Origin of the sequence: Steroidobacter flavus (genome assembly GCF_042651805.1) — a bacterium.
Classification (GTDB): Bacteria; Pseudomonadota; Gammaproteobacteria; order Steroidobacterales; family Steroidobacteraceae; genus Steroidobacter; species Steroidobacter flavus.
The window spans coordinates 1,440,266-1,901,638 of record NZ_JBHSDU010000003.1; the positions used below are offsets into that span (position 1 = coordinate 1,440,266).

Below are 461,373 nucleotides of genomic sequence, written 5' to 3' on the forward strand. Positions count from 1 at the left end.
AAACAACGCAATAGCGGGACTGGTTTCGTCCACGATGAAGCGGCTCAAGCGGCCCGACAGATTGGCCGCCAGCGCATCCCCGAGGACGCCGCCGAGCGCGACGTCCGCCGGGCTCGCAAACTGCAGTAGAGCGTTCGGCACCGAGTCAGCCCGCATCCACGACGCAGCGGAAGCCCAGCATGCCAGCTCGATCTTTCGACGGCGCCATCAGCAGATATTTGCCATGCTGATCGAGTTGATACGCCTGCGGGAAGTACCAGTGCGACGTTTGGGGCTGATACGAACTGCCGCCGCGAAGCGCCGCGGCGCGCGTGTGCTCGTCGTAGAACTCACTGGTCCACTGCCACACGTTGCCGACCAGATCCATCACACCAAACGGGCTCGCTCCTTGCGGATGGGCATCGACGTCGGCTGGCACGGGCATCTCTCGCTCCTTGCTCTGCGTGGGCATGTTCGACGTGTTCCAATCGTTGCCCCACGGATAGAGACGGCCATCAGTGCCCTGCGCGGCGTACTGCCATTCCCATTCATGGGGCAATCGTTTGCCGGCCCAAGCCGCATAGGCTCGCGCATCTTCGATCGACACCCACGTGACCGGCTTCTTCTCCCAGCCTTTGCGGGGCGCGCCGTCGACCCAATCGCGCAGGAAGTTGTGCGCGTCTTTCGGGCGGTAACCGCTCGCGTCCAGGAATTTCTTGAACTGCGCATTGGTCACCGGATATTTGTCGATATGGAACGCCTTGATCTGCATGCGATGCCGATGACTGCGCCGCGCCGAGTTCTCCCAGGGATATTGGAAGTCCAGGCCTTTCCAGGTGTAGCCCTCGATCTCGATGCCGCCGACGATGAAATCGAACTCCGCCGCCGGAATCGTCACCATGCCTTCGAGCGCGGCGGCGGCCGGCTTGGTCGACCCGATCTCGACCATCTTCTGCGGAATCGCCTGCCACACATTCGACAACGACTGCAGCGACACCTCGTTGTACTTCTTCATCTGCGCGAGCAGCGCATCGAGACCTTCGACGGTCGCGCCACTTTCCAATGCAAGCACAGCGCCGTAGCCGCGCGTTTCTAACGTGAGCGAGAAGTGAGCCAGACCATCGACGATGCGCGGCGACAGACGAGTGCCGTTCCACAGGTCGTAGTAGGTCCGCCCTTCGACATGAGGCACGGCCAGCTGCTCGCCGAACATGTCGTACTCATTGCGATTGACGATGCTCCACAGCGTCTTGGTCGCTGACGGGAACTTGCTCGCGAACACGCCCTGCTGCAGCGTCAGCGCGTACGGCTCCCAATCCATGCTCACAAACAAGTCGGAGAACTTGCGCAACAATGTCGACAGGCGCCGCAACGCTTCGCCATCGCGCGCGGTGAATTGATTCCACACGCCCCACACGTTCTCCCACGCTACATAGCCGATGCCGTTGAAGAACATGTAATGAAAATCATCGGTGCGATCGCGCGCCCAGCGATTCTCGATGTTGATCATGTGACGCGGCTCGAGCCACTTGAGCTTGCTCACCGCCGGAATGATCTCGGTGGATGCCCTGCCCCAGCTCTGGTTGTTCCACATCAATTGCTCATCGGCGTACGGCACCGACTCGGGCTGGAATGCCAGCGGATGATCGATCGCTTCGGACGCCACGCGGAACGAACGCGGCACGCCGTTGTATGTATCGCCATTCACGCCGTCCGCGCCGACCAGCTTGGCGAGTTTCGCGACCGCTTCCCAGTCGGGCACGCCTTCGCCCTTGGTGCCGTTGTCCCACGCCATGGTCGGCAGGAACACTTTCACGCCGCGGCGATGAAAATCCGCGACCGCTTGTTTCAATCCTTCCAGTCCACCCGGCAGATCGCTAGCCAGCGCAGTCTGATTGCGATCGTCGATACCGATGTTCGTATACACGTACCAGATCAGCACGCTATCGATACCGCCGAAGCGCCGCTCGAGATCGTCGAGATATTTGTCGACGGTGTATTTGCCAGCGACCGGGTCGTAGAAATAACGGTCCTCCACCATCATCTGCGTGTGCACGATGTTCTTCTGCGTCCACGCAAACTCGGGCCGGCGATATTCGGAATCGTCGTAGCCCATGCGGATCAGATGCTCGGTCCGCCACACCTTCATCTCCGCCAACCACACCGGCACGGCGCCGGTCACATCGATGCGCCATTGCCCGATGTTGATCATCGGCCAGCCCGGCGCTTTGCCCGGCGTCGGCAAATGCGCGCCGACGGTGTGTGGAAGAGCGTACTCGCCGACCTGGGTGACAGGAGCGCGTTGTGGCTTCGATTTCATGATTCGATCAGGCATGTTCAGACAGAAAATTCAGCAGTTCGGTGTGCGTCGGGATGCTCGATTGCGCACCATGTTTGGTGCAAGCGAGCGCACCAGCGGCGTTTGCCCAACGCAACGCCTGCGCCATGCTCTCGCCGCGATCCAGCGCGGCAACCAGCACACCGCAGAAAGTATCGCCGGCGGCAGTGGTATCGACCGGCATGACAGCAAACGCATCTTGCATGATCAGCTCGCCATCGACACGCGCACAGCAACCGCGATCGCCGAGCGTGACGACGATGCAAGGGACATCGACTCGCTGCATGCACTGCTCGATGCTGCCTTGATGACCGGCGACAGTCGCAAGCTCGCCTTTGTTGACCACCAGCACATCGAGCAGCTCGATCAACTCGTCCGGCAACGTGCGGGCCGGCGCTGCGTTCAGCACGACACAGACGCCACGCTTGCGCGCCTCGCGAGCGTACGCAATCACTGTTTCGATCGGAGTTTCGAGTTGCAGCAGCAGATGTTTGCAACCATCGAGCGAGGGCAAGTGTTCGAGGCGAAGCGCGTTGTTCGCGCCGGGCGCTACGGTGATGGCGTTCTCTGCGTCATCTGAAACACAGATGAAAGCCGTGCCGGTGGGCCGATCCTCGACTCGCACCACATGCATCTGCACGCCGGCGGCGAGCAGCGACGCCTCGATCGGTTGTGAGAACGGATCGTTGCCCAACGCGAGCAGCATCTGCGTGGGCGCCTTTCCAGCACGCGCGCAGGCGATGGCTTGATTGGCGCCTTTCCCGCCGGGATAGGTTTTGAAATCGCGCCCGAGCACGGTCTCGCCCGGCGCCGGGATATGCGACGCCTGCACCACGAAGTCCAGATTGGCCGAGCCGGCGACGAGGATCATGACGCGCTCACTGCACCAACGATTGATAAACCAGGTTGAAAAACTGACCGCTGATCCGCGGTGGCGCCTTCGGCGAATCTTCCGGCAGATGTTGCATCATCAGCATTGCAATCAGCCCCTCGCGCCGATCCACCGTGAAATAGGTCGACGCGGCACCGGACCAGCCAAAGTCACCGACGCTGCCCAATCGACCGCGCCGCGCCGAATCAACACCGACGAAGCCGCCCAGGCCAAAGCCCTCGCCCGGTCGAAACTCGAGCTGCGGCGGCTCCAGAGTGCCGAGCTGATTGGTCATCATCAACGCCACCGTCTTGCTACTCAGCAGCGACACGCCCTCGAGCTCGCCGCCATTGAGCAGCATCTGAGCGAAGCGCAGATAGTCTGCCGCCGTCGAATACAAGCCACCAGCACCGCTGGGGTAGGGATTGAGCGTAACCCCGGCTTCGACGCCTTCATAAGACCTGGCGGGAATCAACTGTCCCGTCGCATCGCTCGAAGTCATCTGCACGATCCGATGACGCTGCTCCACCGGGACTGTGAAGCCGGTGTCCTTCATACGCAAGGGCGCGAGGACGCGCTCCTGAAGAAAGCGATCGAACCTCTGACCCGACCAGACTTCGACCAGGCGACACAGCACGTTGGTGTTAACGCCGTCGTAGCTAAAGCGAGCACCCGGGTCCGCAGCGAGCGGCACTTTGCTCAGCGCACGCGCGTAGCTCTGCAAATCCGGCGCACGATTCAATTCCGCGCGCTCGATCAGATCCAATACGGCAGGCGGCGTCGTTTCACCGCTCGTAAATCCAGCCGCATGGATCAGCAGATGACGAACCGTGAGCGGACGTTTCGATTCGCGCAGCTCGGGCGCATCGGCCGTACCGCCGGTGAAGACACGCACCTCGGCGAACTCGGGCAAATACTTGCTGACCGGATCGTCGAGCTGAAACTTGCCCTGCTCCATCAGCATCAACGCCGCGACCGAAGCGATGGGCTTGGTCATGGAATAAATACGGAAGATGGCATTGGGATCGAGCGCGTCCGGAGCATCGATCTGGCGCTTTCCATGCGCTTTCCAGGAAACAATCTTCCCATGTCGCGCGATCAGTGTGACCGCGCCCAAGTATTGACCCTTGTCGATGGCGGCATCGATGAACGCATCGACGCGCTGTAAACGTTCGGCGGAGATTCCCTCCGCCGACGGTCGCGCCTTCGACCGATCCTCCTGCGAGAGTGCCGGCGCCGCGAACATCATCATCGCAGCGAGAGCCAACCAGCTCCCGCAGGCCGCCGCGCGGGCGGGGGGAACGCCCGCACGGCTCTTCGACATGACCCCTCGTCCTTCCCGCAGGATGACCGCAGTCGCGCTTCTTGGGTCGCGCAACGTTTCCGGCCTTCCCGCGGGATGACCGCAGCCGCGCTCCTTGGGTCGCACGGCTTTTCCGGCCTCAGAACTTCATCGTGTAGGTCAGCGAGGTCACGCGACCGCGGCCCGACCAGTAGTTGCGATAACCCGGCACCTGCGACCAGCTGAGGACGTAGAACTTATCCGTCAAGTTCTCCACACCCAGCGTCACCAGGCTCTTGCCGAAGCGATAGTTCGCGCCCAGATCGAACAACGTGTAACCGGCAGTGTGCTCTTCGCCAGCGCGGCCTTCGTTGATGTCGCGGCCGACGTAAGTCGTCGAGCCGAGCGTCACATCGCCCGCATCGTTGAATTGCCACGACAGCGTGGTGCCGATCTTGTCCGGGCTGATGTCGTTGATGCCCATCTCCCGATCCAGCGGGCCGGTATCGATGGTGCGCGTCTTGCCTTCGGTGTGCGAATACAACGCCGTGGCACGCAGCGTGTCGGTGATCTTGAACTCGCTGGTGATCTCGTAGCCTTCGATCTCGACCGGCCGGCGCAGCATGATGAAGTCTTCGGACCTCGGATCGACCAGCAGCGACACGCCGAGATCGGAGTCGGACTTGTAGTACGACGCGCCGAACGCCATGCGCGAGCCGCGCCAGTTGAAGCCTACTTCGGTGTTGTCGACCACGATGGGCTCGAGCGCGAGAATGCCAGCCACAGACTGCCGCGGATCGTTCGGGCAACCGTCGGGCTGCGTGCCCTCGGGCGTATCGTTCGAGCACTGTACGTTACGCAACGGAATGCCGACGTTCGGCAGCGTGAAGCCCTTGCTGTAGGAAACAAACGCCGACAGGCCCGGCACGATGCGCCAGACGACGCCGAAGTTCGGCAGATCTTCCTTATAGCTCAACGTGCCACCATCGACGGGACGGCGATCGCGGAACCAGGTCGTCACATAATCGTCGACATGCAGCTCGCCGTCTTCGCGACGAATGCCGCCGCTAATGGTTACCGGTCCAATGTCATATGAAAGCTGCGTGTACGGCGCCCAGCTGGTGTATTCCATCGGCGGCACCCACACGCGGTCGGTGAGCGCGAGGCGCTGCTCGGCCGTGTCTTCCACCCAGTCGAGGCCGACGGTCAATTCCAGGCCATCGGTGAACAGGTTCTGGCGATTCCATGCCGTGCGCACGCCTTTCTTCTCGGTGCGAATCTCGGACTGGTCGATGAGCGTGCCGAGCGGCGCGATCAAGGGATCCTGACGGTCGTCGCCATTTTCAGCGATGTAGCGCATCGCCTGCTCGGCTCGATACGTGTTGATGGACAGCGCGCCGGAGAAGAAATCGTTGTGCGTATACGTCAACGTTTGCTGCCGGAAGTCGTTGAACTCGGCCTTGCCGCCGAGCGGCTGCCCGCGCACCGAAGTATTCGTCACACCGGTGGTGCGGTCGCCATCCACCAGAATGTAGTTGCCCTTGCCCTGAATGTTGAACCGACTGATGCTGGCCTGCAGGCGCTGCGACTCGCTGGCGCCGAAGTTGACGCCGCCCTTCAAGAAGAAGTTCTTGGACTCGGAGTCCGCGACCGAGCCGCTGGTGTTCAAGCCGATGGCGCGACCGTTGCCGTCGTAGGTCATGCCGCGATCGGTGAACGATGCGGCCGCCAACACGTCGTAGTTGTCCTGCTTGTGAGTCAGCGTCGCGCCGATCTTCCAATCATCGCTGTCGTTTTCGAACGCGCTGCTGTAACGCGCCGTCAGATCGACTTCGGTGCCTTCTTCCGTCGGCGAACGTGAGATGTAATTGATGATACCGCCCGCCGCGCCGACACCTTCGGCCGCCGACGGACCGTTGATCACTTCGATGCGCTCAACGATGCCCATGTCGGTGAACGTACCGTTGCGCGTGCCTTCACGCAGTGGCGAGCCTTGCGGCACGCCGTCGAACAGGCGAAGCGCGATACGGCCGCGCAGGTTTTCGCCGGTGTTGCTCATGGCCTGGGAGGATTCGGAGTAGCCCGGCACGCTGCGGGAAAGCACGGCCGTTGCATCCATGGTCACCGCGGTGGACTGAGCGAGCTCCGCTTCACCGACGACGGTGATCGCGCCCGGAATCTTGTCGACTGACTTCGGCACGCGCGTGCCGGTAACGATCACTTCGGCAATCTGATCTTCCGCAGCCGCTGTGTCCTGGTTCTGTGCGCCGGTCGCGAACGAGGCGAGCAGCAGGGAACTCAAGCTGGTCGCAAGCGGGATGCGACGCCCCATGGATGTTTTCATTGACTCCCCCGAATTCGAAGACCAGTGCCTGAGAGCTGTTGTGGAAATGCGCTCTGCAGTTGGGAGTCTGTGCCAACGGCCGGCGAAACCAATCCAAGCGACCTATATTCAGACGTTACTTTTTATTGCTTTTGTTGCTTCCTCGACGAAAGCATTGACCAGCCGGATCCGCACCGAGGCTCGCGACCAGACGATACCGATCCGGCGCGGCTCGGATGCATGCGGCAAAGGAATGCGGACCAGCTTCAAGCCTTCCGGCCAGGGTCGGGCCCAATCCGGCACCAGCGACACCCCCAGCCCGCGATCGACCATGACAGCGATTGCATTCAATGCATTCAGCTCGAAACGCTCGCGCGGCGTGATGCCCACCATTCGCAAATACTCGTCCGCCTTGCGACCGCCCCATTGATTGCGGTCATACCTGACCAGCGGTTGTGTCGCCAACAGCTCATGCGGATCGCGACCGGCCATGCTTTGTGGCGCGAGCACGACGAGCGGCTCTTCTCGCAATTGCAGCCATCCACAGCTCTTGTGCAACGTGAACGGCGCTTCGAGCACGACCGCCGCGTCCAGCTCGCCCTTCTCGACCGCGCGATACAGGTCGGCCGAATAGCCCGGCTTGATAAAGACGCTGATCTGCGGAAAGCGCGCAACGATGCGCACGAGGATGTCGGGCAACACGCCCGTCAGCGCAGTGGTACCAGCGCCCAGACGCAGTTCACCCGCGACACCTTCATCGTTCGCGACGGCCTTTAAATCCTCAGCATCGCGTAACAAGTCGCGAGCGCGCTCGAGAATTCGAGCGCCGGCTTCGGTGACGCTGACGGTGCGGCCGGCGCGAGCGATCAGCGACTGACCGATCTGCCGTTCCAGCGTGCGAATCTGTTGAGCGACCGCGGCCGGCGTGATGTTCAGCAAGCGCGCGGCCGCAGCCATCGAGCCGTTATCGACCACGGACACGAAGGTGCGAAGGAACTGCGTATCCAATCTGTTACTCGTTCTGCGTCAAGGCGACGCCCACGGGGCGCTCACGCTGACCGTAAATCGTCAGGCCTTCGAGCGACTGCACGCTCGGCGCCGGGAAAAACAAGCTCGCCACGTAACCCACGCAAATACACAGCAGGATGGAAATCGCGAGATAGAAATAGGGATGCACGAGGTTCATGGACCACGCGACGGTAGTTATCACGATGCTGGTGCCGATGCCAATGGCCACCCCCTGCCAGTTCGCGCGCTTGGTGAACATGCCCAAGGTATACGCGCCGGCGAAACCGCCGCCCAACAAGCCCGCCAGCTCGATCGAGACATCGAACAGCGAATGGATGTCATAGCGCGACAGGATCAACGCCAGCCCCATGCCGGCCACGCCCGTCACCACCGTCATCCATTCGGCAAAGCGCACGCTGACCTTGGGGTCCGGGTTCTTCACCAGCTTTTCGTAGAAATCCACCGACGCCAGGGTCGCGACGCTATTCATGATGCTCGACAGGGTGGCCATGGCGGCCGCCAGAATGCCCGCGATGATCAGGCCTCGCACACCCATCGGCAACTCCGCCGCGATAAACAGCGGGAAGATGGAATCGATGGGCAACAGGGGATTGAGGCGTTCCGGATGGGTCTTGTAGAAGGCGTACAGCGCGGTGCCGACCATGTAGAACATGAAGCCGCCGGGAATCATGATGGCGGCGAACGTCCAGACCGAGCGGCCCGCTTCCTTCGCCGATTCCGTCGACAGCACGCGTTGCATGAGCACCTGATCCTTCGGGAAGGTCAGCACCACATCGAACAACACCAGGAACAGAAAGCCCCACACTGTCGCCTTGGTGAGATCGAAGCTGAAGTCGAACAGCTTGGTCTTATCCTCGGCGGCGGCGATCGCCGCCATCTCCCCGAACCCGCCCTTCACCATGAAGGCGATGAACACGATCGCGAAAACGATGCCGCCCATCTTGACGATGAGCTGCACGAAGTCGGTCCAGATCACCGCCTTCATGCCGCCCATGGCGGTGTAGATCATGGTGAACACGCCCATGATCAGGATGCTCCACTTCACATCGATGCCGGTGGTGGTGGCAATCGCCAGCGACGGTAGAAACATGATCACGCTCATGCGGGCGCCCACTTGCATCAAGATACAAAGCGCGCTCGCCATCGTGCGGATGGTGGGATGAAAGCGGGTTTCCAGATAGGTGAACACCGACATCAGATTGAGCCGCCGGAGCAGCGGCACGATCCACACCGCGACGAACATGAGCCCGAGCACGGCGATCAGATTGTTGGTGAGATATTGCCAGTTGGTCTCGAACGCCTTCGCCGGGATGGCGATGTAGCTGATCGAGCTGGTGTTGGCTGCATACAAGCTGACGCCCGCGGCCCAGAACGGAATCTTGCGCCCGCCGACGAAGAAGTCCGACGTGGAGTTGCGCTTCTCTTTCAAATAGAAATACATGCCCATGCCGATCATGGACACCAGATAGGTGACGATCATCACCCAGTCCAACGGCTGCAGCAGCAGGTTGGTCGAGCGGACCTGGCCCGAGCTCAGTTGTTGTGTGCCGTCTTCGCTCGTGCGTAACCAGACGAAGCCGTTCTTCCAACCGGTGGTGGCACGCGCCTGCGCGGCGTTCGGCGCTTCAGCAAGCGTGGCCCATGAGCCGGTGATGGTGTGGAATGTAACGACGGCACTCGGCGTCGCGTTCGAAACATACAGCACATGCGCCTGACCCAATGCACTCGCTGAACCGGGCACCAGTGCAGCGGGCGCGACGCCTCGATCCTTCCAACCTTCGCCTGCTTTCCATTGCAGGATGCGGTCGGGCTGACCTTCGCGCTCTCGCACAGTGATGAAGAGCGCATTGATTTGCTCTACCGCGGAAGTGAGCTCATCGGCGGTGCCTGGCCAGGCTTCGTGAGTCGTCCAGCTCGGGTTCACTGCGGCGAGATCGATTTCTACGAAGCGACGCGCTCGGTTGGCGTCTACACCGAACAGCCAGACTTTCGTGCCGGCCACCGCGGCATACGCTGAGAACAGCGGTTCGGGAAGCGGCGGGATCGCAGCGGGTTGTTGATCTGTCAGCGAGACTCGTTCGATTCGTTCGACCGCTTGCGAACCGATGAGCACATACGCGACCTGTCCGTCGCCCGCGACACCGAGCAGGCCTGCGTTGCTCGATTCACGCAGTCGACGCCAGGACTGCTGATCCTGATCGAACCGCCAGGTGCCCGTGGTGCCCCAGGCGATCAAGGTGTCGTTGATCGCCGCCAGGTGCGCAACCGGCTCGGGCGCCGCGGGAAGCGACGCGATATCCAGGCTGACCAGATTGTCCGCTCGCGTCGGCGCGGTGCCCGCCAGTAGCAGGAGCACACTTATTAATAGGAGCCGGACGGCGCGAGTCATTGTCATTGATGGGGCCAGCGTGACGCGGGCCGAGTGTGTGGCAATCCAATCGAAACGAAAACCATCTGGCGGTGATTTCAGAGCGTAGTTTTTCTTTCTTGTGGTGATTTCGGAGGAGCTACTGATCTTCTCGCCCGGGAGACCCACCCCCCTGCCCCCTCCCGTGTACGGGAGGGGGAATCACTGGATGGACGGCTTTTGTGTTGCCGTCAGTCCTGACGGCCGCTGGCGACGACCAGCTCGGCGCGGCGGATGTCGGGCGTATCGATCATGCGGCCGTCCAGCAGGAAAGCGCCGGCGCCGTTGACGGCGGCGGTGCGGGCGGCGGCGAGCAATCGTTGGGCCTGTTGAATCTCGGCGGCGCCGGGGCGGAACACCTCGTTGGCCAGCGCGACCTGGCTGGGATGGATACAGCTCTTGCCAAGAAAGCCAAGCCGCCGCGCCATGCCCGCTTCGGCGCGAAATCCTTCGGTGTCTTTAATGTCGGGAAACGCGCCGTCGTAAACGAACACTCCCGCTTCCGCCGCCGCCATGCGAGCGGCGAACATCACCGAATACACGTGCTGCGGATCGCGCCGCTCGATACCGAAAGGCCCGAACAAATCCGCATACCCGAGCTGCAGACCCGCAACGCGCGGATGCGCGGCGATCTCGACCGCATTGCGCAGGCCTTTGGGCGATTCGATATTGGCCAGCACACGCAGGGTCGGACGCAACCCAACATCGACGAATGCACGATCGATCATCGCCAGCGCCGAATCGACCTCGAGCGCAGACTCGATCTTGGGCAAGTTCACCAACCCAAGACTCGGCGCCGCGATCACTCGCGCATCGGCGGAAAAGTGCGCCGTCGCAAGTGCGTTCACGCGCACGATGATGGACTTCGACGACGACTGCGCCTCGCTCGAACGCAAGAACTCCGCCACAGCCGCACGCGCCTCGCCTTTGCGCGCCTCGACGACCGCATCTTCCAAATCGATAGAAATAGCATCGGCCGCCGAGGCCAATGCCTTACCGAACAACTCGGGCCGCGCGCCGGGGACGAATAACTTGCTGCGCATGATGGCCGATCAGATAGCACGATCGGCGAGCACATCTGCTTGCTACAGACACAACAAAAAGTTGCTTGTCGCTGAGAGATCTCCGCCGCCAGCCACAGATAACCCTGCCCCCTGCCGCGGCAACGAAAAGATCTACAGCACCGGAGTCCTCCATGCTGACAGAGCAACAGCTCAGCACGCTGGCGCAGGTGATGACCGAGTCATCGCATGTCTCCCGCTTCATCGACGTCGGCTACACCTACCTGGGACAGTTCATCGCGCACGACATCGTGCCGCAGACCCATCCGATTCCAGGTCAGTCCCGCGACGTGCTGCCATATCTCAACATGGACAGCGTCTATGGCACCGACCCGCAAACCGCAACGCTGCTGGACGAGCGCGGTTTGTTTCCTATCAAGCGTCAGACGCCGACCGGGCCCGAAGACCTGCCGCGGACCAACGGCGTACCGAACATTCCCGAGCTGCGCAACGACGACAATGTGATCGTGTCGCAGCTGCATCTGTTCTGGCAGCGATTTCACAACGTGGTCCTGCAACGCGGCTACGCGAGCAACGTCAGCGACGCACGCGTGCTGACGACGCTGGTGTTTCAGCTGGTGGTCATCGAGGACTACTTGCGCCAGGTCCTCGCACCGGCCGTCTTCGATAGCGTGTTTCGTTTCGACCAACGCTGGTTGAACCTGCCGTCGCGCCCCATCGCCCGCGAGTTCGCGCATGCGGCATTTCGTTTCGGCCACTCGATGGTGCGGCCGTTCTACGAATCGTTTCCGCAAAAACCGGATGTGACCTTGCCCGAGCTGTTCCAGACGAATCGGAATCTGGATCCGCGGCTCGAGCTCGACTTCCGCCGGATGTTCGGCTGGCCGCTGCTGAACAATCGGGTCGAGGATGCGATGACCATCGATCCCTTCATCACGCGTGAAATGCGCCAGGTGCCGATTCCGACCGGCGTCACCATCAATATCGCCGAAATGAATCTGCGTGCCGGCGTCGCCGCGCAGCTTCCGCCGGGCAAGGCGTATGTGGAGCAACTGCTGGCGGGACCGACGGGCTCGAAACTCGCCGCCGCGTTTGGCGTGCGGCCGCTGCCCGATATGGGTCCGCTCGCTGAAAGATTGCCGGCCGGCAGCGGCATCACGATCGACAACCTGCCGCTGTGGCCCTACTTGCTGGTCGAAGCGGTGCATGCCAGCGAAGGCAAGCATCTCGGGGTGGTCGGCAGCCTGATCTGCGCCGAAGCGTTAGCCAACGCCGTCGCCGGCGCGCCGCACTCCATCTATCGCGGGCACTGGTGCTCGGTGGATGAAGTGCTGTCCTGGATGGGCAAGCTCGGCAACGAGCTGCAGGAACAGCGCCGTGTTTTTGCGAATGCCGCGTACACCGATCGCACGTTCTGCATGCGGCATGTGATCGAGCTGGTGCTGAGAAACAACTAAAGGAGCAGAGAATGCAAATTCCCGAAGAGCTGGTCGAATGGGTGGCGCAGGAAGGGCAGGAGCCCACGCTGGTCGTGAACCCGAGTTTCATCCCGCCCTCGGCCGTCGACGAGCTGGCGTTCTATCATCCGGGCTTCGGCGGCGGGCTGACGCACGCTCTGCGGCACGTGCTCGGCCGCGACGATAACAACAAATATTTTGCACGGGCCGATTCGTTGTCCGGCAACTGGCACGAGAAGATGGCCGATGTGATGCAGCGGCTGCGGCTCTATCCCACGATGGAGAATGGCCGCCCGGTGCTGATCGACGATCAGATCGGCAATCAGCCCACCGGCGAGATGCACGGCTGGAAAGTGGTGCATTGGAAAGTCGCCAAGGGGCGCGACTCAAACATGGACGTGGTGCATCAGGACTTCATCACCTGGGCCAAGGCGGGACAGGAAAATGTGGTGTCGCTGTTCTCGTGGCGCCCGTACCGTACGGCTGTGATACAACCTCAGCCCGAGGGAAAGGTGGTGAATGAACGAGCCGTCGTGTCGCAGGGTTCGCGCTGATTGGCGGGTCGCATGGGTTTATCTCATCGGCGCTGGCCTGCTCCTATGGGGGTGGCAGGCCGGCGCCGTCGATGCGGCCGCGCAGGAAGCAGCGCGTCATGAAGCCACTCAGCTGTTACGACGTGCGCAGAACGAGTCAGGACGAAGTTCCATTTATCTGCCTCAGGCCTATCAACGGATTCAGCTTGGGCTCGCCGAAACCCAGGAGGACCCGCTGCAGCAGGGCCAGTGGCTCGAAGTGCTTTGGGAATATCGTCTGGTCAAGGACGATCATGCCCGGGCCCGGCAGGCGCTGGAGCGATCGTTGCAACTCCTCATCGGCGCGCGTGCCGATGCTTCGCATATCGACCGGGTCACCTGCAATCTTTCTTATTCGCTGATCCTGCTCGGCGAAGTTGCCCGGGCCAAAGAGCTTTTGCGGCGCGCGATCGTGAGCGCCACCCAGTACAACAACCGCCCGCTGCTCGCGGAGCTTTACTACAGCCTGGGCGATGCTTATCGAAAGACGGGCGAGCGCCTGGTCGCGCAGCGCTATTTCGAAGCCGCCTATGAGCTGGATCGCGCCTCGGGCGATCCGCTGAAGATCAGCATTTCCAAGCTGAAGCTCGGCAGTCTGGCGCGCGATCGCGGCGAGTATCGGGACGCAATCGACCGGCACGAGCAAGCGCTGCAAGTGTTCATCGACGAGCACAACTATCGCGAGCTGGTGACTTATATCGAGCTGGCTCGCGACTACGCGGCGCAAGGCGAGCTGACGCTGGCGCAAAGCTATGCGCAACTTGCGCTCGACGATCCACGCGCGCTACCGGAACAGCGCATCGACGCCTCGGTTCTGCTATTGCGCTTGGCCAATGACCAACGAGATCACGCACGCGCCAGCAAGCTGGTCCGCAGCATCGAAGTACTGATCCACGGCTCTTCGACGCGGCAGAAGTCCAAGCTGGCGCGCCCCACTCATCAGCTGCAGTTTGCCGAGCAAGCGATCCGGCACTACGCGCTGAATCACGATCTCGCCAACGTTCGAGCACACGGTCAGACAGCAGTTCGTCTGACAAGGCAAGTCGCCAACGATCTGCGCGCCACTCACGACGACAGCCTGGCCTGGATGACGGCCGCCCAGCCGATGTTCAACGAATATGTGAAAGCGTTGTACGAGCTGGACCGCGCGCAAGTGTTGCCGCTCTTGGAAACGTACTACGCCCAGCAGATCGCGCCCGCGGAGTTGCGTCACTCAGGTGTCGTGGGCCGAGCCTATGAAGCCGAGGCCGTCGAGTTGTTCGAGCACTACCGCGCCGCTCAGCGCATGCTCGTCGACGCCACCGCTTCGCTCGATCGGCTGCATCCGAATACCACCGACGATAAGCGCCAGCGCGAGGCAAAGTCCCGCCTCGATCAAGCGTTGCGCGAATGGGATCGAGCGCGCGATGCCTATCTCACAATCTATCGGCCGCCGCCCGTCAGCACCGCGCCCAGAAGCGTAGCGACGTTTCAACCTCTGCCCGTGCCCGCGACCGACCTCTTCATTCGCTACTTCATTCAGGAGAACGTCAGCTTCGGCATCGCGCTCGCGGGCGACCAGATTCGTTACTTCGATCTGCCGCCCCGGTCGGCGGTGCAGACGCTCGTGCGTCGCTCATTGGAAATGCTGAACGCGCCCGGTCACGCCGAGCAGGCCGAAGCGACGCTTTCGTCGCTCGCGCAGTTGCTGCCGCGTGATTTCATTCGCGAGCACAGCGATACCACGCGATTGGTTATCGTGCCCGACGACGTCATGCAACCGTTACCGTTCGCCGCCATCGATCTCGACGATCGGCCGAAAGCTTACTCACCGCTGATTGTGAAGTTCGAACTGGTGCGCGCGAGATCGTTGTCCGGTTACTACGCTTCGCGGCCGCCACCCTCGAATGGCGCGACCAGGAGCACCGACATCGTCGTGTTCGCCGACCCGGTGCTCGGCGTTCAATCGCCGGAGCGGGTGCAGCCCCGTGTCGTGACCAGTTCGCTCGCCGCCCTGCCGAGCTCGCGAACCGAAGCCGAGAACATCGCCAGAATCTTTGCGACTCGCGTGATCACTTACGCCGGCGCCGATGCAACCAGCGATGTATTGCTGTCGCCCGAAGTGCGATCCGCGAAGGTTCTGCACATCGCGACGCACGGGTATTTCAGCAAGACCACCCCGGACGTCGTCGGCCTCGTGACCTCGAGCAAGCGCGGCGAAGGCAAATCGGACGACGGTTTCCTGGGCTTCACCGAGTTGTTCAGCGCGCCGTTCTCGTCAAGGCTGGTGATCGTCAGCGGCTGCGAAACCATGCGTGGCAAGGACTACACCGGCTGGGGCGTGCGCAGTCTGGCGGATGGATTTCTGAGTCAGGGCGCCGGTTCAGTCATCGGCACCTTGTGGAGTGTTTCCGATGCCGCGACTGCCGCGCTCATGGAGGAGTTCTATCGCAACCTGCATCGAGGCGCTGGCAGCTCAGCGGCACTGCGAGCTGCGCAGCGTGAGTTGATCGCGTCGCGCCGCTTTGCCGATCCTTACTATTGGGCCGGTGTGGCGCTCGCATCATCCAATCGTGGTGTCGAACAACTCTCCTTGTAAGAAAAACAATATTCGCGCTGCGATCAGGATGACTCCGCTACTGTTCGCCGCTATTCTGCGGCGACGTGAACATAATAAGGAATGGAACAAGATCCGTGGTCGAGGACACGATCTCAAATGAATTCATAAAGCAGCACTACGCGGGTCTGTACAACCTGTTACTCCGCCACATCCGCGACGCGAATATCACGCAGGAAATATTGCAGGAAGCAGTGGCGACGACCATCGCGCACAGTCGTGCCGGGCGTGTATCGGATCCGAAGCGGCTGGGCGGCTATGTGTATCGCGTCGCGCTGAATCTGTATCGAAACTATCGTCGTGAGTACGCGAATCGTCCCGGCGTGCACGCCACCGACGAAGAAGTCGATCAGTTGCCGGCGCAACGCGTCACCGAACAGGCGGCGATGGATGCCAGCATCATGCGCCACGTCGTTGCCGTCATCGAGTCGCTGTCCACCGCACGCGACCGTGAAATCGTGAAGCGCTTTTATCTCGACGAGGAAGATAAAGAAGAGATCTGCCGTTCGCTGCAATTGACGACGCTGCATTTCGATCGAGTGATCCATCGCGCCCGTCAACGCATGCGCGCCTTACTGGAAGCGAAAGGACTCGGCAAGTCGGACTTCTTCAGCGTGCTACTCAGTCTATTGCACTAGATGGGGGCAATTCTGAGAGAAGCGCGCTGCCGATAACAGGTTAGACTCATAGGGATTGGGGGACGGAGTGCGCCGGCGTACAAGTTGCATCGCGGGCTGAGCAATGGACCGACAGTACATCGACGACTATCACATCGTCCCGAGATATCTCGCGGATCAGCTGACCGACGCCGAGCGGGAAGCCTTCGAGGCTTACTATCTCGAGCATCCGGAGGTCCTGCGGGAAATCGAGGCGACGGCGCGCTTCAAAGCGGGCCTGGCGCAACTGCAAGCCAGCGGCGAGCTGGCCGCATTGATGAAGCCGACTCCCTGGTATGCGCAAGGGCGCTATCTGGCGATGGCGGCCATTGTCATCCTCGTGATCGCCGCCGCGTTCTACGTCCGCACGCCCGCACCCCCATTGATCGCGACGAGCCTTTCCGAACTCAGCGGACCGACGGCGGTCGCCAGTTCGAATATTGTGCTGCGCCGTCGCGGTAGCTCATTCGATGCGGAAGTCACATTGCCCGGCACCTCTGACGCCATCGAATTGCGAGTGCTGCCGGAATTCGCGGCGCCCGACTCGCGCTATCGAATCGATCTGGCACGGATTGACGCGGACAATAAGAAACAACACGTCGCGCAGATCGCACATCTGCTGGCGGCGGGCGATGGCATGGTCACGATCTATCTCGACAGCCCGCGCATCGCGCCCGGCGACTACGAAATAACGATTGCGAACGACACCGGTGCGAGCCAGGCCAGTCAGTTCCTCATCCGCATCTCGCGTTAGCGTGCCTGCACCCGCACCTTGCTCGAGCTCTTGACCTCTTCCATCACGAAGTAGGTGTGCGTCTGCTGGACGCCTTTGATGCACGCGATGTGAGAGCTCAGCACGCTGCGATATTCCTTCATGTCGCGCACGCGGATCTTCAATAGATAGTCGAAGCCGCCCGCCACCATGTTGGCTTCCTGCACGAAGTCCAGCACCTCCATCGCCGTTCGAAACCGGTCGAACACCTCGGGCGTGGTGCGATCGAGCGCCACTTGCACATACGCAAGCAGGTTCTGTCCCAGCTGCGTGGGCGACAGGTCGGCACGATAGCCGACGATGTAGCCGTGCTTTTCCAGCCGACGAACCCGTTCCACACAGGGCGTGACACTGATGTGCAGCTCCCGGGCGAGCTGCGCCATCGACACCCGCCCGTCCTCCTGCAGCCGGACCAGGATGCGCTGGTCGATCTTGTCCAGGACGGTTACCGCATTCGCGCCAGTTGATTTCACGGATTACACCCACGTTTCAGGTCGTTTCGACGGGCCGAGGCTCCATAAAATAGTGCTTTCGTCCCAGTTACGACAACCTACATGGTCGCCCAATCCTCCGCCATCCCCCTCGCCCCATCGCTCGAGCAGCTCCGTGAGCAGATCCGGAGCGCCACGTTGCAAGACGAGGCCACGTGCATCAAAGCCCTGCTGAAGAGCTCCAGCCTGTCGCTCGACGCCCGGTCCCGCGCCAAGAATCGGGCGGCGCAGCTGGTGGCCGGCGCCCGGGCCCGCTCCCGCGAACGGCCCCTGCTCGACTCGTTCCTGCAGCAGTTCGCGCTGTCCAATGAGGAAGGCGTCGCGCTGATGTGTCTGGCGGAGGGCTTGCTCCGCATTCCCGATGACGAGACCGCCGATCGCCTGATCGCCGACAAGATCGCGTCGGGTAATTGGGGCGCGCACGCGGGTCAGTCGCATTCGACCTGGGTGAATGCCTCGACCTGGGGCTTGATGCTCACCGGCAAGCTGATCGAGCCGCCGAAGCAGGCTCGCGAGGAAACGAGCAACTGGCTGCAAGGCCTGTCGCGTCGGATCAGCGCACCGGTGCTTCGAACCGCGTTCCGCCAGGCCATGCGCATCATCGGCGGCGAGTTCGTCGTCGGTCGCACGATTCAAGAGGCGCTGGATCGGTCGGCCAAGACGGACGAGCTGGGGCTGTGCTCGTTCGACATGTTGGGCGAAGGCGCCCGCAGCTGGGCGGATGCCGAGAAATATCGCAAGTCTTACGAGCAGGCGCTCGATGCCATCGGCACCCAACGTAAAGGCACGCCGATCGACGATCGCTCCAACCTGTCCGTGAAATTGTCGGCGCTCGAGCCCAAGTACGATCTGATGCACGAAGGCCTGGTCATGCAGCGCCTGACGCCGATCGTGCGGGATCTGGCCCGTCGAGCCGGCGCGGCCGATGTCGGCTTCACCATCGACGCCGAGGAAGCCGATCGTCTCGACCTGTCGTTGAATGTGTTCGAAGCACTGGCTCGCGACAAGCAGACGCAGTCGTGGCAAGGCCTCGGCATCGTTATCCAGGCTTACGGCAAGCGTGCGCCGTATGTGATCGAGTGGGTCGCCGCGCTCGCGCGCGAGACCGGCCGTCGCATCTGCGTTCGTCTCGTGAAGGGCGCATATTGGGACGCTGAGATCAAGCGCGCTCAGGAGCGTGGCCTCACCTCGTACCCCGTGTTCACTCGCAAGGTGTCCACCGATATTTCCTATCTCGCCTGCGCCGAGCGCTTGTTCAAACATCGCGACGTGATCTATCCGATGTTCGCGACTCACAACGCGCACACCATCGCCGCCGTGCTGGAGTTGCGACCGCCTGGCGCGAAGTTCGAATTCCAGCGTCTGCACGGCATGGGCGCGCTGTTGCACGCCGAAGCCAAGCGACAGATCGAAGGTTTCCCGCGCGTTCGCGCCTACGCGCCCGTCGGCCCGCACGAGGACCTGTTGTCCTACCTCGTGCGCCGATTGCTGGAGAACGGCGCGAACAGCTCGTTCGTCAACCGATTCATGAATGAAAGCGTCCCCGTCGACACCGTAGTGGAGGATCCGATTGCAGCCCTGCAAGCGGCAGACAGCATGACCAACCCGCATATTCCCTTGCCGAACAACTTGTACGGCGCGTCCCGTGAAAATTCCTCCGGCGTGGACTGGGGCAATCCTCAGCAGCTGGCCGAGCAGATCGCTTCGTTACAAAAGTCCGGCGACCTGCCGCGTGCCGTGCCGTCCACACTGGCCGGCGGGGCTCAAGCGCCGCAGGAAGTTCGCAATCCGGCCAACCTCGCCGAGGTAGTTGGTTATGTGAGCGTCGGCACCAAGGAAGACATCGCGCTCGCCTTCGACAAGGCCGGTCAGGCGCGCAAGGCGTGGGATGACGCTGGCGCCACGCATCGTGCGGTTTGTTTGGTTGCCGCGGCGGATAAGTTGCGCGCCCATCGCGCCGAGTTGGTGAGGTTGCTCGTGAAGGAAGCGGGCAAGACGCTGCCGGACGCGATTGCCGAAGTCCGCGAAGCCGAAGACTTCTGTCGTTACTACGCGGCGGAAGCTCGCGCGCATTTTGCTGAGCCGACGGCGCTGCCCGGCCCGACGGGCGAAGAGAACAAGCTGAGCTTGCGCGGCCGCGGCGTGTTCGCGTGCATCAGCCCTTGGAACTTCCCGCTCGCGATCTTCCTGGGTCAGGTGACCGCTGCGCTGGTTGCCGGCAACAGCGTCGTTGCGAAGCCCGCGGAGTCGACCCCGCTGGTCGCCGCGTTGGCCGTGCGACTGTTGCACGAAGCCGGCGTGCCGCATGACGTTCTGCATTTCGTTCCCTCGGCCGGCAAGCTGTTCGGCGAAGTCGCGCTCAAACATCCGGCGCTGGGGGGCGTGTGCTTCACCGGCTCGACCTCGACAGCTCAATTCATCAATCGTGCGCTCGCTGCGCGCGATGGCGCGATCGTGCCGTTGATCGCGGAGACCGGCGGCATCAACGCGATGATCGTCGACTCCTCGGCACTGCTCGAACAGGTCGCCGACGACGTGCTCACCTCAGCCTTCACGTCCGCTGGCCAGCGCTGCTCGGCGCTGCGTTTGCTGTTCGTGCAGGAAGAAATCGCGGACCGTCTGATTGAACTGATCGCGGGCGGCATGAACGAGCTGCACATCGGCGATCCGTCGCAGCCATCGACCGACGTCGGTCCGGTCATCAACAAGAGTGCCGCGTCGAAGCTCGAGGACTACAGCAAGAAGGTCGCTCAGCGAGGCGTGAAGGTGCTCAAGCAATGCGACCTGAATCAGGTGCGCACCGAAGGCAGCTACTTCGCACCGCGCATGCTCGAACTCAACAACGCACGCGAGCTGACCAGCGAAGAGTTCGGCCCGATCCTGCACGTGGTTCGCTACAAGCGCGAGAACTTGCATAGCGACGTGCTCGCATCGATTCGTGAGGCGGGTTACGGCCTGACGCTCGGCGTCCATACGCGCATCGAAAGCGTGTGGCAGGAAATCGTCGCCGAGGCCGCGGTCGGCAATATCTATATCAATCGCAACATCATCGGCGCCGTGGTCGGCGTGCAACCGTTCGGCGGCGAAGGTCTGTCCGGCACCGGCCCGAAAGCCGGCGGCCCGCACTACCTGTTCCGCTTCGCCACCGAGCGCACGCTGACGGTGAATACCGTCGCAACCGGCGGTAATGCGAAGTTGTTGTCGATCGGCTCTTAATTCCCCCTTGGCGGCGGCTCGCCTGAGCTGCCGCCCTTTTCACACCGACAGGCCGTGGAACGACCGCGTCACAACGTCAAAGGGCACCAGTTGCACGCGTAGCGCCGGCTTGTGCAGGCCCAACGCACGAGTGACGCTGAAGCTGCTCTGCTTCGGATAGATCAACGCCGCCTGCGTTGCTCCATAGCGCGCGGCATAAGCGGCCAGTTGATACATATCCGCTTCGGCAACACCCCATTTCGCCTCGGCCTCGTCGAGGAGCTTCCATTTCGCGTCCGCGACCAGCAGCACTGTTCCGTCCGCGTCGCTCAACGTCATATCCGGTTTCATCGCGAACAACTGCTTGTCCGTCGCTGCATCCCGGGCGAACCATTTCATCGGGCCCTGCGCATGCAATCGCAAGCCACGGCCTCGAGCAATGCGTTGCGCGGCGCGCGTCACACAGGACTCGAACAGCTTGTTCATGTCGAAGAGCAGCGCGGCCGCGACGTTCGCGCCCACGGTCACGTCAGGATAAATTCCCTCGAGAAACCATCGACATTGACGCAGCACCGATTCATAACGCGCCATGGTGCGATTGACGACGATTGCATCGAGCATCTTGGCACTCGGCACCACGTCCGCGACTCCATCGAATCGTAGTAACAGCTCGCGGACGTGCTTGAGCGCCCGTGCGCCGAGCGGCAATTTCGACAGTCGCTGCAACACCCCTTTGATGACTCTATTCAGGGGCATGTCCGGGCTCAATTCGTCGTACTCGCAATACAACCGCTCCCGGTGCACCGAGTTGTGCTTGAGCTGCAACTCCACACGCAACTTACCGCGAATCACCGGTAGGTTTTCTACATGTGACACATACTGGCGCAACAGTCCCTGCGCCAGCTGCACCTCGAGTTCGCGGCAGAACGCGAGAACAAACGCGTCGAGTAGCACCGCTCGCTGCATGCGAACCGGACCGTTGCCAGCAGTCGCGGGCTGCAACTCCCTTGACTCATTGAGCATCCCGATCAGCGCATCCCGGCACGCGCCGGGCTCCTGCTCCTTGCCGGCGATCTTCGGCAACACTTCGATCACGGTCGAGCCGAGACAGATCACTCCGCAATGTTGAGTAAAGCGGACGGCTCGATGCTCCCAACGGCATATGCCCGCAGGCAGTGCTGGCAGCAGGCGCTCCAGGAGCGTGGCCTCTTTATCACCCAGCACCAGTTCGTCGGCGGATCGCCGCTCGCCGATACGCAGGCGCTGATGCTCGAGAACCTGCAGCGTTGTCATCAGGTCGGCGACTCGTAGATCTTCCGGAACGCGTCGGGAATCAATGACTCAGGTGCTGCAATCCGATAGCTTCTGGCAGGCGCGCAGTCATTGCGCTCGATGCCGAAGACCCGCTCGGGCAACAACAGCTCATGCACGACGATCTGCGGCTCGTTCGGCTCGTCGTCCTCGCCGATGTCCGCCAGCACCAGTTGAATGCGCCGCCAGTCCTCGTAGAAATATTCCTGCAGCAGCGGCACGACCTGATTGAGCATGACGCGCCTGAGCGCGTCGAATGTGCGCACCGGCATGAAATAAGCGTGTCCGATCTGCATATCGCGATTCAACAGATAGGTAACGCGCAGATTGATCGCACTCAGCAAGCGTCGAAGATCGATCTCTCCGCCCTGGCCGTCGTCGATCCTGCCGTGACCGTCGGCCCCGCCGATGAAGGCGGAATCGGGCATCAACTCGATGAACCTGAAGCGACGGCGCAGTGCCGTATCCAGCAGTGCGATCGAGCGATCGGCGGTATTCATCGTGCCATACAGATCCAGGTTCGCCGGCACGCCGAACAGCTCTTTGGAATACGGCAACGTGAGCTCCAGACCGGACGTGAGCACACCGTCGGCATCGTATGTAGCGCGCTTGTCGGGCTCGATCAAAGTGATCAGCTCGCCAAGAATTTTGGCGACATTGCCGCGATTGATCTCATCGATAAAGAGCGCGTAGCGGTTCTGCGGATCCTTTTTCGCGAGCCGGCAAATGCGCTTGAACACTCCCGGTGCCGGGCTGTAACTCAACTCCTTGGTTGTTTCGTCCAGCTCCGGACGAATACCTTCGACGAAGTCCTCGTAACCGTACGATTGGTGGAATGTCACGAACTCGTAGCGCCGCTGCGCGCTGGCGCTCGCCGGCCCGGCTTTCCAGCGCTTTGCGTTGGCCAGCTGTTCTGGACACTGCTCGGCCCAGTCATCCATCAGAAACCATTGCGAGTCGCCATCTTTGTCAAAGACCAACGGCTCGCTGCGCTCCTTCAACCGCACCGTCGTAGAGCTCGCATTCGCGTGCAGCTGGAGCACGGCCCACGCGCGATTGGTGCGATATTTCTCCTGGCCGGTCAGCTGAAGCTTGGCCGCGAAGAAGGGGTGCGCGACGATCTTGCCGACCTTGGAAGGTCTGCCGAGGTCCCAAAGCACGGCGACCAGCACATCGAACCAGCTCGCATCGGCGAGCTCGCCCGCCAGCCAGGCTTCTTTCGACTGAGCCTGGGGTGAGGAGGTGTACTCAGCCCGCAGTTGCGCGATCCGACGCGTCTTACCCGTGCCAGGCGGACCGTAATAAATGATGTTCTGCGGCTCTGCCGGCGCGGTTTGCTGGTACGTCGCAACCGTCTCGCTCACTCGCGGTAGCGTGCGCTTCTCGACTGACTCCTTCCATGCCTTCGCCAGGGCCGCGGCAGCGCGGGCTTTGATCTCGATGCCGGAACCTGGCGGCGCCCATAGCTGATCGGCCGAGAGAAGCTTCAGCTGCTCCGCTGAAACGTAAGCATCGCCTTTGGTGGGATCCTGAATTCGGGTGAATTCCACGTCGATGTACTGACGGGTCGCACCCTGCGCCGCTTCCGAAGGATTCCAATGAGGCCCGTCATAAGGCTCGCGTACCACGTTGCCAACCGCAATCGCGCCGCGCGGCTCACTCCCCGTTCGTACCAGATACGCCAGGTCGCCCGGCTTCGCGCCCCCGTTGGCGCAACTCCAGCGCGCAGTCACACCCTGCCCCGCATGCGTGGCGGAGCGATCGGCCTCGAGCGACTCCCATGGGAAATTGTCCGGATTCCAGATCAGCAGCCAGACCTTGCTCTGAGCTTCCTTCCAAAGCCCCGCCAAGGGCGGAACGTAGTAGTCCAGCGGCACGCCGGGATACTGCCCCTCGTTTTTCTTGCGAATCTCCAGCAACTCACGATCGAGCTGCAGTGCCGACTGAGATTGCACGTCGCGCCGGCGCTTGCCTGCGAAGTGTTGCACGATGTCTTTTCTATCCGAGCCGCTGAACACGCGCTCGAATTCGTCGGGGAACAGCAGGTACAACAGCATGTGGCGGAACTGCCGCTGGTTGGACTCGGGTACTGTTTGCAACCAGTCCGCCAGTGCCCAACCGTCTCGCAGCAGACGCTCCCGCTCGCGACTCGAAAGCGCTTTGAATGCGTGTGCAAATCGGATGATGTAAGCGAGCTCTTTCCGGCGATGAAGAGTGATGCCTCGCCCGGCACTGCCGACGCCCCGCAACGCCTCGGGCTGCAGCAGCTCGCGGCCCTGGGGAAGTAGCAGCTGATCCGACCAGGACCATAGCTCCGCCACTTCGTTGACCTTTGTGTCTACATTGACGTTGTCCGGCGCGAGCCACAGCAACCACTGGATCTCCGCCGCGAGCTGTTTGGCTGCGGAAGAGACCGGGTCGAGCTGCCGGCGCAGTTTCTCGAGAAAGTCATCGCTGCCGTGATCCTCATTCTCGACGAAGTGCCGCACCAGCTCGGCCAGATTTCCGGTCGTCCACAGTGCGCTCTCGGAGAATACCGAGCCATCATTCAACAACGCACGGTCGCGCCACACTGAGGCGGCGGCAAACACCGGCGCCGGATCGATGTCACCACAGAATCGAGACATTCCTGATCTCTCCGGAAAAAAAAGCAGCCGATTTTAGAAGCGAGCCAGCGAATAAGGCGCAGGGTCGATACTCGGCTCGTCGCCGCTCATCAGCTGAGTCAGCAATTGCGCCGAGCCGGCCGCGCAAGTCCAGCCCAATGGGCCTTGACCGCTGTTCACCCATAGATTCGCGATCCGTGTCGGCCCGATGATGGCGACACCGTCGGGTGACAAGGGCCGCAGGCCGCACCAGGGTTTCGCAGCGCTTTCATCCCATCTTCCCTGCGGCAGAATGTCGCGCATCGTCGATAGCAGGCTGCGCACGCGGACTGGATTGAGCGAGCGATCGTAGCCCGCAAACTCCGCGGTGCCGGCGACGCGAATCGCACGAGTGAACGGCACGATCACCACGTGTAAGTGATGATCGATGATGGGCCGGCCCAGCAAGGATCGCTCGCCTTCGTTCTCGAACGTAATCGAATAACCTTTCGCCGGACGCACCGGCAAACGCACGCCCGCCTGTCGCATCAGTAGCGTGCTGTAGCTGCCGGCGGCGACGACGTAATGATCAGCGGTATATCGTTTGCCGCCGCCGATGACAGCGGCAACCTTCCCCGAATGCATCTCGAGGGACACTTCGGCACCGAAGATGAACTCGACGCCAGTATCCCGCGCACGCTCTGCGAGCGCTTCGCAGTAACGGTGAGCGTCGCCGGTCTCGTCCGATTCATAAAACATCGCGCCGCTCAGCTGGTCGGCCAACGGCGCGAGTGCAGGTTCGAGCTCGAGCGCTTCGGCGGTCGAGACGCGACGACAAGCCAGGCCGGCGCCATTCAGCTTGGCGACCTCCGCTTCAGCACGAGCGAGCGCATCCCGATCCCGGAATATTCCCAAACTGCCGAGCGCGCCCCGGCCGTATTCGATCTGCGCCTGATCGCGCAGCGTTTGCATCGACTTGAGCGAGAACATCGACAGCCGCAAGTTACTTCGATGGTGGCGCTCATACGCCGCTGCCGTGGAATTCTTCAGAAAGCTCATTCCCCAGCCCGCGAGGCCAGGCAAGGTGTGCATGCGCAGCTGCAGAGACGCATCGGAGCGACCGAGCGAGCCCAACAACACTTTCCACGCGCCGGGCGCATTCCAGGGCTCGCACATGCCGGGCGTGAGCAGCCCGCCGTTCGCGAAACTGGTCTGCCTGCCCGGACCGGGCTCTCTATCGATGACCGTTACGTCATGACCGCGCCGTCGCAGATACCAGGCACTGGTGACGCCGGCCAGGCCGCTACCGATGATGACAACCTTCATTTTTCGACGACGGACGCCGCGACATCCGTCGTAATCCTCCCAGCCACGAAAATCCTGCTTGGTTAGATCGCCGTGGGCGATCGGGTCAGCCCCGGCTGGGACGATAGCATGACGACTGTCTCACTCGGCCTGCCGCCCATACGTCTCGCGGAGCTGTCGCTTCACTTGCTCGTGCGTCTGACATTCACAGCGCGCCGGACTCGCACCGATGTTCGTGCAGATCCGCACATCGCACGGCGGCGCCGACCGCACCCGCTGAATGAAATTCGCCGGCGTGCACCCGGCAACGCCGATGCACACGAGCACGAATGTTACCGGGAAGCGCTGGATCGGAATCATGGAGCTCACCTCGTCGATTGGGTCAGCCCCGAATATTCAGACGCCAACGCGCCGCCCAGAGGAATGTGATGACGTGACGGCGCGCGGGACGAGCGACCGTCGGACGTGACGAGTCAATTCGTCACTCATCGCACGGGCGTGTCGCTTCGTCGCGCGTGCAGGTATTCGCCCCCTCGCCGAAACATCCATGCTCCTGTCGCGTTGCTGAAGTGGCCCCGCATGGATCGAACGACGGCGTGCACATCCGCGCCGTCAGCAACCGGCTACATGTAGCCAGGAGCCACTGATGGCCAACCGAGACTTGGTGGTGATTGGCGGATCCGCCGGCGCCGTTCCCGCATTGACGACTATCCTGCGCTCTCTGCCAACGAATTTGCCGGCGGCGGTCGTCGTGATTCTGCATGTCCCGGCCGAAAGCACCGGCATTTTCAGGACCGTCGCCGCGGCCGCCTCGGCGCTACCGGTCAAACAAGCCGAACAAGGCATGACTATCGAGCGTGGGAATATTTACGTTGCCCGCGCCAATAGACATTTGCTGGTCGTGGATGGCCACCTGCGCCTGGGCACGGGGCCGCGCGAGAATCTGGTACGTCCGGCAATCGATCCTTTGTTCCGTTCCGCTGCACTCACCGCCGGGCCGCGGGTCATCGGAGTGATTCTCAGCGGAAAACTCAACGACGGTGCTTCGGGCCTGGCGGCGATCAAGACGTGCGGCGGTATCGCGCTGGTGCAAGCTCCACAACACGCGCTGTCCAGCGAGATGCCGCTCGCCGCGCTCGAAGCCTCGCCGGTGAATTTGAGTGCCAGCCCCGAAGAGCTGGCCTCGGCGATACAACGATACGTCAGTGAAGCGCCCGGGCCGGGGCGACTCGGCCCGCCCGGGCTGCAACTGGATGTCGAAATCGCCCTCGGTGCCCGGACGCGTCCAGAGAATTTCGACACTCTCACCAAACCTTCATCGATCACGTGTCCCGACTGCGGCGGCGTGCTGGCCGAGATCGAGGGCGACCGCCCGTTGCGCTTTCGCTGCCAGGTGGGTCACGCGTTTTCTGCGCAGGCCCTGTTGAGAAAGCAGGAAGGACAAGTCGACGAGGCCATGCGCGTCGCGCTCCGGATCATCGAGGAGCGCGCGTCTCTGGTGGAGCGCATGGGACAGGACGCTCTGCAGACCGGTCGTCAGGGCATGGCGGAGATGTACGAGCGTCGAGCGGCGGAGTACCGTGGCTACGCGGAATCGCTCCGCGAAGCGGTCTTGCTTAGAATGGAGGCTGCGGACTCGTCCGAAGCCGACAGCGTCGTCACTCGCGAGGTGCAGATGCCCGAAGCGCCGGATTGAGCGATATCCCTTGAAACTGCGGGTGATCAGTGGCCAGCAACGACAAAACTCCAGGATCGTCGCCGGATGAGAGTGCCACGGGCAGCGCGCGTCAGACCGTTGTCATCGGTGTCGGCGCCCCCGCGCATAACGGCGGACTGGATGAGTTCCTGCGCTCCAGTCACGAGCTGCGCAGCGCCGCGCTCGTCATCGTGCTGCAATCCAAGGATCCGGTGACGCCGGCCCGGCTCGATGAAATCAAAGCGGCCGCCACCAGCAGGCTGGTCGCGATCGAGGACCAGATGTCCATCGAGGCCGGCCGGATCTATCTCGCCCCGGAGGGAATGAAGGTCACGGTCTCCGGCAATCAGTTTCGCGTGCGGCCGGCGAAGGAAGCGCCGGGCGAGCGCGGCACCATCGACAGCTTCCTCGTGCCGCTGGCCGAGCAGGAACGGGAATTCGCGGTCGGCGTGGTGCTCGCCGGTGTCGGCGGCGATGGCACGCTCGGTGTGACTTCGATCAAGGAACAAGGCGGGTTCACGCTCGCGCAGCGCCTGCCCGGCGAAGACCATTCAGAGATGAGTCTGCAGTCGGCGGTGGCGATCGCCGACGTGGTCGCGCCGATCAACGAAATCGTGCAGCGTCTGGTGGCGCATCTGGGCAGCGTCGCTCCAGTGCCGTCGCCGAAGAATTTCGACGAGATCGTGACCGCGGCCGGACCGGCACTGGCGCGTATCGCAACCGTGCTCCGCAATCGCACCGGTCACGATTTTCACGGTTACAAACACAACACCTTCCTGCGCCGCGTCCAGCGCCGCATGCAGGTGACGCAGATGCCGACCATCGAGTCCTATCTCGACCACCTGCGCGCCGAGCCCGACGAAGCGCAGAATCTGTTCAACGATCTGCTGATCGGCGTCACTCACTTCTTCCGCGATCGCAAGGAATTCGAGGCGCTCGAGCGCGAGGTCATTCCAAAAATCTTCGAGGGCAAAGGCAGTAACGACCACCTGCGCGTGTGGGTGCTCGGTTGCGCGACCGGCGAAGAGGCGTACTCCATCGCCATTCTATTGAGGGAATATTCCGCCCGGCTGGACGCGGTTCCGCACATCCAGATCTTCGCGACAGACATCGACAATCGCGCGTTGGCGCAGGCACGGGTCGGGCGGTTCGCAGCCTCGGCGGTACAGGATGTGACGCCCGAGCGCCTGGCCCGCTGGTTCGTGAAGGAAGGCGACACGTATTGCATCGTGAAAGAGCTGCGCGAGATGTGCATCTTCTCGCAACACAATTTGATCAAAGACGCGCCGTTCTCGCGACTCGATCTGGTCTCCTGTCGCAATCTGCTGATCTATCTGAACGCCGAGCTGCAGAACCGGGTCATCCCGTTGTTCCATTTCGCGCTACGCCCCGGCGGCTTCCTGTTCCTCGGCAATTCAGAAAATGTCACACGCCATAGCAAGTTGTTTGCCACGGTGGACCGGCGCTATCGAATCTTCCGGCATGTCGAAGGCCTCACGCGCATCCTGCCGGACTTTCCTCTGATGGCGAATGCCGATCGACGGGGCGTCGCGGAGACGCCGCGCACCGCTCGCGTCAATACCAGTAACGGCGCCGCGCTGAACAAACAGGCCGAGCGCATCATGGAGCGTTATGCGCCCGCCTACCTGATCGTCGACGAGAACCACGACGTAGTGCACTTCTCGGGTCGCACGGGCAAATATCTCGATCCGCCGACCGGGCTGGCGAGCCTCAATATCATGAATCTGGTTCATCGCGACCTGCGCATGGACCTGCGCTCGGCCCTGCATCGCGCCGAAAGCGAGAACACGACGATCCGCGTCAGCGGCCTGCGCGTCGGTCAGAACGGCAAGACCATGTTCGTCACGCTCTCCGTCGAACCTATCGAGAGCGCGCTGGGCCAGCCTTCCCGTTACGCCATCATCCTGCAGGATGGTCACATAGTCACCGACGAGGAGGATCAGGCCAACTTCGTCGCCAGCAGCGGCGGCGGGGTCACGGACGAGCACGTGCGCCGCCTCGAGGAGGAATTGCGCGTCACACGCGATCGCCTGCAAGCGACCATCGAGGAGCTGGAGAGCACCAATGAAGAGCTCAAGGCGTCGAACGAGGAATATCAGTCGGTCAACGAAGAGCTGCAATCTTCCAACGAAGAGCTGGAAACATCGAAGGAAGAGCTGCAGTCGCTGAACGAGGAGCTGCAGACCGTCAACGGCGAGCTGGCGCATCGGGTCGAGGAGCTGGCACGCGCCAACTCGGACCTGAAGAATCTGCTGGAAAGCACCCAGATCGCGACCATCTTCCTCGACAACGATCTGCGCATCACCAGCTTCACGCCGGAGATGTCCGACATCCTGCATTTGATCGAGACCGACATCGGCCGGCCGATTCATCACATCGCGAAAAAGATCGCTTATGAGGATCTCGAAGGCGATGTGCGCCGGGTGATCCGCACGCTCGGCACCATCGAGCGGGAAACCGTCAGCCAGCAAACGAATTCGCACTACCTCACGCGCATCCTTCCTTATCGCAGTATCAACAACGTGATCGAAGGCGCGGTCGTTACGTTCCTCGATGTGACGAGGCTGTCGCGCGCCGAGGAAAGATTGCGCGAGAGTGAGGCGAGACTTCGCGCAATCGTCGAGGGCATTCCGCAGCTGGTCTGGCGCGCCAGCGATGGCGGTCACCGCACGTGGTCGAGCCCGCAGTGGACCGAATTCACCGGCCAGTCCGCGGAAGCGGCACTCGAATTCGGGTGGCTGGAGGTGGTGGCGCAAGAAGACCGCGAGCGCGTGAAGGCTGCCTGGCAAGACGCCCAGCTGACCGGCCAGCTGAGCATGGAGCACAAGCTGTGGAATGTGAAAGAGAACGCATACAAAGCCGTTCACCTGCGCGCGACGCCGGTGTGGGGCGACAGTAACAAGCCGACCGAATGGTTCGGCACGGCGACCGACGTTCACGAGCTGTTGCGCCTGCAGGATCGGCAGCAAGTGTTGTTACACGAGTTGCAGCACCGGGTTCGTAACATTCTGGCGGTGGTGAGATCGGTCGCGCAACGCACCGGCAAGTCGAGCGACAGCGTCGAAGCGTATTCGAATACCCTCGCCGGCCGCATCAATGCCATGGCTCGCACCCACAATGTTTTGACGAGCTCGCCCGATGCCAGCATCGATTTGCACACGCTGATCCGCAGCGAGATCGAAGCGACCGGCAACGAGAGCGACCATCAGTTGAGCCTGTCCGGCCCGGAGATCACGCTGTCGGGCAAGGCGGCCGAGAACATCGGGCTGGCCATGCATGAGCTGGCGACCAACGCGCTCAAGTACGGCGCGCTCGCCAATCCCACTGGTCATATCAATGTTGCCTGGAACATCGATGGCACCGCGGACAAGCCGGCGCTGGTGCTGACCTGGCGCGAGACCAAAGTCGATGTGAGCTCTCCGAGTCGCCGCGGCTTCGGCTCGGAGCTGATCGAGCACGTCGTTCCCTATGACTTCGGCGGCACGGGCAAGATGGAATTCAAACCGGACGGCCTGCTCTGCGTGCTGAGCTTGCCGCTGAACGGCGAGATGCGCGTCAACGGCGACGAGCTCGAGACCGGCACGGGCCATCGCTGAAAAATTTCTACGACACGAAACGGTCATTCGCGTCTCCGATACTGCATCTTCGACCCGCACGCGGAGATGCAAGCATGGGACATGATAAACATCCGGCCCTGTTCGGCCGACGTGGCTTTCTGACTGGAATGGGCGCGGTGTTGTTGAGCACCGCGGTGTCGGCGCAGACGTTCTCGCCCTTTGATTCGAAGGAACGTCTGGGCGGTTATCCGTTCACGCTGGGCATCGCTTCCGGCGATCCGACATCCGACGGCTTCGTTCTCTGGACCCGACTCGCCACCAAACCGCTGGAGCCGAACGGCGGCATGCCCGATCGCCCCGTGCTCGTGCGCTGGCAAGTCGCGCTCGATGAAAAAATGCGCAGAGTCGTGCGACGTGGCGCGTCCCTCGCGATTCCGCAGCTCGCGCATTCCGTGCACGTCGAAGTGGATCATCTGCCGCCGGGCCGCTGGTATTGGTATCAGTTCGAAGTCGGCGGCGAAGTCAGCCTGGTCGGTCGCGTGCGCACCGCGCCGCTGTTCGGCGCGCCACAACGTGATCTGACGTTCGCGTTCGCCTCGTGCCAGAACTGGGTGAACGGTTTCTTCCCCGCGTATCGGCGCCTGGTGGAAGAAGACCTCGACTTCGTCGTGCACCTGGGCGATTACATTTACGAAGGCCCGGGCGGCGCCGGTGTGCGCGCACACTTGCCGGCCACGGAGATCATGTCGATCGACGATTACCGGATTCGTCACGCTCAATACAAATCCGATCCCGCCCTGCAAGCCACGCACGCGGCGTTCCCCTGGATCGTGACCTGGGACGATCACGAGCTCGAGAACAACTACGCCGGCTTCATTCCGCAAGATGAAGCGGATACTCCGATCTTTGCCGATCGACGTGCTCGTGCGTATCAAGCCTATTACGAGCACATGCCGTTGCGCCGGACCTCGTTCCCGAGAGGACCGAACCTGCAGCTCTATCGCCGCCTGAGCTTCGGCCGACTGTTGCAGCTTCACGTTCTCGACACGCGCCAATATCGCTCCGCCGGTGCGCCCGAAGGTTGCACGGTGGCTGAGCGCGTTGACGGCTACTGCCCGTCAGCGCTCGATCCCTCCCGGACGATCACCGGCGAGAAGCAGCGCGACTGGCTGATCGACGGCCTGAATCGTTCACGCGCTCGTTGGAACGTGCTTGCCAATCAAGTGCCGTTCGCGCCGACCGATGGCAATGCGAATCCAGCGATCAAGACGTATGGCGGCGAAAAGTGGGATGGTTATCCGTTCGACCGCGCCGCCATCCTCGACTTCATCACGGCGCAACGGCTGTATAACACCGTCGTGATCACCGGCGACGTGCATGCGAACTACGTGCGTGACGTTCCGCCGGATTCCAACAATCTCGATGCGGAGCCGGTGGCGACCGAGTTCGTCGGCACTTCGATCAGCAGTGGCGGCGATCGCGTGTTGACGACTGGATACGGCGGCGACGTGAACAACCCGCATCAGCTCTTCAATGACAATCATCACGGCTACGTCCGCTGCGCGATTTCGCGCGAGCAGTGGCAGACGGACTATCGCGTCGTGCCGAGCGTGCTCGTTGAAGATGCGCCAGTCAGTACGTTGGCGTCTTATGTCGTCGAACATGGACGCGCTGGAGCGCAGAAGATTTGATTGAGACCTGAAGTGGCGGCGGCGCTCTAAGCGCCCCCGCTCGCCCTGAAGGGCAATTGACCGATTTCTCTCCGAAACAATGAGCCGTCAAGCGACCGGGCTGCGCATGACTGGTGAGGTTTCAATAATGGAGAGAATGACGTGGACACGCTTCGCAGCCCGCAGCGGCTGATTGCCATCGGACTCATGAGTCTCACGATCGCCGCCTGCGGCGGTGGCGGAACAGACTCTGACTCGAGCACGAGCTCAACGGGCGAAGGCCCCAGCGGCGGATCGCCGCCCAATGGCTCGCCGAGCGAGCAAACCGCGCTCGATTGCGTCCAGGACAGCTACCCCTGCAGTTTCAACGAAGTCTCGTTAGCGACTATCGAGCGCAGCCTCGCGTTGAGCGATGAGGTTGCACAACAGCTCGAGAATGGCGTCGCCATCGATCAGGCGGCAGCCTTTCTGTCCTCGCAAAGTGACATTGCGGATGTGACGGTCGACGGCCCCGTGCTGGGGTTTCGTCTCGCGGGCGGGCGCCCGATGATCGTCGACGTCACGGGTGACCAGGAGTTTCTTGCCAGCCCAGCGGCTGCCGCCGGCGCGGCTTCCAGCAAGAGTGCCATGAGCCCGGCGACCGCGCAGAAACTCAGGACCGTTCGCACCGCGCTGAGCTCAAAGATCACGAGCGACAACGCCACGCAGCGTCGCGCCTTGGTGCTCTCGCCGTTTCGCTACGAGGAGAACTTCGGCAACGCCGGTGAGCTGATTGCCGCCGAGCTGAATACCGTGCGCGGCTACGCAGGCAATGTGACTTACCTGGCGACGACCATAGAGTCCGCCCCGCAAGTTACGGTGGACACGCTGACTCAATTAGAGAACTACGATGTCATTCACATCGATACCCACGGCGGCACGTTGTGCAAGAAGAAGGACTCCAATCCGGTGGGCTCGGACAAGAAGAAGTGCGCCGACGGTCTCACTGACTTGCTCGTGCAGCGATTCCATGGCACCGCTCAGGACCTGCAGAGCCTCCAGCACCCGGGCGTGATTCACTACCGGGGCCGGCTGCACCAATCGATCGCTGTGACGGCGGACTTCTTCCGCCACTACTATCCTCAAGGGCTGAACGATCAGCTGTTCATTCTGGGGGCGTGCAACACCTTCCGCACGGACATGGCCGATGCGATCGCCGGCGACAGCGGCGTGTATGTGAGCTGGGACGGTTACACCGATCTGAGCCTGGTCAGAAACACCGGCCTTTCCCTGGTGGACTCGTTGCGCTTGGGCTTAACCGTGGGCGAAGCGTTCGCTCGGCTGCCTGATTTCAGCTCCGACAATCCCGAGGCCACGGGCGTCCTGCAGCGTACGCCGCGACAAGCTGGCGGAGATCTGCGCATTCGCGATCTGCTCACCGTTCGAGACAACATCACCGGCGAGCTCGTGAACGATGCCAGCGGCATCGAAGTGATGGAGACGCCAGAAGACGGCAACAACGACAATCTCAATCTGGAATTCACCGTCGACGGCGTCACGCCGGAACAACTCGGCAACTTCAACATCAATCTGGTGATCGAGAACCAGGTCATCGGGCACATCAATCTGGGCCAGCATGGCGTGCCCGTCGGCGACTTCAGCTACCGGGTGGCAACGCCCATCCCGCTGGGATTCGATGTCGAGGAGTTGCAGGCTCTGCACATGGACTTCTGGATTCCGCTGCCCGATCAGGGCGAGGATCATTTCATCGCGGCACCGAGAGTGAACGATCGCGAACAGTCAGAAGTGGGCAGGGCCTGGGTGCTCGGCAGCCGACTGACCGAATCGCATCACGACAGCTCCACGCTCATCACGGCGGACGTCGAGTTCGAGATCGATCCGCAGGACGATCCTGCGAGCAGCTATCACTATTTCTATGTGAGCAGCGGCGGGGTGCGCGTGCAGCGGGACTACGAAGATGCGCAGAACTGCGCATATCACATCGATCACACCACCAACCTCGCCGCGAATGCCTCGAATAACTATCTGACGTTCGATACCAGCGGCACGAACATGAGGGTCGATGGTTTCGGCCGGACGCCGAACGAGTACATCCAGGTGACCAACAGCTGTGGCGCCACGGTGACCGTGAACGTCGGCGGCGTTTACTTCCTGGCGGAAGACACGATCGTCACTGGCGATTCGGCGCAAGGCGCGTACAACGACGGCGCGAACAATCCCACGATCATCGAGTGGACGTTGGACAAGACTTTGTGAGTTAGCGACGGGCTCCCGCCTCTGGCGCGGGAGCCCTATGATCGATCACGATTCGAGCGACTTCACCAGCGCGCCATTCACACGGACGTTTTCGAGCCTCACGCTGCGGGTGTACTTCACAGTGCTGGGCTGCGTGACCTGGTTGAACTCACAATCTCGCAGCGTGATGTCGTCGACCGGCGCCTTGGGCAACCCTTGGGAATCCAGCACTCGCCCGGCCTTCGCGACCCGCATCCGTTCCACCACGACGTTGCGCAGCTTCGGGGTGAACGCACCGTTCGCGCCTTCTTCGTAGTTGAAGTCGCACGTGATGGCCGCGCGACCGACCTGCCCCACGTCGATGTCACGATAATAGAAGTTCTCCAGCAGCCCGCCCCGAAGCGCGTTGTTCTTGAACCGGATCGCGTACCAAAGATCCGGGCTGTCCATGTGACACTGTTCGGCGAACACCCAACGCGCGCCGCCCGAGATCTGACTGCCCACGACCACGCCGCCATGCCCCGCCTTCATCTGGCAATTACGGATCAGAATGTTCTGCGATGGCACGTTGAGACGTCGCCCATCCGCGTTGCGCCCTGAATTCACAGCGATGCAGTCGTCGCCCGTATCGAACGAGCAGTCCTCGACCAGCATGTGATCCACCGACTCCGGATCCATCCCGTCGTTGTTCGGTCCGTGCCCGAACACGTCCACGCCTCGCACAGTGATATTCCGGCACAGTACGGGATGAATGTTCCAGAACGGCGAGTTGCGCAAACGGACACCTTCGATGAGCACGTTCTCGCACCGATAGGGCTGAATGAACGGCGGACGCAGATAACCGCCTGCGCCGAAGATGCGCTTCTCTGGCGGCACGCCCGCTTCCGCCATATTGAACAGATCCGCACGCGCCTTGAGCTGCGTGGGCATGCCTTCGACCCAACTATGATCCACGGTGCCGCCCCACTTCCCTTTCCACGGCCACCAATGCTGGGCGCTTCCCTGCCCATCCAGCGTGCCCTTGCCGGTGACGGCGATGTTTTTCTGCTCGAACGCGTAGATGAGCGGCGAATAGTTCATGAGCTCCATGCCTTCCCACCGCGTGAACACCAGCGGATAGCTCGCCGGGTTGGTGTCGAAACAAAGCGTCGCGCCTTCGGCGACGTGCAACTCGACATTGCTCTTGAGATGAATCGCACCCGTGAGGAATTTGCCCGCCGGCACCAGCACCCGCCCACCGCCGGCCCCGACACAGGCTACGATGGCCTTCGCGATCGCTGCGGTATTCAAGGTTGTGCCATCGGCAACCGCACCGAATTTGGTGATATCGAAAACGCGCTTGGGAAAGGTCGGCGGCCGAATGTTCCGCGCGATGTCGGCCGCTCGTTCCCAGGCTTCACTCGAAGTCGTGACCGCGGGCACTTTGCCGGAAGCAATCAGGGCTACCGCGCCCGTCCCCGCAACGAAGGTCCGTCGATTCATCGATGCGCCCATTCGTACCTTCCTGAAATGAATGTCGAGCGATCTTCACACATCGCACACCGGTCGATGCGATGGTATACGATATACATCCATGAAGATCATTGCCATCGCCTCGCTTGCAGCCCTGCTGGCCCCGCCTCTGGCCGCCGCCTCCGACCCCTCGGCGCTCCGTCGCTCGCTGTCCCTTCGCGACGATTGGATGTATCTCACCCGTGACATCGCCGACCCGGCCGAATGGACGCATGAAGGCAAGCGATTTCACTATCGCAAGACCGTCGAGGGCGGCTTCGCTTTCGTTGAAATCGATGCGCGCACTCAAAGGCGACGCGCGCCTTTCGACGCGGGAAAGCTGGCGGTCGCGCTGAGCGACGCGACCCAACAGAGCTATCAACCGCTGCGCTTGCCGTTCGATGCTTTCGAATATGCCGATGAGAACCGCGCAATCACGGTGACGATTGCCGACGAACGCTGGACGTGCGGCATCGTTAGTTATGCCTGTCGCAAGGCCGATCCCGCCGACATGAATCGTCCACGCGCGTTCGGTGTGGTCCGCGATCTGGACGCACCGGCAGATAATCATCCGCGTAAATCGCCGGACGGTCAGTGGGAAGCGCTGGTCGAAGATGACAACGTCGTGGTTCGCGCGGTGGGCTCGAAGGATGCAATCGCGCTCAGCACCGACGGAACGCCCGGCGAGTTCTACGATCCAGAGACGCTCGCCTGGTCGCCCGATTCGACGCGGCTCGTCGTATATCGTGTGCGGCCCGGTTTTCGTCGCATCGTCACGCGGGTCGAGGCGGCTCCGTCGAATCAGCTGCAACCTGCGCTCCGCACGCAGCTCTATCCCAAGCCCGGCGATCCGGTCGACATTGAGCAGCCTGTGTTGTTTCATGTGGCCGAGCGCCGCCGGATCGATATCGACAACGCCCTGTTTACCAATCCCTATGAGATGTCCCCGCCCGCGTGGCGCAAGGACGGCCGCACGTTCGCCTTTGACTACGAACGACGCGGACACAGTCAGGCCCGAGTGATCGAAGTCGATGGCCAGACGGGCGCGGCGAAAGCGGCGATCACCGAAGATTCGAAAACGTTTGTTTATGCCGATCGTCGCTATCGACACGATGTTGGCGACGACGCGCGAGAAATCGTTTGGATTTCCGAGCGCGATGGCTGGCGACACTTGTATCTCGCGGACGCTGCGACGGGTGCACTAAAGCAGATCACTCGCGGCCCCTGGGTCGTGCGCGACGTGCTCAAGGTGGACGACGCGCAGCGACGCCTCTGGTTTTCGGCGAGCGGCATGGATGCGGGGAAGGATCCATATTTCAAACACGTGTTTCGGATCGACTTCGACGGCGCGAATCTCACCCGACTGACCACGGCCGACGCCACCCACAAAGTGCGTTTTGCGCCCGACATGTCCGTCTATGTCGATACCTATTCTCGCGTGGACCTGCCTACGGTGTCTGAGCTTCACCGTGCGGACGGCACGCTGATTGCGACCCTCGAGCGTGGTGACATCTCGCGCTTGACCGCCGCCGGCTGGCGACCGCCAGAGCCCTTCGTTTCTAAAGGACGCGATGGCACGAGCGACATCTGGGGCCTGATCGTGCGCCCGCGCGACTACGATCCCGCGAAGAAATATCCGGTGCTCGAAAACATCTACGCCGGTCCGCACGACAGCTTTGTGCCGAAGAGCTTCTGGCCGTTCGGCTTCCATGCCGGCGGCGACAAGGTCATCGGCATGCAGGCACAGGCCGATCTCGGCTTCATCGTCGTGCAGATCGATGGCATGGGCACGGCGAATCGATCCAAGGCCTTTCATGACATCTCGTGGAAGAACCTCGCGGACTCCGGCTTCCCCGATCGCATTCTCTGGCACAAGGCACTCGCCGCCCGCGATCCCTCCTATGACATCAGTCGCGTCGGCATCTACGGCGCCTCCGCCGGCGGCCAGAGCGCGCTCAATGCGTTGCTGTTCTATCCTGATTTTTACAAGGCCGCGGTGGCGTACGCGGGGTGTTATGACAATCGGATGGACAAGATCAGCTGGAATGAACAATGGCTCGGCTGGCCCGTCGATGCGAGTTATGCCGCCGCGTCCGGCGTCGACAATGCCGCCAGGTTGCAGGGCCGTCTTTTGTTAATCGTGGGCGAGCAAGATTCCAATGTGGATCCGGCCTCGACGATGCAGGTCGTGGACGCGCTGATCAAAGCGGATAAGGATTTCGAACTGTTGGTCGTTCCTGGCGGCGAGCACAGCGTGGGCCGCTCGACCGGACCGATTCCGTATGTGCAACGACGGCAGTTTGAGTTTTTTATGCGGACCTTGTTGGCGCGACCGAACCAATCTCTCGGTACCGATCTAAGTCCCTAGGCTACGATCGGCATCGCCATCGTTCCATGGCACGGAGATGTCGATGCGAAACTTTGGGTTGGTTCTCTGCCTGCTCGCTGTGGGTGCCGGCGCTGCCTCGCCCGCCAATCGCGCACCAACGATCAGTGGCAAGCTTCCCGATACGCGGGTCGGTGCCGACTATTACTTCATGCCGAAGGCCAGCGATCCCGACGGCGACACGCTGACGTTCTCCATCAGCGGCGCACCGGGCTGGATGCGTTTCCGAGAGAGCGATGGCCGCATCGTCGGGCAGGCGGATGCCGAGGGCATCTATTCGAATATTGTCGTGAGCGTACGCGACTCACACGGCAATACTACGAGCCTACCGCCAGCGACGATTACGATCACGGGTTCAGGTACGAGCGCCCGTGCGGGCGCGCAACTCTCGCCGGCCAAGGGCACGGGTACCGCGACGCTGACCTGGACGCCGCCGACTCAGAATGACAACGGCACATCGCTGGCCAATCTCGCCGGCTATCGCATCTCGTACGGCACGAAACCCACCGAGCTCACGCTGACCATCGAGCTGCCCAATCCCAGCGCCAGCGGCTACATCGTGCCGAATCTCGCGCCGGGCACTTATTACTTTTCGGTGCGCTCATACAATTCGCAGGGAAAGGAGAGCACTCCGTCGAAGGTGGTCAAGAAGGTGGTCCGCTGATGGCGAGAATTGCCGAGCTGTTTGGGTGGAGAGTCGATGAAGGGCCCCTCGAGCAGCCCCATGACAACTGGTTGAGCTGCCACTGTCCGTTCACAGACAAACCCTGCGACGTGACCTCCAATCGAGGCGACCGCGCCTACTTCGACCCGAACGGCCCAGCGATCACCGATGCAGATCGCGGGATCTACGCGCGCCACTACACCGCACTAAGAACACCACTCGGCATCTGCAGTGTATCGACCAAGCGTCGCTATGAATCGGAAGCCAAGCCCTGGATCATCTGCCCGAAACGAATGATGGAGCTGCGCACGAGCCCGCCCGTCATCCTGCCCGAGGTGAGAGCATTGATCCCCATCCGCCCGGGCGCGGATGTGCGCTGCTGGTGGGAATTCAAGTTCGCCTCGAGCGACGATTCGGAAGAGAACGAGCTCGCCGGTCGCTTTTTCGAATTCACGTTCGATTACATCCTGATGGAAGTCGACAAGAGCGGCGGCGGCCCGCACCCGCGTCTCGTCGGCGCTCCATACATTTTGGAGATCATGACTTCCAGCACGCGAGGCGGCGGACTGACCGAGCACATGGCAGACGTCCTTGCCTTGAGAGAGCAACGTCCATTGCGCGGGGCCGTGAAGTCGCCTTACACACCAAACTATCGACAGGTGTTTGGTCGCATGGCCTCGCAGCTGTTTGCGAAGTCAGAAGTGGCACAGGCCTGGGGCGGCAAGACTATCTGGATTCTTCAGGACGTGCTCCTGGAGTACATCCAGCAAACCACTGCGTTCGATCCCAAGCCTTTTGTCGGCCAGACCGCCGGCAACGTGAACCTGGTGGTCTATCGAATGGACAAGAACGCAACGACCCAGCAGTACGACCTCACCTACGACAAGACCCTCGTCGGCCATTCCCGGGTTGCGGACGCGGCCACCCCGGACTTCACCTCCATGCTCGGCATCGGGCACATCCCGCCGCTGGAGCTGCTGAAATCGACCCTCGAGAGGACCCAGGCGCGCAAGCGCCGTCCAGGCGACCCGGTCAACTGGATCGACTTCAAGTGGTGATCGCCTGAATGGTGGCCGGGGTCGGAATCGAACCAACGACACGCGGATTTTCAGTCCGCTGCTCTACCAACTGAGCTACCCGGCCATAGGGTGGGCCCGGACGAGGTCGGGGCCTGGAGACGTGGCTTCGGCGGCATGCGCCGGAGCGGGCGCGTATTAGAGCGGGGGCTTGGCAAGGCGTCAAGAAAAACGAGTGGTTGAGGGCCAAATTCGGCCCTTACCCGATACCCGCATGGCTATTGCATACCGATTCCGGCCACAAATGCGCACGGAAATGCCGGCGCAGGCTGTCAGGTTTGGGGTTCTATACTCTCCGGTCCTCAGGTCCGCGGCTAACCCCGCGGTTTACTTGGGTTTGCAACTTTTCGGTGCGATCGGGCGTTGTTGGGGGCGACTCCTTGGACAAGGGTGACGCACCGGCAGACATCCAGGTCACATATATTAAGGAGTCCCTTCATGGCAGCGGTATACCCGGCAGCCACTCCCGTCCCCGATCGCTCCCACGAACCCCTGGCCTGCCGCTATACCCGCATCCGCGAGGCGTCGCTGGCCATCTGTAGTCCGCTGGAAGTCGAGGACTACGTGGTGCAGAGCATGCCGGACGCGAGCCCGGCCAAGTGGCACCTGGCGCACACCAGCTGGTTCTTCGAGCAATTCCTGTTACGCCCGCTGCTGAACGGCTACCAGCCCTTTCAAGCCGGGTTCGAGGTCCTGTTCAACTCGTATTACCAGGCCGTCGGCCCCATGCACCTGCGGCCGGAGCGAGGCTTGCTGACGCGGCCGACGGTGAAGGAAGTGTTCGCGTATCGCCAGTATGTCGACGAGCACATGCTGAAACTGCTGGACGCGCGCGGCGAGGACGACGAGCACTTCGAGCCGCTGCTCGAGCTGGGCATGAATCACGAGCAGCAGCACCAGGAGCTGATGTTTACGGACATCAAGCATCTGCTGTCAAAAAATCCGTTGCTGCCGGCCTATACCCGCAAACCCCAACCGGCCACCGAGGTACGTACGTCGGGCCCGCTGCAGTTTCTGACGTTCGAAGGCGGCGTTCGCGAGATCGGTGCAACGGGCAAGCACTTTTGTTTCGACAACGAGACCCCACGTCATCGAACTCTGGTGGAACCGTACGCGCTCGGCGACCGCTTGGTCACCAATGGCGAGTATCTGGAATTCATGCGCGACGGCGGTTATCGGCGCGCTGAATTCTGGTTGTCGGACGGTTGGAGTACGGTGAACCAGGAAGGTTGGGTGCGGCCGTTCTACTGGACGCCGGCGCTCGATGCTGAATTCACATTGCGAGGCTTGCAGCCCTTGGACATGGCGGCCCCCGTATGTCACTTGAGTTACTACGAAGCGGACGCGTTCGCTCGTTGGGCCAACGCACGCCTGCCCACTGAAGCCGAGTGGGAGCTCGCCGCCGAATCGTTGCCGGTGAAAGGAAACTTATTGAAGAGCGACATGCTCAAACCTCTTCCTGCCGGCGATCAGCCTGGCTTGAAACAAATGTTCGGCGACGTGTGGGAGTGGACCGCCTCTCCTTATGTTGCGTATCCCGGTTATCGCGCGGTGAAGGGCGCGCTCGGCGAGTACAACGGCAAGTTCATGTGCAGTCAGCTGGTCCTGCGCGGCGGCTCGTGTGTGACACCGGCCGATCACGTGCGCGCGTCGTACCGCAATTTCTTTTATCCGCAGTCTCGTTGGCAGTTCATGGGCGTGCGCCTGGCGCGCGACCTGTAATCGAAGGAAGAACGATGGCAAAGCACCCGAGCACCGCTCCCGCCAAATCCGCTCAAGACACACTGACCAACGACGTCCTCGACGGGCTGAAAAAAGAGCCCAAGGAACTGTCGCCTGTCTGGTTCTACGACGAACTGGGCTCGTTCCTGTTCGACAACATCTGCGAGCTGCCCGAGTACTACATCACTCGCACCGAGCTGCAGATCATGCACGGTCATGCGAACGAGATGGCGCAGTACATCGGCCCGGACGCGGCGCTGATCGAGTTCGGCAGTGGCACGAGCTTGAAGACTCGTCTGCTGTTGGATCGATTGGAGAGTCCGCTCGCTTACGTGCCGGTCGATATCTCGCGCGAACATTTGTTCGCGGCGGCGGGCGCGCTCGCGAAGGATTATCCGCATCTGCACATCGTGCCGGTCTGCGCCGACTTCACGCAGAACTTCGAGCTGCCGAATTTCATCCGCGCGGCGGAGCGTCGCATCGTTTATTTCCCGGGCTCGACGTTGGGCAATTTCGATCGCGCTCAGGCACGCGCGCTGCTGGCTCGCATGCGGGATCTGGTGGGTAAGAATGGCGCGGTCTTGATCGGCATCGATCTGCGCAAAGATCCTCGCGTACTCGAGCGAGCTTATGACGATGCCGCTGGCGTGACCGCGGAATTCAATATCAATGCCCTGCGTCACGTGAATCGTGAACTCGGCGCCGACTTCGATCTCGACGCTTTCGATCATCTCGCCGTATGGGTCGAGAACGAGAGCCGCATCGAGATGCATCTGGTCAGCAGGAAGGATCAGACGGTGCACCTCGGCGGCGAGAAGGTGCGCATCGGGCGCGGCGAACATTTGCGCACCGAGTATTGCCACAAATACACGCTCGAGAGCTTCAACGAACTGGCCGCGACCGCCGGGCTGGCGGTGAAGCGCGTGTGGATGGATCCGAACAAGCAGTTCAGCGTGCAGTTGCTGGAGCCGGTTCGCCTGCAATAGAACTACCGACGGGCCTGCGGAGTTGAGCCAGGAGGCAAAGCCACGTATGGTCCACGGTCATGTCGGAATCCGCTCCTAACACGCAGGGGTGGGCGCTGTTCCTCGATGTCGATGGCACGCTGCTGGAGCTTGCCGAGACGCCACAGGGAGTGCACGTGCCCATCCATCTGAAACATTTGCTCGAAGCCACTCGCTGGCGCCTCGACGGGGCGCTGGCGCTGGTCAGCGGCCGCAGTCTCGCGAACCTCGATAATCTGTTCTCGCCGCTGAAGTTCATCGGCTCCGGCGTGCATGGCTGCGAGCGACGCACCGCCGATGGGCATGTGCTCCGCCCTGAAGTGGACGCGGCGCTCATCGCGCGCGTGCGCAATCAGCTTGCCGATTTCGTGCGCGGGCATGAAGGACTCTTGTTGGAAGACAAACACTACGCGGTCGCCATGCATTTTCGCCGCGCGCCGGAACTGCAGGAAGAGGTGTATCGCGTCATGAACGAAGTTCTGGTGCCTCTCGGCCCGACCTTCGCCTTGCAGGCGGGCAAGAGCGTGCTGGAGCTGCGGCCCGGTGCGTGGACCAAGGGCAGCTCCATTACCTCTTTCATGCAGGAAGCGCCGTTCATCGGTCGCACGCCGGTGTTCATCGGCGATGACGTCACCGATGAGGATGCGTTCGACGTCGTGAATGAAATGAATGGCGTGTCGATTCGGGTCGGCCACGCCACCGCGACGCGCGCGAAGCATCGGCTGGGCAGTGTCAGTGAAGTCTTGCGCTGGTTGCAGACGGTCCCTCCGGTCGTCCCGCCTCCTCTACCCGCTCCGTAGCTCATGTCGTTCGATCACTCATTCGGCATCGAGGAAGAATTCTTTCTCGTCGATGCCTCCACGGGAATGCTCGGCACGCCTTCTCTCGACCGGCTCATGGATGACGCACGAGCCAAGCTCGGTGAGGTGGTCACGTCCGAGCTGTTGCAATCACAGATCGAGATCGCGTCGCCGATCCTGCGCAGTCACGCGGAAGCTCGCGAGGTGATGTCGAGTACGCGGCAACGGTTGAGCGAGGTTGTTGCGGGTCATGGGCTGCAGATCGTCGCGGCGAGCACGCATCCGTTGGGTGTGTGGCAGGAGCAGCTTGTCACGGAGAAGCGGCGGTACGATAAGTTGATGGCTGACTTCCGTATCGTGAGTCAACGCAACCTGGTGTGCGGGTTGCACATTCATGTGGCTATTCCCGAGAATGTCGATCGCATCGACGTGATGAATCGGGCGATGCGTTGGCTGCCGGTGTTTCTGGCGTTGAGCACGTCGTCGCCATTTTGGAATCATCGGGTCACGGGATTGCTGAGTTATCGCCAGGCGCTGTACGACGAATGGCCGCGCAGTGGCATTCCGGATTTCTTTCACGACGAAGTGGACTATCAGGCGTTCACGGATCGCCTGCGGGCGGCGGACGCGATCAGCGATTCCTCTCAGCTGTGGTGGGCGATTCGACCGGCACTACGATTTCCGACCCTGGAGATGCGCATCGCCGATGTTTGCACACGGCTGGAGGATACGTTGGCGATTGCAGCGCTGTATCGCGCACTGGTCGCGACGTTGGTGGCCAATCCCGAGATGGGCAAGGAGCGGAGCACGCATACGCGTCGGCTCATCGATGAGAATCGCTGGCGGGCCAAGAGGGACGGGGTCAAGGCGGAGTTCATTCTCGAGACCTGCAATGAGGCCGTGCCTCTAGCCAAGGTCGTCAGCGATTTGATCGATGCGTGTGGGGAGCAGATCGCTCGGCTCGACTGCGGTGAAGCGCTTGAGCCCATTGAGCGGATTCTCAGCGAGGGGACCAGTGCGCATCAGCAGCTGAAGATTTATAACGACAGCCGCGCGGCCGGAGATGAGAGCGTGGATGCGCTGCTCAAGGTTGTTGAGTGGCTTAGGGTCACGACTTTGCGCTGAGCTGGTTGCGCTTCGCGCAGTCGCTAGCGCGTTGCGCGCAGCCTGTTGTCGGCAGAGCTGGGGCGTAGGCGCACACGGTCAGTGGCGACCGAGCGCGGCGGCGGTGGCGCGAGCCATCGCAAGTTCCTCGTCGGCGCGCACAGCGAGTAGATGCACGCGTGAGTCGGCCGCGTTGAACGCGGCAACGGGTTGGTCGCTCGTTAGTTTGAGTGAGTCGTTACTCGCGACGTCGAGCAGCGCCCCCATAAACTCCAGCCGCTCCGAACAGCGGCGACGAATCAGCGAGCTGTGTTCTCCGATGCCGGCGGTGAAGGCGATCGCATCCACGCCGCCCAGCTCCGCCGCATAAGCCCCGATGTACTTCCGAATCCGGTGGACATACATCGCAATGGCTAACTCACAATCCTGATCGCCCGCGGCGGCGCGGCGTTCGATCTCTCGCATGTCATTGGTGCCAGCCAGCCCTTTCAAACCGGACCGTTTGTTGAGCAAATCATCCAGCTCATCCGCATCGAGATGACCTTCACGGCGCAGCTGTAACAGCACACCCGGATCGACATCGCCCGCTCGCGTGCCCATCACGAGCCCTTCGAGGGGAGTCATGCCCATGCTCGTGTCGACACTGCGCCCACCATCAATCGCAGTGACACTCGCGCCGTTCCCCAAGTGGCAAGAGACAATGCGCAACTTGGAAACATCGCGCTTCAAATAGGCAGCGACGCTCTGAGCCACATGCGCATGATTGATCCCATGGAAGCCAAAGCGCCGAATACCGAACCGCTGCCGAATATCGCCCGGCAGCGCGTACTCGCGCGCATGAGCAGGCAATGTCGAATGAAACGCCGTATCGAACACAGCGAAGTGAGGAACGTCAGGTAACGCGGCAAGGGCGCGATGAATCGCAGCGAGGGCCGGTGGGTTGTGAAGAGGAGCGAGATGACTCAGCTGCTCGATGTCCTGGAGCACTGAATCAGTCAAAAGCGTCGGATCGCGAAACCCCTCCCCGCCATGAACGACACGATGGACCACCGCCTCGGGCGACGCCGACCGATAGGCCGCCAGCAATTCATCGACTGCCGCCGGCAAATCAATACCAGACCCCAGCTCGCGCACCTGATCGCCGGCGTGCAGCCGCGCATGATCCGAGCCGATGTTCTCGACCTGCATTTCTTGCAGGCGCTGGCCGTGCGCCGTATCGATCAGGGCGCTTTTGACGGAAGAGCTGCCGCAGTTCAGGGCGAGGACGCGCATGACGGAAAAATACCACCCTCCGGTGCGGGCTTGTACACTCCACCGAAGATCAACTGGAGATCCGCATGCATCGTTCCGCTCGCACCCGCAAGCTTGCTTCCACCCTCACCGGCGGCGCCCTGGCCCTGGCGATACCGGTGCTGGCGAGCGCCGACGTGTCGCCAATCGACGTGGCGGCGAAAGCGGTCGAGCCGCAAGTGATCGAGTGGCGGCGTCATCTGCATGCCAATCCCGAGCTGAGCAATCGGGAATTCAAGACCGCGGAGTTCATCGCCAAACGTTTGAAGGCCATGGGTCTGGAAGTGAAGACCGGCATCGGTCACACCGGCGTGGCCGCGCTGTTGAAGGGCGGCAAGCCCGGTCGCACCATCGCGCTGCGCGCCGACATGGACGCGCTGCCCGTCACCGAGCAGAACGATCTGCCGTTCAAGTCCAAAGTCACGACCGATTTCCGAGGCGAGAAGGTCGGCGTCATGCATGCCTGCGGTCACGACGGTCACGTCGCGATTCTGCTCGGCGTCGCGGAGGCGCTGGTCAAGATGAAGGCGTCGCTGCCCGGCCAGGTGCTGTTCGTCTTTCAGCCGGCCGAAGAAGGTCCGCCCGAAGGTGAGCGCGGTGGCGCGAAGCTCATGATGGAAGAAGGATTGTTCAACATCGCCAAGCCAGACGCGATGATCGGCCTGCATCTGATGGCCTCGCTCAACACCGGCGTGATCGGCTACAAGCCGGGCCCGCTCATGGCAGGCTCGGACTATTTCACGATCACAGTAACGGGCGCGCAAACGCACGGCTCGCGGCCTTGGAATGGCGTCGATCCGATCACGGTGTCAGGTCAGATCATCACCGGGCTGCAGACCATCGTGTCCCGTCAGATCGACATCACCCAGGTGCCGGCGGTGATCACGATCGGCGCCATCAAAGGCGGCATTCGTTTCAACATCATTCCCGACTCGGTGGAAATGGTCGGCACGGTTCGTAACTTCGACCGCGCGATGCGCGACGACATCATCAAGCGCATGCAGACCACCGCCAGCAACATCGCTGAAGCCAGCGGTGCGAAGGCCGAGGTGAAGTTTCGACCCGAAGTGTCGCTGCCGCCGGTGGTCAACGATCTGGAGCTGACGAACCGGGCCGTGCCCTTGTTCGAACAACTGGTCGGCAAGGAAAATGTGACCCAGATCAGCCTGCAGACCACTGCCGACGATTTCTCCTTCTTCGGCACCGAGATTCCGTCGATCTATTTCTGGGTGGGCGTCACGCCGCGCGATAAGGACGCGTCCAAGGTGCCGTTCAATCACTCGCCGCTGTTCTATCTCGACGAGGCCGGGCTGATCACGGGCGTGCGGGCGATGTTGACCCTGACGACCGACTTCCTGGCCAAGTAAGCCCCCGCGGAATGCGAGTCGCGTCACAAATCCAAACGATCCCTGTGACGATGGGTCATAACGCGACGTTGGTACTTGCCGCAATGCTCGCCACTGAATGTACTGCGCCCTTCGGGAGGAAACGCATCGCTGGGAGTGGCGATGAAACAATCAAGAAACCTACTCGCAGTCATCGCCGGACAAAGCTCCGTGGTCGCGATCCTGGTGCTGGTATTGATACTGGCGGTCGCGGGCGCCCCGTTGCTGCAACAAAAGAAGGTGGTGGCGGAGAACATCAGTACCGAAGTCGCCATCACCAAGGCCTATGCGCTCAGCGAGGCGCTGTTGTCCCATGCCGTCGTGGGACAATCGTTGGACACGTTTACTCAAGCGTTCACGGCCCGTCACTTCGCGGGCGTGCTGGGCGGCGGCCAGGCTGAGCCCACCGACGAGATCGGCTCGCAGGCCGTCGCGACCCTCCGCGCGAACGCCAAACAGCCGTACGTTCATTTCGCGCAACTGGCCGGCACACCGCACTTGTTCTACGCGGTGCCGGACCGGGCCGGCGGCGTCCTGCTGATCGACCTGCCGATGGCGCGCGAGCAGGCGACCATCTATCGTTTCTTCGGCCAGTCGTATCTCTCTTCCAGCACGCTCGGTTACATCCTGGTCGGGCTGTTGTTGTTGGGCGTGTTCGGCCTGCGTTACTACCTGCGCTCCCTGGCCGCGCTGCCCGAGGGCGAACGTCGTCAACTCATCACCCAGGGCCTCGACGGCACGACCGGTAATCGTCGCAATCTGTTGCCCTGGCTGTTCGGCATTTGCGCCCTGGTGTTCGCGGCCGATCTGGTCAATGTGCAGGATTCAATCATCGGCATCGGTTACGTGCTGGCCGTGATCCTGGCGCTCTCCTCGAATCGTCACTGGCACGTCAGCGTCATCGGCTTTGTGAGCGCGATGTGCCTGCTCGTCTCGCCGATCCTCTCGTCCTATCACGGCGGCTGGTGGGCGTATCTCGAAAGTCATGCGGTCGCCGTGTTCGCCATCTTCGTCACCGCGTTCTTCGGTGCCGCCAATATGCGCAAGACGCAGGCGGAAACCGAGGCGCTGGCCGAAGCGCTGCGTTCTCGCAATGAGACTGCCGATCTGCGTGCGGCCCTGGAGCGCGCCGAAGCCGCTGAAAGTAACAATCGTCGCATGGTCGAGCGCATGCGCATGGCCAACGAGTCGGCCGGCCTGTCAGTGTGGGAATGGAACATTGCCCACGACGTGCTGACGATCGACGAAGGCGGACCGATGATCGAGCGCTGCGGCGGCGTGCGCCAGCTCACCGGCAGCGAATATTCCTCGAAGTTCGTGCATCCGGACGAACAGACGACCTGGCAGGAAATGTTCCGCCAGACCATTCGCAGCCATCGCAGCTTCCTGGCGCAGCGCTATCGGATGATCGACGCGCATGGCACGGTTCGTCACATCCAGACGCACGCCAGTATTCTTCGCGACAGCCGCGGTTACGCCATCAGCGTGCTCGGCATCGACTGGGACGTCACCAAGGAAGAGCAGGCGAAAGAAGAGATCTCTCGCCAGGCGACCGAGATCAAGGAGGCGCAGGAACGCTTCCAACGCGCGGTCTCCGGTACGCAGGACGCGCTGTTCGAATTCAATCTGCAGACCGGTGAGATCTGGCACTCCCCGCAGTTCCGCAAGATGCTGGGCTACGACGGCACGGAGCGCAACGACGAAGGCCGCCCCGAAGCGTTCGTGCATCCCGACGACGGCGCCATCGTCGGTAAGGCGATGAGCGATCATCTCCAGCATCGCACTCCGTACGACATCGAATATCGGCTGCGCAAGAAAGACGGCGATTGGTTGTGGGTACGCTCGCGCGCCTCGGCCGAGCGCGATGAAGACGATCGTCCGCTGTGGCTCGCCGGCTCGATTCATGACATTTCGCACGAGCGCGCCGCGCGCGTTGCGATGGAACGCGCGGCCGAGGAAGCCGAAGAGGCCAGCCGCGCGAAGAGCTCCTTCCTGGCCACGATGAGCCACGAGATCCGCACGCCGATGAACGGCATCATCGGCATGACGGGCTTGCTGCTCGACACCGGCCTGGATCGCGTGCAGCGTGACTATGCCGAAACGATTCGCGCCAGCGCCGACTCGCTGCTGACCATTCTCAACGACATCCTGGACTTCTCGAAGATCGAAGCCGGCAAGCTCGACATCGAGAACATCGAGCTCGACCTGCGCTCCAACGTCGACGACGTCGGCTCCATCATGGCGTTCCAGGCCGCGGCCAAGAGCCTCGAGCTGGTCGTCAACGTGCGGCCTGAAGTGCCGCCGCGCGTGCTCGGCGATCCACAGCGCATCCGTCAATGTTTGCTCAACCTGGTGGGCAACGCGATCAAGTTCACCCAGACTGGCGAGGTCGTGCTGGAAGTCTGTTTGCTCGGCCGGCAGAACGGTCGCGCCCTGCTGCACTTCGAAGTGCGCGACACCGGCATCGGCATTCCGCGCGAATCGTTGGATAAATTGTTCCAGCCGTTTATTCAGGCGGACTCCTCGACCACGCGTCGCTTCGGCGGCACCGGCCTGGGCCTGTCGATCGTTCGCAAGCTGGTCGAAATGATGGGCGGTCAGACCGGTGCGCAGAGCGAAGTCGGCCAGGGCTCGACGTTCTGGTTCACGCTGCCGGTGGAAGAGCCGGCGGGCATGAGCGATGACGAGCCTGAGCAGACGCCGATTCATCAGGGCCGTCGCATTCTGCTGGTGGACGACAACGAGACCAATCGTCGTGTGTTGTCGAGCCAGATGGTTCATGCCGGCTACGAGGTCATCACAGCCTCGCATGCTCACGAAGCGCTCAATATTCTCCGCTCGGGCCGTGGCGCGTTCGACGCGGTCGTGCTCGATTATCAGATGCCCGACATGGACGGCTCCATGCTCGGCGAGCAGATCATGAAGGCGCGCGACATCCCGCCGACGCGCCTGATGTTGCTCACGTCGCTGGATCGTTCCGGCGACATGCAACGCTTTGCCGATATCGGCTTCTCGGCGTATCTCACCAAGCCGGTGCGGACCCGCGAGCTGCTGGATTGTTTGAAACGCGCCCTGTCTCGCGAGGCCGAGGACTGGCACATGCACAGCCAGCCCATCATCACTCGCGGCACGTTGGTGGCGAACGAAGTCAAGCGCATCTACTCGGGCCGCGTGCTGCTGGTCGAGGACAACGCCATCAACCAGCGCGTCGCGCGTCGCTTCCTCGAGCGCCTGGGCTGCGAAGTGCACGTGGTCGGCGACGGCAAGCAGGCCGTCGATGCCTTCGAGCACAACAAGTACGGCTTCATTCTCATGGACATGCAGATGCCCGTGATGGACGGCCTCGAAGCCACGCAACGAATCCGTCAGATGGAAGGCGAAGAGCACCGCACGCCGATCGTGGCGCTCACCGCGAACGCGATGATGGGCACGCTGGAGCGCTGTCTCGAGGCGGGCATGGATGACTACCTCACGAAGCCGCTCGACATCTCGCGCCTCCAGGACGTGCTGGATCGATTCATGAGCGCCGTGTCGTCGGATATGGAACCGACGGTGGTCGCGTCGATGAATCGCAATCTCGACGATTCGCTCAAGGCGCGGCTGCTCGAAGTCGCGGGCGATGACGAGGACTTCGCGGCCGAGCTGGTCAGCGCCTTCATCATGAGCGGCGAAGAAGCGATTCTGGAGCTACGCGCCGCCGCGCATCGCCAGGATCTGGATCAGCTGGCTCGCGCAGCCCACAAGCTCAAGGGCGCTGCCAACAACATGCATGTGGATCGACTCGGACTGCTCACGGCCGACGTGGAAACGCGCGCCCGGGGCGGCGGTCGCAACGACTGGAGCGAAGAGTTGAAGATGATCTCGGCGGAATTCGAGCGCGTCTCGGAACAGCTGAGAACGCTGCTCGACAAACAATGGCAGCGGAAGGCGGGCTGATCACTCGCCTTCGGGCTTGAACTCTTTGGGCTTGTCCGAGCCGCCGCCGAAAAAGAACTTTTCCATTTCCTCGACCAGGAATTTGCGGGCCTTGGGCTCGATGGGCGTGAGGCGGTATTCGTTCAACAGCATGGTCTGGTGCTTGAGCCAGCGCTGCCAGGCCTCTTTGGAAACATTGTTGTAGATGCGCTGCCCCAGCTCGCCAGGATACGGCGCATAGTCGAGCCCTTCGGCTTCGACCCCCAACACTACACAATTCACCATTCTAGCCATATCGCTCTCACCTACTGCCGGCGCAACCACATCTCGGCCACCAGCCAATTCAATACCCAGCTGCTCCACGCAACGATGGGGAACGCGACATCGAGTATAGCCCGCCCAGCGCGCCACTCAGCACCGCGAGCAAATACGCCCGCCCCGTCCAAACATGCACACGCGGCCAGCGCGTTCACACGCGGCTCAAGAACTGCCACGGCCCGAGCATGACTGCGATCGCTCCGCCGAGCGTATGCATCCAGCCCGCAACTTCGGTGGCCAGGAAACGCGACTTGATGCCCGGATGGCCATAGCCATCAACGTTCATGAACAGCAGCGCATTGGCGGCTGCCAGCATCGCCCCGAGCAACATGAAGGCCCAGCCAACCTGCAGCCATCGTGAGCGGCTCACACCTTGTGAGGCAATCACGCTCATTCGTCCCTCCTTCCTGGCGGACCCGTTACTCGCCTCGTTCGGCGAGGCCGCGAATCAGATCGACAGCCGGCTTGGCCAGCCCGATCTTCGCCGGCTGTTTCGCGTCGTACCAGCAATATCGCTCGGCATCGGCAATCGCCAGCTGCTCGCGCGCTTTGCTCACTAACAGCGGCTGTAACGTGAGATCGAAATGGGTGAACGAATGTGAGTACGGCGGTAGCTCACGAGTCGCCAACGACGATTCACCGGTGTGTCGTTCCATCCACGTAACCGCAGCGTCGCGCTCGTCGAATTGAGGAAACGTCCACAGCCCGCCCCAGATGCCCACGGGCGGACGGCGTTCCAACAACACCGCACCGTCGGCTCGTTGAAGAATCGCAGCGTAAGCCGTGCGCTCGGGGCGTTCCTTGCGGGGTTTCGGCGTCGGCAGGATGGCCTGCATTCCTTCGCGGCGCGCGACACACAACTCATGCATGGGACAAACAGCGCACAGCGGCCGCGAGCGAACACAAACGGTAGCGCCCAGATCCATGATGGCCTGAGTGTAGTGAGCCACTCGTTGCGCCGGCGTGCAGGCATCCGCGATGGACCACAACTCACGCTCAATCGCGGTCTCGCCGGGGAATCCTTCGATACCGAAACAGCGGGTCAGCACCCGTTTGACGTTGCCGTCGAGGATGGGATGTCGCTGCGACTCCGAGATCGCAAGGATGGCGCCGGCGGTCGAGCGGCCGATCCCTGGCAAGGCTTGAACTGCGTCGATGGTTTCCGGGAACTCACCGCCATGCTCGGCAACAATGGTCCGAGCGGCCTTGAGCAAGTTGCGCGCTCGCGCGTAGTAGCCCAAGCCCGTCCACAGATGCAGCACTTCATCGTCGGGCGCGGCCGCCAGTGCCCGCACGTCCGGGAAGCGCTGCATGAAACGCTCGTAATAGGGAATGACAGTGGCGACCTGCGTCTGTTGCAACATGATCTCGGAGATCCAGACGCGATACGGCGTGATCTGTTGCTGCCAGGGCAGATGCTTGCGACCGTGGACATCGAACCAGCCCAGCAGGGCACTGGCGAATTTTTCGCCACTCGGGCGCGCAGCCCCGGCACGCGCATGCTCGGGTGATGCCGAGAGAGTCAACTGCTTGGCGAGAGTGGCGGGCTTGGCGGCGGCTGGCATGCCGACATGATGCCATGCCGACGCGCCGCTGCGTCGGTCAGGGGCCAGTAGGCGAAGTGGGCTCCGGCTGCTTGGCTTTCAGCTCGACATTCATGAAAAGATCCCGGGTCTCGGTCTCCAGCTTCCGCAGCAGCATGCGGCGCCCGCCGACCGGCGGCACCCAGAAGTGTGGGACCACGTTGGTCTCGTATCTCACGCGAGTGGCGCCGTGCAGCCCAGGGGTCAACTCGCTGCGGGTCTCGCTGAATTTCACATCGCTGCGCTCGGGATCGGCGACCGCCAGCAAGCCGTTCTTCGACTCCTGGACGCGCTCGACGCGAGTGACGTTGCGACAGAACCAGCCGAAGCAAACCTCGACCGTCGTTTCCAGTGTGACCACGCCCGGTTCGGGGCGGTCCAGCACTTTAGAGCTGAGGATGCGCTGATTGAGCGAGGGATAGCCGGCATAGTCCCGCAGGACCTCGTCGACGCGCTCGATGGGCGCATCCAGCGTGACGACCAGCTCGTAGCGGAAGTGCTTGTCGACGTAGCGAGCTTCGCTGTGCTCGATATTGAATGCGCCGGCAACCGGCGCGGCTAATAGCGCCGTCGCCGCCAGCAGCGTTCGTGACCAATCTGACTTCAGTGCTGCCATCCAGCGACCCGGAAAATGTGCGCGACCCTCACAGCATAAGTCGCCCGTCATGGCACTTTAGTTTCAACGCTTGAATAAATCCTTGAGCTTGTCCTTCAACTTCTCCTCGACCTTGCCCTTTTCCTTGTCGACGCGCTGCTTGAGCTCGTTCTTCAGGTAACCCTCGAGGCCTGGGCGCACCTTCGGATCGGTGAGCGAGCCGGTGATCTTCACCGGAATTTCAGCGTCGACCATGTCCTGCATCTGCGCGGTGTCGGCGCCTTCGCGCGGAATCTTCAACACGGCAGCGATCAACTTATAGTCGAGGGTGCTCGCTGGAATATCGACCGTGCCCTGCCCCGTGACTTTCAAGTACTGCATGGCTACGTTCAAGTCGTTGTTGGAGAGCACGCCGTTCTTCATCGCGCCGCTGCCGGTCAACGCGGTAAACGCTGTGCGCGCCGGACCCGTGCGCTCCGGAACCGCCTGCTGTTTCAACACGGCGCGAGCACGACGAATCTCATACCAAAGATCGGTGCCTTCGAGCGCGCCGTCGGCGACTTTGAAATCGACGTTGCCATCGAGCGTCTTCATCACGTCGTCGGTGGTCTTGCCCGAGCCGGTCAGCTTGATATTGGCCGTACCCTTGCCCGAGACCTTATCGGTCTCGAAAAAATCCTTGAACAATGGCGCGAAGTCGACGCCACTGATGTGCTCATCCAACGAGATGCGCGCGACATCGGTGGTCGCATCGATGCCGATATCGCCGCTGTAGTTGCCGCCGTACATCGACGCTTGCGATGGATTGAATCGCACCTTGCCGTCGCGTGCATTCACGCCGAGCTTGAGCTTGGTGAATTTGATGCCGGCAAAGATCGCCTCGCCCACCTGCAGCTGACCGCGCGCATTCAAGTTCCGCAATGTTTCGACCGGAATCGGCGTCGGCGGTTCCTTGGTGGCGGTCTTGGCAGGCTGTTCCACTGGCGGCGGCAGATAACGATCGGCATTGATACGATCGACATTCAGATCGAAGCGCAACGCCTTGGCATCGAAGTCGGCGATACCCAGCATGCCTTTCGCAATCGTGTCATCGAGCTGCAGGACGATGTCGCCCACTTCCGCCGTCGACTTGGTCATCGACACGGTGCCGGAGAAGCTCAGCTTCTCGAACACTTTCGGATCGGTGGTCGCAGGCAACGTCACACCGAGCTTCGGCGCCCACTGACGCAAAGAAACTTGATCGAGCTTGAGCGGACCCGTCAGCGCCGGCGCATCGAGAATTTCCTTGCCGGTGAGCGAGCCCGAAAGCTTACCGCCGGCAAGATCGAGTGCGAGGCCCGTGAGTTCCATGGTCTGTGCGGCCAGGTTCGCGTTGAAGTCTTTCGCTTGCAGAACAACCGGCACACCCGCGGCCGGAAAGCCTTCGCCTTTCCACGTCGTCGTCACCGTCAAGGCTTCGAGACGATACAGTTCCTTGGCGATATCGGCGCTGAGCGCGTTGGCGACGATCTTTACCGGGATGCCTTCCTTCGGATAGCCCTGGCCCGTGATCGTGACATCGATCTCCGGCTTCGCCAGTCGATGCGCGTTGGCTTCGAGATCCGCAGTGACTTTGGTCGCGAGCTTCACCTTCGCGGACAGCGATGGTTCCTGATCGAGCACGAAATCGGTGCTCAGATCGAACGGCTCGCCCGACGCCAGCCGACCGGTCTTCAGATTGAAGTCACGCACCACGCGGCGCGTTTTCTCCTGACGGTTCTCGATAGTGACCGCGGCGTCCTCGATCTCGAGACCCGCGATGGTCGGCACTTCCATCGGCTTCTGGTCGGCCGGAGCCGGCGTCGTTGCTTCCTTCTGCTCGCCGAGGTCGGCCCAGTTGTTACGACCCTGTGCGTCGGTGATGAGGCGAATCCGCGCACCCGCCAGACGAACATCGCCGACTTCGACCTTGCCGCTGAGGAGCGGCAGCAGGCGTACGCCGACCCGCGCTTCCTGAATGGAAACGAATGGCTCGTCGCCGAAGCCCGGCGCATCGCCCAGGCTGGCGGGGCCGGCCTTGAGCGCCAGCCACGGAAAAATCGACAAATGCAGGTCGCCGCTCAGCGTCAGCTGCCGGCCGGTCTTGCTCTCGACGATGCGCTCGATGTCGCTGCGATAGTCGTTCGGGTCGACGAACAGCACCACCGCCACCAGCAGCACGACGACCAGCGCCACGATGCCGCCGACAACGATTCCCGCAATCTTCAATGCCCGCATGTCTGTCCCTCGCTTACACGCAGTGTGAGCAAAGTCACACGCTACGGGATTCTAACAGCCGGGATGTGGGACTAGTTCACAGTGAGTTGCCCGACTTTCGGCGGGGCAACTAAGGCCATCCCTGAATATCCGGCGGGGTGGGCAGGCTTCCTTGTTCCCTGCCGTTACAGATGGTGTTGTGCCGCCCCGGCAGTCTGACTCTCGGATCGATGGTTCAGCTCGACGTTACGCACCTGGCCAGCATCGTGCTCGGCGCCTCCATCGGCGCGGGAGCACTGTGGGCCTATTGGCGCGTGCGGGGCGCGTCGCGTCCGACGGGCGCTCTGGAAGAAGATACCTTGCGTGCCGAGCTGAAGCTCGCCACCGACATCGCGGGCATCGGCGTCTGGCGCCTGGATCTGGCCACGCGCCGGGTGGTCTGCGATCCCACCCTGCAACGTATGCTCGGCATTCAGGCGACGATCGAGGACGGGCTGCTGCCCGTGCATCCCGACGATCGTGAGCGCACCGGCCAGGAGATCAACGCGCAGGTCGACGGCGCCAACCAGGGTGGCTCGATCCGGACCCGGGTCATACATCCGGACGGCAAGATCCGTCACGTCCAGACCTACTTCCGCAAGTTGCCCCGAAGCAGCCCGGCCCACCCGCGCGGTGAATTGATCGGCGTCACGCGCGATATCACCGACGAAGTGGAACACGCCGCGAATCAGCAGAAGCTCGCGGTCCGCCTCAACATGGCCACCGAAGCCGCCGGTATCAGCTGCTGGGAGATGGACACCAAGGATCGACGCTTCGGCTGGATCGAGAATCCGCTGCGCGCGATCTTCAGCGATCAGCCCGATCCCGATCTCGACAAATATCTGGAGCGCATGCATCCGGACGATCGCGACATGATCGTGGCGCTGGTGCGAGACGCGCGTGCCACCGGCAAGGACCGCCTCTCGTATCGCTATCGGATTCGCGGTGCCAGCGGCCGGGAAGTGACCGTGCAAGCGCATGCGCGCGTACTGCAAGCCGACGACAGCAATGTGAAACTGCTCGGTGTGTCCTGGGATATCACCAAAGAGATCGAAGCCGCCAACCGCCTGCAACAGCAGACGCAGACGTTGCGCGAGGTCGAGAAGCGACTGGAGCGTGCGTCGCTGTCCAGCTCCGAGGGTCACTGGGAGAAAGACCTGGTGCATGGACGCATGTGGTTCTCCTCGAGCTATCACGCGCTGCTGGGTTACAAGGATGGCGAGCTCGCCGCGACCTCCGAACAGGTCGAAGCGCTGGTTCATCCGGAAGACATCGGTCGCGGGCGCGCGTCGTTGCTGGAACATGTCGAGCAAGGCGTGGCGTTCGACATTTCTCTGCGCCTGCGCATGAAGAGTGGCGAATATCGCTGGTTCCGTCATCGCGGCATGGCCGAACGCGACGAGCAGGGACGCGCGATCTCGATTGCCGGCTCCATTCAGGACGCGCACGAACAGAAGATCGCCGAAGACGCGCTTCGACACACTCAGCAACGTCTGGAGCGCGCCATCAACGGCACGCAGGACGGTCTCTGGGAAATGGATGCGGACGGCTCGTCCTGGCATTCGCCGCGAGTCGCCGAGCTGCTGGGCTTCGAATATTCGGAGCTGCCCGCCAACGCGAACTTCCTCAAACAATGTCTGCATCCCGATGACGCCGACGCGGTGGCCAACGCGACGCGCCTGCATTTCCAGCAGCGCCTGCCGTACGACGTCGAGATTCGTTTGCGCACTCGATGGAACGAATATCGCTGGTATCGCGCACGCGCGACCGCCGAGCGCGATGCGCAGGGTCGGCCGCTACGTTTGTCGGGCTCGTTGCAAGATGTGACTGAAGCGCGCTCGGCGCGCGAAGCATTGTTGAAGGCCACCGAAGCGGCCGAAAGCGCCAACCGTGCGAAGAGCGAATTCCTCGCGAACGTCAGCCATGAGATCCGCACGCCGATGAACGGCATCATTGGCATGACCGGTCTGCTGCTGGAAAGCCCGCTCAACCGCACGCAGCGCGACTACTCGGAAACCATCCGCTCCAGCGCCGACTCGCTGCTGATCGTGATCAACGACATTCTGGATTTCTCCAAGATCGAAGCCGGCAAGCTCGACATCGAAGCGCTGGAGCTGGATCTGCGCAACGTGGTGGAAGAAGCCGCCGTGATGCTGGCGTTCCAGGCGGCAGCGAAGAATCTCGAGCTGGTCGTGCACATTCATCCGGACGTGCCGGATCGGGTGGTCGGCGACCCGCAGCGTATCCGGCAATGTTTGATCAACCTCATCAGCAACGCCATCAAGTTCACTCGCGAAGGCGAAATTGTCATCGAAGTCAGCAGCGTCGACCTGGGCCGCGATGAACTCGGCACGCGCTTCGAAGTGCGCGACACGGGCATCGGCATCGCAGCCGGCACGCTGCAGAACCTGTTCCAGCCGTTCGTGCAAGCAGACTCGTCGACCACGCGTCACTTCGGCGGTACCGGGCTCGGCTTGTCCATCGTGCGTCGCCTGGTGCAGATGATGGACGGCGATGTCGGCGCGCAAAGCGAGCTCAACCGGGGCTCATGTTTCTGGTTCACGTTGCCGCTGGCCGCCGCGGAGTTTTCTTTGGCGACGGCCCCCGCGCCCTTGCTGGTTCCGACACGCATCGGCCGACGCGTGCTGGTCGTGGACGACAACGAAACGAATCGTCGCGTGGTCGCCGGTCAGCTCATGCACGCAGGCTTCGAAGTGAGCCTGGCCGCGGGCGGCATCGAGGCGATGAGTTTGTTACATACGGCGGCGGTCGATAACCAGCCGTTCGAAGTCGTGCTCGCCGATCACCGCATGCACGACATGGACGGTGCGACGCTGGGCGAACGTATCAACGCCGACGCGCAATTGTCACAGGCCCGTCTGGTGATGCTCACCTCGATGGACGGCCACGGCGATATTCATCGCTTCGCGTCGCTGGGCTTCGCGGCGTATCTCACCAAACCGATCCGGGCGCGAGAGCTGCTCGAATGCCTGGATCGCGTGCTCGCGCACGATTCCAAGACCTGGCACATGAAGAGCCAGCCCATCGTTACACGTAACACGCTGGCCGCGCATATCACGGAAGCCTATCGCGGCACCGTGCTGCTGGTGGAAGACAACGCGGTCAACCAGAAGGTCGCGGTGCGTTTCCTCGAGCGCATGGGCTGCACGGTGCGCGTGGCGGACAACGGCGTCGAAGCCGTGCGCGCCTGCGAAGAGACCGCGTTCGATTTGATTCTGATGGATCTGCAGATGCCGGTGATGGATGGCATCACCGCGACTCTGCGCATCCGTGAGCGCGAGACCGGCGATGGCCGGCCGAACGCGCCGATCGTCGCGCTGACGGCCAACGCCATGGCCAGTCAGCTGGAGCGCTGTATGGAAGCGGGCATGGATGCGTTTCTTACCAAACCTTTGGAAATTCCTCGCTTGCACGAAATTCTCACCAAGTTCGGCCTGCGTATCACGGCCGAGGAAACGTCGGCGACGGAAGTCGACGCCGATGCCAATGTTCCGGTCCATCTGGCCCGGCTCAACGAGCTGACCGATGGCGATCCGGAATTCACCCGCGAGCTGGTGGCGACCTTCATCGCCAGCGGCGAGCAGGCGCTCGATGAAATTCGCGCCGCGCTGGCCGCGCTCGATCGCACCGGCCTGAGCCGTCTCGCGCACAAGCTGAAAGGCGCCAGTGCAAACATTTACGCCGAGCCGTTGCGCAAGCTGTCGCACACCCTGGAGGCGCAGGCCTCGAGCGTCGATCAGCAACGATTGGGCGAGCTGGTGGCGCAGCTGGCGGTGGAACTGGGCCGCGCGAAGGAATTTTTGATGGAGTACGCGCCCGAGCCGGTGGCCAAGGCGGGCTGAGCGTCGCTCAGTCCTGGCTTTCGGTGGTGATGCGATTCCGGCCAGCGGCCTTGCTGGCATAGACGCCGGCGTCACAGCGCGCCATCAGCACGTCGAGTGTCGCACCCTGCGGCACTTTATCCCGCCAGCCGGATACGCCGAAGCTCGCGGACACGGTGAACTCCTGGTCGGCCAGCTTGAACGGCTGCTCGGCGATATGTTTACGAAGATGCTCGGCCGCGGTGGAAGCATTTCCGACATTCGTTTCCGGCAACACGATCACGAATTCCTCGCCGCCGTAGCGGGCGATCCAGTCGCTGGTGCGCACGCCGCTCTTGAGCGCATTGGCGAACCACTTCAGCACTTCGTCGCCTGTCAGGTGACCGTGCGTATCGTTGATCCGCTTGAAGAAGTCGACGTCGCACATGATGGCTGCGAGCTGGCGGCCATAGCGGGCCGCGCGATCGATCTCCCGCGGCAGTTGTTCCATCAGGAAACGACGATTGTGTACGCCTGTCAGCGGGTCGGTAATCGACAATCGGCGATTTTCTTCGTTGGCGGCGCGCAGCGAGCGCTCCAGCGTGACGATGCGCCGGCCGGTATTCAGCCGGGCGATGAGCTCGGGCTCGACCACCGGCTTGATCAGGTAGTCATCCGCGCCGGACTGCAATCCCGCGACCAGATGCTCGATGGCATCGCGCGAGGTGAGCAGAATGATGTAGGTGTAGCCGCGCTCCTTGGAGCGGACCGCCCGGCACAGGGCCACGCCGTCCATTTCGGGCATTTCCCAGTCCGTGATCATCATCGGGAAGTCGCCCTGCTCCAGCTTGGCGAGCGCCTCGCGGCCGTTGGCCGCCATCTCGACTTCGTATCCGCCCCGCTTCAGCAGGCGCGCCACGATCAAACGCTGCGTCGGCTCGTCGTCGACGAGCAGAATCCGCCAGGCCGGTTGCGCGGGGGAATTGTCGGATGGGGTTGCGGACATCGCCGCGGATCGTACCCGGTGCAGGCTTCTGCCGCAAAGCGCCACCGCGGCACTTAATCACAATTGCGGGCACCCCTCAGCGGGTGGGACGCGGCGCTTGACCAAAGTTATAAGCAAACTGACACGTCTTCGCTGTTGCCGAATCATCGCGCGCAGTGGTGGGAAAGCCGTCACATTCCCCTGCCAGCTAACGCTTACAGATCATCACACCACCGTTCAACGTCTTGACCCGAATGCGCCCGCCGCCCTTGCCTTCGGTGAAGCGCAGCTCGTTGCCCGGGCCGTATTCGCGGCTGCGGCTCGGCTTGGGGCCGAAGCAGTTGTCGATGTCGCCATTGAACGTTTCAATATCGAACTCGGCGTTGACCGGGCCGCGGAAGCCGAAATGCAGATCGCCGTTGATGGCCTCGGCGTCGATGCGGGCGTCGTCCCCCAACGCGGCGGTCAGATTCAGATCGCCGTTGGTGGTCTTGATCCGGCCGCGATCGAGGCGATCGAGCGACACAGTCATGTCGCCGGAGACCGTGTTCACATCCAGCTCGGGGCCGCCCTTGGTGATTTGCAGGTCGCCGCTCACCGTCGTGGCCCGCACCAGGCCTTTGCCGTCGCCCTGCGCGCGAATATCGCCACTGACGGTTTTCAATTCCAGATCGCCGGGACCGAACTCGGTATCGATGCCGCCGCTGACCGCCTGCAGGCGCTGCATGCCCCGCACCCCCTTGACGATCTGGTCGGCGCTCACTGTGTTGACGATCAGGCCGCTGCCCTGGGGCACTTTGATTCGCAGGTCGCTGGACCCCGATGAGCCGCTCATTCGCGGCAGCACGACCTTGATCAACGTGCGAGAGCCCTCCGTGCGGAAATCCAGCCGCTCAACGTTGCTACCGAGATCGGCGTCGACCTTCACTTCGGGCCGATCCCAGCCGCTGACTTCGACGATGCCGGCGACATTGACGATCTCCACCTCGCCGCGCGCCTCGGCCGGCAGCGTCTTGGAGAATTCCTCGGCGCCGGCGTGCGAGGCCGTCACCGTCAGCATGGCCAGGGCCAAGGCAGCTCGCAGCGCTGCTGACATGGGGGCGGTCATAGATCAGTCCTCACAGGATGGGAAGCCGGCATTTCGCTAACGTCGGCGAGCAGCTGCAGCTCGCGCTGATAGGTGGACATCAACAGATCCTGCAGCAGCGGATCGGAGGGGTTCTCGGCCAGCGTCGCGGAAATCTCGTTGGCCGCGTGCCGCAGGTCGGCGAGATTGCGTTCCAGCTTGGCGCGCGTCGATGGCGGCAGCGTCTTCATGCGCTCGGCGAAGCGCTGGTCCAGCTCCGAGCGAGCCTTCAGATAATCGGCGCCCAGCGCTTCGGTGCCGAAGCTCGCCGGCATCGCATTCAACGGCGCGGTGGCCGTCGGCACAGGCGCCTGTTGCTGAGCTCGAGCGATTTGCACGGCGGCGTCTTTCTCCACCGAATTACGCGTGATGACAAACGTGGTGAAGGATGTGGCGAGCACAAGAAGTACCCCCGCAGCGATCTGAAACCAGCGCGTCGAGGAGAAGTGCACGACCGGAGCGCTGTCGGTGACGATGGGCGTCTTGCCGATCTCGGCTTGAATGCCTTGCCACAGATCGCGCTCGGGCTGCACGTCCTTGGGCAGCGACGCCAGCATCTGGCTCAACGGATCGTCGGGCTTGTTGTTGGATGGATTACTCATCGTCCGCCTCCGCCGCCAGGCCCATGCGCTCGCGTAACAACTTGCGTCCGCGATGCAGTTGAGCCTTGCAGGTACCGACTGCGATGCCGAGCATGTCGGCGCATTCTTCGTGGCTGTAACCGTACACAGCCTGCAATACCACCACGTGACGCGCGCCTTCCGGCAAGGTCTTCAGGGCGCGCTCCAGATCCATCACTTCGCCGGCGTCGTGCTCTTTGTCGCTCTCGCCAGGCGCGGCGATGGCATTCTCGATGGCATCTTCGTTGGATTCAGAGCGCGTGCCGTGATTCCGGCCATGGCTCAGCACCTCGTTGACCGCGATCCGGTGCAACCAGGTGCCGAAAGCACTGCGGCCCTCGAAGGCCTGCAGGCTCCGCCACGCTCTGATGAATGTCTGTTGCACGCAATCCTCCGCCACGTCCCGCCGCCGCGTCATCCGCAGGCACAGGCCCATTACCTTGCCGCTATGGGCGCGATACAGGCGCTCGAACGCGCGCATATCGCCACCCCGCGCAGCCGTAACCAGGCTCGCATCGGAGAGCAGAGGGTCCGCAACTGGGACCGAGTCGTTGGCGCCAGCGCCGTATTGCAAGTTCCGCCCTCTGTTCTCTTTTCGCCCTTTGTGAAGTTCGACGCGGGCCCGGGCCGGAAGGTTTAAAACGGACGCAACTGGTTATTTTTGTTTGCTATTCCACTCGCGGACGGCGATTTCAAGAGCGGTGCCGGCCATCGGCCGGCCGATGAAGTAGCCTTGCGCGCGGTCGCAGCCGACACCGTCGAGGAAGTCCAGGACCTCCTGGGATTCGACGCCTTCGGCGCAGGCGGTCAGCCGCAGCTTGTGGGCCAACAGCACCATGGTTTCGACCATGGTCCGGGCATCTTCGTGAGCGAACACGTCGCGCACGAACGAGGTATCGATCTTCAGCTCGCTGAACGGCATCAGATACAACTGCTTGAGCGACGAGTAACCGGTGCCGAAGTCATCGATGGACAGGCCGAAGTTCTTCACCCGCATGCGGGTCAGCACGTCCATGGTCGTGCCGGGATCGAACATGGCGGCGCTTTCGGTCACTTCGAAAATAATGCGGCGTGCATCGGCGCCGACCTGGGTGGCCATGCGGGCGACTTGATCCGGGAACGCCAGATCGTTCAACAACTGGGGCGACAGATTGATCGCCACCGACAACTGCAGGCCGACGGCGTCCCACGCGCGGCATTGAGACAGCGCCGTTTCCAGCACCTGCTCGGTGAGCCGGCGAATCAACCCGTTCTTCTCCGCCAGCGGAATGAAACGCACCGGCGAGACGAAACCCAGCGACGGATGATTCCAGCGCGCCAGGGCCTCGACGCCTTCGACGATCCAGCGATTCGGCGCGATCCGCGTCGCCTTGGGCTGGTAGTGAACGATAATCTCGCGCTTATCGAGCGCGGCCGTCAGGGCCGCGGCGCTGATCGGCGTGTCGCTGCTCAAACATTGGCGCAAGGTCGCTTCGAGATCGGCCAGCAAAATCGGCTTTTGAAGCGCGCCCAGCATCTGCAGGCCATGGGCCTTGCCGATCTGTTGTGCCGTCTGCAGGACGCGCTGATCCATGCCGCTCGCGACCAGGATCTGCGCCTTGCTGCCGCGCTCGCCGAGATAACGCAGCAGCTCGATGCCGTCGGCACCGGGCATCTGCAAATCGAGCACCACCACCGATGGCTGGAACTCCTGCACGGCGCGTCGGAACGCTTCCGGATCGGTCACACCCTTGGATTCGAAGCCAAGACCGGCCGCGGCCTCCGAAATGAATTCGCAGAGGTCGGGCTGATCGTCGATGACCAGCAGTTTATTGGTTTGATCAGGCGACACGGGCCTCCCTATCGAGGACATGGCGGATACGCATAGCCAGATCTTCGTTGCGATAGGGTTTATGGATTACATCCGACGACGTGAGCCCGGCAGTCCCCGCGAGCACGGCGTTGTCGGCATAGCCGGTAGTAAAGAGCACATCGATGTCAGGACGCAATTCCCGCGCACGCTTGGCCAGCGCGGGGCCGAGCATCCCGCCCGGCATCATCACATCGGTGAACAACAAATCGATTCGTTCCGGTCCCGAAAGAATGCGCACGGCGGCGGCGCCGTTGGCGGCCGCGAGCGCGCGATAGCCGAGCTGAGTCAGCGCGGTCACGACCGTGTCGCGCAGATCGGCGTCGTCCTCGACCACCAGAATGGTCTCGGTGCCGCCCGGCGCCACGCGGGTGACAATCGTATCTTCGCGATCCGATTGTTCCTCTTGCGAACGGGGCAGGAAGATGGTCACCGTGGTGCCGATCCCGGTGGTACTTTCGATAGTGGCGACACCGCCCGCCTGCTCGGCGAAGCTGTGAACCATCGCCAGGCCCAGGCCGCTGCCCTTGCCCGACTCCTTGGTGGTGAAGAACGGCTCGAACACGCGCTTGAGCACTTCCGCTTCCATGCCGACGCCATTGTCGTTGACGCTGATGGAAACGAACTCACCCGGCTCGATGGACGGATATTCGCTGCAGAACTTGGCATCCAGCGTGACGTTCTGAGTGCGCACCGTGAGGCGGCCGCCCTGAGGCATGGCGTCGCGCGCGTTGATCGCGAGATTCAAGATCGCGTTCTCGAACTGGCCCGGGTCGGCGCTGGTGTGCCACAGATCATGCGCCTGGATCATACGCACTTCGATGGATTCGCCAATGGTCCGCTGGACCAGCTCGCTCAAGCCCGACAGTTGACGATTCAAGTCGAGCACCGCCGGCTCGAGGATCTGCCGACGCGCGAACGCGAGCAAACGACGCGTCAGATCGGCACCGCGCGCAGCGGCGCGCATGGCTGTATGAACTTTTCTCGCCAGGGTCGGCGTCTCGGCGACGCTGCGATCGAGCAGCTGCAAGTTGCCGATGACCACGCCGAGCAGATTATTGAAGTCGTGCGCGATGCCGCCAGTCAGCTGACCGATGGCTTCCATCTTCTGCGCCTGCATGAGTCGCGCCTCGAGGCGCTTCTGCTCGGTGAGGTCGTAGACGATGGAGAAGAAGCCCAGCACTTCGCCGCTCGGGCCGATCTGGGGCACGAAATGATTCTGCCATTCGCGATGACGACCGTTGCGCACGCCGCTTTGGGTCACGCGCACGAATTCGCCGGCCATGACCCGCTTGATCAGCGGATCGACTTCGGTGAATTGCTCGTCGCTGATGCTGTCTCGTAACGGCCGGCCCAGCACCGCATCGGCGGGCTGCGCGACCCATTCCTCGAGCGCGCGGTTCACATACGTCACGATCATGCTCGCATTGACGTAGGTCACCGGCGTCGGCACGGCATTCAATGTGAGCTCGAAGAAGTCGCGCGTCTCGCGCAGCTTGCGTTCGGCGCTGACCAGGTCGGTCACGTCCTGGATGGTCCCATGCAAGCGCACGGTGTTACCGCCGCGACGCTCGGCCTTGATGATGCTTCTGACCCAGAGATGACGACCGCGGGCGCTGGTCATTCGCAACAGCAGATCCGAAGGCAGGCCGGCATCGAGCGCCATGCGCTCGGCGGCTTGCAGCTTCACGCGATCTTCAGGATGAAAGAAAGCTCGGTGCGCCTCGGTATCGATCAGATGCCCCACCGGCAGATCGTGAATGGCGTACAGCGCCTCGGTCCAATGCAATTGTTTGCTGGTGACGTCGTATTCCCAGCCGCCGACTTTGGCGGTGGCCTGCATGTCCTTCAGCAGGTTGTCGAGCCGCACGCGCTCGCCGATGTCACGAAACACCAGCACGGTGCCGACCGACGCGCCTTCCTCGGTCACCGGCAGGATTTTGTATTCGACCGGACGGAACGTGCCGTTCTTCCGACGCAACAGCGCGCCGACGCCGCGCATGATGTCGGTCGTGTAACGCACGCGACGGACCGGATCGGTGCGCGAATCGCCGTCCTCTTGAGTATTGATGAGTACGCGATAGTCGAGGCCGGCCAGCTCTTCGGGCTCGTAGCCGAGCATCTTCGCCGCCGCCGGATTGGCGTAACGGACATGACCGACATTGTCGAGCTCGAGCACGCCTTCGCCCGAGCCTTCGACAATGGATTGATTGCGTCGGTTGGCCGCAGTGAGTTGTGCATGCCGACGACGCAGGTGACTGCGGAGCTTGCCCAGCATCACGAGGGAAAAGATCGCCGGTACCAGGCCGAGGGCGACGCCCACGGCCAAGCTGACGAGATTCCCGCCGAGCAGCCCTTGCAAGAAGTTCATTATTGCGCGATCGCGCGCGAGCTATTAAGGCTTCGCGCCCGGCTCCCTCCCGGCATACCAATTGACCGCGTACTGCATCAGCTGAGCGGAGGTGCGCAGCGAGAGCTTGCGCTTGATACGTTGCCGATGCGATTCCACGGTTTTCACGCTGAGATTCAAAGCTTCCGCGGTCTGTCGGGTCGACAGGCCCTTACCGATCATGTGCAGCACCTGCAGCTCGCGATTGGTCAGGCTGTCGACCGGGTTCGAGGAGATGTACGCGCCGCCGGACGCGAACTTCTCGATCATGCTGTTGCCGACCGCTTCGCTCACATAGATGCCGCCGTCGAGCACCCGACGAAGCGCGATCAGGAATTGATCCGAAGCGGCCTGTTTCATGATGTAACCATTCGCGCCCGCCGACAGCATGCGCTCGGCGTAGATCGCCTCGTCATGCATCGACAGCACGAGCAACGGCAGCGCCGGATAGTGAGCACGCGCGTCCTTCACCAATTCCAGGCCATCGCCCTGCTTGAGCGACACGTCGACGATCACGGCGTCCGGCTCCTGCTCGCGAATCATAGATTTGGCTTCGCGCGCCGTCTCGGCTTCGCCGCACACTTCCAGATCCGCTTCCGCTTCGATCAACCGCCGCAATCCCTGACGGACGATGGGATGGTCGTCGACGATCAGCACGCGGCGCTTCTGGTCCTTGGACACACCAGGGGGCTTGTGTGCCGGTTTGAACAGAGAAGGCCCAACGCTCATTTCTTAAACTCCTGCAAAAAACTTGTTCAGCTGGCGCGCTTACGGGGACGGCGCGCCTTCGCGGCATCGGCCGCGGGCTCGAGCGGACATTCGCAAACGATGCGGGTGCCGGGCCGTTCATCCTTGGAAGAACCATCCGGCGCGCCACGCTCGAAACGAACTTCGCCGCCCAGGATCCGCGCGCGGTAACGCATGATCTTCAGGCCCATGCCCGGAGCGTCGACCGCGTCGGACGGCATGCCGATGCCGTCGTCGGTTACCGTCAGCCGAACCTTAGCGCGGGCCCCATGCAAATGCAGTCGTATAGACCGCGCCTGGCCGTGGCGGACCGCGTTCCGAACCGCTTCCTGCGCAATCCGATACAGATGATTGGCCAATTCGGTGCTCAGCGGGCGAATGGTCTTCACACGATGAGTACAAGTGACGTCGACCCCATAAAGCTCCTGTGCATGCATTGCCAGGCCTTCGAGCGCGTCAGAGAGGCCGCCTCGCTCCAGATTGACGGGCGACAGGCCACGCGCCAGTGCGCGGGTGCTCTCGATGGAGCTGTTCACCAGTCGGGTGATGCCTTCGATCTCCGGCAGAATCGTCGGATATTCCGTGGTCAGACGGCCGGCCAGACCGCGCAACATCAGCGCGATGCCCGTCAACTCCTGACCCAGGCCATCGTGTAGATCGTTACCGATGCGATATTGCTCGCGGCTGACCGCTTGCAGAATGGCGCGCTCCAGTTGCTTGCGCTCGCTGACATCCTGAAGCACCAGCAGACTGTGATTGCGACCCGCGACTTCGAAGCGCGACAACACGCCGAGCGCGGCGAAATGCGTATCGCCGGCGCGACGGCCGTCGAATTCAACCTGCATCGAGCGGCCTTGTTTCGCTGACAGCGGTTGCCAACGCTCCGGCTGCTCGAACGGCCAGCCCGCCAGCTGCGCCATGTTCCGACCGATGAGCTCGCCGCGACGATAGCCGAACAACATGTCGAAGGCGGGATTGGTGATCTCGATGACACCCTGCTCGTTGATCACCGCGACGCCTTCGAGCATCGACTCGATCATGCGCGCCTGTGTGGCGATGGCGCGCTCGGCTCGGATCTGTTCGGTGGTCTCGCTGGTCACGACCGCGAGCGCGACGATTTTCTGCTCGTCACGGATCGGGCTGACACGCACGTCGAAGTGGCGGGACTGACCGTCCTTGCCTTCGATCTCGGCGACGTAACCGTCGACCTGACCGTTGGCCAGCACTCGATGCATCGTCGACAGGGCCCGCGCGTGCAGGCTCTGTGGGAATAAATCGGTCACCAGCGCGCCTTCGAGCTGCTTGGCCGAGCGCTCGTCGAGACCGCGGTTGGCCATGATGATGCGCAGACTGCGATCGACCACGAACACGAATTCGGCGACCGCGCCGACGAGCTGCCGCATCGTGTCCGTTTGCAGCGTCGTACGCAGCCCAGCCTCGACGGGCGAAGCGCCGCCGAGCGGAAGGTCGAATGTTTTCGCAGTATTCAAGCCGTGCTGTTTCCCGGCAGAGGCCGACAAAGGCAATACGCACCTGGACGGGGGCAGCAGTGAGCCGCCTCCGAAAATCATGGGCAGCATGGTGTTGTAGCGGCGTTGTAGGGGGTATCAGCCACTCCCCTAATGTCGCACGCGGTGTGAGCGTCTTTAACCGTACTGTGGCGCGCGTCTCGCTTGGGTGGATAAAGCCAAGCGAGGCAATTACTTATATGTTGTCTGGCGCGCGAAGCAGCGATTCGGGAACAGTAGGAGTGTGACGGTTGTCACACTCCTGGTGGGCCTCATTAGTGGTTTTTACTCAGTGGGTTCCACTAGGGGCCGCATCGGGTGCGCCGCCTCTGTCGGAGACCCATTGAGTGGCGTAACGAATGAGCTCGCTGGTCGAGCGCAGGTTCAATTTCTCGCGCATATGACGGCGATGCGCGTCGACGGTCTTCATCGACAGGTCGAGCCGTTGCGAAATTTCACGAGTGCTGATGCCTTCACCGATCAGGCGAAACACTTCCAGCTCACGATCGGTGAGTGCCGAGACCGGATCTTCATCGGCCGCGGGCGAGCGACCTCGCGCGACCTGGCTGAGCAGACGCTCGCCCATGGCGGAACTGACATGGCGCTGACCTCGCGCGACTTTGCGTAAAGCGCCGAGGAAATCCGTGCCTGCCACGTTCTTCATGACATAACCACTGACGCCGAGGCGGAGCAGGCGCTCGGCATAGAGCGCTTCGTCCTGCATCGACAGCACCAGGACCCGAACATTGGGATGATCACTGCGAATCCAGCGCACCAGCTCGATACCGTCGTCGGGACCGAGTGCCAGATCGACGACCGCGACATCCGGCTCCTCGCCGGTAATCGCCGTTTGCGCAGCCTGCACCGAGGCGGCTTCACCTTGCAGGACGAATTCGCTCTGCCCTGCCAGCAGTTGCTTCAAACCCTCACGGACGAATGGATGGTCATCGACGATCAGGATCCTTGTTGGATCGGCCATGGTCTTTCCTCAAAGGGGACGCCCTCGCGGCGTCCCGGACTGTCAGTGTCTCTACCGGTTATCTTCCGGTGGCACAAGGAGGGAGCAATCCCCATTTTCCACAGTGCCCTCAGGGTGATACGTTCACCCTCGGCGCGCCCGTATACAAATTGGGCACCACCATTATGAAAAAGGATTCTACAGAACCGCTGCATTTCGTCCTGCTGGAGGACGACCCGAACGACGCCGAGCTGATTCAATTGCAGCTGGCGAGGAACGATCTGAACATCACCTGGCGACACGTGATGTCCGAGAGCGATTTTCGCGCGGCGTTGGCCGGCACCCCTCCGGATCTGGTGCTGGCCGACTACACGTTGCCCGGCTTCGATGGTCTCACGGCCCTGCGCATCGTGCTGGAGCGCTCGGCCGACATTCCCTTTATTTTCGTCTCCGGCTCGCTCGGCGAGGAGCGTGCGATCGAAGCGCTGAAGAGCGGCGCCACCGACTACGTGTTGAAGGATCGACTGCAACGTCTGCCCATGGTGGTCAATCGCGCTCTCTCCGAGGCGCGCGATCGTCGTGAGCGACGTCAAGCCGAGACCGCGCTGGAAGAACAGCGCATCCTGCTCAGCACGCTCATCGACAGCCTGCCCGAAATAATTTACGCGGTGGACACCGAGAACCGTTTGACCGTCGTCAATCGCGCGCTGCTCGAGACATTGAGCAAGAAGCGCGAGGACGTGATCGGCCGTCGTCTGTCCGAGCTGTGGACCGAAGAGAACGTGGTCGACATCGAAGGCCAGGCGGCCACCACCATGCGCACCGGTCGCCCGCTCACCGATCAGGAGCGCGCGTGGATCGGCCTCGACGGCTCGGTCCGCTGGTTCACCATCACGCACGTGCCGCTGCGGGATCACGGCAATGTATCCGGCCTGGTCTGCACCGTGCAGGAAGTGACTCAACGTAAGGAGCTTGAGCAGGAGATCCTGGAAATCTCCAATCGCGAGCAGCGCCGCCTCGGCAGCGATCTGCACGACGGCCTGGGCCAGGAGCTCACCGGCCTGTCGCTGCTGATGAAAGGTCTCGAGATGCAGATGGCGCGGGAGTCACCGCAGTACTCACCGCAGGTCATGAAGATCACCGATCTGCTGGCACGCGCGATTCAAAGCACGCGCTCGCTGGCGCGGGGTTTGGCGCCGGTGAATCTGGAGCGCGGCGGCTTGCCCGAAGCGCTGAAACATCTGGTCGCCCGCTGCACCGACATGTACAGCCTGGAGTGCACGTTCACGATCGGCGGTCAGAAACTGCCCGATCTCGAAGAAGGTGCAGCGACTCATCTGTATCGAATCGCGCAAGAAGCGTCGACCAACGCGGCCCGCTATGCCCGCGCCACGTCGATCAACATCGACCTGCGCTCGACCGGTCGCAAGTTGCAGCTGTCCATCGCCGACGACGGCATCGGCCTGAGCGCCGGTCTCGCGCAAGGTCGCCCCGGCATGGGCCTGAAGATCATGGAGTACCGCGCCCGCATGCTCGGCGGCTCGATCAGTTTCGACGAGCCCGGCTCGGGCACGAGGATTACGCTGACGGCGCCTCTGCACCTGCTCCGACAGAGCAAGGACAAGAAGCGCCTCGCAGCCAGCGGTTGACGTTACTTGCGGACGACGGGGACGAGCGTGTGATCCGCGCCGTTCCACACGTCGATGAACGATTCGATCTCGGACGCCGGCATCGACGGCGCGATGAAATCGCCCTGCAGAGCGTCGCAGCCACACTGCTCCAGGAACTCGAACGACGGCGAGTTCTCGATGCCTTCCGCGCACGCTGTGAGCGACAGGTTATGCGCCAGCTCGACGATGGCGCGCACCACTGTCGCCGCCGCCTTGCTCTGAGCGATCTCGGAGATCAGCAGGCCGTCGATCTTCACTTCGCTGAACGGCATCTTGTAGAGCAACGTCAACGACGACGTGCCGATACCGAAGTCGTCCAGCGACAGCCCGACGCCCTTCACGCGCAGGCGCGTGAAAATATCCATCACCAATTCCGGATCGTCGACCGACGCCGCTTCTGTCACTTCCAACGTCAGCTGCTCCGGCCGCACTTCGAACTCACGCAACACGCGTGACAACCGCTCCGGGAATTCCAGATCCTGCACCAGTCGCGGCGACAGGTTCACCGCCGCGCCGAGATCCAGACCGCGCGTGCCCCAGTGACCGATCTGACGAATCGCATCGGTGAGCACGAAGTCGGTGAGATCGACGATCAAACCGGACTGTTCCGCCAGCGGCAGGAACTCACCCGGATATAACAATCCCAAGCGAGGATGGCGCCAACGCACCAGCGCCTCGGCACTGCGCACGTGCCAATCGTTCGCCGCCCTCACTACTTTCGGCTGGTAGTGCACGATGAGCTCGTGCTCGTCGATCGCCGTCCGCAGCTCTTCGACCGAAATGCGCGAGCTGGGCTCGAGATGTTTGGCGAGCAGCGTCTCGATGTCTTCGAGCATCGCCGGCTTCTGCAACGTACCGAGCATCTTCAATCCCAACGACTCGCCGAGCTGCCGCGCGCTCGCCAGCACTCGCTGATCCATGCCGCTCGCCAGCAGGATTCCGGAAGTCACATTCTGGCGCGCCAGATAGCGCAGCGCCTCGATGCCATCCATGCCCGGCATTTGCAGATCGAGCAGGATCAACGCGGGCTGCCGCTGCGACAACTGCTCGCGGAAGCTGGCCGCGCTGTCGGCCGTGATCACGGTGCAGCCGACGCCTTTGCCGATCTGCTCGATCAGCTCCAGGAAGTCCGCCTCGTCATCGACCGCCAGTAACAAATTCCTCTCACGCCGGAACACGCTTGTTCTCCTCTTTTCCATCCAGCAGAGCGCGCATGCGGCGCGCCAGCTCTTCTAATTGATACGGCTTGGGCAGCAGCTCGACGCTGCCATCGAGCACGCTCCGGTGCATCAGACTGCTATCGCTGAAGCCCGAGGTGAGCAGCACTTTCAGCTCGGGGCGCCGCTCGGTGAGTTTTTCCACCAGCTGCGGACCGAGCAGGCCGCCGGGCAACATGATGTCGGTGAACACCAGGGCGATGTCCGGATGTCGCATGAATCGCTCCAGTGCCTGATGCCCGTTGGCAGCCTCATGCACTCGATAGCCGAGGCTGGTAAGAATTTCAACCGTAGTCCCCCGCACCTCGGCATTGTCCTCCACCACGAGGATAGTTTCATGGCCGCGAGGCAAATCTTCTTGCACGGTGCCCACGGGCGTCATCTGATCCGCGCCCGCTTCCGACCGTGGAAAATACAACTGAACCTTCGTGCCCTGCTGGGGCGCACTGGCGATATGCACGTGGCCGCCCGACTGTTTCACGAAGCCATAGACCATCGACAGGCCCAGGCCGCTGCCTTTGCCCACTTCTTTGGTCGTGAAGAACGGCTCGAACACGCGCTTGAGCGTCTCGTTGGACATGCCCGCGCCCGTGTCGGCAACTTCCACCAGCGCGTACTCTCCGGGCGTCAGGCCATCTTCACGCGGCTGTCGGTCCGCGCCGATAGTCACATTGCGAGTCGCGATGGTGATGACGCCGCCGCCCGGCATCGCATCTCGCGCATTGATCACCAGATTGAGCACGGCGTTCTCCAGCTGCCCGGGATCGGCTCGCGTAAACCACGTATCCGCGGCCAGCTGACTCTGAATCTCGATATCGCCTGTCAAAGAGCGACGCAGCAATTCGTACATGCCGCCGATCAAGGCATTCAAATCGACATTTCTCGGCTCGAGCACCTGCTGACGCGCGAATGCGAGCAATCGTTTGATCAACTCACCGCCGCGCATGGCCGCGTTGAGCGCGGTCTCTGCCTGTCGTAACAAACGCGGCGTCTGTTGTAACGAACGGGTCAGCAGCTGCATGTTGCCGACGATCACCGAGAGCAGATTGTTGAAGTCATGCGCGATGCCGCCGGTGAGGCGCCCCACCGCTTCCATCTTCTGACTCTGTCGCAACTCCGCTTCAAGCAAACGTTTCTCTGTAATGTCACGAGCCGCGACGAAGCAGCCTTGCAACTCACCGTTGTCGTCGTAGTGAGGAATGAACGCGGCTTCCAGATCGATCTGCTTGCCGCTCGCATCCCGATAACGACCTTGCCCTTCGAGCGTCTTGCCTTGCAGCGCTTCGCGCACGTACGGACCGATTGCTCCATAACGACGGTCGCCAATCACATCTTTGATCACGCGTCCGCGAGAGTCGGCCAACGGCACCGCAAAGAACTGTTGAAACACCCGGTTCGCGTAGAGGATGCGCTCATCGCGATCCGCGTACGCAACGAACAGCGGCAACGAGTCCAGCACCGTGCCGTAGAAATCCTGGCTGCGACTCAGCGCCTTTTCGGCATCGATCTGCGCACTGATATCACTGAGCGAGCCGGCCAGTCGCGTCGGGCGCCCCGACGCATCGCGCTCCGCTTCGCCCCGCAAACGACACCAGACAATGTTTCCTTTGCGCGTCACGACGCGACACCGCGTGTCGAGCCGGCTTTGATTCTCCAGATGCGCGCGGATTTTGCTCAACACCGCCACGCGATCCTCCGCATGCAGCACGTTCTGGAACGCTTGAAACGTGTTGGCGAAATTCACATCGGCACAGCCGATGATGTCCCGGAACCGGCTGGCGTACCACACATGGCCGGTCAGCAGATCCCACTCATACAAGCCGTCCAGCGTGCCACGAATGGCGCGCTCCCAACGCTGCTCGACCTCGAGCGCCGTGCGTTGATCCTGTTTGCTACGTGAGATGTCCTGAAGCACACCGATGACCCGCAGCGCCTTGCCGGCCGCGTCCCGCCGCACCACCTTGGCGTGCGCCATGAACCACTTGTGAGTGCCGTCGTGCGAGGTCAGTCGATATTCGGATTGGAAGTACGGCGAGCCGCCGTGAAAGTGACGCTCGAATTTCTCGAGCACACCGCTGTCGTCGGCCGGCAGCATCAAACGCTCGCTCAGCTCCTGGCGCTTCACCAGTTCACTGGGATCGATGCCGAGTGAAATGCGCCACTGATCGTTGTATGAGACCTGGTCCTGCTCGACGTTCCAGTCCCACATGGACAGCTCGCTCGCCTCCATCGCCAACTCGAGCCGCGACTCGCTGGCACGCAACGATTCGCGAGCGCGTTTGTAATCGGTGATGTCTTCGAGCGTGATGACGACTTGTTTCGAGTCAGCCGCGCGCGTGCTTACGCGAGTCCATAACAGGCGACCGCCCTGGCCGTGAATAAGCCATTCGGCGGTGAAGTCCTCACCGGAAACGATGGCCTCACGCAGATGCTGATACATCGGCGACTCATTGCTCGAGCCGGCGAGCAACTGCAAACCACCGTGCAGAATCTCGTCGCTCTCGTACCCCGTCAGCCGGCAGAACGCCGCGTTGACGTACGCTAGCCCGACCTGCACGCCATTGCGGGTCGCAATAGCGATCCCGTGAACGGCGGCATCGAGCGCGACGGACGCGTCGATGACAGGGCTGCGGTCGGCGACAGACATGAACTAGGGGTTTTGGCCAGCTTGCGAGTTTGGATGAGTGACATAAGCGACCAACCTCGGGCCGCAAGTGCCGGAGTCTGAAGAAATCCGCGCCGCGAAAGTGTGTTGTGGCGCGCGATGGCGCCCGGTTAAGGGTTTCCCCTAACGCTGGCGGACGGGTCGCGGCTCGCCGCGCATGTCTTCCCCTGCAAAACCGGATCGGAAGCTCGGCGAGCGTTAGCGAGACGAGGAGCGCGCGTTAGCGGGCGAGCCACCCGCCGTCGACGGGGATGATCGTGCCGTGGACATAGTCCGACGCGGCCGAGGCGAGAAACACGGCGGCGCCACCCAGGTCGGAGGGCCTGCCCCATCGCCCGGCCGGGATGCGATTCAAGATGTCCTTGTTACGTTGCTCATCGGCGCGGAGGGCCGTCGTGTTGTTGGTCTCGAAGTAGCCGGGCGCGATCGCATTCACGTTGATGCCGTACGAAGCCCACTCGTTAGCTAACAATCGAGTCACACCCGCGAGTCCACTCTTACTCGCCGTATACGAAGCCGTGCGGATGCCACCCTGAAACGACAGCATCGACGCGATGTTGATGATCTTCCCGCCGCGCCCCGCCTCCACCATGTGCTGCGCCACCGCCTGCGCAAGAAAGAACGGCGTCTTCAAATTCACATTCAACGCCGCATCCCAATCCTGCTCCGTAAACACCAGCGCATCGTTCCGTCGAATGATGCCCGCGTTATTGATCAGGATATCGACGCGCCCCGCCGCATCCACAGCTCGAGCCACGACCTGATGCGCCTCATGGCTGCGCTCCAGATCGGCGTACAGCGAATGAAACTTACGACCGGCGGCGACGACACCTCTTTCAGTGTCGACCGTGCTGGAGCGGGCGATGCCGACGATGTCCGCGCCGGCTTGCGCCAGCGCCACGGCAATACCTTGCCCCAGACCGGTGTTGGCGCCGGTCACCAGCGCCACTTTGCCAGCGAGCGAAAACGAAGCGGGTTGGCTCATGTTATTTCAGCTGGCAAATATCGAGGACGTTCATGTCGGTGTAATCCAGGTTCTCGCCACCCATGGCCCAGATGAAGCTGTAGTTGCGGGTGCCCGCGCCCATGTGAATGGACCACGGCGGCGACATGACGGCCTCTTCGTTGCCGATGACGATGCTACGCATCTCATCCGGCTCGCCCATGAAGTGCATCACACGCTGCTGCTCGCCTTCCAGATCGAAATAGAAATAAATCTCCGAGCGGCGGTCGTGCAGATGCGGCGGCATGGTGTTCCACACGCTGCCGTTCTTCAGCAGCGTCATGCCCAACAGCAGCTGCGAAGACTTGCAGGTGGCCGGCACGATGTACTGATAGATGGTGCGCTCGTTCGATGTTTCCAACGCGCCGCGCTCCAGCGGCACGGCCTTGTCGATCGAGATGTGCACAGCCTCGAAGCGCGCATGCGCCGGCGTCGAAGCGAGATAGAACTTGGCGCTCTCGCCGGCCTTGGCCGCTTCGAACGTCACATCCTTCGTGCCCATCGGAACATACAAGCCGTCTTTGGGTGAGAGGTTATAAACGGTGCCATCGAGCGTCACTTTGCCGGCGGTCTTGCCGATGTTGACGACGCCCAGCTCGCGACGCTCCAGGAACGGCTTGCCCTTCGCCGACGCCGGCTCGGTCTGCTCCGGCAGCTTCACCGCCTGACCCGCCGCCATGACGCCGCCGACGACGAAGCGCTCGTAGTGCGTGTAGTTCAGCGCGATCTGATTCTCTTTGAACAGATCCTGCACCAGATAGCGCTCGCGCAGCTGCTCGGTGGTGGCCCCGGCCATCATGTCCGGATGCGTGGCGTGATACGTTTTCTTGAACACTTGGATTCCCCTGCGAGAGTGCGCAGTCAGAGCTTGTAAGCTTGTTTGGGCAGCCGATAGGCGAGATCGCGAACCACCTGGGCGGCGGCATCTTCATCGATGCGATGCTCGGCGACCAGGCGCGACAGATAAACGCAATCGACACGCCGCGCCAGATCGTGGCGAGCCGGGATCGACAGGAACGCGCGCGTGTCGTCGTTGAAGCCGACGGTGTTATAGAAACCCGCGGTCTCGGTGGTGTACTCACGGAAGCGCAACATGCCTTCCGGACTGTCATGGAACCACCAGGAGGGCCCGAGCTTCAGCGCCGGATAATGACCGGCCAGCGGCGCGAGCTCGCGGCTGTAGACCGTCTCATCCAGCGTAAACAGAATGATGCTGAGCGTCTTGCTGTTACCGAAACGATCCAGCAACGGCCGCAGTGCCTGCACGTATTCGGTCTTCTCGGGAATGTCCGCGCCCTTGTCTCGACCGAGAGTATCAAACAACCAGCGATTGTGATTGCGGAACGCGCCCGGGTGAATCTGCATCACCAGGCCATCGTCCACGCTCATCTTCGCCATCTCGACCAGCATGGCCGCGCGGAACAGCTCGGCGTCGGCCGGCGTGAACGCGCCCTTGGTGACTTTCTCAAACAAACGTTGCGCGTCGGCGTCGCTCAGGTCTGCCGTTGCAGCGGTCGGATGGCCATGATCGGTCGACGTCGCGCCGGCCTTCATGAAATCCGCACGACGCTTGCGATGCGCGTTGAGATAACCCTGCCACGAATAAACATCTTCACCCGTCAGCTCAGCGAAACGCTTCAGCGCGTCCTTGAACTGCTCGTGGTCGGGATCGATGACCGCGTCGGGGCGATATGCCGTAACGACACGGCCCTTCCAGCCGCTGCTCTGGATCTTGTGATGATGCTCGAGCGTGTCCACTGGCGACTCGGTAGTCGCAATCACTTCGATGTTGAAACGTTCGAACAGTGCGCGTGGACGGAAGGCATCCTGCGCAAGCTTCTCGCCGATGACGTCGAAATAATGATCGGCGGTCGAGGGCTCCAGTCGCACCGTGAGACCGAACACCTTCGCAAACACATAGTTCAGCCACAGCCACGACGGCGTGCCGTTGAACAAATAAAAATGCGCCGCGAACTTGCGCCACGCCTCACGCGGATTGGCGCTCGACGGCCCGCGTCGCGACCCGACGCCGAGCTCGTTCAGGTCCAGGCCCTGGCTGTACAACATACGAAACAAATAATGATCCGGCGCCAGCAACAGCTCGGTGGCATTGCCGAACGGCGCATTGCCCGCGAACCATTGCGGATCGGTGTGCCCGTGCGGGCTGACGATGGGCAGATCCCGGACTTCCGCGTACAGACGGCGCGCAATCTGTCGAACGGCCGGATCGGCCGGAAACAAGCGATCTTCGTGCAGGTGTAAAGGTGTGCTCATGGCTGATGTCGTCTGCCGTTGCGGGCAGGTCCAGTGAAGTAAATGGTAACCGGTGTCATGGTCCACCGCCAGTAATCTCTACCCCTGGAAACCTGAACCGTGCGCAAAATTCCCGCGCCGGTGCCCGACTCGTGAACATTCATTGGATGGACGCAACCCATCCCGTGACGGTTCTAGGCCCTAGTTCGCCGGGCGGCCTGAGGACTCGCGCACCACCAAATGCGGAAAAACCGTGGTGGCCGCGGCCGACGGTCCTTCGGTGCGCGAAATCTTTGAAATGAGCTTCTCCGCCGCCAGCCGCCCCATGTCCCGGATCGGTTGTCTCATGGTGGTCAATGAGGGACAAAGCCGGGAGGCGAGCGGACTGTCGTCGAAGCCGATGATCGTAAGATCGTGCGGAATCCGCAGTCCGCGAAGATACGCCGTGCGATAGACACCCGCCGCAGTTTCGTCGTTACCGGCGAAGATCGCGGTGGGTCGGGGCGAGCGCGATAACAGCATTTCGGCGCAAGCGGCGCCCGATTCGAAGGTGTACGCGCCTTCTGCAATGTAGTCCGGCGACAACGTCAGGCCGCGATCGGCGAGCGCATTGGAGAATCCTTCGAGGCGTTCCTGCGAGGAACGATAGGTCGGCGGGCCGATGATCATGGCAATGCGCGTGTGTCCCAGCTTCGCCAGATGCTCCGCCACTTCAGCGGCGGACTGGCGGTCCATGGACTGCACCAGGTTCTGCGGCTCGTCCAGCGCGGCCGACAGAATGCGGATATACGGACAACTGATGTCTCTGAGCACATCCGCCAGCGCATTGTTCTCCGAAACCGGCGGCAGAATGATCATGCCGTCGAGCTTCTGGCGACTCACCAGCTGACGAATATCGCCCAGGAATTCCGGGCTGTTGCGATCGCAGGGATGCACCACCAACTCATAGCCGACCCGGCGCAAGGCGCCCAGCGCGCCTTCCTGCACATTGATCACATAAGGCGCGTTCGGGTTGTCGTAGACCAAACCGATCAGGTACGAACGGCGAAATGCCAGGCCGCGGGCCTGAGGATCGGGCGTGAAGCCGGTGCTTCGAATGATCTCGGCAATGCGCGTTCGCGTTTCTTCACGAACGAACGGCGACTCATTGATGACCCGCGAGACCGTCTTCTTCGAGACATTGGCCAGTCGCGCGATGTCGTTGATGGTGTGCTTCTTCTCGCCGGCCCGTCGGAACGTGGCCGGAACCACCGGGACGGGCTCCGCGACCGGCACGGGCCGCGGTTCAGCTACCGCGCGCGGGGCGGCTGCCGGGGGAGTCGGCTGACGAGTGGTTTTTTTGGCCGATTTTTTCGCCATCGACGAGATAACCTGCTGTAAGTCGGGCGGCGTCAGAATACCCTGCGTCCAGCCTGGGGCGCAGTAACGGTAGCAGAACCCGACGCCGGCTGACACCGGTTTCCCGATTTCATCGATCAGTGCCATCATGCAGACCATGAACGCCCCCCATTCTGTCTCACCCGCTGTCTATCGAGTCTCGACAGAAGACGACGTCGCCGTTGCCTTACGAGACCTGGCCGCAGAAGAAACGATTGCCGTTGGCGATCGCTCGGTGCGGGTCACGGCGCCGATTCCTCGTGGACATAAGCTGGCCATCCGCCCCGTCTCCGCGGGACAAGCGGTTCGCAAGTACGGCTGGCCGATCGGCCGGGCCACGGCCGACATCGCCGTCGGCGAGCACGTGCACTCACATAATCTGGAAACATTGTTGAGCGGCACGGATGAATATGAGTTTGGCGGGTCGGCCGCAGCGAACGTGACTAAGTCAGCGAGCGAAGGCTCGTTCCTTGGCTATCGCCGCGCCAACGGCAAGGTCGGCACGCGCAATGAGATCTGGATTCTGTGCACCGTAGGTTGTGTGGGCCGCACAGCTGAACGCATCGCGCGGCTCGCTGCGCAGAAATATTCAGGTCGCGTCGACAACGTCGTGGCCTTCCCTCATCAATTCGGTTGCTCACAACTCGGGGGCGATCTCGATCGCACGCGACGCTTGATCGCCGGACTCGCGCGCCACCCTAATGCGGGCGGCGTGTTGATCCTGGGGCTCGGTTGCGAATCGAATCAGCTGTCGAAGTTGCTCACCGAAATTCCGGACGCAGAGCGCGAGCGCATTCGTTACTTCGCAGCTCAAGCGACCGAAGACGAAACGGAAGCAGGCTTGCAGGCGGTTGAAGATCTCGTGCAACTCGCCGAGAAAGATCAGCGCGTACCGTGCGGTCTCGACGATCTGGTCGTCGGCTTGAAATGCGGCGGGTCCGATGGCTTCAGCGGCATCACCGCGAATCCTCTCGTCGGCCGTATTGCCGATCGCGTCACCGAAGCGGGCGGCACCGCGGTGCTCACGGAGATTCCTGAAATCTTCGGCGCCGAACAGTTGTTGATGAAACGGGCCGCGAGTCGCGAGGTGTTCGACGGCATCGTGCATGTCGTGAATGACTTCAAGGAATATTTCCTGCGGAACAACCAGCCGGTGCACGAGAATCCGTCCCCCGGCAATAAGGCCGGCGGCATCACGACGCTCGAAGAGAAATCGCTCGGCGCCGTGCAGAAAGGCGGCCATGCCACGGTGACTCAAGTGCTTCGCTACGGTGAGCGCACCACCAAGCCGGGACTGACGCTGCTCGAAGCACCGGGCAACGACGGTGTTTCATCGACGGCACTGGTCGCAGCCGGCGCGACTATCTTATTGTTCACGACGGGCCGCGGTACTCCGCTGGGCTTCCCTGTGCCGACACTGAAGATCAGCTCGAACTCCGCGCTCGCCGCCCACAAATCGCATTGGATCGACTTCGACGCCGGCAAGGCGTTGACCGCCGCCGATCCCGAAACTGTGACCGATGAATTCCTGCAGCTGATCGTCGCCACCGCGTCCGGGCAGCCCGCGCGCAACGAGCTGAACGAGCAGCGTGAAATTGCAATTTGGAAAGATGGTGTGACTCTGTGACCTTATCGCTCGCATCCATCGCGGTTCTCGGCAGCCGCGATCTGAAAATTCCCACGTACGACCGCAACGCCGTCAGCATCGGCATCGTTCATTTCGGGCCGGGCGCGTTTCATCGCGTGCATCAGGCTTGTTACATCGACGATGCCTTGCACACCGATCCGCGCTGGGGCATTTGCGAGGTGTCTTTGCACAGCACCGGCGTGCGCGACGCACTCCAACCACAGGCAGGTCTCTACACCATCGCCATTCTCGACGAGCAGTCTTCGTTCCGCGTCGTCGGCTCGGTGAAAGAAGTGCTGGTGGCGCCGGAATCGCCAGGCGCCGTGCTGGAACGGATGGTTGCTCCGACGACGTACATCGTCAGCGCGACCATCACGGAGAAGGGTTATTGCCTGAACAAAGAAGGCGGACTGGACTTCTCACATCCGGATATCGCTCACGACTTGAAACATCCCGACGCGCCGAAGACGTTCGTGGGCTTCCTCGCTCGCGCCTTGCGCATCCGTCATGACCGCGGGCTCGAGCCGTTCAACGCCATCAGCTGCGACAATCTCGCGGACAACGGCCATCGCCTGCGACGCGCCGTGTTGGAGTTCGTTCGCTCGAGCGATCCGGGTCTGGCCGCTTGGGTCGAGAAGGAAGTGACCTTTCCGTGCACGATGGTAGACAGCATCACGCCTGCGACTGACGACGCGCTTCGCGCTCGCGTGAAAGAAGCGCTCGGTGTCGAAGATCTGTGGCCCGTGCAGCGTGAGTTCTTCAGCCAGTGGGTCATCGAGAACAAACTCCGCGGCCCGCAACCGGACTGGGCGTCGGTCGGCGTCACGGTCACTGACGACGTTGCAGGTTTTGAACGCGCCAAGCTGCGTCTGCTGAATGGCGCGCACTCGACGCTGGCGTACACGGGCAGCCTCGCCGGTTACGAAACTGTCTCCTCGGCCATGGGCGACAAGGCGCTCGCAACGTTCGTTCGTCAGATGATGATCGAGGACATTCGCTCGGGCCTCGCCGCGCCGAAGGGGCTCGATCTGGATCAATACATCGAAGCGGTGTTGCGCCGGTTCCGCAATCCAACCATCCGTCATTTGCTGTCGCAGATCGCGTGGGACGGCTCGCAGAAGCTGCCGTTCCGAATTCTGCCGACGATCGCGGAGAACCTGGCCGCCGGTCGCTCAATCGCGCGTCTGTGCGTGCCGCTCGCCGCCTGGTTTCATTTCATTCGTTGGATGGTTCGCAACGAGCGACAGATCATGGACCCGCTCGCGGCTCAGCTCACTGATTTGGCCAAGCGTTGCAACGGCGATGCAGCTCACGACGTCGGTGTATTCCTCGGGCTGGAGAAGGTCTTCAGCGCCGAGCTGGCACAGAACGCGACATTCCGTGCGGCACTCGAGAAGGCTTATGCGCGACTGTCCTCAGTCGAAAGCCCCGCTCAACTCGGCGAGGCTCTGACAGGCATTTAGCGCGGGGCGCCCGACAGATACGGACCAGCACGAACGGCGCGGCACTCAACCTCGCCGCAGCCTTCAAACACGAGGCGTGACTGCTGACCTGCGCGAATGTCGTGCACGCCGGTAATCGCACCTGTGGAAATGAAATCGCCTGCACGCAGTGGGCGACCGCGCTGCGCGCATTTTCCTAACGCGAACGCCAGTGCACCGAGCGCGCCCTGTCGAATAAATGCAGTACCGCGGCCGACGAAGCCATCTTCGATGAAGGTGAGTGCAACGATCTCATCGACGGAGCGCCATTCGCCGATGCTCGCGCCCACGATCACGCCCCAGTTGTTTCCAAAATCGGAAATAACGGCGCCGGGCCCCAGATCGTTCAGGGTCGCGAGCGGACTCACCGCGGTTTCCACGCCCAGATGAAAACTCCGCACCATCTCGGCGGCTTCATCGATGCTCCAGACCGTCTTGGCCGCCGGCGCATCTTCATTCACACGCAACACGATCTCTGCTTCAACCGCGCCGAAACCGCCTTCGATCACGGGGAAGTCGACCACCTGCCCGACGCGGGCGGTGTGCAGATTGCGCTCGAACACCGGACCGACCAGGCGTTCTTCGGGAAATTGCTGAGCGAAGGCCGAGCCGATGCGCGCCACTTTCCAACCGACGATGCGGTCCGGGAAGCGCTCGATCGCGAGCTCCTGGCAACGATAGGCCTCGGCCAGCGTCGCGGGCAACGTGCCCGGATATTGCGGTAAGGACTGTCCCGCCAAACGTGCCCGGACAAACTGTTCAGCAATCAATTCGGCGCCATCCGGCGTCCCATGCAACACCGCGCTACTCATGTCGCAGTATTCTCCCGTGCAAACATTAAATTTCCCGATAGCGGCGGCTGGACACCCCCGCGATCCGTCGAAACACTGTATAGAGGAAACCGGTGTCATTTACAATCTACCGCGCCCGATACCAAGTCCTTTCAGGGGGTCTCATGCCGATCGATGCGTCGTCACTGCGCGCCAGACTGGGCTCGCTGCTCTTATTGTTAACAGCAGCCACTTCGCTCGCCGCCGCTGACAATTTGCTGGCTTTTCCGGGGGCGCAGGGTGCCGCGGCACAGACGCCGGGCGGTCGGGGCGGAAAGATCGTTCGCGTCACCACGCTCGATGCCACCGGCCCCGGCTCGTTGCTCGAAGCCCTGGAAACCAAGGGGCCCCGCATCGTCGTGTTCGAAGTCGGCGGTGTAATCGACATGCAGAAGCATGAGATCAAAATCAAGGAGCCGTTCCTCACGATCGCGGGGCAGACGGCGCCGTCGCCCGGCATCACCTTGATCCGCACCGGCATCGATGTGCTCACCCATGACGTCATCCTTCAGCACATCCGCGTGCGCACCGGCTCCGCCGGCTCGGAACCGCGCAGAGGCTGGGAGCCCGACGCCTTCTCGACGATCGGTGCTTACAACGTCATCGTCGATCATTGCTCGATGACCTGGGCGGTCGATGAAAATCTCTCGGCCTCGGGGCCGCGCTTCACGGGCAAGACGGTCGAAGAGTGGCGCAAGGGCACTTCTCACAGCATCACCTTCAGCAACAACATCATTGCCGAAGGCTTGCGTCACTCTACTCATGCCAAGGGCGAGCACTCCAAGGGCTCGCTGATTCATGACAACGCCAGTGACATTCTGATCATCAACAACCTGTATGCGCACAACCACGAGCGCAACCCGCTGTTCAAAGGTGGCGTGCACGGCATGGTGATCAACAATCTGATCTATAACCCCGGCCCGCGCGCCGTTCACTACAACTTGATCGCTGAAGAATGGCGCGGCCAGCCGTACCAGACCGGCCAACTCGCCCTGATCGGCAATGTCCTGCGCGGCGGTCCATCGACACCGGCGCATCTGCCGCTGTTCATGCTCGGCGGCTCGGGCGATTTGGAATATTACGAAGCCGACAACATCGCGGTGGACTGGACCGGGCAGGAACTGCCGAAGTTCGGTCGCTACACCAATTCGTCGGCAAAGCTCATTCCGATGGCCAAGCCGGCGCTGCCGTTCGGCGTTCAGCCGATCGCTGCGGCTGAAGTCCAAGATGCGGTGATTCGTGAAGCTGGCGCGCGGCCGTGGGATCGCGATCCGGTCGATGCGCGCATCGTCGCGGACACGATTGAAGGCCGTGGCGAAATCATCGATAGCGAAGATCAAGTCGGCGGCTATCCGGCTTACAAAGAAACGCGGCAGAAGTTCGACGAGAAGGATTGGGACCTGCGGTATATGACGCCGCGACAGAAAAAATAGATACATCGGGTCGGAGAAGAGTTGCGCGCAACGGCGCTGTGACGTATCGGCGGCGTCGGGAGTGTCCTAGCTCTTCCCGGCAGCTTCGGACAGCAAGGACCTGCCGTAGCAGCGCCACAGGGACGTGCAAGTAGGGCGCCCGCGACAGCGGAAGCGAAGCGTGCGCAGGCGGGTGCGCGGTGCCGGGAAGAGCTAGGACACTCCAGGCGACGCGGACCACCGGCGCCTCCGACAACGCGGTCAATACGTGCCGCGCTGGATGTAGGGCACCTGAGCAAACAGCTTTCGCTCCTCGCTACGAGGATCGTTCACCAGCTGCGAACTCACATCGAATACCATGGTCGCGCGCGTCGGTAGCTCGTACGGCTTCCATTCCGGGATCTTCGCGTTCGCCGGATTGCCCGTGCGTGCAAACGCGATGAACGCCTCGCTCATCTGATCCGCCGTCTTCTGCGCGTCCGCATCTTTGCCGGACGGTGAGCCGGGTTGGGCGATGTTGTCGAACACCAGTGGGATATCCATGCCGTGCATCGCGCCGAAGCGTCCATTCTCGAGCGGCGAGCGATAGTTCAATTGATACGCATACGCCGGCGAACCCTGCGCAGCGCGTAGTTCCGCTTCTATAACAGCGCCGCGCCACGACCGTCCCGCCGTGGTCGCAGCGAAGAACACTTCCGTCGGCGAGTATTTCGGATATAGCTTCCGATACTCAGCGATGACGTACTCGGGTTGAATATCGACGAGTAGCTGCGGCAACAGACGCTCAGGCAGTTCTTCCCAAGTCAGTTCGTGCACGCCCGGCTCATTGCCCAGGAATGCGCGCGTCTCATCGAGCGTATTGCCGATGATCATGGGAATGCCCGCCGCCAACGGCGGAGCGTCGGGGTAGAACGGGTGGCGCGGCAACACGGACTGATCGAGCACCGGACCGAAATAGAGACTCCGCCCGACCATCGTTGGATCGTTGGCGCGAGTCGCGGCGACCAGGTCGGCGGTCGGCACGTCATTCAACTTTGAGACATCCGTGAGCTTCAATGTTTCCAGAATGCTCCGCGCACGCTGAGTCGCCCCGCGAGGGCCGGCAGCGGTGATCTGCTGACCGCTCATGGTCGCCGCTCGATGGAACGAACCTTTCGCGACCGGCATCGCCATCAGGGTCGCGATCTTCGCACCACCCCCGGACTGCCCGAACACCATGACCCGCTGCGGATCGCCGCCGATCGCCTCGGCGTGATCGCGCACCCAAGCGAGTGCTCGCACCAGATCGAGAATGCCGACGTTGCCCGACGAGGCGTACTGCGGCCCCGCGAGCCGCCCAAGATACAAATGACCGAACACATTCAGGCGATGATTGACGGTAACCACGACGACATCGCCGCGATAACACAGCCGCGTGCCATCGTACAGCGGGCTCGATCCTGAGCCGCTGCTGAACTCGCCCCCATGGAAATAAACCATCACCGGCCGCTTGCCGCCGTCTTTCAACGCCGGCGTCCAGACGTTGAGGACCAGACAGTCCTCACTCATTTGCTCGCGTGAGCCGGGCTGCGGACAAGAGGGGCCGAAGCTCAACGCGTCGCGCGTTTTCTTCCAAGCGACGGGAGGTTGTGGCGGCAGGAAGCGAGTGTTCCGAGTGTCTGCACCGTAGGGAACGCCCTTGAAGACATGCACGCCTTGCGCTTTGACGCCGGCGACTTTGCCGGCGCGGGTTTGCAGGATGCTGCTCTTGCCACCGCCGTCAGCGTGAACAATCGACGGCAGGCTTAAACTGCCAGCCAGCAACAGCGAGCTACCGAGCAGCTCGCGACGAGAGATCGACGCGTGATCTTTCATCGCAACCTCAGTGGCCGAGCGTCCAGCGTCCATCGCAGCCTCATGGCCATACGCCCAGCTTTCATCGCAAGGTCTTGAGTGAGCGCGTAGCCAGAGCGCCCGCTCTCACGAAATCCAACCCTGACTCTGCAACCATTGCCGACACCGCTCGATCCATCGATCGCCGGTGGTGGCATTGTTGAGTCCGTAACCGTGACCACCCGTCGGATAAATCATGAGCTGCGCCGGAATCTTCTGCGCCTGCAAGGCTTGGAAGAACAGAATGCTGTTCGCCACCGGCACCGTCTGATCGTCCGCCGCGTGAATAAGGAATGTCGGTGGCGTGTCGCGAGTCACGGCGAGCTCAGCAGAAAACCGCTTCACATCGTCTGGCGACGCCGGCACGCCCAACAGCTGATCCCGCGAGCCCTTGTGCAACGTCGGCTCAGCAAATGTGATGACCGGATAGATCAACATCAAAAAATCCGGACGCACATCGGCACTTTGCCACTGAGACAGCACGGGAGTACCAAACATCGTTCCCGTCGTAGCCGCCAAGTGCCCACCCGCGGAGAACCCGATCACGCCGATACGTTTCGGATCGATCTGCCACTTCGCCGCATCACGCCGCACCGACGCGACCGCTTGCTGCGCATCCTGCAGCGGCCCGACGCGCTTGTCCTTCATATGTTTATCGCTGGGCGTTCGATACTTCACGACAAACGCCGTGACGCCCATGTCATTGAAAGCCCGCGCCACGTCGTAACCTTCTTTGAGAATCGACGTGCCACGGTAGCCGCCGCCCGGCAGGATGACGACCGCCGCTCGCTTCGGATCCTGCTTCGCCGGTCGATACGCCGTGATCGTCGGGCGAGAAGTGTTCAGAATGAACGGCCACGGTTCCTTCGGATCGCGCACCGACTCCTCATCCGGCGCCGCGATGGCACCGGGAATATCGCCAGGATACAAAGGTTGCGCGGGCGGCTCGGCCGCTTCGACCGATGCCATCAGCGCCAGCCACCCGAATAAGCCCATCGCGCCACGGCGCACCTTGTTCTTCGAAATCATGACCTCGCGGAATCCTCCAGCGCCTGGTAACGCATGTCACGAAACACCGCCGCGCCCTGCCCTGCCACATACAGCGCCGGTCGCAGACTGAGGAAATCATAAGCCACGTTGTGGTGATAGCCCGAGACTTCCATCTGCACGTCGAACTTCTTCCACTGCTTGCCGTCGAGGCTATAGCGGATGGTCACGATGTGACGATCGTTCTCTATCTGCAGGTGTAAGCGTCGCTCCACGCCCGGCGGCAGCTTGTGACGACGCTCCAGCCCATAGCGATGCATGGTCAGACCGCGAGTATCGAATCCCAGTCCACAGTACAGACGCTTGTTATAGAACAACAGCAGCCCGGCCTGCGCCTCGCCTTCGAGCTCGATGTCCACGGCCACTCGATACGCTGTGTCGGGTGCGATGAAAGACAGCGGCGAGCAATCGTTCGGCTGCGAGCCCTTTCCCGTAACGCGCAGCGCCTTCGGCTGATACTGTACGCGAGACATTTCGTCCGGCCCTGGATTGTAGAAGCCCCACAGCACCCCGAAGCGATTGCTGGAGAAGTCATCCGACAGCGGCATGCCATTCGGTAAGGGCTTGCCTTTGCCCGGCTTCGCAATCGGCTGCGACAGATCGCCACCCTTCGCGCGGAACCAACCGTCCTTGGTCCACTCGATTGGATCAAGCAGCGTCTGACGACCGAGCGTCCAGAAACCATTCTCGTAGCCGTGATAAACCATCCACCAATCGCCCGCGGGCCCTTCGACCAACGTGGCGTGGCCGCGTGACCACCACTTTTCTTTGGCCGAGTAAGTGCGAACGATGGGATTGGCGGGATCGTTTTCCCAAGGACCGTGAATGGATTTGGAGCGCGCAACGATCACCATGTGCCCGGTCGGCGGACCGGCCGTGCCGCCTACCGCAGTGATCATGTAGAAATATTGGCCATGGCGCATGACCTTCGGGCCTTCCGGGGAGAAGCCCTCGACGACCCAGTCTTCGGGGTAATGCCACGGATCGTACACGTGCTCGACCGGACCGTCGGTCTGCAAACCGTCGTCAGTCAGTCGCACCCGATCGCCGCCGCTTAGAAATAAATAGCGCTTGCCATCCTCGCCGACGGCGTGGCCGGGATCGATGTGACTCGGCAGATTCAGATCGATGGGATCGCTCCACGGCCCGCGGATGTTATCGGCGTGAATCGCATACGTCGATTTGCGATCCGGCCAGCGCGCCGGGATGTAAATGTAATAACGGTTGTTGTGCTTGATGAGCTCGCAGGCCCACACCGAGCCGATCGGTTTGGTGAGCGCGGCCACGATCGGCTGCCAGTTCACCAGGTCGCGCGAATGCCAGATCACGATGCCTGGATAGGCATCGAACGACGAGAACGTCATGTAGTAATCGTCGCCGTCCTTGAGCACGGTCGGATCGGCGTGATCGCCCGGCACGATGGGATTCAGAAAGGTGCCGTCGCCGAGATCGGCCTGTCGTTGTCCTTCGATGCCTCGCCGCCAGGTCTTCGACGGCGTTTTCTCCTCGCACGGAGTGGCGCTGTGTGAGGTGTCGGGAAGCGCCCCGGCCGCCGCGCCCAGAATGGCCGAGCCCAACAGCCCGCGTCGACTGATGTCTGTCATGTCACCTCCGTCCAGGAAAACGAATGATATCGGTAACAACTCGCGACCGAAACAAACGTCGGCGCATCACCAGACGGAGTTTGTCCGGCGGCGAGGCCCGCCGCCGGACTTGTTTTCAAGCGATGGCGTTAGAACTTGTAACGCGCGCCCAGCAGATACTGACGACCCTGATGGTGGTAATACGACAGGCGGTCGCCGTTCGAATCCACGTACTGGTCCTGGAACTCGTCAGTGAGATTGAGCGCCTCGAGCGTCAGGTCGAGGTGATCGTTCACGGTGAAGGTCGACGAGGCGTCGACGCTCAACGTCTCGATCGTGCCTTCCACGTCGTTGAGGTTACGGCCCGGCACCGTGGTCAGATAGTCGTCGCGATAGGCCGCCGACACGCGGGCGCTGAACCGCTCGTTTTCCCAGTACAGCGTCGCGTTATAGGCCGACTTCGACAGACCGGTGAGATCGTCCTTGGCCGCGACCGCGCCGGTCGCCGACAGATACTCGATCTCCGACTCGACGCCGGTGTAGTTCAGGATCAAGCCGAAGTGGCTGAAGAAGCCCGGCAGGAACGAGAACGGCTGTTGATAGCTGATCTCGAAGCCCTTCAGGTCGCCGCCTTCGGTGTTGGTCGGCTGCGAGAACTGCCAGCCGGCCAGACACGTGGCCGGATCCGGAATGGACGCGCCGCAAGCGGCGATCGCGACGCTGTTCGGCAAGCCGAGCGTGTTGGTCGAGAAGTCGCCGGTGCTGCGGATGATCTGCACGAAGCTGTCGATGTCCTTCTGGAACAGCGCCAACGACACCAGCGAGTCCTCGGCGAAGTACCACTCGAACGACAGGTCGTACGCCTTGGCGCGATACGGATCCAGCTGCGGATTACCGGCCGTCACCGTCTTATTGGCACCGGTGATGCCCACCTGCGCGCCCGGAGTCAGAATGCCCAGGCCGGTCGTGCCGCCACCGCCGTTCGGGCGCACCATCACTTTCGCGGCCGACGCACGAATCACGAACTGATCCGTCACATCGAACGCCACGTTCAACGACGGCAACGTGTCGTCGTAGGTCCGCTCGACCGTCGTCAACAGCGGCGCGCCGGAGGTGAAGGTATAACCCGACGATGTTTGCTTGGTCTCCACGTAGCGCAAGCCGACATTGGCGCGCAACGGGCGATCGAACAGGAACGTCTTGAAGTCGGCCTGCACGTAGCCGCCGGTGTCCTCTTCATCGACGCTGTAGTTGCTACCCAGCACCGGCTCGATACCGAGCGGGAACAGCGAACGGTCATAGATGCCGAGCTGCGCGGCGGCGGCATCGATGTTCGGAATGAGCCAGGTCCTCGGCGTGCCATTGGGAACATTCAAGTTGCCGCTGATGCGCGCCAGCGCGCTGTAAGGACCGACCGCCGTCGTGGGCAGACCGGTCACGTTGCCTTCCTGAGTCGACGTCGTGCCGTTGGTCCGTTGCAAGGCGCTCGTCTCGAACTCGAATTTCTTGTACTGCGGGCCGGCCTTCAACGTGATGATGTCAGTCACGTCCCAAGCCACATCGAACGACACCGTCTTGAAGGTGTTCTCCGAAGTCTGCGGACGCAACCGAATCTGCGACAGACGCCAGGTCGCCGGATTGGTCACGTCGGCGCTGCCGTAAGAGATCACCGGCAGTCGGCTGTTGCCTCGGAAATCGTAGCTGTAGCCGTTGATGTCGTTGGCGTCGAACAGCAGCGTGGTCTGAATCGGATTGTCGTGCTCGGCTTCCGAATAACCGACCAGGCCTTTCACGCGCAGACGATCGTTGAACTCGTGCGTGCCTTCGAGGGTCAGGTGAGTGAAGTCGGTCTCGAGCTCGTCATGACGCGCTTCGGAGCGAATGTCGACGTTGTTGAACACGCCGTAGACGATCGTGTTGGTGTTGTCGATCACCGCATCCGTCACGCCGATGACGTTGCTGTTGGCATTGTTACCGCTGAAGCCCGGGGCCTCCAGGAAGATTTCGTTGCGCTCGGCTTTGAACTTGGCGTACAGAGCATCCAGGCTGATCGTGGTCCGGTCGGTCGGCGCCCACTGCAGCGAGCTGGTGATACCGAGACGATCCTGATCGTGCTGATAAATATCGTAGCGAGGAATGCGCGGACGGAAGGCGGAATTGAGCTGTGCCAGGGTCAAGCCCGGCGCGCTCGAGGTAGCCGCGAAGCTCGCGCCGGCGTTGGTCGTGCCGTCCGCGTTGAGCGCGTTCTGCCAACGCACCGTGCTCGAGCCTTCGTCCAGCAGCTTGCGCTCGCTGTACGCGACCGACAGCAACGCGCCGAAACGTCCGTCTGCAAATGTATTGCTGATGAGGAACGCGCCGCGCGGATCGACATCTTCGTTGATGTCGTTGTAACCGGCCTGCGCGCTGGTGACGATAGTGAGGCCGTCATAGTCGAACGGCCGGCCGGAACGCAGATCGACGGTCGCGCCCAGCGAGCCTTCTTCCACTTCCGCCGCCGAGGTCTTGCGAATCGTGATCGAGTTGAACAACTCGGACGCGAATGTATTGAAGTCGAACGAGCGGTCGCGATTGGTGCCGCCGGCAGCATCGGTGCCGCCGTTCGCGCTCATCGCTTCCATGCCGTTGATTCGTACACGGGTGAACTGCGGACCCAGGCCGCGCACGCTGATGTTTCGACCTTCACCCGCATCGCGCGCGATGGACACGCCAGGCACGCGCTGAATGGATTCAGCGAGGTTCAGATCGGGGAAATCGGCAATGTCCTCCGCGACGATGGCATCGACCGCGCCGACTGCAGCGCGCTTCTGATCCAGCGCCAGGCTCAAGCTCTCCTTGAAGCCCGTGACAATGACCTCTTCAAGTGCCCCTTCCTGCTGAGGCGCTGCCTGTTGTGAAAGTGCGACAGTGCTGGCGGACAGCGCCGCCACTCCCAGAACGGTCCGAACCGCGACGCGAATCGATCCGTGTCGACCTGACTTCGACATGATGAAACCCCCATTCCTTTCCAAATCGCCCTAAAACCCGCTGATCTCGGCCATAGGCTCACGGCGCCCGGGTATGGCCGACGTGCCAACCCTGCGATTGGCCAACCCGATTCGGTGACACCGGATATGCCTTGTTACTTGGCGATGACACCGGTGACAATGCGTGCAGGCTAACAGAGCATACTGTCGGCCGGCAAGACACCCTCATTGGTTTTCTTGCAACACGCACCTCGAAGCCTGATCCGCCTACAATCTTGCTGCAGTGCTGCTCTTCACATTTCTTACGGAACATTTGCCCGCATGAACCCTGCCGTCGTTTGTTTTGGCGAAGTCCTGTTACGGTTGTCATCGCCGGGCAAGGAATTGCTGTTGCAATCTCCACGCTTCGACGCTCACATCGGCGGCGCCGAAGCGAATGTTGCAGTTTCATTGCATAAATTCGGTCATCGCACCCGTGTCGTCAGCGCGCTGCCGGATTCGACGCTCGGCCGCGCGTGCGCGGATGAGTTGCGCCGTCATGGCGTCGAAACCGATGCAATACATTTCGGCAACGGGCGCATGGGAATGTACTTCCTCACTCACGGCGCCGGTCATCGACCCGCGGAAGTGCTCTACGACCGTGCAGATTCAGCTTTCGCGATCGCGCCGCCCGCCACCTATGACTGGGCGTCGTTGCTGACGAATGCACGCTGGCTGCATGTTTCAGGCATCACGCCCGCTGTGAGCAGCGCCACGGCCGAAGCCGCATTACAAGCGATGCAGGCGGCGCGCAAAGCCGGCGTGCAAATTTCTTTCGATTGTAACTTCCGTGCCCGATTGTGGGGCTCGCGCGCTCCCGAAGCTCCGCAACTGTTGACTCGTCTATGTGAACTGGCTGATGTGATCTTCGGCGACGACCGTGACATCGGATTCATGCTCGGCTTCAAAGCGTCGGCGGCGGATGCGCGACGGGAAGCGGCCGATCTCGCTTTCAAAACATTCAAACACCTGCGCTACATCGTCTGCACCGAACGGGCGCGTCACAGTGTGGACGTTCAGCAACTGACGGGCTTGCTGTTCGACGCGAAGAACACCTACACCAGCCGCTCCTATCCCTTGCACAGCATCGTCGACCGCATCGGCGGCGGCGACGCTTTCGCCGCGGGTGTTCTGCATGGATTGCTGACAGGCATGGCACCGCAGGCCTCCATCGACTTCGGCGCGGCAGCGGGTTGCCTGAAGCATTCCATTCCCGGCGATTTCAATCTGCTGGGCGTGGCGGATGTGGAACTGCTGCTCTCGGAGAAAGGCGGCGACGTCCGCCGTTAAGCGCTATGATTGTCCTCCCTTTTGCGCCGTGCCCCGGCCTGCTCTGCGGGCTGTTCTGGCGTGCGGATCGCGTCCATTTGGCGGAGGACCCATGTACGAGTTCAAGCGGTTTTATATCGATGGCGCCTGGGTGACCCCGCCGGGCCGTCGCGAGCTGGCGGTCATCAATCCGGCCACCGAACAGGAAGTCGGCAAGATCATGCTCGGCACGGCCGACGACGTGAACGTCGCTGTGAAAGCAGCGCGCACGGCTTTCGAAACGTACTCGCAAACGACGCGTGAAGAGCGCGTCGCGCTGCTCGAACGCATCATCAAGGTTTACCAGAGCCGCATGAAGGACATCGCCCAGGCGATCTCCGACGAGATGGGCGCGCCGATGAAGTTCGCGCTGAACGCGCAAGCCGGCAGCGGCCTCGGTCATTTCATGTCGACACTCGCCGCGCTCAAAGAATTCGAGTTCGAAGAAACGCTGGGCACGACCATGATTCGTCGCGAGCCGGTTGGCGTCTGCGGCTTGATCACGCCGTGGAACTGGCCGCTCAATCAGATCGGCTGCAAAGTCGCTCCGGCCCTGGCTGCGGGTTGCACGATGGTGCTCAAGCCCAGCGAAGTCGCGCCGCTCAGCGCGCATATCTTTGCTGAAGTCATGCACGAGGCAGGTGTTCCCAAAGGCGTGTTCAACATGATCGATGGCGATGGCCCGACTGTGGGCGAGGCGCTGTCACGTCACCCGGACATCGACATGATGTCCTTCACTGGCTCGACCCGCGCGGGCGTGCAAGTTGCGAAGGCCGCTGCGGAGACGGTGAAGCGCGTGTCGCAGGAGCTCGGTGGCAAATCGGCCAACATCATTCTGGAAGACGCCGATCTGAACGCCGCGGTGAAGAGCGGTGTGCTGTCGATGATGTCGAACACGGGTCAGTCGTGTAATGCGCCGTCGCGCATGCTCGTGCCGAAGAAGCTGTACGAAGAAGCGGTGGCTATCGCGAAGAGTGTCGCGACCAAGCCGGTCGTCGGCGATCCGAAGAAGGAAGGCGTCACCATGGGCCCGGTGGCCAACAAGATGCAGTTCGAGAAGATTCAGCGCTTGTTACAAACCGGTATCGATGAAGGCGCCACCGCGGTGATCGGCGGCCCGGGCCGACCGGACGGCATCGACAAGGGCTACTTCATCAAGCCCACGGTGTTTGCGAACGTCAACAACTCCATGACCATTGCGCGCGAAGAAATCTTCGGGCCGGTGCTGGTGATGATTCCATACGAGACCGAGGAAGAAGCGGTGCGCATCGCCAATGACACGGTCTATGGCTTGTCGGGCTATGTTTATTCCGGCGATATCGAGCACGCCCGCAAAGTCGCGCGTCGCCTGCGGACCGGCATGGTCCATTTGAATGGCGCCTCGACCGATGTGAACGCGCCGTTCGGCGGTTACAAACAATCGGGCAATGGCCGCGAGTGGGGCAAGGAAGGCCTCAAGGAATTCCTCGAGGTCAAGGCCATGATGGGTTACTCGGCGGCCTGACGACGCGTCGTTTACTGCGACGGCCCGTGATCCGGATTGGCTTCCGGCACGGGCCCGGTGCGGCGATCGTACAAGCGCCGCACTTTGATTCCTGACAGCTCGCTGTCGCCACCCCAGCTCATCAAATATTCCAGCTGCCCGGTCTTGGTCAGCCGAAACTTCTCCACCGCCCGCGGCCCGCTGCGAACTCTACGCTCGATCACAAACCACTCGCCCTCCCAACCGACCCAGGAGTCGGCGAGCTGACCTTCCGGCATCGAGACCTGCGTATGACTGCCCGCCTGCACCCGTCGTGAGTCGACGGCGGAAAGCACATCGAACCGGCCCGGGTCGACTTGTTTGATCTCCAGCGTCGGACTGATACCGAGCATCTGGCGCAGATTCTCCTGCTGCTGTTTCTGCCAGGGCCGCGGACCGCGACGGCGATTGCCATTCTCATCGGGCGGCGGGGCATCGGCGTCGATGGGGGGAGGCACGTTGGCGGGGCGGGATTCTTCTTCCCGCCGGCGCATGCGTTCGAACCGCTCCCACTCCTTGGCCTGCTTCTCCGCCAGCAAGGCTTCGGGGTCGTCACTGGCTGCGGTGTTCAAGATCCAGAAGCCGGTGAGGTCGATGGGCTTCTTAGGCGCGGCCGCGTAATCCGCCAACGCCAGCACGGACCACAGGCACAGCACGAGGGCGCAGAGGGATCTTGTTAACAAGGGGAGCTCGGCTTTGCGCGAGTTATGGAAGATGAGTTTTAGGGTGCTGGGTCAGCTTAAAGATTGACCTCGGTTGGGGCAACCGCGTTCCCTCGGATGCGCCCCACGTAATCGCCTCCCCCCAGTTTCGAGCGACAGCAAGAAACGCCCAGCGCTCGTAGAGCGCGCCAGCTTGCGAACGAAGTTCGCTGGGCCGGACTCGGCTCAAACGTCTCGGCGGCGTCGGGAGGGTCTATCTCCTCCTGGCAGCCTCGAACAAGAGGGACCTTGTCGGGGCAGTGCGCCCAGGGATGGGACCAACGAGCCGCGCGATAGCGCGGCAAGGGGGGCACGGTGCCGGGAGGAGATAGACCCGCACGACGACGCATGCCACCGAGGCCTCTTACAGCAACGTCGAGGGTAAACACCAGGCGACGACGCTGACCACCGACGCCTCTGGCAGCAACGTCAACTCCTATCCGGCCCGCCCTTCCGACTCAAATACTCAACGATCGCCTTCCGATGCTCTGCGTCCGCCACGCCAGGGAACGCCATCGACGTCCCAGGCACAACCGCCGAAGGTTGGGCTAGAAACTTATCGAGGCGATCGGCGTCCCACGCCCCTTCCTGCGCCTTCATCGCCGCCGAATACTCGTCATACCCCTTCGCATCTCCGATCCGACGACCGACGACCCCAAACAAATCCGGTCCAATCCGATGCGACATTCCATCCGTCACAGTGTGACATCCCAAACACTGCGTCGCGAACAAACTCGCGCCATTCTGCTGAGCCGCAGGCTCCAATAAAGTGAGCGCCCAGTCATCGCTCCAGATCATGATGCGACCGTCCGGCATCGGCAGGATGTCACGTACTCGCTTATTCAACGCGATCGGCTCCTGCACGACGACTCGATCGTCGACGACCACCAATCGATAGAGCGACCGGCTCGACAGCGAACCCACCAGCAGATTGTCTTCCCAAATGGGAAACAACTTGCTGTTGAGAGTGGCAATGTCACACGCCCCGATGCTCGGCACCCACGCCATCGTCGGCTGTCGATAGCCGATGTGCTGGCCTTGGTGCTGGCTGCGGGGCCAGATGTTGGTGCCGTACTCGGTGCCGTAAGTCACATTGGGCCAGCCGTAGTTCACCTGGTCCTCCAACAGGTTGAGCTCGTCGCCGCCCTGTTCGCCGTGTTCCGTCAGCCACAGCTTGCCGTCGCGGGAGCGCGTAATGCCCTGGGGATTGCGGTGGCCCATGGAGAAGATGCGATGCTCGTGCGTGGCCAGGTCGATGAGGATGGTCTTGCCGAAATCCGTGGCCGGATCCTGCGCGAAGATCTGGGTCGATTCGACGCCGGAGAAGCCGGAGTCACCGACCGTCAGCAGCAGTTTGTTTCCTTCCAGCAGCAATAACTCGCCGCCAATCTCCTCGCCTCGGAACGGATTCTTACCTCGCTTGCGATCCGGTCCTTTGAGCGGCACACAAGGGGTGGTCTCAAACACCGTCGACCACTGCGCATTCGCAACGCTCTGCTCGAAAGTGGCCAAGGGCGCCGTCAGCTCGGACACGCGCGCGACGAAACATTCGTCCTTCGCATTCCAATAGTGATGAGAGGCGAAGACATGAACGTTGTCGCCCTCCACGCCAGCGACCACATCGGCAACCCGGAACCGCCACGTTTGCACCTTGGGCGGCCCCGCTTCGCGCCAGTCCATCGATCGCTTCGGTTGTCTCGACGAGCCGCCCATCGCCTTCGCGAACTCTTCACGATTCGCCGGCACCTGCGTCTGAAGCTCAGTGACTTTGAAACCATCGCGCGCGGCGGGCGCGTCGATTAGATATAAATGCCCGTCGCCGGTGCCGAGCAACACCCGATCGCCGATCATGGTCAAGCCGCCACCGCGCGTGGCAGGTTCAGGAATCCAGCCTTCTCTGATCGTCGCGCGCAACGGATAAAACGCCGTTGAAAAGAAAGCCTCGGTAGTAGTGTGAGCCGCTTTGGCCGAGCTATGGGCATTGCCGAACGCGTAGACCGTCAGCACACCCACACCGACGCCGATGGCCGCCACGGGAATGCGTCGCAGGCTGAGCGGGCTGATCGCCAGCGGCACCGTGACCGCCAGGACCAGGACCAAAGGAATCAGCAAAAAGCGGGGCAAGGAAATCGAGGCCGCCGCGGCAGCGATGAGAAACAAACTCAATACGGCGAAGGAGCGGATCAGGGCCTTGCCAGCGGTCGGCCAGCTGGCGATGCGATCCAGGAACAGCGACAGCAGACACGCCGCACCAAAGGCGCCGAGCGCCACCAGCAGCGCGAGCTTTTGCGGTCGTTGCAACGATCCCCACAGCTCCGCGTACTTCAACACCGGCAGCAGCAGCAAAACGAGCGCGCCACAGGCGTACCACGCCAGGCGCTGCCACAGAGGCGGATGCGCGTCGCTCAATCGAATCCCCGTCCTCGCCGTTATAGGAATCAGCTCAGGGCGTAACGCGAGCAGTGGGTCTTTGGATCCCGGCGACGAAAAATTATCACGCTAACTTATCAAAGGTTAGCGTCGAACCAGGCCAGCACGCGGGTCAGCACATCCTTGTGATGCTCGTACTCGTGCATCCAGTGCGGCTCGCGGGGATAGCGGATCATGGTCACGGGCTTGTTGAGATATCGCATGCCCACATACATCTGCTCGCCCAGATCGATGGGCACGCGGGTGTCCTGCTCGCCGTGGAGAATCAGGACGGCGCCCTGGACCTTGTCCAGAAAGCGGATCGGGGAATGCGCGTCGAGCTGCGCGTGATTGGTGAAGGGGTCGCCGAAGTAGCCGGTGATGAAGTCGGGGGTGTCGGTCGTCAGGCCCATTGCCGCCACATCGACCGGCGCCGCGCCGACGATGGCGGCCTTGAAGCGATCGCTATGAGTGACCGCCCAGGCGGACATGAAGCCACCGTAGCTCCAGCCGCCGATGCCCAGACGCGACGGATCGGCGATCCGCTGTTTGATCAACGCATCGACGCCGTCGATCACATCCTGATAATCGCCGCCGCCCCAATCGCCTTTGGCCGCCTTGGCGAACGCAGTGCCCTGCCCGTCCGAACCGCGCGGATTCGGCATAAACACGGCGTAGCCATGAGAGGCCAGCATCTGCGCCCACTCGTGCCACGAGCCGAGCCAGCCCGACCACCACGCCCACTCGGGCCCGCCGTGAATCTGCACAACCGTTTTCACCGGCGTGCCTGGCACATAGCCGGGCGGCGTGACGAGCACGCCATAAATAGTTTTGCCGTCGGTCGTCGCAGTCCACGAAATCTCGCGCGCCTCGCCGAGTTGCCACGACTCGGTCTGCGGATTGGTTTTGGTAATCGCCTTCTGCGTCTTGCCTGACATCACCCACACTTCCGGTGGCTGACGGAAGGCGCTGCCGACGTAGGCGACAGTCTTGCCATCGGCGCTCGCGCTGAAACCGTACGGGCCGACGTAGAACGCGTCGGCGACATGTTTGATGTCGCAGTTGCTCGCATCGAGCTGCGCGAAACCGGTGCGCGTGTTCTCGAACTTATGAACGAGCAGTGCTCGTCCATCGTTGTTCCATCGCATCTCGCCGAGCAGACCGGGATAGTTGTTGCCGCAGCTCGTGACCTTCCCGGAGCGGAAGTCATAAATGCGCGGCTCGGCACCGATGCCGTCGTCGAAAATCTCCGAGTACGCGAGTCGTTGACCGTCCGGCGACCATGCCGGCGCGATGGCAGCGGCACGCTTGGCGATGGGTGCGTTCAAACGTTTGTCGGCGACATCGAAAATCGCCACATCGGAGCGATACCAATGCGCATTGATGTCGGGTGTTTGAGCCGTGCGCAGCGCCAGTCGGGCGCCATCGGGCGACCACGACAGCAGGCTCACATGAATGTTTGCAGGCGTGACAGGCTCCGCCGAGCGCGAATGGAAATCGTAGATCCACACGCGTTGCATCTGCGGATGGGCATCGACCTCGACAGCATCTTGACGAAGCGCGATTCGCGCACGCACGTCGGTAGGCAGGGGATCAGAGGCCAGGAAAGCGATGCGTTGGCCATCGGGCGACCAACGCAAATCGGCGATGTCGCCGTCAATCTTGGTCAGCGGCTGCGCTTCGCCGCCATCGAGAGATAACAACCAGAGCTGTCGGCGCTGCTTGCCCGAATCCAAGGGATTCGCGCGGCTGGAAAGAAACGCGATACGACGGCTGTCGGGCGCCCAGCGCGCGTTGCCCGACTCGCCTTCGCCAATGACCAGCGCACGTTCCGGCTTGCTGCCGTCGGCGGGCACGAGCCACAAACTCGTGTCGTCGTGCTCGGCGCCGGACACTCGACGCAGCACCGAGTACACGATCGATTTGCCGTCGGGTGAGATCTGCGGATCGGTGACTTCGCGCAGATCGACGATGTCGACCGGCTCGATACGTTGCAGAGAAGCCGACGGCGATGCGGCTTGCGCAACCGCCGTCAGCAGTATCGATAGCCCAATGGCACGACCCAGTGAGATCAATGCATCTTCCAGTCGAACATGACGCCGATGGTACGCGGACGAATGATGAAGTCCTGCACACCCAGGCCGAAGTCGCCGTACCCGAACGTCACGCCGCGCTTGTCAGTCACATTGTTCACGAACGCAGTCACCCCGACGCTCGCGAACTGACCGCTGAAACGCAGATCCGTCTGACCGTACCCGTTGATGCGCAGATCCGGCGTCTGCAGCGATTGCGGCGCGTCCGTGAGATAGCGATGCGCCAGCGTGATCGTTGGATCCCACGAGTACGGCAAGCGCGCAACAGCCATCGCCGAGATCTGCCACTCCGACGCACCCGGCAATTGCTGGCCGTCTTGCAGGACCACGTTGGGCACCTGTTGGGGATTGCCGTTCTGATCGAACACGGTGCTGTAACTGATGACAGTCTGAGTGAGCTTCGCATCCAGATGCGTGACATTGAGCGAGAGGTCGAACGCGTCCGTCACGCGCCACAGCCCGCTGAATTCCTGACCGACGTTGCGCGCCTTGCCGGCGTTGGTGCCGTAAGTCACATTGTCGGGACGATACAGGCGCACCTGCAGATCGCTCCAATCGATCACGAACGCAGTGAGGTCCAGCTGCAAGCGGCGATCGAACGCGCTGGCGCGCATGCCGAGCTCGTAGTTCCACAACGAATCGGTCTTCCAACCGGCCGGCGTGTTGAAGCCCGCCAGCGGGAAGATGGTGTTCGGATTGCCGAAGCGATAACCCTTCGACGCCAGTCCATACACCATCAGGTCGTCATCGCGACGCCAGGCCAGCGACAGCTTCGGCGCGAAACCGTCCTGGGTCTGATGGCCGTGCGGCAGAGACAACGAGCCGGGATACAGCACGCCGTAGTAAGTCGCGTCGCTGCTGACCTCGGTGTCGAACCAGCGGCCGCCGAACGTCAGTGTCCAATGATCGGTGAAACGATAGTTCGCTTCGCCGAATATGGCCTTTTCCTCGCCCTCGGTCTTGCCGACGCCCCAGTAGAACATGTCGCCGCGCAGGTCGCCCGGAGCGCGATGAACCGACAGGATCTGGTACGAGCCTTCGGAAGTGATGTAGTCCTTGGCGGTCTTGTCGGTCGACGTGCCCATCACACCGATGAGATAGTCGAACTTCTCGCCCTTCGGCGACGCCAGGCGCAACTCGTAGCTGCGGTTCAAGCTCTTGCCAGTGTCCTGGTACGGGGTCGGATTCGGCAGCACTTCGCCCGGCGTGTCGTCGTCGATCGGCGGCAACACGCCATAGAACGCGGTGTAATCGGTGGTCAGGTTGCGCTTCTTGTCGCTGTAGCCGACCAGCGCGGTCACGGTGCCGAAGCCCACGTCCTGATCGAGTCGCAGGCTGTGCAATTCCAGCTCATATTCCACCGGCTCGTTCACCAGAGTGTTGCGAATGAATTCGCCCTGCTCCGGATAGCGATAGCCGAAGTCCGGCGTGCGGTTCTTGTCGTAGAGACTGAGCAGCGAGATCTTGCTGCCTTCGGCCGGCGTCCACACCGCCGAGAAACGTCCGCCCTTTTTGGTCTCTTCGTTGCTCGCTTTGCGACCCGTGCCGATATTGTCGAGATAGCCCGCCTCAGTGCGATAGTAAGCAACGCCGCGAATCGCAAACGAATCGCTCAGCGGCACATTGAGCATGCCCTTCGCCGAATAGTTCGTATCGCCATCGCTGTGATGCGTGCTGCCGGCGGATGTTTGTACCGCTGCGTCGAAGCTTTCAGTGCTCGCTTCACGCGCGACAAAGTTGATCGCGCCGCCCAGCGCCGACGAACCGAACAACGTGCCCTGCGGACCGCGTAGCACTTCGACGCGTTCCACGTCGAACGCATCGACGTCGGGAATTGCGATGGCATAGCCCGGCTCGGTGAGCGGAACTTCGTTGATGTAATAACCCGTGGGTCCCTGTCCCTGATCCTTACCCACCGAGGTGCCGACGCCGCGAATGATGGCGGTCGAATCGCCGAGCGGACCGGCGTTGAACACCACACCGGGCGTGCGCGTCAGATAATCCTGAAAGCTCTGCGCGCCGATCGCTTCGAGCTGCGCCCCAGACATCGCGGACACCGAGCCTGCGATGTCACGAGCACGCTCGGGACGCTTGGTCGCAGTAACGATCACTTCGTAAAGCGATTCGGTCGTATCGGCAGCGCCACCAGGACCCGACGCCGTGGCAGTGCTGCGAGCAGGTGCCGGCGGCGACTCGGCTTGAGTCAGCATCAGACGCACGGCCGGGCCGCTCTGCGAATCGGAGGTCGGACGCGACGTCACATTCGACATGTCGCGCACCAGGATCGCGTTGGAATCCGTGACGCTGTAGGTCAGGCCGGTGTCGGCCAGGATTTTCTTCAACGCATCCAGATCGTCGAAGCGACCGACGACGCCGTGCGTCAGCTTGCCTTGGGTCAGCTCGGGCGCGAAAAAGATTTCGCGATTGCTCTGGAAGGCGAACGCCTTGAGCGCGCTGCCCAGATCCTGCGCTTCGATGTTGAAGGTACGCGGCTCGACGCGGTTTGCGGCCACGGCCTGCGACAGGCTCGGAGCACTGCCTGCGGCGGCCAGCACGCAAGCAATAATCGCCTTCAGATGCGGACGAGCCGCAGCCTTGTTCTGCATGAACCTACTCCCCATTCTGGTGTTGTGTGACCAGTAAGACGCAGGCGATTGCAAAACTGTTAAGCGGAAAATGCGTGGGCGGTTACTGCCCGGACGTCAACAGGATGCGCGACTCGTCGCGGCTGGCGATCTGTAACGGGTAATGACCGGTGACGGTTTCGACGAAGCTCTCGCTGTGCCCCGCTTTGAACACGCCGCTCACCCGCAACTGGCCGAGCGCCGGGTCGGCCAACTCGATGCGCGTCGAGGAGTAACGATTGATTTCGGCGATGGCCGCGTCGAGCGTGTCGTTGTCGAACACGACCTGACCCTGACGCCAGCTCACCACCTTCGCCACATCCGCCTTGCGCTTCTCGGCCGGCGCATCGTCGGAGGAAATCAGCGCTTCGCCGGCCACGAGCAATTCCGGCATCGGCGGCGCGCTGATCAAGCGCGCCAGCGGCGACAGGATGGGCTCGACCGACACCTTGCCTTCAGCCAGCGTGACCTGCACCGAGTCGCGACTATCGAGCCGCACATCGAAGGCCGTGCCGAGCGCCGTCACGCGACGATTGCCCGCCTCGACCACGAACGGACGATTCGGATTCTTCGCGACCTGGAACCAGGCCTGACCCGCGAGCAAGCGCACGTTGCGCTGTTCCGGCGTGAAGCGAATTTCGACCCGACTGTTGGTGTTCAACACCACGGAGGAGCCATCCGAGAGCGTGATGTTGGAGCGCTCGCCGACAGCTGTGCGAAACGCGCCGCCTTCGGTCGTCGTGCCCATGATCATGGCCGAACGCGCCGCCGGGTCGTCTTTGAACAATGGATTGACGAAGTACGCAATCGCGACTGCCACGCCGACTACAGCAGCGGCCGCCGCGAATCGGAAGAAGCGCAAACGATGAGTCGCGCTCAACGCCTCACGACGCAATTTCAAGACGCGCGCATCCACCCGGGCTGACGCAAGCGCCCCGCAGGTGCGCTCGACAGCCTCGAACGCCGGTTTGTTTCGCGGGTCAGCCGCCAACCAAGCGTCGAACTCGGCGTAAGCCTGCGCCGAAGCGTCCTCGTCCAGGCGAGTGTGCCAATCCGCGGCCGCGGCGTAAGCATCGTCGTGGAGCGGTTCCATGCTCACCTGTCCAACCCCCGCGCCATGTGTTCCTTGGCACGCCGCAAATGAAAACGCACTGTCTCGACACTGATCTGCAGGCTGGCTGCGATCTCCTCCTGTTTCATACCTTCGTACAGACGCAACACGAACACCTGGCGGGTGCGCGCAGGCAGCTCGAGCAACGCCCCGAGCGCCCGATCGAGCAGCTGCCTGCCCTGTAAGACGCGCTCCGGCGAAAAATCGTTAGTGGGAAGCTCGCAATTTTCGAGCGGATCGTGATCCGAGGCGTGCCGCACGGCCCGGCGGCGCACCCGATCCCGAATCACATTGGCCGCGACCTGGAAGACATAACCTTCCAGATACTCGATGTCGGAGAAATTCGGCCGATGCGCCAGGCGGATGAAGACTTCCTGCACCAGGTCGTCGATGTCGTAGCTTTCGCGGATGCGCTTTTCGAAATAGCTGGTCAAAGGGCGGCGATAGCGCCGGTCCAGATGCACCAGAAATTCCACCGAGTCGGCCGCGGCAGGCGCGACGGGCTCGGGAGCAGCGACTTGTTTGCGCCAGCGAAACATCGAGGCCAGGAAATAGTTTCAGGCGAGAGTTTGTCGCCTGAGCTTAGAGCCGCGGCCGGCCCGGGAGCAAGCGGCAGCTCAATCCTCGAGCTCGATCCAGGTCGGCGCGTGATCGCTCGGCTTCTCCCAACCGCGCACGTCGCGATCGACCCCGCCCGCCTTGAGCCGCTTCAATGCCGGCGCGTTCAACAGCAGATGATCGATGCGTAGACCGGCGTCGCGGCCGTAGGCGTTCCGGAAGTAATCCCAGAAGGTATAAATCGTTGCATCCGGATGCAGATGCCGGATCGCGTCCACCCAGCCTTGCTCGACGATGCGGCCAAACGCCTCGCGCGTCTCGACGCGAAACAGCGCGTCGTCAACCCAGCGCTCGGGCTTGTAAACATCGTTGCCGGTGGGAATGACGTTGTAATCGCCGGCCAGCACGACCGCATTGCCGCTGCCGATCAGCTCGGCCGCGTGCACCCGCAGGCGTTCGAGCCACCGAAGTTTGTAATCGAACTTCTCGCCCGGCGCCGGATTGCCGTTGGGCAGATACAAACATCCGATGACCACGTCCTTCACGACCGCTTCAATGTAACGGCTATGGGAGTCTTCGGGATCGCCCGGCAATGCGCGACGAATCTCAGTAGGCTCGCAGCCTTTACTGAGAATGGCGACGCCGTTGTAACTCTTCTGCCCGTGCCAGATCACGCCGTAGCCCAATTCGCGAATCGCGGCTTCGGGGAATTTTTCCGACGGCGTCTTCAACTCCTGCAGGCAGGCGACATCGGGCGATGTTTCCTGCAACCAGCGCTGCAGGCTGGGCAACCGGGCGTGAACGCTGTTGACGTTGTAAGTGGCGATCCGCATGTCTATGTTCTCTCGTCGAAAGCAGCCGAGGCCTTTTCGACATCAGCCCTTCGCGACGAACGCGTCGATGTTGCGTGCCAGAACCACCATCGGCACATCGCCGCCCATCACCACGGCGTCGTTGAACTTGCGGAAGTCGAACTTGGTGCCGAGCGCCGCTTGCGCTTTCTTGCGCAGACGGTTGATCTCGCTGTGGCCCACTTTGTAGCCGCACGCCTGGCCCGGCCATGCGCAATAGCGATCGACCTCGCTGCTGACTTCGTCGATGCCCGAACCGTTGGTGCGCGCGAACCACTCGATGGCTTGCTGCCGCGTCCAACGTTTCGCGTGCAAGCCCGTATCGACCACCAGACGACACGCACGGAATGCGATGGATTGCAGATAGCCGAGCCGACCGAACGGATCGTTGTCGTAAACGCCGAGCTCGGACGCGAGCTGTTCCGCATACAGCGCCCAACCTTCGGCGAACGCATTGAACGCGAGCAGCGACCGGAACAGCGGCAGCTTGAATGTATATTCGCCCTGCCACACGTGACCGGGAATGGACTCGTGATACGTCAGCGTCGGCAACGCGTACGTGGTCCAGAGCTTGGTCGTGTGCAGATTGATCCAGAACTTGCCCGGCACCTTGCCATCGATCGTACCGGCACCGCCGTAGGCACCCGGCGCGCCCGGCTCGACTTCCGGCGCCATGCGCTGGATCTCGAAATTGCCCGGCACGAGCGTCGCAAAGGCGCGCGGCAATCGCTTGCGCATGTCGGCAACTCGATCGTGCAGCAGGGTCATGATCTGCTCGCGACCTTTGTCGTTGTCGGGGAACAGGAAACGTTCCTGCTTGCCGAGCGCGGTCATGCGCTCGCCCACCGTTCCTTGCGTCAGGCCCTGGGCTTTGAGGATCACATCCATTTCCGACTGCAACGCGCGCAACTCTTCCTGACCGAGCTGATGAATCTGCTCCGGCGTCATGCGCGTCGTCGTGCCCGCACTCAACGCCCAGGCGTAGTACTCATCGCCGCGCGGCAACTTCCACACACCCGCGTCGCTCGTGGCTTTCTTGCGATGGGCTTCCAGTTCGGCGAGCTGACGCTGCAGCGCTGGCGCAATCTTGTCCTTCGCGATCTTCGTGGCCTTGGCCGCGTAGTCGCCCTTCATGTTCTTGGTGCGATTCGCCAGCGAGGTGACCAGCGACCATTCGGCAATGTTTCCATTGCTGGCCAGGCGAAGTTGCTTGAGCGTCTTGTCGAGCAGGAAGTCCGGCGCAATCACGCCCTGCGCGGCCGCCGAGTGCAATCGGCCGGTCTCGCCTTCGATTTGTCCCGCATAGGCTTCGAGCCGGGACAGATAGGCATCGGCATCCGCCGGCGTTTCCACCGTGTGTCGAGTGTCGAGCAGACTCGGGATTTCGAGGAACGCACCGGTGTTCTGCGCGACCACATAGGGCGCGTTCCGATACGACCAGTTCTGATTCAGCGTAGAGACATCGCCATACGGAAAACGGAAGCCTTCGCTGGCGAACTCATGCGACGTGCGCATCACGTCCACGTCGACGCGAGCGGCATCGCTGAGATTCGACGTGTCGATGGCCTTCAGTCGCTGCAGGCGTTTCGCGACCCGCTGCGCGATGGCGTGCTGGCCCTCGGCGGAACGATCCGTCAGCTTCGACTTCAACGCCGCGCGCGTCCCGGTATCGATGCCCAGACCCGTCGCGCTTTCGGGATAGTCGACCAGCAACTCTTCGGCCAGCTCGGCGAGCAAGGCCTCGGTGGTCTTGTCGGCGCCGGACGGACTGTTGGCCTGAACGCTCGCTGGCAGATTGGCCACGGCCAGAGCGGCACCGGTTCCCACTATGAAATCGCGACGGCTGGCGGTCATCGGCTGGGTAGTCCTCTGGTCAAAAGGATAAAGCCTGCCCCGCGGCAACGAAGCCGGGTCAAGGTGAGGAAGGCTATCCGAGGGAGGGTGGAGCGGGGTACGGGAATCGAACCCGTCGCTCATGCTTGGGAAGCATGGGTATTACCACTATACGAACCCCGCGACTGGGGCCGATTCTAGCCCAGCTCCGCCCCGACCAGAAAGACTCAGAAAGTGCTGCGTAGGCTCAGCACGAAATTACGGGGCGGCGCCGTACCAATTGCCCCGGTCCGATTCTCGCCCACCGACTCGTAATAGGTCTTGTCGAGAATGTTCTCGACGTTGACGCCGCCGGAAAGCCTGAGTCCGGACAGCCCGCCGCCATGGCCCGCCGCGCCGAAATCGTAGCTGGTCCGCAACTTGTACAGACGTTCCGGCTGAATCGACAGAAAGGGGCGGCCCTCGCTCACGCCATAACCGCGGCCGTCGTTCTTCGTGCGACTCCGGACAGGGACTGCTGGCCGAACAGGGTGAACGCGCCGGCAAGCGTGGCCTCCGCGGAGACCTGGTCGCTGCCGAAGTCGTTATACGATCCGACCATTCGCAAGCCGCGGTTATCGATGTGAGATTCCAGAGGTGAGCTCAGGGACCGCACGCCGGCCAGCGGCGGTATACTGCCAAACCCTCCATTCAACCCGCCGATCTTCCGTGGCTCTGAGATTCGATTTACGTGACCTGGAACTGTTCGTGGCCGTGGCCGATGCGGGCAGCATCGCGCGTGCCGCCGAACGTTCCCACACCGTCGCTTCGGCGGTGAGCAAGCGCGTCTCTGACCTGGAAGACAACTTGGGCTGTCCACTGTTGCTGCGCGGGGCGAAAGGCGTCGAACTGACCGCGGCCGGCCATGCGTTGCTTGCAAGAGCCCGGGTCCTGCTGCATCAGGCGGCACAGCTGGACGATGAGATGCGCCGTCATGCCTCGGGCACGCGCGGCTACGTGCGGATGTTTGCAAACATTTCCGCCATCGTTGAATTCCTGCCGGACGCACTGGCCTCGTTCGCCCGACAGCATCCCGACATTCATGTTCATCTCGAAGAGCATGTGAGCTCAGCCATCGCCGCCGCGGTCGCCGACAACTCCGCCGATCTCGGCATCGTGAGCGAGCTCCCCGCCATCGACGGTCTCACCACGGTGCCTTTCAGAAATGACGATCTGGTGGTGGTGTTGAAGCCCGATCATCCCCTGGCGAAACGCAGCTCGTTGTCGTTCGCGGAATTGATCGATCAACCGTTTGTCGGTTTGCATGCCGGCAGCTCGTTACATCGTTTGCTGACACGCGCGGCGACCGAGGTGGATCGATCGTTGAACTGGCGCGTGCAAGTCACCAGCTTCGACGCCGCCTGCGCCATGGTTGCCTCCGGTCTCGGCGTCAGCATCGTGCCCCGAGCCGCAACCAGTGCTTACATCCGCTCCCTGTCACTTGCCTCCGTGCCGCTGACCGATCCGTGGGCACACCGACAATTGTTCCTTTGTATTCGCACCGGGGCGCCGCTGCACTCGGCTGCCAAATCGCTTTACGACCATTTGCAAGCTCACGCCGTCCAGAAATGACCTCGGAAGATAGAGAAGCCCCGTCTCGAGATAACGAAGCGACGCCGCCGTCGCGTCGAAGCATCCGCAGCTTTGTGATCCGCGGCGGCCGTCAAACCGCTGCTCAAGAGCGCGCCATGGCCGAGCTGTGGCCGCGCTATGGCGTCGAGTTCAATGCGCAGCCGGTTGATCTGGATCAACTGTTCGGGCGTCAGGCACCGCGCATGCTGGAGATCGGTTTCGGTGCCGGCGAAGCTTTGCTGGCGTTTGCGCAGGCGCATCCGGAGCTGGATTGCATCGGCGTGGAAGTTCATAAACCCGGCGTCGGTCACCTGCTGCTGGGCGCGGAAACTGCCGGGCTGACCAATCTGCGGGTCATCTGTCACGACGCGGTCGAGGTGTTACAACAACAACTCGCGCCCGCGTCCATCCAGCTGATCCATATTTTCTTCCCCGATCCCTGGCACAAGAAACGCCATCACAAGCGCCGCCTGATCCAGCCCGAGCTGGTGGAATTGCTGGCGCGCGTGCTGGCGGTGGGCGGTAAACTGAGACTCGCGACCGATTGGGAACATTACGCCCTGCAGATGCGCGAAGTCATCGATGCTTCGACGTCGTTTACAAACGACGCGGCCGACACCGGCTTCGTCACCCGTAACGAGGAGCGCCCGCTCACGCGCTTCGAGCGTCGCGGCCATCGGCTGGGCCACGGTGTCTGGGACCTGAGCTACACCCGCATCGTCACACCCTCACAATAAAGTCACATTTCATCTTGCTAGCAAAAAATTCAAAGCGCGCCGCTTGACGCCTTGCAGAAAAAATCCCACTTGAATCCAGCGTGGCGCAGGACTAAAAGAAACCTCGACATTTACGCGCATGTCTCATGACGCATGGATGCTTCCGCAAGGATGCTCCTTACTCCTGCTGGAGGATGGTCAATGACTTCGCCGAGCCCCGTCGTGGGTGACTGGTATCGCCGCCTCAATGGCACGCTGATCGAAGTGGTCGCGGTCGATCGCGACGATGGCACCGTGGAAGTACAGCACTTCGACGGCACGCTCGAAGAGTTCGATCTGGAAGCTTGGGAAGAGCAGGACTTCGAAGAGGCGCAGGCGCCCGAAGACTGGACCGGCTCGGTCGATGTCGAGCCCGAGGACTATGACTCCGAGCGTGAGATTACCGCGGCCGGCTCCTGGGTCGATCCGCTGATGAGCCTGGATCGCTCGGAAGCTTCGGGTTATTCCGAGTGGCCGGCGCCGCGCGATCTCTGAGCCAACGCATTCCTGATGTTTCTTAATTCAGCCCGCGCTCACGCGCGGGGCTGATCCAACAGTTTGATCTTCTCGCGCATCAGCCACACCAGCAGCAGGCCGGGCATGGCCAGCAGCACGCTGACGACGTAGTACGTCGGCCAACCGGAATGGTCCGCCAGATAGCCGGCCGGACCGCCGAGCAAATATCGGGGCGTCATCGCGATCGCCGACAACAGCGCATATTGAAACGCGCTGTAACGCACGTCACACAGCGCCATGATGAGCGCGACCGATGCGATGTTGCCCATCGCACCGGCGACGTTGTCGATGCTCACCGCCACGATCATCAGCGGGTAGCTTTTGCCTGTCAGGGCCAACGCGTAGTACAGGAAGTTCGACGCCGCCTGCAGCGCGCCGAAGATCAACATCGATTTCAGCAAACCCAGCCGCACCATCGCGACGCCGCCGAGAATCGCACCGACCACCGCACTGGCCGTGAACAGCGCCTTCAACACCAGTGCAATCTCGGTCTTGGTAAATCCCACATCCATCATGAACGGCGTGAACAGTCGAAGCGCGAAGGCATCGCCGACCTTGAACAGGATCACCAGAAAGATGAAAGCGATGGCGCTCGGCGTGCCCAGCAGCTCGCGCAAGGGAACGACCAGCGACTCTTTCAGCGTGCGCGGCGGCTGATGCTCATAGTGCGGCTCAGGCGCGAGCAGCGTGCCGAAACAGAACGCGGCCATCACGGCGGCGAGAATCAGGAACGCCGGTTTCCATCCGAAGTAGTCGGCGACCACCAATGCGAATGCCGCCGCGATCCAGGCCGAAGTGCGATAGCCAAGATTGTTGGCTGCGGCCGCCAGCCCTCGCTCGTTCGGTTGCGCGACATCGGTTCGATAAGCATCGATGGCGATGTCTTGAGTCGCCGAGAAGAACACGATGGCGACAGCGCACACCGCGATGGGGGTGAGCGAGACCTCCGGGCTTTGCAACGCGAACAGTCCGATGGCCAGCGCCAGGCACAGCTGCATGAGGACGACCCAGCCGCGCCGGCGGCCGAGAAATGGCAACGGATACCGATCAATGGCCGGTGCCCACAGAAACTTGAGCAGATAAGGCAGCGCGACGTAGGAAGCCAGGCCGATGTCGGTCAGGCTCGCGCCGCTATCCTTGAGCCAGGCCTGTAGCGCGCTTTCGGTGATCTGATTCGGAAAACCCGAAGCGGCGCCGAGCACCATGATGGCGACCATCTTCGGACTGGCCAGGATGTCGCGCCATTTCGGCTTCGCTGCCGCCGGCGCCTGTGTTGAACTCGCTGCCACTGTGCTCATGGCGGGCGATTATAGAAGGCCCGCGCCGGACGTTGACCGCGTGAGTCACGAAATCAGGCGAGATCTCTATCCGATGCCGAGCGCAAATCGACTACCATCTTTCGCCATGCGCTCATTCATCGATCTTTGTCTGCAGCTCGGCGTGCTCCGCTTCGGCGAATTCAAGCTCAAATCCGGCCGGGTGAGCCCGTACTTTTTCAACTCCGGCCTGTTCCATTCGGGACGGGCGCTGGCGGAGCTGGGGCGCGCCTATGCGCAGGCGATTCAGACTGCCGGCCTCGAGTTCGATGTGCTGTTCGGCCCCGCCTATAAAGGGATTCCGCTGGTGGCGACCACTTCGGTCGCGCTCAACGATCAGCATGGCCGCGATGTGCCCTGGGCCTTCAACCGTAAGGAAGCCAAGGCGCATGGCGAAGGCGGCAATATCGTGGGTGCGCCGTTGCGCGGTCGGGTGCTGATCGTCGACGACGTAATCACCGCGGGCACGGCGATCCGCGAAGCCATCGATATCATTCGCAGCGCCGGCGCACAGCCTGTCGGCGTCATGCTTGCGCTGGACCGGCAGGAACGGGGTCAGGGCGCCCTGTCGGCCGTTCAGGAAGTGGAACAGACATTGCAGCTGCCGGTGAGCAGCATTCTGCGCCTGACCGATCTCATCGATTACCTGAAACGCAGCGGAGATGCGACACAGCTGGCGGCAGTCGAACGATATCGCAGCGAATATGGCGTGTCTGACTGAGGTGACCTGGCCATTCCATGTGACCAGAATTGTCCAAAGTTGACCGAACGGTGCCCTACGGCACAATAACCTTCCAGGGCTCAAGGGGAAAAATTCACACCGATGCGCGGGATTCGCACACTGACCCTCATCGCTGCGACATTCGCATCGGTGTCCGCTTTCGCTGCGCAAAAGCAGAAGCAGAGCGACGCCGCGTATTACCGTTGCAAGGACGCCCAGGGACAACAGCTCTATGGCGACAGCATGCCGCCGGGCTGCGTCGGCCAGGACACCGAGGTGCTGAGCTCCAGCGGCAATGTAACCCGCGTGATCGAGGGTGACCGGAGCAAGGCCGCCCGACTGGTGCGCGAAGCCTCCGAAAGCAAGGAACGGAAGCTGAAAGAAGAGCGCGATCTGCGCGATCGCATGCTCCTGGAAACCTACCTGAGCGTGGAAGACATCGAACGGCTGCGCGATCAACGTCTCGAGATGCTGGTTGCGCAAAACCGCGCCACCGAGCAGACCATCTCCAACATGCGCGAGCGGCAGAGCCGGCTGGAGAACCAGATCGCGCGCTTCAAGCCTTACAACGAGAAACCGAACGCGCCGCCGCTGCCCGACCACCTCGCTGAAGACATGGTCAACACCGTGAACAGCATGAAGGTGTATCAGGAATCCCTGGAAAAGAACCTGGCCGAGCAGGCGGAGCTGAAGTCGAACTTCAGCGCCGACATCAAGCGCTTCAAGGAACTGAAAGGGATCCGCTAGCCGCGGCCGGAGCTGCCGAAGCCGCCGGCGCCACGCTCGGTGGCGACGAATTCATTCACCACGTCGAACTCGACCTGCAGCACCGGCACCACCACCAGCTGTGCGATCCGCTCGCCCGGCTGAATCGTGAACGTGCTCTGCCCGCGATTCCAGCACGAGACGAAGATCTGGCCCTGATAGTCCGAGTCGATCAGCCCCACCAGATTGCCGAGCACGATGCCGTGCTTGTGCCCCAGCCCCGAGCGCGGCAGCACGATGGCCGCATAGCCCGGATCCTGCAGATAAATCGCGATGCCCGAGGGAATGAGCTGCGTATCGCCGGGCTTTAATTCCAGCGGCGCATCGATACAGGCGCGCAGGTCCACCCCCGCCGAGCCCGAGGTCGCGTATTGAGGCAAGGGATAGTCGCGACCGATCCGAGGATCGAGCACACGAATCTGCAAGCGACGGCGGGCGCCATCGCCGGAGGTTCCATCAGCGGGCATGAGCGGCAGTTAAAGCAGGCGTTGGGTTTTGGTTTTGAGTTTCGCCGCGGGAGCGATAGCGCTCGGCGATCAGTTCCACCAGCTGACGAGCCAGGGCCGCTTTGCTGGTGAGCGAGAGCTCGCGCTTGCCGTCCTTCCAATACACCGTCAGCGCGTTGTCGTCCTTATCGAACGCCAGGCCGTCGCCGACTTTGTTGGCGGCAATCATGTCGAGGTTCTTGTTGGCGAGCTTGGTGAGCGCGTTGCGCTCGACGTGCTCGGTCTCGGCCGCGAAGCCGACCAGGAACGGATGCGATTCGTTACGAGAGACCGTGGCGAGCACGTCGGGAGCCCGGGCCAGCGCGAGATTGAGTGTGTCGCTGGTCTTCTTGATCTTTTCGCCGGCGATCTCACGACAGCGATAATCGGAAACCGCGGCCGCGGCGATGAAAATATCCGCGCCGACGACGTTGCTCTGAACCGCGCTCAACATTTGTTCGGCGCTTTCCACATCGACGCGCTCGACACCTCGCGGCGTTGGAATCTGCACGGGGCCGCTCACCAACACGACGTGAGCCCCCGCTTCGCGCGCCGCTTCGGCGACCGCATAACCCATCTTGCCGGAGCTGCGATTGCTGATGAATCGCACCGGATCGATCTTTTCGCGCGTCGGGCCCGCTGTGACAACGACCTTCAACCCTTGCAGCGGACCGGCGCCACCGCGGGTCGTGAAAACCTCGGCCGCGATTTGCGTCGGCTCGAGCATGCGCCCGACGCCAACTTCGCCACACGCCTGCTCACCACTCGCCGGGCCGAGCACGCGCACGCCGCGCTCTTTCAATACACGAACGTTTGCTTGCGTGGCGGGATTCGCCCACATCTGACGATTCATCGCCGGCGCGATCGTGATCGGCGCGGTGGTCGCGAGGCACAGCGTCGTCAACAGATCCTCGGCGAATCCGTGAGTGAGCTTGGCAATGAAGTCGGCCGTGGCCGGCGCGATCACAATTTCGTCCGCCCAGCGCGCCAGCTCGATGTGCCCCATCGCCGCTTCGCCGCTCTCGTCCCACAAGTCATCGCGCACCGGTCGGCCGGACACGGCTTGGAATGTGAGCGCCGTGACGAATTGCTGAGCCCCACGTGACATCACGACCTGGACTTCGGCGCCCTGATCCATCAATCGGCGCACCAGGTCCGGGCTCTTGTAAGCCGCGATACCGCCCGTGACACCCAGAAGAATTTTGCGAGGCTGCGAGCTCATGAACCCGATTATGGGGGCGACCCGGGAGCCCGGCAAACGTCGCTGTCGCATAGAGCCATTCCGCGCGGATATGGCGCGCAGCCGGCCTGTCTGGCGCAACTTGGCAGCGAAAAGCGCGCAGGTCGCCGCTAAAATACCGTAAATCAGGGGTTTGGAAGCGGCGAGACCATCAGCCGCGGTCGCTGGTAGAACGAGGCAGAGGCGATGCGATCCAGCGGCAACACTCTTTGAAATTCTGCCCACCGCGATTCCGCCCATTGAGATTTCGCCTGCCCGTCCTCGGGCAGGAGATACACCTCCGGGTAGAAGTTGGTGAGTTCGACGCACAACTTGTCCTCGGTGCGATAGCCGCTCATGGTCGGATAAATCACAACATAGGGGTCTTTGTTGCCGCGAATGGCAACGGCTTTGACTGTGCCCACATAGACCTTACGGTCATGGGTGCTCAGCACGACCAGGCTCTTCCGGATGGTCGCCGCATAAAACAATCGCTCGAGTTGCGACGGGCCTTTGCCCAGTGCGTAGCGAGTTTCTGCAACATCCCTGGTGTAGACGCAGTTGATGAGCAACGCCAGGCCGATACCGAGCAGGCACGCGACAAACGCACTTCCCAGACCAGACGCGGCGGCCGACTGAGACACCGGTTTGGTTACGGCGTGCCAGAAACCCACCACTTCGCCTTGGTATTCGAGGAAGAAGTGCAGCAGCGTGGCGACGAACAGCGCGCTGGCCGAGATTCGAATCAACGCCGTCCCCCAGGGGATCGCGCCGAATTTCGCGAATCGCTGCGCGGCCCAGGCCAAGGCTACCACCGCTGCCATCCCATACAGTCGCAAATCCAGGCCAAGGACCCGCGACGAAAGCGTCGACAGCAACGGATCGAGCTGCAGAAAAAAATAGCCCGCCAGCACCGCGGCGACGATACCCAGCACCGCTTTCAACTTGTGAGCATCGATGACGCTGCTATGAATCGTATGCGTTGCAAACAAGATCATGAAACCGAGGGCCAACGCCCCCACCAGCGGACAAGTGGCCGCCGCGAACAGCTTGAGCTGAACAGCCTGGTAATCTCGAAAAACTTCCTGAAACAAATACACCGAGATGCGACCGGTCAACAGCAGGCCCAGGCCGATGGCGGCAGACCAGAACAGAGCCACTTGTGGAGACTCCACGGGCGCCCGGTGCGATGTCCCGTTGAACAACCCGTAGAAAAGAAAGCCGCCGAGCAGCGGCAGAAATAGCGTATTGAGAGTCACGACCTGCCGGCAGCAACCACTTTATCGTTGCGCCTCTTTCGCGTTCCGGCGCCGTCCCTCCTGAAGCTTGGCAACCCGCGCCAGCTCCGCCTGAACCTCCCTCGAACCGAGCACACGCGTCACATTGAATTTGACGTCACCGGACGGACCGAAAGTCATCACCTCACGCCTGTCGCGGCCCGGGTCCAGCAGATTCACGAATAGCGCAGACCACTCCTTCCAGCTTCTAGGCATGTCGACTCGCAATTGGAAGTTAGGGAATAAAAGCTTCTAAACCGTTCGCCGACATCCGTGCGTGATCACCGACTCACTCTAACATCGTGCTCAGGGCGAATGTGATGTGTATCACGTACTGCAACCCTGTATTTACTCGGTAGTGGGCGCGATATCCGTCCACTGCCTACAGCAAACAAAAACTCACGACGCAGCAGGCGCAGCAGGCGCAGCAATCGCAAACCCTACCGCAACTCAGCCGTGTCGAAGCTGCCTATTTCCTTCAAAGCAGCGAGAAAGCCGCATCACGCGGATTCACGCATACGACACACTCATTGACCGGACGAGGACCGCATTGGAGCCAAGGAATGTCGATGTCGATACGCGACTGGCCGGAGCACGATCGGCCGAGAGAGAAATTGCTCAAGATCGGCGCGGGCAGCCTAAGCGAGGCGGAACTGCTCGCAATCCTGCTCGGTACGGGTATCCGCGGTCGGAACGCGCTGGAGCTGGCCAGGGATCTCATCGCCGATTTCGGCTCGTTACGAGCCTTCCTGACTGCGGACAGGACGCGCGCATGCAGGGCCCGCGGGTTCGGGCCGGCTCGCTATGTAGTGTTACAGGCGGCGTTGGAGCTGACTCGCCGGCATTATCAGGAATTGATGACGGTCGGCTCTGCCCTCGAGAATCCGCGCGCCACCCGCGAATTCGTGCAACTCCGGCTGCGAGACCTGCCCTACGAGGTGTTCTGCTGTCTGCTCCTGGACAGCCGCTACCGGGTCCTGGGTTTCGAGGAGCTGTTTCGGGGGACTATCGACGGCGCGATCGTTCATCCTCGGGAAGTGCTTCGACTGGCCCTATCGCGCAATGCCGCCGCGCTGATCCTCGTTCACAATCACCCCTCCGGCATCGCCGAGCCCAGCCCGGCGGACCGGAACATCACGGTGCGCCTGAGGGACGCGCTGGCCCTGGTGGACATCAAGGTTTTAGACCATTTGGTGGTCGGAGACGGGGTGTGCGAGTCGTTTGCCGAGCGCGGCTGGCTGTAACGAAACGCCTTTCAAGCATTTTCGGGGCGCGGACGACTTCCCTAAGCCCGCTCCGGCTGGTATAAAGCGCGACTCGTTTTTAGGCCCCCGGTCTACGTGCCGGCGTGCCTCAGATTAGGAAATCCGCCATGTCCAGAGTCTGTCAGATCACCGGCAAGGGGCCGTTGACCGGTAACACCGTGTCACACGCCAACAACAAGCGTCGTCGCCGCTTCCTCCCCAACCTGCACGTGCAGCGTTTCTGGGTCGAGAGCGAGCGCAAGTTCGTCAGCCTGCGCGTGTCCACCCGCGGCCTGCGCACCATCGAGAAGAAGGGCATCGACGTCGTCGTTGCCGAGCTGCGCGCCAAGGGCGTCGCGGTCTAACCGGTAGGAGCCAGCCATGCGCGAAAAGATCAAGCTCGTGTCCACTGCCGGCACCGGCCACTTCTACACCACCACCAAGAACAAGCGCCTGCATCCGGACAAGATGGAAGTGCGCAAGTTCGACCCGAAGGCCCGCAAGCACGTGGCCTATAAGGAAGCGAAGATCAAGTAAGAACGCTTGCCCGCTGGCGGCGGGCCGCTGTTCCGAATGATTGAAGGCCCACCTCGGTGGGCCTTTTGCTTTGGTGGGGAAATAACAGTCGGCGGGCGCGGTCGGCGACTCAAATAAAAGGCCCGCCTTTCGGCGGGCTCTTCGGTTGGCGGTGAGGCCAACCCCTGGAGATCAGACGGCGTGGGGCTGCAGCGGCATCGAGTAGCTGCGCAGCGTGTTCGCGAAGTCCTGAAGCACCTTGATCCGACTGGCTTCAGCCTGTGCGATCAGCTCCCGCAGGTGCTGAATGAGCTTTTCATTGCTCATGTTCGCCCCGCTCCACATCACGGCAAGCCGCTCGCGGAATTCATGGACGGTCTTGAGCGTCTGGTTGGACGCCAGCACTTCGCTCAACCGTGACTTCGCATTCACGTCCAGCAAGGCGGGCTCGCGAACCAGCAGCTTGCGGACCCGGCTGCTCAACGCCCCACCGGCATTACGCAGCTCTTCCCGGAACACCGGCAACGTCACGTGGCGGGTGTAATCGCGCAAGACGTGCATTCGATTCACGATCACCGCACGCACGTTCTCCAGATCGATATGCACGCGCGGCTCGACCTTCACCGGCTCCGGCGCCGTGCGCAGGACGCGGGCCAGGCCCAGCATTCTGAAGATGCGGATGTAGAGCCAGCCGATATCGAATTCCCAGCGCTGCACCGAGAACTTCGCCGAGCTCGGGAACGCATGATGATTGTTGTGGAGCTCTTCGCCGGCGAGCAGGAAGCCCCAAGGCATCACGTTGCGGGCCGCATCGGCGCACTCGAAATTGCGGTAGCCGTAGTAATGACCCACGCCGTTGACGACGCCGGCCGCGAGCAGCGGATTGGCCATCAGCTGAGCCGCCATGATGATGATGCCCGGCACGCCGAACAGCACCAGATCGGTGATGACCAGCAGCACGATGCCGCCGTTCCGATACTTGAAGTAGACGTTGCGCTCCATCCAGTCGTCGGGCGTGCCGCGACCGAACTTCTCGGTCACCTGCGGATCGCGGGCGGCCGCCTGATACAGCTCGGCGCCTTCCAGCAGCACCTTCTTCAAGCCGACGATCACCGGGCTGTGCGGATCGTCCGGTGTTTCGCAGCGAGCATGATGCTTACGATGCACGGCCACCCATTCCTTGGTGACGATGCCCGAGGTCAGCCACAGCCAGAAGCGGAAGAAGTGGCGCAGCGCCGGATGCAGATCGAGGCTGCGATGACAGGCGTCCCGATGCAGATACAAGGTCACGCCCATGAACGTGATCTGGATCAGCACGAAGGTCACCAGCACATAACCCCAGAAACTGAGGTTAAAAACACCGTACAGGAAGTCTAGGTTCACGGGTGCCCCTGCAAAGGCCGCAAAGCTTATAGGATGGGAGAAAAATCAATGCCGTCGGACTATAACGGACCCCGAAAGCCCCCACAAATGAGCCATTCCCTCAAGCGAAGACGGCTGCGGGCGCCGTCTATGTTGAAGGTGAACGGGCGCCTTTCAATGGGCGGAAATCACTTGGGTCGAGATCGCGACTGTCATGCCTGAACTGCCTGAAGTAGAAACTACCCGCCGGGGCATCGAGTCCTCGGTCGTCGGACACGTCATCAAGAAGGTCATCGTGCGCGAGCCCCGCTTGCGATGGCGGATACCGAAACAGTTGCCTGAACTGGCGGCCGGCCAGCGCGTGGTTCAGCTGCGCCGACGCGCGAAGTATCTGGTGTTCGATCTCGAACGGGGCAGCATGATCCTGCACCTCGGGATGTCGGGGAGCCTGCGGGTTCTGCCCGCTTCCACTCCGCCCTCCATGCACGATCATGTCGACATCGTGATGGATACCGGGCAGTGCCTGCGCTTCAACGACCCTCGACGTTTCGGCAGTCTGCTATGGGCCGATGGCGATCCGCTCGAGCACAAGCTGCTCAAGCCGCTGGCGCCTGAACCGCTCTCGGAGGAGTTTCATGGCGAGTATCTGGCACGGGCCGCCAAGGGTCGCAGCGTCGCGATCAAGCAGCTCATCATGAACGGGCAGGTGGTCGTCGGCGTCGGCAACATCTACGCGAGCGAAGCTCTTTTTCGCGCCGGCGTGCGCCCCCGCCGCGCGGCGGGGAGGCTGAAGCGGCCCGAGTTCGATGCGTTGGTAAAAGCAATCAAGGACGTTCTAGGCGACGCGATCCGCGCCGGCGGTACGACGCTACGCGATTACATCAACCCGGAGGGGAATCCGGGGTACTTCCGCCAGAAGTTGTATGTGTATGAGCGGACTAAAGATCCGTGTCGAGTGTGTAAGACGCCGATCAGACACTTTGTCCAAGGGCAACGGTCGACGTACTTCTGCCCTCAGTGCCAGAAGTAGCGCTTGCGCCCCTGACGGGACGCCGCGCAGAGGGTTTTATTTTTATGCGCCGCGCCTCCGGCGCGGCGCGGGCCATTCGAAGAGCGTAGCCGCAAGCTCGGCCGTGCTGGACGGCGCTGGCAGTTCCAAAAGCGTAGCGCAAGCGCTGCGACTTGCTGGACAGCCTTGGCAGTTCGAAAGGCGCAGCGCAAGCGTGGCGCCGTGCTGGCAAGTGCCGCAGTCGTTGATGGCAACGCCTGCGACAAGGCGCTGTCAGCTGCGCCGCGCTGGCGAACTCGATCAAATCAACTTTGATGCGTTAATAGACGACGCCGACACCTACACCGCGCGGGTCCGAAACGGCTTTCACCGCACCGGTCTTGTAGTCCCACGTAACAATCTGCATGTTGCCGGGCTGGCGCGACTCGCGCAGGTTGTGGCCGAACTTCTTCAATGTCTCTTGCTCATCGGCACCAAGCGCGCCGGGCTCGAACGACAACACGTCTGGCATGTATTGATGGTGAAAGCGTCCCTTCTTCACCAACTCGTCCGGAGACAGGCCATGCATCCAGTCCAGCGTGGCGAGCAACACCATGCCCATGATGTAACTTCCGCCCGGCGTCCCGAGCACCATCACACCTTCAGGGCGCTCAACAAACGTCGGCGTCATGCTCGACAACGGCCGCTTGCCCGGCGCGATTGCATTCGACTCGGCACCTACCAAACGAAACCCGTTAGGCACCCCGGCCTTGGCGACGAAATCATCCATTTCGTTGTTCAGCAGAATGCCCACCCCCGGCACCATCAACCCCGAGCCAAAAAAGAAATTGATCGACATCGTGCCGGCAACCCGATTGCCATCGGCATCGATGATGGAAAAATGCGTGGTCTGCGACCCCACAGGCGCAGAAGCAATACTGGGTAACGCATCGCTCGGCGTGGCGCGATCCATGCGAATGGAAACACGCTGGCCGGCCGCGTAATCCGCACTCAACAACCGCTCGACCGGAACGCTCACAAAATCCGGGTCGCCGAGATATTCAGCGCGATCTCGATGCACCCGCCGCGCCGCCTCGACGATCAAGTGAACGCGCGTCGCGTCGTCCACCGCCTTCAAGTCGTAGCCAGAAAGAATATTCAGCGCATTGATCAACCCAACGCCACCCGACGACGGCGGCGGCGCAGTGATAATTCGCGCGCCCTGGTATTCGCCAATCACAGGCTTGCGCTCTTTGACTCGATACTCAGCGAGATCCTGCAGCGACCAGATGCCGCCCATCTTTCGCACGCCATCGACCAACTGCTTCGCCACCGGCCCCTGATAGAAACCCTGCGCGCCGCGCTCGGCGAGCGTAGTCAATGTCTTCGCCAGCTCCGGTTGTTTGATGATGAAGCCGACCTCGGGCACCTGACCTTTATCCAGAAAGATCTTCGCCGCCGCACCGGCGTTGAAAGTCTCACGCTTGGCGATGATGCCGCCGCGCAATCGATCGTTCAGTGGAAAGCCCCCGCGTGCCAGGCGAATCGCGGGCTGCAGGACCGTTTTGAACGGCAGCTTGCCGTACGTCTTGGAAACATGTTCGAAACCGGCAGGCTCACCCGGAATGCCCGCGGCGAGGGCGGTCGACGTCGAGCGGCCTTTGACGACATCGCCTTTCTCATCGAGAAACATGTCGTGAGTAGCCGCACGAGGTGCCACCTCTCGCGCATCGACCATTGTTTCGAAACCGTCCGAGGCGCGATGTAACAACCAGAAAGCACCGCCGCCCAATCCGGAGCTGCTCGGCTCGACCACAGCGAGCGCGGCACTCACAGCCACCGCGGCATCGAATGCGTTACCGCCCTGACGAAGAATCTCCATGCCCGCTTCGGTCGCCAGCTGATGCGCGCTCGCAATCCCTGCTTTGCCCGGACGCTGCGGCTGATCCGCCAGCGTCGCCAGCGGCAACACGAACAACGCAATTAATAGAACACGGATCCGAAACAGCGGAATGACTTTCATGGGATCTTCAGAGCGCGCTCGCCGCCAGAAAGGGCGAGCGCCGGACGGCGAGGATGACTACTGCTGCGCGCGGCGCTTGGCCCATGCACGCTGCAAGGCGGCCTCGACTTTGGGATGAACGAACTGCGCGACGTTGCCGCCGAGACTGGCGATCTCGCGCACCAGGGTGGAGGAAATAAAATTGAACTGCTCGGTGGGCGTCAGGAACACGTAGTCCACCTTATCCGACAAATGCCGGCTCATGGTCGCGAGCTGAAACTCGAACTCGAAGTCCGAGACCGCTCGCAAGCCGCGCACCACCACACCCAAGCCATGCTGTCGAGCGAACTCGACCGTGAGTCCCGAATAACCTGTGATCTCGACATTGGGAATATCGTGCAGGACTTCGCGAGCCAGCTCGACGCGCTCTTCCAGCGTGAACAACGGCGCCTTGCCGGGATTGGCCGCGACCGCGACCACGACGCGATCGAAAATGCCGGCGGCTCGACGCACCAGGTCGTAGTGGCCATTGGTCATCGGGTCGAACGTGCCGGGATACATGGCGCCGGTCATGGCAAAACCTCTTCAGCGGAACGGATGCGAGCCGTCGTGACTCGCAGCAGATGATAGCCGACCTGACCGGCTTGCTTGGAACGGTACACGCTCCAACCGGCTGACAACGGTGGTAACGGCGTATCCGACGGGCATTCCACGTAAATGTGCGCTTCGGGTGCCAGCCAACCTTGCGGCAATTTGCTGAACACCGCCTGCAACAGCGTCGAAGCGAACGGCGGATCCAGAAAAACCAGGTCGAACGGCTGCGGCGTTCGCTCCAGGAAACGGCTGGCGTCTTCGGTCTTGACGGTCGCGCCGGTGGCGCCCAGTCGTTCGAGGGTTTGTGTCAAATGACGACCCACCTGCGGCTCGCGGTCTACAAATGTCACCGCCGAGGCGCCGCGCGACAGCGCTTCGATACCCAGAGCGCCGCTGCCCGCGAACAAATCCAGACAGCGGGCGCCGGCGATGTCCTGCTGTAACCAGTTGAAGAGCGTCTCGCGAACCCGGTCCGGCGACGGGCGGATCGCCTCAATGGCGGGGAAATCGATCTTCATGCCGCGCCAGCGACCGCCCACGATGCGCAAGCGGTTCGGCGCCAGTTTGCCGAGTTGCGCGGTGGTTTTGCCGACGGAGCGGCGATTGCTGGGTTCTCTGGCCATGTGCGCGGCGGATGATAGCCCCGGCGGGCGGCGCCAGTGCTGTTAGAATTGCGCGCCCCGCCTCCAGACCCGTCAGCGAATGTTCGGTTTCAAGAAGGACAAGCCACCCGCCAACCCGCCCCCGCCTGCCGCTCCCGAGCAGCAGGGCAGCCTGTTCACGCGCCTGCGCGCCAAGTTGAACCGGGGCGATTCGTGGCTGACCTACGATCTGGCGAACCTGATACCGGGCGGCAAGATCGACGATGCCGTGCTCGACGAGCTCGAGCTGCGCCTGATCACCGCCGATGTCGGCGTCGAGACCAGCGAGCGCATTCTGACGGCGCTGCGTAAGAAAGTGGCGCGCCACGAGCTCGACAACCTGGACGCGTTGCTCGAAGCCCTGCGCGAGCAGCTGATGGACATCGTCCGCCCGGTGCAGGGCCAGATGGTCATCGACAGCAAATACATTCCGTTCGTAGTGCTGGTGGTCGGCGTGAACGGCGCCGGCAAGACCACGACCATCGGCAAGCTCGCTCGCATCATCAAAGCGGCTGACATGAAAGTGATGCTGGCGGCGGGCGATACGTTCCGCGCCGCTGCGGTCGAGCAGTTGCAAGTGTGGGGTCAGCGCAATGATGTGCCGGTGATCGCCCAAGCCACGGGCGCCGATCCCGCGGCCGTCGCGTTCGACGCCTTGCAGTCCGCGCAGGCCCGCAAGTTCGATGTGCTGATCGCCGACACCGCCGGCCGCCTGCACACGCAATCGAACCTGATGGACGAGCTCAAGAAAGTGAAGCGCGTGATGGGTCGTCTGGATCCCGCCGCTCCGCACGAAGTGTTGCTGGTGCTGGACGCGAGCCAGGGGCAGAACGCGCTCCAGCAGGCCAAGCTGTTCAATGAAGCGCTGGGCGTCACGGGCGTCGTGCTCACCAAGCTCGACGGCACCGCCAAAGGCGGTATCGTGTTTGCTATCGCCAGCGAATTAAAACTGCCGATCCGATATCTCGGCGTCGGCGAGAGCGTCGAAGACTTCGTCGGCTTCGAAGCCGCGGCCTTCGTGGATGCGTTGCTCAAGCGGGACTGACGCGACTGCATGATTCGTTTCGATCACGTTTTTAAGCGCTATCCGAACGGCCGCGAGGCACTCAGCGATCTGTCACTGGACATCGACAGCGGCGAGATCGTGTTCCTCACCGGTCATTCCGGCGCGGGCAAATCCAGCCTGCTCAAACTGATCTCGTTGATCGAGCGCCCGACGCGCGGCCAGCTCGTCATCAACGGCCAGAACGTCAACGGGGTCTCGCGCCGTAAAGTGCCGGCGTTCCGCCGCCAGATCGGCATGGTGTTTCAAGATCACAAGCTGCTGCACGATCGGACCATCTTCGACAACGTCGCGCTGCCGCTGATCATCGCAGGCGTCGGGACGAAGGAAATCGGCAAGCGCGTGCGCGCCGCCCTCGATCAAGTCGGCCTGCTCGGTCGTGAGCAAAGCGTGCCGCTCGAACTCTCGACCGGCGAACAACAACGCGTTGGCATCGCTCGCGCGGTGGTGAGCAAGCCGCCGGTGCTGATCGCGGATGAGCCCACCGGCAATCTCGATCCCGAGCTGTCGGTGGAAGTGATGAACATCTTCCGTCGCTTCAACGAAGTCGGCGTGACCGTGCTGGTCGCAAGCCACGATTTGTATCTGCTCGAGCATTTCCCGGTGCGTCGGGTGCGGCTCGAAGGCGGCCGCGTCGTCGACGACATTCCGGCGGGCGTCAGCGCCGGCGAGAAACTGGTCGACCCTGCCAAGCTGGTCACCGGCTCCGAAGGAGCGCTGCGATGAGCGCGTGGCTGACTCGACACGCTCAGACCATGATCGGCTCGCTGGGCCGGTTGTCACAACAGAAGCTCGCGACGCTGCTGACCGTGCTGGTCATCGGCATCGCGCTCGCGTTGCCCGCTTGTTTGCATCTGCTGATCAGCAACGCTCAGAACGCGACGGGCAATTGGAACAAAGCCGTCGACCTCACCGTGTTTTTGAAGCGCCCGACTTCGGCGGAAGAAGCGACGCGCACTGCCGGCCGCATCAAGCAGCGACGTGACGTGAGCAATGTCGAAGTCATCACCGCGGATGAGGCGCTGAAAGAATTCCGCCACGACTCGGGCTTCGGCTCGGCGATCGACGCGCTGAATGAAAATCCGTTGCCGCACACGTTGGTGGTGACGCCGTCCGCGGACTTCTCGACGGCCGCCAATCTGGACAGCCTCGCGGCCGACCTCCGCGCCATGCCGTCGATCGAGATCGTGCAGCTCGACACAGCCTGGGTGAATCGGCTCAACGCCATCCTGGACACTGTGCGTCGGGGGTTGCTCGTGGCCGCCGCGCTGTTGGCCTTGGGCGTCATGGTCATCGTCGGCAACACGATCCGGCTCGATATCCAGAACCGTCGCGCCGAGATCGAGGTGACCAAGCTGGTCGGCGGCAGCGACGCCTTCGTCCGTCGGCCCTTCCTGTACAACGGCATCTGGTACGGCCTGGGCGGCGGCATCACCGCCTGGATCATCACCGCCGCTGTCATCGGCATCCTGCGCGAGCCCATCGGCCGCCTCGCCAGCCTGTACGGCAGCGCCTTCCAGCTCGGCGGCCTGGACCCGCGAGCCACCCTGATTCTGCTCGGCGGCGGGATCGTTCTGGGCTGGCTGGGGTCTTACCTTGCGGCCACCCGCCACTTGCGGGCCATCGAACCGACCTAGCCCGTCCTTCCCTCTCGCCAATCCGCATACTCAGTCACGGCATTCGTGACTGGCTTTCACGGGCGCCCCTGAGGTCAAAAGACCTCAGCGATATCAACGGTTTAGCTAGGCGTAAACCGTTCGGAACCTATGGGCGCCGCCGGAACTTTCAAGGCGACTTAGCACTCCAAACTCGCGATTGCTAAACTTCCAACCACTGACTGGAGGGGAATCTTCGACATGACATCTACTGCGCTTGTTCGCTCAAGCACCGAACTTGCCGCCAGCCCGTACCATATGCTGGCCGGTCCGGTCGGCAGCCTCGATTCGTACATCGACCGCGTGTCGCGTATTCCGGTGTTGTCGCGGGAAGAGGAGCTGGACCTGGCTCGTCGCCTGCGTAACGAGGAAGACCTGGATGCGGCCCGCCAACTCGTGCTGTCTCACTTGCGCTTCGTGGTTCACATCGCCCGCGGCTACAGCGGCTACGGCCTGCCCGTCGGCGACCTGATTCAGGAAGGCAATGTCGGCTTGATGAAGGCGGTGAAGCGGTTCGATCCGGATGTGGGCGTGCGACTGGTGTCGTTCGCGGTGCACTGGATCCGCGCCGAGATCCACGAGTACGTGTTGCGTAACTGGCGGCTGGTGAAAATCGCCACCACCAAGGCGCAGCGCAAGCTGTTCTTCAACCTGCGCAAGTTCAAGAAGAACCTGGGCTGGCTGACGGATGTGGAGACCAAGGCGATTGCCCGCGACCTCGGCGTGACCACCGCCGAAGTGACCGACATGGAACAACGGTTGAGCTCACGCGACCTGTCCTTCGATCCGGCCCCGGATGCGGATGAAGAGGACGGTTCGTACTCGCCCTCGGCCTACTTGCAGCACCCGGAGTCCGATCCGTCGGTCGCCGTGGAACGCGAGCAGTGGGATGAAGACACCGCGGAGCGGTTGTCTCAGGCGCTGGAAACGCTGGACGATCGTAGTCAGCACATCCTGCGCAGCCGTTGGATGCAGGAAGAGAAATCGACCCTGCACGAGCTGGCCGACAAGTACGGCGTGTCCGCGGAACGCATTCGCCAGATCGAGGCGAACGCGATCAAGAAACTGCGTGGCCTGGTGGCCGACGCCGCATGAGCGAACTGATGGACTGAACCCACCCTTATGGACCCTGTAAACCAAAGGGCCGGACTCGTGAAGAGCCGGCCCTTTTTCTTTGCCCTCAACTCATAACGCAACAACGTTATTTTTCGCCTGCGGCGGGCTTGTCCGGAAGCTCGGCCTCCGCGCCCACGGGCCAGCAAACGTCGAATTTTTCTTCGCGGCTGCGGCCGCCAGGCCCTTCCGGGCCGGCGAGCAGCGTCACAAAAATCAAAGTGGCTGCGTTATTCTCAGCCCTTCGTGATAGGAACAATCGTCATCTCAACGCGACGATTCTGCGAACGACCTGCTTCCGTATCGTTCGACGCGACCGGGCGCGACTCACCGGCGCCCACGGTCATCAAACGCTGTTGCGTGATGCCCTGGCCCACCAAATAATTCGCGACCGACGAAGCGCGACGCTCCGATAACTGCTGGTTGTATTGATCGCTGCCCGTGCTATCGGTGTGGCCGGCCACTTCGATGACCGTCTTGTTGTATTCCTTCAGCACCATCGCCACGCCGCCCAGCGCGTTGTAGAAGCCTGCATTCAGATCCGCGCTGTTGGTCGCGAACGTGATGCTGCTCGGCATGTTCAACGTGATGTTGTCACCGATACGAGTGACGCTCACGCCGGTGCCCTCGAGCTTCTGCCGCAGCTTCGCTTCCTGCACGTCCATGTAATAACCCACGCCACCGCCGGCCAGCGCGCCCACGCCAGCGCCGATCAGCGCGTTCTGCAGCTTGTCGCCTTTCGTCAGCAAGCCAACCACCGCACCCGCGGCGGCACCGATGCCCGCGCCCTTGGCAGCATTGCTGGTTTGCGACTCGCGCGTATACGGATTGACCGTGGTGCAGCCTGCGAGCAGGCCAGCCACGACGAGGCCGACACCGGCGAGCTTGGAAAAACGATGGACCATAGGTTTCCTCTCCGCTGAAAAAATCGCGCGGCACTATGCGCCTGCGCACGCTTCAGGATCAGCCTGGAAAAAACGGACTGAACCGCTACTGAATCCGTGAGTGTCCGCCGCCACTCTCAGCTGAAGCTAGTAAGGGATTCGCAGTTTTCGATAGATAAAGCTGAGCAACCATAGCGGACCGATCATCAGAAACTGAATGTCTTTGAAAAACGACGGTCGCTTGCCTTCGTAATGATGTCCGATGAACTGACCGATCCACGCCACCACGAACAACGCGATGCACGCGCTCCACAACGGCCAGGGCAGATTCTGCAAGCCAACGATGGACAACATCACCAGCCCGGCGAACACCGCCATGCCGACCGCCAGCGACCACGACATCGCCAGGTAGTACACCACGCCGGCGAATAGAAACAGCGAGCCCCAGTTCAGCAGTGGCGATATTTGCTGCCAGGTCCGTGGCGCGGGCACCGACCACAGCAGCCCGATCAGGCTGACGACGATGACGGGCACGCAGACCCAATGCAACGTCTTGTTGGTGGCGTTCCGGTGGCTCTCGCCATACTCCTCCAGCCATTGCTCCACGGTGCGCATCGTTCCCCCTTGCTCATCGTGACTCGTTCGGTCCTTGGGCCGCCGACACGCTACGCCGGTCGGCGGTCACCGACAAGAATTGTAGGCTTGCCGTGCAGACCGGCGCTCGTAACCCGCGGCGGATGCCGGGAAATTCAGGGCTTTGGCGACCATGCCAGCGCTCGACAGGCAAGCGGGGACACCACCTCCGCTCAAGTGCGCACCAAGTGAGTATCGGTCGCGTGCGCTATTATTCGCACCGATCAGGAGAGCCCCACATGTCAGCCAATCCCAAAGCATCGTCGTCCGCGGCCGCCGAACTCGATCCGGTCGATCTCTACAACGTCCGTGCCATGCTCAGCGAAGAAGAGCGTCTGGTACAGGACTCGGTCGCGAAATTCGTCGACGAGCAGGTCATTCCCATCATGGGCGACTGCTTCGAGCACGAACGTTTCCCGCGCGAGCTGGTGACCGGCGTCGCCGAGCTCGGCCTGCTGGGCAGCTCCATTCACGGTTATGGCTGCGCCGGCTTGAACGGCGTGTCGTACGGCTTGATCTGCCAGGAGCTGGAGCGCGGCGACTCGGGCCTGCGCAGCTTCGTGTCCGTGCAGTCCAGCCTGTGTATGTATCCGATCTACGCGTTCGGCAGCGAGGAACAGAAACAACGCTGGTTGCCGAGCATGGCCAAGGGCGAAACCATCGCCTGCTTCGGCCTCACCGAGCCGCACGGCGGCTCCGATCCGGCCAACATGAAGACGCACGCGAAACGCCAGGGCAAGGACTGGGTGTTGAACGGCGCGAAGATGTGGATCACCAACGCCCCGATCGCCGACGTGGCCGTCGTCTGGGCCCGCACTGACGACGGCATCCGCGGCTTCCTGGTCGAGAAAGGCTTCAAAGGCTTCACCACCGCCACCATTAAACACAAGATGAGCTTGCGCGCGTCGCTGACGGGCAGCCTGTTCTTCGACAACGTCGTGGTGCCGGAAGCAAACATGCTGCCGGGCGTGGTTGGATTGAAAGGCCCGCTGTCGTGTCTGACTCAGGCCCGCTATGGCATTTGCTGGGGCGTGACCGGCGCGGCCCAGGCTTGCTTGAAGGACGTCATCGATTACACGAAGACGCGCATTCTGTTCGGTAAGCCGCTGGCGGCGACTCAGGCGATTCAGATCCGCCTCGCCGAGATGGCTCGCAAGATTACGACGTCACAACTGTTGTCCCTGCAGCTCGGTCGCCTGAAAGACCAGGGCCTGATGCAGCCGACGCAAGTGTCCGTTGCGAAGTGGCACAACGCTCGCGCGGCGATTGAAGTGGCGCGTGACGCTCGCGACGTTCTCGGCGGCGCTGGCATCAGCGTTGAATACTCCCCGATTCGTCACGCACTCAATCTCGAGAGCGTCATCACGTACGAAGGCACGGAGACCGTTCATCAGTTGACGGTGGGTCGTGCGCTGACGGGCATCAACGCGTTCTGATCTCGATCGGGTCGGTGGCTTGCCTCGCTGCAAGCCACCGCCTTGGCCCTCACAGGTCGACGCTGAAGCTGGCGTTCGACTTGAACATCTCATCGTCCTCAACCACGTGCGCCAATCTCGGTCGGGGCGGCGAAACACGCTCACCCAACCTCGACGACGCATCCCAACAGACGATGAGCGCGACCAGCGACAACCACGCCCACACCTGTTCGCGACGCTGACGATCGCGGGCCAGCGTCTTGAAGCTGGGGGCGCGGTCGTGCATCCAGTAGCGGGGGTGCTCAGCCACCGGCTGCGGCGACGACGAGCCGGCGCGGACGCGGGGGTTGGTGGGAATCGGGCGCTCGATCATGGCGGTTCTCCAACGCCGGTTAAGTTCGGCGTGGGGCTATTACCGCTGCAAAGCCCGGACGCATGACCGCTGCCAGAAGGCGCGCCGCGGGCAGATTGTGATTAATTATGACCAGGGGGCTTCAGGGCAGGCGCGGCGGTACACTGTGCGCCATGAAGAAAGTCATCGCCATTGTCGAAGACGAACCCGCCATCCGCGACAACTACGCCGCCGCCTTCCAGCGCCATGGTTATTCCGTGCGCACCTACGGCACACGTAAAGAAGCCCTCGAAGGGTTTCGTGCTCGCCTGCCGGATCTGGCGGTCATCGATGTCGGGCTGAAGGAAGAGCCCGAGGGCGGCTTCGAGTTATGTCGCGAGCTGCGTTCGATGTCGGCCGAGCTGCCCATCATCTTTCTGACCGCTCGTGACAGCGAGCTCGACGCCGTCTCCGGCCTGCGCCTCGGCGCCGACGATTATCTGACCAAGGACCTCTCGCTCACCCATTTGATCGCGCGAGTGACCGCCCTCTTCCGCCGTATCGACGCGCTCACTCAGCCGTCGAATCGCGATCAAGTGATCTCGCGGGGCGCGCTGATGATCGACGCCGCGCGCCTGCACGCCACTTGGAACGATCAACCGCTCGGCCTGACCCTCACCGAGTTCTGGATCGTGCACGCACTGGCGAAGAATCCCGGCCACGTGAAGAACCGGCAACAGCTGATGGACGCCGCCAACGTCGTGCTCGACGACAACACCATCACCTCGCACATCAAACGCATCCGCCGCAAGTTCCAGGCGATCGACTCGACCTTCGACAATATCGAGACCATGTACGGCATGGGCTATCGCTGGAAGGAAACTTAACCGAGCCTTCCCGCCACTCGATTCACGGAATGTCTCTTCGCACCAAGCTGCTGCTGCTCAGTCTGCTGACGCTGATCCTGCCGTGGGCCGGTTGGAAATATGCGCAACAGATGGAGACCACACTGCGCAGCGGTCAGGAGGCGGCGCTGATCACGACCGCCGAAGTGCTCGGCCGCGTGGTCGCGAGTGAGCCCGAATTGCTTTATCGCACCGGCGAGCTGCGCAACACGTTCGATCCAAATCGGGGCGATTTGTTTGCTCCGCTGCTGCTGACCCAGCCGCTGATCGACGGCTTCGCGGACGAGTGGCCGGAGCCGACGCGTCCCGTGCCCGGCTTTTCCAGCGCTCAGCCGAATGCGCCGCTGCTTCGACTCGGCGTGCATGGCCGGTCCTTACACGTTTACGCCGAGATCAATACGCCTCGTCATGCGTACGAAACGCCGACCGGCAACGAGACCGTGCCGGAGAGCGGCGCCAATCGTTTGATCATTCTCACGCGCGATGAATTCAGTCGGGAACGCGCGTGGTCCATCAGCGCGCTGGCGCCCGGCCCCATCATCGTCCGCCCTTGTGATATCGGCTCTCCCTGGCGCCCGCACGCCGAAGACATGCCATACATCACTGGCGTGTGGCGTGAGACCGCGACCGGATATGCCGTCGAACTCCGGGGACCGCAGAATTTGTTTGGGACTCAGCTGGCGGTCTACGCGCTCGATAAAGACAACGCGACCGTTGCCGCCACGCGCGGCCTCGCTTGGGTGCACACGGGCTCCGAAGCCTTGAAGCAGCGACTGGAACAGTACACACCGGAAGGCATTCGCGTTTCCGTCGTCGATGTGAACGGTTGGCTGCTCGCACGCGCGGGCGAAGTCACAGTGAACGCGTCATCCACCTACCCGGGCCTGCAACCGGATGAAGACGGCTTCATGCGCTCGGTGTATCGCAATTTGTTTCCAAGCAGCTCAGTAAAACCGCAGGCCTATGGATTGCCGTATGGCATGTGGGGCGCGCCGGTCGATAAAGCGCGCGAAGGCACAAACGCCGCGATCTGGTTCGATCAAGCCGGCGGCGAGCCCTCGTTGGTTCGTGCCGCCGTGCCGGTTCGCTATCGCGATCAAATCCTGGGGGCGCTGGTCGTCGAGCAACCCGGCGAACAGCTGGTGCTGGTCCGCGAGCTGGCGCTCACCCGCCTGTTGAATGTCACAATATTCGCGACGCTGTTCTCCGTGATCGTGACGCTGCTCTTCGCTGCCCGCTTGTCACATCGCATTCGCCGCTTGAGCCGGGCCGCGAGAACGGCGCTGACCGCCGAAGGTCGCATCGAACACAGCATTCCAGGCACGGATGCGAGAGACGAGCTCGGCGCACTCGCCCGCAGTTACGACACGTTGCTCGGCCGCGTGAAGGAATACACCATCTATTTGCAAACGCTCGGCACCAAGCTGTCGCACGAGTTGCGCACGCCCTTGACCATCGTCAGCTCGTCGCTGGACAACCTCGTTAGTGAAGAAGCATTGGCGCCGAACGCGCAGAGCTACGTCGATCGGGCCCGCAGCGGCACCAATCGTATGCATGCGATTCTCACGGCGCTGAGCGAGGCGACGCGGGTCGAGCAGAGCATCGATAACACCGACCGCGTGCACTTCGATCTGAGCGAGCTGGTCCGGAACATGGGCCAGGCCTATCGCCAGACCTTCGCTCAGCATCGCATCGAGACCCAGGTGCCGAGCGAGGCCTGCACGATCGACGGCTCGCCGGAGCTGATCGCGCAGTTGCTGGACAAGCTGATGGATAACGCCGCCGACTTCACGCCCGCCGGCAAGCAGATCACCCTCGCCTTGGAAGCCGGCCCGCGCGACTACCGGCTGAGTGTCAGCAACGAAGGTCCGCCGTTGCCGCCGCAGCTGAACGACCGGCTGTTCGAGTCGCTGGTGAGCAGCCGCGGGAGTTCGGATGGAAAACCCCATCTCGGGCTCGGCCTCTACATCGTGCGCCTCATCGCCGACTTCCACGGTAGTCGCGTCACCGCAACGAACCTTCCTGATGACAGCGGTGTGAGCATCACCCTGGAAATTCCAAGGACTTAACTAAACCCGCGCGTAGTCTCGCGACTACAGTGCTGCACAGCGTCGAGTTTCCTTACAACGCGTCGCGCAACACCCCGCAAAAAGTAGTTGCGCTGATGCGACGATTAGGACTAAGTTCCTGTCCCAGCACGCACCGCACGCCGAACGGCATGTGGCTTGCTTGGATAGGTCCAGCGCTGCTCTTCCGGGGGCGGCGAATGTGGCAGAGAAGCGGGGATGGCACCGCGAGGGGAGTGGGATCGAATCACAAGCGACAGGGATGCGCAGCCTTTCGTCCTGGCAATAACCAGGCGAGGCGGGAGCAAGAAGGGTTGAGCGACAACAGCGACGTTTCCAGATTTAGCCGACGCCACCCAACAACTCGAAGAGTCGTCGACTCGGAAACGAAAAGCCCCGCAAATGCGGGGCTTTTTTTTAGCCTGTCGATTTTCAGCGACCACTCATTTCTGTTTCCAGTTGCCGTCCTTGTCCTGATAGAACCAGCCCGACGCCGCCTTGCTGGACCAGCGCTCGGCGAAGGTGGTGCGAATATCCATTTCCCATTCCGGATGACCGTTGGCGGTCGCGATTTCGCGATACAGATTGGCGCGATCGGCGTTCTCGTCGGCGACCAGCTTGCGCACGGAGTTGCGCTCCGGCAGCGGCACCAGGTTCTGATCGCGAATTTCCACCAGGCCGTCGCGCGTCAGGCCGATGGCGCCGGAGTCGTAGTACTTCTTCAGCTTGGCATGGCGCTCTTCCATCGATTGGGTCAACTGCCGGACCGCCGGCGTCGACACGTTCAGGTCCGCCTGCGCGGCTTCAGCCGCGGGCACCAGCAGGTTCAGCACGGAATGCGCGGCAGCCAGCAAGCGATCGCTTGACTGAACGGGCAGCGCCGAACGCTTATCGTCCTTCTTGGCCGGCTGGCCATCCGAGCCCCACACATCGTCGATGATCTTGTCAGCCGCTTTCTCGGCCGCGGCCGCCGGAAAATAAACATTGATCGTGACGCACGCGGCGACGATCAGGCACGAGGCCAGGCACAGCAACGTGGCAACTTTGTAAGAGGCGGATCGCATCAGAAACTCCTTGGGGCTCGGACGAGATTACAGTCGGCTGCCCGCCAACCGTCAATCAGAGTTATCGAAGCGACAGTCATCATCGCAGAATGGGACCTTCGGACTCGGTGGCGGCCAGCAATTGCTCCACCAGGCGTGGCCAATCCACGCGACGCGAGCTGCCGATGACATCGATGCGCGGCACACCCTTGCCCTTCACCAGGTAGTAATTGCCATTGGCGGCCGGTGCCACGCCGTCCATCACGCACACTTCGTTCTGCAAGCGGCAGGAAATGCCCAGCCGGTCATAATTGAAATCGTCGAAGAAGCGCAGGAAGCCGCTCGACAACGCCGCGGTCACGCCGGCACCGCCACCACCGATACTGCCGATGTTCTCTACTGCGCGCTGACTGATGCGATGGCGCGAGCGATCGTCGAGTGGCGTAAAGAGCTTCGCGTCGAAGGCCACGGGCGTCCAGTTGAACAGCTGCAGTCCATTGATCGCACCCGACAGACGCCCGGTAATGCGCCCGAAAGAAAACGCGCTGGTCATGGGCTCCAGATCCAGGTTGTCGAGCGCGATGCTCGAATAGAACCGCGGCCACTGACCGAATGGCTGCTCCAGACGCAAATCGCTGATCGTGACTTCGCCGTTGAATACTTGCGCATGCAGCGTCGTGCCGAGCGTGATGATGCCTTCGCGCATGCGCAGCTTCGAAATCGCGCCGCCGATCTGTCCGCCGAACTCCGGCCAGCCGAATGCCTTGCACAGCTTCTGGACGCTGACGGGCTTGAGCGTGGCGTCCACGAGGAACGCGACCGACGGCAGGCCGGCATTGCGGACACGGAACGTTTCAAGATCGATGGCACCGTCGAGCAAAGGAATGCGCGCGGGCTGAGTGAGGCGGAACTGTCGGCCTTGAGTGGTGAAGTTCAGTTCGCTCGCACCGAGATCGAGGCCGAGCAGCGACCCTCCCTGCCACTTGAGCTGTGATGGTTGAACTGCGGGCATTGGTGCCGCAGGCGAGCCACCCTGCCTTTTCAGCAGTGATGGTTGACCTGGGGGCATGGGTGCCGCAGGCGCGCCGCCCTGCCGTTTCAGTTGCGACGCTTGAAGTTGCAGCGCGCCTGCCGGTGAAGCGTCGTCTTCTTCAGAATCGTTGCTGGTTGCGTCAGCCAGCCAGTGCCATTCCCCACTCAACGCCGATAAATTCAGATTGCCCGCGCCGTCATCGAATGTGACATCGTTGAAGCGCAGATCGATATGACGAGGCTCGCCCTCGGCCACCGACAGCTTGCCTGCAATGCTGCCGGCGGTCTGCATCGACTTGAAATTCGTATCGATGAGCAACGGTTGCAAGTAGCTCTCATAGGCGCCGGGAAATTTCAGCGCCGTCAGCTCGACATCGAGATCTTGCACGGGCTGTTCCAGATCGAACTGCAATCGCCCTCGTCCCGAGACTTGCGCGACATCCGCGTGATCGAGCGTGAAGTTCTCCAACGTCAGCGCTTTGCCATCCGTCAGCGTGCCCTGCGCACGCAGCGACATCGCATGCGCCGACAGATCGACGAAGATAGGTTGCGCGAAAGCTTGCCCTTGCGACGATTTGATCTCGACATCGAACGCCAGCTGCTTTGCCGAGCCCCGCACGCTCGCGTCCACGTGCAGCGACAGCTTGTCGCTGGCAAGGCTGCCGTCCTCATTGTTAGCCGTGAGCTCGAGCAACGAGCCCGTGACTTTCGCTTCACTCAGATTTGTTTGTTTGCCGCGCGCCGCGATGTCGAGATCGACCAGCCCGGTCGCAGCCAGCCCCGCCGGCAGCGGCGTTTTGAAATCCGTGGCCAGCTTCATCAAACGATCGATGGGCACGCGTTGCAGACGAGCCTTCGCATTCCAAGCCGCATCCCGCAATGTCGCCTGCAAGGCGACGCGCCCGTCCCCGACGCGCAATCCTTGAATGGCCACGTCGAGCGAGCCATCCGCGCGCCCATATCTCAGCTTCGCATCGAGCGATTGTTTGCCCAGTGCCGGCCAATCCGCGAGTACGCGCGCCTTCGCGCACGCAATGACATCGCCGCTCATATCGAGCGACGGACATTCGATCCGAACATCGGTGAGCGTTTGTGAGAAGGCGGCGACGTTCAGGCGCCCCACTCGGGCGCGGACCAGCGCATTCCGATCGGGCAATCCCAAGTCGACGACCACGTCGCTCGCGCTCCAGCCATCGCCGTCGACCCGCTCGATCTGCAACGTCACATCGTCCACGGCCCGCACGGCTGTTGTGAGCGCGACGCCACCGGCGATCGCGCCTATCGCAGCGAGATAGCGAGCACGAACGCGGGTCGGTCGCTGCGATTGTTGTAAGCCGGAGACGCTCGTCATCGGCGGGATGATGACGAGACCGGTGCGCCCCGCCAAGCACGACCCGGACTGGATTCATGCACAGGCAAATTGACAACGTTGTCACGCCCGTGGGATTCTGTTCGGCCAGAACAGTAATCGAACGGGGGCGAACAATGATCGACGCATGCGCAAGCGCCGAGCTTCGCGGCGCCATAGTGGCAGCACTGCTCGTGAGCACACTCGCGGGCTGTGCCAAGAAAGAAGAGACCACGGGCGAGACCCAGCCCAGCCGCATCACCACCGCGTCGAATGTGCATCCGGAAATCTGGCCCCAGGTTTCGCTGCCCGCATTGGATGACACCGCCATCGAACCGCGCCTGAACGAACTGCTGAGCCAGCTCAGCGTGGAGGAGAAGGTCGGGCAGATCATTCAGGCCGACGTCGGCAGCGTCACCGCCGAGGACGTGCGCAAATATCGGCTCGGCTCGGTGCTGAACGGCGGCAACTCCGCGCCCGGCGGCGACGACCTCGCGCCCGCGCCGGTGTGGCTGAAAGCGGCGGACGCGTTCTACGAAGCATCGATGGACACGCGTGACGGCAAGCATGCCATTCCGATCATGTGGGGCGTCGACGCGGTTCATGGCCACAACAACATCATTGGCGCCACGTTGTTCCCGCATAACGTCGCACTCGGCGCGACTCGTAACGCCGACCTGATGCGCAAGATCGGCGCGGTCACCGCCGTCGAGTTGCGCGTCACCGGCCAGGAATGGACGTTCGCTCCGACCATCGCGGTCGCGCAGGACGTGCGTTGGGGCCGGGCCTACGAGTCATATTCGGAGAATCCAACACTGGTGCGCGAGTACGCGCATGCCATCGTGCTCGGTCTGCAAGGCGATCCGGGCAAGCCGGACTTCCTGCGCGGCAATCACGTCATCGCGACGGCGAAACATTTCCTCGCGGACGGCGGAACGTTCGAAGGCCGCGATCAAGGCGACGCGCGCATCACCGAAGAACAACTGCGTGATTTGCACTCGCCCGGCTATGTCGCGGCGATCAGCGCCGGCGTGCAAGTCGTGATGGCGTCGTTCTCGAGCTGGCAAGGCAAGAAGATCACCGGTCATCACGGGCTGCTGACCGACGTACTCAAGGACCGCATGGGTTTCGACGGCTTCATCGTCGGCGACTGGAACGCGCACGGCCAGGTCGAAGGTTGCACGGTCACGAGCTGCCCGGCCGCCATCAATGCGGGCCTCGATATGTTCATGGCGCCGGACAGCTGGAAAGGCCTCTACGACAACACGCTGGCGCAGGTGAAGTCAGGTGAGATTCCGATGGCGCGTCTCGACGACGCCGTTCGTCGCATTCTGCGAGTGAAACTGCGCGCGGGATTGTTTGAAGCGGGCAAACCGTCGAGCCGCCCGCCGGGTGGCAAGTTCGACCAGCTGGGGGCACCCGAGCATCGCGCCGTCGCGAGACAAGCGGTGCGCGAATCGCTGGTATTGCTGAAGAACGCCAACAAAGTACTGCCGCTCAAGCCCAGCATGAAAGTGCTGGTCGCCGGCGACGGCGCCGACAGCCTGCCCAAACAGAATGGCGGCTGGACGCTGACCTGGCAGGGCACCGGCATCACCAATAAACAGTTCCCCAAGGCCGATTCCATCTTTGCTGGCATTCGCTCGGCGGTCACCGCGGGCGGCGGCCAGGCGACACTGGCCGTCGATGGCAAATACACACGCAAGCCCGATGTCGCCATCGTCGTGTTCGGCGAAGATCCGTACGCCGAATTCCAAGGCGACGTAGCGACGTTGCAGTACAAGCCGGGCGACACCAAAGATCTGGAGCTGCTGAAACAACTGCGCGCCGATCAAATTCCCGTGATCGCCGTGTTCCTGTCCGGTCGGCCGATGTGGGTGAATCCCTATTTGAATGCCTCGGATGCCTTCGTCGCGGCGTGGCTGCCCGGCTCGGAAGGCGCCGGCATCGCGGACGTGTTGTTCACAAAGAAGGACGGCTCGGTGAACTTCGACTTCAAAGGCAAGCTGCCGTTTGCCTGGCCGCGCACGCCGCAGAAGTTCAACAGCGAAGGTGCGCCCGAAGCGCCGCTGTTCGACTACGGCTACGGCCTGACCTATCAGGACACCGCCGACGTTCCGGTGCTGTCCGAAGAAATCCCGGCGTCACCGGCCGGCCAAACATCGACCCACAGTTACTTTGCCGCCGGCCGACCGACCGCAGGCTGGCAGCTCGCGGTCGGCACTGGCGACGCGGCTCGAACCGCGCTGGCCACGGCGACCGGCAACTCACAAGACGACGCGCTGATCGTCAGCCCGATCGATCACGCAGCCCAGGAAGATGCCCGGTTGGCGAAGTGGTCCGGCCGCGGTCCCGCGACGCTGGCCCTGCAAGGCGACGCTCCGATCGACCTGCAACGCGAGGCCAATGGGCAGCTGTCGGTGACCTTCGACTACCGCGTCGACGCGCCGCCCACCGCCAAAGTCACGGTTGGCATTGAATGCGGACCGGGTTGTCGTGGAGACTTGCCCATCGACGCGCAGCTGAAACAGGCGCCTGCCGGAGAGTGGCGCCAGCTGAAATTGCCGTTGCACTGTTTCCAGAGCAAGGGCGCCGACCTGCGTAACGTCACCGCGCCGTTCCTGCTGACCACCGCCGGTAAGCTCGAGCTGGGGATCGCCAACGTACGGCTGGAGTCGGGCTTGAACGACACAGCCGGTTGCGACTGAAGGTTTGTTATAAGTTGTCCGCAATGACTAAAGCACCGCCCCGACGGGCGAAAATCCAAGACGTGGCCGAAGCAGCCGGCGTCGCCATCAAGACCGTTTCGCGGGTATTGAACAACGAGCCCAACGTGCGCGAGGAAACCCGGCAGCGGGTCCTGGCCATCGTCAAGAAACTCAACTATCACCCGAGCCTGTCGGCACGCAGCCTGGCGGGCCGCCGCTCGTTCCTGATCGGACTGATCTACGAGAACCCCAGCGCCAACTACATCGTCGACGTGCAACACGGCGCGATGGCCCGCTGTCGCGAAGACCGCTTCCAGTTGTTGATGCATCAGGTCACCGGGCGCGGCGAGGAAATGGAGCGGGACGTGCTCGGACTCGTGGATCAAACGCATCTCGATGGCTTGATCGTGACCGCGCCGCTGAGCGAATCGCCGGATCTGATGCGAGCGCTGGATCGTCGCTCGCTGCCGTTCGTCCGCGTCGCGCCGAACGATGTGCCTCATCAAACACCGTTCGTCGACATGGACGACGCGGGCGCCGCGCGCGAGATGACCGAATATCTGGTCGGCCTCGGTCACCGACGCATCGGTTTCATCGTCGGCCATCCGGATCATTTCGCCAGCGGTCAGCGCCTGGTCGGCTACAAGGCCGCGCTCGCGGCGCATGGCATCGAATATCAGGACCGATATGTGCGTCAGGGCTATTTCACGTTCGAGTCCGGCATGGACGCGGCCAAGGAATTGCTGACCCAGGCGGATGCGCCGACTGCCATTTTTGCAAGTAACGATGACATGGCCGCCGGCGTGCTGATGGCCGCGCACGAGCTGGGCATCAATGTTCCTGAACGCCTGTCGGTGGCGGGATTCGACGACACTTACATTGCAAAAACTGTCTGGCCACGACTGACGACGGTGCATCAGCCCACTTACGACCTCGCCTACACCGCGACCAACCTGCTTCTGCAAATGCTACAAACCGGCGCCGCCCCACAATCGATGCGGTTGGGGTATCGTCTGGTGTGCCGCGCTTCGACGGCCGTCGTTCACAAATGACAGGATGACTCGTACCGCCGCGTCTCCCAACATTCGAACCGGTACCACGACACGAGCACTGCGGCTGCCGTTGCTACTTGCTGTATCCCTCTGCTTCGCAGCTTGTACCAACTTCTTCTATAACCGGCTGGATACGCTGGCGGCCTGGTACATCCAGGATCTGGTGTCGCTCGATACCAGCCAGCGCAGCGATCTGCGTTCCTGGCTGGAAAGCACGCTGCAATGGCATCGCAGCTCGGAGCTGGCCCTCTACGCAAAATTCTTGCGCGAGCTCGCCGCCAAGTCAGCTCATCCAGGCAACGCCGCGACTTACAAAGGCATCGAAACTCAAGTGGAGCTGTTCGGCTCGCGCCTCGTCGAGCGCGCCGCGCCCGATGCCGCTCGTCTGTTGATGAGCCTGTCGCCCGAACAGCTCACTGAGTTCGAAAACAACCTCGCGGAAAAATCCCGCGAGCGCAACGAAGAAAATCTGGAAGCGCTCAAGAAAGGTCAGTGGCACGAGAAGCGCGCCAAGGACATCGAGAAACAATTGAAGCGCTGGACCGGCTCGATCACCAAGGAACAACACCTGCTGATCGCCGAAGAGAGCAAGCGATTCGACTCGACGACGGCGGACTGGCTCGAGAGTCAGACTCGTTGGCGGACGGCGATGTTCGGCGCACTCCGGGAACGTTTCACCGCAAGCCAGTCGCCCGCCACGGTCGAGGAGCGTATTCTCAAGCTGTTGCGCGCCCCGGAAAGTCAGTGGACTCGCGCTTATCAGACCAAGGCCGCGCAGAATCGCGAGCAATCGCTCGCGGTCCTGGGCGCCATCGATGCCTCGCTGACGCCGGAGCAACGCAGCCATTTGCAACGCGAGCTGATCGAACTGGCGAAGCAGCTCGAAGCGATGACCCAAAGCTAGGGCCGCACCGGCCCGTCATAACATTTCCAAAAGGAGTCTCCATGAGCCGCGCACTGTTGCTGGCCATCTCCGTCTCTGTGCTGTCCGTCGCGGGCTGCAAGAAAGCACCGCCGCCTGAACAACCGCCTGCGGAGCAAGCCGTACCGGCGCCGGCGGCCGCGACGTCTGGACTGTCGGCCGAGGACAAGGCCGCCATCTATGCGTCTATCGACAACATCGATCGTCTGCCTGGCGATATGGATGAAGACAACTGGCGCAAGCCGAGCGAAGTATTGACGTTCCTCGAAGTGAAGCCGGGCCAGAAGGTGGTCGACTACCTTTCTGCCGGCGGTTACTACACCGAGCTGTTGTCTCGCATCGTGGGCCCGACCGGTCAAGTCATCGCTTATAACAATCCGGAGTATTTGAAGTTCTCGGGCGAGAAGCCGAAGCAGCGCTATGGCAACGATCGTCTGCCGAACGTCGTGCAGCTCACCTCGCCGCCCGAAGAAGCGCCGTTCGAGCCGAACAGTCTGGACGGAGCGTTGTTCGTGATGTCGTATCACGACCTGTATTGGAAGGCGAAAGACGGCTCCTGGCCCAACACCGACCCGGCGCAGGCGCTCGCGAAACTCGTGCCCGCGTTGAAGCCCGGCGCAACCGTCGTTGTATTAGATCATGTCGCGGTCGCAGGCGCGGACCCAGCGGTCAGCGTCGACGCGCTTCATCGCATGGACCCCGCCATCATCAAGCGTGACATCGAAGCGGCCGGCCTGAAGTTCGACAGCGAGAGCAAGGCTTTCGCCCATGCCGAAGACGATCACACCAAGCCGGTCTTCGACCCGGCGGTCCGGCACAAGACGGATCAGGTGTTGTATCGATTCAAGAAGCCGAGCTGAGCTTTGACACATCGGGCCGTCGCATGACGGCCCGATGCTTTGGAAGACTAGCTCAAGGCTTCGCGGTCAGCCTGCAGAGGGTGAGGTCGGTATGCCATGGGGAGCCTGTTGTCCCCGAGCCGCCGGAAACGAGGGTGATCGTCAAAGTAAACTTCCCAGGCTCCGTCATCATCAGCTCCATCCAGCTGAAGCACTTGTCACCGAAGAGACTGCCGTAGTTCATCGTCACTGTCGTTGGGACAGTGTCGCCCACCAAGACGCCCGTGAACGCATTGGCGGCCCGCGTCAGACTGGTGATGCTGTCGAATTCAAACGTTCCATCTTGCGCCAGCGCGCCGGTGGACATCGTCAGCAGGGCGACAGCCGCCATCCACTTCTTGCTCATCATGATCAGCACTCCGTTGTTTAGATCCATAAATGCCGTACGAGACGGCCGCTCGATCTAACAACAGCGCCGATTGCATCAACAAGCAGGCGAAACACTGAAACGTCGTTAGTCCTCCGCACGCTTGAACGCTTGCGCCAGCTCTTGTTGTTTGCGCGGCGGCACCGGGTCGTAATGACTCAGCTCCATCGTGTACGCGCCTTCGCCGCCAGTAAGAGACTTGATCCGCGATTGGTAATCGTTGATTTCGGCAAGCGGCACCAGCGCACTGATTCGCGTGCGTTGATTCGCCAAAGCCTGACTGCCGCTCACGCGACCGCGACGAGTCGCGAGATCGCCTGTGATATCTCCGGTCGACGCGCTCGGCGATGTGACTTCGATGCGCACCAGCGGCTCCAGCACGATCGGTGCCGCCTCTTCGACCGCATTCAAAAACGCGCGACGGCCCGCGGCAATGAATGCCACTTCTTTCGAATCCACCGGATGATGCTTACCGTCGTGCACGATCACGCGCAAATCCTGTAACGGAAAGCCCGCGACCGCGCCTTCGCTCAACGCCTGACGAATCCCCTTCTCGACCGCCGGAATGTATTGCGAAGGAATGACACCGCCGACCACCTCGTCGACGAATTCAAATCCTTCGCCGCGCGCCAACGGCTCGACGCGCAAATACACTTCGCCGAATTGCCCCGCGCCGCCCGTTTGTTTCTTGTGTCGATGATGACCTTCGGCCGGTCGCGTGATGGTTTCACGATAAGGGATGCTGGGCGATTTGGTCTTACAGCCCACGCCGTAACGATCTTTCATGCGATCCAGCAGCACGCGCAGGTGCAGATCGCCCATGCCATAGAGCACGGTCTCGTTGACGCTGGCCTGATGATCGATGCGCACGCCCGGATCTTCGGCGACCAGCTTATGCAACGCGTCCGATAATTTCTGTTCCTCACCGCGACGCTCAGGCTCGATGGCGACGCCCGCCATCGCCGGCGGCAAGGTGATGGACTTCAGGTGATAGTGATCTTCGTCGTGCGAGTCATGGAGCACGGCGTCGAAATGCATCTCGTCGACCTTGGGCACCGCGCAGATATCACCTGGAATGGCCTGCGGCACTTCGACATGTTCCTTGCCTTGCAGCTGATACAAATGCGCAACCTTGAACGGCTTGCGCGCATCGCCGATGAACAGCTGCGCGCCCGAGCGCACGGTGCCTTGATGAACGCGAAAGATGCCGAGCCGACCGACGAATGGATCGATGTTCACTTTGCAAACATGCGCAATCACATGCTGACTGGCATCGGGCCGCACTTTGACGCGCTCGGCCTCAGCGCCCTCGCCGCGTAGAAAGGGCGGTGGATTGCCCTCCATCGGATTGGGCATGAGCCGCGCGAAGATATTCAGTAATTCTTTGATGCCGACGCCGGTCTCGGCGGAGGTGAAACAAACCGGGATGAGATGGCCCTCGCGCAGGGCGCGCTCAAAAGGGTCGTGCAGTTGCTCCGGGGACAGCTCTTCGCCCTGTTCCAGATACACCGCCATCAGATCCTCATCGACCTCGACCACCTGATCGATGATCTCGGTGTGCGCGGCCTCGACCGAGGAAAAGTCGGGCGGCTGAATGGCATCGGCACCGGGATCGAAAAAACAGTCCACCACCGATTTGCCGCCGTTGGCCGGCAGGTTCAGCGGCAGGCATTCGCGCCCGAAGAGCTCACGCAGCTGCGCCAGCACCGCTTCCGGGTGCGCGTCCTTGGCATCGATCTTGTTGACGATGACCAGCCGGCAGAGCTCGCGGTCGCGGGCGAAGTCCATCATGCGCTGGGTCACCGGCTCGACGCCGTTCACCGCGCTGACCACGACCGCGGCGGTTTCGACCGCCTCCAGGACCGTCAATGCGCGCCCGGCGAAATCCGGGTAGCCCGGTGTGTCGAACAGATTGGTGTGACAGTCGCCGACCGGGAAATGCACCAGCGCCGCGTCCAGGGAGTGGCGCAGCTGCCGTTCCTGAGGGTCGAAGTCACAAACAGTGGTACCGCGCTCCAGACTGCCGCGGTTGCGGATCACGCCCGCTTCCAGCAGCAGGCTCTCGGTCAGGAGGGTTTTACCCGAGCCTGCCTGGCCGACCAGCGCGATGTTGCGAATGTCCGAGGTCGAATGAGCCCCTGGGATAGACATGGGGGTACCTCCCGACCACGGCTTCGTGGCCGTATTACGTCGCTGAACCGGAGATTCGAGGCCCAGCATACTCCTCAACCGGGCATTAAGAAGCTTCGAGCCTATTGGAGCTGTCGCGCCCTACGCTTAACCTACACACCTTGAACTAACTACTCACTCCGCTCCCTCCATGAGCAAGCGCGCCCTGATCGTCGACGACTCGCGTTCCGCGCGCGTCATCCTGAGTCGCATGCTGGAAGGCTACGGCCTGGAAGTGGATTCCTCCGAGTCGGCCGAGGCCGGACTGGAATTCCTGCGCCAGGCCCGCCCAGACGTGATCTTCATGGATCATCTCATGCCCGGCATGGACGGCTTCCAGGCCATCCAGGCCATCAAGGGCAATCCGGACACGGCGACCATCCCGGTGGTCATGTACACCTCCCAGGAAGGCGAGCTGTATGTCAGCCAGGCCCGCGCGCTCGGCGCCGTCGGCGTGCTGCCCAAGACGGTGAAGCATTCCGACGTGTCGCGGGTCCTGTACCAGTTGCGATTGTTGCCGGAACGTCGCGAGCCGCGCGTCGCGGCGGTGGCGGCGGTCGCTCACCAGGAAGGCTCGGCCGCTGTGCAGATCGAGCCTGCCCGGCCCAGCGGCGGCGATGTGGAAAGCATGATCCGCAATGCCGTCACGCCGTTGCTCAAGGAGCAAAGCGCGGAGATGCGGCGCTTCATGCTGGCCAGCCTGGAAGCGTTCGCGCGGCGAATTGCTCCCGAGGGTCGGCCGGCAACCGTACCCGCGCAAACCCCGATCCCCCCCGCGGCTGAGCAGGTGCAGCCGGCCGAGATGCAGACGCAAACCATCGTCGTGCGGCAGAGCCGCTGGCCCCTGGTCGCGGGAGTCGCGGCGATTGCGCTGGTCCCGACGCTGGTGCTGGCCCTGTTCTATACGAAGGAACTGGAGACGACCAAAGCCCTGCGCAGCGCGGTCACGACCTTGCAGACGACCATCGACGGTCAGCAGGCGCAGCTCACGACACTGCAAAAGAGCATTCAGTCCGGTCAGATGGTCATGGCCACCGCGGCCAAGCCCGACAATGTGACCGCCGAAGTCGTTCCGTATGGCGAAGCGCCGCTGTCCGGCGCCCGGCTGGAGCGGCTGCGCGACATGTTGGGTCAGCTGCGCGCCAATGGCTTCAAAGGCAAGGTGAAGATCGCGACCTTCGTCGGCGAGTTCTGCCTGACCGGCAACGGCATCGAAGGCTATTCCATGGCCACCGACGAGCTGCCGGTGAAGAAGTGCGATCTGGTGGGCAATCCGTTCGAGGACAGCCTGCCCAGCGCGCAGCGTCAGTCGCTCGCCTTTGCCAATCTGGTGTCCTCGCTACGCCCGGATGGCGGCCTGACCGTCGAAGTCGCGCACGAAGGCCGCCGCCCGAGCGTGCCCTATCCCACCGCCGATCAGCTCGCGCGCATGAGCGCCGGCGAGTGGAATCGCATCGCCGCCCAAAACAATCGGGTGGAATTCGCAACTCAGCCGGCCGGTTCATGAGTTGTAGCCCTCATCAAGGACGCTGTTAGAGGGTTACATGTCGACGTCGACTCCCTGGCTGCTCTATGGTGCCAACGGCTACACGGGCGAGCTGATCGCGCGTGAGGCGGTCGCGCGCGGCATGCGGCCCGTGCTGGCCGGCCGCTCCAAAAAAGACATCGCCAGGCTGGCCGCCGAACTGAATTGCCCCAGTGCCGTGTTCGATCTCGAGGATCACACCGCGCTGTGCTCGACGCTCTCGCAAGTCGCCGCCGTGCTCCATTGCGCCGGGCCGTTTTCACAGACCGCGGCGTCGATGATGCAGGGCTGTCTCGCGACTCACGTTCACTATCTGGACATCACCGGCGAGATCGACGTGTTCGAGCTGGCCGCAAGCGTGAATAGCAAAGCACAGCGCTCCGGCATCGTGCTGTGCCCCGGCGTCGGCTTCGACGTCGTGCCCACCGACTGCGTCGCTGCTCGCTTGAAAGAAGTGATGCCGGACGCGACGCATCTCGCGCTGGGCTTCGACAGCCGCGCCGGCCTGAGCAAGGGCACCGCCAAGACCGCGATCGAATCGGCGGGCAAAGGCTCGTGTGTGCGCATCGATGGCCGATTGATGACCGAGAAGCTCGCGTCGCGCACTCGTCGCATCGACTTCGGCGCCGGCGAGAAGCTCGCTGTCAGCATTCCGTGGGGCGACGTCAGTACTGCGTATTACACGACCGGCATTCCCAATATCGAGGTGTACACGGCCACTTCGCAAAAGGCCGCCGACAGCATGCGTCGCGCGAACCTGCTCCGCCCGCTGCTCCGGCAGCGCTGGTTCCGCGAGCTGGCGAAGTTCAACGCACAGCGACGCATCACGCCGCCGGGTAAAACCGAGCGGGAAAACAACCCCACTCACGTGTGGGGCGAAGCACGAAACGCCGCGGGGGAAGTGAAGACCGCGCGACTGCGTACCGCCAATGGCTACTCGCTGACGGTGCATGCATCGCTCGGAATTCTGAACGAAGTGCTGGGCCGCGCTTGCAACCCGGGCTTCACGACGCCAAGCTCTCTGGTTGGCGCTGACTTTGTCAGCAGCCTGCCAGGCTCGTCCACGATCCGCATCGACCCATGATTGACTCCGCCGCCCTGACTTCCACCGACACGCTCGTCGCCAGATTCGCGCCCACTGGCTGGCTCGCCAATCCGCATTTCCAGTCCATTGTGCCCAGCCTGAGCCTGCGTCGGCCGCTGGTAGCAACTCGTGCCCGGACCATGCTCGCGGTCGCGGACACTCAGATCGTCGATTGCGGCGACGGCGTGCGCCTGCTCGGCCATTACTCGAGTCAGGAAGCCGCTGGCAGGCCGCCGGCGCGCGAGCTGGCGATCCTGTTGCACGGCTGGGAAGGCAGCTCCGACTCGGTGTACGTGCTGTCGCTCGGCAGCCATCTGTTCAATCAGGGCTGTGACATTTTCCGTCTCAACCTGCGCGATCACGGCCCGAGCCATCATCTGAACGAAGACATCTTTCATTCCTGCCGGCTCGACGAAGTGGTCGGCGCGGTCCGGAGCATTCAACGCTCGCTGCCCGACAAACGCATCACGATCGCCGGCTTCTCGCTGGGCGGTAATTTCGCGCTCCGGGTTGCGGCCAAAGCCCCGCAAGCCGGCATCGAGCTCGAGCGGGCGGCGGCGGTGTGCCCGGTGTTGAAGCCGCACAGCACGATGGAAGTGCTGGAGAACGGCTGGTTCATCTATCAGCAATACTTCATCAACAAGTGGAAGCGCTCGTTGCGCCGGAAGCAGCAGTGCTTCCCGAAGCGCTACGACTTCAGCCAGATCCTGGCGCAACGGACCATTCGCAGCATGACCGAGCTGCTGGTCCGGCACTTCAGCGAGTTCTCCGACCTGGACGCGTATCTGAACGGCTACGCCATCACCGGCGACGCGCTGGCGCACCTGGAAGTGCCGAGTCACATCCTGATCTCGCTGGACGACCCCATCATCCCGGCGCACGACCTGCAGAACCTGGCGCGCTCGCCGAACCTGCACGTGACCAGCATTCCCAAGGGCGGTCACTGCGGCTTCATGGACAGCTTCAATGGCGCCAGCTGGGCGGACCGGCAGATCGCGAACATCATGTTCCGTCAGCCCCGCATCGTTGAGACGCGCAACGCCGCCTGAACTCAGGGCGGCGCGCTCTTGAATTCGCGCAGCACTTTTCGATAGGCCGTGGTCGCGACCAGCCTCGCGCCACGCGCCGCCAATTGCGTCGCCGCTTCGCGAGAGCTGACGTTGTGAATCGCCCAGCGCCACGGGCCACGCCACAATTGCGCGTTGGTTTCGGTCAGCAAGGCCTGATCGCATAACAAATAATCGGGCACCAGGGCCTCGCTCTTCAGCGCCGACAGATTGGAATACTCCGACAGGATCCAGCCGACCCGATAGGAAGAAACCTGTCGCACGTGATGCACGGCCGTCAGGTCACGCGACACCAGCACGCACTGGCGCACAACCGGCTTCAGCACTTCGCAGATCTTTCTGACAACGACGTCAGCGCCGAACACACGCAAGCTGGCGCGCTTGATCTCGACGAATGCGGTGACGGCAGGATGCGTCCCCAGCAAGCTCACCGCTTGCACCAGGGTCGGCACGCCAATATCCGTGAACTTTTGCTGAAAGCGCTCCGGCTCGGTCACCGAGAATTCAAGGAGCTGCGGTAAGGTCAGCTCCAACGCGTTGCGGTCCACGCCGGTCATGCGCTTCAGGTTGGCATCGTTCAGCAAGACCGGCTGCCGATCCGCGGTCAGCTGCACGTCGAAGGCAACGTGGCGTGCCCCCAGGTCCAACGCCGACCGCAGCGCTGGCAGGGTATTCTCAGGATATTCGTCGGCATTGCCGCGTTGAGCGATCAAATCGGGCAGGGGCGACAACAGTCTGCTGGCACTCATCCGGGCACGCGGCTCCAGTGACTCGGTCGCTATCTTAACAATGGATCCGCATTGACCGGTCAAACGTTGCGATGACTGTGGCGCACTCACCAGGTTCCCTCTTCATGAACCGATCGCTACCGACCCTGACCTTGATGGCCTTGGGTCTTTTGCAAGGATGCGGTGGCGGCGGTGGCTCGGGCAGCCCGCAGCAAGCCGGCGACCCGCCGCCCACCACCAACCCGCCGCCCTCGACCGGCAACTCCGGCCTGGACGCGCGACCTGCGAATGCTACTTGCGTGGCGTGGGCCCGACCCAGTGCAGGCAGCGATATTTCTTTGAGTCGATTCACCAGCCTGACGTTCACGATGCCGGTGGCGCTGCTGCAGCCACCGAACGACAGCTCACGCTGGTACGTCGTTCAGCAGAACGGCATCGTCCGGTACTTCAGCGGCACCAATCCGACCAGCGCCAGCACGTTCATCGACATCAGCGCGCAAAGCTCCGAAGTGCTCGGCGGCAGCGAGGCGGGATTGCTGGGCATGGCGTTTCATCCCAACTATCCCACGGACGGTCGAGTCTTCCTGGCGTACACCCATAACGATCCGTGGGTGATACGACTCGCGTCGTTCACCAGCAGCGACGGTGGCGCGACGTTGAATCCCGCCAGCGAAACCATTCTGCTGACCGTCGACAAACCTTTCGATAATCACAACGGCGGCAACATTGCCTTCGGGCCCGATGGATATTTGTATCTGGGCACGGGCGATGGCGGCGGTGGCGGCGATCGTCACGGCGATCGCGGCAACGGCCAACGACTCACGACCATGCTCGGCAAGATGTTACGTATCGATGTGAATAACGGCGCGCCCTATACGATTCCGCCGGACAATCCGTATTCTGGCAACACGCTCTGCCCGGCAGCCGGACGCGCCGTTGGCGAGTGCCCTGAAATCTATGCGTATGGGTTTCGCAATCCGTGGCGCTGGAGTTTCGATCGCGACAATGGCGATTTGTGGGTGGGCGATGTCGGCCAGTCGGATCTGGAAGAAATCGATCTGGTCACGCTCGGCGGCAACTACGGTTGGCGCTGTCGCGAAGGCTCCCATGATTTCAACACGCCAGGCACGCCGGGCTGTAACACAGCCACGCTGATCGATCCCGTCGCCGAATACAACCACCTGCTCGGCATCGCGGTGACCGGCGGCTATGTTTATCGCGGCTCGCAAAACACCAGTCTGTTCGGTCGATATTTGTTCGGCGATTTCGGCTCCGGCCGCATCTGGGCCTGGCTCGCCGAGAGCGCCGAACAACCGCGCGAGCCGACGCTACTGCTCGACACCGAGTTGAGCATTTCTTCCTTCGGCCAGGGCAACGACGGCGAGCTGTATGTGGTCGACTACAACGACGGCACTTTGCAACGAATCAACTTCACCAGCGTGGTCGGTGTCGACACCGCGCCTCGACAGTTGAGCGCCACCGGCTGTGTCAGCTCGACCGATCCGAAGCAGCCGGCCTCGGGCCTCATTCCCTACGCCATCAATGCGCCCTTCTGGTCCGATGGCGTGGACAAAGATCGTTGGATCGCGCTGCCCAATGGCCAGAGCATCACCGTCGGCACGGACGGCGACTGGAGCTTCCCGCCTGGCACGGTGCTGATGAAAAATTTCCGTCTCGGCACGAGGATGATTGAGACGCGTCTGTTCATGCGTCATCCCGATGGCGTATGGGGCGGCTTCAGTTACGAATGGAATGCCGAGCAGACCCAGGCCACGTTGCTCGAAGGCGGCGCCACGCGCGATCTCGGCGGCGGTCGGAATTGGGTTTTCCCGAGCGAGGGCCAATGCGTCGAATGTCACACGCGAGCCGCGGGGCATTCATTGGGATTGGAGACAGCGCAGCTCAATCGCTCGTTCACTTATCCGCAAACAAATCGCGCGGCCAACGAGCTGACGACGCTGAACCATATCGGGCTGCTGACCCCAGCAATCGCCGATGCCTCAACGCAGCCCGCGCTTCCCGATCCGTCCGGCACGACCGGAACACTCACTGAACGCGCTCGCGCTTATCTGCACACGAACTGTTCGCAGTGTCATCGGCCAGGCACCTCGGTGCCGACCAACATGGACTTCCGCTACACGACCAGTTTGATTGCCACCAATGCCTGCAACGCCGTGCCTCGCTCCGGCGACCTCGGGCTGGGCGCAAACGCGCGCTTGATCGTGCCGGGCAGCTCAGCGAGCTCGCTGGTGGCTTACCGAATGAACCGCCGTGACTCGCCAGGCATGCCACCGCTGGCCTCGACCATGGTGGACACGGCGGGAGTGTCGTTGATCTCGCAGTGGATCGACAGCCTGACCAGCTGCCAATAGACCTTCCAGCAAAAACCGTCTTCTCCAGTCCTTTTCCGGAAAAGAAAACCTTTTTTAAAAAAGATATTCCCCCTCCCGTACACGGGAGGGGGTTAGGGGGTGGGTCCCCTCCGAATCATTTATCCCGCTTCTCTTCGAAGTGCACGACCGGCTTGCCACTGGTCACCGCCATGTCACCTTCGATGATCGCGCCCTTGGCGACCGCAATGGACCGAGCCTTGAGCGAGCCCTTGATGCGCGCCGTCGCGCGCAGCTCCAGCTTCTCCGCAACCGTGACAGAGCCTTCCACCGCACCGGCGATGACGGCGTTGCCGGCGCGAATCTCGCCTTCCCACCTGCCGCTGTCGGACAGGGTCAGCGAGCCTTTCACGTCGCCGTCGCCGACCACGCTGCCGCCGACCACCAGGTCGCTGGCACATTCCAGGTCACCCGTGAATCGCGAGCCCGAGCCGATGAACGTCGGACTGCTGGACACACGATCGGCAAGGCGGCGGCGGGGTGAATCGGCCATGAACATCTCCAAACAAAGCGAGCGCGGATTATCGACCGTGGCCCGCGCAGTAGCCATGCAGAGTGCAGTCGGCGAATGGCGTCAGTCCGTGACGCAGGTCACCGAAGCGGTCCGAAGCTGACACGAAGTGTCAGCCCGAGCGCCTGCGTGATCGTCATACCGCGAGGCCTAAGTAACTGATTTGGCGCACCGGCACTAAACCATAGATGTTTTACAGGCCGTGGCACAGCCATTGCACTGAAGAGCTGGCATTTATGCGCTGAACCTCCAAGCAAGCTCGACTGAGCCCTTGAGTTCGAACTCACGCCGCCACGCGCTCTTCCCCGCTGGCGGCGTTTTTTTGCCCAACGCCCGCGACTCCACGATTCGTGGAGATCGTTATGATGCCGGCTTCCATTCAGGAGTAGGCATGATCCCTCGAATGCTGTTGCTAGGGTTGGCGCTGGTGGCGCCGGCCGGATTCGCGCAAGTGCCCGGCGCCAACGAGGTCCGTGCGACGACCCTCGCCAATGGCATGCAGATCATCGTCTGGCCGGACCGCGACATCCCCAACGTCGCGCTCTACAACTGGGTGCACGTCGGCAGTCGCAACGAGGCGCCCGGCATCACCGGCCTGGCGCACTTCTTCGAGCACATGATGTTCAACGGCACCAGCAAACGGGCGCCGGGAGAGTTCGATCAAGTGCTGGAAGCTAACGGCGCACGCAATAACGCCTTCACGAGCGATGACGTCACGGTCTATCAGGACTGGTTCCCGCGCTCGGCGCTGGAAACCGTGTTCGAGCTGGAAGCCGACCGTCTGAAGAATCTGGCTTTCGATCCCAAAGTGGTCGAGAGCGAGCGCGACGTGGTGTATTCCGAGCGGCGCCTGCGCGTCGATGACAGTCATCAAGGCCGGCTGCAGGAGCAAGTGCAGGCCACCGCCTTCCTCGCACATCCGTATGGCATTCCCACGATCGGCTGGCCGTCGGACATCCAGTCATGGACCATCGACGACCTGAAGCGCTTCTTCTCGACTTACTACGCGCCGAATAACTGCACGCTGGTGCTGGTCGGCGACGTCGATCCGGACAACGTGATCGCACTGGCTCGCAAACATTTCGAGCCCATCCCGAAGCAGGAGCCGCCGAGGCCGGTGAAGACCGTCGAGCCCGAACAGCTCGGCGAACGACGCGTCAGCGTGAACGCCGACGCGCAAACGCCCCTGGTGCAGCTCGCTTATCACGGCCTGGCCGGCGCCGATCCGCGGCGGCCGGCCTTGGATTTGCTAACGCGAGTGCTGACGGATGGCGATGCCTCGCGGTTACATCGCGCGCTGGTTGAAGAACAGAAGCTCGCGATCTCGGCCGACAGCTATTTCTCGGCGGGCTTCGATCCCGGCCTGGTGTGGTTCTTCCTCGCGCTGCCGGCCGAAGGCGATGCCAAACAAGCCGAAGCCGAATTCACTCGACAGATCGAGCGAGTCATCAAGGAAGGCGTGACCAAGGATGAGCTGGCACGCGCACGCAGCCAGGCGCTCGCCGATTTCTGGCGCGGCCTCGCCACCATCGATGGCAAGGCTCAAGCGCTGGGCTCCTTCGCCGTGCTCCAAGGCGGTCATCAGAAACTGTTCGATGAGCCGCGCGCGTACGAAAGCGTGACTCAACAAGACATCCAGAAGCTCGCCGCCGAGCTGCTGCGTTCGACGAATCGCACCGTGGGAGTATTGAGATCGCCGCCCCCGCCCGAGGGCTCGCTGCCCAAGACGGGAGGTGCGAAATGAGCGCCCTCCGTCGCATCGTCATCGTCGTCGCGACCGTTTGCTCGCTGACCGCCCCGGTCGTATTTGCGGCCAGCGCCGTGAAGACGCCGAACTTCGAGAAAGTGAAACTCGACAACGGCGCCACGCTGCTGTTGATGGAGCGTCACGACGTGCCGCTGATCTCATTCACCGCGGTCATTCGCGGAGGTGCGCTGACCGATCCTGAAGATCGCCTCGGCACCGCCAGTCTGATGGCGAGTCTGCTCGAGAAAGGCGCCGGCAATCGCGATGCGAACGCTTTCGCCGAAACCGTCGCGTCGGTCGGCGGCTCGATCGAGACCGGCGCGAGCACCGAAAGCATCTCGGTCGGCGGCTCGTTTCTGGCGCGCGATCAGAAGCTGATGGTCGAGCTGCTCGCCGACGTCTTGCAACGGCCGCGCCTGGAAGAAGCGCAGTTCGAAACGCTGCGCGATCGATCCATCGAGTTCATTCGTGCCGCGAAAGATTCGGATCGCTCCGAGCTGACGCCGATCTACGGCGCGGCCAGCCTGTTCGGCGCGCACCCGTACGGCCGTTCGGTCGGCGGTAGCGAAGCGAGCCTCGCAGCGATCAAACATGCGGATGTGCGGCAGTACTATGCGGACAATGTCGGCGCGGATCGAGTCATCATCGCGGTCGCGGGTGACTTCAAGACCGCGCAGCTCAAATCATTGCTGACGCGTGCGTTCGCCAGCTGGGGCAAAGCCGGCAAGCCCTTGCCGCCGCTGCCGAAGCAAACCGAAGTCACGTCGCGCCGTGTGCTGCTGGTCGATGCGCCCGACGCCGTCCAGTCGTATTTCTGGGCGGGAGACGTCAACGTCGCGAAGGGCGACCCGCGGCGCGCCTCGCTCGATATCGTCAACACGCTGTTCGGCGGACGGTTCACCTCCATGCTCAACACCGAGCTGCGGATTCGCAGCGGCTTGAGCTACGGCGCGAGCTCCCGCTTCGATCGCATGGCTACGGGCGGCAGTTGGGAGATCGGCTCGTTCACGCGCACCGAAAAGACCATCGAAGCCATCGACCTCGCCTTCGACACGCTCGACAAGCTGCACGCAGGCTCGCTCGAGCAAGCGCAGCTGGAGTCGGCGAAGAGCTATGTGCTCGGCCAGTATCCGCTCGGCCTGGAAACCGCCTCGCAATGGGCCTATCAGCTGGCGACGCTGGAGTTCTATGGACTCGACCGCAGCTACATCGATGACTACGGCAACCAGCTTGCAGCGGTGACGCTCGACGATGCCAAACGCGCGATCGACGAAGTGATTCCGACCAGCCAGCACCTGGTGCTGGTGGTGATCGGCAAAGCCGAGGCGATTCGCGACGGGTTGCGCAAATATGGCCCGCTCACCGAAGTGAAGCTGTCGGATCCGGAGTTTCAGACCAAGCAATAGCAACGCCGGCCGACTCGAACATTGCACAGCGAGCGCGCACCAAGCAGTATTCATCGACGACCACAACCAATTCATACAAGGCGCGATATCCACCGGCATGCATGGCGAGGCGGGCGCGATGTCAGCACTGTTTCTATATACAGCCCATCGGGCCGGCGCTATGATGCCTGCCCGCTTTTTTCACCCACACGGACGTGCCGCACGGAATTCAGCTTGATATGAGCGATTGGCCCCATTCAGTCATCCAGGCCGCGTTACTGCAGTACATCCGCAGTCATGTGAAGCAGTCGAACTGGCGCTTCACGCAGCTCGAGGTTTTGCACGACGCGCTGGCCCGCGTGATTCAGCTCGAGCCTGAAGAGCTGTGCGTGGTGAGCTGTTTCATCGACGGGCAGCGCTGGTATGTGATGACCACGACGCGTGTGTTCGGCATTTACCGCGGTTCGCGGTTCGAGTTTTCGCCGCTGCAGGTTCGCAAGTACATCTGGGGCGACTTCAAGCAGGAAGGCCGCGTGCAGATCGAGGTCGCGGAAGTGCAGCTGATCGGCGGCGAGAAAATCACGCTGGCGTACGAGGCGGGCTTCGCCTCGATCGCGCCGATCTACTACGAGCGTTTCTGGCACGCCCGCTACCCGCAGCTCGAGCGCGGCTAGACAGCATAAGAATTCGACAGCGGGGCCGGCCGGCCCGGCCTAAGCTGACTGCTCGTTCATCGCAAGAGCAGACATGGCCACCATCCGTCGTGAAGTTCAGATCCAGGCCGCGCCCGATCAAGTGTGGGACGCGTTGCGAGATGTCGGTGCACTGCATACCCGGTTGTGCCCCGAGTTCGTGGTCGACACCCGGATGGAGGGCGACACCCGGATGGTGACATTCGCCAACGGCCGCCAGGCGAAAGAGCTGATCGTCAGCGTGGACGAAGACCAGCGACGCGTCTGCTGGGCCATCGTCGACGAGCCCTTCGTTCACTACAACGGTGCCGCGCAAGTCACGCCACTCGGCGACGGCAGTTGTCGGTTCACCTGGATTTCAGATCTGTTGCCGCACGAGCTGGCGCCGACGGTCACCGCCATGATCGAAGCCGGCATCGCCGCCATCAAACGCAAGCAAGAGGCGGCTTAACAACGACCGCTTGCGCATAGACGCGCCCGGAGGAGTTTTCGAGTCATCGATTTGTGTGAAGCTTGTCACATAGATCGAAACTCGTTGGCGATGCCGCGCGCTCCGGCGTGCGCGGGCGCGGCAAAAAGTCTGGGTAATTCCGCTGGAAAAGCCGCTTTCCCGCAGTCGGTGACGCCAAACCCTGACAATTTTTCCGACATGGACAAACGCCGAAAGCCGAATAGACTCGCGCCATCGTTTGCAATTTTCCGCAACGAGTTTCCCGCTAGAAATGCAGTATCGGCGCAGCGATTTCGATGTCACGAACACCGTGCAGGTGAGCTCACCTGATGCGGTTCGTCGGGCTGTGGTCGAGCTGTATCGGCAGAGCTGGCCGCATTACCCGCTCGACCGCGTGGACACCGCGTTCCGCGACTTCGAGCGCTTGTTCAACGGTCAGTTTCCCGGCTATTACGGCTGCGACACCGTTTATCACGATCTGCAGCACTCGCTCGACGGCACGCTCGCCGTCGCCCGCCTGATCGTTAGTTACGATCGCACCCACCTGGCGGATGAACGGCTCGGCCCGGAGCGCGCCATCCTCGGCGTGGTGACCGCGTTGTTTCATGACGCCGGTTACATTCGTCAGACCGACGACCAGACTCATCGCAACGGCGCCGAGTTCACGCTCAGCCACGTCAGCCGCAGCGCCCAGTTCATCGGCCGCTACCTGCCCACCATCGGCATGGCCGAGTGGGTGCCGGTGGCGACCAAGATCGTGCACTTCACCGGTTACGAAGTGCAGTTCGACCAGATCCGCCTCGACGATCCGCGCGACCGCAAGCTCGGTCATCTGATCGGCACCGGCGACCTGATCGCGCAGATGTCGGATCGTTGCTATCTGGAAAAATGCCGCGACCGGCTCTATCCCGAATTCGTGCTGGGCGGCATCGCCATGCCCAGCGACGCCACCGGCAAGACACAGGTGAAATACAGCTCCGGCCTGGATGTGCTGCGGCAGACGCCGGGCTTCATCGAGGACGTGCGGCGCTCCCGCCTGGATGGCGAGTTCGCCAGCGCGTACAGCTATCTGGAATCGCTGTTCAACGGCCGCAACCCGTATATGGAAGCCATCGAGGCCAATGTCAGCTATCTGAGCGAAGTCCTGCGCACCGGCCGCTGGCCCATGCTTCGCCGCGACCCGCCGTGCTTCACCTGGGAGCGCAACCCGGTGCAGAACATCCGCTCGCTGGTCATCGGCCACCTCAAACAGGTGTGGAAGAGCGGCTGATCGCCAGCCGTCGGTGCCGCCGGCTACCATGGCGGAATGGCCGATACTCCTGAACTCAGCTGGATCAATCTCGGCGTCGCGCTCGCCATTGGCTTCCTGATCGGCATCGAGCGCGAACGCAGTAAGGGCACGGGCCCGACTCGCGCGGTCGCCGGCCTTCGCACCTTCACTCTCATCGCTCTCGCCGGCGCGCTCGGTCTGTGGATCGGCGGCGTTTATGTCTTCATCGCCACCGGCGGCATCATCGGCCTGCTGATCGCGGTGGGTTACATGCGCACTCGCGATACCGATCCCGGGCTCACCACCGAGATCGCCATGGTCGTTACATTTCTGCTCGGCGGTCTGGCGGTACGCGAGCCGCGACTCGGCGCCGCGCTGGCGGTCATCGTCTCCATCCTGCTCGCGTTCCGTAAATACGCTCACAACTGGGTCAAGAACGTCCTGACCGATGAAGAAGTCCGCGACGGTCTGATGCTCGCGGGCGCGGCGTTGGTGATTCTGCCGCTCACGCCGACCGAGGCCATCGATCCGTGGGGTGTCGTGCAGCCACGCAAGCTTTGGATGCTGGCTGTGCTGGTCATGTCGATCAACGCGCTCGGCTACGTCGCCCTGCGCGCCTTCGGTGCCAAAACCGGGCTGGCGATCGCGGGCTTGATCTCGGGCTTTGTCTCGAGCACCGCCACGATCGGTGCTATGGGCGCACGCACCAAGAGCCAACCTGAGTTACGTAAGGGCGCGGTCGCGGGTGCCGCGGCATCGTCGGTTGCGACGGTGATTCAGCTCGCCATCGTCGTCGGCCTGGTGAGCCAGGCGACGCTGATGATCCTCATACCGTCGCTGATCGCTTCGGGAATCGCGGCGGTGGTTTACGCGGGCATCTTCGCGCTGCGGAGTTTCCGCGAGCCTGCCAGTGCCGACGATGCGCCGAAGGGCCGCCCGTTCGAGCCCAAGACCGCCATCATTTTCGTTCTGGTGGTCGGAATCACGCTGCTGATCTCGGCTTTGTTGACTCAGTGGCTCGGCGACCGAGGCTTGATGCTCGCCGCCGGCGTCGCTGGATTTACCGATGCCCATGCGGCCGCGATTTCGTCAGCATCGTTGGCCGCGAGCGGCCGCACGCAAGCCGAGTTCGCGGCCCTGGCTGTGCTGGTCGGCCTCTCGACCAACACCGTGAGCAAGACTGTGGTCGCCTTCTCGCTGGGGGACCGCAGCTACGCCTACTCACTGATTCCGGGCCTGATCCTGATCGCCTCGGCTGCGTGGGGTGCGTGGTCGGTTCGCGCTTTCTTCGTTTAAGACATTCATACTCCCCAGGATGAGCGAACGGTTCACACGGCTGAATGCCCGGTTTCCCCACAAGCGCGTGTTCATCACGGGCGCCGGCAGCGGCCTGGGCCTGGAGCTGGCGAAGCAGCTGGCCGGCGACGGCTGGACGCTCGGCCTGTTCGATCGCAATCTCGAGCGCCTCACCAGCGTCGAGGCGGCGTTCGCCGAAGCGGGTGTGAAGGTGGTCGCCTATCCGGGCGATGTCACACAACCGGACGAGCTCACGGTCGCCGTGAACTCGTTTGCCGCGACTCACGACGGCCTGGACGTGATGATCAACAACGCCGGCGTCGCCGGCGCCGGCTCGATGATGGAAGTGTCGCTGGAAGACTGGCGCTGGATCATCGACATCAACTTGATGGGCGTCGTGCACGGCTCGCGCGCGGCCATTCCTCATCTGCAACGGAACGGCCGCGGCCTGCTGATCAATGTCGCGAGCGCCGCGGCCTTCGCGTCGGCGCCGGGCATGATTTCGTACAACGCCACTAAAGCCGCGGTGGTCTCGATCAGCGAAACACTGGTGAACGAATTACGACCGATCGGCACCCAGGTATCCGTGGCGATGCCGACGTTCTTTCGTTCTTCGCTATTGGAAACATTGCGCGGACCCGAGCACTCGCGCGTGCTTGCGAATGAAGCGATGCAGAGGTCGGAATATCCCGTGGAACAGGCCGCGCGCGATTTGCTGACAGAATCCGCCGACGGTCGGACTTACATCGTGCTGCCCAAATCCGCCCGCATGATGTGGCGGCTGAAACGTTGGATGCCGCTGCGTTTCCTCGATCAAGTACGAAGTCTCACGCAGCGGCGATCGTCGGTCGAATGACTCAGGTGGGAGCATCCACCGCCAGCAGGAAGCGCGTGTAGATCTCGGGCAGACGCGCCAGCACGTGCGCCTTGCCTTCGATGTTGCTGGCCTCCAGTACTCGCCGCAGCGTCGACAGACTCAACGATTCGAGCGCTGCTTGTGAGATCGGCGCGTAGCTCAAATGCCAGGGCTCGGGGCTCACGCCGCCGCGATCGGTCCGATACGGCCGATAGAAACCGAAACGTCGCATATTCGCATCGAGCCATTGCGACAGCCGCCCGAATATTCCTTCCGGCGCGTATTCGCCAGGCAACAATTCGACCGTGTAGCCGGGCGGAACCGCGGCGGCATCGATCACGTCGACATCGCTGCCCCAGTGATGCCGGCTGCCGCCAGGAATGGCCGACCAGCACAGGATCGCATCGACCGCCGCGGAGTCCGACAGCTGCTTGCGATCGAGCAACAGGCCCTGCCGATCGTAGATGGCACGCTCGCCCGTCCACTTGCGATTCCATATTCCCAGCTGCGCCTGGAAATCGCGGAAGCTGGAGCGCGGCGTGAGATCGATGCCGTCGACGCGGGCCGCGTCCCTCATCGCCAGGAAAGAAGCCACCGCTTCATAGTGAAGCATGCAACGCGGGTCACTCAGTTCGACAACATGAGTACGCGCCTGTCCCGTGAGCTCGAGCTCGTTCATTACATTCTGACCTTAGCCACAAAGCGGTAATTAGTTAAAAAAACGCGGCCATTTGCCGTGATTTTTAACATTCTAATCGTTTGGTATGTTAAAAAAACCGACAAGTAAACTGGACGTCTCGCCACCGCGAAAAACCCGAGTATCATGCCGTAACGAAGCGGTAGTGCCACCGTGCCGAAGCTGAGGCACTTCGGCAGCACAGGGTAAGCAAGTCCGGAGTATGGGTTGAGATCGCGGGGCCTCAAAATCAGATTGTTGTCCGTCGCTGTGGCGGCGGGCATCGCCATTGCCGCGACCCTGTTCCTGCTGGAGTACCTGGACTATCGCAAGTCGAGCGATGTGGTCGTCAAACATGGCGAGCGCTCGCTGCTGACCGCCGAGGCCCAGCGCCTCGACCTGCTCGCCAGCGACATGGCGGCGGCCGGTGCCCAGGCGCTGGAAACAGCCCTGCGCAATGACGACAAACGGACCCTCGAGAAAGTCGTCGCGTCGCTGCTGAACAATCCTTATTCGATTTCCGCGCGCGTGCTGGCGCCTGACGGCTCGGTGGTCTACGAGACGATTCGGCAGGATCAGTGGACCCAGCAGATCACCGATCAGGACAAGCGCACCATCCGCCGCGGCCTGGGCGGGGTCGACTCGCTCGGCACCCTGGAGATCATCGTCGGCCGGCCCGGCCTCGCCGACACCGCGCACACTTTGCGGACCCAGCTGGAGCGCGTTCAACAACGCGACTTCGAACGTCGTATCTGGATCGTCGCCGGCGTCGGCGTGCTCATCACCGGCTTGCTGACGCTCGTTGCATGGATGCTCGCGCAGCGCCTCGAGCGCCCCATCGTCGAGCTGATCCGTTCGGCCGAGCGCATCGGCGAAGGCGATTACACCCGTCCGCACAAAGTCACCAGCAACGACGAGATCGCCGAGCTGGAGATGGCGCTGGATCGCATGCGTCAGAACCTGCGTCAGACGACCATCACCAAGAACTATCTGACCATCGTCCTCAACAGCATGAACGACGCCGTGCTGGTGACCTCGCCGGACGGCATGGTGCGCAAGATCAACGACGCGGCGGTCCGGCTGTTCGGTTACAACGAAGAAGAAATCGCCGGCCAGCCGTTCATCAACCTGCTCGCCGAGAACGAGCGCGAGAACTTCTCGCTCGAAGCGGCCGGGGTCGAGACGCGCGAGACCGTGATCGCGACTCACAGCGGCCAGACCATCCCGGTGTCGCTGTCGGGCGCGCCCATCGCCGGCGACGACCCGCAGTTCCAGGGCACGATCTTCGTCGTTCGTAACATCACCGATCGCAAGCGGGCCGAGCGCCGCATCCGCTATCTGGCCCGTTACGACGCGCTGACCAAAGTGCCGAACCGCATGCAGTTCCAGCACATGCTGCAACAGGCGATCGCACGCGCGCGGCGTAACGATCGCGGCATCGTGCTGCTGTATCTGGACATGGACCGGTTCAAAGAGATCAACGACACGTTCGGTCACGCCGCCGGCGACCGCACGCTCGAAGTGCTCAGCGAACGTTTGATCCGCATCCTGCCGCGCGAAGCGGTGGTCGGTCGTCTGGCCGGCGACGAGTTCGGCCTGTTCATCGAAGGCTTCGCCGATTCCGACGATGAGCGCACGCAAGCCGCGAACCTCGCGCGGATGGTGCTCGCCGAGGTCTGCAAAGCGTATTACGTCGATCAGCAGGAAGTGTTCCTGACCGCCAGCGTCGGCATCGCGTTCTGTCCGAAGGACGCCGAGAACGTGATCGACCTGATCCGTAACGCCGACGCGGCGATGTATCACTCCAAACAAAACGGCGGCAACAGCTTCGCGTTCTACTCGCCGGACATGAACGCGGCCGCGGTCGAACGTTTGATGCTGAAGAGCAAGCTGCGCCGCGCGCTCGAGCGTGACGAGCTGATGATGCTGTATCAGCCGAAGGTCGACCTGCGCGACGGCCGCATCATCGGCGCCGAAGCATTGTTACGTTGGCGTTTGCCGGGTCATGGCGACATCTCACCGTCGCAATTCATTCCGCTGGCGGAAGAAACCAACATGATTCTCGGCATCGGCGAGTGGGTACTGAATCGTGTCTGCGCCGACTATCACCGCTGGCAGGACAAAATCAAAAATCCCGGCCGCGTCTCGATCAATCTGTCCTTGAAACAGCTGCGCCAGGCGAACTTCATCACTCGCTGCAAATCGGTGTTCCGTCGTCACGAAGTGTCGCCGACCTGCTTCGAGCTGGAAATCACCGAGACCACGCTGATGGTCGACCCGAAGCGCACCATCAAGCTGCTGGATGAGCTGTATGCGATGGGCCTACACCTGTCGATCGACGACTTCGGCACCGGCTACTCCTCGCTGTCGGCCTTGCAACAGTTCCCGATCGGCACGCTGAAGATCGACCAGTCCTTCGTCCGCGACGCCGCCATCAACAGCGACGACGCCACCATCGTCCGCACCATCATCGACATGGGCAAAGCGTTGGAAGTCGAAGTCGTCGCCGAAGGCGTCGAAACCGAAGAACAATTCAACTTCCTCCGCAACCGCGGCTGCCACTACGGCCAGGGCCGCCTGTTCGGCGACGCCATGACCTCGGATGAGTTCCTTTCTCTGGTGCTCACCCAGGAGAGCGGCCGGGCGAAGGTCAGCGAGCTGTTCGCGTCGTAACTCTCTCCGCGGCGATCCCGCCGCGCGCTCCCTTCGCGCAAACCCGCGCGGCAGATGTCTCAATCGCTACAAGTAACTTCTAGTTGCTTGATGCAACGCGCTGTTGTTAGTAGTGCATCCATCCGCAAGCCACTGAGATGTGATGTGATCGACGGCCCCTCGAAAGACCTGTTGTCTAAACGACCTGGCTGCGTTAGATTTTCCGCCCATAGCGCCCTTGGCAGTAAACGGCTTCCTTCCATGGAAACCGTCGAGCCCAAGGGCTTTTCTTTTTCGGCGACTCGATGAGCAAAGTCGCTGTACTTGTTGACCTGGGTTTCTTCCTTCCCCGCTATCGGTCATTGATCGAATGCAAGGCCAGCCCTCAGCACACCGCGGAGGTCGTCGCCACCGCGGTATTTCAAACAGCCGAGCGCCACGTTGCCAGGGAACATGGCGAGCAGCTTTATAGAATCTTTGTCTACGACTGCAAGCCACTCGCCAAGAAGGCTCATAACCCGGTGACAGGCAAGTGCATCGACTTCTCACGCACAGCAATGTTCAGGTTTCGAAACGAGTTGCACCGAGAACTGGTGTGCATGCGGAAGGTCGCGCTACGTTTAGGTGAGCTTGCCGAAGACTCGCAGTGGACCATTCGTCCCGATCCGCTCAAGCGACTACTCAAGAAGGAAATCGGAGTGGAAGATCTCACGGAAGATGACCTGCGCTATGACGCCACTCAGAAGGGAGTCGACATCAAGTTCGGCCTCGACATCGCATCCCTGGCGTACAAGCGCCTTGTCGAGAGGATCGTGTTGATCACTGGCGACTCTGATTTTGTGCCCGCGGCGAAGTTGGCGCGGCGTGAGGGTCTTGATGTTGTACTCGACCCGCTTTGGAATCACATTGCTCACAGCCTGCACGAGCACATCGACGGCCTGAAATCCTTCTGGGTCAAACGTGACGGCCGCGATCAGCATGAGATATCCAAGCGAGGGCAATCCCGGCCGCAGGCGGCAAGAAACCGACCCAGGCGCCCTCGCGATCGCGAGAACGGCCAGTGGAAACGGGCCGACCGTCAAGGCGACTAGCCCGATCTGCTACGATTCCGACCCGGTTTCGCTTCGACCTTGACCTGTCCATGCTTTCCTTCTCCTCCCTCGCCCTCCGGCGCGGTACGCGCCTGCTGATCTCCGATGCGTCCTTTACCGTGTATCGCGGGGAAAAGGTGGGCATCGTGGGGGCAAATGGCTGTGGTAAGTCCAGCTTGCTGTCGCTGGTGCTTGGCGAACTGCAACCTGATGCCGGAAGCGTGGAATACCCGTCGCAACTCGTGGTGGCGCATGTGGCGCAGGAATTGGACGCGACCGACAGGCCGGCGATCGACTTCGTGATGGATGGCGACGAGGAGTTGCGCGAGACCGAGGCGGCGATTGCGCAGGCTGAAGCAAACAACGCGGGCACCAAGCTGGGTGAACTGCACGCACGTTACGCCGCGCTGGGTGGCTACGACGCGCGAAGCAGAGCGGGCAAGTTGATGCACGGTCTGGGCTTCTCGGCGGCGGATGAGACAAGGTCGGTGAACGCCTTCTCCGGCGGCTGGCGAGTACGACTGAACGTCGCGCAGGCACTGATGTGCCGATCCGATCTGCTGCTGCTCGACGAACCCACCAACCACCTCGATCTCGACGCGGTGATCTGGTTGGAACAGTGGCTGCGCAACTATCAAGGCACGCTGCTGATGATCGCGCACGATCGCGAGTTCCTGGATCGCACCGTCGATCGCGTCGTGCACATCGAGAACGGGGCCGCGAAGATCTACACCGGCAATTACTCCGCCTTCGAAGAGCAACGCGCCTCGCAGCTCGCGCAACAGCAGTCGATGTTCGAGCGACAGCAGCGCGAGATCAAGCACATGATGAGCTTCATCGAGCGCTTCAAAGCGAAGGCAAGCAAAGCGAAACAAGCGCAGAGCCGCGTCAAAGCGCTGGAGCGCATGGAGAAGATCGCGCCGGCGCACGTCGACTCGCAATTCGAGTTCACCTTCCTGGCGCCAACGAAACTGCCGCGACCGCTGCTGACGCTGGAGAAACAATCCGTCGGCTACGGCGAGCGTGTCGTGATCGATAACGTGAACATGACCATCGCGCCCGGCAGTCGCATCGCGCTGCTCGGTCGCAACGGCGCCGGTAAATCGACGCTGATGAAATTGCTCGCCGGCGAGCTCACCGCATTCGATGGCAAGCGCACCGAGGCGCGCGATCTGAAGATCGGTTACTTCGCCCAACATCAGCTCGAACAGCTCACCGTCGACGACTCACCGCTCGGCCATCTGAAACGCCTGGGCGGCGAAGCCGCTGCGAAAGCCACCGAACAGGAACTCCGCGGCTTCCTGGGCAGCTTCGGATTCAGCGGCGATCGCGTGTTCGAGCCCGTCGGTCCGTTCTCTGGCGGCGAGAAGGCGCGACTGGTGCTGGCGCTGGTCAGTTACTTGCGACCGAATCTGTTGCTGCTCGACGAGCCCACCAATCATCTCGACCTGGAAATGCGCCAGGCACTGGCGATGGCCTTGCAGGATTACGAAGCCGCGGTCGTACTCGTCTCGCACGATCGTCACTTGTTGCGAGCGGTCGCCGACGAGTTGATCCTTGTCGATCAAGGCCGCGCGCAACCGTTCGACGGCGATCTCGACGACTACGCCAAATGGTTTCAAACCCGCGAAGCAGCTGAGACTTCTTCAGAGGAAGAAGCCCCCGCCGTACTCAGCGCCGAACAAAAGAAACAACGCAAGCGCGAAGAGGCGGAGCGTCGCAATCGACTCAGCCCGCTCAAGGCCGACATCGCGCGCCTGGAAAAGCAGCTTGCGAAGCTGGAGCAGGAACGCACCACCGTCGAAGCCGCGCTCGCCGAGCCCGACATCTATAGTCCCAGCTCCAAGCAAAAGCTACAGGACCTGCTGCAAAAGCAGACCCAGCTGAAACGCGACATCTCCACCGTCGAAACCGACTGGCTCACCGCCAGCGAGAAGCTCGAAGCGGAATTGTCCGCCGGCGACTGACGATTGAACGCCCCGAGCGCCTCGGTCGCGCGCCGCGGGCCCGTGGTCCTACCCGCTACACCTCGATGTCGCTGCCCTATCACTTGGGCAACGGCTGGTTCGGCGGATTTCTGCCGAGCATCGCGTTCGCGACGATCGCGTACACGGGCAATATTTATTCCGGGCTGTGGTACCCGGTCATCGTGTGCGTGATGACGGTCATCGTCGGCACGTTCTTCCTGCGAGAGACGCGCGGCAACGAGGCCGTCTGACCGCGCGTTTTATTTCTTGAGCTGAGCGTCCACCAGAGCGTCCGCGGTCGCCACCAGAAACTGCTGCGGACCGTTCTTGCCCAACGCCTGCGCCGAGGAGAAGGCGCCATCGACGAGCAACAGCAATTGCTCGGTGAGCTCTTCCCGATTGCTCACCCCTTCGATGTTATCGACCAGCCCGCGCAACCGCCGACGCAGCTCCTGCATCTCTTCGAGCGCGAGCACGCGCGCCGGATGCTGAGGGTCGGCGAACTCGACCGTGATATTCATGAACGGACAGCCCCGGAAATGTGAGCTGCTCACGAACCGGACGATGCCATTGAGGTGCGCACGCAGCCGGGCGCGCGGCTCCGGGTCGCTCTGCGCAGCGGTCTTGTCCCAGCCCGCCCAGCGATCCTTCTGCTCCTGTTCGAGCACCGCGACGATCAGCGCGTCCTTGGAGGGGAACCAGCGATAGAGGCTGGTCTTGGCCACGCCGGAGCGTGCGACCACGGTGTCGACCCCCACCGCGCGGGCGCCTTCCTTGTAAAACAGGTCGCGAGCCGTGTTCAAAATCCGGTCCCGGACGCTTTCGGTGGGCGCAGCCACCCCTTCGGTACCCGCGCGCGGTTTCACAGTTGGACTCATGGGCCTCCTCGTTCAACTTGACAGCGCTACAGACCTGTACGTAGCATGAGAACAGACAGGTCTGTAGCGTCACTTACAGTAGCCTCGGCACCCGGCCAGTGCAATCGAAGCTCTCTATGCGACGTTCCACTTGTCGGAATCGACCTACTGCGTTTGTTCCGGAGACGGCAATGAACATGCTCACCACTGGCCTGGCCCTGCTCGCTGTCACGACTGCGATCCCCGTGACCTCCGCGATCTCCGCTTCCTGCGGGATGCGCGTGGTCCATAGCGATACCGACTTTCCCGAGCGCGCACAACTGCGCGGACAGAAGGGAACGGTGCTGATCAATGTAACCCTCGACGCCAACGGTCACGCCACCCGCGCCGACGTGGAGCATTCGAGCGGTTATCTGCTGCTCGACCTCGCCGCCAAACGCAGCGTGCTCGAGAAGTGGCAATTCGATGTGTCCCATTGCACCCACACGTTCCCCGCGACTCACCAGGTCGCAGTGGAATATCGCAACGAGGAGTATCAGTAAAGCATCCCTTGTCTGCCGTCCCGCCCACTGGGACGGCAGAATTTTTTCAGCCAGTTACACGATGCCGGACGCCTGCAGTTGTTCGATCTCGGCCGCAGTCAGTCCGGCATCCGCCAAAACTTCTTGCGTGTGCTGTCCGAGCAACGGCGGCGCCGACTGATAACGCAGCGGCGTTGCCGACATCTTGATCGGATTCGCCACCATCGGCACCGTGCCCGCCTGCGGATGAGGCAGATCGATCCGCATGCCACGACTGCGCACCTGTTCGTGCTCGAACACCTGCGCCAGATTGTTGATACCGCCCACCGGAATGCCCAGCGGCTCGAACAACGAGATCCACTCCGCCACGGTCCGCTGTTTCAACACCGCCGCCAGTAACGGAATCAGCACGTCACGATTGCGCACCCGATCGTCGTTGCGCAGGAAACGCGGATCCTGATGGAACGTCTGGCCCGCAGCCTCGCAGAACTTCGCAAACTGTCCGTCATTGCCCACCGCGACCACGAACTGGCCGTCGGACGCGTCGAACACCTGATACGGCACGATATTGGCGTGCGCATTGCCCATGCGCTTCGGCGCCTTGCCGCCCACCAGATAATTCATATTCATGTTGGCGATCATGGCGACCTGGGAATCCAGTAACGCCATGTCGATGTACTGGCCTTGCCCGGTGAGCGAGCGATGCACGATCGCCGCGAGAATCGCCACGGTCGAATACATGCCGGTGGTGATGTCCGCCACGGCGACGCCGACTTTTTGTGGTCCGCCGCCCGGCAAGTCGTCCTTCTCGCCGGTGATGCTCATCAGGCCGCCCATGGCCTGGATGATGAAGTCGTAACCCGCGACTTGTCGCATCGGCCCGGTCTGACCGAAGCCGGTGATGGAGCAGTAGATGAGGCCGGGATTGATGGCCTTCAATTGCTCATAACCGAGGTTGTAACGGGTGAGATCGCCGGCTTTGTAATTCTCGATCAGCACGTCCGCCCGCGCCGCGAGCTTGCGCGCCACCTCCTGACCTTCGGGCTTGGAGATATCGAGCGTCACGGACTTCTTGCCGCGATTGGCGCCGAGAAAATAGGCGGACTCGCGCGTGTCCTTGCCGTCACGATCCTTCAGATACGGCGGGCCCCAGCTGCGCGTGTCGTCGCCGACGCGAGGCCGCTCGATCTTGATCACTTCGGCGCCCAGATCGGCAAGGATCTGTCCGCACCAGGGCCCCGCGAGCACGCGACTCATGTCGAGCACGCGGATGTGCGACAAGGCGCCCGAACTGTGAGGGGACGACGTATTGGAGCTGGAACTTTCGGGGGGCATACTGCTTCTTAACTTGCATGGTCCTTAGCTTCGGCCGCGCAAACTAATCGCAGGCCGGGCTGTGGATCAAGCGCGTTTCGATCACCAGCAGAGGTCGGTGCCGCACCATGATCCCGTATAACCGGTCTGGTTCGATGGTCTCGATGCTCCTCGTCGGAGCTTTGCTTAGTGGCAGCGGGCTCGCCCAGGAAAACGCCCCAGCCTCAGCCACCGCCGCAACCATCGCTGCCAAACCCGCGCCGCCTCGTAAACCGCTGGATCTGCGGGCACCTCAGATCACGCAGCTGTACACGTCCGAAGAGCTCAACAGAATTTTAGCCACGACGTTCGTTCGTGATGACATCGAAGAAGTCGAGGTGGAAGGCATTCGCGAGCGCCGGCCGACCAACACGCCGAATGTGTGGCCAGGCATCGCGGCCCCGTTCTGGGCGCTGTTCAATCCTTCGCAAGCCTGGCGCATCCTGGCGCCGTTGCCGCCGGATCAAACGCGCGGCCTGGAATACGTGCGCGCCAACGCCACCGATACGTATCTACTTGAACCGGCAGGCGGACCGTCGCCACCGGCAGGCCTGTCCCCGGTCGGAATGCCGTATTCGCCGCCTCACTGACGCTTGTCCGGCATGGTCGAACCGTAACCGTGTCTATGAGACACTGCGGTTCAATCCTCGGTAAGGCGTGTCCATGACTTCATCGGCTTCCGCCGTTCGCGCCGAGCGCGAACGCGTGCTCTCCTTTCAAGGCGGCTGTAACTTTCGAGACATCGGCGGCTATCGCACTCAGCAAGGCACCAGCACCCGCTGGGGCAAGGTATTTCGCACCGGTGTGCTCACCTATTTCACCGAAGACGATCACGCGCCGCTGACTCAACTCCAGGTGCGTGCAATTTGCGACCTGCGTCGCCTGGAAGAACGCGAGCGTGAGCCGACGCGCTGGCCACACGGGATCAATGCACTCTCCTGGGACGACGGCGTCGTGACCCCGACTGTTCGCGGCCTGGCGGCGGATCGGCCTCGGAACGCGGCGGGAATGTTTGACGCGATGGTCGCGTTGTATCGCGCGCTTCCGGAATGGATGGGCCCGCGCATCGGCGGCATGTTCTCCGCGATCGCGAGCGGCGATGTGCCTTTGATCGTTCACTGCGCGGCCGGCAAGGATCGCACCGGCGTCGCCGTGGCGGTGTTGCTACGATCGTTGGGCGTGCCGGAAGAAACCGCGATTCAGGATTATTTGCTGACGAATACCTCGGGCAACTTCGAAGAGTTCATCCGCTCTCGTACCGAGACGCAGCTCGGCGTCACTGACGCGCATAGTCCGCTGCTGTCGATGCCTGAAGACATGCGCCGCGTTCTGTTCAGCGCCGACGCCGCGTTCCTGCACGAAGCGCTCGCGCAGATCGGAGATGTCGAAGCTTATCTGGCGAAGACAGCCGGCGTGACACCGGCCATGCAAGAGAAGGTTCGCGCCGCGCTGCTGGAGTGACTAGTCGCTATCCGTGACCCACGATTGGGGAAGGTGGCCCAGGCGAGCGATTGTTTCCTCATACGAGACCGCCGCATTTCCGTGCTGCAAGGATCGGTACCCATCGCCGGAGTAGCCGAGAAACTGGCCAACGTAAAGTAGTGTGTCGGTACCTTCGACGCACCATTCGTGGTGAAGGTTCTCGTCCCATGCAGGCACGGCGTAGACGACCACAATGTCCGGGCCGAATGGCCGAACTGACTGCAACTCAATGTGGCTCCACACTTGAGACGGGCTCTTGATCACCGGGACCGTAGGCGGCTCAGCCGCAATGTCGTCAATCTTTTGCAGGTAATCCGCAAAGCACGCCCGTTCAATGGCGATTCGCAGACCGTCCGTCCATCTTGGAATGTTCTGTAGGGCCGCCTCCTCGCCACCGATCGCATCTTCTGGATCCCATTTGACTGGAACGCGAGTCAGGACCCAAGGGAAAACAAGGTCTGTCGGGATCGGGTTCATGACGAAATAGACCGCACGCGCGCGAGATAAGATCGAACGACTAACGCTCCCGAAACCAGGCCACTCAGCACCAAGCCCGACAGATAGGCAAAGACCTGCCATCCATTCGCCAAAGTCGCTTCGGCACCCATGACCAGTGCCAGAAGAAGACCAACTACTGCGCTACCTACCGCACCGGCGACGACGAAGACGGCCGCCGCGCGAAACGCCACAGGAGCACTCATGAACAATCGCGCGATCAGGTACGCTAAAAACAGACCAAGCCCCAACGCTACCGTCAGAATCGAAAGAGAGAACAGGGGCCCCATAGCGCTCTAACGCCCACCTTGTGCCGCGAACACAGGCACTGTGCCTGCCGTCTGGCTTGAATAGGTAGCCTGAACAAACATCGCCAGTTCAGTCCAGCTTACAAACCATTCGTGTCACGGTCGTTCCCGCAGTGAAGTTCGGGGTGTCCGCGCGTACCTTTTTTCCTTCGGGCGTATCGAACACAGCGGCCATCTGCTCAGGGCTGTCGAACCACATTTCAAACACTCGATGGAACGCTGGCGGTGAGCCATCCGCTTGCGGCAAACATTTGGCCGCTTCCATTCTGCGCGCACCCTTGATGGCGGCGACCAGTGGCATATGGATGCCGAGGTAATACTTTTCGAATTCCTCGGGGTTCGGTGGATGACCATAGAGCACCATTAGCTTTATTCCACCGGCGCTCGGCGCAGTCGCCGCGGTGCTGACGCCCGCCGCAGCCAGTCCAACGGTGAGCAGCGAGAGAGAAGTTCTGCGATCCATGGATCATCCTTGTGCGGTGGCAGTCACCGCCTTTTCCGTACCGAACGCTCTGCAGGCCGCCCATCCAAGCCACACAAAAAGAGCAAGCACGAGCGCCTGCGTCACGGCGAAGGGGGCTTCCTGCTGAGTGGGCGCCAACTGCGCGAGCGGCGGTGTCTTGGTGAATAGTTGAACGACCAGTACAAAAACATTGAGATAAAGCGCTGTCACGGCCGTCACCACATAGATCGTTCGCCACGAGCCCTCCAACCGTTTCCCGTATCGCGCCACGAGACAGACGGCCAGGACCACGAGCGAGACGGCCCCCACGACGTGGGGCGGCAAGACCTTGGTGAACGGAAAACCGAACCCGGTCACACTGGTTAGAGTCGTGGTCGCGAGGAACAGCGCAGTCCAACCCTCCAACCGCGCGCCGGCCAGCAGCCCGCCGACGACGACCAGCCCTGTGATGATCCCCAGGACGCTGATGACGACATGAACCAACGTAAACACCGAAAGATCGAACATTCTTCTTCTCCCCAAATGTCCAGCCACTCAATCGTCAGACATCCGCGCACCCGCTGTACGCTTCAACGGCTCGATCAAACTCACATAGCAGTGTGATCAAAGCGTTGTAATCGTCTCGACCATCAAAGTTGCGAATCGCGGCAATACCCACCTGGCTCCTGGCCGGCCAGGAATTTGCGCCTGCCGCTTCGTAGGCCCGGGGCAAGAACACCTTTACGAGCCAGTGCTCAAACGGCATCTCCGCCATGCCAAATGCAGAACTGACCGCAACCGCCGGTTGAACCGGACCCTTGAGAAGACCGAGACGCCGCAGCTCCGCTTCGATTCTTTCCAGTTGTAACTCTAATCGACTGTCAGGTCTTTGTGACATTCTTTTCCACGAACATTTCGACAAACTGCATCGGCGTCAACGTCACCTTGTGCTGTTCGGCGATCGCCTGGTTTTTCATCCACAGCTCTCGGATGGCGGTGCGAATATCGGGGCCGAACTGCAATTGTGAAATGACGATTTCCTCCCACGTCCCCGGGCAGCTGTAGATCTGCTGGAGCTTGGGCTCCATTTCACGCAGCCTTGCCTCGCTCGTAGCGTCCAGCTCCCCAATACACTTCAGAACGAATGAGTCCACCAACCTCAACAGAGGCTTTCCTGCGTACCTGTCCGACTGCTGAGGCTTCTTCTTGAAGATATCTAGTAGACCCATGAGGACACCCCGCGACAACCCTGCTGACTCATTTCAAGACTGGACCGACCATCCTCCAGCTGGAGTGCCAACTGTTAAATTCCCGCGACGGCAGACATTTGGCCGCTTCCATTCTGCGTGCATACTTGATGACTGGCGGCATATGGACACCGAGGTACCATTCACCGCGTTGGCTTCCTTGTTTCAGTTAGTGCGACCCGACGAGACACGCTTGAGACACAGCGCCGCCGGTCAGCCGGACCCCGCATCTTCGCGCGCAATCGGTTGCAACTGTTTGTTAGGGCCTCCGGCGGGACACGCGCCGTGTAGCCCAGGCCAATGCTTGCCTTTGGGCAAGGAAAACGACTTTACCACCTCGCCAAACTGAAACCCACGGCGCTCCAGATGCTGGATTATCGATCGCCTCCGCATGCGTAACAACGGCGCGCTGTTCGCAACTCCGCGCGTAGGCCAGTGGCGGTTGAAGTACCCGTTCCAATGAAGGCGCTCGCGCGTAACCACAGATCGAAGATGACAACACAGATCGTCATCCGGCATGCGCCACCATTGCAGCTTCAGCAACTGAAGCGACCTTCCAATCACCGCGTCGACTCCATTGTTTTGTTAGCGCGAGTATGACCTAACGAACAGCGTTAGCAGAACCATGAACAGCCACCAAGCGAACAAACACCAACCAACCGCACCGAAGGTGCGCGTTGCCTTCTCTGCAGCCAACTCCTTGTAGCGGCCTGCGATCTCCGAAGCTGGCCCTGGGAATAGCGCCACTGCCAAGCCGACACCAGGGAACAGGAAGAAAGGCAGGAAGCCTCGAGATCGCTTGCTGCCGAACCAGGCTCTAAATTCATCTGCGCCAAAAAAGACAGTGGCCGCAACGAAGCTAAGCAACAGCACTGCGGCCAAGACGGTGGATGTGCGCCAAAGCCCAGAATCACGACCGAAACCAGCGCCCCATTCATATCTATGCCTGTGCGCGAGTACGGCGCACGGAGCAATCAGCAGTAGCAGCGCGATTACGTTGTCCTCATCTAGCGTCATACCACTAACGCCGCCCATCCCACCCGGAGCGGCCCCAACAATCCTTGTGCCAGACATATTGCTCGGAAAAGTGATCTATCACCGCGTCGGCTCCATTGTTTCGTTAGAGCTCACGAAAATAGAGAACTCTTGCGTTGTCCCGCCCACATTGTTCCACCAGGTCTTCACGCTCAAGACATAGCGCCCTGGCGGCACCTGGAAGTCGAGCTCTGCTGGCGAACTTCCATCGAGCGCCGGACAGTCGATCTTTGTATTCCAGTCGTGGACCGGCCGCCAGCATGAGAAGCTCGGTCCATCGCCCACCGCACAGCGGTCAGGCGTGACACGCCGGAGAGCGCATGATGCTTCTGACGGTGGTCCCAAGCGCGTGTGGAGATTCAATGTCGCTGAGAAGTGCGCGGCAGCCAGCAACGGGCTCCTCGGTGCAACGAACTGAAACGCATCGGCAATGACTCCGCGCCATGAATAATCGCCGTACACGGATTGCTGAGATTGCCCATTGATCGTAAGAATAACTGTCGGCGGCGCTTGCCCGAGAGGTGATTGCGCCTCGATCGCGCTCAGCACTGCGACCGTGAGGGGGATACAAAGTACGATTCCGAGCAGCAGACCATAGCTTCCGGATGGAAGCCGCGCGTCGAATCGAGCGGCAAGATCATCTCCTGTTACATCGAAACGAACCATAGGATTCCTTAACGCTGCCGCTGTGCTGAGAGCAATAGCGCCTAACCATGATCGAACGCATCGTCCGACTCCAGCCCTCTGATGAAGGTTGCGAAATCTGGAGCGACGAACGTTATCGCGTAGTCACGCTCTTGATCCACGTGGACCACGCTCGGTTCGCCTTCCGGGCCGCAGCTTCTGTAGTCGAGACAGAGCATGTCATGCCCCGCAGAGGGACAATCTGCAAAATACACACCGATGCGCGGATAGCCCCACTCAGCGATCCAGAATTCGCTGCCGACGTCCCCGCACAGAGAGGATGGCTTCGCATTGCCAATCGAGAAAATACCCGTAATCGCGATGTGATCTTTGGCCCAGGAGGTAGGTTCGGAGGTTCGATGGCAAGTCCGGGCGGGCGTTCCGCCGTTCTTGGATCTCATGAGCGCGACGTACGCAGCCGACAGCTTGAATCCAAGCGCTCGCTGCACGAGCGCCACCTTCTCCGGCGTTACGGGATCATCCGTGTACTCCTCGTTCGCGTAGTCGGACTCTTCCCAAAAACCTGTCGCATCGAAATCGAGCATGCTGGCGATTCCTGGGCCGTTCCCGGCTAACTATTATTCAGACGACTTAAGTAACGCGATTCAACCGGCAAGAAAAGCGCCTTACGGAATCACAGGCGGCTTATATTCCAGCGTCAGTCCGAACGCCCACAGCAAGAACAGCACCACCGGCACGTGCACGATGAACTGAATCATCGTGAAGCCAATGACGTCTCTGGCGCGCAGCTTCAAGATGCCCAATAGCGGCAGCATCCAGAACGGATTGATCAAATTCGGTAGCGCCTCGGCTGCGTTATAAACCTGAACCGCCCAGCCGAGGTGAACTTTCAGCTCGTTCGCCGCCGCCATCACATAGGGCGCTTCGATGATCCACTTACCGCCGCCCGATGGCACGAAGAATCCGAGCACCGCCGAGTAAATGCCCATCACGACAGGGAATGTCTCGCGTGTCGCGGCCTGAGCGAAGAAGGTCGATAAGTGATGCGCGATGCTCTGCCCGTCACTACCTACCGCGGAGGTGAGAATCGCGGCGATGCCGCCGTAGAACGGGAACTGGATCAACACGCCGCTGACGCCGGACACGCTCTTCGACACTGAATCGAGAAACACGCGAGGTCGCCAGCACAGCAGCAGGCCGAGCATCACAAACAGGAAGTTGTAAGTGTTGAGGCTGGAGATCGCGAGCGCGGCGCCTTTAGTCGCGAACTCTTGAAAGAGCCAGATCGCGCCGAGCGCGGCGATCAACACATTGAGCAACGGGCTGTGCTCCAGCCACTCGCCGGGCCGTGTCGCCTGAGCTGTCGGTTCAATTGTCGGCGTGTCGGCAATGATTCCCAGGCGACGCGCCGTCTGCGCATTCTCCCCACGCGGCGTGGTGAGCCACGCAATCGCTAACGTCACCACGATGAGGATGGCCGTCAACGCGATCGACTGCCAAAGGAAGATCGTCTCAGTGAACGGAATAACGCCCGTAATCTGCAACAGCGCCGGCGGCATGCTGGCGGGATTGGCCTGCAACTGCGCCGCGGACGATGACAAACCCATGGCCCACACTGAGCCCATGCCCAAATAGGCGGCCGCGGCTGCGGCGCGCAGGTCCATATCGAGATCGTCGCGACGAGATAAAGCACGCACCAGCAGGCTGCCGAGGATCATGCTCAATCCCCAATGCAGCATCGAGAACAGCATACTGATGACTGACACCCAACACACGGCGCCCCGCCCCGAGCGGGGGACCGAAGCGAGCTTGTCGATCAATCGAGCAGCGGGAGGGGAGCTGGCGACGACGTAGCCGCCGATGATGATGAAGCTCATCTGCATGGTGAACGGAATCAGGCTCCAGAACCCGTCACCGAACGCCTTCGCCGTCTGTGTCACAGGCGAGCCCAATGCGATGGCCGCGATTGCCACGACGATCACGCCCAGCACGGCGAACACATAGGCGTCCGGAATCCAGCGCTCCGACCAGGCGCAACAGCGCAGGGAAATGCGTTCCAACCAGCCGACGTGTTTGCTCATGACCGATGCCGGCCTCGCGACCGACCCACTGAATTGTTCGTGTTGTGCACGGACTCGCGAGTCCGCGAGCCGTCCCGGCCAGCATCCGCCTGCCGATCCAGCCTACCTTGATTTGCGCAACCAAACGGACAGATCTGTTAGTGGGAAAGCGGGACTATCCCATCTGCCCGCCGATTTAGCCTACCTTGATTTGTATCGTGTTGTCCGCTCGATCCAGCTTGTCGACGAGCAGCGCACGCTCAACCCGAGCCGCCCCCGTGCGATACGGATTGGCATCATGACTGAGCGACATCGCCTGCCCATTCACAATCACCGAGCTGACACCGTGACCCGCGCCAGTAATCTCATAGCTCAACGTCACCGGCTTACCGAACAGTGATATCCGCACCCGCAGCCCATTCAATCCCGCCGGAATCACCGGATCGAACGTAACATCGCACGCCTCGATGCTGAGACCGAGGAATCGCCGAACGATCAACCCCAAACCGATGCCGGCGCCGCTCGAGTACACGCGCCAGCCGCCGTCGAGCGGGACGGTCCCTTGGTTCACGCGATCGTATTCGTCGCTGGCCTGATAACGATCTGCGAACGCCGCGTCGGAGCTGGAGTAATAGCAATTGGCTTGCCTCAAGGTCGCGCTGGGCACGAGGCTCTGAATCCCGATGGGATTGGCCTGACATAGCGCCCGGAAGAAACGATCGGTCTCACCCACTCTCGCCAGCGCCTGCGCATAACGCAAATGCGCGTGCATATACATCAAGCCAATCTCACGACCGAAGAACGTCGCGCTCTCGGCGCGCTGGAAGAAGCGTTGAGGACCGCCGTGATAATTCATGGGGCGATCGAACAGTCGCACGCCATCCGGCCCGCTGAGCTGCAGATCGATCAGACGCAGATGTTGTTGAAGCTGCTCGGCATCGAACAGATCTTCCAGAATGGCATGAATCATCGCCAGCGAGCTGTACCTCACTCCGGTGATGCTGTCGCGAGGATGGAGCAGATAGTTGACATTGCCCTCCTCCTCGAACAGCGCATAGCCGGTGAGCACCCCATCCACCAACAGCACTTTCTGGAAATCGCGCTTGACGTTCGCAGCCCACGTATCGAAGCGCGCCGCTTCCTGCTCACGACCGATGCTTCGCAATGCATGCGCGAGCGTCGTCAACACTTGATGATGAAGCGTCACCGTCCACGCACTACACATGCGCTCGCGCATCGCCGGATCGGCGGGCTGAAGCGCGTCGTTCCAATCGCCGTGACCGTACGCCGCAAGCGCCGTGCCTTCGACAATCCTGCGCTCGATCACTTTCAACGCCCGCTCCACATGCTTCCACAGCGACACCGGCGGCTTCGTATGTCCCGAGGAAAAGAAAGGCACGGGCTCGTCGAGAATCGAGCTGTCGCCGGACGCGATCAAATACTGAGCCAGCGCCAGCAACGGCCAGAACACGATGTCCCCGTGCGAGTCCCCGGCGCGGATGTCACGCTCACGCTCGAAGAACATGAACCACTGTGGCCAATCGCCATCCGACGTCTGCGCCTTCATGACCCGAATCAGCAAGTCGCGAATCGGCTGAAAATTACCCAAGGCCAGCAACATCTCAACCGGCCCTTGCGTGACATCGCGCGTACCCCAGCCGCCGCCCGAGTATTGCTCCAAGCCACGCGGCGACAGGTAGTGCACGAGCGCGTTGTGCTTGAACCAAGGCAGGATCTCGACCAGCTGCTCGACCTGTGCCGATAAAGGACTGCCGGCGGGAGCGTCGATGCCGAGCAACTCAACGAGCTGTTCGCCATGGGGCGTCGGCACATCGTTACTTTCAGTGACGAAATCGCCGCGAAGGACCAGCCCAAAGGCCTTGCTCGCCGAAACCACGGAGCAAACATACGGCTGCTGACGCGACCGCTCATCCTTGAACAGCAACTCATCGCCACCGACGCGCTCCAGCTTCGTGCCTTCGTGCGGCGTGAGAGTGAACGAGCCTTGCGGGAACCGACGCTCCAGCTCACTCCCCTCAGCGGGCTGAATCACAATGGCATCGCCGTCCTGACGCCAGCGCACCGCGCCGAGCACGCTGCCATCGTCACCATTGAGCGCGACATGACTGGAAACCAACCACCGCACCGGCGCACCGGCCAGAACCTCGACACGCAACGTCAGCTCATGCTCGGCGTGCGCTTCGCTGCGAACCTCAATCAAGCCACCGGCATGCTTGTAGAGCCAGCGACACGCGCCCGGTTGAATCTCGAACGCCGAGGGCATATCGAGCAAGCGCCACTGACCCTCCAGCTCAACAAACAACCGCAGGCCATGCGACCGGAACAAGCTCAGATAACTGTGCACCGTCGACAGCAAACGATTGAAGCTGACATGCCCTTGCGTGAGCATGGAATGAAACACGCCGTTCATCCACACCGTCGACGTGAGCCCGAGCTCATCGGGCGTGGCGTGCCGGCCTGACCGAAGCAAATGGCCATGAGGCCGCACGACACGCTGCTCCTTCGCACGCAAGACCACGTGTCGATCAGCGTCGTAGAAGAACGAAAGCACAGCGCCCTGTTCATCGACCTCTTCGTGCCGACGCTTCGCGCTGAACAGCCTACTCAACTCATCCGCTTGCAGATCGAGCGCGCCGAGCAACGGAGCTTCACTGAACAGCGTGGCATTGTTCGATTCATCGCCGCCGGCCGCAGCGAGCTCCGATAACTCCGCCTCCGGCAGCCCGAGCACTTTATCCACCGCATCCAGATCGTCGAGCGACGTCGCCTCCGGATGATCGGCACTGAAGCAGCCAAAGAACCCCGTCGTGGCCCGCTCACCCGGCTTGAGCTCCAACGGCTCATCCTGAATCGCCACCATCGAGTGCTCATGTTGTAACCGCTGGCCCGGCAAGCCCTGCACGACACCGAGCGGCGATCGGCCCGCGCGAGTCGCGAGCCCATGCACCTGCATGGCATCGGTGGCAAAGCTTTGCGCCCGGCGCAACGAGCCAATCGCACTCCACGGATGCTGACCGCCGGCGGCGAGGTTCTGACGAGACGCGATCACATGCCCGTGCTTGGGATGCTTCAACGGCGTGTGGTCGACGTACTGGCTGACATAGAACTCGTTCAGTCGCACGGTGGCATAGGGCGACAGCGCCACGTCCTGCGCGTAGATGACGTCGACTTGCTGAGTGGAGCCTGCAGAATTTTCCAGGCCGATCTGCCAGAACCACGCCGGCGCCGAGCTCGCGAGCCGAAGCTGGACCGTGTAGCGGATACCGGACCATTCGCCGCTCCCCAGCCAACTGTCAGCCGTGCGACGGAATCGCGTTGGACTGCGCGGCCCAAGCAGCTCGATGTACTGCATCGCGTCGGCATTCAGCCGTCGCAGATACAAATTGGCCACGCCGCCTTCCAACTCGTTGCCAATGAACAGATTGACGATGGTGTCGCCGTGGTCCAGGCGCCGCACGGCGCCGTTCTCCAACAGCTCGACCGTCAATCCGGCAGGGCTTTCCAAGCGGGCGGGTGATAGCGGCATCTGCGACTTTCCTGGCGCGTGCGAACAGCAGTGAAATGCGGTGCTCGCAGTGTAGTGCATGCGCTTCCGGGCGCGGAACCGCAGCGGTACTGACGAGTTGCTTTTGGTAGCCCGCCACCGAGGAGACCGCCATGAAAATTCGCGACGCCATGACTCGAGATGTTTGCATGGTCCGTCCGGACCAGACCCTCCGCGAGGCTGCCCACATGATGGCCGAGCTCGACATCGGCGCGCTGCCGGTGCAAGAGAACGACCGACTGGTGGGCATGATCACCGATCGCGACATCGCCGTGCGCGCGGTCGCCGAAGGCTTGGGCTCGGACACTCAGATCCGCGAGGTGATGAGCAGCGAGATCAAGTACTGCTACGACGATCAGGACATCGAGGAAGTCACGCGCAATATGAGCGATCAGCGGCTGCGTCGCTTGCCCGTGATGAATCGGGACAAGCGCCTGGTCGGGATTCTGTCGTTGGGTGACCTGGCCCGGGAAGGCAGCATGCAGGATGACGCGGGCGAAGCGTTGTGTGGAATTTCACGCCCGGGCGGACAGCATTCGCAGACGGCGCAACGTCCTCACTGACAAGATACTAGCTCACTCGGCGACTTCGTCTTCGTCCACATCGACCAGTCGCTTGGACTTGCCGATCATCCAGGCGATGCCGAGGCCGCCGGTGAGATAGTTCTGCTGCCGGACCAGCGGGCTGTCTTCGAACACCGCGTTACTCAGATTGTCGTAGCGCATGTAAGCGCCAACCCAGTAGCCCGGGAAGCGCTTGGAAATGGCCGCAATGAAATGCGTTCCTGAATAACCGCCGCGAGCGTCGTAGGCACGGCGCTCAGCGGTCGCAAAGCGCGGCGCGACGGAATAGAAATATTCGTGATACTGAGCCGCGCCAAACAGCGGCCCGGCGCCGACGCCGAAATTCCAGCCCTCGAAGCCGCCGACATTCTCGATGTCCAGATTCAGGCGCGGCGAGAAATTCCAGCCCAGCGTTTTGGGCGAGCTTTCCAATGTGATCGGCAAACGCAGCGGCATCACCAGATCGAGTTTCATGGTCGTATCGTACGAGCGCCACAGGTGCACATCGAGCGACGGGCCGAACTCCAGCGTCGGTCGCAGATTCGGCATGCCCTGGCGCGCATCGTTGTCGTCGCTGCTCACCGGAATGGTGGCGTTCATGCTGAAGCTCAGCTCGAGATAACGCTTGTCGAACAGCTCGCCACGCAAGCCTTCGCGATCGGCTTTCAGAAACTTGCCGCGATACACGAAATACGGCAGCGGCACCGGATAAGCGTTGACCTCGTCCGAGCCGCGATAGTCCGGAAATGCCATCGCGCCAATGCCAAGCCCTGCTTCCCAGAGCGGCTTCTGCTCGGCCTGCGACGCCAACGGCCACGCAAGGACGGCCAGCGTCGCCATCCAACGCGACGCTGTGTTCCGGATCGAACTCATCTACAGCAATTCCTCGACTTTGGACTTCAGGTCTTCGGGCTTGGTGGTGGGCGCGAACCGATCGACGACCTGACCGTTGCGGTCGATCAGGAACTTGGTGAAGTTCCATTTGATGGCTTCGCTGCCGAGCAGGCCCTTGGCGTTACTCTTCAGCCAGCGATACAGCGGATGGGCCGCATCGCCGTTCACGTCGATTTTCTCGAACATGGGGAAGCTGACGCCATAGTTCTTTTGACAGAAGGCCCCGATTTCGTCGGCGCTGCCCGGCTCCTGCGCGCCGAACTGATTGCAGGGAAAGCCCAGCACGGCCAGGCCCCGGTCGCGATACTGCTTGTAAAGCGCCTCGAGTCCTTCGTACTGCGGCGTGAAGCCGCACTTACTGGCGGTGTTCACCACCAGCAATACCTTGCCCGAGTAGTCGCTCAGCTGAACCGGCTTACCGTCGAGGCTGTTCGCAGAGAAATCATAGACGGTGCTCATGACAGTCCTCCTAACGTTGGATCACCGTGAAGCCGCTCGCAAAGTACGGAGTCTCGGCAAAGCAGTTGGTCGGTACGCCGCGATGCTCCGAGTACTGCAGCCGCATGTCCCGACCGACGTTCTTGGTCAGCTCCTCCGCCAGCTTCGGATCGCGGGTGCTGAAGTGCCAGATCTGCGGCGCCACGCCACCGACGATATACAGCGCCAGTTCGCCCTCGTAGGTCTTGCAGATCCAGCCCTTGCGGGAGAACTTTTGCAGAATGCCGGCGCGCTCGCCTTCGGAGTAGGACCAGTTCAGGGCAAACCAGGTCCACGCGCCGCCCAGCACGATGAGCAGCACCAGCGCCCAGATCAGCAGGCGCCTGAGCCAGCGGCGCGGACGGCGGGAGTCGAAGTCGTCGGCCATGATTATGATTTCTCCTTGCGGACCGGCAGCGGCACGTTACAAACATCGATGCGACCGGCCGGGACCTTGTACCACTCATCCTGCCGATTACGTCGCGACTCCACCAGATCTGTGAACGTTTGCGTATCCGTCCTCAACACCTCGAGCCTGGCACGCTCCGCTTCGGGCACGTCGGCCGCGACCCGAATCTGTGTAATCGGCGTGCGCTCCTCGGGCGTTTGATAGAAGCCCATCGTGCCCTTGCCGCGAGGCATAACCGACAACAGCTCCATGCCCTGCACCACCCGCCCGACCACGGTGATGTTTCGATCGAGCAGTCGTGGAGCAATTCCCGTGGTCACATACAGCTCGGCGCCGCTGCCGCTGTTCACGTCGTTATCGCGACCGGCGCCGACCACGCCGTAGCAATGGACCATCCACGCCGAGCCTTTCGCGGAATCCCGAGCTGCCGCAAAGCCATTCACCCAACCCGTTTGGGCAGCGTAAGTGTCGGGATCGGGCAGCACCGTGAAGTTCAACCCGGCGGCCGGACGCGTGAACTCCGGCGGCAGGGCTGCCTTCGCTTCACCCATGGGCTTCTTGGCGCCCGACTCGCCCCATTGCACCACGTAGTTGTCTTGCGAACGCGTGATGGCCAGACCGTCGAAATACCTGGCGCGAGCCAGCGCCCGAAGATTGGCGGCATGCTTGGGCGCGAAGTCGGGCTGCAACTCGATGACCACACGCCCGCTCGGCAAGTCCATGTACAGCGTGTTGTTCGGATCCAGCGGCCTCCAGTCCGACGGCTTCGATGCCGCCAGCACGTCGGCCATGGTACGGCCGGCGGCCAGCGACGGCGTCGTCGCAATCAATAGAGGCAAGGCGATCGCAGCGACGCGGACGGAGTTGAGCACGGCCAGTTCCTTGTGAGTTCGGCGCGACTATGCATCCGTCCCGGGCCCAAATCAAACCACCGCCGAGCCTCGCTCCGCACTCACGACCGGCTGCGACGGCGCAGCGCGGCGTTTCATTCCGAAAACGAACCGGGTGACACCGAAACGTCGGACGATCAGCTCGTAAAGCAGACCGCAGCTGCCCAGCGTCGCGATCAGCACGGCCCAGTACTTGGTCCACGGGCTCCAGGAGGTTTGCACCACGTAGTAGCCGATGGCGACGATGAGGGTCTGATGCAGGATATAAACCGGGTAGCTCGCGTCGCGCGCCCACCGCAGTAATGGATTGCAGAACGACAGATGGCGATAGCCGTAGCCCAGGAAGGCCATCAAGCACCACCAGGTGAAGATATTGGCGACGAATGCATCCGTCGGTGTGTCGCGATGTATGAGGCCCTGTTCGAACAACACCGTCGCAATGACGTACAGGGCGATGCCGCCAATCGCGAACTGGTGCCGCCGCTCGGCGAACCACTGCCAGCTGCCCTTCGTTGACGCGAGCACGTACCCGTAGACCGTCAACAACAAGTAGTGATTGAAGACGTACCAGTCGTTGATGAGACTGTGCGCTTCCGGAAAGAGTGGCTTGAGGAGCGCTTCATTGATTGCGAGCGGCAGGGCCAGCGCGTACAGCCAAGCCCCTGCGTTTAGTTTGTCCGCTCGGTTCCGCCACCAGATCATCAGGGGTAGGAGCAGTGGGACGTAGACATAGAGATAGACGATGAACCACAGGTGGTGCCAGCTGAAATCGCCTGCGGGATAAGGGCGGAACTGCAGCGTGCGCTCCCAGAAGAATTGCAGGAAGCTGCCGTGCCACTGGCCTTGGAATAACCGCTCGTAGAAGACCTGCGGCGGGACGATCAGGAACATGCCGATGATCAGTGGGAAGACCAGTCGCACGGTTCGCTCTTTCAATAGCTGCGCGCCAGTGCGGCGCTGGAGCGCGAACCACATGCCGGCGCCGGCGATGACGAATAGCAGCGGCATGCGGAGGCGATGTGAGATGTCCATGGGAATCACCAGCGATTCGATGCGCTGATCGTTCATCACATGCCAGCCCCAGCCGACGAAGATCATGCCGGTGTGGAAGAAGAGCAGGACGAAAATGGCAATAACCCGTAACCAATCGAGGAAGTCGTAACGCTCGCCGGCTCGAACAGCCGACGCATGTGATATAGCGCCACCCGGATCTGGGCCGGATGCGAGCGAGGCCGAGCGGCCCGCTTCTGGGCAAGGCAAGCTGAATTCGGGTGAAAGGGTCTTGCTCGGACTGAGCGAGCGCTGACCTTCTTTGCTGACGATCATGACCTGTTCCATGTCGATCTCCCAACGCTACTGCGATGGGGCGATCGTCGCGCGCGGAGCGCAGCGACGCAGCGACTGAGTGGCCACCGGCGACAGCCGTGTGGCGAGCGGGACTTCAGCGGCCCATGCGGGCGAACAGCGCGTCCTTGTAGCGGCGACTCAGCCGCAACACCACACCGTTGCGGAGTGAGATCTCGTAGTCGCCCTTGAACAGCGGCGTGAGCGAAGCGATCGCCGCGATATTCACCGCCGCCGATTTATGAATGCGAGCGAAGCGCTGCTCACCGAGTTGCACCAACAGATCCTGCAGCGTCCGCCGCAATAGATACTTTCGGCTCGGGGTGTGCACGTGAACGTAGTTGTCGTCCGCCTCCAGCCAATCGATAGACCCACTGTCGATCAGCTGCAACCGCTCCCCTTCCGGCACGAGCAATCGCTCGCTCGAGCCCGTCTGCGCCCTGGCAGTAGCCACCGCCGGCGCACGCGATTGCTTGTCACCGAAGCGGTCGCGAACGCGCGCGACGGCTTTGAGCAGACGTTCCTTATCATACGGCTTGAGCAAATAATCGACCGCGTTCAGATCGAACGCCTTCACCGCGTGCTCATCGTACGCAGTGACAAAGACGATCAGCGGCGCCGTCTCCTGCTCCAACTGCGCCGCCACTTCGAGGCCGCTGAGCTCGGGCATCTGAATATCCAGAAACGCCACATCCGGCCGCAGCTGCTCGATAGAAGCCGCGGCCTGCAATCCATCCTCCGAACGAGCGACGACTTCAATGTCACTCAGTTCGCCGAGCCAGCGCTGCAGCTTGTCCCGCGCTGGCGACTCATCATCCGCGACGAGCACGCGAATCACGCCGGCCGCTCCGGCAAGGTCACTTTCGCGACCACCGACTCGCCATCACCCATCAACTGCAACGTCGCACGATCGCCGTAAATCACTTTCAGTCGTTCACGACAGTTCCGCAGCCCAACCCCTTCACGGTAACCCACTGACAAGTTCGACTCCAAGTCGACAGGCATCGATGCATCCGACGAATCCGTGTGGCGATAACCCGTGTTTCGGATCTCCAGCACCAACTGCTCGCTCTCTCGCCGCGCAACGATCTCAATGCTCACCGGCCCGACACTGCGCTCGACCCCATGCTTGAACGCGTTCTCCAACAGCGGCTGCACGAGCAGCATCGGCACCTGCGCATCGAGCAACGCAGCGTCGACATGCCACTGCAGAGTGACCCGATCCGCAAAGCGCTCTTGCATGATCTGAGCGAAGAGCTCCAGCGTGCGCACTTCCTCGCGCAACGTCGTCATCTCCCGATCGTTGATCTGTAAACTGACCCGAAGCAAATCGCCGAGCCGCGCGAGCATGCGATCGGCACGCTCCACATCCACATGCATGAGCGCCGAGATGGTATTCAGCGCATTGAAAAAGAAATGCGGCCGCAATTGCGCCTTGAGCTGAGACAGCTGGGCCTCGGCCAGCGACTTCTGCAGCTCCAGCAGATGGCGCTTCTGCGCCTGCCACTGCTCGAACGAATCGAAGCCAAAAATAATCCCGAGCCACAGCCCGGAGAACAACAACAGCTTCAGCGACTCATAGCCAACGACGAACAGCCACGACTCATGGTTATACGCGCCGCCCAGCAGCGCATAGACCGCATGACGCACCCCATACACGAAACCAATGAACGTCACCGCCAGCAGCGGCAACCAAAGCAAATGCCGCCCGAACCATTGCAACGGTTGATCGAGATACGGCGCGAATCGCTGCTTGTTACGACGCTGCCAAAGCAGCCACGCGGTCGCGCCGAGGCACGAGGAGCCTTCCCAAAGCAGCGGCTCCCACCACGCGATATAGGGGTTATGCAGGCTGTCCTGGAGGGCGACCAGGATCATGATCAGCCAGAACGCCGCCCACAGCCAAAGCAGCATGCGCCCGGGTGAAATCGCGGCGATCAGGCCGCGACGGGCTTCAACAACAGGCGCAGAGGAAACGACAGCCATGGGGCGAGTGTAGTCGCCACATGGCTGTCCGGCCCTAGTTTTGGGGTAAGCGGGACGAACCGCTTCAGGACGCCTGGGCGCGCATCGCCTTGAGGCTGCCCGCCTTGTAATTGCCGGCCGGGACGTTGAACGCGATATTGAAACGATTCCAGCCGTTGATGGAAACGACCACCAGGGTCAGCCGCGCCAGCTCTTCATCGCTGAACTGAGCACGCGCCTGGTCATACACCGCGTCCGGAACATGCTGGTTTTCCAGCTTGGTCACCGCCTCGGCCCAGGCCAGCGCGGCTTGCTCGCGAGCGCTGTACAAGCCCGGCGCCTCGCGCCACACGCTCAACAAATAGAGCCGCTGCTCGGTCTCGCCTTCCAGACGGGCATCCTTGCTGTGCATGTCGACGCAGAAACCGCAGCCATTGATCTGCGACGCCCGCAGCTTCACCAGCTCGATCACGGAATGTTCCAGCGTGGAATGCTCGAAGCCGGCGCTCAGGCCCGACATGGCCTTGAAGATGTCGGGATGCTTCATGAAATTGAACGGACGCTGCTGACTCATGCTCTCACTCCATAAAAGGTGTTTGCACCCCCTAGACGAGCGAGCTCGCCGGACTGTGACAGCCCGGCGCAAAAAATCAGGCGTGTGGCAGGAAGGCGCCGAGCTTGTCCGGATTGGCGACCGAGTAGTACGCGTAGATGCGCTGGCCGTCGGTGTCGAAGGTCGTGACCGAGTGCAGCTGGCCCCTGAACGACGTGGCCACGCCCAGCTCGCCGTTCACCCGCACGATGCGCCGGTCGACTTCCAGAGCGCCGCGACGTTGGAAGATCATCTTGAACAGCAGAACGATGCGCTCGGCGCCATGCAGAATACGGCGCGCCGCGACCGCCCGGCCGCCGCCGTCGGAAATCAGGTGGGCGTCCGTCGCGAACAGTGCCTTCATGGCCGGCAGGTCGCCGGCATTGGCCACTTCGATGAATCGTTCGAGCATGCGCCGCCGCGTCTGCTCGTCCACCTTGAAACGCTGACGCTCAGCCATGACCCGCTCACGCGCCCGATGCACCAGCTGCCGGCAGGCCGCCGCGCTTTTGCCGAGCACGTCGGCGATATCGTCATAGTCGCAATCGAAAGCATCGTGCAAGACAAAGGCGGCGCGCTCGTCCGGACCGAGCCGTTCGAGCAGGCTCAAAAAAGCCAGCGACAGCTCGCTCGCCAGCTCCGCCTTGGATTCAGGCGTCACTGAATCGATCTCGGCCAGCGGCTCGGGCAACCACGGTCCGATGTAGACCTCGCGCTGTGCTTTCACCGAGCGCAACCGATCGATCGACAACCGGGTGACGATGGTGGTCAACCAAGCCTGCGTCGACCGTACGTCGGAATTGTCCGATTCGCTCCAGCGCAACCATGCGTCCTGCAATACATCCTCGGCGTCAGCCCGCGAGCCGAGCATGCGATAGGCAATGCCGAGCAGACGCGTGCGCTCGGCGGCGAAAGCAGTGGCGGTGGCGGTTGGATTGGCACTCATGATTCACGAAGACGCAGCCTGACCGGACTAGACGAACCAGCGGCCGGCGCTGTGACAAGCCCGGCTCATTATGGCATCGTGACCGCCGATTTTCGGGGCCGGCCTTAGCTGAAGGGGAAAATATGCAGAGACCGAAACTGCTATTCGTACTTGCATACACATTGTTGCTGCCGTGTCTGGCACTGGCGCAGGCCAACCAGGCCAGTCGTTCCACCGTCGACGCGTTCTTCGCCCGCTTCACCGATGAATGGGTGCGCGCCGATCCCGACCTCGCCACCAGTTCGCGCTATTTCTCCGGCGAGGAACAGGCCCAGCTCGAACAGCAGCTCACGCCGCGTACCCGCGCCTATACGCTCGAGCGCATCAAGCGCGCCAAGCGCGGCCTCGCCGATCTGGCGAAATTCGATCGTAGCAAGATGAATGAATCGCAGCGGGTGTCCGCCGAGCTGATGCAATGGCAGCTCGAGCAGGTCGCGGCCAGCGAAGCGTTCCTCGACTATGACTTTCCGCTGGAACAGTTCAACGGCGCCAACGTCGGGCTGGTCGAGACCTTCACGCTGCGTCATCCGTTGGTGAAGCCGTCGGACGCGACCAACTACGTGACGCGCATGAAGCTCATCGGCCCGCGCATGGATGAAGCGGTGGCCGAAGCCAAGCAGCTCGTCACCCGCAAGATGGTGCCGCCGCGCTTCATCGTGGAATCGACGCTCAAATCGATGCGCAGCTTCAGCGATGTGGCGCCGGCGCAGAACCCGCTGGTCACCGCGTTCGCTCAACGCATTCAAACCATCGAAGGGCTCAGCTCCGCGCAGCGCTCGGAGCTGCAAGCGCAGGCGACTCGCATCGTCACTGAGCAGGTGTATCCATCGTGGCATCGTGCGATTGCCTTGCTCGAAAGCCTGTTGCCGAAGACCACGAACGATGCCGGCTTGTGGCGCTTCGAAGGCGGCGATCAGGCTTACGCATACGCGCTCGGCCGCTTCACGACCACGAAGCTCACGGCCGAGGAGATTCATCAGATCGGCTTGCAACAGGTCGCGCGCATCGAAGGCGAGATGGATGCAATCTTCCGCAAGCTCGGTCGCACCGAAGGCTCAGTGGCGGCGCGGTCGGCAAAGCTGCGGGAAGACCTGGCTTATCCGGACCCGACGTCTGACTCGAGTCGTGCCGCCATCATGCGCGACATCGACGGCATGATTGCCGACGCGCTCAAGCGCAGCCCGACGTTGTTCGATTTGCAGCCCAAGTCACCGGTCGTCGCACAACCGTTCCCTCGCTTCCGCGAGGCCAGCGCCGCTGCGAACTACAATCGAGCGCCGCTCGATGGCTCGCGCTCGGCGATTTTCCAGATGCCGCTGCGTCCGCAACGCATGACGAAGTTCGGTCTGCGCACGCTGGTGTATCACGAGACCGTGCCGGGTCATCACTTCCAGATCGCGCTCGAGCAGGAAAACACGGATCTTCCAAAGTTCCGCCAGGCACGTGTGTTGGGCGGGATCTCCGCGCTGTCCGAAGGCTGGGCGCTCTATGCGGAGAAACTGGTCGCCGAGAATGGTTGGTATGAGGGCGATCCGGAAGGATTGCTGGGCATGCTGGACGCGCAGTTGTTCCGCGCTCGCCGGCTGGTCGTGGACACGGGCTTGCACGCCAAGAAGTGGACGCGTCAGCAGGCCATCGACTACGGCCTGGAAGCGAGCGAGGTCGATCGTTACGTCGTGTTTCCGGGGCAGGCCTGCTCTTACATGATCGGCCAGCTGCAGATTCTCGAGCTGCGGGATCGGGCTCGCGCCGCGCTCGGCGATAAGTGGTCGCCTCAACAATTCCACAACGTCGTACTGCGGACCGGCAGCGTGCCGCTGGAATTGCTCGGTCGCGAAGTCGACCGTTATGTGGCCGGCGCCGCCGCCAACTAAAAAGAAAAAGGGCTGGCGTCACGAAGACGCCAGCCCTCATCGTCAGCTGACGATGCAGTCGATGAATCAGCCGATCACGCGGGAGATCACGTTCGAGATCTCGCTCTCGTCACCATCCGAAGTGATGGCGCGCACCGCGAAGTAATACGTCGTGCCCGCCTTCAGGTTCTGCACCGTGTAGGTGTTCGAGCCGGCGCTCGGCACTTCGATGGAATTCACCATCGCGTTCTGATTCGTGCCGTAGTGAATGCGATAGCCCGCGAGGTTCTGCAACGTCTCGCCGTCGACCGTCTGCGTCGGCACGTTCCAGGACAGCGCCACATTCGGGCCGGAAGCCACAGCTTCGGACGGCGCGGCGCTGGAATCGGAACCGGCACTCGAGCCGGCGGCGCCCACGGTGATCGAGAAGGCCGGCAACGAAGCCGTCGTCTTACCGTCGCTGACGGTGATCACGATGTTTGCAAACGTGGCTGCCGCGGTCGGCGTGCCGGTGAGCGCGCCCGTGGCGGTGTTGAAATTCGCCCAAGCCGGCTTGTTCTCGATCGAGAAGGCAAGCGTGTCGCCATCGGCGTCCGTTGCCTGCGGAGTCGCGGAGTACGCGCTGCCGACGCTGGCCGTTGTGCTCGCCGTGCCTGAAATCTTCGGCGCCGTGTTGGAACCACTGGCGCTGTTGGCGCTCGCGCTCGTGCCGCTGCCACCACCACCACCGCCGCCACCGCAGCCCGCGGTCATGAGGCCCGTCATCACCAGCGCAAACAAACCGCCACGCTGCACCCACTTGCCGACATTCGCCTTCTGCATCTGATAACCCTTGTTACTTCTGCCGGGCGCTTACGCACACGACGTGAATTTCCAAGGGCGACGCGGTCACTGTGAGGCGACCTGACAAATCATCGGTGTACTCGCGTACACATAGAACACCCGTGCCTCGCTGGCACGGTTTGCTCTCGCTAATTTGGCAGCCCCGCTGTCATCGGGCGTGAGCCCTTTAGACCGGTTGCTTTGCGTCCCCGACTTTCGACGGGTTTGCCCTTGACGGTAGCGAGCCTCGATTTATTCCATCCGAGGTTGTGACCGCCGATGACTGCGCGCACTCACACGCACAGCCGGCACGGCTGTCACAGGATTTCAGTCAGACGAGAAGCTTCAACTTCCTCGACCCGCTGCGGCGTTCGCTTTCCTTACGAACCCTTCTAATTGATCAGTGGATGCCAGTTTCGCGCTTTCGCGGCCCCTTACCCATCGGAGAGGCACCCAATGACTCGACGCGGGATGGAGCATAACCACCCCCGGCAGATCCTCAATCCTGTCGGCGAATAGCGGCAACGTCGCTGTATCCAGACGTCGCCGTCCGGGCGGAGGAAACATTGCCGATGTTTCTTATGGGCGGAGAGTGGACTGAGGCACGCACCGACCGGCTGGTTGGTCGGTGCGTTTGGGCCTGTATTTGCAGGCCTTTTTTGCTTTTTGGAGTGTCGCAGAGCCGCTGTTGTCAGCGGCGTCGCTTGGGGTCGCGCGGCGGGCGGGCGCTGGAGCGGGGACCTCTGGAATCGGTCTGCTTACGGAATTTCGGCCCCGCCGGACGGTCGCGTCGGAGCTTTTCCACGTGGGTTTTCAGGGCCCGGCTGATCTGGAGCGGCTGGCCGGCGACGCGGACTTTCTGCAGCTGGAGAAAGACGTCCTTGGGCATGCCGGCGGGCAGATCGACGAAGCTGTGATCGTCCTGGATCACCACGCGACCGATGTGCCTCCCTTCGAGGCCGACCTCGTTGGCGATCGCGCCCACGATGTTGCCTGGCTTCACGCCATGATCGTGGCCGACTTCGATACGATACGTTTCGACTTCCTCGTCCCCACGCCGGGGACGTCGCTCGTCGCTGCTGAAGTCACGATCCTGCCCGCGCCCTCGCGGGCGCTCCTCGCCCCCAAAGTCACGCGCCGGCCCACGTCGCTCCGATCGAACGTCCCCAAAGTCGCGCGCCTCCGCTCGCTTGCGGGGCCGCTCGCCTTCATTGAAGTCACGCGACTCGGCACGCTTTCGCGGCCGAGCTTCGTCTGCGGAAGGCCGGTGCTCACGCGAGCTTTCTTCGCGCGGACGGTCTTCGTCGCGCACAGAACGCGTGGCTTCACGAGCAGCCGCGGCTTCTTCGCCGACAGCACCGGTGTCGCCACTTTCGCTCGTGCCGACATTCGCGGCGACTTCACCGCCACCTGCGACGTCTCCTCCGCGTGCGACTTCGTTTCTGCCTACGCCTCCGCCTTCGCCCGCGACTTCGCCTATGCCTATGCGTTCGCCTCGGCCCGCGACTTCGCCTATGCCTATGCGTTCGCCTCGGCCGGCGACTTCACCTTCAGCGGCGACTGCGCCTCTGCCTGCAACTTCACCTTCAGCGGCGACTGCGCCTCCAGCGCCGGCTTCGCCGCCAGCTGCGAGTCGTTCGCGCTCGGCGCGCTCGAGGGCGCGGCGTTCGCGGCGATTCAGGGGCTTGGGGCCCTGTTCGGCGGGGGCCGAGGGATCGCTCGGTGATTTCCAAAAGCCGGCGACATAGTCGGAAGTGACAACCTCTTCCTGCCACTCATTCCGCTCGGAACGCCCGGCCGACTCGCCCTCCGCGTCCGACCAGGTCTTTCGCTGTCGCGAAGGCCTTTCTTCACGAGGCGCCCGTTCGGAGCGAGCATCTTGATCTCGGGACCCTCGTTGTCGCGAGGTCCCTTCTTCGCGAGGAGCGCCTTGCTCTCGCGAGGATCTGTCTTCACGAGGCTTCCACTCCGAGCGAGAGGTTCTGTCTTCACGTGGTGCCCATTCCGAACCGGCCTCGCGCTGTCGCGAGCCTCGATCGTCACGAGGCGTCCATTCCGAGCGCGGAGCGCGTTCAGGACGAGCGACAGCGTCGTCCGCTTCTTCCGAGCTGGACCACGCGGGCTGCGAAGACCCCTCCTCTCGCCCACGCAGATCGCGCTCGCGCTTCGCATACTTCTCATTGCGTGCGGCTCGATCCGGCCGCGGGGCGCGTTCGCGACGAGGGGCACGATCGTCCGAACCCTCAGGCGACCAGGGCTCACGGTTCGAGCGCACCTGCGGCTCGAGCAACAACGGAGTAGCACCCTGTGCAATGCTGGCCAACGCAGCGGCGATCTCGAGAGCGGGGACATTGTTATCCCGCTCATAACTCTCGATCAGCGGCATGAACGCCTGACCCGCATTCGCCGCAATCGCCGCCGTCAATTTCTCATTGAATTTGGCGACGCGACGCTCATTCACATCCTCGATCGTCGGCATCTGCATCTGCTCGACGCTCTGCCGGGTAGTACGCTCGATCACGCGGAGCATGTTTCTTTCACGAGGAGCGATAAACAAAATCGCCTCGCCGCTGCGCCCCGCCCGGCCGGTGCGTCCAATGCGATGGACATACGACTCAGGATCGTAAGGAACATCGTAATTGACAACGTGACTGACGCGCTCAACGTCCAGCCCGCGAGCAGCGACGTCAGTCGCGACGACAATATCGATCTGCCCGGCCTTCAACCGCGCAATCGTCCGCTCACGCTGCTGTTGAGCGATATCGCCATTCAGCGCCTCGACAGAAAAACCGCGAGCCGACAACCGCTGCGCCAGATCCTCAGTCGCAATCTTGGTCCGCGCGAACACGATCATCGCGTCGAACGCCTCAGCCTCGAGAATTCGAGTGAGCGCATCGAGCTTGTGCATGCCGCTGACGAGCCAGTAGCGCTGCCGGATCTGGCTCGCGGTGGTCGTCTTACTTTTAATCGTGACTTCGGCAGGCTCACGCAAGTGTTGTTGAGCGATCCGGCGCACCTGAGTCGGCATGGTGGCGGAGAACAGCGCGATCTGACGCTCGGCCGGAATCTGCTCCAGAATCCATTCGACATCGTCGATGAATCCCATGCGCAGCATCTCATCGGCCTCATCCAGCACCAGATGCTTCAGCGACGACAAATTGAGCGTGCCGCGCTTGATGTGATCCATCGCCCGACCCGGGGTCGCTACGACCACATGCACACCCCGGCGCAGGCTCTGAAGCTGAGGCGTGTAGCTCTGCCCGCCGTACACGGGGAGTACATGAAATCCCCTCATGTAAGTGGCGTACTTCTGGAACGCCTCGGCGACCTGGATCGCCAGCTCGCGCGTCGGCACGAGGACCAGCGCCTGAGGCACGGTCTCGTCCATGTCGATCTTGGTGAGGATGGGCAGCGCGAATGCGGCGGTCTTGCCGGTGCCCGTCTGGGCCTGACCCACCACGTCGCGACCTTCGAGCAGATGAGGAATGGTCGCGGCCTGGATGGGCGAAGGCGACTCGTAGCCCACGTCCTGCAACGCCTTGAGCACGGCATCGCCCAGGGCGAGGTCACTAAAAGTCGGGCTTTCGCCCGGGGTCTGATCGGAAGGAGCGGGCAAGGAAACCTCGGACTTCGCGGGCGCGGAACGGCGGAAAGGCGCGCGAGTGTACACATCCAGCGGAGAATCCGCAGGAAACACACTATTTCACAGCGATTTTAGGCCTAAAAGACCGCTTATGACCAATAAGTAGAGCCGTCAGCGCCCGCCCGAGCGCACCATCTTCTGCAGTAACTGCTCCAGCAGCCGGGACGGATCGTCGCTGCGGCCCGTGTGCACCGAGGACGTCTGAATCATCGTACTTCGCGGCGCGACCAGCCAATGGAAGCGCTCCCGCAGGGTCAGCCGGCCGATCGGGCCGGAGCCGGCGCAGATGGCCGGAATGCTGGCGAGATTTTCACGGACCAGGTCGATATCCACGCCCGGTGCGAAGGCCAGCAAACGCGCCTCGTCGAGCTCGATGCGCGCGGCCAGATAATCCAGCGCCGGACAGGAAACGATCACGCCGACGTTCACGAACTCTTCGCGCTCGACCCGAGGGACGACGCGAATGATGGCGTAGTCATACGAGCACGGAGCGCGCACGCTTCACCTCCACGAAGAACAGGTGCGGCGACTCCAGGCGTCGCAACAGATATTCCGCGTATGCACTTCGATACTCGGCGGCGCTGGAGAAAGTGGCATCGCCTCGTAACAACGCATCGGGAATCAGCGCGACGATGTCACGAACGACGTCCGGGGTGATGCGGGAGAGCATGAACTCGTGCGCTTCATCGAGCGCATTGGCGAACGGCAACAGCACATGATCGCGAATCATGGGAAACGCATCCCGACTCCGTTCCAGATATTGCGCCCAGGAGTGATGAAAATACAAAGCGGCGCCGTGATCGATCAGGCGCAGCTGCCGATGCCAGACCAGCATGTTGGTATTACGCGCCGTGCGATCGACGTTGGTGACGAACGCGTCGAACCAGACGATCTTTGAGGCCAGCTGAGCGTCGGGCTGAAACACCACTGGATCGAACGTGATCGCACCGGGCAGATAATCGAGCGCCACGTTGAGCCCGGCGCTGGCGCGAATCAGTTCCTGGATCTCGACATCGGGCTCGGTGCGCGCCAGATCCGGATCGAGCTCGATCAACACGACCTCGGGGATGGGCAAGCCGGCGGCACGACCGATCTCGCCGGCCACCAGCTCGGCGATCAATGCTTTCGGTCCCTGCCCGGCGCCCCGCCATTTGATGACATACATGCCTTCGTCATCGGCTTCGACGATGGCGGGGACGGAGCCGCCTTCGCGCAAAGGAGTGACGTAGCGGGTGACGACGACGGTTCGCAAGCGATGGCAATCCACACTGCTTTCGGCGGCGGGAGTATATAGCCGAGAAACAGGCGACTGGGAGCAGCTAATGCGACGAAGCGTTGAATGGGAGCGCGCTCAGCGCGTGCTCCGGCCGACAATCACACAATTCCGCCGCCAAAGTTCTGGGCCGCGGGACGCTGATCCGCACACGCGAGTCGATACTGACTGCGACGGTAAGCGCTTACAGGATCCACGGCGGCACCTTTTTGCAAACGGGCGCGAGCGAGAATGGGCTGCACATCGGTGGTGAAGGCGCGCTTCAACGTCTGTGCCGCCATCAACGCATCGTTGTCCTGCTGATAATCGGCAAGTACCTGCCGATCGACCAGCAGCGCCTGCGCATAAGCCCGCTGCAGCTCGATGGCGCTGGTCATCAGGCTCTCGATGGGATCAGTGACGTTGTGGGACTGATCCAGCATGTGCGCCGGCTGGAAGTCCGGCACCTTGCGCCACTGCGCATCGACCAGCTCGTTGAAGATCAGAAACAGCCGGTACGGATCGATCGAGCCGGTGTCCAGATCGTCGTCGCCGTACTTCGAATCGTTGAAATGGAAACCGCCGAGCCGGCGGGCATGCACCAGGCGTGAGACGATCATCTCGATGTTCACATTCGGCGCGTGATGACCGAGGTCGACCAGGCAAAACGCCTTCGGGCCCAACGTCTGCGCAGCGAGCAGCGAGCTGCCCCAATCCTGAATCACCGTGGCGTAGAACGCCGGCTCATACATTTTGTGCTCGATGAGCATGCGCCAGTCTGCCGGCAGGGCGGCGTAGATCTTCGCGGTCGATTCGAGATAACGCTCGAACGCACGACCCAGATGTTGCTGACCGGGAAAGTTCGCGCCGTCGCCGATCCAGACCGTCAGCGCCTTCGAGCCGAGCAACTGACCGATTCGTATACAGTCGACGTTATGCTCTACCGCCTGCGCACGAACGGCCGCGTCGGTGTGCGTGAGACTGCCAAACTTATAAGAAAGCTTTTGACCGGGACGATCCTGAAACGTGTTCGAGTTGACCGCATCGAAGCCCAGCCCGAGCGCGGTCGCTCGCTGTCGAAGGGCCGGCATGTCTTCGGTGTAATCCCAGGGTAAGTGCAGCGAGACCGTGGGCGTCGCGCCGGTCAGGCTATGAATGACCGCGCAGTCCTCGAGCTTCTCGAACACATTGCGTGGTTCACCTTTGCCGGGGAAGCGCGCGAATCGAGTGCCACCGGTACCGACGCCCCACGAAGGAATGGCGACGCCGAAGTTCGCGACCGTCGCGGTCACTGCATCGATGTCGATGCCACGACGACTCAGGATCGCGCCGAGCGCGGCGTAGTCGGCATCGACATCTTTCAGCAACTTCGCATTGCTGTCGGCGATGAAAGAACGATCGCGCGGATCGGTGTAAGTGCCAGCCATGGTGTCCCCCTAACCTGCGCACATAGACCGGACGAGACGCACAACTCGTCCGATCTTTTTTGTGCTCGACTACCGCGTGAACGCGGCGGCGTTACCGGCGTCGACGTTGATGATATTGCCAGTCGACTTCGAGGCGCGCTCGGACGCGAAGAAGGCGACGGCCTCAGCCACGTCTTCCGGATACACGCTGCGCTTGAGCAGGCTGCGCTCGCGATAAATGGACTCGAGCTCCTCGGTGCTGGTCTTGTACTGCTCGGCACGCTGCTGGGCCCATTCACCCTGCCAGATGCGCGAGCCGCGCAGGACTGCGTCCGGGTTCACAACATTCACGCGAATGCCGGCCGGCGCGCCTTCCAGCGCCAGGCATCGAGCCAAGTGCAACTCAGCGGCCTTGGCCGTGCAGTAAGCAGCGGCGCCCGGCGAAGCGGCCAAGGCGTTCTTGGAGCCGATGAACACGATCGAGCCGCCGATGTTCTGGGTCTTCAGCAACTGGAACGCCTGACGCGACACCAGGAAGTAGCCCGTGGACAGGATGTCCATGTTCTTCTGCCAGGTCGCGAGACTGGTCTGATCCACCGGCGAGGCTGAGGCAATGCCCGCGTTGGAAATGCAGATATCGATGCCGCCGAATTTCCACGAGCTGTCGCGGAAGCTGGCGGCGACCGCGTCTTCACGCGTCACATCGACCCAGCAACTGGCAACGACGTCGCTGCCATATTGTTTCTTCAAGCCGGCCTCGGCTTCGCTGAGCACATCGTGGTCGATGTCACAAAGCACGACGCAGGCACCTTCATCCATCAACCGCCGCGCGGTCGCGAGACCGATGCCGCCCGCACCGCCCGTGATCAGCGCGACGCGACCCGCCAACGGCTTCGGCTTCGGCATGCGCTGGAGCTTGGCTTCTTCCAGATCCCAATATTCGATATCGAAGGCTTCCTGCTCGGGCAGGCCGCGATATGTCGATACGGCAGCAGCACCGCGCATGACGTTGATCGCATTGATATAGAACTCGCCCGCGATGCGCGCGGTGGCTTTATCAGCAGCGAACGTGATCATGCCCACGCCTGGCACGAGATAAACGACCGCGTTCGGATCGCGCATCTTCGGCGAGCCGGGCCGCTTGCAGCGCTCGTAATAAGCAGCGTAACGCTCGCGATATTGTTCGAGGGCCGGCTGCACGCGACGAGCGAACTGCTCGACCGATTCGTTGGCAGCATCGAACGGCAGCACCAGCGGCCAGATCTTGGTGCGCAGGAAATGATCGGGACACGACGTGCCGAGATCGGCCAGCGCCTGCAACTTCTCACTGCCCACGAATTCCAGCACCGCGGCGCTGTCATCGAAATGACCGACCTTGCGCGTCGTCCCTGAAATCAAGCCACGAATGCGCGGCATGACGGCGGCCGCGACCTCACGACGCTTTTCCTGCGACAATGCTTGAGTCTTAAGCGCACCGAACGGCTGTTTGCCGCGGCTCTTTTCCGCCAGCCACGTCGTCGCGCGATTGATCACGTCGAGCGTGTTCTCGTAACACGCCTTCGCCGTATCGGCCCACGTGAAAACCCCATGCGCTTCGAGCACCACACCGCGCGCCTTGGGGTTTTCACGCGTGAACTTGCGGAGCGCCAGGCCCAATTCATAGCCCGGGCGAATCCACGGCAACCAGCCGATCTCATCGCCGTAGATTTCTTTAGTGAGCGCTTTGCTGTCGGCCGCGGCGGCGATGGCGATCAGCGCGTCCGGATGCATGTGGTCGACGTGCGCACGATCGACCAGGCCATGCAGCGGGGTATCGATACTCGCTGCGCGCGGATTCAGATTGAAGGTGCAGTGGGAATACAGCGGCACCAGCACGCTGTCGCTGTCCTTGCCCTTGTAGAACGGCTCGAGCGACAGGAACTTGTCCATATATAAGGTGGCGAAGCCGTCCAGCTTCATGGTGCCCAGGTCGCCGCCCGAGCCCTTCACCCACAGCACTTTCACGTCCTGACCTGTGAGCGGATCCTTGTCGAAGATCTTGGCCGAGGTGTTGCCACCACCAAAGTTGGTGATGCGCTTGTCGGAGCCGAGCAGATTGGAGCGATAGAGCAGCAGCTGGGCCGGGCTCATTTCTGCCGCAGCCGCGTCGTTCCAGCGGTTTTCGACCAGCAACGAGGACGACTCGGCTTGCGCCGGCTGAACCACACTCATCTAATCTCCCCCAAGGGCCGTTTGATCGCGTTCGGGCACAAAAAATCGCCTCACGCGCTATGAAATGCCTGTTTACCACACGAAACGATCATATACAATCAGATGCGAGCATAATCGATCAGCGGTCTGAGGGCCGTGATCGGAACTGCTTCTAGGAGGTTCCATGTTGGAACGTGAGCGCCATAGCCTGATTCTCAAGCTCGTCGAAGAGCGCTCCATCGTGAGCGTCGGCGACCTGTTGGATTTGCTCGGCGCGTCCGAGGCGACCATTCGCCGGGACATCAACACGCTGGCCGAGCGCGGCGAGGTCAAACGTATTCGCGGTGGCGCCGAAGCCGTGCGGCCCCGGCATCAGCCGCACTTGGTGGGCATGCCGTTCTCGTTGAGTCAGGACATCAGCGTTCCGCAGAAACGTGCGATCGCTCGCGCGGCGGCGGAACTGATCACCGCCGGCGAGAGCATCATTATCAATGGCGGCACCACCACGTTCGCGCTGGTGGAATTTCTCGCCGACCACGATCTGGACATCCTGACCAATTCGTTTCCGATCGCGGCCAAGCTGCTCGCCACCAGTCGCAACCGGATCACGTTGCCGGGCGGCACCATCTTCCGCGAACAGAACATCGTGCTGAGCCCGTTCGACAACGACACCATCGAGAACTTCTGGGGCAACAAGCTGTTCACCGGCTGCTACGGCCTGAACCGCTTCGGCATCATGGAAGCCGATCCGTTGATCGTGCAGGCGCAGACCAAGCTGTTGAAGCGCACCGAAGATGTGATCGTGATGGCCGACAGCAGCAAGCTGCGGCAGAAGTCCGCGATGATCGTCACGGGGCTGGAGCGGATCTCCACCATCATCACCGACGACGGCGCGAAACCCGAAGAGTTGGAAGTGTTCAAGGCGGCGGGCATCAAAGTGATCGTGGCCTCGGTGAGCGAGGACGACGAGTTGCAGAAGCTCGCGTAATTCGAGACGCGGCGGCACGGCCTGTTAACAGGTCGGCTGTCTGGAAAAAGCGGGGGGATGGGAATGCTTAGAAGAGCAATGCTCGTGGGCGCGGCGTCGCTGGTTGCAGTCGTGCTTGCGGGTTGCGGCGAGCGGCCGCAGCCTTCCAGTGAAGGCAAGAGCGGCGCTGACAAACTTCGCATCGGCATCGTCGCCAAGAGTCTGGGGAATGGCTTCTTCGATGCCGTTCACAAAGGTGCGGATGAAGCTGCGGCCACACTCGGTGCCGAGATCATTTTCACCGGCCCGACCACGCCGACCGCCGAAGGACAGATAGAAACATTGAACGCGCTGATCGCTCAGCGCGTCGACGCCATCGCCATTTCGGCGAACGATCCCGATGCCCTCGTGCCGACGCTGCAACGAGCGATGCAACGAGGCATCAAGGTCATCTCTTATGACTCCGCCGTCGCGAAGGAAGGTCGCTCGGTTCATCTCGCTCCTTCGTCGGATGAGCTGATTGGTCAGACTGTTGCGCAGCTGGCGTCGGAGCTGGCACCGGAAAGCAAAGGCAAAGTCGCGGTTGTCTCCGCGACACCGACGTCGACCAATCAAAACTCCTGGCTCGCGCAGATGAAGCAAGCGTTGCCGACTTATCCCGGGCTGGAATTCGTTAGCGTCGTTTATGGCGATGACGTCGCGGACAAGTCTTATCGCGAGACGGTGGCGCTGGTGAAGCAGCATCCGGACCTGGCTGTGATCGTGTCATTGAGCTCGGTCGGCATCGTCGCTGCGGCCAAGGCCATCGAAGATCAGGGGCTCACGGGCAAAGTGAAAGTCACGGGGCTCGGCTTGCCGTCAGAGCTGGTCGGCTATGTGCGCAAAGGCGTCGTGCCGAAGTTCGCGATCTGGAATCCCATCGATCTCGGCTATGCCACGACTCAAGTCGCCGCTCAGCTCGCTCGCGATACCAAGACCGACGGCGGTCAGGAGATCTCGCTGGGGCGCGTGGGTAGCGTGAAGTTCGATGGCAATGGCGTCGGTGCCATGGCCAAGCCGTTTATTTACGATCAAAGCAACGTCGAACAGTTCGCGGCGATTTTCTGATATGGCGGCGGCGATCCAGCAGGCACCAGCGCAGCCTCTACTGACGCTGACGCAGGTCAAGAAATCCTTCGGCGGCGCGCAGGCGCTGCGCGATGCCAATCTCGATTTGTATCCGGGCCAGGTGACGGCGCTGATCGGCGAGAACGGCGCGGGCAAGTCGACGCTCGTCAAAATTCTGTGCGGCATTCATCAGCCGGACGGCGGCGAGCTCATGCTCGATGGTAGATCCATCCGCGTGCGCGATCCGGAACATGCACGACAGCTTGGTATCAACGTCGTGCATCAAGAATGCGTCGTGTTCGATAACCTGACGGTCGCGGAGAACATCTTCGTCAGCGCGCGTCCGAAGAGGGGGCGGTTCATTGCTTGGAGCGAGATGCGATCTCGCGCGGCGGAGATTCTGCGACAACTCGATGTTTCGTTCTCGCCCGATACGCCGGCGGGGCAGCTCAGCGTTGCTCAGAAGCACATCGTGCAGATTGCTCGGGCGTTGACGAGCGAGGCTCGCGTGCTGATTCTCGATGAGCCGACTGCGGCTTTGTCTCATCGCGAGGCCGATGACTTGTTTCGGATTGCTCGACGGTTGCGCGACTCTGGCTGCGCGTTGCTCTTTATCAGTCACAAGTTTGAAGAGATCTTTTCTCTGGCAGACCGCTACGTTGTGTTTCGCGACGGTGCGTCGGTCGGGAGCGGCATGATTGCCGGTACCGGCAGCGAGCAATTGATTCGGATGATGGTGGGCCGGTCGGTCGAGCAGCTGTTTCCGAAATTGGCAACGACGTCGGGTGAGGAACTGCTGCGTGTGGACGGGTTATCGCGCGCGAGCGAGTTCGACAACATATCGTTCTCGGTGCGCCAGGGCGAGACGCTGGGCATCTACGGCTTCGTCGGTGCGGGCCGCACGGAACTGGCGCAATGTTTGTTCGGCCTGACCTCGCCGGACCGCGGCTCAATTCATATCGCCGGCCGCGCCGTCTCCATCGCCAGCCCGGCGGACGCCGTCCGCCAGGGCCTCGCTTACGTCCCCGAAGACCGCCAGCAGCAAGGCGCCATCTTGCCGTTCTCCATTGCGGCTAATGTTTCGCTCACCAACCTGGACTCGCTGGCCCCGCGAGGCATTTGCAGCCGGGAGCGTGAGTCGGCACTGGCGAATCATTGGATCTCCGCGCTTGGCATCAAGACGACGGGGCCCGAGCAGAACGTCGGCGATTTGTCCGGCGGCAATCAGCAGAAGGTCGTGATCGCGAAGTGGCTCGCACGCTCACCTCGCGTTCTGATTCTCGACGAGCCGACCAAAGGCATCGACGTAGGCGCGAAGTCAGCGGTGCACGCGGTGACGAGTGAGTTTGCTCAACGAGGCAATGCGGTTGTGATGATCTCGTCGGAACTGCCCGAGATCCTTGGCATGTCCGATCGGATTCTAGTCATGCGCCGGGGTCGCGTGCGCGCGTTGCTGAATCGAAGTGAAGCGACGGCGGAGAATGTTGTCCAGGCGGCGACGGACGCGTGATGAGAATGAACAGATTGTCCAAGCTCGCGTCGTGTAACCGCGATCGCATCCACCTGCGCCAGGCATTGCATCGACAGCCGCTCCGGATCGGTGACCGCGCCATAGCGTGTCACTGTTCTACACTCGTGACGGCGGATCCACGATGAAGACGAACTCCGCCACCCGTCGCGATCTCGCCCTCGGGATTATCGTCGTGTTGTTGCTGCTGTCGGTGACGGCAGCGTTCCCACAGTTCGCGCGGCCCGGCAACCTTGCTGAAATTCTCGACGACAGCGCCATTCTCATCCTGCTCGCGTTGGGCCAGATACTCGTTATCCTCAACTGTTCGGCACCTGCGACGGTGGATCCGAGATGAGTACGAGCTCCGCCACCCGTCGCGATCTCGCCCTCGGGATCATCGTCGTGTTGTTGCTGCTGTCGGTGACGGCAGCCTTTCCGCAGTTCGCGCGGCCCGGCAATCTTGCTGAAATTCTCGACGACAGCGCCATTCTGATTTTGCTCGCGCTGGGCCAGATGCTCGTGATCATTACGCGTGGCATCGATCTGTCCATCGCCGCGAATCTGGCACTGTCCGGCATGCTGGTCGCGCTACTAAATAAGAGCTATCCAGGCGTGGGTGTCGCGCCGGTACTCTTGATTGCTCTCGCGAGCGGCACGCTGCTCGGCGCGATCAACGGATTGCTGGTGTGGCGATTCAAGCTGCCACCCATCGTCGTTACGCTCGGCACGATGTCCGTCTATCGCGGGCTGATTTATTTGCTGTCCGGTGGCACATGGGTGAACGACAACCATATGTCGCCGCAGTTTCTCGGATTGATCCGCCATGAGGTTCTGGGTCTCACGCTGCTTGCGTGGCTCGCGATCATTGCGGTCGCAGGCTTCGCCGTGGTGATGCGTTACACCGTGCTCGGCAGAAACCTGTACACGGCGGGCGGCAACCCAGCCGCAGCGACGTACACAGGCATCGATCCCGGTCGCATGCAATTCTTCGCGTACACGATCTGCGGCGCCATCGCCGGGTTGTGCGGTTACCTATGGGTGGCGCGCTTCGCCGTGGCGTACACGGACATCGCGCTTGGCTTCGAGCTGCAAGTGATCGCGGCGTGTTTGATCGGTGGTGTCGCGATTGCGGGTGGCATCGGCACGGTCGCGGGCGTGGTGCTGGGGTGTCTGTTCATCGGCGTCATTCGAAACGCACTGCCGCTGATCGGCATCTCACCGTTCTGGCAAATGGGCATTAACGGGCTGGTCATCGTCGTCGCAGCCGTGCTGAGCGCACGACGACGAGAAGACAAGCGCGCCATCCTGGAGGGGCAAGCGGCATGAGCACACCAGGACACGTTGCAACGGGGCCCGTCGTTCGCGCTGATACCAGTCATCAATGCGACATGAACACGCAAAAATTCATAGACCTGCTGCGTTGGAATTCGACGCTCGCGCTGAGACCGGCCCTCGAGGCGACATGAGTACGCAAAGATTCAAACGCCTGCTGCGCTGGGAATCGATGCTCGCGCTGATACCGGTCATCGAGGCGGCATGAACACGCAAGAATTCAAACGCCTGCTGCGCTGGGAGTCGATGCTCACCCTCGTGCTGGTCATCGAATTCGTGTGCTTCGCGAATCTGTCGCCATATTTTCTGGACGTGTGGACCTTGTCGGACGCGACGTTCAACTTCACCGAGCGGGCCGTGATCGCTCTCCCGCTGGCGTTGCTGATCATCGCGGGTGAGATCGATATTTCCGTCGCGGCCATCATCGCATTGGCCTCCGTCGCAATGGGATTGGGCGCAGCGGCCGGGGTCCAAACGCCGGGCTTGGTGGCGATTGGATTGAGCACAGGACTCGTGGCCGGCATGATCAATGGCGCGCTAGTCACTCTGGGTCGCGTGCCGTCGATCGTCGCGACCATCGGCACGATGACGCTGTTTCGTGGCTTCGCTTATGCAGTCCTCGGCGATCGCGTGCTGAAGGATTATCCGCAGTCGTTTGCCAAGTTCGGACAGGGCTACGCAACAGGGCCGTTATCGATCGAGTTGTGCATCTTGATCGTCCTGGCCGTGATGTTCGGTTTGTTCCTGCATATAACGCGCTGGGGCCGAACCATCTACGCCCTGGGCGCAAATCCCACCGCAGCGAAGTGGTCAGGCGTACCGGTCGATCGCTATCGATTCCTGCTCTTCGCAGTAACGGGACTCTGCAGCGGCCTTTCGGCGGTGCTGCTCACGTCGCGGCTGGGCTCAACGCGACCGTCGATCGCACAGGGTTGGGAATTGGAGATCATCAGCATGGTGATTCTCGGCGGTGTATCTGTCTGGGGCGGCAAGGGCACCATTCCGGGCGTGCTGCTCGCCGCCGTCGTGCTGGGCTTCGTGAACTTCGGACTGGGGTTGTTGAACGTGCCAGGTATAGTGATGTCCATCATCGTCGGCACGTTGCTCATCACCGTCGTCGCCATTCCCGTGCTGGCCGAGCGCTGGTGGGGCCGGCCCCCAAGGCGGGCGTGAACCAAGCCATGACTCATCCGCTGATCGCCCTGATCGACATCGGCAAGACCCACGCCAAAGTCCTGGTGATCGATCCAGAGACAGGCGCCGAGATTCGCGGCAGCCGCCGTGCGAATGCCGTCGTTCAAGGTCCGTCGATGCGCGAGCTGGACGTCGAAGCAATCAGCCAATGGTTGCTGGACGCCCTGCGCGACGCGCCCCACCGCGACCGCATTCGTACAATCGTGCCCGTCGCGCATGGAGCGGCAGCGGTGCTCGTCGATCGCGAGAATCGCGTGATCGCCGCCCCCGATTATGAGGACGCATGCTTCGAGCGAGTGAACGCGGAGTACCGCCAGCAGCGCGACAGCTATCAAAGCACGTACTCCCCTGATCTGCCGCTCGGATTGAATATCGGCCGACAGCTGTTCTTCCTCCAAGAAGCGCAGCCACAACTCTTTTCGCGAGTCGAGCATGCGCTGTTATATCCGCAGTTCTGGGCATGGCGACTGAGTGGCGTGATGGCCAGCGAAGTCACGTCGCTGGGCTGTCACTCCGATCTATGGCTACCTCGTGAACAAAGTTTCTCGAAGCTCGCGCGGGCACGCGGCTGGGACAAGCTGTTTCCGCCGACCAAGCTCGCCAGCGATGTACTCGGCCCGATCTCAGCGGAAGTTGCAGCGACCACCGGGCTCGACCCTCAATGTCAGGTCGCTTGCGGCATTCACGACTCCAACGCGTCGTATCTGAAGTTTCTAACCACGCGCGATCACACAGCGCCGTTCACCGTAATCTCGAGCGGCACCTGGACCGTCGTCATGGCGAATCGGGCCGACCTGTCGCGACTGCGCGAAGATAAAGACATGCTCGCAAGCGTCGACGCCTTCGGCTCGCCAGTCGCGACGGCAAGATTCATGGGCGGTCGCGAGTACGAAGCCATCGCCGGAACGGACTCCCGTCCAAACGCGCCAGCTTTGCTCAACGTGATCGAACGCCAGGCGATGGCACTCCCGGCGTTCGCCAGCGGCGGGCCGTTTGCCGGACGCGAAGGTCGCTTGATCAACGCCGACAACTTGTCGGGCTCGGAACGCGCCAGCGTGGCAACACTCTACGTTGCACTCATGTGCGAGCTGCTGATCGAAATGCTGGGAGCTGAAGGCGACGTATTGATCGACGGTCCGCTTGCGACCAACCCGTTGTTCGGCTCGGTTCTAAGTGCGCTGCTGCCGACACGAACCGTCGCGCTGAGTTCAGGCGATGGCGGCAACACGCGCGCAGCGTGTTATCTCGCCGGCTTCCATGACGCGCAGGCGCCGACGATGACGCCGGCCGCTTCGATGCCGCTGAAATCTTTGCCCGCCTATCGAGAGACCTGGCGCAAGCTGACGCTCAGCTGACAACTCAGTCGCGATTGGCGCGGCGGGCAGACATTCCCCCGCATTTCCCGCAAACTCCCTCCTTTTAACTGACGAGGGCCCTCTCATGAACACACGGCGTCTGGCGGTACTTGCGCTCGCCGCTCAGCTCAGCGTGGTGTTGACCGGCTGTGGCAAGCAGGACGGCACGGCGCCCACCGTTCGCATGGGAGCGGACACGCCAGTGATTCGCATCGATGGCTCGAGCACCGTGTTTCCCATCGCCGAAGCAGTGGCTGAAGAATTTCAGTCCGAGCAGCGGGGCGCGGTCCGCGTGACCGTCGGGCTGTCCGGCACGGGCGGCGGCTTCAAGAAACTGTGTCGCGGCGACATCGATATTTCCAACGCGTCGCGCCCCATCCTCACCGAGGAGATGGAGATGTGCCGGAAGGCGGGCATCAACTTCATCGAGCTGCCGGTCGCGTTCGACGCCATCACCGTGGTCGTCAATCCGAAGAACGATTGGGTGAAGTCGCTCACGGTCGCCGATCTGAAGAAGATGTGGGAGCCGGGCGCGCAAGGTCAGGTCATGCGCTGGAATCAGGTGCGTCCGGAGTGGCCCGATGCGCCGCTGATGCTGTTCGGCCCCGGCGCCGATTCGGGCACGTTCGATTACTTCACCGAAGCAGTGAGCGGCAAGGCGAAGTCCAGCCGCGGCGATTATACCGCGAGCGAAGATGACAACGTGCTCGTGCAAGGCGTGGAAAACAACAAGAACGCGCTCGGTTACTTCGGCTTCGCTTACTACGTTGGTCACAAGGACCGCATGCGCGCGGTGCCCATCGAGAAGGAAGATGGCACGCAGGTTCTGCCGAGCAATGCGACCGTTGTCGATGGCACGTATCAACCGCTGTCGCGTCCGCTGTTCATTTATGTGAGCGACAAATCGGCGCAGCGTCCTGAAGTGCGGCAGCTGATCGAGTACTACCTGACCGAAGGGCCGTCGCTGGCCGCTGACGTCGGCTTCGTCGCGCTACCCGATCAGGCTGCGAAGACGGCCCTTCAGCACTTCACCGACAACCGACTGGGCACCGTGTTCGGCGGCGTGCCGGAAGTCGGCGTCACGATCGACGAATTGTTGAAGCGTGACGCCAAGCTATAGTTACTTACCTTTTTTCGCCTCCGCGCGCTCCGGCAAGGATGCCGGGCAGCGCGTAATTTCCTTCGTGGCAGGCGTATGAACCCCCGGGCCGCAACTGTTCGGTAGATCCTGCGTGCGGGGTGTCGGCCGCATCGGCCGACGCTGCCACCCACAGGGCGCACAGCAGGATCGTGACCATCATGGTGATAAAAATCAGGCCGCCGTCACTGATGCGTCGTCGATTACCTCGGTCGCTCATGACTTTCCCCTTCTGACCCGTGGTCCGTGGAGTCGCCGCCGACACGGATAAAATAGATCGCCGCAGCAGGTCCGCGCAAACGAGGATGGCGGGCAATAATTGATGCACGTGCTGGGGCTTGCTAAAACTCATTCGATGGGCTGCGACGAGCTATTGCGGTTCAGGGCTAGGCGGGACGACCGCCGTGTACTCTCTGTACACAAGGGAGGAGCAACGACGTCCTGAACCGCAATAGCTCGTCCCATCAAAGGATATTTATACATTATATGGGTTGCGCCTCGAATCGCCTGCCGCTGCGTTACAAAGCTTGCCCATATCGACATATGGGCTGCGCTTTGTGCCTTGCTGCAGGCGATTGGAGGCGCAACGCAGCCCATCGAATGAGTTTTAGCAAGCCCCCGTCTGCAGGGCAGATCAAAACAAATATTCAGCGAAGGAATCCGCTATGTCAGAGCCGAGCACCCCTCCGGATATCACCAATCGCGCCACCTTCAACGAAGTGCTGTGGCGTGAGCTGCAGGCGTTGCGGCCGGAGTACTGCGCGTCGAAGTCGTTCGAACCGGCAAAATTCGATCCAGCACAGCTCGACGCCGCGGGCACCGATCCGCAGTACCAGGAAAATCTGCGCGAGTTGTTTCAGATGATCGGCACGGTCGATGCCGATACGGACTCCAGCAAGACCCAGCCGCCGCTATCGGCGCTGTGCCTGTCGGGCGGCGGCATTCGGAGCGCCACGTTCAATCTCGGCGTGTTGCAATCCCTGGCGAAGAACAAGCTGCTGCCGGAATTCGATTATCTCTCCAGCGTCTCCGGCGGCGGTTACATCGCCAGCTGGCTGCAGGCCTGGATTCATCATCAGCAGCAGGACACGGGCACGGCCAAGGACGTCTTCCAGGACCTGGGCGGCAAGCCCGAACAGCCGGTGAACCCGCTCGCACCCGAGCCAAAACCGGTCGATCATTTGCGCCAGTTCAGTAACTACCTCACTCCCCGCCTCGGTCTTTTCTCCGCCGACACATGGACCGCCGCGGCCATCTTCGTGCGCAATCTGCTGCTGAACTGGCTGGTGATCATTCCGCTGCTGGCGGCGCTGGTTGTGATTCCGCAGGGCGTGTATCTGCTGGTCCAGAGCACCGTCAGCCCCGGTCTGAGCAAAACGCTGCTGTACACCTCGATCGTCGTGGAGTTGTTGGCGAGCTTTTCGATTTATTACCACCGGCGCTTCGTGCGCGATCCCGATACGCCCTCGTCCCGTTATTCGTTGTTGTGTGTCCTGCCGGTCATCGCCGCGGTGGCACTGCTGTCGTTCACCGGGCTCGGCTATGCGAACGACCCGGCCGTCATTCTCGATGCACCGTTCTGGTCGGCGGACAACCGCCCGATCCTGATCTTCTCGGTACTCTGGTGCACGGTCATCCCCCTGGTCGGCTGGCTGGTCGTCGAGATGTTGTATCGACTGCGCCATGACATTCCGGCCGAGTGCGTGCACACCGGCAAGTTCGAGTTCGGCGCGCTGTTGATTTCCGGTCTCGCGATTTCATTCCTGCTGGCGCTGGTGATCCGCGGGCTATTGCTCCCGCTTTATAACCATCCCGGCCTGTACGTCATGCTGACCCTGCCGGCATTGCTTGGGTTGTATCTGCTGGCGCGCACGTTGTTCGTCGGCCTGGCGAGCATGAGCGAAACATTCGTCACCGGTGCCAAGCCGGCGCTGGTCAACGACGGCGACCGCGAATGGTGGGCCCGCCTCTCCGGTTGGATTCTCGCCATCGCGCTGGGCTGGATCGCCATCACCACGCTGTGTTTGTTCGGTCAGTATCTGTTCGACAAGATCTCCAACGCCGCGAAGCCGCTCGTTGCCGCAGCCGGCGGTATTTCCGGCATCGCCGCCGCGTTGCTCGGCAGCCGAGACAAAACCGCGACGACCGCGACCGATCAACCCTCGATCATGCAACGAGTCGGACTGGCACTGGCGGCTCCGATCTTCGTGGTCTGCGTCGTGCTGGTGATGTCATGGGCGACAGCGACGCTCGGTGGCTGGATCGTGACGAACGCGAATGTCACGGCCGAAAGAATCTTCACCGATCCGATGTTGCGTCAGCCGAACTTGCGGCACACCGGCTTCGAATGGTTCTGGGCACTGCCGTCCATCTTCCTGGGTGCGGCCTTGCTCATGGGCCTGATCGTCAACATCAACCGTTTCTCGTTGCACGGCTTCTATCGCAATCGACTGGTGCGCGCGTACATGGGCGCGTCTCACACCAATCGCAAACCCGATCCGTTCACCGGCTTCGATGCCTCCGACAACCTTCGCATGCACAAGCTGCGTCCCTCCAAAGGCGGGCAGCGTTTGTTGCCGCTGATCAATGTCACATTGAACATCCTGCGCGACGGCAAGCTCGCGTGGCAGGAGCGCAAGGCCGAGTCGTTCTCGATCACGCCTTACTACTGCGGCAACTTTCACGAAGGCTATCGCGCGTCGGAGGTTTACGGCGGACAGGGCGGCATCTCGCTCGGCACGGCAGTAACGATCTCAGGTGCCGCTGCCAATCCTCACATGGGGTATTGCTCGTCGCCGGCACTCGCGTTCGTGATGTCGCTATTCAACGTTCGTCTGGGCGCGTGGTTGGGCAACACCAACGCGCAAGGCGAGAAGGCCTATCGCCTGCCCGGCCCGCGCCAGGCGTTGTCGCCGATGCTGGGCGAGCTGTTCGGCTACACCACGCCGGACTTCAAGTACGTGAACCTGTCCGATGGCGGCCACTTCGACAATCTGGGCCTGTATGAAGTGGTGCTGCGTCGCTGCCGGTACATCATGGTCAGCGACGCCGGCTGCGATCCGGAGTCGAAGCTCGGTGACCTGGGCAACGCGATTCGCAAGATCCGCATCGACTTCGGGATTCCGATCAAGTTCGAGAAAGAAATCGAGATCTATCCGAACAGCGCCGCCAAACAAGGCCTGTACTGCGCGGTCGCACGCATCGACTACGATGCCGTCGACAAGGGCACGCCGCCGGGCCGGCTGTTGTACATCAAGCCCACGTTGCGCGGACGGGGCGAGCATCCGGTACCCTATGACGTGTACAGTTACGCCAGGACGGTCGACTCGTTCCCGCATGAACCCACCAGCGACCAGTGGTTCAGCGAGTCGCAGTTCGAGAGCTATCGGGCGCTGGGCTTTCATTCGCTGGAGCAGATCCTCCGCGGCTCGGCCCCTCAGGACTTTGGCGATTTCTTCGCGCGCGTCGCGAGCTATATGAGCCCGAGCAGGAAGCGTCGGGCATTCAAGGAACGTGAGGCCCTGCCCTCGTCCCGCACGTTACTGGATGACGAATGAGATTGATGTCATGCCATCACGGCGCGACATCTTCTGGTTGGTTGGAGTGGCAGGGTTATCCCTGTCGAAGGCGAATGACTCTGTGGCAGCATCAAGTTTGAATCCGGTGCGAGTGCGAACCATCACCGCGGGCGTGGAGCTCACGTCGGCGTTGGAACTGGAGCGGGTAGAAGCGGCAGTCGCATTTGTCACACGCGCCAAACAAGCTTTCGAGGCCGCGGGCTATGAGGTGCAGACGATTCGAGTGGCGGTGAATCCTGTCATTGCGTCGCTCGCACCGGCGGCGCGGGACAAGGCACTGAATCAGTTGCGTCGTATCGATGAGCTGGTCACCTCGCAAGGCGCGATCTTCAACATCGGACCTATCGTGACTGACGATCGCTCCGACAACAGCTTGGTGGAATGGGCCATCGCCTTGGTGAAAGCGACCAAGGCCATCAGCTTCTCCACGGCGATTGCCACACCGGACGGCGGCGTATTGCCGAAGACCGCGGCGATGAGCGCGAAGATCATGGTCGCTTTGGCCAACACGCTGCCCGGCGGACTCGCGAACTTCCGTTTCGCGGCGGCGGCAAACATTCCGGCCGGCACACCGTTCTTTCCAGTGGCGTGGCACCAGGGCCCTGAGTCGTTCGCGATTGGAATGGAAACAGCGTCCGTTGTTGAACGCGCATTCGCATCGGTGCGCGCCGGCGACGATGCCACCGAGAAACTGCGGAACGCGTTGGATGAAGTTCTCGCGCCCGTGGAAAAGCTCGCGACTCAGATCGCCCAGAGCGAGGGCCGCCAGTACCTGGGTATCGACGCGTCACCCGCGCCCATCAAAGATCGCAGCATCGCCGCTGCCATCGAAGCGCTCACTCGCACGCCGTTCGGTAGTGCCGGCACGCTCGAGGCCTGCTCAATTGTTACCGCCGCGTTGAAGTCCGTGTCCGTGCGTACCTGCGGCTATTCGGGACTCATGCTGCCTGTTCTCGAAGATCCGCTGCTCGCTCAGCGCGCCGGCGAGAATCGCTACGGTATTCGCGATGTGCTGCTGTACTCGAGCGTCTGTGGCACCGGTCTGGACGTCATCCCGATTCCGGGCAACACCTCGGCCGACAGCATCAGCGGCTTGCTTCGCGACGTCGCTGCACTCGCCACTCGCCTGCGCAAGCCCCTCTCCGCCCGGCTCTTCCTCGTACCGGGAAAAAAGGTCGGCGATATGGCGCGCTTCAACGATCCGGTGCTGACCGACTCGGTGGTCATGAAGCTGGATTGAGGCGGCTGAGCGCGAACACCGCCAGCAAATGAATGGCCAATGACAGCGCGAACGAGACGCCGAGGTAGCGACGATTGCGCAGCTGCCAGCGGGTCCAGGGATTCGGCCAGAAGTAATAAACCGCCGACGCGGTAGCCGCCAGAGCAAACAAAGCAAACGAGCTGCGCGCAGTGGCGCGAACGATGCCGCGAACTCCGTCGTCTGGAGTCGACGCCATCATTGCTTCCATGGTCACGACCAGAATCAGCCCGATGGTCACGGCGCCGACAATGGACCAGCCTTCCCAGGCATCCTTGGACTTCTTGTCCATATCCTCCGCTCCCCTTCGCGAGCTCCCCGCCCGGGGGCCCGTCTGTGCTGCGGTGATTCATCATACTCGTTTCACCGGCAGGCGAGTGTTGTTGGCCGGCAGTCCGTGGCGCGCCCTCGCCTGCCCGCTCTACAGTTATGTCACTGACACAGAGGCGGATTAACATTCGCGGTCACGATGTGACATTGGAGGGTCGATGCGGACTTTTTTTGTCAAGCTCGCCGCGCTGCTCGCCCTTGCTCCGGCCGCTGTGTTCGCCCACTCGACCGAAGAGGAAGTGACAGCCGTCTGGAAAGCGCAGCAGGTGAATTTCGAATACCGCGGCTACAGCACGATGTACTCGTGCCGGAGCCTGGAAGATAAACTGGAAATCATCCTGCGCACGGTTGGCGCCCGGGAAAACGTGCGCTTGCAGAGCTACGTCTGCAACGAGCAGCTGGGCATCGCTCGCTTTCAGATAGCGATGCAGTCGCCCGTGCTCGCGTCCGAAGAAAACATTCGCGAGCTGACCACCCATGATGCCAAGGACCAGCTGGTCGCCCGCGTGAATGGCGAGCAACTGCCCGGTGCCGCGGATCTGGAACGCTTCCCGGCCGTGTGGAAAGAGGTGTCGTTCGCTCGCAATCGAGACATGCGACTGGAACGCGGCGATTGTGAGCTGGTTCAGCAGTTGCGCCAGCAGATCCTGCCGCGCATGTCGGTGCGAATCGTCGTCGACAAGACCAACAGTTGCTCGTCGGCCTTTGGAAACGTCGGGTCGCCGCGCCTGACCGTGTCGGCGTTGGTCCCCGCGAAGGAGCCGATGAAGCGCTAGCTGCCGATCATGTCCCGAATCCGTTCCGCCAATGTTTCCAGCGCGAACGGCTTGGTGATCATTTGCATGCCCGGCGCGAGCAGATCGTTACTCACGGCGGCGTTGTGCGCATACCCGGTGATGAACAGTACTTTCAATCCCTCTCGGTGCGCACAGGCCGCGTCGGCCAGCTGACGGCCATTGAACCCCGGCAGGCCGACATCCGAGATCAACAGATCGATACGCACATCGGACACTAGAATCGCCAGCCCGCTCGGGCCGTCGACCGCCTGCAGCGAGCGATAGCCCATCTCGGCGAGCAGATCGACGACCAGATCGCGCACCACCTGCTCATCTTCGACGACCAGAACGACTTCCTCGCGAGCAGCAGGTAACAATGCGACGGGCGCGGTCTCGGGCTCTTGTGACGACTCATGCTCGCCGTGATAGCGCGGCAGATACAGCCTCACTGTCGTGCCCTTGCCCACGTCCGACTGAATCTTCGCGTAGCCGCCGGACTGTCGAGTGAATCCATAGATCATCGACAAGCCGAGCCCCGTGCCCTGACCGATGGGCTTGGTCGTAAAGAAAGGATCGAACGCGCGGCTCACCACTTCCGGCGACATGCCGACACCGTTGTCGCACACCGAAATGGCGATGTAGTCGCCCGGCATGACGTCCCGCAGCTTGGCTTCGTGCGGATCGGCGAGCTGTTCGTTGGAGGTTTCGATGATGAGCTTGCCGCCTTGGGGCATGGCGTCGCGGGCATTGATGGTCAGATTCAACAAGGCGCTTTCCAGCTGATTCTGGTCGCAGCGCGTGAGCCACACAGTGCCCTTTTCGACGAACTCCAGGCCGATGGCTTCGCCCAACGTCCGACGCAACAGCTCTTCCATGCCGAGGATCAATCGGTTCACGTGCACCGGGCGGGGGTCCAGCGCCTGCCGACGAGAGAATGCGAGCAGACGATGAGTCAGCGCCGCGGCTCGATTCGCTGCGGTCATCGCCGCCGACACATAAGCATTCACGTCGATCTGCTGACCGCGAGCGAGCTTTCTTTGCATCATGTCGAGCGAGCCGATGATGCCGGTGAGCAAATTGTTGAAGTCGTGTGCGATGCCGCCCGTGAGCTGGCCGACCGCTTCCATCTTCTGCGACTGACGCAGCGACTCTTCCGCCTCGGACAGTCGCTTCTGATCGCGGATCCGCTCGGAAACATCCTGCGCATACTGAAACGCGCCGATGACCTGTCCTGAAGGATTGCGCAACGAGGTGTAGGTGATCTCGTATTGGCGATCGAAGTCCCCTTCGGTCGGCGCGGTCGGTTCGATCAATGTGAACTCTTCACCGGCCAGCGCACGGCTCCAACGACTACCCGACAGTGCGAGCTGCTCTCGCTGCACCCTCAGCAGTTCCAGCAAGCTGTCACCAACTTCGGGCCGCACGCCGATACGCCGCTCGAAACGATCCGCGTAGGCTTTGTTCATCGCGAGGAATCGATAGTCATTGCCGACCGCCGCGACCAACGCAGTTACCGAGTCCAGCAACTCGCCCCACAGCTTGCGCTGAGCAACCGCATCTTCGACTCGCTGCTCGAGCGTGGCGTTGAGCTGTCGTAGCGCATTCTCGGCCCGCGCTCTTTCGACCGCCTCCCAAGTGCGCTCGGCAGTCTCGCGAGCCAATGTAACTTCGTCGTCAGTCCAGCGACGCGGATCTGCCTGGTGCACATAGAACGCACCGACCAGCCGCCCGCCTTTGATCAACGGCACCGTGATCCCCGAGCGAGCCCCGATGGCGGTATAAACATCCGCGCCGCTCGCATCCTGCGTCAGCGGATCGTTCGAACTATCTTCCATCCGCACCGTGCGACCGGCTTGCAGCTCTCGAACTAACGTCATGCCGAAATCAGTGAGCTGATGGCGGCCGGCGAGACTGCCCATGCCAGGCGCCGCCCAATCGCAGACGACCAGAGCGGACTTGCCGGATTGCTCGATCTCGCCGTAACCGACGCGCCCGGCACCGAGCTGTCGGCCCACCATTTCCGCCGCGGTCAGCATGATTTCCGAGGCGTCACTCAAGCTGCGCAGCTTGTCGCTCAACGCCAGCTGAAATGCCAGCTGCCGCTCGGCGCGCACCTTCTTGGTGGTCTCCACGCACAGAACCATGATGCCGCCGACACTGCTGGGCGCATCGGCATCGTCGATGGGACTGAAGCTATAGGTCCAATAGATCTCCTCGCGCTGACCGAAGCGCGGAATCATGACGAGATGATCTTCGGCCCAGGTCGCGCCCGCGCCCGACATCACACGCTCGATCTGCGGTCCCATGACAGACCAAGTTTCAGACCACACCTCTCGCAGCGGCGCACCGAGCATGGCCGGATGCCGCTCCGGGCCGAGCGAGCTCCGGTAAGCGTCGTTGTAAAAGCAAAGGAGGTCCGGCCCCCAGAAAATACAAGCCGGATGATGGGTCGTGAGCAGGATCCTGAGCGCGGTCCGCAACGATTGCGGCCATCGGTCGGGCGGCCCGAGCGACGTGCCGGCCCATTCGAACGAACGAATGAGCCCGCCCATCTCGCCGCCTCCACCCAGAAAGTCGGCAGATCCATCCACGCGCTTGACGAACGACAGGCTCACTTGCCGAAGCCTGCCGCCTTCCTACACGGCGGTCAACGCGCAAAGCGCGCGATTTTCCGCTACTGCATGGCTTGGTAAACCAGATTGCGCAACAACGATCTGTAGTGAGTGCGCAGCTGGATATCCGATGCCTGAAGCATCATGACAGCAACCAGTTTTTCCCGTGGATCGACCCAGAAATAGGGCCCGGTGGCGCCGCCCCAGTAATAGTCGCCTACGGAACCGGGCACCATGCTCCGCCCGGCTTCCTTACGCACACCGACGCCAAGCCCGTACCCTTGCCCGTATTGAGGCAAAGGTGCGGTCAATCCCAATTCCAAAGTGAAAGCACCGTAGCTCGCGTCGGGCGGCAGATGATCGCTGGTCATGAGCTCGACATTCTTTCGTGACAGCAAGCGAACACCATCCAGCTCACCGCCATTCAGCAACATCTGACCGAAGCGTGCGTAGTCCTCCGCAGTCGACAGCAGGCCACCGCCACCGGAGAACCACTTCGGCGGTTTCGCCGGGTTGTATCCAATGATGAGCGGCGGCGCGCCCGGGGCGGACTGCGCCTGTGCGAGGCGCGTTGTCTGTTCGCCGTCCAGCAGGAACGCGGTGTCAGGCATGCCGAGCGGTTTGGCGATACGCTCGACGATGAATCGATTCAGATCCAGGCCGCTTTGGACCTCCACGATCCGGCCCACCACGTCGTTCGACATGCTGTACTCGAACGCGGCGCCGGGCTGGAACGCCAGCGGCAATTGCGCCAGCTTGTCGATCATTTGAGCGTTGGTTTGTTGATCGTCCATCGTGCCGGCCGCGCGATAGGCCCGTTGCACCAACGAGTCGCCGAAGATGCCGTAAGTCATGCCCGAGGTATGACGCATGAGATCCTGGACCGTGATCTCACGACGCGCCGGCTCGAGCACCAGCCGTCGCTCGCCGCTGCCTTCCTTGACCTCGACGCCGACCTGCAGGTTCTTGAGCTGCGGCAGATAGACGGACGCAGGATCCATCAACTGCAACTTGCCTTCCTCCGCCAGCATCAATGCCGCGACGATGGTGATCGGCTTGGTCATCGAGGCGATACGGAAGATCGAGTCGGGGCGCATCGTGCTGCCCGCCGCGCGATCCTGGAATCCGAAACTCTGGGAATACGCGACCTTGCCGTTCCGCACGATCATCACGACCGCACCGGGGATCTTGCCGCTCTGAACGTCGGCGTTGAACGCGTCGGTCAGTCGTTGCAAACGTTGCGAAGATAAGCCGACGGTTTCGGGCTTCGCAGCCTTGGGCAAGGGAGCTGCAATGGCTGCTCCGCTGAGGGTCAGTGCCGTCGCCAGCATGCCGCTTACAAGTCTGTTCATGCTTCGTATGCTCAAACGATGCCGGTGGCGTAGTACACGCCGATGACGAAGAACACGGCCAACGTCTTCACACAGGTGATGGCGAAGATGTCTTTGTACGATTGCCGATGGGTGAGGCCGGTGACCGCCAGCAACGTGATGACCGCGCCGTTGTGAGGCAATGTATCCATGCCGCCACTGGCCATGGCCGCTACTCGATGCAGCACTTCTGGAGGAATGCCCGCCGCTTGCGCCGCCGACATGAAATGTTCAGACATGGCAGCCAGCGCGATGCTTAGTCCGCCCGATGCGGAACCAGTCACACCGGCGAGTGTCGTCACGGTGATTGCTTCGTTCACCAGCGGATCGGGAATCGACATCAATGCGTTGCGAATGATGAGGAAGCCCGGCAGCGCTGCGATGACGGCCCCGAAACCATATTCAGATGCAGTGTTCATCGACGCGAGCAATGCGCCACCGACAGCGGTCTTGGTCCCCTCGGCAAACTTGGTAACAACGGGGCGGAACGCAAACAACAGCACCGTCAGGATGCCCATCAACAATGCGGCCATCACCGCCCAGATCGCGACGACGCTCGAGAGCTGCGTGACCAGGGGCTGAGCGAGCCCTGCGAGGTGCGTCTCAATCGTCGGCTCGTAAAGACGCGGAATGAGCCGCGTAAGGAACAGGTTGGCAATGCCCACCACCAGCAGCGGCAGGATGGCGATCAACGGATGTGTGGTGTTTCCAGCTGTGACTTGCTCGGGCTCGTTGCTATGGCCGGTGCCGTAACCCTCGCCACTGCGCACCGCCTGCCGACGCCGCCACTCCAGATATAACAAGCCGCACGTCAGAATAAATACGCCACCGATCGTGCCCAACAGCGGCGCGGCCCACGTGGTCGTGCCGAAGAAGGTGGTCGGAATGATGTTCTGGATCTGTGGCGTGCCGGGCAGCGAGTCCATGGTGAACGTGAACGCGCCCAAGGCAATCGTGCCTGGGATCAGTCGTTTCGGAATGTCCCCACGACGAAACATCTCGGCGGCGAACGGATAGACCGCGAACACCACGACGAACAGCGAAACGCCACCGTAAGTCAGCAGGGCGCAGACCAGGACGATGGAAAGAATCGCGCGCTCCTGCCCAACCAGCCGGATTACGGCCGCGGCGATGGATTGCGAGAACCCCGACAGCTCGATCAACTTGCCGAACACCGCGCCGAGCAGGAACACGGGGAAGTACAGCTTCAGGAAGCCGACCATCCGCTCCATGAACAGGCCGGTGAACACCGAAGGCACGGCGGCAGGATCGGTCAGGAGCACCGCCAGCAGAGCCGCCAGCGGCGCGAACAAGATGACGCTGTAACCGCGATACGCGGCCAGCATCAGCAATACCAACGCAAGCAGGACGATGGCAAAAGTCATTGCGCCCCTCACGGCGCAATCGCTATCGCGTCTGGCCGCCCCCTGAATTAATTCATCAGATGATGATTTTCAGTGAGCTTGCCTCGGCGGGGCGGCGCGTGTCAACCGATGTGCGGTATCAGTACACTGGCCGGATGGATAACGTCACTCACACCATCATCGGCACGTTGGTTGGTGAGGTTGCCGCCCGGGTCGCGCCCAGCCGGCGCAGTACCCTGCCGGCGACCACTCGTCGCAACCTGTGCGTCACGCTGGCCGCGATCGGCAGCAATCTGCCCGATGCCGATCTGTTGTATTCCTTCTTCGACGGCAAGCTGAACTATCTGCTACATCATCGCGGCCACACGCATACGGTTTTGATCGCACTTCTGCTGGGCCTGGCGACCCTCGCGGTCACACGCTGGTGGCTACGCCGACGCGGCTTGCAAGCATCATCGCAGGACTACGCGCTGCTGACCGCAGTCCTGTTGTTCACGCCGTTGCTTCACATCGCGATGGACTTCACCAATAACTACGGCGTGCATCCATTCTGGCCGGTGGACAATCGCTGGTTCTATGGCGATTCGGTGTTCATCATCGAGCCGCTGTTCTGGGCCGCCTGTGCCCCGCTCGCTTTCATTTTCAGGACTCACATCGCGCGGTTCCTGGTGCTGCTGCTCATGGTGGCGGCGATCGCGCTGTGCTTTTTCAGCGGCATGGTGCCGCGACCGTTGGCGGTCGTTTGTTCCTTACTGGTCGCGGCGATGCTCTTGATCGGGCAACGCGCGCCCAACAAGGTTGCGCTGGCGGCCGGCGTCGCTGTATGGCTGGGAGCAACCGCGATGTTCGTCATCACGGCAAACATGGCGAGATCGCGAATCGATGCGATCGCCGCTCAACAGTTCCCGGACAGCCCGCTGCTCGATCGCATCGTCACGCCCATGCCCGTTAATCCGGCGTGCTGGGAAGTGATGATGTTACAAAAGGAATCGGACCAGGCTGTCGTGCGACGAGCGATGCTGGCGATGTTCTCCGCCTGGCTGACGGCCGATCAATGTCTCAGCCGCAGCCTCGATATCGAAATCACCGCGCCGCTCGTGTCTGTTCCCAAAGAAAGCACCGAGCAGGTGAAATGGTATGGGCAGATCGGTTCGCCCATCGATCGACTCGCGGAGATCGCGCGGACCCATTGCGAAGCGGCCGCTGCGTTCCGCTTCATTCGCATGCCCTGGCTCGCCAACGTCAAGGACGGGCTGGTGCTCGGCGACCTGCGCTATGACCGCGAACCGGAGCTGGGATTTGCGGAAGTCGTGATCGGCGATCAACCCCACTGTCCGCGATGGGTGCCGAACTGGGTCGAGCCGAGGCGCGACCTTTTGGTTACTGACGCTTGGCCGTGAACGTGCCTTCGCCGAACTGACCGAACACCGCCTTACCCTTCATGGTGTCGCCCGCCACCGTGCCGGTGTAGTCGAACTTCATGTCGGTGCCCTGGACCTTGAGGATGAAGTCGAACGCCACCGCCTCGCCGTTGACCTTTCCCGTGTAAGGAACGGGGCCGGCCTGACCGGTGATCGTGCCAGCCAGCGCCGAGCCGGTCTGGCGCACGATCATCTGCGCATCCTGCGTCCCCACGCGACTGTCGGTCGTCAGCACCCAAGTGCCGGTGAGATCCGCCGCCTTCTGCGCCGGCGGCGCGGGCGGTTGGCTTGGAGTGCTGGCGCAGGCGCCCAACACAGCGGCGACGGCCGCGATTATCCATGCTCGTGTCTTGTTCATTGCTTGCTCGCTTCAATTCGAGCCCGGAGCATAGCCGGTAACAACCGGGTCAAGAAACGCCGACGTGATTAGTGCATAACAGAAAAGTCAGCACACCGTCAGGCGAAGTTGGATAAGCTTCGGCCGTTTCAAGCCCAGCCCTCCATTGCATAGCCAGGTGTCATCCATGAATCGAGTGCTTCGTTCCGCCGTGTTTGCGACCTTGCTGGCCCCCGCCCTCGCGCTGGTGGCGGCCCAGGCCTCCGAGCCGGCCAATGTCAAAGAGCTGCAGAAGGCCCGTCACGATCACTATCACGAGCTCGGCGATTCCTTCAAAGTGATCCGCGATCAGATCAAGACCGACAAGCCGGATCTGGCCGCCATCAAGAGCGCCGCGAAAGTGGTGAACGATGCTTCGGTCAACCAGGAGAAGTGGTTCCCGGCGGGCTCCGGCCCGGAAGCCGGCAAAACGCAGGCGAAGGCCGAGATCTGGAGCAAGCCGGCCGAGTTCAAGACCGCGATCAAGAATTTCGCCGACGCCGCTCCGAAGCTGCAGACCGCCGCCAACAGCGGTGACGTCGCGGCCATCAAGACCGCGTTCGCCGACACCGGCAAGACCTGCAAAGGTTGCCACGAGACGTTCCGCGCCGAAGAGCACTGATCGTTTCGTTAGATTCGCACTCGCCACGCCCGGGCAAGCGTAAGCTTCCCGGGCGTGTTTGTTTCCATTGGGGCTCAAGCAGGAAGAGATCTCATGATCATTCGCGAATGGCGAGGTCGCGCACCTCGCGCCAGAGCTGGCGAATATCCAACTCACTTTCTCACACGCGTCGTACCGGAACTGCGCGACGTCCCGGGCTTTCTGGGTGCGACGCTGAGCAAGCGTGAGGATGGCGAACGCGTAGAGTTCGTGGTCCTGACTCGCTGGAGCTCAATGGACGCCGTTCGCGCGTTCGCCGGCGCTGATCTCGATCGAGCGGTCGTTGAGCCCGGAGCCGTCGCGGCGTTGAGCGACTACGATCGCACGGTGCGTCACTACGAAGTGGTGGAGGACGTTACGCCGAAATAGATGCGGCCAGCCCGCAGAAACGTCGAGAGTTCACCGCCTCCCTCGCCGGCAGTTCAGACAGGCTGATCCTGGCGAATCAACGAACGCGTTTTATTCGCCGAGCGCTCGCCTCATCGCCGACGCCAGATCCTTACATCCTCTTTCATCCAGCGCACTCACCGTGCCGTTGAAGTCGCGAGGCTCACGATTCTGGCTGAGCTTGCGCTTACCCTCCAGGCGCGTGAGCTCGACCTCGATGCCGACGATGTGACTCAACTGCTCCGCTATGTAATCCTCAGGGGCATCGGTCATCTTCCAGGGTTGCGGCTCGCCGCCCTCATGAGTTCGGGTCAACCGCGCCACCACGCCACGAACGAATTTCTCATCGTCACGCACATGAATACGACCATGCGCATGCACGACCTCGTAATTCCACGTCGGCACATGCCGATGCGTTTCCTGTTTGGTCGGATACCAGTTGGGCGAGATGTACCCCTGCGCGCCCCGGAATACTACCAACACCTCCGCACCTTCATTCACTTCACGCCAGATCGGATTGGCACGCGCCACATGCGCCAGCAACGCACTTCGCCCCTCATCCAGAAGAAAGGGCAGATGGTTGGCTTCGAGGCCGCTGGATGTATGGGTCACCAGCATGCCCAACGGATGCTCGCGCATCAGACGAAACAATTCCTCAGACCGGGACTCAGCAAACTTCTCTGGCAGATACATACGAGATCCTATCGAAACCCCAACTCCACCAACGCCCGAGCCAACCGGGCGCGCATCGGCTCCGACTTCATCGGAAACGACTGAAAGAAAACTTCGCGCGTCAGCCCATCGTTGCGCTGGCGCACGTTGTCCGCCCAGAAGGCGGCGCGAGTCGTGTCGCCGACGAGTGTGTGAGCGGCGGCGGCAATCACGCGAATCAGCACGTGCGCGCCGGGCGAGCGGGCGCCGCGTTCGGCCCAATGGGCGGCCTGGTCGTCTTCGTTGGACGCCAAATGAGTCAGTGCGCGCGTGGCGAGCATCGCGTAATGCAGTGGATCGAGCGGGCTCAGGCGCATGGCCAGATCGACATGCTCGCGACCGTCGACGGCCTTTCCCGATAACGCCTCCGTCCACGCGCGAGCGTAAATGCCCTGCGCATAGTGAGGACTGATATCGGTCGCGCGTTCGAGCCAGCTCAAGCTGGTGTCGAGATCGCCTTCGAGCCAATAGGTGCGCCCCATGGTGAAGTTGACGAAAGGATCGAACGGATCGAGCTCGAGGCCGCGCTCGGCGAAGCGACGTGCCTGAGCGATCGCGCCGGGAATGTCGTCGGTGTAATGCATGAACGCACTTTGGAAATGAACGAACGACAGGCCCGCGTTCGCGCGAGCGAACGTTGCGTCCAGCCCCACCGCCCGCTGGAACAGATTCATCGCCGCGCTGTTATCGACGCGATTGAATCGATACAAATGCTGTAAGCCCAGATGATAGGCAGACCACGCGTCCAGATTCTCGACAGCGGCGAGGCGCGCGAGCGAAGCCTCGTGCAAGGGAATGCGAATCTCGAGCGCCATCAGCACCTGGGATCGAATCTGCTCACGCATCGCGTGCACATCGTCGATCCGACCGGAGAAACGATCGGCCCAGATGACGGCGCCGTCACTGGTGTCCACCAGATCCACCAGCACCACCAGCCGATCCCCGGAGACCTCGACCGTCCCTGACAGGCAATAACGGACGCCGAGCAAACGCCCGATGTCGCCGAAGTCAGCGTCCGGCGCGCGAAGGCGGAACGATGAGCCGCGAGCCGTGACGAGCAGCCATCGCAATCGCGCCAGGTCGGTGATCAACTCATCTGGTAGCGCGCTCGCCAGCGCGGCATACCGTTCATCGCCAGCAACGTAACGAAACGGCAGCACCGCGAGCGAGGGCCGGGACATCCGGTCCAGGCGGTGGACCATTTCCACCAGGCCAGGATCGGGCCTATGCGATCCGATGGTTGGCAGCGGTGCCGACGCCGCAGTGCGCGCGGCCTTGGCCACGAAACGATAGCCGTGACCGTGCAGTGTTCTGATGTATTTCTGTGACTTACCGTCATCGCCCAGCGCCTGGCGAGCGGTCTTCACCCGGCTTGCCACCGCCGCCTCCGAGACGACGCGGCCGTCCCAGATCTTTTCAATGATTTCGTCCTTCGAAACCGCGCGCTCGCCGTTTTCGACCAGCAGCGCGAGCAATGCGAACACCTGCGGCTCGAGGCTCACGACCTCGCCGTCCGCCCGCAGCTCGACGGTCGCCAGATCCAGCTCGAACCGATCGAAGGTGTAGCGCATCGTGCCGCTAGGATACGGCAGCGCCTCGATTCCCAACAATCTCCAGGATTTCTCCATGCCGTCTGCAAGCTTCGCCGGCCTCGGCGTGACACGATTTCCTCACTGGCCCCGGAATCGTCCGCCCAGACCCATGTCAGGAGATGACCATGCCCCTCGTTACTATCGATGTGATCAAAGACGTCTTCACGCCCTCGCAGAAGAAAGACCTGATTGCCAAGGTCACCGAAGCGATGATTGCGGTGGAAGGCGAGAACATGCGGCCCGTCACCTGGGTTCGTATCAACGAATTCGAAGGCGGCGATTGGGCCATCGGCGGCAAGGCATTGAGGGCTGCCGATGTTCACGCACTCGCGGCAGGTAAGGCAGCTTAGAGCTTCGATCGTTTCACGGCTCGATGCTGGCCGGTCGAGCCGTGGAACATTAGTGAGGTTCGAAGACGAACCGCAACGTGTCGGTCACTGCGCGGGCCGGCACAGTCATGTGACCTTCTTCCTCATATCGCCGGAAGCGCGTGCGCAGACCGTAACCCGACAGTTGTTCCATCCGGTTCGCGAAGGACTCCGCACCGTATGGATCGTCATCGACGTCGCGTCCGCCGACGACCACCAATAGCCGACTCGTCTTGCCGACCTTGCCACTCGCCAACCGCGCGGCGAATGCACGCTCTTCCGCAAGCACACCCTGTTCGTTCCATTCCAGCGACGGGCTCGCAGCGACAATCGACTCGAATGCCTGCGGTCGTGAATACAGCGTGTGAAGCGCGAGCAGTCCGCCCAGCGAATGACCGAACAACGATTGTCTGTTCAGATCGATCTTGTAGCGTTTGCTGATTTCCGTGCGCAGCTTGCCGGTGAGGAAATCGAGAAACGTATCCCAACCACCACTCTTGTACTTCGCCAGCCCCTTCCATCGCGCGGGCGGCGGATCCAGCATCGGCATGGTGTAATCGTTGAGGCGTCGCAGGTCATAGGCCAGATCAGTCGGATATCCCACGCCGACGATGATCGACTTGCCAAGATCAAACCGCTCCTGGATTCGCCGCGCTTCCGCGAAGCCGGCGAACGACGCATTCCCATCCAGTACATACAACACGGGATAGCCATCCGCCGGCGGGTCGGCCGCGGGATAGGAAACGAAGATGCGATAGATCTCGCCGCCGGTGGATGTCATCTCCCACATGTGCGTCGATGGCATTGTGTAGCCGGGCGTGGCCGCGGGCGTTGTTTGCTCGGCTCGCGCTGCCGGCGCAGACAGAATCAGAGTGACCGCGACCATTGACGCAAGTCGCATCCACAAGCTCGAACGAATCATTGTCATCTCACCTCTCGGACGCCCAGCGAGGCCGTTTGATCCGGATCGCTCGATGCCGGATGCCCAATGGAAACGCGTCCTACCGGCCGGCGCCACGGCGGCGGCGGGTAGCGGAGGGAATATTTCGGGTAAGCGAGCCGGAACGCCGGATCGGCCGCTGCGTTAACGTTGATGGTCGAGGAAAGGAGTTCGGACATGCGCCCAGCGACCCGGCAACGAATTCGCCTGTCCGGCGGCACGGAGTTGTCCTTCATTACGGCTGGTGACGCATCCAAGCCGGCCGTGTTGCTCCTGCATGGATTTCCGAACGCCGCGCGAATGTTTCGGAAGGTGATGGTCGAGCTGTCTGAAGTTGCTTACCTCGTCGCGCCAGATCTGCCCGGCTTCGGTGAGTCTGACGCCCTGCCTACAGCCTCATTCCCCGCCTTCGGTGCAGCGATCTCGGAATTGCTGGAGAAGCTCGCGATCGGGGCGCGCTACATCTACCTTCATGATTTCGGTGCGCCCGTGGGATTTCACATCGCCCTGCAAGCGCCCGAAAAAGTGCTGGGTCTCATCATCCAGAACGCCAACGCTCATCGAACCGGCCACGGGCCGGGATGGGCGGCGACTCAAGCCTATTGGGCGCAGCCAACCGCGAAGAACGAGGCGGAGGCGACAGCGCATCTAACTTTCGAGGGCACGCGCGACCAGTACATCGCCAATGTCCCGTCCGACGTGGCCGCGCAAATCTCTGACGAAGAATGGAAGGAAGACTGGCGCGTGATGTGCTTGCCGGGCCGAATGGAGACGCAACGAGCGCTCATAGCGGACTATGGGCGCTACGTTGCGCGCTTCGATGACATCACAAACTATCTCGAACGCTGGCAGCCACGCTCACTAATGCTCTGGGGCCGGCACGATGCCTTCTTCGACATCGCCGAAGTCGAATCGTGGCTGCGAGACCTGCCGAGAATGGAAGCTCACATCTTCGACGCCGGGCATTTGTTGCTCGAAACTCACTCGGCCGAAGCGGCTTCGCTAATACTCGACTTCATCGCGAGTTCGCGACCACCAGCCCGCCGACAATCGCCGCCATCCCCACCAGTTGCACCGCCGTGAGCGAATAGCCGAAGACAAGATAGTCGAGCAAGCCGTTCCGATCAGGATCGTCAGCGAAACAGTCGCGGCGCCAGATCGTTCAGGCTGCGCCGCCAGGTCTGCCATTCGTGAGCGGTGCCGTCGGATTCGAAGTACACCAGCTGCACACCGGCTGACTTCAACGCTTTGACGGCACCGCCGATGCTGGTGCGAAACATTTCGGGTTCGGCGGTCCCGACGCCGACCCAAAGCAGTCGGACGCGTTTGTTGAAAGCGGCGGGATCCGAGAACATGCCGCCGTAGGCCGTCTTGGTATCGAACGGCCCGTCCATCGAGATTTCCGAAAAGTGGCTCAGGTCGGCGTTGCGGATGATGGGTCCGCTGAGGTTGGCGAGGTAGGCGAATTTGTCGAGGTGATGAGAAGCGATGAAGAATGTTTGCATGCCACCCATCGACAATCCCGCCATCGCTCGATGATCGCGGTCTGCGAGCGTGCGATAGGACGCGTCGATGGTCGGGATCAGATCGTCGACGACGATTTTCTCGAAGGCGCTGAAGGCAGCCTGGACGTTCTCCTGCCGGATATCCGGCGTCGCCGGGGTTGCGTAGCCGCGTTCCATCACCACGATCATCGGTCGCGCTTTGCCGGCGGCGATCAGATTGTCAAGAATGAATTGCGCACGGCCTTGTCGTGTCCAGCCCGTCTCGTTTTCTCCTGCGCCGTGTTGTAGATACAGCACGGGGTAGCGAGCCTTCGAGTTCTTATCGTATTCGGCAGGTGTATACACAAGCGCTCGGCGCCATGCGCCGGTCGACTTTGAGAAATATGTTTTCTCTCGTACCTCGCCGTGCGGGACGTCCTTGATGGCGTAGTAATCGGCGCCCTGCTCCGGGACTTCCAAGCCGCCGGTCGGCTTACCGTAACCGAAGAATGTGTCGCTGGTCGGATCGTTGACCTGAAGACCGTCGACGACGAACCAGTAGTAATGAAATCCGGGCACGGCCGGCGGCGTGGTCACGCTCCAGATACCGTTGGCATCCTTGGTCATCTGGAACGGACCGCTGCCCAATCCATCGCCACCCGCGACCGCCACGCTGCGCGCCTCGGGCGCCTTCAGCGAGAAGGTGATTCGTTTGTCGGGATGAACGATGGGCGCCTTGGCGGCGGCGGGCTCAGCCGCGCATGTAACCGTTGCGAGCATAAATTGCGCAAGCAAGAGGACAGCTGCGCCAATAGATAACTGCTTCATGGCGGAGGATCGCTTGGCTTCCAAGAAGGGAGACTATAGCTGAGTTCGCACGAGCGGCGCAGATCTGCGCAACGTCACTTGCTTCGCTGGGCCCGCTCGCTTACCGCTCCGTTCTCGTAGACCGCCAGACCCTGCACGGTGCCGTTCCCGGTCATTTCGAACTCGAAATGGATGTCTCGCTCCTTTGCGAAAAATCGAGTGGGCGTTTCCGCGTACAGCGTGGCGACGAACGACCCGGCCGTCAGCTGGAGATGATCGCCCTCGCGGACCACGGCGATCGGCCCTGCTCGCTCGGCGATGTACTGGCCGGCGTATTTGTCCAACGTAGCGCCGGGCAAGGTGAGCGAGCTTGTGGGCGGAATGTAAGGTGGCGCCGCATGCGCGTAGCTGAGGATGCGATGCATGCGCCAGCGACCTTCGTCCTGCTTCCACACGGTGACGAATTCAGCTTGGCTGCCGACACGCTCCTGCTTGCCCGGCTGGTTCACATAGAAACGATGTTCGCCGGACAGGATGGCGTAACCGCCAGCGAGCGGCTGAAACTTCTGACTGCCGTTTACAAGCTCGCGCCGGAGGCGCAGCGTACGATCTCCGCACGGGCCTTTGCGAAGCGATTCCACCACAGCCGATCGCGAGACGGTCAGTCCCGTGACATCGTGATAGAACTCCACGTCGTCGGTCAGCAACTCGCCCATGCGCTCCATGTCGCAATCGTCGTACGCGCGCCAGAAGCGCGCGTCCGCTGCCGTTACGTCCTGCTCCACCGTGGCGGCGCCGTATGACAGCTTTACAACGAGTAGAAGAATGGGAATGGCGAGCCAATGTGCTTTCAAGGTCATGCGCTTCTGACGCCTGGCGGCGGCGCCGGGTTGCATCCCATTCGTTCCCCCGGCGCAAAATCGTGCCCGCCGGGGTAGTGATGTGAATGAATATGGCTCTGACCTGCCTATACACTGTCAGGACCAGCCCGGCGCCAGGATCGTCCGACCATGATCTTCACCCGCGAATCTATCGAGAGTGCCAAGCGAACCGTGTACGCGGCCATGCCGCCGACACCTCAGTACAACTGGCCTTTGCTGAAACAGGCACTGGGATTCGACGTCTGGGTCAAGCATGAGAATCACACGCCGCTAGGCGCGTTCAAGGTGCGCGGCGGATTGACCTATGCGGACTGGCTGCGCAGAACTCATCCTGACGTGCGACATGTGATCAGTGCCACTCGAGGGAATCACGGGCAGTCCATCGGTTTCGCAGCCCGACAGCACGGGTTGAAAGCGACCGTCGTTGTCCCTCACGGGAATTCCGTCGAGAAAAATGCAGCGATGCGTGCGTTGGACGTCGAGCTCGTGGAGCACGGTGAGGACTTTCAGGCGTCTTCGGAGCACGCCGCTGTGCTTGCGAAGCGTGACGGTCTGCACCGTGTTCCCTCGTATCATCCGGAGCTCGTGCGCGGCGTCGCCACGGCCTACGTGGAGTTTTTCGAGGCATTGCGCGAGTCGCCGCCCGATGTTTTGTATGTTCCGATCGGGTTGGGTTCAGGCATCACGGGCGCCTCCGTAGCTCGGGCCCATTGTGGCGTGAAGACTCGTTTGATCGGCGTCGTCTCAACCTTGGCGCCGGCCTATCAAAAATCATTTCAAAGCGGTGTCGCCATCGACGCCCCGGCCACCACGGCCATCGCCGACGGCATGGCCTGCCGATCCGCCGTGCCCGAGGCGCTCGAGATCATTCGGCGTGAAGTCGAGGATGTCATCGCCGTCAGCGATGAAGAGGTCGCGAGTGCGATGCGCCTCATCTACACCTCGACCCACAACGTCGCCGAAGGCGCCGGCGCAGCGGCGCTTGCGGCCGCGATTCAGCAGAATGATCGGTGGGGCGGAAAGCGGGTTGGCGTGGTGCTGTCGGGCGGGAATGTGGACGCGAGTGTTTTAGCCCGGGTGCTAAAGAACGAACAGTGACGCGTCAGGCATCCAGCGCCCTCAGCATTCTGCCGAGCGCGAAGTGTCGATAGCTGAATAGCGCGAGCGAGCGGATCTCGCGCCAGTTCGCACTCTTCGTAACATCGAGCGCGATCCAGCCGTTGTGCCCCAGATACGCGGGAATACTGAAGCTGGGATCGCGAATCAACAGCGCCTGTTGATCGACACCCACCCAGAACGCGAGCTGGAGCTTGCGATCTGCTCGATAACAGTAGGCCTGCGCAAACACCTTCTTGCCCGCGCGCCACACCGGGTTACCAAACTGTTTGTCCTCACTCGTCTCGGGCAGTGAGAGACAAACGTCGCGCAGCTCCTTCAATACCGCCTGCGCACGCTTGGACTGCATTGGATCGATATCTTCCGGCTTCAACGTCGCGGTGGGTGGCGAAATCTCAACGGTGGCACCGAGCGATCTCGTGAGCGCTGCCGGCGCGACCTTGGTATAGGCCTCGCGCACCAGCCGGGCGACCGTTTTCCAGGAAATGCCCTTGTCGAGATTGACCCCCAACCAGCCGCGAGGGCCCACATAGGGCGGCACGAAGAAGTGCTTCGACTCCTGCTTCACATAGTGAGGCTGCGCGCCTTCAGGCGCGTTCAGCCACAACGCGATACGACCGTCGCCGTGGTGATTGATGACGTAGGTCGCGAAGGTCTTGCCCTTCACTCGGAAATCGGGGGACCCATGCGAGAGCACTTCTTCGGTTTCAGGAAACCAAAGACAAATCTCTCGGACGGCCTGACTGATGTCCTTTTTCTTTGCCATGACCTGGCAGGACTGGGTGGGGTTACGCCGGGATCGCGAATCGTTCTCCGCTTGGCGTGATGAGAATATACCGCACCCGGGGGCTTGCAGGAAGGCCCGCGGCGTGACGCAGTATCGCCGGCCTTGCCGTAAGGAGGCCGTGACATGCGCATACTGTTGAGCACATTCGGATCGCGTGGGGACGTTCAACCTTTACTCGCCCTTGCCGTCGCATTACGCACCGTCGGCGCGGATGCCCGCGTGTGTGCACCTCCGGATGAAGAGTTTGTAAAACTTTTCGCCGACGCCGGCGTGCCGTTGCTGCCAGCGTTCAGGTCGGTGCGTGATTGGATTGCCGAAATGATTCCGAAGCGCGCGACGCTCTCTTTGCCCAAGCTCGCGGCCGAGGTGATGGCAGCTCAGTACGAAGCAATCAGCGCCGCGGCTCAGGGATGCGATGTGATGGTGGCGACCGGCCTCTTCTCCTCCGTGTCCGCCGCCCGATCCGTTGCTGAAAAGCTGGGCATGCGTTACGTGCACGCGGCGTATTGCCCGATATTTCTTCCGTCGCCGTATCAGCGGCCGTTCGAGTATCCGAATCATCCTCTTCCACGCGATGTGACCGACAATCAGGTGCTGTGGGATCGGGATGTGCAGGTGATGAATGAGGTGTTCGGCGAAGGGTTCAACGCCTTGCGTGTTTCGGTCGGACTGCCGAAGGTCGACAACATTCGCGACTACTGTCACGGCGATCAAGTGTTGCTTGCCGCCGATCCCGTGCTCGCGCCGTGGCGGCGGCCGGCGAAACTCGATGTCGTGCAGACCGGCGCTTGGATTTTGCCGGATGCGCGGCCGCTTCCTTCTGAACTGTTAACGTTTCTCGACGCCGGCGCTCCGCCCGTGTACGTGGGCCTCGGCAGTCTTCCCGCACCGAAGGACTTTGCTCGAATGGCAATCGATGTCGTGCGCGCCCAAGGCCGTCGCGTTTTGTTGTCGCGTGGCTGGGCGGAGCTCGCGTTGGTGGATGATTCCGACGACTGCTTCGTCATCGGGGAGATCAACCAACAAGCATTGTTTCCTCGCGTAGCCGCCGTCGTACACCACGGCGGCGCCGGCACCACAACCGCGGCCGCTCGGGCCGGCGCACCTCAGGTGATCGTGCCACAGATCGGCGATCAACCTTTTTGGGGCGGTCGAGTTTGGGATTTAGGCATTGGCTCGGCCCATGATGGACCGACACCCACAGCCGAATCCCTCTCCTCCGCTCTCGCGGCCGCGTTGAGTGATGGGACTCGGGCGCGAGCAGCGGCAGTTGCAGATACTGTTGTTGGTGATGGGGCGATGCGGGCGGCGCAGTGGCTTACGTCCGCCAGCCACCCACGACGATAATTCCCATTCCCACCAGCGAGACCGCCGCGCCGGCGAGGTCCCACGATGTGAGACGAACGCCGTCGATTTTCCACAGCCACAACAGCGCAACCGCGATATACACCCCGCCGTAAGCAGCATAGACGCGGCCTGCTGCGGCGGGGTGTAGTGAGAGGAGCCACGCGAATAATGCGAGGCTCAGCGCTGCTGGCACGAGCAACCAGGTGGAGGCGCCTTTCTTGAGCCAGAGATATGGCAGATAACAACCAACGATCTCCGCAACTGCAGTGAGCACGAAGAGCAGGAAGGCCTTGGCGATCAGCATGAGCAGCCGCCTCGTGCAGCCACGCTCATTTGCCTGAACACTCGGCTGGTCGATACGGGTTTCATCGAACGTCTTTGTCTTGCAGTAAGGCCGCTACGGCAAGGCATAGCCCACGGTAGATTGAGCAATCAGCCGGTCCTCCGACTCCTGCCACAATCTCACATCGATCGTCGCGAGGCGCTTCCCGAGTTTCAGCAGCCGAGCATCGGCAACTACGGTGCGCCATCGACACGCGCGAAGGAAGGCGACGTTCATCGAATGAGTCACGGCCATGGCGACCGGGCCGATGTGAGCAAGCACGACGGCATAGGCCGCGACATCGATCAATCCCATGAGCGCGGGGCCGGAGACGATGTTGCCTGGGCGCTCCATCTCGGGCAGAGGCTGCAAGGTGAGCTGCACGTGATTGAGTTTCACGAACGCCACTTCGCCGAACGCGGGCCGCGCGGCGGCGGGGAACGCGCCATCGAGGAAGGCGACGAGCGCGCCTTTATCGAGGAGTAGCTTGTGCTCGGTCATGTGCTGCGCATACCCAATCCGCGGATGCGGTTGAGCAAGACTTTACTATAAAACCCCAAAACGCCCCCGGTAGGCTTTCTTCATACCCAGCGTCAGTGCGCGGTGAGGAGTTTGCTATGAATCTTGCTTCGAAGTATGTGGCTGCGTTGACCGCTTGCGCCGCCTTAACCGCCACGATCGCGTTCGCCGCGCAGGACAAGTATTCAGTGAAGGTCCCCGGCGGCCTCGCCTTCTCCGAGTTCAAAGGCTACGAAAGCTGGGAGCTCATCTCCGTCAGTCACAATGGCGATCACCTCGCGGCCATTCTCGGCAATCCGGCGATGATCAATGCATACAAGGCCGGCATCCCGGCCAACGGCAAGCCGTTCCCCGATGGCGCGAAGATGGCGAAGGTCCATTGGGACGCCGTCAAGAAGGAGGCTTACCCGGGTCAGCCCTGGGCGCCAGGCAAGCAGGCCGACGTGGATTTCATGGTGAAAGACGTCAAGCGGTTCGCCGACAGTGGCGGCTGGGGATACGGCGCGTTCAAGTACAACGCTGCCGCCGACGCCTTCTCACCTGCGGACACTTCAAGCAAGCCGCCGCAGGAGCACGATGCAAAGTGCGGGTTCGCCTGTCACACGATCGTGAAGAATCGCGATTTCGTGTTCACTGAATACGGACACCGGTAATCGCCCGCCGCGGACGCCCGGCTCACGTTACCATCGGCATCGGCCGAGGAACCCACGAGTGAGCGCGCGTCCATGCCCAACTACGTCGATGAAATGACCGAGCGAATGCTCGCTGACGCGGGCATCGGCCCGGGCATGCGCGTTCTCGATATCGGCTGCGGCCCGGGCTGGGTTGCGCTCATGCTGGCACGGCGCGTCGGCGATCAGGGGCAGGTCTTTGCGGTCGATCAGAATCCCAAGATGCTCGAGCTGACCCGGGAGAACGCTAAGAAGGCCGGCGTTTCAAACATCACGTTCATCGAGGGTGGCTTCGATGTCGCGTTTCCCGAGCGCGGCACACTCGACGCCGTGGTGGGCCGGCGCGTTCTCATGTATCAGTCCGATGCAACTCGAGCGGTGGCGCAACTCAGCGATGCGGTCCGCCGCGGCGGCGTGATTGCATTCCACGAGCACGACATGGTCGAGATCAGTGACGGACAGACGTCGCTGCCGCTGCACGATCGCGTTCGCTCGTGGCTGCGGGAGATGCTTCGACTCGAAGGAGCCAACCTGCGCATGGGCTTCGATCTTTATTCGGCGCTTACATCAGCCGGGCTTGCGGTCGAACGCGTGCGCGCCGAAGCAAACGTGCTGACGCCGACGGCGGACTACCCGATAGGTTGGATTATTCGCGCAGTCCTGCCCCGCTTGCTCCACCTCGGCATCGTCACTGAGGCGGAGGTCGATGTGGAAACATTGGATGACCGCCTGACTGCGGAACGGAAGGCAGCGAACGCGACGTGCCTGTGGGAAATGGTGTTCTGCGCGTGGGCTCGGAAAACCTAGCCGGCGTACCCAACCCAGCCGCGAAACGTAAAGCCGGTATAGAACAAACTGACATCGCTGAAGCCGCCATCTCGAAGAATCGCTTCGTCTTGCTCAGGCGACAGAATCGGAAGCCGAGCGGCGATGGCGGTACGAGCGTTCTCTGCGTTGTTACGATCGACGCCGGAGGACGCTGCGAAGGAAACGTAGCGCGATAACCAAAGTGCCCGCTCCGCTTCGCCTTGCGGGATACTGAGATGCGCGACGACTAAAGGTGCGCCGGGTTTCAGTCGACGACGAATTTCTCGGACCGTGCGCAATCGCTCCTCCGGCTGAACGAAGTGCAGAGTCAGCAAACAACTGGCTGCATCGAAGGGCCCTTCGGGCGCGATATCGATGTAACCTGGATGTAGACGCACCCGGGACATGAGCGGACCCAGCGTCGCCTCAGCCAGCTTCAGCATTTCAGCAGAAGGATCGACGCCATCGAATTGCCAGCCAGGCTGGCGCTCCGCAAACACCTTCAACTCCAAGCCGCCGCCCGCGCCGACCACTAACACTCGCGCATTCTCCGGCGCCCGCTCCGCGAGCAGCAGCATCGTCATGCGTTGTAAATCGGCGAAGCCGGGCACCAGCCGCGGCGGCCCTTCAGCATATTGAGCCACGGCCTGCGGATCGGCAAAAACGTCGGTGGGCTTGTTCATACGAACGGATCAGACCATGGCGGGCGATAGGACGCCAGCTAGATCCAGCTTGCCCGCCTCGAAGCCTGCGGGTAACCTTCCCTTCCTTCCATTCACCAACCCAGGAGAGGTCAAGAAAACTATGACTGTGCGAATCACGATCTCCGCCGGGTTGATGCTGCACGCTCGCTGAAGCGAGCTAGTGCGTTTCCCCGGCGCTGTTACGCCCGTTCCTCTGACGAGGAGCGGATGTCGTCGCGTTCTTTTGGGGTTTACGCATGTCATCTTCTGTTATTTCCCTGGCCCGCCTGGGCTGGCGCCCGTTTCATTCTCAGCAACTCACCCTCGATGATCTAGACACCGCCCATCCCGGCCGCGTGACTAGCGTGCATCGGAGCGGCCTCGTCGTTGTTTCCGAGCAGGGAACGGTAACCGTGACCGTCCCGGCTCGCTTGCTCGAGTCTCAAGAATTGCCCATCACCGTCGGTGATTGGGTGCTCGTCGAGCACGCAACACCGCGCGTGCAACGTGTGATCACACCCTATTCCGTGATCAAACGTCACGCGGCAGGCACGGATCATCGAGTGCAGACCATTGCAGCGAATCTCGACACGCTGTTCGTGGTCACTTCGTGCAATGACGACTTCAATCCGTCGCGTCTGGAGCGATATCTGGCCGTGGCGTTCGAAGCGCAGGTCGAGCCAGTGATCGTGATCACCAAGGCCGACCAATGCGACAGCGCCGAGAACTTCATCGATGAAGCGAACGCACTGGGCACAACGGCTGCGGTCATCGCAGTTAATGCGACTGAAGCAGCGGCGGCGGCAGCGCTGGAACCGTGGCTGCAACCTGGCCAAACGGTCGCCTTCGTCGGCTCCTCCGGCGTCGGCAAATCCACGCTGGTCAACACACTCACCGGCAATTCACAACAAGCGACCGGCGGCATTCGAGAGAACGACAGCAAAGGTCGCCACACGACCACATCGCGAGAAATGTTCGCTCTCGACAGCGGTGCGTGGGTGATCGATACGCCGGGCATGCGCGAGCTGAAGATTGGCGCCGTCGAGGCCGGCTTGCGCACCGTGTTCGACAACATCGAAACATTGGCGAGCCAATGCCGCTTCCGCGACTGCCAGCACGAATCGGAAGCGGGCTGCGCCGTGCTCGCCGCCATCGCAGCCGGGCAGCTCGATCCGCGGCGGCTCACGAGTTATCGAAAGCTGCAGCGCGAAGCGGCACTCGCTGAAATGACGACTCGCGAGCGCCGTGCCCGAGACCGCAGTTTCGGCCGGATGGCGTCATCGGCAATGAAGGTGAAGGAGAAATACAAGCGCTGACGTACCTGACTATTACCGACAGAGGCCGTGGCCGTGGACCTTCACGGCCGCTTCCGGAACCCGCCGCTCAGCGGCGGGTTACATACCAGTCCAGGTAGTAAGGTGAGCGCACATGATCGATCAACAGCAGGCGCTGGAGTTCAAGACTCGCTTGCGGGACCGGGCGGAACAGTTGCGCGACGAAGTGCAACGGACGCGGGCGAAATCGCTCGAAGAGAACCCGGGCAGAGTCGCCGAGCGGGCGCGGGATATCGAGGACGACTCGTTCGCGGCCCTGGTCGTCGATACCAACCTGACGGAGATAGAGCGCGACGTCGATGAACTGAGGATGATCGACTCAGCGCTGCAGCGGATCAGCGCGGGCACCTATGGACACTGTATCGATTGCGGCAGAGACATCCCGCTGGCGCGATTGCAGGCGGAGCCCACGGCCGAGCGCGACGTGGAGTGTCAGGAGCTCTATGAGAAAACACACGCCTCGGCGCGTACGCCGAGCTTGTGATCGTTACTTCGGCACTCGATCCGGATATTTCTCCAGCACCTTTGCCACGATCTCGCGCGCTTCATCGTCGTTCGGCTCAGCCTTGAGGAACGAAGCGTCGAGCGAACCGCTCCACACCTGAGCGTTCTTCGCTGTGTCGACGATATCGATGGTGAAGGTGCCAGCCTGTTCGGCGCGCTTGCCGATTGGCAGCGTGATACCGATGCCGCCCCCGACGCCGCCAGAACCGCCGCCCACACCCACGCCGACGCCCGGTTTGTTCACCGGCCGCTCGTGGATATCGAGCACGTAAGTCACGCGACAATCGCCTTTTTCGGTGGCCTCGGCGTACCCCTTCTCTTTCAACTTCGCCATCACCTCGCTCTTCACGCGCTGCTCGGCGAGCGAGGCGGGTTGCTGCGGCGTCGGCAGCCACTCGAACGATTGGCAATTCGGCAGGCCGCTTTCCGCCATGTCGACGCGCACTTTCGACGGCGCCGTCGCCGTGCATCCGGCGAGCAACGCTGCACCCAGCATCAAAGAAGAAGACAGAGCGGCGGTTCTCATAAGCGGCCTCAAGGATCGTACTCGTAATGCCACGGCTCGTAGGGGGACTGCAGCGGCCCGCGGAAGTTACTGCCCTCCAGCGCGGTCTGCAATTTCTTTGTCCAGCCCGGCGCATCCCAATTGCGCTTGACCGTGGCCGTCTCGGTAGGCGCCACAATGGCGGCGCCCTTCATGATCTGAAAATCGATGGCCCGCAGCTGACCGTGTCGAGAAATCCCCGGGGCCGCGAGCGGCGCGGCCGTCGGGGGCCGCCAATCCGCCAGGAATCGTTTGAAACGCTCGACGGCGTCCGCTTGATCCGCGGATTCATACGCAGGTTTTGCAATCTCCGTGAGCGCCTGCTTGTGCAGGGAGGCAGCGACGCGCTCCACGGATTTGTTGGTGTTGAAACGACTGATCTGCAGCTCGAGGCTGCGCGCCTCCATGTTGGCGTACAAGGTGTAGCCGGGATTTTGCGACTCGAAGCGCTTGCGCACTCGCTCGGTCTCGTCGAGCAGCGCGCGATATTCCGGCGAGCGGGCATGCGCCTGAATCTCGTCCGTGGTCCAGCTCCAGCGCGAGCGCAACGTGTCGCCAGCTCGCAGATACGCACGTGCCGCTAACAAACGCCGCGGCGTGCCTTCGATATGCTCCAACGTCCAGGCAGTCTTCTCGGGCAGGCTGACCGCGATACGCTGCAGATATTTATCGAGCGCGTCGTCCGTGGACGCGAGCGCCATCCGCAGCGGCGCGAGCAGCAAGGCGACGATCGCGATGATGCCGATGCGCCTCGCCACTCACATCACCCCGCGACTCACGGCGACGGCGTCACCATCGGAGGAATCTCGGCTTCCTTTTCGATGACGATGGAGCCCTTCAGCACCAGCGCGGCAATGGCGCCGATGGCAGCGAGCTGCGGCGCGAGCAGCGTGCCCACGACACCCAGCGTCAATGGAATATCGATCAATACGCGGCCCTCCTCGTTCTTGATGATCACGCGACGGACGTTACCGGCGCGGATGATCTCCTTGATCTTGGTGAGCAGCGTATCGCCGCTGAACTGAAATTCTTCTGAACGCGGCGGCTCGTTGCGGGTGGAATGCGTTTCGGTCATGGCTGTATTCCCTCCTTCAGGTTTCATCCGATCAGCTCCTTCAATTTGGTGTGCCCCGTCCGCGACATGGGCAGCTTGGTGCCGTCCGACAGGATGGCGAGCCAGCTGTCCTTGCCGTACAGGTCGATCCGCGCCAGGCGTTCCACGTTCAGGATGAACGAGCGGTGGATACGCACGAAACGCGTAGGATCCAGCTGAGTTTCCAGGTCGCTCATGGTTTGTTGTTTACGCAGCCGTTTGCCGCTGGCGGCAAACGACAGATAGTCGTCCTGGGCTTCGATGTAATCGATACGTTCGAGCGGCAGCACGTGCACGCGGCCCTCGTGACGAATCAGAATGCGCTCCAGCGTGCGCCCGGGCGGACGGGCCGATGCCGACAATTGTTCCGCCGAGGGCGCAGGCGTTTTGTTTCTCAAGCGCTCGGCGGCTCGCTCGACGGCCGCCGCCAGGCGAGGCGGCTCCACAGGCTTCAACAGATAATCCACCGCGTGCACTTCGAACGCGCGCAAGGCGAACTCATCGAAGGCGGTGGTGAAGATAACCGCCGGGGCACGCTCGCCCAACAATTCCAGGACTTCGAAGCCGGACAGCTTGGGCATCTGGATGTCCAGAAACATCAGATCGGGAATCAGCTCCTCGGCCAGCTTCACCGCCTCGAAACCGTTCGCCGCCTGACCGACCACCTCGATCTCGGGCAACTTGCCCAGATGCTCGGCCATGATGGAGCGGGCCAGGGTTTCATCGTCGACGATCAGGACACGCACGGGGGCTTCCTTTAAGACGTTGCATGACTGCTGACGGCGGGCAGCAGAATCGACACTCGGAACGCGGTCTCGCTGGCGTCGACATCGACGCTGGCGCGATGACCGCACAATGTTTCCACGCGCGAGCGCACGTTGACCAGACCGACGCCGGTGCTGCGCGAAGGCGGGCGATCGGGATCGCAGGGATTGGTGACCACCAGTTCCAGGAATCCTTCACGCCGATGCGCGTGCACGCAGACTTCGCCGCCTTCGAGCATGTGCGCGACGCCGTGATGAACCGCATTCTCCACCAGAGGTTGCAACATCAGCGGCGGCACCGCCACTTCCTTCACGTCCTCGGCGATATCGAAACTGGCGCGCAACCGATCGCCGAAGCGCACCTTCTCGATGGCCAGGAAAGTTTCGGCCAGAGACACTTCCTCCGCCAGAGGAATCGCCTGCTGGCGCGCCAGGGTCAAGCTCTTGCGAAAGAACGTCGCCATCAGAAAACACATCTGCCGCGCGGCCTGCGTGTCATTGCCGATCAGCGCGGCCACCGAATTCAAGCTGTTGAACAGGAAGTGCGGATCGAGCTGGGCTCGCAGCGATTTCAACTCCGCTTCGCGCGCCAGCACCTGCAGCTCGAGTGCACGACGCTCTGCATTCCGCGAGCGTTGAAACGCGCCGGCCAGATAATGACCGAGCACCGCGAGCGATATCCCAATCGCCCCCGCGAATATCAGCAAAGGCAACAGCCCCGCCGCCGACTCCGGATACACCTCGCCATCCGGCACCAGCCACATCGCCCAGCCATAAGCGATCGCGAGCCATACGATCAGCGACACGAGGCCGGCGATGCTCCAGGTCGTCACCATGCGAGCCACCGGCGTGTCGTCCGGCGGCATCGCCTGCACGACGTACCAGAACGACAACGACTGCAACCCGAGCGCAACCGCCACCGGCACCGCGAACTCCAGCGACCAGTCCACCGGCGCGTTGCCGCCGAATACAAACACGACGGTCAGCAACAGGCCGAACACCACCCACACGCCGAGATACAGCAGCAGGCGGCCGCGGTGTTTGAAGATCGGATGCATTAATTTTTGATCTCGACGCCGGCCATCACGACCATGCCTTTGACGACCAGATGTTTGGTCGGCACGACTGTGGTGGGACGTCGCTTGTCGATGAAGCCCGCCAGTAACGTCGTCACTTCGCTGGTCACGGTCCAGTCCGGCGGCACATAGATTTCCACGCCGCCCCAGAACGCGAATATTTCGATGACGGCGCTGTCGCCTTCCATGCGTGCGCTGGTCAGATCCAGTTTGATGCCGCCCATGATGGCACTCAGATCGGCGCCACGAAACGGTCTCGACACCGGCCGCAACTCATGACCCGACAGCATCGCGAACGAGCGGACGAATTCGGCGGTGTCGCCCGACTGCGAGCTGCCAAAGCTGGTGTTGAAGTAACTCCGACTCGGGCCGTTGTTGTTGCTGCCGGTGTTGCTCGTGGCACTGCCGTTGCTATCTGGCGCGCCGGGCGCGGGAGGAACGCCACCCGCCGATCCGCTCGGCGGCCCGCTCACCGAACGAAACACCAGCACGCCACCGACGAATAACAGGATGCCCGGCAATATCAGCTGACCGAGACTCACATGAATCCAGCCGATCTTGTCGAGGAAGATCCAGATACCGACCGTGACTAGAACCCAGCCCCATGCACGACTGCGTTTGTGCTGAGGATGACGAATCATCGCGACGCCGACGGCGACCAGCGCCAGCGGCCACAGGCTGCGCAACACATGTCGCGCTTCGAACCAACCGAGATTGTCGGCGAGCAGGGTGCCGCCGAGCAGAATGATGAGGAGTCCAACGATCAGCCGCGTCGAAAACATTTCATGGCGGCTGTGATGATGCAGCGAGCGGCGCGGATGTAACGGCCAATCCTGCTCCTGATTTCGATTCGGATCCCGATTGGGATCGAACCCATCGTCTCCGGGCAGCTGGGTCATGACACACCGTTACCCGACGACGGAGGCAGCCGATCGTCATGCCGATGCAGGATGAAGCCCAGGCCCGCGGCGATCACGAACACCGGCCAGGCACCGCCCCACCCCAAGCCCCACCAGTTGTGAATACTGGCCAGGAAATACACACCCGTCGCCACCATCCATACACCGCCGACGCGGTCCATATGACGCGTCGGTACGACCAGTCCCACTGCGCCGATAACGACCAGCGCCCACGGCAACCATTGCCACCACCCCGCCGGCAGCCCGTAGCCCAGGTTGACTGCCAGCAGCAGCCCACCCAGCACGAGCAGGAAAATGCCCACCACCAGCCGGGAGCGGCGCGGCCGGCGCTGTGCGGATAAATCGCTCATCGAATGACTCCAGCCGTCAGCACCGTGGCGCAGAGCCCAGAACGGACCTTGGCGACAGCTACGGGTTACTGACGGACTAACGACCATGGCCTCCGAAACTAAGGGCTGCCGGACAGGCTTACCAGCAACTACCGGTGAACGGCGGATCCGTACCGGTAAGATAGTTGTACCCGCCATCCCTGGAGCGTCGACCAGCCGGCACATCCGTGCACCGGCGTTCGCGCGGCTCGCGGCGACGTTAAGTCGCCACGAGAAGACATCCGCGCTCACCCACGGACGGCTGGTACAAGTGCCCTGCATTGTTAAGATCCGGCCCATGAAACGCACATCAACGAACATCTGGGCCCGACCGTGGCCCCTGCTGGTGTTGCTGCTCTCGGCATGCGCCAGCTCGCCGCCCCAACCGGGCTCCCCCAGCGTCAAGCCCGCGGCTGAGGGGTCGGACGCGGATCAAATGGCCGCAGCCGCCCTTGCGCTCTGGGGCACCAACGCCAGCGCCAACGGGTCGCAGGCGTTGAACCAGATTCAGAAAGCGACGCAGGCGGCGCCGGACCGGCCGGAGCTCCTGTGGTTACATTTGCGACTCTGCACGGAAGTCGCCGGCTGCGAGCCCGAGCCCATCGAGGCACGCTTGCGTAAGCTCGATCCAGGCAGCGGCACTGTCTGGCTTGGCGCCCTGTCGCGAGCCCAGGCGCGTCGCGACGCGCGGGCCGAAGCGCAGATTCTGGACATGATGACCAAGGCGGCGCACTTCAATGTTTATTGGACGACGCTGGTCGCGAAGCTCAGCCCGCCGCTGAGCAAGACCCCCGTCGGCACATCGGTCGCTCAGCCCATGCCGGCACCGCTGACCAATGCGATGAATGCAACGATCGGCTGGTTATCGTCGCTGACCATTCCCGCGTTTCGTGCCGTGACGCTTGCTTGCGATGAGCAACATGTGCGCGAGCCGGAAACTCGCGCGCGTTGTCAGCAGGTGGCTCAAGCGCTGGAGAGAAGCGATACAACGTTGGTCGAAGGCCTCGGCCTCGGTATCGAACAACGTCTCGCGATTGCGAATTCAGGGGCGGCGATGCAGGTGATGGACAGGATCCAGACGCTGCGACATCAAAACCAGGCCGCCGGCACTGTGGTCGCGGCGCAGGTCGAGAAAGATAAATTCGCCGAACAGATGATCAAGCTGATGGAGCAGCTGAAGAAAGAACAGGATGTGTCGCGCGCGATTCTGCGGTGGGCGGGGCAGCCGCTCACGCCTTGACGTCGGCGGGCGATTCTCGCCGCCTCCTCTTCAGAAGGTTAGTTTTATTTTTACCCTTCGGGGAATGAGTTTCGGAAGGGAGCCCGGCTGCGTGCCGCAGCCTTATGAAGCCGACGCGCCAGTTTCGGGAAATGGGTCAGGCGGGGCAGGGCGCATGTCCGGTTCCTCGTCCTCGCGGCCGCGAAGCGGCCTGCGATTCCGTCGGTACATTCCCCGAAGGGGAATAAAGATAAACGGTTGCTGCGTTATGCCGCCGCGGCCTGTTTCTGTTCCGGTTCGCCCAGCGCTTTGGCCAGGTCATTTAGGAGGGCGGCGAGCTCGCCGGTCATCAGGGTGAAGTCGATATCGAACTGCTCGCCGGGATTCGCCGACTCGCCTTCCGCGGGCGTGTCCTTATCCATCAACAGGAATTCGACTTTCTTCACGTGCAGCTTTTCGTTCAGCACGAACGAGACGCGATCTTTCCAAGTGAGACCGAGGCGGGTCGCAAACATGCCGCCAGAAAGCTGCGCGCGGATTTCTTTGCCGTCGAGCGGATGACGCACATAGCGGATCACGGGCTTGCTCTGATCCGCCGCCTGCAATTCGCAATCGTCGTCGATCGTGAACGTCACCGGCGCATCGCCCAGCGCCAGCCAGGCAGTCATCGCGGACGACGGCGAGCGCTCCGTCTCGAGCAACACGACCTGCAAACTGCCGAGCGTGTCGCGCAACGTCTCGACCAGCTCTTCGGCCTTGCCTTCGCTGGACGCATTGACGACCAGCCAGCCGTGCTCGGGATCGATCCACGCATGCGTGATGCGTTTACGGGTCAACGCGCGACCGCGCAGCTCCTCGGTGACGCGCATCTTCAATTCGCGCATCTGACGGCGGCCGACCGGATAGCCCTGCTCCTTGGCGATCTCCTTGGCGCGATCGGTGGCCACCTGGCGAATGATGGAGCCGGGCAATAACTTCTGATCCACGCCGAGCGCGATCAGGTGCTGACCGTTGACCGTGTGGACATAGCGCTCCAGGTCGCTGGAGAACACCCAGCCCTTGCTCTGCATGTCGAAGCTGCCGCATGGCATGAGCGAGCGCGCCGCCAGCTTCTCCTCCAGCTCAGTCGCGGAGACAGAGAAGTCGTCGGGCAGGCGATAGACGATGAGATTCTTGAACCACATGGGCGGGCGCCGGCGCAAAACGGCGGAGTATACGTGGCGCGGGCCGTCCGACCAGTCCTTGATTTTCCGGAAAATCTTCGTCCGCGATCCGGGGTCCGGCCGGCCGCGAGTATCGGTGGCTATCACGTTCAATCAGAACGGAATCGCCGAATTCGTGGGTGCGATAGCCGGCGCTCTCGAGCGCGTCATCCGCGCGGCGGAGCGTCGATTTGTCGGCGAAGGCCTGCAGCAACTCGTAGTGGCTGGTGCCGGGCTCGTGCGTGCCGGACAGAATCACGTCGACCACGCGCAGCTGCGTCTGGCCGCCGATCCGGATATTCGCGACGCTCTCGCCGGCCGCGACCGAGCCGAACGTCGCGGCGCTGTGCTCCAGCGCCCGCACGACGGTCGTGCCGATCGCGACGATCCGCCGTCCATCGCAGAGCGCGGCGGCAATCGCTTCTTCGGTGGCGACCGGAATGCGGTAGGGCTCATCCAACGGGAGCAATCGATCGAGCTCCGGATCGCCGGTCGAGGAAATACCCGCCGCGTGCGTCAGCGTCGCGAACTCGATGCCTCGTGCTTCGAAGTCCGCGAGCATTTGCCAGTCCAACGCGAATCCCGCGGACGGCGGCTCATAAGCCACGGGCGCTGCGGCGATCGACGTCCAGATATCCCACAACGCCAGCGGTTCTTTTAAGTGAGCGTATTGAATGGGACGACCGTATGTCGCCAGGCCGCGCCACAACTCATTCACTTCCGCTTCGAAGCGCAGGGCCAGCAGTCGCGGATGATTGAGAACCTGTTCGACGCGTGCTCTCAATGAGCCGAGCTCGAGTTCATCGCCCACTTCGAACACCGGCGGCAACGGTCGATCTTCGGTGCGTGTTCGAAAATCGCCCGGCCCGAAGGCCACGGCGATGAATCGCTGCACATCCCGATGAGCGAGCGATGGCTTGCCGGCGAGTCGCACTTCGATGCTTCGACCGGTCCGCGTGTGTGTGCCATGCAAGCTCGCAGGTAACGTAGCGGCATCGTTCGCAATCACCAGATCGCCAGGACGCAGAAACTCCACCAGCTGCGCGCGTGGCGCGTGACGGATCGCGCCGTGCTCGTCGACATGTAACAAGCGAGCAGTGGGTGGACGTTGAGTGGGACGATCGGCTGCGATCATGAGGCATACCTCAGCACGGTGCGGGCCGGCAGCAAGTCACAAATGGTTTCCGCCAGCTCATACGCGGACTGCGCCGGCGGTTTCAGTGTCGACGGATCGGCGTCGGGCAAGGCCGCGGCATGCATCGGCGTATCCATGTCGCCTGGATCGAGTGCGATGAATCGCACGCCTTGCGAGGACAGCTCTTCGTTCCAGACGCGCGTCATATGAGCCAATGCAGCTTTGCTCGCACCGTAAGCGCCCCACTGCGGGTACGCGTTGACCGCCGCATCGCTGGAAATGTTCAACACCAGCGCACCCTTTCCTTCCCGTGCCGCCGCGGCCAGTGAGCCGAGCAGCGCTTTGGTCAATCGGAACGGGCCGAGCACGTTCGTCACTAATGCGCGCTCGAAGTCCTCGCATTGAGTGTCACCCAGCACGGCCAGCGGCACCGGGCCGAGATCGGATGCGTTGTTGATGAGCACGTCGAGACCGCCGAGCCGACCAGTGACTTGCAACGCCATTCGATGAATATCGTGCTTGTTTGATACATCGCCGACGATGCCGTGCGCGGATTCCTCCACTGCGACGGCAGCGACACGCGCTGGAGTGCGAGCGATCAGAGCAACCTGTGCTCCGCGTTTCGTCAGCTCTCTCACCAACGCGAGACCGAGCCCGGACGTGCCGCCCGTGATCGCTACCCGCACGCCGTGCAAGTGACGCGGTGTTTCGGACTGTCGTTGAGTTTGCATAGGGTCTCCTTCGATGACAGCATCATAGGGACCCGCCGCGCTGAGCCAATCGCAGTGTCCAATATATTGGCAAAGCGTCGCGAGGCCAGACACATACGCCGGCTTAGTGCCACCTCGGCTACATGGATGTACCCCGCCGCCACAAGCGGCGGCGAGGCGGCAAAAGTCGCGCCTTTTGCCAACTCGCACGAGGGTCGTGGCAGGGATGCCCGATCCCGAGTAATTAATATGGATAAACCCGAACTCGTCGCCGAACACCTGGCTCGTAACCTGGTCGCCTTTCGTCAGGTGCGCAATCTCACGCAGGGCGCGCTGGCGAAGAGCGCGGACGTGCCGCGTTCGACCATCGCCAATCTGGAATCGAGCAACGGCAATCCCTCGCTTACCGTGCTGGTCAAGGTTGCCAATGCGTTGGACGTGCCCCTCGACGAGTTACTCGCCTCACCGCGCGCGAAAGTTCGGAAATGGTCGCGCGATGAACTCGCGTCGCAGAGTGCCGGTCGCGGTATTACGATTCGCTCGCTGATTCCCGAGCGGGTTCCAGATGAGGTGCTCAACGTGATGGACTTCGCACCCGGCGCATCGATGCGCGGCTCGCCGCATTTGCCTGGAACGCGAGAGTTCTTTACGTGCCTGTCAGGCCACGTGACGATCTTCGTCGCCGGCGACCGCTTCGACCTCGCCGCCGGCGATGTACTGGCGTTTCCGGGCAACGTGCCACATTCGTATCGCAACCCGGACACGAACCGGCCAGCGCAAGGCGTATCGGCCGTGCTGCTCGCGAGAGCAGGCGTATAGGCCGGCGCAGGGCACGTCAGCCGTGCCGCTCGAGAGCAGGCGTATAAGCCGGCGCAGGGCGCGTCAGCCGTGCCGCTCGAGAGCAGGCGTATAAGCCTGTCCGATGGCACATTCGCGCATGCCATTCGCAGCGCGCATAGCGCCGCTGCCGGACGGCGCGGCGAGAGCCGCGCGTGATGAGCCCGTCAGGCGCGAAGACCTGGCTGCGCGAAACGGCCGAAACCTTGCGGCGCTGGGCGCTCCTCAAAATTGATCCTCTGATGAAGTGGCCGCACGAAAGGCGAAATCTTCCGGCATCGGGTGCTTCTCAAAAGAAAAATAAAAAATTAATCCTCTGGAGAAGCGGCCGCGAGAGCGGCCGATGACTCAAGCGTCAGCGACCTTCAACACCAGCTTGCCAAAATTCTCCCCGTTGAACAGCTTCAACAACGTCTCCGGAAACGTCTCCAACCCATCGACGATATCTTCACGCGTCTTGAGACGGCCGCTCTTGATCCACCCCGCCATCTCCCGCCCCGCCTCCGGATATCGATCGGCGTAATCGAACACAACCATCCCCGTCATGCTCGCTCGATTGACCAGCAGCGACATGTAGTGCGACGGCCCTTTCACCCCGGTCGTACTGTTGTACTGTGAAATCGCGCCGCAGATGACGATGCGCGCCTTGCGTGCGAGTTGGGTGAGAACGATGTCGAGAATATCGCCGCCGACGTTGTCGAAATAAACATCGACGCCCTTGGGACAATGCTGGCGCAGCGCTTTCTTCACATCCTCGGATTTGTAATCGATCGCCGCATCGAACCCGAGCGTCTGCGTGAGGTAGTCGCACTTCTGCTTGCCGCCCGCGATACCGACGACCCGACACCCTTTGATCTTCGCAATCTGTCCAACAACAGTCCCCACCGCACCCGCCGCGCCTGAAACTACGACCGTCTCGCCCGGCTGCGGTTTGCCGATCTCGAGCAGGCCGAAGTAGGCAGTCATGCCCGGCATGCCGAGCGTGCCGAGATAAACCGGCAGCGGAGCGACGGAAGGATCGACTTTGCTCAGCCCTTTGCCATCGAGCGTCGCGTACTCCTGGATACCCAGCGTGCCGTACACGAAATCGCCGGCGCTGAACTTGGGATGTTTGGACTCGAGAACCTTGCCGACCCCGCCGGCGCGCATGACTTCGCCGAGCGCCACCGGGGGAATATAGGACTTGCCCTCGTTCATCCAGCCACGCATCGCCGGATCGAGCGACAGATATAACGTTTTCACCAGCACTTCATCGTCACCCGGCGGGCTGACCGGTGAATCGATGTAGTTGAAGTCAGTGCGCTTGACCGCGCCCACCGGCCTTGCTGCCAGACGGAACTGATGATTGCGGAGAGTCATGCTGCCTCCATCGTTGGTGGAGGCAAGCATAAGGGATGCGGCCGTTAAAGAAAGCGGCGTTATTGCTCCGCGTTGTCTTCGTCGTCGTCGGCGTTGTCGTCGCTATCTTCCTCATCGCCGCAATCCGCTCCAAGCCAGCGGCCCTTGATCGTGCCTTTAATCACGAAGGCGTCCGGCCCGTCGCCCGCCTTCAGATCGAGCGTGCCGTTCATGGTTTCCGGCGTCGGTGTGTTCACTTTGAACGTGCCCGAGCCCGACGTCTTGCCGGTGCACACCATGCGGATTTCTTGCGAGGTGCGCGTCGTGCGGACGATGGTTTGCTTACAGTCATCGGAGTTGGCGGATTGGAACGGCTTGTCCAGATCGTCCTGCGTGATGCACTCGCTGCTGGTTTCCGGTTCCGGCTCCTCCTGGGAGGCCGCCTTGAGATCCGCGATCATCTTGGCCCGTGCCTGCGGTGTCATCTTGTCCAGCACGTCCTTCGGCAGCGGCGGCACGCCGCTGAAGCGCATGATGGAGGTCATTTCCCACAAGCCGAGCTTCACGTTGAGGCGCTCGGGAGCCGCGGCGCCTACGCTCAGGGCGGTCAGGGTCAGCGCCGCGATGGCAGTCGTTTTCAGAATGTTCATGGCTATCTCAGGTTAAGGAACGGGGCGCGCTCTCACAGCGTTTCCGCTTACCGCCGACGATTGTTCACCGCAGAGGTGTGATGTGGCAACTCGCAAACTTTCACGCTATCGCGCCATGCGCGACTTCAAGCAGACCGCCGAGCCCAGCGGCCGGCGAAAAGTGGACAAGTCGCCGGAATTGCGTTTCGTGATCCAGAAACACGCCGCCACCCGCTTGCACTTCGATCTGCGTCTGGAGCTCGACGGGGTCTTCAAATCCTGGGCGGTCACCCGCGGCCCGTCGCTCGATCCGAAAGACAAACGACTCGCCGTGGAAGTGGAAGATCACCCGCTCGATTACGGCGACTTTGAAGGCACCATCCCGAAAGGCCAATACGGCGGAGGTACAGTACAACTCTGGGACCGCGGCTTCTGGCGACCCGAAGGCGAGCTGTCCGCCGAGGCCCAATTGAAAAAAGGCGAGTTGAAATTTCAAGTCGCGGGCGAGCGCTTGAAGGGCAGTTTCGTCCTGGTCCGCATGAAGGGCGATCGTTACGGTGGCAAGCGCACCAACTGGTTGCTGATCAAACATCGCGACGCTTACGCGACCGATGCCAGGGGCGTCGAGAAAATGATGAGCGAGGATCGCTCGGTTGCATCGGGCCGGCCTATGGCGTCGATCGCGGCGGGCAAGGGCCGCGCGCCCCAGCCGTTCATGTTGAGGGGCAAAGTGGCCAAGGCCAATGACGTGTGGAACTCGAATCGCGAGCCGGTCGAGGAAACACCCGCGCCGAAGAAAACGGCGCGTCGTAAGAAGGCCGCCAGCAAACGCGCTCGCATTCCCGCGTTCATCGAACCGGAGCTGTGCAAGCCTGTCGACCGTCCTCCCGGCGGCCCTGGCTGGGGCCACGAAGTGAAATTCGACGGCTATCGCTTGCAGCTGCGCATCGCCAACGGCGATGTCACATTGAAGACTCGCAAAGGCCTTGACTGGACGCCGAAGTTTCAAGCCATCGCCGACGCTGCCGCCGACTTTCCCAACGCCATCATCGATGGCGAAGTCGCGGCGCTCGACAAGAATGGCTCGCCGGATTTCGCGGCTTTGCAAGCCGCACTCTCAGAAGATCGCACCGACGATCTGATCTTCTTCGCATTCGACTTCATGTACAGCGACGACGGCGATCTGCGCTCGTCGTCACTACGAGATCGCAAAGCGGCCTTGAAAGAGTATCTGGGCGAGCAAGGTCAGGATTCGACGTCGCTGATCCGCTATGTCGATCATTTCGAGACCGCCGGCGACGCGGTGCTGCAATCCGCGTGTCGCATGAATCTTGAGGGCATCATTTCGAAACGACTCGACGCGCCGTATCGCGCGGGCCGCATCGGCGACTGGACCAAGGCGAAGTGTCGCGCCGGGCAGGAAGTTGTCATTGGCGGCTGGACGCAAACAGGTTCGGCGTTCCGCTCGCTGCTGGTCGGCGTGAATCGCGGCGGCCATTTGATTCACGTCGGTCGCGTCGGCACCGGATTCGGCGGCGACAAAGTTGCGAAGCTCTGGCCGAAGCTGAAGAAGCTGGAGACGGATGAAAATCCTTTCGGTGGCTCGACAGCGCCGCGTAAGAAGCCCGAGATCCATTGGGTCAAGCCCAAGCTGGTCGCCGAGATTGAGTTCGCCGGCTGGACCGGCGGCGGAAATATTCGTCAGGCCGCGTTCAAAGGACTGCGCACCGATAAACCGGCCAGTGAGATCGTCGCGGAACGGCCGGCCGAGGCGGAAGAGGTCGATGTCGTCGAGCCGGCACCGAAAGCCGCTCGCGGCAAAGCGAAGAAGGCGTCACGCGGCAAAGCTGCGAAGAAACATTCAGCGGTCGCGAAGTCGACTGCCGGATCGAATGTTGTCATGGGCGTGCCGATCTCGAGCGCCGACAAGCCGCTGTGGCCGAACGCAAACGACAAAACGCCTGTCACCAAGATCGATCTGGCTCGCTATTACGAAACCATGGGCGAGCTGATCCTGCCGCACATCAAAGGCCGCCCCTGCTCTCTGATTCGCGCGCCGGACGGGATCGGCCACCAACAGTTCTTTCAACGTCACGCCATGCAAGGCACCTCGAATCTGCTCTCGACGGTGAAGGTGTTCGGCGATCACAAGCCGTATCTGCAGATCGATCGGATCGAAGCACTGGCGGCCATCGCGCAGTCCGCGGGCATCGAGTTGCACCCGTGGAACTGTCAGCCGGACAAGCCGGAAACGCCGGGCCGACTGGTGTTCGATCTCGATCCCGGGCCGGGTCTCGATTTCTCTGACGTCATTGCCGCGGCGAAAGAGATTAAAGAGCGCTTGGAAGCCTTGGGCTTGGTCGCTTTCTGCAAGACGACCGGAGGCAAAGGTCTGCACGTCGTGACGCCGCTGGCCGACTCCAGGAACAATCGTTTGAAATGGCCCGAAGCCAAAGCGTTCGCGCAAGGCGTGTGCACGCGCATGGCCGAAGACAGCCCCGATAAATATCTGGTGAACATGTCGAAGAAGCTGCGCGGCGGCAAGATCTTCCTCGATTACCTGCGCAACGATCGCATGGCGACCGCCGTCGCTCCGTATTCACCGCGTGTTCGGGAAGGCGCGACGGTTTCCATGCCGCTGAACTGGTCACAAGTGAAAGCTGGCCTCGATCCGACGCGCTATACGATCCGCACGGCCGCCGACTACGCCCGCAAGGCCACCGAATGGGAAGGTTACTGCGATGGCGAGCGGCCGTTGGAGGATGCGATTCGGAAGTTCGTTCAGCCGCGACAGACGAGCCACCGTCGCAAGCACTCGAATCATTCGCACGCGATGACTTAACATCGCTGCATGAGAAAACTCGCGAGCGCGTTGTTCGTCCTCTGCGGCGCATGGATTGCGATGCCGGCGCTCGCGGACATTGGCGACGACCTGAATCAGGTTCGACGCCAGGGCTGTTCGAATCGACCCGGCGTTTCGCAGCCTCTGCGCGCCAGCAAGGACCTGGATGCGGTTGCGCGCGAATGGTCCAAAGGTGGGCGGCTGCGTGACGCGATGGGTCGCAGCGACTATCGAGCCACGAACTCGGCGTCGATGCAGGTCTCGGGGTCGAGCGACCGGAAGGCGGTCGTCGATATTCTGAAAGCCAATTACTGCGACACCATCACCGATGCGAGCTTCAAAGAGATTGGTGTGTATCAGAAGCGGGATGCGATCTGGATTGTCGTCGCGGCACCGTTTACGACGCCTGCTGTGAAGGATGCGGCGAAGGTCAGTAAGAAAGTGTTGGCGTTGGTGAATGCAGCTCGTAGTAAAGCGCGCAAGTGCGGCGCCAAGGAGTTTCCGGCGGTTCCTCCGGTGACCTTGTCCGCCGTTCTGAGCCGGGCCGCGCTGGTTCACAGCCAGGATATGGCGAATAAAAACTTCTTCGAGCACCAGGGCTCGGACGGCAGCACCGTCGGCATTCGCACCGCGCGCGTTGGTTATAAGTGGCGCACCGTCGGAGAAAACATCGCGATCGGCGCTCAGACGGCGGAAGTGGTCGTACAAGGCTGGATCGATAGCCCCGGCCATTGCGTGAATATCATGACGCCCGGGTTTACAGAGATGGGCATCGCGTTTGTCGTGGATCGCAACAGCGAGGCGGGCATCTACTGGACTCAGGTGTTCGCGGCCCCTCGATGAAGCGGAAGATCGTATCGTTTCATCAGGATGAGGAGCAGCACTGGGTCGCGCGTCTCGAGTGTGGGCACAACCAGCACGTTCGTCACAATCCGCCCTGGACTAACAGGCGATGGGTTATTACGCCGGAGGGGCGGGAGGCGGCGGTGGGGAGGGAGTTGGATTGCAGGAAGTGCGATGAGGGCAGGCCGCCGGATTGAACGAACGAGCGCCGAGATTTCCCTCGACGCTCGCTCGGATCAGATCAGCCCCTTCGCCGGGCCATCGTACGTTTGTTACTTACGCGACGCACTCATCGAACCGCCCCCTTCCGCAGCGACCCCGCTGCGTGACGCCGAGGCGGAGCCGTTTGCATCGCCCGCGAGGTTTAGTCCATGGGACGGCTGAGAAGACTCAGCGTTGGTCGCCTTCGGCGTGTCGAGCGGGCTCTTGTTCGCCGCGCCTGATTCATTGCCGCTCGATGCGCTGGATGCCCCCAAGAGACCAGACGCCGACCCTCCGGCGCGCGGTTCTTGGGCGCCCGCCACGCGGGGCGCGCTCAACAGCCCGGCCGAGGAATCATCCTTGTTCGGCTGCGAAGCCGGCGCGGCGTCCTTCGCTGGTTCGGTGACGCGCTGAGTCGCGTTAGAAACATTCGGCGCATCGCCACTCGCCAGCTTGGTCGGCGCGACGTTCGGCAATTCCGGCTGCGGCAACACGCCGCCGTTCACTGCACCGTTGCCCTCACCCTGCGCCTTGCCCGCGAGGTTGATGCCATCGCGACTCACGGTCGAAGTCGCCGAGCCGGCCATATCGGCGGCACCTTCGATCTGCACGTCTTTCACACCGTTAGCCGCTGCGGCGGCAGCCGCTGAAGGTGTAGCGGTCGCGGCCTGGCGGGCTTCGCCCGCCTTGTCCCGAGTCTGATCAACGGTCGTGGTGGCACGATCACGCACGCGGCTGGTCACGCGATCGGTGGTGCCGCGAGTAGTTCGATGCAGAGAGCTCGTATCGAGATCGGAGTTGAGCGACCCGTTGAGCGTGCCATGCGCGCCCATACTCATATCGCGCAGCCCACCGCCCAAACCGCCACCCAATCCACCCCCGAGCCCGCCCAGGACCTGGGCATTCACAGCGGCACAATTCAACACAGCGGCCATCGCAACACCGATCAGCATGGAACGAGTTTTCATGAGTCTCTCCTGTCCGGCCGGCAGCCAATCTGCAGCCTTTGATAGGAGTACGAGCGCATCCGGCGATTTCTTCCGTCGACCCGAAAATAAATCTGGTTTGACTTAATGGGGCTGTGCGGAGGCCAGTTGCTCAGGCGGGCGCAACGCCTCCCCCACCAACCCATTCCCATAAATCTTATCCACGCCACGCGCCCCCAAATCCGTCGCCTGTGCGACCAGAGCCGCGACAGCTGCATCGGCTTGTGTCTTGTTGAGAGAGGTGAGCTGACGCGCCAAAAGCCCAGCAACAATCGGCGCCGCAAACGAAGTGCCGCGAACGACATCGAACGGCGCATCGATACCAGCAGCCGACATGTTTGCTCCGGGCGCAGAGAAGTCGACGTGTTTACCTCGACACGCTTCCACGAGCACACGATCCTTCGCATCGACACCAGTAACAGCAATCACCTCTGGATAGGCAGCAGGATATAGAGGCGGCGCACTCGGCCCATCATTCCCAACGGCCGCAACGATAAGATGCCCACGCGCTGTAACCACGCGAATGATCTGTTCGAGCAGCGCATTGGCGGGCCCGACCAAACTTATATTGATGACAGGGACCGTCTCCCGCGACATCCAGGCGAATGCTTCAGCGACTGAATCAAGCGCACCGCCCGTCGCGAGCCCGCAATAAACATCCGCTGCAAACAACTCCGCGCCCGGCGCAGCGCCATGAAACACATCGCCCTGCCCCACCAACAACGAAGCCACCGCCGTCCCGTGTGCACTCGGAACAGCGCCGCCCGTGCAGCCGTGCTCATGCACGGCAACGCCGTTGAAGACAGGATGAGAGCGCTGCACGCCGCCGTCGATCAAGCCAACTCGGGTTGAAACAGGCGACACGCTACGGACCTCAGTCGCAGCCGCAGCCGCAGCCTCGACCTCAGCCGCAGCCTCAGTCGCAGCCATCGCAAGCACCGGCAACACAGCCACACGATTAGCCGCACGGGACATCAACGGCGGTCCCGTAACGCCAGCTGAAGACGATGCGGCGTGGCCAACCTCGCCGCTCTCCAAATAAACATGGTTGTAATCGTACGTCCCCGCCGGATCGTCTCTTCGCAGCCGTTCCAGCGCGCGGCGCGTCGACACCCCGGGCGGGGCCTGCAGGACGACGATGGAAACATCCAATCCCTCCAGCGTCCTGGTCCGCCCAACCACGAACCCCGCCGCCCTCGCCCCCTCGAGCGCAGCCTGCGTCGGCGACAGCGCGACGACTTCGTTGCGAATGATGGGCGCGCCGCGGGGGTCAGCTTCGAGGACCGTCCGATTTGTCCGCAGTAGATTGCGAACCCGCACCTGTCGCAGCTCGCGCAGCCGCTGGGGGTCGGTCTGATCGAGCACGCCGTTGACGGTCCGATTCAGCGGCTCGGTCGGCAGGCCCGGCACGTTGGGCACCTGCACGCGGGGCAGCGTCACCTGCGCACGCGCCAGCCCGCTGACAGCAAGCACCAGAACAGCGAGAACAACCGGTTTAGTCGGGAACATGAGTACGCTCGGCCATATGCTCAATATACGCGCCACCGCCCCAATTTCTTCCAAGTCGCCGCCCCGCGTCAGTCGCAGTACTCTTGGGGCACAATTATTTTGGACCGCTCGGGAATAAACCCGGCCTCCGACTCGTAGTAGTCAATGAACGAGACACCGGCAAGCACCAAGCACTCCTTGCAGCAGGTGCGCGATCAGATCGTGGCGCTGCTGCCCAGGATGCGGCGTTTCGGCCGCGCGATCGCGCGTCACCCGTCCGATGCGGATGACCTGGTGCAGATCGCGATCGAGCGGGCGCTGCTGCGCTATGAGCAGTGGCGGCCCGAGGCGCCGTTTCATAGCTGGATGTTCGGCATCATGCGCAATGCCTGGATCGACGAGGCTCGCGCTCGGAGCCGACAGGGCAAGGTCCTGGCGCCCGAAGAAGCGGGGCTGGAAATCCCGGACAACGCCAGCGAGGCGCAGCTGCGAATGTTGTCGGTGCAGAAAGCGATGGCCACGTTGCCGGAAGAGCAGCGGCTGGCGGTGGCACTGGTGCTGGTCGAAGGGCTCTCGTACAAGGAAGCCGCTGAGGCGCTGGATGTGCCGATCGGGACGTTGACCAGCCGGCTCGCGCGCGGGCGCGAGGCGCTGCAGAAGCAGCTGGAATGAAGGTGGACCATGCAGTTCTCGGATGAAACCTTGATGGCGTATGCCGACGACGAAGTCGACGCCGACCTGCGTCGTCAGATCGAAGCCGCGATGGCGCTCGATCCTTCGCTCGCCGATCGCGTCGCCAAACATCGCAGCCTGCGCGTCGATCTCGGTGCCGCTTTCGATGGCGTGCTCGATGAGCCCATTCCCGATCGCCTGCTCGATGCCGCAACCTCGAAGACCGCGCCCGTCACCGATCTCAACGCCGCTCGCGTCGCCAAGCAGCGAGCCGCGCATCCGCGGCGCTGGTCATGGGTGGAGTGGACCTCGATTGCCGCCAGCCTGGTGATCGGCATTCTCGCCGGTCGCACCGCGCTTCAACCGTCGCACTCCGATTTGTTTGCAACCAATCCCAGCGGCGTCGTGGCTCGCGGGGAGTTGGCCGCAGCGCTCACCGATCAAATGAGCGGCGCCCCCAAGGGGGCGCAGGTTCGAATCGGCCTGACGTTCCGCGCAACGAGCGGCGAATATTGCCGCACGTTCGCCACCGCTGCAGCCGCGGGCTTCGCGTGTCGCGAGCCCAATGTCTGGAAGGTGCGAGCATTGAGCGAAAGCGCCGCGGACGCCAAGGGAGGCGACTATCGAATGGCCGCCACCGAAATGCCCCCTGCGATTCTTGCCGCCGTCGAACAAAGCATGGCGGGCGAGGCCCTGGATCACGATCAGGAGCAGGCCGCCCGCGCCCGCGACTGGAAGAAATAACGGGCAACGCGACGCACGTCGGGAAACAAACACAGGCTTGCAGCGTTGCCCGCCCGGGCCCACTACAATTGCGCCATGGATCCTGTGCTCGAAGAAGAAACGGCGCCGCGCCGGCGCTTCCAGAAACGTTGGGTTGGGTGGGCGTTCCTCGCGTGGTGGGGCGTGGTTGCCGCGTGGAATGTGAATAAGCCCACGCCGCCGGGCACCGATGTGAGCTCGCCGCTCGTCACCGCCGAGGCGGCTGATGTCCAGTTCCTGTATGACCTGACGACCACCCTGCCCAACGGCCAGACCGTCCGCGAGCAACGCATCTTCGACGAGGTGTTTGGCATCGTCGATCAAGCGCAGTCGTTCCTGATCGCCGACTTCTTTTTGCTCAACGACATGATGGGGGCGGACGAAGGCGTGCATCGGGCGCTCAGCCGCGAGCTTGCCGATCGGCTGCTGGCACGCAAAGCGGCCAAGCCCGATCTGGCGATTCTCTTGATCACCGATCCGATCAACGATGTCTACGGTGGCATGCCGTCGCCCTTGTTGAACGAGCTGCGCGCCCGCGGCATCGATGTCGTCACGACCGATCTCGGTCAGTTGCGCGATTCCAATTTCATCTACTCGGCGCTGTGGCGCATGTTTCTGCAATGGTGGGGCAATGCGCCGGACGGCGGCTCGATGACGAATCCGTTTGCGCCGCCGGGCAGTCCGCCGATCACGTTTCGGAGCTGGCTGGCGTTGGCGAATTTCAAAGCCAATCATCGCAAGGTCGTGGTCGCCGATCGCGCCGACGGCACGTTGACGGGCCTGGTCACGTCCGCCAATCCGCACGACGGCAGCAGCTCACATTCGAATGTGGCGCTTCGTTTCAACGGCCCGCTGGCGCAGGAGATCGTCAACAGCGAAATGGCAGTGGCGCGCTTCTCGGGTTGGAAAGGTCACATCCTCGCGACGTCTCCGACTCAGCCGGCAACGATCCAACCCGCCGATCCCGTGCAGCTGCAGTTCCTCACCGAAGAGGCGATTCGCGATCATCTGGTCGGTGCGATCGACACGACCCGCAATGGCGACGCGGTCAGCATCGCGACGTTTTATCTGTCCGATCGAAAGATCGTGAGCTCGTTGCTGGCCTCGGCATCGCGCGGCGTGAAAGTGCGGCTGATCCTCGATCCGAACAAGGACGCGTTCGGTCGCCAGAAAGATGGCGTGCCGAATCGTCCGGTCGCGACCGAGCTGGTCCGGCGGAGCAACGAACAGATTCAGGTGCGGTGGTATCGCACGCATGGCGAGCAATTCCACACCAAAATCGCACTCGTCACGCATGGCGACCGGCTGATTGCGTCGCTGGGCTCGGCGAACCTCACCCGTCGCAACATCGGCAACTACAATCTGGAAGCGAATGTCGCGGTCGAGTTGAGCGCGAAGTCACCGCTGGGCATAGAGCTGATCAGTTATTTCGACCGGCTGTGGAATAACGACGGTCCACCCGGCACCAGCTTCACCGCGGCCTTCGGTGCCTGGAAAGATGACGATACCGGGCGTTACTGGCGCTATCGTTTGATGGAAGCCACTGGGCTCAGCACGTTCTAACGCATTCAGGGCGGAGCGCTTCGGCTTCTGGCGCTGAATGTATCGATACTGCCACGGCGGCAACCGATCGCTCTCGGGCAGCGCCCACAAGCCAAGGTGCTTGGCACGTGCGGCGTCTTCGAGCGGGAGCAACGATCGATCGTGAATCGTGCGTCGATACACCCAGACGTGACCGTCGCGCACCAACGCCTTCGCGACATCGAGCCGATCGGGCTCGCGATACACACGCACGACTGCGCGACCGTAGTGATCGGTGTCCACAACATCGACGAATACTTTGCGGCTACCGATGAGTTTGACGAGCGCTTCGCGGGCGGTATTCCCATACGGCTGCGTTTTCTCGGGCGCGTCGATGTCTTGCAGACGCACGTCGACATCGCGTCTACCGCGGCCATCAGGCCGCACCAGGAAACTATCGCCATCGAAGATTTTGCCGACGGTACCGGAGAAGTCCTGTTCGTCGGCGTGCGCCGCTGTTGATAGCAGCAGACAAGCGCCGGCCGCCAGCAACCAGGCTTTGATCACAGAAGCAAACATCCAGGAACGCTCAAGTACCGGCACTGGGATTCCAAGCAACTCGGTCGGTGGGTTCGAGCCGCGTGGATTATTCGGGGCGAGGAGCGCTGGTCTCACCGCGCGCTTTACGCAGCGTCGGCTGATCGTCAGCCACCACCGCCGACGTCTGTTTTGCCAGATCCAGCGCCACTTGCTGGGTCGCCGATTCAAACGCGGCCGCGACCGCAGTCATGCGATCTTCGGTCGCACGCACTCGCGATTCGCTGCTCACAGTTGAAACGAGCTTGCGATCGACGACGCGGATCAGGCGCCCGATGATCGCCACGTGCACTTCCGGCGCCTTGCCGTTCGTTGCATTGGCCTCGAAATGCCGCACTTCCACGTCGACGATGTAATCGTTGGCGACTCGAGCTTGTTCGGCCGTGACGCTACGAAACAGACTTTGATCGTTCCACGTGCCGACCAGCACGCTCTGCACGACCTCGACCGTACGGCCGCCCCAGCGCACGCCGCGGTAGTAATCGAGATTGCGCCCGTTCAACACAGCAATGCGATCGGTATCGAGACCTGGCGCGAAATCCGGCCGACCGATGGATAAATCCACCGGCGTAGTCGGCACGCCCGTGAGCGACCCGGCAGGTGCGGGAGCGATCACATAGGAGCTCGGCACCGGCACATCGCTGTCGAACAGTGAGCCGGTGCTGCAAGCGGCACAGGACAACGCGGCAACGACGGCGACCAGCCCGGTTCTCATGCGCGTGCTCATTTCTTGATCTCGACGCCGCTCTCCGGCGGCTCATACAGAATCTGCGACGGGTTTTCCTGCAGGCTGCGCGACAGGTCGCGGAATTCACGCGCCGCCTGACGTGTCTCGCGCATCAGCCGCTCCAGCTCGAACAAGCCCTGCTCGGTGAAGTTACCGAGCTGCACTTCGCTCTTCTGAGTGAAGCTGTCGATACGCTTGGACGCATCGGCGAGGTTGGTCGCGATCTCGTTCATACGAGACAGCGCCTGCTGTACTTCGGGCCGGGAATCGGTCGCCATGCCGCGCAACGATTCGGACGCGCCGTGAATCTCGGCGACCGTCGAGCGCAATTCCGCGACCAGCTGCTGAACGTCTTTCGCAGTCTGAGGCATGGTCTGCATGGTGTCGCGCATGCCTTTGATGGTGTCGGCGATGCCGGCGAGATTCTCATCGGAGACCACTCGTGAGATTCGTTCGAGCAACGTGTTCGCGCGACCCATCAATTCCGGCAGGCTGGCGAGGAATGCATCGAAGTCGGACTCGACCGCCTCGATCACGGGATATTGCTCGCCCTGCGTCAGCGGCACGCTGCGATCCACGTCGGACGCTTCTTTGAGGTTCACATAGAGCAGACCGGTCACGCCCTGCAGGCCGAGGCTGGCCCGCGTCGCGGCCGAGATCGGCGCGGTCTTGTCGACTTCGATGACCACGTGAACCCGCGTGGCATCGCTGGAATCGATGCCGAGCCGGCGCACCCGACCCACGTCGACGCCGAGGAAACGAACCGGGCTGCCTCGGTCCAGGCCGCTCACCGAGCCGGTGAAATAAATCTCATAGCGCTCGTACTCGCGGCCGTCGTTCGCGTCCGTGTACCAAAGCACGAAGCCGACGGCCATCGCGACCACCAGCAGGATGAAAGCACCGACCGCGACGTAATGTGCGTCTCTTTCCATGGCGGGTTACCGGCGCTCCGATGGCGCGATCGCGGCCTGCGCTGCCCGGGAGCGAGGGCCGTGGAAGTACTCCTGAATCCACGGATGCGGGTTCTTCATGATGCCGTCGAGCGTATCGACCACGATTTTTCTGTCAACCAGCACCGCCACGCGGCTGCAGGTCGCCAGCAACGTATCCAGGTCGTGAGTGATCATGACAATGGTCAGCTTCAGGCCCCGATGCAGATAGGTCACCAGCTCGTCGAAGCCGGCGGCCGAGATGGGATCCAGGCCCGCGGTCGGCTCATCGAGAAATAACAAGGCCGGATCCAGGGCCAGCGAGCGGGCCAGCGCGGCGCGTTTGACCATGCCGCCCGACAGCTGCGAAGGCAGTTTCCGACCCGCGTCGACCGGCAGCCCGACCATGCGCAGCCTCAGCTCGGTCAACGACTCCAGGGCTTCGGACGAGGCGTCGAAATACTCGCGAATGGGCAATTGGATGTTTTCCGCCACGGTCAGCGAGCTGAACAGCGCACCGTGCTGGAAAGTCACGCCGTAACGCCGCTTGATGGACAGCAGTTCCGCCTCGCTCATCTGCGTGATATTCCGGCCTTCGATCAGCACCTGGCCGGACGAGGGCCGCTGCAGGCCAAGCATGGTCCGCAGCAGCACCGACTTGCCGGTGCCCGAGCCGCCGACGATGCCGAGCACCTCGCCGGGCATCACATCCAGATTGACGCCGTCGTGCACGACCTGGCTACCGAAACGGTTGACCAGGTTGCGAACCGAGATGATGGGAGTCTGCTCGTGGCTGCTCATGGGGCCTTAGAAGTCCAGCTCCACGAACACCACAGCGAAGATGGCATCGGCAAAGATCACCAGGAAGATCGATTGCACGACCGCCAGCGTGGTCAGCCGGCCCAGCTCGCGCGACGAATCGCGCACCTGCATGCCGCGATAAGTGCCGACCAGCGCAATCAACATCGCGAATACCGGCGCCTTGATCAAGCCGGCCCAGAACGTGGTCGGCGCAAGCGCGTCCTGCACGCGGGGAATGAATTGTGACAATGAGATATCGAGCAGCAGCGACGACAGCAGCGCGCCGCCCGCCAGACCCATGGCGTCGGCGACGATGGTCAGCAAGGGCAACGCGATGATCAGACCGATCACGCGCGGCACGACCAGCACTTCATAAAAATCGACGCCCATGGATTGCAGGGCATCGATTTCGTCATTCAGGCGCATGACACCGATTTCGGCGGCGAACGCGCTCCCGGAGCGGCCGGCGACGATGATCGATGTGAGCAGCACGCCCATTTCACGCAGCACCGAGATCGCCACCAGATCGACGGTGAAGATCTCCGCACCGAATGTTCGCAACTGTTGCGCACCCAGGTACGCCACGATGACGCTGATCAGAAACGCGATCAGCGACACGATGGGGATGGCCTGAATGCCAGTCTCATAGACATGTCGCACGATGGACGGCAGACGCAGGTGATGAGCGCTGCGCATGGCGCGAACCCCGGTCGCGGCGATTCGCCCGAAGAAACCGACGGCGTCGCGCGTCTGCTTGGCCTGCTGAACCGCGCCCCGGCCGATCCAGACCACCGCATCCCGCAACGAGGTCCTGGCTTCGGCACCCTCATCCGGCGTGCCGGACTTTTGCTCGAGCAGCTCGTCGAGGAATGCAAAATGCGCCGGCCGCTCGCCGACCACTTCGAAGCGACCGCCCTCGGCCCTGGCGCGCTCCAGCCAATTGCGCAGCAGCCAGGCGCCCGACAGGTCCAATGTTTCGATGCCGCTGAAGTCGAGCTTGACGTGCTTGCCCTGGTCGCCGAGTTGCGCGAGCGAGGTTTCGATCTCACGAAGATGGTCGATGCACCAGCCGCCGCGCAGCCGCAGCGTCAGCCCATCGCCAGATCGTTCCGATTCGAATAGCACCGGGTCGGGTACCGTAACTTGCGTGAAGACGCGCAAGATTAGCAGAGCCTTCAGACCGGCGGCACATCGCGATATCCTGCGCGATTCCGAGCCTCGAGCGCAGGTCCGACGATGAACGATGTGGAGCAGCTGGTCGACGCGACCTACATAGACAATACGCTGTGGCAGTGGACTGTGGCCGCCAGCATCGCCGTGGTCGCGCTCCTGGTTCTGCTGCTCATCCGGCGCACCGTTCGGTCGCGTTACAAGAAGATGGCGGCCACGCCGGAGACCGAATTCCTGGAGCTGCCGCTGAAAGTGGCCAGCCGCACGACCCTGCTGACGGTGATCGTCACTTCGCTGTTCATCGGCTCGCAGTGGCTGAAGCTGCCGCCCACGGTCAACAAGGCCATCCTGACCCTCTTCACCATCGCCGTGTTCTGGCAGATCGGGCTGTGGGCGACGATTGCAGTGGTCGCCGCCCTGGATCGAAAACGGCAGATATCGGATCCGGCCGCGGCCAGTTCCATGGGCATCATCGGCTTCCTGGCCCGCGCCACGATCTGGTCCTTCGTCCTGCTACTGACGCTGGACAACCTCGGCATCGAGATCAAGCCCCTGCTGGCCGGCCTGGGTATCGGCGGTATCGCCGTCGCGCTGGCCGCGCAAAACATTCTCGGCGACCTGTTCGCCTCGCTGTCGATCACGCTCGACCGGCCGTTCGTGGTCGGCGATTCGCTGCAGGTGGATGACTTCAACGGCACGGTCGAATACATCGGCGTGAAGAGCACGCGTCTGCGCAGCCTCAACGGCGAGCAGATCATCATGCCGAACGCGAACCTGATCAGCAGCCGCGTGCGGAACAACTCGCGGATGAATACGCGGCGCGTGGTGATCTCGATCAGCGTCGATCAGCAGACGCCCGTGGCAAAGTTACAAGAGATCCCCGGCAAGATTCGCGAGCTGATCGAATCGCATCAGCCGATCCGCTTCGACCGCTCGCACTTCGTGAAAATCGGCGCGTCGTCCTTCGACTTCGAGGCCGTGTACATCGTGCTCACGGCGGACTACGCCAAGCACATGGATATCCTGCAAGACATCAATCTGCGGCTGGTGGAGTGGTTCAACAAAGAGCGCATCGTGTTCTCCACGCCGCAACGGGTGTACTACGTGGAAACGCAGGCGGGCGTGCACACCACGCTGGAAAAGCACGAGCCGGCGTCGAGAGACAGCTGAGTTACTTTAGATGGCCTTGCCGATGGCGCGGACGCGGCTCTCCGGAGCCTGCGTCTGCTCCAGCGCTTCCATGAAGCGACGCGTCCAGGCGGCGATGTCGTTGCGACGGAGCACTTTCATCATATCGGCGTGACGCTCGCGCCGTTCATTCAGCGGCATCGACAGTGCCGCCTGCATCGCGTGACTCACGCCGCGAACGTCGTATGGGTTCACTTGTAACGCCGCTGATAATTCACGCGCGGCGCCCGCCAGGTTCGAAAGAATCAATACGCCCGGATCGCCGGGATCCTGAGCCGCGACGAATTCCTTCGCGACCAGGTTCATGCCATCGCGCAATGGCGTCACCAGGCCCGCCCGGGCCGCGCGCAGGAAACCCATCAACGTGGCGTGCGGGAAGTTGCGATTCAGATAACGAATCGGCGTCCAGTCGGTATCGGCGAAGCGACCGTTGGTGCGACCCGCCGCCTGCTCCAGCGCCTGACGAATCTCCGCGTAGGCACGCACGTCGGTGCGCGACAACGGCGCGATCTGAATGTATGTAATGCGGCCGAGATTTTCCGGATGCGTTTCCAGGAACTGCTGATACGCGGAGAAACGCTCCACCAGGCCTTTGCTGTAATCGAGCCGGTCCACGCCCATCATCAATGAGCGCCCCATCAAACTGTCGGTCATGCGCCGCACGACATCGGTCGTGCTCGCCTCGAGCGCCTCGTTCTCGACGGCAGCGACATCGACCCCGATCGGGAACACCTCGGCGCGGATCACGCGGTCGCCGATACGAATGCGGCCATCCGGCCGCAACGCTTCAGCACCGAACAAATGCTCGATGCCGCTATGGAAGGAGCGCAAATCGTTGTGCGTTTGGAAGCCAACCACATCGTAGCTGATCAGATCGCGCAGCAGCTCCGCGTAGCACGGCAGGATACGGAGCATTTCGATGTTGGGAAACGGAATGTGCAGGAAGAACCCGAGCGGTCGTTGCACGCCCAGCTCACGCAGCCGACGACCCAGCGGAATCAGGTGATAGTCGTGCACCCAGATCAGATCGCGCGGCTGCAAGAGCGGCAGCAGTTTCTGCGCGAAAATACGATTGACGTTCTCGTAGGCCTCGCGCTGCTCGTTCGAGTAGCGCATGCCCTTGGAGAAATAATGAAACAACGGCCACAACACGTCGTTGGAGTAACCGTTGTAGTACAGCTCGAATTCGGTTCGGCGCAGCTCGATGGTGGCGTAAGTCACGCCTTCGCGGATATGAATATCGGGCTCGCCCGGCTCGGTCTCGATGGTTTCACCGCCCCAGCCGAACCAGAGCCCGCCGGTGCGCTTCAGCGCGCTGAGAATGCCCACCGCCAGTCCACCGGGCGCGGCCGATTTGCGTGGCAGGGAAATCCGGTTGGAAACGCAGACAAGTCGTGTCATCTAGTCCGTGTGCTCGATAAGAAACCTACGAGAAAAGCTGCGGCGCTGGTTTGGCTACAACGCGCCTTAACGCACGCGAGGGCGGAAAAGTTTCACAAAACCCTTACATGGGGCTCGCAAATCTCATGACCAGCGTTGTCGTGATTTCGCGGTCCGCGCAGCGGTCCGATAAATTGCCTGCCGATTCAAATAATTGATCCCGCCCCGGGCGCTGACGCGCCGCGCGAAGGCTGCGTTCACCGGATGAGTAGCCGCCTTGCTGCTGCTCGGCGCTCGAAAACGCTAGAATTCGCGCCCCTATCGATGCAGCTGTCGTTCTTGGAGTGCCGCGGTCTATGAAAAAGCCCGTCAACGTTGCGATCACCGGCGCCGCCGGCAATATCGGCTATGCCCTCGCCTTCCGCGTCGCCTCGGGCGGCATGCTGGGCCCCGATCAACCGATCAACCTGCACCTGCTGGAAATCACGCCGTCGCTGGCGGCTCTGCAGGGCGTGGTGATGGAGCTCAACGACTGCGCGTTCCCGACGCTCAACAAGATCGTCGCGACCGATGACGCCAAGGTGGCTTTCAAGGATTGCGACGTGGCCCTGCTGGTCGGCGCGCGTCCGCGCGGCCCGGGCATGGAACGTAAGGACCTGCTGCTCGCGAATGCGCAGATCTTCTCCGCTCAGGGCAAGGCGCTCGATGCGGTCGCCAATCGCAACGTTCGCGTGCTGGTCGTCGGCAACCCGGCAAACACCAACGCGCTCATCGCTCAGCGCAACGCGCCGAACTTGAATCCTCGCAATTTCACCGCGATGGTTCGTCTCGATCACAATCGCGCCCTGTCGCAGCTCGCCGAGAAGACCGGCTCGCACAGCACGCAGATCAAGAAGGCCATCATCTGGGGCAATCACTCGGCCACTCAGTACCCCGACCTGCATCAGGCGACGGTCGACGGCAAGCCGGCGCTGTCGCTGGTGGACCAGAAGTGGTACGCCGAAACATTCATCCCGGTCGTGCAGCAGCGCGGCGCGGCCATCATCAAGGCGCGTGGCCAGTCCTCTGCGGCGTCGGCGGCTTCCGCTGCCATCGACCACATCCGTGACTGGGTGCTGGGCACGCAGGAAGGCGATTGGGTCAGCATGGGCGTGCCGTCGGACGGCAGCTACGGCATTCCGGAAGGCGTCATCTATGGCTATCCGGTGACCTGTAAGAACGGCGACTACCAGATCGTGCAGGGCCTGTCGGTCAACGACTTCAGCCGCGCGCGTATGGATGCGACCCACAAGGAATTGTTGGAAGAGAAGGACGGCGTCAAAGAGCTGATCTGATCCCAACAGACATTCGTCCGTACTAGAAACGGCGAACGCGTCCTCGTGATGCGTTCGCCGTTTTCTTTTATTTAACTCCCTTTAGCGCCATGCCCGACTTGCCGCTGTACTCGGCGCAGGCTACTGTCGTCGTGACCGCGCGACACTGCAGGCCGTGACCGCATTGTCGGACATTCCGACTAAACATTCGCGCCTCTTCCGGCCCCTCGTCTCGCGCCCAGCTTTCAAGAGGTTCACATCGTGAGCAGCGTGATCTGGTTTCTGATATTCGTGCTCGGCGCACTGACGCTCGCCTACAACCGCGCTTCGTTATTGACGACGACGCTCGTGTACGGCGGCGGCCTGCTGGCCTACGGATTGTTCGGCGATCCATCGCTCCCCTGGCTGGTCGTGTTGTGGGCAGTGCTCGCGGTGCTGGTGTTCCTCAACATCGACGGCCTGCGCATTCGTTTCATCTCGCGGCCCTTCCTGCGCACCTATCGACGCATGCTGCCGTCAATGTCACAAACGGAAAAGGACGCGCTCGAAGCCGGCACCGTGTGGTGGGACGGCGAGCTGTTCACCGGCGGACCGGATTGGGAAAAGCTGCTGTCCGCCGCGGCGCCGAAACTCACCGCCGAAGAACAGGCCTTCATCGACGGCCCGTGCGAAGAGCTGTGCCGCATGATCGACGACTGGGACATCACCCATCGTCGCGCCGACCTGCCGCCGCACATCTGGGACTTCGTCAAGAACAAAGGTTTCTTCGCGATGATCATCCCGAAGAAATATGGCGGCCTGGAGTTCTCCGCGTATGCCCACTCGTGCGTGCTGGTGAAGTTGTCGAGCCGCTCGGGCGTCGTGGCTTCGACGGTTGCCGTGCCGAATTCGCTCGGCCCAGGCGAGCTGCTGCTCCACTACGGCACGCAGGAACAGCGTGATTACTATCTGCCGCGACTTGCACGCGGCGAAGAAGTCCCTTGCTTCGCGTTGACCGGTCCGCGCGCCGGCTCGGATGCCGCGTCGATTCCGGACTCCGGCGTGATTTGCAAAGGAATGTTCGAAGGCCGCGAGATCGTCGGCGTCAAGCTGAACTTCAGCAAGCGCTATATCACGCTGGCGCCGGTCGCGACCGTCATCGGCCTGGCATTCAAGCTGTTCGATCCTGACAAGCTGCTCGGCGAAGACAAAACCGATTACGGCATCACCTGCGCTTTGATCCCGCGTCACACCGCGGGCATCACTATCGGCCGTCGTCACTTCCCGATGAACGCGCCATTCCAGAACGGCCCGATCCAGGGTAAGGATGTGTTCGTGCCGCTCGATTATTTGATCGGCGGTATCAAGATGGCCGGTCAGGGCTGGCGCATGCTGGTCGAGCAGTTGTCGGTCGGCCGTTGCATCTCGCTGCCCTCGAGCGCGACGGGCGCGGCGAAGGCGGCAGTGTTCTCGACTGGCGCTTATGCTCGCGTGCGCCGGCAGTTCAATGTTTCCGTCGGCCAGTTCGAAGGCGTGATGGAAGTGTTGGCCCGCATGACCGGCACGACATACATCATGGATGCGGCGCGCTCCGTCACCGCCGGCGCGATCGATGGGGGCGAGAAGCCGTCGGTGCCGTCGGCCATGTTGAAGTATCACCTCACCGAATACGGCCGCCAGGTCGCGAACGACGCGATGGATATTCACGGCGGCAAAGGCATCTGCCTCGGCCCGAAAAATTATCTCGGCCGCGGTTACCAGATCGTGCCGGTCGCCATCACGGTGGAAGGCGCGAACCTGCTGACGCGCAGCCTGATCATCTTCGGTCAGGGCGCGATTCGCTGCCATCCGTTCGTGTTGCGTGAAATGAATGCGGCGAAGGACAAAGACAAGCGCAAGGGCACGATCGAGTTCGACAAGGCGCTGTTCGGCCACATCGGTTTCACGATCAGCAATGCCGTGCGCTCGATGGTGATGGCGCTGACGCTGGCGCGCTTCTCGAAAGTCCCGGACGCGGGACCGACACTGCGCTTCTATCAGCACATCAATCGATTCAGCGCCTCGTTTGCTTTCGCCACCGACGTGGCGATGCTGTCGCTCGGCGGCTATCTCAAGAAGAAGGAAAGCCTGTCGGCGCGTCTCGGCGATGTGTTGTCGTGCATGTATCTCGCATCGATGGTGTTGAAGCACTATGAAAACCAGGGTCGCCAGGAAGCGGATCTGCCGCTGGTGGAATGGGCCTGCCGCACACTGCTCTACAAGGCTCAGGAACAATTGCACAGCTTCCTGCGCAACTTCCCGAACCGGTTCCTCGCGGCGTTCATGCGGCTGTTCATTTTCCCGCGCGGCCAGACGTATCACGCACCGTCCGATCCGCTCAGCCATCAGCTGGTCGAACAGGTCATGCACCCGACCGTCACCCGCGATCGCCTGACCGATGGCGTTTATCGCACGGTCGAGCCGACCAATCCGCTCGGTCTGCTGCATGAAGCGCTGGTGTTGAGCGAGACCGCCGAGCCGCTGGAAAAGCGCATTCGCGTCGATGGCGTGAAGACCGGCAAGGTCACCGCGCTCGATCTGCCGGGACAGATTCAGCAGGCGCTGGCGGCCGGCATCCTGTCCGAGACCGAAGCGGCGATGCTCCGTGACTACGATCGACGCGTGATGGACATCGTTCACGTCGACGACTTCGCAACCGAAGATCTGGCCGCCGGGCATCAGCCGGTGGAGCTGAGACAGGCGCGGGTCAGCATCGCTTGACGGTCACCGCAGAAAATTTGGCAGACCGAGGAGCAGGAATCCGAGCACATACAAGATGATGAAGGCGGGAATCGCCGCGAGTGCCACCTTCACCATCAACCAGACCAGGGACCAGAATGGAATCCTGACATCGACAACGACGACCTCTTGTCGGTCCATGTTCCGTTCCTCCCTGTCAGGTCAGATACACCACCAGGCCCAGATTGCGGCTCGCAGTCTGTTCTACAAACGTCTTCAGCGACTCGAAGTACTCCGCGCAGTATCCAAAAGTATCGTCGTCGGCGGGATCCCGATCCCAGATCGCGGGGTAGATTTCCAAGTTCATCATCTCTTCGGGATTGAATCGTGCTCTGAGGACCTCTCTATCCAACGGGCCGAGCGCAGCGAAAATCGCCTTGACCTCGTCGGCCGAGAACACCCGCGCCGGGCCATATCCAACGTCGATTTCGCCGACCGTGCTACCACCGCTGATCAGGAAGTTCAGCGGCTCGTCTCCCTCCCATGCGGTTTGCGTCAGCAGGTAGTGGATACCGTGCCAGGCCTTATCGAGATCCGAGTCGGCAACCTCGCCGTCCGCGAGGCTGAACTCGACGCGCGGCGGTTCGGGCGTCTTACCCTTGCCGAACAGCTTCGACAGGAATCCGGCAGGCGCCTCGTTTCTAGCGTTCTCGTAGGCTTCCGGATCCGCCGGCGCGATCACCTTCCAGATCAAGGGAGGATCGGCCAGAACTTTACGAACGTTCTCGTCGCTGAGCGTGCACAGCCCCAGACACATACCCACAAACAATCTCCTTGTTTTGCCCGAGACGGGATGGGCGGCGGTGCTTCCACCGCCTTCGGCTCGCGAGTACATTAGCTGAGTACACGTCCTGTGTGCGCTCTCGTTGCGTGGGTGAGCACGGGTGCCTTTTCGAGGCGACTTAACGTCGCCTCGAACCGTGCGAACGCCGGTACACGGATGTAACGGCTGGCTGACGCTCCAAGGATGGCTGCTTGAAGTGAGCGCGGCAGAAATCCAATCCTCAGATTTGCTCGATTTGTTCGGTTTAATTCGGAGTCGCCCAAGAATGAAGCCCCAACTCAAGACTCGATTCGCGTTCGCCGCGGTGGCCGCTCTGTCCATCGGTGCGGGCCTGGCCCTGGCCGACGGCGTGAAGCGCACGCCTTCGCCCGCTGGCGCCGAGGTGTATTTCATTGCGCCGGCGGACGGGGCGACGGTCACCAGCCCGGTCACGGTGAAGTTCGGCTTGAAGGGCATGGGCATCGCCCCGGCCGGCATTCAGTTCGACAACAGCGGCCATCATCACCTCATCGTCGACGCGGACCTGCCGCCCGCCGGCGCACCTATTCCCACCGACGCGAATCACGTGCACTTCGGCAAGGGCCAGACCGAGACGACCCTCGAGCTCAAGCCCGGCAAGCACACGTTGCAGCTGTTGCTCGGCGACTTCGGCCACGTCCCGCACGATCCGATCGTGACCTCCAAGAAAATCACGATCACGGTGAAGTGACGCGTTCCATTCTGCATGTGGACATGGACGCGTTCTACGCGTCCGTGGAGATGCGCGACAATCCTGAGTTGCGCGGTAAACCGGTGATCGTAGGCGGCCTCGGCGGACGTGGTGTCGTCGCGGCCGCTTCCTACGAAGTGCGCAAATACGGCGTGCATTCCGCCATGCCGATGCGTGAGGCGCTGAAGCGGTGCCCGCATGCGGTGTGCGTTCGCCCCCGCTTCGAACGTTATAAAGAAGTCTCCAACACCGTCTTTGAGATCTTCCATCGCTTCACGCCGTTGGTTCAGGGCTTGTCGCTCGACGAAGCGTTTCTCGACGTGACTCACAGCCGGGCGGCACTTGGCTCGGCGGAGTCCATTGCCCGGCAGATCAAGCAGCTCATCCTTCAGCAAACTCAGTTGACGGCATCGGTGGGCGTTGCGCCCAACAAACTCGTGGCGAAGATCGCGTCCGATCTCCGTAAGCCCGACGGCCTCGTCGTCGTGCCTCCCGAGCAAGTCACTGCGATTCTCGATCCGCTGCCGATTCGACGGCTGCACGGCCTCGGCAACAAGACCGCTCCTCTGCTCGAGCGCCTCGGCATCGTCACCCTTCGCGATCTTCGGCTGGCACCGGATGCGACACTGCGGTCGGTATTTGGGAAATATACGTCGCAGATGAAAGCCCGCGCGGCGGGGGACGACGATCGGCCGGTGATTCCGGATTACGACGAGAAACAGATTTCTTCGGAAACGACGTTCGATAAGGACATCGTGGATCCTTCACGACTGCATGCTGAACTGGTGCAGCTGGCGGACCGGACTGCGGCGCGGTTGCGGTCGCAGGGATGGTTGTCAGAGCGAGTGACGGTGAAGATTCGACGTCACGACTTCAAGACATACACGCGTCAATGTGCGGTTCGACCCGCCACTCAGGAAACAAAGCCCCTCGCTTCGGCCGCGGCCAAGCTCCTTGATGAGTGGATCAAGGCTCAGCCTCGGACGGCGATTCGGTTACTTGGCGTCGGGGCCGGGGATCTCACGGCGCAACCGCAGCTCGAATTGTTTTCGGCGCAGGAATCGAAGAAGAACCAGCATCTCGATGCGACGCTCGATGATATTCGCGCGAAGTTCGGGAACGCCGCGGTTTCGCGCGCGAGCTCGCTAAAAAATCGCGAGCCGCACTAGGCTGCAACAGTAATCCCGGCAGCGCTGGCACGAGCCGCGGGTTGCACAACAATCTCAACACGCTGGTTCAACGACACCAGCGCATGCATCAATCGTTCGAGTGAAATGTTCTGAAGCTTGTAGCGCCGGACCTGGGACACCTTAGGCTGACTCATGCCGATGACGGATGCCGCCTCCGTCTGGCTCAAACCGCGCTGATCGATCAAAGCATTGAGCTTCATCGCGAGGATAGCCTTTACCGACAACTCTTCCGCGTCCTCGAAGCCGAGGTCCACGAGAACATTGCGGGTACCCTTGGGATTCTTACCTTTGCGGCTCATTACACTCTCCCTGTCGCCCATAACGGGCGATCACAGCTTTCAATCGCTTCTCGATCAATTCCACATCAGGCCGCGGTGTGGCAATGCCCGACTTGGACTTCTTTTGAAACGCATGTAGCACGTGGACTGCATCGCCCATCCGCACGGTATAGACGGCACGGAAGGTGTCGCCGCGATGATCTTCCACCAACTCATACATTCCCGAACCGTTGCCTTTCCATGGCTTGGCAGACTCTGGCGTGCCACCCAACTGCACGACATACAGCGCAACGCCCATGTCCTTCTGCACAGCGATGGGAAACCCCTTGAAATCCTTTTTCGAGGAACCCTCCCAATACAGAGGCTTCCGCGCTTCGATGGTTACTATACCCGTTCGGGTATAAATGGCAAGTGACGTAGTAAGCTTGGGCATCCGTGCCAACACTCCGCAGCAACGACATAACATTCGCGACTTCCACTTAAGGCGTATCCAGCTCGCGAGCGCACGGCTACATTTGCGCGTGGCTCGCGAAGCCGGGTGGTTAAGTCATCTCTTCTTAAGAACCGAAACACGAGGCGACAGCTGCAACTTCCGCGCGCGTAGCCGAGGGGAAGCTAAAGCAGGGGCGATGCGTGGGTGTTGGCGAGAGATTTCGCACGACACTTCTAACTCAGCGGCGATAAGTTGAACGCCGAGCAAGCGTGTAGCGTGCAGTCGGCGAGTGTCGTTAGAAGCGGCGAAGCGAATTAGATCGGGCCAGAAGGCGGGATTGGTCGGCCAGCGGGGCATCATCAGTTCGCTGTAACGGCCGGCAATGCACCTGATCTGCCACAACGGCGTATTGATCAAGCGCCGCGCAGCGGCATAGGGCATCGCGTAGACCATGCGCGCAGCCATCATATTCTTGCCCGCGACGTGCGAAGCCTCCATCAGCGCCACTTCACAAAACGAACACTGCGCCGACGCATCCCCCACACGCGCATACCGCTGAACAGCACTCGACGATGAAGTCGCGCTGTCGCACACTGCATTCCAGAAGTTCTCATCCTCGAACCCCAGCGAATACAGCGAATAAGGCATCGCCGCGAGCGCACGGAGGGCGCGCGGTGAAAGCGCGCTGAGGGCGCCGCGCTGCCGTGGAGGTAAGTACTGCAGCTGGGTTGAAGCCTCCGTGGCATCACGCTCCGCCACGAGCAACTCCAGATAGTCCAGATTGAGCTGATGAATCCGCGCGAGCAGCGCGGGATGAAGTACGGGTGCGGTCGCATCGTCGACCTCAATCGGATGTGCGCCCGCATCGTCGATCAAACATTCCGTGTGACTCAGTGACATTGTCGCTTCCTTGCGAACTGAAAGGGGCGACGAATGTATTCGGGCCTTTACGCGCCGGTCAATTGCGGAGCACACTATGAGCGCCGCACGCGACGGCCGCAGACAAGTCAACGGAAACGCACCACGAACAGGGAGTTCACATGGATCTCGAGAACGATTCGTACAGTAACGAGCGCAGCCGGAACGATCTCGCGCTTCGCATGATTCGTCACGAAGCGCGCACGTGCACGATTCGCGAATGCACCGGCCTCACCGACGACCGCATTCGCCGTCTCTATCGCTCATATGCACACGAGCTGAGCGAAGCGCCCGTGCGTCGGCGCCGCGGGAAGTCGCCGCGGCAAGTGACTTTCTTTGTTCGAAACACACGCGCGCAATTTGAATCATCGCTGTTGGCGAGTGCATTCGCCGCGTTCGGTCTCCTGCAGCCCGCGAACATGAAGCCGTCGAACGAATCCGACGACCCGCTCGACTACGGTCGCCGCTTTTGTGATGCATATGAAACACACCAGCAGCTGCTGAACACGCAAACGCTCTCCTTCGAGCACGCGTGGTTCCTGCTCCGACTGCTGAACCGTAGCGGCGACCTGCGCGCCGTGCGTTGTCGACACTGTGACAGTTACTACCTCAAGGACAAATTCAACCTGTGTCGACATACCTGCCCGACCTGCAGACTGAAGCGAGCGCGCACCCGCCGCTGCCGCGCCAAGCCGAGGAAACCTTGTTCCAGTTCACGCGCTGTAATGCACGACTGATAAACTGCCCACATGCCATCGCGCTCGCCAAACATTCTCGCCGGGCCTTACCTGGAACGTGCCGCGCACCGTCGCAAGGACGAGGCGCATGTGCAGGCCGCGCTGGCCGATCCGCGGACGCTGTTCGTGCCCGTCTGGCAGACGCGTAACTCCATTCTTCGACAGGGCGATCTGCTGGTCGCCCACTTCGTGACCGGCGTGCAGGCGCTCGCCACGACCAGCGCGACGGACTACGTGCTGTTGGGCGAGTTTCGCGGTCAGGCAGTATTTGCCGTGGGGCTGTCGGGCGATCGCCCGCAGCTGCCCGATCCGGCGGTGGATTTTCAGGACCTGCGCATGGTCGCTGGCGCGCTGCCGGCCGAGGAGGCCGGGCTGCTGGCGTACGCGCGGGCCATGATCCACTGGCGCGAGACCCACCGGTTCTGCGGTCGATGCGGCTCGCCGACCGAGGCGGTCGACGGCGGCCATGTGCTCAGATGCAGTAACGAAACCTGCCGAACCCAGCAATTTCCGCGCATCGACCCGGCAGTCATTGTGCTGGTCACAGACGGCGAGCGTGCCCTGCTCGGCCGGCAGGCGGCTTGGCCGCCGGGGCGTTATTCGACCATCGCCGGCTTTGTGGAGCCGGGCGAAAGCCTCGAAGACGCCGTCGTTCGCGAGGTCCGAGAGGAAACCGGCGTGGATGTGGGCGTGGTGGACTACCATTCGTCGCAGCCGTGGCCATTCCCGTCGTCATTGATGCTGGGATTCACGGCGTACGCCCGTAGCACGGATATCTCGCGCGTCGATGACGAGTTAGAGGACGTACGCTGGTGGACGCGCGCCGAGATCGCCGGCGGGGCGGTCTCGCTGCCGATCACGCATTCGATCTCCTTCCGGCTGGTCGAGGACTGGTACGACTCGGGTGCCAGCCGCCCGCTGCGCGAAGAGCCGGGCGTGCGGCTGTGGCAACTCCCGCGACGCTGACCGCGCGACCCACGCGCCTATTTTTCGCCCTTAGCCCCCAAGTCGTGACACTTTAGCGATGAATCTCGATAAAACTGGTCTTGCGACCACCACGCTCGTCAAGCCCAGGGAAGTCGATATGCCCGGTTCGAGTTTTTCTTCTTAGGGCGTGTTCATCCACCGTTAGACCTGCTGCTCTACAATCTCCGTCATGTGCCTGCTCGTCCTTGCCTGGAAACACCATCCTCGTTACCGCCTGATCCTCGCCGGCAACCGCGACGAGTTTCATGACCGTCCGGCCGCGCCGCTGAATTGGTGGCAGGACGATCCGCGCATCCTCGGCGGGCGGGACCTCAAAGCTGGCGGCACTTGGCTCGGCGTGGCCCGCTCGGGCCGGTTCGGCGTCGTCACGAACTACCGCGACTTGCAGGCACCCGTTGAAAGCGCGCCGTCGCGCGGGGCACTGGTTCCGCGCTTCCTCACCGGCGCCACGTCGCCGAAGGAATTCCTGGACGACCTGCGCGGCGCGGCGCCTCGCTACTCGGGGTTCAACCTGCTCGTGGGCGGCACCCGCGCGCTGTACTACTTCTCGAACCGCGGCCCGAACCCCACGGCGCTGGCGCCGGGCGTGTACGGGTTGAGCAATCACCTGCTCGACACGCCGTGGCCCAAGCTGGCGCGCACCCGCGAGCGCTTCAACGCCCTGCTGTCTCAGCAGGAAATCGCGCCGGAAGATCTGTTCACCATGCTCGGCGATCGCGAGCAGGCCACCGGCGCCGACCTGCCGTCCACGGGCTTGCCCGAGGATTGGGAGCGCGTGGTGTCCGCGCCGTTCATCGTCAACGAGCGCTACGGCACCCGTTGCTCCAGCGTACTGCTGGTGGAGCGCACCGGTCGCACGATTCTCCAGGAACGTCGCTTCGATGCCGCCGGCATCCAGAGCGGCAACTCCCGTTTCGAATTCACCAGCGCCGAAGTGCCCGAGGTGTGGTTCGAAGCCGAGGATCCCGACGAGACCGTGACGACCGACACTTCGTTCGATTCTTCGCCGGAATAGCCCTACGAGCGGCGCTCTCGTGACAGCGAGGCTGCGGGCGATGGCGACGGGAGTGCTGGCAGCGGCATTGCTGTTGCCATTGCAGGCCCACGCCAAAATCGAAATCGCCATTCCCGAAGTCAGCGACGCGATCCAGACCAACGTTCGCGCCTTCCTCAGTCTCACGCGTTATGCCGAGCGCGACGATGTGACCGATGAAGTCATGAGTCGCCTGCAACGGCGCATCGTCGCCGAAACCCGCCAGGCCCTCGAGCCGCTGGGCTTCTACGATCCCAAGATCAGCTACGACGTGAAGCACGACGGCGGCACGTGGAAGGTGACGATTCATATCGAGCCGGGCCGGCCGGTGCGACTCTCCGAAGTCAACGTCAGTGCCACCGGCCCGGGTGCGAACGATCGGGCCATTCGCGAGCTGATCGAAGCGGAAGAGCTCAAGCCCGGCCTGCGCTTGAATCACGGCACTTACGAGCGCGTCAAAGGTAACCTGGTGCGCGTGGCGAAGAACGAAGGCTATCTCGACGCGAAGCTCACCCGGCACGATCTGGTGATCGATCGTTTCGAGCGTCGCGCCACCGTCGATCTCGAAGCCGACACCGGCGAGCGTTATCTCTTCGGCGACATCGATATCGCGCAGGATGTGATCACCGACGAAGCGATGCGTCGCCTGCTACGCATGCATCCCGGCGATCCATACACGCTCGATACGCTGCTCCGAACGCAGTACGTGCTCGACGACACGCAGTACTTCTCGGTGGTCGATATCGAAAGCGGCGATCCCGATCCCGCGACGCGCACCGTGCCGATCAAAGTGACCGCCGAGCCCGGCAGGAAACATCGCTACGCCGCCAGTATCGGTTACGGCACCGATACCAAGGTGCGCGGCAAGTTCACTTGGGACAACCGACGCGTCAACGAAGACGGCCACAAGTTCAAGCTCGAGCTGCTGGGCTCGTCCATCGTCACCGACCTGACCGGCCGCTACATCATCCCGGTGATGGACATCGCGCTCGAAAAGCTGGAATTCACCGGCACGCTGCGCGACGAAGAGCTCGGCGACACCCGTTCCAAGCGAGCCGAAGTCGGTGCCGGTCTCACGCAGGTGCTGGGCCGCTGGCAACGCGTGCTGAAAATCTCGCTGGCCGAAGAAGAAACGATCGAAGCCAACAACGACTCCAGCACGAATTTTTATATCGTGCCGAGCGTCACCTATTCGACCCTGCCGAGTTACATCACCGGCGGACGCAGACGCCCTTACTTCTTCTCCGCCGAGTTGCGCGGCTCACCTGAAACATTGGGCTCGGATGCCTCCTTCCTGCAGCTGCGCCTGAAGGGCGAACGCATCTTCAACCTGAGCGAGCTGTGGCACCTGCATTTGCGCAGCGAACTGGGCATCACCCGCATCGCCGCTGCGGCCGATCTGCCAGCGTCGCAACGTTTCTTCGCCGGCGGTGAAGGCAGCGTGCGTGGTTTCGCGCTCAATGAATTGTCGCCCAAGGACGAGCAGGGCCGCACCGAAGGCGGCCGGAATCTCGCCACGGGCACCGTCGAGTTCGTGCGCGACCTGCCGCGCAACTTCGGTGTCGCGACCTTCTTCGACATCGGCAACGCGTTCAATGAATTCACCGATCCGATGTTGGAACGCTCGGCGGGCGTCGGCGTCCGCTACAACATCGCGGTCGCCAGCTTCGGCGTCGACGTGGCGCAAGCGCTGTCCGAGTCGGGCCGCACGCCGCGCGTTCATCTCTATATCGCGACTCAGTTTTGATGCGTACGCGCCTCATCCTGATCATTGTCGCGCTCATCCTGCTGGTGCCAGTCGTCGCTATCGGCGTGCTGTTGTATTCGGAAGCGGGCCTGCAGATGGTGGCTGCTCAACTGTGGCGGCTGGAGCGCTATCACGTAAAGATCGAAGGCGTGTCGGGTACGCTGGCGGGGCCGCTGCGCGTGGCTCATTTCGAGCTGAATCATCCGCGCGTGCATGTCGTGGTCAACGACATCGTCATCGAGCCGCAGCTCCGGGGCCTGTTGATTCAAACATTGCAGGCGGGATCAGTGACGGCGCGCGAGTCGCTGGTCGAGCTGCATCAGGTCGAGATGCCTCACAGCACGACGAAGCCGCGCTTCCTGCCGTCGTTCCTTCGCGTCGACGCGCGCAATGTCGAGCTCAAGAATGTGCGCTACGTGCACATGAACGGTACGGCGGTCGATGCCCGAACCGTTCGCGGACGCGTGACGATCACCTCCTCTCGTCTGCGAGCGAGAGACTTCGCGGTCGATGCCGATCTGTTCGACGCCACCGGCAATGTGTTGCTGCGAGCAGCGGCCACGGCGGATCTGCCCATGGGATTGGAAGGCGACACCAGCGGCCAGCTGCATCTGCCGGATGGCATCGACCTGGATTTGAAAGGAACGGTCGACGGCACCATCGATGAGCTGAAAATCAAAGGCCAGTTGCTCAAGCCGAGCCTGGTCAATGTCGACGCGGTCATGACGCGGCCGGAGAACAGTTGGCAGATCGCCGGCAAAGTGACGTCGGCGCAGTTCCTGCTCGATCCCTGGCTGCACGATCCGCCGCTGACGCTTCGAAACATCGCGCTGGACGTGCTCTACAATCCTGACGGCGTGCATGCCAAAGGTCTCATGCTCGTGCCCGAGATCGATGAGCAGCAACTGCTGGTCGAGGCGCAAGGTCACTATGCGGATCGCACATTGTTCCTCAGCCAGGTCGACGTGCAACTCCAAGACTCGCCGGCCGCGATGCAGGCCAACGGCAAGCTGGTCTTCGACGGCTCCTCGCCGACCATCGACCTGAGCGCCGATTGGCAACACCTGCAGTGGCCGTTGCGTGGCAAGGCCATCGTGACCAGCTCGAGTGGCGACGGCACGCTGCGAGGTCCCATGCCTTATGACTTCGCGGTGACCGCCAGCCTCGCCGGACCGAACTTTCCTTCCGGCGCGGGCTCGGCGACCGGCGTGATCTCCAAAGAGCAGGTCACCGTCGCCAGCTATTCCATCAACGCCTTGGGCGGATCGCTCACAGGTAACGGCCAACTGCAATTCGCTCAGCCGCGCGCGTGGCGCATCTCGACCCGTGCGAACAATGTGAACCCGGCGGGACTGTTCAAGGAGTTCCCCGGCAGCGTGAACCTGGTGGCGAATGCCTCGGGCGAAGGCTTCGACAAGAAGGCTTCATTCATCGCCGACGTGAGTGAGCTGCGAGGCACATTGCGCGGCGAACCTTTGCAGGGTCGCGGCTATGTGCAAAGAGATCGTCGCGGCTGGACCGTGCGCAATGCGAGTCTCGGGCTCGCCGACGCGCGCCTCGCGCTCAACGGCATCTGGAAAGAAACGATCGAAGCCACCTGGTCATTGGAGGCGCCGTCGCTGGATCGCCTGCTGCCCGACGCGAAGGGCCGGATCGTTTCCAAGGGCAAAGCGAGCGGACCGCTCAAGTCCCTGCACATCACCGGCGACCTCACTGCGAACGACATTCACTATCAGCAATGGCAAGCGGGCCAGCTCACGATCACCGGCGACGTGGACGCGAGCGGTAAATCGCCATCGCGTCTGGTCGCGTCGGCCAATCGACTCGGCGCCGGTCGGCCTCTGGTCGAGAGCCTGCAGGTGAGTGGCGACGGCACCGCGCTCGCTCATCGCATCAACATGAGTGTGACGGGCGCCGCTGCCACGCCGCGCGATACGCCGCCCAGCGCCGAGATGCAGGTCGACGGCACGTACGATCAACGAGTGTGGAATGCGACGGTCACGACCACGAAGCTGGTGACCGGTAAAGCGGACGACAAAATCTCCATCGCCGAGCCTGCGAAGATCATGGCGTCGAGCGATCAGGCACAGCTCGACAACTTTTGTTTGATCGCGGGCGCCGGCCGCATCTGCGCGAGTGGCAAGTGGCAGAAAGCGGGCTCGTGGGAAGGCACGGTGTCTGGCTATGAGATTCCGCTGGCACTGCTGTTACCGCCCGCAGGCGAAGAAGCCGAGTACGGCGGACGGATCGAAGGTCGCGTTCATGCCTTCGGCGCGCCGAATCAACCGTGGCAGGGCGAAGCGGGTATGCGCATCATCGACGCCGCCATCATCTACCGCCCGCAAGGCGCCGAGCCTGAGACATTGAATCTGGGCACCGGCGGTCTTGCCGCCACGGCCAAACCGGATCGCATCGATTTCTCGTTCGGCGTGCAGGCGTTCACCGACACGTATCTGTTCGCCAACGCGCATCTGGATCGAAACGAAAGCAACGATCTGATGCACCTGCCATTGACCGGCGACATGCGCGCACGCGCCGCTGACGCGAACATTCTGCCGCTGCTGTTCAGCGAAGTGGACAACGCAGCGGGCCTGTTGACCGCGAACGCCACCATCGGCGGCACGCTCGCCGAGCCCGAGATCAATGGACGCGTCGAGCTCGCCAACGGCGAGTTGGATTCGTATCGAGTGAACTTCGCGTTACGTAACGCCAATCTGGTCGCCGAGCTGGCGAGCAACGGCCTCGATTTCCGCGGCACCGGTCGCGCCGGCGAGGGCGAGATGGAAGCAGACGGCCGATTCACCTGGAGCGGAGGCAAGTCACAAGGCGAGCTGCATCTACGCGGCACCAACCTGCTCGTCGCCGATCTGCCCGAGTATCGCGTGATCGCGTCGCCGGACCTGCGTTTCGCCATCGACGGCAATCAGGTCAATGTCGCCGGCGACGTGTTGATTCCAAGTGCCCGCGTCCAACCGAATCAAATCTCCGGCGCCGTGCGAGCCTCCGACGATGCTCGTTACATTCACGAGACCGAGGCGGAGCGCGCCGGCCGCATCGTCGTTCACAGCGAAATCAAAGTGAACATCGGCGACGACGTACGCGTCGATGCGTTCGGCTTGCAGGGTCGTCTCGCGGGCGGCGTCGGCACGACCGTGCACACCGGTGAGACTCCCATCGGCCGCGGTGAACTGAGCGTCGTCGACGGACGCTACGAAGCGTACGGTCAGAAGCTGGAGATCAGCAAAGGCGAGCTGCTGTTCGAAGCCTCGCCGCTCGACGATCCGGGCCTGGATATCGAAGCACGCCGCAAGATTGAAACCGTGACCGTGGGCCTGAACGTCCGCGGCACGCTACAGCAGCCGCGCTTGTCGTTCTTCTCCGATCCGACCATGCCGCAAACTCAGATCGTGACGTATCTGCTGACCGGCAAAGCGCCCGACTCGGTCTCTGGCAGCGACACCGCGACGATGACCTCGGCACGAGATACGCTGACCATGCAAGGCGGTGGCTTGCTGGCCTCGCAAATCGGACGTCGACTCGGCCTGGAAGAAGTCGGCGTCGAAAGCTCTCTCGGCAGCGACGGCAATGCCAACACAGCCTTGGTGCTCGGCAAGTTCCTGTCGCCGCGACTGTTCATCAGCTACGGCATCTCGCTGACAGAGTCGATCAACACGCTGAAGTTGCGCTACACGATCAGCGACAAGTGGGTATTCAAGACCGAGGCCGGCGAGAATCAGAGCGCCGATCTGGAATACACCATCGAGGCTCAGTAAAGCAGCGCCCGCAACGTCGCCACCAGCGACAGCGGCTGATCCAGCAGCACGTGATGATGAGCCTCGGGAATCGCAATCGGCCCACGACATCCCGGAATCTGAGCGACGATTTCGGCCGCGTGCTCGTGAGTCACGATGAGACTGTGATCGCCGTAGACGAAGGACACCGGCACCTCGATCCGCTTCAGCATGCTCGACACGTTGTGATGAATGCCCAGTCGCGGCCGCGTGTCGTCGAACTTCCAGGTGTAGCCATCATCGACGCGCTTGATCGAATGCTCGGCGACGTAATTGATGATGTACGGCGCCGCGACGTTGTCCGACGGGATGAGACGAAAGCGCGCCCGGGCCGCTTCATAGGTCGGATAGATTTTCTTCGGCCGCAACTCCTGAGCGCGAATTCGCGGCTCGCCGTCATGCAGCTGCAGATGTGAATCGACGATGATGGCGCGCCCCACCTTGCCCGGATGATCCGCGCAAGCGTGCAACACTCGTCCACCGCCGAAGCTGTGACCGACGACGACGGGCCGTTCGAAGCCGACAGCATCGATCACCGCCAGCAAATCGCGCGTGTAGTTCTCGTCGGTGTACTCGTCGCGGTTGCCGCTGTCGCCCATGCCTGAGAAATCGAATGCGACGACGCGGAAGCGCTCGACAAAAAACGGCGCGATGAAACTCCACCAGCGGGCGTGAGCACGAAAGCCGTGCGCGAACACGAGGCCGGGCTTGTGGGTCTCGTGCTCGTTCCAGATCAAAAAATGAATCGCGGTACCGCCGGCATTTACATAGCGGGACTCGCACGGCACGGCGAGCGCCCGCGTGAACCACTCGGGCGGCAGAAAATCCAAAACAGGCGCGTCGCTCATCGTTCAATCGAACTCGGTGGGCAACGAACGATCCAGATGGTGTTTGTACGCATTCTGGATCTGCGCCACCGTGGAGCGCCCGGTCGACAGCTCGGGCAAGTCGGTGACCGGAAAGAACTTCACGTCCGTGGTCTCGTAGCTGGTGCGAAAATCGCCGCCGGTGATTTCGCAGATAAAGAACAGCTTCCAGACGTGATACAGAAACTTCGGATGATTGTGCTTGTTACGGTCGCAGATCGCCGCCAGCTTGACGGCCCGCGCTGTGAATCCCGACTCCTGCTCGATCTCTTTCTCTACAGCGTGCGAGGGCGTGTCGTTCACGTCGGCCCAGCCACCGGGTAAGGTCCACTTGCCGTCGACGCGCTCTTTCACCATCAATACCTGATCGCCGCGAAACACAGCGCCGCGCACATCGACCTTCGGCGTCGAGTAACCGTCTTCAACCATCCACGTGGCGCGCACCTGATCCGGCGTCAGCTTCGACTCGAGCGCCAGCAACTCGCCGGCGATCTGGCCCATCTCGCGATAACGCTCGCGATCGTATTCTTCCTGTGAAAAATGCAGCCCCGTTTGTGACAGCGCGAGCAGGCGACGCGACAGATCGAGCACGGACATAGTTAATGACGATGCAAATTTAATGACAGATAGGAAGCTTCTCGCGCCCGCCGGGCGCATGCAACTTCAGAAAGACCGACATGCGGCTGCGTCCTGCACTATCATTACCGCCCAGCAGATTGCTCCCGGTCCATGAACGATTCCTCCAGCGTCGCCCCGGCCGTGCCCGCGGCTCAACGCATTGATGGCCGCGGCCTCTCCGCCGCTGTCTCGGCCTTCCTGATCTGGGGGCTGATGCCGTTGTATATGAAGTTGTTGCAGACCATCCCGGTTCTGCAAATCACCGCGCATCGCATGTTGTGGGGCTGCCTGGTCGGTTTCGGCTGGCTGGCGGCGCGCGGCGACACCAATGCAACCTGGGCCGCGCTCCGCAATCCGCAAGTTCGTTTGCGCCTGTGCGCCTCGGCGACCTTCATCGCCATCAATTGGTCGATTTTCATGTGGGGCATCGCCACTCATCACGTGGTGGAAATCAGCCTCGGTTATTTCATCGGCCCGCTGCTGAACGTGGCACTCGGTGTGGTGTGCTTTCGGGAGCGACTGAGTCGTTTGCAGTGGCTGTCGGTGACGATCGCCGCCGCCGGCGTGCTGTATCTGACCTGGGCGGCCGGCAAGCCGCCGTATGTGTCAATCGCGTTGGCGTTGAGCTTCGGCCTCTATGGACTGGTTCGAAAGACGGCCAACGTCGAAGCACTGCCCGGCTTCACCGGCGAAACGCTGCTGCTGTTGCCATTCGCGGCCGGCTATGTGCTCTGGTGCGAATTCACCGGCATGGGTGCGATGAGTCAGTCGGGTCTCAACACCAACCTACTCTTATTACTAGGTGGGCCGCTGACCGCAGTTCCGCTGGTGCTGTTCGCCACGGGAGCACGGCGCATTCCGCTGTTTACGGTTGGGCTGCTCCAATACATTGCACCGAGCCTGCAGCTGGCGTGCGCGGTACTGGTGTTCGGCGAGCCTTTCAGCGGGCCTCGGGTCGCAGGGTTTGTAATGATCTGGACCGCATTGGCGGTGTTCGCCCTGGATGGATTGCTGACCTCGCGCCGCCGGGCTTGAAAAAGCTGCTAAAGCCGTTATTGACAGCCTCTGCATAATTATGCACCATGCGCGCCTTTTTATGCATAGGCGCGTTTGCGCCTTTTTGAGGTTGTCACCAGGACATGGCTGCAGAGATTCATCAATCCGTCGCGCGCCGGGCCGCGATTCTCCGCATCATCGGAGAGTCGACCGTGCGCAATCAGGACGAATTGGTGAAAGTCCTGCGCAAAGAAGGCTTTGAGGCGACCCAGTCGAGCGTCAGCCGCGACCTGCGCGAGCTCCGCGTCGCCAAGGCCGGCGATCGCTACATCCTGCCCGCTCAGGATGCCGACACGGTCAGCAACCCGTTTGCGGCCGTCGCCAAGTTCGTGCTCGAGATCAAAACCGCCGGCACCTCGCTGACGGTCCTGAAGACGACCACCGGCACGGCCCAGAGCGTCGCGGTCGCGATCGACAGCTCGGAGTGGCCCGAAGTGGTCGGCACCCTCTCCGGCGACGACACCATCTTCATCGCCACGGACGAGCCGAAGGATCAGAAGAAGCTGCGCGAGCGCCTGCGCGGCATCTTTGGCATCTGAGCCGGCACCGCCGGCGCGTCCAACACCAGATCAGCTATTTGTATTGATACGGAAACGAGCATGAGCACACTTCCTCCTGGCAACGAACCGATTCTGCTGGCCTTCTCCGGCGGCCTGGACACTTCATTCCTGGTGCCGTGGCTGTCGGAAAACTATAAGCGCCCGATCATCACGGTGACCGTCGATACCGGCGGCATCGATGCCGAAGCGGCGAAGGTGCTGGATCAGCGCGCTCGTGCGCTGGGTGCGAAAGATCACATCCTGGTCGAAGCGAAGCCGGCTTACTTCGAGCAGGTGATCAAGTACCTGATCATGGGTAACGTGAAGCGCGGTCAGATGTATCCGCTGTGCGTCGGCGCCGAGCGCGTCATGCAGGCGCAGATCATTGCCGAATATGCCCGCAAGCTCGGCACCAAGGTGGTCGCGCACGGCTGCACGGCGGCCGGCAACGATCAGGTGCGCTTCGAAGTTGCGATCCGCACGCTGGCGCCCGAGCTGACCATTCTCGCGCCGGTGCGCGATCAGGCGTTCAAGCGCCCGGATCAGCTCAAGTATCTGCAGGATCGGAATCTCACCATCCCGCCGTACGGCGCTGCCTATTCGGTGAATCGCGGCCTGTGGGGCGTGACGATCGGTGGTAAAGAGACGCTGACCTCCGAGGGCAGCATTCCCGATCATGCGTGGGTGCTGTCGAAGGACGCGTACTCGAACCCGCAGGCGCCGGAGACGCACACCATCGGCTTCGAGAAGGGCATTCCTTCGAGCCTGGACGGCGTGAAGCTCGACGCGGTGAGCGTGATCGAGAAGGTCGAAGCGATCGGCGCGAAGTTCGGCGTCGGCCGGGGCATCCACCTGGGCGACACCATCATCGGCACCAAGGGCCGCGTCGCGTTCGAAGCGCCCGCCGCCGAAGTGTTGATCAGCGCGCATCGCGAGCTGGAAAAGCTGGTGATGACCGGCCGTCAGCAGCGCGTGAAGGAAATGTTGTCCGGCCCGTACGGCGATCTGGTGCACGAAGGCCAGCATCTGGATCCGGTGTGCCGCGACATGGAAGCGCTGTTCGTGAATTCGCAGGCACGGGTCACCGGCGAAGTGAAGGTGCAGTACCACCCCGGCAACGCGTTTGTCGCCGGCGTGACATCGCCCTACTCCATCATGGCCGCCTCGAAGGGCGTCTATGGCGAAGCGGCCGGTGAGTGGACCGCCGCCGATGCGCTCGGCTTCTCGAAGATGGTCGGGCTGCCCGGCATGTTCTGGACCCGCGCGGGCCAGGGCAAGTAACGAATCGTTTTTTCAACGTCTGAACAGGTGAACTGAACACTGCCATGAAAACCGTAGTCGTCGACAAGATCGCGTCCATCACCCAGGCTTTGAACCTGGGGCATGAGTTGCGTGTCGCCACGGACAACATTCCTTGCGAGGAAGGCGTGGTGCTGGTTGTCGAGATCCTCAACAACAAGTCGACTTACAACACCCTCGAGCTGACCAGCGGCCGCATGGCCAAGGTCGCCAAGGGCGACGTGATCGTCGGCGCGCTCGGCCATCGCCAGGCGCTGTTCGGCTACTCGGGTCATTTGCCGACCTCGGTGAAGGAAGGCGACGTCATCCAGGTGCTGAACATCGGCGGCGTGCTGGGCGTGGTCGAATCGGTGAACCCGGAAAAGGGCACGCCGTTCGACGCGAAGGTGATCGGCGTGGTGCTGCAATTCCCGTATCTCGGCGAGCGTATCGGCGTGCCGGCGCGCATCGGCTATCGCCGCCTCGATTACAACGCGACCGTGAACACTCGCAACGTGCCGGTGGTCGCACTCGCGGGCACTTGTATGGAAGCGGGCAAGACCGCGGCGGCTTGCGCGATCGTCGCTCGCATGCGGCATCGGGGCTTGAACGTGCATGCGTTCAAGGCCACTGGTGTCTCTTTGCGTCGTGACATTCTGGCGATGGAAGATGCCGGCGCGAGCAAGAGCATGATCTTTACCGACCTCGGCGTGGTCACGACCACGGCGAAGACCGGCCCGGCGATCACTCGCGCGCTGCTGACCGAGATGTCGCAAGGCGAGCCCGACGTGATCGTGTTCGAGCTGGGTGACGGCATCCTCGGCGCGTATGGCGTCGAAGCGATCCTGTCGGCGTCGGATATTCGTGCCGCGCTCACTTCCGTCGTGTTGTCGGCGAACGATCCGGTCGCGGCCTGGGGCGGCGTGAAGCTGCTTCGTGAGCAGTTCGGTATCGAGCCGTCGGTCGTCACCGGCCCGGCGACCGACAACGCGGTCGGCGTGAACATCATCAAGGACAAGTTCGGCGTGCCGGCCTTCAACGCGATCACCGCCGGTGCCGCGCTGGGCGACTGCGTGATCGATTCGTTGAAGCTGACTCCGAAGACCAAAGCGGCGGTGAGCGAAGAATGAGCGACGCGAAGATTCCGGTCATTGTTCTGGGTGGCACCGGCTATGTGTCAGGCGAGCTGCTGCGCCTGATCGCCGCGCATCCGCGTCTGGAGCTGAAGGCCATTCTTTCGGACAGCCAGCCTGGTGAGCCGGTGGCCAAGTTCTTTGCGCATCTGGCGCCGATCTATCCGGAGCTGAAGTTCTCCAGCCTGGACGAAGTGAAGCAGCTGGTCGGCACGCTGCCGACGTCGGCGGTTGTGTCGGCTGCTCCGCATGGCGTGGCAGCCAAGCTCATCGATGACATCCTCACGGCGGCCGAAGCGAAAGGCACGAAGCCGCGCGTCATCGATATTTCTGCCGACTATCGCTACAGCACGGCCAGTGCTTATGAAGCGGTGTACAAGCATGCGCACGGTGCGCCGAATCGGATTGCGCAGTTCAGCTGCGCCGTGCCGGAACACCTGAACAAGCTCACGACGCCGCATGTGGCGCATCCGGGCTGCTTCGCGACGGCCGTGTTGTTGTCGAGCGTGCCGTTGTTGTCGCTCGGTCTCGTCGAGCCGCGTTTGTTTGCTGCCGGCATCACGGGCAGCACCGGTTCGGGCCGCACGCCGGGCGCGGGCACTCATCACCCGCAGCGGCACAGCGATCTGTACGCATACAATCCGTTGTCACATCGGCATACGCCGGAGATCGCGGCGCTGGCGCAGGTGGCCTCGCAAGTGCCGGCGGAGTTCAACTTCGTTCCGCACTCCGGTCCGTTCGCGCGCGGCATTCATGTCACCGTGCAGGCGAAGGCGCTGAAGCCGATCAAGACGCCCGAGCTGCTCGAGGCGCTGAAGGGCTTCTACGCCGGCCGGCCTTTCGTTCGTGTCGTCGGCGAGATGCCTCATGTAAAAGATGTGGCGACCAGCAATTACGCGTTCCTGAGCGCGGCGGCCAATGGGGAATCCGTCGCTGTGATGTGCGCCATCGATAACCTGGTGAAGGGCGCGGCCGGCGGCGCGATGCAATGGTTGAATCGCGTGTTCGGCCTGGATGAAACCACCGGCTTGACGACGCCGGCGGCGGGCTGGACTTAAAGGATCGGCCGGCGACAACGCAGTCGCCGGCGACTTTCAAACGAGAACATGAGTTCGATGAGCAATTCAGTAGCCACTTCCAACGCACCGGCCGATCATCTCGCGCCGGTTTACGCGCAGTTTCCGTTGCAGATCACGGACGCGCGCGGCGTCTTCTTGCACAAGCCCGATGGCGGCAAGGTGCTGGATCTCTATGGCGGTCACGCCGTGGCGGCGCTCGGCTATGGCCATCCGCGCTGGGTCGAAGCACTGACTGAGCAGGCGAAGTCGCTTTGTTTCCAGAGCAATGCCGTTGCGCTCGACGTGCGCCGTCGCGCGGCGACCCGGCTCGCCAAGTTCGCCGGGCTCGGGCTCGACACCGTGTTCTTCGTGAACTCGGGCGCCGAAGCCAATGAGAATGCGTTGAAGCTCGCCTGCAAAATGACCGGCGGCACGCAGGTGATCGCGGTCGAAGGCAGCTTCCACGGCCGCACCGCCGCCGCTGGCGCGGTGACTTGGGGTGCGGACAAAAAGTGGTACGGCTTCCCGAACACACCGTTCGAAGTGAAGTTCATCAAGCCGACGACGACTGCGGCCGAGCTCAGCACGCTGATCAACGATCAGACCGCCGCTGTCATCGTCGAGCCCGTGCAAGGCGTGGCCGGCGCACTCGATATGCCGAAGGAATTCTTGCAGGCATTGCGCTTCCGTTGCAGCGAGAACGGCAGCGTGCTGATCTTCGACGAAGTTCAGTGCGGCTTCGGGCGCACGGGCCATCCGTTCGCCGCCAACATGTATGAAGTGACACCGGACATCATCACCACGGCGAAGGCACTGGGTGGTGGCTTCCCGGTGTCGGCGATGATGGTCGCGGATCATGTCGCCCCGTATTTGAAGATGGACTCGCTGGGCACGACGTTCGGCGGCGGCCCGATGGCCTGCGCCATCGTCGAAGCCGTCATCGACATCATCGAATCCGAAAACCTGTTGAAGAACGTCCAGCAGCGCTCGGCGGAAATCCGCGAGACCTGCATGGTCGGTCCGGTGATCGGCTCGCAAGGCGCCGGCTTGCTGCTGGGCCTGCGCACCTCGCGGCCCGCGAAGGACGTGCAAGCGGAGCTGTTGAAGCTGGACATTCTCACCGGCACCAGCGCCGATCCCAACATCCTGCGTATCCTGGCACCGTTCGTATTAGAAAGTGAGCATGTCGAGTTGCTGCGCAAAGCACTCGCTCGACTGCCGAAATGACTCACTGATTGAAGTGAGTCGCAAACACACCGAGCAATAACTTATGAATCGTTTTCTCGACCTGGGCGATTTTCCGCGCGAGCAAGTGAAAGACCTGCTGGGTCTCGCCGCTCGCTTGCAGCAGACACCGCAACCGCAAGCGCTGGCCGGCAAGGTGCTCGGCCTGCTGTTCTTGAATCCCTCTCTACGTACGCTGGCCTCGTTCCAAAGCGCGATGATGCGTCTCGGCGGTACCGCCGTCGTCATCACGCCGGGTCAGGGCACATGGCAGATGGAAACGCGCTCCGGTGCGATTATGAATGGCGCCGCGGCCGAGCACGTGCGTGAAGCCGTGCCCGTGCTCGCTTCGTACTGCGACGCCATTGGTATTCGCATGTTCGCTGAGCATCGCAACCTCGCCTCCGATCTCGCCGAGACCGGCTTCCGCATGATGGCGGATCTTTGTGACAAGCCGCTGGTGAACATGGAATCGGCGATGGCGCATCCCTGCCAGGCGCTCGCCGACTGGCACACGATGGATGAGCTGCGCGTGCCGGAGAAAGGTAAGTTTGTGTTGAGCTGGGCCAATCATCCGCGGGCGTTACCGCTGGCCGTGCCGTCATCGACCGTTCACATGGCGGCAATGCGCGGCATGGAAGTCGTCGTGCTGCGTCCTGAAGGCTTCGCTCTGCCCGAGCCCATCATGGAAAAAGCACGACAGGCCGCGAAGGCGTCGGGCGGTTCCGTACGCGAGACCGAGAATCGCGCCGAGGCACTCGACGGCGCTCACGTGCTCTATGCAAAAGAATGGGGCTCGCCGCAACACTACGGCGACGACGCGGCCGACAAGCGCCTGCGCGAAGACTTGAGCGACTGGTGCGTGAAGGAAAGCTGGTTCCGCGCGACGGATCCTGGCTGTCATTTCATGCATTGCTTGCCGGTTCGGCGTAATGTCGCGGTGGCCGATGAAGTGCTCGACGGCCCACGCAGTGTCGTGATCCGTGAAGCGTTCAATCGGATGGTCGTGCAGATGGCAGTCCTTTACCGGCTGCTTCGAGGCTGATCTTTTTCTGACCAGTCATTAGTCATTAGTCACTATTCACTTCTAAGGATACTGCCGTGGTGCTTCGCTCTGATCCCTCTGTTGCCGTTCGCGCTCTGCGCAGCGCCGCACCGTACATTCGCATGTACAAGGGCAAGGTGTTCGTCATCAAGGCCAGCGGTGGTGTGTTCGGCGACATCGAGTCCACCCGCACGCTGATCGAACAAGTCGCGATCCTGCATCAGGTCGGCATTCGCGTCGTGCTCGTGCACGGCGGCGGTCCGCAGCTGTCGCAGATTCAAGAGTCCTTGGGCATCACGCCGCGCATGGTCGCGGGCCGTCGCGTCACCGACGAGAAGTCCATGGAAGTCACCAGCATGGTGCTCAATGGCCTCGTGAACACTCAGATTCTCGGCATCTGCCGCGAACTGGATATCGCTGCGGTCGGCGTGAGTGGCGTCGACGCGGGCCTGGTCCGCGCTCACAAGCGTCCGCCGGTGAAGGTCGAAGGCGAGACCGTCGACTATGGTTTCGTCGGCGACATCGATCTGATCGACGCGAAGGTGCTGCAGCAGTTGCTCGACGACGGCTTGATGCCGGTCGTGAGCCCGGTGTCTGCCGATGACAAGGGCACGCTGCTGAACATCAACGCCGACACGGTCGCGGCCGGCATCGGCGCGGCGCTGAAGGCGGAGAAGCTGATGTTGGTGACCGGCGCGCCCGGCATTCTCGAGTCGCTGGAAGATCCGCGCTCCATCATTTCGTACACCGATCTCGCCGGCCTGCAGAAGCTCAAGGATCAGGGCAGCCTGAAGGACGGCATGCTGCCGAAGGCCAAGGCCATCGAAGAAGCAATTCGCGGCGGCGTGCGTCGCGTGCACGTGATTTCGTACAAGAGCACCGACAGCATCCTTGCCGAAGCCTTCACGAATGAAGGCACGGGCACGCTGGTGGTCGAAAACATCAGCGCGCTGAGCCCGGCCGAGCAACATGCATAACTCAACCACATCCCTTTTTGGAAGGCTCGCTTCGCGAGCTTTGCCATTAAGAATGGGTGTGGTGTCTACTATTTTGGATGCTCGCTCGCCGGGCTCGTTGAAAATATGATTGTGGTGTCTACATGAGCCGTCTCTGGGACAAAGGCGCGCCGCTCGACGAACGGGTGCTCCGTTACACGGCCGGCGAGGACCATGCGCTCGACAATCGGCTGGTCGAGTACGACGCTCGCGCCTCGATCGCGCACGCCGAGATGCTCAATGCTCAAGGCTTGTTGTCAGCGACCGACCTGGAAGCAATTCGCAAGGGCCTGACCGAGATCGCTGCTGAGCACGCTGCCGGCAACTGGCGCGTGCTGCTCGAACACGAAGACGGCCAGACTGCGCTGGAAAATCTGCTGACCGAGCGCATTGGCGAGGCTGGCAAGCGCGTGCATCTGGCCCGCTCGCGTAACGATCAAGTGCTCACGGCGGTGCGCCTCTATCTGCGCGACGCCGTCGATGAATTGAAACAACGCACTGAAGGCGCCGCTCAAGCGCTCGACGAGCTGGCGGCACGCGAGGGCGACGTGGCGTTGCCCGGCTACACTCACATGCAGCAGGCGATGCCGAGCTCGGTGAAGTTGTGGGCCGGCGGCTTCGCTGCCGAGTTGCGCGATGACGCCGAAGGTTTGCATCAGGTGCATCGTCGTTTGCAGAAGAGCCCGCTCGGCTCCGCTGCGGGCTACGGCTCACCGAATCTGCCCATCGATCGGGAAGCAACGGCCAAGAAACTCGCGTTCGCTTCAGTTCAGCAGCCGGTGACCTCAGTGCAGCTGTCGCGCGGAAAAGCCGAAGCTCAGCTGTTATTCGAAATCTCATTGGTGATGCAGGACGTCGCGCGCCTCGCATCGGATCTCTTGCTGTTCTACACGCAGGAGTTTTCGTTCGTCGCGTTGCCGGATGCCTTCACGACCGGCTCGTCTATCATGCCGCAGAAGCGCAACCCCGACGTGTTCGAGCTGATCCGCGGCCGCAGCGCCAGCGCGCAGGCTTGTTTGCTCGAAGTGATGGGCATCGTCGCCAAGCTGCCCTCGGGCTATCAGCGCGATCTGCAGCTGATCAAGGTGCCGTTGTTCCGTGGCATCGATCTGTGTCTGGACACGCTGGGCATTCTGCCGTCGGCGCTGGCGGGCGTGACCTTCCGCAAGGATCGCATCCGACTCGACCCGTCGATTCATGCGGCCGCGGAAGCGAATGAGCTGGTGGTCAAGGAAGGAATCTCTTTCCGCGAAGCCTATCGCCGCATCGGCGACAAACTGCGTAAGAAATAACCATGTCCATCTGGTTCAAACCGTACAAACTCGAAGATCTCACCACGCGCATCGGCATGGCGGAGCATCTGGGCATCGAGTTCACCGAGCTCGGCCCGGATTATCTGCGCGGCCGCATGCCGGTGACTGACCGCACCCATCAGCCCGACGGCATCCTGCACGGCGGCGCATCGGTTGCTCTGGCGGAAACATTGGGCAGCTACGCGGCCATGTTGACGACCGACCCGAGCAAATATCGCTGCCTGGGCCAGGAGATCAACGCCAACCATATCCGCGGCGTCGCCAGCGGCTTCGTGATCGGCACCGCGCGCCCGGTTCATCTCGGGCGCCGCAGTCACGTCTGGGAAATTCGTATCACTGACGAGCGCGACAAGCTGGTGTGTATTTCCCGCCTGACCATGGCGGTGATCGAGATCGATCAGAAAGCGTAATCGGCCTCGAATTCGCTCGAAGCTGTCATGGATGACCCATGCCCGGGAAGGGTCCTTTATAATGCGCGGATGAAATCCTCCACGCGCACATTCGGGCTGGCCTTTGTATTGTTCAGCCTGGTGGGTTGCGGGCTGAAAGGTCCGCTGTATTTGCCCGACGACAAGGCCCAGGAAGTGCCCGCCACGACGTCCGAGCCGGCGCTGGAAGGAAGCAAGGTTCGGGTGCTGCAGCCCGCGCCCCAGTCGCAAAAGAGAGATCGCGCACAGCCTCAGCGCACCGATCCGTCGGCGCCCAGTCAATCGCAGCCGCCGCCGGTGTCGCCGCCCGATCCGGATCGTCCCGCCACCACCCCACCGCCGCAGGCGGATCAGTAATGGCAGCACAACGCAAGCTCGTCCTGGTGGACGGCTCAGGTTATTTGTATCGCGCCTTCCACGCGCTGCCGCCGCTGACCAACTCGCGTGGCGAGCCGACGGGCGCGGTGCTCGGCGTGCTCAACATGCTGCAGAAACTGCGCAAGGAAGAGTCGCCGGATCTGATCGCCGTCGTGTTCGATGCGCCGGGCAAAACGTTTCGTGACGAACTGTTCGAAGCGTACAAAGCGACGCGCACACCGATGCCCGACGATCTGCGCTCGCAGCTGCAGCCCTTGCTCGACAGCGTTCGCGCCATGGGTCTGCCGTTACTGCGTGTCGAAGGCGTCGAAGCCGATGACGTGATCGGCACTTTGGCCTGTCAGGCCGCTGCGCTGGACTTCGATGTGATCATCTCCACCGGCGATAAGGATATGGCGCAGCTGGTGAATGAGCGCATCACGCTGGTCAACACGATGACCGGCTCGCGCCTGAATCGGGAAGGCGTGAAAACCAAGTTCGATGTTTATCCCGAACAGATCATCGACTACCTCGCGCTGGTCGGCGACACCTCCGACAACATTCCCGGCATTCCCAAAGTCGGCCCGAAGACCGCGGCGAAATGGCTCGGCGAATACGGCACGCTCGACAAGCTGGTGGAGAACGCCGCCGCCATCACCGGCAAGGTCGGCGAGAATCTGCGCAACGGCATGAAGGAGCTCGAGCTGTCGCGCAAGCTCGCGACCATCGACCTCAAGGTGAACCTGGAGCAGCCGTTCGAAACATTGCGCGTCGGCGAGCCCGATAAAGATCGGCTGAGAGAGCTGTTCACGCGCATGGAGTTTCGCGCACTGCTGAAGCAAATCGTCGGCGACGACGCTGGCGGTGCTCCGGCATCGTCCGCCGCGTCCAACGCTTCAGCAGAGCCGCCTGCCGAAGGCGCTCCGCCTCCACCGGTACCGCGCAGCTACGAAACGGTAACGACGGCCGCTGCGCTGGACACATGGATCGCGCAATTGAAATCAGCGAATGTGATGTCGCTGAATGTAGCGACGACGTCCGGCGGCTACATGCAAGCGGACATCGTCGGCATCGCGTTCAGCGTCGAGCCGGGTACGGTCGCTTATGTGCCGGTCGGTCACAACTATCCCGGCGCCCCCGAACAGTTGTCGCGCGATGCTGTATTGAAAGCACTGAAGCCTGTGCTCGAAGCCGAGCAACCGCTGAAGGTCGGTTACGACCTGAAGTACAAAGGTCACGTGCTCAAGCGCGCCGGCATCGAGCTGCGCGGCGATAAGTTCGACATCATGCTCGAGTCGTATGTATTAAACAGCACCGCGACCAAGCATGAGCTGGGGCCGATGTCACGTCGTTATCTCGGCATCGATCCGATTCCGTACGAAAGCGTCGCGGGCAAAGGCGCGAAGCAGATCGAGTTCAATCAAGTCTCGCTCGACACGGCCACGAGCTATGCGGCCGAGGAGGCAGACCTCGCTCTGCAGTTGCATCGCCTGATGTGGCCGCGGCTCGAAGCGCTGCCGCCGGTGAAGGAACTGTACGAAAACATCGAGCAGCCGTTGGTTCCGGTGCTGCTGAAGATGGAACAAGCAGGCGTGCTGCTCGATGGCGACTTGCTCCGCAAACAGAGCAATGAACTGGCCACCGGCATGCGCGAGATCGAAACGAAAGCGTACGCGGCCGCCGGCGGACAGTTCTCGCTGGAATCTCCCAAGCAGCTGCAGGACATCCTGTTCAACAAGCTGGGCCTGCCCGTCATTCGCAAGACGCCGACCGGTCAACCGTCGACGGCGGAAGACGTGCTCGAAGAGCTCGCCGCGAGTTATGAGCTGCCGAAGCTCATCATGGATTACCGCGCGTTCGCGAAGTTGAAATCCACCTACACGGACAAGCTGCCGCTGCAGATCAATCGCTCGACTCAGCGCGTGCACACTTGTTATCAGCAAGCGATCGCCGCGACCGGGCGCCTGTCCTCCGCCGATCCGAATCTGCAGAACATTCCGATCCGCACGCCGGAAGGCCGGCGTATTCGCCAGGCTTTCGTGGCCCCGAAGGGCTGGTGCATCGTCGCGGCCGATTATTCGCAGATCGAGCTGCGCATCATGGCGCATCTGTCCGGCGACGAAGGACTGCTGAAAGCTTTCAGCGAAGATCGCGACATCCATCTGGCAACCGCGGCCGAAGTGTTCGGCATGACGCTCGACACCGTGACCGCGGATCAGCGCCGCACGGCAAAGATGATCAATTTCGGTTTGATCTACGGCATGTCGGCGTTCGGCCTGGCGTTGCGGCTGGGCATCGAGCGCGGCACGGCGGCGCGTTACGTCGAGACGTATTTTCAACGTTATCCCGGCGTGCGTCGTTACATGGATGAAACACGTCAGCTCGCGCACGAGCGCGGCTATGTGGAAACCGTGTTCGGACGTCGTTTGTATCTCAACGATATCAATGCGCGTAACGCAGCTCTGCGCCAGGCCGCCGAGCGCGCCGCAATTAACGCACCGATGCAAGGCACGGCCGCGGATGTCATCAAGCGCGCCATGATCGAAGTCGATCGCTGGTTGTCGCATTCCAAGCTCGAAGCGCGCCTGCTCTTGCAGGTGCATGACGAACTTGTCTTCGAAGTGCGACGTGAGCTGGCGGACGATTTGATCGCCCACGTGCGCGAGCGGATGAGCGGTGCCGCCGAGTTGCGCGTGCCGCTGAAAGTGGATGCCGGCATCGGCGAAAACTGGGACGAAGCGCACTGATTGCTTCCAGTGCGCCGCGGCGCCCGCCGCCCCGCTCCTCTATTTCATTTCCGATTCAGGTTGATCGTGCATCCTGATGCAACCTGATGCCCTGTCCGACTATTTCAGTAGTCAGTCGTCCATCAGTCATTTGTTACAAAGGACCTAAATCCATGCGTAAAGCAATTCTGGCCACCGCATTGTTGCTGGCGAGCACAGCCTCGATGGCCGCTGACAACGGCATCTATCTCGGTGCCAGCCTCGGCGATGCCAACGTCGACATCGAGCAGGGCGTGCTGCAGGTGGACGAGAGCGATACCGGCTTCAAGATCATTGCCGGCATTCGTCCTTTGGACTGGTTCGGCATCGAGGCCAGCTATGTGAATTTCGGCGAGCCCGAGCGCAACGGCTTCACTGTCGAGACCGACGGCATCAGCGGTTTCGGCGTGTTTTTCCTGCCGGTCGGGCCGGTCGATGTGTTCGCCAAAGGCGGCGTGATCAGCTCCGACACCGATTTCAAACAAAAGAACGTCGGCAGCTTTTTCCGGGACGACGGCACCGACTTCGCGTACGGCGTCGGCGTGCAGTTCCGCCTGCTCAGCCTCGGCGTTCGCGCCGAGTATGAGAAGTTCGAGATCGACAATTTGAAGGACGCCAACATGCTCTCGATCGGCGTCACCTACACGTTCCTGTAAACAACGGAGCCTTATCCCACGCGTTTGCCCCTTCGTTGGCTGTCATTGCCAATTGCGCTGTGCGCGGCGAGCCCCGCCGCGTTCGCGCGCGACCCTGCTTTGGCGGGCCCTTATTTCGGCGGGTCAATCGGCGACTCGACCGTGCAGTTCAAGGACGACGAGACGCGCGAGGAGTTCGACGCCGACGACACCGGCTTCAAGGTGATCGCTGGCTACCGGATCATCGACTGGGTCGCCGTCGAGCTGAACTACACCGACTTCGGCAAGCCGGTGGACCGCATCTTCGGCGTCGACCTCCAGGCCGACTATTCGGCGGTCTCAGTCAGCGCGCTGGGCATGCTGCCCCTGGGCAGCAACTTCGACCTGTTCGGACGGCTGGGCGTTGCCCGGCTCGATGCCGATTTTTCTGCGCGCGGCTTCGCCGGTTCCGACAGCGAGAAGACCACCGAGCCTCTGATCGGCATCGGCGCGCAATTTCGCGCCAATAACCTGGCGATCCGGATCGAATATGAGGGCATCCTGCTCGATGCCAGCAATCGCGACGACGACGACTGGTGGGATAACTGGAACGACGATGACTGGGACAGCAATGACGACGACAGCGACTGGTTGAGCATGCTGTCGCTCGGGTTCACCTATAAGTTCGGCGGCCCGGGACGGTAAGTTCAGAATGAATTGGTCAGGCCAATTTGTTGTATGTGTGCCACAAAAGCCACAGAAACGGCGCCTGCCAAGGCTTCTGCCTGTGGTCTTCCAGTCGCAACTAAATTGCGGTTAACCGCATGAAAGAATAAAGATTTTTTCACACGAAACGGGTGAAAAAGTCGCGGAACTTTCGCCCCCGGCGGGCGTCATAATTCCCGAGCGTCGGCCAGGACGCTCCCGTTCGCTGACCTCCCTGAGTGAACGGTAACCCGGTCCATCCCCATGCCGGGTAATACTGCCCCGGTGGCTCCAGAAGTCGCCGGGGTTCTTTTTTTCTGGAGACCGGAAAGTTTGCCGTTCAGGTCGGCTCATAACGCAGCAGCCCTTTCTATTGCGGCTCCGCCGCCCCTCTCCCCGAAGTGCCAAAATTTGCGGCTTCGCCGCCTGTCCCGGAGCGTGCTGAGCCCTCCGGTCCGCGCCAGGAATGACCATAAAGGTGGCGAGGCCCCCGGGTCACTCCCAGGTCGGCCGCGAAGCGGCGCGACCGTCCGCGACAGCGGCTCCGATCCTCCGGGCCGGCGCGAAGACCCTGAATTAAATCTCTGTGGTGTCCGAAGCGCGCTGGGCTCTCCCGGCCAGCATCTTCAGCACCTCTTTGCGCGCCTCATCCACGCCCGTCTTATTCACAGCAGAGAACAGCTGCGCCGTGACGCCATCGCCGACCGAGGTGCGCACTTTCTTCAGAGTGGCCATCGACTCGCCGCGGCCGAGCTTATCGGCCTTGGTCAGTAACAAATGCACGGGCAAGCTCTGCGCGCCCGTCCATTCCAGCATCTGCAAGTCGAAGTCCGTCAGGGGATGCCGTGAGTCCATCACGATGACCACCCCGCCCAACGACTCGCGGGTTTCCACATAGCGCTCCATCAGCTGCCGCCAGTGATCGCGCATTTTCTCGGGCACTTTTGCGTATCCGTACCCCGGCAGGTCGGCCAGCCGCTGGCGGTCGTTGAGCGCGAAGAAGTTGATCAGCTGCGTGCGCCCCGGCGTCTTACTGGTCCGCGCGAGGTCTTTGCGGCCGGTAATGGCATTCAGCGCACTGGACTTGCCCGCATTGGAACGGCCGGCGAACGCGACTTCCGCGCCGACGTCGGCGGGGAACTGGTGCGGTTGCCAGGAGCTGGTGAGGAACTCGACGGGCGGGAACTGTGGCATGAGTTGAACTGTATACGCGCGAATGCTGTAGGAGGCTGGCAGGCAGGCCGTATCGCTAGTGTACAATTCCGCGCCTTTTGGCCAGCCGCCGCTACCGGAGTTGCGAATAATGAAGTTTCAGTCGATGGTCCTGCTCACCGTTCTGTGCGGCCTGCAGGCGGGCGTTAGCTTCGGTGCCGAACCGGCGGTCGCGGGCTCGGCCGAGAAAGGCCAGGCGAAAGCCGCGCCGTGTGTCGCCTGTCACGGTGTCAACGGCAACAGCGTGAACCCCGAATGGCCGAACCTGGCCGGCCAGCATGAGAGCTACATCAAGCGCCAGCTGACCGCGTTCAAGAACGACCAGCGCCAGAACCCGCTCATGACCCCGATGGCCAAGCCGCTCTCGGACGAGGACATGGCCGATATCGGCGCGTTCTTCTCCTCGCAGAAGTCCACCGGTACGCTCGAAGCCGAGCCGTCGAAGGTGGCGCTGGGGCAGAAGCTGTTCCGCGGCGGCGATCCGGCCAAGGGCCTCGCGGCCTGCCAGTCCTGCCACGGTCCGACCGGCGCGGGTAACCCGGCTGCCGGCTACGCGCAGATCAAGGGCCAGCACGCCACGTACACGATCAATCAGCTGAAAGCGTATCGCTCGGGAACACGCCAGACCGATCCGAATCAAATGATGCGCAACGTGGCCTCGCAGCTGACCGACGAACAAATCGACGCGGTCGCTGCCTACATCCAAGGCCTGCGTTAATCGAACTGGATCTTGCGGTCTGTCGCGGTCTCAATTGCTCGGAACGAACGCATGAACAAACTCGCTGCCCTGCTCTCGACCTTGGTTCTGCTCGCAGCCTGCGGTAAGCAGGAACCCGCGCCCAGCGCGCCGCCCGCCGCGGCCCCCGCCACGGAGCAACCTGCGACACCGGCAGCACCGGCGGCCGAGGGTGGAGCAGCGACGACCGACCAGGCTGCAGCCGATCAGGCTGCGACCGCCGCGCCGGCCGAAACCGTCAGCGAGATGGACGACGCCCCGCCGGCGACCGAGCAGCAGCAGACGGCTTCGACCACCCAGCCGCAGCTGAAGCTGGGCGGCTCGGTGGGCGGCGCGCCGACCTCCTCGAAGTTCAAAGAAGGCACCAACTACACCAAGATCGTGCCGGCGCAGCCCACCAACGCGGCGCCTGGCAAGGTCGAAGTGACCGAGGTGTTCTGGTACGGCTGCGGCCACTGCTTCGCGCTCGATCCGGCAATCGAAGCGTGGAAGGCGAAGGGCAAGCCGGCGTACGTCGACTTCAATCGCGTGCCGGCGATGTGGAACGAAGGCACCCGCCTGCATGCGCGGATCTTTTACACCGCTGAAGTGCTGGGCAAGCTCGAAGACCTGCACACGCTGATCTTCCGCGAGATCCACGTGAACGGTAATCAGCTGAACAACGTCGACAAGATCGCCGCGTTCTTCGCCCAGCATGGCGTGAGCAAGGACAAGTTCACCGAGACGTTCTCGTCGTTCGCGGTGGAGTCCAAGCTGCAGCGCGCGGACTTCCTCAACAAGCGCTATCGCATCGACTCCGTGCCGACGGTCGTCGTCAACGGCAAGTTCAGCACCGACGTCAGCAAGGCTGGCGGCGAAGACAAGCTGTTCCCGTTGATCGAAGAGCTGGCCGCTCACGAGCATGGTGGCTGATCTCGAGCGACACGCCCGGCGGCAGCTGCAGTGCTGAACATCTTCGTCCCGACAGCTTCCGGCCTGACCAAGGTCAAGGCGGGCACGGGCGACGACGGGCCGCCGATTCCGACCCAGGCGGTGTGGATCGACCTGCTCGAGCCCACCGTCGAAGAAGAAAAGCTGGTCGAAGCCTCGTTCGGCATCGAAGTGCCGACCCGCGAGGAAATGAAAGAGATCGAGACCTCGAACCGGCTGTACGAGGATAACGGCGCGCTCTACATGACCACGACGGTCGCCGCGCAACTCGACACCGATCGACCGATCAGCACGGCGGTGACGTTCATCCTCGCCGGCAACCGGCTCATCACCAACCGCTACCTCGACACCAAGCCGTTTCAGCAGTTCATCACTTACGCGGGCAAGCATCCGGCGTCGTGCACCAACGCAGTGACCGTGCTCGCGGGCTTGATGGAAGCATTCATCGAGCGCATCGCCGACGTGCTCGAGCGAGTCGGCGCCAGTTTGGACGGTGTTTCCAGCAATATCTTCGCGCGCAACGGGAACGGTCAGCCGACCAGCAACGACCTGCGCGCCATGATCGAGCGCATCGGCTTCAACGGCGAGCTCAACTCGAAGGGCCGAGAGAGCTTGGTCAGCTTGGGACGCTTGCTGATGTTCGTACAGCAGTCGGTGCCGGGCATCAGCGCCGAGCAGCGCGACCGCTTTCATTCCATCAGCCGCGACGTGCTGTCACTCTCCGACCACGCCTCGTTCCTGGGCTCGAAAGTTTCGTTCCTGCTGGAAGCGACGCTCGGCCTGATCAACGTCGAGCAGAACAACATCATCAAGATCTTCTCGGTCGCGGCCGTGCTGTTCCTGCCGCCGACTTTGATCGCCAGCATCTACGGCATGAACTATCACCTGTTGCCGGACCTGCCGGGCAAGTACAGCAACTTCTTCTTTTCCATCGGGCTGATGATCGCTTCGATGGGTGTCACTTATTGGTTGTTCAAACGCAAAGGTTGGTTGTAGATGGCTCACAACATCACCAGCATGGCGCTGTTCTGCGATTTCGAGAACATCGCGCTCGGTGTGCGTGACGCGCAGTACGCCAAGTTCGACATCGACCGCGTGCTCGAGCGCCTGCTGCTCAAGGGCAGCATCGTCGTGAAGAAGGCCTACTGCGACTGGGATCGCTACAAGGACTTCAAGAAGCCCATGCACGAGGCGTCGTTCGAGCTGATCGAGATCCCGCACGTGAAGATCTCGGGCAAGAACTCCGCCGACATCCGCCTGGTCGTGGACGCGCTGGATCTTTGCTACACCAAGGCGCACGTCGACACCTTCGTCATCATCAGCGGCGACTCGGATTTCTCGCCGCTGGTCAGCAAGCTGCGAGAAAACAATAAGACCGTGATCGGCGTGGGCGTGAAGTCATCCACGTCCGATCTACTGATCGCCAACTGCGACGAGTTCATTTTCTACGACGATCTGGTGCGGCAGGAAGAAAAGAAGCGCCATCAGCGGGCGCGTCGCAAACCCGCCGCCAAGCCCTCGACCGCCGCGGCCGGCGCCGCCGGCACGGCAGAAACACCGAAGGCCGCGAAGCCGGAAACGACCGAGGAAGATCGCAAGCAACAGGCTTTCGATCTGGTGCTCGACACCATCGATGCGCTCGGCGAGGAGCGCGATCAGGACGAGAAGATCTGGGGCTCCATGGTCAAACAGACCTTGAAGCGCCGGAATCCCGGCTTCAACGAAAGTTATTTCGGCTTCCGCACCTTCAGCGATCTGCTCGAAGAGGCGCAGCAGCGCAAGCTGCTGACCTTGGAGCCGGATCAGAAGTCCGGCGGCTACATCATTCGCCGGGCACCGCGGCCGGAATAACCAGATCGGCCACGATCGGCAGATGATCCGAGCCGAGCGACGGTCCCACCGCGGTGGTCACGCTGCGCCAGTGTCGTGACATCAAACAATGATCGATGCGTATGCCGACCGGCGCGAACTGCGCTGGCCAGCTGCGCGCCAGCCCGAAGCCGAGCGCGGCGTCGTGCAGCCCCGATTCCTCCAGCGCGTCGCTGAAATATTCCGACCAGGGCGTGAGATTGAAATCGCCCGCGACCAGCAGCGGTCCGCGTTGCGCCTTGCTCAAGGCCACCAGCGAATTCAGCTCCTGATTGCGATACTCGGAATTGTTCGGGCCCATCGGCCACATCAAATGCACGCCGAGCACGGTCACCGGCGTGCCGCGCCAATCCAGCATCATTCGTGAAGCCACGACCGATCCGCTCCGCGACAGCGGTACGGATTCAGCCGACAGCACCGGCCACTTGGTAAACACCGCCGAGCCCATGCGGCTGGTGTCCATGTGATAGTGGGGATACGTCGGCAGCAGCGGCAACAACTGTTCCGCCTGCGGCTGGGTCAGCTCGAGCAAGACCACCGCGTCCGCTTGTGATTTCTCGATGTACTCCGCGACGCGTGCCATGTCGCGATTTCGGAACCAGACATTGAACGATACGAGCCGGAATGCTTCTTCGGGTGTGGTGGTCGCGACGGCGACCTGCACGGGCTCGCTGGCGATATAAGGAAGCAGCGGCACGACGCTGACTCCGAAGCCCGCCGCGGCAACGACAGCAATCGAGAACCGTCGCAACACCATCAGCACGCAGGCGAGCACGACAAACAGGGCCGCGTACTGCACGCGAAAGTGAGCAAACAAATCGAACGGCCACGCGACCTGGCCGAGCAGAGCTGCCAGCAAACACAGCCAGACGCCGGCTGTGCCGAGAATCGCGAGCTTATGAGTGAGACGTAGGAATGCTGGACGGAACAAGTCGAATGCTTACATCAATGCCTTGGCGGACACGCGAGGCACGGCGGCGCGGCCAGTGGCGGTGGCATAAAACAAATCCATCGTGCGAATCCCTTTAACACGACGCGTCGAGCGCCGCACTTCGCGCAACAGCTTCAACAGCAACTGCTCATTGGCGCGACGGCCGCCGCTCGCAAATTCAGAGGTGATGCCGATGTGAACGACGGTGACATGTTCGACGTCCTGGCGGGCGTACACGGCGACGCCGACCGGGCGGCCCGTGTCCATGTCGATGGCGAACAGCGACTGCACTTCCGGCAGACCTTTCATATGGATCCGCAGCCGGTCGCGATCGGCGACGATCTCCGGCGCACCGAATTTCTCGATGGCGTCGGCGATGCAGGCACTGACCCGCTCCTGGCAGTCATTGAAGAACAACAGCGCTTCCAGCGCCGCTTTATGCGCTACGGGCACGTGCGATTTGAATTCTATTTTGCTCATGACCCTACGGCGTTCTAAAACGAATGACGACCCCGGGCGGCAAGCTGAACGGCAGGCGTTGTCCATCGCGAGGAGCGCATCATGAGCGGCGGCCACGGCCTTGTCGAGCGTCCCAGGTTACCTATCGCGGTGCGTAACTGCTTGCATCGGCGGCGAAAACCCCCGGTTGTCGCATAAACGCGCCATTGACTTAACCCCACCCCTCCAGGCAAAACTGTCTGCTGCAGCGCCTTCGGCCAAGTACCGGGGGCGCGCTGTTGCAGTCATGTCACATCAGCGGGCCGAGCCCACCGCACGCTTTACAAGCGGGCCCTACGACGGGTCCGGCAGTAGGTTTCAGCCTTTCCGGTAGTAAGACGAGCGGGATTCGCGCAGTCCACTGCGTGAAACTTTGAACTGGTGCAAGTTTTCGTCATTTAAAAACGGGAACTGAGTCGAGCGACAGTCAAAGTGCTTATTGTCAGATTAGATACTCGTTCATCAGGGAGCGGAAAGCCGCGGTCTGGGAAGACATCACCTCGCGATATGCGGGGCTGAAGGGGCGGGTTTCTGCATATTCCGGCTTGAGGGCAGGTAGGTCTGCGTTCAGCGCAGGCGACCAAGGGGAAAAGACATGGGAATTCTTGATCTGGGTCGGTACAAAGGAATCGTGTTCGCGATCACCGGCTTCCTGGTGTTCATCGCCATCATCCTGGCGGTCAACCACGGCAAGGCCGGCCAGTTCTCGGACAACGTCGCGGGCGTGCGCTTCCTGGAGAACCAGGCGGTCCAGCCGCACGCGGTGTATGACGCCAGCGTGCAACTGGCGCAACGCCTGCAAAACGGCGAAAAGATCGACGAAGCCCTGGAGAGCCTGCGCAAGGCGGCCACCACCTTCGATCGCTCCCTGAACAGCCTCGCCAATGGCGGCATGATCACGGACAGCTCCGGCGACATCATCGTGTTGCCGTCGATGACCGAGCCCGAAGCGGTCGCGCAGCTGAAGAACGGCAGCAAGCTGTGGGACGGCTACAAGGCCAAGCTCGATCCCATCCTGCGCTTCTCCGGCTCGCCGTACGTGACCACGCAGCCGGCCCCTGCCCCCGCGCCGGCCCCGGCCGCGAACGGCAAGAATGCAGCTCCCGCGGTTGCCGCTCCCCCGGCGGCGCCGACGATTCAGCTCAGCCCGCGCGGCCGTCGCCTGCAGACGGCGCTCAACGATCTCACTGGGTACGGCAACACCGTCCATGGCCAGCTCTCCAAGGTGCTGACCGACCTGTCGACCCAGGTCGAGGCCCATAGCCGTAAACAGACCGACACCCTGCGTTACATCCAGATCGGCGGCATGGTCGCGGCCTTGCTGCTGCTCGGCGCGATCTTCCTGTTCTTCGCCCGTAACCTGCGCAAGGACGAAGCCTCGTCCAACCGTCAGCGCAAGGAAACGCAGGACATTCTGCGCACCGTGAACGAAGGCCTGTTCCTGCTGGACAAGGACCTGAAGCTCGGCAGCGAGCGCTCCATGGCGCTCAACGCCATCTTCCGCCGCGAAGACTTCCTGGACCTGACCTTCGACAAGCTGCTCAAGGACATCGTCCCCGAAAAGACCCTGCGCACGGCGATGGACTACGTCGCCCTGCTGTGGGGCGAGCGGGTCAACGAGAAGCTGGTGAAGACCATCAATCCGTTGAACGAAGTCGAAGTGCATTTCGACAACCCGGCCGGCGGCTTCGACACCCACTTCCTGGAATTCGACTTCAACCGCGTGAAATCGGAAGGCTCGCTGTCCCACCTGCTGGTGACGGTGAACGACGTGACCAAGCGCGTGATGTTGTCGCGCGAGCTGCAGGAATCCCAGGAAAAGGCGCAGGCCCAGCTGGACCTGTTGTTGCGCATCCTGCACGTGGAGCCGGACAGCCTGACCAGCTTCCTGACCGACGCCGACGTGTCGTTGAAGATGGTGAACTCCATCCTCAAGGAGCCGGCGCGCGAAGAATCGGCGTTCCGCGCCAAGATCGACGGCATCTACCGTCAGGTGCACGCGGTCAAGGGCGAAGCGGCGGCGCTGGGCCTGAAGACCGTCGAACAGCGCGCCCACGCGTTCGAAGAATCCCTCAACGACTTGAAGGGCCGGCAGTCGCTGTCGGGTAGCGACTTCCTGCCGCTGGTCGTGAAACTGGACGATCTGTTCAACCACCTCGCCCAGGTGCGCGAGATGTTGAGCCGACTGGTCGATCTGCATCACGCCATCGCCAGCCGTCGGACCGCCGGCAGCGAAGTCGGCGCGGAGAAGGTGGATCAGTGGCTGGCCGGTCAGGATCAGACTCAGATCACCAAGGCCATCGTCGCTCCGCCGGATCTCGGCGAGACCACCGGCGCGGTCGGCGGTCTGGAACGCACGCTCGAAGACCTCGCAGCCCGCGTCGCCAGCAGCCAGTCCAAGCAGGTCAACCTGCGTTGCGCCGGCCTGGAAGGCGTGCCCGAGACGTATCGTCGGGCGGTCAAAGACATCACCATTCAATTGGTCCGCAACGCCGTCGTGCACGGGATCGAAGAGCCGGGCGAGCGCGCCAAGGCCAACAAGGCCGCGGCGGGCGCCCTGGCTGTTGAGTTCACACCGCGCGGCACCGACGGTTACGAGCTGATCGTCCAGGACGACGGCCGGGGCTTGCAGCTGGAGCGGATCAAGGAAGTCGCAGTGGAGCGCGGCCTGATCACCCCGGCGCAGGCCGCGATGCTCGACCCGCGCCAGACCATGGCGTTGATTTTCCGCCCCGGCTTCTCGACGGCGGATCGCGTCACCACCGACGCCGGCCGTGGCGCCGGCATGGACCTGGTGCGCATCCTGGTCGCCGAGCTCGGCGGCCGCGTCGGCCTGGCCTCGGCCGGCGGCAAGTTCTCGAAGTTCAAGATCTGGCTACCCGCGACCCAAAGCGCGGTAGCCGCCTGATGCCCCTTATGTAGACGGACCGAACGACTTCGCCCTGGAATACTGAAGACTAAGAGGGACTGTAATGGCGAGCGCCAATGCCAAGGCTGCACCGTTGACGAACGGGAAGCTCAAGCTCATGATTTGTGACGATTCGAACATAATTCGCCGCAAGATCGAGCGAGAACTGCAGATCGAGCGTCTGCAGGTCATCGCCACCGCGGCGAATGGCAAGCAGGCCGTCGAGGCCTTCCGCAAGGAGCCGGCCGACGTCGTCACCATGGACATCACGATGCCCGAGATGGATGGCATCGAATGCGTCGAGAACCTGGTGAAGATCAAGCCGGACGTTCTCATCCTGGTGATTTCGGCGCTCTCCGACAAGGCCACCGCCATCGAAGCATTGAAGAAGGGCGCCAATGGCTTTCTATGCAAACCATTCACAGATCGCCAGCTGACGGAAGCGCTGGAAGAGCTGTTGAGGGGCGCCGGCAATGATGACTAAAGTTGAATTGGAAACGTTCGTCGAAGGAACGACGCACTACTTCGCGACCGCGGCCAACCAGCCCGCTTCGGTCGGTTCGCCCTATATCGTGCAGGAAGGCAAGCCCACGATTCAGGAGTTCACCGGTCTGATTTCGATCGCCGGCAAGCGTCGCGGTATTGTTTATTTCACGGCGTCACGGCCGATGCTCACGGTCATGCTGATGCGCATGGGCGAGACCGAGCTGACCCAGGAGAACATGTGCGACCTGGTGGGCGAAGTCGCCAACACCATCTCCGGCAACGCCCGCCGCGATTTCGGTAAGGACTTCATGATCTCGGTGCCGACCGTCGTGGCCGGCGAGCCCGAGAAGATCGTCACCCCCGACAACATCCGCTCCTTCGTCATCCCGATCAATTGGCGCAGTCATTCTGCGCAGCTGGTCGTGTGTCTCGAATGAGGGTGCTGAAACGAGGATGACGTGCCCAGTACGCGGCCCGATGACTTTCTCAACACGGTCCGCACCACTGCGGCGCGGCCGGGTCAGGTCATTGATGTCGTCATACTGACGTCCGACGCGAGCTTGCTCGAAGCCCTGCGCAGCTCCGCAGGGTCCGAGCACGCTCTCTGGGATGTTCCTTCCGCCGATGCTGCCGTCGACTATCTGGTCGGCGGCCGCTGCGACGTGCTCATCGCCGACCTCGGCTCGCTCCACGGCGACGTGGCGTCGTTGCTGGAACGTTTGCAGATGCAGTTCCCCGAGCTGATCTTCATGGCCATCGGCCGGCGTGAGGACGAAGGCACGGTCGCGTCGTTACTCAGCACCGGCCGGATCTATCGTTATCTGCACAAGCCCATCTCGCCGGGCCGTGCCTTTCAGTTTTTGAATGCGGCCACGCGCCGCTACAACGAGCAGCGCGATGGCACTCCCGTCGCTTTGCAGACGGTGCGCACGATCGCTCGCAAGCGGCCGTATCTTGGCAAAGCCATCGCGGCCGGCTCGGGCGTTCTCGCCGCCGTCGTGGCCTTCGCGATCTGGTGGCATTCACGCGATCAAGGCTTGCCCGCAACCTTGCAGACCACGCATGTCGGTGAAACTTCCGTCGAAGATCAAGTGAAGTCCAAGCTGGGCAGCGCGCAGATCGCGTATCTCAGCGGCCGTCTCATCGATCCTCGCGGCGATAACGCGCTCCAGTATTACCGGGATGTGTTGACGCTCGACGCGCAGAACGCCGAAGCCAAAGCGGGCATGCAGAAGGTCATCGACACGCTCGAGCAACGCGTCGTCAAAGCGCTGGAAGAGCGGAATGCGTCTCGCGGTGTGACTGCCTGGACAGCATTGCAACGAGCCACCCCGAATCATCCGGAGCTCGAATCTCTGCGAGCGCAATTATTAGCGCTGTCTCGTGCAGCCCCCAAAACGCAAGCGATCCTTGCGAGTAATACTCGGCCGACCGCCCCGGCGAGCACTCAGCCTGGCGCGAATATCACATCCCCGGCCGGCTCGGACGCAACGCCCGCAACCAGCACGGCGCGCAACGTCAATGCTTCGGCCCCGGTCGATTCAGAGGCCGAGCGCCTCGCGGCGGCAGCCGCCGAGCGCGAGTTAGAAGACGCAATCGCACGTGAGCTTGCCGAGCAAGAGGCGGCCGCAAATGCACCTGCTGCCGAGCAGGTCGCCGAAACAAACGCTGCTGGGGCATCGGCAGGCGCTGCGCCAGCGGCCGCGGCGCCGGCGCCCGAGCCGCAGGGTCCTTCGATAGCTGAGCAAGTCGCCGCCGTCAGCGCGCTTCGTGAGCGCGGCGCTCTGATCTCTCCTGCGGGCAACAACGCCTTCGACAGCGTGATGTCACTTCGCGAGCGTTATCCGGAGGCGGAGGAAGTGCGCGGCGAGCAGCAGCGTCTCTCCTCCATTCTGTTGGATCGCGCTCGTACCGCGCTGGCCGCCAACAACATCGACGAAGCCTCGACGCTGATCAGCCGAGCCAATGTGTTGACCCCGGATATCCAAGCCGTTCGCACGCTCCAGGAACAATTGTTCCTTGCTCAAGAACAGCGTGACTTCACCAAGAACGTCGCGCAAGCCGCCTCGTTGAAGCGCGTGCGTGAAGTGCCGCCGGTTTATCCAAGAGACGCACAGCGCGCCGGCACCGAGGGTTGGGTGCAAGTCGAATTCACGATCTCCGCCGACGGTAGTACTCAAGACCTGCAGGTTCGCGACTCCGCACCCAAGCAGGTTTTCGACAAGGCCGCGCTCGACTCCGTGAGCAAGTGGCGCTTCGAGCCCATTCGCAAGAACGGCGCGCCCGTGGCCCAGCGCGCCGTGTTGCAAGTCAGGTTCGTGCTCAATAACTAACCAGGCCGATCTGCTCAAGCAGCCTCTCTGCTTCGATCAAGGCAGGCCGGCGTCACCTACGGCGCGAGGTCCGGCTCGCGCAGCGCTGGCGTCTTCACCACTGTCCTGTCGCTCAGCGGGCGGGCTCACCTTCGACTTGTAACTTCTCTTTGTCTTCGAAGCGACGGCCCAGCCAGTAACCGAGCAGCCCCCACAGCGCGGCGACCGCAGCGCCAAGCCAGGCCACGGCGGCGATACCGAAGCCTGCGCCCGCGACCCAATTGTTCAACTGAGCGGACAACGCATCGGCGCCGCGATACACGGGCACGTCGACGGTGTTCTTGGCTTTGTACTTTGTTTCTTTGTCGAGCGGGCTCCACAACATCTCGCGACCCGGCCGCACGAACGCATACTCCATCGCGCGACGACCGATCACGACCATCGTCAGCACCGCGAACGAGCCAGAGAGCGCCAACCCGGCGAACGCAAAGATCATGATCACCGGCACGAAGGTGATCAGTGCCTTCACCCCGAACTTCTCGGCGATGCGACCGGTCAGGAAAATCTGCGACGCCACCGTCAGTGCCTGCACGATCCAGTCGAAGCGCGCGAAGATCTGAGTGCGGTTCTTCAGGTCGGGGAAATGTTCCTCGACCAGGCGCAGCTGCTCGAAGTACAGCAGCGTGTTCACGCAGGAAATGCCCACCACGAACAGCGCGATGCCAAGCACATAAGGCGAGCGAAGGATGATGGTCACGCCCGCAAATGGATTGCCACCGATGGGGCGATCGTCGGCCTTGTTCGTGGCATCGGTGCGGCCGGACCATACGTTGAGCAGGACGCGTTGACAGAAAATCGCGGCGACGAACAACGCCGCGCCGAAGAACAACACGCCGCTGTTGCCAATGTGAGGCACAGCGAGATCCGATATGAACGGCCCCATCAACGCGCCCGCGCTACCGCCCGCAGCGATGACGCCGAACAACCGTTTGGTCTGGTTCCTGTCGAACAGCTCGAGCAGGAAACTCCAGAACACCGACAGCAGGAACAAGTTGACCACGCTGATGAACACGTAGAAGAACTTGCCCGCGTTCAAGTTGATCTCATCGCCGCGCAACGACAGCCCGGTGATCACCAGCACGATGGCGACGATGCCATAGGCCGCCGGCAGGAACACGCTACGGCGGAAGCGCGCGACCACCTCGCCATAGATGGGAATGATCAATATCGAAACGATGGAGGTGACGATCCAGATATCGGCCAGCTTGTCGCGACCAATGATGGTGCCGATGGTCTCGCGCACCGGGCGCACCGAGAAATAGCCGCTCCACATGAAAAAGAACAAAAAGAACGCGGCCACCACCGCCCCGGTCTCCGCCGGCTGGATCGGTGCCAGGCGTGACAGCAATCGGGCGAACGGCGACGGCGGCGAGTGAGCGGGCGTGTTCATGATTGTTATTTATAGTTGTGAGGTTACATCGGTGTGGCGGGCTCGACGGTGCCGTACTTCTTCAGCACCTCGTTGACCTGCTTGGCATCGCCGACGGCGACGATCTGCAAGTGGTCGCGGTCGTAATATTTCTTCGCGACCCGTTGAATGTCGGCGGGCGTGATGGCCGCCACGCGTTGCGGGTAAGTGTCCCAGTAGTCCGCCGGCAATTTATAGATTTTCTGAGTCGCCAGATTGCCCATGAGCGACGCCGGCGAGTCCAGCGACAGCGCGAACCGACCGATCAACGCGCGCCGCGCATTGGTCAGCTCCACCTCGGACACCGGCTCATTGGCAATGCGTTGCAGCTCCAGATTGAGCTCGTGCATCGCGCCCTCGGTCACCTCAGTGCGCACGTCGGTAGTCGCGACCACCACGCCGGGGAACGTGGTTCCCGTAAATGAGCTATAGACTCCGTACGTGTAACCCTTGTCCTCTCTGAGGTTCATGAACAAGCGCGAAGCGGGACCGCCGCCGAGGATGTGGTTCATCACCAGCACGGCGAAGTAATCGTCGCTGTTTCTTTCGATACCGATCGAGCCGACCCACAACGACGTCTGTACCGAGCCGGGCCGGTCGACCAGCAGCACGCGCGCCTTCTCCGGCCCCTTGGGCTGCGCCAGCGACACCTTGCTCAAATCGGCCTTGCTCCAGTCGCCGAAATGACGCTCCAGTTTCTCGACCAGATCTTTCAGCGAGATGTCGCCATGGGCGATCAGAAACGCATTGTTCGGTCGATAGCGCGCGGCATGGAACGTGGCGAGATCGGCGCTGGTCAGTCCTTTGATAACTGCCTCGCTCGGCACCACCAGCGCGCCGGGATGCTCGCCGTAGATCGCACGCATGAACTGTTCCTGCGCTTGAAAGCCAGGATTGGCCCGCTGGATCTGCAGCTGAGCGAGGAAGCGCGCACGAAACTTGTCGAGCTCGGCCGCCGGAAAGATGGGATTGCGAATGACGTCGGCCGCAATCGCCAGCGTGGGCTCGACGTTATCGCTCAGGCCCGTGACCGAAACGACACTCTCGCCCGAAGCGGGCCCCGCACTCGACGAGAGACCGGCGCCCAGCGTCGCGAGCTGTTCGGCGATCTCACGGCTCGAACGTTTCTTCGTTCCCTCGCGCAGCAGGCTCGCGGTGACCATCGCGACACCGCGCTTGTCCGCGGGATCGGCCAGGCCGCCGCCGTTGAAATACACCTGCATGGAGAACGTCGGCAGTTTGTGATCTTCCAGCAGCGAGACGCGCAACCCGTTCTTCAGCACCGCTTCCTGCGGCTTCGGCAATTGCACTCGCAGGGTCTGAGGATTGACCGGCACCTTGCCTTTCAACTCGACGCCCTTGGTGGAAGCGCCGGCCGGAGCGGATTGGCCAGGCGCCTGCGCGGACGCTTGCATGAACACCAGCGCCGACAGCAGCGCGAGCACGGTTTTCTTCTGGGTGAGTTTGTTCATGGCGCGCTCGCTTACGGGCCCGGTGCAGTCGGTGCGGCCGGCGCAGGCAGCGTGGTCAACACAGTCCGCCCCGTGGTGATCAGATATTTCCTCGCGACCCGCTGCACGTCGGCGCGGGTCACTGCATCGATCTTCTGCAGCCGCGTGTTGATCAGGTTCGGATCTTTGAAAAGGATGGTGTAGCTGCCGAGAATGTTCGCGCGATTCTGCGCGCTGCGAATACTTTGCAGATAACCCAACCGCGTGGCGTTACGCGCCTTCTGCAACTCCCAGTCGGCGATGGGCTCTTCGCTGATGCGCTTGATCTCTTCGTAAATCGCCGCTTCGACGACCTCCGGCTTTTGATCGGGCCGCACCGTGGCGGTGATGTAGAAACCGCCCGTGCCGATGCGCTCTTCGACGTAACCGCCGATGCCGGACACCAGCTCCTTTTCCTTGCTGATGCTTTGATACAGCCGCGAGCTGTCGCCGCCCTGGAGCACCGAGGACAACACCTGCAAGGCCGCCTGATCGGCATCGTTGCCGACGCCGATCTTGTAACCGATCAGAACCTGCGGCGCGCGTGCCAGCGGATCGGTCAGGTTCTCACGACGTTCCGCGGTTTGTTGAGCCTCGACCAGATCGACCGGCGGCGGCGCGGGCTGACTGGGAATGTCCTCGAAATTTTTCCGGATCAGGGCCAGCGCGTCGTCGCGCTTGAAGTCGCCGACCACGGTCAGCACCGCGTTGTTCGGCGCGTAGTAGATCCGGAAGAACTCCGCCACGTCGTGCACGCTGGCCGCATTCAGATCTTCCATCGAGCCGATGGTCGAATGCTTGTAGCCGAACTTGTCGTAGAACACTTCATCGAAGCGCTCATACGAGCGGCCATAGGGCTGATTGTCGACCCGCATGCGGCGCTCTTCCTGCACGGCCTTGCGCTGGTTGTCGAGCTTGGCCTGGGTGATGTCCAGCGAGCGCATGCGGTCGGCTTCGAGGAACAGCGCCATCTCCAGCTGATTCGCCGGCAGCGCTTCGTAGTAGATGGTGATGTCGGAGCTGGTAGTGCCGTTCATGGCACCGCCGTTGGTGAACACTTGATAGAAATGTTCGCCGTCGCCCACGTTCTTCGAGCCCTTGAACATCATGTGCTCGAACAAATGCGCAAAGCCGGTCAAGCCTGGACGCTCGTTGCGCGACCCGACGTCATAAGTGACGTTCACGGCGATGACGGGCGTGGTGTGATCTTCGACGAGCTGAACGCGCAGGCCGTTCTTCAAGGTGTGCTCAGAAAAATCTACACGTACCGCCGCGGGTGTCGCAGCAGTTGCTTGCAAGGTTGGCGCTGAAGCCAAGGCGAGGCAGAGGCAAGCCCCGAAAGCAGAACGCATGGTGACCACTCCATTGCAGATCCGGCCGAGAATACAACATTGGCCCGACCGGTCGGACATCCTGTCAAGACCGTAAGTTTAGAGCCGGGGGCGCAAATAAAAAGGCCCGCGCGAGGCGGGCCTTGGCAGCTCCTACACGTCCATGTGCCCGCTGCATTTGGGCGTCCTGCCCATCAGAAGAAATTCGCTCGGGTCGAGGTTACGGAATGGTCTTCGACCCGCCGTTCGACACGTCGCTTTCACCGCCACTGGCGTTGTAGGCCTTCACCGCGAAGTACCACACACCGGAAGTCAGACCGGTGACCGTGTAAGTCGACAGGCCGGCATTCGCGATCTGCACCGTCTGATCGAGGCTCGAGGCGCTGCGCCCGTACACCACGCGATAGCCCGCCAGGTTGGTCAGCGAGGAACCGTCGGTGTTGGTGGTCGGCGGCGTCCAGGACAGCGTGGCGCTGCCATTCGTCGCCTGCAGCACCGTGATCGAGAACGACGGCAGCGAGGCAGTCAGCGTGCCGTCGCTCACAGCGATCGCGATGTTTGAGTAGGTGCCCGCGTTCGCGGAGGTCGGCGTGCCGGACAGACGGCCCGTCGACGAGTTGAACGTCGCCCAGCTCGGACGATTCGTGATCGTGTAGGTCAGCGCGTTGCCATCCGGATCGCTCGCGGTCGGCTGGAAGCTGTAGGTCGCGCCTCCCGACACGGTCGTTGCCGGCGTGCCGCTGATCGTCGGCGCGCGATTGGTCGGAGTGGCCGCCGTGACAGTGATCGCGAAGGCCGGCAGCGTCGCTGTGAGATTACCGTCGGTCACGCTGATCCGAATGTTCGAGAACGTGCCCGCCGCGGTCGGCGTGCCGCTCACGCGTCCCGTATCGGCATTGCAGGTCGCCCAGGTCGGGCAATTCGTGAACGTGTAGCGCAGCGTGTTGCCATCCGGATCGCTCGCGGTCGGCGTGAACGAATACGCCGTGCCCGTGGTCGCAGTGGTCGCCGGCGTGCCGCTGATCGTCGGCGCACGATTTGGCGCCGCGCTGACCACGATCGTGAATGCCGGCAGTGACGTGGTCGTGCGGCCGTCGCTGACACCGACGGTCACTCTCGCATAGGTGCCAACATCGGTGGTCGCCGGTGTGCCGCTCAAGCGGCCAGTCGCGGTGCTGAAGGTCGCCCAGCGCGGCAGATTGCTGACGCGGAAAACCAGCGTATCGCCATCGGCATCGCTGGCGCTCGGCACGAACGAATACGTCTGCATCACCTGCACGCTCGTTCCCGGCGTGCCGGTAATCGTCGGCGCACGATTGTCGAGACCACGCACCTGGATGGAGAACGCCGGCAGCAGGACCGTGCTGGTGCCGTCGTTGACGCTGATGACGATGTTCGAATACGTCGCGACGTTGGTCGCACCCGGCGTGCCCGACAGCTGGCCGGTCGCGGTGTTGAAAGTCATCCACGACGGACGATTGGAAATCGAGAACCGCAGACGATCGTTTTCCAGATCGCTGGTGGTCGGTCGGAACGAGTAAGCCTGATCCACGATCACCGACGACGCCGGCGTGCCGGAAATCGTCGGCGGGCTGTTGCCCGACGGACAACTGGCCGAACACACCTTGATCTTGAACGTAACCGAGCTCGTGTCGCGACCGTCGGTGACGCTGATGGTGATGTCCTCGCTCTCACCGACATTCGTGGCTTGCGGAATGCCGCTCAGCCTGCCGGTCTCGGTGTCGAAGCTCGCCCAGGTGGGCTTGTTGGTGACGAAGTACTCGAGGAAGTCGTCGTCGTCGTCGGTCGCGAGCGGCGTGAAAGAGTAAGCCTCGCCCGCAGCCACCGTCGTGGGTGGAACGCCGGTGACCGACGGAGGCTGATTCGCCGGTGTCGGCAACGCCGGGTCGTCGGCGCCAGTGTCGCCCGCCGGCGGCTGCTCGCTGACGGCGCCGCCCGTTAAACTGCTGCCGCTATCGTCGTCGCCGCCGCCGCAGGCGCTCAACGACGCCGCAATCAAGGCCAGCAGCGCTCGCTGCAGGAAGGTCTTCCCGAAAAGTGTTGGAATCATTGCTCGTACCTTGGCTTCGCGCGCAACGACGACGGCCCGAAGACCGGCGTTGAGTTGCGTTGCTGTTTTCCGGATGTGATGCAGCCATCGCGGTCGAGACGCGAGGCTCGAAGCGCAGGGAAAGGTTGGCGCGCACGGGCTGGTGCGCTATCGGCAGCTCATTCGTTACACCTTCGCTCGTGCACGCGCTCGCAAGGGGCCTTGCGAACATCGTGTCGGTGGCGAAAGTGGCAACCCCGCTGTCATAGGAGCGCGGCGCATCGCACGCTGCGTTCCAGTAGACCGGAGGCTTTGCGTCCCCGCCTTTCGACGGGTTTGCCGATATCACTTTCTGCTGCTCCCTAGTTGGTCATGTTGACCCCGGGGCCGCGTGGCGCGATCGAACAGCAGCAAGGAAGGCGAGAAGGATGACGGCTAGCTCGGTGACGCAAGAAGAGCTGGCCGGCAACCCCGCTATCCCCAGCTCACGCTGTAGGACCGGAGGCTTTGCGTCGCCGTCTTTCGACGGTTATGCCCTGGTGAAGGGTTGTTCTGCCGGCTCTGCGTCTCTCACCGCTCTCGCTGCCGTGAGGCCGCGTCCAGTAGAGCGAATGCGATTCGACAAATTCCGATTGAACAAAACTTCGTGGTCGGGACGCAGTAAATCGTAGGAAATTTGTTTTTGCAATTGTCGGTGGCGGCCGACAGCACTGCGGTGGATTTGTCACTGCGAATTCACATAACAACGTCAGAATCCAGACGGCGCTCGTGTATGCGAGCCGATATTTAACAGTCCATAAAACGCAAAGCGGCGGCTGGATCGCTCCAGCCGCCGCTGTTTCATCAACGTTCTACCGTCGAGAGTTACGGCACGACCTTCGAGGAGACGTTCGAGTTCGAGCTCTCCGTGCCGTTGCTCGTGTAAGCGCGCACCGCGAAGTAGTAGGTGCCCGGCGAGAGACTGCTCAGCGAATACGTGGTGACGCTCGGGTTCGAGATCTGCACCGTCTGCGTCAGCGCGCTCGCGCTCGTGCCGTACGAGATGCGATAGCCAGCCAGGTTGCTCAGCGTGCTGCCATCCGTGTTCGAAGTCGGAGCAGTCCAGCTCAGCGTTGCACCACCGTTGGACACATCGACCACGTTGATCGCGAACGCTGCCAGCGAAGTGGTCGCACGACCGTCGCTCACGCTGATGGTGATGTTGGCGTACGAGCCGACTTGCGTGGCGCTCGGCGTGCCGGTCAGCTGACCGGTGCTGGTGTTGAACGTGGCCCAGCTCGGACGATTCGCGATCGAGTACGTCAGCGTGTTGCCATCCGGATCGCTCGCGGTCGGACGGAAGCTATAAGCGCTGCCCGCGTTGACCGAGGTCGACGGCGTGCCGCTGATGACCGGCGCGCGGTTGGTGGAATTGGAAACGACGATCGAGAACGCCGGTAGCGAAGTGGTCACACGACCGTCGCTCACGCCGATCACGATGTTCGAGAACGTGCCGGTCGCGGTCGGCGTGCCGCTCAACACACCCGTGGTCGTGCTGAAGCTCGCCCAGGCCGGACGATTCGTGATCGTGTAGCCGAGCGTGTTGCCATCGGCATCGCTCGCGGAAGGCTGGAAGCGATACGCGGTGCCAACCGTCGCAGTCGTCGCCGGCGTGCCGCTGATCGTCGGCGCGCGGTTCGCGGTGGACGTGCCCGTGGCATTCGCGGTGATGGAGAAAGCCGGCAGCGACACGACGTTCTTGCCATCGGTCACGCGCAAAGTGATGTTGTTCCAGGTGCCCGGCGACTTCGGGTAACCCATCAGGCGGCCGCTGTTCGGGCTCACTGCCATCCAGCTCGGCTTGTTGACGACGCTGAACTTCAGCGCACGACCTTCCGGATCGCTCGCGGTCGGCAGGAAGTTATAGGTGGTGTTGACCTTGATGACCGTCGGCGGCGTGCCGCTGATGGTCGGCGGCAGATTGACGGTCTGGGCAGAGGCGAGATTGGCGAGCGACGCCAGCGCCGCGACCGCGGCGAACGAAGCAGAAAAGCGCATGAGCAAGCTCCAGCAAAGCACTGTGTTCCGATGCCAGCTCGCACCCACGACACGCATGCGTGTCGGTGCGAGCACCTTTGTCTGGCAAGGGAAGCTGGCTTTGCTGGGCCGGCGCTAAAGAGCGCGGGCGGCAGGCCGAAAAACTTCACGAGACAACCTGATCGTTCAGGCTGAAACGGCAACCCCGCTATCTTTGGTGCGGCTGCTGGAACAGCGGCGCCAGAGGACCGGAGGCTTTGCGTCACCGTCTTTCGAACGGCTTTGCCCTTTCAGACAGGGCCCATTGTGCTGGAAGTTAACAATGCGACCAATCGGGCCAGCCCCCAAACGCGTTCAGGAAAACCTGCAAGCGGGAGCCGGGAAGTTTCAGCGACGCTTAATGGCGACGCTTATCGGGGGCCCAGCCGAGGCCTGATGCCTCGGCACAAAAAGGCCTGTTTTTCTCGGGAAATATCGTTATTCGGGCAAGGTGAAGCCGTGCTGCCGGATGAGCCGGGTGCAGGCCGCCACTAAGTGTTCGTCGTAACGTTTGCCCGCACCGCGGTTGAGCTCGTCGAGCGCCGCGTCCATGCCGGCGGCCGGACGGTAGGGTCGTGGCGAGCACATCGCTTCGACCGTATCCGCGATCGCGAGGATGCGCGCTTCGATCATGATGTCCTCACCTTTCAAGCCGCGCGGATAACCGCTGCCGTCGAAACGTTCGTGCGACTGGTAAACGATGTCGGCCACGGGAGCGCCGAGATCGATATCCGCGAGCAGCTGGCAACCTTCTTCGACGTGAGTGCGCATCAGCGCGACTTCGGTCTCGGTCAGCGGCGCGGGCTTGCTCAGAATGGAAGCCGGCACCGCGATGTTACCGATGTCGTGTAACAGAGCTGCAACACGCAGGCCGTGCTGACGCTCGCCATCGAGGCCCGCCTCGCGTCCGATCGCGACCGCCAGCGCCGCCAGGCGACGCGACGAGCCGGCGGTGTATGGATCGTGCCGCTCGCTCATGCGAACGAACGAATCGATCATGCCCTGAAGCGCCACATCGGTTCGCTGGAGCGCGCTCAGCGTCACTGCATGCGCACGCTTCGAGTGCAGGACACGCCACGCACCCTCGGCCAACGCAGCGAGCACACGCTGGTCTTCTTCGCCGTAATTCGATTCACGATTGCCGACACCGAGCACGGCGACCACTTCGTCGCCAGACAGGATCGGCACCGCCATGAACCGCGTCAGATCCGGCAGACCGTCGTTCTGCGGCTTGCGGGCGACGTCGTTGGTCCAGGTCGCGTGCTTACCGCGCACACATTCGCTGAGCATCATCGCGCGGCCAATGGGCTGCGGCTCCGAATTGGCCATCACCGCTTGCGGCCGGCTGCCATCGCGCCAGGCGGCGAGCGTCATGGTCTTGTGCGTGTTATCGACGAAATACAAATAGGCCAGCGGGCTGCGCGTCGCTTCGAGCGCCTGCTCGATCACCCGGCGCACGATCGCGGACTCGTCGAGCGAGTCGGCGTGCTTGAACAGATCGACCAGGAAATCCGCCTGCCGCTGGAGCAGCCGGTTCGCGATCAAGTCGCGACGGCGCTGAGCGGTCTCGCGAATCAGCACGATGCTGTCGCCGCGCGTGTTCTCCAGCAGCCCGACGCTCACTTCGACGTCGAACAGCGTGCCGTCCTTGCGACGATGCTTGGTCTCATAGCGACCGCCACCGCGCACGCGGCCAAGCTGCAAGCGCAGGGTGGTCTCGCCCGAGGTCGGATCCTCGATGTCCGCGGCGTTCATGCCCAACAGCTCTTCCTTGCTGTAGCCGGACATGCGGCAGTACGTCGCGTTCACGTCCTGGATCTGGCCATCGCTGCCGAGCAGCCACGAGCCATCGGCCGCCTGGTCCAGCAATGCGTTGCCGGCCTTCGCCTGTTCCTGAAGCTGGCGCTCGTTGTCGAGCCGCTGCGTGAGGTCGAACGCGGCGACCAGCTCGGCATTGCGACCGTCGAACTCGATCTGCTGCGAGGAGATCGACAACGCGAGCGCGCCACCGTCCTTGCGCTGATGCATGCGGACCGACGCGTCGCGCGAGTCGGCACCCGACAATTCCAGCGCCGACGCTTTCAAGCCGAGGAATTCGGCGCGCGAATAACCATACATGGCCAGCGCCGTGTCGTTGACGGCGATAAAGCCACCGGTGGCATGATCGGCGATCCACATCGGCTGCGGATTGCTCTCGAACACGCGACGGAAACGCGCCTCACCGGCGGCGACTCGCTGATTGCTCGCTTCGAGCTCGCTGATTTGGGAGCGCAGACGCGCATGGCTCTGAGTTGCACGTTCCAGCGCCTCGGCCTGAGCTTCCGCCTGCTGGGCTTTTTCCGCCACTTCGACCTGCAATCGATCGGCGCGCTCGACCGCTTCGAGCTGAGCGCGCTGGGCCTTTTCCAAAGCTTCCGCTTGAGCGGTCTGCGTGCGTTGAACGCGCTCCAGCGCTTCGGCTTGCGCCGCCTGCAGACGCTGCGCTTTATCGAGCTCCGCTGCCTGCACCGCTTGCACACGTTGCGCGGCCTGCGCCTTCTCGAGCGCTTCGGCCTGAGATTTTTCGAGCACGGCGAAGCGCTGCATGGCTGCCGTGTCGAGCATATTCATCGGACGGGTGTTGCCGCTCGCGCCATTACCGTGGCCGTTGGCGGGAGCCGGGCCACTGGCACGCGCGCCGTTCGCATGACCCGGCGGCAGCAGCTCATCCAGCGCGCTCAGCAGCTTTTCCGGCGGCGTCGAGCGTGCGAGGAAACGTTCGGCGCCCAGCTCCAGGGCAAAGCGCTCGTACTTCGGGTCGTCGTGCCGGCGGGTATAAAACAGGAAAGGAATATTCTGCAGGCGTTCGTCCTGCTTCCATTTGCGGCATAGGGCGAAGCCGTCCATACGGGGCAGGACGATGTCCGACACAATGGCCTGAGGCGCCTCGCGGCGCGCGACATCCAATGCCGCGAGCCCGTTGGCGGACTTCAGAACCCGATGACCGCGACCCGACAGCAGAGTCTCGAGCGCGCTTTGCTCGGACTCGCGCTCGAATGCGATCAGGATGACACCCATGCCTAGTCTCCCGGCGCGAGCGCGCCAGCCTTAAAACAGTCCTTCGGAGCCCCCGAAGTATGCCCGGCGCCCCCAAGGATTAGCACGACTAGGGGGAACTCTGAGCCGTAAAGGGAGACATAGTCCACATTTCGCGGTGGACGTTCAGGGCCCGGCGCGATTGATGCGGGTCCAGTACTGGCCGAGCAGCGACACCTGGTCGGTGAACTGTTTGAAGTCCACCGGCTTCACGATGTAACTGTTCGCATGCGCCTCGTAGCTGCGCATCATGTCCGACTCCTGATCGGAGGACGACATGATCACGACCGGCGTCGAGCGCGTCTTGGGATCGGCCTTGATCTGCGCCAGCACGTCCAGGCCGTCGATCTTCGGCATGTGCAGGTCGAGCAGCATCAGTTTCGGATTGCCCGACACGCGCTGCGCATACACGCCCTGGCGGAACACATAGTGGAGTGCCGCCTCGCCATCCTGAACCCAAACGACCTGTTGCGAGACGCCGCCGATCTCCAGCGCGCGAATCGTCAGCTCCGCATCGGTGGGATTGTCATCCGCGAGCAGGATGTAGCCCGTGTGACTCATGGCGCCTCTCCAATGCTGGCGCCTTCCGCCAGAGCGATGACGAATCCATATTCCCGAGCCACTTCTCGCATGTGCTCATATCTCCCCGACTTGCCGCCATGACCTGCCTCCAGGTTGACGTGCAACAACAACGCACGGCTGCCGGTATTGTGCCGTCGTAATTTGGCGACCCATTTGGCGGGCTCGTAGTACTGCACCTGACTATCCCATAGTCCGGTCGTGACCAGCATGGCTGGATAAGGCTGAGGGCGGATGTTGTCGTACGGAGAATAAGAAAGCATATAGGCGTAGGCAGCGGCTTCGTTCGGATCGCCCCACTCGTCATACTCGAGCGTGGTCAAGGGAATGCTGGTATCGAGCATGGTGGTGACAATGTCGACGAAGGGCACGTGCGCCACCAGCGCGGCATAACGATCGGCTGCGACGTTGGCGATCACGCCCATCAGCAGCCCGCCGGCGCTGCCGCCCGCGGCGAATACTTTGTCGCGCGCACAGTAGCCGCGCGCCACCAGATGATCGGTCACATCGACAAAATCGTTGAAGGTGTTCCATTTCTGTTCCAGGCGTCCGGCGTCGTACCAGCGCCGGCCGAGCTCCTGGCCGCCGCGGATATGCGCCATCGCATACACGAAGCCGCGATCGAGGATCGACAGCCGCGAGGAGCTGAAGCCCGGCTCCATGCTCAGCCCGTACGAGCCGTAGCCGTATTGATATAACGGCGCCGTGCCGTTCAGCGGCGTGCCTTTGCGATACACGATCGAGACTGGAATGCGCTCGCCGTCGCGAGCTGGCGCCCAGACGAACTCGCTGACGTAGTTTGCTGGATCGAAATCGCCGAGCACCGGCTCACGTTTCAACACGACACGCGAACCGTCGGCAAGATCGTATTCATACGTGGTGCCGGGCGTGGTCAGCGACGTATACACATAACGGAGCAGCGTGGTGTCGAGCTCGGGATTCGAACCGAGCGCCATGGTGTACGTCGGATCGTCCGCGGTCAGATGAAACGGCGCTTCGCCCCAACGTTGCACGCGAATGTTCATCAAGCCGTGCGAACGCTCGCTGACCGCGACGAACGTGCGGAACAATTCGAAGTCCTGAATGAACACTTCCGGATCGTGCGCCATCACGTCGCGCCACTGCGTGCGATCGGCGGCCCGACTCTCCGGCACTTCGATCAGGCGGAAATTCAGCGCCTGCCAGTTGGTGCGGATGATGAAGCGCTCGTCGAGATGATCGAGCTGATACTCGTGATCTTCCTCGCGCGGCACGACCACTTTGAAATCGAACGTCAGATCGTCGGTGCGCGTGTACCGCCACTCCGATGAAGTGGTGCTCTCCGAGGCGATCAGCAGATAACGTTCCGACTTGCTGCGCTCGACGGTCAGATCGAAGCTCTCGTCGGGCTCTTCATAAATGAGCGCGTCGCCGCCGGTGTCGCCGAGGCGGTGACTGCGAATGCGCCGGCCGAGCAGCGTCACCGGATCCTTCTCGACATATAACAACGTGCGATTGTCGTCGGCCCAGGCAATGCCGCCGTCGACGTTCTCGATCACATCGGGCAGCAACGTGCCGGTCGAGAGATCCTTGATCCGGAGCCGGTACTGCCGGCGCCCCACTGTGTCTTCGGTGTAGGCGAGCAGCCGGTTGTCGGGACTGATCTCATATCCGCCGAGCTGAAAGAACGGCAGCCCGGAAGCGAGCGCGTTGCCATCGAGCAGAATCTCATCTTCGGCGAGCGGCGCATGTTTGGGGGTGTCCGCGCGGCGTACCACGATGGGATATTCCTGACCGGTCGCGAACCGGATCGAATACCAGTAGCCGCGATAACGTACCGGCACGGTCGAGTCGTCCTGCTTCAGCCGCGCGACGATCTCGGTGTACAGCCCATCGATCAACGGCTGGATCGGTGCCAGCTGCGTCTCGGTGTATTGGTTCTCGGCTTTTAGATAGCTGAGGACGTCCGGATCGGTGCGCGTGTCATCGCGCAGCCAATAATAAACGTCGTCGCGTGCGCCATTGGGAGAGGCGACGCGATGTGATCGCATCGGTGCGAGCGGCGGCTTGGACACGTGCTGGTACGAAAAATAGCTGAATAAAAACGGTTAACTGAACGGATCGTGCAGCGCCGGCGGCAGCGTGGCAACTGTGGTCCTCATCCAATCCCCTATTCGTGCCTCAAAGCACGCCGCGTAGCCACTTGCCAACAACTTTCGCGCTGGCAGCCGACTCGCAAAGGGGTAGGATCACGCCCGCCACCCGATCCGGATCAGCGGCATCGTACAGGGCATCAAACCGGGGGCGGCATCAGACATTGGCTGAACGGCGTATGGCAATTTTGCGCGGCAGTTCACGCGAGCGAGCCGGAAAAGACAGATACAGTTCTCAGCTGTTCCATCTTGCATAAGTAGTATTACGCGACAAGCAAAACCCCCGGAGGGGTCTATGGCCAACGCGCAACATGGTCGTTCGTCAGGACACGGAAATACTCAGGACGAGGTCAACTTGGAGATCGACGATTCACAAGCCTTGCGGCAGCTGGAAGAAGGCACGTCGCCGCCCATCCTGGTCTTGAGCCGTGACGCCAATTTGGTGGAAACGGTCAAAAAGGCCGCGCCTCGAGGCGTTTCGGTCGCGTTCGCGCCCGATCTGGACCATGTCGCGGAGAAGCTTTCCAACCTGAAGCCGGGCGTGCTGGTCGCGGACACCGCGAGCACCGCCGACGTGGCTTCGATGGTGGCGCAGCTGACTCAGCATTTCCCTGAGTTGGTCGTGGTGGTCGCAGGCAAGCGCGAGGACAGCTCCGCGCTGATGCAGCTCACTGCGGCGGGCCGGATCTTCCGATTCCTGCTCACGCCGTTGTCACATGGCCAGACGCGCCTCGCGCTGGAAGCCGCGGTCAAACAGCATCTGGATCTCTCGGCCGCCGGTCAGCGACTGAGCACGGCCGGTGCTTCCGGAGAAGGCGGCAGCAAGAATTACGTGATGACCTACGGCGCGCTCGCCGCGGGCCTGCTGGTCGTCATCGGCGGTATCTGGTTCGGCGTCAGCCGTTTCACGGGCGAGCCCGAAGTGCCGCCGGTCGTGAATGTGCCGGCCGCGCCGGGCGCACAGCAGCCGGGTGGCGTGCCGGAACGTCCGGATCCGGTCAAAGCCGAGCTCGCGCTCGCCAAAGATGCGTTCGATCAGAACAAGTTCATCGAGCCGCAAGGCGAGAGCGCGCTGGATCTGTATCGAAGCGCGCTGGCGCTGGATCCGAACAGCCAGGCGGCGAAGGACGGCATTCGTTCGGTCGTCGACAAGATCCTGGAACGCGCCGAAGCCGCGCTGCTCGCCGAGCGTCTGGAAGAAGCCATTCGCACGATCGAAACCGCGCGCGATATCGATTCTACTCATCCGCGTCTGGCGTTCCTGGATACCCAGGTCGCGCGCGAACGTGAACGTTTGAAACTGTCGCAGGCTCAGGAAGTCGGCAACCGTGTGCGCTCGCTGGTCAACAGCGCGAACGATCGCATGGCCAACGGCCGCTTGCTGACGCCGAATAATGGCAGCGCGAAGGACGCGCTGTTGGAAGCACGCCGTCTCGATCCGACGGATCCGACGGTGCTGTCCACCATTCGTGAGTTCAGCGCGCAGCTGACTGAAGAAGCTCGTAAGGCGCTCGCCAGCGGCAACGTCGAGGCGGCCACTGCATACGTGCAGGGCGCGCGTCAGATGGGTTCCGCGGGTAGCGCGCTCGCGGCGGTCGAACGTTCGCTCGCTGAAGCTACTCGTACTGCCGGTCCGGGCTCCGGTCCGAATACGGCGGCGGGCGCTCCGGTGCAGTCCGCGGGTGCGCGTCGTCCGGCGACCAATGCGCCGGCCGCGGGCGCGGGCCCGAACATCGACGCCATGGTTTCTGACGTTCGTACGCGCCTGACCGAAGGCAAGCTGATCGATCCGCCGGGCGACAGCGCCCGCGATCTGTTGGCGAATCTGCGGACCGCCGCGCCGAATCGTCCGGAAGTGGACGAGCTGTCGCGCACTCTTTCGCAGCGTCTGCTCGACTCCGGTCGTCAGGCCATGAATGCGAAAGCATACGAGCGTTCGTCGCAGCTGATCGCCGCGGCCAAGGACGTGGGTCAACGCTTCAACGGCCCAGCCATCGCGCAGGCTGAAGCGGATCTCACTGCGGCTCGCGACGCGAACTCTCAGCAAACGAACGTCGTGTCCGCCGCTTCGCTGAAGCGCGTACGCATGGTGTCGCCGGCGTATCCTGATGCGGCCCGTAAGCGCGGCATCGAAGGTTGGGTGGAACTGGCCTTCACTGTGCAGACCAACGGCACGGTCGATCAGGTGGAAGTGCGCAACGCCAGCCCGGCCGACGTGTTCGACGACGCGGCGATCCGCGCCGTGCGTCAGTGGCGCTTCGAACCGGTCGAGCGCAACGGCGAGCGCATCGAACAGCGCGCGATGGTGCGACTGAAGTTCTCGCAGCAGGCGGCGCAGAACTAAGCCCAGTCGGCTCATCTGTTCCTTCACGAAGGCGGCCCCAACGGGCCGCCTTTCTTATTTCTAACGTCCGGCCGGCCCGGCACGGGCGCAGGCACGTTCATGCGTCCGCTGCATCAGGACATCCTGGCCGGCGCCGGCTCGGCCGAGCCAGGTTGTGTCAGCTTCAGGCGGATGACGTGGGCGCGCGTTGACGCTACGCTGCGCGTCCTTTTGTACCGGCCCGGGCCGGCATCATCCGTTGCGTATGGACACCGCGCTCCCGCCATCGACCGCTCCGACTTCGTCCTTGCCTGCGCAGCGGCTGGATGCGTCGGGTCGTGCGCATGTGGACGTGCGGGCCATCGTCGCGCTCGCCATCCCATTCGCGGCGAACAGCGCAATTCAAGCGATCCTGAATCTCACGGACACCTGGTTCATCGGTCGCATCTCCACCAGCGCGCTCGCCGCCATCGCCTCGATTCACTGGCCGGTGATCGCCTGTATCGCGTTGTTTGGTGGCGTCGGCCTCGCGGGACAAACATTGGTTGCGCAGGCCTTCGGCGGTCGACGGCTCAAACGCGCGTCGCAAGCCGGTTGGATTTCGATGTGGGCCGCGCTGGCGGTCGCACCGTTGTTCTGGTTCATCGCGATGAACGGCAACGCCGTGCTCGACCCGTTCGGCCTCGCGCCTGACGTGCAAGCACTGGCAGTCCAGTTCTGGCAGCCACGCATGATCGGCGCGCCGTTGGGCGTGGCGCTGTGGGGCATCGTCGGCTTCTTCAATGGCATCGGCCGGCCCAAGATCTCTTTCATGGTCGAAGCGCTGGTCTGCGTCAGCAACGCGCTGTTCGCGCAATTGTTTATTTTCGAGTTGGGCTGGGGCATCGCCGGCGGCGCCTGGGCCACCAACTGCGCGCAGGCATTGGGCCTGCTGGTGGCATTGGGCATTTTCGTCAGTCCCAAGATGCATCGAATGTTTCATTCGCGCCTGATGTGGCGGCCCCGACTGCAAAAGATCGTCGGGCAATGCAAGCTCGGCCTGCCGATGGGCCTGCTGATCGCCGCCGACGTGCTCGGCTTCGCGATGTTTCAACTCATGCAAGTGCATCTGGGCACCGTGGGCGGCGCGGCGACCCAGGTGGTCATGATGCTCACGTCGATCTCCTTCGGCCCGGCGATCGGCATCGCGATGGCCGGCACGACGCTGGTGGGCCAGTCGATCGGCATGGGCAATCGCGACTGGGCTCGACGCATCGGCAACAGCATCATCGTGATCTGCATGACGTATATGGGCACCGTCGGCCTGTTGCTCGGGCTCACCGCACCGTGGCTGATTCCGACGTTCGTTGCCGATAACGATCCCCAGGCGCTGGCGGTGATTCAGCTCGGCACGACCTTGATGTGGGTGGCCGCGGCCTATCAATTGTTCGACGGATTGAACTTCGCTTCTTCCTTCAGCCTGCGCGGCGCGGGTGACGCGACGGTGCCGGCGATCTGCGTGCTGGTGCTGTCCTGGCTGGTGTTCGTGCCCCTGGCGCACAGCCTGTCGTTCAAGCCTGGCGGCGGCTGGGTCGAAGGGCTGCCGCAGTTCGGCCTGGGCGCGCTCGGCGGCTGGCTGGCGGCGCTCACCTACATCATCTTGATCTCAGTGGTTCTCCTGCTCCGCTGGCGCTCCGGCGCGTGGGAAAAGATCCGGCTTCGCTGACAGAGACGTCAGCGATTCGCGCCGTCGGCAATGCTATGGTTTGCGCCGGGCTTACGGGGCGACACTGTGAACGACACTGCTGCAAACGAGACATCTGCGATTCGCATCTGGGACTGGCCGGTGCGACTCACCCACTGGTTGTTTGTTTTCTGTATCACCCTGTCGTGGTGGACCGCCGAAGAGAACGTGATGGACTGGCATCGCTACAGCGGCTATGCGCTGCTGGGCCTGCTGGTGTTTCGTATCTATTGGGGCTTCGCCGGCAGCTCGAGCGCACGCTTCGCAAATTTCCTGCGCGGCCCGAGCGGCATCCTTGCTTACATCCGCGAGTCGCGTGAGGAACATCGCGACGCCGGCCACAATCCGCTCGGCGGCTGGAGCGTCGCCGTGTTGTTGACACTAATGCTGGCGCAAGTGGCGATAGGTTTGTTTGTCAGCGACGTGGACGGTATCGAGTCCGGTCCGCTGTCGCATCTGGTGAGCTTCGATACCAGCCGCACCCTGGCCGAAATTCACGAAATCGTATTCAACGCCATCCTGACCTTCGTCGGCCTGCACATCGCGGCCATTTTGTTTTATCTGCTGGTGAAGAAGGACAACCTGGTGATCGCCATGCTCACCGGTCATCGCCGCAACGTGCGCGTCAAGCCGATGCTGCCGGTGCCGGCGTGGCGCGTTCTGCCGGGCCTGTTGCTCGCGAGCGGTGTGGTGTGGTGGATTGCGACCTGAAGAAATAAAAAGGGGCGACCGATCCAGATGATCGATCGCCCCGGTTGTCTCGTCGTTATGCGCTGATTGTTTGTTTACTTCACCAGTCGCAGAGCAGGCCGCTCAGCCTTCCCCTGCAGTCGGTCGCGATGAAACCCGGTCTCGGGCCGGTACTGGAGCGCTTCGATGCGGCGCTGCAGTTCGGCGGCTCGCTCGGGATCGGGGGTGACTCGCGGACGCACCGGCAAAGAATCGGACTTGGTCATTCTAAACATCACTTTACCTCCCAGGCGGTGTTCCCTTTTCGCGCGGCGGTGTAACGCACCACAACGCGAAATGGATCCACCGACACACGAAACTTTTGCATCCCCTAATACGGATTGCGCTATTTCCACTGGTTCGCGGTATCCGCGAAGTTCTTGTTTTGCGGCCGGACTATACAGAATCGCTGGCCTGTAGGTGCTTCCATGACGATCCAGGTATGCACCTTCTCGATGCGCCGGGCGCCGAGGGCCTCGAGCCGTTGGGCTTCCGCCTCGATGTCATCGGTCTCGATGTCCAGATGCACACGACTGTCGTGTTTAACAGTTTGAACTTCGACGTGCAGACCGAGCTCGTCGGTGAGCATGCAGCGATACAGGGGACTGGGCTCTTCGTTCTTGGGTCGCAGCTCGTACCCGAGCGCGGCGGACCAGAATTGCGCGGCCTGTTCTAGGTTGTCGGTCTTGCAGTCGATGATGAATCCAGCGAGACGGCTGCGATGCATGGCTCTTCCTCAACGGCGCGCACGTTAGCAGAAAGCGGTCGCAGGTCACGCGTTCGGGTTCACACCTTTGCGAGCCGCATCCATCGCCGCGAGAATATCTTTAGTCTCGGGGCTGGAGAATATGTCAGTTAGTGACGCGGAAACTTTGCGTTGCCAGTTGGCATGCTCGGTGTCCGTGCCCGGCACGTTGACCGGATCGGTCATCCCGATCAAGTCCTCGATTTGCAGCAGTGCAATATTCGAACTGGACAAGCCGATGAAAGCATGCACCGCTCGCGACAACGCCGCTGAGTACTCAGGCAGCGGCTCGCCTTCATTCCAGTGCCACAAGCCCGCAGCGACCAACGCGCGTAACAAGCTCACTCGATCTCGAACACGCGAATCGTGTGCTTGCTGACGCAGCTCATCCGACGGATACAGATCGAGCTGCGCACGCAACGTCACATCGCTGCCTTCCCACCAGCCTCGCAACGTCGGCAAGTCGTGCGTCGTCACCACTGCCATCGCATGCGGAACATATTCATCGGGTCGCTTGAACGTGCCGTCGGGGCGTTGCTCGAACATCAACACCTTGTAGTGATAGGCGTGATAGCTCTCCATCGCCTCGGTCATCGCTTCCGGCACCGTGCCCAGATCTTCGCCGATCACGATGCAATGATGGCGCTGGCTTTCCAACGCCAGAATGGCGATCAAGTCGGCCAACGGATAGTGGACATAGGTCCCGTCTTTCGACAGTAGCCCGCGCGGCACCCACCACAATCGATACAACGTCATCACGTGATCGAAGCGCAGCGCCGCCACGTAACGCATCATGTTACGGACCAGCCCAACGAACGGCTGGTACTGTTGTGCTCTCAGTTCGACCGGATCCTGCGGCGGAATGCCCCAATCCTGGCCTTTCAATGCCAGCGCATCCGGAGGCGCGCCCACCGACGCGCCCTGCAAATACAAATGACGGTTGGACCACGTTTCCGAGCCCGCCGGATTCGCACCGACGGCAACATCACCATAGATGCCGATCGCCATGCCGGCCTCGCGGGCGGCGCTCTGCGCACCGGCCAGTTGTTCGGCAGCGAGCCATTGCAGATATTCAAAGTATTCGACGTCCTCGGCGCGCTCGCGAGCAAAGCGTTGCACGACCGGTGACGTGGGATCGCTATATTCCTCGGGCCAGCTCGGCCAGCCCCAGTATTGCGGGCCTTGCAGACGGAAGTGTCCGTCGAGCGCGTCGTAGATCGCGTGCAACTTCAGCGGTTCACCCTGGATCTGCTGGAACTGCCGGAATGCCTGACCGCGCGGCGTGTGCTCGTTGAGATGACGCGCGCGAAAGCTCTTGTACAACAACGACAGGATTTCAAACTTCGCCGCCGCCACTTTCACGTAGTCGACGTTCCGGGTCGCGCGCACTTCGGCCAGCGTCGCCTGGAATTTCGGGTCGGCGACCCGCTTCCGCGCCGGCTCGCACTCGGCGAAGTCGGGTACGTCCTCGACGCTGATATACAGCACATTCAAGAACTGCCGATTCGACGGCGAGTACGGGCTGATGTGCGCCGGATTCGCCGGCATCAACGCGTGCAACGGATTCAAGCCAATGATGCCGCAGCCGAGCGGCGCCGACAGCCGAATCAGATTGCGCAGATCGCGGAAGTCACCGACGCCCCAGTTGTCGTCGGCCCGCAGCGAGTACAACTGCACAGCGATGCCCCAAAGTTTCTTGCCCTCGGCGATCGCGTGCGCTTCGAAACATTGCTCGGGCGTGACGACGATGCGCAAGGTTCCTTGCAGGCCGGTGTCCAAGGCGAACGACGCGGTGTGATAGCCCAGCGGCAGAGCCGGCAGCTGCACGGACGAGCGGCGATAGGAAAGAGTGTCGACCTTCGCTTCCTCGAGCGCTTTCAGCTTCGACAGCTGCACGCTGCCGGAGCGCGGCTCACCACTCTCCAGCGTGACGCTCCAGTCGACCTTCTTCGCCGCGAGCCCCACGGGCACGGCGATTGGCACCGGGATGGGCTTCCCCTCGCGCGCGACCACGACCGGCGGCACGAAGCCCGTCCACCGGCGCGTCTCATATTCATGGATGGATTTTTCGGCCGCCGTGTCATCGGCGGCCTTAACGCCCAGTGCCGCCAGGATGGCGACCTGAGATTCGACCGACACCTGTTTGGGCTGGCCGCGAAAATCTAAATAGGAATCCGCGATTCCGTACAACCGGGCGAGTTGGCGGATCGGTTTATCCATTTAGGTTTTCAGCGAGAACCCGCTGCGAATGGTGCTGGGCGCATCGCCATCGGCGAGCAGGACGCAGGAATGCGGCGCGACCACGCAATTCTGCCCGGCACCGAGCCGGTCGCCGAGATCGTTGGCGCGCCAACGCGACGTGTCGAACACGATTTGCCACACCACGCCCGTGGTCGGCGCGGGCAAACGGAAGTCACAAGGTTGATCGCCGGCATTGCACAGAAACAGCAGATGTCCGTTCGGTGTTCCATAGGGATCGGTGAAAGCATGGCCGATCAGCACGCCGATGGCGCGAGCGTTGGCATCGTGCCAGTCGCCGGCGTTCAGCTCGTGCCCGAGCGGATGTCGCCAGCTGATGTCCTTATGCTCGCGATCCACCTGACGCGCGCCTTTCAGGAATGTATCGCGTCTCAGGCCGGCCGCATACCGGCGCAAGGTGAGCAGTTGCCGGACGAATGCGGTCAACCAGCTGCGACGCTCGGCGAGCGACCAATCCACCCAGCTGATCTCGTTATCCTGGCAGTAGGCATTGTTGTTACCGCGTTGCGTACGGCCGAATTCATCGCCGGCCAGCAGCATGGGCACGCCCTGCGACAGCAACAACGTCGCGAGCAGATTACGGATCTGCCGTTCGCGCACCTCGATCACCGCCGGATCGTCGGTCGACCCTTCGATGCCGCCGTTCCAGCTCAAGTTGTGATTATGGCCGTCGCGGTTGTCTTCGAGATTGGCTTCGTTGTGTTTCTGCTCGTACGCCGTGGCGTCGTACGCAGTGAAGCCGTCGTGACAGGCAATGTAATTGATGCTCGCCGTCGGCCGGCGGCCGCTGGCACGAAACAAATCGCTGGAGCCCGCGAAGCGCTCGGCAAAGTTGCCGAGAATGCCGGGATTGCCACGCCAGAAACCGCGCACGGTGTCGCGATACAAATCGTTCCATTCCGACCAGCCGGCCGGGAAGCGGCCGAGTTGATAGCCCTCCGGCCCCACATCCCACGGCTCGGCGATCAGCTTCACGTAACGCAGTGACGGCTCGTTCGCGACCGCTTTGAAGAATGCCGCGTCGGTGCGGAACGGCGCGTTGTCACGACCCAGCACGGCGGCGAGATCGAAACGGAAGCCGTCGACGTGCATCTCTTCCACCCAATACTTCATGCAATCGATGACCAGATTGCGGGCGGCGCCATGACCGATGGACAGAGTGTTGCCGGTCCCGGAGCGATCGACGTAACGGCTCAGATTGGTGCTGTCGAGCTTGTAATAGGCGGCATTGTCGAGGCCGCGCAAGCTGAGCGTCGGACCCTTCTCGTTGCCTTCCACGGTGTGATTGAACACCACGTCGAGAATCACCTCGATGCCGGCGGCATGCAGCGCCTTCACCATGGTGCGGAATTCGGCGACCGGATCTTCGACGCCGTAATCCGGATGCGGAGCGAACCACGCCAGCGAGCTGTAGCCCCAGTAGTTCACCAGGCCTCTTTTGGCCAGAAACTCTTCCGGGACGAACGCCTGGACCGGCAGCAGCTCGACGGCAGTGACGCCCAGCTGCTTCAGATAATTCACAACCGCCGGCTGGGCCAGGCCGAGAAACTTGCCACGCTCGCGCTCGGGCACGCCGGGATGCAGCTTGGTGAATCCTTTGACGTGCAATTCATAAATGACGGTGTCACGCCACGGCACCGCCGGCGGACAGTCTTCGCTCCACGCGAATTCAGATTGCACGACCCGCGCCTTGTACATGTACGGCGCACTGTCGGCAGTATTTATTTGCTCGGTCGGTTGCTCCGGCAGATGACCGAACAGCGAGGGATTCCACTGAAACTTGCCCACCACGGCGCGGGCATACGGATCGAGCAGCAACTTGTTCGGGTTGTAGCGCAGACCGTATGAAGGATCGTACGGGCCATGGGCACGATAGCCATATACGACGCCGGGGACTCCGTGCGGAGCGGGCAAAAAGCCATGCCAAACATTTTCAGTGCGCTCGGGCAACGTGATACGCACCAGCTCGTGCTCGCCGCTGTCATCGAACAGACAGAGCTCGACGCGCGCAGCGCCGCTGGCATGGACGGCGAAGTTCACGCCATCGCCGGTCCAGGTGGCACCTAACGGCGAGGGGGACCCGGCTAGCAGGCTGGCGGCGGAGAAATCGACTGGTACGGCGTTCATCGGGGGAATGGTGACCGATCCGGGGGCCGCGTGAAAAGTAGCGAATCGCGAAGATGTCTTATTGACTGGGCACTTTCAGGTTCTGCCGCACTTCATTCGCGCGCCCAGATCACAACCCCCAGGGGCGGCAGGTTCAACGTAATGCGCGCCGGGAAATCCCGCCACGGCTCGTCATACGCCTGCATTTCAGTCTGCGGTGCATAGCCGGAACCGCCGAACGACGCGTCGTCGCTGTCGAGCAGCTTGCGATAGCGGCCGCTGGCCGGTGCACCAAAAGTGTAATTGTCACGCGGCACGGGCGTGGCATTGAAAACGATCAGCAATTGCGTGCCACCCTCGCCCGGCAACCGCTGGCGCATGAATGCGAAAACGCTTTCGTTCGCGTTGTCCACTTCCAGCCAGCGAAAGCCCTCCCAGCTGTTGTCGCTGCCGTGGAGCTCGGGATAGTCGCGATACAAACGATTCAGCGCACGACACCAGGCCTGCAGCTGCCGATGATGCGGGTGTTGAAGCGCGGCCCAGGCGAGATCTTCATAGTCGCGCCATTCGTGCCATTGCCCGAATTCGCCGCCCATGAACAACAGCTTCTTGCCTGGATGCATCATCATGTAGCCCATCAGGAAGCGATGATTGGCCAGCTTCTGCCACTCATCGCCCGGCATCTTGTCCAGCAGCGAGCGCTTGCCGTGCACCACTTCGTCATGCGACAGCGGCAGGATGAAATGCTCCGAGAACGCGTACACGAACGAGAACGTGATCAGGTTGTGGTTGTGCCGGCGGAAGATCGGATCGAGCGCCATGTAGCGCAGCGTGTCGTTCATCCAGCCCATGTTCCATTTGAAATGAAAGCCCAGCCCGCCCAGATGCACCGGCCGTGTCACGCCCGCGAACGATGTCGATTCTTCCGCCATGGTGACGACACCCTGGTGGTAATGACCGACCGTCCAGTTCAGCTGCTTCAGGAAGTCGATGGCTTCCAGATTTTCTCGACCGCCATATTGGTTCGGCGTCCACTCGCCATGCTTGCGCGCGTAGTCGAGATAGATCATGGACGCGACCGCATCCACGCGCAGCCCGTCGATGTGATATTGCTCGATCCAGAACAGCGCATTGGCGATTAGAAAATTACGCACCTCATGGCGGCCGTAATTGAAAATCTTGGTGCCCCATTCCATGTGCTCGCCGCGGCGGGGATCGGAGTGCTCGTACAGCGCCGTGCCGTCGAAGTCCGCGAGGCCGTGACCGTCGCGAGGAAAGTGTGCCGGCACCCAATCCATGAACACGCCGATGCCGGCCTGATGCAAGCGATCGACGAAACGCATGAAGTCTTGCGGTGTGCCGTGTCGCGCGGTCGGCGCGAAGTGGCCCAACACCTGATAGCCCCACGAGCCGTCGAACGGATGCTCCGCGACGCCGACCAGCTCGACGTGTGTGTAGCCCATGTCGACGACGTATGGAATCAGCTGATCGGCCAGCTCGTCCCACGTCAGGAACGCCGGCTTGCGATGCCAGGAACGGCGCCACGAGCCCGGATGCAATTCATATATAGAGATGGGCGCGCGTAACGGATCCCAGTTGCGGCGGCGATCGAGCCATTCGGCATCGCCCCAGTTATAACCGCCGATGTCGGCGATGACTGAGGCGCTGTCGGGACGCAGTTGCATCTGAAATGCATACGGGTCCGCTTTCATCAGGTGCTGTCCGTGCGCGCCGACGATATCGAACTTGTACAGCGCGCCCACGGCGGCGCCGGGAACGAATGTTTCCCACACGCCCGACTGACCGCGCCGCTGCAGGACGTTGCGATTGCCATCCCACTGATTGAAGTCACCGACCACACTGACCCGCTGCGCATTCGGCGCCCACACCGCGAAGCGCGTGCCGGCGACGCCGTCATGCACTTCGAGATGCGCACCCAGCTTCAGGTGAATGTGGTGATGATTGCCCTCACCGAACAGGTGCAAGTCGAGATCGGAAAGAGCGGACGTCATAGCGATGCGTACGTGTTCGGTAGCCAGCAGTTCCTTCACAACCCCGCCCGGCCGCCCGGGTTCCCGATCACAGGACTGGTTTGATGGACCAGATATTATCCGCGTACTCGCGGATACTGCGATCGCTCGAGAACGGCCCCATACTCAGCGCGTTGATCACCGACTTGCGGGTCCATTCTTCCGAGTTCAGGAACAGCTCGTCGACGCGCGCCTGCGCGGCCATGTATTCATGGAAGTCCGCCAGCACCATGAAATGCTCGCCGTGGCTGAGCAGCCGGTCGCTGACCACTTTCGAGTCGAAGATATTATCCGGCGTGAAATAACCGGAATCGAGCAGCTCGATGGCCCGTTTCAGAGCTGGATTCTTGGCCACTTCGTCCGCGGGCGAGTAGCCATGCGCGCGGCGCTCGACCACTTCTTCGGTGGTCATGCCGAAAATGAAAATATTCTCCTCGCCCACCGCATCCTTGATTTCGATGTTGGCGCCATCCAGCGTGCCGATGGTCAGCGCGCCGTTCAGCGACAGCTTCATGTTGCCGGTGCCCGACGCTTCCATGCCGGCGGTGGAAATCTGTTCCGACAGATCGGCCGCCGGCATGATCTCCTGGGCCAGCGACACATCGTAGTCCGGCAGGAAACAGACCTTCAGTTTGTCGCCGATGCGCGCGTCGTTGTTGATGACGTGCGCCACGTTGTTGATGAGCTTGATGATGGCTTTTGCCATGTGATATCCGGGCGCCGCCTTGCCGGCGAACATCACCACCCGCGCCGGCATCGGATCGTTCGGGTTATCGAGCAGTTGCTGATATCGGCAAATGACATGCAGCAGGTTCAACAGCTGCCGCTTGTACTCGTGGATGCGCTTGACCTGGACGTCGAACATCGCGTCGACGCTTACCGTCACGCCGAGCAGCTGATGAATGGTCTTGGCCAGCCGCTCCTTGTTCACGCGCTTGATCTCACGGAAGCGACGGCGGAAGTCCGCATCGTCCGCGGCCCACTTCAAACGCTCCAGATCCTCCAGATCGTTTTCCCACGCCGAGCCGAGCTTCTCGGTCAGTAGCGTGGACAGCAGCGGGTTCGCCTGCTTCAACCAGCGGCGCACGGCGATGCCGTTGGTCACATTGGTGAAGCGCTCCGGCCACAGCTGAGCGAAGTCGGCAAAGATGGTTTCGCGCATCAGCCGCGAATGCAACTTCGCCACGCCGTTGACTCGATGACTGCCGACCACCGACAGATACGCCATGCGCACGCGACGATCGCCGTCCTCGTTGATGAGCGACATGCGACGGCGACGATCCAGGTCCTGCGGGAACTTGGCGCTGACCTCTTCGAGGAAATCGCGGTTGATCTGATAAACGATCTGCAAATGCCGCGGCAGCAGGCGCTCGAAGAACGACACCGGCCACGTTTCCAAAGCCTCAGGCAGCAGCGTGTGATTGGTGTAGCCGCAGATTTCACGCGTGAGCTTCCACGCCGGGCCCCACTCCATGTCATAGGTATCGACCAGCAAGCGCATCAGCTCGACGACGGTCAACGCCGGATGCGTGTCGTTGAGCTGCACGGCGATGGCATTCGACAGATCTTTCAGCGGTCGACGCTCGGCCAGATGCTGACCGAGCAGGTCCTGCAACGAGGCGCTGACAAAGAAATACTGCTGCTTGAAGCGCAGCTCCTTGCCTTGCGGAGTCGAATCGTCCGGATACAGCACGCGGGTAAGATTCTTCGCGTCGACCTGTTCGGCGACCGCGGCCGCGTAGTTGCCGTGATTGAAAGCTTCGATACGGAACGGCGTGATCGCGCGCCCCGACCACAAGCGCAGATGATTCACGGTGGGGCTGCGGTTGCCCGGAATCAGCAAGTCATAGCCGACGGCCCAGACATCCTGCGTATCGACCCACTCGTAACGCACGCGGCCGTGATCGTCGCGAGCCGCGCGACACTGACCGCCGAAGCGCACACGATGGCGCACGGCGCCCTGCCCGCTCTCCCAGAAGTTATGAAAGCCCAGCCAGGAGCTGGCGACTTCGCGTTGCGCGCCGTCCTTCTCGATGACTTGGGTAAAGATGCCGTAGTCATAGCGAATGCCATAACCGGTCGCGGCATAACCTAGCGTGGCGAGCGAATCCAAAAAGCACGCGGCGAGACGACCGAGGCCGCCGTTACCAAGGCCGGGATCTTCTTCCTCGGCGGCAATGTGTTCGAGATCGTGACCGAGCGATTGCACGGTCTCGCGCACTTCGGTCAGGAGCTCATCCTCGAACGAGGACAGCGCATTGATCAGGCTGCGACCGAGCAGGAACTCCATCGAGAGATAGCAGATGCGCTTGACGCGAGCGCGGGCCACCCGCTGACCGGTGGCGATCCAGCGCTCGGTAAGTTCTTCACGGACGGCAATGGACAATGCGTCGTAGATGTCGCGGCGGGTCGCGTTCTCGGTCGACTTGCCGAGCACCCGCTCGAGGCGATCGACGATCGACTCACGGACGGCGCCGAGGCGCAACGGCACCGCCGATCGAATCGCAGAAGTCTGCGCCATGAAAATCCTCGCTTATTTAACGTCGGCCACCTTCTCGGAGACGATGCGCCACGAAGCGCCCTCGCGCACCAGGGTCAACTCCTTACGCAACGAGTTGGTGCCGAATTTCTGCACGAACCGCACGACACGCTTGTCGGCGCCATCGGGCTCGACGCGCAGGCCTTCGACGACTGGATCGGGCACCGGGCCGGTGGCCACCTGCTCACGACGCTGTTCCAGCCAGGCTGTGCTCCCCGCCGAATCCGTCGGCGCGGTGAAGCTGCCAGAATAAAGCGCAACAACCGCATCCGCTTCGCGGTTTGCCCAAGCCTGCGCCCAGCTCGCGACCACTTCCTCGGGCGAGCGCGCCGTGGTGCCGGTCGAGCGGAAATACGACGGCGGCTCATCCAGGCAGCCCGTGCCGGTATGGCGGCCGGCGGTCGGTTCCGGAATCGCCAGCGCCTCGGCCCGGTTCGGCTGAGTCATACCGTCAGGCACTTTTAGCTGCGGATTGTTACGGGACGCCAGATAAGGCTGCTCCTTTTCGACGCACACCGCCGGCTTGTCGCCCCCGAAACAGCCGGTCAGCAACGGCAGCAGCAGGGCACAGCACGCGAAAATCTTGTTCATGCAGGCGATCTAACCCGTAATGTTTATGGTCGAAGGCGACCCCGCGCCTCTCGACGGCGAACGGGGCATGCTACGCGGCGGAAGGATTTACGCAACCGGCTCGCAACGCACGTCGGTTTTGACCGACGAGGCGATGAAACATTCATCGTGCGAGCGATGGTGCAACTGGGCCAGCTGTTCGGCGGTCGGCGCCTTCCCGGAAAACACCGCTTTGGGCCGCAGGGTAACGACCGTCATTGCCAGCCGGCCGGCCTCGTTCTTGGCCAGCACGCCCACCGCGGCATCCTCATAAGAGTCCACGACGAAGCCTTGAGCCGCGGCCAGCGACAGGAAGAACAGCATATGGCAGCTCGATAGCGACGCCACGAACGCCTCTTCCGGATCGACCGCGCTCGGGTCAGACAGCGGCACGCGGACAACGTGCGGCGAGCTCGAGCCCGGCACGGTCACCCCGCCATCGAAACGCCACTCGTGCGCCCGGGAATACTTGTTGTCGGTGAATACGGCGCCGAGGCGCTGCCAGTAAACAGTCGCGGTGTACTCGCTCATGGCCAAGTCCGACTTGCCGGCCGCGGCCGACGGGGAGCCATTGTCCCGCGCCTGCCACGGGTTTGCCACATTCGTGTCCACGTTCGGGCAGAATCGCCGCCCAACATGCTGGCTAACGCCGCGATCTGGCCTGCAGAAGCTCCGATGTGTCGACTCCCCCGAGATCACAACTCGGGCCGCTGCCGGAGGATGCTTCGGCCCGCAGGCAGCAGTGGGTCGGCGTGCCACTGACCGAACGAATTTGCAGATGAGCTAATGGGGTTGTGAAAAAAATGGACCGCTTTCGGAGCGTTTTACGGACGATCTTCGGGCAGCTGAACTGGCAGCCGCCGGGGTGGGTGACCGCCTCCAGTGGCGCCGTCCGCCAGGGCGCGGGCCGACTCAACGCCTCCGCGCGAGCCAATCCCCGTGGCGCGGCCCTGACCGTCGCAGGAATTGCGGCTCTGACCGCCGCGGCCTGGTTCGGCTGGCACTGGTACAAGAATCGTCCGCAACCGGTGCTCACCGAGTTCGCGGTGAACGCGCCCGGCCTCACCTGTTATGCCTGCGAGCCGCCCGGTTCGCCGAATCCGCTGGTCGTGAATTTCTCGGCCTCGACCGCGACGCTGGAACGCGCCGGCCATCCCGTCGACCCGAAGCAAGCGGGCATCGAGATCAGTCCGGCGGTCGCGGGCCAGTGGTTCTGGGATGACGACCGCACGCTGCGCTTCCAGCCGGCCGCCGACTGGCCCATCGGCCAGCACTACAAAGTCGAGCTGTCGCGCAAGGACTTCGCGGCCTCGCACATCACGCTCAAGGACTACCAGTTCGAATTCAACACGCCGGCCTTCGTCGCCAAGCTGGCCAACACCGAGTTTCATCAAGACCCGGTGGTCGCGGGCAATAAGAAAGTGGTCGCCAGCATCAGCTTCACGCATCCGGTCGATCCGGAAAGCTTCGAGAAGCGCGTCAAGTTGAAGATGTTCAACAAAGTGACCGACACCATCGAGAAGGAGCTGACCGCGCCGACCTTCACCGTCATCTACGACAAGCTGAAGTTGAATGCTTTCGTGCATTCGGCGCAGTTGGAAGTGCCGCCGAAAGCCGGTCGCCTGCAAATCACCGTCGATCCCGGCACGCGCGCCGCGCGCGGTGGCAACGAATCGAAAGACACGCTGACCGCGAGCGTCGAAGTCCCCGGTCTGAACAGTTTGAGGATCTCCAACCTGGGCCTGGACATCGTGCGCGATGAGCGCAACGAGCCGGATCAGGTGATTCTGATCAACACTTCGTTCTCGGTGCTGGAAAAAGAGCTGCCGCCGAAGGTGCACGTGTGGCTGCTGCCGGAGAAACATCCGGACCCGAAGGTGCAGGCGCAGTTCAGTGCCGATCGGCCTTATCCGTGGACCGACACCACGCTGCGCCCCGAAGTGCTGACGGCGCAGACCGCGCTGAAGCTCGAACAGATTCCGGGCGAGCAGGAACATTACGAGTTGCACAGCCTGCGCTATCAAGCGGCGCCGGGCCGGTATCTCTATATCAAGATCGACGCGGGCTTGAAGTCGTTCGGCGGCTACGTGCTCGGCGACAGCGTCGAACGTATCATTCAAGTGCCGGAGTTCCCGCGCGAGCTGAGCATTCTGCACTCAGGCTCGCTGCTGTCGATGTCCGGCGAGAAGACGGTGAGTTTGTTTGCTCGCAACGTGCCGGCCATTCGCGTCGAGATCGGTCGGCTGTTGCCGCGTCAGTTGCAGCACCTTGTGACTCAGACCAGCGGCATGTTCGGCACACCGCAGTTCAATAACTGGGCGTTCGAGTCGGCCAACATCACCGAGCGCTTCTATGAAGTGATTCGTTTGGAAACAGGCGATCCGGGCAAAGCGCAGTACGAATCGGTCGACCTCGGCAAATATCTGGACGACAACGCGGGCGATCGTCGCGGCGTGTTCCTGTTCCGCGTGCAGGCCTGGAATCCGGACAGCAATCAAGCCTTGGATTACGCGCCGGAGGCTTGGAATCAAGCCATCGGCACGCAACTGGCGGACGCGCGCTTGATCGTCGTCACCGACCTCGGCCTGGTCGTGAAGCGCTCGGTCGATGGTTCGCAAGACGTGTTCGTGCAGTCCATCGCGACAGGTGCGCCGATCAGCGGCGCGGCCGTGGAAATCATCGGCCGCAACGGGTTGCCCGTGCTCACGGAGACGAGCGATGCCGACGGTCACGTTCGCTTCCCCGAACTGAAGAGCTTCCAGCGGGAGAAGGCGCCGGTGCTGTATCTCGCGCGTCGTGGCGGTGACAGCTCGTTCCTGCCACTCGATTATCGCGGTCGAGAGATCGATCTATCGCGCTTCGATATCGGCGGTGTCGAGAGCAATGCCGATCGTGCCGCGCTGTCGGCTTATATCTTCTCGGATCGCGGCATCTATCGGCCGGGCGAAGAAATTCGCGCCGGCGCGTTGGTTCGTAACCAGGATTGGAGTCGCGGTCTGTCCGGGCTGCCGCTGCGCCTGGAAGTGACCGATCCGCAGGGCACGGTGATTCGACGCGAGACCTTCAAGCCCGGCACGGCGGGCTTCGGCGAAATCCTGCAGCCGACCAAAGAAACATCACCGACCGGCACGTACACCCTGGCGCTGTCCATCGTGCGCGATCAATACAGCGCCGATCTGATTGGCTCGACGACCGTGCAAGTGCGCGACTTCCAGCCGGATCGTCTGCGCATGAAGGCGACGTTCTCTGCTACATCCGCCGATGGCTGGGTGCCGCCGGATAATCTGGAAGCGACGATTCAATTGGAGAATCTGTTCGGCACGCCGGCGGAGAACCGGCGCATCGTGTCGAATCTGACGCTCACGCCGAGCATCCCGTCGTTCCGCGCGTATCCGGATTATCAATTCCATGATCCGCAGTACGCTCGCGAAGGTTTCAGCGAACAGCTCGCCGATACGACCACCGACGCACAAGGCAAGGCGACGCTCCCGCTGAATCTGCAGCGCTTTGCGAAGGCGACGTATCGCGTGCATCTGGTGTCGCAGGGCTTCGAGGCCGACGGCGGTCGCGGCGTCACGACCGAAGCTGCCCAGCTCGTATCCAACATGCCATATCTGGTCGGCTACAAGCCGGATGGCGAGCTCGGTTATCTGTCACGTAACGGTGAGCGCAACGTCCATTTCATCGCGATCGATCCGAAGGCGCAGCGCACGGAGGTCGGCGGCCTGGTGCTGACCCGATTGGAAACACGATTCGTCTCGGTACTGATGCGTCAGGCGAACGGCACTTATAAATATGAGTCGCGTCGCAAGGAAACTGCGCTCGGCGACACGCCGCTGACGATTGCCGCGACCGGCTATTCGCTGAAGCTTGCCACCGATGCGCCGGGCAACTTCGCCTACGTCGTGAAAGATGCGTCGGGGCAGCAGCTCGCCCGCTTCGACTATCAGGTGGCGGGTGAAGGCAACGTCACTCGCACACTGGAGAAGAACGCCGAGCTTCAGCTGACCTTGTCGAAGCGCGACTACGCGCCGGGTGAGGAAGTGGAGGTCTCGATTCGTGCTCCGTACGAAGGCGCCGGCTTGATCACCATCGAGCGCGAGCGTGTGTACGCGTGGAAATGGTTCAAGACGTCGACCACCAGCTCGGTACAGAAGATCACGCTGCCCGCGGGGCTGGAAGGCAATGCTTATGTGTCGGTCACCTTCGTGCGCGATGCGGGCTCGTCGGAGATCTACACCAGCCCGATGTCCTACGGCGTGCAGCCGTTCTCCATCGCGGTGGATGCGCGGCGCAATCCCGTCACTATCGAAGCGCCGACGCTGGTGAAGCCGGGTCAGGACGTGACATTCCGATATCGCACGGAGAAACCGTCGCGCTTGGTGTTGTTCGCGGTCGATGAAGGCATTCTGCAAGTCGCTGCGTACAAGACGCCCGATCCGCTGGGTTATTTCTTCCAGAAGCGGGCGCTCGAAGTGTCGACGACCCAGATTCTGGATCTGATCCTGCCTGAGTTCCGGCAGCTGGGCCTGGCGGCGGCACCGGGCGGCGATGCCGAGGGCTTGCTCGGTAAGCATCTCAATCCGTTCCGTCGCAAAGGCGAGAAGCCGGTGGCGTACTGGTCGGGCATCGTCGACGCGGACTCGACGACGCGTGAGCTGAAGTACACGGTGCCGGATTACTTCAACGGCACCCTGCGCGTGATGGCAGTGGCGGTGACGGATGATCGCGTCGGCGTACATGAGAGTCGCACCCTGGTTCGCGGCGACTTCGTGTTGTCGCCGAACGCGCCGACCACGGTGTCTCCGGGCGACGAGTTCGATGTGAGTGTGGGCGTGTCGAATAACGTCGAAGGCTCCGGTGCGAGCGCCACGGTGGCCGTGACGTTGGAAACGGACGCCGGCCTTGATGTCGTGGGCGAACCGAAGCAGGAGGTGGGCATTGCTGAAGGACGCGAAGGCTCGGTGCGCTTCCGTCTGCGAGCGAAGGATATGCCGGGCGCGGCGAACATGAGCTTCACGGCTCGGACCGGCAATGCGAGTGGCAAGCGCCGTATCGATCTCAGTGTGAGGCCGGCGACGCCGTTCATGACGCAGCTGAGCGCGGGCGTTCTGCCGAAGGGCGAGAAGGAGATTCGCATCGAGCGGCAGATGTATCCCCATCACCGCACGCTGGAAACGGGCGCGTCCATGCTGCCGCTGCAATTTGCTCATGGCTTCGTTGCGTATCTCTCGAGCTATCCCTATGCGTGTACGGAGCAGATCGTGAGCATGTCGATGCCGGCGGTGCTGCTGACTTCGCGGTCGGAGTTCGGTTACGTGAAAACGAGCGCCGGGTCCGATGTTTCTGCGCTGATCGGCGAATTGCGGTCGCGCCAGACCGAGACCGGCGCGTACAAGCTGTGGCCGGGTGGAAACGAGGTGGTCGAGTTCGTTTCGCTGTATGCGCAGCAGTTGCTGCTCGAGGCCGGCGAGCGAGGCCAGGCCATTCCCGGCGACCTGGTCACGAATGGCAATAACTATTTGCATCAGGTCGCGCAGCGGGATGGCAACAACCTCATTGACGAGCGGCAGAGTGCTTATGCGATTTATCTGCTGACCCGGCAGGGACAGCGCATGGCGGCGGAGATCGCCGCGTCTCGCAAGCGACTGGCTGAACGCTATCGCGGGCAATGGGAAAAGGATCTGACCGCTGCGTGGCTTGCGGCTTCGTTGGATTTGATGCGCCAGGATCGGGATGCGGAGAATTTGATCTCTGGGGTTCGATTCGATCCATCGGCCGATGAGCTCTATAACGATCCGATGACCCGCGATGCGTTCTTGCTGTTCGTGATCTCGCGTCACTTCCCGGAGCGGTTGAAGAACGTGCCGAGCGACGTGTTCACGACGATGGCGAAGCGCGTGACCGATGGTTACTACCATTCGCTGTCGGCCGGCACGACGCTGCTGGCGCTGGATGCGTACGCGTCAGCGACGGAAGGCGCGGCCCGCAATCTGGCGATTGCAGAAGTGCTGAAGAATAAGAGCGTGCGTGCACTGACGTTGCCGGAGGGGCTGTTCCCGACGGTGAAGTTCACAGATCAGGCGGCGGCGTTGCGATTCACCAACAACACGAACCTCAACGCGTACTACCTGATCGAGCAGTCCGGCTTCGACCGCAAACCGCCGACGCAGGCGATCAAGCAGGGGCTGGAAGTGTTGCGTGAGTACACGGACAGCAGCGGCAAGCCGATCACGTCGATCCAGATGGGACAACAGATCGATGTGCACCTGAAGTTCCGGGGCCTGAAGGAAGGCGCTTATTCGAACATCGCGCTGGTCGATCTCTTGCCCGGCGGCTTCGAACTCGTCGTCCCGACGGAAGCTGCGCAGAGTCAGTTTGCTGAGGCTTCTTCTTCCGAAACTGAAGGAGAGGGGGAGTACGACTCCTCCTATGAGGGCTGGCAGTGCCAGGTGTGCGTGGGCAACGTGAAGGCGTCCCTGCAGTACGCCGACATGCGCGAGGACCGCGTGGTGTTCTACGCCAACGCGACCGGCGAGATCTCGGAGATCGTTTATCGAATCAAGGCGACGAACGTCGGCTCGTATGTCGCTCCGCCCGCGTATGGTGAGGCGATGTATAACCGAAACGTTATTGGCCGCTCGGCTTCGGGGAAGATTGAGGTGTCGCGGCCGTGAGAAAAGAAGAGAGCGTCAGTGGCTCGCAGCCGTGCCAACGGCCAGGCCGGGAGCCAGGAGCTAACTAACGTGCGCTGGCGGCGAGCAATCGGCGTTGCCATTACAGTCCTGGTCGTAGCGGCGACGCTCGTTACGATCCGGCTGTGGCCACGCGAGCCGCTCGCGGCGAAGATCGCTTCGTCGACGGCGATCTTTGATCGGCAAGGGCGGCTGCTTCGATTGACGCTTGCGAGCGATCACCAGTATCGCTTGTGGACGCCCATCGAAGACATCTCGCCTGAGCTGGTAGAAGCATTGCTGCTTCACGAAGACCAACACTTCTATTTCCACCCCGGCGTCAACGTCGCCTCGTTAGTGCGCGCGGCCACATCGACATACTCCGGCGGCCCGCGAGTGGGCGGGTCGACGATCACGATGCAACTCGCCCGCCTCATGTACGGGCTGAACACCAGGAGCGTCAGCGGCAAACTCCAACAAATCCTCCGCGCCGTTCAATTGGAGCTCTGTTACTCCAAGCGGGACCTGCTCGAAGCGCATCTGAACTTGATGCCCTACGGAGGAAACATTCAGGGCGTCGGCGCCGCGAGCCTGATCTATTTCGATAAGTCAGCGAAACGACTCGGCCTGTCCGAATCACTGACGCTCGTACTCATCCCACAATCCCCCGCCCGTCGCGCCCCCGGGAGCGACGAGCCCACCGACCTCCGCGACGCGCGCCTCCGCCTCTTCGCTCGTTGGGTCGAGCAGCACCCAGACGCCGCAAGCTCAGCTGACTACATCGCCACGCCATTACGCTACGCATCGCTGCGTGACCTGCCCTTCGCGGCGCCCCACTTCACAAACGTCATCCTGCAGCGACCTCGACCGGCGTCGATCCACTCCGTCAACACGACACTCGATCTTCGAACTCAACGAACCCTCGAGCGCGTCATCGCGACTTACGTCCGCGAGCACAGCAACATCGGCATCCACAACGCCGCCGCCATGCTGGTCGATTACAGAGACCTTTCCGTGAAAGCGATGATCGGCTCGGCCGATTTCTTCGCCGCCGACATCGAAGGTCAGGTGAACGGCACACTGGCCAAGCGCTCGCCGGGCTCCGCTTTAAAACCATTCATCTACGCACTCGCCATCGATCAGGGTGTGATCCATCCGCAAACCGTGTTGAAAGACACGCCGACCTCCTTCGGCCCCTTCAACCCGGAAAACTTCGACGGCCGCTTCGTCGGCCCGATCACGGCGCGTGAAGCGCTAATCCGCTCCCGCAACGTCCCGGCGATGACGCTCTCATCACAACTCTCCACGCCTTCGCTCTATCAATTCCTGCGCAGCGCCGGCATCACAAGAATGGCGAGCGAGAAACATTACGGCCTCGCGCTCACCCTGGGCGGCGGCGAAGTGACAATGGAAGAAACCGCCACGCTCTATGCGATGCTGGCGAATCGCGGCCGCCTGGCACCGCTGCGTTATCTCAGCGACGAACCGCGACCCGAGGGACTGCGACTGCTGTCGGAAGAAGCCAGCTTCATGACGCTGGACATGCTCCGCTCAGCCCCGCGACCGGAAGATTCCTTCGCTCGTCGCCGCAGCGGCGTGCAAGCCGCGTGGAAAACCGGCACCTCGTGGGGCTTCCGCGATGCCTGGACCGCCGGCACTTTTGGTCCGTACGTATTAGTTGTATGGGTCGGCAACTTCGACGGCCGGGGCAATCCCGCATTCGTCGGCGTGCAAGCGGCGGCACCACTGTTCTTCCGTCTGCTCGATGCACTCGCGGCTCAGGAGAAATTGGTCGAGCCGATCTATCGACAGCCGCCGCGCATGGAACGCATCGAAGTCTGCAGCGCTTCGGGCGATCTGCCGAACTCGGAGTGTCCGCAGGTGGTGAGCACTTGGTACATCCCCGGCGTGTCACCTATTCGTGTGAGTCAGATCCATCGTCGCGTCTGGATCGATACCCGAACCGGCGAGCAAGCGTGTCCGCCGTACGATCCAACACATGCACGCAGCGAGGTGTATGAGTTCTGGCCCACCGATCTGCTGCAACTGTTCGCTCAGGCCGGCATGCCGCGTCGACGACCGCCGCCGCCCGCGGATTGTCAGCGAGATGTGCCTAGTGGCACGCCACCGCAGATTACCTCCCCTGTCATCGCTGTGACATACAGCGTGCGCAGTGGACGCGTCGGGAGTGAAACCATTCCTCTGGCCGCCAACGCGGACAGCGAAGTGCGACGCTTGCATTGGTTCGTCGATGAGAGCTACGTCGGCACGGGCACGCCCGGCGTGGCGATCGGCTGGCACCCGCAGCGAGCGGGACATTACATGGTGCGCACCGTAGACGATCGAGGCCGCGCCGATAGCCGGGAGCTGGCGGTGGAGATCGTTCGCTAGGCCGTTCCATACAAAGGAACGATTAACCTCTCGGTCGAAGCGGTTACTATGGAGCGCCCTCGCGGGCGCCGCTGCGCTCGCGTCCACTCGATCTCAGGTGACCGCTAGCGCATGCCTCATCAATCCGACCTGATTGCACTCATCGCCATCGGCTTCGTGCTGGCCATGGGCTTCGGCTTCCTCGCCGCCCGACTTCGCATGCCGCCGCTGGTGGGCTACCTGGTCGCCGGAATTGCAATCGGGCCGTTCACGCCAGGCTTCGTCGCGGACGCCGGCCTCGCCGGCCAGTTGGCTGAAATCGGCGTGATCCTGTTGATGTTCGGCGTCGGTCTGCACTTCTCCATCGGCACCTTGCTCAAGGTCCGTAACATCGCGCTGCCCGGCGCGGTCGTGCAGATCGCGGTGGCGACCATCATCGGGTTGGGGCTGGCGCGGTTGTGGAATTGGAGCACGACGGCCGGGATCGTGTTCGGCCTGGCGCTGTCGGTCGCCAGCACGGTCGTGTTGTTACGAGCGCTCGAACAACGCAACGAGTTGGATACCGAACAAGGTCGCATCGCCGTGGGCTGGCTGGTGGTCGAGGACCTGGCGATGGTCGTGGCGCTGGTGTTCCTGCCTGCCCTTGCGCATACCGGCGACAGCGCTGGCGAGAGCAGCTTGCTTGCGAGTCTCGGTGTGACGTCGTTGAAGGTCGCGATGTTCGTGGCGGTGATGATGGTTGGCGGCCGACGCATCGTGCCTTGGGTGCTCGTGCAGGTCGCGCGGACTGGTTCGCGTGAGTTGTTCACATTGGCGGTGCTCGGAATTGCGTTGGGCATCGCTTACGGGTCGGCCGTGTTGTTCGATGTGTCCTTCGCGCTCGGCGCGTTCTTCGCCGGCGTCATGCTGGCCGAGTCGGACTTGAGCCATCAGGCGGCGGAGAATTCGCTGCCGCTGCAGGATGCGTTCGCGGTGATGTTCTTTGTGTCGGTCGGCATGTTGTTCGACCCCGCGGTGATCCTGCGGCAGCCGCTTGAGTTGCTGGGCGTGCTGTTCGTCATTCTGGTCGGCAAGTCGCTCGCCGCGTTCGCCATCGTGCTGGCCTTCGGTTATGCCGTGCGCACGGCACTGACGATCTCGGCGAGCCTGGCGCAAATCGGCGAGTTCTCTTTCATCCTCGCCGGCCTCGGCGTTGGCCTCGGCTTGCTGCCGCCGGAGGGCCGCGACTTGATCCTGGCCGGCGCGTTGCTCTCCATCACTTTGAACCCCTTCGCCTTCGCGACCATCGCGCCCATCGCGCGCTGGGTGAATGAGCGGCCGAAGCTGCTCGCGTTTTTGACTCGCAAGGACGGCAAGCTCGCGTCGCTGCCACCTGATCAGCAGGTTTCCCGACTGCGCGATCATGCGGTGATCGTTGGGTACGGCCGCGTCGGCAGCGTCGTCGGGTATGGGTTGCAGGCGCAGGGGCTCGAGTATGTTGTTATCGAGATGAGCCGTCGTGTCGTCGATCAGTTGCGTGAAGATAAGATCACGGCGGTGTATGGCGATGCGACCGCGCATGGTGTGCTCGATCTCGCTCAGATCGAGCATGCGCGATTGCTGGTGATTGCTTCACCGGATGGGTTTCATGCCCGTCGCATTCTTGAGCTTGCTCGTGCGAAGAATCCGAAGATCGCGGTGGTCGTGCGGACGCATAGCTCGTCGGAGTTGAAATATCTTATTCGCCAAGGCGTGGACCGCGCAGTCATGGGCGAGCTTGAGCTTGCGCTCGAAATGACCGATTACGCGCTGCGCAGCCTTGGCGTTTCGGAAGAGCGATGCAAGATGCTGACGCAGTGGTTGAGGAACGAAGGGGTGGCCGGGTCGCCGAAAGATCCGGGGGCGTGACGAGACGGAGATCGTAAATGTCGCGGTTTAGTTTTTGGCACCAACGTCGACCGCAGAAGAAGCCCTGAGGACAGCGCGTGGTTTGCGCATCGGGCGCAGAGGGATGAGCTCGATGCGATCTTGATTCTGCAATACCTGAATGCGTTGGCCCGGCTTGATGCCGAGCGCCTTCCGGATAGCCGGAGGGATGATCACCTGGAACCTGAGCGAAACGGTGACTGTCGTCATCTGACTTCCCCGACGCGATGAACGTTTTGCGTCATGGTAGGAAGCCTTTCTTCTCGTTGTCTAGCATCTCTGAGCCCGACGCTCCGCGGCACTTGTCGCGCGTTTCGCCGCGGACACCGGAGGACGACTTGCGACCCGGACGAAGAGAAGGATTCGCGCACTCCAAGAAAGATGCGCCGAGGCCTATCTCACCACAGCTTCCACCAAGGCTTCGCCGCCGTCTCATACTGAAGTTGCATGACTCGCTTATCGCTTCCGAACGCTGAGTCCGAATAAACGATGCGGATCTTCTCGCGAGCATTCTGGCCGATGGTGTGTCCATCCCGGATCACCGGCCCGTTTTCCAGGAGATATCCGGCCAGGCCATGCAGGCGCTGACGCAGGTCGCTGGGTTTCTCGGGCGATTCCTGAGTTTCGAGCTCCATGTGCCCGAGCGCCTCCATGCCTTGCGTGAAACCGCCGCTGGACGTCTTCGTTTGCCAGCCGACCCGGAAGTCGATCCAGATATCGAGCGGCGGCCCGTGAGGCAGTACCTCCGTGCAGAAATCGAGAAACAGGTTTTTAGGAACGACCAGAGTGGCGTTGCCCCAGTACACGCCGATCGCGCCCTCGCAGGCGGCGAGCACGGCGGCGGTTGCCTTGGTGAGCAGAATCGCTTGGTCGACTTTATTGAGATCGCTCATCACCGTTACGATGAAATGAGCTTGGTGAGCCTGGACCTCCGCGGCTGCATCCTTCCAAAGCAGACTGGTGGCGCAGGGCCCTTCCAGATCGGACCAGGGGATGGGGGCTTGGATATTCCCCAGGACGAGCGTGCCATCCTTCAACTGGAACGCCCGCGCGCCACTTTCGTCCGTTTCCGAGACCAGGCCAAGCTCGGGATAACGACTCTTGAGCTCGCGCTCGATCGCGGCTGACGGTACATCGATCGGCTGAGGCAACAGGATCATCGAAATCATCACGGACATTTTATTGTCAACCCGCTATCGACCGCCCGGGCCGATACTATGTCCGCAGCGGGATGTCACCGCAACAGCGCGTGCAAGATGACCGTGGGCAGCAGAGTGAACAGCCCGGACAGGGCGATCGAGACCATCACCAGCAAATAAATCGCCACGCTCAATAGAGAAACAACGACCAGGCCGAGCACTCCGAGAAGGAGCTGAACCCACAGCGCCATGTGACGCGGAGGGGACAGGACGACTGTCGCACCCATGCGTGCCAGCGCCTTGAGACGTTTGTCATGGGCGGGATACATGGGCACGGCCGAGCCGCTGAACAATCCGCCGCGGCGGGAGCCGCCGGCGATGAGCATGTGAGAGCACCAGGCGGGGAAGCCGCCGCTGTTACCGACATCGCCAAGGGCGTCGCTGAGGGCTTGGGGATCGCGAGTGAGTTGGACGGCGATGGCGTCGGCGAGGTACTTGCGACGGCGCCAGATCAGGGCGAGCAGCGGTTCGAGCAGGAAGGTGCTGACCATGCCGCCGAAGAAGCCGCTGATCACGACAGGGCCGTAGAGCGGCATGCGAATCCATTCGCGCCACGTCAGTTTGTTTGGAGTATTCCCGCCGCCCTGGGAATTCCCAAAGGGATTGGTGAGTTCCAGAATCAACTGGGAGTCCGCACTCGACGCGCCGGGCTTCAAAGCCTCGCGCAGCGTTTTCCACAGTCGCGACCACGCGGGCGGATCAACGATGCCATCGCTGAGCCGCGCAACGAAACCAAACAAACTCAACGTCTGCGCAACCCGCATCCCTTGCACGACATCGCCGTTGGCAATGAGCCCGATGAGATGCCCGGCCACCGCCTGCATCCGCGCGCGATCCAATTTATCGAGCAGCCCGGTGGAGACCAGCACGGTGACCGTCTCATCGTCGGGCCCATACACCGCGGCGTTGACGGCAGGCGTGTCGATGATGGCGACCTTCGGCATCTTGATGTTGGCAGCGATGGCCATTTCGGCGACGACGTTCGCGAGTCGCTGCTCCGCAAGCACAGTCGCATTCGGCGCTCGCAAGGCCAGTTCATGCGCGCCGCTCTCCTCCGCCTCGCGCACGATACGTCGCAACGTTAACAAGACGATCAGCACAGCAACCATGCCAGGCAGCGCTGCAATGAAGGCGAGATACAACCAACTGCTGGCGGGCTGAGTCTCGATGTGGTCGCTGACGTAGCTCAGCTTCTGTCCCACGTAGCCGAGCAAATCCGGCGTGGGAATAACGAGATTGATCACGTCGAGCAGCAGCCCGATCACCGCATAGAACAGCGGCGACGTCAGCGTCGCAACGACGAACGCGAGAATGGCGATACAAATGCCAGCGACCGCGCTGACCTGCCACGCCGCGCGACGATGACGCGCGATGGCGGCGAAAAAACTTTCGCGTTCTGCCGCCGTCCAGAGAGGAAGCTCGGCCGCCGACATGTCACTCCACCCAATTGAACGAGCGCGTAACCGCTTTCTGCCAGGACGAATACAAATGACCGCGATCTTCCTTGCTCATGCGCGGCTGCCAGGTGTGCGACACACCCCAGTTGCGGCGCAGATCGTCGGTGCTCTTCCAATAGCCCGTCGCCAGGCCCGCGGCATACGCGGCGCCCAGCGCCGTCGTCTCTGTCACTTTCGGCCGCACCACACTCACGTCCAGAATGTCCGATTGAAACTGCATCAACAGCTCGTTCACGACCATGCCGCCATCCACTCGCAGCTCCTGCAATTGAATGCGGGAGTCCTGCTCCATCGCCGCGACCACATCGCGCGTTTGATAGGCCGTCGCCTCGAGCGCCGCGCGAGCGATGTGCCCGCGATTCGCATAACGAGTCAGCCCTGTGATCACCCCACGCGCGTGATCCTTCCAATAAGGCGCGTACAGCCCCGAGAACGCCGGCACGATGTAAACGTCGCCGTTATCCTTCACGCTCGCCGCGAGCGCTTCGATCTCGCCGCTATTGCGGATCAGACCCAAGTTGTCGCGTAGCCACTGCACCAGCGCGCCGGAGATCGCTATCGATCCTTCTAACGCAAAGCATGCGGGATTCCTGCCAAACCGATATGCGACGGTGGTCACGAGACCGGCAGCCGACGACACCGGTTGATGCCCGGTGTTCATGAGCAGGAAGCAACCCGTGCCATAAGTATTCTTGGCCTCACCCGGCTCGAAGCAGGTTTGCCCCACCAGCGCGGCTTGCTGATCGCCGAGAATGCCGGCGATGGGCACCCCTTTGAGCGGGCCATCGGCAACCTGGCCGTAGACTTCACTGGAGGACGTAATCGTCGGCAGCACACTGCGTGGAATCGTGAACGTTCGCAGCAGTTCGTCGTCCCACTGCAGTGAGTCCAGCCGCATCAGCTGAGTGCGACTCGCGTTCGTTACGTCGGTGAGATGCAGGCCGCCTTTCGCGCCGCCTGTGAGATTCCACAGCACCCAAGTGTCCATCGTGCCGAACAGCAGATGACCGGCGTCGGCGAGCGCTCGCGCGCTCGGCACGTGATCCAGCAACCATTTCAACTTCAGACCGCTGAAGTAACTCGCGAGCGGCAGACCGGTAGCGGCACGGAAACGGTCCTTACCACCTTGCGCGGAAAAATATGCAACGAGGGGATCGACTCGAGTGTCCTGCCACACCAACGCATTGTGTAACGGCTCACCGGTGCGACGATCCCAGATCATCGTCGTCTCGCGCTGATTGGTGATGCCGATAGCGACGATGTCCTTGGCCGTGAGCTTCGCGGATCGCAACGCCTCGGCAATCACTGCGTCGGTGTTGAGAGCGATATCGAGAGGCGAGTGCTCGACCCAGCCGGGCTGAGGAAAGATCTGCGGATGTTCCTGTTGAGCGCTGCCGACGATGCTGCCCGCCTGATCGAACACGATGAAGCGCGAGCTGGTCGTGCCTTGATCGACGGCGCCAACGAAGGAGCTCATGACGAACCTCGTTCAGTCGCGGGCAACATGAACACGCGGCGGGCCTCGGGCGAATCGAGCTGCGACTTGCTATAGCAGCGCGCGATCGGACCGTTGCGATGATCGAGCAGATCCGGCCGCCGTTGAATCATCGCATCGAACGATTCACCGGGCGGCGACCGCAGACTCAGCTCCTCGTTCAGCAGCATCAGGTAAGCCCAGGTGATGGTCTCGTGATATTTGCCCTGCGCGCCGACCTTGGCAACGTAGTTTTGCAAATGCCGGCGAAACTGTAGCGCGCCTTCAGGAAATCCGTCGCGCTGCAGATAGCGCCAGGCCACGGACAAGTGCATGCGATGGCTGAATCGGGCCGGATCGAGCGAGCCGTTCTCGAACGCGATCAGGATGTCGTCGTCGAGCGTCGGCTGACGCGCTGGCTGAGCACTCATGAGCGATTCCTCCCACTGCGCTGTTTGCTGGCCGCGCCCACACGCTTCGCCGTCGCACGGGTCACGGCGCGCTCGGACTCGACCAATTGATGACTATCGGCGGCGGTCAGATCCAGTCCGTAGATCTTCTTCAGCTCGGCGATCTGTGCCAGGGTCGGCGCGCTGAACGCCTGCTCGCCTTCGAAGGCATGCAGCACGATGCCCTCCAGCAGATCGCCCAGCGAGCTATTTTTCAAGGCGGCTAACGCCTTGAGCACATTGAGCAAACGGGCTTCCAGGCGGACGCCGGTCTGGACGCGGGTGACGGTGGTCATGCGGAGTACCTTGGTAACTTGGTACCAAGGTAGCAAGCGCCAAAGTCCACCGCAAGCTGCGGCGCGGGAGGCTGGGTTAGATGCGGCTGCTCGGGAAGTGCAGGAACTCGCGCATGAACTCGTCGCCGGGCAGCGGCCGGCCGAAGTAGAAGCCCTGCAGCTCGTCGCACTGATTGGCGCGCAGGAAGTCGATCTGCTGCTCGGTCTCGACACCTTCGGCCACCACTTTCAGGCCGAGGTTGTGACCGAGTGCGATGATGGTTTTCACGATGGTCATGTCGTCCAGATCGCTGCCGATGTCCTGCACGAACGAGCGATCCACTTTCAAGCGATCGACCGGAAGTCGTTTCAGATAACTCAGGCTGGAATAGCCGGTGCCGAAATCGTCGAGCGCGATCTGCACGCCGAGGTCGTTGAGCTGGCCGAGCATGGCGATGAACTGATCGGCGTCGTGCATGACGGCGCTTTCGGTGAGCTCGACTTCGAGATACTGCGCATCGAGGCCGGTCTCTCGCAGCACTTCGGCAATGGTTTGCACCAGATTGTCCTGTCGAAACTGTCGCACCGACACGTTCACCGAGACGACGAACGGCGGCAGCCCCGCGTCCTGCCATGCTTTGTTCTGAGCACAGGCGGCACGCAGCACCCATTTGCCGATGGGCACGATGAGGCCGATCTCTTCCGCGACAGGAATGAATCGCGAGGGCGGCGTGACTTCTTCATCCGACACGTGCCAGCGAATCAATGCTTCCGCGCCAGTGATTCGACGCGTCCGCATGTCCACGCGCGGCTGATAGTGAAGCGAGAACTGCTGACGCTCGAGTGCGCGACGCAGTTTGTTCTCCAGCTCCAGGCGCTCGGTAATGAGCGCGTTCAACTCGGCGGTGAAGAACTGGAAATTGTTTCGACCCTTTTCCTTGGCCCGATACATGGCCTGGTCGGCATGCTTGAGCAGAGTTTCCGCGTTAGTGCCATCGTCCGGGTACAGGGCGACGCCCATACTGCAGGTGACATTGAAATCGCCCTGGGGACTGGTCCACGGCTGTGAGATCGCGTGGAGCATCCGTTCCAACACCAGCGCGACCGCGTCGGGTCCGCGCTGGCCATTGATGAGCAGCACGAATTCGTCACCGCCGAGGCGCGCCACCGTGTCGCCTTCGCGCACGCTGGAACGCAGCCGCTCGGCCATCTCACGCAGCAGCTCATCGCCGACATGGTGACCCAGCCCGTCATTGATGAACTTGAATCGATCCAGATCGACGAACACCACCGCCAGCCGCGTGCCGTAAGCACCGGCGGAACGAATGCCTTGTTGTAATCGATCGTGGAGTAACGCGCGATTGGCGAGCCCGGTGAGGGTGTCGAAGTTGGCTTGCTGCTCGATGCGGGCCTGATAGACCTTGCGCTCGGTGACATCCTCGACCGTGCCTTCGTAACAAGCGACGTGACCGGTCTCGTCGAACACGGCGCGTGCATTCTCGGAGATCCAGATGACTTCGCCCGTCTTGCGATACACCTGCGATTCGAAGCCGCTGACCGAGCCGCGCGCCTTCGCCAAGGCCATGAACTCTTCGCGACGGGACGGCTCGACGTACAGCTGATTGCGAATATCTTTGAGCTGAGCGATCAGCTCGGCCGGACTGTCGAATCCATAAATCCGTGCCAGCGCCGGATTGGCGTCGAGATACTGGCCGTCGATGGTGGTGCGGAAGATGCCTTCGATGGCGTTCTCGAACAAGTTGTAATAGCGCCTCTCGGCTTCCCGCAGCGCCAGGCTCGACGCCCGACGGGCCGTGATGTCTTGAATCAGACCTTCGATAGCGTGCAGCTTGCCGTGAGCGTCATAGACGCCGGAGCCCCGCTCCCACACCCAACGGATCTCGCCCGTCGCATGCACGATGCGATATTCGCAATCGAAGCGGCCCTGCGTGCGCAGGCCGGTGTGCATTTCGTTACGAACCCGCTCGCGATCGTCCGGATAGGTGATCTGCTCGTAGGAAACGCGTTTGTTGAACAGCAGGTCGGCAGCGTCGTAGCCGGTCAGCCGTCGCACGCCTTCGCTGACGAACTCCATGGTCCATTCGGCATCGTCACGGCAGCGATACACCATGCCGTCGAGGTTGCCGAGCAACGTACGGAGCATGCGTGCGGTTTCAGTGCTCCCTGCGGTGTCGTAACTGACAGGCGGTGTTTCGTGGCTGACGCGTGGTGTGGCCGTGGACTGCATGCCTTTTAGTTATCGTGACAAGAACCGCTGAATATCAGCTGCGCAGACGCCATCGCGCGGGGCTTTGTCACAGAAATGATGAGCAGCGTCAATGGTTACGGCGGCCAATTTGAAGTTGTGATGGCCGTCAATGGCGCACGCCCCGCCAGAGTGCATGAGCCCGCCCCAACAGCGGGCCCATGCCTCAAAAGTTACCAAGCGATGCCGTAGTCCTCGCCGTGATATGCAGCCGCGCCCCAGAAGGTGCCGTGCTTCGCATCGATCTGAATCGCGGTAATGGGCCCGGAATTGTTTGCCGAAAATTCCAATTTGTAACCTTTCTTGATCAGCTCGTTGCGAACCCAATCGGGCACCGAGTCGGCGAGCGTCAGACGCCCGGGAATGGACTCGTGGGCACCGAACGAATCGCGCAGTTGATAGGTGGTGATATTGGCGCCTTCGGCCGCCTCCTGCGGTGTCATACCGAACTCGACCACGTTCAAGAAGAACTGCAGGAGGTTTTGTTCCTGCGTGTCCCCGCCCTGCACGGCGAATGCGAGATATGGCTTGCCGTCCTTCAATGCCATTGACGGCGTCAGCGTCGCGCGCGGCCGTTTGCCGGGTGCGACGACGTTGAACGGATTGTCGTTGGGATCGAGCACGAAGCTTTGCATGCGCTGGCTCATGCCGATGCCGGTCTTGCCCGCGATGGTCGCCGGCAACCAGCCGCCGCTCGGCGTGACCGAAACGACCCAACCTTCTTTATCGACGGCCTCGACGCTGGTGGTGCCGAGTCGGAACGTGCGGTCGAATTCGGCCAGCGCGGTCGGGCTCCACTGATTCGGCTTGGACTTGTCTTTGCCCGCCTTCACGGTGTGCCACGCTTCCAGCTGGGTCTTGAACGGGTTGGTTCCGCCCTGGAAGGGATACGGGTCGCCGGGACGAATGTCGGGATCGTTACGATCGTCCTTGACCAGCTTGGCGCGCTCGCGCGCATAGTCCTTCGACAGCAGGCCTTTGATGGGCTCTTCGGGCGGAAAGCGCGAGTCGCCGTAATAGAAATCTCGATCGGCGAACGCGAGGCTCATGGTCTGATACAGCGTGTGGATATAACGCGTGCTGTTGTAGCCCATCGCCTTGAGATCGAAGTTCTCGAGGATGTTCAATGCCTGGAGCATCGAGGGGCCCTGCACCCAATGCGTCAGCTTGTAAACCTCGATGCCTTTGTAGTTGGTATGCACCGGCTCTTCGAGATGGATCTGCCAGTTGGCGAGATCTTCCGGTGTGTGCAAACCGCCGAGCTCCTGCGAGCCGCGCGCATATTCCTTCGCGATGTCGCCCTTATAGAAACGATCGTACGCGGCCATGATGGCCTGCTTGCGGTCCTTGCCGGCCTTGCGCGCCTTTGCTTCGGTGTCGACCAGCTTGCGCAAGGTCACCGCGAGATCGGGTTGACGGAAGATTTCACCGGCTTCGGGGCCGACGCGAGCAAACCCGGGCAGCGGCTTGCCGTCCTTGCCTTCGTGAACCAGGAACGTGCGGCGGGAGTCGGGCCACTTGCGCAGCTCATCCTTCCATTTCTCGATCAGGTCGGCGGTCTGCGCCTCGATGGGATAGCCGTCGGCCATTTCGATGGCGGGCGCGAGCACTTCGGCGAGACTGAGTTTTCCGTACTCCGCGAGCATCACCATGATGCCGCCCGGCGTACCCGGCGTGACTGCCGCGAGCGGCCCGAACTCGGGCGGATATTCGTAACCTTTGGAACGATAGAACTCGGGCGTCGCGCCGGTCGGAGCGACGCCGAGCGCATTCACGCCAATCACTTTGCGAGTATTCGGGTTGTAGATCAGCGCCTGAGTCTCGCCGCCCCAGCTCAACACGTCCCACATCGTGGAAGTCGCGGCGATCATCGCGCAGGCCGCGTCGACTGCATTCCCTCCCTGCATGAAGATCCGCGCGCCCGCGGTCGCAGCCAGCGGTTTGCCTGTGACAGCAACCCAATGCTGGCCGTGTAAAGGGGGCTTGACGGTCTTGGCTTGAACCGGAGCTGCGACGGTCGCGACGAACGCGGCCAGTGCAACGACCACACGCTTGGCATCGAATGGCATGACCCTACCTGTCTGGTGGCGGCCGCCAGCGGCGGCGCGAAGGCAGGATCTTAACGCGATGAGTCCGAAGAAGGAGCGGCGCACGAACGGCGCCGCTCCTGAAGCTCGATTACAGGCGCCAGCGCACGCCGATGGCGTACGAACGGCTCAACAGCAAGTTGCCGAAATTGTCCGTCGTCGGGCCGCCGGCGGAGCCGAAGGCGTAATACGACTGCTGCATCTCTTCGGTGAGGTTCACGGCGTCGAACGAGATCGCAAGGTTCTCGTTCACGTCGTAGGAGAGTTGCAGATCCAGGCTCGCCTCCGAATGACGCCAGATGCCAATCGGATTGGCGAACAGGCGCGCTTCGTTGTTGTTCTTGAAATCGTCGCGCCACACGTACGACAGACGCGCGCCGATGCCGGCCCGGTCGTACGCCAATGTGATGTTGTACGAGGTGTCGGAAACACCGAAGAACTCGGACTTCTCGGTACCGATGATTTCGCCCGCGGAATTGGTGAGCGGAATGGTCTGCTCGGAGTCGAGCTTGGTGAAGCTGCCCGTCACGCCCAGTCCCTTCAGCACGCCGGGCAGGTAGTCGGGGAAGTACACGAAGCCCAGCTCGAGACCTTCGAGCTTGCCATCGGAGGCATTCACCGGCTGCGTCACCACGAACGTGCTGGTGTTCAGACCGGTGTTCGGAATCGTGACACGACGGGTCAGCGGCACCACCAGACCGTCGATGTCACGACGGAACAGGGTCGCGTACACCGCGCTGTCGGTGGCGAAGTACCACTCGGCGGTCAGGTCGTAGTTCTTGGCTTTGGCCGCCTCGAGGTCCGGATTGCCACCGCTGCCCGAGCCGTAGCCGACCTGGGTCAGATCGCCGGTCAGCGAGAAGTTCGAATTCAGATCGAAGAAGTTCGGACGGCGCAGCGTCTCGCCATAGTTGAAGCGAACATTGAAGTCGTCCGTCACGGCATAACGCAATGTCATCGAGGGCAGCAGATCGCTGTCGCTCTTCTTCGCCGACGTGCGCACATCGGTGATGACGTCAGTGAACTGCATCGGCGTATCGATCGTGACGTAACGCAGACCGAACTGGCCCTGCAGCTTGCCGACCTGGAGGTCGGTCTGGATGTAAGCGGAAGCGGTGCGCTCCTTCACTTCGAAGGCACGCTTCAACACCGGGCCGCCGGCCGGCTCGCCATACAGCGCGCGAACTTCATCGGCGTGATCGTTGAGGTAGTAACCGTTCACCACCGCCCATGCGGTTGGAATATCACCTTCGCCATCGAAGAAGCCGCTGTTGGTGTAGATCATGCCCGACGGCAGCGTCGACATGTTCCGGCCCAGGAACGGCTCGGGCTTGGGCTTCGGGCTGTACGACTCGGCGGAGCGGTCGTCGTAGCGCACGCCGAAGCTCAGCAGTCGGAACACGCCATCGCCGAGCTCGTAGTCACCATCGAGCTGCAAGGTCTGCGCGCCGCCTTCCTGACGGCCGCGATTCTGGAACAAGGCGCCAACCGTCCAGACATTCGGGTCGAGCATTTCCGCATCGTTGTTGAAATGCCAGGACGGCACGCCGTTGCCCGAGTTGAAATCGATAGTGATCGAGCCAGGCACGCGCTCGGTGCGCACAGCGATGAAGCGGGTGTTGAACTCGCTATCCTGCAACGACAGATCGGCGCTCAGCTTGAAACGATCGGTCACCTGCCACTTGCCGTTCAACGCGTATACGAACGTGTCGGTGTCCTGCTTGGTGGCGTCGCCGCTGTTGAAGCCGAACGGCGCGCCGACGGTGCGCGTCTTCATGATGTTCGTGCCGGGATACAGCGTGTACGTCGAGGCCGGATTCGGGCCCAGCGTGCCCCACCAGTCCGCGAACGTGAAATGCAAATTGTTGAACATTTCTTCGCGATAGCCCTGATAGAAGGCTTCGAAAGTGTATTCGGAGCTGTCGTTCGGCGCCCACTGCAGAGCCACGGTCGCCGCCGGGCGCTCGCGATCGCCCTGGAAATCGCTGGCGAACAACGCGTCGCGACTCAGCAGATATTCGTACGGCGTGCCATTCATGGTGATGGTCGAGCCCGGCGTCGTCGCCAGTCCGGCGTCGGTGCCCGGTTGCCAGAACTGCACCGGATCGTCGCCCGGATGCATCAGGCGGCAGTCGCCGTTGAAAATGCGCTCCAGCGGCACCCAGTTCGGATTGTAGGGCCGAGTGTGATCGCACGCGTCGGCCGCGCCAAAGCCATTGGGCTGAGCCCGCTCGGTTAGAAACGGCACCATCGCGCCGGCGGTCACGCTCTGATCGCGATAACGCACGCGCGAGTAGCTGGCGTTGGCCATTACGCCAAACTTGCCTTCGCCCACATCCCAGGTGTTGGCGATCAGCAAGCTGGCATTCGGATCGATCTCATCGCGCTGTTCCTGCGTGGTCGCGCGGGCATTCAATGAAATTTCCAGATCGTCGAAGTCGAACGGGCGACGCGTGGTCACATCGATCTGACCTGCGAGACCGGTTTCGAGCTGATCGGCGGCGCGCGTCTTGTACACGTCGATCTTGCCGATCAAGTTCGCGGGAATGTCCTGCAAGGCCACCGCACGAGCCGAGGCCGGCGGTGGCGCGGCGGTGAATACGTTGCGACCGTTCCAAGTCGTCTGCACGTCGTTGAGACCGCGGATCACGATGCCTTCAGCTTCGCCGCCGCCGCGATCGGTGATTTGCACACCGGAGATTCGCTGCAAAGCTTCGACGACGTTGTTGTCAGGCAGCTTGCCGATGTCCTCGGCGACGATGGATTCCACGACCTGCGTGGAATTGCGCTTGTTTTCCAATCCCTGCACCAGGCTCTCGCGCACACCGCTGACAATGACTTCTTCGAGCTCTGTCTGTGCGGTGGTCGTTTGTTGAGCGAGTGCGCTCATCGACAAAGAAAGCGCCGCCATAGCGGACGCCGAACGAATCCTGACTAGCTTCGCCACGATTGCTATCCCCCCAAAGCTGCCGATGACTACGGCCGGATTTATTTCTCAGACAAATGCTATCTGCAAAATGTCGGACAAATCAAGATTCGAATTGCAAGTCCGGTCGACCCAAGCCCTTCGCTGGGGCCGGAACGCCGGAAAAATTCTAATAGAAATGCTAAGTTACGGTAGACAACAGAATTTGTGAACGGCCCTGTCGAGGCGGTGCTTGTGATCCCGGCGGCGCGCCCGGACAATCCCCTGGGTCGCATGCGCGACCGACAGAAGGCGCCGATGCCCGCTCCCAATCCGAACAAAGTTGCCGCCGCCAGCCCGCGGCAAAATCGCAAAGAACTGCGTCTGCACAGCTCCATCGCGCGCGATCTCGGCCTGCGCATCGTGTCGGGGCGCTATCGTCCAGGTCATGTGCTCGCCGGCGAGATCGAAGCCAGCGGTCAGCTGAAAGTTTCGCGCTCGGCGTATCGAGAAGCGGTGCGCATGCTTGCAGCGAAGGGGCTCGTGCAAAGTCGAACTCGCACAGGCACGCGCGTGAGTGCGGTCGAGCAATGGCATTTGCTGGATCCCGACGTGCTCACCTGGGTATTTGCAGGCGAGCCCGAACTCGAGGTGCTGCAAGGTTTGTTTGAATTGCGCACGATCATCGAGCCGGAAGCGGCGGCCCTGGCGGCGGCAAGACGCAACGAGAAAAACGTCGAAGTGATGCGGAATGCGTTGGCAAGAATGGCGCTGCATACCGTGAACGTCGAAGCCGGCCGCATCGCCGACAAGGAGTTTCACTCCGAGTTGCTACGTGCGACCCGCAACCCTTTTATCATTTCACTGACAAATGGCGTGGCGGCGGCCGTGCATGCATTGACGGAATTCAAACAACGCGCCCAGGCATTGAAGCGCGATCCGTTGCCAGAGCACTGGCGCGTGTTCCACGCCATCGAAGCAAAAGACACGGTGGAAGCGCGGGCGGCGATGACGGAATTGATTCGACTCGCCATCACGGACATGCCGGTGAAACGCTGGCCCGAGAACTGGACCGACAGCCGGCTGGTGCAGGATTCAGGCTAAAAAACAGGGCCCATCGAGGTATCGATGAGCCCTGCCTGGAACGATCGACGAATGTTTACTCGGCCTTGGTGCTGAGCTGCTCTTGCGACGCCTTGCGCGCCGCTTCGAACTCATCGCCCGGCAACCACTTCGGCAGATCCGCCGCTGCAGCGTTCGCGACATTATCGCCGACGTAGAACAACAGCTGCGCGTCCTCGATCATGCCGTCGTAATTCCAGCTGTCGGAGATCTCATCCGACTGCTGGTGATAATGATGCTCTTCGTAGTACGCGTGCTGTTCCTTGCCCCAGCCCGGCGGCTTGCCGATGAAGTCGGTGCCGGCGTCCAGATACAACGCGGGCACGCCGATCTTGGCGAAGTTGAACTGGTCGGAACGATAGAAGAAACCGCGATCCGGGAATTGATCGGGCGTCACGACGCGGCCCTGCATCGTGGCAATGGCGTTCACGTAGTCGTCGATCGTCGACTTGCCCTTGCCGACGAACACGATGTCTTTGGCGCGGCCGAAGATGTTGCCGCCGTCGATATTGATGTTCGCGGCGATCTTGCCGGGCGGCACAGTCGGATGCGTCGCGTAGTACCGCGAGCCCAACAGTCCCTGCTCTTCAGCAGCGACCAACAACAGCATGATGGAACGCTTCGGCGGCTGCGGCAGCGCCTTGAACGCTTTGCCGATCGCGAGCACCTGGGCCACGCCGGACGCGTTGTCCATCGCGCCGTTGAAAATCTTGTCGCCGTTCGCATCGGGCTCGCCGACACCGAGATGATCGTGATGCGCGGTGTAGATCACGTACTCGTTACTGAGCTGCGGATCGCTGCCCTTCAACACGCCGTAGACATTCGCGGTGCTGGAGCGATTCAACTTGTTCTTGAAGTCGAACGAGGTCGTGACTCCGAGCGGCACCGGCTTGAAGTCCTTGGATTGAGCCGACTTCACCAGCGCATCCAGGTCTTGTCCCGCGAGCTTGGCCAGTTCGCGTGACGCGTCTTCGGTGAGCCAGCCTTTGACTTGAATGCGCGGCTCGTTGGCGGCCGGCAGTTCAACCTGCTCGCCCGACCACGAGCTCTGCACGACCTGGAACGGATAGCCCGCCGACGGCGTGGTGTGAATGATGATGGCGCCGGCAGCGCCCTGGCGCGCGGCGCTCTCGTACTTGTAGCTCCAGCGGCCGTAGTAAAGACGCGTGTCGCCATTGAACAGCTGCGGATCCCAATCGGGATCGTTGTTCAGCATCAACAGCACTTTGCCCTTCAAATCCTGGCCTTTGAAATCGTCCCAACCGAACTCGGGCGCCTGAATGCCGTAGCCCACGAACACCACTTCGGCGTTCTTGATCGAGCCTTTCTCGGACTGCACGCCGCTGCCCGCGATGTATTGATCCCACCACTTGAACGACACGTTCTTGCCGCCCTTGTTGAAGGACCACTGCTTGGGCATTTGCGCGGTGATGCCGACCACGTCGAACGATTGCTGATAGCTGCCGTCGCTGCCGCCCGGCGCGAAACCGATCTGCTGCAACTGGTCCGCGATGTACTGACGAGCCTTCACATCGCCCGGCGTTGCCGGCGCGCGGCCCTCGAATTCGTCCGATGAGATCTTGGTGATCTGAGCGCGCAGATAGTCGGCGGCGATCTGATTCGCGGCGGTCTTCTGCTGCTCGTTGACTGGGCTACTGGCCGCAGTTTCAGGCGTCGGCACTGGCTTCGGCTCTTTGGGCTTGCAGCCCAGCGCTGTAAGCATCGCCGCTGAGATAATCAGGGCGGACAGCGACCGAACCGGTCGCGAAACGGTATACATTCGGAACTCCCGTGAAACGAGTTACGGTGACTCAGAACTGTAACAGATGTCCTCCGCAATGCCGTCCTCAACTCGACCTCATCTACTGTTGATCTATGCGGGCCACGCAGGCGGCCGCACTCACGCCATGGTCGAGTGGGTGAAGCAAGGCGTGGCCGACGCGGGCGAAGACGTGGAGCTGCGAGCGCTGCCTGCGCTCGAGGCGGGCGTCGACGATTTGCTCTGGGCGCATGGATTGCTCATCGGCACGCCCGAGCACTTCGGTTACATGGCGGGTGCCATCAAAGATTTTTTCGATCGCACCTTCTACCCGGTGCAGGGCCGGGTCGATGCCCTGCCCTATGCGATTTTCGTCAGCGCCGGCAATGACGGCACCGGTGCGGTCACGTCCATCGAACGGATCGCGCTCGGCTATCGCTGGAAACAATGCGCCGAGCCGCTGATCGTCAAGGGCGAACCGAGTGACACGGATCGTCAGAGATGCGCCGAGTTGGGTCAAACCCTGGCGGCCGGTCTGGCGCTGGGTGTGCTGTGAGCGCCAGGTGACTGTGACCTTGCCGATTTTTCGTTATCAAATGTTAGAAATTTCGCGCCACAGAGTGATTTTGGTCACAGCCGGCGCCCCCTGCCGCCTCTAATGTTTCGCCGCACAAAAGGTTACTCGCGAAGGATCAGCGAGACCACTCGCTGTTTTGCTCTCGAGGACCTATGGCTGTCGCTGCGCCCACGCCCCGGCGGTGTGGATCTCCATGGCTTGCGTTGGGGCTGGCGTCTATCGGCGCCGGTAATACGCGGCTGTGAGCACGGGACCGTCGGCAGCGCCCGGCTCGGGTCCCGAGCGACGGATCGCGCTGATCAAACCGTCTGCGACCGAAGAGCAGGCCGGCCATGCCGTGCAGCTGTTCGACTCGGTGCTGTGGGTGTTCAAAGGCACCACTCGCTCGAGCTGGGTGACCACACCTGCCGCCGCGGCCGACATCATCGTCGTCCACCACTCCGAACCTGCCAAGAACCTCGCACGTTGGCGCGATGAAGGTAAGCACATCGTCGTGCTCAGCACCGACGAGAAGCATCACCCTGCTGGTCCTCGCACGCTCGTCTATCCGTTTCCCGCCGTAAAGGTGCTCAGCATGCTCGAGCACGTGGAAGCGGAGATGGAGAGTCGTGTGACTGTTCCGCCGAGCGCACCCGCGACGACAGCACCGATCAAGCCACGAGCAAGCACATCCAACGCCGATCCGTGGTCTTTTGTCGAAGCGCTACGCACGTTACGCACGGTCAACAACAGCGCGCTGTGGCTGATGTGCAAGGGACCGCAAGGCCCGTTCCTTTGGTTGCGTGGCGATGTTGGTTGTTACTACTGCGACGCTGCGACCGCCGGTGCAATTCGCGCGGGCACGTTGGATCTGAGCGGTCTGTCGTTACAAAAAGGCACGCCGCCGCCGGGCAATTTACCGGCGCGTCCCGGTGCTGAGCTGTTCTGGTTCGCGACGTATCACGCGAGCCCGTCGCTTGCGCCTTGGCTGAACGACAAGACCGTTTATCGCTTGCTTCGTTGGCCCGATCTCGGCCGAGTGCGCGCTACCGATGCGACCGAGCTGACCACGCAGATTCGTGTCGTCGCCGCCCTCGGCGCTGAATCGTTGGCGCTCGGCAAGCTTGCGGCCCGAGCACAAACAAACATCGAGGCGGCAGCGCGCCCACCCCGGTCGGCGGCCTGAAACAATTCCTGCGCAACATGCGCAAGCATCTGCGATTGGGAGGGACCTCATGAGCATCGCATCCGAGCTCAAGATCGTGTTCACGGGCCCGATGGGGGCAGGCAAGACCACGGCAATCACTGCGGTCAGCGATTTTCCGCCGGTTTCGACGGAAATGCAGAACAACGATCAGCAGAGCTTCGCCAAGGAATCGACCACCGTCGCGCTCGACCTCGGCCAGATCGGCCTGGCCGACGGCACCGTCGTGCGCCTGTACGGCACGCCGGGCCAGGAACGCTTCTCTTTCATGTGGGAGATCGTGGGCCGCGGCTCGATGGGCGTGATTCTGCTGCTCGATGGCACGAGCCCCACCGTGCTCGCCGACCTGAAGACTTACGCCGAAGTGTTTCGGCGGATCGCACCTGATCAACCGTTCGTGGTTGGCGTCGGCCGGACCCGTCCGGACGATTACACACAGATCGACGCCTGCATGCGCGTGATCGAGTCGATGCAGTTTTCCGCTCCCGTGTTCAGCGTCGACGTGCGCAAGCGCGAAGACGTGTTGTTGTTGATCGAGACCCTGCTGGCCACGCTCGAAGTGAGTCAGCCCGAGTTTGCAACATGACCCTGCCCAACTCACGGTTCGATGCCGACCTGGTGCGCCTCGGCGCCCATCACCTGGAAGCGTTCGCGGCGGCGAATGCGGATGTGCAGCTCGCCGTGCTGACTTCGGGCGACGGTTTCGAAGTGGCGTCGTATCCGCCGAATCAAACGATGACGCCGAAGATCGCCGCGATGAGCAGCTCCATGCAGGCCTTGTCCGAAGCGCTGACGCGCGAGGCCGGGCTGGCGAAGAACCGCAATCTGATCATCGAGACCGACAGCGGCACCGTGTTGATTCTCGGTCTCGCGGGCACGCAGCCATTGTCGTTGGCCATCGTCGCGAAGAGCGGCGAGCTGCTCGGCAAGCTGCTGTGGGCCTCACGCAATCTCTGCAGGAAGCTGGAAACCAGCCTGCAGAAATAAAGTTCTGTTTGTTAAATCTGTTGAAGGAGTGATGCGATGGCTTCGGTCTCTGAATCTTTGAATGGCTTGTTGCGCACTGATGGCGCGCTCTGCTCGGCGCTGGTGGATGCGAACAGCGGCATGATGTTGGGCAGCGCCGGCACCGGCCTCGATCTCGAGCTCGCCGCCGCCGGTAACACTGAAGTGGTGCGCGCCAAGATGCGCACGATGAAGAGCCTCGGTCTGACCGACGCCATCGAGGACATCCTGATCACGCTGAGCAAGCAGTACCACATCATCCGTCCGGTCGCCGCCAAGCCCGGCATCTTCATGTACCTGGTGCTCGACAAGAGCCGCGCCAACCTGGCGATGGCGCGTCGTGCCTGTCAGGACGCGGAAGGCTCGCTGAGTTTCTAATTCATCGTCGATGGGCGGCGGACTCGCCTTCCGCCGCCCGATTTCGGAGCGCATTCATGGCCAGTGAAAGAAGTCTGATGGACGCCATCGCCAGGATCGAAGCCGACGTGAACGGCGTGATCGCGACAGCGGCGGTGGATCTGGAGTCCGGGATGACGCTCGCGGCAAAGTCCAACCGCGGTGATTTCGACCTGACGGTCGCCAGCGCCTACAACAGCGAGCTGGTGAAACAAAAGCTCAAGATCATGCGCGCACTGAATCTGAAGGTGCAGCTCGAAGACATGCTGATCACGCTGACGGATCAGTTCCATTTGATCAAGCTGCTACCGGGCGGGCTGTCGTTCCTGTACCTGGCCGTGGATCGCAACACCACCAACCTCGCGATCCTGCGCAATTCCGTCAACAAACATTGCAACGGCCTCGAGGCCTGAGCAGCGTCGCCGTATGGCGGTGATCGCCCCCAACGACGACTGCGTGGTGATTCGCGTCGTCTACGACGGTGCGCCCATGGCGGGCAAGACCACCAGCGTCGCAACGCTCGGTCGCGGGCTGGGCGCGGGCGTGTATTCGCCGGCGGATCTCAACGGCCGTACGCTGTATTTCGATTGGCTCGATTACACCGGCGGACTGTTCGAAGGTCGGCGGATTCGCTGCCAGATCGTCAGCGTGCCGGGTCAGGCAACGTTGGCACCGCGCCGTCGCCGCTTGTTGGAAAGCGCCGATGTGGTCGTGTTTGTCGGCGACAGTTCTCCTTCCGGTTTCGAAGCGGACCGCCGCTACCTTGGCGCGCTCCGCGGTGTGTTGAATAGCGTCGGCGGGCCGCCCATCGGCATCGTCCTGCAAGCAAACAAACGCGATCTTCCCGATGCCGTATCGCTGACACAGATCCGGGGCATGCTCGACGAGCTTGAATTACGCAGCGCCGTTATCGAGTCGGTCGCGACCGACGGCACGGGCATTCGCGAGACGTTCGTGTTCGCCGTGCGATTGGCTTTGGATCGTGTGCGAGAGCTCATGCGCAGCGGCGCACTTGTCACCGCTCAACCGAAGATCAACAGCGCTGCAGACCTGCTCAAGGAAATGCAAAGCGCGGAGAGTGGCGCGCTCGACCTGGCGATCGAGTCGGGCCAGCTCACTCATACGCGTCTGCATGATTTGCAGCAGCAAACATCGATGGCGTCGCAGGCGTTTCAAGAAGCGATGCAGGCGAATGTCGATTCGCCGGCGAGCCCAGCAACGCTACACGAGCCGGGCGCTAAAACGACCTCCGCAGCGGAGATGCATGATGAAAGCGCGCGGGCCTCACCCGATGCGCAGGCGATTTCCTTATCGAGGACGGATGAGTCGCGCGTGCCGGCCGCACCCGATGAGAAAGTCGCGAGTGGCCTGGTCTGGCCGCCGGTCGACGGTCGTTTGGTTCTGCACGAGATCGGCTCGAGCCAGGTCAGCTTGCGGCGGGATACGGAAGGCGCCTGGACCGGCACGATCGATCATCGTTGGCTGCTGCATTCAGCCGCCGACGCCGTCTTCGACAATATCGACGCCGGCCGGACCGAGCTGGTGCAGTGGGCCCGCCAGCACGTCGCCGGCAGTGAGCTGCTGTCCAAACAGCGGTGCATCGTTCTGGCGGCCGACGGTCAGGGCCGTTACAGACTATGGCAAATCGTTCGTATCGAAGCCTCATTGCAAACGCAGATGGAAGAGGCGCTGCTTGGCGATGCCAGCATCATCGCCAAGGCGCTGATGACAGTGGCGCGCTCCTTCATGGCTGTGGCCGAGCGCATGCCGGCCGCAATGTGTGAGCTGCAACTCACTTTGGGCACGGTCGGCGCGGCGGTCACCGGTGCGGTGTATCTGGGCTTGATGCCGCCGCCCTCGCAGCTGCGACCGGCTCGATCGTGGTCGATCTCAGAGGCCAGCGAGTTGCTGCTGTCCGAACTCGCCTTCGCACGCCCCACTCTGCGGGCACGCCGCGGCGATCTGCTCGCCGAGCTTTGGAAAGTCTCGCGTCACGGCGAAGGTCAGCCGCCGCACGAGTGGCGCTTGTTGCAACGCCTGGCGGCACTCGCGAAGGAATGAGTTCACAAATACGTCGCAGGCTGTGACGTAGTTGCTCGATTTTTTGTCGCTTGCTACGGACACTCGCCTCGACATACGAAGTCGCCCGGCGATTGTTCGACCTGCCAATCCGGTCACATCAGTCGACATGGCGACCTGTCGATAACAAGGACAAGGACGCTCCTTTAGCGCCCGCGATGTGAAATGGAATACGTGTTGCAACAGTTATGGCTCGTGATTGGCCTGATGGCCTTCATCGTCGGTGCGATGTACTGGCGACGCCATCACCTGCCCGTGACTGCCACACGGACCCCGGCCCGTCCGCCCGCTCCCATCGTTTATCGCGACTCCCCGACTGTTCGCGTCGCCGATGCGCAGCGCGTAGATCGTACACGCAAGCTGGTTCGGCTCCGGGCCGGCGAGTCGGTCGATGTGCTCCCGAGCGTCGCGGGATTGCCGCCGAGGTTTCGCATCACCTGCAGAAATCTGATCGACGGCAGCGATCTGGAAGCGGCTCATATCGTCGTCGAGCTCAGCGGCGCCCAGCTCAGCTGCGGCCCGCTCGTGCATGAGACCGCATTCAACGAATTCGTCATTCCTCGCGCCACCCGCGATGAGCATCGCAGCTCGGTGTTCTATTACCACGAGCGCGGCGATTCGCTGGAATTCATGCGGATCAAGCTGAAATCCGCCGACCTGGCCAGCGGTCAGGTCGAGCTGGATGTCATGCAGGTGCACGGCCACTGGCCAACGCACAGCGACTCGAACGACTGATCTCAATCCTCTTCGACCATCGCTCGCAAGCGGTCGATTGCCTGGTCCCAGCGCGCGGTCAGCAGCTCGATACACTGCTGCGCTTCCGCCAGCTGCGACGCTTCGATCTGCCATACGCTGTCGCGGCCTTGATAGACACTGGTCACCAGGCCTGCCTCCTTCATCACTCGCAAATGCTTCGCGACGGCCTGGCGCGTGACATCCACGTTCGCAGTCAAAGTCGCCGTCGACGACGGACCGGCGGCGGACAGGAATATCACCAGCCGCAACCGCGTCTCATCGCCGAGCGCCGCGAAGATCGGCGCCGATGCCTTCAGCCTGAGCTCAGGACGCTTGGTCGACATAGCGCTCCAGGTTCTTCACCTGCTCGTCCCACCCTTGATTGTTCTGCCCGAACACTTTCGCACGACGCACGAGCGAGATGGCGTCGAAGCCGGATTCGGTGATGGTCAGCAGCGTGCCACCCTCCGCCTCCTCCAGTTTGAATACGACCAGCGTCGTCGGCTCCTTCGCATAGTCCAGCGACGGATCACGCGCGCCTGGATGTCAACGCCAGGAGAACAACTGCTCGGGCTGCATCTCCTGCACGAAAATATCGAAGTAACCGCCGTACTCCTCGCTCACTTCCATATGCACCTTCGCCCCCGGCGCAAATACGCCGTCCGCCGAGTCGACGCCGAACCATTGGCAGAATTTCTTCACGTCCGTCAGCGCATTCCACACGCGGCTGCGCGGCGCACGGAGTAGGACCTTTCGTTCGATGACATTCATTTCGTTGGCACTCTACTGACAACCCAGTGGTTGCAATATAACTCCCGCCTGTACCATGTGCAACCAAATGGCTGTCAGTTATCTGTACGCGTTCTCGCGCCCGAGCGGCGCAGTCTATTGCGAACGGTACGCTTCACCGCCAGACGAAGCTGCCGTACCACTTCATCCACTCCGCGGTTCCAGCTCACACCCACGCGGTTCACCAAGGCAGGGCTGTACTCAAATACTTGCTGCGGAGTGACGCCGACCCAAACCGGCAAAAAAATGTCTTTGCGCTCCACCAATTCCCTGGCGAAGATCGACTCGAACTCCGCCTTTGACCAACCCTCGTTGCGAAGAAAGCGTGGTGAAATGATCAAGATGCATTTGTTCACCTGCTGCAGGCCGCTTTCGATCGACTCGCGCAGCCGATCACCAACGTGCAACGAGAACTCGTCGTACCACACTGGACAGTCCAATGCGGCCAGGCCGCGCGCAATTGGCCGCGCCACCCTATCTTTGTCCCGAGAGTCGTGACAAATGAAGGCCAGCGGCTTGGCACGGACTCGGCCCATAGATGCCGGGACCGAGGATGATCGGATGTCGGAGAGCAAGGCTGTGCGCAGCTTATTCGACAAACGAGCGATCACTCGCGCGCGGGTTAACGTCAAAGCTAGCACCATTGATCTATAGTGATCACCGAGACGGCCGGCGATCCCAAACTCGGCGCGCAATTCAATGGCCAAACCTTGGCCGTCAGAATCATCCAATTCGTATGCCTTCAACCATTGCAGCTCGTTCAAGTCACCGGCAAGATTTGTTATGAAATCCTTCAGGCTTACATGCTCCATCCACTTTCGATAGAAATAGTCGAAGACGAGCTTGAAATAAATACTGTCGCTTCGACGCATGATGGATAGATAGATCGAGTCACAGCATTCGTTTTTTGCGGGATCGATTATCAGTTCCAGATCCATCGGAAAGTCTGCCGCGCGAAGATGGCGAATCGTGGTGAAAGAAACCGTGCGACCAGATTCGCAGAGTCTCGTTCCATCCACGCCCCGCGCAGGCCAAAGTTTGAAACTCTTGCGCCCGATCCTAAGCATGCTGCCGTCGCGACTAACGACCAGTGTCATCCCACCCTCCCCCTCATTCACCAAGGCGATATCTATAATGACCGGATGTCCACCAAGCTCAGCCGAGACTTCTACGCCCGGGAGACTTTGCTCGTCGCCCGCGACTTGCTTGGCATGCATTTGATTCACGCGGGACCCGAAGGTGAGCAGGTCGGGCGGATTGTGGAGACGGAGGCGTACAAGGGGCCGCATGATCTGGCGGCGCATTCGTCGCGGGGGCGGACCAAGCGGACGGAAGTGATGTTCGGGCCGCCGGGGCATGCGTATGTGTACTTGATTTATGGGTTCTGGAACTGCCTGAACATCGTGACGGCGGCGCATGGGACGCCGCATGCGGTGCTGCTTCGGGGGCTGGAGCCGGTGAAGGGCATCACCACGACCAGCCATGGGCCGGGGCTGTTATGTCGTGCCCTACATATAGATCGGGGCCTGAATGGGGCGGATTTGCTGGGCGACACCTTGTGGCTGGAGAAGCCGACCCGATATCGGCCGCCGAAGGTCGGCCGGGCGACCCGGATCGGCGTGGACTATGCCGGGGACTGGGCCAAGAAGCCCTGGCGGTTCTTCGATAAGGATTCACCCTACGTCTCGACCGTGAGCGCCGCCGTGCGTAAGCGGGCGCTGGCGCCGGATCAGGGCGGTGTCCGGGCCAAGTTGGCCCGTAAATAGCGTAAGATCCACGCCCTTTTCGGCGCGCCACCCCTGTTGTGGCCGCGGAATTCGTGATCGACTGTTTTCCCATGCAGCCAGCACCGCGCGAACTCTTCTCCTATCGCAAGCACTGGGCGTCCCGCTTCGGGACCGCTCCGTTCCTGCCCATGTCGAAGGAGGAAATGGACGCGCTCGGCTGGGATAGCTGCGACATCATCGTCGTCACCGGCGACGCCTATGTCGATCACCCCAGCTTCGGCATGGCCATCATCGGCCGCGTGCTCGAGGCGCAGGGCTTTCGGGTCGGCATCCTGGCGCAGCCCGACTGGCGCTCGGCGGAAGATTTCACCCGCCTCGGCAAGCCGAACCTGTTCTTCGGCATCACTGCCGGCAACATGGATTCGATGGTGAACCGCTACACGTCGGATCGACGCATTCGTAGCGACGACGCGTACACGCCGGCGGGCGAGGGCGGCAAGCGGCCGGATCGGTCGGTGATCGTTTATTCCCAGCGGGTGCGCGAAGCTTTTAACGATGTGCCGATTGTGATCGGCGGCATCGAGGCGAGTCTCAGGCGGATCGCGCATTTCGACTATTGGTCGGAGAAAGTGCGGCGCTCGGTGCTGCTCGATGCGAAGGCGGATCTGCTCGTGTATGGGAATGGCGAGCGGCAGATCGTGGAGATTGCGCATCGATTGGCCAAAGGTCAGCGGATCGATCAGATCGACGATTTGCGAGGTACGGCGTTTGTAAGACACGCGACGCCGGAAGGCTGGACCGAGATCGACTCGACGTCGATCGATGAGCCCGGGCCGCTGAATCCCCCGATCGATCCGTACGCGGCGAACGATGCGAAGTCGAAGGCGGCCATGGCCGCGGCATCTCATAACGCATCCACGGGGAATATTTCATCTACTGGCGCCGGGTCCGGAGCGGAGTCGTCGGCTCAGAACGCGGCGGCTGAGAACATTTCTTCGGCCGGCGGCCGGCCAGGAACGGAAGTGGCGGCGCATAGCGCAGCGGCCGAGAACGATTCTTCGGCTGGCGCCGCGCTTGGAGCGGAGTTGTCGGTTGGGGGCATGCCCGCGAAGGCTGCAGGGGCTGGCGAAGCGGAGGCGAGCGCGCCAGCGTGTGCGACGGCTGCGAAGCAGCCCGTCGCGAAGGTCGTGAAGTTTCATCGTCACGTTCCTACCGCGGACCGCGCGCAGTCGGTCATTCGGATGCCTTCGTTCGAGGCCGTGCGGGACGATGCCGTTCTCTACGCGCACGCCTCGCGCATCCTTCATCTCGAATCGAATCCGGGCAACGCTCGTTCGCTCGTGCAGCGGCATGGCAACGTGGACGTGTGGCTGAATCCGCCGCCGCTGCCGCTCTCGATGAAAGAGATGGATGCCATCTACGAGCTGCCTTATCGCCGCATCCCGCATCCGTTCTACGGCGAGCAGAAGGGCGCGAACAAGATTCCCGCGTACGAGATGATCCGGTTCTCGATCGCGATTCAGCGCGGCTGCTTCGGCGGCTGCACCTTCTGTTCGATCACCGAGCACGAAGGTCGCATCATCCAGAACCGCTCGGAGAACTCGATCATCAAAGAGATCGAGACCATTCGAGATTCGGTGCCCGGCTTCACCGGCGTGATCTCCGATCTGGGCGGGCCGACCGCGAACATGTACCGGCTCGCCTGCAAGTCCCGCGAGATCGAAACGGCGTGCCGCCGGCCGTCGTGCGTCTTCCCGGGCATCTGCCCGAACCTCAACACCAACCACACGCCGCTGATCAATTTGTATCGGCGGGCGCGGGCCTTGCCGGGCATCAAGAAGATTCTGATCGGCTCCGGCGTGCGCTACGACCTGGCGGTCGAGTCGCCGGAATATGTGAAGGAGCTGGTTCAGCATCACGTCGGCGGCTATCTGAAGATCGCCCCCGAGGCGATCGGCGAAGGGCCGCTGTCGAAGATGATGAAGCCGGGGGTCGGCACGTATTACCGTTTCAAGGAGCTGTTCGAGAAGTTCTCCAAGGAAGCGGGCAAGGAACAGTATTTGATTCCTTACTTCATCGCGGCTCATCCGGGCACGACCGATGAAGACATGCTTGAGCTGGCGTTGTGGCTGAAGCATAACGGTTATCGCGCGGATCAAGTGCAGGCATTCCTGCCGTCGCCGATGGCGACAGCGACGGCGATGTGGCACTCGGGCAAGAACCCGCTGAGGAAAGTGACTCACGGCAGTGAGGAAGTGCACATTCCGAAAGGACTGAAAGTGCGCCGCCTGCACAAGGCGTTTTTGCGGTGGCATGACGCGAACAACTGGCCGATTCTGAGAGATGCCCTTCGCCGGATGGGCCGCGCCGATTTGATCGGGGCCGGCAAGCAACATCTGATCCCGGCCTGGCAGCCGCTCGGAACGGGCGATGCGCATGAAGGGCGCCGGTCGAAGCACGCCCCGCGCGCGGGCGAGCACGAAAACAAACAAGCTCACGATAAGCGGCGCCACGGCGCGCCGCAGGCGGCGCGACGAGAAGATCCGCGCGCGGCCACTGCGAACGGGCAGCGTGGATACGAGGCGTCCGCCAACGCGCCCGGCGCGAAGCGCGCGGGCGGACAGGGTGCGATATCAAACGCGAAGCGCACGGGCGCGCAGGCTGCGGCATCAAACGCGAAGCGCGCGGGCGCGCCGCAGGCAGCGCCGAAGCCGACGAAGTTCCGAACTCAGCACACCGGACTGAAAGGTGTGCGCATGCCTCGTTCCAAATAAGAAGCCGCTGCTGCGTTAAGAGACGCGGCTAAATCCAGCGCATAAAAAAAGGCCCACCAGAGGTGGGCCAATTGCAGGGAGCAGGGTCGAGGAAACTGAAACTTAGAAATTGTGGGTGAGCTGTACCGCCCCCCACAGGGTGTCGCGGGACGCCGGGCCGTCGCGCAGCTCGGCGGTTTGATAGTGCAGGGCATAGCTCAGCTGCGTCTGGTCCAGGATCTGCGTAACCACGCCGATCCACGCTTCAGCCAACAGCGGCTGCACCTCATCCGAGGTATAGCGGACCTCGCTATCGCGAAACTGGCCCTGCAGGAACGCGTTGTAAGCACGCGCCTTGATGCGGGCACCGGCGAACACATACAGCTCACGGCCACCGCGATAACTCTCACTCGGCACCGGTGCCGACATGTAGTCGGTCAGCTCGGGCGCGAAGCTCCACCAGGGCGAATTGAAGTGGCCGGCGCGCACCGAGATCGAGGCACTTGTCTCGGTCAGGAAGCCGACGCTTCCCTGCACGGTGGTCTTCACATCGATATGACCGCTCGGATCGGCAATCCAGAGTTGCTGGCGGGCGAGGGTGTAGCGCGCCGTCGGTTCGCCGCCCGCGGAGATCTGATGATCATACCCAAGCGGTTTTTCCGAACCGACCAGCTCGTGGACGGCCCCATGCACATCGCTGGTCAGCGACAGGCCAAGCACACCGAACGTCAGGCTGCTGGTCCAGGCGCCGCGATCGTCCGCGTCCACCGTCACCCGGCCGTTAGAAACGAACAGCAGGCTGGCGTACGGGCGGTCGTCCGGTTGCACTTCACGGACCAGTGTGTCCTTGGGCGTGAAGGCCAGCAGGCCGAGCTGACGCGCGTAATGAACGTTGGTGCCCTCACCACGTACGACGAATTCATCCAAACGACGCAATAAGGGATCGAGTGACAACAATCCGTCGCGAGCGCGGTCGCCGGAGATTGAGATGCTCATGCCACCGGTGTAGTCGCGGTCCTGGTTGTCGCCGGCGAACAGGTCGTTATCGATCTGCACTCGCACCGCATCAACTCCATCGAGCCAGCCAAGGCGCTGATCCGACACGACCACTTCGGCGATCGCGTCCTCGATATCACTAACCGACTGAGCGACTGTCGCTTCATTCACCGCCAGCACCGGCGTGATTTCCAGAGAAGACAGCTCCTCGGCACGCGCTTCATTCCCAGTAACTACCAATGCAGCGGTGCCTAACGCCGCGAGAACCGCCCATCGCAGCTGTGCTGCCCATCCTGTCTTGATTGTCGTCGCCATAACCTTACCCATCCCATACGCGCCGCGTTTAGTTCCACGCTGCCGCTACCTGTTGCTGTTGTTCCGTGGTGGCTACTGTCTCCAAACAGACAGCCTCGATAAACGCGGCGAAGGGAATGACATTCATGAATCGCTGGTCATGAATCGCACCGGGTCGCTTCATTCGTACTACTCATGCGGCAACCCCACCGTCGCTTCGTTATTGCAATCACACTGCTGCAAGTGCACTAATCCGCTTGTGATGCACAGAAATTAGCGGGGCGGCGTGAGCATCCAGTTGGCCCAGCCGTGAACACGCCGTGAAAAGTTAAACCCACTGATTGGTGCCGGGGGCGAATGGGATTCGCTGCGCTTATGTAGCGATGCCTGCTGGGCAATGGAATCTTTCCTGGGGGGAAAGAAAGATGGATAAGTTCACCTGCATGGTGGCGTTGGCGAGAGTGGTCGAATTGGGGAGCTTCGCCGAGGCGGCGCGCCGGATGGGTGTGTCTGCGCCGATGGTGACCAAGTACATTGGGCACCTCGAGCACGAACTAGGCTCGCGTCTGCTGAATCGATCGACTCATTCCCTCAGCCTCACCGACGTCGGACAGCTTTATCACCAGCGTTGTGTCCAGATTCTGGAAGATATCGAGGAAGCCGAAGCGGTGGCCGGCGCCAACAGCGCGGTGCCCCGCGGCTCGTTGAAGATCTGCGTTTCAGGTGCCTTCGATCTGTCGCATGTCGGGCCGGTGCTGCTGGAATATTCGGCGCGCCATAGCGACGTGCGGCTGGAAGTGACGGTCAGCAATCACTTCGTGGATCTGGTCGAGGAAGGTTTCGATGTCGCGGTTCGCGCCGTCGACCAGCTGCGCGCCAATTCCATTCTCAAGACCGTCAAGCTCGCCACCTCGCGACTGGTGGCCTGCGCGTCGCCGGCCTACCTGAAAAAGAATCCGCAGCCGGAGATCCCGGAGAACCTGCTCCATCACAACTGTCTCGCCTTCACCGATACGGCGCCCACGGTCCAGCAATGGCGCTTCGAGCGCGATGGGCGCAATTCGATGGTGCAGGCATTGGGAACGTTGCGCGCGTCGAGCAATGAGCTGCTCAAGCAAGCGGCACTGCGCGGGCAGGGCGTGATTCTGCAGCCGACCTTCAATGTTTATGAGGAGCTGCGAGCGGGCACGTTGCAACAGGTGCTGGCCGACTACGATGCCGGCTCACTGGGGATTTATTTGATACATCCGCAGCGACGCTATCTCGCGACCAAGGTGCGAAGCTTTATTGAGTTGTTAGATGGACGATGGGGTACGAACCCAGACGCGGACCCATTTTGGAGTAATGGCTAGCTGACGGCGCGCGTGGTCACGGAGGCTACTGTTATTAAGTAGCCTACTCATCCACCGCGCCGCTGCGCTCGAGCTCCCACTGTCCCCACGGGACGCCCCGGCGTACATGGACACCGAAGCCGGCGTGTTCGAAATGTCGCGACAGGCGCGAGCGATACCAGCTCGCGCCACGCAGAGTAATGTCGCTGTCGCTGGTGTCGCGATCCGCATTGTCGCGCCAGTCTTCTTGAGTCGGCGCGTGAAAGTACAAGGCACCGCGTGACAAGCGCGCAAGATTCGCCATTGCCTGCGCGCATTCCCGGTCAGACAAGTACTGCATCACGTCATAACAAATGATCAGATCGAACCGGCCGCGCGGTCGATAGTCGGCCAGCGACGCGTTCACCCAGCCGTGCTCCTCGCACAGGTGCTCGCTCACCTCCAGCCCGATATACGTAGCGTCGGGAAAGGCTTCGAGCAACGGCGGGCGTAGCCACCCAAGTCCGCAGCCCGCATCGAGAATCCGCTTCACCGGCAGCTCCAGTTGCTTGACCAGCGCAGCCACCATGCCGGCGCGCCGAGCCATCTCCTCGCGGCTTGTAACCCGCGTGCGCGGATTCATATAGAAGCGCTGATAGAACCGGGCGTCGAAGCGATTGGACATCGATGGATGGACCTGACTGGCGTCGGCGAGAGTTTACTTGGCTTGCGGGTCGTTCTTGATAGTCGTACGCCCGACCCCACCTAGTTCGGCATGCCCAATCTGGAAATCAATCATGGCCATTCGTAACCCGCCGTCGTGGATGTGGGCCGAAGCCTGCGAAATGATGGAACGCGCGCAACAACTGCAGCGCCAGTTCTTTCGCTTCGGACGCGTGGCCGCCTCCTCACCACTCTGGGAACCGCCTGTCGACATCCTCGCTTATGGCAACGAGGTTCATGTCGCCGTGGCATTACCGGGTGTTGCCGCCGACAACATCGAGGTCCGCACCGATAGCGGGCTGTTGATCGTCAATGCCACGCGCGCATTGCCGGTGACCAGTCGCGCCACCGGGGTCCATCGGCTGGAAATTCCATACGGACGCTTCGAGCGGCGCATCGCGCTACCCGAAGGACGTTATCAATTGCTGGAGCAGGCTTATACCAATGGGTGCCTGTTCCTTCGTCTGGCACAACGCTAAGGCGGGGAGCCTCATTCAAATGACCGACTCTAATCGAAAGAATTCTCAGCAGCCCGAAGGCGCCGACGTGCACACCATCACCGATGACATGCTGGTCATCATTCCGGTGCGCAACCTCGTGCTGTTCCCCGGCACCGTGGTACCGGTGGCCATCAATCGCGACCGCTCGCTGGCGGCCGCGCAGGAAGCCGTGCGTAACAATCGCAAGGTCGGGTTCCTGTTACAGCACGACCCGGATCTGCAGGCGCCCACCGGCAGCGATCTGTATGCGACCGGTACGGTCGCGAACATCGTGCGCTATGTGACAGGCGCCGACGGCACACATCACCTGGTCGTCCAGGGTGAGCGGCGCTTCCGCGTGCTCGACTGGCAGAACGGTCTGCCTTACATGGTCGCGCGCGTGGAATATCTGCCGGACTCGGCCAACGTCGGCAGCGACGTTGAAGCACGCGCGCTCAACTTGAAGCGTCTAGCAGCCGAGGCCATCAGCCTGTTGCCGCAAGCGCCAGCGGAGCTGTCCAACGCCATTCAGTCGGTCGAGTCCGCCTCGACGCTGGCCGATCTGGTCGCGAGCTTCATGGACGTGAAGCCCAACGAGAAGCAGGAGCTGCTCGAAACCCTCGACTTGAAGGTGCGCCTCGAGCGCGTCAGCACGTTGCTACAAAAGCGCATCGAAGTGTTGCGACTCCAGCGGCAGCTGGAAGAAAAGACGCGCGACGCCATCGACGAGCGTCACAAGGAAGTCCTGCTCCGCGAACAGCTGCGCCAGATCCGTAAGGAGCTGGGCGAGGAAGGCGAGGCCGGCGAAGAGATCGCCGAGCTGCGGGAAGCCATCGAGAAGGCTGGCATGCCCGAGGAAGCCAAGGAACAGGCCGAGAAGGAATTGAAGCGGCTCGAGCGCATGTCCGACGCCAGCGCCGAGTACTCGATGCTCCGGACCTGGCTCGACTGGATGATCCAGTTGCCCTGGTCCAAGCTGGATAAGGAGTCGATCGAGATCGAGCATGCCCGCAAGGTGCTCGACGAGGATCACTTCGGCCTGGACAAGATCAAGCGACGCATCGTCGAGTACCTGGCCGTGCGCAAGCTCAATCCGCAGGGTCGCAGCCCGATCCTGTGCTTCGTCGGCCCGCCGGGCGTGGGTAAGACGTCGCTGGGCCAGAGCATCGCGCGGGCGCTGGGCGTGAAGTTCGCGCGGGTCAGCCTGGGTGGCGTGCATGACGAGGCCGAGATTCGCGGTCACCGTCGCACGTACATCGGCGCGCTCCCCGGCAACATCGTGCAGGCGATTCGTAAAGCGGGTACGCGTAACGCGGTGCTGATGCTGGACGAAATCGACAAGCTCGGTGCCGGCATCCAGGGCGATCCGTCGGCGGCGTTGTTGGAAGTGCTCGATCCGGAGCAGAACAACACGTTCCGGGACAATTATCTGGGCGTGCCGTTCGACCTGTCGAAGGTGGTGTTCATTGCCACGGCGAACATGCTCGACACCATTCCCGGCCCGCTGCGCGATCGTATGGAAGTGATCGAGCTCAGCGGTTACACCGAGGATGAGAAGGTCGAGATCGCCAAGCGTTACCTGATGCGTCGTCAGCTCGAAGCGAACGGCTTGAAGCCCGAGCAGGCGTCGATCACGGACGATGCGCTCCGTCAGATCGCGCGGGATCACACCCGCGAGGCTGGCGTGCGCAGCTTCGAGCGCATGATCGGCTCGGTACTGCGTAACGTCGCGGTGAAGATCGCGGAAGGCTCGATCACTCAGCAGACCGTTGATGTCGGCGACCTCGCAGCCATCCTCGGCGCCCCGCGCTTCGAGAACGAAGTGGCGATGCGCGTCAGTGTGCCGGGTGTGGCGACGGGTCTGGCATGGACGCCGGTGGGTGGCGACATCCTGTTCATCGAGTCGACGCGCGTGCCCGGTAACGGCAAGCTCATTCTTACCGGTCAGCTCGGCGAAGTGATGAAGGAGAGTGCGCAGGCAGCGTTGTCACTGCTGAAGTCGCAAGCGGCGCGACTGGGGATCGATACGACCGTCTTCGATAAGAGCGACGTGCACATTCACGTGCCCGCGGGCGCAATTCCGAAGGACGGCCCGAGCGCGGGCGTGTCGATGTTCACCTCGCTGGTCTCGCTGTTCACCAACAAGACGGTGCGCAGTGACCTGGCGATGACCGGTGAGATCAGCCTGCGAGGCCTGGTGTTGCCGATCGGCGGCGTCAAGGAGAAGACGGTGGCCGCGCATCGTGCGGGCATTCGCAAGGTGCTGCTACCGGCGCGCAATCGCAAGGATCTCGAGGATGTGCCGAAGAGTGTGCGCGACGAAGTCGAGTTCGTGTTCTGCGAACGTGTCGACGACGTGATCCGCGAAGCGCTCGGCATCCAGTTGAACGTAACACAGGTCAACGCGGCGGCCTGAAGCCAGCAACTACGCGGCGGGTGGAGCGCCACCCGCCGCGCTGAACCCGTCCTGAACTCTCGCCCTAACTAACGATAGGGCTAGCTGGCACGCGTGATGCACCCAATCAGCATGAATCGCATTGCAAGATTGGCGCGAAGAGAGTAATCAGTGAGTCATGTTCCGCACTCAATCGAGTGAGATGCGCAACTTAAGCGCGTTCCAGCGTCGCATTCCGCGAGCTGCGCGGGTCTTCATTATTCCTTCTTTATTACCGCCGCCGATCTTTACAGCGCGGCGTCCCGGCCGAACGCACCTGCTTGGCGCACGCGCTTACGGAACATGTTCGGCCATGGATCAGTCTTTGAGTGTGGGGTTGTCGGCAATTGCCAGAGGCAATGACGAGCAAAACCCTCAGCAACTCGCGTCGAGAGACGGGAGTATGCTGGTGACGAATCCGGACAGTGTGAACTGCGTGCAAGAGCATGCTGTCGTAACAGGTATATAGAACCCGCGAGCCCATGACACATTCATGGCTTGCTGATTGGAGGGCGGTTCGATGACGTCAGACAGCCCCAGAGGAAGCTCGCAACGCGGCGAGAGCTTCGTCGAGGCCTTGAGCGCCTACAGCCGATTCCACCGAGCCCAACACTGGTCGGGCACCTTCGGGGAATTTCTTCGCACTGTTGTCCCTGGCAATACGAGGCAGCTGGCTCGCAGCAGCCACGAATATCTATGGGACATGCTCAACTGGTTCGGCAAAACTTCTCCCGCTGCCAGCCCGATCAACGGCAACGGTAATGGCAACGGCAATGGTGAAACAGGCGCGGGCTCGAAAGAGTTGTTCAAGCGCGAGCTGTTCGGCATCGACGAGCCGCTAGGTCGTATCGTCGATTATTTCAAAGCGGCCGCCGCCGGCTCCGATGTCGGCAGACGCTTGTTACTGCTGCTAGGACCGCCGTCGGGTGGCAAGTCCACCATGGCCATCCTGCTCAAGCGCGGCCTCGAGGAATACAGCCACACTGACGAAGGGGCTATGTATGCCTTGCAAGGCTCGCCGATGCACGAATCGCCACTCAATCTCATTCCCGCGAGCCTGCGCGGCGAGTTCCGCGAGACCTATGGCGTGGAGATCAAAGGTGAGTTGAGTCCGTGGGCACGCGATCGACTTGAGCGCGAGTTCGAAGGCGACTTCCTGCGTATGCCGGTCGAGCGCATCTTCCTCTCCGAAGCATCGCGCGTGGGTGTTGGCACTTACGCACCACACGATCCGACCACGGCCGATCTCGCAGACCTGGTGGGTTCCGTTGATCTGTCCAAGGTTGCGCAGTTCGGCGATGAAGGCGATCCGCGCGCATGGTCGTGGTCAGGCGCGGTGTATGCCGCGAGCCGCGGCGTGCTCGAGATGATCGAGATCCTTAAAGTTAAGCGCGAGTTCCTGTATCTGCTGTTGACGCTGACTCAGGAAAAGAACGTAAAGGTGTCGCGCTTCCCGCTGATCTATCTGGACGAGACCATTCTCGCGCACACCAACCTGGCGGAATTCCACAAGTTCCTGCAGGAGAAGGAGAACGAGGCGCTGCTCGACCGCATGGTCATCGTCAAGGTGCCTTACACGCTGTCCTACTTCGAGGAATCGCGGATCTACAACAAACTGGTGTCCGCGGCCCCCGCGTTTCGCGATGTGCATCTGGATCCGCACGCATTGAAGCTCGCGGCGGTGTTCGCGGTGCTGACGCGCCTTTACAAGCCCGAGCGCGAAGGCCTGGACCTGTCGAAGAAGCTGCGTCTGTACGCGGGCGAAAGCGTGGAAGGCTTCCCGGAAACAGAGATCACACGGCTGCGTGCCGAAGCGCCCGAAGAAGGTCTGACAGGTGTCAGTCCCCGCTTTATCGTGAATTCGATTTCCAACGCCATCACGCGCACCGACAAGAAGAGCCTGACCAGCATGGAAGTGCTGCTCGCGCTCAAAGATTCGATCGAAACCGATGCGCGCATGGATGCGAAGGCCAAGAAGCTGTGGATCGATTATCTGGTACTGGCGCGCAAGGACTTCTATAACCGCTGGGTGAAGGAAGACGTGCATCGCGCGCTGTTCGCCTCGTTCGAGGACGAAGCCCAGCAGTTGCTGGACAAGTACCTGGACGAAGTGGAGGCGGCGCTGGATCACCGCGAGGTCACCGATCCGATCACTGGCGAGTCGCGTCCCGCCGACGAGCGCTTCCTGCGCTCGGTCGAGGACAAGATCAAGGTGTCGGAATCGGGCAAGCTGACATTCCGTCAGGAAGTGGTGCGCAAGGCCATGGTGGCGTACAAAGCTGGTGAGAAATTCACTCTCAACAGCCATTCGCGCATGCGCGAAGCCATTGAGCAGTATCTGTTCGAGGAGCGGCGTGACGTGTTGCGCCTGGTGACATCCGCGGCGCGGCCCGACGACGAAGCCCGTAAGAAAATCTCCGCGGTTCAGGATCGCCTGACCTCGGAGTATGGTTATGACGATCACAGCGCTAAGGAAGCACTGAGTTACGTGACGACTTTGCTCGCCCAGGAATGAACCGGAGTGTGTTTTGAGGAGTAGTCTCTTAAAGACCGATCCACAGCGCACCTTCCAGGAGTACTGTAGCAGCAAGGTCGAATGAGACGGGGGTTGCGAGCGACATGAGCGACAACGCAACGGGCAACGGAGGTGGCGACTCCGGGAATCGCAGCCCGGGCGAGGCCGGTTGGTACGACCTCTTCTCGCGCGGCGCGAGAGATTGGCTGCGTCACAATGACAAGGTGCGCGACGCCGTGCGCCAGCATCTGCCACAAATCGTGGCGGGCGCCGACGTGCTCACCGGCGGCGCGAGCACCGTGCGCGTGCCGGTGAAGATGCTGGAGCATTATCGTTTCCGGCTGCGCAACTCCAACGAGCAACAAGGCGTCGGGCAAGGCCAGGCCAAGCCCGGCGATCGTATCGGGCGTCCTCAGCAGGACAGCGAGAATCAACGCGGTCAGGGCGGTAACGAAGACGGCGGCGTGCAATACACGCTGGAGTTCCGCATCGACGACATCGTCGACTGGCTGTGGGAAGAGATGAAGCTGCCGAATCTGGAAGCCAAGGCCGGGCGCGCCAAGGAAGACGACTGGACGCGCGAAGGATGGGATCGCCGAGGGGCGCGTTCGCGGCTCGATCGTCGCCGCTCCATGAAGGAATCGATCAAACGTCGCGGTGTGCAAGCGGCGATCGGCGCGGAGTCGCCTTCCTTCACCGATGACGATCTGCGCTATCGCCAGCTCGCCAAGCGCGAGCAGCCGGCGATGCAAGCGGTCGTGATTCTGTTGCTCGATGTCTCGGGCAGCATGGGCGAGCGCGAGCGGCAGATTTCCAAAACATTTTTCTTCTGGGCCATTCAGGGCCTGCGTCGCCAGTACCGTCATCTGGAACTGGTGTTCGTCGCGCACACGTCCGAGGCCTGGGAGTTCGAAGAAGACGAGTTCTTCAAAGTGACTGGCACCGGCGGCACGGTCGCCTCGGCGGGCTTGAAGAAAGTGCGCCAGGTGATTGAGGAGCGCTACAGCCCGAGCCAGTACAACATTTATTTGTTCTACGCCTCCGACGGCGAGAACTTCCCGTCCGATCAACCGCAGGCGCAGGCTGCGTTGGAAGAAGTGTCCGGCGATTGCAATTACTGCGGTTTCCTCGAAGTCGCACCTTTGGCCGGCTCCGCGCCGGACAGTGAGATCGGCAGGCTGTTCGTCGACCTGTCGCGGGATGACGATAGCGTCGGCGCGTATCGCGTGAGCGGTACGGATGACATCTGGAATGCCGTGCGGCATTTCTTCACCCACGCTTCGCAGGGTTCCTGAGACCGCAATGCCCAGCACGATGCATACAGAAGACTGGCAATCCCACATCTCGCGCATCGAACAGTTGGCACGCGCGCAGGGATTGAAGTACCACCCCGTCGAATTCGAGGTGGTGCCGGAAAGCTTCATGACCGAGATCGCGATCTACGGTCTGCCGGTGCGCATGCCTCACTGGTCGTTCGGCGTTCGATACATCTATCAGCTGATTCAGCATCGCATGGGATTGTCACGACTGTTCGAGGTCGTGTTCCCGGGCAATCCCGGCCGCGCCTATCTCGCGAAGAGCAACAGCGCGGCGGAGAACGTGCTGGTGACCGCTCACGTACTCGGCCACGCAGACTTCTCTGCGAACAACATGCTGTTCCGTCGCAGCCAGGATCAGGTCGGCGAGCACATCGTCGAACAGGCCGCGGCTCATGCACGGCAGATTGCGATGGCGATCGAAGAGCATGGCTTGGAGCGCGTGGAGTTGGTGCTCGATGCCGCGTTGTCGCTGGAACAACACATCGATATCGATCAAGGCCTGCGCCGGCCACGCTACCCTGAAACCATCGCGGAACGAGGTCCGCCAGTGAACGATGAGTTCGCGAAACGTTTCGCGTCGCTCGGCCCCGATACCGCGCGCCCCACACACAGTGGTCCTGCGAAGAAGGCGCCGATTCCGCCCCATCCCGAAAGCGATCTGTTGTGGTTCATCGCGCAGTACGCGCCGGAGATGGAGCCTTGGGAGCGGGACATCTTCCTCGCGGTCCGCGAAGAATCGTTTTATTTCTATCCCGTGTTCGCCTGCCAGATCATGAACGAAGGCTGGGCGTCGTACTGGCACGCGCGACTGCTACGCGAGGCAGACTTCCTGCCTGCGGCCGCTTACGTCGACGCAATCAAATGTCATTCGGATGTCGTACGTCCGACGGCCACGGGCGACAACGTGGCGCTCGCGACCAATCCCTATCACCTCGGCTTCTCGATCTGGGAAAAGATCGTGGAGTCCCAGGGGCTGGACGCGGCCCGACGGATCATGGCGGAAGACGACGACTTCTCCTTCGTGCGCAACCATCTCACTCATGAGCTCGCCACGGAGCTGAAGCTGTTTCGCTTCAAGGGCCCGGCCACGGGCACGCTGACGGTTCAGGACATGGATCTGCCGTCGCTGCACGAAGCCCTGCTGCATCCGAAGTACGGCTTCGGCGCCCCGAGAGTGAGCGCAGCCCGCGTGCATGTGGATGGGAAGCTCGAGCTACACCACGATCACGTCACTGACGGCCGCGGCCTCGATCCGGAACGTGCTCGGAAAGTGTTGGAATACGTCGCGAAAGTGTGGCGACGTCCGGTGAGCATGAGCACCGTGGACAACGATCAGCGCAGCGTCGAGATTTCCGTTTCGCCCGGCCTGACGCCGAACTTCAGCCGCTGATCGCCGGCCTGAGCCTTCAGGCCGCGGAAGCGGACAAGAACCGCGCCTTGTAATCCCGCACGAACGCTTCGAGCGTGCGTGGCGGATGGCCGGTCACGTCCTGAACGACGGTATTGGGCGGGACATTCAGCATGTTGGACGCGCACGCGTCCCAATATTCCAGCTTCGCTTCAATCATCACCGGCGACAGGCCCTTACCCTGCAACCACCCACGAGCCTCGTTGGCGGTGATGTCATGGTAGCGGACCGGTTTGCCGAGAATATGACTGAGCCTGTCAGCGATTTGCGGAAAGCTAAGCGACTCCGACCCGGTCACCGTGTAGATGCGCCCCGCATGCGAAGGATCTTTCAAAGCAGCGACCGCGACGGCGGCCACGTCCCGAGCGTCGACCCAGCTCCAGGCGTTGGAGCGGAACGGGCCGGCGATCAGGCCTTGCTGGGCGATGGTGGGTGCGAATTCGAACAACAGCTGGAGCATGTATGCCGGCCGCAGTCGGGTCACGGCAACGTCCGGACAAGCGGCCACGCCGCTTTCGGCCTGGCCCAGCCAGCGAAGCATGCGGGCACAACACATTTGCGGATTGGCGCCGACGCCGGACAGCTGAACGAAGCGTTTGACGCCGACGGCCTTGGCGGCTGTGGCCATCTTCAGATGGGCTTCGGCGATATGTGGGGAATAGCCCGAGGCCAGGAACGCGGCCTCGACACCCTCGAAAGCCCGCTGCAGACTGCTCGGGTCGTCCGGATCCGGGCGGACCGCCTCGATGTTCGGGGCTTTGATCGGCAGATCGACGGGTTCCTGTAGTAGCGCACGGACCGCCACGGGCTGATTGGCTAGCTCGGCGAGCACTGCTCGGCCTACATGGCCCGTTACGTCCGTCACCAGAAACATCGTTCAATCCCCCAGTAGCAGGTCTTGATCAAGGGTTGCGAAATTGGGCGATACATTAAGCAAGGTTCCCACTGCGGTAAACCACCGCGAAAGCAAAAACTTCGTGCGTTACGGTCATCAATTCAGAGCCTACAATGCACCCACGTCATGGTTCCGTGACTGCAGGGAAACAATTCGTTGAATGAACAATTTCAGTGACATCGTAGCCTTCGTGCGTGTCGTTGAAGCCCACAGCTTCGTCGCCGCCGCACAGACGCTAGGTATGTCCCCCTCGGCGATAAGCAAGGCGGTAAGCCGCCTGGAGGAACGCCTAGGGGCGCGCCTACTCAATCGCACCACCCGCTCGCTGAGTTTGACTGACTTGGGCACGGGCTTCTATGAGCGTTGTCGTGAAGCGCTCGGCCAGCTCGACCAGGCGGAAAACGAGGTGTCGGAGTCGCGAGGCGTTCCGCGGGGCAAACTTCGCGTCGACGTGCCCATCTCCCTGGGCCGCAAGATCATCGTGCCTGCCTTGCCTCGGTTCATTGAACAAAATCCCGAGCTGACGGTGCAGATGAGCATGAACGACCGGGTGATCGATCTGGTGCAGGAAGGCATCGACGCCGCCCTGCGCGTCGGCAATCTGTCCGACTCCAGCTTGATCGCCCGCCGCGTCGGTAATCTGCGCGGCGTCACCTGCGCCTCGCCTGAATACATCGAGCGCATGGGCGGCCCGCCGAAGTCCCCCGAGGACCTCAAGCCTGAGCAATGCATCGCCATGTTCCGGCCCGGCAGCAACCAGATTCGTGACTGGATGTTCCGAAAGAACGGGGTCGATCTCACCATTATTCCGGCGGCACCGCTGTCGTTCAGCGACCCGGAATCCGCTGTAGCTGCGGCTGTGAGCGGCGCGGGCTTCGTCCGCACGTTGGATTTCACGGCCGAAGCGCAGATCGCTTCGGGATTGTTACAACCAGTGCTGGAAGATTGGAACGACGGCGCCTGGTGGCCGGTGTCTGTGGTCTATCCCCAGCATCGGCAACCGACGGCGAAGATTCGCGCCTTCATCGAATTCGTGAGCGGCCTGTTCCCACAGATCACTCCCGACCGCGTGCCCGCCCTCAACGGCGCCGGCACCGATGCGTCTCCAGCCCGAGTCACCCGCATGGCGGCCGCCGCGCCGCCTTGATCTCATAAGATACAAACGCTTTTGCCCGTCGCCTTCGCCAGGTGCGCCGCCGCGATGGAGGCGTCCACCTGCTCCGTTGTCGTGCCGATGTGAATGTTTGCTGAGCGCTTGATCTGCAGAATGACCTTATAAGTGGCCTCGTCACCGCCATTTTCGACAATGCCGATGGCCTGAATATCGTCAAACTTCACCAGCCCTTTTTTCCCTCGCTGCACGATCTTCGTCCAGGCATTCAGCAATAACGTCCGCCCCTGCCAGGAGAACTCCATCCGATGCTCATCGAGCCTCCGCAAGACGGGCTCCTTCTCAGCCTCATCGAGGCCGACAATCATCTCCTGCCAGATCCGTCGCAAGATTTCGAGCAGGTTCTCGAGGGTGCTCATGATGGGACGCCACTGTAAGCTCAAGTAGAATACAGGCGCCACCGGCGACGCATGGATTACGTCATGGTTTCTCGAACCCGGCACGCAGTAGCTGGAGGACTCGTGCTTGCTGTCCTGCTTTGTACCAGCACCCACCTCGCAGCCGCCGAGAAGGCCGATCGCGTTGTCGTTAGAAAGGCGGAGTCGCGCCTTTATCTGGAACGTGACGGCAAAACGTTCGCTTCGTTCAAAGCCGCCTTCGGCGCCCGACCGAAAGGTCACAAGCAACAGGAAGGCGACGAACGAACGCCGGAAGGGCGCTACGTTCTCGATTCCAAAAATGCGAATAGCGCCTATTACAAGGCAATTCACATCTCTTATCCAAACTCACAAGACCTCGCGTCCGCCCAAGCTCGCCGCATCCCGCCCGGCGGACTCATCATGGTTCACGGACAAAAGAACGGCTTCGGCTGGCTCGCCCCGCTGGCCCAGCGATTCAACTGGACCGACGGATGCGTCGCTGTCAGCAATAAAGATATGGACGTCATCTGGCAGGCGGTCGACATCGGGACACCGATTGAGATCCTGCCGTAGCGAGGAAGTTGTGAACTACTCGCATCCTCCACTGCCACCGTCACCGAAGCTATCCCCGCCGGCCCATTGTGCGATGTCTCCGACGCTGGATGGACGATGGTCTTCTTGCTTTCGTTGCCTCGCTTCGCGCTCCTTCCGGCCTTGCTCGTACTGCGCATCCAGCTTGGCGATCTCCTCGCGGGAAAAGAGCAGGTCCGCAGGAAGATCGGCGTGGCAGGATTCACATTTGGGGACACGCCGGTTGAAGACGTGAAAGCCGCAAGCCGGGCAGCGATATTTCATTTTGGATCTGATCCCGTCAGGCACTCAGTATCGGAACGCGACTCCAGAATCTGTCGCCATATAGCACACGAATCCGGGAAGTTCAGAGAATCGCCCGACACATGAACAAAGTCATCGCAATCCTGGCTCTTGCAATGCCGCTGTCGGCGCTCCCGGCAGAACCGAATCCGGTCGCCAAGCAGGAGATCGAGCATCTCATTGCTCACCTCGGCTCATCTGGCTGCCAGTTCAATCGCAATGGCTCGTGGTACGACGCAGCTCGCGCCGTGAGCCATCTCGAGCGCAAGTACGAATACTTGCTCAAACGCGACCTCGCCCCAACTGCCGAAGCTTTCATCGAGCGCGCGGCGTCCGAAAGCAGTGCTAGCGGCAAACCCTATCTGGTGAAGTGCCCAGGTCAAATGGAAGTCCGCAGCGGGGACTGGTTCCGGTCCGCCCTCGCAACGTTCAGACAAGAATCCATCAAGCACCCCTGACTTCGATATGCGCGCCGCCATCCGAGCAGAGGTTTCATCCATTGAAGCGTTCGATGCAATCGAACGCGCGCATCGTGACGAGACATTGGCGTGGATTGATTCCGGTGCGGAGTTGTGTCGAACTCACAAGCCGGCGACGCCGCCCAAGCATCTGATCGCGTACTTTGTCCTGGTGGATCAGGACCATGTGCTGCTCGTGGATCATAAGAATGCGCAACTATGGTTGCCCACCGGTGGGCACGTCGAGCCGGGCGAGCATCCGCGCGCGACGGTAGTCCGTGAGTTGGCGGAAGAATTGGGGCTCGAGCTCAGCAAAATTCCCGAAGCGCCATTGATGCTGACTGTTTCGCAGACCGTGGGCATCACGGCGGGGCATACCGACGTATCGCTCTGGTACGTCCTAAACGGAGACCGCCGCGTTCCCCTCAAATTCGATACCGAGGAGTTTTACTCGGTGCGGTGGTTTCATTTCGATGAGGCGCCAGTGTCCCGCAGCGACCCTCATTTGTCGCGGTTTTTGAGAAAGCTGATCTTGGCCAGGTGACAGCAGTGTGGGGTATGGGTCTATGGGTTTCTTGAAGCGGGCCATGGCGGTCCGCAAGAAAAGGTGACGCGGATTTACTCCTTCGGCCCGAAGTCATACCGGCCGCCGCGCTCCAGGGCCCTGCGATACGCCGGCCGGGAGTGAATCTTCTGTAGAAAGGCATGGAGCCGAGGGCGGCTCTGGTCCAGGCCGGCGCGCAGGGCGGCGGCTTCCAGAGGGAAGCTGAGTTGGATATCGGCGGCGGTGAATTCATTACCGACGAACCATTCGCTACGAGACAGCTCACCCTCCAGATAATCCAGATGCAGCTGTAACTGAGGTGTAATAAACGTCTGCTTCACCTGCCGCGCGATGCCTCGGGCGATGGGGCGGATGAAGAAAGGCACCGGGCCGCTCTCGATGCGATCGAAGACTAACTTTAGTAATAGCGGCGGCATGGCCGAGCCTTCGGCGTAGTGCATCCAGTACCGGTAACGCAATCGCTCCTCGGAGCCCGCCGGCGGTGCCAATTTTCCGGCGCCGTAGCGTTCGACCAGGTATTCCAGAATCAGTCCAGACTCGGCAATCGTGCGCCCGTCGTCGGTAATCACGGGGGATTTGCCCAACGGATGCACCTTCTTCAGCTCCGGCGGCGCCAGCATGGTGCGTGCATCCCGCTGATAACGCTGGATCTCATAAGGAACGCCCAACTCTTCCAATAACCACAGCACGCGTTGCGAGCGCGAGTTGTTCAGGTGATGCACCACAATCATTCGGCGTTACTCCATTACCTGTCACGTTATTGCCGCTGTGCCGTCATTGTCGCAATTTCCCAGCCACTGGATGCACCTACGGCATATCGAAATAACCGATCGAGTTCATCGTGATTCCTGATCCGACTTCATCAATGTCGTGCGCTCAACCCGATTTCTCCTCTTGCGTCCGGTGCCTAAAGTTGCGCCCCAGTCAGGCAGTGCCACTGCCATGCGGATTTGTCTTGAAGGTTTAGAGGGAGTTTCGAATGAACAATGCAACTCGTGACAGCCAGCCCGCCGGTCGTTTTGTGACCGTTGTGTTGCCAGCACTCGCCGCCGCCGTGCTGACACTGCTGCTGCAGGGCTGCTCTAGCGAAGCGCAGACGCAAGCCGCTGCGCCGCTACCGCAGGTGTCCGTCGCCGCCGCGCTCGAGCGTGACGTGCAGGAGTGGGATGAATTCACCGGCCGCCTCGAAGCGGTGGAGTCGGTGGAGATCCGCCCGCGCGTGACGGGATATATCGAAAGCGTGAACTTCACTGAAGGCAGCATCGTGAAGAAAGGCGATCTGCTGTTTGTGATCGACCCGCGCCCGTATCGCGCCGATCTGTCGAAGGCGGAAGCCGAGCTCGCTCGCGCCATCGCCCGCGCTGAATTGAGCAATACCGACGTGGAGCGCAGCGAGAAGCTGCTCGGTGTGAAGGCGGTCTCTCGTGAAGAGTACGACCAGCGCCTGAACGCGCAGCGCGAATCGCAGGCCAACGTCGAAGCGGCCCGCGCCGCCGTGACCGCCGCGAAGTTGAATCTCGAATTCACTCGCGTCACCGCACCGATCAGCGGTCGCGTCAGTCGTGCGGTCGTCACTTCGGGCAACCTGGTGACGGGCGGCTCGACCCAGGCGACGCTGCTGACCACGGTGGTCTCGATCGATCCGATCTACGTGACCTTCGAAGGCGACGAGCAGGTGTATCTGAAGTACACCGAGCTGGCGCGTCGGGGCGATCGTCCGAGCTCGCGCGATGCCGCCAACCCGGTGTTGATGGCGCTGGCGAACGAGCAGGGCTTTCCGCACAAGGGTGCAATGACGTTCGTTGATAACCAAGTCGATCCGCGCACCGGCACGATCCGCGCCCGCGCTTCGTTCGATAACAAGGACGGCTATCTCACGCCGGGCTTGTTTGCTCGAGTGAAGTTGCTGGGTCACGCCTCGCGCAAGTTGGTGCTGGTCGACGATCGCGCCATCGGCACCGATCAGAGCCAGAAGTTCGTTTACGTGCTCGATGCCGACAACAAAGTCGCCTATCGCACCGTGAAGGTCGGCCGGCTCACCGATGGCCTGCGCATCGTGGAAGACGGTCTGCAGCCCGGCGAGAACGTGATCGTCAACGGCCTGCAGCGTGTGCATCCGGGCGTGGTCGTCGCTCCTGAAAAGGTCGCGATGGACGCACGACTGAACGACAGCGCGATGCTCGCCTCCACCAAGCCTTAAGAAATAGTCGATTTCTTGCCTGACCTGTTTGGCCGCGGCCTCAAGCCGCGGCCGTAGGGGACGCTTTCGCCCCCGTTTTGTGGGGAGTTATATATGAAGTTCGCTCGCTTCTTTATCGATAGACCGATCTTTGCCGCGGTCGTCTCAATCATCATCTTCCTGGTCGGTGCCATTGCCATGTGGCAGCTGCCGATCAGCCAGTATCCGGAAGTCGTGCCGCCGACCGTAGTGGTCAACGCATCGTATCCGGGCGCCAATCCCAAAGTGATCGCGGAGACGGTGGCCGCGCCGTTGGAACAGGAAATCAATGGTGTCGAGAACATGCTCTACATGTCCTCGCAGGCCATGAGCGACGGTCAGATGACACTGACTGTCACGTTCCGTCTCGGCACCAACATCGACACAGCGCAGGTGCAGGTTCAGAACCGCGTCGCGCAGGCGTTGCCGCGGTTGCCTGAAGACGTGCGACGGGTCGGTGTCACGACGCTGAAGGCCTCGCCCGACCTGTTGATGGTCGTGCACCTCACGTCGCCCGATGGCCGTTACGACACGGTCTATCTGCGCAACTACGCGACGCTGCAGATTCGTGACGTGCTGGCGCGCTTGCCCGGCATGGGCGACGTGCGCTTGTTCGGCTCGGGTGATTACTCGATGCGCGTGTGGCTCGATCCGGAGCGCATCGCAAGCCGTGGCTTGACCGCGGGCGATGTCGTCAACGCGATTCGTGAGCAGAACGTGCAGGTGGCCGCGGGCGTCATCGGTGCCGATCCGGCGCCCGCGAATGTCGACTATCAGTTGAACGTCACCACGTCGGGACGCTTGATCACCGAAGAACAGTTCGGCGACATCATCGTCAAGACGCTGCCCGACGGCTCCGTCACAACGCTTAAAGACGTCGCACGCATCGAGCTGGGCGCGGGTCAGTACTCGCTGCGCAGCTTGCTGAACAACAACGCGGCGGTCGCGATTCCGGTGTCGCAGGCTCCGGGCGCCAATGCGCTCGAGCTGTCCGACGCCGTGCGCTCGACCATGAAGGAGCTGGCCAAGAACTTCCCCGAAGGCGTCAGCTACGAAATCGTCTACGACCCGACGGTGTTCGTGCGTGACTCCATCACGGCCGTGATCCATACCTTGCTGGAAGCGCTGGCGCTGGTCGTGATCGTCGTCATCGTGTTCTTGCAGACCTGGCGCGCGTCGGTGATTCCGCTGCTGGCCGTGCCCGTCTCCATCATCGGCACCTTCGCGCTGATGCTGGCGTTCGGCTTCTCCATCAATGCGCTGTCGCTGTTCGGCCTGGTGCTGGCCATCGGTATCGTGGTCGACGACGCGATCGTCGTGGTCGAGAACGTCGAAAGAAACATCGAGGCCGGACTGTCGCCGCTGGAGGCGACTTACAAGGCGATGGACGAGGTCAGCGGTCCCATCATCGCGATCGCCCTGGTGCTGGTCGCGGTGTTCGTGCCGATCGCGTTCATCACCGGTCTCACCGGCGAGTTCTACAAGCAGTTCGCCCTGACCATCGCCATCTCGACGGTGATCTCCGCGATCAACTCGCTGACCTTGAGCCCGGCACTGGCCTCGCTGCTGCTGAAGCCGCACGGTGCGAAGCCGGACGCGCTCACTCGCGGTATGGATAAGGTGTTCGGCCGCTTCTTCCGCGCGTTCAACAACTTCTTCCATCGCTCCGGTGACAAGTATGTCGGCGGCGTGCGTGGCGTGCTCCGTCACAAGAGCATGACGATGGGTGTGTTCGCGCTGCTGCTGGTGGCGACCTGGAGCTTGTTCCAGGCGACGCCGAAGGGCTTCATTCCGGTGCAGGACAAGCAGTACCTGATCACGCTGATTCAGTTGCCGAACGCCGCTTCGTTGAATCGCACCGATGACATCGTCCGTCAGGTGGGCGCGATCGGTAAGAAGATCCCGGGCGTGCGCGATGCCGTGCAGTTCCCGGGATTGTCGGTCGCCGGTTTCACCAACAGCCCGAACTCGGCCATCGTGTTCTTCGGCCTGGAGGACTTCGACAAACGTAAATCTAAGGAGCTGTCCGGCTTCGCGATTGCCCAACAGTTGAATGTCGCGTTGAGCTCGATCAAAGAAGCGCAGATCGTGACGTTCCCGCCGCCGCCGGTGAATGGCCTCGGCACGCTGGGTGGCTTCAAGCTGCAGCTCGAAGATCGCGCCGACCTGGGCTACGACGAGTTGTACAAGGCGACGCAGGCGGTGATGGCCAAAGCGCGTCAGGCGCCTGAGCTCACCGGTGTGTTCTCGAACTACGAAGTGAACGTGCCGCAGATCCTCGCCGACGTGAATCGCATCAAGGCGAAGGAGCATGGCGTGCCGCTGAACAACGTGTTCGAAACGCTGCAGGTGTATCTCGCGTCTCAGTACGTGAATGACTTCAACCGCTTCGGCCGCACCTACAAAGTGATCGCGCAAGCGGACTACGACTACCGCGCGAAGGCGGAAGACATTCTGCGATTGAAGACTCGCAATGAAGCGGGCGAGATGGTGCCGCTGGGCTCGGTCGTGCAGGTGTCGCAGACCTACGGTCCGGATCGCGTGTTCCGTTACAACGGTTATCTGACTGCCGACATCAACGGCGGCCCGGCGCCCGGCTATTCGACCGGCCAGGCCAAGGCCGTGATGGAGCGCATCCTCGAAGAGAATCTGCCGAACGGCGTGAAGTATGAGTGGACCGATCTCACCTATCAGGAAATCCTGGTCGGCAACAGCTCGGTGTTCGTGTTCCCGCTGTGCGTGCTGCTGGTCGTGCTGGTGCTCGCCGCGCTGTATGAGAGCTGGACCTTGCCGCTGGCCATCGTGGCGATTGTGCCGATGGCGCTGCTGTCCGCGATCTTCGGTGTGTGGATCACCGGCGGCGACAACAACATCTTCACGCAGATCGCGTTGTTCGTGCTGGTGGGTCTGGCGAGTAAGAACGCGATTCTGATCGTCGAGTTCGCCAAGGACCGCGAGAAGGCCGGCGTCGATCCGTACAACGCTGCGTTGGAAGCGGCCCGTCTGCGACTGCGGCCCATCCTGATGACTTCGATCGCCTTCATCATGGGTGTGGTGCCGCTGGTGCTCGCGTCGGGTGCCGGTGCGGAGATGCGTCACGCCATCGGTATCGCCGTGTTCTCCGGCATGCTCGGTGTGACTTTCTTCGGACTGTTCCTGACTCCCGTGTTCTACGTCCTGCTGCGCGCGGCCGTCGTCAATAAGTTCCGCTCGCGTAACAAATCAGAGGCCATCGAAGGAGCGGCCCATCATGCGTAACCTGAAACAAGTGACGTTGAGTCTGAGCAAGAAGTTGTCCGTCCTCGCGGTGAGCGCCGTGCTCGCCGCGTGCGCGGTCGGCCCGAACTACCATCAGCCCGAGACGAAGTCGCCCGATCAGTTCGTGAGCACCGATCCGGCGCAGTTCGCGACCGCTGACGTGGAGGGCGATTTCTGGAAGGCCTTCAACGATGAGCAGCTGAACTCGCTGATCGAAGAAGCGCTGACCGCGAACCACGACATTCGCATCGCGACCGCTCGACTTCGCGAGGCTCGTGCCATCCGAGGTGAGTCACGGCTGGACTTCGCCCCGACGGTGACCGCTTCGGGCGGTAAGACCGAATCGCGAGGCAGTGTGCGTCAAGCCGCCGGCTTTGCACGTGATGTCGATTACTACGATGCGGGCTTCGATGCGTTCTGGGAACTCGACTTCTTCGGTCGCGTCCGTCGCAATGTCGAGGCGAACTCGGCGCTGGTGCAGGCGGCTGAAGCGGGCGTGTACAACACTCAGGTGAGCATCACGGCTGAAGTGGCACGTAACTACTTTGAATTGCGTGGCTCACAGCAGCGGCTCGAAGTGGCTCAGCGCAACGCCGAGAATCAGCGTGAGACATTGCGAATCACGACCGCTCGACTCGATGCGGGTCGTGGCACGCAGCTCGACACGTCACGAGCACAGGCCCAGTTGTCCGCGACGCTCGCAACGATTCCGGATTTCGAATCCGCGATCACTAGCAGCATCCTGCGATTGGGTGTGCTGACCGGCAAGTCGCCCGAAGCGCTGATTCCGCAGCTCTCGAGCGTGCAGAAGCTGCCCACGCTGCCGACCACTCAAAACATCGGCACGCCGGAACTGCTGCTGCGTCGTCGTCCTGACATCAAGGTTGCCGAGCGCCAGCTCGCATCGGCGACGGCGCAGATCGGCGTCGCCGTCGGTGACTTGTTCCCGCGCATCTCATTCGTGGGACGCTGGGGCTTCGATGCTATCGACAGCGGCGACCTCGGCAAGGCCAGCGCTGAGAGCTACGCATTCGGCCCGAGCATCCAGTGGGCGGCGTTCGACCTCGGTCGCGTTCGTCAGCAGATCAAACAGCGCGAAGCTGCGACTGATCGTGCACTCGCCGTGTACGAGCAGACAGTGCTGCAAGCGTTGGAGGAGACCGACGCGAGCATGACTGCTTACGTGAAGGCCAAGGTGAAACAAGCTCACCTGCAAGACAGCACCACCGCTTCGCTCGAAGCCGTGACGCTGGCTCGCGCTCGCTACGAAAGCGGCGTCGCCGACTTCCTCACCGTCCTCGATGCCGAACGCAGCGCGCTGACGGCGGAAGATCAGTTGGCGTTGAGTGAGACGCAGACAGCGACGGCGCTGCTCGCGACGTACAAGGCGTTGGGTGGTGGCTTCCGGCCGTTGGATGCTCAGGCGTCGCTCAGATAATGCACGTCATCGTGAGGTTGTAAGATCCGCTCCGCCTCTACGGCGGAGCACGGATCGAGCCACTCATGAACGAGCCAGCCTTGCCATCACGGGCACCTGACCCGAAACAAGACGCCAACTGGCAGGGATCGGGCGCAGGATGCCGCAATCCCCCAGCCCGCTCTTGAACTGGCGTCATCGCTCTCAACGTCTGGGGTATGCTCGGCGCTGCCCCCATGAGTCACACCCCATATTTCCACCCGGCGGTCGACGCCTGGTTCAACAGTCGCTTTTCTGCGCCCACGCCCGCGCAAGCGGACGCGTGGCCGGCGATTCAGTCAGGAAAACATGTACTGATCGCGGCTCCCACCGGTTCAGGTAAGACGCTGGCGGCATTTCTGGCGGCCATCGATGAACTGATTCGGGAAGGCGAGCAGTTCGGGCTGCCGGATGAGACGCGTATCGTCTATGTCTCACCGTTGAAGGCGCTGTCCAACGACATCAATCGCAATCTCGAGGCGCCGCTCGCGGGTATTCGCGACAAGTTGCTCGAGTTGGGCATGCGCGATGTCGACCTCCGCACCTGGGTTCGCACGGGCGACACGCCCCAGTACGAGCGCACTCAGGCGCGACGCAAGCCGCCGCACATTGTTGTAACGACGCCGGAGTCGCTCTACATCCTGCTCGGCTCCGAGTCGGGTCGTGAGATGTTGAGCACGACGCGCACCGTCATCGTCGACGAAATCCACGCGGTCGCGGGCAGCAAGCGCGGCTCGCATTTGTCATTGTCGCTGGAACGTTTGGAAGCGCTGGTCGGCCGCCGACTGACGCGCGTCGGCTTGTCTGCGACTCAGCAACCTATCGAAGAAGTCGCACGCTTTCTGGTGGGCGGTCGTTATCTGCTGCCGAATGGCGAGGCCGATTGCGCCATCGTCGACAGCGGGCACATTCGCAAACGCGACCTGGCCATCGAGCTGCCGGACGAACCGCTGGGCGCGGTGATGTCGAACGAAACGTGGGGTCAGGTTTACGACCGCCTCGCGCAGCTCATCAACGAACATCGCACGACGCTGATCTTCGTGAACACGCGGCGTGCGGCGGAGCGGATCTGCCGTCAGCTCACCGAGCGCCTGGACAAGGACAAGCCCAAAGACGCGCCGCCTTCGGTCACCGCGCATCACGGCAGCCTGGCGAAAGAGCTGCGTTTCGATGCCGAGCAGCGATTGAAATTTGGCCAGCTCAAAGCACTGGTCGCCACCGCCTCTCTGGAATTGGGCATCGACATTGGCGATGTCGACCTGGTGTGTCAGATCGCTTCGCCGCGCACGATCAACGCGTTTCTGCAGCGGGTCGGCCGCTCCGGTCACGCGGTCGGCGCGACTCCGAAGGGACGTTTGTTTCCTCAGTCGCGCGACGATCTTCTGGAATGCACGGCGCTGCTCGACAGCGTGCGTCGAGGCGAGCTGGATCGACTGAAGATTCCCGTCGCACCGATCGACGTGCTGTCTCAACAAATCGTCGCCGAAGCCGCCGCCCGTGAGTGCACGGAGCAAGAGCTGTTCGATCTGATTCGCGCCGCGTATCCGTTCAGAACCGTGACGCGCGAATCGTTCGACGAAATCGTCCACATGCTGGCCGAAGGGTTCACGACCCGCCGCGGCCGGCACGGCGCGTTGCTGTATCACGATGCCGTCAATCACATCATCAAAGGTCGCAAAGGCGCCCGCCTGACCGCGATTACCTCGGGCGGTGCGATCCCGGACACGGCCGACTACCAAGTAATGCTCGAGCCCGAAGGCGTCCTGGTCGGCACGCTCAACGAAGACTTCGCGGTCGAGAGCATGGCGGGAGACGTGTTCCAGCTCGGCAATTCGTCGTATCGAATCCTGCGCGTCGAGCGCAACACAGTGCGAGTGCAGGACGCGAAGGGCGAGGCCCCGAGCATTCCCTTCTGGCTCGGCGAAGCGCCGGGACGGACGGACGAGCTGTCTGCGGCAGTCTCGCGCTTGCGTGAAGAGATCGAGAGCCGCTTCGATGACCACTCTTTCAACGGCGACACCGCCCGATCGGAAGCCTTCAAGTGGCTGACCGAAGACGTGGGCATTGGCGAAGTCGCCGCCGGCCAGATCGTTTCTTATCTGGCGGCAGCGCAAGCCGCCCTGGGCTCGCTGCCGACCCAGAAGAACGTGATCTTCGAACGTTTCTTCGATGAGTCCGGCGGCATGCAGCTGGTGATTCACTCGCCGTTCGGCAGTCGAATCAATCGCGCGTGGGGCCTGGCGCTTCGCAAGCGCTTCTGCCGCACATTCAACTTCGAGCTGCAGGCTGCAGCCACGGAAGACACCATCATTCTGTCGCTGACCGGCTCGCATAGTTTCGAGCTGCTGGAGGTCGCGAAGTATCTACATCCGAACACCGCGCGCGACATTTTGATTCAAGCCATGCTCGACGCGCCGATGTTCAACACGCGTTGGCGTTGGGGTGCATCGATTGCCTTGGCGCTGCCGCGATTCCGCGGTGGCAAGAAGATCCCGCCACAGATTGCGCGCATGAACGCGGAAGATCTGCTCGCGTCCGTGTTTCCGGATCAAGTGGCGTGCGGCGAGAACATCGTCGGTGACATCGTGGTGCCCGATCATCCCTTGGTTCGCCAGACCGTACGCGACTGTCTGGAAGAAGCCATGGACATCGAAGGCTTCGAGCGACTGCTGCGCGCCCTTACCGGCCAGCAAGTCAAAGTGGACGCGCGCGATCTCACCGAGCCGTCGCCCCTCGCGTTGGAAGTGTTGAATGCGCGGCCTTACGCGTATCTCGACGACGCGCCGCTCGAGGAGCGACGCACGCAGGCGGTGATGAGCCGTCGTTGGATGGATCCGCAGTCCGCTTCCGATATCGGCAAACTCGATCCTGCGGCGATCGCTCGTGTTCGCGAAGAAGCCTGGCCCGACGCTGGCAACGCCGATCAACTGCACGATGCATTGCTGTGGCTGACCTTCATGACCACGGAGGAAATCGAGAGTCAGCCAGCGTGGCCGGCGCTGTGTCACGACCTCATCACCCAGAAGCGGCTGACGAAGCTCGACACGGGCAGCGCCCATATTTTCGTCGCGACGGAGCGCGTGCCTTACTTCGAGGCACTGTTCCCGAATGTTTCCATGAATCCGCCCATCGTCGTGCCGGCCATCTATGCGGCCAAGCGAGATCGGGACGAGGCGACACGCGAAATCGTCCGGGGCAGATTGGGAGGGCTCGGCCCGACGACAGCCGCGCAACTCGCCACATCATTCGGTGGAAACATCGAAGATGTCGATAGCGCGTTGCTGGCGCTCGAAGCAGAGGGCACCGCCATGCGCGGCACCTTCGAGTCAGAGAACACCGCTGGCATTCAATGGTGCGATCGTCGCCTGCTGGCCCGCATTCATCGATACACGGTAAAGCGGCTGCGTGCCGAGATCGAACCGGTACAGGCGCGTGACTTCCTGCGCTTCCTGTTCGACTGGCAGCGCGTGACGCCGAACCATCGCATGCAGGGACCGGACTCGGTGCCTGCCGTCCTTTCGCAATTGGAAGGCTTCGATGCGCCCGCCGGCGCCTGGGAAACAGAAATATTGCCGGCGCGCATCGCCGAGTACGAGCCCGCGTGGCTGGATGAGCAATGTCTCGCCGGCCGCATCATCTGGACTCGTCTCGCCACTCGCAACGGCGACTCAGAGCGAGGTGCCGCGCCAGTGCGCTCGACGCCGATCGCGCTGCTGCCTCGACGCAATGTGAAGCAGTGGTCGCAGTTCTCCACCAGTATCGAACGCTCGCAACTCACCGACAAAGCGCGGCGCGTTGCCGAGTACATCGAGGAGAACGGCGCATCGTTCTACGATGAGATCGTCGATCACGTCGGCCTGCTGCCGGTGCAAGTGGAAGAAGCGCTGGGCGAACTGGTTGCGCTCGGCCTGGTGAACTCCGACAGCTTCGGCGGTCTGCGTGCTTTGTTGATGCCGGCGGATCGACGCCGCAACAGCGCACGCGATCGACGCCGACAACGTCGCATCGCCATCTTCGGCATGCAGGATGCCGGCCGGTGGGCGCTGGTTCGAAGAAAAGAAACAAAGCTCGACGACGCGAAGCCCGTGCCTCCGCGCAATGACGAAGCCATCGAGCACATCTGCCACACGCTGCTGAGACGCTGGGGCGTCGTGTTCTGGAAATTGCTGGAGCGCGAAGCCGACTGGCTGCCGCCCTGGCGCGATCTGCTGATGTGTTTCCGTCGCTTGGAAGCGCGCGGTGAGATTCGTGGCGGACGGTTCGTGGCGGGATTCTCTGGCGAACAGTTCGCGTTGCCGGAAGCGATCGGTCAGCTGCGCGAGGTGCGTCGACGCGACAACGATCTGCAGCTCGTGTCGTTATCTGCCGCCGATCCGCTGAATCTGGTCGGCATCCTCACACCGGGTGGGCGACTGCCGGCGCTGACGGGCAATCGTGTGCTGTATCGAGATGGCGTGCCGGTGGCGCTCTATGTCGGCAGCGAAGTGAAGTTTATCGAGCAGCTCGAAGCGGCCGAGCAATGGCAGGTTCGGGGCGCGCTGCTGAGACGACAGGTGCCGGCGCCGCTCGCCGATCTTGCTTAGATGACGATAACCCGGCCACCCTTGTTATCCACCTTTTCCTGCTTCGGATCTTCACGTTCCAGCGGTTGTGAGTCCGGGTCGGCGGGCTGCGCTTCCGGTTCCGGCTTGGGCTCGTCGCTCGACGCTTCGCTCGCGTCCTGACGGGAGATCGTGCCCAATCCATTCATGCGCGTGTTCACCTTGCGCGGTGAGCCGGTGTAGAAGATCGCGCCGACACCATTCATGGTCGCATCGAGCGATTCCTGCGGGTTCACGATCACGCTGCCCACGCCGTCGACAGTGACTTTGGCGTCCGCCACCGTGAGCTTGCTCAGATCGGCGTGACCCGCGCCGGCCAATCGCACCGTGAGCTCATCCAACTGACCGTTCGCGATGATGTTAGCCGCGCCGGCCGCTTTGATCTTGGTATCCCCGCCGTGCAGGCCGACCACGCTCACGTCGTTACCGCCTTCCAGCTCCAGGGAATCGAGCTTCGGCACCGTGATCTGGATGGTGAGGCGGGAGTTGTTCCGGATCACCCAGTCACGCGCCTTGTTCTTGATGTGGAGGGTGCCGCCGCTGACGTTGGTCTCGGTGCGGCCCACCGAGGTCTCGTTACCGCTGACCAGCACCGAGACCGGCTCGCCCACCTTGATCTCCAGCTTGGCCGCCCCTTGCAGGCTGATCGAGTCGAAGGACTGGACCTCGCGACGCTCGCTCACCACCGGGCCCCCATCGCCGCCGTCATGACCGCCGTCACCGCAGCCGCCCAGCAGCGCCAGTGCGACGAGCCCGCCCAGCACGGGAAGTTTGTTCATGACGCGACCTCGTGGGATTTTACATAGCCCCTGGAGGGTCATGATGGGCCGGCCCGCCGGTCCAGCGAAAGGTCATGCCGGCGAATCGCGGCCCGGCACCGGTAAGACCCAAAGAAAGACTCGATTGCTTCCACGCGGCCGTCACATGGGTGTGAGAAGGTGTCCGCCTCGCCCGCCGGCCGCCTTCCCAGCCCCGGCCAAGTGTGACCCAGGTCACAACTTTCTAACTCCGACCCACTTCTACGACGATTTGCCACGCATGCTGTGAGGGTAATGCGATTTTCGTCCGTGCGCTTAGGGTGCGTACAGGGTTAACCTACTTTCCGTGCAGATGAAGCCTCCGTCCCCCACCAAGCACCGCAACTTTCTACGCGAGCGCTTCGCGAAGCTGTTGCCGCCACTTTCCTTTGCCGAGCCGCTCGAGAGTCAGTATCGCAACTGGCACACGGAGCATGTGCGCGAGCGGGTGAAGTACACGATGCTGCCCGCGATGGGGCTGCTGTTGATCGTGTCGCTGGCGGGCGGCCCGTTCCGCGCGCTGCGCGAATCGTTGTTCGCCGCGGACCAGATGATCATCGTCGACGTGCTCCGGTTCGGCGTGCTGTTGCCGACCTGCACGGCGATGCTGCTGGTGACGTACACCAAGCTCTATGCCCGTTGGATGACGTTTGCCGCGCCCGCCGTGGCGCTCTTGCAGAGTCTGTGCATCGTCGCTTGTGACTTGCTCATGCATCGCCAGGGCTATTCGCTGAGCTCGGTGCTGCCCATGCTGGTGCTGTCGGCCTACATGCTGTTCGGCATGATGCAGGCTCAGGCGACCATCACCGCAACCGCCATCGTCGTTGCTTACGGCCTGACTGGCTGGGTCGCGGGCTTGAACTCCGGCCAACGATTGTTCGATCTGGCCATGACCTCGTTCGCGCTGGTGCTGGGATTTTTCTTCTATTACAGCTTCTCGCGCACGCAACGGCTGAACTGGTTCCGAAACATGATGCTGACCGACTCGGTGCATCGTGACGCGCTCACCAACATCGGCAACCGTCGCATGTTCGACGCGCATATCGAGCGCTTGTGGAATCAGGCGATCCGCACGCGGGCGCCGATCGCGCTGTTGCTGGTCGACCTCGATCATTTCAAAGCATTCAACGATCACGCCGGTCACCAGGCGGGCGATCATTGCCTGGCGCGCGTCGCCAATGCCATCGCGCAGTCGGCGCGACGTCCGTTGGACATCGCGGCTCGTTACGGCGGCGAGGAGTTCGTCGTGCTGTTGTTCGATGTGAAGCGCGATCGCGTCGAAGAGCTGTGCCGCGAGATGCACAACAATCTGGCAGCGTTGCAGCTGCCGCATCCGGCGTCGTCGGTCGGTCCGCATGTGACTGTGAGTATCGGCGCCGCGTGCGTCGAGCCGACGACCGGCCGCAATCACGACGGCTTGATCCAGCTCGCCGACGAAGCGCTGTACGCGGCGAAAGAAGGCGGTCGCAATCGGACCGTCGTGATGGATCGCGAATACGCGACGCTCAAGACCGGTGCGTTCCGCGTGCCTCGGAAACGCGCTCGAAACGAAGCCGCCTGACTCTGTATTGCGACGCTGGCCGGTTCGACGACTATTTATTTGTCATGGCCAGCGTTATCAAGTGACGCGGTCCCGCGGCGCGTGGATTTCTGATGATACATTTCGACTGAAGGCCACGGATCTATCGGGTCCGCCGGTGCATTACATCGAACTTCAATCAGAGCCCCACGCCGCATGTCCGCCATGATCGATACGCCCGCCGACGCGCCCGCCCGCTCCAACGAGATCGTCACGCTGCAAGCTCATATCCTGCAGCAGCAGAGCCGGTATCCGGAGGCGAGCGGTCAGTTCTCCTGGATTCTGTCGGCGCTGGCGATCTCGGCGAAGATGATTGCCTCGCATGTCCGCCGCGCGCGTCTTGACGACGTGCTGGGCACGGTAGGCAATCAAAACGTCCAGGGCGAGCAGCAGCAGAAGCTGGACGTCATCGCCAACGACATCCTGTTACGCACGCTCGGCGGCCGTGAAGGCGTGGCCATCGTCGCCTCGGAAGAGAACGAGGAGCCGGTGATTCTGCGCACCGACGATGCCGACGAGCGCAAGTACTGCGTGCTGTTCGATCCGCTCGATGGCTCGTCGAATCTCGATGTCTGCGGCGCCGTCGGCACCATCTTCTCCATCCTGCGCAAGGATCGTCGCTCGCCGGCGGCGCAGGCCTCGCTGCTGCAGCCAGGCGTCGAGCAGGTCGCGGCGGGTTATGTTCTATACGGATCGTCGACCGTGTTCGTGCTGACCATCGGCCTCGGCGTGGATATGTTCGTGCTCGATCCGGCGTATGGCGCTTTCATTCGTGTCGCGCAGGGCCTGCGGATACCGAAGGCCAACAAGTGCTACTCGGTCAACGAAGGCAATCGGCTCAGCTTCCCGGAGGGCTACCAGAAGTATCTGTCGTGGGCGCAGGAGCGCGGTTATTCCAGCCGCTATGCCGGCGCGATGGTCGCCGACGTGCATCGCATTCTGTTGCAGGGCGGCGTGTTCATGTATCCGCCGACCCGCAAGGCGCCCAAGGGCAAGCTGCGGCTGATGTACGAAGCCAATCCCATGGCCATGATCGTGGAACAGGCCGGCGGCAAGGCGCTGAGCGCGCCGGGCGAGCGCATTCTCGAGGTGCGGCCCACCGATATTCACCAGCGCGTGCCGGTCATCATCGGCAGCAGCGAAGAAGTGGACCACGTCGCCTCGCATTTGTGAGACTTCGCGGGGCCGCGGCTGCGGCCCCGCCGGTCCAGACTCAGTTCGACCAGGCTGGGGTATCCGCAGACCCCAGTAATTCATTGTGGATGTCCGCGCGTTGCAGCAACCTGTGACGCCGGAGTGTATTCTTCTATCCTGGTGGTTTGGGTCTTTCGGGAAGCTAAGTGCTCACGGCCGATAAAGTTCTCGTCACGGTAGGAACGCCCTGCTCGATTTCGGCAGTAGGCAGCACGGAGACCTATCGTGCGCGCGTCTCCAACGCGCCCGAATTCATCGCCCTGGCGGCGTTCGATGCCGGCCTCGTCGACATCGATCCGCAAGCGGATGGCTCGCTGAAATTGCGCTGGGTCAATGGCGAGAGCACCACTGTCGCCGAAATCGAGCGTCTGCATGGCAAGCAGCTGCGCGCGTCGCTCGGCATCCGTTATATCGACGAGCTCACCGCGCTCGGCAACTCGGTCGTCACCGACGTGGCCGCGTGCTTGCCCCATGACTTCGATCGCGGCGGCTTGCGCAAACTGGCCGGCCTCACCTATCGCGATGTCCGCGATTCGGCGCTCAAGGATATGTATGGCTTGTTCGACGACGATCCGCGGCTGGGTCCGTCGTTGCAGGCGCAGTTATTTGCCTACAGCGGCCTGGGCGCCCTGGCCGCCCTGCCGGTGTCGCTGTCCGAGCTGATCCCGAATCCGTATGAATTTCGCGTCGCCGGCGCGACCGCCTTCCCCGGCCTGGACTCGCACGGTCAGTTGCGACCGGCCGGCACAGTCACGCCGGAGAACGACAAGCTGCGCGACAAGTTCGCCATGCGCCTGGCGAACTCATTGTCGTCGCACGGCCCGGCGCTGCTGTCGACGATGCTTGCGCCGTCGTACTCGATCAGCAAGGCGTTGAAGCATCCTGAACTGCTCGACTCGTTGCGCTCGGCCAGCGGCTACATGCGCGTGCCGCAGACTCCGCTGAACGCCGTCGGCGCCTGCGCGTCCAGCTCCATCGTGTTCTCCGAGTTCGCGCCACAGATGGTGCTCGACTATCCGGGCTATCAGCGACCGCAACTGGTGTTGTGGACCGCGGCCGACGCGGCGACTCGGCCGAACTGGCAGATTCTCGACGCATTCGGCCCGGGTGCATTGATGACCCGAGGCAAGCCGGAAGCCATCAACGCCGGCCGCAGCCCGGCTGAACAGCGCTCGATCGCGGACAGCCTCGCGCCGTTCGACATCGACGCCAATGGCACGGTGGTGGGCGAGGGCGGCTCGGGCCTGGTGATCACGACGCTCGACTTCGCGCTGCGTAACTTCCTCGATATCACTTCCATCATCGTCGGCTGGGGTCAGAGCGGCGAGGCGGGCGGCAAAGCGCACTTCGCCGGGGTCGGCTTCGGTGGCGAGAACGCGCTGATTCACGCGCTGGAGCTTGCTTATCGCGGCCACGGTTACGGCGTGTCCGACTTCCAATATCTGGTCGCGCACGCCACCGGCACGCGCACGAATTCGAAAACCGACCTCACCACCGCTGCGAACGCGCGAAACGCGGCCGCAGAAAGACAAGGCATCAAAGGCGCATTGCCGACGATGGCCGTGGGGACGCCGAAGGCGGTGGGCGACGGTCACACCATGGGCGAGACCGGTTTGAAAGCAGTCTCGCAGGCACTGCAGTTCCTGCTCGGCAAGCCCACGGTGGGCGTGCCCACGCTGCGGCATCTCGATCCGGATCTCGGCGCGGTCGCTGAATCGTTCAAGCTGCAATCGGCGCCGGTGATGGGCAATGCCGATGGTGGCGCGCTGTGCGCGACTCAAGGGTTCGGCGGTTACAACGGCGCCATGGCCCTGCGCGCGGCGCATGCCGAAGCGTTCGCTCGATACTCGCCGGATCGCAATGTGCTCGCGGCGTATCTCGAGCGCTGGCCCGAGCTACGCCGTGAACGTGAACAGCGCGAGCGTTCCGCACGCTTGCGCCGTCGTAGCGCCATCGACCTGGCGCAATTGCATTGCTGGAAGGGACTGGATTAGCCAGCCCCTGCCAGCCCGGAAAAAGTCGCGCCTTTTTCCGGGCGTGTCAAAAGGGCCTCGGCCGCTTTTGACAAGAAAATCAGCCGGCTTTCTTGCCCGTGAACGTGCCTTCGCCCAGCTCGCCGAGCTTGACGGTGCCCTTCATGGTCGCGCCGTCCACCGTGCCGGTGTAGCTCACCGCCAGATCCGTGCCCTGCGCGTTCACTTGAAAGCTGATCGAGATGTCGTTGCCTTTCACCGTGCCGGTCACCGGCGACTCGCCCAGCATGCCCTTGTAGGTGCCGGTGAGCTTGCTGCCGTCCTGCTTCAGGCTGAAATGCGGATTCCCGGTGCCGGCCTGAGTCTCCACCGTCATGTCCCACTCGCCGGCCACATTGGCGTCGGCGGCGAAAGCGGCGGTGCTGAGGAGCATGGCGGCGGCGGAGGCGGCCAGGAGCATTCTGCGCAGGCTGTTCATGACGATTCCCTGAAGGTAGTTATTGAGGTCCGTGTGAATTGTCGATGCTCGCCGTGAACACCGGCAACCTCGTTGACGTTTCATGACGTGACGCGTTTTGCCCTGCGGTCCCGCTGTGTATGCAACAATGGCCCCGGGATGAACAAAGGGACGAAGGACGTCCGCGGTGACCGTGTTTAAATAATGAGCTGATGTTCCGCGACTTCCGAAAAATCTCACCACGCATTTTCTGGCTGGTCACGCTCGCGGCGCTGGCCGTGCTCATGACCGTCGTGGCGGTCCCGCAATGGCTGTCCAAGCAGGCCCGGCTGGAAGTCCTGCGCTCGCACGTCGCTGAAATCGCACAGATCGCGGCCAGCGTCGTCGACGGCGATCTGCACCGGCAACTGCTCGATCCCGCAAATTACACGCCCGAGCTGTACGAGCGCGTGGTCGCGCCGCTGGTGCGGTTCCATTCCGCGGATCCCTCGATTTTCTACGTCTACACGATGATGGAACGGGGCGGTAAGAGCTACTTCATCGTCGACACCGCCGCCTCGAACAAGCTGAAGACCGAGCGCAAGCTGCGACCGTCGGCATACATGGAGCCGTTCGAGAGCATCGACGTCGAGCCGGATCCGGACTATCTGCAACGGATCGCGGCCGGCGAGACCTACGTTTATCCGAAGTTTCAGCGCGACGTTTACGGCACGTTCCTGTCCGGTCACACGCCCATTTACGACAGCCAGGGCCGTTACAGCGGTTTCGTCGGCGTCGACTTCGATATCAAGTATTACCTGGCGCTCGAATCGAGCTTTCGCGCGATCTTCTACGGCTCGATCGCCGGCGCGGTGTTGATCGCGCTACTGATCGGATACATCGTGGCGCGTTATCACTATCACGTGCAGGACCGGCTGGACGAGCAATATCGCATCTCGATCCGCGACGAGCTGACCCAGCTGCTGAACCGTCGTGGCGCACTCAGATTCTCACGCGAAGCGCTGGCGACGCGGGCCTCCAGTTACGCGGTGATCCTGGTCGATATCGACGATCTGAAAGGCATCAACGATCTGTACGGTCATGCGTCCGGCGACGAGTTCATCATGAAGGTCGCGGACACCATTCGTAACAGCGTGCGCGAAAAAGATATCTGTGCGCGCATGGGCGGCGATGAGTTCCTGATCTTCGCCACCGGCTGCGATCTGGACGCGGCCACGGAAATCGCGCGTCGCATTCTGGGCAAGGTGTATGCGCACGACGAGAATTCGAGTCGCTCGCACTTTGGCGTGTCGATCGGCATTTGTGTGGCGCCCGGCGCCGATACGACCTTCGAATTGTTATATCGCCAGGCGGACGAAGCGCTGTACAAGGCCAAGCAGGCCGGCCGGAATCGTTTCGTTATTTTCGATCCGGTGGTCGCGGCCTAGGAAGCCCGGCTCTGTAGCATCAGGCGATGCAAGACATCGCCCAGCTCTTCCACCGTATTCGGCTTCAGCAACAGATCCCGCACACCGGTCTTCATGACCGACTCGCGGTCCTTGGGGCGCACGTAACCCGAGGTCATCACGACCGGCACTTCGGGCCGTAACTGCAGTACGTGAGTGGCGAACTCGATGCCCGACATGCTCGGCATCGACAGATCGGTGACCACCGCCTCATACGCCGTCGGGTTCGAACGAAACGCCGCGAGTGCTTCGTTCGCGTCGGTGAAGCCTGCCACACGGTAGCCCAATCGTTGCAGCACTCTGCTTATGAGATATACAAGCGATTCCTCGTCGTCGACGTAGAGAACGCTCTGGCCTTCGCCACGCGGCACTTGCGGGGCGCGCGTCGGATGCTTGGCCGCCGCGTCGTGGAATAACACAACGTCTTTCGAGGTTTCTTCTTCATTGCCGCTGAACGCCAGAATTTGATTGATGATGCCGGCCGCGCGGGCGCTGGCCCGCTGCACCTCGGCGAGCGACAGCTGCGCCGGGTGATCGATCGGTAGATCTTCGGAGGCGAGGCGAGCATTGCCACCGATCGCCAGCAGGATGTTGTTGAAGTCATGCGCGATGCCGCCGGCCATGGCCGAGAGCGCGCGGCTCTTCTCGAGCAGCTCGCGATCCCGTTCCGCCTGCAGGCGGGCCGTGACATCGCTGGCGAAGGCGATCACGCCTTCATCGGCAGTACCGCGATCGACCAGCGCGAGATGCCAGTGACAGTGCATCTGACTGCCGTCCTTGCGCCGGGTCTCGAGCGTCACACCGTCAGGATATTCGACACCCGCCAGCAACCGGGGGCAGACCTCATCGATGATGGGCATGCTGGTCGGCGTGGCAACCAGCTCATGAATGTGACGACCGATGGCTTCGGCTTCGCTGTATCCAAACGTCGCGGCCGCGGCGGGATTCCAGGCGCGCACGACATGCTGGGTGTCCCAGACAATACAAGCGAGCGGCGCGCGATCGAGATACAGCTGCAATCGCTTGTTGATTGCCTGCAGCTGACGCACGCCGCCGTCCGCGTCGAAATTGTTACGACTCGCAGGCCGGCGTCGCCGCCACCACTGCGTGAACCCGAACATAACGCCCCGCTGAAGTAGGTTACTTATCGCGTCTGCGCTGGACGCGGCTCTGTTCTTCTTCCCCGCTGGAAACGTATCACAGCGGATACGTCGGGCGCGTTGAGCAACTCTACCGGCTATTGCTTAGGCGAATGGAGTAAGCACCCCGGGCCAAGTTACAGTGAGTTATCAGCCTGCGATTGCAAATATTCCAGTAAATGCAGGTTCAGATATTCCAGCGCTCGCGGCACAGCGCAAGGAATCTGGCTCCGGCTTGCGACAATGGCTGATGACGAAGGTGATAGACACCCACCTGTCGCTCGATACTGGAGAACGGCAGCCCTTCGATGAGCTCGAGCTCGGGCGGCAGCTCAGTCACCAGGTTGGAGACATAAGTCACAGCCTTGCCTTCGGCCACCAGCGCCAGCCGCAACTCCATATGACTGACTTCCCAGACCGACGCGAACGCATTGCGCAGCCGATCGCCGCTGGGACGACGGGCCGCTTCGTCGAGATAAGAAGTCACTAGAGGCAATGTCCGCAATGTGGCTTGTGGATCGCGCTTGAGCGCGTCGCGGCTGGGATGATCGCGGGCAATCATCAAACGTCGTGTCTCGGCAAAGCAGGAGTAGACCGTGAAGTAATCGGGCATCGTGTGCTGGAGCGGCCCGAAACCCACTTCCCAACGACCGTCGGACACGCCGTGCACGATCTCGCGACTGGGCGCGACTGTGACTTTGAAACGGGTCAGCGGATTGCGCTCCGAGAACTCACGCAACAGCGCGATTCCGAAACGAGCATTGGTGGCGGGGGACAATGCGAGCGACAACGTGCTCAACGCACCGGTCTTGATCTGCGCAATGTCCGCTAATGTCTCGCGCTCTTCGTTCAGCACCGTTTCCGCGTAACGCAGCAGCCGGATGCCGGCTTCAGTCAGTTGCGGCGGATTGCCTCGACGTAACAACACCGCGCCGAGCCGATGCTCGAGATTGGCGATGGCCTGACTCACCGCCGACTGCGATAAGTTCAATCGTTCAGCGGCGCGACTGAAGCCACCGGCCTCCACCACGGCATGAAAACAACGGACTTCGTTACGCTCGATCTGCATGTGGTCAATTTTCGCGCAGCAGTTATGGATACTGCAAATCAGTCGTCAAAAGCGCTGAGTTTTCAGCGCGGGCGATAAGGGTATCGGATGCATCGATGCGATCACAGCCGCTGATAAACGCATCGTTGCCGGGGCGTCGTGCAGGCGTGCCGCCAGGCGTAGCTTGAGCAGTCATCGGGCCGGATGGGAGAGCTGTGTCATGAGCGAGTCTTTGCAACCCATTCACAAAGGTTTGGAAGGTGTGCTCGTGGACACCACGTCGGTTTCGCTGGTCGATGGCGGAGCCGGGCGACTCTATTATCGCGGCTACGCGGTCGAAGAGCTGGCGCGCAAACGCTTTGCCGAAGTCATGCACCTGATCGTGTTCGGCACGCTGCCGGACGCCGATCGCCTTCAAGAAGTCGAAGACTATCTATGGGTCGCGGGCCGTTTGCCGCCAGATCTCTCCGCCTCGCTGAGACAGCTCGCACGGCATGGCGAGCATCCCATGGCGACATTGCAGTCGATCGCGCCGCTGCTTGCCTTGGACCCGCCCACAGTCAGCTTGGGTCGCTCACAGCAGGAAGAAGAGGCGCTTGTTGTCGCTGCCCGCATTCCCGCAGCGATCGCCACCATTCATGCGGCGCTTCAGGATCATCCCGAGCATCCGTATCCAGCATCGCGTCGTTACGGCGAGCGTTACCTGCAACTGTTGCATGGCCGTCAGCCGTCGCCGATCGAAGTGTCGGTGTTTGAAAGTGCGCAGATCTTGCAACTGGATCATGGCTTCAACGCCAGCACATTCACGGCGCGCGTAGTGACTTCGACACTGGCCCCGGCGACTTCAGCTCTCGCGGCCGCCATGGGCGCGCTATATGGACCGTTGCATGGGGCCGCCGATCAGCAGGCACTCGAAATGGCGCTCGAAGTCGGCGAGCCTGAACGTGCGCGCGAATTCGTGGCGCAATGCCTTGCAACCGGCCGCAAGGTGATGGGCATGGGGCATCGCGAGTATCGCGTGGTCGATCCCCGCTCACGCATGATCCGGGCCCTGGCTCAACAGGTCGCGCATCGGCCCGAGCATGTGAAGCTGCTGGATGTGTTGAGCGCCGTCGATGAAGCCTTCATCGAACAAACCCGTGAGAAACGACGCACGCTGCGCGCCAACCTGGAGTTCTACAAAGGTGTCGTTTATCTGGCGCTGGGCATTCCCAAGGAGTTTTTCACCGCGAGCTTCGCCGCCTCGCGCGTGTTCGGCTGGATCGCACATGTGATCGAGCAGCGACAGGACAACCGCATCATTCGACCCGCCGCGCATTATGTTGGGCCTCCCCCACGTGCGATGACGCAATAAATGACCTTCTGCACGTCGGCGCACTTGTTGGTTACGCGCCGGGTGGCTATAGTGGTGTCACGTGACTTAAGTGACTAACCCGCACGTGTCCCATACTTCCTCCCCCATCGCCGTGATCGCTAACCTGATCAACGTCGTAGTACCGGTCGTAGCCATCAGTTACGCGCCGTAGGGGAACTATTAAATTACGAATCAACGACCCCCGTCGGCGCAAAGCCGGCGGGGGTTTTTCGTTTTAGACGCCGGTTTCGCTGATGAGGGTTCCTAAAAAGGAGCCACGATGATCGCGACACAACCGGCCAGCGCACCGAAACGCAGCGGCGCCGACCTCATCATCCATCTGCTCGAGCGGCAGGGGATCGATATCGTTGCCGGCATTCCCGGCGGCGCCTTGTTGCCGTTGTATGAAGCCTTGGGCCGCTCGACCCGCATTCGCCACATCCTGGCGCGACACGAACAGGCGGCGGGCTTCATCGCGCAAGGCATGTCACGCATCACCCGCAAGGCCGGCGTCTGCTTCGCGACTTCGGGCCCAGGCGTGACCAACGTGGTGACCGCGCTGGCCGATGCGAAACTCGACTCGATTCCGCTGGTTTGCATCGCCGGGCAAGTGCCGCAAGCATTGATCGGCACCGACGCGTTTCAAGAAGTGCCGACCGTCGACATGGTGCGGCCCATCACCAAGGCGAGTTTCTTCGTGCGGAATGCGAGCGAGCTGTGGTACGTGATCCCCGAAGCATTCCGTATCGCCGAGGGCGGGCGACCCGGGCCCGTGCTGATCGATGTGCCGAAGGACGTTCAGCTGCAACTCGCCGATCCGGAGCCTCTGCATGAGTCGCCGCGCGAGCGTGGCTCCATCTCTGTACTCGACACGCGGCAACACTTCGATCTCGCCGCCCAACTGATTCACGCAGCTCAACGCCCGGTGCTCTATGTGGGCGGCGGCATCGTCAAAGCGCGGGCGCATTCGGCTATTCGCGAGCTGGCTGAACGCGCCGGCTTGCCAGTGACTTCGACATTGATGGCCTTGGGTGCGTTGCCCGCGGGCCACAACTTGGACATCGGCATGCTGGGCATGCACGGCGCGCGTTATACCAACCTGATCATCGATGAATGCGACCTGCTGATCGCCATCGGCGCCCGCTTCGACGACCGCGCGACCGGCGACCCCAAGAAATTCGCTCCGCACGCCCGGATCATTCATATCGATATCGACCCGCGTGAGTTCGGCAAGATCAAAGCGGTCGATGTCTCGATCTGCGCCGACGCCGGCTTCGCGACACGCGAGTTGCTTGAACGCGTGCAGCCAACGCCGCGAACGCTTTGGTTGTCCCGAGTGAACCAATTGAAGCAAGGCCATCCCTTGCGGACACCCGGCGCCGGTGAGCTGTGCTCACCCTATGGCATCGTGCAAGCAGTCGGCGCGCTCGCACCGGATGACGTCATCGTGACCACCGATGTGGGTCAGCATCAGATGTGGGTCGCGCAACGCTTTCCGTTCACTCGGCCCGATCGTTGGCTGACTTCAGGCGGCCTGGGCACGATGGGCTTCGGTCTGCCCGCCGCCATCGGCGCGGCCCTGGTCGAGCCCGACGCGACCACCGTGTGTTTCACCGGCGATGGCAGCCTGCTCATGAACGTGCAGGAGCTGGCGACGCTGGCCGAGCTGGATTTGAATGTGAAAATCGTGCTGCTCGATAATGCCGCGCTCGGCCTGGTCCGACAGCAGCAGGAATTGTTCTATCAGCAGCGCTTCGTGGCCTCGCTGTTTTCCCAGCCGAGCCGCTTCGTGGCCATCGCGCAGGCGTTCGGCATTCCAGCTTTGGATCTGGGCGAAGCGTCCGATCCGCACGACGCGTTGTCCCGTGCGATGTCGGCTCGAGGCCCCGTGTTGATCCGCGTGCCGATTGCCGCCACTCAACATGTGTTGCCGATGGTGGCGCCGGGTTGCGCCAACACGGAAGCACTCGATCATGTATTAGAGGATTTGTGATGACCCCCATCACCTGGGAAGATTTCGAAAAAGTAGAACTGCGCGCCGGCACCATTCTGGAAGTGATGGACTTTCCCGAAGCACGCAAGCCTGCCTGGAAGCTGCGCATCGATTTCGGTCCGCAGATCGGCGAGCGCGTCTCGAGCGCGCAGATCACCGCGCTGTACGGCAAGGAAGATCTGGTCGGACAACAAGTGATGGCGGTGGTGAACTTCCCGCCCAAGAAAATCGGCCCATTCCGCTCTGAAGTACTGGTCACCGGATTCCACGATGAGGAAGGCCGAGTGGTGCTGGTTCGGCCGGAAAGACGAGTGCCGAACGGCGCGAAGCTGCTGTAATGTTCGGCCTCCCTGACGAGGCTCCTATCGATGCAGTTCTCCGAGATTCTCGATTCGATTAGTGCGACGGGCGAGGAAGGTCAGGTCACCGTCAGCGACGATTGGATGCAGGGGCGCGCCACGTTCGGTGGTCTGGTCGCCGCGGTAGGAAACGAAGCGATGCGCAAGCTGGTGCCTCGGGACCGGCCGCTGCGTTCGTTACAAACGACGTTCGTCGGCCCCGCCACCGCCGGCACCTGGCGCACACGAGCGCGAGTACTGCGCGTAGGTCGAGCGGTGACGCTGGCTCAATGCGAAGTGCTCGATGGCGATCAAGTGGCGGCGGTGCAAGTCGGCGTCTATGGCATGGATCGCGAGTCGGCCGTGCTCGTCAAACCCGCGGCCGTCGATCCCCCGCGCAAGGTCGAGGACATCAACGAGGTTCGTTACTCGCCGGATAAATTCCCGGCGTTCGTTCAACACTTCGCGTTGCGCTGGGCTCAGGGCGCCAAGCCGTTCAGCGGCACCCGCTCCCCGTCGAAAGTATTTATTCGTCATCGCGACCCGGCGCCGCTGACCGAGTCGCATATCGTCGGTTTGGTCGATTGCATCCCGACGCCCGCGCTGTCCATGTACAAGGCGCCCGCGCCTGGCAGCTCACTGGTCTGGATGCTGGAGTTCTTCGAGCACGATCTGGAGTTCAGCCCGGAAGCCTGGTGGCGTATCGACAGCGATATCGATGCCGCGACCGGCGGCTATGTGAATCAAACGGGGCTGTTGCACGACCCGAACGGTCGGCCGGTCGCGCTGTCCCGGCAGCTGTTCGCTGTGTTCGGCTAAACAGTCCGCGCCAGGCGGACCACATCCAGCACGCCATTGATCATGAACTGCACGCCGATGCAGATCAGCAGGAAGCCCATGATCCTGGCCATCGCATTCATGCCGGCGATGCCGAGCACCTTCGACAGCTTGGTCGCCGCCCGCAGCGTGATGTAAGAGATCACGCCGACCACGGCGATGCCGAGCGCAATCAATACATGACCCAGCACGATGTGATCGTTCTGCTGCGCCGAGGCTGACAAGCCGATGACCACGGCGATCGAGCCCGGACCGCTCAAGCCCGGCATGGCGAGCGGTGTAAACGAAACGTCGGGCTTGGCGGCCGCTTCCATCTGCTCCTGCCGCGACATGACGACGGTATCCGGAAACAGCATGCGAAAGCCCAGGTAGCTCACGATCATGCCGCCGGCGATGCGCAGGCCGGGAATGGAAATGCCGAAGAAGTTCATGATCAAGCCGCCCGCCACCAGGAACGACGTGAGAATGAAGAACATGTAAATGCAGGCGCGCTTGATCTGTTCGGTGCGCTCGTGCTCGTTGAGGTTGGCGGTGATAGTCACCACCATGCCGACGGCGGACAGCGGATTGACGATGGGCAGCAGCGCGCCGATCGTGCTCAGGACCAGGGTCAGACCTTGGACAAACCAATTCATGGGCCGACGTTGTACCTGAAAGCGCGCGACTTCAGGGGATCTTTTTGCGCTTTGCAGCTTGCGGTTTGCACAGACGCTCGAAGCCGCTCGCGATGAACGGCGCCATGCGCCGGCCGATGGCTTCGAAATCGCTGGATTTACACACGCCCTCGGAGAGCCGGTCGATACGACCGGTCTGCGACAACGTCAAGGTCAGCGCGCCGGACAGGAAGTGATAGCTCCAATACAACTCTTCCTCGCTCACGTCGGGCAGTGCCTTGCGAAGCGCGTCGATCAGGTGATGAATCACGTTATCGAAGGTGCGCCCCATGGTCTCGCCACCCCAGGCCGGGGTGTTGTTCACCTGAGCGATCAATGCAAAGTAGTTGTGCCAGCGCTGATCGCCGGTCGCGGCCCGCTGCAGGATGGGCTGCAGGAAGGCGTCGATCACGCCTTCCACGGTGATGGCACTGCCGGCCGACTTCACATACGCGTCGATGGACTCGGTGCGCTCCCGGTTGATGATCTCGGCCCGGCGCTCGAACACCGCGTCGAACAGGCCGCGCTTGGTGTTGAAGTAGTAGTGCAATAGGGCGGTGTCGACCTTCGCCTCCTGCGCCACCTCGCGCACCGTCACGCCCCAAAAGCCATGGCGCGAGAAGTGATCTTCGGCGGCGTCCAGGATGCGCTCCCGCATGTCGGGCGCGGCATCGGTCTTCAAGGGCCGGCCCCGGCGGGGCTTGCGGCGTTTCGTACTCACTTTCATCCCGACACTCTTTCGCCCACTACCATTCCTTCCTCGCGGTGGCTTCGATTACCGAAGCATTTCGATCAGCGGCAACTCCGCCGAGGTCAGGGTGGTCGCCCCAACAACGCTTCCTTAGGTAAAAACCCTAACAGCATACCTGTTTAGCGGGCTTTTGCCCGTCTCGGTGCGGAGGATGAGTATTCATCATCTGCTGAATAATTGACAGCGGGCCCGGCCGAAGGCACTCTCGCCAATAATCATCAACTGATGAATAAATTCAGGCCTGCATCGAATAACGGGTCAGTTAGGGGGATTTCAGCATGACTGCCTATGCTTCTCGGGGCGCCTTGCGCCTGTCGATCGCCGCTATTCTCGCCACACAATTGCCCACGGCGGCCAGCGCGCAATCGAATGATGATGAATCCGTCACCAGCATCGCAAACGTCGTCGTCACCGCACGCCGGCGTGAAGAAAGCTTGCAGGACGTGCCGGTGGCGATCTCCGCGCTGACGGCGGACCAGCTGCAGACACAAAACGTCCGCACGCTCGAGGATATGACCGCGTTCGCGCCCAACATCAAAGTGAACGCCGGCCGCGCCACGAGCAGCACCATCAACGCTTACATCCGCGGCGTCGGCCAGAACGATCCACTGTGGGGCTTCGAGCCCGCCGTCGGCATTTACATCGACGACGTTTACATCGCCCGCCCGCAAGGCGCGCTGCTGGATGTTTACGACGTGGAGCGCATCGAAGTCCTGCGCGGCCCGCAAGGCACGCTGTACGGCAAGAACACCATCGGCGGCGCGATCAAATACGTCACCCGTGACATCGTCACCGACGAAGCAAAGCTCAATGTTTCGGCGACCGGCGGCAGTTACAACCAGCGCGAGATCAAGGTCGGCGGCTCGGTCCCGGTGGTCGATGAACACGTCTTCCTGGGCGCCGCGGTTGCCTATCTGCGCCGCGACGGTTACGGCGAGATCGTCGATGACGGCCGCGCTCGACCTTACAACCACGTCGGCCAGGATGTTTCAGACAAAGACGTGCTCGCCGCCCGCGCCAACGCCACGTTTGTTTGGGGCGACAGCTCCAAGCTGCGCATTCTCGCGGACACCGTGCAAGACAACTCCAACGCGGCAGGCGGCCAGCGCCTGAACAATCTCACGATCGCCGCCGGCCCGGCTGCAGGCACGTATCCGCGCTTGAACGACCGTTACGATCAGCGCACCGACATGCCGGTGGATCGCGAACGTTTCATCAACAAAGGCATCGCCGCGACCTACACCCAATCCATGACCGATGCGCTGGATCTGAAGATTGTCGGCGCCTATCGCGAAGGCAAAGGCCGCCAGTTCATCGACTTCGACGAATTGAACGTCAACCTGTTCCAGGTCCCGGCCGAGTACAGCGACCACCAGACCAGCGGCGAGGTGCAACTGACCTACACCGGCGACCTGGTGAAAGGTGTCGCCGGTGTTTATTACTTCTCGGGCCAGGCCGAGGGCGCGTTCGACGCCTCGTTAGGCTCGCTGGGACTCACCTCGCTGACCAAGGGCAGCGTCGATACCGACAGCATCGCGGTGTACTTCGATACGACCTGGTCGCTCACCGACCGCTTGAACCTGAACGTCGGCGCTCGCTGGAATCAGGACGATAAGGACGCCACCGTGTTCGTCGCCCAGTACCTCGGCGTGCTCGCGCCGAACGCGACGTTGTTCGATCAGAACAATGTGCCGCCCGGATTCACGCTGTCGGCGGTGCAGAGTAATTACAGCAACGACCGCAGCTTCTCCAACGTCTCCCCGCGCGTCGGCCTGGATTTCAAGCTCCAGGACGATCTGATGGTGTATTTCAACTACGCCGAAGGCTTCAAGAGCGGCGGCTTCGACATGCGCGGCAATCAGCTTGCCAACCCGAACACGAGCAATGGCTACGATGCCGAGGTCGCGGACAACTTCGAAGTGGGCATGAAGTCGGCCTGGTTCGACGATTCCCTGCGACTGAATCTCACCGTGTTCTACACACCGTACAAAGACATCCAGATCACGACCCAAGAGTTCGTGATCCGCGGCGGCATTCCGGTCAACGCCACTGCTGTGCTCAATGCGGGTAAGCAGGTGAACCAGGGCGTGGAGCTGGAAACAATGTGGCGCCCGATGGCGGGACTGACGCTGGTGGCGAACGTCGGTTATCTGGACGCGGAGTTCAAAGAATTCTTCACCTCCTGCCCGACACCGGCTCCCGGCTGTCGAGTGGATTTGAGCAGTTTCAACGAGCCGATCAATTCTCCCGACTGGACGACGTTCGTTGGCGGCACGTATGAATGGGCACTGGGCCAGGGCGATATGAGCATCCACGCGGGCTATCAGTATCGCAGCGCCACCAAGGTGGCGAACACAACCGCGAGCATCACGGATCAGGAGGCTTATGACATTCTGGATCTAGGCGTCGCCTACACGACCGCCGACGAGACCTGGCGATTCGCGGTCGAAGGCAAGAACATTCTCGACGAGGAATACCGGGTCGCCGGTTACGACTTCGGCGCCACCGGCGCCACCGGTGGCTTCAGTCAGATCGGCTTCTACGGTCCGCCGAGGACGGTGTCGGTGACGGCCACGTACCGTTACTGATTTCGGAACGAATGTTTCAGGTGCCGTGTTACCGGTCTTAATAGCAAAACACGGCACCTGAAAAGCTGATCTACTGGTTTCATGGCTTCGAAACATCGCATCCTGATCACCGGCGCCGCCAGCGGCATCGGCCTCGCTCTAACCGAACACTTCGCGGCCGCCGGCCACGACGTCATCGCGTGTGATTTGCAGCGCGGGGCGCTCGAATCATTGCAGAAGCAGCTGCCGGCGGTGCGAACGCTAGCTTTCGATTTGTCGGATGCGAAGCAGATTGAGGCGGCGTTTGCGTCGTTGGGCGATGCCACGCCGGATGTCTTGATCAATAACGCCGGTTTGCAATTTGTGTCGCCGCTCGAAGAGTTTCCGCCGGAGAAGTGGCAGCTGTTGATTGCGGTGATGCTGACGGGAACGGCTTTGCTGACACGAGCGGTCTTGCCGTCGATGCGGAAAAGGAACTTCGGTCGCATCGTGAATATCGGCTCGATTCACGCGCTGATTGCGTCGCCGTTCAAGAGTGCGTACGTAGCGGCGAAGCATGGTCTCGTTGGGTTCAGCAAGACAGTTGCGCTGGAAACGCACGATGTTGATATCACGATCAACACGGTGTGCCCGGGGTACGTGAAGACACCGCTGGTAGACGCACAGATCGCCTCGCTGGCGAAGACCCACAACATGACGGAGCAGCAGGTCGTCGAAGAGATCATGCTGAAGCCGATGCCGAAGCGGCAGTTCATCACGACGGAAGAGTTGGTGGGGAGCGTTGAGTTTCTGCTCAGCCCCGCTGCCCGGAATATTACCGGGCAGTGTCTGGTGCTTGATGGTGGGTGGACGGCGCAGTAGTCGTTGACTTAGAAAATTCCGAACCTCTTCTTGGCCACATTTCGCCTCGAGAGATCGACAACGTCGGTTACACGCATCCTGTCGAACTTGTCGAGTAGCTCGTCCGAACCCGCGCGAAGTTTCAGGTTCATTTCCTCGTCGTAAAGTGGCACAACCGAAAAAAACGTAATCTCCTTGTTCGCATCGATGCGAAGTCTATGAAAGTCATCGGGAACTGTCATAGAGAGCAGAATCATGGCTCCGCAAAGTCTGGTGCTTGAAGCATACGGTTCAGCTGGATCGCCGTTCGGAACCGTATGCCCGAAACCAAGCCACGTATTGTACTTGTGGGGTAGGCGCGCGAGCCGTTTGAGCAGTCTGACCGGCCAATACCACACTTCATCCGCAAACGAATCTTGGTCCAGGCGCCAATTCCCGGGCAGAGTCATCAGCAACTCAACAAATCTCGGCGCCTCCACTCCTTCCGGAATGGTCATCGGCAGGTCACTCATCCCGGAAGTCACCAGTCGCGCGAACGGAAAGCCTTCGCTTGGTTTTACTAGATGAACATCAATATGGACGGTATCGGAGATGATCTCGTGAAATACGCGCTCAACTTTGCCCAGGTGAGCCTCGATGTGATCTGAAATCTGCTCGATGCACTCCTCACCTCGCGGAGCTTCGAAAGGTGTAGCTTCCGCGTGATGAAAGATCGGACTTCCGCTCAGCGAGACGACTGCCGGCTTTTCCTTGTTCGAGCTCATGATGTCACTTGTTCTGAAAATGCCCGACGCCAGTTGGCATACATCATTCCGGCCGCGTGAAGTCCTGAAGTTGGATGTTGGGCGGCTCGCTCTTGCTAAAGCCAAAGCGGGCCTTGATCGCATAAAGCAGCCCTGGAATTCCGAAGACCAGAAGGAACAGAACCGCGTTGACGATTGAAGGCTGACTACGGCTGCCTGACGTAACCGGCCCGGTCGCCAGCTCATGGCCAAGGTATAGCAGAGCCGCAACGAACACGCACGTGCCAACGAGACTTCCGCAAAATCTGGCTGCTCGGCCTCTTAGGACAGCAGCGGCTGCAATGAGCATGCAGAAGGCGCCAAATGCATAAGAAAACCACGCCTTGTCCTCTTCGGCGGTCGTGCCGTGAAGAAACATGACGAGGCCCATCAGACCGGCCGCCACTGCAAGAAAGATTCGGACGCCTGCACTCATGTGATTGCTTTCGAGTCCCGACTAGTAGGTAGACCCAGGTGACGCGATATATCACAACTGGGCCGGTGTTTTGCCATCTCTTGACTTCCGATATTCATCAGCTGACCCGCGTAAAGTACCATCACCATCGGACACGCAAGGCCCGTCTCCCGGATGACCCGCACCTCCAAGATCACCCTGCTGATCGCGCTCTACATGGCGCAAGGGCTCCCATTCGGTTTCTTCACCCTCGCGCTTCCAGTGCTACTGCGTGAGGCTGGCTACTCGCTGACCCAGATTAGCGCTCTCAGCCTCGTCTCCCTCCCGTGGATATTGAAGTTCTTCTGGGCCCCGGTCCTGGACCACACCGGCACGCGCCGCGCCTGGCTGATCTTTTTCCAGTGCGCCTCCATCGCCGGCGCACTCCTCCTGACGCAGGCCGACCCAAAACACGGTCTGATGATCCTGATCGTCGCCGCGTTCGCCTTCAATCTCATTGCCGCGTCCCAGGACGTAATCACCGACGGCCTCGCCGTTCGAATGCTCGATACCAAGGAGCGAGGTCTAGCGAACGCCATTCAAGTCGGTGCCTATCGTTTCGGCATGATTCTCGGTGGCGGTCTGCTCCTCAGCGTCTTCGCGCGCACCAGCTGGCAAGTGACCTTCCTCTGCATGGCCGTCCTGCTCGCCCTCACAACCATCCCCACATTCTTTCTAAAGGAAACAACGAACCCCGCCGACGGCCCCAAATACAGCGCCGGCGAACTGCTCATCGGCTGGCTGAGGCGATTGATGCAGCCGGGCATCCTGCGCTTCGCACTGATCATCTTTTTGTATCGCTACGGCGATCAGATGGTCGCCACGCTGCTGGGTCCGTTCCTGATCGATCAAGGAATGAACAAAGAAGCCATCGCGCTGATGAAAGGCACGGTCGGCTCTGCGACCAGCCTGTTCGGTGCAGTGATCGGCGGTTGGCTCGCCTTTAGCGCGGGCCGGAGAACGGCGGTGCTCGCGAGTGGCATCGCTCAAGCGTTCTCATACACGCTCTACATCGTCGCGGCGCTCGGCATGGGTGGGGTGACGTTGCTATGGGTGGCGACCATCTGCGAAGGCATCATCGGCACGATGGCGACGGTCGCGCTGTTCACGTTGATGATGGACGCCTCCGACCCCGAGCACGCCGGCACCGACTACACTCTATTCGCAAGCCTGGTCGTAGTGATGGGCCCGATCGGCAACATCACAGGCGCGGCCATCGCAGACGCCATCGGCTACGCACCCGCCTTCACCCTGGGATCGATACTCGCATTGGTCGGCACGCTGCTCGTCGTTCGCATGCTGGATCACAAGCCCGTGCCGGCTCGCATCGAGCAAGTGTGGCGGCGGGCGCCGGCGAATTCTTAGCTGGGCAACTCGATCGTAAACGTCGAGCCTTCGCCCGGCTTGCTCTGCGCCCAGACCTTGCCGCCGAGTCGCTCGACGGCTTTGCGCACCAGGGCCAGGCCAATGCCGGTCCCGGGATATTGATTGTCCCGGTGCAGGCGCTGGAACAGTTTGAAGATGTGGTCGTGATACTGCATGTCGAAGCCGATGCCGTTATCGGTCACAGCTAACAGCACGCCGCCATCCTTGCGCCGACACACCACCGCGATGCGCGGATTCTTCGTATCTCGCGTGTACTTCAGTCCGTTCTCCACGAGATTACGCAGCGCCAACGCCAGACCGCTCGCATCGACACGCACCGTCATCGGCTCGACGACCACCGTCATCACGATGCCGCGACGTTGAATCTCGTCCTGATAAGGGCTCAACACCTGATCCACCAGCGACGGCAGACTCACGACACTGGCCTGCATGCCGCGCCGATCGATATGCGAGTACGACAGCAGATCGTCGATCAGCGTCGCCATCTTCAGCGAACCGTTACGGATGCGTGACAGATGCTCGCGGGAGCGATCCGTCAGCTGTCCTTGCATCTCCTGCTCGAACAAGTGCGCGAAACCGTTGATGGCACGCAGCGGCGCCTTCAAGTCGTGCGCGACGGCGTACGAGAAACCTTCGAGCTCGTCGTAAGCGCGCTTGAGCTCGGTCGTCCGCTCGCCGACGCGTTGCTCGAGGGCCGTCGTCAGTTCGCGATAGCGCTGCTCGCTATGGCGCAGCTCGATGTTCGCGTCCTGCAGCTGCTGATTGGCGTTCATCAGCTGGTCCGTCAGCTCCTGCGATTCATTCTGAATCCACGCTTCGCGTGCGCCGAGGATCACGGCGAACAGAATCGAGATCGTCGCCGACAGCCAGATCACGCGAGGCGTGAAGGTGGCCGAGCTGGTCAAGACCACGACGATCATGATGACGATCAGCAGGGCGGGCATCACCGCCTCGAGCCAGCGCTCCCGCACGCGGATCTTTTGGGTGATGTCACCTTGATCGCGGCGGCTGATCCACAGCTGCTCGTGCGCCGCGCCGGCGACCAGACCGAACATGAGCAACCAGCTGACGTTGACCACGTCGTCCGGCAAGTAGCTTTCGGTCAGCAGCGCGTGGGCATAAGTGAAGTTGGAGACGGCGTAGACGCACGTGCCGATGACCATCAACAGCATCGGTGTCCATGACGAGCCCCAGCGGAAAGTCCACAGAGCGCTCAGCGTAAATAGAAACGTCCCCGCGACCAGCACGGTGTGCGCGACGCCGAGCCAGAGAAACGTGGCCGTCACACTCTGGTTCTGAAGCGCCGGCTCGAGCATGCCCAGCACCACCGTAACCGCCAGGCAGCAAGTCACGAGTCCGAGATTGCCTGCATGCTTCAGGGTAAACGGGTCGCGATTGCGCGCCTCGGGCAGCTGCGTCACGCCGATCACGATGAAGAGCGCGAAACCGGTGTAGAAAATCTGGTTGAGGCTGGGAAAGGGCTGCGCGACCTTCAGGATCAGGTGCACGTAATTCCAATGCAGTTGCCCTAACAACCAGCTGCCGCAGGCGGCGGTGATCCACAGCCACGCGCGCCGACGCTCGGGATCGACCTGACGAGCCGTGCGGAAGCAGCAATACGCAGCGGCGGCGGCAGCGAGGGTCCAGGCCAGATCGTTGATCCACACCTGGGACTCGTTGCTCGCGAGATAGATGGCGACGGAGTAGGCGACGAGCCCGGCGAGCCACGCGTACGCGAGCGCCAAACGCGCACGCGTCGTGTCGATCTCCGTGTTGATCTTGTCGGCCTCGGTTACCACGGCCGGTAGTATGCCTGCTGCGTCAAGGGTCCGTGAGGCGGCGAGCGGTCGGCAATAACAATAGGGAACGCCCTAGGTCAATTTGATCCGCTCTTCGCCGCAGCGAGTACAGCGTTCGGTGCTGACCAGGCGGCCTTGCTTCACATCGAAACGGCGGCCGGACAGCAGCTCCCATTTGTGAAAGCCCGAGGAGCACAGCGTCTTGCCGTCGGCGCGCTTTTGCTTGGCTTTTTTCAGATTGATGACATTGGACATGGGGTGCGTGGGATCAATGCGTCATTGCATACACAACCACGTTCACACCGACCATGTAGGAGCGCGTGGAGAAGGTCTCGAAGTACCAGTCGCCGTAGGCTTCGCGCTCCCAGCCGTCGCCGATGTCGGTGTTGTGGGTGGCGAGCACCATGATACGGCCATCGTCGTCCAGCCACGCGCGCATTTCCGGCGTATCGAGCGAGCCGGCGGGAAACTTGTGCGCGCCCGGCGATTCGGCGGTACTGCCACCGGGGCTGGCGAACGGCAGCGCCGGGATTTGCGGCATCTCTTTGAGATCGAACACGGTGTGAAAGATGGGATGGTCGGTGGAGAGCACGCGCCATTCGCGGTTCGGCAGCACGGTGCGCATCACGTTGGCGAACTGCTGCCACTCGGCGTCGCCCCAGAAATCGTCGACCCACACGAACCCGCCGCGTTTCAGATAGTGCTCGAACGCGGCGCGCTCCTCTTCCGTCAGCACCATGTAACCGGGATCGGACATGAAGAGCATGGGGAAATCGCCAAGGTCGGGCGCGGTGAGCAGACGGCTCGCGGCCTTGGGAGCGACGTCGATGCGGGTCAGCTGCTTGAGGCGATGACTGAAGTTGTCGTCGCCCTCGGGAAAGTCTGTTTCCCAGCGCGCCCACACGCGACCGTCATAAGCGTAATACGCCTCGCCCATGCCACCTTCGCTGTCGTAGATGGCGCGAACCATATTGAGTCGCGACATATCGGCAGGCAGGGACGCGCGCCCGCCGTCACCAGTGATGAGATTGCTACCCGCGAGCGCGCCCAGCGTCGCAAAGGCGGCGCTGGTGGCAAGGATCGACAGCGACAGCAAGTTCCTCATGGGTTGCGACTGAGACTCTCACGTTTCAACGATTCCCCAGGCGACGGTAGTACTCGGCCACGGCTTCGCGATAGCGCGGCGAGTCCGGCGACGGCAACGTTGCGTGCGCCGGCGAGTCGCCCTTCGCGCGAGCCGCGGCATTCAACGCCGTCAGCTCGATCTGATCGATGACTCGCATCATTTCGCCCGACTCCGCCAGGGGATCGCCATTCAACCGTCGCAGTTGATTGGCGTTACGGCGCAAGGCTTCGATCTCGGCGGCGGTCAGTTCGCCACCGGTCATGCGATTGGTGAGATCGCGAATACGCTGACTGATCGCGGCGGTCTGACGAGCCAGCGAGCCGCGACCGTCTTCGAGAGTATTGAGCCCGCGCACGGGAATGATTGGATTCCAAGCGGACAGTCCATTCTGAGCGCCGGCGGTACCGCCGCGAGAGCCTTCCGCTTGTGACGCACCACCCTGGCGCGAACCCGGCGAGCCCTTGCGGCCGTCGGCTTGCTGACCTTCGCTGTTATCGCCGCCTTGTTGGCTTTCGCCGTTCAAGCGCGCGGAACGCGAGTCACCCTTGCCCGATTGATCGCCCTGCTGGCCCTGACTGGAGTTCGCCTGGCGACCTTGATCGCCTTCTTGACCCTGACCGGAGTTCCCCTTACCGGCTTGATCGCCAGATTGGCCCTTGCTCGCGTCGGCCTGCTGATTCTTCTGGCCGTTCTCGGAAGGCTGACCGCCTGGTTCCTCGCCAGTGCGCTGAGCGCTTCTGACAGCACGACGCAACTCCGCAACCTGCGCCAGCAAATCATCCGTCGTCGCCGAGTCGCGCTTCTGCGTACGCTCGGTAGCTGCTTGAGTCGCGGCTTCGCGCAGATCGTGCTGAAGCGTGTCGAGCGCGTCAGTAATCAATCCTTCGCGGGGCGCGGCCTCGCGAGCGCGACCGTAGTAAACCTCGGCAGCGCTGCGATTGAGCCGATACATCACATCGGAGCCTTCGATATCGCGCACGATCTCGCTCAAGCGCTGCGTGGTCTTGGGCGTCTTGGCTCGATGCTCATGCACGGCGCCGCGCATATCGCCTTGCAGCTCCGACAGCTCGGACGCCATGCGCTGTTTCGCTTCCACCAGATCTTTGACCTCACGCTGACTCAAGCCGCCGCGTCCGCTGGAACGGAACGTCGACTCATTGCCTTGCGACAGCGACTTATACAATTGGTTTTCGATGCGCTTCTGGTCTTCCAGCATCTGGCCGCTGCGATCGGCAAAGCGCTCGAGTGTTTCGTCCAGCCGTGACGAATCGGGCTTGTCGATTTGTTTCAAAGCCTGGCGCAGATGTTTGCTCGCTTCCTTCGCCGACTGAGCATTGTTTGGGGAGCCTTCGCCCTTGGAGTCATTCGCGGCACGCATTTCCTCCAACGCCTGATTCACCGACTGCAACGCCTGTTCGACTTCGGAACGCTCTTGAGGATTGTTGCCGCTGCTCTGCTTGCCTTTGCTGCCGGAGCTGGAACCGCTGGCACCGCTCTGGCCTTGCCGCGAAGAGCCGTTGGCCTGTTGCTGCTGTTGTGAGCCCTGCTGCTGACGATTCAGTTCGTTGAGCCGACGGCGCAAGTCTTCCGCTTCACGCCGCAGCTGTTCCTGCTGCCAGCGCTGCTCCTGCATCTGCTGAGCGGTGCGCTGCTGTTCGGCCAGTTTCTCCTGACGCTCGGCCAGCTCCTTCAACTTGCGGATGGCTTCGCTCAACTCCTGCTGTTTGTTCTGCTGAGACAGCTGCGACTCGCTCTCGTACTGACTCTTCTCGACGTCCATCTCGAGCTCGAACATCTCGCCGAAGTTTTTTGCGGCCTGCGAGCCTTCGCCGCCGCCATCCTGTTGCATGGAGACCTGAACTTCACGGAACGCCGACTCGGCACGCAGCAGTTGCTGAAGTGCCTGTTGCTCGGGAGTGACGGCATCCTGCAAACGGTAGGCGGACAAATGCCCAGCCGCGGGCTCCATCAATCCCGCCGCGCGCTCGAGGCTTTCGACAAACGTCTTCACGCGTTCGTCGGCCTCGACATCCATTCGCGCACGGGTTCTTTGTGCGAGGGTGCGAGCCTGCGTCGCGAGCGTCGTTTGGAAATCAGCGAGCATTCGCGCGCTGTCTTCGAGCTGTTCGCGTGAGCGGTTGTTACGTTCGTCGCTTCGCTGCAGATTCCAGGTCGCCAGCAGGATTTCGCGTTGACGCTCGGAAATCGCGCCCTGCTCATCGGACATGCCGCCACCGCCGCCGCCCCCACCACCGCCTTGTTTGAAAGTCCGCTCGAACGGTTGGACCTGCACCATGAACAGATCGGTCTGCACGGTTTGTTTACGATCCTTCGCGACGGCGTAGTACGACACCAGGTCGCCCGGCACCAGCCGCTGCGAATCGGCCGCCTTCTGGCCCAGCTCTTCCATGCTCAGCAACGATTCGTTCTCGCTGCGCTTGGCGCCGCCGCCGACCGGCATCTTCTTCCACTCGCCGCCATTGACCGAGTAGAGCAAAGAAACATCGCGCAACTTGAAATCGTCTTCGGCCTGGATGTGCACTGGTACTTCTTCGATGCTGGTGGCGCGCCAGTCGCGGCCCGGCTTGCGGATCTCGATGGTGGGCTTCTCGTCGGCGACGATCTCGATGGTGTATTCGTCACTGAGTGCCACGAACTCGTCCGCGACGCGCGCACCGATCTGATATTTGCCCGGCTCATTGACCGCGATGGTGCCGACATTGGCGGCCCCCTTCTGATCCAGTTCCTGGCTGCGACCGTCGACGATCAGTGCGGGCGCATCGAGCGGCGCATCGGCGAAGACCTCGACCTTTACATCCGTTCCTGCGACGGCTCGGATGTCACGCGACTCTTCATCCGTTGTCGCATCCAGTCCGGTCCACTCCGGATACTGATACGTCAATCGCACCCGCTGGATCTTCGGCAGATCGACGACGCCGATGTTGTGCTCGGGGCTGCGAACGCCATCGGCCTGAACGTAATAAGTGAGCGGACCACGCACCGCGTACAGTTTGAAATCGAACTGGCCTTCTTCAGCCGAGCGCATGGGCGCGGCTTCCCATTTTTCCTGATCGGCAAAGCGCACGAAGACCTGGGTCTGGTCGGGCCGGAAACCTTCAACCGTCGCTTGGATCGCGATATCGCTATTGCGCCGGATGGTGGTATCGCCAGGTTGAACGGTGACCCGCTTCAGCGTGATGGTTTCGCGCGGCAACTCGGCACCCAACAACAAGTGACGACTGCCGAAGCCCCAATAAGACGGGCCCGCGACCAGCATCAACGCGAGCGCGACCACCGCGACACCCGCAATCGAAGCCGCCAGCGCGAAACGGCGCTGGGAAACAATGGTCGTCGGCGGGGTCTTTTCGGCAATCGTCGCGGCATCGGCGGCAAGCAGCTCGATCAGCGGCGAGCCTTGGCCTTCAGCTTCACGTCGTTTGCTATCGAGATACGTTTGAATACGCCCGTGCTCTTCCGGCAGGTGCTGCTCGAATACTTTCGAGCCGTCATCCCGTCTCAGCCGATGCAACGGCAGCCACAACAACATCACGCCGACGAGCAACAGCAGGAGCACCAAGGCAACGCGGGCGGAAATCGCAATCGACGCTGCGAAGTCTTCGCGGTTGAACAGCCAGACGGCGAGCGTCGTCAGCAGCAACGTGCCGGCCGCGCCGACCGCGCCAGCGCGTAAATAGATGTGAGCTCGCAGCCGGCTGCGTAATTCAGCCAGATAGCTTTCGAGTCGTTCACGTGAGGTCATTTCGGCACCTCGCGACGAATGGCCAAGTGACGGTTCGCCAGCAACGTTTCTGCGATCAGCAGAAGGGCGGCCAGCCAGAGCAGCCAGGGGCCGAGCGATTCCGGCTTGGCGGCGGGGGTCGGCGTCGAGGCGACAGACGGCGTCGGTTCCTGCGCACGCAATGCCTGCCAGCGCCCGACGAAGTCCGGAGGCAACGTTGCGAGATCCGACTCACGCGCGTCCACGTTCACCGCCAGCCAGCGTGCGCCTTCGCTGCCGCGAATCTCATAAAACCCGGCTTGATCGGGGATCAGGCGGTCTGTCGTACTCTGCGCCAGCCCCAGCACCCGACGGCCCTGTGGATCGAATATCTGCCCGCCGCCGCCCGCGGTCAATCCGGTGGTGACGGTCGCGCCGACCAGCGCGCTGGTGGCGGTCGCCTCGGCCTGGGTCAGGTAACTGGCGGCCGCGCCAATGAACTGAACGAACAGCGGATGAATAGCCAGATCGCTCCAGCGCCGGTCGACGGGCACGGTCAGGATCAGCATTCGACCGGCCCCGAGCGTGCGCTCGATCAGCAGCGGCGTGCCATCGTCGAGCGCGATCAGGGTCTTGTCCTCGGCCGTCGGCTGAATCGCGCGCTGTCGGAAGAATCGCACTCGATTCCAATCGCTGGCCTCGCGCAGCACCGGGTGCGTGCTGGCCACTTCACCGACCTTGCCCGTCCGGTTCTTCACTTCACCGCTGTGCAGATCCCCGAGTAGCGGATCGTTCTTGTCCTCCGCATCGCCCAGCGTCGCCAGCACCGCGCCGCCGGCAGCCACATAAGAAAGAATGCGTCGAGCCGCGGCATTCGAGAGGGCGCTCGGATCGGAAACGACGATCAACGAATATTTACCGAGCCCGCCGGAATCCATGGAGTTGGCGACCCGCTGCTCGACCGTGAGCCGCGGTGCGGACAAAGCGCCAATCGCCGCCCCGAAATATGCGGTGTCGTCCGATTCCGTATCGCGCGAGATCAATAACGCCGCGGGATTGGCCTGCTCGATGACGGCGAAGAAACGATCGTCTTGGGGCAATTCATCGTTCGGCTCGAGCACGACCTCGATCCGATGCGCGCCGGCGCTGAGGTTCAGATCGCTGAACGTAACTTGGGTGAACGAGGTGTTGTTGCCGTTCGTGGGCTGCGAGACCGGCTGCATCGAAAGCTCAGCGCCAGGCGCATTGCCGCCTTCGCCCGCGACGATTTCCGGCTGAGCCGCAGCCGCCGCCAATGTCACGGTCTTTCTCGACACTTCCTTATCGTCGACACGAAGGATCACATTGCGTTGCTGGGGCTCGGTGACCGAACTGCCCACCGTCGCTTGCAGCGAATGCGTGTCGAGCGCCTGCACGGCGGCGTTGGCGATATAGATATTGCCGGCGGCACTCTCGCTCACATCGTGCATCACGAGCTGAGTCTGCGCGGGCAACTGCAGATCGGCGAATCGCAACGGCGCGGCGCTTCGTTGCAGATCCGAGATCAAATGCAGGACCACCTTCGGTCGGGGCGATCCCAGCCAGGAGTTCGCGGTGCTCATCGCGAAGCCGTAGTCCAGGCGTTCGATGCCCGGCTTCAGACTCTTCAGCGACGCACGCACGGCGCCGACGTTTCCTGCCGTCGTGCTCGGGCTCACGACAGCAATGCGTCGACCCGAGCCGGACAGCAACATCACTCGATCGGAGGAGGGCAGGTCGGCGATAACGCTTTCCGCTTCGTCCAACGCTCGCTGCCAGCGTTTGCCATGCTGCATTGACAGCGATGAATCGAGCAGGATCGCATGCAACTGCGCGTTGGCATCGGGCTGCGGCACCATGCGAGCGGTCAGCAACGGTCCCGCAAACGCCAGCACCAGCGCAATCAACAGCAGAATGCGGGTGATCAGCAGCAGCCAATACCGCAGCGTTCGCTTCGCCGTGCGCTGAGTCTCGCTCGCTTCCAACAACATCAGCGACGCAAACTGATGCTGAGTGGGATTCGCACGCGCCACGCGATGCAGCCACAGCGGCAAGCCGATGGCCAGCAATCCAAGCAGCAATGCAGGCGCGAGGAACATGGCTTAGGTCCGGCCTTCCCTGAGCAACAAGTAGCGCCGGAGCGCGTTGTCCAGAGGCTCGTCCGTGGTGATCAACATCTGATGCGCGCCGACGTTCGCGGCGGCACGTCGCAACGACTGCAGATGCGCCTCGAGTCGTTGTTTGTATTCGCCCGCCAGGTACTCGGGCGAGACATTGAGCGTCCGCTGCGTCTCGACATCTTTGAGCAGCACGGACTCCCGCCAGTTCGGATTCATTTCCTGCGGATCGAGCAGCTGGAACAACATGATGTCGTGACCGCGATAGGCCAGCGGCTGCACGGCCCGACTCATCTGCTCCGGGTTGCAATAGAGATCGGAGATCACCGCGACCAGCCCGCGACGCGACAGGTGCTCGCCGAAGCGTTGGAAACAAGCTTCGAGATCCGTGCCGTTGCCCGGCGTCACCGCATCGATCGCGTGGATCATCGCGGTCAGGCTGCCGGCGCGGCTGGTCGCCGGCCGGAACGTTCGCACCTTCTCGTCGAATACGATGAGCCCGACCGGATCGTGCTGACGCGCGGCCAGGTAGGCGAGCGCGGCGGCGAGAAACTTACCGTACTGAAGCTTGGTGACGGAGTGCGAGCCGTAGCCCATCGACGCACTCGCATCCAGCAACACCATCAAGCGCGTGTTGGTCTCACCTTCATAGCGACGGATGTAGGTGCGCTCGGTGCGAGCGTAGACATTCCAATCCACGAAGCGCGGATCGTCGCCTTCAACATAGGCGCGATATTCCTTGAACTCCTGACTGAATCCGTAATGCGGCGACCGGTGCAGGCCGGTGAGAAAGCCTTCCACGGCGGTGCGCGCGATCAGCTCCAGATTCGCAAGTCCGGCCAGCGTTTCTGGCGGCAGCAGGCGATTGGAGGCGGCGGCGTTCACCGGTCGACGACCTCTCGGAGCACTTCGTCGACGCTCTTGCCGTCCGACTCAGCCTGATAGTTGGTGAGCACGCGATGCCGGAGCACTGGCAAAGCCAGCACTCGCAAATCGTCCTCCGTCACATGATAGCGACCTTCCATCAACGCCCGCGCCTTGCCGGCCAGACACAGAAACTGAGTTGCGCGAACGCTGGCACCGTAACGAACATAGCGACGCACGCCTTCAGGCGCATTCGCTTCGCGCGGTCGAGTGGCGCGGACTAACTCAACAGCCTTCCGTCGCACTTCGGTGGAGAGCGGCACCTGTCGCACCAGCCACTGGAATTTCACGATCTCCTCGGCGTTGGTGCACGCCCGGAGTTGCGGCCCTTCGAGTCGCGAGGTGTTGCGATCGACGACTTCCATTTCATCTTCGGCGCTGAGGTAATCGAGCAGCACGTTGAACAGGAAGCGATCGAGCTGCGCTTCGGGCAATGGATACGTGCCTTCCAGCTCGATGGGATTCTGAGTGGCCAGCACGAAGAACGGCTCGCCGAGCGTATGGGTCGTGCCACGCACGGTCACCGAATGTTCCTGCATGGCTTCGAGCAACGCGGCCTGTGTTTTCGGCGGCGTGCGGTTCACTTCGTCGGCGAGCAGTACGTTCGCGAACAGCGGGCCGGGCACGAAGGTCCAGCGACGATGGCCGGTGGTGATGTCTTCTTCGATGATGTCGGTGCCCGTCACGTCGGTGGGCATCAGATCGGGCGTGAACTGAATGCGCTTGAACGACAGCCCCAACGCCGTGGCCAACGTCTTCACCAGCAAAGTTTTCGCGGTGCCGGGCATGCCGGTGATCAAACAATGACCGCCGACCAGCAACGTCAACAACAAATAATCGACCACTTCGTCCTGACCGACGATGACGCGGCGGACCTGGTCGCGAATCGCGCCGATGCGATCGCGGAAAAGATTCACCAGCGCGGCGGTTTCCTGCTCGGTCGCGACCACGTCGTTCATTAAGTACGCTCCTCGATCATTTTCAGCAGCAGGGCCTGCGCGGGCTTGAAATGCGGCGCCGTGGCGAGTGCATCCAGCAAGTGGCGACGACTGCCTGCCTTGTCGCCCATGTCACGCAGGGCGCGTGCCATTCCGTAGTGAGCCGGCGCTTCATCCAGCGTATTGAGCGCAAGCAACGCTTGGAACTCGCGCAACGCCTCTTCGGCGCGACCTGCCGTCAACAAGCGTTCGCCGAGTTGTGAGTGCACGTCGGCGTTCAGCGGATCCGAGTAGTTGAGAGACACCATCAAGTCGGTCGCTTCTTGCGCGCGTCCCGCTTCATCGAGCCAGCGCGACAACTCACGCAGAGCGACCGGATCCCAACCGCCTGCGCGGCGGTAGGCTTCCAAGGCGGCAATGGCTTCGGGGCGACGATTCAACTTGTCGAGCGCTTTGGCCAACATCAAGTGCGGGCTGTCGCCGCCGACGTGTTCCGGATACAGCGCGACCGCCCGACGCGCCGGCTCGATCGCATCGGCCCACCGTTGTTTCTGAAGCGCCTGGCCGGCCGCCTGCTGTTGTTTCTGCCAATCTTCGAAGTTCGCGAGCACGGTCTGGAAGCGGTTGCGCACGAACGCATCGAACTCCTTGTCGAAAGCCGCGGGCGCGATCTTGAACGTGGCTTCGATGGCCTGCGCGGTGGTGCGCTTGCCGTCGAACTGCCGCAGCAGCGCGCCCAGTTGCTCGAAGCCCCAGCGTTGCTCGATGAACAAGCACACCAGCCCGGATTGCATGTACGACACCTGCACCTGACCGGGATAGCTCGGGCGAATGAATCCGGAGTCCAGATCGGCGACCGGCAGGAATTGTTTCTTTTCGAGCGCGGCAATGGCGTCCGGCGGCACGACGACGCCCGGCGTCGGCCCGGTACGCCACTCTTCGAACACCGAGATGCCTTCGCTCAGCCAGCGCGGCACGTAATGCTCTGTCAGCTCCAGCGTGAACACGTGCGCCATCTCGTGCCACAGCGTGCTGCCCCAATGAAACTCACTCGTAGAGCGACTGGACGGGCTGTCCATTGCAACGACATATCCAAACGTGACACCGAGCAAGCCAATGCCGGGCAAGGCAGCCACGCGCACGGCGAAGTCATCATGGTCCGGATACAACTCGACGGTCACCGTTTCGCGCGGCTTGAAGCCATAGCGCTGTGTGAAGCTTTGAATACTCCGGCTGGTGAGATCCAGCACGTACGGGCGCAGGATTTCGGACTCTTTCTTATGCAGGCGCAGCCGGACTTGATACGTGTCCTGGCCGATGACGACCGGGTCCTCGCTGATCGAGAACTCGTCGATGCGATCCAACAGGCGCAGTGAATTCACTGTCGTCGGGCTGTAAGGATCGCCGGAGTAGGCCGCCTGAAGATGAGTGCGCGCTTCGTCGACGATGCCCAGTCTCAGCAGGTTCGAACCGAGCTCGGCATGCGCGGCCCACAGATCCGGCTGGACTTCGACCGCTCGACGCAACAGCACGGTGGCTTCTTTATAACGACGCCGCATGATCTCGAAGTGCGCGAGCTGCTGATACACAGCCCCATAACGTGGGTTGTAGTCGAGAATGCGCTTGATCCACGGATCGGGATTGCCGCCGCGAGACATCTCCAACGACGCGCGCAGCGTGTAGACCTCGAGTGGCGGCAGTTTCTCTTTGTTGACGACGCGAGTCGCGCGATCGAGCGCCTTCTCGGCGTCATCGAGCTGGCCTTCTTCGAGATCCATCGACGCGGTCAGCAAATGGCCTTCGACCAGATCGTCGTCTTGTTTCAACGCGTCCTCGACCAGCGGCCGCGCCTGGCCTTCGAAGCGTTCGGCATATACGCTCGCGAGACCGAGCTTGGCATGCACATCGTTGGGAAAGACCTTCAACGCTTCGTTGAACAGGTCGGCGGCGTCGGAATACTGGTGCGTCTGAAGAAACAATCGTGCCCAGCGCACGCGTGGCTGGACCGCGCGCTCGTTGCTTTGTACAGCGTCGCGGAAGATCTGATTGGCGCGCTGAATATCGCCGAGGGCCCAGGCAGCTTCGGCTTCGACGATCGGCGTTTGCGATTCCAGCAGCTTGGTGTAGCAGGTGCGCGCCTGCTCGGTGCGGCCCCGATAACGATGTTCGTCACAAGAGCGCAGTTCGACCGCGCGGCGTGGGTCGTAGTCGATCGACTGCGCGCCCGCCGTCGTGCCGAGCAACAGCAACACCAAAGTGGCAGTGCGGGTCATCATGGCGTCGCGCCTCCACCAACTTTGGTATCGATCTCCCGCTGTAGCAGCGCCAGGCGCACCAGCACCTCTTCGAGCTGGTCGTAATACTGTGTATCCGGCAGCGAAGCCTTTTGTTCCTTCACCCGGTTCAAGTCCTGCTCGATCGCGCCTCGTTGGGTCAACAACGCGGCGACTTCCGGGTTGTCCGGCGCCAGCGCGGCGGTCCCGAGCCGGGCCAGCGTAAAGCGGGCGGAGTTATCGCCCTCCATACGGGCGTGCTCGGTCGCCATCGACGTTTCGGCTTTGAAGGCGGCCTCGACTTTGCCGTTCGCGAAGGCATACGCCTCGGCAGCCGTGACAATCTGGTCTTTGTTGGTGTCCGCTGCGTCCGACGCGACCGCTTCCGCCCAATACTGAGCAAATCGGGTCGCGGTCTTTTCACCGCCGCTTTTGGTCGCCGTAATCACCACGCGTTTCGGCTTCTGCCAGCGCTCGATGACGGCGCCGCTGGAACTGGTGGCATTGATGATCAGCTGATCCCGCGCCGGCAGCTCGTCGAAGAGGCGCGCCAGATCGGTGTCGGTGAGATCGGGACCGGGCAGATTGAATCGATAGTTCTCGCCGTCGAAACTGCCATGACCGATGAGCACGACCACGGCGGAGTCGTTGGGATTCATGCGCGAGGCGAGCGTTTTGATTTCGCGTCGGACCGCATCGGCCCGGGCCGCATCGCCGCTGAGCGAAATCACATTGTTGGTGCTGCCGGCCGCCTTCTCGGCCGCGCCCGCGACCGCCGCGGCCTGCTCGCGAAATTTCTGTTCATACGTCGGCTCGCCGCCCAGACCGGCAACCACAAACGTGTAGGTCGCCGCGGACGCTGGCAGCGCGCAGATCGTCGCCAGCAAAGCCGAGAGGAGATGCGTTTTGTTCACAGCCGCCCCCATCGCAGTCGGAGCAACCACTCGCCGAGCTTCAGCGCCAGCAACACCAGGAACACGATGGGCAGATTCCACAAATCCAGCGTCTGCCGTTCGACGATGCCGGCCTTGGAATAAGGAATGGCTTGAGACAACGCAGCTAGCTCGCGGAGCGGCCAGTAGCGTCCGCCGGTGACATTCGCAATACGCTCCAGCAGATCGCGATGCTGATACGTCGCGAAATGTTCGGCCACGCCGTCGTTACGCAGTACGTGCGTCACAGCCGACCCGACCTCTTTGTCTCCTGAACGTGCGGTCATCTCGATGCGATACAGGCCGGCGGAGGCGGCATCGATGCTCGCGGTGTAACGACCATCGTTCTGCCCGGAGGGTTGCATGAGCTGCTTGAACGGCGTGTCGCGTTCAGGCGCCACCTGTAATTCGACCGTAGCATCGCTGATGGGTTCGAAGCGCTCGTCATGCACTTCCGCTTCCAGTCGCACCGTGCGCTCGTCTTCATACACATTGCGCTCACCGTTCACAGTGACGCGAGCGGGCGCGGTCGATGAAATGGCGTGCAACAGCTGTCGCCAGAATATTTCGTGACTCTGATCCTCGGACGGCATGCGCATTTGCCAGCGCATGGTGCTGGCCGTCGCCAGCACATAGGTAGCGCCGCGACCGTAGTGCTGCCAGATGAGTAAAGGTGAACGGCCTTGTTCACCATTCGCCTCGAGCAGCACGATCGCACCGGGCTTCAAGCGGCCCAGCGACTGATAATCGGCCAGCGGCGGTAATTTTTTCCAGCGATCCAGATTCTTGCGGGGATCGATATCGAGCCGCGGGATGGACGACTCGGCGCCATACAGGGTCAGCACCGCTTGACCCGGACGCTGAACGAATTGTGACGGTTGCTTGCCGGTGAGCTGGATGGGCAGCGTCTGCGCCAACGCGGCGTTCTGCCAGCCGCCGGCGGACAATCCATAGCGGCCCGCCAGCATCAGCACGGTGCCGCCGCGCTTGTCGACAAACTCTTTCAACAACCGGTGTTGCTCGGCCCGCAGTCCGGCCGCTTCATAACTGCCGATGATGACCGCGTCGTAACCGAACAGCTCGGCCGGATCGGACGGAAAGCCATCGACCAGCTCGTCCGGCGTATTCACTCCCTGGCGATAATGTTTATTGGTCGTGGTGCGGACGATACTGGCGACCCGCAACGCGCGATCGTGGTCGACAGACCGGCGCAGGAATTTATATTCCCAGCGCGGCTCGCCTTCGACGTACAGAATGCCGCGCCGGGTGGCGGGCACATTCACTACTCGAGTGCGCGAGTTGTTGATCACGTTGCGCTCGCCTTCCAACGGATCGAGCACGAAGCGCAACTCATGCGTGCCGGCCTGGCCGGCGGGCAAATCCAATGAAACTTGGGTGGTGGCGGCGTCGGTACGCAGCTTGACGTCGCGGGCGGCGACCAGATTGTCACGATCGTAAACACGCAGCCGCGCTTGTGACGCACCGTTGTGACGAATGCCGATCTGCGCATCGATGGTCGAGCCGGCCGGAGCGGAGCTGGCGACTTCGACACGCTCGAGTTCGAGATCGTCAGTCACGCGCTCGGGACCGAGACCCACGGTATGAACGGGCACGCCATAGGAGGCGATCTCGGCGAGGCGCTCTTCGCTCAGGGTGTCGCCATTCTCCGCGCCGTCGCTGAACAAGATAACGCCGGCGAGGGGCGCGCTGCCTGCACTTTGTAACACTTGATGAAGCGCGTCGCCGATGCGCGTCTGCCGGCCAGGCGGCGGCATCGCTTCGAGATTGTTCAGCGGCGTGGTGGCCTGCGCGAATCCAAACAAGCGCACGGCGAAGGTTTTTTCCAGCCGTTGCAAGGTGCCGTTCTGCAAGGCGGCGGCCACTTCCTGAAGGCGTGATTGCCCAGCATCGCCATACGCCATGCTTGCGGACGCGTCGACCGCGATGGCGAGCTCGTTCTCACGATCGCGCACCCGTTCGACATTCAGGACCGGACGCCATAGCAGGCACAGGATCAGCGCCAGTAACAATGTCTGCAGAACACCGACCGGCACCACCAGTCGCCAGCCGAGCGCACGCCGCCGCCACAGCGACCAGGCCACCAGCGCGGCGGCCACCAGAATCGAAGTAATGAGCAGCCCTATCGGCCAGGCGCTCGCAAACGCGAACGTGCCGGTTCGATACGCCCAAAGGGGATGAGTGAACAGCCGCTCGAACACTGGCCAGTAATAGTGGATGCGCCGCCCCAAAGGCAAGCCACAATCCTGCTCAAAATCGTGAAGAAGCGGTTACGGGCAGTTTTCCTTCAGGAACCACAGACGAGTTCATGCGTACTGGTTTGACGTACCCGAAACTCGAGCGCGTTCATCCCCATGTCTAGCGAATCCTTGCACGAGAGCGCCAAGGCGCTCCGTCCCGAAACCATCGATCGGCATCGCGCCGTATCTTCGTTGATGGAAGAGCTGGAAGCGGTCGACTGGTACGACCAGCGCATCGACGCCGCCACCGACGAGGAGCTCAAGCGCATCCTGGCGCACAACCGCGACGAGGAAAAAGAGCACGCCGCCATGGTGTTGGAGTGGCTACGTCGTAAAGACCCCAAGCTCGACGAGCACCTGCGCACCTACCTGTTCACCGACAAGTCCGTGCTCGATATCGAACATGAAGCGGAACATGGCGGCGGCGAGGGCGAGTCGGATGCAGGCGACGGCTGCCTCGGCATCGGCAGTCTGCGGGGTGAACACCAGAACCCGACTCGCGAAGTGGCCCAGCTGGCGGGAACAGGAATCAAACCATGAACGAGCTGTTACGCGAGCACGCCCCGATTTCCTCCGAGGCGTGGAAAGAAATCGACGCCGAGGCCAAGCGCACACTGAAAACGTTGCTGGCCGCGCGCCGTCTGGTGGATTTCAAAGGGCCGCTGGGCTGGAGTTGCGCCTCGGTCTCGACCGGTCGCACCCGGACGCTGTCGCCCTCGTTGCAGGATGGCGTGGTTTCCAAGCTGCGACTGTCGCTGCCGTTGATTGAGATTCGTATTCCGTTCGAGGTGGATCGCGAAGAGCTGGACGCGATCGGCCGCGGCGACACCAATCCCGATCTGGATTCGGTTCGCAACGCGGCCCGGGCGGCAGCGATCGCCGAAGATCGCGCCATCTTCCGCGGCTATGCCGCCGGCGATATCGACGGCATCTTTCCCGCCGCCGAAGCTCATGGGCTGACGATTCCCACCGATTACGGTGCTTATCCCGACGTAGTCGCCGAAGCTACTCATCGATTGCGCAGTGAAGGTGTCAGCGGTCCGTATGGAATTGCACTCGGACCTCGCTGCTACACCGGACTGACTCGCAGTACGTTGCGCGGCTATCCCATCATCAATCATGTGCGCGAGCTGGTGGATGGGCCGATCGTTTGGGCGCCCGCCGTCGACGGCGCGGTGGTGATGAGTCTGCGCGGCGGCGATTTCGAGCTGATCATCGGACAGGATTTCTCAGTGGGTTATCTCGATCACACCAGCACCTCGGTGCTGCTGTATTTGCAGCAGAGCTTCACGTTCCGTGTGTTGTCTCCCGAAGCCGCGGTACCGCTGACTTACGCCTCTGTGGATGTGACTCCTGCGAAATAACGCGCGTCGTTAGATTGACGAATTATTAACAAACCGTGACATAAGCCTTTGACCGCACTGTATTTGCGCGCGGTCTGATCGAGCTGCCAGCGCGTGGGGCGGCGCTGGCGCCCCACGCTGACCGAGCGTGGCTGAACGCCGCGGAAATCATGGGTTCCGCAAGACGGCACGGGACTTGCTCTCATCAAGGCGTGACCACCTTTCCCGTGCCCGAGTTGCCGCTTCGACGGCCTGCGACCATGCGCCTCCCCTCGTTGAAGTTCCTGAAGACCTTTCAAGTCGCCGCCGCGCGCCTGAGCTTCAAGGCCGCAGCCGAGGAGCTGTGCATTACGCCGTCTGCCGTCAGCCATCAGATCAAGGGGCTCGAGGAGCAGCTTGGCGTCGCACTGTTCGAGCGCGGTCCAAGCTCGCTGACGCTGACCGAAGCCGGCGAAAGTTATTTGCAGCACCTGGAGACGGTGTTCGCACGACTCGAAACGGTGACTGAGCAGTTACGCATTCGTTACGGCCGCGACGTGGTTCGTCTGCACATCCCGCCGTTCTTCGCGACCGAGATGTTGTTGCCGCGCCTGCCGTCGTTCCTGGAAGTGCGACCGGATACAGACGTACATATCAATACGGTGTCGGGACCGTTGCAGTCGCATCCCGCCGAAGCGGATCTCTCCATCGTCGTGGGCGCCGCGCCGGAAGAGGCGCACGATCACAATTGTCACAAACTATTCTCGCAATCGTTTGTACCGGCGTGCTCGCCGAATTTGTTACAGCGTGTGCCGATCGACTCGGTGCAGGACTTGAACAAACATACGTTGATCATTCACGAAGCGCGTCGTGACGGCTGGCAGCGCTGGGCGCAAACGCTCGGCATCGATCTGCGACCCAAGAGCATCGTGCGCTTCGACTCTATGAATACTGCAGCGGAAGCAGCCGAGCACGGCGTCGGTGTCGCGTTGGTATCGACACGTCTTGGTAACGATCGCTTCGTGCAAGGCACGTTGGTGAAATTGTTCGATCGCGAATTGGAAACAGGCGAGAGCTATTTCCTGATCCTGCGCAAGGAAGATGCGGCGCGACCCAACGTCAAAGCACTGACGGAATGGTTGATCGAAGAGTTCAGCGTCGCAGCGTGATCCAGCGCGCATTTCTCTAGACCCACCTATCGTCCGCGCCGCAGGCGCGGACCGATGAAATATTTTCGATTCCCAGGGGCGAGCTTTGTTTTTATCCGCGGCTCAGCGGAGGCGGGCACGCACCCGTTTGTTTCTATTTTGTTTCCACGTCAGGGAATGTCTGCATGAGCGCATTTGCTGCCAGCATGAAATCTTCTCGTTTGTCGTCGTGACTGGCCGGGCCTACATTGGCCCCATTCCATAAAGAAACGTTCCAGGGGATTTGGAGCCCTCTTTAAAAACCTTTGGAGTGATCGTCATGACCAAGCTCAGCACCCGCCTCGCCAAGTCGATATCCCTGGCCGCCGCCACGCTCGCCCTCGCCGCGCCGTTCGCTACTCAGGCTCACGACTACGATGCCGCGATGGATTCGTGCATCAACGCATTCGTCGCCTCGAGCCTGCCGAAAGAACAGCCGGTGAGGATCAAGAAGGAAGACGCCGTGAACAGCCCGATCAGCATTCACACGCGTGCCTACAAGATCGTGGTCAGCGCGAAGGGCATGGAAAGCGGCAAGAATATCGCCCGCGGTACCTGCATCGTCGATCGCAGCGGCGCGGTGATCGCGCTGAACGGCAAGCCCATCGCGCAGAAACTGGCGTCCCGCTAATCGCAGCCTAATCACTCCGGGAGGCGTGCGCGACTGACATCCCCCTGACAGCAACGCGCTCGCATGGACGCTCCTCCCGGAGTGTTTTCTGATAATTTTCCCGACAAGTTCCCCTCGTCGCGAGTTTCTTTCCCGAGGGATTACGGTAACTTCAGCCCCTCGCTTTGCACTCTTCGCGCACACTGATCGCGCCGAATAGTTGAGAGTCGAGGCTCCTGATCCATGCACGCAATGGAACGCGTCCATCCTGAACGTCGCAGCGGTGTTGAACGCCGCCACTACAGCGTTGCCGCCTATTGGCGAGGCGCGCTGAATCCGCGTCGTCGGGCCGGGCGCCGCGCGACCGATCGCGTCTATACCATCATCGATTGGCACTCACCGCGCGTGCTGGCGCTGGTGTTGCTGATCCTCGGCATGTCGACGCTCGACGGCGTGCTGACGTTGATGCTGATGTCGCAAGGAGCGAGCGAAGTGAATCCGGTGATGGCGCTGTTCGTGCCTCACAACCTCGGCTGGTTCGCTGCGATCAAGCTGACGCTGACCAGCGTCGGCGCCGCCGTGCTGGTGATCTGCGCGCGGATGAAGCTGTTCAGATTGTTTCCAGGCGAGGTGCTGCTATACGTGGTCGTCGCCTGTTATGCGGCGCTGATGGCTTACGAGCTGCATTTGCTCGCCAACCCACCGCCGCCGCTTTGATCATTTGCTAGCGGCGGTTGCCCGATAACCGCCGACATACCAGCGAAAGGCGAAGTAGGTCCACGCCGATAGCGTGCCGCTGACCACGGCCGTCACGAAGTGGGCGCTATCGAACAAACGGGCCGCGACCACGATGCCACCGAGCATCGACAAGGTCGCCTGCCCCAGGCGCAGCTCCCAACGATCCACATAGTGCATATACGCCGGCGCGCATCGGTCGATGCGCGTGCGATGCGGGTCGAAACCAAACACATGTGATAGCGCGGTGTAGCTGCCGACGCCGATCATGCTCCATAGCGCAACGCGCCACAGATCCACGGGCTGCCCGGACAGCGCCGCGTAGACCACCGCGGCCACGAGAAACAAAGCAAAAGCGATCAGTGCGTGCAGCTTGCGCGATTGCATGGGATGAAACCGAGTGAGGGAGAGGCGGCCAGATATAGCGCCGTCACTTTGCCATTTCTGTGATCGAGGTCAAAGCGCCAACCCCTGAGCCTGAGGCTGCCTCTTTCCGCAGCGGCATCCCGGTGGATTACCTACGCGGTGCTTCGAGCGGCCTACAGCTATCTCACAACGGACGCGCGAGGCAAAATAGCGGCCTTTGGCCGGACGAGAACAACAAATGCGATTCTTCCGGCGCTCGCTGATCACTCTGGGGGTTGCCGCGACGCTGCCCACAGTGGTGTTCGTCGCGGTCGGCGCTTTTTATTTCCTACGTGCGGAGCGGGCGCGTGTCGAAGCCGACACGCTCGGCCGCAGTGAGATCGCGACCATGCTGGTCGACGGTCGTCTGCGCCGCGATCTGGCGGCACTCGGCGTGCTCACCAGTTCGGTCGATCTCGCCAAGGGCAACATGCGGGAGTTTTATTTTCGCGTGCGGCGGGTGCAGGTCGCCAACCCGGCGTGGCGCACGATCATTCTGATCGACGCAGTCAGCGGGCAGGAATTGTTCGATCTGCGGCGCCCGTTTGGCGAGCCCACGCCACTCAGCGAAGTGCATGCGCGGGCGCTGAACGATATCCGCCAGAGTGCTTTGCCCATGGCCGGCTCGATCACGCCGCCGCCTGAAAAGCTCGCCTGGGTTTACGCGCCCGTGAGCGGCGAAGGTGAATTGCGTTACGTGCTCGGCGCCGGCATCGAGCCACAGGCATTTCAAGATTTGCTGACTGCGGTAGCCGTGCCCGGCACGACCGCCGCGGTCGTCGATCGGCAAGGTCAGTTCGTCGCCCGCACCCTCAACTTCGAAAGCCGCGTCGGCACGCCGGCCACCGAGTTCGTGCGCAGGGCGATCCGGGAAGGCAGCAGCGGCTTCTATCCGGGCACGACCTATGAGGGACTGAAGAACTACACGGCGTTTCACACGTCGTCGTGGTCGCAATGGTCGGCACACCTCGCGGTGGCATCGGCGGCAATCGACGCACCGACCACGTGGTCGTTCGTTGCCGCTGCATTGGCGGCCTTGGGCACCTTGGTACTCGGCGGCACGCTCGTCCTGCTGATGGTACGAGACATGGCGGAGCGACGCCGTGCCGAAGAAACATTGCGTCAGTCGCAGAAGATGGAAGCGGTGGGTCAACTGACGGGCGGCATCGCGCACGACTTCAACAATCTGCTCACGGCCGTGATCGGCAATCTCGATTTGATTCGCAATCGAGTGAAAGACAACGAACGACTGCGCAGGCTCGCGGATAACGCACTCGAAGCCTCCCGACGGGGCGCGAAACTCGCGTCGCAATTGCTGGCATTTTCCCGCAGCCAACGCATGGCGGTCGGGCCGGTGAATCTGCAGCAGCTGTTCAATGGCATCAGCGGTCTGCTCGCGCAGTCGGTCGGGCCTTCAATCGATGTGCGCATGGAATTGGATCCCGATGCACGCGTGGTGATGAGCGACTCGAATCAGCTCGAGCTGGCGCTGCTCAATCTCGCCGTGAACGGGCGCGACGCGATGCCCGGCGGCGGCAAACTCATCATCAGCGCCCGCCGCGCCAATGTGGTCGATCGACATCTGCCGAAGGGCGACTATGTGCAGCTGTCAGTGACTGACACCGGCGTCGGCATGACTGAAGAAGTGCGGGCACGCGCCATCGATCCGTTCTTCACGACCAAACCCGTCGGCCAAGGCACGGGACTCGGCCTGTCACAGGTCTACGCGGTGGCGCGCGAGTCGGGCGGCTCCCTCTACATCGACAGCGAAATTCACCAAGGCACCACCGTTTGCCTGGTACTGCCGCTCGCGCCAGCCGATGCCGTCGTGCCAGTCGCAGCGCCGGCCGTGCTCGAAGCTGCGGAAGCTGAACCGGAGCTCGTGACCAAGAGCGCCGCCGTGCTGGTGGTCGACGACGACAAGCTGGTGCGACGATTCATGAGCGAATCGCTGCGCTCGCTGGGCTACGAGGTGCGAGACACGGATAATGGGGTCGATGCGCTGATCCTGCTCGACGCACAGCGCTTCGATCTGCTGCTCGCCGATTTCGCCATGCCCGGCATGAACGGCGCGGAGCTGGCCAAAGCGGCACAGATGAAACAACCGGGGCTGCCCGTCCTGATCGTTTCGGGCTATGCCGACAGCGCCGCGGTGGAAGCGGCGCTCGGCACGGCCAGACAACTGCGAAAGCCGTTCGACATGGCCGAGCTCGGCGCCGCCGTGGCGGAACTATTACGATCCCGCGAGCCTTGATGCCTCGGAGCTGACATGCCTTATACGACTCGAGAATCCGCCGATGCCGTCGTGCTGAACCCGGCCACCGCGCCGGTTGCGACGGTGATCTGGCTGCACGGGCTCGGTGCGGACGGTTTCGATTTCGTGCCTATCGTCGACGAGCTGCATTTGCCCGCGACGTTGCCGGTGCGATTCATATTTCCCCACGCGACGCCGCGCCCTGTGACCATCAACAACGGCTACGTGATGCGGGCCTGGTACGACATCAAGGGCTTCGGTCCCGAGCGTGCCGAAGACGATGCCGGCATTCGCGAGTCGGAAGGCGTCGTGAAGAAATACATCGAACAGGAAATCGCGCAGGGCATTCCGGCCAGCAAAATCGTGATTGCCGGTTTCTCGCAAGGCGGCGCCATCGCGTTCCAGACGGGCTTGCGCTATCCGCAACGGCTCGCCGGCATGATGGCGTTGTCGACGTATCTGCCGTTGCGCGCGTCTGTCGCCACCGAAGCGTCGGCCGCGAATCGCGATGTGCCGATCCTGATGTGTCACGGGGTGCACGATCCCGTCGTTCCGGCGCAGATGGGTGAAGCGTCGCGCGATGTGTTACAGGGCCTGGGCTACCGCATCGAGTGGCACACCTATCCGATGGAACATTCGGTCTGCATGGAAGAAGTGGTCGACATCTCGAAATGGCTGCAGGCGCGCCTCGCCTGAGCCTTCAGGGGAACAATCCGTCGGGTTCTGACGTACCGCCTGTGATCCTTTCATCACAAACAAAGGCGCGGGTATGTACGTCAGCATCGGTCCCCTGGTCGCACTGGTCGCCGGCATCCTGATCCTGGTCCTGCCCCGGCTGCTGAATTTCATCGTCGCCATCTATCTGATCATCGTCGGCCTGCTCGGATTGTTCGGGCCGCGACTCTAGCCCCCGCGTCCGCGCTTTGCGGTAAAGTGCCGGTCTCACCACCGGGGGCGTAGTGCTGCCCCAAGCACGTGAAGAACCTTACCGCCCGCTATAACCGACTGCATCGCAATTCCCGTGGCACGCTGTGGATGCTGGCATCGGCCGCGTCATTCACAGTGATGACGATGCTGATCAAGTATCTCGGCGAGGACTACCCTGCGCCGTTGCAAACGTTCTATCGGAATGCCGCCGGCCTGCTGGTGATGCTGCCGCTGATCGCGCGCAATCCGCGGGAGGCCTTTCGCACCACTCGCCCTGGATTGCTTCTGTTCCGCGCCACAGCCGGAACGGTCGGCATGATCCTCGGTTTTTACGCTTATCAGAAAATGCCGTTGGCCGATGCGAATGCGCTGTCGTTCACGCGCACGCTGTGGCTCGTGCCCTTGGCCGCCTTCGTGCTGAAGGAACCGGTGGGGCCGCGTCGGATCGCGGCGACGTTCATCGGGTTTCTCGGTGCATTGCTGATGTTGCAGCCATCGGCGGTCAGCGGATTTGGATTGCCCGCGGCCGCCGCCTTGTCATCCGCGCTGTTGATCTCGCTGACGGTGACCGGCATGAAAGTGATGACGCGCGATCACACGACCATGGCACTCATGGCGTGGTCCGCGGTGCTGGGATTCTTGCTGACCATTCCCGGCGCACTGCTCGCGTGGCGCACGCCCAGCCTGCCGGATCTCGGCTTGCTGACCATGCTGGGCGTCCTGGGCCTGATGACTCAGGCTTGTTACATCAAAGGCATGGCGGAAGGCGATGCGATGGTGATGGCGCCCATCGACTACACGCGCCTGGTGTTCGCGATTGTGCTCGGCTACGCGTTGTTTCGCGAAGTACCGAACAGCGTCACCATGCTCGGTGCCGGCGTCATCATTGCTTCGACGTTGTACATCAGCTGGCGCGAAGCGCAGCTCGGTAAATCCGAGCCAGCGACGCAACGCGCCGATTGATCGAAGTCCGGCGACGCGCCAGTCGCAGCTGGCGGCGTCGCCTATACAAGCAACCATCTACCGATGCTGCAACCATCGTTAGATGCTGGCTTGGGACTTCGTGGAGCGGCCGGCGACACGAACCTTGTCATCCGCCGCGTAAGCTGCCTTCACTTCAGCGTGGCCGACCGTATCGACGGCGCGGGCCAGCGTGTCCTGATAGCAAGCGTTGTACAGTTTCATCTTCTGCAGATTGCGCAATTCCTTGTACTCGCCGCAGACGTTGTCCGAAGCGCGCTGCAGACGGCCGTACAGTTTCTGCGCATCGGCCTGCTTGGAAAGATCGAGGTCGCCGTAGTGCACCGTGGTCGTGGCCGGACCGACCACATCGGTGGACACTTCGCCAGCATGAGCGGCGGCGCCGAAGGTCAGGGCAGTGATGGCACAGGCGGCAACGTAACGCGCAACACGGAAAGTCTGGTGGCTGGACATGATCGAGTCTCCTCTAACTTCGCTTCTCTTTAACTACCGTTCATCGCGCGCTTGGTTTTGAGATGCGAGGGATTCGCCAAGGGTTGCAAGCGCCGCGAGATTTTTTCTCGACGCCTGTTTGATCGGTCGCGCGGCGCACTCATTCCTTCCGCTCACCGCTCCGCCGAATCGGTTCGACGCACGCGCAATTGCCGCTACAGCGGCGCCTGAACTCGCGTTATGTCGGCCAAAAAGGGGGGCTGAGCACGGCTTGCGACCGGGCGTGCCGGCGGCGCGACGAAACGATGGAATGCGTGGCGGCTCTTGCTTACAGTGGCCGCATGGACCTTGCACAACTGAAACAAAATAGAAACGCGCTGTTCTGGTCCCTGCACGTGCTCGGCTGGAGCGGTTACGGCGTCTCGCAATACGTCGGCGCTCTGCTCTACGGCAAGCCAGTGGCCTACGTGCAGTACATCGCCGTCGCGGCGACGGCGGGCTGCATTCTCACCATGCCGATGCGCTATATCTGCCGGTGGCTATGGAAGAAGCCGCCGGCCGTCACGTTTGCGGGCAGCCTCGCCGCCGCGTGGGTCACAGCGTGCGTGCTCCGAGTGATCATGAACTGGTACTACCACAAGTACCTGGAACCGGAATGGCCCATGGTGCACTGGCATGAGTACCTCAGCGGCGCGATGAGCTCCACTTATCTCATCATGTGCTGGGTCGGCTTGTACTACGGCGTGCGGTACTACGAGCTGTTGCAATCACAGCGCATCGCCACGCTGCAGGCGACTTCGCTGGCGACGGAAGCGCAGCTCAAGATGCTGCGTTATCAGCTCAATCCTCACTTCCTGTTCAACACGCTGAATGCGATCTCCACGCTGATTCTCGACAACCGTAACAGCACTGCGAACAACGCGGTCACGGGCTTGTCGGAGTTCCTGCGCTACACGCTCGACCAGGACCCGATGAAGAAGGTGACGGTCGCGCAGGAGATCGACGCGCTCAATCTGTACTTGAACATCGAGACGATGCGTTTCGGCGAGCGCCTGCGCCTGGTCTACGCCATCGAGGATGGGGCCAGCTCCATGCTGGTGCCGAGCCTGCTGATACAGCCGTTGATCGAGAACGCCATCAAGTATGCGGTGTCGCCTCGCGAGCAAGGCGGGCAAATCCGCATCGGCGCGCATGTCACCGGGGGTATGCTCCAGTTGGAAGTGGCCGACGATGGCCCGGGCATGGTCGATGCAACCCGTTTGGCCAATGGTCGTGGCGTCGGTATTCGTAATACTCGCGAGCGCCTGCAGGTGCTGTACGGAGAACGCGGCACAGTTGCAGTGACGAACACGCACCCCGGTTTGCGGGTGTCGCTGACGTTTCCAGCGGAACGCGCCACGGCTCCAGCCTGAGGCGCGGCCTGAGCAGTGCCATGAATGACCAACCTATTCGCACCATCATCGTCGACGATGAAGAGCTGGCCCGGCGGGGCATCGAGCTGCGTCTCGCGGGGCATCCAGATATCGCCATCGTCCGACATTGCGTCAATGGGCGCGAAGCCATCGAGTCCATCGTGGCAGATCAGCCAGACCTGATGTTTCTCGACATTCAGATGCCGGGGCTGTCGGGCTTCGACGTGCTGGCACGCCTGCCTCAGGAATCGTTGCCCATGGTGATCTTCGTCACCGCTTACGATCGATATGCGCTGGATGCTTTCGAGGCGCAGGCCATCGACTACCTGCTCAAGCCTATCAACGACACTCGCTTCGTCCAGGCACTCGAACGCGTACGCGGCTATTGGCAGCAGAAGAACGCGCTCAGCCAGCGTGAGCAATTGATGAAATTGCTGGCGAGCACGCAAGGGAGCGGACAGGTAGACGAGCAAACGCTGCGGGAATATCTGCATGCCGAGCGTCAGCCGCAGTATCCGCAGATCCTGCCGATTCGTGACGACGCAGGTACGGTGCGGGTCGATGTGAAGAGGATCGATTGGATCGATGCCGCCGGCGACTACATGTGCGTGCACGCGGACGGGCGCACGTATGTGTTGCGGGAGACGATGAAGTCACTCGAAGCAGTGCTCGATCCGAAGCTGTTCCAGCGCGTGCACCGCTCGACCATCGTCAACGTGTCACGCGTGCGACGGCTGCGGCCTCACACCAATGGCGAATATTTCCTGACGCTCGAAGACGGGCAGGAGATCAAGCTCAGCCGTTCTTATCGGGATCGGGTAGATCAGCTGTTGCAGCGTCGTTAGCGGGACGTACCAGCCAGGGATGCAGAAACACCGCCGACACTACGATGACGACGCCTAAATAAAAGCTGGGGCTGAGCTCGCGCTGCTCGCCCAGCAACACAATCGCCATCACGATCGCGTACACCGGCTCCATATTGAGCGCGATCGCCGTGGAGAAGGCGCTCACGTGACGAAGCGCCGCCAGCGACAAGGCGAAAGGCAGAAGCGTGCAGCCCATCGCGAGCACGGCGAGCAACCACGCGTCGCGCACCGATGGCAGAACAAACACGGTGTCGGGCGACATCACGGTCGAGATCACGGTCATCAACAACAGACCGGCGCCGATTTCCAAGCCGGTCACCGCGAGCGCATCGGAATTACCGATGAAACGTTTGTTGAGGCTGGCGAAGATCGACACCAGCAGGGCACCGAACACACCGACCACAATGCCCAGGCGCATTTCCGTGGGCGTTCCGCCCACCACCAGTGCCACGCCCGGAATGCACGCGACACCGAACAGCAGTTCGCGCATGTCGAAGCGACGCCCCACCAGGAACGGCTCGATGAAGGCCAGAAACACCGGCGACATCGCCAAACAGGTCGCGGCTACCGACGCATTCGCCAACCGGATGGAGCCGTAGAACGCCAGCCAATGCAGCGCGACGACCATGCCAATGCCGGCATAGATCGCAATCATCCGCGGCGGCAGCTTGGACAACCCCCGCCAGAAGCGCGGCACCAGCACCAACGCGCCGGTGACGAGCAGCATGCGCCACCACACCAACGCAAGCGTCCCCAGGGAGATCAACTTGCCCAGGATGGCAGTGAATCCCCACAGGATAACGCAGAAATGAATTTGCCAGTTGGCGCGAGAGACCGCGGACATCGTAATCAGAACCTTGGCTAAAGCCGCCTGCCTCGCCCAAGGCTAGCACCTGCCGATGAACATTGGTCACGACCGCGAAATGGGGCACGCGCGGCCGAAACACCGGCGCTCGCTGGAAGCGCCGGTGTGCAGAGTCAGATCAATACGCTTTGGCCCAGACCACCCGCTGCGGGCTCGGCTTGCCGGTGAACGGGCAGATGCCGGGCTCGCTCTTTTCGAGCGGGATGCAGCGGACCGTCACGCCCAGTTCCGACTTGATCCGCTCTTCGACGTCGGCGTCGCCGCTGAAGTGGGTCAGGGCGAAGCCGCCGTGAATCGGCGTCGGGGCGTTCTCGGGCACGCGAGGCGCGGTGAAGTATTCGTAGAACTCTTCCTTGGTATCGATGCGCTTCGTGAACTGCTCGCGATACGCCTTCGCGCGCTCGTACAACCCATCTTGAATGGACTGCAGCGTCGCACCGATCGACGCCACGAACTCACTGCGCGCGATGCTCTGTTTGTCCTTGGGCGCGCGGTCACGACGACCGACGAACAACGCATCCTTCTCCAGGTCACGAGGACCGACTTCGATGCGCACCGGCACGCCTTTCTTGATCCAATTCCACACCTTGTCGCCGCCGCGCTCATCGCGCTCGTCGACCACGACGGACACCGGACGATCGACGTAACGCTGAGCGCGTAACTCGCCGGCGACCTTGCGGCAATACTCGATCACGCGAGCCCTGTCCTCATCGGAACGGTAGATCGGCAGGATCACGACCTGCACCGGCGCCAGCTTGGGGGGCAGTACCAGACCGTCGTCATCCGAATGAGTCATCAGCAGGCCGCCGATCAGACGGGTCGACACGCCCCAGCTGGTGGTCCAGGCATGCTGGTGCTGACCGTTCTGATCCAGGAACTCGATGCCGCTGGCTTTGGCGAAGTTCTGGCCGAGGAAGTGACTGGTGCCGGCCTGCAGGGCCTTGCGATCCTGCATCATGGCTTCGATACAGAAGGTCTGCTCAGCGCCGGGGAAGCGCTCGCTGGCGGTCTTCTCGCCGCGAACCACCGGTACGGCCATCCACTCTTCAGCGAAGGTTGCGTACACCTCGAGCATGCGCATGGTCTCTTCGACCGCTTCTTCCTTGGTCGCGTGCGCGGTGTGGCCTTCCTGCCAAAGGAACTCGGCGGTCCGCAGGAACATGCGCGTGCGCATTTCCCAGCGCACCACGTTGGCCCACTGATTGATGAGCAGCGGCAGGTCGCGATAGCTCTGCACCCAGCGCGAGAACGCGTCGCCGATGATGGTCTCGGAGGTGGGGCGGACGATCAGCGGCTCTTCCAGCTCGCCGGTCGGGCGCAGCTTGCCGTCCGGGCCGGCTTCCAGGCGGTGGTGCGTGACCACGGCGCATTCCTTGGCGAAGCCTTCCACGTGGGCCGCTTCCTTCTGCAGGAAGGACAACGGGATGAACAGCGGGAAGTAGGCGTTCTGATGGCCGGTGGCCTTGAACATATCGTCCAGCACCCGCTGCATGTTCTCCCACAGCGAGTAGCCCCACGGCTTGATGACCATGCAGCCGCGCACCGGCGAGTTCTCGGCGAGGTCGGCGCCGCGAATAACCTGCTGATACCACTCGGCATAGTTTTCATCCCGGGTGGGGGTGATGGCGGTCTTGGCGGCCTTGCCGGTCGGGGCGCCCTGGGCGGCGGTCTGGGGTTTGCTGCTCATGTAAGGAACTTCGTGTGCGCTACCGGCATACCGCCGGGAAAGGGCGCGATTACAGCAGATTTTCGCGGCCAGACGAAATCCGGCGCCGGTATCCTAAGTTGGGATAACCGGGCCGCCGGAATATAGACACGGGCGTCATACGGAGCCCGCCGTCTTGAAGTCACTGCGCTCACCTGCTCACGTCCGCTTGCTCGAGTTGCTGCTCGCCGCGCGCGAGAAGGCCGGTTTGACTCAGCAGCAGCTCGCGGATCGTCTCGGCAAGCCCCAGAGCTTCATTTCAAAGTATGAAGGCGGCGAGCGCCGTATCGATGTCATCGAGTTCATCGCAATCGCGGATGCATTGAACATGGATGCCAGCCGCACCATTCGGGAAGTGCGCTCCAAGTATCGGGCGTGAGTTATTTCGCCGCGTCGACGACGGGCGCGTACTTGCCGAAGTGGGCGCTGAGCTGCTGCAGCTTGCTCGCGATCTCGTGACGCCGCGCTGGATCTGCTTTCGTCACCCGTAACGCTTCGTCCGCCGCACGATTCAGTGCTGCAACAGCTTCTCGATTGCGAGGGTGAATGTCGTAAGCCTTGGCGTAACTGGCCAATGCCACTTCGATGGCATCGGCGAAGCCTTCGCGCTCATAGAACGCCCACGCTTCGTTGCCTTCCTGCATGGCAGTGCGGAATTGCTGTTGATCCGCCGCCGGCAATTCGCTGAACGCGATGGCCGGGCTGGTTTCCAGATAGTTTTGATACCAGAAATAGCCGGCGGCCAGCGCCAGCACGGCACTCGCCGCCAATGTGACTTTTTGCAGTCGCGTGACGCCGCGAAATGCTTTCAGGAACTCGCCCGCGTTCTGCGGCCGATCCTTGCGTTCGAACGACAGACAGCTTTCGATCGCGCGTGCCTGCTTGCGCTTCAGCCCTTTCAGCGGCGCGGGCTTGATGTCGAGCTTGCGTGCGTTGGGCGCGCTGTGTCGCTGATACGGGTGGAAGCCGGTGACTAACTCGTACGCGATGATGCCGAGCGCGTACATGTCGTCGGCGGGATGGGGATCGATGCCGGCGACCATTTCATCCGTCGCATACGCTTCGGTGTACGCGCCGAGTTGGCCCGCATCGAATTCATCTTTGTTTTCTTCGGTGACCGCGCTCGGGACGGCACGCGCGATACCGAAGTCCAGAATCTTCGCCGTGCCATCCGCGGCAATGAAGACGTTGCCGGGCTTGAGATCGGAATGAACGATGCCTTTACGATGGGCGTACGCCAAACCCTCGGCGATACCGCGAATGATGGGCAGCGAGAATTCGGCACTGTTGCCCTTGCCGCGCCCCTCGCGAACGATCGAGTCGAGCGAGCGGCCTTTCAGCAGCTCCATCGTCATGTAGACGGTGTCGCCGTCGCGATCGAAGTCGAACACGGTCACGACGTTCGGATGCGCCAGCGTTTGCGCCTTGCGCGCCTCGCGTTGCAAAGCCATGAACGATTGCGGATGCCGCGCGAAGTCGGCGTTCAGCACTTTCAAAGCGACGTGCGGATTCGGATCGCGCGCTTCCAGCTTGCGCCGATCGATGGCGCCGAACACCAGGCCCATGCCGCCTTTGCCCAGCATGTGCTCGAGCACGAAGCGTTGCTTGATGACGGAGCCGAGCTCGAGCGGACCGGCCTGCTCTTGAACCGGGCGGCCGGCCTGGATCGTGCCGGCGACGGTGGCCGAGTCATCCTGAGGCTGGCGGACCAGCGTCCCGTCGGGCTCCGCACGCACGAGTGTGCGCAGCTCCGTACCAGAGCGATGCTGGGTGGCGTCGGGTTCAGCGGGCCGTAGCTTGGTTTGTTCTTCGTCCGTGCCTTTCATGGGGACGCCGACATTATTGCAAACGTCAGCCGCTTCCTATGCCGATCAAGTCGCTTCGACAATGACGACCGTCACATTGTCACGCGCACCCGCTTTCAACGTCGCATCGATCAGTTTCCGGGCCGCGATCTTCACATCGTCAGACGACAACGCCGACGCGATCTGCGCGTCGTTCAGCTCTCGGGTCAGGCCATCGGAGCACAGCAGATAGCGATCGCCCAGCCGCACCCGATCCTTCCGGATATCGAGCGTCAACGTCGCTTCGCCGCCGACCGCGCGCGTAATGGCGTGATCCGCCTCTTCGTCGGGATGCTGCAGGTTCAGCTCAGCCGCCCAGGTGTGATCCGTAGTCAGCTGAGTGAGCTGACCCTGGCGCCAGCGATACACACGGCTGTCGCCGGCCCACAGCACGGCGAGCTCGGTGCGCCGGACCACGATGGCCGTGACGGTGCTGCCGCTGACAATGGGATTGATCGGCCGCACCGACGCTTCATACAAACGACGATTCACATCGCTCATACGCTCGCGCACGGCACTGACCGCTTCATCGAGCGAACCGTCGCCCGTCAGCAGCTGCAATCCTTCGCACACCATGCGGCTCGCGATATCGCCATCGCGATAGCCGCCCATGCCGTCGGCCACCGACCAGACGCCGGCGGCGTGCAATTCAACGAACGCATCCTGATTGGTCGCACGCACCCGGCCGACGTCGGTCAGGCCTGCGGAGACGTAGACGGGTTGAATGTCCTCTTCCACCAATGTTTCATCCATGAATGTCACTGCCCTACCGGCCGGCTGGATTTCTTCAGCCGTTCCAGGTGCTCTTCATAGGCGCGCGTGAACGCGTCACCAAACAAAGTACGGAAGCCGGTCTCGGCGTCCTTGCTCAGCTCGCCGTACTTGTCGCGAAACAGATCCCAATACCGCATCTTGCCCGGCACGCCGAGGATGGAGCCTTTCATCTGCCGGTCGAACTCTTCCTGCATCCGCTGCGGATCGAACTGCGACAGCATGGACTCGAACGCCAGGCGCATCGCCGTCTGCAGCGCCGCCTGATGATCGCGCACGTCGCGGAACGCATCTTCGAACGCGTCCGTCGGCTGCAGATAAGCGGGGTTGTGCTTCACCAGCAGATTGTGAAAAGCATCGTCCACGTTGGCGGAGAACTTCAACGGATTGTTGGCCGCCGCCTTGAACGACGTGCCACGCATGCGCAAATCATCTTTCATGCGCTCGCGGGCTCGCAACGCTTCCATCACGCCGCCGAGCGCGATCCGCAAAATCTCACCAAGCATGCGCGCCGATTCAACGCTCGGCTCGAGACCTTCGATGCCGGCCGCATCGAAGAGTGCTTTCAATTGAGCATCGCCACTCTCGGCACGCGCGCGTGGCGCCGGAGTGCTGGGAGCCTCTTTCGCCGGCGGCGACGGAGCCGCTTTTGCCACCGGTGCCGGCGGTCGTTGCGGTTGCGGACGAGGCGGGATAGCGACTGTGGATTTCACAACCTCGGGCCGCGGACGAGACGGAGCCGCGGGCGGCGCCGGTTTCTTCGGCTCGGCCACTTCGGCCATGCCGAACCATTCGGTGGCGTGATCGCCGTCGTCCTCGTCCTCTTCCTCCTCCTCATCCTCGTCGTCGCGAGTCACATCCCGGACCGTGGAGTCTTGCAGGACCGTCTTGTTCCGGTTCGCCAGCAAGCTCTCGGTTCGATCTTCCGCGGCCGCCTGTGTCGGCGCGGCGCCACGACGGGGCGGCGGCGAGACCAGCTTGGGCCCGCCGTTCTTCAAGACGGCGAACGGATCGTTCCGCAGGTCCTCGGTGACATCGTTCTGAATGGAAACATTGATCTGATACGCGTCGATGTAAAGCAGATCGCCATCGCGCAGTTGCTGCGGCTGCCCACGTGTCAGTCGATTGTCTGGCGAATTGATGAAGACACCGTTGGTGCTGGTGTCCTCGACGAAATACTTACCGTTGACGTAGCGGATCAAGGCATGACGTCCCGACACATACGGGTCGGGGAACACCCAGTCATTGTCCGGCAGGCGCCCGATGGTGCCGCCGAGCGCCTTGAAGATCTTGCGACCGGCGGCGCCCATCGCCTGGGCCTGCGGGCCGGTCACTTCGAGGGTGAGAATCATGCGAACCCACTGCCAGTCGATGGATATCCAGTCGATTGAATTACTATTTATCCGTGCCGTGAAGCCACGGCCCCGTCCCGGCATTGACCGGTTCGGCATTACACCAGCCGACCAAGCATCGCAGTATCGGCCAGAGGTCTGCAAGAATGTTGAGTAAAAGCCCACAGTTCCCAATCAGAACAAGCGTTTCGGCGCGCCGCACTGGATTGTTACAAAGCTTGTCCCGCGGACTGTCCGCTGTGCTTCTGTGCGTGGCAGGGCTGTGGTCGCAAACCGCGCCGGCCGCCGAGCCGCAGGTCACCGAGGGATTTATCAACGCGTCGCCGGCCGAGGTATGGCGAATCTTCACGACCGCCGAAGGTTACAAACAGACCGGCGTGGCCTACGCCGATGTCGACTTCAAAATCGGCGGCACCATCCGCACGCACTACGATGCCAAGGGCCGGCTGGGCGATGCCAATACCATCGTCAACGAAATCCTGGCGTTCGAGCCGGAGCGCATGTTGGCGATCCGCATCAAACAGGCGCCGGCCGACTTCAAATATCCAGACGCGATCGCGGGCACCTGGACGGTCATTTATCTGGCGCCAGCCGGTAACAACATGACTCAGGTGCGCATCGTCGGATTGGGTTACACCGACACGCCGCAGTCCCAGGCCATGCGCAAGTTCTTCGCCGAGGGCAACCGCTGGACCCTGGACCACATCGCCAAGCCTTATTGGCCGAAATGCGCAAAGTGCGTGGCGGAAGAGGCGGCGGCGAAGTCAGGGACGCCCTGACACTAACTAAAGTGAGTACTGGATCTCACTTCTGTGGGA

Annotated in this window: 380 protein-coding genes, 2 tRNA genes, 4 pseudogenes and 4 riboswitches (1 of these 390 running past the window's edge); of the genes and pseudogenes, 184 read left to right on the plus strand and 202 right to left on the minus strand. The window is 62.0% G+C overall.

The features are described 5' to 3' along the window. The 8 genes from ACFPN2_RS11785 to ACFPN2_RS11820 form a co-directional block, all read right to left on the minus strand. Positions 1–141 carry the 5' end (the start) of a glycoside hydrolase family 127 protein gene (locus tag ACFPN2_RS11785; protein WP_380596798.1) on the minus strand. Its footprint begins 1,701 nt before the window's first position, so 141 of the gene's 1,842 nt are visible here — the first part of the coding sequence; the start codon lies at positions 139–141; its stop codon lies beyond the left edge, outside the window. A gap of 4 nt (positions 142–145) precedes the next feature. Continuing rightward, positions 146–2,299 carry a formylglycine-generating enzyme family protein gene (locus ACFPN2_RS11790; RefSeq protein ID WP_380596799.1) on the minus strand — a complete coding sequence of 718 codons (2,154 nt, stop codon included), beginning with the start codon at positions 2,297–2,299 and terminating at the stop codon, positions 146–148. Positions 2,300–2,306: 7 nt separating this feature from the next. After that, positions 2,307–3,188 carry a ribokinase gene (locus tag ACFPN2_RS11795; protein ID WP_380596800.1) on the minus strand — a complete coding sequence of 294 codons (882 nt, stop codon included), beginning with the start codon at positions 3,186–3,188 and terminating at the stop codon, positions 2,307–2,309. A gap of 7 nt (positions 3,189–3,195) precedes the next feature. Then, a complete protein-coding gene (locus ACFPN2_RS11800) occupies positions 3,196–4,512 on the minus strand; it encodes a serine hydrolase domain-containing protein (RefSeq protein ID WP_380596801.1) in 1,317 nt (438 codons plus the stop codon). A gap of 118 nt (positions 4,513–4,630) precedes the next feature. Continuing rightward, positions 4,631–6,814 (minus strand): TonB-dependent receptor, encoded by a 2,184-nt coding sequence (locus tag ACFPN2_RS11805; RefSeq protein ID WP_380596802.1) that lies wholly within the window; start codon positions 6,812–6,814, stop codon positions 4,631–4,633. Between the two features lie 108 nt (positions 6,815–6,922). Then, a complete protein-coding gene (locus ACFPN2_RS11810) occupies positions 6,923–7,801 on the minus strand; it encodes a LysR family transcriptional regulator (RefSeq protein WP_380596803.1) in 879 nt (292 codons plus the stop codon). Between the two features lie 4 nt (positions 7,802–7,805). Then, complete coding sequence (locus ACFPN2_RS11815; RefSeq protein WP_380596804.1) at positions 7,806–10,211, minus strand: sodium:solute symporter; 2,406 nt, start codon at positions 10,209–10,211, stop codon at positions 7,806–7,808. A gap of 209 nt (positions 10,212–10,420) precedes the next feature. Continuing rightward, positions 10,421–11,272 carry an HpcH/HpaI aldolase/citrate lyase family protein gene (locus ACFPN2_RS11820; protein ID WP_380596805.1) on the minus strand — a complete coding sequence of 284 codons (852 nt, stop codon included), beginning with the start codon at positions 11,270–11,272 and terminating at the stop codon, positions 10,421–10,423. Between the two features lie 152 nt (positions 11,273–11,424). Here ACFPN2_RS11820 and ACFPN2_RS11825 point away from each other — a divergent pair, with 152 nt between their 5' ends. The 5 genes from ACFPN2_RS11825 (at position 11,425) to ACFPN2_RS11845 (ending at position 17,286) form a co-directional block, all read left to right on the plus strand. Then, on the plus strand, positions 11,425–12,708 hold the full coding sequence (locus ACFPN2_RS11825) for a peroxidase family protein (protein WP_380596806.1): 1,284 nt from the start codon (positions 11,425–11,427) through the stop codon (positions 12,706–12,708). An 11-nt stretch (positions 12,709–12,719) separates the two neighbouring features. Then, positions 12,720–13,262 (plus strand): hypothetical protein, encoded by a 543-nt coding sequence (locus ACFPN2_RS11830; RefSeq protein WP_380596807.1) that lies wholly within the window; start codon positions 12,720–12,722, stop codon positions 13,260–13,262. Beyond that, positions 13,228–15,858 (plus strand): CHAT domain-containing protein, encoded by a 2,631-nt coding sequence (locus ACFPN2_RS11835; protein WP_380596808.1) that lies wholly within the window; start codon positions 13,228–13,230, stop codon positions 15,856–15,858. Before ACFPN2_RS11830 ends, ACFPN2_RS11835 begins: the two co-directional genes overlap by 35 nt. A gap of 95 nt (positions 15,859–15,953) precedes the next feature. Beyond that, positions 15,954–16,514, plus strand: coding sequence for an RNA polymerase sigma factor (locus ACFPN2_RS11840; RefSeq protein ID WP_380596809.1), 561 nt, complete (start codon positions 15,954–15,956; stop codon positions 16,512–16,514). Between the two features lie 103 nt (positions 16,515–16,617). Continuing rightward, the gene (locus ACFPN2_RS11845; protein ID WP_380596810.1) at positions 16,618–17,286 is read left to right on the plus strand and encodes a hypothetical protein; all 669 of its coding nucleotides are present in this window, start codon (positions 16,618–16,620) and stop codon (positions 17,284–17,286) included. On the opposite strand, the gene ACFPN2_RS11850 is transcribed toward ACFPN2_RS11845, so the two are convergent. Further along, positions 17,283–17,777 (minus strand): Lrp/AsnC ligand binding domain-containing protein, encoded by a 495-nt coding sequence (locus tag ACFPN2_RS11850; protein WP_380596811.1) that lies wholly within the window; start codon positions 17,775–17,777, stop codon positions 17,283–17,285. The genes ACFPN2_RS11845 and ACFPN2_RS11850 overlap by 4 nt on opposite strands. Positions 17,778–17,858: 81 nt before the next feature. Here ACFPN2_RS11850 and putA point away from each other — a divergent pair, with 81 nt between their 5' ends. After that, positions 17,859–21,011: a bifunctional proline dehydrogenase/L-glutamate gamma-semialdehyde dehydrogenase PutA gene (putA, locus tag ACFPN2_RS11855; RefSeq protein ID WP_380596812.1), complete on the plus strand. Its 3,153-nt coding sequence runs from the start codon at positions 17,859–17,861 to the stop codon at positions 21,009–21,011. A gap of 39 nt (positions 21,012–21,050) precedes the next feature. Here putA and ACFPN2_RS11860 read toward each other — a convergent pair whose 3' ends face one another. Genes ACFPN2_RS11860 through ACFPN2_RS11875 form a run of 4 tightly spaced genes read right to left on the minus strand, consistent with a single transcriptional unit; the run spans position 21,051 to position 26,551 of the window. Next, the gene (locus ACFPN2_RS11860) at positions 21,051–22,283 is read right to left on the minus strand and encodes an McrC family protein (protein WP_380596813.1); all 1,233 of its coding nucleotides are present in this window, start codon (positions 22,281–22,283) and stop codon (positions 21,051–21,053) included. Then, positions 22,283–24,928, minus strand: a complete 2,646-nt coding sequence (locus tag ACFPN2_RS11865; RefSeq protein WP_380596814.1) for an AAA family ATPase — start codon at positions 24,926–24,928, stop codon at positions 22,283–22,285. The genes ACFPN2_RS11860 and ACFPN2_RS11865 overlap by 1 nt, the downstream gene beginning before the upstream one ends. Before the next feature lie 33 nt (positions 24,929–24,961). Further along, positions 24,962–26,317 (minus strand): D-amino acid dehydrogenase, encoded by a 1,356-nt coding sequence (locus ACFPN2_RS11870; protein ID WP_380600114.1) that lies wholly within the window; start codon positions 26,315–26,317, stop codon positions 24,962–24,964. Positions 26,318–26,332: 15 nt separating this feature from the next. Beyond that, complete coding sequence (locus ACFPN2_RS11875) at positions 26,333–26,551, minus strand: hypothetical protein (protein ID WP_380596815.1); 219 nt, start codon at positions 26,549–26,551, stop codon at positions 26,333–26,335. A 286-nt stretch (positions 26,552–26,837) separates the two neighbouring features. On the opposite strand from ACFPN2_RS11875, the gene ACFPN2_RS11880 reads away from it, so the two are divergent. The 4 genes from ACFPN2_RS11880 (at position 26,838) to ACFPN2_RS11895 (ending at position 35,391) form a co-directional block, all read left to right on the plus strand. Then, the gene (locus ACFPN2_RS11880; RefSeq protein WP_380596816.1) at positions 26,838–27,887 is read left to right on the plus strand and encodes a chemotaxis protein CheB; all 1,050 of its coding nucleotides are present in this window, start codon (positions 26,838–26,840) and stop codon (positions 27,885–27,887) included. A gap of 29 nt (positions 27,888–27,916) precedes the next feature. Then, the gene (locus tag ACFPN2_RS11885; protein ID WP_380596817.1) at positions 27,917–31,504 is read left to right on the plus strand and encodes a CheR family methyltransferase; all 3,588 of its coding nucleotides are present in this window, start codon (positions 27,917–27,919) and stop codon (positions 31,502–31,504) included. A 74-nt stretch (positions 31,505–31,578) separates the two neighbouring features. Beyond that, the gene (locus ACFPN2_RS11890; protein WP_380596818.1) at positions 31,579–33,156 is read left to right on the plus strand and encodes an alkaline phosphatase D family protein; all 1,578 of its coding nucleotides are present in this window, start codon (positions 31,579–31,581) and stop codon (positions 33,154–33,156) included. Between the two features lie 141 nt (positions 33,157–33,297). After that, positions 33,298–35,391 carry a hypothetical protein gene (locus ACFPN2_RS11895; RefSeq protein WP_380596819.1) on the plus strand — a complete coding sequence of 698 codons (2,094 nt, stop codon included), beginning with the start codon at positions 33,298–33,300 and terminating at the stop codon, positions 35,389–35,391. 45 nt (positions 35,392–35,436) lie between these two features. On the opposite strand, the gene ACFPN2_RS11900 is transcribed toward ACFPN2_RS11895, so the two are convergent. Next, positions 35,437–36,852, minus strand: coding sequence for a glycoside hydrolase family 28 protein (locus ACFPN2_RS11900; protein ID WP_380596820.1), 1,416 nt, complete (start codon positions 36,850–36,852; stop codon positions 35,437–35,439). A 91-nt stretch (positions 36,853–36,943) separates the two neighbouring features. On the opposite strand from ACFPN2_RS11900, the gene ACFPN2_RS11905 reads away from it, so the two are divergent. The 3 genes from ACFPN2_RS11905 to ACFPN2_RS11915 all read left to right on the plus strand — a co-directional run bounded on the left by ACFPN2_RS11905 (position 36,944) and on the right by ACFPN2_RS11915 (position 40,969). Beyond that, positions 36,944–39,229 (plus strand): S9 family peptidase, encoded by a 2,286-nt coding sequence (locus tag ACFPN2_RS11905; protein ID WP_380596821.1) that lies wholly within the window; start codon positions 36,944–36,946, stop codon positions 39,227–39,229. Between the two features lie 43 nt (positions 39,230–39,272). Next, complete coding sequence (locus tag ACFPN2_RS11910; protein WP_380596822.1) at positions 39,273–39,911, plus strand: fibronectin type III domain-containing protein; 639 nt, start codon at positions 39,273–39,275, stop codon at positions 39,909–39,911. Positions 39,912–40,021: 110 nt separating this feature from the next. Beyond that, positions 40,022–40,969, plus strand: a complete 948-nt coding sequence (locus tag ACFPN2_RS11915; RefSeq protein WP_380596823.1) for a PDDEXK family nuclease — start codon at positions 40,022–40,024, stop codon at positions 40,967–40,969. A 9-nt stretch (positions 40,970–40,978) separates the two neighbouring features. Here ACFPN2_RS11915 and ACFPN2_RS11920 read toward each other — a convergent pair. Next, positions 40,979–41,054, minus strand: a tRNA-Phe gene (locus tag ACFPN2_RS11920). Between the two features lie 371 nt (positions 41,055–41,425). Between ACFPN2_RS11920 and egtB the strand changes: the two genes are divergently transcribed. Genes egtB through ACFPN2_RS11940 form a run of 4 tightly spaced genes read left to right on the plus strand, consistent with a single transcriptional unit; the run spans position 41,426 to position 45,638 of the window. Beyond that, on the plus strand, positions 41,426–42,709 hold the full coding sequence (gene egtB / locus ACFPN2_RS11925) for an ergothioneine biosynthesis protein EgtB (RefSeq protein WP_380596824.1): 1,284 nt from the start codon (positions 41,426–41,428) through the stop codon (positions 42,707–42,709). Between the two features lie 14 nt (positions 42,710–42,723). Continuing rightward, entirely contained in the window at positions 42,724–43,695 is a 972-nt protein-coding gene (gene egtD / locus ACFPN2_RS11930) for an L-histidine N(alpha)-methyltransferase (protein WP_380596825.1), read from the plus strand. Between the two features lie 59 nt (positions 43,696–43,754). Next, entirely contained in the window at positions 43,755–44,513 is a 759-nt protein-coding gene (gene otsB / locus ACFPN2_RS11935; protein ID WP_380596826.1) for a trehalose-phosphatase, read from the plus strand. Between the two features lie 3 nt (positions 44,514–44,516). Further along, positions 44,517–45,638 carry a carboxylate-amine ligase gene (locus ACFPN2_RS11940; protein WP_380596827.1) on the plus strand — a complete coding sequence of 374 codons (1,122 nt, stop codon included), beginning with the start codon at positions 44,517–44,519 and terminating at the stop codon, positions 45,636–45,638. Positions 45,639–45,716: 78 nt separating this feature from the next. Here the strand turns inward: ACFPN2_RS11940 and ACFPN2_RS11945 are convergent, their stop codons facing one another. Continuing rightward, positions 45,717–46,889, minus strand: a complete 1,173-nt coding sequence (locus ACFPN2_RS11945) for an acetate/propionate family kinase (RefSeq protein ID WP_380596828.1) — start codon at positions 46,887–46,889, stop codon at positions 45,717–45,719. Positions 46,890–46,954: 65 nt separating this feature from the next. Here ACFPN2_RS11945 and ACFPN2_RS11950 point away from each other — a divergent pair, with 65 nt between their 5' ends. Continuing rightward, complete coding sequence (locus tag ACFPN2_RS11950) at positions 46,955–48,274, plus strand: amidohydrolase (protein ID WP_380596829.1); 1,320 nt, start codon at positions 46,955–46,957, stop codon at positions 48,272–48,274. A gap of 141 nt (positions 48,275–48,415) precedes the next feature. After that, a complete protein-coding gene (locus ACFPN2_RS11955) occupies positions 48,416–52,228 on the plus strand; it encodes a hybrid sensor histidine kinase/response regulator (protein ID WP_380596830.1) in 3,813 nt (1,270 codons plus the stop codon). On the opposite strand, the gene ACFPN2_RS11960 is transcribed toward ACFPN2_RS11955, so the two are convergent. From ACFPN2_RS11960 to ACFPN2_RS11980, 5 genes are all read right to left on the minus strand, one after another. Continuing rightward, the gene (locus ACFPN2_RS11960) at positions 52,229–52,501 is read right to left on the minus strand and encodes an oxidative damage protection protein (RefSeq protein ID WP_129775838.1); all 273 of its coding nucleotides are present in this window, start codon (positions 52,499–52,501) and stop codon (positions 52,229–52,231) included. 175 nt (positions 52,502–52,676) lie between these two features. Next, a complete protein-coding gene (locus ACFPN2_RS11965; RefSeq protein ID WP_380596831.1) occupies positions 52,677–52,919 on the minus strand; it encodes a hypothetical protein in 243 nt (80 codons plus the stop codon). 25 nt (positions 52,920–52,944) lie between these two features. Further along, positions 52,945–54,090: an A/G-specific adenine glycosylase gene (mutY, locus tag ACFPN2_RS11970; RefSeq protein ID WP_380596832.1), complete on the minus strand. Its 1,146-nt coding sequence runs from the start codon at positions 54,088–54,090 to the stop codon at positions 52,945–52,947. A 37-nt stretch (positions 54,091–54,127) separates the two neighbouring features. After that, positions 54,128–54,724 carry an SRPBCC family protein gene (locus tag ACFPN2_RS11975; protein WP_380596833.1) on the minus strand — a complete coding sequence of 199 codons (597 nt, stop codon included), beginning with the start codon at positions 54,722–54,724 and terminating at the stop codon, positions 54,128–54,130. 63 nt (positions 54,725–54,787) lie between these two features. Continuing rightward, entirely contained in the window at positions 54,788–56,959 is a 2,172-nt protein-coding gene (locus ACFPN2_RS11980) for an AsmA family protein (protein ID WP_380596834.1), read from the minus strand. 209 nt (positions 56,960–57,168) lie between these two features. On the opposite strand from ACFPN2_RS11980, the gene ACFPN2_RS11985 reads away from it, so the two are divergent. Next, a complete protein-coding gene (locus ACFPN2_RS11985; protein WP_380596835.1) occupies positions 57,169–60,840 on the plus strand; it encodes a PAS domain-containing protein in 3,672 nt (1,223 codons plus the stop codon). A gap of 7 nt (positions 60,841–60,847) precedes the next feature. On the opposite strand, the gene ACFPN2_RS11990 is transcribed toward ACFPN2_RS11985, so the two are convergent. The 9 genes from ACFPN2_RS11990 to ACFPN2_RS12030 all read right to left on the minus strand — a co-directional run bounded on the left by ACFPN2_RS11990 (position 60,848) and on the right by ACFPN2_RS12030 (position 71,001). Next, entirely contained in the window at positions 60,848–61,804 is a 957-nt protein-coding gene (locus ACFPN2_RS11990) for a diguanylate cyclase (RefSeq protein ID WP_380596836.1), read from the minus strand. Positions 61,805–61,991: 187 nt separating this feature from the next. Further along, positions 61,992–62,891 carry a DUF4097 family beta strand repeat-containing protein gene (locus tag ACFPN2_RS11995; protein ID WP_380596837.1) on the minus strand — a complete coding sequence of 300 codons (900 nt, stop codon included), beginning with the start codon at positions 62,889–62,891 and terminating at the stop codon, positions 61,992–61,994. Beyond that, positions 62,888–63,511, minus strand: a complete 624-nt coding sequence (locus ACFPN2_RS12000; protein WP_380596838.1) for a hypothetical protein — start codon at positions 63,509–63,511, stop codon at positions 62,888–62,890. The genes ACFPN2_RS11995 and ACFPN2_RS12000 overlap by 4 nt, the downstream gene beginning before the upstream one ends. Further along, positions 63,504–64,103 (minus strand): RNA polymerase sigma factor, encoded by a 600-nt coding sequence (locus ACFPN2_RS12005; protein WP_380596839.1) that lies wholly within the window; start codon positions 64,101–64,103, stop codon positions 63,504–63,506. The genes ACFPN2_RS12000 and ACFPN2_RS12005 overlap by 8 nt, the downstream gene beginning before the upstream one ends. A gap of 81 nt (positions 64,104–64,184) precedes the next feature. After that, positions 64,185–65,360 carry an EAL domain-containing protein gene (locus ACFPN2_RS12010; RefSeq protein ID WP_380596840.1) on the minus strand — a complete coding sequence of 392 codons (1,176 nt, stop codon included), beginning with the start codon at positions 65,358–65,360 and terminating at the stop codon, positions 64,185–64,187. Continuing rightward, entirely contained in the window at positions 65,350–67,749 is a 2,400-nt protein-coding gene (locus ACFPN2_RS12015; RefSeq protein WP_380596841.1) for a PAS domain-containing protein, read from the minus strand. Before ACFPN2_RS12015 ends, ACFPN2_RS12010 begins: the two co-directional genes overlap by 11 nt. Positions 67,750–67,773: 24 nt before the next feature. Next, positions 67,774–68,496 carry a response regulator gene (locus ACFPN2_RS12020; protein WP_129641170.1) on the minus strand — a complete coding sequence of 241 codons (723 nt, stop codon included), beginning with the start codon at positions 68,494–68,496 and terminating at the stop codon, positions 67,774–67,776. A gap of 26 nt (positions 68,497–68,522) precedes the next feature. Continuing rightward, complete coding sequence (locus tag ACFPN2_RS12025) at positions 68,523–70,004, minus strand: PAS domain-containing sensor histidine kinase (protein WP_380596842.1); 1,482 nt, start codon at positions 70,002–70,004, stop codon at positions 68,523–68,525. Positions 70,005–70,311: 307 nt separating this feature from the next. Further along, the gene (locus ACFPN2_RS12030) at positions 70,312–71,001 is read right to left on the minus strand and encodes a response regulator (protein WP_380596843.1); all 690 of its coding nucleotides are present in this window, start codon (positions 70,999–71,001) and stop codon (positions 70,312–70,314) included. A gap of 164 nt (positions 71,002–71,165) precedes the next feature. Between ACFPN2_RS12030 and ACFPN2_RS12035 the strand changes: the two genes are divergently transcribed. Continuing rightward, positions 71,166–72,629 carry a hybrid sensor histidine kinase/response regulator gene (locus ACFPN2_RS12035; protein ID WP_380596844.1) on the plus strand — a complete coding sequence of 488 codons (1,464 nt, stop codon included), beginning with the start codon at positions 71,166–71,168 and terminating at the stop codon, positions 72,627–72,629. A gap of 2 nt (positions 72,630–72,631) precedes the next feature. On the opposite strand, the gene ACFPN2_RS12040 is transcribed toward ACFPN2_RS12035, so the two are convergent. The 6 genes from ACFPN2_RS12040 to ACFPN2_RS12065 form a co-directional block, all read right to left on the minus strand. Further along, a complete protein-coding gene (locus ACFPN2_RS12040) occupies positions 72,632–73,828 on the minus strand; it encodes an EAL domain-containing response regulator (protein WP_380596845.1) in 1,197 nt (398 codons plus the stop codon). Continuing rightward, the gene (locus tag ACFPN2_RS12045) at positions 73,815–76,514 is read right to left on the minus strand and encodes a hybrid sensor histidine kinase/response regulator (RefSeq protein ID WP_380596846.1); all 2,700 of its coding nucleotides are present in this window, start codon (positions 76,512–76,514) and stop codon (positions 73,815–73,817) included. Before ACFPN2_RS12045 ends, ACFPN2_RS12040 begins: the two co-directional genes overlap by 14 nt. Positions 76,515–76,752: 238 nt before the next feature. Next, the gene (gene kduD / locus ACFPN2_RS12050) at positions 76,753–77,517 is read right to left on the minus strand and encodes a 2-dehydro-3-deoxy-D-gluconate 5-dehydrogenase KduD (protein ID WP_380596847.1); all 765 of its coding nucleotides are present in this window, start codon (positions 77,515–77,517) and stop codon (positions 76,753–76,755) included. A 1-nt stretch (position 77,518) separates the two neighbouring features. Next, complete coding sequence (gene kduI, locus ACFPN2_RS12055) at positions 77,519–78,370, minus strand: 5-dehydro-4-deoxy-D-glucuronate isomerase (RefSeq protein WP_380596848.1); 852 nt, start codon at positions 78,368–78,370, stop codon at positions 77,519–77,521. A gap of 26 nt (positions 78,371–78,396) precedes the next feature. After that, complete coding sequence (gene uxaC / locus ACFPN2_RS12060) at positions 78,397–79,809, minus strand: glucuronate isomerase (protein ID WP_380596849.1); 1,413 nt, start codon at positions 79,807–79,809, stop codon at positions 78,397–78,399. Between the two features lie 180 nt (positions 79,810–79,989). Further along, positions 79,990–81,039, minus strand: a complete 1,050-nt coding sequence (locus tag ACFPN2_RS12065; protein ID WP_380596850.1) for a LacI family DNA-binding transcriptional regulator — start codon at positions 81,037–81,039, stop codon at positions 79,990–79,992. A gap of 244 nt (positions 81,040–81,283) precedes the next feature. Between ACFPN2_RS12065 and ACFPN2_RS12070 the strand changes: the two genes are divergently transcribed. Next, complete coding sequence (locus ACFPN2_RS12070; RefSeq protein ID WP_380596851.1) at positions 81,284–82,792, plus strand: UxaA family hydrolase; 1,509 nt, start codon at positions 81,284–81,286, stop codon at positions 82,790–82,792. Continuing rightward, positions 82,789–84,255, plus strand: a complete 1,467-nt coding sequence (locus ACFPN2_RS12075; RefSeq protein WP_380596852.1) for a mannitol dehydrogenase family protein — start codon at positions 82,789–82,791, stop codon at positions 84,253–84,255. Before ACFPN2_RS12070 ends, ACFPN2_RS12075 begins: the two co-directional genes overlap by 4 nt. Here the strand turns inward: ACFPN2_RS12075 and ACFPN2_RS12080 are convergent. Beyond that, on the minus strand, positions 84,252–85,085 hold the full coding sequence (locus ACFPN2_RS12080; RefSeq protein ID WP_380596853.1) for a 2-keto-4-pentenoate hydratase: 834 nt from the start codon (positions 85,083–85,085) through the stop codon (positions 84,252–84,254). The genes ACFPN2_RS12075 and ACFPN2_RS12080 overlap by 4 nt on opposite strands. A 143-nt stretch (positions 85,086–85,228) precedes the next feature. On the opposite strand from ACFPN2_RS12080, the gene ACFPN2_RS12085 reads away from it, so the two are divergent. Beyond that, the gene (locus tag ACFPN2_RS12085) at positions 85,229–86,536 is read left to right on the plus strand and encodes a pectate lyase family protein (protein ID WP_380596854.1); all 1,308 of its coding nucleotides are present in this window, start codon (positions 85,229–85,231) and stop codon (positions 86,534–86,536) included. Between the two features lie 240 nt (positions 86,537–86,776). Here the strand turns inward: ACFPN2_RS12085 and ACFPN2_RS12090 are convergent, their stop codons facing one another. The 4 genes from ACFPN2_RS12090 to ACFPN2_RS12105 all read right to left on the minus strand — a co-directional run bounded on the left by ACFPN2_RS12090 (position 86,777) and on the right by ACFPN2_RS12105 (position 94,004). Then, complete coding sequence (locus tag ACFPN2_RS12090; protein WP_380596855.1) at positions 86,777–88,402, minus strand: carboxylesterase/lipase family protein; 1,626 nt, start codon at positions 88,400–88,402, stop codon at positions 86,777–86,779. A 72-nt stretch (positions 88,403–88,474) separates the two neighbouring features. Then, positions 88,475–89,416, minus strand: a complete 942-nt coding sequence (locus tag ACFPN2_RS12095) for an alpha/beta hydrolase (protein WP_380596856.1) — start codon at positions 89,414–89,416, stop codon at positions 88,475–88,477. Further along, positions 89,413–91,038, minus strand: a complete 1,626-nt coding sequence (locus ACFPN2_RS12100; RefSeq protein ID WP_380596857.1) for a family 43 glycosylhydrolase — start codon at positions 91,036–91,038, stop codon at positions 89,413–89,415. The genes ACFPN2_RS12095 and ACFPN2_RS12100 overlap by 4 nt, the downstream gene beginning before the upstream one ends. Positions 91,039–91,166: 128 nt before the next feature. Next, positions 91,167–94,004 carry a TonB-dependent receptor gene (locus ACFPN2_RS12105; RefSeq protein ID WP_380596858.1) on the minus strand — a complete coding sequence of 946 codons (2,838 nt, stop codon included), beginning with the start codon at positions 94,002–94,004 and terminating at the stop codon, positions 91,167–91,169. A 300-nt stretch (positions 94,005–94,304) separates the two neighbouring features. Here ACFPN2_RS12105 and ACFPN2_RS12110 point away from each other — a divergent pair, with 300 nt between their 5' ends. Both ACFPN2_RS12110 and ACFPN2_RS12115 read left to right on the plus strand, forming a co-directional pair. Next, complete coding sequence (locus ACFPN2_RS12110; RefSeq protein ID WP_380596859.1) at positions 94,305–95,312, plus strand: sugar kinase; 1,008 nt, start codon at positions 94,305–94,307, stop codon at positions 95,310–95,312. A 91-nt stretch (positions 95,313–95,403) separates the two neighbouring features. Next, positions 95,404–96,834, plus strand: a complete 1,431-nt coding sequence (locus ACFPN2_RS12115) for an aldehyde dehydrogenase family protein (RefSeq protein WP_380596860.1) — start codon at positions 95,404–95,406, stop codon at positions 96,832–96,834. An 11-nt stretch (positions 96,835–96,845) separates the two neighbouring features. Here ACFPN2_RS12115 and ACFPN2_RS12120 read toward each other — a convergent pair whose 3' ends face one another. The 10 genes from ACFPN2_RS12120 to ACFPN2_RS12165 all read right to left on the minus strand — a co-directional run bounded on the left by ACFPN2_RS12120 (position 96,846) and on the right by ACFPN2_RS12165 (position 109,502). Beyond that, complete coding sequence (locus ACFPN2_RS12120) at positions 96,846–97,535, minus strand: hypothetical protein (RefSeq protein WP_380596861.1); 690 nt, start codon at positions 97,533–97,535, stop codon at positions 96,846–96,848. Between the two features lie 447 nt (positions 97,536–97,982). Continuing rightward, entirely contained in the window at positions 97,983–99,962 is a 1,980-nt protein-coding gene (locus ACFPN2_RS12125; RefSeq protein ID WP_380596862.1) for a PQQ-dependent sugar dehydrogenase, read from the minus strand. Positions 99,963–100,060: 98 nt separating this feature from the next. Further along, positions 100,061–102,037, minus strand: a complete 1,977-nt coding sequence (locus ACFPN2_RS12130; RefSeq protein WP_380596863.1) for a S9 family peptidase — start codon at positions 102,035–102,037, stop codon at positions 100,061–100,063. Next, positions 102,034–104,661: a TonB-dependent receptor gene (locus ACFPN2_RS12135; protein WP_380596864.1), complete on the minus strand. Its 2,628-nt coding sequence runs from the start codon at positions 104,659–104,661 to the stop codon at positions 102,034–102,036. Before ACFPN2_RS12135 ends, ACFPN2_RS12130 begins: the two co-directional genes overlap by 4 nt. An 82-nt stretch (positions 104,662–104,743) precedes the next feature. Then, positions 104,744–105,772 carry a FecR family protein gene (locus ACFPN2_RS12140; RefSeq protein WP_380600116.1) on the minus strand — a complete coding sequence of 343 codons (1,029 nt, stop codon included), beginning with the start codon at positions 105,770–105,772 and terminating at the stop codon, positions 104,744–104,746. Positions 105,773–105,774: 2 nt separating this feature from the next. Then, positions 105,775–106,329: an RNA polymerase sigma factor gene (locus tag ACFPN2_RS12145; RefSeq protein ID WP_380596865.1), complete on the minus strand. Its 555-nt coding sequence runs from the start codon at positions 106,327–106,329 to the stop codon at positions 105,775–105,777. Positions 106,330–106,407: 78 nt separating this feature from the next. After that, positions 106,408–107,181, minus strand: a complete 774-nt coding sequence (xth, locus tag ACFPN2_RS12150; RefSeq protein WP_380596866.1) for an exodeoxyribonuclease III — start codon at positions 107,179–107,181, stop codon at positions 106,408–106,410. Positions 107,182–107,223: 42 nt separating this feature from the next. Continuing rightward, positions 107,224–109,053, minus strand: coding sequence for a DUF885 domain-containing protein (locus ACFPN2_RS12155; protein WP_380596867.1), 1,830 nt, complete (start codon positions 109,051–109,053; stop codon positions 107,224–107,226). Positions 109,054–109,141: 88 nt separating this feature from the next. Then, positions 109,142–109,215, minus strand: a tRNA-Gly gene (locus tag ACFPN2_RS12160). A 44-nt stretch (positions 109,216–109,259) separates the two neighbouring features. Beyond that, a complete protein-coding gene (locus ACFPN2_RS12165) occupies positions 109,260–109,502 on the minus strand; it encodes a hypothetical protein (protein WP_380596868.1) in 243 nt (80 codons plus the stop codon). Positions 109,503–109,740: 238 nt separating this feature from the next. On the opposite strand from ACFPN2_RS12165, the gene ACFPN2_RS12170 reads away from it, so the two are divergent. From ACFPN2_RS12170 to ACFPN2_RS12180, 3 genes are all read left to right on the plus strand, one after another. Next, entirely contained in the window at positions 109,741–110,643 is a 903-nt protein-coding gene (locus tag ACFPN2_RS12170) for a LysR substrate-binding domain-containing protein (RefSeq protein ID WP_380596869.1), read from the plus strand. Further along, the gene (gene trmB, locus ACFPN2_RS12175) at positions 110,640–111,380 is read left to right on the plus strand and encodes a tRNA (guanosine(46)-N7)-methyltransferase TrmB (RefSeq protein WP_380596870.1); all 741 of its coding nucleotides are present in this window, start codon (positions 110,640–110,642) and stop codon (positions 111,378–111,380) included. The genes ACFPN2_RS12170 and trmB overlap by 4 nt, the downstream gene beginning before the upstream one ends. Positions 111,381–111,560: 180 nt before the next feature. Next, positions 111,561–111,893 (plus strand): DUF6763 family protein, encoded by a 333-nt coding sequence (locus tag ACFPN2_RS12180; RefSeq protein WP_380596871.1) that lies wholly within the window; start codon positions 111,561–111,563, stop codon positions 111,891–111,893. A 38-nt stretch (positions 111,894–111,931) separates the two neighbouring features. Here ACFPN2_RS12180 and ACFPN2_RS12185 read toward each other — a convergent pair whose 3' ends face one another. Continuing rightward, on the minus strand, positions 111,932–113,212 hold the full coding sequence (locus ACFPN2_RS12185; protein WP_380596872.1) for an AmpG family muropeptide MFS transporter: 1,281 nt from the start codon (positions 113,210–113,212) through the stop codon (positions 111,932–111,934). A 106-nt stretch (positions 113,213–113,318) separates the two neighbouring features. Here ACFPN2_RS12185 and pyrE point away from each other — a divergent pair, with 106 nt between their 5' ends. Next, on the plus strand, positions 113,319–113,951 hold the full coding sequence (pyrE, locus tag ACFPN2_RS12190; protein ID WP_380596873.1) for an orotate phosphoribosyltransferase: 633 nt from the start codon (positions 113,319–113,321) through the stop codon (positions 113,949–113,951). A 102-nt stretch (positions 113,952–114,053) separates the two neighbouring features. Beyond that, positions 114,054–114,698, plus strand: a complete 645-nt coding sequence (locus ACFPN2_RS12195; protein WP_380596874.1) for a DUF4124 domain-containing protein — start codon at positions 114,054–114,056, stop codon at positions 114,696–114,698. Here ACFPN2_RS12195 and dut read toward each other — a convergent pair. From dut to ACFPN2_RS12215, 4 genes are all read right to left on the minus strand, one after another. Continuing rightward, a complete protein-coding gene (gene dut, locus ACFPN2_RS12200) occupies positions 114,695–115,183 on the minus strand; it encodes a dUTP diphosphatase (protein ID WP_380596875.1) in 489 nt (162 codons plus the stop codon). The genes ACFPN2_RS12195 and dut overlap by 4 nt on opposite strands. Beyond that, entirely contained in the window at positions 115,173–116,423 is a 1,251-nt protein-coding gene (coaBC, locus tag ACFPN2_RS12205) for a bifunctional phosphopantothenoylcysteine decarboxylase/phosphopantothenate--cysteine ligase CoaBC (RefSeq protein ID WP_380596876.1), read from the minus strand. The genes dut and coaBC overlap by 11 nt, the downstream gene beginning before the upstream one ends. Positions 116,424–116,566: 143 nt before the next feature. Then, on the minus strand, positions 116,567–117,679 hold the full coding sequence (locus ACFPN2_RS12210; protein ID WP_380596877.1) for a hypothetical protein: 1,113 nt from the start codon (positions 117,677–117,679) through the stop codon (positions 116,567–116,569). A 21-nt stretch (positions 117,680–117,700) separates the two neighbouring features. Then, a complete protein-coding gene (locus tag ACFPN2_RS12215; RefSeq protein ID WP_380596878.1) occupies positions 117,701–117,913 on the minus strand; it encodes a hypothetical protein in 213 nt (70 codons plus the stop codon). Between the two features lie 353 nt (positions 117,914–118,266). Here ACFPN2_RS12215 and radC point away from each other — a divergent pair, with 353 nt between their 5' ends. The 3 genes from radC to rpmG all read left to right on the plus strand — a co-directional run bounded on the left by radC (position 118,267) and on the right by rpmG (position 119,478). Continuing rightward, complete coding sequence (gene radC / locus ACFPN2_RS12220; RefSeq protein ID WP_380596879.1) at positions 118,267–118,941, plus strand: RadC family protein; 675 nt, start codon at positions 118,267–118,269, stop codon at positions 118,939–118,941. Between the two features lie 128 nt (positions 118,942–119,069). After that, a complete protein-coding gene (gene rpmB, locus ACFPN2_RS12225; RefSeq protein WP_380596880.1) occupies positions 119,070–119,306 on the plus strand; it encodes a 50S ribosomal protein L28 in 237 nt (78 codons plus the stop codon). Between the two features lie 16 nt (positions 119,307–119,322). Next, complete coding sequence (gene rpmG, locus ACFPN2_RS12230; protein ID WP_116808805.1) at positions 119,323–119,478, plus strand: 50S ribosomal protein L33; 156 nt, start codon at positions 119,323–119,325, stop codon at positions 119,476–119,478. Between the two features lie 171 nt (positions 119,479–119,649). Here the strand turns inward: rpmG and ACFPN2_RS12235 are convergent, their stop codons facing one another. After that, positions 119,650–120,840 (minus strand): DesA family fatty acid desaturase, encoded by a 1,191-nt coding sequence (locus tag ACFPN2_RS12235; RefSeq protein WP_380596881.1) that lies wholly within the window; start codon positions 120,838–120,840, stop codon positions 119,650–119,652. 193 nt (positions 120,841–121,033) lie between these two features. Here ACFPN2_RS12235 and mutM point away from each other — a divergent pair, with 193 nt between their 5' ends. Continuing rightward, complete coding sequence (mutM, locus tag ACFPN2_RS12240; RefSeq protein ID WP_380596882.1) at positions 121,034–121,849, plus strand: bifunctional DNA-formamidopyrimidine glycosylase/DNA-(apurinic or apyrimidinic site) lyase; 816 nt, start codon at positions 121,034–121,036, stop codon at positions 121,847–121,849. A gap of 298 nt (positions 121,850–122,147) precedes the next feature. Here mutM and ggt read toward each other — a convergent pair whose 3' ends face one another. Genes ggt through rsmD form a run of 3 tightly spaced genes read right to left on the minus strand, consistent with a single transcriptional unit; the run spans position 122,148 to position 125,026 of the window. Beyond that, positions 122,148–123,830, minus strand: coding sequence for a gamma-glutamyltransferase (gene ggt, locus ACFPN2_RS12245; protein ID WP_380596883.1), 1,683 nt, complete (start codon positions 123,828–123,830; stop codon positions 122,148–122,150). A gap of 57 nt (positions 123,831–123,887) precedes the next feature. Beyond that, positions 123,888–124,382 (minus strand): pantetheine-phosphate adenylyltransferase, encoded by a 495-nt coding sequence (gene coaD / locus ACFPN2_RS12250; RefSeq protein ID WP_380596884.1) that lies wholly within the window; start codon positions 124,380–124,382, stop codon positions 123,888–123,890. Continuing rightward, a complete protein-coding gene (rsmD, locus tag ACFPN2_RS12255; protein WP_380596885.1) occupies positions 124,379–125,026 on the minus strand; it encodes a 16S rRNA (guanine(966)-N(2))-methyltransferase RsmD in 648 nt (215 codons plus the stop codon). The genes coaD and rsmD overlap by 4 nt, the downstream gene beginning before the upstream one ends. Positions 125,027–125,105: 79 nt before the next feature. On the opposite strand from rsmD, the gene ftsY reads away from it, so the two are divergent. The 4 genes from ftsY to rpoH all read left to right on the plus strand — a co-directional run bounded on the left by ftsY (position 125,106) and on the right by rpoH (position 128,857). Next, complete coding sequence (gene ftsY / locus ACFPN2_RS12260) at positions 125,106–126,089, plus strand: signal recognition particle-docking protein FtsY (RefSeq protein WP_380596886.1); 984 nt, start codon at positions 125,106–125,108, stop codon at positions 126,087–126,089. Positions 126,090–126,098: 9 nt separating this feature from the next. Then, positions 126,099–126,833, plus strand: a complete 735-nt coding sequence (ftsE, locus tag ACFPN2_RS12265; RefSeq protein ID WP_380596887.1) for a cell division ATP-binding protein FtsE — start codon at positions 126,099–126,101, stop codon at positions 126,831–126,833. After that, a complete protein-coding gene (ftsX, locus tag ACFPN2_RS12270; protein ID WP_380596888.1) occupies positions 126,830–127,744 on the plus strand; it encodes a permease-like cell division protein FtsX in 915 nt (304 codons plus the stop codon). Before ftsE ends, ftsX begins: the two co-directional genes overlap by 4 nt. Before the next feature lie 276 nt (positions 127,745–128,020). Beyond that, the gene (gene rpoH, locus ACFPN2_RS12275; RefSeq protein ID WP_380596889.1) at positions 128,021–128,857 is read left to right on the plus strand and encodes an RNA polymerase sigma factor RpoH; all 837 of its coding nucleotides are present in this window, start codon (positions 128,021–128,023) and stop codon (positions 128,855–128,857) included. A gap of 254 nt (positions 128,858–129,111) precedes the next feature. Here rpoH and ACFPN2_RS12280 read toward each other — a convergent pair whose 3' ends face one another. Further along, positions 129,112–129,780, minus strand: a complete 669-nt coding sequence (locus tag ACFPN2_RS12280) for a YiaD family glycine zipper/OmpA-like lipoprotein (protein ID WP_380596890.1) — start codon at positions 129,778–129,780, stop codon at positions 129,112–129,114. Between the two features lie 126 nt (positions 129,781–129,906). Further along, positions 129,907–130,374 carry an Mpo1 family 2-hydroxy fatty acid dioxygenase gene (locus tag ACFPN2_RS12285; protein WP_380596891.1) on the minus strand — a complete coding sequence of 156 codons (468 nt, stop codon included), beginning with the start codon at positions 130,372–130,374 and terminating at the stop codon, positions 129,907–129,909. Between the two features lie 257 nt (positions 130,375–130,631). Between ACFPN2_RS12285 and ACFPN2_RS12290 the strand changes: the two genes are divergently transcribed. Continuing rightward, a complete protein-coding gene (locus ACFPN2_RS12290; RefSeq protein ID WP_380596892.1) occupies positions 130,632–131,828 on the plus strand; it encodes an acyl-CoA dehydrogenase family protein in 1,197 nt (398 codons plus the stop codon). Positions 131,829–131,877: 49 nt separating this feature from the next. Here ACFPN2_RS12290 and ACFPN2_RS12295 read toward each other — a convergent pair whose 3' ends face one another. Then, positions 131,878–132,180: a hypothetical protein gene (locus ACFPN2_RS12295; protein WP_380596893.1), complete on the minus strand. Its 303-nt coding sequence runs from the start codon at positions 132,178–132,180 to the stop codon at positions 131,878–131,880. 152 nt (positions 132,181–132,332) lie between these two features. Between ACFPN2_RS12295 and pdsR the strand changes: the two genes are divergently transcribed. Both pdsR and ACFPN2_RS12305 read left to right on the plus strand, forming a co-directional pair. Next, complete coding sequence (gene pdsR / locus ACFPN2_RS12300; RefSeq protein ID WP_380596894.1) at positions 132,333–133,025, plus strand: proteobacterial dedicated sortase system response regulator; 693 nt, start codon at positions 132,333–132,335, stop codon at positions 133,023–133,025. Between the two features lie 29 nt (positions 133,026–133,054). After that, on the plus strand, positions 133,055–135,112 hold the full coding sequence (locus ACFPN2_RS12305) for an ATP-binding protein (protein ID WP_380596895.1): 2,058 nt from the start codon (positions 133,055–133,057) through the stop codon (positions 135,110–135,112). A 440-nt stretch (positions 135,113–135,552) separates the two neighbouring features. Here the strand turns inward: ACFPN2_RS12305 and ACFPN2_RS12310 are convergent, their stop codons facing one another. Further along, positions 135,553–136,173: a YdbL family probable chaperone protein gene (locus tag ACFPN2_RS12310; RefSeq protein WP_380596896.1), complete on the minus strand. Its 621-nt coding sequence runs from the start codon at positions 136,171–136,173 to the stop codon at positions 135,553–135,555. A gap of 79 nt (positions 136,174–136,252) precedes the next feature. Beyond that, a complete protein-coding gene (locus ACFPN2_RS12315) occupies positions 136,253–138,535 on the minus strand; it encodes a translocation/assembly module TamB domain-containing protein (RefSeq protein ID WP_380596897.1) in 2,283 nt (760 codons plus the stop codon). 134 nt (positions 138,536–138,669) lie between these two features. On the opposite strand from ACFPN2_RS12315, the gene ACFPN2_RS12320 reads away from it, so the two are divergent. The 4 genes from ACFPN2_RS12320 to ACFPN2_RS12335 all read left to right on the plus strand — a co-directional run bounded on the left by ACFPN2_RS12320 (position 138,670) and on the right by ACFPN2_RS12335 (position 144,074). Next, the gene (locus ACFPN2_RS12320) at positions 138,670–141,240 is read left to right on the plus strand and encodes a glycoside hydrolase family 3 protein (protein WP_380596898.1); all 2,571 of its coding nucleotides are present in this window, start codon (positions 138,670–138,672) and stop codon (positions 141,238–141,240) included. A 62-nt stretch (positions 141,241–141,302) separates the two neighbouring features. Continuing rightward, on the plus strand, positions 141,303–142,292 hold the full coding sequence (locus ACFPN2_RS12325) for a LacI family DNA-binding transcriptional regulator (RefSeq protein ID WP_380596899.1): 990 nt from the start codon (positions 141,303–141,305) through the stop codon (positions 142,290–142,292). A 4-nt stretch (positions 142,293–142,296) separates the two neighbouring features. Next, positions 142,297–143,196 carry a DUF6279 family lipoprotein gene (locus tag ACFPN2_RS12330; protein ID WP_380596900.1) on the plus strand — a complete coding sequence of 300 codons (900 nt, stop codon included), beginning with the start codon at positions 142,297–142,299 and terminating at the stop codon, positions 143,194–143,196. Positions 143,197–143,237: 41 nt separating this feature from the next. Then, positions 143,238–144,074: a class I SAM-dependent methyltransferase gene (locus tag ACFPN2_RS12335; protein ID WP_380596901.1), complete on the plus strand. Its 837-nt coding sequence runs from the start codon at positions 143,238–143,240 to the stop codon at positions 144,072–144,074. A 52-nt stretch (positions 144,075–144,126) separates the two neighbouring features. Here the strand turns inward: ACFPN2_RS12335 and ACFPN2_RS12340 are convergent, their stop codons facing one another. Together ACFPN2_RS12340 and fusA are read right to left on the minus strand one after the other, a co-directional pair. Next, positions 144,127–144,462: a hypothetical protein gene (locus tag ACFPN2_RS12340; RefSeq protein ID WP_380596902.1), complete on the minus strand. Its 336-nt coding sequence runs from the start codon at positions 144,460–144,462 to the stop codon at positions 144,127–144,129. 105 nt (positions 144,463–144,567) lie between these two features. Continuing rightward, entirely contained in the window at positions 144,568–146,631 is a 2,064-nt protein-coding gene (gene fusA / locus ACFPN2_RS12345) for an elongation factor G (RefSeq protein WP_380596903.1), read from the minus strand. A 169-nt stretch (positions 146,632–146,800) separates the two neighbouring features. Here fusA and ACFPN2_RS12350 point away from each other — a divergent pair, with 169 nt between their 5' ends. Genes ACFPN2_RS12350 through ACFPN2_RS12360 form a run of 3 tightly spaced genes read left to right on the plus strand, consistent with a single transcriptional unit; the run spans position 146,801 to position 150,307 of the window. Continuing rightward, on the plus strand, positions 146,801–148,156 hold the full coding sequence (locus tag ACFPN2_RS12350) for a response regulator (RefSeq protein ID WP_380596904.1): 1,356 nt from the start codon (positions 146,801–146,803) through the stop codon (positions 148,154–148,156). A gap of 37 nt (positions 148,157–148,193) precedes the next feature. Continuing rightward, positions 148,194–149,258 (plus strand): saccharopine dehydrogenase family protein, encoded by a 1,065-nt coding sequence (locus ACFPN2_RS12355; protein ID WP_380596905.1) that lies wholly within the window; start codon positions 148,194–148,196, stop codon positions 149,256–149,258. Beyond that, positions 149,255–150,307 (plus strand): YheT family hydrolase, encoded by a 1,053-nt coding sequence (locus ACFPN2_RS12360; protein ID WP_380596906.1) that lies wholly within the window; start codon positions 149,255–149,257, stop codon positions 150,305–150,307. The genes ACFPN2_RS12355 and ACFPN2_RS12360 overlap by 4 nt, the downstream gene beginning before the upstream one ends. Positions 150,308–150,309: 2 nt before the next feature. Here the strand turns inward: ACFPN2_RS12360 and ACFPN2_RS12365 are convergent, their stop codons facing one another. Beyond that, a complete protein-coding gene (locus tag ACFPN2_RS12365) occupies positions 150,310–151,074 on the minus strand; it encodes a glycerophosphodiester phosphodiesterase family protein (protein ID WP_380596907.1) in 765 nt (254 codons plus the stop codon). Positions 151,075–151,178: 104 nt separating this feature from the next. Between ACFPN2_RS12365 and ACFPN2_RS12370 the strand changes: the two genes are divergently transcribed. Then, the gene (locus tag ACFPN2_RS12370) at positions 151,179–153,425 is read left to right on the plus strand and encodes a PQQ-dependent sugar dehydrogenase (protein ID WP_380596908.1); all 2,247 of its coding nucleotides are present in this window, start codon (positions 151,179–151,181) and stop codon (positions 153,423–153,425) included. A 115-nt stretch (positions 153,426–153,540) separates the two neighbouring features. On the opposite strand, the gene ACFPN2_RS12375 is transcribed toward ACFPN2_RS12370, so the two are convergent. Next, complete coding sequence (locus ACFPN2_RS12375; RefSeq protein ID WP_380596909.1) at positions 153,541–153,936, minus strand: bactofilin family protein; 396 nt, start codon at positions 153,934–153,936, stop codon at positions 153,541–153,543. Between ACFPN2_RS12375 and ACFPN2_RS12380 the strand changes: the two genes are divergently transcribed. The 8 genes from ACFPN2_RS12380 to ACFPN2_RS12415 all read left to right on the plus strand — a co-directional run bounded on the left by ACFPN2_RS12380 (position 153,935) and on the right by ACFPN2_RS12415 (position 161,651). Beyond that, positions 153,935–154,057, plus strand: a complete 123-nt coding sequence (locus ACFPN2_RS12380) for a hypothetical protein (RefSeq protein ID WP_380596910.1) — start codon at positions 153,935–153,937, stop codon at positions 154,055–154,057. The genes ACFPN2_RS12375 and ACFPN2_RS12380 overlap by 2 nt on opposite strands. A 288-nt stretch (positions 154,058–154,345) precedes the next feature. Further along, positions 154,346–155,698, plus strand: coding sequence for a M16 family metallopeptidase (locus ACFPN2_RS12385; RefSeq protein WP_380596911.1), 1,353 nt, complete (start codon positions 154,346–154,348; stop codon positions 155,696–155,698). After that, positions 155,695–157,107, plus strand: a complete 1,413-nt coding sequence (locus ACFPN2_RS12390) for a M16 family metallopeptidase (RefSeq protein WP_380596912.1) — start codon at positions 155,695–155,697, stop codon at positions 157,105–157,107. Before ACFPN2_RS12385 ends, ACFPN2_RS12390 begins: the two co-directional genes overlap by 4 nt. Positions 157,108–157,325: 218 nt before the next feature. After that, positions 157,326–157,760: a hypothetical protein gene (locus ACFPN2_RS12395; RefSeq protein WP_380596914.1), complete on the plus strand. Its 435-nt coding sequence runs from the start codon at positions 157,326–157,328 to the stop codon at positions 157,758–157,760. Between the two features lie 73 nt (positions 157,761–157,833). Next, the gene (locus tag ACFPN2_RS12400) at positions 157,834–158,229 is read left to right on the plus strand and encodes an SRPBCC family protein (protein ID WP_380596916.1); all 396 of its coding nucleotides are present in this window, start codon (positions 157,834–157,836) and stop codon (positions 158,227–158,229) included. A 271-nt stretch (positions 158,230–158,500) separates the two neighbouring features. Next, positions 158,501–159,499, plus strand: coding sequence for a hypothetical protein (locus tag ACFPN2_RS12405; RefSeq protein ID WP_380596918.1), 999 nt, complete (start codon positions 158,501–158,503; stop codon positions 159,497–159,499). A gap of 36 nt (positions 159,500–159,535) precedes the next feature. Then, complete coding sequence (locus ACFPN2_RS12410) at positions 159,536–160,795, plus strand: MgtC/SapB family protein (RefSeq protein WP_380596920.1); 1,260 nt, start codon at positions 159,536–159,538, stop codon at positions 160,793–160,795. Positions 160,796–160,814: 19 nt separating this feature from the next. Then, positions 160,815–161,651: an SDR family NAD(P)-dependent oxidoreductase gene (locus ACFPN2_RS12415; protein WP_380596922.1), complete on the plus strand. Its 837-nt coding sequence runs from the start codon at positions 160,815–160,817 to the stop codon at positions 161,649–161,651. A gap of 1 nt (position 161,652) precedes the next feature. Here the strand turns inward: ACFPN2_RS12415 and ACFPN2_RS12420 are convergent, their stop codons facing one another. Continuing rightward, complete coding sequence (locus ACFPN2_RS12420; RefSeq protein WP_380596924.1) at positions 161,653–162,330, minus strand: M15 family metallopeptidase; 678 nt, start codon at positions 162,328–162,330, stop codon at positions 161,653–161,655. A gap of 252 nt (positions 162,331–162,582) precedes the next feature. Between ACFPN2_RS12420 and ACFPN2_RS12425 the strand changes: the two genes are divergently transcribed. The 4 genes and pseudogenes from ACFPN2_RS12425 to ACFPN2_RS12440 form a co-directional block, all read left to right on the plus strand. After that, positions 162,583–165,000, plus strand: coding sequence for a putative bifunctional diguanylate cyclase/phosphodiesterase (locus ACFPN2_RS12425; protein ID WP_380596926.1), 2,418 nt, complete (start codon positions 162,583–162,585; stop codon positions 164,998–165,000). A gap of 284 nt (positions 165,001–165,284) precedes the next feature. Continuing rightward, a complete protein-coding gene (locus ACFPN2_RS12430) occupies positions 165,285–166,070 on the plus strand; it encodes an NYN domain-containing protein (RefSeq protein WP_380596928.1) in 786 nt (261 codons plus the stop codon). Between the two features lie 50 nt (positions 166,071–166,120). Next, positions 166,121–168,037, plus strand: a complete 1,917-nt coding sequence (locus ACFPN2_RS12435) for an ATP-binding cassette domain-containing protein (RefSeq protein WP_380596930.1) — start codon at positions 166,121–166,123, stop codon at positions 168,035–168,037. A 53-nt stretch (positions 168,038–168,090) separates the two neighbouring features. After that, positions 168,091–168,288 (plus strand): annotated as a pseudogene (locus ACFPN2_RS12440) (MFS transporter); the annotation flags it as partial. Positions 168,289–168,297: 9 nt separating this feature from the next. Here ACFPN2_RS12440 and ACFPN2_RS12445 read toward each other — a convergent pair. Then, the gene (locus tag ACFPN2_RS12445) at positions 168,298–168,915 is read right to left on the minus strand and encodes a TetR/AcrR family transcriptional regulator (RefSeq protein ID WP_380596932.1); all 618 of its coding nucleotides are present in this window, start codon (positions 168,913–168,915) and stop codon (positions 168,298–168,300) included. 170 nt (positions 168,916–169,085) lie between these two features. Between ACFPN2_RS12445 and ACFPN2_RS12450 the strand changes: the two genes are divergently transcribed. Next, positions 169,086–169,436, plus strand: coding sequence for an energy transducer TonB (locus ACFPN2_RS12450; RefSeq protein WP_380596934.1), 351 nt, complete (start codon positions 169,086–169,088; stop codon positions 169,434–169,436). A gap of 54 nt (positions 169,437–169,490) precedes the next feature. On the opposite strand, the gene ACFPN2_RS12455 is transcribed toward ACFPN2_RS12450, so the two are convergent. Beyond that, a complete protein-coding gene (locus tag ACFPN2_RS12455; protein ID WP_380596936.1) occupies positions 169,491–170,750 on the minus strand; it encodes a CaiB/BaiF CoA transferase family protein in 1,260 nt (419 codons plus the stop codon). A 143-nt stretch (positions 170,751–170,893) separates the two neighbouring features. On the opposite strand from ACFPN2_RS12455, the gene ACFPN2_RS12460 reads away from it, so the two are divergent. Further along, positions 170,894–171,358: a hypothetical protein gene (locus ACFPN2_RS12460; protein WP_380596938.1), complete on the plus strand. Its 465-nt coding sequence runs from the start codon at positions 170,894–170,896 to the stop codon at positions 171,356–171,358. A gap of 73 nt (positions 171,359–171,431) precedes the next feature. Beyond that, positions 171,432–172,229, plus strand: a complete 798-nt coding sequence (locus ACFPN2_RS12465) for a tyrosine-protein phosphatase (RefSeq protein ID WP_380596940.1) — start codon at positions 171,432–171,434, stop codon at positions 172,227–172,229. Here ACFPN2_RS12465 and ACFPN2_RS12470 read toward each other — a convergent pair whose 3' ends face one another. The 10 genes from ACFPN2_RS12470 to ACFPN2_RS12515 form a co-directional block, all read right to left on the minus strand. After that, a complete protein-coding gene (locus tag ACFPN2_RS12470) occupies positions 172,230–172,727 on the minus strand; it encodes a DUF6985 domain-containing protein (protein ID WP_380596942.1) in 498 nt (165 codons plus the stop codon). Beyond that, the gene (locus ACFPN2_RS12475; RefSeq protein WP_380596944.1) at positions 172,724–173,035 is read right to left on the minus strand and encodes a hypothetical protein; all 312 of its coding nucleotides are present in this window, start codon (positions 173,033–173,035) and stop codon (positions 172,724–172,726) included. Before ACFPN2_RS12475 ends, ACFPN2_RS12470 begins: the two co-directional genes overlap by 4 nt. Before the next feature lie 88 nt (positions 173,036–173,123). After that, positions 173,124–173,516, minus strand: a complete 393-nt coding sequence (locus tag ACFPN2_RS12480) for an EthD family reductase (RefSeq protein WP_380596946.1) — start codon at positions 173,514–173,516, stop codon at positions 173,124–173,126. 3 nt (positions 173,517–173,519) lie between these two features. Then, entirely contained in the window at positions 173,520–174,023 is a 504-nt protein-coding gene (locus ACFPN2_RS12485; RefSeq protein ID WP_380596948.1) for a hypothetical protein, read from the minus strand. Positions 174,024–174,057: 34 nt separating this feature from the next. Beyond that, positions 174,058–174,393, minus strand: a complete 336-nt coding sequence (locus ACFPN2_RS12490) for a YqcC family protein (RefSeq protein ID WP_380596950.1) — start codon at positions 174,391–174,393, stop codon at positions 174,058–174,060. Then, positions 174,377–174,583 (minus strand): hypothetical protein, encoded by a 207-nt coding sequence (locus ACFPN2_RS12495; protein WP_380596952.1) that lies wholly within the window; start codon positions 174,581–174,583, stop codon positions 174,377–174,379. Before ACFPN2_RS12495 ends, ACFPN2_RS12490 begins: the two co-directional genes overlap by 17 nt. A 1,254-nt stretch (positions 174,584–175,837) precedes the next feature. Further along, positions 175,838–176,443 carry a hypothetical protein gene (locus ACFPN2_RS12500; RefSeq protein WP_380596954.1) on the minus strand — a complete coding sequence of 202 codons (606 nt, stop codon included), beginning with the start codon at positions 176,441–176,443 and terminating at the stop codon, positions 175,838–175,840. A gap of 41 nt (positions 176,444–176,484) precedes the next feature. Then, positions 176,485–177,006: an SMI1/KNR4 family protein gene (locus tag ACFPN2_RS12505; protein WP_380596956.1), complete on the minus strand. Its 522-nt coding sequence runs from the start codon at positions 177,004–177,006 to the stop codon at positions 176,485–176,487. Between the two features lie 81 nt (positions 177,007–177,087). Next, complete coding sequence (locus ACFPN2_RS12510; protein WP_380596958.1) at positions 177,088–178,503, minus strand: short-chain fatty acid transporter; 1,416 nt, start codon at positions 178,501–178,503, stop codon at positions 177,088–177,090. A gap of 175 nt (positions 178,504–178,678) precedes the next feature. Then, positions 178,679–182,029 carry a GH36-type glycosyl hydrolase domain-containing protein gene (locus ACFPN2_RS12515; RefSeq protein WP_380596960.1) on the minus strand — a complete coding sequence of 1,117 codons (3,351 nt, stop codon included), beginning with the start codon at positions 182,027–182,029 and terminating at the stop codon, positions 178,679–178,681. Positions 182,030–182,160: 131 nt separating this feature from the next. On the opposite strand from ACFPN2_RS12515, the gene ACFPN2_RS12520 reads away from it, so the two are divergent. Continuing rightward, positions 182,161–182,610: a CBS domain-containing protein gene (locus ACFPN2_RS12520; protein ID WP_380596962.1), complete on the plus strand. Its 450-nt coding sequence runs from the start codon at positions 182,161–182,163 to the stop codon at positions 182,608–182,610. 12 nt (positions 182,611–182,622) lie between these two features. On the opposite strand, the gene ACFPN2_RS12525 is transcribed toward ACFPN2_RS12520, so the two are convergent. The 9 genes from ACFPN2_RS12525 to sigJ form a co-directional block, all read right to left on the minus strand. Next, the gene (locus tag ACFPN2_RS12525; RefSeq protein WP_380596964.1) at positions 182,623–183,483 is read right to left on the minus strand and encodes a MipA/OmpV family protein; all 861 of its coding nucleotides are present in this window, start codon (positions 183,481–183,483) and stop codon (positions 182,623–182,625) included. Next, entirely contained in the window at positions 183,484–183,963 is a 480-nt protein-coding gene (locus tag ACFPN2_RS12530) for a glutathione peroxidase (RefSeq protein ID WP_380596966.1), read from the minus strand. It lies immediately after the preceding gene. Positions 183,964–183,973: 10 nt separating this feature from the next. Then, the gene (locus ACFPN2_RS12535) at positions 183,974–184,369 is read right to left on the minus strand and encodes a hypothetical protein (protein ID WP_380596968.1); all 396 of its coding nucleotides are present in this window, start codon (positions 184,367–184,369) and stop codon (positions 183,974–183,976) included. A gap of 2 nt (positions 184,370–184,371) precedes the next feature. Next, a complete protein-coding gene (locus tag ACFPN2_RS12540) occupies positions 184,372–185,262 on the minus strand; it encodes a peptidylprolyl isomerase (protein WP_380596969.1) in 891 nt (296 codons plus the stop codon). A gap of 51 nt (positions 185,263–185,313) precedes the next feature. Next, positions 185,314–186,618 carry an acyltransferase family protein gene (locus ACFPN2_RS12545; RefSeq protein WP_380596971.1) on the minus strand — a complete coding sequence of 435 codons (1,305 nt, stop codon included), beginning with the start codon at positions 186,616–186,618 and terminating at the stop codon, positions 185,314–185,316. Between the two features lie 103 nt (positions 186,619–186,721). Next, positions 186,722–187,462, minus strand: a complete 741-nt coding sequence (locus ACFPN2_RS12550; RefSeq protein WP_380596973.1) for a LytR/AlgR family response regulator transcription factor — start codon at positions 187,460–187,462, stop codon at positions 186,722–186,724. Then, positions 187,459–188,610 (minus strand): sensor histidine kinase, encoded by a 1,152-nt coding sequence (locus ACFPN2_RS12555; protein ID WP_380596975.1) that lies wholly within the window; start codon positions 188,608–188,610, stop codon positions 187,459–187,461. Before ACFPN2_RS12555 ends, ACFPN2_RS12550 begins: the two co-directional genes overlap by 4 nt. Positions 188,611–188,674: 64 nt before the next feature. Next, positions 188,675–189,163 (minus strand): carboxymuconolactone decarboxylase family protein, encoded by a 489-nt coding sequence (locus ACFPN2_RS12560; protein WP_380596977.1) that lies wholly within the window; start codon positions 189,161–189,163, stop codon positions 188,675–188,677. A 76-nt stretch (positions 189,164–189,239) separates the two neighbouring features. Beyond that, positions 189,240–190,127: an RNA polymerase sigma factor SigJ gene (sigJ, locus tag ACFPN2_RS12565; protein WP_380596979.1), complete on the minus strand. Its 888-nt coding sequence runs from the start codon at positions 190,125–190,127 to the stop codon at positions 189,240–189,242. A gap of 122 nt (positions 190,128–190,249) precedes the next feature. Between sigJ and ACFPN2_RS12570 the strand changes: the two genes are divergently transcribed. Further along, the gene (locus ACFPN2_RS12570; RefSeq protein ID WP_380596980.1) at positions 190,250–192,040 is read left to right on the plus strand and encodes a DUF885 domain-containing protein; all 1,791 of its coding nucleotides are present in this window, start codon (positions 190,250–190,252) and stop codon (positions 192,038–192,040) included. Between the two features lie 66 nt (positions 192,041–192,106). Here the strand turns inward: ACFPN2_RS12570 and ACFPN2_RS12575 are convergent, their stop codons facing one another. From ACFPN2_RS12575 to ACFPN2_RS12605, 7 genes and pseudogenes are all read right to left on the minus strand, one after another. After that, positions 192,107–192,841 carry a fibronectin type III domain-containing protein gene (locus ACFPN2_RS12575; protein ID WP_380596982.1) on the minus strand — a complete coding sequence of 245 codons (735 nt, stop codon included), beginning with the start codon at positions 192,839–192,841 and terminating at the stop codon, positions 192,107–192,109. A 153-nt stretch (positions 192,842–192,994) separates the two neighbouring features. After that, a riboswitch (cyclic di-GMP riboswitch) is annotated at positions 192,995–193,081 on the minus strand. Between the two features lie 451 nt (positions 193,082–193,532). Continuing rightward, on the minus strand, positions 193,533–194,153 hold the full coding sequence (locus tag ACFPN2_RS12580; RefSeq protein ID WP_380600118.1) for a DbpA RNA binding domain-containing protein: 621 nt from the start codon (positions 194,151–194,153) through the stop codon (positions 193,533–193,535). A gap of 729 nt (positions 194,154–194,882) precedes the next feature. Beyond that, positions 194,883–196,457 (minus strand): annotated as a pseudogene (locus tag ACFPN2_RS12585) (DEAD/DEAH box helicase); the annotation flags it as partial. Positions 196,458–196,595: 138 nt separating this feature from the next. Continuing rightward, positions 196,596–196,982 carry a DUF3037 domain-containing protein gene (locus tag ACFPN2_RS12590; protein ID WP_380596984.1) on the minus strand — a complete coding sequence of 129 codons (387 nt, stop codon included), beginning with the start codon at positions 196,980–196,982 and terminating at the stop codon, positions 196,596–196,598. Further along, positions 196,960–197,736 (minus strand): HipA family kinase, encoded by a 777-nt coding sequence (locus ACFPN2_RS12595; protein WP_380596986.1) that lies wholly within the window; start codon positions 197,734–197,736, stop codon positions 196,960–196,962. The genes ACFPN2_RS12590 and ACFPN2_RS12595 overlap by 23 nt, the downstream gene beginning before the upstream one ends. Positions 197,737–197,858: 122 nt before the next feature. Then, a complete protein-coding gene (gene rhaI, locus ACFPN2_RS12600) occupies positions 197,859–199,163 on the minus strand; it encodes an L-rhamnose catabolism isomerase (protein WP_380596988.1) in 1,305 nt (434 codons plus the stop codon). Positions 199,164–199,232: 69 nt separating this feature from the next. Further along, on the minus strand, positions 199,233–201,353 hold the full coding sequence (locus ACFPN2_RS12605) for a bifunctional rhamnulose-1-phosphate aldolase/short-chain dehydrogenase (RefSeq protein WP_380596990.1): 2,121 nt from the start codon (positions 201,351–201,353) through the stop codon (positions 199,233–199,235). A 163-nt stretch (positions 201,354–201,516) separates the two neighbouring features. On the opposite strand from ACFPN2_RS12605, the gene ACFPN2_RS12610 reads away from it, so the two are divergent. The 8 genes from ACFPN2_RS12610 (at position 201,517) to ACFPN2_RS12645 (ending at position 209,917) form a co-directional block, all read left to right on the plus strand. Beyond that, positions 201,517–202,320: a DeoR/GlpR family DNA-binding transcription regulator gene (locus ACFPN2_RS12610; protein ID WP_380596992.1), complete on the plus strand. Its 804-nt coding sequence runs from the start codon at positions 201,517–201,519 to the stop codon at positions 202,318–202,320. Between the two features lie 57 nt (positions 202,321–202,377). Beyond that, positions 202,378–203,406: a rhamnose ABC transporter substrate-binding protein gene (gene rhaS / locus ACFPN2_RS12615; protein WP_380596993.1), complete on the plus strand. Its 1,029-nt coding sequence runs from the start codon at positions 202,378–202,380 to the stop codon at positions 203,404–203,406. 1 nt (position 203,407) lies between these two features. Then, a complete protein-coding gene (locus tag ACFPN2_RS12620) occupies positions 203,408–204,916 on the plus strand; it encodes a sugar ABC transporter ATP-binding protein (RefSeq protein WP_380596995.1) in 1,509 nt (502 codons plus the stop codon). A gap of 142 nt (positions 204,917–205,058) precedes the next feature. Then, positions 205,059–205,271, plus strand: a complete 213-nt coding sequence (locus ACFPN2_RS12625; RefSeq protein WP_380596996.1) for a hypothetical protein — start codon at positions 205,059–205,061, stop codon at positions 205,269–205,271. After that, positions 205,268–206,242 (plus strand): ABC transporter permease, encoded by a 975-nt coding sequence (locus tag ACFPN2_RS12630; protein ID WP_380596998.1) that lies wholly within the window; start codon positions 205,268–205,270, stop codon positions 206,240–206,242. The genes ACFPN2_RS12625 and ACFPN2_RS12630 overlap by 4 nt, the downstream gene beginning before the upstream one ends. Positions 206,243–206,452: 210 nt before the next feature. Beyond that, positions 206,453–207,421 carry an ABC transporter permease gene (locus tag ACFPN2_RS12635; protein WP_380597000.1) on the plus strand — a complete coding sequence of 323 codons (969 nt, stop codon included), beginning with the start codon at positions 206,453–206,455 and terminating at the stop codon, positions 207,419–207,421. Positions 207,422–207,429: 8 nt separating this feature from the next. Continuing rightward, positions 207,430–208,797, plus strand: a complete 1,368-nt coding sequence (locus ACFPN2_RS12640) for an FGGY-family carbohydrate kinase (protein WP_380597002.1) — start codon at positions 207,430–207,432, stop codon at positions 208,795–208,797. A gap of 85 nt (positions 208,798–208,882) precedes the next feature. After that, complete coding sequence (locus tag ACFPN2_RS12645) at positions 208,883–209,917, plus strand: PstS family phosphate ABC transporter substrate-binding protein (protein ID WP_380597004.1); 1,035 nt, start codon at positions 208,883–208,885, stop codon at positions 209,915–209,917. A gap of 4 nt (positions 209,918–209,921) precedes the next feature. On the opposite strand, the gene ACFPN2_RS12650 is transcribed toward ACFPN2_RS12645, so the two are convergent. Continuing rightward, positions 209,922–210,155 carry a hypothetical protein gene (locus tag ACFPN2_RS12650; protein ID WP_380597006.1) on the minus strand — a complete coding sequence of 78 codons (234 nt, stop codon included), beginning with the start codon at positions 210,153–210,155 and terminating at the stop codon, positions 209,922–209,924. 445 nt (positions 210,156–210,600) lie between these two features. On the opposite strand from ACFPN2_RS12650, the gene ACFPN2_RS12655 reads away from it, so the two are divergent. Together ACFPN2_RS12655 and ACFPN2_RS12660 are read left to right on the plus strand one after the other, a co-directional pair. Continuing rightward, complete coding sequence (locus ACFPN2_RS12655; protein ID WP_380597008.1) at positions 210,601–213,492, plus strand: patatin-like phospholipase family protein; 2,892 nt, start codon at positions 210,601–210,603, stop codon at positions 213,490–213,492. Between the two features lie 82 nt (positions 213,493–213,574). After that, on the plus strand, positions 213,575–214,753 hold the full coding sequence (locus ACFPN2_RS12660; protein WP_380597010.1) for a DUF711 family protein: 1,179 nt from the start codon (positions 213,575–213,577) through the stop codon (positions 214,751–214,753). Here ACFPN2_RS12660 and ACFPN2_RS12665 read toward each other — a convergent pair. After that, positions 214,737–215,063, minus strand: coding sequence for a hypothetical protein (locus tag ACFPN2_RS12665; RefSeq protein ID WP_380597012.1), 327 nt, complete (start codon positions 215,061–215,063; stop codon positions 214,737–214,739). The genes ACFPN2_RS12660 and ACFPN2_RS12665 overlap by 17 nt on opposite strands. A 196-nt stretch (positions 215,064–215,259) precedes the next feature. Between ACFPN2_RS12665 and ACFPN2_RS12670 the strand changes: the two genes are divergently transcribed. Continuing rightward, positions 215,260–215,877 carry a hypothetical protein gene (locus ACFPN2_RS12670; protein ID WP_380597014.1) on the plus strand — a complete coding sequence of 206 codons (618 nt, stop codon included), beginning with the start codon at positions 215,260–215,262 and terminating at the stop codon, positions 215,875–215,877. Here the strand turns inward: ACFPN2_RS12670 and ACFPN2_RS12675 are convergent. Genes ACFPN2_RS12675 through ACFPN2_RS12685 form a run of 3 tightly spaced genes read right to left on the minus strand, consistent with a single transcriptional unit; the run spans position 215,874 to position 221,244 of the window. Then, positions 215,874–218,492: a GAF domain-containing hybrid sensor histidine kinase/response regulator gene (locus tag ACFPN2_RS12675; protein WP_380597016.1), complete on the minus strand. Its 2,619-nt coding sequence runs from the start codon at positions 218,490–218,492 to the stop codon at positions 215,874–215,876. The genes ACFPN2_RS12670 and ACFPN2_RS12675 overlap by 4 nt on opposite strands. 59 nt (positions 218,493–218,551) lie before the next feature. Next, the gene (locus tag ACFPN2_RS12680; RefSeq protein ID WP_380597018.1) at positions 218,552–219,841 is read right to left on the minus strand and encodes a serine hydrolase domain-containing protein; all 1,290 of its coding nucleotides are present in this window, start codon (positions 219,839–219,841) and stop codon (positions 218,552–218,554) included. Between the two features lie 11 nt (positions 219,842–219,852). Further along, positions 219,853–221,244 carry a GntP family permease gene (locus tag ACFPN2_RS12685; RefSeq protein WP_380597020.1) on the minus strand — a complete coding sequence of 464 codons (1,392 nt, stop codon included), beginning with the start codon at positions 221,242–221,244 and terminating at the stop codon, positions 219,853–219,855. Between the two features lie 98 nt (positions 221,245–221,342). Between ACFPN2_RS12685 and ACFPN2_RS12690 the strand changes: the two genes are divergently transcribed. Further along, on the plus strand, positions 221,343–222,623 hold the full coding sequence (locus tag ACFPN2_RS12690) for a metal-dependent hydrolase (RefSeq protein WP_380597022.1): 1,281 nt from the start codon (positions 221,343–221,345) through the stop codon (positions 222,621–222,623). Here the strand turns inward: ACFPN2_RS12690 and ACFPN2_RS12695 are convergent. Continuing rightward, positions 222,604–223,002, minus strand: coding sequence for a hypothetical protein (locus tag ACFPN2_RS12695; RefSeq protein WP_380597024.1), 399 nt, complete (start codon positions 223,000–223,002; stop codon positions 222,604–222,606). The two genes, ACFPN2_RS12690 and ACFPN2_RS12695, sit on opposite strands and share 20 nt — an antisense overlap. A gap of 166 nt (positions 223,003–223,168) precedes the next feature. On the opposite strand from ACFPN2_RS12695, the gene ACFPN2_RS12700 reads away from it, so the two are divergent. Both ACFPN2_RS12700 and ACFPN2_RS12705 read left to right on the plus strand, forming a co-directional pair. Next, the gene (locus ACFPN2_RS12700; RefSeq protein WP_380597025.1) at positions 223,169–223,642 is read left to right on the plus strand and encodes a c-type cytochrome; all 474 of its coding nucleotides are present in this window, start codon (positions 223,169–223,171) and stop codon (positions 223,640–223,642) included. Between the two features lie 93 nt (positions 223,643–223,735). Beyond that, positions 223,736–224,050, plus strand: coding sequence for an antibiotic biosynthesis monooxygenase family protein (locus ACFPN2_RS12705; RefSeq protein WP_380597027.1), 315 nt, complete (start codon positions 223,736–223,738; stop codon positions 224,048–224,050). A 90-nt stretch (positions 224,051–224,140) separates the two neighbouring features. Here ACFPN2_RS12705 and ACFPN2_RS12710 read toward each other — a convergent pair whose 3' ends face one another. Both ACFPN2_RS12710 and ACFPN2_RS12715 read right to left on the minus strand, forming a co-directional pair. Continuing rightward, entirely contained in the window at positions 224,141–224,761 is a 621-nt protein-coding gene (locus tag ACFPN2_RS12710; RefSeq protein WP_380597029.1) for an FMN-binding negative transcriptional regulator, read from the minus strand. Between the two features lie 8 nt (positions 224,762–224,769). Next, on the minus strand, positions 224,770–226,407 hold the full coding sequence (locus tag ACFPN2_RS12715; protein ID WP_380597031.1) for a winged helix-turn-helix domain-containing tetratricopeptide repeat protein: 1,638 nt from the start codon (positions 226,405–226,407) through the stop codon (positions 224,770–224,772). 89 nt (positions 226,408–226,496) lie between these two features. Here ACFPN2_RS12715 and ACFPN2_RS12720 point away from each other — a divergent pair, with 89 nt between their 5' ends. Continuing rightward, entirely contained in the window at positions 226,497–226,721 is a 225-nt protein-coding gene (locus tag ACFPN2_RS12720) for a tautomerase family protein (protein WP_129781067.1), read from the plus strand. Between the two features lie 49 nt (positions 226,722–226,770). Here ACFPN2_RS12720 and ACFPN2_RS12725 read toward each other — a convergent pair whose 3' ends face one another. Continuing rightward, positions 226,771–227,661, minus strand: coding sequence for an alpha/beta hydrolase (locus ACFPN2_RS12725; protein ID WP_380597033.1), 891 nt, complete (start codon positions 227,659–227,661; stop codon positions 226,771–226,773). 195 nt (positions 227,662–227,856) lie between these two features. Between ACFPN2_RS12725 and ACFPN2_RS12730 the strand changes: the two genes are divergently transcribed. Further along, the gene (locus ACFPN2_RS12730) at positions 227,857–228,762 is read left to right on the plus strand and encodes an alpha/beta fold hydrolase (RefSeq protein WP_380597035.1); all 906 of its coding nucleotides are present in this window, start codon (positions 227,857–227,859) and stop codon (positions 228,760–228,762) included. Between the two features lie 50 nt (positions 228,763–228,812). Here ACFPN2_RS12730 and ACFPN2_RS12735 read toward each other — a convergent pair whose 3' ends face one another. Both ACFPN2_RS12735 and ACFPN2_RS12740 read right to left on the minus strand, forming a co-directional pair. After that, the gene (locus tag ACFPN2_RS12735; RefSeq protein ID WP_380597037.1) at positions 228,813–229,943 is read right to left on the minus strand and encodes an esterase; all 1,131 of its coding nucleotides are present in this window, start codon (positions 229,941–229,943) and stop codon (positions 228,813–228,815) included. Positions 229,944–230,065: 122 nt separating this feature from the next. Beyond that, a complete protein-coding gene (locus tag ACFPN2_RS12740; protein WP_380597039.1) occupies positions 230,066–230,866 on the minus strand; it encodes a nuclear transport factor 2 family protein in 801 nt (266 codons plus the stop codon). 114 nt (positions 230,867–230,980) lie between these two features. Between ACFPN2_RS12740 and ACFPN2_RS12745 the strand changes: the two genes are divergently transcribed. After that, positions 230,981–231,949, plus strand: a complete 969-nt coding sequence (locus ACFPN2_RS12745) for a threonine dehydratase (RefSeq protein WP_380597041.1) — start codon at positions 230,981–230,983, stop codon at positions 231,947–231,949. Positions 231,950–231,953: 4 nt separating this feature from the next. Here ACFPN2_RS12745 and ACFPN2_RS12750 read toward each other — a convergent pair whose 3' ends face one another. Beyond that, positions 231,954–232,733, minus strand: coding sequence for an MmcQ/YjbR family DNA-binding protein (locus ACFPN2_RS12750; protein WP_380597042.1), 780 nt, complete (start codon positions 232,731–232,733; stop codon positions 231,954–231,956). Positions 232,734–232,877: 144 nt separating this feature from the next. Between ACFPN2_RS12750 and ACFPN2_RS12755 the strand changes: the two genes are divergently transcribed. Next, positions 232,878–234,101 carry a glycosyltransferase gene (locus ACFPN2_RS12755; protein ID WP_380597044.1) on the plus strand — a complete coding sequence of 408 codons (1,224 nt, stop codon included), beginning with the start codon at positions 232,878–232,880 and terminating at the stop codon, positions 234,099–234,101. On the opposite strand, the gene ACFPN2_RS12760 is transcribed toward ACFPN2_RS12755, so the two are convergent. Together ACFPN2_RS12760 and ACFPN2_RS12765 are read right to left on the minus strand one after the other, a co-directional pair. Continuing rightward, positions 234,073–234,405, minus strand: coding sequence for a YnfA family protein (locus tag ACFPN2_RS12760; RefSeq protein ID WP_380597046.1), 333 nt, complete (start codon positions 234,403–234,405; stop codon positions 234,073–234,075). The genes ACFPN2_RS12755 and ACFPN2_RS12760 overlap by 29 nt on opposite strands. 93 nt (positions 234,406–234,498) lie before the next feature. Beyond that, positions 234,499–234,924, minus strand: a complete 426-nt coding sequence (locus ACFPN2_RS12765) for a PaaI family thioesterase (protein ID WP_380597048.1) — start codon at positions 234,922–234,924, stop codon at positions 234,499–234,501. A gap of 116 nt (positions 234,925–235,040) precedes the next feature. Here ACFPN2_RS12765 and ACFPN2_RS12770 point away from each other — a divergent pair, with 116 nt between their 5' ends. Beyond that, the gene (locus ACFPN2_RS12770) at positions 235,041–235,595 is read left to right on the plus strand and encodes a cytochrome P460 family protein (protein ID WP_380597050.1); all 555 of its coding nucleotides are present in this window, start codon (positions 235,041–235,043) and stop codon (positions 235,593–235,595) included. A 72-nt stretch (positions 235,596–235,667) separates the two neighbouring features. Beyond that, positions 235,668–236,420: a class I SAM-dependent methyltransferase gene (locus ACFPN2_RS12775; protein WP_380597052.1), complete on the plus strand. Its 753-nt coding sequence runs from the start codon at positions 235,668–235,670 to the stop codon at positions 236,418–236,420. Here ACFPN2_RS12775 and ACFPN2_RS12780 read toward each other — a convergent pair. Continuing rightward, on the minus strand, positions 236,417–237,103 hold the full coding sequence (locus ACFPN2_RS12780) for a class I SAM-dependent methyltransferase (protein ID WP_380597054.1): 687 nt from the start codon (positions 237,101–237,103) through the stop codon (positions 236,417–236,419). The two genes, ACFPN2_RS12775 and ACFPN2_RS12780, sit on opposite strands and share 4 nt — an antisense overlap. Before the next feature lie 257 nt (positions 237,104–237,360). Between ACFPN2_RS12780 and rsgA the strand changes: the two genes are divergently transcribed. Then, a complete protein-coding gene (gene rsgA, locus ACFPN2_RS12785; protein WP_380597055.1) occupies positions 237,361–238,419 on the plus strand; it encodes a ribosome small subunit-dependent GTPase A in 1,059 nt (352 codons plus the stop codon). A gap of 112 nt (positions 238,420–238,531) precedes the next feature. Continuing rightward, on the plus strand, positions 238,532–238,921 hold the full coding sequence (locus tag ACFPN2_RS12790; protein ID WP_380597057.1) for a TraR/DksA family transcriptional regulator: 390 nt from the start codon (positions 238,532–238,534) through the stop codon (positions 238,919–238,921). Between the two features lie 3 nt (positions 238,922–238,924). On the opposite strand, the gene ACFPN2_RS12795 is transcribed toward ACFPN2_RS12790, so the two are convergent. Genes ACFPN2_RS12795 through ACFPN2_RS12825 form a run of 7 tightly spaced genes read right to left on the minus strand, consistent with a single transcriptional unit; the run spans position 238,925 to position 243,688 of the window. Then, entirely contained in the window at positions 238,925–239,467 is a 543-nt protein-coding gene (locus ACFPN2_RS12795; protein ID WP_380597059.1) for a DUF4136 domain-containing protein, read from the minus strand. Between the two features lie 8 nt (positions 239,468–239,475). After that, positions 239,476–240,243: a hypothetical protein gene (locus ACFPN2_RS12800; protein WP_380597061.1), complete on the minus strand. Its 768-nt coding sequence runs from the start codon at positions 240,241–240,243 to the stop codon at positions 239,476–239,478. Positions 240,244–240,260: 17 nt separating this feature from the next. After that, entirely contained in the window at positions 240,261–240,560 is a 300-nt protein-coding gene (locus ACFPN2_RS12805) for a DUF4342 domain-containing protein (protein WP_380597063.1), read from the minus strand. A gap of 23 nt (positions 240,561–240,583) precedes the next feature. After that, positions 240,584–241,324: a LytR/AlgR family response regulator transcription factor gene (locus ACFPN2_RS12810; RefSeq protein ID WP_380597065.1), complete on the minus strand. Its 741-nt coding sequence runs from the start codon at positions 241,322–241,324 to the stop codon at positions 240,584–240,586. A gap of 11 nt (positions 241,325–241,335) precedes the next feature. Beyond that, positions 241,336–242,400, minus strand: coding sequence for a sensor histidine kinase (locus tag ACFPN2_RS12815; RefSeq protein ID WP_380597067.1), 1,065 nt, complete (start codon positions 242,398–242,400; stop codon positions 241,336–241,338). Continuing rightward, entirely contained in the window at positions 242,400–243,317 is a 918-nt protein-coding gene (locus ACFPN2_RS12820) for a LiaF transmembrane domain-containing protein (protein ID WP_380597069.1), read from the minus strand. The genes ACFPN2_RS12815 and ACFPN2_RS12820 overlap by 1 nt, the downstream gene beginning before the upstream one ends. Continuing rightward, positions 243,314–243,688 (minus strand): LiaF transmembrane domain-containing protein, encoded by a 375-nt coding sequence (locus ACFPN2_RS12825; protein ID WP_380597071.1) that lies wholly within the window; start codon positions 243,686–243,688, stop codon positions 243,314–243,316. The genes ACFPN2_RS12820 and ACFPN2_RS12825 overlap by 4 nt, the downstream gene beginning before the upstream one ends. Before the next feature lie 316 nt (positions 243,689–244,004). Here ACFPN2_RS12825 and ACFPN2_RS12830 point away from each other — a divergent pair, with 316 nt between their 5' ends. Next, the gene (locus tag ACFPN2_RS12830) at positions 244,005–244,946 is read left to right on the plus strand and encodes a hypothetical protein (protein WP_380597073.1); all 942 of its coding nucleotides are present in this window, start codon (positions 244,005–244,007) and stop codon (positions 244,944–244,946) included. A 245-nt stretch (positions 244,947–245,191) separates the two neighbouring features. Here ACFPN2_RS12830 and ACFPN2_RS12835 read toward each other — a convergent pair whose 3' ends face one another. The 3 genes from ACFPN2_RS12835 to ACFPN2_RS12845 are packed head-to-tail and all read right to left on the minus strand — an operon-like array spanning position 245,192 to position 247,993. Beyond that, positions 245,192–246,109 (minus strand): recombination-associated protein RdgC, encoded by a 918-nt coding sequence (locus ACFPN2_RS12835; RefSeq protein ID WP_380597075.1) that lies wholly within the window; start codon positions 246,107–246,109, stop codon positions 245,192–245,194. Beyond that, positions 246,048–247,262: an S-adenosylmethionine:tRNA ribosyltransferase-isomerase gene (locus ACFPN2_RS12840; RefSeq protein ID WP_380597077.1), complete on the minus strand. Its 1,215-nt coding sequence runs from the start codon at positions 247,260–247,262 to the stop codon at positions 246,048–246,050. Before ACFPN2_RS12840 ends, ACFPN2_RS12835 begins: the two co-directional genes overlap by 62 nt. Beyond that, entirely contained in the window at positions 247,259–247,993 is a 735-nt protein-coding gene (locus tag ACFPN2_RS12845) for an SDR family oxidoreductase (protein WP_380597079.1), read from the minus strand. The genes ACFPN2_RS12840 and ACFPN2_RS12845 overlap by 4 nt, the downstream gene beginning before the upstream one ends. A gap of 126 nt (positions 247,994–248,119) precedes the next feature. Between ACFPN2_RS12845 and ACFPN2_RS12850 the strand changes: the two genes are divergently transcribed. Beyond that, the gene (locus tag ACFPN2_RS12850; RefSeq protein WP_380597081.1) at positions 248,120–248,791 is read left to right on the plus strand and encodes a helix-turn-helix domain-containing protein; all 672 of its coding nucleotides are present in this window, start codon (positions 248,120–248,122) and stop codon (positions 248,789–248,791) included. Positions 248,792–249,157: 366 nt separating this feature from the next. On the opposite strand, the gene ACFPN2_RS12855 is transcribed toward ACFPN2_RS12850, so the two are convergent. Further along, positions 249,158–250,168, minus strand: a complete 1,011-nt coding sequence (locus ACFPN2_RS12855) for an NADP-dependent oxidoreductase (protein ID WP_380597083.1) — start codon at positions 250,166–250,168, stop codon at positions 249,158–249,160. A 59-nt stretch (positions 250,169–250,227) separates the two neighbouring features. Beyond that, a complete protein-coding gene (locus ACFPN2_RS12860) occupies positions 250,228–250,797 on the minus strand; it encodes a DUF3617 domain-containing protein (protein ID WP_380597085.1) in 570 nt (189 codons plus the stop codon). Positions 250,798–250,879: 82 nt separating this feature from the next. Here ACFPN2_RS12860 and ligD point away from each other — a divergent pair, with 82 nt between their 5' ends. Genes ligD through ACFPN2_RS12875 form a run of 3 tightly spaced genes read left to right on the plus strand, consistent with a single transcriptional unit; the run spans position 250,880 to position 254,658 of the window. Beyond that, a complete protein-coding gene (gene ligD, locus ACFPN2_RS12865) occupies positions 250,880–253,618 on the plus strand; it encodes a DNA ligase D (RefSeq protein ID WP_380597087.1) in 2,739 nt (912 codons plus the stop codon). Between the two features lie 9 nt (positions 253,619–253,627). After that, a complete protein-coding gene (locus ACFPN2_RS12870) occupies positions 253,628–254,461 on the plus strand; it encodes a CAP domain-containing protein (protein ID WP_380597089.1) in 834 nt (277 codons plus the stop codon). After that, positions 254,458–254,658: a DUF3565 domain-containing protein gene (locus ACFPN2_RS12875; protein ID WP_380597090.1), complete on the plus strand. Its 201-nt coding sequence runs from the start codon at positions 254,458–254,460 to the stop codon at positions 254,656–254,658. The genes ACFPN2_RS12870 and ACFPN2_RS12875 overlap by 4 nt, the downstream gene beginning before the upstream one ends. Positions 254,659–254,733: 75 nt before the next feature. Here the strand turns inward: ACFPN2_RS12875 and ACFPN2_RS12880 are convergent, their stop codons facing one another. Next, complete coding sequence (locus ACFPN2_RS12880) at positions 254,734–255,630, minus strand: hypothetical protein (protein ID WP_380597092.1); 897 nt, start codon at positions 255,628–255,630, stop codon at positions 254,734–254,736. A gap of 102 nt (positions 255,631–255,732) precedes the next feature. Continuing rightward, on the minus strand, positions 255,733–257,157 hold the full coding sequence (locus tag ACFPN2_RS12885; protein ID WP_380597094.1) for a S8 family serine peptidase: 1,425 nt from the start codon (positions 257,155–257,157) through the stop codon (positions 255,733–255,735). Positions 257,158–257,301: 144 nt separating this feature from the next. On the opposite strand from ACFPN2_RS12885, the gene ACFPN2_RS12890 reads away from it, so the two are divergent. From ACFPN2_RS12890 to ACFPN2_RS12900, 3 genes are all read left to right on the plus strand, one after another. Further along, positions 257,302–257,808, plus strand: coding sequence for an RNA polymerase sigma factor (locus ACFPN2_RS12890; protein WP_380597096.1), 507 nt, complete (start codon positions 257,302–257,304; stop codon positions 257,806–257,808). A gap of 9 nt (positions 257,809–257,817) precedes the next feature. Further along, positions 257,818–258,552 carry an anti-sigma factor family protein gene (locus ACFPN2_RS12895; RefSeq protein ID WP_380597098.1) on the plus strand — a complete coding sequence of 245 codons (735 nt, stop codon included), beginning with the start codon at positions 257,818–257,820 and terminating at the stop codon, positions 258,550–258,552. 75 nt (positions 258,553–258,627) lie between these two features. After that, the gene (locus tag ACFPN2_RS12900) at positions 258,628–260,133 is read left to right on the plus strand and encodes a phospholipase D-like domain-containing protein (protein ID WP_380597099.1); all 1,506 of its coding nucleotides are present in this window, start codon (positions 258,628–258,630) and stop codon (positions 260,131–260,133) included. Positions 260,134–260,274: 141 nt separating this feature from the next. Here ACFPN2_RS12900 and ACFPN2_RS12905 read toward each other — a convergent pair. The 5 genes and pseudogenes from ACFPN2_RS12905 to ACFPN2_RS12925 all read right to left on the minus strand — a co-directional run. After that, positions 260,275–260,670: pseudogene (locus tag ACFPN2_RS12905) on the minus strand (thermonuclease family protein); the annotation flags it as partial. Positions 260,671–260,737: 67 nt separating this feature from the next. Continuing rightward, positions 260,738–261,403 carry an ABC-type transport auxiliary lipoprotein family protein gene (locus tag ACFPN2_RS12910; RefSeq protein WP_380597101.1) on the minus strand — a complete coding sequence of 222 codons (666 nt, stop codon included), beginning with the start codon at positions 261,401–261,403 and terminating at the stop codon, positions 260,738–260,740. 8 nt (positions 261,404–261,411) lie between these two features. Beyond that, positions 261,412–262,347 (minus strand): MlaD family protein, encoded by a 936-nt coding sequence (locus tag ACFPN2_RS12915; protein ID WP_380597103.1) that lies wholly within the window; start codon positions 262,345–262,347, stop codon positions 261,412–261,414. Between the two features lie 6 nt (positions 262,348–262,353). Then, positions 262,354–263,145: an ABC transporter ATP-binding protein gene (locus tag ACFPN2_RS12920; RefSeq protein WP_380597105.1), complete on the minus strand. Its 792-nt coding sequence runs from the start codon at positions 263,143–263,145 to the stop codon at positions 262,354–262,356. Between the two features lie 6 nt (positions 263,146–263,151). Continuing rightward, the gene (locus tag ACFPN2_RS12925) at positions 263,152–264,306 is read right to left on the minus strand and encodes an ABC transporter permease (RefSeq protein WP_380597107.1); all 1,155 of its coding nucleotides are present in this window, start codon (positions 264,304–264,306) and stop codon (positions 263,152–263,154) included. A gap of 75 nt (positions 264,307–264,381) precedes the next feature. On the opposite strand from ACFPN2_RS12925, the gene ACFPN2_RS12930 reads away from it, so the two are divergent. Then, a complete protein-coding gene (locus ACFPN2_RS12930) occupies positions 264,382–265,485 on the plus strand; it encodes a mechanosensitive ion channel family protein (RefSeq protein WP_380597109.1) in 1,104 nt (367 codons plus the stop codon). Positions 265,486–265,491: 6 nt separating this feature from the next. Here the strand turns inward: ACFPN2_RS12930 and ACFPN2_RS12935 are convergent, their stop codons facing one another. Next, the gene (locus ACFPN2_RS12935; RefSeq protein WP_380597111.1) at positions 265,492–266,904 is read right to left on the minus strand and encodes an alpha,alpha-trehalose-phosphate synthase (UDP-forming); all 1,413 of its coding nucleotides are present in this window, start codon (positions 266,902–266,904) and stop codon (positions 265,492–265,494) included. A gap of 335 nt (positions 266,905–267,239) precedes the next feature. On the opposite strand from ACFPN2_RS12935, the gene ACFPN2_RS12940 reads away from it, so the two are divergent. After that, positions 267,240–268,217, plus strand: coding sequence for a malate dehydrogenase (locus ACFPN2_RS12940; RefSeq protein WP_380597113.1), 978 nt, complete (start codon positions 267,240–267,242; stop codon positions 268,215–268,217). A gap of 240 nt (positions 268,218–268,457) precedes the next feature. Next, the gene (locus ACFPN2_RS12945; protein ID WP_380597115.1) at positions 268,458–270,935 is read left to right on the plus strand and encodes an acyl-CoA dehydrogenase; all 2,478 of its coding nucleotides are present in this window, start codon (positions 268,458–268,460) and stop codon (positions 270,933–270,935) included. A 3-nt stretch (positions 270,936–270,938) separates the two neighbouring features. Here the strand turns inward: ACFPN2_RS12945 and ACFPN2_RS12950 are convergent, their stop codons facing one another. Continuing rightward, complete coding sequence (locus tag ACFPN2_RS12950; protein ID WP_380597117.1) at positions 270,939–271,094, minus strand: hypothetical protein; 156 nt, start codon at positions 271,092–271,094, stop codon at positions 270,939–270,941. A 16-nt stretch (positions 271,095–271,110) separates the two neighbouring features. Continuing rightward, the gene (locus ACFPN2_RS12955; protein WP_380600120.1) at positions 271,111–271,710 is read right to left on the minus strand and encodes a YfbM family protein; all 600 of its coding nucleotides are present in this window, start codon (positions 271,708–271,710) and stop codon (positions 271,111–271,113) included. A gap of 292 nt (positions 271,711–272,002) precedes the next feature. On the opposite strand from ACFPN2_RS12955, the gene ACFPN2_RS12960 reads away from it, so the two are divergent. Together ACFPN2_RS12960 and dinB are read left to right on the plus strand one after the other, a co-directional pair. Continuing rightward, complete coding sequence (locus ACFPN2_RS12960) at positions 272,003–272,446, plus strand: DUF4399 domain-containing protein (RefSeq protein ID WP_380597119.1); 444 nt, start codon at positions 272,003–272,005, stop codon at positions 272,444–272,446. After that, complete coding sequence (dinB, locus tag ACFPN2_RS12965; RefSeq protein ID WP_380597121.1) at positions 272,443–273,615, plus strand: DNA polymerase IV; 1,173 nt, start codon at positions 272,443–272,445, stop codon at positions 273,613–273,615. Before ACFPN2_RS12960 ends, dinB begins: the two co-directional genes overlap by 4 nt. On the opposite strand, the gene ACFPN2_RS12970 is transcribed toward dinB, so the two are convergent. The 3 genes from ACFPN2_RS12970 to ACFPN2_RS12980 all read right to left on the minus strand — a co-directional run bounded on the left by ACFPN2_RS12970 (position 273,612) and on the right by ACFPN2_RS12980 (position 275,223). Further along, positions 273,612–273,935 (minus strand): helix-turn-helix domain-containing protein, encoded by a 324-nt coding sequence (locus tag ACFPN2_RS12970; protein WP_380597123.1) that lies wholly within the window; start codon positions 273,933–273,935, stop codon positions 273,612–273,614. The two genes, dinB and ACFPN2_RS12970, sit on opposite strands and share 4 nt — an antisense overlap. Then, positions 273,919–274,347: a type II toxin-antitoxin system RelE/ParE family toxin gene (locus ACFPN2_RS12975; protein WP_380597125.1), complete on the minus strand. Its 429-nt coding sequence runs from the start codon at positions 274,345–274,347 to the stop codon at positions 273,919–273,921. The genes ACFPN2_RS12970 and ACFPN2_RS12975 overlap by 17 nt, the downstream gene beginning before the upstream one ends. A gap of 114 nt (positions 274,348–274,461) precedes the next feature. Next, a complete protein-coding gene (locus ACFPN2_RS12980) occupies positions 274,462–275,223 on the minus strand; it encodes a hypothetical protein (RefSeq protein ID WP_380597126.1) in 762 nt (253 codons plus the stop codon). Positions 275,224–275,387: 164 nt separating this feature from the next. On the opposite strand from ACFPN2_RS12980, the gene ACFPN2_RS12985 reads away from it, so the two are divergent. The 5 genes from ACFPN2_RS12985 (at position 275,388) to ACFPN2_RS13005 (ending at position 283,542) form a co-directional block, all read left to right on the plus strand. Continuing rightward, on the plus strand, positions 275,388–276,002 hold the full coding sequence (locus ACFPN2_RS12985) for a FlhC family transcriptional regulator (RefSeq protein ID WP_380597128.1): 615 nt from the start codon (positions 275,388–275,390) through the stop codon (positions 276,000–276,002). 12 nt (positions 276,003–276,014) lie between these two features. Then, positions 276,015–276,968, plus strand: a complete 954-nt coding sequence (gene nudC, locus ACFPN2_RS12990) for an NAD(+) diphosphatase (protein ID WP_380597130.1) — start codon at positions 276,015–276,017, stop codon at positions 276,966–276,968. Between the two features lie 190 nt (positions 276,969–277,158). Next, positions 277,159–278,004 (plus strand): NRDE family protein, encoded by an 846-nt coding sequence (locus ACFPN2_RS12995; RefSeq protein ID WP_380597132.1) that lies wholly within the window; start codon positions 277,159–277,161, stop codon positions 278,002–278,004. A gap of 40 nt (positions 278,005–278,044) precedes the next feature. Beyond that, the gene (locus tag ACFPN2_RS13000) at positions 278,045–279,769 is read left to right on the plus strand and encodes an autotransporter assembly complex protein TamA (RefSeq protein WP_380597134.1); all 1,725 of its coding nucleotides are present in this window, start codon (positions 278,045–278,047) and stop codon (positions 279,767–279,769) included. Then, positions 279,769–283,542, plus strand: a complete 3,774-nt coding sequence (locus tag ACFPN2_RS13005) for a translocation/assembly module TamB domain-containing protein (protein WP_380597136.1) — start codon at positions 279,769–279,771, stop codon at positions 283,540–283,542. Before ACFPN2_RS13000 ends, ACFPN2_RS13005 begins: the two co-directional genes overlap by 1 nt. On the opposite strand, the gene ACFPN2_RS13010 is transcribed toward ACFPN2_RS13005, so the two are convergent. After that, positions 283,536–284,408, minus strand: a complete 873-nt coding sequence (locus ACFPN2_RS13010) for an alpha/beta fold hydrolase (RefSeq protein WP_380597138.1) — start codon at positions 284,406–284,408, stop codon at positions 283,536–283,538. The genes ACFPN2_RS13005 and ACFPN2_RS13010 overlap by 7 nt on opposite strands. Positions 284,409–284,411: 3 nt before the next feature. Then, a complete protein-coding gene (locus ACFPN2_RS13015; RefSeq protein ID WP_380597140.1) occupies positions 284,412–285,023 on the minus strand; it encodes an NUDIX hydrolase in 612 nt (203 codons plus the stop codon). 132 nt (positions 285,024–285,155) lie between these two features. Between ACFPN2_RS13015 and rarD the strand changes: the two genes are divergently transcribed. The 14 genes from rarD to ACFPN2_RS13085 all read left to right on the plus strand — a co-directional run bounded on the left by rarD (position 285,156) and on the right by ACFPN2_RS13085 (position 299,554). Next, complete coding sequence (gene rarD / locus ACFPN2_RS13020; protein WP_380597142.1) at positions 285,156–286,079, plus strand: EamA family transporter RarD; 924 nt, start codon at positions 285,156–285,158, stop codon at positions 286,077–286,079. Positions 286,080–286,183: 104 nt separating this feature from the next. Next, positions 286,184–286,639: an arginine repressor gene (locus ACFPN2_RS13025; protein ID WP_380597144.1), complete on the plus strand. Its 456-nt coding sequence runs from the start codon at positions 286,184–286,186 to the stop codon at positions 286,637–286,639. A 60-nt stretch (positions 286,640–286,699) separates the two neighbouring features. Further along, a complete protein-coding gene (gene argG, locus ACFPN2_RS13030; protein WP_380597146.1) occupies positions 286,700–287,920 on the plus strand; it encodes an argininosuccinate synthase in 1,221 nt (406 codons plus the stop codon). 44 nt (positions 287,921–287,964) lie between these two features. After that, positions 287,965–289,047 carry a hypothetical protein gene (locus ACFPN2_RS13035; RefSeq protein ID WP_380597148.1) on the plus strand — a complete coding sequence of 361 codons (1,083 nt, stop codon included), beginning with the start codon at positions 287,965–287,967 and terminating at the stop codon, positions 289,045–289,047. After that, the gene (gene argC / locus ACFPN2_RS13040) at positions 289,044–290,108 is read left to right on the plus strand and encodes an N-acetyl-gamma-glutamyl-phosphate reductase (protein WP_380597150.1); all 1,065 of its coding nucleotides are present in this window, start codon (positions 289,044–289,046) and stop codon (positions 290,106–290,108) included. The genes ACFPN2_RS13035 and argC overlap by 4 nt, the downstream gene beginning before the upstream one ends. Positions 290,109–290,165: 57 nt before the next feature. After that, a complete protein-coding gene (locus ACFPN2_RS13045) occupies positions 290,166–291,335 on the plus strand; it encodes an aspartate aminotransferase family protein (RefSeq protein WP_380597152.1) in 1,170 nt (389 codons plus the stop codon). Between the two features lie 43 nt (positions 291,336–291,378). After that, positions 291,379–292,377, plus strand: a complete 999-nt coding sequence (locus ACFPN2_RS13050) for an N-acetylornithine carbamoyltransferase (protein ID WP_380597154.1) — start codon at positions 291,379–291,381, stop codon at positions 292,375–292,377. Between the two features lie 56 nt (positions 292,378–292,433). Then, the gene (gene argB / locus ACFPN2_RS13055; protein ID WP_380597156.1) at positions 292,434–293,354 is read left to right on the plus strand and encodes an acetylglutamate kinase; all 921 of its coding nucleotides are present in this window, start codon (positions 292,434–292,436) and stop codon (positions 293,352–293,354) included. A gap of 122 nt (positions 293,355–293,476) precedes the next feature. Next, on the plus strand, positions 293,477–294,664 hold the full coding sequence (argH, locus tag ACFPN2_RS13060; RefSeq protein ID WP_380597158.1) for an argininosuccinate lyase: 1,188 nt from the start codon (positions 293,477–293,479) through the stop codon (positions 294,662–294,664). 2 nt (positions 294,665–294,666) lie between these two features. After that, positions 294,667–295,095, plus strand: a complete 429-nt coding sequence (locus ACFPN2_RS13065; protein ID WP_380597160.1) for a PaaI family thioesterase — start codon at positions 294,667–294,669, stop codon at positions 295,093–295,095. A 69-nt stretch (positions 295,096–295,164) separates the two neighbouring features. Then, positions 295,165–295,470, plus strand: a complete 306-nt coding sequence (lptM, locus tag ACFPN2_RS13070) for an LPS translocon maturation chaperone LptM (protein WP_380597161.1) — start codon at positions 295,165–295,167, stop codon at positions 295,468–295,470. After that, positions 295,470–298,217, plus strand: a complete 2,748-nt coding sequence (gene polA / locus ACFPN2_RS13075; RefSeq protein ID WP_380597163.1) for a DNA polymerase I — start codon at positions 295,470–295,472, stop codon at positions 298,215–298,217. The genes lptM and polA overlap by 1 nt, the downstream gene beginning before the upstream one ends. Before the next feature lie 152 nt (positions 298,218–298,369). After that, complete coding sequence (locus tag ACFPN2_RS13080) at positions 298,370–298,891, plus strand: outer membrane beta-barrel protein (RefSeq protein ID WP_380597165.1); 522 nt, start codon at positions 298,370–298,372, stop codon at positions 298,889–298,891. Positions 298,892–298,936: 45 nt separating this feature from the next. Continuing rightward, on the plus strand, positions 298,937–299,554 hold the full coding sequence (locus ACFPN2_RS13085) for an outer membrane beta-barrel protein (protein ID WP_380597167.1): 618 nt from the start codon (positions 298,937–298,939) through the stop codon (positions 299,552–299,554). A gap of 576 nt (positions 299,555–300,130) precedes the next feature. Here the strand turns inward: ACFPN2_RS13085 and yihA are convergent. Further along, positions 300,131–300,748 carry a ribosome biogenesis GTP-binding protein YihA/YsxC gene (yihA, locus tag ACFPN2_RS13090; RefSeq protein ID WP_380597169.1) on the minus strand — a complete coding sequence of 206 codons (618 nt, stop codon included), beginning with the start codon at positions 300,746–300,748 and terminating at the stop codon, positions 300,131–300,133. Positions 300,749–300,857: 109 nt separating this feature from the next. On the opposite strand from yihA, the gene ACFPN2_RS13095 reads away from it, so the two are divergent. From ACFPN2_RS13095 to ACFPN2_RS13110, 4 genes are read left to right on the plus strand one after another with little or no spacing between them, the layout of a single operon-like run. Further along, complete coding sequence (locus tag ACFPN2_RS13095; RefSeq protein WP_380597170.1) at positions 300,858–301,484, plus strand: c-type cytochrome; 627 nt, start codon at positions 300,858–300,860, stop codon at positions 301,482–301,484. A gap of 51 nt (positions 301,485–301,535) precedes the next feature. After that, on the plus strand, positions 301,536–302,414 hold the full coding sequence (locus ACFPN2_RS13100) for a thiol:disulfide interchange protein DsbA/DsbL (protein ID WP_380597172.1): 879 nt from the start codon (positions 301,536–301,538) through the stop codon (positions 302,412–302,414). 30 nt (positions 302,415–302,444) lie between these two features. Then, complete coding sequence (locus tag ACFPN2_RS13105; protein WP_380597174.1) at positions 302,445–303,428, plus strand: magnesium transporter CorA family protein; 984 nt, start codon at positions 302,445–302,447, stop codon at positions 303,426–303,428. Next, positions 303,429–304,283: an NYN domain-containing protein gene (locus ACFPN2_RS13110; RefSeq protein WP_380597176.1), complete on the plus strand. Its 855-nt coding sequence runs from the start codon at positions 303,429–303,431 to the stop codon at positions 304,281–304,283. On the opposite strand, the gene ACFPN2_RS13115 is transcribed toward ACFPN2_RS13110, so the two are convergent. Then, positions 304,255–305,232, minus strand: a complete 978-nt coding sequence (locus ACFPN2_RS13115; protein WP_380597178.1) for an endonuclease/exonuclease/phosphatase family protein — start codon at positions 305,230–305,232, stop codon at positions 304,255–304,257. The two genes, ACFPN2_RS13110 and ACFPN2_RS13115, sit on opposite strands and share 29 nt — an antisense overlap. Positions 305,233–305,241: 9 nt before the next feature. Continuing rightward, positions 305,242–305,712, minus strand: coding sequence for a hypothetical protein (locus tag ACFPN2_RS13120; RefSeq protein ID WP_380597180.1), 471 nt, complete (start codon positions 305,710–305,712; stop codon positions 305,242–305,244). Between the two features lie 613 nt (positions 305,713–306,325). Between ACFPN2_RS13120 and ACFPN2_RS13125 the strand changes: the two genes are divergently transcribed. The 4 genes from ACFPN2_RS13125 (at position 306,326) to ACFPN2_RS13140 (ending at position 311,457) form a co-directional block, all read left to right on the plus strand. Beyond that, the gene (locus ACFPN2_RS13125) at positions 306,326–308,638 is read left to right on the plus strand and encodes an ATP-binding protein (protein WP_380597182.1); all 2,313 of its coding nucleotides are present in this window, start codon (positions 306,326–306,328) and stop codon (positions 308,636–308,638) included. Between the two features lie 64 nt (positions 308,639–308,702). After that, the gene (locus ACFPN2_RS13130) at positions 308,703–309,122 is read left to right on the plus strand and encodes a response regulator transcription factor (RefSeq protein ID WP_206606077.1); all 420 of its coding nucleotides are present in this window, start codon (positions 308,703–308,705) and stop codon (positions 309,120–309,122) included. Continuing rightward, entirely contained in the window at positions 309,112–309,561 is a 450-nt protein-coding gene (locus ACFPN2_RS13135; RefSeq protein ID WP_129641671.1) for a chemotaxis protein CheX, read from the plus strand. The genes ACFPN2_RS13130 and ACFPN2_RS13135 overlap by 11 nt, the downstream gene beginning before the upstream one ends. Before the next feature lie 21 nt (positions 309,562–309,582). Next, positions 309,583–311,457, plus strand: coding sequence for a TonB family protein (locus tag ACFPN2_RS13140; protein ID WP_380597185.1), 1,875 nt, complete (start codon positions 309,583–309,585; stop codon positions 311,455–311,457). Between the two features lie 112 nt (positions 311,458–311,569). On the opposite strand, the gene ACFPN2_RS13145 is transcribed toward ACFPN2_RS13140, so the two are convergent. The 8 genes from ACFPN2_RS13145 to ACFPN2_RS13180 form a co-directional block, all read right to left on the minus strand. Next, positions 311,570–312,886 (minus strand): NTP/NDP exchange transporter, encoded by a 1,317-nt coding sequence (locus ACFPN2_RS13145; RefSeq protein ID WP_380597187.1) that lies wholly within the window; start codon positions 312,884–312,886, stop codon positions 311,570–311,572. 23 nt (positions 312,887–312,909) lie between these two features. Beyond that, a complete protein-coding gene (locus ACFPN2_RS13150) occupies positions 312,910–314,376 on the minus strand; it encodes a M16 family metallopeptidase (protein WP_380597189.1) in 1,467 nt (488 codons plus the stop codon). Positions 314,377–314,387: 11 nt separating this feature from the next. Next, positions 314,388–315,635: a M16 family metallopeptidase gene (locus ACFPN2_RS13155; RefSeq protein WP_380597191.1), complete on the minus strand. Its 1,248-nt coding sequence runs from the start codon at positions 315,633–315,635 to the stop codon at positions 314,388–314,390. 310 nt (positions 315,636–315,945) lie between these two features. Then, positions 315,946–317,796, minus strand: coding sequence for a fibronectin type III domain-containing protein (locus ACFPN2_RS13160; protein WP_380597193.1), 1,851 nt, complete (start codon positions 317,794–317,796; stop codon positions 315,946–315,948). A 226-nt stretch (positions 317,797–318,022) separates the two neighbouring features. After that, positions 318,023–318,126, minus strand: a riboswitch (cyclic di-GMP riboswitch). Between the two features lie 110 nt (positions 318,127–318,236). Continuing rightward, positions 318,237–318,321: riboswitch (cyclic di-GMP riboswitch) on the minus strand. 318 nt (positions 318,322–318,639) lie between these two features. After that, positions 318,640–319,812: a fibronectin type III domain-containing protein gene (locus ACFPN2_RS13165; protein WP_380597195.1), complete on the minus strand. Its 1,173-nt coding sequence runs from the start codon at positions 319,810–319,812 to the stop codon at positions 318,640–318,642. Positions 319,813–319,986: 174 nt separating this feature from the next. Then, positions 319,987–320,088, minus strand: a riboswitch (cyclic di-GMP riboswitch). 180 nt (positions 320,089–320,268) lie between these two features. Beyond that, positions 320,269–322,887 carry an HD domain-containing phosphohydrolase gene (locus ACFPN2_RS13170; RefSeq protein WP_380597197.1) on the minus strand — a complete coding sequence of 873 codons (2,619 nt, stop codon included), beginning with the start codon at positions 322,885–322,887 and terminating at the stop codon, positions 320,269–320,271. A 144-nt stretch (positions 322,888–323,031) separates the two neighbouring features. Beyond that, complete coding sequence (locus ACFPN2_RS13175) at positions 323,032–323,466, minus strand: response regulator (RefSeq protein ID WP_380597199.1); 435 nt, start codon at positions 323,464–323,466, stop codon at positions 323,032–323,034. Beyond that, positions 323,463–325,514, minus strand: a complete 2,052-nt coding sequence (locus ACFPN2_RS13180) for a S9 family peptidase (protein WP_380597201.1) — start codon at positions 325,512–325,514, stop codon at positions 323,463–323,465. Before ACFPN2_RS13180 ends, ACFPN2_RS13175 begins: the two co-directional genes overlap by 4 nt. A gap of 397 nt (positions 325,515–325,911) precedes the next feature. On the opposite strand from ACFPN2_RS13180, the gene ACFPN2_RS13185 reads away from it, so the two are divergent. From ACFPN2_RS13185 to ACFPN2_RS13195, 3 genes are all read left to right on the plus strand, one after another. Further along, on the plus strand, positions 325,912–327,960 hold the full coding sequence (locus ACFPN2_RS13185; RefSeq protein ID WP_380597203.1) for a TonB family protein: 2,049 nt from the start codon (positions 325,912–325,914) through the stop codon (positions 327,958–327,960). Positions 327,961–328,204: 244 nt separating this feature from the next. Then, the gene (locus ACFPN2_RS13190) at positions 328,205–329,644 is read left to right on the plus strand and encodes an MATE family efflux transporter (RefSeq protein WP_380597205.1); all 1,440 of its coding nucleotides are present in this window, start codon (positions 328,205–328,207) and stop codon (positions 329,642–329,644) included. 66 nt (positions 329,645–329,710) lie between these two features. Continuing rightward, entirely contained in the window at positions 329,711–330,373 is a 663-nt protein-coding gene (locus ACFPN2_RS13195) for a cytochrome b/b6 domain-containing protein (RefSeq protein ID WP_380597207.1), read from the plus strand. 74 nt (positions 330,374–330,447) lie between these two features. On the opposite strand, the gene ACFPN2_RS13200 is transcribed toward ACFPN2_RS13195, so the two are convergent. The 8 genes from ACFPN2_RS13200 to ACFPN2_RS13235 form a co-directional block, all read right to left on the minus strand. Continuing rightward, positions 330,448–330,618 carry a hypothetical protein gene (locus ACFPN2_RS13200; protein WP_380597209.1) on the minus strand — a complete coding sequence of 57 codons (171 nt, stop codon included), beginning with the start codon at positions 330,616–330,618 and terminating at the stop codon, positions 330,448–330,450. A gap of 119 nt (positions 330,619–330,737) precedes the next feature. Further along, on the minus strand, positions 330,738–331,118 hold the full coding sequence (locus ACFPN2_RS13205; protein ID WP_380597211.1) for a VOC family protein: 381 nt from the start codon (positions 331,116–331,118) through the stop codon (positions 330,738–330,740). A gap of 45 nt (positions 331,119–331,163) precedes the next feature. Beyond that, entirely contained in the window at positions 331,164–333,356 is a 2,193-nt protein-coding gene (gene malQ, locus ACFPN2_RS13210) for a 4-alpha-glucanotransferase (protein WP_380597213.1), read from the minus strand. After that, the gene (gene glgX / locus ACFPN2_RS13215) at positions 333,357–335,522 is read right to left on the minus strand and encodes a glycogen debranching protein GlgX (protein ID WP_380597214.1); all 2,166 of its coding nucleotides are present in this window, start codon (positions 335,520–335,522) and stop codon (positions 333,357–333,359) included. A 92-nt stretch (positions 335,523–335,614) separates the two neighbouring features. Beyond that, positions 335,615–337,513: a 1,4-alpha-glucan branching protein GlgB gene (glgB, locus tag ACFPN2_RS13220; protein ID WP_380597216.1), complete on the minus strand. Its 1,899-nt coding sequence runs from the start codon at positions 337,511–337,513 to the stop codon at positions 335,615–335,617. Positions 337,514–337,580: 67 nt separating this feature from the next. Further along, positions 337,581–340,052 (minus strand): glycogen/starch/alpha-glucan phosphorylase, encoded by a 2,472-nt coding sequence (locus tag ACFPN2_RS13225; RefSeq protein ID WP_380597218.1) that lies wholly within the window; start codon positions 340,050–340,052, stop codon positions 337,581–337,583. Positions 340,053–340,064: 12 nt separating this feature from the next. After that, positions 340,065–340,661, minus strand: a complete 597-nt coding sequence (locus ACFPN2_RS13230; protein ID WP_380597220.1) for a Cif family virulence factor — start codon at positions 340,659–340,661, stop codon at positions 340,065–340,067. An 87-nt stretch (positions 340,662–340,748) separates the two neighbouring features. Then, entirely contained in the window at positions 340,749–341,210 is a 462-nt protein-coding gene (locus ACFPN2_RS13235; RefSeq protein ID WP_380597222.1) for an OsmC family protein, read from the minus strand. 272 nt (positions 341,211–341,482) lie between these two features. Between ACFPN2_RS13235 and ACFPN2_RS13240 the strand changes: the two genes are divergently transcribed. From ACFPN2_RS13240 to ACFPN2_RS13250, 3 genes are all read left to right on the plus strand, one after another. Beyond that, positions 341,483–347,356: an MG2 domain-containing protein gene (locus tag ACFPN2_RS13240; protein WP_380597224.1), complete on the plus strand. Its 5,874-nt coding sequence runs from the start codon at positions 341,483–341,485 to the stop codon at positions 347,354–347,356. Between the two features lie 69 nt (positions 347,357–347,425). Next, positions 347,426–349,744 (plus strand): penicillin-binding protein 1C, encoded by a 2,319-nt coding sequence (pbpC, locus tag ACFPN2_RS13245; protein WP_380597226.1) that lies wholly within the window; start codon positions 347,426–347,428, stop codon positions 349,742–349,744. Positions 349,745–349,855: 111 nt separating this feature from the next. Continuing rightward, positions 349,856–351,610, plus strand: coding sequence for a cation:proton antiporter domain-containing protein (locus ACFPN2_RS13250; protein ID WP_380597228.1), 1,755 nt, complete (start codon positions 349,856–349,858; stop codon positions 351,608–351,610). A 27-nt stretch (positions 351,611–351,637) separates the two neighbouring features. On the opposite strand, the gene ACFPN2_RS13255 is transcribed toward ACFPN2_RS13250, so the two are convergent. From ACFPN2_RS13255 to ACFPN2_RS13295, 9 genes are all read right to left on the minus strand, one after another. Continuing rightward, complete coding sequence (locus tag ACFPN2_RS13255) at positions 351,638–351,838, minus strand: AbrB/MazE/SpoVT family DNA-binding domain-containing protein (protein ID WP_380597230.1); 201 nt, start codon at positions 351,836–351,838, stop codon at positions 351,638–351,640. Positions 351,839–352,026: 188 nt separating this feature from the next. After that, complete coding sequence (locus tag ACFPN2_RS13260) at positions 352,027–352,806, minus strand: DUF4261 domain-containing protein (protein WP_380597231.1); 780 nt, start codon at positions 352,804–352,806, stop codon at positions 352,027–352,029. A gap of 56 nt (positions 352,807–352,862) precedes the next feature. Then, entirely contained in the window at positions 352,863–354,260 is a 1,398-nt protein-coding gene (locus ACFPN2_RS13265) for a M48 family metalloprotease (RefSeq protein ID WP_380597233.1), read from the minus strand. Position 354,261: 1 nt separating this feature from the next. Further along, on the minus strand, positions 354,262–355,761 hold the full coding sequence (gene glpK / locus ACFPN2_RS13270) for a glycerol kinase GlpK (RefSeq protein WP_380597235.1): 1,500 nt from the start codon (positions 355,759–355,761) through the stop codon (positions 354,262–354,264). Beyond that, the gene (locus tag ACFPN2_RS13275) at positions 355,758–356,189 is read right to left on the minus strand and encodes a hypothetical protein (protein ID WP_380597237.1); all 432 of its coding nucleotides are present in this window, start codon (positions 356,187–356,189) and stop codon (positions 355,758–355,760) included. Before ACFPN2_RS13275 ends, glpK begins: the two co-directional genes overlap by 4 nt. Beyond that, positions 356,186–356,503 carry a hypothetical protein gene (locus tag ACFPN2_RS13280; RefSeq protein ID WP_380597239.1) on the minus strand — a complete coding sequence of 106 codons (318 nt, stop codon included), beginning with the start codon at positions 356,501–356,503 and terminating at the stop codon, positions 356,186–356,188. The genes ACFPN2_RS13275 and ACFPN2_RS13280 overlap by 4 nt, the downstream gene beginning before the upstream one ends. A 76-nt stretch (positions 356,504–356,579) precedes the next feature. Continuing rightward, complete coding sequence (locus tag ACFPN2_RS13285) at positions 356,580–358,730, minus strand: putative bifunctional diguanylate cyclase/phosphodiesterase (protein ID WP_380597241.1); 2,151 nt, start codon at positions 358,728–358,730, stop codon at positions 356,580–356,582. 191 nt (positions 358,731–358,921) lie between these two features. After that, on the minus strand, positions 358,922–360,817 hold the full coding sequence (locus ACFPN2_RS13290) for a gamma-glutamyltransferase family protein (RefSeq protein ID WP_380597242.1): 1,896 nt from the start codon (positions 360,815–360,817) through the stop codon (positions 358,922–358,924). A 109-nt stretch (positions 360,818–360,926) separates the two neighbouring features. Continuing rightward, a complete protein-coding gene (locus tag ACFPN2_RS13295; protein ID WP_380597244.1) occupies positions 360,927–363,782 on the minus strand; it encodes a TonB-dependent receptor in 2,856 nt (951 codons plus the stop codon). Between the two features lie 186 nt (positions 363,783–363,968). Here ACFPN2_RS13295 and ACFPN2_RS13300 point away from each other — a divergent pair, with 186 nt between their 5' ends. Beyond that, the gene (locus tag ACFPN2_RS13300; protein WP_380597246.1) at positions 363,969–364,844 is read left to right on the plus strand and encodes a FadR/GntR family transcriptional regulator; all 876 of its coding nucleotides are present in this window, start codon (positions 363,969–363,971) and stop codon (positions 364,842–364,844) included. Positions 364,845–364,899: 55 nt separating this feature from the next. Here ACFPN2_RS13300 and ACFPN2_RS13305 read toward each other — a convergent pair whose 3' ends face one another. After that, a complete protein-coding gene (locus ACFPN2_RS13305) occupies positions 364,900–366,642 on the minus strand; it encodes a M28 family metallopeptidase (protein ID WP_380597248.1) in 1,743 nt (580 codons plus the stop codon). A 58-nt stretch (positions 366,643–366,700) separates the two neighbouring features. On the opposite strand from ACFPN2_RS13305, the gene ACFPN2_RS13310 reads away from it, so the two are divergent. From ACFPN2_RS13310 to ACFPN2_RS13345, 8 genes are all read left to right on the plus strand, one after another. After that, the gene (locus ACFPN2_RS13310) at positions 366,701–367,177 is read left to right on the plus strand and encodes a flavodoxin family protein (RefSeq protein WP_380597250.1); all 477 of its coding nucleotides are present in this window, start codon (positions 366,701–366,703) and stop codon (positions 367,175–367,177) included. Between the two features lie 262 nt (positions 367,178–367,439). Next, the gene (locus tag ACFPN2_RS13315; protein ID WP_380597252.1) at positions 367,440–368,363 is read left to right on the plus strand and encodes a hypothetical protein; all 924 of its coding nucleotides are present in this window, start codon (positions 367,440–367,442) and stop codon (positions 368,361–368,363) included. A gap of 49 nt (positions 368,364–368,412) precedes the next feature. Beyond that, on the plus strand, positions 368,413–368,967 hold the full coding sequence (locus ACFPN2_RS13320) for a GTP-binding protein (RefSeq protein WP_380597254.1): 555 nt from the start codon (positions 368,413–368,415) through the stop codon (positions 368,965–368,967). Then, positions 368,964–369,368 carry a roadblock/LC7 domain-containing protein gene (locus ACFPN2_RS13325; RefSeq protein WP_380597255.1) on the plus strand — a complete coding sequence of 135 codons (405 nt, stop codon included), beginning with the start codon at positions 368,964–368,966 and terminating at the stop codon, positions 369,366–369,368. Before ACFPN2_RS13320 ends, ACFPN2_RS13325 begins: the two co-directional genes overlap by 4 nt. Positions 369,369–369,404: 36 nt before the next feature. Then, positions 369,405–369,764 carry a hypothetical protein gene (locus tag ACFPN2_RS13330; RefSeq protein WP_380597257.1) on the plus strand — a complete coding sequence of 120 codons (360 nt, stop codon included), beginning with the start codon at positions 369,405–369,407 and terminating at the stop codon, positions 369,762–369,764. A 56-nt stretch (positions 369,765–369,820) separates the two neighbouring features. After that, positions 369,821–370,195: a hypothetical protein gene (locus ACFPN2_RS13335; protein WP_380597259.1), complete on the plus strand. Its 375-nt coding sequence runs from the start codon at positions 369,821–369,823 to the stop codon at positions 370,193–370,195. 13 nt (positions 370,196–370,208) lie between these two features. Then, the gene (locus ACFPN2_RS13340; protein ID WP_380597261.1) at positions 370,209–371,843 is read left to right on the plus strand and encodes a GTP-binding protein; all 1,635 of its coding nucleotides are present in this window, start codon (positions 370,209–370,211) and stop codon (positions 371,841–371,843) included. Positions 371,844–372,026: 183 nt separating this feature from the next. Beyond that, the gene (locus ACFPN2_RS13345) at positions 372,027–372,596 is read left to right on the plus strand and encodes a hypothetical protein (RefSeq protein WP_380597262.1); all 570 of its coding nucleotides are present in this window, start codon (positions 372,027–372,029) and stop codon (positions 372,594–372,596) included. Positions 372,597–372,598: 2 nt separating this feature from the next. Here ACFPN2_RS13345 and ACFPN2_RS13350 read toward each other — a convergent pair whose 3' ends face one another. From ACFPN2_RS13350 to ACFPN2_RS13360, 3 genes and pseudogenes are all read right to left on the minus strand, one after another. Further along, on the minus strand, positions 372,599–372,940 hold the full coding sequence (locus tag ACFPN2_RS13350) for an ArsR/SmtB family transcription factor (RefSeq protein WP_380597264.1): 342 nt from the start codon (positions 372,938–372,940) through the stop codon (positions 372,599–372,601). Next, a pseudogene (locus ACFPN2_RS13355) lies at positions 372,921–373,367 on the minus strand (SRPBCC family protein). The gene ACFPN2_RS13350 and the pseudogene ACFPN2_RS13355 overlap by 20 nt, the downstream one beginning before the upstream one ends. A gap of 74 nt (positions 373,368–373,441) precedes the next feature. Beyond that, positions 373,442–374,482: a toll/interleukin-1 receptor domain-containing protein gene (locus ACFPN2_RS13360; RefSeq protein WP_380597266.1), complete on the minus strand. Its 1,041-nt coding sequence runs from the start codon at positions 374,480–374,482 to the stop codon at positions 373,442–373,444. 45 nt (positions 374,483–374,527) lie between these two features. Here ACFPN2_RS13360 and ACFPN2_RS13365 point away from each other — a divergent pair, with 45 nt between their 5' ends. Further along, the gene (locus ACFPN2_RS13365) at positions 374,528–375,151 is read left to right on the plus strand and encodes a DNA-3-methyladenine glycosylase (protein ID WP_380597268.1); all 624 of its coding nucleotides are present in this window, start codon (positions 374,528–374,530) and stop codon (positions 375,149–375,151) included. Positions 375,152–375,222: 71 nt separating this feature from the next. After that, on the plus strand, positions 375,223–377,886 hold the full coding sequence (locus ACFPN2_RS13370; RefSeq protein ID WP_380597269.1) for a YgiQ family radical SAM protein: 2,664 nt from the start codon (positions 375,223–375,225) through the stop codon (positions 377,884–377,886). Between the two features lie 102 nt (positions 377,887–377,988). Here the strand turns inward: ACFPN2_RS13370 and ACFPN2_RS13375 are convergent, their stop codons facing one another. Beyond that, positions 377,989–379,176: a lipid A deacylase LpxR family protein gene (locus ACFPN2_RS13375; RefSeq protein WP_380597271.1), complete on the minus strand. Its 1,188-nt coding sequence runs from the start codon at positions 379,174–379,176 to the stop codon at positions 377,989–377,991. Between the two features lie 404 nt (positions 379,177–379,580). Here ACFPN2_RS13375 and ACFPN2_RS13380 point away from each other — a divergent pair, with 404 nt between their 5' ends. Then, complete coding sequence (locus ACFPN2_RS13380) at positions 379,581–380,507, plus strand: LysR family transcriptional regulator (RefSeq protein WP_380597273.1); 927 nt, start codon at positions 379,581–379,583, stop codon at positions 380,505–380,507. Positions 380,508–380,550: 43 nt separating this feature from the next. Here ACFPN2_RS13380 and ACFPN2_RS13385 read toward each other — a convergent pair whose 3' ends face one another. Next, entirely contained in the window at positions 380,551–381,150 is a 600-nt protein-coding gene (locus ACFPN2_RS13385; protein WP_380597275.1) for a class I SAM-dependent methyltransferase, read from the minus strand. 112 nt (positions 381,151–381,262) lie between these two features. On the opposite strand from ACFPN2_RS13385, the gene ACFPN2_RS13390 reads away from it, so the two are divergent. The 5 genes from ACFPN2_RS13390 to ACFPN2_RS13410 all read left to right on the plus strand — a co-directional run bounded on the left by ACFPN2_RS13390 (position 381,263) and on the right by ACFPN2_RS13410 (position 389,325). After that, on the plus strand, positions 381,263–381,667 hold the full coding sequence (locus ACFPN2_RS13390; RefSeq protein ID WP_380597277.1) for an Hsp20/alpha crystallin family protein: 405 nt from the start codon (positions 381,263–381,265) through the stop codon (positions 381,665–381,667). A gap of 19 nt (positions 381,668–381,686) precedes the next feature. Continuing rightward, positions 381,687–384,083 carry an endopeptidase La gene (gene lon, locus ACFPN2_RS13395; protein ID WP_380597279.1) on the plus strand — a complete coding sequence of 799 codons (2,397 nt, stop codon included), beginning with the start codon at positions 381,687–381,689 and terminating at the stop codon, positions 384,081–384,083. A gap of 538 nt (positions 384,084–384,621) precedes the next feature. Then, the gene (locus tag ACFPN2_RS13400) at positions 384,622–386,616 is read left to right on the plus strand and encodes a PrkA family serine protein kinase (protein WP_380597281.1); all 1,995 of its coding nucleotides are present in this window, start codon (positions 384,622–384,624) and stop codon (positions 386,614–386,616) included. 104 nt (positions 386,617–386,720) lie between these two features. Further along, positions 386,721–387,911 (plus strand): DUF444 family protein, encoded by a 1,191-nt coding sequence (locus tag ACFPN2_RS13405; protein WP_380597283.1) that lies wholly within the window; start codon positions 386,721–386,723, stop codon positions 387,909–387,911. Between the two features lie 7 nt (positions 387,912–387,918). Beyond that, positions 387,919–389,325, plus strand: coding sequence for a SpoVR family protein (locus ACFPN2_RS13410; RefSeq protein ID WP_380597285.1), 1,407 nt, complete (start codon positions 387,919–387,921; stop codon positions 389,323–389,325). Positions 389,326–389,341: 16 nt separating this feature from the next. Here the strand turns inward: ACFPN2_RS13410 and ACFPN2_RS13415 are convergent, their stop codons facing one another. Beyond that, positions 389,342–390,217, minus strand: a complete 876-nt coding sequence (locus tag ACFPN2_RS13415; protein WP_380597286.1) for an NmrA family NAD(P)-binding protein — start codon at positions 390,215–390,217, stop codon at positions 389,342–389,344. A 181-nt stretch (positions 390,218–390,398) separates the two neighbouring features. On the opposite strand from ACFPN2_RS13415, the gene ACFPN2_RS13420 reads away from it, so the two are divergent. Beyond that, positions 390,399–391,385 carry a LysR family transcriptional regulator gene (locus ACFPN2_RS13420; RefSeq protein WP_380597288.1) on the plus strand — a complete coding sequence of 329 codons (987 nt, stop codon included), beginning with the start codon at positions 390,399–390,401 and terminating at the stop codon, positions 391,383–391,385. Positions 391,386–391,387: 2 nt separating this feature from the next. Here ACFPN2_RS13420 and ACFPN2_RS13425 read toward each other — a convergent pair whose 3' ends face one another. Then, positions 391,388–391,768: a hypothetical protein gene (locus tag ACFPN2_RS13425; RefSeq protein WP_380597290.1), complete on the minus strand. Its 381-nt coding sequence runs from the start codon at positions 391,766–391,768 to the stop codon at positions 391,388–391,390. Between the two features lie 63 nt (positions 391,769–391,831). Here ACFPN2_RS13425 and ACFPN2_RS13430 point away from each other — a divergent pair, with 63 nt between their 5' ends. The 3 genes from ACFPN2_RS13430 to ACFPN2_RS13440 all read left to right on the plus strand — a co-directional run bounded on the left by ACFPN2_RS13430 (position 391,832) and on the right by ACFPN2_RS13440 (position 393,643). After that, positions 391,832–392,341, plus strand: a complete 510-nt coding sequence (locus ACFPN2_RS13430) for a L,D-transpeptidase family protein (RefSeq protein WP_380597291.1) — start codon at positions 391,832–391,834, stop codon at positions 392,339–392,341. A gap of 383 nt (positions 392,342–392,724) precedes the next feature. Continuing rightward, positions 392,725–393,099, plus strand: coding sequence for a YfeK family protein (locus tag ACFPN2_RS13435; protein ID WP_380597293.1), 375 nt, complete (start codon positions 392,725–392,727; stop codon positions 393,097–393,099). Between the two features lie 7 nt (positions 393,100–393,106). Next, complete coding sequence (locus ACFPN2_RS13440; RefSeq protein ID WP_380597295.1) at positions 393,107–393,643, plus strand: NUDIX domain-containing protein; 537 nt, start codon at positions 393,107–393,109, stop codon at positions 393,641–393,643. A gap of 74 nt (positions 393,644–393,717) precedes the next feature. Here the strand turns inward: ACFPN2_RS13440 and ACFPN2_RS13445 are convergent, their stop codons facing one another. Continuing rightward, complete coding sequence (locus ACFPN2_RS13445; RefSeq protein ID WP_380597297.1) at positions 393,718–394,395, minus strand: glutathione S-transferase; 678 nt, start codon at positions 394,393–394,395, stop codon at positions 393,718–393,720. A 248-nt stretch (positions 394,396–394,643) separates the two neighbouring features. Here ACFPN2_RS13445 and ACFPN2_RS13450 point away from each other — a divergent pair, with 248 nt between their 5' ends. From ACFPN2_RS13450 to ACFPN2_RS13465, 4 genes are all read left to right on the plus strand, one after another. After that, positions 394,644–395,864, plus strand: coding sequence for an efflux RND transporter periplasmic adaptor subunit (locus ACFPN2_RS13450; protein WP_380597299.1), 1,221 nt, complete (start codon positions 394,644–394,646; stop codon positions 395,862–395,864). Between the two features lie 93 nt (positions 395,865–395,957). Beyond that, positions 395,958–399,140, plus strand: a complete 3,183-nt coding sequence (locus ACFPN2_RS13455) for an efflux RND transporter permease subunit (protein ID WP_380597300.1) — start codon at positions 395,958–395,960, stop codon at positions 399,138–399,140. Further along, positions 399,133–400,578 carry an efflux transporter outer membrane subunit gene (locus tag ACFPN2_RS13460; RefSeq protein ID WP_380597302.1) on the plus strand — a complete coding sequence of 482 codons (1,446 nt, stop codon included), beginning with the start codon at positions 399,133–399,135 and terminating at the stop codon, positions 400,576–400,578. The genes ACFPN2_RS13455 and ACFPN2_RS13460 overlap by 8 nt, the downstream gene beginning before the upstream one ends. A 215-nt stretch (positions 400,579–400,793) precedes the next feature. Further along, positions 400,794–405,179 (plus strand): DEAD/DEAH box helicase, encoded by a 4,386-nt coding sequence (locus ACFPN2_RS13465; protein ID WP_380597304.1) that lies wholly within the window; start codon positions 400,794–400,796, stop codon positions 405,177–405,179. Here ACFPN2_RS13465 and ACFPN2_RS13470 read toward each other — a convergent pair. Next, entirely contained in the window at positions 405,176–405,976 is an 801-nt protein-coding gene (locus tag ACFPN2_RS13470) for a GIN domain-containing protein (RefSeq protein WP_380597306.1), read from the minus strand. The genes ACFPN2_RS13465 and ACFPN2_RS13470 overlap by 4 nt on opposite strands. A gap of 331 nt (positions 405,977–406,307) precedes the next feature. On the opposite strand from ACFPN2_RS13470, the gene ACFPN2_RS13475 reads away from it, so the two are divergent. From ACFPN2_RS13475 to ACFPN2_RS13485, 3 genes are all read left to right on the plus strand, one after another. After that, positions 406,308–407,555, plus strand: a complete 1,248-nt coding sequence (locus ACFPN2_RS13475) for a diguanylate cyclase (RefSeq protein ID WP_380597308.1) — start codon at positions 406,308–406,310, stop codon at positions 407,553–407,555. 174 nt (positions 407,556–407,729) lie between these two features. Beyond that, complete coding sequence (fbp, locus tag ACFPN2_RS13480) at positions 407,730–408,746, plus strand: class 1 fructose-bisphosphatase (RefSeq protein ID WP_380597309.1); 1,017 nt, start codon at positions 407,730–407,732, stop codon at positions 408,744–408,746. A gap of 167 nt (positions 408,747–408,913) precedes the next feature. Beyond that, on the plus strand, positions 408,914–410,761 hold the full coding sequence (locus ACFPN2_RS13485; protein WP_380597311.1) for a beta-ketoacyl-[acyl-carrier-protein] synthase family protein: 1,848 nt from the start codon (positions 408,914–408,916) through the stop codon (positions 410,759–410,761). A gap of 79 nt (positions 410,762–410,840) precedes the next feature. Here ACFPN2_RS13485 and ACFPN2_RS13490 read toward each other — a convergent pair whose 3' ends face one another. Then, the gene (locus ACFPN2_RS13490; protein ID WP_380597313.1) at positions 410,841–411,218 is read right to left on the minus strand and encodes a hypothetical protein; all 378 of its coding nucleotides are present in this window, start codon (positions 411,216–411,218) and stop codon (positions 410,841–410,843) included. A gap of 191 nt (positions 411,219–411,409) precedes the next feature. On the opposite strand from ACFPN2_RS13490, the gene ACFPN2_RS13495 reads away from it, so the two are divergent. Further along, the gene (locus ACFPN2_RS13495) at positions 411,410–412,624 is read left to right on the plus strand and encodes a GGDEF domain-containing protein (RefSeq protein WP_380597315.1); all 1,215 of its coding nucleotides are present in this window, start codon (positions 411,410–411,412) and stop codon (positions 412,622–412,624) included. Here the strand turns inward: ACFPN2_RS13495 and ACFPN2_RS13500 are convergent. Beyond that, the gene (locus ACFPN2_RS13500) at positions 412,621–413,763 is read right to left on the minus strand and encodes an ATP-binding response regulator (RefSeq protein WP_380597316.1); all 1,143 of its coding nucleotides are present in this window, start codon (positions 413,761–413,763) and stop codon (positions 412,621–412,623) included. The genes ACFPN2_RS13495 and ACFPN2_RS13500 overlap by 4 nt on opposite strands. A gap of 205 nt (positions 413,764–413,968) precedes the next feature. Next, positions 413,969–414,850 carry a LysR family transcriptional regulator gene (locus tag ACFPN2_RS13505; protein ID WP_380597318.1) on the minus strand — a complete coding sequence of 294 codons (882 nt, stop codon included), beginning with the start codon at positions 414,848–414,850 and terminating at the stop codon, positions 413,969–413,971. A 199-nt stretch (positions 414,851–415,049) separates the two neighbouring features. Between ACFPN2_RS13505 and ACFPN2_RS13510 the strand changes: the two genes are divergently transcribed. From ACFPN2_RS13510 to ACFPN2_RS13525, 4 genes are all read left to right on the plus strand, one after another. Beyond that, positions 415,050–416,183, plus strand: coding sequence for a citrate/2-methylcitrate synthase (locus ACFPN2_RS13510; RefSeq protein WP_380597320.1), 1,134 nt, complete (start codon positions 415,050–415,052; stop codon positions 416,181–416,183). Positions 416,184–416,463: 280 nt separating this feature from the next. Then, positions 416,464–418,176 carry a biosynthetic-type acetolactate synthase large subunit gene (gene ilvB / locus ACFPN2_RS13515; protein WP_380597322.1) on the plus strand — a complete coding sequence of 571 codons (1,713 nt, stop codon included), beginning with the start codon at positions 416,464–416,466 and terminating at the stop codon, positions 418,174–418,176. Further along, on the plus strand, positions 418,176–418,514 hold the full coding sequence (locus ACFPN2_RS13520; RefSeq protein ID WP_380597324.1) for a tRNA-binding protein: 339 nt from the start codon (positions 418,176–418,178) through the stop codon (positions 418,512–418,514). The genes ilvB and ACFPN2_RS13520 overlap by 1 nt, the downstream gene beginning before the upstream one ends. Positions 418,515–418,544: 30 nt before the next feature. Then, the gene (locus tag ACFPN2_RS13525; protein WP_380597325.1) at positions 418,545–419,333 is read left to right on the plus strand and encodes an acyl-CoA thioesterase; all 789 of its coding nucleotides are present in this window, start codon (positions 418,545–418,547) and stop codon (positions 419,331–419,333) included. Here the strand turns inward: ACFPN2_RS13525 and ACFPN2_RS13530 are convergent. Together ACFPN2_RS13530 and ACFPN2_RS13535 are read right to left on the minus strand one after the other, a co-directional pair. Continuing rightward, a complete protein-coding gene (locus tag ACFPN2_RS13530) occupies positions 419,330–419,986 on the minus strand; it encodes a MarC family NAAT transporter (protein WP_380597327.1) in 657 nt (218 codons plus the stop codon). The two genes, ACFPN2_RS13525 and ACFPN2_RS13530, sit on opposite strands and share 4 nt — an antisense overlap. Positions 419,987–420,017: 31 nt before the next feature. Further along, positions 420,018–420,731: a TetR/AcrR family transcriptional regulator gene (locus ACFPN2_RS13535; protein WP_380597329.1), complete on the minus strand. Its 714-nt coding sequence runs from the start codon at positions 420,729–420,731 to the stop codon at positions 420,018–420,020. Positions 420,732–421,033: 302 nt separating this feature from the next. Here ACFPN2_RS13535 and ACFPN2_RS13540 point away from each other — a divergent pair, with 302 nt between their 5' ends. Together ACFPN2_RS13540 and ACFPN2_RS13545 are read left to right on the plus strand one after the other, a co-directional pair. Continuing rightward, positions 421,034–423,343 carry a TonB-dependent receptor gene (locus ACFPN2_RS13540; RefSeq protein ID WP_380597331.1) on the plus strand — a complete coding sequence of 770 codons (2,310 nt, stop codon included), beginning with the start codon at positions 421,034–421,036 and terminating at the stop codon, positions 423,341–423,343. 81 nt (positions 423,344–423,424) lie between these two features. Then, the gene (locus ACFPN2_RS13545) at positions 423,425–424,183 is read left to right on the plus strand and encodes a 3-hydroxybutyrate dehydrogenase (protein WP_380597333.1); all 759 of its coding nucleotides are present in this window, start codon (positions 423,425–423,427) and stop codon (positions 424,181–424,183) included. Positions 424,184–424,191: 8 nt separating this feature from the next. Here ACFPN2_RS13545 and ACFPN2_RS13550 read toward each other — a convergent pair whose 3' ends face one another. Continuing rightward, positions 424,192–424,926, minus strand: a complete 735-nt coding sequence (locus ACFPN2_RS13550; protein WP_380597335.1) for a suppressor of fused domain protein — start codon at positions 424,924–424,926, stop codon at positions 424,192–424,194. Between the two features lie 43 nt (positions 424,927–424,969). Further along, positions 424,970–425,380: a hypothetical protein gene (locus ACFPN2_RS13555; protein ID WP_380597337.1), complete on the minus strand. Its 411-nt coding sequence runs from the start codon at positions 425,378–425,380 to the stop codon at positions 424,970–424,972. Positions 425,381–425,533: 153 nt separating this feature from the next. Here ACFPN2_RS13555 and ACFPN2_RS13560 point away from each other — a divergent pair, with 153 nt between their 5' ends. Further along, the gene (locus ACFPN2_RS13560) at positions 425,534–426,763 is read left to right on the plus strand and encodes an MFS transporter (protein WP_380597339.1); all 1,230 of its coding nucleotides are present in this window, start codon (positions 425,534–425,536) and stop codon (positions 426,761–426,763) included. Here the strand turns inward: ACFPN2_RS13560 and ACFPN2_RS13565 are convergent. From ACFPN2_RS13565 to ACFPN2_RS13610, 10 genes are all read right to left on the minus strand, one after another. Next, positions 426,760–428,583 carry a sensor histidine kinase gene (locus ACFPN2_RS13565; protein ID WP_380597340.1) on the minus strand — a complete coding sequence of 608 codons (1,824 nt, stop codon included), beginning with the start codon at positions 428,581–428,583 and terminating at the stop codon, positions 426,760–426,762. The two genes, ACFPN2_RS13560 and ACFPN2_RS13565, sit on opposite strands and share 4 nt — an antisense overlap. 72 nt (positions 428,584–428,655) lie before the next feature. Then, complete coding sequence (locus ACFPN2_RS13570) at positions 428,656–428,838, minus strand: hypothetical protein (RefSeq protein ID WP_380597342.1); 183 nt, start codon at positions 428,836–428,838, stop codon at positions 428,656–428,658. 13 nt (positions 428,839–428,851) lie between these two features. Continuing rightward, on the minus strand, positions 428,852–429,688 hold the full coding sequence (locus ACFPN2_RS13575) for a DUF4159 domain-containing protein (protein ID WP_380597344.1): 837 nt from the start codon (positions 429,686–429,688) through the stop codon (positions 428,852–428,854). A 25-nt stretch (positions 429,689–429,713) separates the two neighbouring features. Then, positions 429,714–433,469 carry a hypothetical protein gene (locus tag ACFPN2_RS13580; RefSeq protein WP_380597345.1) on the minus strand — a complete coding sequence of 1,252 codons (3,756 nt, stop codon included), beginning with the start codon at positions 433,467–433,469 and terminating at the stop codon, positions 429,714–429,716. Next, on the minus strand, positions 433,466–435,544 hold the full coding sequence (locus tag ACFPN2_RS13585) for a vWA domain-containing protein (RefSeq protein WP_380597347.1): 2,079 nt from the start codon (positions 435,542–435,544) through the stop codon (positions 433,466–433,468). Before ACFPN2_RS13585 ends, ACFPN2_RS13580 begins: the two co-directional genes overlap by 4 nt. 3 nt (positions 435,545–435,547) lie before the next feature. Next, entirely contained in the window at positions 435,548–436,447 is a 900-nt protein-coding gene (locus ACFPN2_RS13590; RefSeq protein ID WP_380597349.1) for a DUF58 domain-containing protein, read from the minus strand. After that, the gene (locus tag ACFPN2_RS13595; RefSeq protein ID WP_380597351.1) at positions 436,444–437,445 is read right to left on the minus strand and encodes an AAA family ATPase; all 1,002 of its coding nucleotides are present in this window, start codon (positions 437,443–437,445) and stop codon (positions 436,444–436,446) included. Before ACFPN2_RS13595 ends, ACFPN2_RS13590 begins: the two co-directional genes overlap by 4 nt. Continuing rightward, on the minus strand, positions 437,445–439,700 hold the full coding sequence (locus ACFPN2_RS13600) for a tetratricopeptide repeat protein (RefSeq protein ID WP_380597353.1): 2,256 nt from the start codon (positions 439,698–439,700) through the stop codon (positions 437,445–437,447). Before ACFPN2_RS13600 ends, ACFPN2_RS13595 begins: the two co-directional genes overlap by 1 nt. Continuing rightward, complete coding sequence (locus ACFPN2_RS13605) at positions 439,697–440,611, minus strand: hypothetical protein (protein ID WP_380597355.1); 915 nt, start codon at positions 440,609–440,611, stop codon at positions 439,697–439,699. Before ACFPN2_RS13605 ends, ACFPN2_RS13600 begins: the two co-directional genes overlap by 4 nt. Beyond that, positions 440,608–442,884: a hypothetical protein gene (locus ACFPN2_RS13610; RefSeq protein ID WP_380597356.1), complete on the minus strand. Its 2,277-nt coding sequence runs from the start codon at positions 442,882–442,884 to the stop codon at positions 440,608–440,610. Before ACFPN2_RS13610 ends, ACFPN2_RS13605 begins: the two co-directional genes overlap by 4 nt. Before the next feature lie 117 nt (positions 442,885–443,001). Between ACFPN2_RS13610 and ACFPN2_RS13615 the strand changes: the two genes are divergently transcribed. The 5 genes from ACFPN2_RS13615 to ACFPN2_RS13635 all read left to right on the plus strand — a co-directional run bounded on the left by ACFPN2_RS13615 (position 443,002) and on the right by ACFPN2_RS13635 (position 446,723). After that, on the plus strand, positions 443,002–443,427 hold the full coding sequence (locus ACFPN2_RS13615) for an encapsulin-associated ferritin-like protein (protein WP_380597358.1): 426 nt from the start codon (positions 443,002–443,004) through the stop codon (positions 443,425–443,427). Further along, positions 443,424–444,251 carry a family 1 encapsulin nanocompartment shell protein gene (locus ACFPN2_RS13620; protein ID WP_380597360.1) on the plus strand — a complete coding sequence of 276 codons (828 nt, stop codon included), beginning with the start codon at positions 443,424–443,426 and terminating at the stop codon, positions 444,249–444,251. Before ACFPN2_RS13615 ends, ACFPN2_RS13620 begins: the two co-directional genes overlap by 4 nt. A gap of 191 nt (positions 444,252–444,442) precedes the next feature. Next, complete coding sequence (locus ACFPN2_RS13625; protein WP_380597362.1) at positions 444,443–445,378, plus strand: LysR substrate-binding domain-containing protein; 936 nt, start codon at positions 444,443–444,445, stop codon at positions 445,376–445,378. A 298-nt stretch (positions 445,379–445,676) separates the two neighbouring features. Further along, positions 445,677–446,027: a hypothetical protein gene (locus ACFPN2_RS13630; protein ID WP_380597364.1), complete on the plus strand. Its 351-nt coding sequence runs from the start codon at positions 445,677–445,679 to the stop codon at positions 446,025–446,027. Between the two features lie 222 nt (positions 446,028–446,249). Next, complete coding sequence (locus tag ACFPN2_RS13635; RefSeq protein ID WP_380597366.1) at positions 446,250–446,723, plus strand: DUF5658 family protein; 474 nt, start codon at positions 446,250–446,252, stop codon at positions 446,721–446,723. Here ACFPN2_RS13635 and ACFPN2_RS13640 read toward each other — a convergent pair whose 3' ends face one another. Then, positions 446,724–447,128: a hypothetical protein gene (locus ACFPN2_RS13640; RefSeq protein ID WP_380597368.1), complete on the minus strand. Its 405-nt coding sequence runs from the start codon at positions 447,126–447,128 to the stop codon at positions 446,724–446,726. A gap of 217 nt (positions 447,129–447,345) precedes the next feature. On the opposite strand from ACFPN2_RS13640, the gene ACFPN2_RS13645 reads away from it, so the two are divergent. From ACFPN2_RS13645 to ACFPN2_RS13660, 4 genes are all read left to right on the plus strand, one after another. Continuing rightward, positions 447,346–449,400, plus strand: a complete 2,055-nt coding sequence (locus ACFPN2_RS13645) for a response regulator (protein ID WP_380597370.1) — start codon at positions 447,346–447,348, stop codon at positions 449,398–449,400. 15 nt (positions 449,401–449,415) lie between these two features. Beyond that, positions 449,416–450,096: an alpha/beta hydrolase gene (locus ACFPN2_RS13650; RefSeq protein WP_380597372.1), complete on the plus strand. Its 681-nt coding sequence runs from the start codon at positions 449,416–449,418 to the stop codon at positions 450,094–450,096. A 73-nt stretch (positions 450,097–450,169) separates the two neighbouring features. Then, positions 450,170–450,307, plus strand: a complete 138-nt coding sequence (locus tag ACFPN2_RS13655) for a DUF3096 domain-containing protein (RefSeq protein ID WP_129781240.1) — start codon at positions 450,170–450,172, stop codon at positions 450,305–450,307. A 68-nt stretch (positions 450,308–450,375) separates the two neighbouring features. After that, the gene (locus ACFPN2_RS13660; protein WP_380597374.1) at positions 450,376–451,290 is read left to right on the plus strand and encodes a DMT family transporter; all 915 of its coding nucleotides are present in this window, start codon (positions 450,376–450,378) and stop codon (positions 451,288–451,290) included. Between the two features lie 78 nt (positions 451,291–451,368). Here the strand turns inward: ACFPN2_RS13660 and ACFPN2_RS13665 are convergent, their stop codons facing one another. Beyond that, a complete protein-coding gene (locus tag ACFPN2_RS13665; protein WP_380597376.1) occupies positions 451,369–451,761 on the minus strand; it encodes a UrcA family protein in 393 nt (130 codons plus the stop codon). Between the two features lie 320 nt (positions 451,762–452,081). On the opposite strand from ACFPN2_RS13665, the gene ACFPN2_RS13670 reads away from it, so the two are divergent. Then, a complete protein-coding gene (locus ACFPN2_RS13670; RefSeq protein WP_380597378.1) occupies positions 452,082–453,152 on the plus strand; it encodes a sensor histidine kinase in 1,071 nt (356 codons plus the stop codon). Between the two features lie 20 nt (positions 453,153–453,172). Next, positions 453,173–453,997 carry a LytR/AlgR family response regulator transcription factor gene (locus tag ACFPN2_RS13675; protein WP_380597379.1) on the plus strand — a complete coding sequence of 275 codons (825 nt, stop codon included), beginning with the start codon at positions 453,173–453,175 and terminating at the stop codon, positions 453,995–453,997. Here ACFPN2_RS13675 and ACFPN2_RS13680 read toward each other — a convergent pair. Together ACFPN2_RS13680 and proS are read right to left on the minus strand one after the other, a co-directional pair. After that, the gene (locus tag ACFPN2_RS13680) at positions 453,948–454,862 is read right to left on the minus strand and encodes a DMT family transporter (protein ID WP_380597381.1); all 915 of its coding nucleotides are present in this window, start codon (positions 454,860–454,862) and stop codon (positions 453,948–453,950) included. The genes ACFPN2_RS13675 and ACFPN2_RS13680 overlap by 50 nt on opposite strands. Positions 454,863–455,001: 139 nt before the next feature. Further along, positions 455,002–456,570, minus strand: coding sequence for a proline--tRNA ligase (gene proS / locus ACFPN2_RS13685; protein ID WP_380597383.1), 1,569 nt, complete (start codon positions 456,568–456,570; stop codon positions 455,002–455,004). 154 nt (positions 456,571–456,724) lie between these two features. Here proS and ACFPN2_RS13690 point away from each other — a divergent pair, with 154 nt between their 5' ends. Then, a complete protein-coding gene (locus ACFPN2_RS13690) occupies positions 456,725–456,967 on the plus strand; it encodes a helix-turn-helix domain-containing protein (protein WP_380597385.1) in 243 nt (80 codons plus the stop codon). A 1-nt stretch (position 456,968) separates the two neighbouring features. Here ACFPN2_RS13690 and ACFPN2_RS13695 read toward each other — a convergent pair whose 3' ends face one another. From ACFPN2_RS13695 to tagH, 3 genes are read right to left on the minus strand one after another with little or no spacing between them, the layout of a single operon-like run. Further along, positions 456,969–458,414, minus strand: coding sequence for a serine/threonine-protein kinase (locus ACFPN2_RS13695; protein ID WP_380597387.1), 1,446 nt, complete (start codon positions 458,412–458,414; stop codon positions 456,969–456,971). Between the two features lie 45 nt (positions 458,415–458,459). Continuing rightward, entirely contained in the window at positions 458,460–459,185 is a 726-nt protein-coding gene (locus tag ACFPN2_RS13700; protein WP_380600122.1) for a PP2C family protein-serine/threonine phosphatase, read from the minus strand. 5 nt (positions 459,186–459,190) lie between these two features. Beyond that, positions 459,191–460,555, minus strand: coding sequence for a type VI secretion system-associated FHA domain protein TagH (gene tagH, locus ACFPN2_RS13705; protein ID WP_380597388.1), 1,365 nt, complete (start codon positions 460,553–460,555; stop codon positions 459,191–459,193). A 218-nt stretch (positions 460,556–460,773) separates the two neighbouring features. Between tagH and ACFPN2_RS13710 the strand changes: the two genes are divergently transcribed. Continuing rightward, complete coding sequence (locus ACFPN2_RS13710; RefSeq protein WP_380597390.1) at positions 460,774–461,334, plus strand: SRPBCC family protein; 561 nt, start codon at positions 460,774–460,776, stop codon at positions 461,332–461,334. Positions 461,335–461,373 lie beyond the last annotated feature (39 nt).

Bases quoted from the DNA above. Each gene is read 5' to 3' on its own strand.
- ACFPN2_RS11790 (WP_380596799.1), bottom strand. From the start codon at position 2,299: ATGAAATCGAAGCCACAACGCGCTCCTGTCACCCAGGTCGGCGAGTAC.
- ACFPN2_RS11795 (WP_380596800.1), bottom strand. From the start codon at position 3,188: ATGATCCTCGTCGCCGGCTCGGCCAATCTGGACTTCGTGGTGCAGGCG.
- ACFPN2_RS11800 (WP_380596801.1), bottom strand. From the start codon at position 4,512: ATGTCGAAGAGCCGTGCGGGCGTTCCCCCCGCCCGCGCGGCGGCCTGC.
- ACFPN2_RS11805 (WP_380596802.1), bottom strand. From the start codon at position 6,814: ATGAAAACATCCATGGGGCGTCGCATCCCGCTTGCGACCAGCTTGAGT.
- ACFPN2_RS11815 (WP_380596804.1), bottom strand. From the start codon at position 10,211: ATGACTCGCGCCGTCCGGCTCCTATTAATAAGTGTGCTCCTGCTACTG.
- ACFPN2_RS11820 (WP_380596805.1), bottom strand. From the start codon at position 11,272: ATGCGCAGCAAGTTATTCGTCCCCGGCGCGCGGCCCGAGTTGTTCGGT.
- ACFPN2_RS11825 (WP_380596806.1), top strand. From the start codon at position 11,425: ATGCTGACAGAGCAACAGCTCAGCACGCTGGCGCAGGTGATGACCGAG.
- ACFPN2_RS11830 (WP_380596807.1), top strand. From the start codon at position 12,720: ATGCAAATTCCCGAAGAGCTGGTCGAATGGGTGGCGCAGGAAGGGCAG.
- ACFPN2_RS11835 (WP_380596808.1), top strand. From the start codon at position 13,228: ATGAACGAGCCGTCGTGTCGCAGGGTTCGCGCTGATTGGCGGGTCGCA.
- ACFPN2_RS11845 (WP_380596810.1), top strand. From the start codon at position 16,618: ATGGACCGACAGTACATCGACGACTATCACATCGTCCCGAGATATCTC.
- putA (WP_380596812.1), top strand. From the start codon at position 17,859: ATGGTCGCCCAATCCTCCGCCATCCCCCTCGCCCCATCGCTCGAGCAG.
- ACFPN2_RS11860 (WP_380596813.1), bottom strand. From the start codon at position 22,283: ATGACAACGCTGCAGGTTCTCGAGCATCAGCGCCTGCGTATCGGCGAG.
- ACFPN2_RS11865 (WP_380596814.1), bottom strand. From the start codon at position 24,928: ATGTCTCGATTCTGTGGTGACATCGATCCGGCGCCGGTGTTTGCCGCC.
- ACFPN2_RS11875 (WP_380596815.1), bottom strand. From the start codon at position 26,551: ATGATTCCGATCCAGCGCTTCCCGGTAACATTCGTGCTCGTGTGCATC.
- ACFPN2_RS11880 (WP_380596816.1), top strand. From the start codon at position 26,838: ATGGCCAACCGAGACTTGGTGGTGATTGGCGGATCCGCCGGCGCCGTT.
- ACFPN2_RS11890 (WP_380596818.1), top strand. From the start codon at position 31,579: ATGGGACATGATAAACATCCGGCCCTGTTCGGCCGACGTGGCTTTCTG.
- ACFPN2_RS11900 (WP_380596820.1), bottom strand. From the start codon at position 36,852: ATGAATCGACGGACCTTCGTTGCGGGGACGGGCGCGGTAGCCCTGATT.
- ACFPN2_RS11905 (WP_380596821.1), top strand. From the start codon at position 36,944: ATGAAGATCATTGCCATCGCCTCGCTTGCAGCCCTGCTGGCCCCGCCT.
- ACFPN2_RS11910 (WP_380596822.1), top strand. From the start codon at position 39,273: ATGCGAAACTTTGGGTTGGTTCTCTGCCTGCTCGCTGTGGGTGCCGGC.
- egtB (WP_380596824.1), top strand. From the start codon at position 41,426: ATGGCAGCGGTATACCCGGCAGCCACTCCCGTCCCCGATCGCTCCCAC.
- egtD (WP_380596825.1), top strand. From the start codon at position 42,724: ATGGCAAAGCACCCGAGCACCGCTCCCGCCAAATCCGCTCAAGACACA.
- otsB (WP_380596826.1), top strand. From the start codon at position 43,755: ATGTCGGAATCCGCTCCTAACACGCAGGGGTGGGCGCTGTTCCTCGAT.
- ACFPN2_RS11940 (WP_380596827.1), top strand. From the start codon at position 44,517: ATGTCGTTCGATCACTCATTCGGCATCGAGGAAGAATTCTTTCTCGTC.
- ACFPN2_RS11945 (WP_380596828.1), bottom strand. From the start codon at position 46,889: ATGCGCGTCCTCGCCCTGAACTGCGGCAGCTCTTCCGTCAAAAGCGCC.
- ACFPN2_RS11950 (WP_380596829.1), top strand. From the start codon at position 46,955: ATGCATCGTTCCGCTCGCACCCGCAAGCTTGCTTCCACCCTCACCGGC.
- ACFPN2_RS11955 (WP_380596830.1), top strand. From the start codon at position 48,416: ATGAAACAATCAAGAAACCTACTCGCAGTCATCGCCGGACAAAGCTCC.
- ACFPN2_RS11960 (WP_129775838.1), bottom strand. From the start codon at position 52,501: ATGGCTAGAATGGTGAATTGTGTAGTGTTGGGGGTCGAAGCCGAAGGG.
- ACFPN2_RS11965 (WP_380596831.1), bottom strand. From the start codon at position 52,919: ATGAGCGTGATTGCCTCACAAGGTGTGAGCCGCTCACGATGGCTGCAG.
- mutY (WP_380596832.1), bottom strand. From the start codon at position 54,090: ATGCCAGCCGCCGCCAAGCCCGCCACTCTCGCCAAGCAGTTGACTCTC.
- ACFPN2_RS11975 (WP_380596833.1), bottom strand. From the start codon at position 54,724: ATGGCAGCACTGAAGTCAGATTGGTCACGAACGCTGCTGGCGGCGACG.
- ACFPN2_RS11980 (WP_380596834.1), bottom strand. From the start codon at position 56,959: ATGCGGGCATTGAAGATTGCGGGAATCGTTGTCGGCGGCATCGTGGCG.
- ACFPN2_RS11985 (WP_380596835.1), top strand. From the start codon at position 57,169: ATGGTTCAGCTCGACGTTACGCACCTGGCCAGCATCGTGCTCGGCGCC.
- ACFPN2_RS11990 (WP_380596836.1), bottom strand. From the start codon at position 61,804: ATGTCCGCAACCCCATCCGACAATTCCCCCGCGCAACCGGCCTGGCGG.
- ACFPN2_RS11995 (WP_380596837.1), bottom strand. From the start codon at position 62,891: ATGACCGCCCCCATGTCAGCAGCGCTGCGAGCTGCCTTGGCCCTGGCC.
- ACFPN2_RS12000 (WP_380596838.1), bottom strand. From the start codon at position 63,511: ATGAGTAATCCATCCAACAACAAGCCCGACGATCCGTTGAGCCAGATG.
- ACFPN2_RS12015 (WP_380596841.1), bottom strand. From the start codon at position 67,749: ATGAACTTCTTGCAAGGGCTGCTCGGCGGGAATCTCGTCAGCTTGGCC.
- ACFPN2_RS12020 (WP_129641170.1), bottom strand. From the start codon at position 68,496: ATGAGCGTTGGGCCTTCTCTGTTCAAACCGGCACACAAGCCCCCTGGT.
- ACFPN2_RS12030 (WP_380596843.1), bottom strand. From the start codon at position 71,001: ATGGCCGATCCAACAAGGATCCTGATCGTCGATGACCATCCATTCGTC.
- ACFPN2_RS12035 (WP_380596844.1), top strand. From the start codon at position 71,166: ATGAAAAAGGATTCTACAGAACCGCTGCATTTCGTCCTGCTGGAGGAC.
- ACFPN2_RS12045 (WP_380596846.1), bottom strand. From the start codon at position 76,514: ATGTCTGTCGCCGACCGCAGCCCTGTCATCGACGCGTCCGTCGCGCTC.
- kduD (WP_380596847.1), bottom strand. From the start codon at position 77,517: ATGAGCCAACCCGCTTCGTTTTCGCTCGCTGGCAAAGTGGCGCTGGTG.
- uxaC (WP_380596849.1), bottom strand. From the start codon at position 79,809: ATGAGCACACCTTTACACCTGCACGAAGATCGCTTGTTTCCGGCCGAT.
- ACFPN2_RS12070 (WP_380596851.1), top strand. From the start codon at position 81,284: ATGAACGCCCCCCATTCTGTCTCACCCGCTGTCTATCGAGTCTCGACA.
- ACFPN2_RS12080 (WP_380596853.1), bottom strand. From the start codon at position 85,085: ATGAGTAGCGCGGTGTTGCATGGGACGCCGGATGGCGCCGAATTGATT.
- ACFPN2_RS12085 (WP_380596854.1), top strand. From the start codon at position 85,229: ATGCCGATCGATGCGTCGTCACTGCGCGCCAGACTGGGCTCGCTGCTC.
- ACFPN2_RS12090 (WP_380596855.1), bottom strand. From the start codon at position 88,402: ATGGACGCTGGACGCTCGGCCACTGAGGTTGCGATGAAAGATCACGCG.
- ACFPN2_RS12095 (WP_380596856.1), bottom strand. From the start codon at position 89,416: ATGATTTCGAAGAACAAGGTGCGCCGTGGCGCGATGGGCTTATTCGGG.
- ACFPN2_RS12100 (WP_380596857.1), bottom strand. From the start codon at position 91,038: ATGACAGACATCAGTCGACGCGGGCTGTTGGGCTCGGCCATTCTGGGC.
- ACFPN2_RS12105 (WP_380596858.1), bottom strand. From the start codon at position 94,004: ATGTCGAAGTCAGGTCGACACGGATCGATTCGCGTCGCGGTTCGGACC.
- ACFPN2_RS12110 (WP_380596859.1), top strand. From the start codon at position 94,305: ATGAACCCTGCCGTCGTTTGTTTTGGCGAAGTCCTGTTACGGTTGTCA.
- ACFPN2_RS12115 (WP_380596860.1), top strand. From the start codon at position 95,404: ATGTACGAGTTCAAGCGGTTTTATATCGATGGCGCCTGGGTGACCCCG.
- ACFPN2_RS12135 (WP_380596864.1), bottom strand. From the start codon at position 104,661: ATGCAGAACAAGGCTGCGGCTCGTCCGCATCTGAAGGCGATTATTGCT.
- ACFPN2_RS12140 (WP_380600116.1), bottom strand. From the start codon at position 105,772: ATGGAACCGCTCCACGACGATGCTTACGCCGCGGCCGCGGATTGGCAC.
- ACFPN2_RS12145 (WP_380596865.1), bottom strand. From the start codon at position 106,329: ATGTTTCGCTGGCGCAAACAAGTCGCTGCTCCCGAGCCCGTCGCGCCT.
- xth (WP_380596866.1), bottom strand. From the start codon at position 107,181: ATGCGGATCGCCACTTACAACGTCAACAGCGTTCACGCCCGGTTGCCC.
- ACFPN2_RS12155 (WP_380596867.1), bottom strand. From the start codon at position 109,053: ATGACCGCCAGCCGTCGCGATTTCATAGTGGGAACCGGTGCCGCTCTG.
- trmB (WP_380596870.1), top strand. From the start codon at position 110,640: ATGACCTCGGAAGATAGAGAAGCCCCGTCTCGAGATAACGAAGCGACG.
- ACFPN2_RS12180 (WP_380596871.1), top strand. From the start codon at position 111,561: ATGACTTCGCCGAGCCCCGTCGTGGGTGACTGGTATCGCCGCCTCAAT.
- ACFPN2_RS12185 (WP_380596872.1), bottom strand. From the start codon at position 113,212: ATGAGCACAGTGGCAGCGAGTTCAACACAGGCGCCGGCGGCAGCGAAG.
- pyrE (WP_380596873.1), top strand. From the start codon at position 113,319: ATGCGCTCATTCATCGATCTTTGTCTGCAGCTCGGCGTGCTCCGCTTC.
- ACFPN2_RS12195 (WP_380596874.1), top strand. From the start codon at position 114,054: ATGCGCGGGATTCGCACACTGACCCTCATCGCTGCGACATTCGCATCG.
- dut (WP_380596875.1), bottom strand. From the start codon at position 115,183: ATGCCCGCTGATGGAACCTCCGGCGATGGCGCCCGCCGTCGCTTGCAG.
- coaBC (WP_380596876.1), bottom strand. From the start codon at position 116,423: ATGAGCTCGCAGCCTCGCAAAATTCTTCTGGGTGTCACGGGCGGTATC.
- ACFPN2_RS12215 (WP_380596878.1), bottom strand. From the start codon at position 117,913: ATGCCTAGAAGCTGGAAGGAGTGGTCTGCGCTATTCGTGAATCTGCTG.
- radC (WP_380596879.1), top strand. From the start codon at position 118,267: ATGTCGATACGCGACTGGCCGGAGCACGATCGGCCGAGAGAGAAATTG.
- rpmB (WP_380596880.1), top strand. From the start codon at position 119,070: ATGTCCAGAGTCTGTCAGATCACCGGCAAGGGGCCGTTGACCGGTAAC.
- rpmG (WP_116808805.1), top strand. From the start codon at position 119,323: ATGCGCGAAAAGATCAAGCTCGTGTCCACTGCCGGCACCGGCCACTTC.
- mutM (WP_380596882.1), top strand. From the start codon at position 121,034: ATGCCTGAACTGCCTGAAGTAGAAACTACCCGCCGGGGCATCGAGTCC.
- ggt (WP_380596883.1), bottom strand. From the start codon at position 123,830: ATGAAAGTCATTCCGCTGTTTCGGATCCGTGTTCTATTAATTGCGTTG.
- coaD (WP_380596884.1), bottom strand. From the start codon at position 124,382: ATGACCGGCGCCATGTATCCCGGCACGTTCGACCCGATGACCAATGGC.
- rsmD (WP_380596885.1), bottom strand. From the start codon at position 125,026: ATGGCCAGAGAACCCAGCAATCGCCGCTCCGTCGGCAAAACCACCGCG.
- ftsY (WP_380596886.1), top strand. From the start codon at position 125,106: ATGTTCGGTTTCAAGAAGGACAAGCCACCCGCCAACCCGCCCCCGCCT.
- ftsE (WP_380596887.1), top strand. From the start codon at position 126,099: ATGATTCGTTTCGATCACGTTTTTAAGCGCTATCCGAACGGCCGCGAG.
- ftsX (WP_380596888.1), top strand. From the start codon at position 126,830: ATGAGCGCGTGGCTGACTCGACACGCTCAGACCATGATCGGCTCGCTG.
- rpoH (WP_380596889.1), top strand. From the start codon at position 128,021: ATGCTGGCCGGTCCGGTCGGCAGCCTCGATTCGTACATCGACCGCGTG.
- ACFPN2_RS12280 (WP_380596890.1), bottom strand. From the start codon at position 129,780: ATGGTCCATCGTTTTTCCAAGCTCGCCGGTGTCGGCCTCGTCGTGGCT.
- ACFPN2_RS12285 (WP_380596891.1), bottom strand. From the start codon at position 130,374: ATGCGCACCGTGGAGCAATGGCTGGAGGAGTATGGCGAGAGCCACCGG.
- ACFPN2_RS12290 (WP_380596892.1), top strand. From the start codon at position 130,632: ATGTCAGCCAATCCCAAAGCATCGTCGTCCGCGGCCGCCGAACTCGAT.
- ACFPN2_RS12295 (WP_380596893.1), bottom strand. From the start codon at position 132,180: ATGATCGAGCGCCCGATTCCCACCAACCCCCGCGTCCGCGCCGGCTCG.
- pdsR (WP_380596894.1), top strand. From the start codon at position 132,333: ATGAAGAAAGTCATCGCCATTGTCGAAGACGAACCCGCCATCCGCGAC.
- ACFPN2_RS12305 (WP_380596895.1), top strand. From the start codon at position 133,055: ATGTCTCTTCGCACCAAGCTGCTGCTGCTCAGTCTGCTGACGCTGATC.
- ACFPN2_RS12310 (WP_380596896.1), bottom strand. From the start codon at position 136,173: ATGCGATCCGCCTCTTACAAAGTTGCCACGTTGCTGTGCCTGGCCTCG.
- ACFPN2_RS12315 (WP_380596897.1), bottom strand. From the start codon at position 138,535: ATGACGAGCGTCTCCGGCTTACAACAATCGCAGCGACCGACCCGCGTT.
- ACFPN2_RS12320 (WP_380596898.1), top strand. From the start codon at position 138,670: ATGATCGACGCATGCGCAAGCGCCGAGCTTCGCGGCGCCATAGTGGCA.
- ACFPN2_RS12330 (WP_380596900.1), top strand. From the start codon at position 142,297: ATGACTCGTACCGCCGCGTCTCCCAACATTCGAACCGGTACCACGACA.
- ACFPN2_RS12335 (WP_380596901.1), top strand. From the start codon at position 143,238: ATGAGCCGCGCACTGTTGCTGGCCATCTCCGTCTCTGTGCTGTCCGTC.
- ACFPN2_RS12340 (WP_380596902.1), bottom strand. From the start codon at position 144,462: ATGATGAGCAAGAAGTGGATGGCGGCTGTCGCCCTGCTGACGATGTCC.
- fusA (WP_380596903.1), bottom strand. From the start codon at position 146,631: ATGTCTATCCCAGGGGCTCATTCGACCTCGGACATTCGCAACATCGCG.
- ACFPN2_RS12350 (WP_380596904.1), top strand. From the start codon at position 146,801: ATGAGCAAGCGCGCCCTGATCGTCGACGACTCGCGTTCCGCGCGCGTC.
- ACFPN2_RS12355 (WP_380596905.1), top strand. From the start codon at position 148,194: ATGTCGACGTCGACTCCCTGGCTGCTCTATGGTGCCAACGGCTACACG.
- ACFPN2_RS12360 (WP_380596906.1), top strand. From the start codon at position 149,255: ATGATTGACTCCGCCGCCCTGACTTCCACCGACACGCTCGTCGCCAGA.
- ACFPN2_RS12365 (WP_380596907.1), bottom strand. From the start codon at position 151,074: ATGAGTGCCAGCAGACTGTTGTCGCCCCTGCCCGATTTGATCGCTCAA.
- ACFPN2_RS12370 (WP_380596908.1), top strand. From the start codon at position 151,179: ATGAACCGATCGCTACCGACCCTGACCTTGATGGCCTTGGGTCTTTTG.
- ACFPN2_RS12380 (WP_380596910.1), top strand. From the start codon at position 153,935: ATGAACATCTCCAAACAAAGCGAGCGCGGATTATCGACCGTGGCCCGC.
- ACFPN2_RS12375 (WP_380596909.1), bottom strand. From the start codon at position 153,936: ATGGCCGATTCACCCCGCCGCCGCCTTGCCGATCGTGTGTCCAGCAGT.
- ACFPN2_RS12385 (WP_380596911.1), top strand. From the start codon at position 154,346: ATGATCCCTCGAATGCTGTTGCTAGGGTTGGCGCTGGTGGCGCCGGCC.
- ACFPN2_RS12390 (WP_380596912.1), top strand. From the start codon at position 155,695: ATGAGCGCCCTCCGTCGCATCGTCATCGTCGTCGCGACCGTTTGCTCG.
- ACFPN2_RS12395 (WP_380596914.1), top strand. From the start codon at position 157,326: ATGAGCGATTGGCCCCATTCAGTCATCCAGGCCGCGTTACTGCAGTAC.
- ACFPN2_RS12400 (WP_380596916.1), top strand. From the start codon at position 157,834: ATGGCCACCATCCGTCGTGAAGTTCAGATCCAGGCCGCGCCCGATCAA.
- ACFPN2_RS12405 (WP_380596918.1), top strand. From the start codon at position 158,501: ATGCAGTATCGGCGCAGCGATTTCGATGTCACGAACACCGTGCAGGTG.
- ACFPN2_RS12410 (WP_380596920.1), top strand. From the start codon at position 159,536: ATGGCCGATACTCCTGAACTCAGCTGGATCAATCTCGGCGTCGCGCTC.
- ACFPN2_RS12415 (WP_380596922.1), top strand. From the start codon at position 160,815: ATGAGCGAACGGTTCACACGGCTGAATGCCCGGTTTCCCCACAAGCGC.
- ACFPN2_RS12420 (WP_380596924.1), bottom strand. From the start codon at position 162,330: ATGAACGAGCTCGAGCTCACGGGACAGGCGCGTACTCATGTTGTCGAA.
- ACFPN2_RS12430 (WP_380596928.1), top strand. From the start codon at position 165,285: ATGAGCAAAGTCGCTGTACTTGTTGACCTGGGTTTCTTCCTTCCCCGC.
- ACFPN2_RS12435 (WP_380596930.1), top strand. From the start codon at position 166,121: ATGCTTTCCTTCTCCTCCCTCGCCCTCCGGCGCGGTACGCGCCTGCTG.
- ACFPN2_RS12445 (WP_380596932.1), bottom strand. From the start codon at position 168,915: ATGAGTCCAACTGTGAAACCGCGCGCGGGTACCGAAGGGGTGGCTGCG.
- ACFPN2_RS12450 (WP_380596934.1), top strand. From the start codon at position 169,086: ATGAACATGCTCACCACTGGCCTGGCCCTGCTCGCTGTCACGACTGCG.
- ACFPN2_RS12455 (WP_380596936.1), bottom strand. From the start codon at position 170,750: ATGCCCCCCGAAAGTTCCAGCTCCAATACGTCGTCCCCTCACAGTTCG.
- ACFPN2_RS12460 (WP_380596938.1), top strand. From the start codon at position 170,894: ATGCTCCTCGTCGGAGCTTTGCTTAGTGGCAGCGGGCTCGCCCAGGAA.
- ACFPN2_RS12465 (WP_380596940.1), top strand. From the start codon at position 171,432: ATGACTTCATCGGCTTCCGCCGTTCGCGCCGAGCGCGAACGCGTGCTC.
- ACFPN2_RS12470 (WP_380596942.1), bottom strand. From the start codon at position 172,727: ATGAACCCGATCCCGACAGACCTTGTTTTCCCTTGGGTCCTGACTCGC.
- ACFPN2_RS12475 (WP_380596944.1), bottom strand. From the start codon at position 173,035: ATGGGGCCCCTGTTCTCTCTTTCGATTCTGACGGTAGCGTTGGGGCTT.
- ACFPN2_RS12480 (WP_380596946.1), bottom strand. From the start codon at position 173,516: ATGGATCGCAGAACTTCTCTCTCGCTGCTCACCGTTGGACTGGCTGCG.
- ACFPN2_RS12485 (WP_380596948.1), bottom strand. From the start codon at position 174,023: ATGTTCGATCTTTCGGTGTTTACGTTGGTTCATGTCGTCATCAGCGTC.
- ACFPN2_RS12490 (WP_380596950.1), bottom strand. From the start codon at position 174,393: ATGTCACAAAGACCTGACAGTCGATTAGAGTTACAACTGGAAAGAATC.
- ACFPN2_RS12495 (WP_380596952.1), bottom strand. From the start codon at position 174,583: ATGGAGCCCAAGCTCCAGCAGATCTACAGCTGCCCGGGGACGTGGGAG.
- ACFPN2_RS12500 (WP_380596954.1), bottom strand. From the start codon at position 176,443: ATGGTTCGTTTCGATGTAACAGGAGATGATCTTGCCGCTCGATTCGAC.
- ACFPN2_RS12505 (WP_380596956.1), bottom strand. From the start codon at position 177,006: ATGCTCGATTTCGATGCGACAGGTTTTTGGGAAGAGTCCGACTACGCG.
- ACFPN2_RS12510 (WP_380596958.1), bottom strand. From the start codon at position 178,503: ATGAGCAAACACGTCGGCTGGTTGGAACGCATTTCCCTGCGCTGTTGC.
- ACFPN2_RS12515 (WP_380596960.1), bottom strand. From the start codon at position 182,029: ATGCCGCTATCACCCGCCCGCTTGGAAAGCCCTGCCGGATTGACGGTC.
- ACFPN2_RS12520 (WP_380596962.1), top strand. From the start codon at position 182,161: ATGAAAATTCGCGACGCCATGACTCGAGATGTTTGCATGGTCCGTCCG.
- ACFPN2_RS12525 (WP_380596964.1), bottom strand. From the start codon at position 183,483: ATGAGTTCGATCCGGAACACAGCGTCGCGTTGGATGGCGACGCTGGCC.
- ACFPN2_RS12530 (WP_380596966.1), bottom strand. From the start codon at position 183,963: ATGAGCACCGTCTATGATTTCTCTGCGAACAGCCTCGACGGTAAGCCG.
- ACFPN2_RS12535 (WP_380596968.1), bottom strand. From the start codon at position 184,369: ATGGCCGACGACTTCGACTCCCGCCGTCCGCGCCGCTGGCTCAGGCGC.
- ACFPN2_RS12545 (WP_380596971.1), bottom strand. From the start codon at position 186,618: ATGGAACAGGTCATGATCGTCAGCAAAGAAGGTCAGCGCTCGCTCAGT.
- ACFPN2_RS12555 (WP_380596975.1), bottom strand. From the start codon at position 188,610: ATGGCTGTCGTTTCCTCTGCGCCTGTTGTTGAAGCCCGTCGCGGCCTG.
- ACFPN2_RS12560 (WP_380596977.1), bottom strand. From the start codon at position 189,163: ATGAGTCAGCAGCGTCCGTTCAATTTCATGAAGCATCCCGACATCTTC.
- sigJ (WP_380596979.1), bottom strand. From the start codon at position 190,127: ATGAGTGCCAATCCAACCGCCACCGCCACTGCTTTCGCCGCCGAGCGC.
- ACFPN2_RS12570 (WP_380596980.1), top strand. From the start codon at position 190,250: ATGCAGAGACCGAAACTGCTATTCGTACTTGCATACACATTGTTGCTG.
- ACFPN2_RS12575 (WP_380596982.1), bottom strand. From the start codon at position 192,841: ATGCAGAAGGCGAATGTCGGCAAGTGGGTGCAGCGTGGCGGTTTGTTT.
- rhaI (WP_380596988.1), bottom strand. From the start codon at position 199,163: ATGGCTGGCACTTACACCGATCCGCGCGATCGTTCTTTCATCGCCGAC.
- ACFPN2_RS12605 (WP_380596990.1), bottom strand. From the start codon at position 201,353: ATGAGTGTGGTTCAGCCGGCGCAAGCCGAGTCGTCCTCGTTGCTGGTC.
- ACFPN2_RS12610 (WP_380596992.1), top strand. From the start codon at position 201,517: ATGTTGGAACGTGAGCGCCATAGCCTGATTCTCAAGCTCGTCGAAGAG.
- rhaS (WP_380596993.1), top strand. From the start codon at position 202,378: ATGGGAATGCTTAGAAGAGCAATGCTCGTGGGCGCGGCGTCGCTGGTT.
- ACFPN2_RS12620 (WP_380596995.1), top strand. From the start codon at position 203,408: ATGGCGGCGGCGATCCAGCAGGCACCAGCGCAGCCTCTACTGACGCTG.
- ACFPN2_RS12625 (WP_380596996.1), top strand. From the start codon at position 205,059: ATGAAGACGAACTCCGCCACCCGTCGCGATCTCGCCCTCGGGATTATC.
- ACFPN2_RS12630 (WP_380596998.1), top strand. From the start codon at position 205,268: ATGAGTACGAGCTCCGCCACCCGTCGCGATCTCGCCCTCGGGATCATC.
- ACFPN2_RS12635 (WP_380597000.1), top strand. From the start codon at position 206,453: ATGAACACGCAAGAATTCAAACGCCTGCTGCGCTGGGAGTCGATGCTC.
- ACFPN2_RS12640 (WP_380597002.1), top strand. From the start codon at position 207,430: ATGACTCATCCGCTGATCGCCCTGATCGACATCGGCAAGACCCACGCC.
- ACFPN2_RS12645 (WP_380597004.1), top strand. From the start codon at position 208,883: ATGAACACACGGCGTCTGGCGGTACTTGCGCTCGCCGCTCAGCTCAGC.
- ACFPN2_RS12650 (WP_380597006.1), bottom strand. From the start codon at position 210,155: ATGAGCGACCGAGGTAATCGACGACGCATCAGTGACGGCGGCCTGATT.
- ACFPN2_RS12655 (WP_380597008.1), top strand. From the start codon at position 210,601: ATGTCAGAGCCGAGCACCCCTCCGGATATCACCAATCGCGCCACCTTC.
- ACFPN2_RS12665 (WP_380597012.1), bottom strand. From the start codon at position 215,063: ATGGACAAGAAGTCCAAGGATGCCTGGGAAGGCTGGTCCATTGTCGGC.
- ACFPN2_RS12670 (WP_380597014.1), top strand. From the start codon at position 215,260: ATGCGGACTTTTTTTGTCAAGCTCGCCGCGCTGCTCGCCCTTGCTCCG.
- ACFPN2_RS12680 (WP_380597018.1), bottom strand. From the start codon at position 219,841: ATGAACAGACTTGTAAGCGGCATGCTGGCGACGGCACTGACCCTCAGC.
- ACFPN2_RS12685 (WP_380597020.1), bottom strand. From the start codon at position 221,244: ATGACTTTTGCCATCGTCCTGCTTGCGTTGGTATTGCTGATGCTGGCC.
- ACFPN2_RS12695 (WP_380597024.1), bottom strand. From the start codon at position 223,002: ATGAACAAGACACGAGCATGGATAATCGCGGCCGTCGCCGCTGTGTTG.
- ACFPN2_RS12700 (WP_380597025.1), top strand. From the start codon at position 223,169: ATGAATCGAGTGCTTCGTTCCGCCGTGTTTGCGACCTTGCTGGCCCCC.
- ACFPN2_RS12705 (WP_380597027.1), top strand. From the start codon at position 223,736: ATGATCATTCGCGAATGGCGAGGTCGCGCACCTCGCGCCAGAGCTGGC.
- ACFPN2_RS12710 (WP_380597029.1), bottom strand. From the start codon at position 224,761: ATGTATCTGCCAGAGAAGTTTGCTGAGTCCCGGTCTGAGGAATTGTTT.
- ACFPN2_RS12715 (WP_380597031.1), bottom strand. From the start codon at position 226,407: ATGGAGAAATCCTGGAGATTGTTGGGAATCGAGGCGCTGCCGTATCCT.
- ACFPN2_RS12720 (WP_129781067.1), top strand. From the start codon at position 226,497: ATGCCCCTCGTTACTATCGATGTGATCAAAGACGTCTTCACGCCCTCG.
- ACFPN2_RS12725 (WP_380597033.1), bottom strand. From the start codon at position 227,661: ATGATTCGTTCGAGCTTGTGGATGCGACTTGCGTCAATGGTCGCGGTC.
- ACFPN2_RS12730 (WP_380597035.1), top strand. From the start codon at position 227,857: ATGCGCCCAGCGACCCGGCAACGAATTCGCCTGTCCGGCGGCACGGAG.
- ACFPN2_RS12735 (WP_380597037.1), bottom strand. From the start codon at position 229,943: ATGCTCGCAACGGTTACATGCGCGGCTGAGCCCGCCGCCGCCAAGGCG.
- ACFPN2_RS12740 (WP_380597039.1), bottom strand. From the start codon at position 230,866: ATGCAACCCGGCGCCGCCGCCAGGCGTCAGAAGCGCATGACCTTGAAA.
- ACFPN2_RS12745 (WP_380597041.1), top strand. From the start codon at position 230,981: ATGATCTTCACCCGCGAATCTATCGAGAGTGCCAAGCGAACCGTGTAC.
- ACFPN2_RS12750 (WP_380597042.1), bottom strand. From the start codon at position 232,733: ATGGCAAAGAAAAAGGACATCAGTCAGGCCGTCCGAGAGATTTGTCTT.
- ACFPN2_RS12755 (WP_380597044.1), top strand. From the start codon at position 232,878: ATGCGCATACTGTTGAGCACATTCGGATCGCGTGGGGACGTTCAACCT.
- ACFPN2_RS12760 (WP_380597046.1), bottom strand. From the start codon at position 234,405: ATGCTGATCGCCAAGGCCTTCCTGCTCTTCGTGCTCACTGCAGTTGCG.
- ACFPN2_RS12765 (WP_380597048.1), bottom strand. From the start codon at position 234,924: ATGACCGAGCACAAGCTACTCCTCGATAAAGGCGCGCTCGTCGCCTTC.
- ACFPN2_RS12770 (WP_380597050.1), top strand. From the start codon at position 235,041: ATGAATCTTGCTTCGAAGTATGTGGCTGCGTTGACCGCTTGCGCCGCC.
- ACFPN2_RS12775 (WP_380597052.1), top strand. From the start codon at position 235,668: ATGCCCAACTACGTCGATGAAATGACCGAGCGAATGCTCGCTGACGCG.
- ACFPN2_RS12780 (WP_380597054.1), bottom strand. From the start codon at position 237,103: ATGAACAAGCCCACCGACGTTTTTGCCGATCCGCAGGCCGTGGCTCAA.
- rsgA (WP_380597055.1), top strand. From the start codon at position 237,361: ATGTCATCTTCTGTTATTTCCCTGGCCCGCCTGGGCTGGCGCCCGTTT.
- ACFPN2_RS12790 (WP_380597057.1), top strand. From the start codon at position 238,532: ATGATCGATCAACAGCAGGCGCTGGAGTTCAAGACTCGCTTGCGGGAC.
- ACFPN2_RS12795 (WP_380597059.1), bottom strand. From the start codon at position 239,467: ATGAGAACCGCCGCTCTGTCTTCTTCTTTGATGCTGGGTGCAGCGTTG.
- ACFPN2_RS12805 (WP_380597063.1), bottom strand. From the start codon at position 240,560: ATGACCGAAACGCATTCCACCCGCAACGAGCCGCCGCGTTCAGAAGAA.
- ACFPN2_RS12815 (WP_380597067.1), bottom strand. From the start codon at position 242,400: ATGCATCCGATCTTCAAACACCGCGGCCGCCTGCTGCTGTATCTCGGC.
- ACFPN2_RS12820 (WP_380597069.1), bottom strand. From the start codon at position 243,317: ATGACCCAGCTGCCCGGAGACGATGGGTTCGATCCCAATCGGGATCCG.
- ACFPN2_RS12825 (WP_380597071.1), bottom strand. From the start codon at position 243,688: ATGAGCGATTTATCCGCACAGCGCCGGCCGCGCCGCTCCCGGCTGGTG.
- ACFPN2_RS12830 (WP_380597073.1), top strand. From the start codon at position 244,005: ATGAAACGCACATCAACGAACATCTGGGCCCGACCGTGGCCCCTGCTG.
- ACFPN2_RS12835 (WP_380597075.1), bottom strand. From the start codon at position 246,109: ATGTGGTTCAAGAATCTCATCGTCTATCGCCTGCCCGACGACTTCTCT.
- ACFPN2_RS12840 (WP_380597077.1), bottom strand. From the start codon at position 247,262: ATGATCGCAGCCGATCGTCCCACTCAACGTCCACCCACTGCTCGCTTG.
- ACFPN2_RS12845 (WP_380597079.1), bottom strand. From the start codon at position 247,993: ATGCAAACTCAACGACAGTCCGAAACACCGCGTCACTTGCACGGCGTG.
- ACFPN2_RS12850 (WP_380597081.1), top strand. From the start codon at position 248,120: ATGTACCCCGCCGCCACAAGCGGCGGCGAGGCGGCAAAAGTCGCGCCT.
- ACFPN2_RS12855 (WP_380597083.1), bottom strand. From the start codon at position 250,168: ATGACTCTCCGCAATCATCAGTTCCGTCTGGCAGCAAGGCCGGTGGGC.
- ACFPN2_RS12860 (WP_380597085.1), bottom strand. From the start codon at position 250,797: ATGAACATTCTGAAAACGACTGCCATCGCGGCGCTGACCCTGACCGCC.
- ACFPN2_RS12870 (WP_380597089.1), top strand. From the start codon at position 253,628: ATGAGAAAACTCGCGAGCGCGTTGTTCGTCCTCTGCGGCGCATGGATT.
- ACFPN2_RS12875 (WP_380597090.1), top strand. From the start codon at position 254,458: ATGAAGCGGAAGATCGTATCGTTTCATCAGGATGAGGAGCAGCACTGG.
- ACFPN2_RS12880 (WP_380597092.1), bottom strand. From the start codon at position 255,630: ATGAAAACTCGTTCCATGCTGATCGGTGTTGCGATGGCCGCTGTGTTG.
- ACFPN2_RS12885 (WP_380597094.1), bottom strand. From the start codon at position 257,157: ATGTTCCCGACTAAACCGGTTGTTCTCGCTGTTCTGGTGCTTGCTGTC.
- ACFPN2_RS12890 (WP_380597096.1), top strand. From the start codon at position 257,302: ATGAACGAGACACCGGCAAGCACCAAGCACTCCTTGCAGCAGGTGCGC.
- ACFPN2_RS12895 (WP_380597098.1), top strand. From the start codon at position 257,818: ATGCAGTTCTCGGATGAAACCTTGATGGCGTATGCCGACGACGAAGTC.
- ACFPN2_RS12900 (WP_380597099.1), top strand. From the start codon at position 258,628: ATGGATCCTGTGCTCGAAGAAGAAACGGCGCCGCGCCGGCGCTTCCAG.
- ACFPN2_RS12910 (WP_380597101.1), bottom strand. From the start codon at position 261,403: ATGAGAACCGGGCTGGTCGCCGTCGTTGCCGCGTTGTCCTGTGCCGCT.
- ACFPN2_RS12915 (WP_380597103.1), bottom strand. From the start codon at position 262,347: ATGGAAAGAGACGCACATTACGTCGCGGTCGGTGCTTTCATCCTGCTG.
- ACFPN2_RS12920 (WP_380597105.1), bottom strand. From the start codon at position 263,145: ATGAGCAGCCACGAGCAGACTCCCATCATCTCGGTTCGCAACCTGGTC.
- ACFPN2_RS12930 (WP_380597109.1), top strand. From the start codon at position 264,382: ATGAACGATGTGGAGCAGCTGGTCGACGCGACCTACATAGACAATACG.
- ACFPN2_RS12935 (WP_380597111.1), bottom strand. From the start codon at position 266,904: ATGACACGACTTGTCTGCGTTTCCAACCGGATTTCCCTGCCACGCAAA.
- ACFPN2_RS12940 (WP_380597113.1), top strand. From the start codon at position 267,240: ATGAAAAAGCCCGTCAACGTTGCGATCACCGGCGCCGCCGGCAATATC.
- ACFPN2_RS12950 (WP_380597117.1), bottom strand. From the start codon at position 271,094: ATGGACCGACAAGAGGTCGTCGTTGTCGATGTCAGGATTCCATTCTGG.
- ACFPN2_RS12955 (WP_380600120.1), bottom strand. From the start codon at position 271,710: ATGTGTCTGGGGCTGTGCACGCTCAGCGACGAGAACGTTCGTAAAGTT.
- ACFPN2_RS12960 (WP_380597119.1), top strand. From the start codon at position 272,003: ATGAAGCCCCAACTCAAGACTCGATTCGCGTTCGCCGCGGTGGCCGCT.
- ACFPN2_RS12970 (WP_380597123.1), bottom strand. From the start codon at position 273,935: ATGAGCCGCAAAGGTAAGAATCCCAAGGGTACCCGCAATGTTCTCGTG.
- ACFPN2_RS12975 (WP_380597125.1), bottom strand. From the start codon at position 274,347: ATGCCCAAGCTTACTACGTCACTTGCCATTTATACCCGAACGGGTATA.
- ACFPN2_RS12985 (WP_380597128.1), top strand. From the start codon at position 275,388: ATGGATCTCGAGAACGATTCGTACAGTAACGAGCGCAGCCGGAACGAT.
- nudC (WP_380597130.1), top strand. From the start codon at position 276,015: ATGCCATCGCGCTCGCCAAACATTCTCGCCGGGCCTTACCTGGAACGT.
- ACFPN2_RS12995 (WP_380597132.1), top strand. From the start codon at position 277,159: ATGTGCCTGCTCGTCCTTGCCTGGAAACACCATCCTCGTTACCGCCTG.
- ACFPN2_RS13000 (WP_380597134.1), top strand. From the start codon at position 278,045: ATGGCGACGGGAGTGCTGGCAGCGGCATTGCTGTTGCCATTGCAGGCC.
- ACFPN2_RS13005 (WP_380597136.1), top strand. From the start codon at position 279,769: ATGCGTACGCGCCTCATCCTGATCATTGTCGCGCTCATCCTGCTGGTG.
- ACFPN2_RS13010 (WP_380597138.1), bottom strand. From the start codon at position 284,408: ATGAGCGACGCGCCTGTTTTGGATTTTCTGCCGCCCGAGTGGTTCACG.
- ACFPN2_RS13015 (WP_380597140.1), bottom strand. From the start codon at position 285,023: ATGTCCGTGCTCGATCTGTCGCGTCGCCTGCTCGCGCTGTCACAAACG.
- rarD (WP_380597142.1), top strand. From the start codon at position 285,156: ATGAACGATTCCTCCAGCGTCGCCCCGGCCGTGCCCGCGGCTCAACGC.
- ACFPN2_RS13025 (WP_380597144.1), top strand. From the start codon at position 286,184: ATGGCTGCAGAGATTCATCAATCCGTCGCGCGCCGGGCCGCGATTCTC.
- argG (WP_380597146.1), top strand. From the start codon at position 286,700: ATGAGCACACTTCCTCCTGGCAACGAACCGATTCTGCTGGCCTTCTCC.
- ACFPN2_RS13035 (WP_380597148.1), top strand. From the start codon at position 287,965: ATGAAAACCGTAGTCGTCGACAAGATCGCGTCCATCACCCAGGCTTTG.
- argC (WP_380597150.1), top strand. From the start codon at position 289,044: ATGAGCGACGCGAAGATTCCGGTCATTGTTCTGGGTGGCACCGGCTAT.
- ACFPN2_RS13045 (WP_380597152.1), top strand. From the start codon at position 290,166: ATGAGCAATTCAGTAGCCACTTCCAACGCACCGGCCGATCATCTCGCG.
- ACFPN2_RS13050 (WP_380597154.1), top strand. From the start codon at position 291,379: ATGAATCGTTTTCTCGACCTGGGCGATTTTCCGCGCGAGCAAGTGAAA.
- argH (WP_380597158.1), top strand. From the start codon at position 293,477: ATGAGCCGTCTCTGGGACAAAGGCGCGCCGCTCGACGAACGGGTGCTC.
- ACFPN2_RS13065 (WP_380597160.1), top strand. From the start codon at position 294,667: ATGTCCATCTGGTTCAAACCGTACAAACTCGAAGATCTCACCACGCGC.
- lptM (WP_380597161.1), top strand. From the start codon at position 295,165: ATGAAATCCTCCACGCGCACATTCGGGCTGGCCTTTGTATTGTTCAGC.
- polA (WP_380597163.1), top strand. From the start codon at position 295,470: ATGGCAGCACAACGCAAGCTCGTCCTGGTGGACGGCTCAGGTTATTTG.
- ACFPN2_RS13080 (WP_380597165.1), top strand. From the start codon at position 298,370: ATGCGTAAAGCAATTCTGGCCACCGCATTGTTGCTGGCGAGCACAGCC.
- yihA (WP_380597169.1), bottom strand. From the start codon at position 300,748: ATGCCACAGTTCCCGCCCGTCGAGTTCCTCACCAGCTCCTGGCAACCG.
- ACFPN2_RS13095 (WP_380597170.1), top strand. From the start codon at position 300,858: ATGAAGTTTCAGTCGATGGTCCTGCTCACCGTTCTGTGCGGCCTGCAG.
- ACFPN2_RS13100 (WP_380597172.1), top strand. From the start codon at position 301,536: ATGAACAAACTCGCTGCCCTGCTCTCGACCTTGGTTCTGCTCGCAGCC.
- ACFPN2_RS13110 (WP_380597176.1), top strand. From the start codon at position 303,429: ATGGCTCACAACATCACCAGCATGGCGCTGTTCTGCGATTTCGAGAAC.
- ACFPN2_RS13120 (WP_380597180.1), bottom strand. From the start codon at position 305,712: ATGAGCAAAATAGAATTCAAATCGCACGTGCCCGTAGCGCATAAAGCG.
- ACFPN2_RS13125 (WP_380597182.1), top strand. From the start codon at position 306,326: ATGGGAATTCTTGATCTGGGTCGGTACAAAGGAATCGTGTTCGCGATC.
- ACFPN2_RS13130 (WP_206606077.1), top strand. From the start codon at position 308,703: ATGGCGAGCGCCAATGCCAAGGCTGCACCGTTGACGAACGGGAAGCTC.
- ACFPN2_RS13135 (WP_129641671.1), top strand. From the start codon at position 309,112: ATGATGACTAAAGTTGAATTGGAAACGTTCGTCGAAGGAACGACGCAC.
- ACFPN2_RS13145 (WP_380597187.1), bottom strand. From the start codon at position 312,886: ATGAACACGCCCGCTCACTCGCCGCCGTCGCCGTTCGCCCGATTGCTG.
- ACFPN2_RS13150 (WP_380597189.1), bottom strand. From the start codon at position 314,376: ATGAACAAACTCACCCAGAAGAAAACCGTGCTCGCGCTGCTGTCGGCG.
- ACFPN2_RS13160 (WP_380597193.1), bottom strand. From the start codon at position 317,796: ATGATTCCAACACTTTTCGGGAAGACCTTCCTGCAGCGAGCGCTGCTG.
- ACFPN2_RS13165 (WP_380597195.1), bottom strand. From the start codon at position 319,812: ATGCGCTTTTCTGCTTCGTTCGCCGCGGTCGCGGCGCTGGCGTCGCTC.
- ACFPN2_RS13170 (WP_380597197.1), bottom strand. From the start codon at position 322,887: ATGGGTGTCATCCTGATCGCATTCGAGCGCGAGTCCGAGCAAAGCGCG.
- ACFPN2_RS13175 (WP_380597199.1), bottom strand. From the start codon at position 323,466: ATGAGTCACACGGGCTACATCCTGCTCGCGGATGACAATCCCACCGAT.
- ACFPN2_RS13180 (WP_380597201.1), bottom strand. From the start codon at position 325,514: ATGCGATCACATCGCGTCGCCTCTCCCAATGGCGCACGCGACGACGTT.
- ACFPN2_RS13185 (WP_380597203.1), top strand. From the start codon at position 325,912: ATGGCCAACGCGCAACATGGTCGTTCGTCAGGACACGGAAATACTCAG.
- ACFPN2_RS13190 (WP_380597205.1), top strand. From the start codon at position 328,205: ATGGACACCGCGCTCCCGCCATCGACCGCTCCGACTTCGTCCTTGCCT.
- ACFPN2_RS13200 (WP_380597209.1), bottom strand. From the start codon at position 330,618: ATGACCAAGTCCGATTCTTTGCCGGTGCGTCCGCGAGTCACCCCCGAT.
- ACFPN2_RS13205 (WP_380597211.1), bottom strand. From the start codon at position 331,118: ATGCATCGCAGCCGTCTCGCTGGATTCATCATCGACTGCAAGACCGAC.
- malQ (WP_380597213.1), bottom strand. From the start codon at position 333,356: ATGGATAAACCGATCCGCCAACTCGCCCGGTTGTACGGAATCGCGGAT.
- glgX (WP_380597214.1), bottom strand. From the start codon at position 335,522: ATGAACGCCGTACCAGTCGATTTCTCCGCCGCCAGCCTGCTAGCCGGG.
- glgB (WP_380597216.1), bottom strand. From the start codon at position 337,513: ATGACGTCCGCTCTTTCCGATCTCGACTTGCACCTGTTCGGTGAGGGC.
- ACFPN2_RS13225 (WP_380597218.1), bottom strand. From the start codon at position 340,052: ATGGCGCAGACTTCTGCGATTCGATCGGCGGTGCCGTTGCGCCTCGGC.
- ACFPN2_RS13230 (WP_380597220.1), bottom strand. From the start codon at position 340,661: ATGAACAAGATTTTCGCGTGCTGTGCCCTGCTGCTGCCGTTGCTGACC.
- ACFPN2_RS13235 (WP_380597222.1), bottom strand. From the start codon at position 341,210: ATGAGCGAGTACACCGCGACTGTTTACTGGCAGCGCCTCGGCGCCGTA.
- ACFPN2_RS13240 (WP_380597224.1), top strand. From the start codon at position 341,483: ATGGACCGCTTTCGGAGCGTTTTACGGACGATCTTCGGGCAGCTGAAC.
- ACFPN2_RS13250 (WP_380597228.1), top strand. From the start codon at position 349,856: ATGCCTCATCAATCCGACCTGATTGCACTCATCGCCATCGGCTTCGTG.
- ACFPN2_RS13255 (WP_380597230.1), bottom strand. From the start codon at position 351,838: ATGACGACAGTCACCGTTTCGCTCAGGTTCCAGGTGATCATCCCTCCG.
- ACFPN2_RS13260 (WP_380597231.1), bottom strand. From the start codon at position 352,806: ATGTCCGTGATGATTTCGATGATCCTGTTGCCTCAGCCGATCGATGTA.
- ACFPN2_RS13265 (WP_380597233.1), bottom strand. From the start codon at position 354,260: ATGTCGGCGGCCGAGCTTCCTCTCTGGACGGCGGCAGAACGCGAAAGT.
- glpK (WP_380597235.1), bottom strand. From the start codon at position 355,761: ATGAGCTCCTTCGTTGGCGCCGTCGATCAAGGCACGACCAGCTCGCGC.
- ACFPN2_RS13275 (WP_380597237.1), bottom strand. From the start codon at position 356,189: ATGAGTGCTCAGCCAGCGCGTCAGCCGACGCTCGACGACGACATCCTG.
- ACFPN2_RS13280 (WP_380597239.1), bottom strand. From the start codon at position 356,503: ATGACCACCGTCACCCGCGTCCAGACCGGCGTCCGCCTGGAAGCCCGT.
- ACFPN2_RS13285 (WP_380597241.1), bottom strand. From the start codon at position 358,730: ATGCAGTCCACGGCCACACCACGCGTCAGCCACGAAACACCGCCTGTC.
- ACFPN2_RS13290 (WP_380597242.1), bottom strand. From the start codon at position 360,817: ATGCCATTCGATGCCAAGCGTGTGGTCGTTGCACTGGCCGCGTTCGTC.
- ACFPN2_RS13305 (WP_380597248.1), bottom strand. From the start codon at position 366,642: ATGTATACCGTTTCGCGACCGGTTCGGTCGCTGTCCGCCCTGATTATC.
- ACFPN2_RS13310 (WP_380597250.1), top strand. From the start codon at position 366,701: ATGCCGTCCTCAACTCGACCTCATCTACTGTTGATCTATGCGGGCCAC.
- ACFPN2_RS13320 (WP_380597254.1), top strand. From the start codon at position 368,413: ATGAGCATCGCATCCGAGCTCAAGATCGTGTTCACGGGCCCGATGGGG.
- ACFPN2_RS13325 (WP_380597255.1), top strand. From the start codon at position 368,964: ATGACCCTGCCCAACTCACGGTTCGATGCCGACCTGGTGCGCCTCGGC.
- ACFPN2_RS13330 (WP_380597257.1), top strand. From the start codon at position 369,405: ATGGCTTCGGTCTCTGAATCTTTGAATGGCTTGTTGCGCACTGATGGC.
- ACFPN2_RS13335 (WP_380597259.1), top strand. From the start codon at position 369,821: ATGGCCAGTGAAAGAAGTCTGATGGACGCCATCGCCAGGATCGAAGCC.
- ACFPN2_RS13340 (WP_380597261.1), top strand. From the start codon at position 370,209: ATGGCGGTGATCGCCCCCAACGACGACTGCGTGGTGATTCGCGTCGTC.
- ACFPN2_RS13345 (WP_380597262.1), top strand. From the start codon at position 372,027: ATGGAATACGTGTTGCAACAGTTATGGCTCGTGATTGGCCTGATGGCC.
- ACFPN2_RS13350 (WP_380597264.1), bottom strand. From the start codon at position 372,940: ATGTCGACCAAGCGTCCTGAGCTCAGGCTGAAGGCATCGGCGCCGATC.
- ACFPN2_RS13360 (WP_380597266.1), bottom strand. From the start codon at position 374,482: ATGACACTGGTCGTTAGTCGCGACGGCAGCATGCTTAGGATCGGGCGC.
- ACFPN2_RS13365 (WP_380597268.1), top strand. From the start codon at position 374,528: ATGTCCACCAAGCTCAGCCGAGACTTCTACGCCCGGGAGACTTTGCTC.
- ACFPN2_RS13370 (WP_380597269.1), top strand. From the start codon at position 375,223: ATGCAGCCAGCACCGCGCGAACTCTTCTCCTATCGCAAGCACTGGGCG.
- ACFPN2_RS13375 (WP_380597271.1), bottom strand. From the start codon at position 379,176: ATGGCGACGACAATCAAGACAGGATGGGCAGCACAGCTGCGATGGGCG.
- ACFPN2_RS13380 (WP_380597273.1), top strand. From the start codon at position 379,581: ATGGATAAGTTCACCTGCATGGTGGCGTTGGCGAGAGTGGTCGAATTG.
- ACFPN2_RS13385 (WP_380597275.1), bottom strand. From the start codon at position 381,150: ATGTCCAATCGCTTCGACGCCCGGTTCTATCAGCGCTTCTATATGAAT.
- ACFPN2_RS13390 (WP_380597277.1), top strand. From the start codon at position 381,263: ATGGCCATTCGTAACCCGCCGTCGTGGATGTGGGCCGAAGCCTGCGAA.
- lon (WP_380597279.1), top strand. From the start codon at position 381,687: ATGACCGACTCTAATCGAAAGAATTCTCAGCAGCCCGAAGGCGCCGAC.
- ACFPN2_RS13400 (WP_380597281.1), top strand. From the start codon at position 384,622: ATGACGTCAGACAGCCCCAGAGGAAGCTCGCAACGCGGCGAGAGCTTC.
- ACFPN2_RS13405 (WP_380597283.1), top strand. From the start codon at position 386,721: ATGAGCGACAACGCAACGGGCAACGGAGGTGGCGACTCCGGGAATCGC.
- ACFPN2_RS13410 (WP_380597285.1), top strand. From the start codon at position 387,919: ATGCCCAGCACGATGCATACAGAAGACTGGCAATCCCACATCTCGCGC.
- ACFPN2_RS13415 (WP_380597286.1), bottom strand. From the start codon at position 390,217: ATGTTTCTGGTGACGGACGTAACGGGCCATGTAGGCCGAGCAGTGCTC.
- ACFPN2_RS13420 (WP_380597288.1), top strand. From the start codon at position 390,399: ATGAACAATTTCAGTGACATCGTAGCCTTCGTGCGTGTCGTTGAAGCC.
- ACFPN2_RS13425 (WP_380597290.1), bottom strand. From the start codon at position 391,768: ATGAGCACCCTCGAGAACCTGCTCGAAATCTTGCGACGGATCTGGCAG.
- ACFPN2_RS13430 (WP_380597291.1), top strand. From the start codon at position 391,832: ATGGTTTCTCGAACCCGGCACGCAGTAGCTGGAGGACTCGTGCTTGCT.
- ACFPN2_RS13435 (WP_380597293.1), top strand. From the start codon at position 392,725: ATGAACAAAGTCATCGCAATCCTGGCTCTTGCAATGCCGCTGTCGGCG.
- ACFPN2_RS13440 (WP_380597295.1), top strand. From the start codon at position 393,107: ATGCGCGCCGCCATCCGAGCAGAGGTTTCATCCATTGAAGCGTTCGAT.
- ACFPN2_RS13445 (WP_380597297.1), bottom strand. From the start codon at position 394,395: ATGATTGTGGTGCATCACCTGAACAACTCGCGCTCGCAACGCGTGCTG.
- ACFPN2_RS13450 (WP_380597299.1), top strand. From the start codon at position 394,644: ATGAACAATGCAACTCGTGACAGCCAGCCCGCCGGTCGTTTTGTGACC.
- ACFPN2_RS13455 (WP_380597300.1), top strand. From the start codon at position 395,958: ATGAAGTTCGCTCGCTTCTTTATCGATAGACCGATCTTTGCCGCGGTC.
- ACFPN2_RS13460 (WP_380597302.1), top strand. From the start codon at position 399,133: ATGCGTAACCTGAAACAAGTGACGTTGAGTCTGAGCAAGAAGTTGTCC.
- ACFPN2_RS13465 (WP_380597304.1), top strand. From the start codon at position 400,794: ATGAGTCACACCCCATATTTCCACCCGGCGGTCGACGCCTGGTTCAAC.
- ACFPN2_RS13470 (WP_380597306.1), bottom strand. From the start codon at position 405,976: ATGAACAAACTTCCCGTGCTGGGCGGGCTCGTCGCACTGGCGCTGCTG.
- ACFPN2_RS13475 (WP_380597308.1), top strand. From the start codon at position 406,308: ATGAAGCCTCCGTCCCCCACCAAGCACCGCAACTTTCTACGCGAGCGC.
- fbp (WP_380597309.1), top strand. From the start codon at position 407,730: ATGTCCGCCATGATCGATACGCCCGCCGACGCGCCCGCCCGCTCCAAC.
- ACFPN2_RS13490 (WP_380597313.1), bottom strand. From the start codon at position 411,218: ATGAACAGCCTGCGCAGAATGCTCCTGGCCGCCTCCGCCGCCGCCATG.
- ACFPN2_RS13495 (WP_380597315.1), top strand. From the start codon at position 411,410: ATGTTCCGCGACTTCCGAAAAATCTCACCACGCATTTTCTGGCTGGTC.
- ACFPN2_RS13500 (WP_380597316.1), bottom strand. From the start codon at position 413,763: ATGTTCGGGTTCACGCAGTGGTGGCGGCGACGCCGGCCTGCGAGTCGT.
- ACFPN2_RS13505 (WP_380597318.1), bottom strand. From the start codon at position 414,850: ATGCAGATCGAGCGTAACGAAGTCCGTTGTTTTCATGCCGTGGTGGAG.
- ACFPN2_RS13510 (WP_380597320.1), top strand. From the start codon at position 415,050: ATGAGCGAGTCTTTGCAACCCATTCACAAAGGTTTGGAAGGTGTGCTC.
- ilvB (WP_380597322.1), top strand. From the start codon at position 416,464: ATGATCGCGACACAACCGGCCAGCGCACCGAAACGCAGCGGCGCCGAC.
- ACFPN2_RS13520 (WP_380597324.1), top strand. From the start codon at position 418,176: ATGACCCCCATCACCTGGGAAGATTTCGAAAAAGTAGAACTGCGCGCC.
- ACFPN2_RS13525 (WP_380597325.1), top strand. From the start codon at position 418,545: ATGCAGTTCTCCGAGATTCTCGATTCGATTAGTGCGACGGGCGAGGAA.
- ACFPN2_RS13530 (WP_380597327.1), bottom strand. From the start codon at position 419,986: ATGAATTGGTTTGTCCAAGGTCTGACCCTGGTCCTGAGCACGATCGGC.
- ACFPN2_RS13535 (WP_380597329.1), bottom strand. From the start codon at position 420,731: ATGAAAGTGAGTACGAAACGCCGCAAGCCCCGCCGGGGCCGGCCCTTG.
- ACFPN2_RS13540 (WP_380597331.1), top strand. From the start codon at position 421,034: ATGACTGCCTATGCTTCTCGGGGCGCCTTGCGCCTGTCGATCGCCGCT.
- ACFPN2_RS13545 (WP_380597333.1), top strand. From the start codon at position 423,425: ATGGCTTCGAAACATCGCATCCTGATCACCGGCGCCGCCAGCGGCATC.
- ACFPN2_RS13550 (WP_380597335.1), bottom strand. From the start codon at position 424,926: ATGAGCTCGAACAAGGAAAAGCCGGCAGTCGTCTCGCTGAGCGGAAGT.
- ACFPN2_RS13555 (WP_380597337.1), bottom strand. From the start codon at position 425,380: ATGAGTGCAGGCGTCCGAATCTTTCTTGCAGTGGCGGCCGGTCTGATG.
- ACFPN2_RS13560 (WP_380597339.1), top strand. From the start codon at position 425,534: ATGACCCGCACCTCCAAGATCACCCTGCTGATCGCGCTCTACATGGCG.
- ACFPN2_RS13570 (WP_380597342.1), bottom strand. From the start codon at position 428,838: ATGTCCAATGTCATCAATCTGAAAAAAGCCAAGCAAAAGCGCGCCGAC.
- ACFPN2_RS13575 (WP_380597344.1), bottom strand. From the start codon at position 429,688: ATGAGGAACTTGCTGTCGCTGTCGATCCTTGCCACCAGCGCCGCCTTT.
- ACFPN2_RS13580 (WP_380597345.1), bottom strand. From the start codon at position 433,469: ATGACCTCACGTGAACGACTCGAAAGCTATCTGGCTGAATTACGCAGC.
- ACFPN2_RS13585 (WP_380597347.1), bottom strand. From the start codon at position 435,544: ATGTTCCTCGCGCCTGCATTGCTGCTTGGATTGCTGGCCATCGGCTTG.
- ACFPN2_RS13595 (WP_380597351.1), bottom strand. From the start codon at position 437,445: ATGAACGACGTGGTCGCGACCGAGCAGGAAACCGCCGCGCTGGTGAAT.
- ACFPN2_RS13600 (WP_380597353.1), bottom strand. From the start codon at position 439,700: ATGATGACCCGCACTGCCACTTTGGTGTTGCTGTTGCTCGGCACGACG.
- ACFPN2_RS13615 (WP_380597358.1), top strand. From the start codon at position 443,002: ATGTCTAGCGAATCCTTGCACGAGAGCGCCAAGGCGCTCCGTCCCGAA.
- ACFPN2_RS13620 (WP_380597360.1), top strand. From the start codon at position 443,424: ATGAACGAGCTGTTACGCGAGCACGCCCCGATTTCCTCCGAGGCGTGG.
- ACFPN2_RS13630 (WP_380597364.1), top strand. From the start codon at position 445,677: ATGACCAAGCTCAGCACCCGCCTCGCCAAGTCGATATCCCTGGCCGCC.
- ACFPN2_RS13635 (WP_380597366.1), top strand. From the start codon at position 446,250: ATGCACGCAATGGAACGCGTCCATCCTGAACGTCGCAGCGGTGTTGAA.
- ACFPN2_RS13640 (WP_380597368.1), bottom strand. From the start codon at position 447,128: ATGCAATCGCGCAAGCTGCACGCACTGATCGCTTTTGCTTTGTTTCTC.
- ACFPN2_RS13645 (WP_380597370.1), top strand. From the start codon at position 447,346: ATGCGATTCTTCCGGCGCTCGCTGATCACTCTGGGGGTTGCCGCGACG.
- ACFPN2_RS13650 (WP_380597372.1), top strand. From the start codon at position 449,416: ATGCCTTATACGACTCGAGAATCCGCCGATGCCGTCGTGCTGAACCCG.
- ACFPN2_RS13655 (WP_129781240.1), top strand. From the start codon at position 450,170: ATGTACGTCAGCATCGGTCCCCTGGTCGCACTGGTCGCCGGCATCCTG.
- ACFPN2_RS13665 (WP_380597376.1), bottom strand. From the start codon at position 451,761: ATGTCCAGCCACCAGACTTTCCGTGTTGCGCGTTACGTTGCCGCCTGT.
- ACFPN2_RS13670 (WP_380597378.1), top strand. From the start codon at position 452,082: ATGGACCTTGCACAACTGAAACAAAATAGAAACGCGCTGTTCTGGTCC.
- ACFPN2_RS13675 (WP_380597379.1), top strand. From the start codon at position 453,173: ATGAATGACCAACCTATTCGCACCATCATCGTCGACGATGAAGAGCTG.
- ACFPN2_RS13680 (WP_380597381.1), bottom strand. From the start codon at position 454,862: ATGTCCGCGGTCTCTCGCGCCAACTGGCAAATTCATTTCTGCGTTATC.
- proS (WP_380597383.1), bottom strand. From the start codon at position 456,570: ATGAGCAGCAAACCCCAGACCGCCGCCCAGGGCGCCCCGACCGGCAAG.
- ACFPN2_RS13695 (WP_380597387.1), bottom strand. From the start codon at position 458,414: ATGAAAGGCACGGACGAAGAACAAACCAAGCTACGGCCCGCTGAACCC.
- ACFPN2_RS13700 (WP_380600122.1), bottom strand. From the start codon at position 459,185: ATGGATGAAACATTGGTGGAAGAGGACATTCAACCCGTCTACGTCTCC.
- tagH (WP_380597388.1), bottom strand. From the start codon at position 460,555: ATGATTCTCACCCTCGAAGTGACCGGCCCGCAGGCCCAGGCGATGGGC.